General features: G+C 41.2%; 334 protein-coding genes, 15 pseudogenes and 2 CRISPR repeat arrays (2 of these 351 running past the window's edge). Of the genes and pseudogenes, 176 read left to right on the top strand and 173 right to left on the bottom strand.

Going from position 1 to position 461,373, the window contains the following annotated elements; all coding sequences use genetic code 11:
• The 10 genes from NSTC731_RS27575 to NSTC731_RS27530 form a co-directional block, all read left to right on the top strand.
• Positions 1 to 3,047: the end of an SDR family NAD(P)-dependent oxidoreductase gene (locus NSTC731_RS27575; RefSeq protein WP_445627744.1), read on the top strand. Its footprint begins 7,720 nt before the window's first position; the window shows 3,047 of its 10,767 coding nt (coding positions 7,721-10,767); its start codon lies off the left edge, out of view; the stop codon is at positions 3,045 to 3,047.
• The gene (locus tag NSTC731_RS27570) at positions 3,044 to 14,215 is read left to right on the top strand and encodes an amino acid adenylation domain-containing protein (protein ID WP_445627743.1); all 11,172 of its coding nucleotides are present in this window, start codon (positions 3,044 to 3,046) and stop codon (positions 14,213 to 14,215) included. The genes NSTC731_RS27575 and NSTC731_RS27570 overlap by 4 nt, the downstream gene beginning before the upstream one ends.
• Before the next feature lie 7 nt (positions 14,216 to 14,222).
• Positions 14,223 to 18,554 carry a beta-ketoacyl synthase N-terminal-like domain-containing protein gene (locus tag NSTC731_RS27565; protein WP_445627742.1) on the top strand — a complete coding sequence of 1,444 codons (4,332 nt, stop codon included), beginning with the start codon at positions 14,223 to 14,225 and terminating at the stop codon, positions 18,552 to 18,554.
• Between the two features lie 62 nt (positions 18,555 to 18,616).
• Positions 18,617 to 26,302 (top strand): amino acid adenylation domain-containing protein, encoded by a 7,686-nt coding sequence (locus NSTC731_RS27560; RefSeq protein ID WP_445627741.1) that lies wholly within the window; start codon positions 18,617 to 18,619, stop codon positions 26,300 to 26,302.
• A 346-nt stretch (positions 26,303 to 26,648) separates the two neighbouring features.
• Positions 26,649 to 27,443, top strand: a complete 795-nt coding sequence (locus tag NSTC731_RS27555) for a 2OG-Fe(II)-dependent halogenase WelO5 family protein (RefSeq protein WP_445627740.1) — start codon at positions 26,649 to 26,651, stop codon at positions 27,441 to 27,443.
• Between the two features lie 36 nt (positions 27,444 to 27,479).
• Complete coding sequence (locus NSTC731_RS27550; RefSeq protein ID WP_445627739.1) at positions 27,480 to 27,866, top strand: four helix bundle protein; 387 nt, start codon at positions 27,480 to 27,482, stop codon at positions 27,864 to 27,866.
• A 235-nt stretch (positions 27,867 to 28,101) separates the two neighbouring features.
• Positions 28,102 to 29,208, top strand: coding sequence for a zinc-binding dehydrogenase (locus NSTC731_RS27545; RefSeq protein ID WP_445627738.1), 1,107 nt, complete (start codon positions 28,102 to 28,104; stop codon positions 29,206 to 29,208).
• Positions 29,209 to 29,239: 31 nt separating this feature from the next.
• Positions 29,240 to 30,061 (top strand): pyrroline-5-carboxylate reductase, encoded by an 822-nt coding sequence (proC, locus tag NSTC731_RS27540; RefSeq protein ID WP_445627737.1) that lies wholly within the window; start codon positions 29,240 to 29,242, stop codon positions 30,059 to 30,061.
• A 105-nt stretch (positions 30,062 to 30,166) separates the two neighbouring features.
• Positions 30,167 to 32,176 carry an ABC transporter ATP-binding protein/permease gene (locus NSTC731_RS27535; RefSeq protein WP_445627736.1) on the top strand — a complete coding sequence of 670 codons (2,010 nt, stop codon included), beginning with the start codon at positions 30,167 to 30,169 and terminating at the stop codon, positions 32,174 to 32,176.
• Between the two features lie 238 nt (positions 32,177 to 32,414).
• Complete coding sequence (locus NSTC731_RS27530) at positions 32,415 to 33,194, top strand: 2OG-Fe(II)-dependent halogenase WelO5 family protein (RefSeq protein WP_445627735.1); 780 nt, start codon at positions 32,415 to 32,417, stop codon at positions 33,192 to 33,194.
• Between the two features lie 287 nt (positions 33,195 to 33,481).
• Here NSTC731_RS27530 and NSTC731_RS27525 read toward each other — a convergent pair whose 3' ends face one another.
• On the bottom strand, positions 33,482 to 34,207 hold the full coding sequence (locus tag NSTC731_RS27525) for an alanine--tRNA ligase-related protein (protein ID WP_445627734.1): 726 nt from the start codon (positions 34,205 to 34,207) through the stop codon (positions 33,482 to 33,484).
• A gap of 801 nt (positions 34,208 to 35,008) precedes the next feature.
• Here NSTC731_RS27525 and ppsA point away from each other — a divergent pair.
• The 4 genes from ppsA to NSTC731_RS27505 all read left to right on the top strand — a co-directional run bounded on the left by ppsA (position 35,009) and on the right by NSTC731_RS27505 (position 39,704).
• The gene (ppsA, locus tag NSTC731_RS27520) at positions 35,009 to 37,621 is read left to right on the top strand and encodes a phosphoenolpyruvate synthase (RefSeq protein ID WP_445627733.1); all 2,613 of its coding nucleotides are present in this window, start codon (positions 35,009 to 35,011) and stop codon (positions 37,619 to 37,621) included.
• Positions 37,622 to 37,933: 312 nt separating this feature from the next.
• A complete protein-coding gene (locus NSTC731_RS27515; protein WP_445627732.1) occupies positions 37,934 to 38,311 on the top strand; it encodes a VOC family protein in 378 nt (125 codons plus the stop codon).
• A 34-nt stretch (positions 38,312 to 38,345) separates the two neighbouring features.
• On the top strand, positions 38,346 to 39,365 hold the full coding sequence (locus NSTC731_RS27510; protein ID WP_445627731.1) for an aldo/keto reductase: 1,020 nt from the start codon (positions 38,346 to 38,348) through the stop codon (positions 39,363 to 39,365).
• Between the two features lie 207 nt (positions 39,366 to 39,572).
• On the top strand, positions 39,573 to 39,704 hold the full coding sequence (locus tag NSTC731_RS27505; protein WP_445627730.1) for a hypothetical protein: 132 nt from the start codon (positions 39,573 to 39,575) through the stop codon (positions 39,702 to 39,704).
• On the opposite strand, the gene NSTC731_RS27500 is transcribed toward NSTC731_RS27505, so the two are convergent.
• The gene (locus NSTC731_RS27500; RefSeq protein WP_445627729.1) at positions 39,705 to 40,019 is read right to left on the bottom strand and encodes an S-layer protein; all 315 of its coding nucleotides are present in this window, start codon (positions 40,017 to 40,019) and stop codon (positions 39,705 to 39,707) included.
• Positions 40,020 to 40,329: 310 nt separating this feature from the next.
• Between NSTC731_RS27500 and NSTC731_RS27495 the strand changes: the two genes are divergently transcribed.
• The 3 genes from NSTC731_RS27495 (at position 40,330) to NSTC731_RS27485 (ending at position 43,179) form a co-directional block, all read left to right on the top strand.
• Positions 40,330 to 40,782: an Hsp20/alpha crystallin family protein gene (locus tag NSTC731_RS27495; protein ID WP_445627728.1), complete on the top strand. Its 453-nt coding sequence runs from the start codon at positions 40,330 to 40,332 to the stop codon at positions 40,780 to 40,782.
• Between the two features lie 164 nt (positions 40,783 to 40,946).
• Positions 40,947 to 41,939, top strand: a complete 993-nt coding sequence (locus NSTC731_RS27490; RefSeq protein ID WP_445627727.1) for a cyclase family protein — start codon at positions 40,947 to 40,949, stop codon at positions 41,937 to 41,939.
• A gap of 565 nt (positions 41,940 to 42,504) precedes the next feature.
• Positions 42,505 to 43,179, top strand: a complete 675-nt coding sequence (locus tag NSTC731_RS27485; protein WP_445627726.1) for a hypothetical protein — start codon at positions 42,505 to 42,507, stop codon at positions 43,177 to 43,179.
• Here NSTC731_RS27485 and NSTC731_RS27480 read toward each other — a convergent pair.
• From NSTC731_RS27480 to NSTC731_RS27420, 13 genes are all read right to left on the bottom strand, one after another.
• A complete protein-coding gene (locus NSTC731_RS27480) occupies positions 43,159 to 43,329 on the bottom strand; it encodes a hypothetical protein (protein WP_445627725.1) in 171 nt (56 codons plus the stop codon). The two genes, NSTC731_RS27485 and NSTC731_RS27480, sit on opposite strands and share 21 nt — an antisense overlap.
• Positions 43,330 to 43,390: 61 nt before the next feature.
• Positions 43,391 to 44,494, bottom strand: coding sequence for a mevalonate kinase family protein (locus tag NSTC731_RS27475; protein WP_445627724.1), 1,104 nt, complete (start codon positions 44,492 to 44,494; stop codon positions 43,391 to 43,393).
• 47 nt (positions 44,495 to 44,541) lie between these two features.
• Entirely contained in the window at positions 44,542 to 44,742 is a 201-nt protein-coding gene (locus tag NSTC731_RS27470; protein WP_445627723.1) for a hypothetical protein, read from the bottom strand.
• A 112-nt stretch (positions 44,743 to 44,854) separates the two neighbouring features.
• On the bottom strand, positions 44,855 to 45,526 hold the full coding sequence (locus NSTC731_RS27465) for a DevA family ABC transporter ATP-binding protein (RefSeq protein ID WP_445627722.1): 672 nt from the start codon (positions 45,524 to 45,526) through the stop codon (positions 44,855 to 44,857).
• 43 nt (positions 45,527 to 45,569) lie between these two features.
• Positions 45,570 to 46,742: an ABC transporter permease DevC gene (gene devC / locus NSTC731_RS27460; protein ID WP_445627721.1), complete on the bottom strand. Its 1,173-nt coding sequence runs from the start codon at positions 46,740 to 46,742 to the stop codon at positions 45,570 to 45,572.
• A gap of 14 nt (positions 46,743 to 46,756) precedes the next feature.
• Complete coding sequence (locus tag NSTC731_RS27455) at positions 46,757 to 47,998, bottom strand: ABC exporter membrane fusion protein (RefSeq protein WP_445627720.1); 1,242 nt, start codon at positions 47,996 to 47,998, stop codon at positions 46,757 to 46,759.
• 219 nt (positions 47,999 to 48,217) lie between these two features.
• Positions 48,218 to 49,243, bottom strand: coding sequence for a 2,3-diaminopropionate biosynthesis protein SbnB (sbnB, locus tag NSTC731_RS27450; protein ID WP_445627719.1), 1,026 nt, complete (start codon positions 49,241 to 49,243; stop codon positions 48,218 to 48,220).
• 63 nt (positions 49,244 to 49,306) lie between these two features.
• On the bottom strand, positions 49,307 to 50,323 hold the full coding sequence (gene sbnA / locus NSTC731_RS27445; protein ID WP_445627718.1) for a 2,3-diaminopropionate biosynthesis protein SbnA: 1,017 nt from the start codon (positions 50,321 to 50,323) through the stop codon (positions 49,307 to 49,309).
• A 385-nt stretch (positions 50,324 to 50,708) separates the two neighbouring features.
• Positions 50,709 to 52,022 (bottom strand): MFS transporter, encoded by a 1,314-nt coding sequence (locus NSTC731_RS27440; RefSeq protein ID WP_445627717.1) that lies wholly within the window; start codon positions 52,020 to 52,022, stop codon positions 50,709 to 50,711.
• 1 nt (position 52,023) lies between these two features.
• Positions 52,024 to 57,417, bottom strand: a complete 5,394-nt coding sequence (locus NSTC731_RS27435) for an amino acid adenylation domain-containing protein (protein WP_445627716.1) — start codon at positions 57,415 to 57,417, stop codon at positions 52,024 to 52,026.
• Between the two features lie 372 nt (positions 57,418 to 57,789).
• A complete protein-coding gene (locus tag NSTC731_RS27430) occupies positions 57,790 to 62,532 on the bottom strand; it encodes an amino acid adenylation domain-containing protein (protein ID WP_445627715.1) in 4,743 nt (1,580 codons plus the stop codon).
• A gap of 315 nt (positions 62,533 to 62,847) precedes the next feature.
• The gene (locus tag NSTC731_RS27425; protein ID WP_445627714.1) at positions 62,848 to 73,125 is read right to left on the bottom strand and encodes an amino acid adenylation domain-containing protein; all 10,278 of its coding nucleotides are present in this window, start codon (positions 73,123 to 73,125) and stop codon (positions 62,848 to 62,850) included.
• A gap of 223 nt (positions 73,126 to 73,348) precedes the next feature.
• The gene (locus NSTC731_RS27420; RefSeq protein WP_445627713.1) at positions 73,349 to 74,137 is read right to left on the bottom strand and encodes a DUF3102 domain-containing protein; all 789 of its coding nucleotides are present in this window, start codon (positions 74,135 to 74,137) and stop codon (positions 73,349 to 73,351) included.
• 714 nt (positions 74,138 to 74,851) lie between these two features.
• Between NSTC731_RS27420 and NSTC731_RS27415 the strand changes: the two genes are divergently transcribed.
• From NSTC731_RS27415 to NSTC731_RS27395, 5 genes are read left to right on the top strand one after another with little or no spacing between them, the layout of a single operon-like run.
• A complete protein-coding gene (locus tag NSTC731_RS27415) occupies positions 74,852 to 75,490 on the top strand; it encodes a sigma-70 family RNA polymerase sigma factor (protein ID WP_445627712.1) in 639 nt (212 codons plus the stop codon).
• Between the two features lie 33 nt (positions 75,491 to 75,523).
• Positions 75,524 to 76,495: a DUF1822 family protein gene (locus NSTC731_RS27410; RefSeq protein WP_445627711.1), complete on the top strand. Its 972-nt coding sequence runs from the start codon at positions 75,524 to 75,526 to the stop codon at positions 76,493 to 76,495.
• 26 nt (positions 76,496 to 76,521) lie between these two features.
• Entirely contained in the window at positions 76,522 to 78,855 is a 2,334-nt protein-coding gene (locus tag NSTC731_RS27405) for a CHASE2 domain-containing protein (RefSeq protein WP_445627710.1), read from the top strand.
• Positions 78,856 to 78,880: 25 nt separating this feature from the next.
• The gene (locus tag NSTC731_RS27400; protein ID WP_445627709.1) at positions 78,881 to 79,639 is read left to right on the top strand and encodes a DUF928 domain-containing protein; all 759 of its coding nucleotides are present in this window, start codon (positions 78,881 to 78,883) and stop codon (positions 79,637 to 79,639) included.
• Positions 79,640 to 79,679: 40 nt separating this feature from the next.
• A complete protein-coding gene (locus NSTC731_RS27395) occupies positions 79,680 to 79,814 on the top strand; it encodes a hypothetical protein (RefSeq protein WP_445627708.1) in 135 nt (44 codons plus the stop codon).
• Positions 79,815 to 80,326: 512 nt separating this feature from the next.
• On the opposite strand, the gene NSTC731_RS27390 is transcribed toward NSTC731_RS27395, so the two are convergent.
• The 11 genes from NSTC731_RS27390 to NSTC731_RS27340 form a co-directional block, all read right to left on the bottom strand.
• On the bottom strand, positions 80,327 to 83,359 hold the full coding sequence (locus tag NSTC731_RS27390) for a two-partner secretion domain-containing protein (protein WP_445627707.1): 3,033 nt from the start codon (positions 83,357 to 83,359) through the stop codon (positions 80,327 to 80,329).
• 162 nt (positions 83,360 to 83,521) lie between these two features.
• Positions 83,522 to 83,803, bottom strand: a complete 282-nt coding sequence (locus NSTC731_RS27385) for a hypothetical protein (protein WP_445627706.1) — start codon at positions 83,801 to 83,803, stop codon at positions 83,522 to 83,524.
• A 193-nt stretch (positions 83,804 to 83,996) separates the two neighbouring features.
• Entirely contained in the window at positions 83,997 to 86,585 is a 2,589-nt protein-coding gene (locus tag NSTC731_RS27380) for a CHAT domain-containing protein (RefSeq protein ID WP_445627705.1), read from the bottom strand.
• A 54-nt stretch (positions 86,586 to 86,639) separates the two neighbouring features.
• Positions 86,640 to 89,600, bottom strand: a complete 2,961-nt coding sequence (locus tag NSTC731_RS27375; RefSeq protein ID WP_445627704.1) for a two-partner secretion domain-containing protein — start codon at positions 89,598 to 89,600, stop codon at positions 86,640 to 86,642.
• Between the two features lie 139 nt (positions 89,601 to 89,739).
• Positions 89,740 to 91,122 carry an HlyD family secretion protein gene (locus NSTC731_RS27370; RefSeq protein WP_445627703.1) on the bottom strand — a complete coding sequence of 461 codons (1,383 nt, stop codon included), beginning with the start codon at positions 91,120 to 91,122 and terminating at the stop codon, positions 89,740 to 89,742.
• 6 nt (positions 91,123 to 91,128) lie between these two features.
• Positions 91,129 to 93,345 (bottom strand): peptidase domain-containing ABC transporter, encoded by a 2,217-nt coding sequence (locus NSTC731_RS27365; RefSeq protein ID WP_445627702.1) that lies wholly within the window; start codon positions 93,343 to 93,345, stop codon positions 91,129 to 91,131.
• 281 nt (positions 93,346 to 93,626) lie between these two features.
• Positions 93,627 to 94,037 carry a hypothetical protein gene (locus NSTC731_RS27360; protein WP_445627701.1) on the bottom strand — a complete coding sequence of 137 codons (411 nt, stop codon included), beginning with the start codon at positions 94,035 to 94,037 and terminating at the stop codon, positions 93,627 to 93,629.
• 288 nt (positions 94,038 to 94,325) lie between these two features.
• A complete protein-coding gene (locus NSTC731_RS27355; RefSeq protein WP_445627700.1) occupies positions 94,326 to 95,084 on the bottom strand; it encodes a helix-turn-helix domain-containing protein in 759 nt (252 codons plus the stop codon).
• Positions 95,085 to 95,172: 88 nt separating this feature from the next.
• The gene (locus tag NSTC731_RS27350) at positions 95,173 to 95,391 is read right to left on the bottom strand and encodes a hypothetical protein (RefSeq protein ID WP_445627699.1); all 219 of its coding nucleotides are present in this window, start codon (positions 95,389 to 95,391) and stop codon (positions 95,173 to 95,175) included.
• Positions 95,392 to 95,495: 104 nt separating this feature from the next.
• Positions 95,496 to 97,566: a CRISPR direct-repeat array (repeat unit 37 nt; unit sequence GTTTCAGTCCCCTCGCGGGGTAATGGTCTGTGGAAAC).
• A gap of 231 nt (positions 97,567 to 97,797) precedes the next feature.
• Positions 97,798 to 98,970: a CRISPR-associated endoribonuclease Cas6 gene (cas6, locus tag NSTC731_RS27345; RefSeq protein ID WP_445627698.1), complete on the bottom strand. Its 1,173-nt coding sequence runs from the start codon at positions 98,968 to 98,970 to the stop codon at positions 97,798 to 97,800.
• A 165-nt stretch (positions 98,971 to 99,135) separates the two neighbouring features.
• A complete protein-coding gene (locus NSTC731_RS27340; RefSeq protein WP_445627697.1) occupies positions 99,136 to 99,483 on the bottom strand; it encodes an Ig-like domain-containing protein in 348 nt (115 codons plus the stop codon).
• A gap of 770 nt (positions 99,484 to 100,253) precedes the next feature.
• On the opposite strand from NSTC731_RS27340, the gene NSTC731_RS27335 reads away from it, so the two are divergent.
• The 13 genes from NSTC731_RS27335 (at position 100,254) to NSTC731_RS27275 (ending at position 112,179) form a co-directional block, all read left to right on the top strand.
• Positions 100,254 to 101,279: a cyclic nucleotide-binding domain-containing protein gene (locus tag NSTC731_RS27335; RefSeq protein WP_445627696.1), complete on the top strand. Its 1,026-nt coding sequence runs from the start codon at positions 100,254 to 100,256 to the stop codon at positions 101,277 to 101,279.
• Between the two features lie 14 nt (positions 101,280 to 101,293).
• Positions 101,294 to 102,745, top strand: a complete 1,452-nt coding sequence (locus tag NSTC731_RS27330) for an NHLP bacteriocin system secretion protein (RefSeq protein ID WP_445627695.1) — start codon at positions 101,294 to 101,296, stop codon at positions 102,743 to 102,745.
• Between the two features lie 30 nt (positions 102,746 to 102,775).
• Entirely contained in the window at positions 102,776 to 105,013 is a 2,238-nt protein-coding gene (locus tag NSTC731_RS27325) for an NHLP family bacteriocin export ABC transporter peptidase/permease/ATPase subunit (RefSeq protein WP_445627694.1), read from the top strand.
• Between the two features lie 42 nt (positions 105,014 to 105,055).
• Positions 105,056 to 105,433, top strand: a complete 378-nt coding sequence (locus tag NSTC731_RS27320; protein WP_445627693.1) for a hypothetical protein — start codon at positions 105,056 to 105,058, stop codon at positions 105,431 to 105,433.
• Positions 105,434 to 105,531: 98 nt separating this feature from the next.
• A complete protein-coding gene (locus NSTC731_RS27315; protein WP_445627692.1) occupies positions 105,532 to 106,146 on the top strand; it encodes a hypothetical protein in 615 nt (204 codons plus the stop codon).
• A 71-nt stretch (positions 106,147 to 106,217) separates the two neighbouring features.
• On the top strand, positions 106,218 to 106,496 hold the full coding sequence (locus tag NSTC731_RS27310; RefSeq protein WP_445627691.1) for a Nif11 family protein: 279 nt from the start codon (positions 106,218 to 106,220) through the stop codon (positions 106,494 to 106,496).
• A 493-nt stretch (positions 106,497 to 106,989) separates the two neighbouring features.
• Positions 106,990 to 107,265, top strand: a complete 276-nt coding sequence (locus tag NSTC731_RS27305; RefSeq protein ID WP_445627690.1) for a Nif11 family protein — start codon at positions 106,990 to 106,992, stop codon at positions 107,263 to 107,265.
• A gap of 63 nt (positions 107,266 to 107,328) precedes the next feature.
• Entirely contained in the window at positions 107,329 to 107,706 is a 378-nt protein-coding gene (locus NSTC731_RS27300; RefSeq protein WP_445627689.1) for a hypothetical protein, read from the top strand.
• Entirely contained in the window at positions 107,703 to 108,419 is a 717-nt protein-coding gene (locus NSTC731_RS27295) for a hypothetical protein (RefSeq protein WP_445627688.1), read from the top strand. Before NSTC731_RS27300 ends, NSTC731_RS27295 begins: the two co-directional genes overlap by 4 nt.
• Positions 108,420 to 108,491: 72 nt before the next feature.
• Positions 108,492 to 108,773, top strand: a complete 282-nt coding sequence (locus NSTC731_RS27290; protein WP_445627687.1) for a Nif11 family protein — start codon at positions 108,492 to 108,494, stop codon at positions 108,771 to 108,773.
• 140 nt (positions 108,774 to 108,913) lie between these two features.
• On the top strand, positions 108,914 to 109,192 hold the full coding sequence (locus NSTC731_RS27285) for a Nif11 family protein (RefSeq protein ID WP_445627686.1): 279 nt from the start codon (positions 108,914 to 108,916) through the stop codon (positions 109,190 to 109,192).
• A 66-nt stretch (positions 109,193 to 109,258) separates the two neighbouring features.
• On the top strand, positions 109,259 to 109,549 hold the full coding sequence (locus NSTC731_RS27280; protein ID WP_445627685.1) for a Nif11 family protein: 291 nt from the start codon (positions 109,259 to 109,261) through the stop codon (positions 109,547 to 109,549).
• Between the two features lie 392 nt (positions 109,550 to 109,941).
• Positions 109,942 to 112,179, top strand: coding sequence for a TOMM precursor leader peptide-binding protein (locus NSTC731_RS27275; RefSeq protein WP_445627684.1), 2,238 nt, complete (start codon positions 109,942 to 109,944; stop codon positions 112,177 to 112,179).
• 345 nt (positions 112,180 to 112,524) lie between these two features.
• Here the strand turns inward: NSTC731_RS27275 and NSTC731_RS27270 are convergent, their stop codons facing one another.
• From NSTC731_RS27270 to NSTC731_RS27255, 4 genes are all read right to left on the bottom strand, one after another.
• The gene (locus NSTC731_RS27270) at positions 112,525 to 112,986 is read right to left on the bottom strand and encodes a tetratricopeptide repeat protein (RefSeq protein WP_445627683.1); all 462 of its coding nucleotides are present in this window, start codon (positions 112,984 to 112,986) and stop codon (positions 112,525 to 112,527) included.
• A 352-nt stretch (positions 112,987 to 113,338) separates the two neighbouring features.
• Positions 113,339 to 114,754 carry a SagB family peptide dehydrogenase gene (locus NSTC731_RS27265; RefSeq protein WP_445627682.1) on the bottom strand — a complete coding sequence of 472 codons (1,416 nt, stop codon included), beginning with the start codon at positions 114,752 to 114,754 and terminating at the stop codon, positions 113,339 to 113,341.
• Positions 114,755 to 114,761: 7 nt separating this feature from the next.
• On the bottom strand, positions 114,762 to 115,694 hold the full coding sequence (locus NSTC731_RS27260; protein ID WP_445627681.1) for a UPF0489 family protein: 933 nt from the start codon (positions 115,692 to 115,694) through the stop codon (positions 114,762 to 114,764).
• Between the two features lie 351 nt (positions 115,695 to 116,045).
• Positions 116,046 to 118,748, bottom strand: coding sequence for an NHLP bacteriocin export ABC transporter permease/ATPase subunit (locus NSTC731_RS27255; RefSeq protein ID WP_445627680.1), 2,703 nt, complete (start codon positions 118,746 to 118,748; stop codon positions 116,046 to 116,048).
• Between the two features lie 629 nt (positions 118,749 to 119,377).
• On the opposite strand from NSTC731_RS27255, the gene NSTC731_RS27250 reads away from it, so the two are divergent.
• A complete protein-coding gene (locus NSTC731_RS27250; protein ID WP_445627679.1) occupies positions 119,378 to 120,568 on the top strand; it encodes a DUF7005 family protein in 1,191 nt (396 codons plus the stop codon).
• A 19-nt stretch (positions 120,569 to 120,587) separates the two neighbouring features.
• The gene (locus tag NSTC731_RS27245) at positions 120,588 to 121,070 is read left to right on the top strand and encodes a cyclic nucleotide-binding domain-containing protein (protein ID WP_445627678.1); all 483 of its coding nucleotides are present in this window, start codon (positions 120,588 to 120,590) and stop codon (positions 121,068 to 121,070) included.
• A gap of 60 nt (positions 121,071 to 121,130) precedes the next feature.
• Here NSTC731_RS27245 and NSTC731_RS27240 read toward each other — a convergent pair whose 3' ends face one another.
• Positions 121,131 to 121,274, bottom strand: coding sequence for a hypothetical protein (locus tag NSTC731_RS27240; protein WP_445627677.1), 144 nt, complete (start codon positions 121,272 to 121,274; stop codon positions 121,131 to 121,133).
• An 8-nt stretch (positions 121,275 to 121,282) separates the two neighbouring features.
• Positions 121,283 to 122,650 carry a TIGR03985 family CRISPR-associated protein gene (locus tag NSTC731_RS27235; RefSeq protein ID WP_445627676.1) on the bottom strand — a complete coding sequence of 456 codons (1,368 nt, stop codon included), beginning with the start codon at positions 122,648 to 122,650 and terminating at the stop codon, positions 121,283 to 121,285.
• A gap of 100 nt (positions 122,651 to 122,750) precedes the next feature.
• Here NSTC731_RS27235 and NSTC731_RS27230 point away from each other — a divergent pair, with 100 nt between their 5' ends.
• From NSTC731_RS27230 to NSTC731_RS27160, 15 genes and pseudogenes are all read left to right on the top strand, one after another.
• Positions 122,751 to 123,056, top strand: coding sequence for a CRISPR-associated protein Csx3 (locus NSTC731_RS27230; protein WP_445627675.1), 306 nt, complete (start codon positions 122,751 to 122,753; stop codon positions 123,054 to 123,056).
• Between the two features lie 57 nt (positions 123,057 to 123,113).
• Positions 123,114 to 124,034 carry a CRISPR-associated protein Csx3 gene (locus tag NSTC731_RS27225; protein WP_445627674.1) on the top strand — a complete coding sequence of 307 codons (921 nt, stop codon included), beginning with the start codon at positions 123,114 to 123,116 and terminating at the stop codon, positions 124,032 to 124,034.
• Between the two features lie 18 nt (positions 124,035 to 124,052).
• Entirely contained in the window at positions 124,053 to 126,434 is a 2,382-nt protein-coding gene (cas10, locus tag NSTC731_RS27220) for a type III-B CRISPR-associated protein Cas10/Cmr2 (protein ID WP_445627673.1), read from the top strand.
• Positions 126,431 to 127,144 (top strand): RAMP superfamily CRISPR-associated protein, encoded by a 714-nt coding sequence (locus NSTC731_RS27215; protein ID WP_445627672.1) that lies wholly within the window; start codon positions 126,431 to 126,433, stop codon positions 127,142 to 127,144. Before cas10 ends, NSTC731_RS27215 begins: the two co-directional genes overlap by 4 nt.
• Positions 127,141 to 128,487 carry a type III-D CRISPR-associated RAMP protein Csx10 gene (csx10, locus tag NSTC731_RS27210; protein ID WP_445627671.1) on the top strand — a complete coding sequence of 449 codons (1,347 nt, stop codon included), beginning with the start codon at positions 127,141 to 127,143 and terminating at the stop codon, positions 128,485 to 128,487. The genes NSTC731_RS27215 and csx10 overlap by 4 nt, the downstream gene beginning before the upstream one ends.
• Complete coding sequence (locus NSTC731_RS27205) at positions 128,484 to 128,894, top strand: hypothetical protein (protein ID WP_445627670.1); 411 nt, start codon at positions 128,484 to 128,486, stop codon at positions 128,892 to 128,894. Before csx10 ends, NSTC731_RS27205 begins: the two co-directional genes overlap by 4 nt.
• Before the next feature lie 62 nt (positions 128,895 to 128,956).
• Positions 128,957 to 130,123: a Card1-like endonuclease domain-containing protein gene (locus NSTC731_RS27200; RefSeq protein WP_445627669.1), complete on the top strand. Its 1,167-nt coding sequence runs from the start codon at positions 128,957 to 128,959 to the stop codon at positions 130,121 to 130,123.
• 27 nt (positions 130,124 to 130,150) lie between these two features.
• Positions 130,151 to 131,025, top strand: a pseudogene (csx7, locus tag NSTC731_RS27195) (type III CRISPR-associated RAMP protein Csx7).
• Positions 131,026 to 131,027: 2 nt separating this feature from the next.
• Positions 131,028 to 131,648, top strand: a complete 621-nt coding sequence (locus NSTC731_RS27190; RefSeq protein WP_445627668.1) for a hypothetical protein — start codon at positions 131,028 to 131,030, stop codon at positions 131,646 to 131,648.
• 30 nt (positions 131,649 to 131,678) lie between these two features.
• Positions 131,679 to 132,692 (top strand): RAMP superfamily CRISPR-associated protein, encoded by a 1,014-nt coding sequence (locus NSTC731_RS27185; protein ID WP_445627667.1) that lies wholly within the window; start codon positions 131,679 to 131,681, stop codon positions 132,690 to 132,692.
• Complete coding sequence (locus NSTC731_RS27180; protein WP_445627666.1) at positions 132,689 to 133,132, top strand: hypothetical protein; 444 nt, start codon at positions 132,689 to 132,691, stop codon at positions 133,130 to 133,132. Before NSTC731_RS27185 ends, NSTC731_RS27180 begins: the two co-directional genes overlap by 4 nt.
• 2 nt (positions 133,133 to 133,134) lie before the next feature.
• Positions 133,135 to 134,199: an RAMP superfamily CRISPR-associated protein gene (locus tag NSTC731_RS27175; RefSeq protein WP_445627665.1), complete on the top strand. Its 1,065-nt coding sequence runs from the start codon at positions 133,135 to 133,137 to the stop codon at positions 134,197 to 134,199.
• A gap of 2 nt (positions 134,200 to 134,201) precedes the next feature.
• Positions 134,202 to 134,846 carry a hypothetical protein gene (locus NSTC731_RS27170; RefSeq protein ID WP_445627664.1) on the top strand — a complete coding sequence of 215 codons (645 nt, stop codon included), beginning with the start codon at positions 134,202 to 134,204 and terminating at the stop codon, positions 134,844 to 134,846.
• Between the two features lie 241 nt (positions 134,847 to 135,087).
• Positions 135,088 to 135,447, top strand: a complete 360-nt coding sequence (locus tag NSTC731_RS27165; RefSeq protein ID WP_445627663.1) for a type II toxin-antitoxin system RelE/ParE family toxin — start codon at positions 135,088 to 135,090, stop codon at positions 135,445 to 135,447.
• Positions 135,444 to 135,749: a transcriptional regulator gene (locus tag NSTC731_RS27160; protein WP_445627662.1), complete on the top strand. Its 306-nt coding sequence runs from the start codon at positions 135,444 to 135,446 to the stop codon at positions 135,747 to 135,749. The genes NSTC731_RS27165 and NSTC731_RS27160 overlap by 4 nt, the downstream gene beginning before the upstream one ends.
• Before the next feature lie 216 nt (positions 135,750 to 135,965).
• On the opposite strand, the gene NSTC731_RS27155 is transcribed toward NSTC731_RS27160, so the two are convergent.
• Positions 135,966 to 136,097, bottom strand: coding sequence for a hypothetical protein (locus NSTC731_RS27155; RefSeq protein ID WP_445627661.1), 132 nt, complete (start codon positions 136,095 to 136,097; stop codon positions 135,966 to 135,968).
• Here NSTC731_RS27155 and NSTC731_RS27150 point away from each other — a divergent pair.
• The 4 genes from NSTC731_RS27150 to cas2 are packed head-to-tail and all read left to right on the top strand — an operon-like array spanning position 136,036 to position 138,175.
• Positions 136,036 to 136,224: a DEAD/DEAH box helicase gene (locus NSTC731_RS27150; protein WP_445632179.1), complete on the top strand. Its 189-nt coding sequence runs from the start codon at positions 136,036 to 136,038 to the stop codon at positions 136,222 to 136,224. The two genes, NSTC731_RS27155 and NSTC731_RS27150, sit on opposite strands and share 62 nt — an antisense overlap.
• A 29-nt stretch (positions 136,225 to 136,253) precedes the next feature.
• Positions 136,254 to 136,853 (top strand): CRISPR-associated protein Cas4, encoded by a 600-nt coding sequence (gene cas4, locus NSTC731_RS27145; RefSeq protein ID WP_445627660.1) that lies wholly within the window; start codon positions 136,254 to 136,256, stop codon positions 136,851 to 136,853.
• Positions 136,854 to 136,907: 54 nt separating this feature from the next.
• Positions 136,908 to 137,885 (top strand): type I-D CRISPR-associated endonuclease Cas1d, encoded by a 978-nt coding sequence (gene cas1d, locus NSTC731_RS27140; RefSeq protein ID WP_445627659.1) that lies wholly within the window; start codon positions 136,908 to 136,910, stop codon positions 137,883 to 137,885.
• Positions 137,882 to 138,175 carry a CRISPR-associated endonuclease Cas2 gene (gene cas2 / locus NSTC731_RS27135; RefSeq protein ID WP_445627658.1) on the top strand — a complete coding sequence of 98 codons (294 nt, stop codon included), beginning with the start codon at positions 137,882 to 137,884 and terminating at the stop codon, positions 138,173 to 138,175. The genes cas1d and cas2 overlap by 4 nt, the downstream gene beginning before the upstream one ends.
• 220 nt (positions 138,176 to 138,395) lie before the next feature.
• Positions 138,396 to 143,733: a CRISPR direct-repeat array (repeat unit 37 nt; unit sequence GTTTCCAAACCTCATTACCCCTCACGGGGACTGAAAC).
• 22 nt (positions 143,734 to 143,755) lie between these two features.
• Here cas2 and NSTC731_RS27130 read toward each other — a convergent pair.
• The 11 genes and pseudogenes from NSTC731_RS27130 to NSTC731_RS27080 all read right to left on the bottom strand — a co-directional run bounded on the left by NSTC731_RS27130 (position 143,756) and on the right by NSTC731_RS27080 (position 152,131).
• On the bottom strand, positions 143,756 to 144,064 hold the full coding sequence (locus tag NSTC731_RS27130) for a hypothetical protein (RefSeq protein WP_445627657.1): 309 nt from the start codon (positions 144,062 to 144,064) through the stop codon (positions 143,756 to 143,758).
• A 9-nt stretch (positions 144,065 to 144,073) separates the two neighbouring features.
• A complete protein-coding gene (locus NSTC731_RS27125; RefSeq protein WP_445627656.1) occupies positions 144,074 to 144,943 on the bottom strand; it encodes an alpha/beta fold hydrolase in 870 nt (289 codons plus the stop codon).
• 215 nt (positions 144,944 to 145,158) lie between these two features.
• Positions 145,159 to 145,827, bottom strand: a complete 669-nt coding sequence (locus tag NSTC731_RS27120) for an MOSC domain-containing protein (protein WP_445627655.1) — start codon at positions 145,825 to 145,827, stop codon at positions 145,159 to 145,161.
• Positions 145,828 to 145,846: 19 nt separating this feature from the next.
• Positions 145,847 to 146,596: a glucose 1-dehydrogenase gene (locus NSTC731_RS27115; RefSeq protein ID WP_445627654.1), complete on the bottom strand. Its 750-nt coding sequence runs from the start codon at positions 146,594 to 146,596 to the stop codon at positions 145,847 to 145,849.
• An 85-nt stretch (positions 146,597 to 146,681) separates the two neighbouring features.
• Entirely contained in the window at positions 146,682 to 147,113 is a 432-nt protein-coding gene (locus tag NSTC731_RS27110) for a cupin domain-containing protein (RefSeq protein ID WP_445627653.1), read from the bottom strand.
• Positions 147,114 to 147,473: 360 nt separating this feature from the next.
• The gene (locus tag NSTC731_RS27105) at positions 147,474 to 148,385 is read right to left on the bottom strand and encodes an SDR family NAD(P)-dependent oxidoreductase (RefSeq protein ID WP_445627652.1); all 912 of its coding nucleotides are present in this window, start codon (positions 148,383 to 148,385) and stop codon (positions 147,474 to 147,476) included.
• Between the two features lie 105 nt (positions 148,386 to 148,490).
• Positions 148,491 to 148,766, bottom strand: a pseudogene (locus NSTC731_RS27100) (GMC oxidoreductase); the annotation flags it as partial.
• 22 nt (positions 148,767 to 148,788) lie between these two features.
• On the bottom strand, positions 148,789 to 149,751 hold the full coding sequence (locus NSTC731_RS27095) for an IS5 family transposase (protein ID WP_445627651.1): 963 nt from the start codon (positions 149,749 to 149,751) through the stop codon (positions 148,789 to 148,791).
• 58 nt (positions 149,752 to 149,809) lie between these two features.
• Positions 149,810 to 151,117: a class I tRNA ligase family protein gene (locus NSTC731_RS27090; protein WP_445627650.1), complete on the bottom strand. Its 1,308-nt coding sequence runs from the start codon at positions 151,115 to 151,117 to the stop codon at positions 149,810 to 149,812.
• Positions 151,114 to 151,698: a hypothetical protein gene (locus tag NSTC731_RS27085; protein ID WP_445627649.1), complete on the bottom strand. Its 585-nt coding sequence runs from the start codon at positions 151,696 to 151,698 to the stop codon at positions 151,114 to 151,116. The genes NSTC731_RS27090 and NSTC731_RS27085 overlap by 4 nt, the downstream gene beginning before the upstream one ends.
• Entirely contained in the window at positions 151,631 to 152,131 is a 501-nt protein-coding gene (locus NSTC731_RS27080; protein WP_445627648.1) for a Calx-beta domain-containing protein, read from the bottom strand. Before NSTC731_RS27080 ends, NSTC731_RS27085 begins: the two co-directional genes overlap by 68 nt.
• A 65-nt stretch (positions 152,132 to 152,196) precedes the next feature.
• On the opposite strand from NSTC731_RS27080, the gene NSTC731_RS27075 reads away from it, so the two are divergent.
• The 3 genes and pseudogenes from NSTC731_RS27075 (at position 152,197) to NSTC731_RS27065 (ending at position 154,326) form a co-directional block, all read left to right on the top strand.
• Positions 152,197 to 152,994 (top strand): hypothetical protein, encoded by a 798-nt coding sequence (locus NSTC731_RS27075; protein WP_445627647.1) that lies wholly within the window; start codon positions 152,197 to 152,199, stop codon positions 152,992 to 152,994.
• Positions 152,995 to 153,594: 600 nt separating this feature from the next.
• Positions 153,595 to 153,957 (top strand): annotated as a pseudogene (locus tag NSTC731_RS27070) (pentapeptide repeat-containing protein); the annotation flags it as partial.
• Positions 153,958 to 154,125: 168 nt separating this feature from the next.
• The gene (locus tag NSTC731_RS27065; RefSeq protein WP_445632178.1) at positions 154,126 to 154,326 is read left to right on the top strand and encodes a pentapeptide repeat-containing protein; all 201 of its coding nucleotides are present in this window, start codon (positions 154,126 to 154,128) and stop codon (positions 154,324 to 154,326) included.
• Positions 154,327 to 154,494: 168 nt separating this feature from the next.
• Here the strand turns inward: NSTC731_RS27065 and NSTC731_RS27060 are convergent, their stop codons facing one another.
• The 4 genes from NSTC731_RS27060 to NSTC731_RS27045 all read right to left on the bottom strand — a co-directional run bounded on the left by NSTC731_RS27060 (position 154,495) and on the right by NSTC731_RS27045 (position 156,453).
• Complete coding sequence (locus NSTC731_RS27060; protein WP_445627646.1) at positions 154,495 to 155,088, bottom strand: transposase; 594 nt, start codon at positions 155,086 to 155,088, stop codon at positions 154,495 to 154,497.
• 27 nt (positions 155,089 to 155,115) lie between these two features.
• Positions 155,116 to 155,379, bottom strand: coding sequence for a hypothetical protein (locus NSTC731_RS27055; protein WP_445627645.1), 264 nt, complete (start codon positions 155,377 to 155,379; stop codon positions 155,116 to 155,118).
• A gap of 236 nt (positions 155,380 to 155,615) precedes the next feature.
• Positions 155,616 to 155,882, bottom strand: coding sequence for a hypothetical protein (locus NSTC731_RS27050; protein WP_445627644.1), 267 nt, complete (start codon positions 155,880 to 155,882; stop codon positions 155,616 to 155,618).
• Between the two features lie 340 nt (positions 155,883 to 156,222).
• On the bottom strand, positions 156,223 to 156,453 hold the full coding sequence (locus NSTC731_RS27045) for a hypothetical protein (protein WP_445627643.1): 231 nt from the start codon (positions 156,451 to 156,453) through the stop codon (positions 156,223 to 156,225).
• Between NSTC731_RS27045 and NSTC731_RS27040 the strand changes: the two genes are divergently transcribed.
• The 5 genes and pseudogenes from NSTC731_RS27040 (at position 156,443) to NSTC731_RS27020 (ending at position 158,874) form a co-directional block, all read left to right on the top strand.
• A complete protein-coding gene (locus tag NSTC731_RS27040; protein WP_445627642.1) occupies positions 156,443 to 156,778 on the top strand; it encodes a UvrD-helicase domain-containing protein in 336 nt (111 codons plus the stop codon). The two genes, NSTC731_RS27045 and NSTC731_RS27040, sit on opposite strands and share 11 nt — an antisense overlap.
• Before the next feature lie 267 nt (positions 156,779 to 157,045).
• Positions 157,046 to 157,366 (top strand): hypothetical protein, encoded by a 321-nt coding sequence (locus tag NSTC731_RS27035; RefSeq protein WP_445627641.1) that lies wholly within the window; start codon positions 157,046 to 157,048, stop codon positions 157,364 to 157,366.
• Positions 157,367 to 157,876: 510 nt separating this feature from the next.
• Positions 157,877 to 158,257: a hypothetical protein gene (locus tag NSTC731_RS27030; protein WP_445627640.1), complete on the top strand. Its 381-nt coding sequence runs from the start codon at positions 157,877 to 157,879 to the stop codon at positions 158,255 to 158,257.
• Positions 158,258 to 158,471: 214 nt separating this feature from the next.
• Positions 158,472 to 158,663 (top strand): annotated as a pseudogene (locus NSTC731_RS27025) (HU family DNA-binding protein); the annotation flags it as partial.
• Between the two features lie 76 nt (positions 158,664 to 158,739).
• On the top strand, positions 158,740 to 158,874 hold the full coding sequence (locus NSTC731_RS27020; protein WP_445632177.1) for a CopG family transcriptional regulator: 135 nt from the start codon (positions 158,740 to 158,742) through the stop codon (positions 158,872 to 158,874).
• Between the two features lie 654 nt (positions 158,875 to 159,528).
• Here NSTC731_RS27020 and NSTC731_RS27015 read toward each other — a convergent pair.
• The 6 genes from NSTC731_RS27015 to NSTC731_RS26990 all read right to left on the bottom strand — a co-directional run bounded on the left by NSTC731_RS27015 (position 159,529) and on the right by NSTC731_RS26990 (position 163,045).
• Positions 159,529 to 159,897, bottom strand: coding sequence for an alanine--tRNA ligase-related protein (locus tag NSTC731_RS27015; RefSeq protein WP_445627639.1), 369 nt, complete (start codon positions 159,895 to 159,897; stop codon positions 159,529 to 159,531).
• A 5-nt stretch (positions 159,898 to 159,902) separates the two neighbouring features.
• Entirely contained in the window at positions 159,903 to 160,067 is a 165-nt protein-coding gene (locus NSTC731_RS27010) for an alanine--tRNA ligase-related protein (RefSeq protein ID WP_445632176.1), read from the bottom strand.
• A gap of 343 nt (positions 160,068 to 160,410) precedes the next feature.
• Positions 160,411 to 160,614: a hypothetical protein gene (locus tag NSTC731_RS27005; protein WP_445627638.1), complete on the bottom strand. Its 204-nt coding sequence runs from the start codon at positions 160,612 to 160,614 to the stop codon at positions 160,411 to 160,413.
• 26 nt (positions 160,615 to 160,640) lie between these two features.
• Positions 160,641 to 161,165 (bottom strand): S1/P1 nuclease, encoded by a 525-nt coding sequence (locus NSTC731_RS27000; RefSeq protein WP_445632175.1) that lies wholly within the window; start codon positions 161,163 to 161,165, stop codon positions 160,641 to 160,643.
• Between the two features lie 222 nt (positions 161,166 to 161,387).
• Complete coding sequence (locus NSTC731_RS26995) at positions 161,388 to 161,678, bottom strand: thermonuclease family protein (protein ID WP_445627637.1); 291 nt, start codon at positions 161,676 to 161,678, stop codon at positions 161,388 to 161,390.
• Between the two features lie 401 nt (positions 161,679 to 162,079).
• Entirely contained in the window at positions 162,080 to 163,045 is a 966-nt protein-coding gene (locus tag NSTC731_RS26990) for an aldo/keto reductase (RefSeq protein ID WP_445627636.1), read from the bottom strand.
• A 166-nt stretch (positions 163,046 to 163,211) separates the two neighbouring features.
• Between NSTC731_RS26990 and NSTC731_RS26985 the strand changes: the two genes are divergently transcribed.
• Complete coding sequence (locus NSTC731_RS26985; protein WP_445627635.1) at positions 163,212 to 163,808, top strand: hypothetical protein; 597 nt, start codon at positions 163,212 to 163,214, stop codon at positions 163,806 to 163,808.
• Here NSTC731_RS26985 and NSTC731_RS26980 read toward each other — a convergent pair.
• The 11 genes and pseudogenes from NSTC731_RS26980 to NSTC731_RS26930 all read right to left on the bottom strand — a co-directional run.
• Positions 163,793 to 164,041: pseudogene (locus NSTC731_RS26980) on the bottom strand (family 10 glycosylhydrolase); the annotation flags it as partial. The gene NSTC731_RS26985 and the pseudogene NSTC731_RS26980 sit on opposite strands and share 16 nt — an antisense overlap.
• 62 nt (positions 164,042 to 164,103) lie before the next feature.
• Positions 164,104 to 166,482: a DUF6519 domain-containing protein gene (locus tag NSTC731_RS26975; RefSeq protein WP_445627634.1), complete on the bottom strand. Its 2,379-nt coding sequence runs from the start codon at positions 166,480 to 166,482 to the stop codon at positions 164,104 to 164,106.
• Positions 166,483 to 166,492: 10 nt separating this feature from the next.
• Positions 166,493 to 169,030, bottom strand: coding sequence for a hypothetical protein (locus NSTC731_RS26970; protein ID WP_445627633.1), 2,538 nt, complete (start codon positions 169,028 to 169,030; stop codon positions 166,493 to 166,495).
• The gene (locus tag NSTC731_RS26965) at positions 169,027 to 171,975 is read right to left on the bottom strand and encodes a putative baseplate assembly protein (protein ID WP_445627632.1); all 2,949 of its coding nucleotides are present in this window, start codon (positions 171,973 to 171,975) and stop codon (positions 169,027 to 169,029) included. The genes NSTC731_RS26970 and NSTC731_RS26965 overlap by 4 nt, the downstream gene beginning before the upstream one ends.
• Positions 171,972 to 174,560 (bottom strand): putative baseplate assembly protein, encoded by a 2,589-nt coding sequence (locus NSTC731_RS26960; RefSeq protein ID WP_445627631.1) that lies wholly within the window; start codon positions 174,558 to 174,560, stop codon positions 171,972 to 171,974. Before NSTC731_RS26960 ends, NSTC731_RS26965 begins: the two co-directional genes overlap by 4 nt.
• A complete protein-coding gene (locus tag NSTC731_RS26955; protein WP_445627630.1) occupies positions 174,557 to 174,961 on the bottom strand; it encodes a GPW/gp25 family protein in 405 nt (134 codons plus the stop codon). The genes NSTC731_RS26960 and NSTC731_RS26955 overlap by 4 nt, the downstream gene beginning before the upstream one ends.
• Positions 174,961 to 175,512: a phage baseplate assembly protein V gene (locus NSTC731_RS26950; RefSeq protein WP_445627629.1), complete on the bottom strand. Its 552-nt coding sequence runs from the start codon at positions 175,510 to 175,512 to the stop codon at positions 174,961 to 174,963. The genes NSTC731_RS26955 and NSTC731_RS26950 overlap by 1 nt, the downstream gene beginning before the upstream one ends.
• On the bottom strand, positions 175,509 to 176,669 hold the full coding sequence (locus tag NSTC731_RS26945; RefSeq protein WP_445627628.1) for a hypothetical protein: 1,161 nt from the start codon (positions 176,667 to 176,669) through the stop codon (positions 175,509 to 175,511). The genes NSTC731_RS26950 and NSTC731_RS26945 overlap by 4 nt, the downstream gene beginning before the upstream one ends.
• A 12-nt stretch (positions 176,670 to 176,681) precedes the next feature.
• Positions 176,682 to 176,966, bottom strand: a complete 285-nt coding sequence (locus NSTC731_RS26940; RefSeq protein ID WP_445627627.1) for a LysM domain-containing protein — start codon at positions 176,964 to 176,966, stop codon at positions 176,682 to 176,684.
• A gap of 97 nt (positions 176,967 to 177,063) precedes the next feature.
• Positions 177,064 to 177,720, bottom strand: a complete 657-nt coding sequence (locus tag NSTC731_RS26935) for a hypothetical protein (RefSeq protein ID WP_445627626.1) — start codon at positions 177,718 to 177,720, stop codon at positions 177,064 to 177,066.
• A 70-nt stretch (positions 177,721 to 177,790) separates the two neighbouring features.
• Positions 177,791 to 178,216: a hypothetical protein gene (locus NSTC731_RS26930; protein ID WP_445627625.1), complete on the bottom strand. Its 426-nt coding sequence runs from the start codon at positions 178,214 to 178,216 to the stop codon at positions 177,791 to 177,793.
• A 132-nt stretch (positions 178,217 to 178,348) separates the two neighbouring features.
• Here NSTC731_RS26930 and NSTC731_RS26925 point away from each other — a divergent pair, with 132 nt between their 5' ends.
• Both NSTC731_RS26925 and NSTC731_RS26920 read left to right on the top strand, forming a co-directional pair.
• Positions 178,349 to 178,648 (top strand): type II toxin-antitoxin system HigB family toxin, encoded by a 300-nt coding sequence (locus tag NSTC731_RS26925; RefSeq protein WP_445627624.1) that lies wholly within the window; start codon positions 178,349 to 178,351, stop codon positions 178,646 to 178,648.
• The gene (locus NSTC731_RS26920) at positions 178,632 to 179,045 is read left to right on the top strand and encodes a helix-turn-helix domain-containing protein (RefSeq protein WP_445627623.1); all 414 of its coding nucleotides are present in this window, start codon (positions 178,632 to 178,634) and stop codon (positions 179,043 to 179,045) included. Before NSTC731_RS26925 ends, NSTC731_RS26920 begins: the two co-directional genes overlap by 17 nt.
• Before the next feature lie 190 nt (positions 179,046 to 179,235).
• Here the strand turns inward: NSTC731_RS26920 and NSTC731_RS26915 are convergent, their stop codons facing one another.
• The 20 genes from NSTC731_RS26915 to NSTC731_RS26820 form a co-directional block, all read right to left on the bottom strand.
• Entirely contained in the window at positions 179,236 to 181,695 is a 2,460-nt protein-coding gene (locus NSTC731_RS26915; protein WP_445627622.1) for an eCIS core domain-containing protein, read from the bottom strand.
• A 42-nt stretch (positions 181,696 to 181,737) separates the two neighbouring features.
• Positions 181,738 to 182,214, bottom strand: coding sequence for an N-acetylmuramoyl-L-alanine amidase (locus tag NSTC731_RS26910; protein ID WP_445627621.1), 477 nt, complete (start codon positions 182,212 to 182,214; stop codon positions 181,738 to 181,740).
• On the bottom strand, positions 182,214 to 182,468 hold the full coding sequence (locus NSTC731_RS26905; RefSeq protein ID WP_445627620.1) for a hypothetical protein: 255 nt from the start codon (positions 182,466 to 182,468) through the stop codon (positions 182,214 to 182,216). Before NSTC731_RS26905 ends, NSTC731_RS26910 begins: the two co-directional genes overlap by 1 nt.
• A complete protein-coding gene (locus NSTC731_RS26900; protein WP_445627619.1) occupies positions 182,465 to 184,564 on the bottom strand; it encodes an ATP-binding protein in 2,100 nt (699 codons plus the stop codon). Before NSTC731_RS26900 ends, NSTC731_RS26905 begins: the two co-directional genes overlap by 4 nt.
• Positions 184,561 to 185,808: a DUF4255 domain-containing protein gene (locus NSTC731_RS26895; protein WP_445627618.1), complete on the bottom strand. Its 1,248-nt coding sequence runs from the start codon at positions 185,806 to 185,808 to the stop codon at positions 184,561 to 184,563. The genes NSTC731_RS26900 and NSTC731_RS26895 overlap by 4 nt, the downstream gene beginning before the upstream one ends.
• Before the next feature lie 3 nt (positions 185,809 to 185,811).
• Positions 185,812 to 189,009 carry a hypothetical protein gene (locus NSTC731_RS26890; RefSeq protein WP_445627617.1) on the bottom strand — a complete coding sequence of 1,066 codons (3,198 nt, stop codon included), beginning with the start codon at positions 189,007 to 189,009 and terminating at the stop codon, positions 185,812 to 185,814.
• Entirely contained in the window at positions 189,009 to 189,746 is a 738-nt protein-coding gene (locus NSTC731_RS26885) for a T4 family baseplate hub assembly chaperone (protein ID WP_445627616.1), read from the bottom strand. Before NSTC731_RS26885 ends, NSTC731_RS26890 begins: the two co-directional genes overlap by 1 nt.
• Before the next feature lie 70 nt (positions 189,747 to 189,816).
• Positions 189,817 to 190,284, bottom strand: coding sequence for a phage tail protein (locus NSTC731_RS26880; RefSeq protein ID WP_334841267.1), 468 nt, complete (start codon positions 190,282 to 190,284; stop codon positions 189,817 to 189,819).
• Positions 190,285 to 190,294: 10 nt separating this feature from the next.
• Positions 190,295 to 191,920, bottom strand: coding sequence for a phage tail sheath family protein (locus NSTC731_RS26875; RefSeq protein ID WP_445627615.1), 1,626 nt, complete (start codon positions 191,918 to 191,920; stop codon positions 190,295 to 190,297).
• Positions 191,921 to 192,342: 422 nt separating this feature from the next.
• Positions 192,343 to 193,368, bottom strand: a complete 1,026-nt coding sequence (locus tag NSTC731_RS26870) for a WD40 repeat domain-containing protein (protein ID WP_445627614.1) — start codon at positions 193,366 to 193,368, stop codon at positions 192,343 to 192,345.
• Positions 193,369 to 193,445: 77 nt separating this feature from the next.
• Positions 193,446 to 194,012, bottom strand: a complete 567-nt coding sequence (locus NSTC731_RS26865; protein ID WP_445627613.1) for a ferric reductase-like transmembrane domain-containing protein — start codon at positions 194,010 to 194,012, stop codon at positions 193,446 to 193,448.
• Positions 194,013 to 194,170: 158 nt separating this feature from the next.
• Positions 194,171 to 194,419 (bottom strand): hypothetical protein, encoded by a 249-nt coding sequence (locus NSTC731_RS26860; protein WP_445627612.1) that lies wholly within the window; start codon positions 194,417 to 194,419, stop codon positions 194,171 to 194,173.
• 621 nt (positions 194,420 to 195,040) lie between these two features.
• The gene (locus NSTC731_RS26855; RefSeq protein ID WP_445627611.1) at positions 195,041 to 196,423 is read right to left on the bottom strand and encodes an AAA-like domain-containing protein; all 1,383 of its coding nucleotides are present in this window, start codon (positions 196,421 to 196,423) and stop codon (positions 195,041 to 195,043) included.
• A 172-nt stretch (positions 196,424 to 196,595) separates the two neighbouring features.
• A complete protein-coding gene (locus NSTC731_RS26850) occupies positions 196,596 to 201,443 on the bottom strand; it encodes an AAA family ATPase (protein WP_445632174.1) in 4,848 nt (1,615 codons plus the stop codon).
• Positions 201,444 to 201,538: 95 nt separating this feature from the next.
• Positions 201,539 to 202,399 carry a serine/threonine protein kinase gene (locus tag NSTC731_RS26845; protein WP_445627610.1) on the bottom strand — a complete coding sequence of 287 codons (861 nt, stop codon included), beginning with the start codon at positions 202,397 to 202,399 and terminating at the stop codon, positions 201,539 to 201,541.
• 126 nt (positions 202,400 to 202,525) lie between these two features.
• On the bottom strand, positions 202,526 to 203,899 hold the full coding sequence (locus NSTC731_RS26840; RefSeq protein WP_445627609.1) for a hypothetical protein: 1,374 nt from the start codon (positions 203,897 to 203,899) through the stop codon (positions 202,526 to 202,528).
• Between the two features lie 28 nt (positions 203,900 to 203,927).
• Positions 203,928 to 205,016, bottom strand: coding sequence for an amidohydrolase family protein (locus NSTC731_RS26835; protein ID WP_445627608.1), 1,089 nt, complete (start codon positions 205,014 to 205,016; stop codon positions 203,928 to 203,930).
• A 509-nt stretch (positions 205,017 to 205,525) separates the two neighbouring features.
• Positions 205,526 to 205,855 carry a 3D domain-containing protein gene (locus NSTC731_RS26830; protein ID WP_445627607.1) on the bottom strand — a complete coding sequence of 110 codons (330 nt, stop codon included), beginning with the start codon at positions 205,853 to 205,855 and terminating at the stop codon, positions 205,526 to 205,528.
• Between the two features lie 357 nt (positions 205,856 to 206,212).
• The gene (locus NSTC731_RS26825; protein ID WP_445627606.1) at positions 206,213 to 206,371 is read right to left on the bottom strand and encodes a LysM peptidoglycan-binding domain-containing protein; all 159 of its coding nucleotides are present in this window, start codon (positions 206,369 to 206,371) and stop codon (positions 206,213 to 206,215) included.
• 219 nt (positions 206,372 to 206,590) lie between these two features.
• Positions 206,591 to 208,897, bottom strand: a complete 2,307-nt coding sequence (locus tag NSTC731_RS26820) for a TOMM precursor leader peptide-binding protein (protein WP_445627605.1) — start codon at positions 208,895 to 208,897, stop codon at positions 206,591 to 206,593.
• A gap of 412 nt (positions 208,898 to 209,309) precedes the next feature.
• On the opposite strand from NSTC731_RS26820, the pseudogene NSTC731_RS26815 reads away from it, so the two are divergent.
• Together NSTC731_RS26815 and NSTC731_RS26810 are read left to right on the top strand one after the other, a co-directional pair.
• Positions 209,310 to 209,676: pseudogene (locus NSTC731_RS26815) on the top strand (IS5 family transposase); the annotation flags it as partial.
• A 34-nt stretch (positions 209,677 to 209,710) separates the two neighbouring features.
• Positions 209,711 to 210,106: pseudogene (locus NSTC731_RS26810) on the top strand (ISAs1 family transposase); the annotation flags it as partial.
• Between the two features lie 122 nt (positions 210,107 to 210,228).
• Here the strand turns inward: NSTC731_RS26810 and NSTC731_RS26805 are convergent.
• Positions 210,229 to 211,686, bottom strand: a complete 1,458-nt coding sequence (locus NSTC731_RS26805) for a sensor histidine kinase (RefSeq protein WP_445627604.1) — start codon at positions 211,684 to 211,686, stop codon at positions 210,229 to 210,231.
• A gap of 498 nt (positions 211,687 to 212,184) precedes the next feature.
• On the opposite strand from NSTC731_RS26805, the pseudogene NSTC731_RS26800 reads away from it, so the two are divergent.
• Positions 212,185 to 212,840 (top strand): annotated as a pseudogene (locus NSTC731_RS26800) (ATP-binding protein); the annotation flags it as partial.
• Positions 212,841 to 213,079: 239 nt separating this feature from the next.
• Positions 213,080 to 213,907 carry an alpha/beta fold hydrolase gene (locus NSTC731_RS26795; RefSeq protein ID WP_445627603.1) on the top strand — a complete coding sequence of 276 codons (828 nt, stop codon included), beginning with the start codon at positions 213,080 to 213,082 and terminating at the stop codon, positions 213,905 to 213,907.
• Positions 213,908 to 214,309: 402 nt separating this feature from the next.
• Here NSTC731_RS26795 and NSTC731_RS26790 read toward each other — a convergent pair.
• Positions 214,310 to 215,650, bottom strand: a pseudogene (locus NSTC731_RS26790) (IS4 family transposase).
• Between the two features lie 217 nt (positions 215,651 to 215,867).
• Here NSTC731_RS26790 and NSTC731_RS26785 point away from each other — a divergent pair.
• From NSTC731_RS26785 to NSTC731_RS26770, 4 genes are all read left to right on the top strand, one after another.
• Positions 215,868 to 216,377 carry a GNAT family N-acetyltransferase gene (locus tag NSTC731_RS26785; RefSeq protein WP_445627602.1) on the top strand — a complete coding sequence of 170 codons (510 nt, stop codon included), beginning with the start codon at positions 215,868 to 215,870 and terminating at the stop codon, positions 216,375 to 216,377.
• A gap of 452 nt (positions 216,378 to 216,829) precedes the next feature.
• On the top strand, positions 216,830 to 217,546 hold the full coding sequence (locus tag NSTC731_RS26780; protein WP_445627601.1) for a DUF2786 domain-containing protein: 717 nt from the start codon (positions 216,830 to 216,832) through the stop codon (positions 217,544 to 217,546).
• Positions 217,547 to 218,192: 646 nt separating this feature from the next.
• Complete coding sequence (locus NSTC731_RS26775) at positions 218,193 to 220,124, top strand: S9 family peptidase (RefSeq protein ID WP_445627600.1); 1,932 nt, start codon at positions 218,193 to 218,195, stop codon at positions 220,122 to 220,124.
• Between the two features lie 31 nt (positions 220,125 to 220,155).
• The gene (locus NSTC731_RS26770; RefSeq protein WP_445627599.1) at positions 220,156 to 220,599 is read left to right on the top strand and encodes an amino acid kinase family protein; all 444 of its coding nucleotides are present in this window, start codon (positions 220,156 to 220,158) and stop codon (positions 220,597 to 220,599) included.
• A gap of 47 nt (positions 220,600 to 220,646) precedes the next feature.
• Here the strand turns inward: NSTC731_RS26770 and NSTC731_RS26765 are convergent, their stop codons facing one another.
• Positions 220,647 to 221,819 carry a DNA cytosine methyltransferase gene (locus NSTC731_RS26765; RefSeq protein WP_445627598.1) on the bottom strand — a complete coding sequence of 391 codons (1,173 nt, stop codon included), beginning with the start codon at positions 221,817 to 221,819 and terminating at the stop codon, positions 220,647 to 220,649.
• Positions 221,820 to 221,966: 147 nt separating this feature from the next.
• Between NSTC731_RS26765 and NSTC731_RS26760 the strand changes: the two are divergent.
• The 10 genes and pseudogenes from NSTC731_RS26760 to NSTC731_RS26715 all read left to right on the top strand — a co-directional run.
• A pseudogene (locus tag NSTC731_RS26760) lies at positions 221,967 to 222,405 on the top strand (transposase); the annotation flags it as partial.
• Positions 222,406 to 222,748: 343 nt separating this feature from the next.
• Positions 222,749 to 222,997 carry a DUF2997 domain-containing protein gene (locus NSTC731_RS26755; protein WP_445627597.1) on the top strand — a complete coding sequence of 83 codons (249 nt, stop codon included), beginning with the start codon at positions 222,749 to 222,751 and terminating at the stop codon, positions 222,995 to 222,997.
• An 11-nt stretch (positions 222,998 to 223,008) separates the two neighbouring features.
• Positions 223,009 to 223,665 (top strand): hypothetical protein, encoded by a 657-nt coding sequence (locus NSTC731_RS26750; RefSeq protein ID WP_445627596.1) that lies wholly within the window; start codon positions 223,009 to 223,011, stop codon positions 223,663 to 223,665.
• A 131-nt stretch (positions 223,666 to 223,796) separates the two neighbouring features.
• Entirely contained in the window at positions 223,797 to 225,356 is a 1,560-nt protein-coding gene (locus tag NSTC731_RS26745; RefSeq protein ID WP_445627595.1) for an Hsp70 family protein, read from the top strand.
• Positions 225,357 to 225,452: 96 nt separating this feature from the next.
• A complete protein-coding gene (locus NSTC731_RS26740; RefSeq protein WP_445627594.1) occupies positions 225,453 to 225,626 on the top strand; it encodes a hypothetical protein in 174 nt (57 codons plus the stop codon).
• 15 nt (positions 225,627 to 225,641) lie between these two features.
• The gene (locus NSTC731_RS26735) at positions 225,642 to 226,655 is read left to right on the top strand and encodes a WD40 repeat domain-containing protein (RefSeq protein ID WP_445627593.1); all 1,014 of its coding nucleotides are present in this window, start codon (positions 225,642 to 225,644) and stop codon (positions 226,653 to 226,655) included.
• Between the two features lie 102 nt (positions 226,656 to 226,757).
• Entirely contained in the window at positions 226,758 to 227,360 is a 603-nt protein-coding gene (locus tag NSTC731_RS26730; RefSeq protein ID WP_445627592.1) for a hypothetical protein, read from the top strand.
• Positions 227,361 to 227,368: 8 nt separating this feature from the next.
• Entirely contained in the window at positions 227,369 to 228,157 is a 789-nt protein-coding gene (locus NSTC731_RS26725) for a GUN4 domain-containing protein (RefSeq protein ID WP_445627591.1), read from the top strand.
• A 37-nt stretch (positions 228,158 to 228,194) separates the two neighbouring features.
• Positions 228,195 to 229,493, top strand: coding sequence for a WD40 repeat domain-containing protein (locus NSTC731_RS26720; RefSeq protein ID WP_445627590.1), 1,299 nt, complete (start codon positions 228,195 to 228,197; stop codon positions 229,491 to 229,493).
• 64 nt (positions 229,494 to 229,557) lie between these two features.
• Positions 229,558 to 230,352, top strand: coding sequence for a GUN4 domain-containing protein (locus tag NSTC731_RS26715; RefSeq protein WP_445627589.1), 795 nt, complete (start codon positions 229,558 to 229,560; stop codon positions 230,350 to 230,352).
• 65 nt (positions 230,353 to 230,417) lie between these two features.
• On the opposite strand, the gene NSTC731_RS26710 is transcribed toward NSTC731_RS26715, so the two are convergent.
• Together NSTC731_RS26710 and NSTC731_RS26705 are read right to left on the bottom strand one after the other, a co-directional pair.
• On the bottom strand, positions 230,418 to 230,792 hold the full coding sequence (locus tag NSTC731_RS26710) for a DUF1257 domain-containing protein (RefSeq protein ID WP_190950851.1): 375 nt from the start codon (positions 230,790 to 230,792) through the stop codon (positions 230,418 to 230,420).
• 29 nt (positions 230,793 to 230,821) lie between these two features.
• Positions 230,822 to 232,240, bottom strand: a complete 1,419-nt coding sequence (locus NSTC731_RS26705; RefSeq protein WP_445627588.1) for an AAA family ATPase — start codon at positions 232,238 to 232,240, stop codon at positions 230,822 to 230,824.
• Positions 232,241 to 233,053: 813 nt separating this feature from the next.
• Here NSTC731_RS26705 and NSTC731_RS26700 point away from each other — a divergent pair.
• On the top strand, positions 233,054 to 233,278 hold the full coding sequence (locus NSTC731_RS26700) for a hypothetical protein (protein WP_445627587.1): 225 nt from the start codon (positions 233,054 to 233,056) through the stop codon (positions 233,276 to 233,278).
• 13 nt (positions 233,279 to 233,291) lie between these two features.
• Positions 233,292 to 234,491: a WD40 repeat domain-containing protein gene (locus tag NSTC731_RS26695; RefSeq protein WP_445627586.1), complete on the top strand. Its 1,200-nt coding sequence runs from the start codon at positions 233,292 to 233,294 to the stop codon at positions 234,489 to 234,491.
• Positions 234,492 to 234,556: 65 nt separating this feature from the next.
• On the opposite strand, the gene fghA is transcribed toward NSTC731_RS26695, so the two are convergent.
• Positions 234,557 to 235,405 (bottom strand): S-formylglutathione hydrolase, encoded by an 849-nt coding sequence (gene fghA / locus NSTC731_RS26690; RefSeq protein WP_445627585.1) that lies wholly within the window; start codon positions 235,403 to 235,405, stop codon positions 234,557 to 234,559.
• An 819-nt stretch (positions 235,406 to 236,224) separates the two neighbouring features.
• On the opposite strand from fghA, the gene NSTC731_RS26685 reads away from it, so the two are divergent.
• On the top strand, positions 236,225 to 236,629 hold the full coding sequence (locus tag NSTC731_RS26685) for a hypothetical protein (RefSeq protein ID WP_445627584.1): 405 nt from the start codon (positions 236,225 to 236,227) through the stop codon (positions 236,627 to 236,629).
• Between the two features lie 42 nt (positions 236,630 to 236,671).
• Here NSTC731_RS26685 and NSTC731_RS26680 read toward each other — a convergent pair whose 3' ends face one another.
• The 5 genes and pseudogenes from NSTC731_RS26680 to NSTC731_RS26660 form a co-directional block, all read right to left on the bottom strand.
• The gene (locus NSTC731_RS26680) at positions 236,672 to 237,313 is read right to left on the bottom strand and encodes a hypothetical protein (protein WP_445627583.1); all 642 of its coding nucleotides are present in this window, start codon (positions 237,311 to 237,313) and stop codon (positions 236,672 to 236,674) included.
• Between the two features lie 307 nt (positions 237,314 to 237,620).
• Positions 237,621 to 237,836: a hypothetical protein gene (locus NSTC731_RS26675; protein ID WP_445627582.1), complete on the bottom strand. Its 216-nt coding sequence runs from the start codon at positions 237,834 to 237,836 to the stop codon at positions 237,621 to 237,623.
• 225 nt (positions 237,837 to 238,061) lie between these two features.
• The gene (locus NSTC731_RS26670) at positions 238,062 to 238,628 is read right to left on the bottom strand and encodes a hypothetical protein (protein WP_445627581.1); all 567 of its coding nucleotides are present in this window, start codon (positions 238,626 to 238,628) and stop codon (positions 238,062 to 238,064) included.
• Positions 238,629 to 238,703: 75 nt separating this feature from the next.
• A pseudogene (locus NSTC731_RS26665) lies at positions 238,704 to 239,027 on the bottom strand (hypothetical protein); the annotation flags it as partial.
• 58 nt (positions 239,028 to 239,085) lie between these two features.
• Positions 239,086 to 239,931 carry a phytanoyl-CoA dioxygenase family protein gene (locus NSTC731_RS26660; RefSeq protein WP_445627580.1) on the bottom strand — a complete coding sequence of 282 codons (846 nt, stop codon included), beginning with the start codon at positions 239,929 to 239,931 and terminating at the stop codon, positions 239,086 to 239,088.
• Between the two features lie 172 nt (positions 239,932 to 240,103).
• Here NSTC731_RS26660 and NSTC731_RS26655 point away from each other — a divergent pair, with 172 nt between their 5' ends.
• A complete protein-coding gene (locus NSTC731_RS26655) occupies positions 240,104 to 240,556 on the top strand; it encodes a DUF1392 family protein (RefSeq protein WP_445627579.1) in 453 nt (150 codons plus the stop codon).
• A gap of 39 nt (positions 240,557 to 240,595) precedes the next feature.
• On the opposite strand, the pseudogene NSTC731_RS26650 reads toward NSTC731_RS26655, so the two are convergent.
• From NSTC731_RS26650 to NSTC731_RS26640, 3 genes and pseudogenes are all read right to left on the bottom strand, one after another.
• A pseudogene (locus NSTC731_RS26650) lies at positions 240,596 to 241,092 on the bottom strand (helix-turn-helix domain-containing protein); the annotation flags it as partial.
• Positions 241,093 to 241,174: 82 nt separating this feature from the next.
• Positions 241,175 to 241,321 carry a hypothetical protein gene (locus NSTC731_RS26645; protein WP_445627578.1) on the bottom strand — a complete coding sequence of 49 codons (147 nt, stop codon included), beginning with the start codon at positions 241,319 to 241,321 and terminating at the stop codon, positions 241,175 to 241,177.
• A gap of 33 nt (positions 241,322 to 241,354) precedes the next feature.
• Entirely contained in the window at positions 241,355 to 241,813 is a 459-nt protein-coding gene (locus tag NSTC731_RS26640; RefSeq protein WP_445627577.1) for a hypothetical protein, read from the bottom strand.
• Positions 241,814 to 242,182: 369 nt separating this feature from the next.
• On the opposite strand from NSTC731_RS26640, the gene NSTC731_RS26635 reads away from it, so the two are divergent.
• On the top strand, positions 242,183 to 242,377 hold the full coding sequence (locus tag NSTC731_RS26635; RefSeq protein WP_445627576.1) for a hypothetical protein: 195 nt from the start codon (positions 242,183 to 242,185) through the stop codon (positions 242,375 to 242,377).
• Here the strand turns inward: NSTC731_RS26635 and NSTC731_RS26630 are convergent.
• The 3 genes from NSTC731_RS26630 to NSTC731_RS26620 form a co-directional block, all read right to left on the bottom strand.
• Positions 242,353 to 242,955 (bottom strand): hypothetical protein, encoded by a 603-nt coding sequence (locus NSTC731_RS26630; RefSeq protein ID WP_445627575.1) that lies wholly within the window; start codon positions 242,953 to 242,955, stop codon positions 242,353 to 242,355. The genes NSTC731_RS26635 and NSTC731_RS26630 overlap by 25 nt on opposite strands.
• 257 nt (positions 242,956 to 243,212) lie before the next feature.
• Positions 243,213 to 244,154 (bottom strand): alpha/beta hydrolase family esterase, encoded by a 942-nt coding sequence (locus NSTC731_RS26625; RefSeq protein ID WP_445627574.1) that lies wholly within the window; start codon positions 244,152 to 244,154, stop codon positions 243,213 to 243,215.
• A gap of 260 nt (positions 244,155 to 244,414) precedes the next feature.
• Positions 244,415 to 244,546 (bottom strand): hypothetical protein, encoded by a 132-nt coding sequence (locus NSTC731_RS26620; RefSeq protein ID WP_334938807.1) that lies wholly within the window; start codon positions 244,544 to 244,546, stop codon positions 244,415 to 244,417.
• A gap of 69 nt (positions 244,547 to 244,615) precedes the next feature.
• On the opposite strand from NSTC731_RS26620, the gene NSTC731_RS26615 reads away from it, so the two are divergent.
• Positions 244,616 to 244,960, top strand: coding sequence for a hypothetical protein (locus tag NSTC731_RS26615; RefSeq protein ID WP_445627573.1), 345 nt, complete (start codon positions 244,616 to 244,618; stop codon positions 244,958 to 244,960).
• A gap of 166 nt (positions 244,961 to 245,126) precedes the next feature.
• Here NSTC731_RS26615 and msrA read toward each other — a convergent pair whose 3' ends face one another.
• Positions 245,127 to 245,618, bottom strand: coding sequence for a peptide-methionine (S)-S-oxide reductase MsrA (msrA, locus tag NSTC731_RS26610; protein WP_445627572.1), 492 nt, complete (start codon positions 245,616 to 245,618; stop codon positions 245,127 to 245,129).
• A gap of 328 nt (positions 245,619 to 245,946) precedes the next feature.
• Positions 245,947 to 246,543, bottom strand: coding sequence for a peroxiredoxin-like family protein (locus tag NSTC731_RS26605; RefSeq protein ID WP_445627571.1), 597 nt, complete (start codon positions 246,541 to 246,543; stop codon positions 245,947 to 245,949).
• A gap of 368 nt (positions 246,544 to 246,911) precedes the next feature.
• Here NSTC731_RS26605 and NSTC731_RS26600 point away from each other — a divergent pair, with 368 nt between their 5' ends.
• Together NSTC731_RS26600 and NSTC731_RS26595 are read left to right on the top strand one after the other, a co-directional pair.
• Positions 246,912 to 247,355, top strand: a complete 444-nt coding sequence (locus NSTC731_RS26600) for an AAC(3)-I family aminoglycoside N-acetyltransferase (RefSeq protein ID WP_445627570.1) — start codon at positions 246,912 to 246,914, stop codon at positions 247,353 to 247,355.
• A gap of 201 nt (positions 247,356 to 247,556) precedes the next feature.
• Positions 247,557 to 247,751 carry a hypothetical protein gene (locus NSTC731_RS26595; RefSeq protein WP_445627569.1) on the top strand — a complete coding sequence of 65 codons (195 nt, stop codon included), beginning with the start codon at positions 247,557 to 247,559 and terminating at the stop codon, positions 247,749 to 247,751.
• Between the two features lie 456 nt (positions 247,752 to 248,207).
• On the opposite strand, the gene NSTC731_RS26590 is transcribed toward NSTC731_RS26595, so the two are convergent.
• Positions 248,208 to 248,363, bottom strand: coding sequence for a hypothetical protein (locus NSTC731_RS26590; protein WP_445627568.1), 156 nt, complete (start codon positions 248,361 to 248,363; stop codon positions 248,208 to 248,210).
• Between NSTC731_RS26590 and NSTC731_RS26585 the strand changes: the two genes are divergently transcribed.
• Complete coding sequence (locus NSTC731_RS26585; protein WP_445627567.1) at positions 248,349 to 248,999, top strand: hypothetical protein; 651 nt, start codon at positions 248,349 to 248,351, stop codon at positions 248,997 to 248,999. The two genes, NSTC731_RS26590 and NSTC731_RS26585, sit on opposite strands and share 15 nt — an antisense overlap.
• Before the next feature lie 88 nt (positions 249,000 to 249,087).
• Here NSTC731_RS26585 and NSTC731_RS26580 read toward each other — a convergent pair.
• Positions 249,088 to 249,315, bottom strand: a pseudogene (locus NSTC731_RS26580) (PIN domain-containing protein); the annotation flags it as partial.
• Between the two features lie 91 nt (positions 249,316 to 249,406).
• Here NSTC731_RS26580 and NSTC731_RS26575 point away from each other — a divergent pair.
• Positions 249,407 to 250,222 (top strand): annotated as a pseudogene (locus tag NSTC731_RS26575) (IS5 family transposase).
• Here NSTC731_RS26575 and NSTC731_RS26570 read toward each other — a convergent pair.
• Together NSTC731_RS26570 and NSTC731_RS26565 are read right to left on the bottom strand one after the other, a co-directional pair.
• On the bottom strand, positions 250,113 to 250,451 hold the full coding sequence (locus tag NSTC731_RS26570) for a PIN domain-containing protein (protein ID WP_445627566.1): 339 nt from the start codon (positions 250,449 to 250,451) through the stop codon (positions 250,113 to 250,115). The pseudogene NSTC731_RS26575 and the gene NSTC731_RS26570 sit on opposite strands and share 110 nt — an antisense overlap.
• Positions 250,452 to 250,517: 66 nt before the next feature.
• A complete protein-coding gene (locus NSTC731_RS26565; RefSeq protein WP_445627565.1) occupies positions 250,518 to 251,456 on the bottom strand; it encodes a GIY-YIG nuclease family protein in 939 nt (312 codons plus the stop codon).
• Between the two features lie 211 nt (positions 251,457 to 251,667).
• Here NSTC731_RS26565 and NSTC731_RS26560 point away from each other — a divergent pair, with 211 nt between their 5' ends.
• The 4 genes from NSTC731_RS26560 to NSTC731_RS26545 all read left to right on the top strand — a co-directional run bounded on the left by NSTC731_RS26560 (position 251,668) and on the right by NSTC731_RS26545 (position 255,564).
• Entirely contained in the window at positions 251,668 to 252,345 is a 678-nt protein-coding gene (locus NSTC731_RS26560) for a class I SAM-dependent methyltransferase (protein WP_445632173.1), read from the top strand.
• A gap of 345 nt (positions 252,346 to 252,690) precedes the next feature.
• On the top strand, positions 252,691 to 254,064 hold the full coding sequence (locus tag NSTC731_RS26555; protein ID WP_445627564.1) for a DUF2252 domain-containing protein: 1,374 nt from the start codon (positions 252,691 to 252,693) through the stop codon (positions 254,062 to 254,064).
• Between the two features lie 276 nt (positions 254,065 to 254,340).
• Positions 254,341 to 254,829, top strand: a complete 489-nt coding sequence (locus NSTC731_RS26550; RefSeq protein WP_445627563.1) for a GIY-YIG nuclease family protein — start codon at positions 254,341 to 254,343, stop codon at positions 254,827 to 254,829.
• 282 nt (positions 254,830 to 255,111) lie between these two features.
• A complete protein-coding gene (locus tag NSTC731_RS26545) occupies positions 255,112 to 255,564 on the top strand; it encodes an Hsp20/alpha crystallin family protein (RefSeq protein WP_445627562.1) in 453 nt (150 codons plus the stop codon).
• A gap of 221 nt (positions 255,565 to 255,785) precedes the next feature.
• Here the strand turns inward: NSTC731_RS26545 and NSTC731_RS26540 are convergent, their stop codons facing one another.
• The 3 genes from NSTC731_RS26540 to NSTC731_RS26530 all read right to left on the bottom strand — a co-directional run bounded on the left by NSTC731_RS26540 (position 255,786) and on the right by NSTC731_RS26530 (position 257,562).
• Positions 255,786 to 256,220, bottom strand: coding sequence for a hypothetical protein (locus NSTC731_RS26540; protein ID WP_445627561.1), 435 nt, complete (start codon positions 256,218 to 256,220; stop codon positions 255,786 to 255,788).
• Positions 256,221 to 256,298: 78 nt separating this feature from the next.
• Positions 256,299 to 256,610 (bottom strand): helix-turn-helix domain-containing protein, encoded by a 312-nt coding sequence (locus NSTC731_RS26535; protein ID WP_445627560.1) that lies wholly within the window; start codon positions 256,608 to 256,610, stop codon positions 256,299 to 256,301.
• Positions 256,611 to 256,638: 28 nt separating this feature from the next.
• Entirely contained in the window at positions 256,639 to 257,562 is a 924-nt protein-coding gene (locus NSTC731_RS26530; RefSeq protein ID WP_445627559.1) for a methyltransferase domain-containing protein, read from the bottom strand.
• A 453-nt stretch (positions 257,563 to 258,015) separates the two neighbouring features.
• On the opposite strand from NSTC731_RS26530, the gene NSTC731_RS26525 reads away from it, so the two are divergent.
• Positions 258,016 to 258,912, top strand: coding sequence for an alpha/beta fold hydrolase (locus tag NSTC731_RS26525; protein ID WP_445627558.1), 897 nt, complete (start codon positions 258,016 to 258,018; stop codon positions 258,910 to 258,912).
• Between the two features lie 94 nt (positions 258,913 to 259,006).
• Here NSTC731_RS26525 and NSTC731_RS26520 read toward each other — a convergent pair whose 3' ends face one another.
• From NSTC731_RS26520 to NSTC731_RS26505, 4 genes are all read right to left on the bottom strand, one after another.
• On the bottom strand, positions 259,007 to 259,603 hold the full coding sequence (locus tag NSTC731_RS26520) for a hypothetical protein (protein WP_445627557.1): 597 nt from the start codon (positions 259,601 to 259,603) through the stop codon (positions 259,007 to 259,009).
• Positions 259,604 to 259,618: 15 nt separating this feature from the next.
• Positions 259,619 to 259,990, bottom strand: a complete 372-nt coding sequence (locus NSTC731_RS26515) for a hypothetical protein (protein ID WP_445627556.1) — start codon at positions 259,988 to 259,990, stop codon at positions 259,619 to 259,621.
• Positions 259,905 to 260,504: a S10 family serine carboxypeptidase-like protein gene (locus NSTC731_RS26510; protein WP_445627555.1), complete on the bottom strand. Its 600-nt coding sequence runs from the start codon at positions 260,502 to 260,504 to the stop codon at positions 259,905 to 259,907. Before NSTC731_RS26510 ends, NSTC731_RS26515 begins: the two co-directional genes overlap by 86 nt.
• Before the next feature lie 278 nt (positions 260,505 to 260,782).
• On the bottom strand, positions 260,783 to 261,988 hold the full coding sequence (locus NSTC731_RS26505) for an RNA-guided endonuclease InsQ/TnpB family protein (protein WP_445627554.1): 1,206 nt from the start codon (positions 261,986 to 261,988) through the stop codon (positions 260,783 to 260,785).
• Positions 261,989 to 262,137: 149 nt separating this feature from the next.
• On the opposite strand from NSTC731_RS26505, the gene tnpA reads away from it, so the two are divergent.
• Positions 262,138 to 262,530 (top strand): IS200/IS605 family transposase, encoded by a 393-nt coding sequence (tnpA, locus tag NSTC731_RS26500; RefSeq protein ID WP_445627553.1) that lies wholly within the window; start codon positions 262,138 to 262,140, stop codon positions 262,528 to 262,530.
• Between the two features lie 356 nt (positions 262,531 to 262,886).
• On the opposite strand, the gene NSTC731_RS26495 is transcribed toward tnpA, so the two are convergent.
• From NSTC731_RS26495 to NSTC731_RS26370, 26 genes and pseudogenes are all read right to left on the bottom strand, one after another.
• A protein-coding gene (locus tag NSTC731_RS26495) for an ISAzo13 family transposase (RefSeq protein WP_445632172.1) occupies positions 262,887 to 264,109 on the bottom strand; the annotation gives its coding sequence in 2 pieces (ribosomal slippage) (positions 262,887 to 263,629 and positions 263,629 to 264,109; 1,224 coding nt in all).
• Between the two features lie 213 nt (positions 264,110 to 264,322).
• On the bottom strand, positions 264,323 to 265,765 hold the full coding sequence (locus NSTC731_RS26490) for an alpha-L-fucosidase (protein WP_445627552.1): 1,443 nt from the start codon (positions 265,763 to 265,765) through the stop codon (positions 264,323 to 264,325).
• A gap of 234 nt (positions 265,766 to 265,999) precedes the next feature.
• Positions 266,000 to 266,950, bottom strand: a complete 951-nt coding sequence (locus NSTC731_RS26485; protein ID WP_445627551.1) for an L-lactate dehydrogenase — start codon at positions 266,948 to 266,950, stop codon at positions 266,000 to 266,002.
• Between the two features lie 74 nt (positions 266,951 to 267,024).
• The gene (locus NSTC731_RS26480) at positions 267,025 to 268,419 is read right to left on the bottom strand and encodes a mercuric reductase (protein ID WP_445627550.1); all 1,395 of its coding nucleotides are present in this window, start codon (positions 268,417 to 268,419) and stop codon (positions 267,025 to 267,027) included.
• A gap of 31 nt (positions 268,420 to 268,450) precedes the next feature.
• Complete coding sequence (locus NSTC731_RS26475; protein WP_445627549.1) at positions 268,451 to 268,816, bottom strand: hypothetical protein; 366 nt, start codon at positions 268,814 to 268,816, stop codon at positions 268,451 to 268,453.
• Positions 268,817 to 268,922: 106 nt separating this feature from the next.
• Positions 268,923 to 269,327, bottom strand: coding sequence for a DUF302 domain-containing protein (locus NSTC731_RS26470; protein WP_445627548.1), 405 nt, complete (start codon positions 269,325 to 269,327; stop codon positions 268,923 to 268,925).
• A 52-nt stretch (positions 269,328 to 269,379) separates the two neighbouring features.
• On the bottom strand, positions 269,380 to 269,859 hold the full coding sequence (locus NSTC731_RS26465; protein WP_445627547.1) for a nuclear transport factor 2 family protein: 480 nt from the start codon (positions 269,857 to 269,859) through the stop codon (positions 269,380 to 269,382).
• A 512-nt stretch (positions 269,860 to 270,371) separates the two neighbouring features.
• Positions 270,372 to 270,767: a DUF6130 family protein gene (locus NSTC731_RS26460; protein ID WP_445627546.1), complete on the bottom strand. Its 396-nt coding sequence runs from the start codon at positions 270,765 to 270,767 to the stop codon at positions 270,372 to 270,374.
• A 210-nt stretch (positions 270,768 to 270,977) separates the two neighbouring features.
• Complete coding sequence (locus NSTC731_RS26455) at positions 270,978 to 271,973, bottom strand: alpha/beta hydrolase (protein WP_445627545.1); 996 nt, start codon at positions 271,971 to 271,973, stop codon at positions 270,978 to 270,980.
• A 333-nt stretch (positions 271,974 to 272,306) separates the two neighbouring features.
• Complete coding sequence (locus NSTC731_RS26450) at positions 272,307 to 273,746, bottom strand: NAD(P)-binding domain-containing protein (RefSeq protein WP_445627544.1); 1,440 nt, start codon at positions 273,744 to 273,746, stop codon at positions 272,307 to 272,309.
• Positions 273,747 to 274,008: 262 nt separating this feature from the next.
• Positions 274,009 to 274,758, bottom strand: a complete 750-nt coding sequence (locus NSTC731_RS26445) for an SDR family oxidoreductase (RefSeq protein ID WP_445632171.1) — start codon at positions 274,756 to 274,758, stop codon at positions 274,009 to 274,011.
• Positions 274,759 to 274,907: 149 nt separating this feature from the next.
• On the bottom strand, positions 274,908 to 275,432 hold the full coding sequence (locus NSTC731_RS26440) for an SgcJ/EcaC family oxidoreductase (RefSeq protein ID WP_445627543.1): 525 nt from the start codon (positions 275,430 to 275,432) through the stop codon (positions 274,908 to 274,910).
• Between the two features lie 213 nt (positions 275,433 to 275,645).
• Positions 275,646 to 277,229, bottom strand: a complete 1,584-nt coding sequence (locus NSTC731_RS26435; RefSeq protein ID WP_445632170.1) for a GMC family oxidoreductase — start codon at positions 277,227 to 277,229, stop codon at positions 275,646 to 275,648.
• A 76-nt stretch (positions 277,230 to 277,305) separates the two neighbouring features.
• Positions 277,306 to 277,893 (bottom strand): Dps family protein, encoded by a 588-nt coding sequence (locus NSTC731_RS26430; protein WP_445627542.1) that lies wholly within the window; start codon positions 277,891 to 277,893, stop codon positions 277,306 to 277,308.
• A gap of 83 nt (positions 277,894 to 277,976) precedes the next feature.
• Positions 277,977 to 278,846 carry an alpha/beta fold hydrolase gene (locus NSTC731_RS26425; protein WP_445627541.1) on the bottom strand — a complete coding sequence of 290 codons (870 nt, stop codon included), beginning with the start codon at positions 278,844 to 278,846 and terminating at the stop codon, positions 277,977 to 277,979.
• Positions 278,839 to 279,399 carry a DsbA family protein gene (locus tag NSTC731_RS26420; protein ID WP_445627540.1) on the bottom strand — a complete coding sequence of 187 codons (561 nt, stop codon included), beginning with the start codon at positions 279,397 to 279,399 and terminating at the stop codon, positions 278,839 to 278,841. Before NSTC731_RS26420 ends, NSTC731_RS26425 begins: the two co-directional genes overlap by 8 nt.
• A gap of 206 nt (positions 279,400 to 279,605) precedes the next feature.
• Positions 279,606 to 280,235: a response regulator gene (locus NSTC731_RS26415; protein ID WP_445627539.1), complete on the bottom strand. Its 630-nt coding sequence runs from the start codon at positions 280,233 to 280,235 to the stop codon at positions 279,606 to 279,608.
• A complete protein-coding gene (locus NSTC731_RS26410) occupies positions 280,232 to 283,021 on the bottom strand; it encodes a PAS domain-containing protein (RefSeq protein ID WP_445627538.1) in 2,790 nt (929 codons plus the stop codon). The genes NSTC731_RS26415 and NSTC731_RS26410 overlap by 4 nt, the downstream gene beginning before the upstream one ends.
• A gap of 187 nt (positions 283,022 to 283,208) precedes the next feature.
• On the bottom strand, positions 283,209 to 283,814 hold the full coding sequence (locus tag NSTC731_RS26405) for a DsbA family protein (protein WP_445627537.1): 606 nt from the start codon (positions 283,812 to 283,814) through the stop codon (positions 283,209 to 283,211).
• 554 nt (positions 283,815 to 284,368) lie between these two features.
• Entirely contained in the window at positions 284,369 to 284,998 is a 630-nt protein-coding gene (locus NSTC731_RS26400; RefSeq protein WP_445627536.1) for a response regulator, read from the bottom strand.
• A gap of 1 nt (position 284,999) precedes the next feature.
• Positions 285,000 to 292,013, bottom strand: a complete 7,014-nt coding sequence (locus NSTC731_RS26395) for a PAS domain-containing protein (RefSeq protein ID WP_445627535.1) — start codon at positions 292,011 to 292,013, stop codon at positions 285,000 to 285,002.
• 52 nt (positions 292,014 to 292,065) lie between these two features.
• A pseudogene (locus NSTC731_RS26390) lies at positions 292,066 to 292,254 on the bottom strand (hypothetical protein); the annotation flags it as partial.
• 199 nt (positions 292,255 to 292,453) lie between these two features.
• Complete coding sequence (locus NSTC731_RS26385; RefSeq protein ID WP_445627534.1) at positions 292,454 to 293,497, bottom strand: inosamine-phosphate amidinotransferase 1; 1,044 nt, start codon at positions 293,495 to 293,497, stop codon at positions 292,454 to 292,456.
• A 91-nt stretch (positions 293,498 to 293,588) separates the two neighbouring features.
• A complete protein-coding gene (locus NSTC731_RS26380; protein WP_445627533.1) occupies positions 293,589 to 297,431 on the bottom strand; it encodes a non-ribosomal peptide synthetase in 3,843 nt (1,280 codons plus the stop codon).
• Positions 297,432 to 297,433: 2 nt separating this feature from the next.
• Entirely contained in the window at positions 297,434 to 305,383 is a 7,950-nt protein-coding gene (locus tag NSTC731_RS26375) for a non-ribosomal peptide synthetase (protein ID WP_445627532.1), read from the bottom strand.
• 210 nt (positions 305,384 to 305,593) lie between these two features.
• Positions 305,594 to 306,430, bottom strand: a complete 837-nt coding sequence (locus NSTC731_RS26370; RefSeq protein WP_445627531.1) for a hypothetical protein — start codon at positions 306,428 to 306,430, stop codon at positions 305,594 to 305,596.
• Positions 306,431 to 307,895: 1,465 nt separating this feature from the next.
• Here NSTC731_RS26370 and NSTC731_RS26365 point away from each other — a divergent pair.
• From NSTC731_RS26365 to NSTC731_RS26330, 8 genes are all read left to right on the top strand, one after another.
• The gene (locus NSTC731_RS26365; protein ID WP_445627530.1) at positions 307,896 to 315,842 is read left to right on the top strand and encodes an SDR family NAD(P)-dependent oxidoreductase; all 7,947 of its coding nucleotides are present in this window, start codon (positions 307,896 to 307,898) and stop codon (positions 315,840 to 315,842) included.
• Between the two features lie 47 nt (positions 315,843 to 315,889).
• Positions 315,890 to 327,577 (top strand): SDR family NAD(P)-dependent oxidoreductase, encoded by an 11,688-nt coding sequence (locus NSTC731_RS26360; RefSeq protein ID WP_445627529.1) that lies wholly within the window; start codon positions 315,890 to 315,892, stop codon positions 327,575 to 327,577.
• A 173-nt stretch (positions 327,578 to 327,750) separates the two neighbouring features.
• Positions 327,751 to 328,680, top strand: coding sequence for an SAM-dependent methyltransferase (locus NSTC731_RS26355; RefSeq protein WP_445627528.1), 930 nt, complete (start codon positions 327,751 to 327,753; stop codon positions 328,678 to 328,680).
• 36 nt (positions 328,681 to 328,716) lie between these two features.
• Positions 328,717 to 339,156: an amino acid adenylation domain-containing protein gene (locus NSTC731_RS26350; RefSeq protein ID WP_445627527.1), complete on the top strand. Its 10,440-nt coding sequence runs from the start codon at positions 328,717 to 328,719 to the stop codon at positions 339,154 to 339,156.
• Between the two features lie 47 nt (positions 339,157 to 339,203).
• Positions 339,204 to 340,001 (top strand): aspartate/glutamate racemase family protein, encoded by a 798-nt coding sequence (locus NSTC731_RS26345; protein WP_445627526.1) that lies wholly within the window; start codon positions 339,204 to 339,206, stop codon positions 339,999 to 340,001.
• Positions 340,002 to 340,012: 11 nt separating this feature from the next.
• Positions 340,013 to 341,023 (top strand): hydroxyacid dehydrogenase, encoded by a 1,011-nt coding sequence (locus NSTC731_RS26340; RefSeq protein WP_445627525.1) that lies wholly within the window; start codon positions 340,013 to 340,015, stop codon positions 341,021 to 341,023.
• Positions 341,024 to 341,248: 225 nt separating this feature from the next.
• The gene (locus tag NSTC731_RS26335; RefSeq protein WP_445627524.1) at positions 341,249 to 343,276 is read left to right on the top strand and encodes an ABC transporter ATP-binding protein/permease; all 2,028 of its coding nucleotides are present in this window, start codon (positions 341,249 to 341,251) and stop codon (positions 343,274 to 343,276) included.
• 51 nt (positions 343,277 to 343,327) lie between these two features.
• A complete protein-coding gene (locus tag NSTC731_RS26330; RefSeq protein ID WP_445627523.1) occupies positions 343,328 to 344,008 on the top strand; it encodes an SDR family oxidoreductase in 681 nt (226 codons plus the stop codon).
• A gap of 10 nt (positions 344,009 to 344,018) precedes the next feature.
• On the opposite strand, the gene NSTC731_RS26325 is transcribed toward NSTC731_RS26330, so the two are convergent.
• A complete protein-coding gene (locus NSTC731_RS26325) occupies positions 344,019 to 344,450 on the bottom strand; it encodes a hypothetical protein (RefSeq protein ID WP_445627522.1) in 432 nt (143 codons plus the stop codon).
• Positions 344,451 to 344,909: 459 nt separating this feature from the next.
• Here NSTC731_RS26325 and NSTC731_RS26320 point away from each other — a divergent pair, with 459 nt between their 5' ends.
• From NSTC731_RS26320 to NSTC731_RS26295, 6 genes are all read left to right on the top strand, one after another.
• The gene (locus NSTC731_RS26320; RefSeq protein ID WP_445627521.1) at positions 344,910 to 346,157 is read left to right on the top strand and encodes a bifunctional sterol desaturase/short chain dehydrogenase; all 1,248 of its coding nucleotides are present in this window, start codon (positions 344,910 to 344,912) and stop codon (positions 346,155 to 346,157) included.
• A 535-nt stretch (positions 346,158 to 346,692) separates the two neighbouring features.
• Positions 346,693 to 347,076, top strand: coding sequence for a nuclear transport factor 2 family protein (locus NSTC731_RS26315; protein ID WP_445627520.1), 384 nt, complete (start codon positions 346,693 to 346,695; stop codon positions 347,074 to 347,076).
• 311 nt (positions 347,077 to 347,387) lie between these two features.
• A complete protein-coding gene (locus NSTC731_RS26310) occupies positions 347,388 to 347,615 on the top strand; it encodes an SDR family NAD(P)-dependent oxidoreductase (RefSeq protein ID WP_445627519.1) in 228 nt (75 codons plus the stop codon).
• A gap of 507 nt (positions 347,616 to 348,122) precedes the next feature.
• The gene (locus tag NSTC731_RS26305; protein ID WP_445627518.1) at positions 348,123 to 348,368 is read left to right on the top strand and encodes a hypothetical protein; all 246 of its coding nucleotides are present in this window, start codon (positions 348,123 to 348,125) and stop codon (positions 348,366 to 348,368) included.
• A 137-nt stretch (positions 348,369 to 348,505) separates the two neighbouring features.
• Entirely contained in the window at positions 348,506 to 348,943 is a 438-nt protein-coding gene (locus NSTC731_RS26300; protein WP_445627517.1) for a nitrogen fixation protein, read from the top strand.
• Positions 348,944 to 348,953: 10 nt separating this feature from the next.
• On the top strand, positions 348,954 to 349,103 hold the full coding sequence (locus tag NSTC731_RS26295; RefSeq protein ID WP_445627516.1) for a Nif11-like leader peptide family natural product precursor: 150 nt from the start codon (positions 348,954 to 348,956) through the stop codon (positions 349,101 to 349,103).
• 168 nt (positions 349,104 to 349,271) lie between these two features.
• Here the strand turns inward: NSTC731_RS26295 and NSTC731_RS26290 are convergent, their stop codons facing one another.
• Both NSTC731_RS26290 and NSTC731_RS26285 read right to left on the bottom strand, forming a co-directional pair.
• A complete protein-coding gene (locus tag NSTC731_RS26290) occupies positions 349,272 to 350,615 on the bottom strand; it encodes a cytochrome P450 (protein ID WP_445627515.1) in 1,344 nt (447 codons plus the stop codon).
• Positions 350,616 to 350,663: 48 nt separating this feature from the next.
• Positions 350,664 to 351,305, bottom strand: coding sequence for a TetR/AcrR family transcriptional regulator (locus NSTC731_RS26285; RefSeq protein WP_445627514.1), 642 nt, complete (start codon positions 351,303 to 351,305; stop codon positions 350,664 to 350,666).
• A 115-nt stretch (positions 351,306 to 351,420) separates the two neighbouring features.
• Between NSTC731_RS26285 and NSTC731_RS26280 the strand changes: the two genes are divergently transcribed.
• The 4 genes from NSTC731_RS26280 (at position 351,421) to NSTC731_RS26265 (ending at position 357,772) form a co-directional block, all read left to right on the top strand.
• Positions 351,421 to 352,791 carry an HlyD family secretion protein gene (locus tag NSTC731_RS26280; RefSeq protein ID WP_445627513.1) on the top strand — a complete coding sequence of 457 codons (1,371 nt, stop codon included), beginning with the start codon at positions 351,421 to 351,423 and terminating at the stop codon, positions 352,789 to 352,791.
• A 213-nt stretch (positions 352,792 to 353,004) separates the two neighbouring features.
• Positions 353,005 to 355,068: an ATP-binding cassette domain-containing protein gene (locus NSTC731_RS26275; RefSeq protein WP_445627512.1), complete on the top strand. Its 2,064-nt coding sequence runs from the start codon at positions 353,005 to 353,007 to the stop codon at positions 355,066 to 355,068.
• A 256-nt stretch (positions 355,069 to 355,324) separates the two neighbouring features.
• Positions 355,325 to 356,392, top strand: a complete 1,068-nt coding sequence (locus NSTC731_RS26270; protein ID WP_445627511.1) for a DMT family transporter — start codon at positions 355,325 to 355,327, stop codon at positions 356,390 to 356,392.
• A 219-nt stretch (positions 356,393 to 356,611) separates the two neighbouring features.
• Positions 356,612 to 357,772 (top strand): peptidoglycan-binding protein, encoded by a 1,161-nt coding sequence (locus tag NSTC731_RS26265; protein WP_445627510.1) that lies wholly within the window; start codon positions 356,612 to 356,614, stop codon positions 357,770 to 357,772.
• Positions 357,773 to 358,248: 476 nt separating this feature from the next.
• On the opposite strand, the gene NSTC731_RS26260 is transcribed toward NSTC731_RS26265, so the two are convergent.
• Both NSTC731_RS26260 and NSTC731_RS26255 read right to left on the bottom strand, forming a co-directional pair.
• Entirely contained in the window at positions 358,249 to 358,704 is a 456-nt protein-coding gene (locus NSTC731_RS26260) for a DUF2141 domain-containing protein (protein ID WP_445627509.1), read from the bottom strand.
• Positions 358,705 to 359,020: 316 nt separating this feature from the next.
• Positions 359,021 to 360,574, bottom strand: coding sequence for an ammonium transporter (locus tag NSTC731_RS26255; protein WP_445627508.1), 1,554 nt, complete (start codon positions 360,572 to 360,574; stop codon positions 359,021 to 359,023).
• Between the two features lie 813 nt (positions 360,575 to 361,387).
• Between NSTC731_RS26255 and NSTC731_RS26250 the strand changes: the two genes are divergently transcribed.
• The 8 genes from NSTC731_RS26250 to NSTC731_RS26215 all read left to right on the top strand — a co-directional run bounded on the left by NSTC731_RS26250 (position 361,388) and on the right by NSTC731_RS26215 (position 368,629).
• On the top strand, positions 361,388 to 361,873 hold the full coding sequence (locus NSTC731_RS26250; RefSeq protein WP_445627507.1) for a glutathione peroxidase: 486 nt from the start codon (positions 361,388 to 361,390) through the stop codon (positions 361,871 to 361,873).
• A gap of 231 nt (positions 361,874 to 362,104) precedes the next feature.
• Entirely contained in the window at positions 362,105 to 362,929 is an 825-nt protein-coding gene (locus NSTC731_RS26245) for an SDR family oxidoreductase (RefSeq protein WP_322714445.1), read from the top strand.
• A 22-nt stretch (positions 362,930 to 362,951) separates the two neighbouring features.
• Positions 362,952 to 363,881 carry an alpha/beta fold hydrolase gene (locus NSTC731_RS26240; RefSeq protein ID WP_445627506.1) on the top strand — a complete coding sequence of 310 codons (930 nt, stop codon included), beginning with the start codon at positions 362,952 to 362,954 and terminating at the stop codon, positions 363,879 to 363,881.
• Between the two features lie 77 nt (positions 363,882 to 363,958).
• A complete protein-coding gene (locus tag NSTC731_RS26235; protein ID WP_445627505.1) occupies positions 363,959 to 364,693 on the top strand; it encodes a glutathione peroxidase in 735 nt (244 codons plus the stop codon).
• A gap of 326 nt (positions 364,694 to 365,019) precedes the next feature.
• Positions 365,020 to 365,376 carry a hypothetical protein gene (locus NSTC731_RS26230; protein WP_445627504.1) on the top strand — a complete coding sequence of 119 codons (357 nt, stop codon included), beginning with the start codon at positions 365,020 to 365,022 and terminating at the stop codon, positions 365,374 to 365,376.
• A gap of 233 nt (positions 365,377 to 365,609) precedes the next feature.
• Positions 365,610 to 366,848 carry a hypothetical protein gene (locus tag NSTC731_RS26225; RefSeq protein ID WP_445627503.1) on the top strand — a complete coding sequence of 413 codons (1,239 nt, stop codon included), beginning with the start codon at positions 365,610 to 365,612 and terminating at the stop codon, positions 366,846 to 366,848.
• Between the two features lie 35 nt (positions 366,849 to 366,883).
• Positions 366,884 to 367,651: a phosphatase PAP2 family protein gene (locus NSTC731_RS26220; protein WP_445627502.1), complete on the top strand. Its 768-nt coding sequence runs from the start codon at positions 366,884 to 366,886 to the stop codon at positions 367,649 to 367,651.
• Positions 367,652 to 367,927: 276 nt separating this feature from the next.
• A complete protein-coding gene (locus NSTC731_RS26215) occupies positions 367,928 to 368,629 on the top strand; it encodes a hypothetical protein (protein WP_445627501.1) in 702 nt (233 codons plus the stop codon).
• Between the two features lie 309 nt (positions 368,630 to 368,938).
• Here NSTC731_RS26215 and NSTC731_RS26210 read toward each other — a convergent pair whose 3' ends face one another.
• The 3 genes from NSTC731_RS26210 to NSTC731_RS26200 form a co-directional block, all read right to left on the bottom strand.
• Positions 368,939 to 369,568 (bottom strand): hypothetical protein, encoded by a 630-nt coding sequence (locus tag NSTC731_RS26210; protein WP_445627500.1) that lies wholly within the window; start codon positions 369,566 to 369,568, stop codon positions 368,939 to 368,941.
• A gap of 399 nt (positions 369,569 to 369,967) precedes the next feature.
• A complete protein-coding gene (locus NSTC731_RS26205) occupies positions 369,968 to 370,513 on the bottom strand; it encodes a hypothetical protein (RefSeq protein ID WP_445627499.1) in 546 nt (181 codons plus the stop codon).
• Positions 370,506 to 376,124: a PAS domain S-box protein gene (locus NSTC731_RS26200; protein ID WP_445627498.1), complete on the bottom strand. Its 5,619-nt coding sequence runs from the start codon at positions 376,122 to 376,124 to the stop codon at positions 370,506 to 370,508. Before NSTC731_RS26200 ends, NSTC731_RS26205 begins: the two co-directional genes overlap by 8 nt.
• Positions 376,125 to 376,330: 206 nt before the next feature.
• On the opposite strand from NSTC731_RS26200, the gene NSTC731_RS26195 reads away from it, so the two are divergent.
• Positions 376,331 to 376,558, top strand: coding sequence for a hypothetical protein (locus NSTC731_RS26195; protein ID WP_445627497.1), 228 nt, complete (start codon positions 376,331 to 376,333; stop codon positions 376,556 to 376,558).
• A 263-nt stretch (positions 376,559 to 376,821) separates the two neighbouring features.
• Here NSTC731_RS26195 and NSTC731_RS26190 read toward each other — a convergent pair whose 3' ends face one another.
• Positions 376,822 to 379,224 (bottom strand): response regulator, encoded by a 2,403-nt coding sequence (locus tag NSTC731_RS26190; RefSeq protein ID WP_445627496.1) that lies wholly within the window; start codon positions 379,222 to 379,224, stop codon positions 376,822 to 376,824.
• Between the two features lie 159 nt (positions 379,225 to 379,383).
• Here NSTC731_RS26190 and NSTC731_RS26185 point away from each other — a divergent pair, with 159 nt between their 5' ends.
• Positions 379,384 to 380,709, top strand: a complete 1,326-nt coding sequence (locus NSTC731_RS26185; RefSeq protein ID WP_445627495.1) for a DUF58 domain-containing protein — start codon at positions 379,384 to 379,386, stop codon at positions 380,707 to 380,709.
• Positions 380,710 to 381,064: 355 nt separating this feature from the next.
• Here NSTC731_RS26185 and NSTC731_RS26180 read toward each other — a convergent pair whose 3' ends face one another.
• On the bottom strand, positions 381,065 to 381,382 hold the full coding sequence (locus tag NSTC731_RS26180) for a SemiSWEET family sugar transporter (RefSeq protein WP_445627494.1): 318 nt from the start codon (positions 381,380 to 381,382) through the stop codon (positions 381,065 to 381,067).
• A gap of 701 nt (positions 381,383 to 382,083) precedes the next feature.
• Between NSTC731_RS26180 and NSTC731_RS26175 the strand changes: the two genes are divergently transcribed.
• Positions 382,084 to 382,593, top strand: a complete 510-nt coding sequence (locus tag NSTC731_RS26175) for a GNAT family N-acetyltransferase (protein ID WP_445627493.1) — start codon at positions 382,084 to 382,086, stop codon at positions 382,591 to 382,593.
• 177 nt (positions 382,594 to 382,770) lie between these two features.
• Here the strand turns inward: NSTC731_RS26175 and NSTC731_RS26170 are convergent, their stop codons facing one another.
• Together NSTC731_RS26170 and NSTC731_RS26165 are read right to left on the bottom strand one after the other, a co-directional pair.
• On the bottom strand, positions 382,771 to 383,178 hold the full coding sequence (locus NSTC731_RS26170) for a hypothetical protein (protein ID WP_445627492.1): 408 nt from the start codon (positions 383,176 to 383,178) through the stop codon (positions 382,771 to 382,773).
• Positions 383,179 to 383,670: 492 nt separating this feature from the next.
• Positions 383,671 to 383,829 carry a hypothetical protein gene (locus NSTC731_RS26165; RefSeq protein ID WP_445627491.1) on the bottom strand — a complete coding sequence of 53 codons (159 nt, stop codon included), beginning with the start codon at positions 383,827 to 383,829 and terminating at the stop codon, positions 383,671 to 383,673.
• Between the two features lie 449 nt (positions 383,830 to 384,278).
• Here NSTC731_RS26165 and NSTC731_RS26160 point away from each other — a divergent pair, with 449 nt between their 5' ends.
• From NSTC731_RS26160 to NSTC731_RS26125, 8 genes are all read left to right on the top strand, one after another.
• Positions 384,279 to 384,542, top strand: coding sequence for a hypothetical protein (locus NSTC731_RS26160; protein WP_445627490.1), 264 nt, complete (start codon positions 384,279 to 384,281; stop codon positions 384,540 to 384,542).
• 940 nt (positions 384,543 to 385,482) lie between these two features.
• Complete coding sequence (locus tag NSTC731_RS26155) at positions 385,483 to 385,746, top strand: hypothetical protein (RefSeq protein ID WP_445627489.1); 264 nt, start codon at positions 385,483 to 385,485, stop codon at positions 385,744 to 385,746.
• 78 nt (positions 385,747 to 385,824) lie between these two features.
• Complete coding sequence (locus tag NSTC731_RS26150) at positions 385,825 to 386,076, top strand: hypothetical protein (protein WP_445627488.1); 252 nt, start codon at positions 385,825 to 385,827, stop codon at positions 386,074 to 386,076.
• Between the two features lie 148 nt (positions 386,077 to 386,224).
• Positions 386,225 to 386,488, top strand: coding sequence for a hypothetical protein (locus NSTC731_RS26145; RefSeq protein WP_445627487.1), 264 nt, complete (start codon positions 386,225 to 386,227; stop codon positions 386,486 to 386,488).
• 78 nt (positions 386,489 to 386,566) lie between these two features.
• The gene (locus NSTC731_RS26140) at positions 386,567 to 386,818 is read left to right on the top strand and encodes a hypothetical protein (protein ID WP_445627486.1); all 252 of its coding nucleotides are present in this window, start codon (positions 386,567 to 386,569) and stop codon (positions 386,816 to 386,818) included.
• Positions 386,819 to 387,508: 690 nt separating this feature from the next.
• Positions 387,509 to 388,147 (top strand): hypothetical protein, encoded by a 639-nt coding sequence (locus tag NSTC731_RS26135; protein ID WP_445627485.1) that lies wholly within the window; start codon positions 387,509 to 387,511, stop codon positions 388,145 to 388,147.
• 65 nt (positions 388,148 to 388,212) lie between these two features.
• Positions 388,213 to 389,319: an ABC transporter permease gene (locus NSTC731_RS26130; protein ID WP_445627484.1), complete on the top strand. Its 1,107-nt coding sequence runs from the start codon at positions 388,213 to 388,215 to the stop codon at positions 389,317 to 389,319.
• 36 nt (positions 389,320 to 389,355) lie between these two features.
• On the top strand, positions 389,356 to 390,474 hold the full coding sequence (locus tag NSTC731_RS26125) for an ABC transporter permease (RefSeq protein WP_445627483.1): 1,119 nt from the start codon (positions 389,356 to 389,358) through the stop codon (positions 390,472 to 390,474).
• Between the two features lie 171 nt (positions 390,475 to 390,645).
• On the opposite strand, the gene NSTC731_RS26120 is transcribed toward NSTC731_RS26125, so the two are convergent.
• The 3 genes from NSTC731_RS26120 to NSTC731_RS26110 all read right to left on the bottom strand — a co-directional run bounded on the left by NSTC731_RS26120 (position 390,646) and on the right by NSTC731_RS26110 (position 394,551).
• Positions 390,646 to 392,058, bottom strand: a complete 1,413-nt coding sequence (locus NSTC731_RS26120) for an AtzE family amidohydrolase (protein WP_445627482.1) — start codon at positions 392,056 to 392,058, stop codon at positions 390,646 to 390,648.
• Positions 392,059 to 392,158: 100 nt separating this feature from the next.
• Complete coding sequence (locus NSTC731_RS26115) at positions 392,159 to 392,344, bottom strand: DUF4089 domain-containing protein (RefSeq protein ID WP_445627481.1); 186 nt, start codon at positions 392,342 to 392,344, stop codon at positions 392,159 to 392,161.
• A gap of 128 nt (positions 392,345 to 392,472) precedes the next feature.
• Positions 392,473 to 394,551, bottom strand: a complete 2,079-nt coding sequence (locus tag NSTC731_RS26110; protein WP_445627480.1) for a hypothetical protein — start codon at positions 394,549 to 394,551, stop codon at positions 392,473 to 392,475.
• Positions 394,552 to 395,372: 821 nt separating this feature from the next.
• On the opposite strand from NSTC731_RS26110, the gene NSTC731_RS26105 reads away from it, so the two are divergent.
• Positions 395,373 to 395,843 (top strand): hypothetical protein, encoded by a 471-nt coding sequence (locus NSTC731_RS26105; RefSeq protein WP_445627479.1) that lies wholly within the window; start codon positions 395,373 to 395,375, stop codon positions 395,841 to 395,843.
• A gap of 233 nt (positions 395,844 to 396,076) precedes the next feature.
• Here NSTC731_RS26105 and NSTC731_RS26100 read toward each other — a convergent pair whose 3' ends face one another.
• Both NSTC731_RS26100 and NSTC731_RS26095 read right to left on the bottom strand, forming a co-directional pair.
• Positions 396,077 to 397,270 carry an MFS transporter gene (locus tag NSTC731_RS26100; protein WP_445627478.1) on the bottom strand — a complete coding sequence of 398 codons (1,194 nt, stop codon included), beginning with the start codon at positions 397,268 to 397,270 and terminating at the stop codon, positions 396,077 to 396,079.
• 127 nt (positions 397,271 to 397,397) lie between these two features.
• Complete coding sequence (locus NSTC731_RS26095) at positions 397,398 to 398,750, bottom strand: MATE family efflux transporter (protein ID WP_445627477.1); 1,353 nt, start codon at positions 398,748 to 398,750, stop codon at positions 397,398 to 397,400.
• A 342-nt stretch (positions 398,751 to 399,092) separates the two neighbouring features.
• Between NSTC731_RS26095 and NSTC731_RS26090 the strand changes: the two genes are divergently transcribed.
• The 8 genes from NSTC731_RS26090 (at position 399,093) to rppB (ending at position 411,381) form a co-directional block, all read left to right on the top strand.
• The gene (locus NSTC731_RS26090; RefSeq protein WP_445627476.1) at positions 399,093 to 399,590 is read left to right on the top strand and encodes a DUF6174 domain-containing protein; all 498 of its coding nucleotides are present in this window, start codon (positions 399,093 to 399,095) and stop codon (positions 399,588 to 399,590) included.
• Positions 399,591 to 400,006: 416 nt separating this feature from the next.
• Positions 400,007 to 400,372 carry a hypothetical protein gene (locus tag NSTC731_RS26085; RefSeq protein ID WP_445627475.1) on the top strand — a complete coding sequence of 122 codons (366 nt, stop codon included), beginning with the start codon at positions 400,007 to 400,009 and terminating at the stop codon, positions 400,370 to 400,372.
• A gap of 612 nt (positions 400,373 to 400,984) precedes the next feature.
• Positions 400,985 to 403,573: a chloride channel protein gene (locus NSTC731_RS26080; protein WP_445627474.1), complete on the top strand. Its 2,589-nt coding sequence runs from the start codon at positions 400,985 to 400,987 to the stop codon at positions 403,571 to 403,573.
• A gap of 288 nt (positions 403,574 to 403,861) precedes the next feature.
• Entirely contained in the window at positions 403,862 to 404,068 is a 207-nt protein-coding gene (locus tag NSTC731_RS26075; RefSeq protein ID WP_445627473.1) for a hypothetical protein, read from the top strand.
• A gap of 242 nt (positions 404,069 to 404,310) precedes the next feature.
• Positions 404,311 to 404,511 carry a hypothetical protein gene (locus NSTC731_RS26070; RefSeq protein WP_445627472.1) on the top strand — a complete coding sequence of 67 codons (201 nt, stop codon included), beginning with the start codon at positions 404,311 to 404,313 and terminating at the stop codon, positions 404,509 to 404,511.
• Between the two features lie 78 nt (positions 404,512 to 404,589).
• Positions 404,590 to 408,528, top strand: a complete 3,939-nt coding sequence (locus NSTC731_RS26065; protein ID WP_445627471.1) for a leucine-rich repeat domain-containing protein — start codon at positions 404,590 to 404,592, stop codon at positions 408,526 to 408,528.
• A gap of 291 nt (positions 408,529 to 408,819) precedes the next feature.
• A complete protein-coding gene (rppA, locus tag NSTC731_RS26060; RefSeq protein ID WP_445627470.1) occupies positions 408,820 to 409,560 on the top strand; it encodes a two-component system response regulator RppA in 741 nt (246 codons plus the stop codon).
• Positions 409,561 to 410,025: 465 nt separating this feature from the next.
• A complete protein-coding gene (gene rppB, locus NSTC731_RS26055; RefSeq protein ID WP_445627469.1) occupies positions 410,026 to 411,381 on the top strand; it encodes a two-component system sensor histidine kinase RppB in 1,356 nt (451 codons plus the stop codon).
• On the opposite strand, the gene NSTC731_RS26050 is transcribed toward rppB, so the two are convergent.
• Complete coding sequence (locus NSTC731_RS26050) at positions 411,330 to 411,632, bottom strand: hypothetical protein (protein WP_445627468.1); 303 nt, start codon at positions 411,630 to 411,632, stop codon at positions 411,330 to 411,332. The genes rppB and NSTC731_RS26050 overlap by 52 nt on opposite strands.
• 89 nt (positions 411,633 to 411,721) lie before the next feature.
• On the opposite strand from NSTC731_RS26050, the gene NSTC731_RS26045 reads away from it, so the two are divergent.
• Positions 411,722 to 412,699 carry an aromatic ring-hydroxylating dioxygenase subunit alpha gene (locus NSTC731_RS26045; RefSeq protein ID WP_445627467.1) on the top strand — a complete coding sequence of 326 codons (978 nt, stop codon included), beginning with the start codon at positions 411,722 to 411,724 and terminating at the stop codon, positions 412,697 to 412,699.
• A gap of 509 nt (positions 412,700 to 413,208) precedes the next feature.
• Here NSTC731_RS26045 and NSTC731_RS26040 read toward each other — a convergent pair.
• Entirely contained in the window at positions 413,209 to 413,961 is a 753-nt protein-coding gene (locus tag NSTC731_RS26040) for a TspO/MBR family protein (protein WP_445627466.1), read from the bottom strand.
• Positions 413,962 to 414,117: 156 nt separating this feature from the next.
• Between NSTC731_RS26040 and NSTC731_RS26035 the strand changes: the two genes are divergently transcribed.
• The 5 genes from NSTC731_RS26035 to NSTC731_RS26015 all read left to right on the top strand — a co-directional run bounded on the left by NSTC731_RS26035 (position 414,118) and on the right by NSTC731_RS26015 (position 421,943).
• A complete protein-coding gene (locus NSTC731_RS26035; RefSeq protein WP_445627465.1) occupies positions 414,118 to 414,735 on the top strand; it encodes a hypothetical protein in 618 nt (205 codons plus the stop codon).
• A 417-nt stretch (positions 414,736 to 415,152) separates the two neighbouring features.
• Positions 415,153 to 416,943: a mechanosensitive ion channel domain-containing protein gene (locus NSTC731_RS26030; protein ID WP_445627464.1), complete on the top strand. Its 1,791-nt coding sequence runs from the start codon at positions 415,153 to 415,155 to the stop codon at positions 416,941 to 416,943.
• Between the two features lie 460 nt (positions 416,944 to 417,403).
• Positions 417,404 to 417,694, top strand: a complete 291-nt coding sequence (locus tag NSTC731_RS26025) for a Nif11-like leader peptide family RiPP precursor (protein WP_445627463.1) — start codon at positions 417,404 to 417,406, stop codon at positions 417,692 to 417,694.
• A 234-nt stretch (positions 417,695 to 417,928) separates the two neighbouring features.
• A complete protein-coding gene (locus tag NSTC731_RS26020; protein ID WP_445627462.1) occupies positions 417,929 to 418,219 on the top strand; it encodes a Nif11-like leader peptide family natural product precursor in 291 nt (96 codons plus the stop codon).
• Positions 418,220 to 418,634: 415 nt separating this feature from the next.
• Positions 418,635 to 421,943 carry a type 2 lanthipeptide synthetase LanM family protein gene (locus tag NSTC731_RS26015; protein ID WP_445627461.1) on the top strand — a complete coding sequence of 1,103 codons (3,309 nt, stop codon included), beginning with the start codon at positions 418,635 to 418,637 and terminating at the stop codon, positions 421,941 to 421,943.
• A gap of 611 nt (positions 421,944 to 422,554) precedes the next feature.
• On the opposite strand, the gene NSTC731_RS26010 is transcribed toward NSTC731_RS26015, so the two are convergent.
• Positions 422,555 to 423,625, bottom strand: coding sequence for a DUF2278 family protein (locus NSTC731_RS26010; protein ID WP_445627460.1), 1,071 nt, complete (start codon positions 423,623 to 423,625; stop codon positions 422,555 to 422,557).
• A 505-nt stretch (positions 423,626 to 424,130) separates the two neighbouring features.
• Here NSTC731_RS26010 and NSTC731_RS26005 point away from each other — a divergent pair.
• The 5 genes from NSTC731_RS26005 to NSTC731_RS25985 all read left to right on the top strand — a co-directional run bounded on the left by NSTC731_RS26005 (position 424,131) and on the right by NSTC731_RS25985 (position 431,940).
• Complete coding sequence (locus NSTC731_RS26005; protein ID WP_445627459.1) at positions 424,131 to 425,570, top strand: NHLP bacteriocin system secretion protein; 1,440 nt, start codon at positions 424,131 to 424,133, stop codon at positions 425,568 to 425,570.
• 309 nt (positions 425,571 to 425,879) lie between these two features.
• Positions 425,880 to 426,149 carry a hypothetical protein gene (locus NSTC731_RS26000; protein ID WP_445627458.1) on the top strand — a complete coding sequence of 90 codons (270 nt, stop codon included), beginning with the start codon at positions 425,880 to 425,882 and terminating at the stop codon, positions 426,147 to 426,149.
• A 102-nt stretch (positions 426,150 to 426,251) separates the two neighbouring features.
• Complete coding sequence (locus tag NSTC731_RS25995; RefSeq protein ID WP_445627457.1) at positions 426,252 to 428,432, top strand: NHLP family bacteriocin export ABC transporter peptidase/permease/ATPase subunit; 2,181 nt, start codon at positions 426,252 to 426,254, stop codon at positions 428,430 to 428,432.
• A gap of 7 nt (positions 428,433 to 428,439) precedes the next feature.
• The gene (locus NSTC731_RS25990; RefSeq protein WP_445627456.1) at positions 428,440 to 431,331 is read left to right on the top strand and encodes an NHLP bacteriocin export ABC transporter permease/ATPase subunit; all 2,892 of its coding nucleotides are present in this window, start codon (positions 428,440 to 428,442) and stop codon (positions 431,329 to 431,331) included.
• A gap of 399 nt (positions 431,332 to 431,730) precedes the next feature.
• Complete coding sequence (locus NSTC731_RS25985) at positions 431,731 to 431,940, top strand: hypothetical protein (protein WP_445627455.1); 210 nt, start codon at positions 431,731 to 431,733, stop codon at positions 431,938 to 431,940.
• A gap of 8 nt (positions 431,941 to 431,948) precedes the next feature.
• Here NSTC731_RS25985 and NSTC731_RS25980 read toward each other — a convergent pair whose 3' ends face one another.
• Positions 431,949 to 432,626, bottom strand: coding sequence for a class I SAM-dependent methyltransferase (locus tag NSTC731_RS25980; RefSeq protein WP_445627454.1), 678 nt, complete (start codon positions 432,624 to 432,626; stop codon positions 431,949 to 431,951).
• A 99-nt stretch (positions 432,627 to 432,725) separates the two neighbouring features.
• On the opposite strand from NSTC731_RS25980, the gene NSTC731_RS25975 reads away from it, so the two are divergent.
• The 4 genes from NSTC731_RS25975 (at position 432,726) to pip (ending at position 438,275) form a co-directional block, all read left to right on the top strand.
• Positions 432,726 to 434,837 carry an O-linked N-acetylglucosamine transferase, SPINDLY family protein gene (locus tag NSTC731_RS25975; RefSeq protein WP_445627453.1) on the top strand — a complete coding sequence of 704 codons (2,112 nt, stop codon included), beginning with the start codon at positions 432,726 to 432,728 and terminating at the stop codon, positions 434,835 to 434,837.
• A 75-nt stretch (positions 434,838 to 434,912) separates the two neighbouring features.
• Complete coding sequence (locus NSTC731_RS25970) at positions 434,913 to 436,007, top strand: DUF4350 domain-containing protein (RefSeq protein ID WP_445627452.1); 1,095 nt, start codon at positions 434,913 to 434,915, stop codon at positions 436,005 to 436,007.
• Positions 436,008 to 436,188: 181 nt separating this feature from the next.
• Positions 436,189 to 437,139 carry an AAA family ATPase gene (locus NSTC731_RS25965; protein ID WP_445627451.1) on the top strand — a complete coding sequence of 317 codons (951 nt, stop codon included), beginning with the start codon at positions 436,189 to 436,191 and terminating at the stop codon, positions 437,137 to 437,139.
• A 197-nt stretch (positions 437,140 to 437,336) separates the two neighbouring features.
• Complete coding sequence (gene pip, locus NSTC731_RS25960) at positions 437,337 to 438,275, top strand: prolyl aminopeptidase (protein ID WP_445627450.1); 939 nt, start codon at positions 437,337 to 437,339, stop codon at positions 438,273 to 438,275.
• Between the two features lie 201 nt (positions 438,276 to 438,476).
• Here pip and NSTC731_RS25955 read toward each other — a convergent pair whose 3' ends face one another.
• Entirely contained in the window at positions 438,477 to 439,493 is a 1,017-nt protein-coding gene (locus NSTC731_RS25955) for a Vgb family protein (protein WP_445627449.1), read from the bottom strand.
• Between the two features lie 309 nt (positions 439,494 to 439,802).
• Here NSTC731_RS25955 and NSTC731_RS25950 point away from each other — a divergent pair, with 309 nt between their 5' ends.
• The 3 genes from NSTC731_RS25950 (at position 439,803) to NSTC731_RS25940 (ending at position 442,641) form a co-directional block, all read left to right on the top strand.
• Positions 439,803 to 440,618, top strand: a complete 816-nt coding sequence (locus tag NSTC731_RS25950) for a class I SAM-dependent methyltransferase (protein WP_445627448.1) — start codon at positions 439,803 to 439,805, stop codon at positions 440,616 to 440,618.
• A 488-nt stretch (positions 440,619 to 441,106) separates the two neighbouring features.
• Complete coding sequence (locus NSTC731_RS25945; RefSeq protein WP_445627447.1) at positions 441,107 to 441,748, top strand: DUF4232 domain-containing protein; 642 nt, start codon at positions 441,107 to 441,109, stop codon at positions 441,746 to 441,748.
• A gap of 101 nt (positions 441,749 to 441,849) precedes the next feature.
• On the top strand, positions 441,850 to 442,641 hold the full coding sequence (locus tag NSTC731_RS25940) for a GH25 family lysozyme (protein WP_445627446.1): 792 nt from the start codon (positions 441,850 to 441,852) through the stop codon (positions 442,639 to 442,641).
• 99 nt (positions 442,642 to 442,740) lie between these two features.
• Here NSTC731_RS25940 and NSTC731_RS25935 read toward each other — a convergent pair whose 3' ends face one another.
• From NSTC731_RS25935 to NSTC731_RS25915, 5 genes are all read right to left on the bottom strand, one after another.
• Positions 442,741 to 443,178 carry an NUDIX hydrolase gene (locus NSTC731_RS25935; protein WP_335002491.1) on the bottom strand — a complete coding sequence of 146 codons (438 nt, stop codon included), beginning with the start codon at positions 443,176 to 443,178 and terminating at the stop codon, positions 442,741 to 442,743.
• 294 nt (positions 443,179 to 443,472) lie between these two features.
• A complete protein-coding gene (locus tag NSTC731_RS25930) occupies positions 443,473 to 445,593 on the bottom strand; it encodes a glycoside hydrolase family 10 protein (protein ID WP_445627445.1) in 2,121 nt (706 codons plus the stop codon).
• 274 nt (positions 445,594 to 445,867) lie between these two features.
• Positions 445,868 to 446,440 carry an HdeD family acid-resistance protein gene (locus tag NSTC731_RS25925; RefSeq protein WP_445627444.1) on the bottom strand — a complete coding sequence of 191 codons (573 nt, stop codon included), beginning with the start codon at positions 446,438 to 446,440 and terminating at the stop codon, positions 445,868 to 445,870.
• Positions 446,441 to 446,623: 183 nt separating this feature from the next.
• Positions 446,624 to 447,169 (bottom strand): alpha/beta hydrolase, encoded by a 546-nt coding sequence (locus NSTC731_RS25920; RefSeq protein ID WP_445627443.1) that lies wholly within the window; start codon positions 447,167 to 447,169, stop codon positions 446,624 to 446,626.
• A gap of 60 nt (positions 447,170 to 447,229) precedes the next feature.
• Positions 447,230 to 447,445: a bromodomain-containing protein gene (locus NSTC731_RS25915; RefSeq protein ID WP_445627442.1), complete on the bottom strand. Its 216-nt coding sequence runs from the start codon at positions 447,443 to 447,445 to the stop codon at positions 447,230 to 447,232.
• A gap of 283 nt (positions 447,446 to 447,728) precedes the next feature.
• Here NSTC731_RS25915 and NSTC731_RS25910 point away from each other — a divergent pair, with 283 nt between their 5' ends.
• The 4 genes from NSTC731_RS25910 (at position 447,729) to NSTC731_RS25895 (ending at position 450,552) form a co-directional block, all read left to right on the top strand.
• Positions 447,729 to 447,971, top strand: coding sequence for a DUF2281 domain-containing protein (locus tag NSTC731_RS25910; protein WP_445627441.1), 243 nt, complete (start codon positions 447,729 to 447,731; stop codon positions 447,969 to 447,971).
• Entirely contained in the window at positions 447,956 to 448,150 is a 195-nt protein-coding gene (locus NSTC731_RS25905) for a hypothetical protein (RefSeq protein ID WP_445627440.1), read from the top strand. Before NSTC731_RS25910 ends, NSTC731_RS25905 begins: the two co-directional genes overlap by 16 nt.
• A gap of 1,455 nt (positions 448,151 to 449,605) precedes the next feature.
• A complete protein-coding gene (locus tag NSTC731_RS25900; protein WP_445627439.1) occupies positions 449,606 to 450,067 on the top strand; it encodes a pyridoxamine 5'-phosphate oxidase family protein in 462 nt (153 codons plus the stop codon).
• Between the two features lie 281 nt (positions 450,068 to 450,348).
• On the top strand, positions 450,349 to 450,552 hold the full coding sequence (locus tag NSTC731_RS25895) for a ChaB family protein (protein ID WP_334841609.1): 204 nt from the start codon (positions 450,349 to 450,351) through the stop codon (positions 450,550 to 450,552).
• A 28-nt stretch (positions 450,553 to 450,580) separates the two neighbouring features.
• Here the strand turns inward: NSTC731_RS25895 and NSTC731_RS25890 are convergent, their stop codons facing one another.
• The gene (locus NSTC731_RS25890) at positions 450,581 to 451,186 is read right to left on the bottom strand and encodes an HPP family protein (RefSeq protein ID WP_445627438.1); all 606 of its coding nucleotides are present in this window, start codon (positions 451,184 to 451,186) and stop codon (positions 450,581 to 450,583) included.
• 646 nt (positions 451,187 to 451,832) lie between these two features.
• On the opposite strand from NSTC731_RS25890, the gene NSTC731_RS25885 reads away from it, so the two are divergent.
• A complete protein-coding gene (locus tag NSTC731_RS25885) occupies positions 451,833 to 452,408 on the top strand; it encodes a DUF411 domain-containing protein (RefSeq protein WP_445627437.1) in 576 nt (191 codons plus the stop codon).
• 40 nt (positions 452,409 to 452,448) lie between these two features.
• Here NSTC731_RS25885 and NSTC731_RS25880 read toward each other — a convergent pair whose 3' ends face one another.
• Together NSTC731_RS25880 and NSTC731_RS25875 are read right to left on the bottom strand one after the other, a co-directional pair.
• Positions 452,449 to 453,393: a tetratricopeptide repeat protein gene (locus NSTC731_RS25880; RefSeq protein WP_445627436.1), complete on the bottom strand. Its 945-nt coding sequence runs from the start codon at positions 453,391 to 453,393 to the stop codon at positions 452,449 to 452,451.
• Between the two features lie 241 nt (positions 453,394 to 453,634).
• Complete coding sequence (locus NSTC731_RS25875; protein WP_445627435.1) at positions 453,635 to 454,027, bottom strand: hypothetical protein; 393 nt, start codon at positions 454,025 to 454,027, stop codon at positions 453,635 to 453,637.
• 540 nt (positions 454,028 to 454,567) lie between these two features.
• On the opposite strand from NSTC731_RS25875, the gene NSTC731_RS25870 reads away from it, so the two are divergent.
• Both NSTC731_RS25870 and NSTC731_RS25865 read left to right on the top strand, forming a co-directional pair.
• Entirely contained in the window at positions 454,568 to 454,984 is a 417-nt protein-coding gene (locus NSTC731_RS25870; protein WP_445627434.1) for a KTSC domain-containing protein, read from the top strand.
• 208 nt (positions 454,985 to 455,192) lie between these two features.
• Positions 455,193 to 455,678: a molybdenum cofactor biosynthesis protein MoaE gene (locus tag NSTC731_RS25865; protein ID WP_094350603.1), complete on the top strand. Its 486-nt coding sequence runs from the start codon at positions 455,193 to 455,195 to the stop codon at positions 455,676 to 455,678.
• Positions 455,679 to 456,017: 339 nt separating this feature from the next.
• On the opposite strand, the gene NSTC731_RS25860 is transcribed toward NSTC731_RS25865, so the two are convergent.
• Together NSTC731_RS25860 and NSTC731_RS25855 are read right to left on the bottom strand one after the other, a co-directional pair.
• On the bottom strand, positions 456,018 to 456,428 hold the full coding sequence (locus NSTC731_RS25860) for a VOC family protein (protein ID WP_445627433.1): 411 nt from the start codon (positions 456,426 to 456,428) through the stop codon (positions 456,018 to 456,020).
• Positions 456,429 to 456,531: 103 nt separating this feature from the next.
• On the bottom strand, positions 456,532 to 456,945 hold the full coding sequence (locus NSTC731_RS25855; RefSeq protein WP_445627432.1) for a GNAT family acetyltransferase: 414 nt from the start codon (positions 456,943 to 456,945) through the stop codon (positions 456,532 to 456,534).
• 150 nt (positions 456,946 to 457,095) lie between these two features.
• Here NSTC731_RS25855 and NSTC731_RS25850 point away from each other — a divergent pair, with 150 nt between their 5' ends.
• The 4 genes from NSTC731_RS25850 to NSTC731_RS25835 form a co-directional block, all read left to right on the top strand.
• Positions 457,096 to 457,851, top strand: coding sequence for a dienelactone hydrolase family protein (locus NSTC731_RS25850; RefSeq protein ID WP_445627431.1), 756 nt, complete (start codon positions 457,096 to 457,098; stop codon positions 457,849 to 457,851).
• A 311-nt stretch (positions 457,852 to 458,162) separates the two neighbouring features.
• Positions 458,163 to 459,209, top strand: coding sequence for a sulfonate ABC transporter substrate-binding protein (locus tag NSTC731_RS25845; protein ID WP_445627430.1), 1,047 nt, complete (start codon positions 458,163 to 458,165; stop codon positions 459,207 to 459,209).
• A gap of 17 nt (positions 459,210 to 459,226) precedes the next feature.
• Positions 459,227 to 460,363 carry an FMNH2-dependent alkanesulfonate monooxygenase gene (gene ssuD, locus NSTC731_RS25840; protein WP_445627429.1) on the top strand — a complete coding sequence of 379 codons (1,137 nt, stop codon included), beginning with the start codon at positions 459,227 to 459,229 and terminating at the stop codon, positions 460,361 to 460,363.
• A gap of 189 nt (positions 460,364 to 460,552) precedes the next feature.
• A protein-coding gene (locus NSTC731_RS25835) for an LLM class flavin-dependent oxidoreductase (RefSeq protein WP_445627428.1) crosses the window boundary here: on the top strand, positions 460,553 to 461,373 show its 5' portion. 547 nt of this gene lie beyond the right edge of the window; the window shows 821 of its 1,368 coding nt (coding positions 1-821); the start codon lies at positions 460,553 to 460,555; its stop codon lies off the right edge, out of view.

The raw sequence follows: 461,373 nt of genomic DNA, 5'->3' as shown, positions 1-461,373 counted from the left end.
AACGACAGCTAGAAAGTTCTCAGTCTGACAAGCTACTAGCAGATATTAGACTGTTTGATACTCATGGACAGTTGATTGCAGATATTAAAGGTTTACAAGCCAAAAAAGCGACTCGCCAAGCGTTGCTGCAATCTCTTGAGCAAGATTTCGCAGACTGGTTGTATGAAATTGAATGGCAAGCGGTGGAAAAAAGTCAATCGGCTGCTGTCCCTGGTGGCAGTTGGCTGATTTTGACTGATTCAGAAGGACTAGGAGAACAGCTAGCCAAACAGTTGCAACAGCAAGGAGTTGCTTGTATCTTAGTGTCTGCTGGTGTTAGCTATCAGAAAATCGATCGGCAACACTATCAAATCGATCCCAGCCTTCCAGACCACTGGCAAAAATTAGTTAGTGCTATCAGTCAGTATCCAATAAGCAATATTGTTCATCTGTGGAGTTACCAAGAGCGATCGCAAAGCTCCCTTGCAGCTATAAAACAAGAACAACTTCTAAACTGTGGTAGCGTCTTACACCTAGTACAAGCTTTGGTGCAAGCCAACTTCCAAACACCTCCTCGGCTGTGGTTGGTGACTCGTGGAACTCAAGCGGTAGATAACGCATCGCCACAACCAGTCCAACTAAGTGGGGCGGCATTGTGGGGATTAGGTCGAGTCATTGCTCTAGAACATCCAGAGCTACAATGTGTGCGCTTTGATTTATCTGCACAAGGGACAGCACAACAGCACCTACAAGCACTACTGTTAGAGTTATCAGAGCCAGATGCAGAAGACCAAATAGCCATTCGTCACGGCAAACGCTACGTAGCGCGACTGGTGCGGTGCAAAGCCGTTTCCGATCGGGATAAACAAATTGCGATCGCTTCTCGCCAGCCTGTGCAATTAAAGCTATCTGAGTATGGTGTCTTAGATCATCTATCGTTGGAAGCGATGACTCGTCGCCTACCGCAACACAACGAGGTAGAAATTCAAGTGCAAGCTGCAAGCGTGAATTTCCGAGATGTCCTGAATGCTTTAGGAATGCTGAAAGAATATTATGCCGAAAAAATGGGCATTACCGAAGCGAGTCAGTTGACTTTTGGCTTTGAATGTGCTGGAAATATCGTCGCCGTGGGAGAGAATGTTGACCATCTCCAAGTTGGGGATGAAGTTCTGGCATGGGTGACAACTCACGATGCCTTCAGCAGTTTTGTCACCTTACCAGCAACGACTGTGGTGAAAAAGCCCACAAACTTAAGTTTCCAAGAAGCAACGACCATACCTTTAGCATTTTTAACATCCCATTACGGGTTGCATCATCTAGCAAAAATTCAACCAGGAGAACGAATTTTAATTCATGCCGCAGCTGGGGGTGTTGGTTTGGCAGCAGTGCAGATAGCATTAGCTGCTGGTGCAGAGGTATTTGCTACTGCTTCTGTCAATAAGTGGGAATTTCTCAAATCAATGGGAGTTAAGTATGTAATGAACTCCCGCAGCCTGGAATTTGCTGACGAGGTGATGAATCTGACACAGGGACAAGGGGTAAATGTTGTTCTCAATAGCTTAAATGGTGAATTCATCGACAAAAGCTTACAGGTGCTAGCTCACAAAGGAAGATTTGTTGAAATCGGCAAAATTGGCATCTGGGATGAAAGCCAAGTAAAAGCCGCAAGAGATGATGTTTCATATTTTGCTTTTGATTTAGGGGAAGTTCACCAAAAGTATCCTTCTTTAATTTCCCCGATGTTGCAGCAACTAATAGAACAATTCCAAACAAGTACTCTTAAGCCTTTACCTCAAACAGTATTTTCCCTAGAGCAAGTAGTAGATGCTTTCCGCTATATGGCAGCAGCCAAGCACATCGGCAAAGTAGTAGTATCGATGCCGCAAATCAGTACAACAGTTGATGAGGGGCAGTTATCTATAAAATCAGACGCGAGTTATTTAATTACTGGTGGATTCGGCGCATTGGGTCTAGAGGTGGCTGAGTGGTTGATAGAAAAAGGTGCGCGACATTTGGTATTAATTGGGCGAAGTGAGGTATCTGTTGGCACAAAACAAAGAATATCTAGCTTTGAGCGATCGGGTGCAAAAGTACTGGTGGTGCAAGCGGATGTTTCCGAAGCCGATCGCGTGGTTGAAGTATTAGAAAAAATCGACTCTCAGTTACCGCCACTGCGAGGGATTATCCATGCGGCTGGCGTGCTGGATGATGGTGTTTTACGGCAACAGTCTTTAGAGCGTTTTTGGCGGGTAATGGCTCCGAAAGTGCAAGGCGCGTGGAATCTACATACCTTCACCCAACATCTACCACTAGACTTTTTTGTTTGTTTCTCGTCGATGAGTTCGCTGATTGGCTCTCTTGGACAAGGCAACTATGCAGCAGCGAATGCTTTTATGGATGCCTTTGCCCATTATCGCCAAACTTTGGGTTTACCTGGAATCAGCATTAACTGGGGGCCTTGGTCGCAAGTGGGTATGACGGCTAACTTAGATAGCCAAAATCAAAATCGCCTACAAACAAACGGTATTGGTACAATTGCGCCGCAACAAGGATTAGTTGTACTAGAGCAATTGTTGAATCAATCTTCTGCTCAAGTAGCGGTAATACCGATCGACTGGTCAGAATTTCTCAGTAAATCAAGTTTCGCATCGCCGTTCTTTGCTAACTTCAGCCACACAGCCAAGAAACTCGAACAATCTGATTTTCGGACTCAATTAGAGAAGGCGAATGTTAGCGATCGCCAACCACTCTTAATTGAGCATATTTCCTCACAAGTAGCTAAGGTGCTAGGGCGTAATCTCTCAACCCTAGATCGAGAGCAGAGGTTTTTTGAGCTAGGAATGGATTCTCTAACGGCTGTTGAGTTGCGAAACCGCTTGCAAAACTCTTTAAGATGCTCTGTACCCCCAAATTTAGCTTTTGATTATCCTACGGTTACAGAACTGGCTAATTATTTGGCATTGGAAATTTTTCCCCTAGATTTTGCTCAAGAAAGCCAAAGCACAGGTAGCGAGCAATTTCAGCTAGAGAATCTCGAAAATAATGATTGGGTGGAGTTGGAACTATGAGCTTGGTTGAATTTTTACAAGACCTTTCTTTGAAAGGGATTAAATTGGGAAATGACGGGGAAAAATTACGTATTGGGGGTTCTAAGTCGCTGTTAACTCCTGATGTAGTTGCTCAATTACAGCAGTATAAAAGTGAAATTTTACAATTACTGCGCGATCGCCCAGATATTTTAAATATTTATCCTCTTTCCTACGGTCAACAAGCGCTGTGGTTTTTGTGGCAACTAGCACCTGAAAGTGCAGCTTACAATATGGTGTTTGCCTGTCGTATTTGTTCGCAGGTGAATGTTACGACTTTGCAAAAAACCTTCCAACTCCTGATTAACCGTCATCCTCAGTTACGTAGCACCTTTTCCAAGCAAGGTAATCAAGTTGTTCAACAAATCCATCAAACTCAATTACCAGATTTTCAACAAATAAATGCCTCTAATTGGAGCGAGCAGGAGCTTGAGCAAAGAGTTTTTCAGGAATACAAGCAACCCTTCGACCTCAAAAATGGCCCAATCATCCGGGTGCGTTTATTTACTTCTTCGCCAGACGAACACATCCTGTTGATGTCAGTACATCATATTGCAGGTGATGGTTGGTCGATGCCATTACTGATGGAAGAATTAATCGCCAGCTATCCTGCACTAGAGTCAGGTTTTGAGCCATCTCTAATTCCTCTACAGCACTCTTACATCGATTACATTCATTGGCAAAGAGAATTATTAACCACCGCCCAAGGAGAAAAGCTCTGGAACTACTGGCAGCAAAAACTAGCAGGAGAATTACCTGTACTCAATTTGCCGACAGACAAACCACGGCCATCCATCCAAACTTATAACGGTGCTTCCCATAACTTTACTCTTTCCCCAGAACTGACCGAAAAACTCAAAAAATTAGCTCAAACAGAAGGCGTTACCCAATATATCCTGCTTCTGGCTGCATTTCAGGTTCTCCTGTATCGTTATACAGGGCAAGAGGATATTCTAGTCGGCGTTCCGACTTCAGGTAGAACTCAGATAGAATTTGCCCCAATTGTCGGCTACTTCGTCGATCCAGTTGTCATCCGGGCAAATCTGTCAGGAAATCCCAGTTTTGGGGAATTTCTGGCTCAAATTCGCTCCTGCGTATCACAAGCATTGGCGCATCAAGATTTTCCCTTTGCTTTATTGGTAGAGCGATTGCAGCCACAGCGCGATTCCAGCCGTTCCCCGATTTTTCAAACTGTATTCAACTTTATTTTGCAGAACTTAGGACAGTTTGAGCAGACGCAAAAACTTTTGTTAGAAGGTGAAGTAAATAAAGAAGGATTTATCCTCAAACCTTTTGAAATGCCCCAAATGGAGGGTCAGTTCGATCTAGATTTGACGATCGCAGAAAAAAGTTCTTCTTTAGCTGGAATTTTCAAGTACAACACTGACCTTTTTGATGAGCACACTATCAAGCGCATAGCGGGGAATTTTATAACGTTACTTGAAGGGATTGTGGCAAATCCTATTCAGCCAATTTCCCGATTGCCCCTATTGACACAACCCGAACAGCAGCAGTTATTAGTATGGAACAATACTCAGGCGGATTATTACTCTGATAAGTGTATTCATCAGTTGTTTGAGGTACAGGTAGAGCGTACCCCAAATGCAGTAGCAGTTGTGTATGAAAATCAACAACTGACTTATCAGCAGTTGAACAATCAAGCTAATCAGTTGGCGCATTACTTGCGCTCCTTGGGTGTAAAATCAGATACGCTGGTGGGGTTGTGTGTAGAGCGTTCGTCGAAGACGTTGCCGAAGGCATCGCTCTTAACAATCGTCGGAATACTAGGCATTCTCAAAGCGGGTGGTGCTTATGTGCCGCTCGATCCTGAGTATCCAACTGAGCGTTTAAGCTTCATGTTAGAAGATGCTCAAGTTAAAGTCCTGGTAACACAACAACAATTAGTAGACACTATTCCTCAACATCAGGCGCATATTGTTTGCTTAGACACCGACTGGGAAAAAATTGCTCAAGAGTGCTTAAACCCGGAAAATACCGCAACACCCGATAATTTAGCTTATGTCATCTACACTTCTGGTTCTACAGGTAAGCCCAAAGGCGTTTTAGTCAATCACTCAAATGTAACTCGTCTGTTTGCAGCCACAGACTCTTGGTATCACTTCAATCAAGATGATGTGTGGACAATGTTTCACTCTTATGCATTCGATTTTTCTGTATGGGAAATTTGGGGTGCTTTGCTGTATGGTGGACGACTGGTAATAGTGCCTTATTTGGTGACGCGATCGCCTGAATCTTTCTATCAATTATTGTGTCAAGAAAAAGTCACAATTCTCAATCAAACCCCTTCAGCTTTCCGTCAGTTAATTCAAGCAGAACAGTCAATTACATTTCCCCCTGCCTCCTCCTTGAACTTACGCCAAGTAATTTTCGGTGGCGAAGCTTTAGAAATCAACAGTTTGCAACCTTGGTTTGAGCGGCACGGCGACACCTCACCCCAATTAGTTAATATGTACGGAATTACAGAAACCACCGTACACGTTACCTATCGCCCGTTAAGTAAAGCTGATTTGCAAAGCACGGCAAGTGTAATAGGTCGCCCAATACCAGATTTGCAGGTGTATGTACTAGACGAACATCAACAACCAGCACCGATAGGCGTTCTTGGTGAAATGTATGTTGGTGGAGAGGGGGTGACACGCGGCTATCTCAATCGTCCCGAACTGACAGCAGAACGTTTTATTTCTAACCCATTTGATAATTCCAAAAAATTATACAAAACAGGTGATTTAGCGCGGTATTTGCCCAATGGCGAGTTAGAGTATTTAGGACGAATTGATAACCAAGTTAAAATTCGTGGTTTCCGCATTGAGTTGGGAGAAATTGAAGCATTACTGGCTTCTCACCCAGCCATTTGGGAAAGCGTGGTAATAGTACGAGAAGATGAACCGGGCGACACTTGTACTGAGGGGAGTCGAAGTAAACGTTTAGTAGCTTACGTAGTCCCGCAGACCGAGCAATCTCTTACAGTCCCAGAACTGCGTCAGTTTCTTAAGGCAAAGCTACCAGAGTACATGATGCCAAGTGCAATAGTGCTGCTGGAATCCTTACCCCTCACCTCTAACGGTAAAGTAGACCGCCGCGCCCTGCCAAAACCAGACTTAGACAGCACACTGCGAGAATTGTATGTCGCCCCGCGCACACCAACTGAAGAAATGCTGGCGCAAATTTGGGCGCAAGTGCTGAAACTGGAGCAAGTAGGCATTCATGATAACTTCTTTGAGCTTGGCGGACACTCGCTACTAGCAACCCAATTGCTTTCACGTATCCGCAACATTTTCAAAGTAGAACTAGTATTACGTGAGTTGTTTGCTGCATCGACAGTAGCCGAATTAGCACAATCAATTGGGCAGTTACAGCAACAAGACTCAGAAATAACTTCCCCGCCACTTTTAAAGCGGACAAGGGATGCAGAATTACCACTGTCTTATGCACAACAGCGTTTGTGGTTTTTAGATCAGTTCGAGCCTAACAGCCCCTTTTACAACATTCCTATGGCTTTGCGGCTAGTGGGAAATTTGGATCGAGTAGCCTTAGAACAAAGCTTACAAGAAATTATTCATCGCCACGAAGCGTTACGCACTAACTTCATTACAGTTGATGGCAAACCTTCTCAAATTATTCAAACAGAAACTACTTGGACAGTTTCAGTTGTTGACTTGAAGTATTTATCTACAACAGAACGAGAAATTACTAGCCAACAATTAGCGCAACAACAAGTTACTCAACCTTTTGACCTGGCAAAGGAAGCATTAATCAGGGCGACATTAGTAGTGCTTAATGAGACCGAACACGTCTTGTTAGTGTGTATGCACCATGTTGTGAGTGACGGTTGGTCAATGGGTGTGTTTGTCCAAGAACTAGCAGCACTGTACGATGCTTATGCTCAAGGTCAGCCGTCACCGTTAGCGCCACTGCCGATTCAATACGCAGATTTCGCAATTTGGCAGCGAAACTGGTTGCAAGGGGAAGTATTACAAAGCCAATTAAATTACTGGCAACAACAACTACAAGATGCACCAGCCTTATTGTCGCTCCCCACAGACAGACCTAGACCAGCTGTGCAAACCTACAACGGCACACATCAAGAGTTTGTCCTGTCTGTTGAACTAACTAATAAGCTAACAAAACTCAGCCAAGAACAAGGTGTAACTTTGTTCATGACGCTATTGGCAGCTTATGATACGCTACTCTACCGCTATACAGGTACAGAAGATATTTTGGTGGGTTCGCCAATTGCTAACCGCGATCGCTCTGAAATAGAAGGGTTAATTGGCTTTTTTGTCAATACCTTAGTTATGCGTACCAGCTTGACAGGCAACCCCAGTTTTAGCGAATTACTCACCCGTGTTCGCTCTATGGCAATGGAGGCATACTCTCATCAAAATTTGCCTTTTGAAATGTTGGTGGAAGCATTGCAGCCAGAAAGAAACCTCAGTCATACACCACTGTTTCAGGTAATGTTTGTCCTTCAGAATGCACCTACATCTGAATTAGGACTAACCGGGCTGACTGTAAATCGATTGCCAATAAAAGGCACAACTTCTAGGTTTGATTTAACTTTATCGATGGAAAACACTGCCACAGGATTAGCAGGGTGGTGGGAATATAACACTGACTTGTTTGATGCCAGCACAATTGAACGAATGACAAGTCATTTTGTCACATTACTTGAAGGTATTGTTGCTAACCCAGAACAACGAATTTCTCAATTGCCATTGCTAACAGCAGTTGAGCAACAGCAGTTATTAGTGGAGTGGAACGATACAGAAGTTGATTATCCACTTCATAAGTGCATCCATCAATTATTTGAAGAACAAGTCGAGCTTACACCAGATGTAGTGGCGGTAGAGTTTGGAAATCAACAACTTACTTACAAGCAATTAAACTACCGCGCTAACCAGTTGGCGCACTACTTACGCTCATTGGGTGTAAAACCAGATGTCTTAGTTGGTCTGTGTGTCGAGCGTTCTTTAGAGATGATTATCGGATTACTGGCAATTCTCAAAGCGGGTGGAGCGTATGTACCACTTGACCCAGAGTATCCGAGCGATCGCTTGAGCTTTATTTTAGACGATACTCAAGTTAAAGTTTTACTGACTCAACAGCGACTTATTGACAGGCTACCCCAGTGGGAAGCAGGGGGGCAGGGAGCAGGGGGCAGGGGAGAAAAGCCAACTACAAGGGATGGGGCTTCAATCAAAGGGAAAGATGAGGTTTTGAGCTACCCTGCTTCTTATCAAGCAAAACTTCACTTCGGCTGCGCTCAGTACAAGGTTTGCTTAGATACTGAGGCTGAATTAATTTCTCAGTGTAGCCAGGACAACATCATCTCTGGCGTACAACCCAATAACTTAGTTTATATAATTTACACTTCCGGTTCCACAGGTCAACCCAAGGGTATAGCCATGAGTCAGCTTGCCCTGTGCAATCATATCTTGTGGCATCGGGACAACCTGAAAATTAATCGTGCAAAAACTCTACAATTTGCTTCGGTTAGCTTTGATGTCTCCTTCCAAGAAATCTTCACTAGTTGGTGTTCTGGCGGTACATTGTTCTTAATCACAGAAGAATTACGCCGTGATGCTTTAGCATTATTAGGTTTTCTGCAAGAGAAACAAATTCAGAGAATGTTTCTCCCTGTTGTCGGCTTACAGCAACTAGCAGAAGTCGCCTTGGGGAATGACATAGTTAATACTGGTTTGCGAGAAATTATTACGTCTGGAGAACAGTTACAAATTACCCCTGCGATTTCTCTTTGGTTGAGCCAACTAACTGATATTACTTTGCACAATCAGTATGGGCCTTCAGAAAGCCATCTAGCCACCAGTTATACTTTGCCGGATGCAATAGATACTTGGCCGCTACTTCCTTCCATTGGGCGACCCATTGCTAATACGCAAATTTACGTCCTTGATAAATATCTACAGCCTGTACCTGTAGGCGTGGCTGGAGAAGTGTACATTGCAGGTGCGCTTTTAGCCCAAGGCTACTTTAATAGACCTCAGTTAACACAAGAGAAATTCATTCCTAATCCCTTTCAAAGAGGCAGGGAGCAGGTGGTCACTGAGCGTAGCCGAAGTGGGAGCAGGGGGACAATTCAGCACGGGCTGAACGCCCCGCTACCGCTAACAGCACTTTTATACAAAACCGGGGATTTGGCACGTTATTTACCTGATGGAAAACTCGAATCTTTAGGACGCATTGATAATCAAGTCAAAATTCGGGGTTTCCGTATTGAGTTGGGCGAAGTTGAAGCGGTACTGGGTCAACTAAGTGATGTACAAGCGTCTTGTGCAATTGTTCGTGAGGATACACCGGGCGATAAACGCTTAGTCGCTTATATTGTGCCGCAACCAGAGCAGACAGTTGTAGTCAGCGAAGTACGTAATTTCCTCAAGGAAAAGTTACCAGAGTATATGATTCCAAGTGCAATAGTCATCTTGGAGGCTCTACCGCTTTCTGCTAACAGGAAATTAGACCGCCGCGCGTTACCTGCACCTGATTTACACAACCAATTATCGGATCGGTATGTCGCCCCACGTAACCCCATTGAGGAAATCCTGTCAGTAATTTGGGCGCAAGTGCTGAAAGTTGAGCGAGTTGGTATTCATGATAATTTCTTTGAACTTGGGGGACATTCTCTACTAGCAACGCAACTAGTTTCTCGCGTGCGTAGTAGCTTGAATGTAGAATTACCATTGCGGAGCTTATTTGCTGCACCAACGATCGCTGAATTGTCCCAAAATATTCAACAGTTGCAGCAACAGGATCTAACAACATCAGCCATTTTACCAAAAGCAAGGGATGCAGAGTTACCACTGTCTTATGCTCAACAGCGTTTGTGGTTTTTAGACAAGTTAAATCCCAACAGTGCGTTCTACAATTTACTTTTAGCTTTACGTCTAGCTGGAACTCTGAATCGAACTGCCTTAGAACAAAGCTTACAAGAAATTATTTATCGCCACGAAGCTTTACGGACTAACTTCATCACAGTTGATGGAGAACCAGTTCAAGTTATTAGGGAGCAGGGAATAAAAAGCAGGGAGCAGGGAATATTATCAATTGTGGACTTGCAGAATTTAGCTACAGGCGAAAAAGAAATTGCTTTGCAGCAATTAGCGCAAGAACAAGGACAACGACCTTTTAACTTGGCAGATGAATCATTAATCAGGACAACATTAGTAGCGTTGTCTGAGACAGAACACGCTTTGTTAATATTTATACATCACATTGTCTTTGATGGTTGGTCAATGGGTGTGTTTGTCCGAGAATTAATGGCACTTTACAATGCTTATTCTCAAGGTCAGCCGTCACCGTTAGCACCGCTGCCGATTCAGTACGCAGATTTCGCTATTTGGCAAAAACAGTGGTTGCAAGGAAATGTACTGCAAAGCCAACTCTCGTACTGGCAACAACAACTAGCAAACGCACCAGCTTTATTGTTGCTACCTACAGACCGACCTAGACCTGCTGTGCAGACTTTCGCTGGGACATATCAGAAGTTTGCACTTTCAGTTGAGTTAACTGATAGGTTAGTAAAACTCAGTCAGGAGCAAAGTTGTACCCTTTTTATGACGCTGTTGGCAGCTTATGATACCCTGCTTTACCGCTACACAGGACAATCAGATATTTTGGTGGGTTCGCCGATCGCAAACCGCGATCGCAGTGAAATCGAAGGGTTAATTGGCTTTTTTGTCAATACTTTAGTATTACGTACCGATTTGTCAGGCAACCCCAGTTTTAGCGAATTACTCCTTCGCGTTCGAGAAGTAGCTTTAGGAGCGTATGCTCATCAGAATTTGCCGTTTGAAATGTTGGTGGAAGCATTACAACCAGAGCGAAATCTCAGCCATACGCCACTGTTTCAGGTCGTGTTCAACCTTCAGAATTCACCCGTACAAGAATTAGAGCTTGCTGGCTTAACTGTTAGTTCATTGCCAGTAGAAAGTACAGCTACAAAAGATGATTTAGGTTTATCGATAGAAAACACTAGCCAAGGATTGGTGGGTGTGTGGGAATACAATACTGACTTGTTTGATGCCAGCACAATCGAGCGGATGAGTGGGCATTTTGTAACATTGCTTGAAGGAATTGTCGCTAATCCTCAAGAGCGAATTGCACAATTGCCTCTGCTGACAAAATCTGAGCAACAGCAGTTACTCGTTGAATGGAACAATACTCAAGTAGATTATCCCCAAGATAAATGTATTCATCAGTTGTTTGAAGAACAGGTTCAGCACACACCAGATGCTGTAGCGGTAGTGTTTGAAAATCAACAACTGACTTACCACCAATTGAATTGTCGCGCTAACCAATTGGCGCATTACTTGCACTCATTGGATGTAAAACCAGACACGCTGGTGGGTATTTGTGTGGAGCGGTCAATAGAAATGGTGATAGGACTGTTGGGTATTCTCAAGGCAGGTGGAGCATATTTACCACTCGATCCAGAGTATCCAACTGAGCGTTTGCGCTTCATGCTAGAAGATGCTCAAGTTTCAGTGCTGCTGACTCAACAACAACTGATTGACAAACTTCCTCCAAATCAAGCACAAGTTGTCTTTTTAGAGGAAGTTTGCTCAGAAATTGCCCAAAACAATCAACATAACCTAACCACTGGAGTCAAAGCTTTTCATCTAGCAAATGTGATTTACACCAGCGGATCTACAGGTAGACCCAAAGGTGTGATGGTTCAGCATCAGGGATTGTGCAACTTAGCTCAAGCTCAGAAAACAACTTTTGGCTTAGACTTTGATAGTCGCGTTCTTCAGTTTGCCTCCTTCAGTTTTGATGCAAGCATCTCAGAAATTTTGATGGCTCTGTTTTCAGGTGCAACGTTGTATCTGGGAAGCAAAGACTCTCTATTGCCAGGAAAACCGTTAATTGAGCGATTACGCGATTATTCTATTACCCATATCACACTACCACCATCGGCATTAGCAGTTATGCCCGTGGAGGAACTACCAGCACTGCAAACAATCATTGTCGCCGGAGAAGCAAGTTCTGTTGAATTAATCAAGCAATGGTCTGTTGGCAGAAACTTCTTCAACGCTTATGGACCAACAGAAGCTAGTGTTTGTGCGACTATTGCCAAATGCACCCCACTAGATGAGAAAATATCTATTGGTCGTGCGATCGCCAATACGCAAGTTTACATTTTAGACGAAAATTTGCAACCAGTTCCCATTGGTATACCAGGAGAGTTACACATTGGGGGTGTGGGATTAGCAAGAGGCTATCTCAACCGTCCTGAGTTGACACAAGAGAAATTCATCTCCAATCCCTTTAGCGATGAAGCCCATTCCCGGCTTTACAAAACTGGGGATTTGGCGCGCTACTTGAATGATGGTAGCATCGAGTTTCTCGGTCGTATCGATCATCAGGTCAAAATTCGCGGCTATCGTATAGAACTCCAAGAAATTGAAAATGTGTTGTCCCAGCAACCTGGAGTGCAGGAAGCAGTAGTAGTCGCACGAGAAGATCAACCGGATGATAAACGTCTAGTAGCTTATGTTGTACCGCAACAGAAAAACCTTGAATCATCCCAGGTAGCAGAAAATTTATCAACAGACAAAGTAGAACTATGGCCATCTGTAGCTGAATACTATGTCTATGACGAATTACTGTATTATGCTATGACCAATGACCATCGGCGCAACGATAGCTATAAAGTCGCCATTAATCAATTGGTCAAAGATAAAATAGTTATTGAAATTGGCACAGGTAAAGATGCTATTTTGTCTAGATTTTGTGCAGAAGGAGGTGCCAAGAAAATTTATGCAATTGAAAGAAACGGGGAAACCTGCCGCAAAGCAATAGCTTGTATTGAAAAGTTAGGTTTAGCAGAAAAAATCACAGTTATTCATGGAGATGCAACTAAAGTTAATATTCCAGAACTCGCTGATGTTTGCGTCTCCGAAATTGTGGGAGCAATTGGTGGCTCTGAAGGAGCAGCAGTAATTATTAATAATGCTAGAAGGTTTCTCAAGCCTAACGGGTTGATGATTCCTGAAAGAAGTGTGACTAAAATAGCTGCTGTCACTCTCCCAGATGAAATATTGCACAACCCTAATTTTGCTGAAACACCTGCACATTACACCAAAGAAATCTTTGAGCAAGTCGGCTATCCATTTGACTTAAGGGTATGTATTAAGAAATTTCCCCAAGCAAATGTTCTGTCCACTGTAGATGTTTTGGAAGACTTGAACTTCAATGAAATTATTAGCACAGAATTCTCCCATGAAGTTAAATTTGAAATTCAGAAAAAGGGACGGATGGATGGATTTTTAGTGTGGCTAAACTTGCACACTATTGCTGGAGAAGAAATAGATATTTTAGAACACGAACATTGTTGGCTACCTGTTTATTTCCCAGTATTTGAACCAGGGATTGAGGTTAAATGTGGAGATGTTATCCAAGCAGTTTGTTCTAGAACGCTTTGCGAAAATAACCTCAATCCAGATTATGCAATTAAAGGTCGTTTGCTGAAAAAGAATGGAGAAAACATCAACTTTGAATATATTTCCTATCACTATGTAAATAATTTCAGACAAAGACCTTTTTATCGAAGGTTATTTGCTGATTATGACAATACTAAAAACAATAAATTAGATAATTCAATTCAGTCTCTGAGAGTTAATCTTAAGGAACTTTTGCCTGACTACATGATACCCTCTAGCTTTGTTTTATTAGATAAACTGCCTTTAACGCCAAACGGCAAGCTAGACCGTCATGCCTTGCCAAAACCAGAGCTTAATCTTCTAAATAAAGCTGATTATGCAATACCAAATACAGAATTTGAAAAAATCATTGCTGGCATTTGGCAAAAAGAGTTAGGTGTAAAAAATGTAGGAATTTACAATAATTTTTTTGAGCTAGGAGGTCATTCTTTATTATTAGTAAAAATTAATCAGCAGTTACAAGAAGAATTGGGTTTAGAATTGTCAATGGTTGATATGTTTAATAATCCAACTATACATAAATTAAGCCAATACTTAAGTAATAAAGTTCAAAAACAAGATATAATTAAACATAATAACTCTCGTCTTCAATCTCCTAGTGAAGTTAAAGCTTTAAGAAACCAACAATTACAATCCAGGCAACAATACCGCTCTCAGAGAAAAAGGTAAAACGACAATGTATTCAGCACATAACGATAATGAATTTAATAATTCTGAAATAGCAATAATCGCTGTTGCTGGTAGATTCCCTGAGGCAAAAGATATTGAATCATTTTGGCAGAATTTACGAGATGGTGTAGAATCTATCTCTTGTTTGAAGGATGAAGAATTAATAAATTCTGGGGTTTCTGTTGATTTACTGAGTAATCCTAATTATGTAAAAGCTAAGGGTGTTCTATCAGACATTGAATTGTTTGATGCAAATTTCTTTGCTTATAGCGCCAAAGAAGCTGAGTTAATAGATCCACAACAACGCCTATTTTTAGAATTGGCTTGGGAAGCAACGGAAAAAGCTGGTTATGACCCGCAAACCTACAATGGTTTAATCGGGGTTTATGGTGGTGTGGGAATGAGTGGGTATTTGCTCAACAACCTCTACCCTAACTATCAATTATTAGCCGCAATTGACCCTGTGCAATTAGGAATTTCTAACGATAAAGATTTTTTACCGACAAGAGTTGCATACAAACTAAATTTGACTGGCCCCGCAGTAAATGTGCAAACAGCCTGTTCTACTTCTTTAGTTGCTGTTCACATAGCTTGTCAAGGTCTTTTAAATGGTGAATGTGACATAGCTTTAGCTGGTGGAGTTACTATCAGCATTCCCCAAAAAATCGGCTATTTGCATGAAGAAGGAATGATTCTTTCTTCTGATGGACACTGCCGTGCTTTTGATGCTAAAGCACAAGGAACGATCGCAGGTAGCGGTGCTGGGATTGTGGTATTAAAAAGATTACAGGATGCAATTAGCGATCGCGACTACATTCATGCAATTATTAAAGGCTCGGCAATTAATAACGATGGTGCAATGAAAGTCGGCTACACTGCTCCTAGTGCTAGCGGTCAAGCAGCAGTGATTGGCGAAGCTCAAGCTATAGCGGGTGTAGATGCCGAGACAATTTCTTATATTGAAGCTCATGGCACAGCGACACCTTTAGGAGATCCGATTGAAATTGCAGCTTTAACTCAAGCTTTTAGTCAAACTACAGATAAAAAAGGTTTTTGCGCTATTGGTTCGGTAAAAACCAACTTGGGACATTTGGATACAGCAGCAGGTGTTGCAGGTTTGATTAAAACAGTATTAGCACTGCAACATAAAATGCTGCCTCCGAGTTTGCATTTCGAGACACCTAATCCCAAAATTGATTTTGCCAACAGTCCTTTTTATGTCAATACAAAATTGACTGAATGGAAAACAGATAATATCCCTCGCCGTGCTGGGGTTAGTTCCTTTGGTATGGGGGGTACTAATGCTCATGTAATTTTAGAAGAAGCACCTGTTTTTGGGCAGGGGAGCAGGGGAGCAGGGGAGCAGAGGGGCAGGTGGTCACTGAGCGTAGCCGAAGTGGGAGCAGGGGAGCAGGGGAGCAGAGGAGCAGAGGGGCAGGAGAGAGGTTATCAACTTTTGGTGCTTTCGGCTAAAACTGCTAGTGCCTTGGAGAAGGTGACAACTAATTTAAGTACGCATTTACAAGAGCATCCAGAAATTAATTTAGGTGATGTTGCTTATACGCTCAACAGTGGTCGTCGGGGTTTCAATTATCGCCGGATGTTAGTTTGTCGTAACTTAGAAGATGCTATTGAAGGTCTGAGTAATTTAGCAGCCCAACAAGTATTTACGAACTATACAGAGATTACAGAACGGCCTGTGGTCTTTATGTTTCCCGGTCAAGGTTCTCAATACGTCAACATGGCGCGGGAAATTTACGAAACCGAGACAGTATTTCAAGAACAAATTGATTATTGCTCAGAATTTCTTAAACCTTTATTAGGGCTTGATTTACGTCATCTTCTTTACCCTAGTGACGAAAAGATTGATGAGGTATCAAAGCAACTTCAACAAACAGGAATTGCTCAAAGCGCTATTTTTGTAATTGAGTTCGCCTTAGCTAAATTATGGCAGTCTTATGGAGTGGAACCACAAGCTGCGATCGGTCACAGTATTGGCGAGTATGTCGCAGCAACTCTAGCAGAAGTTTTTTCTCTAGAAGATGCCTTATCTTTGGTAGCAGCACGCGGACAGATGATGCAGCAATTGCCCACTGGAGCAATGCTTTCTGTTCCCTTACCCGCAGATAAGGTACAATCTCTGTTAGGTTCAGAACTTTCTGTTGCTGCAATTAATCAACCCTTGCAGTGTGTAGTTTCCGGCTCAACAGCAGCAATAGATACACTACAAAATCAGCTAGCTGCTCAAGGAATTGAATGTCGTCGTCTGCATACTTCTCATGCTTTCCATTCTCAAATGATGGAACCAATCTTAGAGGCCTTTGCAGAGCGAGTCAAAAAAGTTACTTTAAATCCCCCTAAACTTCCTTATATTTCCAATCTGACTGGTACTTGGATTACAGTCACGCAAGCTACAAATCCTGACTACTACGCTCAACATCTACGTTCTACAGTGCTGTTTGCTCAAGGTGTCGAGAAATTATTAGCAACCCCAGAGCAAGTTTTACTAGAGGTAGGACCAGGACACACACTAACTACATTAGTCAAGAGACATCCAGACAAAGCACCTCTACAAACAGTCTTGACTTCGGTACGTCATCCTCAAGAAAAGCAATCTGATATTCGTGTTTTATTCAACACATTAGGTCAACTCTGGTTGGCTGGAGTGAAAGTAGATTGGTTTGGATTTTATAGCCAGGATGAGTATTATCGTCTTCCCTTACCAACTTATCCCTTTGAACGCCAACGTTATTGGATTGACCCTCCACAAAAAGCAGCTTGGGGACAGTTGCAAATCTTACCCACAACATCACAATTGTGGACATCGCTTACACAAGCAGGTCAAAACCAAGCAAATACTAGAAATGCAGAACTCAACGAGTTAACTTATCAAGAAAATAGACAGTGGTTAGACCGTTTATGTACAGCTTACATCAACTCTGCATTCCAGCAATTAGGAGCTTTTAGCAATCCTGAAGAAAAGTATTCTTTAGATAATTTGTTAGTGCAATACCATATTTCTCCCCGCTATCAGCAATTGTTATTTAGATGGTTGCAAATATTAGTTGAACAAGGACAACTACAGCAACAGGAGAAGTTATTTACTAAGCTATTGCCATGTTCGCAAGATTATATTAATGAACATTTAGAAGCAGTTAGAGCAAGGTTTGCTGCTTCATCTTTAGTAGATTTAGATTTAGTGCAACGCTGTGGAGAAAATTTAGCTGCTGTTGTTATTGGCGAACAAGAACCATTAGAGATTTTCAATGAACTGGTTTATCAAAAAGAAAACAATGGTTCGTATTCAGAAACTCCCTTAATTTCTTACTACAACTCTATTTTGCGTTCCAGCTTAGAACAGGTAGTCAAATCATTGCCATCATCCGTTCACCTGAGAGTTTTAGAAATCGGCGCGGGTACTGGTGTGTCTACGCAAGCATTATTACCTGTGTTACTGTCCGAACGAACAAACTATACTTTTACTGATATTGGTAGCGGCTTTTTGACTCAAGCTCAACAGAAGTTTAAAGACTATCCATTTGTTGAATATAGATTACTAGATATAGACAAGTCTCCAACTGAGCAAGGGTTTGATAAGTACAGCTTTGATGTAATCATCGCCTCTAATGTTTTACACGCCACTCGAAATATAGATCAAACACTCCACCATGTACGCTCTTTATTAGCTCCTGGCGGCTTCCTTTTAGTGTGGGAAATAACTCAGCCAAAAATAGACTTTGATATCACTTGGGGTCTGCTGTTGAAACCTTTAGACGATCAAAGACGCAATCCAGGTCAACCTTTTATCATCAAACAACAGTGGTTTGAAGCATTACGCGCTCAAGATTTTGTGCAAGTTGCTGCATTTCCTGAAACTGAAGCATTAGAGCATCAGATTATTATGGCTGTTGCTTCTGCATCAGCGGCATTTAGTGTAAAATCTGGGCAAAAAGAGACTGACTCCAAATCAGAATTTTCATTACAAGCAAAGCCGGATATTTTACAGCCAGAAAAATTATCTGCACTCCACACAAGACCTACTTTGCCCAATTCCTATATAGCTCCGCGTCATGAAATCGAAGAAAAAATTGCTGATATTTGGCAAGAATTATTAGGGATTCAACAGGTAGGAATTCATGATAACTTTTTTGAATTAGGAGGAGATTCTTTAATAGCTGTTCAAATTATATCTCGACTAAAAAAGGTTTTTTCGATTAAATTAACTGTAGCAAGTTTATTTGAATTTCCCACAATAGCTGAAATAGCACCCAAGCTAGATAAACAACTAGAATTAGATATGAAATTAAGTGCAATTGATCGAGAAGAAATCGCAATTTAAACAGCAATAAATAATTCTTTAATTACGAATTACGAATTAGGCAAAGTGGAGGTAATTTTTCTGTGAATGTCGAGCAATTGTTAGCTAATCTTACTAAACAGGGTGTGAAGTTGTGGGTTGAAGGTGAGCAGCTGCGTGCCAATGCTCCAAAGGGCGTATTAACGCTAGAAACTCGTGACTTATTAGCTAACCATAAAGCAGAACTTATTTTGTTACTGCAAGAGAAAAATGCGAACCCCGACACAGATTTACCCCTCGTCAAAGCCGATCGCCTCCAGAACTTACCTCTGTCATTTGCCCAAGAACGACTCTGGTTATTAAACCAGTTGGAACCAGATAGCCCCTTCTACAACGAACAAACAGCTATAAAACTTCACGGTCAGTTGAATGTTGTGGCGCTAGAGCAAAGTCTCAACAAAATTATTGCTCGCCACGAAGTTTTACGTACCAACTTCCGCACCATCAACGATCGCCCAGTCCAGATTATTGCTGACAGCTTAACCTTAAGTGTGCCAGTAGTAGATTTAACAGATTTACCAGAAAGTGAAAGAGCGATCGCTTGCCAAAAATTAGCCACGACTGAACTTGCTCGACCCTTTGACCTTGCTAGTTCTCCTTTAATCCGAGCTTGTGTGGTGAAACTCACAGAGCTAGAACACGCTTTTATACTAACAGTCCACCACATCATAGTAGATGGTTGGTCAACAGGTATATTGATGCGCGAGTTAGCAATCATTTACTCAGCTCTATGTAATAACTTGTCCCCAAAGCTACCAGAGCTACCAATTCAGTATGCCGACTTTGCGATTTGGCAACGGCAATGGTTGCAAAAAGAAGTACTGCAAACGCAGCTTGATTACTGGAAGCAACAACTCAAAAATGCTCCTACCTTACTAGAATTACCTACAGACCGACCTAGACCAGCCATTCAAACTTACCGGGGCGCAGTCCAATATGTAGAATTATCAAGCGAACTGAGTCAAGCGATCGCTAATTTTAGCAGGCAAGAGGCAGCTTCCCTATTTATGACGCTGTTCTGTGCTTACGTTACCTTGCTTTATCGCTATACAGGCTCCGATGATATTGTAGTGGGTACGCCCATTGCTAACCGCGATCGCACCGAAATTGAAGGGTTAATTGGCTTTTTTGTCAATACTTTAGTATTACGTACCGATTTGTCAGGCAACCCCAGTTTTGGGCAATTGCTCAGTCGAGTACGGCAGGTGACATTGGAAGCTTACGCTCATCCAGACCTGCCCTTTGAAGAGTTGGTAAAAGCATTGCAGCCACAACGAAACCTCAGCCATACGCCACTGTTTCAGGTGATGTTTGTCCTCCAGAATGCACCCATATCTGAAGTAGAACTTGCTGGCTTAACTATCAGTTCTTTACCAGTAGAAGGTGCAACTGCCAAGTTTGATTTAACTTTATCAATGCAGAATACAAGCACTGGATTGGTAAGTATGTGGCAGTACAACGCTGATTTGTTTGATGCCAGCACAATCGAGCGGATGAGTGGGCATTTTGTAACTTTGCTTGAAGGAATTGTTGCTAATCCTCAAGAGCGAATTGCACAATTGCCTTTGCTGACAAAACTTGAGCAACAGCAGTTACTCGTTGAATGGAACAATACATCGGTAGATTATGCCCAAGATAAATGTATTCATCAGTTGTTTGAAGAACAATCTTTGAGTACACCCGATGCTGTAGCGGTAGTGTTTGAAAATCAACAACTGACTTACCACCAATTGAATTGTCGCGCTAACCAATTGGCGCATTACTTGCACTTATTGGGTGTAAAACCAGACACGCTGGTGGGTATTTGTGTAGAACGCTCAATAGAAATGGTGATAGGACTGTTGGGTATTCTCAAGGCAGGTGGAGCATATTTACCACTTGACCCAGAGTATCCAACTGAGCGTTTGCGCTTCATGCTAGAAGATGCTCAAGTTTCGGTGCTGCTGACTCAACAACAACTGATTGACAAACTTCCTCCAAATCAAGCACAAGTTGTCTTTTTAGAGGAAGTTTGCTCAGAAATTGCCCAAAACAATCAACATAACCTAACCACTGGAGTCAAAGCTTTTCATCTAGCAAATGTGATTTACACCAGCGGATCTACAGGTAGACCCAAAGGTGTGATGGTTCAGCATCAGGGATTGTGCAACTTAGCTCAAGCTCAGAAAACAACTTTTGGCTTAGACTTTGATAGTCGCGTTCTTCAGTTTGCCTCCTTCAGTTTTGATGCAAGCATCTCAGAAATTTTGATGGCTCTGTTTTCAGGTGCAACGTTGTATCTGGGAAGCAAAGACTCTCTATTGCCAGGAAAACCGTTAATTGAGCGATTACGCGATTATTCTATTACCCATATCACACTACCACCATCGGCATTAGCAGTTATGCCCGTGGAGGAACTACCAGCACTGCAAACAATCATTGTCGCCGGAGAAGCAAGTTCTGTTGAATTAATCAAGCAATGGTCTGTTGGCAGAAACTTCTTCAACGCTTATGGACCAACAGAAGCTAGTGTTTGTGCGACTATTGCCAAATGCACCCCACTAGATGAGAAAATATCTATTGGTCGTGCGATCGCCAATACGCAAGTTTACATTTTAGACGAAAATTTGCAACCAGTTCCCATTGGTATACCAGGAGAGTTACACATTGGGGGTGTTGGATTAGCAAGAGGCTACCTCAACCGTCCTGAGTTGACACAAGAGAAATTTATTTCCAATCCCTTTCAAAGAGGCAGGGAAGCAGCACTTCGACTACGCTCAGTGACCGAGGGGCAGGGGAGCAGAGGGGAAACAGAAGACCAATCTTCTAATTCTGAGCGCCTTTATAAAACTGGGGATTTAGCACGCTATTTACCGAATGGTGACATTGAATACTTAGGGCGCATTGACAATCAGGTAAAAGTCCGTGGCTTCCGCATTGAATTAGGAGAAATTGAAACAGCATTGAGCCAACATGGTGATGTGCAGACTTGTTGTGCGATCGCCCATGAAGATATCCCAGGAGAGAAGCGCCTTGTCGCCTACGTAGTACCGTATCCACAGGTAACTTGTACTGAGCGACTCGTGCCGAGCATCTCGACTTCGCTCGATGGAGCCGGAGCCGAGGTAAGTCGAAGTACACCCACAATCAACCAACTACGGCAATTCCTAAAAGCAAAACTCCCAGAGTACATGGTTCCAAATGCTTTTGTAGTGCTGGAGTCCCTGCCACTAACTCCCAACGGTAAAGTAGACCGCCGCGCCCTACCAGCACCAGATTTACACAGCGAACAAAAAGGCAAATATGTCGCCCCACGCACACCCATTGAGGAAATGCTGGCACAAATTTGGACACAAGTGCTGAAACTAGAGCAAGTGGGTATAGATGATAACTTCTTTGAAGTTGGGGGACATTCATTACTAGCAACGCAATTGCTTTCACGTATCCGTAACATTTTTAAAGTGGAACTACCATTGCGTGAGTTGTTTGCCAGAGCAACAGTTGCCGAATTAGCGCGATCGCTTGAGCAATTGCAGCAACAGGACTTAGAATTTTCTACACCACCCATCTTACCAAGGACAAAAAATACACAATTACCACTGTCTTATGCTCAACAGCGTTTGTGGTTTTTAGACCAGTTACAGTCTCTAGGTGGCACTTATAACATACCTCTAACTTTGCGTTTAGTAGGAACTCTTAATCAAGCAGCTTTAGAAAAAAGCTTACAAGAAATTATTTATCGCCACGAAGCATTACGTACTAACTTTATTACCGTTGATGGACAACCAATACAAATTATTAGGGAACAGGAAATAGGCAGGGGGCAGGGAGCAGGGGGCAGGGAGCAGGGGGCAGGGAGCAAGAGGCTTCCTTTAAGCCAACTAACATCTACACCTTGGACAGTATCTATTGTTGACTTGAAGCATTTATCCACACTTGTACTGAGCGAAGCCGAAGTAACCGAAAAAGAAATTGCTTTGCAGCAATTAGTGCAAAAACAAGCTATTCAAGCTTTTAACTTAGCAAATGAACCATTGGTCAGAGCAACATTAGTTGTGCTGTCTGAGACAGAACACGCTTTGTTAGTATTCATACATCACATTGTCTGTGATGGCTGGTCAATGGGTGTGTTTGTCCAGGAATTAGTAGCTCTGTACAATGCTTATTCTCAAAGTCAGCCGTCACCTTTAGCACCACTGCCGATTCAGTACGCAGATTTTGCCATTTGGCAGCGAAACTGGTTGCAAGGGGATGTACTCCAAAGCCAACTGAGTTATTGGCAACAACAACTAGCCAATGCACCAACTTTATTGTCGCTACCCACTGACCGCCCCAGAGGGGCTGTGCAAACTTACCACGGCGCATATCAAGAGTTGGCACTCTCAAAAGAATTAAGTGTTGCGCTCAAACAATTGAGTCAAAAAGAAAGTGTCACCTTGTTTATGACGCTGTTAGCAGCATTCCAAATATTGCTATGGCGCTATAGTGGGCAGGATGATATCTGCATAGGTACGCCGATCGCTAACCGTAATCGTGCAGAAATTGAAGGGTTAATTGGCTTTTTTGTCAATACCCTTGTGTTGCGTACCCGCTTGGATGGTAATCCCAGTTTTAGGCAGCTATTATCACGGGTGCGAGAAGTGGCTCTGGGAGCATACTCTCATCAAGATTTGCCTTTTGAAATGTTGGTGGAAGCGTTGCAGCCAGAACGAAATCTCAGCCATAACCCAATTTTTCAGGTATGGTTTAATTTACAGAATTTGGCAAACACCCAACTAGAACTTTTTGGGTTGTCTGTAGAACCTATATTAATGTCAGAAGCGGCTTCCAAGTTTGACTTAAGCTTATATGTTGCAGAATACGAACAAGGAATAACTCTGCAACTACTCTATAATGCTGACCTATTTACTTCAGAACGAATGGTGGAAATGGTGCAACAATTCCATCATTTGCTGAATCAAATTGTGGCTGAACCTGATAGTGCGATCGCCTCTTATTCTCTTGTCACACCACAAACCCGATTTTTACTACCAGATCCCACAACAGCCATACCACAACCAGAATACGAATTAGTTACAACAACGTTTACTTTTTGGGTAAATAGCACCCCAGAACAGCCAGCAGTGCGTCAAGGATCTCGCACTTGGAACTATAGAGAATTAGGCAAAAGCTCTCAAGATTTAGCTAGGGTGATACTAAGTCACGGAATCGAACGGGGAGATGTCGTAGCGGTGTACGGGACATCAAGTTTTGGATTGATTGCCAGTGCGATCGCTGTTCTCTTGAGTGGAGGAGTGCTGCTAACCATCGATCCGCAACTTCCTAGTCAACGCCAACGGCTAATGCTTCAGGAAGCTAAAGCTAAATGCATATTGTATGTCGATAGTCAATACCCAAAAGACCAGGAAATATGGCAGTCTTTAACTGTTATCTGTATAAATCCAGACACAGCAGTAGCTATAAATTATCGCCAAGAAAGCAGTCATACAATACTTCTGCCGGAAATATCTGCTAATGATGCAGCCTATATTTTCTTTACTTCTGGTACTACTGGCGTTCCTAAAGGAGTGTTGGGGTGTCACAAAGGGATGGCGCATTTTCTCAATTGGCAAAGACAAACCTTTGGAATTAATCAAAAAGACCGCATTGCCCAATTAACAGGACTTTCCTTTGATGTCGTTCTCAGAGATATTTTCTTATCTTTGACCAGTGGTGCAACCTTGTGTCTACCAGCACAAGAAGATAAGTTAGAACCAACGAAAATTTTGCGCTACTTGGAACGCGAACAGATTTCTGTTCTGCACACAGTTCCTTCCTTAGCGCAATCATGGCTGGCTAATGTGCCAAAAGAAGTTTCTCTGCATAACTTACGCTGGTTATTCTTCGCCGGAGAACCTTTGAAGGAGACACTTGTACTGCAATGGCGAGATGCTTTCCCCCAAGCAGGTGAAATCGTTAATCTGTATGGGCCGACAGAGACAACTTTGGCGAAATGTTATTACCAAGTACCTAGTAAACCCACACCAGGGGTACAGCCAGTAGGACGGACACTTCCGGAAACTCAAGCTTTAGTTTTAGGTGCAAATCGCCAATTGTGTGGTATTGGGGAAGCGGGTGAGATTGTTTTGCGGACACCATTTCGCAGTTTGGGCTACATTAACGCCCTAGAAGAAATGCGCTCTCGGTTTGTTAAAAACCATTTTCGCAATGATGACCAAGATTTGCTGTATTATACAGGCGATCGCGGTCGCTATCTTCCAGATGGCACTCTCGAAATTCTCGGTCGCCTCGATCGTCAAGTCAAGATTCGCGGCATACGCATTGAACCTGGAGAAATTGAGACAGTATTAGCACAACATCCATTTGTACATCAGACTGTTGTAATTGCCCATGAAGAACGCTTAGTGGCTTACATTATTCCCAATCAGGATTCAACACCTACCATTAGTGAAATCCGGCGCTTCCTCTCCACTAAGCTACCACAGTATATGATGCCTTCTAGTTTTGTCTTCCTAGATAGCTTGCCCCTGACACCCAACGGTAAGGTAGACCGCCGTGCTTTGCCTACACCTTCTAACATTAATAACCTAGATACATTTGTCGAACCCCGTAACCAATTAGAACTGCAACTGGTGCAAATCTGGTCAAAAATTCTGAAAGTTGACAAAGTAGGAGTACAAGATAACTTTTTTGACTTAGGTGGTCATTCTCTTTTAGCCCCCTACTTAATAACTCAAATTAAGCAGCAGTTTGGTAAAGATGTGAGTTTAACAAGCCTTTTCCAAAACCCAACTATTGAACAGTTAGCGACAATTTTGCAAATAGACTCGAATTATTCAAATTCGTCTTGTCTAGTACCAATTCAGCCAAACGGTTCAAAGTTACCTTTCTTCTGCATTCCTGGCGCTGGGGGCGAACCTTTCTACTTATATCACTTAGGGCGTTATTTAGGAGATGAGCAACCATTATACAGTTTTCAAGCAAACAATCTAGATGTAGAGCCAGAAACCCGAATTCAGGATATGGCTAGCCATTATATCCAAGCAATGCAAACCGTCCAGCCGCAAGGGCCATACTTTTTAGGAGGACATTCTTTAGGAAGTATAGTAGCTTTTGAAATGGCAACTCAGTTGCTCGATCGGGGACATGAGGTTGCTTTAGTCGTCATACTTGATATGTCAGCACCAACTTCTAAAGACAAACAAGCACGGATTGAGCGTCTTGATTGGGATCATGCTCGGTGGTTAATTGAGTCGATCAAAGCAGTAGAAGTTTCTCTATCAACCAACATGGATATTTCTTACGATACCCTGCGATCGCTATCTGAAAAGGAGCAACTAAAATACGTTTTACAGCATTTAAAAATGGTGAATATGCTCCCTCCTAACGCTGAAATTACGCAGTTGAAAAACATGGTGCAAGCTTTAAAAGCAAACTCTCTATCCCTAATTAATTATGTACCACAACAGATTTATACCGATCGAATTACACTTTTACGTGCCAGCGAGACTCCCCCGGAACGGTTGACTAGCAAGTTTTCTGAGATTTCCCAAGATTCGACCTGGGGCTGGAGTGAGTATTCTTGCGAACCAGTAGATATCCATTTTGTTCCAGGCAATCATATTACTATGATGGCAGAACCCCACGTCCAAGTCTTAGCCGAACAATTGAAAGATTGCATTCAGCAAGCCTTATATAGGCAAGGGGGCAGGGGGCAGGGAGCAGGGGGCAGGGCAATACGGTTCGGATAAGCATTTTGAATTCAAAATAGGGTTTGGGGAAAAGGGAAATGGGTTTGCGGTTAAAGGTTTTTTATTCCCCTTTCCCCTTTACCCTTTCCCCTTTAACCGAACCGTATTGGGGGGCAGGGGGAAAGAGAAATATATTATCTGAGTAAATTAGATAATTTATTTTTTGGAAGTTTTAAAGCAAATATGGCGTTGTTGAGTATGAATATCAATTGAGATTTGTAACTCATGTAGAGACGCGATTCATCGCGTCTGAAAGACCAATTTTCGACGCCAATAACCTTTAACCCAAGCGTATTGATTTTTCACCAAAACCGAAATTTGAAATTTAAATGTAAGGAATTTTATTATGACTGCTGCTTCTAATCAGATTAAATCGACACTGTGGGATAAAAAACAAGAGTATCCCTTAACTACAGAAACTTTAAAAATGCTCCTCGAACACCGAATACCTCTGATTCGGTTGAAAGAATTTGCCACACCTGAAGAGTGTGAGATGTTATATGCTCAATCTCAATCACTTAGCTTTAACGCTTATCAAGATGTCACTCCTAAAATTGAAAAAGTTGGCATCACAGTGTTTGAATATAACAGCATTAGTAAAGGAAATTATTTTAAAGAAGTAGAACGGGCAACTAAATTAAGAGACTCCATTTTTGCAGCCTCCTTCAATCCATTGGAGCGCATCATCGAAAAATTTCGAGAGTGTGGCGTGAATGCACGAATTGCTTCTGAACCAGATTACGGTAGCTATTATGCAGGACTGATCAGAAAAATAGAGCATGGAACCCAAATTCATATTGATTTTGCGCCAATAGAGCAATCTGAATGGGAAGTTTGTACAATTACTGCTCAACTTTCTTGGACTTTGTATTTGAAATTATCTGACAACAATCAAGGTAAAACTTGTATTTACGATCGCCGTTGGCAACCAAGCGATGAGCAATATAAACTCGATTCCTACGGATATAGCGATCGAGTAATTGCGGATGCAGATGCGATCGCTTTCCAACCTTACGTAGGAGATGTACTGCTTTTTAATACAACCAACTTTCACTATGTTGAGCCGATGCATGGACAGCGTGTAGCTTTCACTTCCATGATTGGCTTACTTCCTAACGGTGAAATTATTTTCTGGTCTTAAAAGAGGCAAGGGAGCAGGGGGCAGGGAGCAGAGGGAATGGAGAAAGAACCAATCAAAAGTCATGAAGATTTAGAAGTATACAAAATGGCGTTTGATGTAGCGATGAAAATTTTTGAATTATCTAAGAAGTTTCCCGTAGAAGAAAGGTATTCATTGATTGACCAAATTCGTAGGTCATCACGGTCAGTTTGTGCCAACTTGGCCGAGGCATGGAGAAAACGCCGCTATGAGGCTGCTTTTATTGCAAAATTGAATGATTCAGAGGCTGAAGCAGCAGAAACTCAGACTTGGCTTAAATTTGCTGTGAAATGTGGTTATTTAGACGTTGATACAGGCAGAGAACTATATGGAAGATTAAACCAAGTTTTAGGCATTCTAGTAACCATGATCAACAATCCATCACCCTGGCTCATAAAACGCTAATTTCTAATCCCCCTGCCCCCTGCCTTTCAAGGGCAGGCTTTTAGGCTTTCGATAAATAGTTGAGAATGTTCTCAATTATTGAACGTAGTTTTAAGTTCTCAGACAATGGTTTTGGTTTTAAAATCCCAAAAATTTGTCTAATCAAAAAAACCTGCCCCCTGCCCCCTGCTCCCTGCCCCCTGCTCCCTGCCCCCTGCCCCCTGCCTGCCCCCTGCCCAAAGTGAGGTAATGATTCATGCCCAATGCAGCTGTGATGACTGCGCCTAATGAGCCAGTTACAATCCAACAATTACCAAACCCTATTTTAGAAAAGGGTGGAATCATTATTGAAACCATATATTCTGAAGTTTGTGGAACTGATGTACATTTACTCCGTGGGCATTTAGAAGGAGTACCATATCCAATTATCCCCGGTCACTTTTCAGTCGGTCGTGTGGTGGAAACAGGTGGAGAGGTTAGTGATGTCAATGGTAAATTAATTCAGCCTGGAGCGATCGCTACTTTTCTCGATGTCCACGAAACCTGTTACAACTGCTGGTATTGTCTAGTAGCCAAAGCATCCACTCGCTGTCCACAACGCAAGGTTTATGGTGTCACCTACTCAGCCAAAGATGGATTACTGGGTGGTTGGTCTGAATTGATTTACCTCAAACCAGGGGTGAAAGTTCTCACTTTACCTGAAGAAGTCTCGCCAAAGCAATTCATTGCTGGGGGATGTGCTTTACCAACTGCACTACACGCTATCGATCGAGCGCAAATTCAAATTGGTGATATTGTCGTGGTACAGGGTTGCGGGCCTGTAGGTTTGAGTGCGGCAATTCTGGCTTTACTCTCAGGTGCAGGTAAAGTAATTGTCATTGATAAATATGAAAGTCGCTTAGTAGTTGCCAAATCTTTCGGTGTAGATGAAACCCTGGTAATTAATGCTAACGACCCACAACAACATATTGAGCGGGTTTTGGAATTGACACACGGACATGGTGCTGATGTCACTATTGAAGCCACAGGCATTCCCATTGCTGTCAAAGAGGGTTTGAATATGACGAGAAATGGCGGTCGTTATGTGGTTGTCGGGCATTACACAAACACGGGTGAAATTCTCATCAATCCCCACTTAGAAATTAATCTCAAACATATTGATATTCGCGGAACTTGGGGAATTGATTTCAGCCATTTTTACAGAATGATTGAATTACTAAAACGTCATAGCGATCCCAGAAAAAATATTGCTTGGGAGAGCATAATTAGTCGTTCATACACACTAGCAGAAATTAATCAAGCTCTGGCGGACGTAGAACAAGGTTCTGTATTAAAAGCTGTAATTCAACCTAATCTATATTGATACCAACAACATATAAAATAAGGAGAAAGATATGCTCAAAGATTTAAAAATTGCCTTTATCGGCGGTGGTACGATGGGCGAAATGATTATTAGTAGATTGTTATCGACAAAAACTATTCAACAACCCGATTTAGTTATAGTCAGTGACCCACTTTCTACGCGATGCCTGCATTTAGAAAGGGAATATGGAGTACGTACTACAACCTCCAATATAGAAGCTATACAAGGCGTATCGATTGTGATATTGGCGGTGAAGCCGCAGGTTTTAAACTCTGTTATGGCTATGCTGAAGGATAAAATTTCACCTAATGCTTTAGTAATTAGTATTGTGGGTGGAGTGAGTATTCAATCTCTGTGCGAAGGATTGAATCATCCTGCTGTTGTTCGTACAATGCCGAATATTGCTGTACAAGTTGGTCATGGAACTACGGTGTGGAGCGCATCACCAAGTGTGACAGAAATACAGCGATCGCATACGCAAGTCATTTTACAAGCATTAGGCAAAGAATTTACTACCCAAAATGAACATTATCTAGATATGGCAACGGCGTTAAGTAGCGCCGGGACTGGGTTTATCTTTCTGTACATCGAAGCGATGATTGATGCTGGGGTACAGATGGGTTTAACTCGCGCACAAGCCCAAGAACTAACATTGCATACGATTGCTGGGAGTGTAGAACTAATGTTTCAGACTGATGAACATCCAGCAGTCTTACGCAACAAGGTAACGAGTCCTGGGGGAGTGACTGCTGCTGGTCTTTACGAGTTAGAAAAAGGTGGGATGCGAACTGTCATCTCTAATGCCGTGCTTACTGCTTTGAGCCGCACTCAACAGTTAGGCAATATGATTTGAATAAGTAGTGGTGAATGGTATTCTTGATTCGGTAATTATTACTGATTATTCAACACTAAAAACTATGAAATATAATTTTCAGAAATTCCAGTTTATTTATCAAATATGTCAACCCAAGTTATTCAAGCTAAACCCGCAACAAATTTTTTTACAGACTTTATTCGATTTTGGGAAAATGTAAAAGCGATCGCTGGCCCTTATTGGTACCCAAACAAGCCAGGAGAAAGAGCTTTTTCAGATGTTATTCGTGCCTGGGGAATGCTGATTCTCCTAATATTTCTCATCTTCACCCTTGTCGGTGTAACTACTTTTAATAGTTTTATTCATCGTTATTTAATCGATGTTATTATTCAAGAGAAGGATTATTCTAAATTTAGTTATACTATAGCTTTTTATGCTGTTGGACTTGTATTAATAACGCTTCTAGTAGGACTGACTAAATTTGTAAGAAAACAAATTTCTCTTGATTGGTATCAATGGCTCAATAATCATGTTTTAAATAAATATTTAAACAAACGTGCTTATTATAAAATTAATTTTCAATCAGATATTGATAATCCAGATCAACGTTTATCTCAAGAGATTGAACCAGTTACTGGTAATGCCCTCAGTTTTTCAGCCACTTTCCTAGAAAAAGTACTGGAAATGATAACTTTTTTAATAGTTGTCTGGACAATTTCGCAACAGATAGCTATTGCGCTAATTATCTATACAATTGTAGGCAACTTTATTGCTATTTACTTAAATCAAGAATTAATTAAGATTAATCAGGCAGAACTTGAGGCTAAAGCTGATTATAGCTATTGTTTAACTCATGTTCGCAATCACGCCGAGTCGATAGCTTTTTTCCGAGGAGAAGAACAGGAACTAAATATAGTTCAACGCCGATTTAGTATTTTGGTCAAAGAGATTAAACAAAAGATTGATTGGGAGAGAAGTAAGGAAATTTTTAACAGAGGATATCGGGCTGTTATCGAACTGATCGCACTCGTAGTACTCGCACCTTTATATATTAAAGGTGAAATTGATTTCGGACAAGTTGGACAAGCTACTACAGCTTGCTATATGTTTGCTGGTGCTTTAGAAGAATTAATTCGAGAATTTAGTGTTTCTGGGCGATTTTCTAGTTATGTTGAGCGTTTATCTGAGTTTTCAGATGCCTTAGAAGAAGTAACTAAACAACCCGAAAATGTCAGTACTATTAAAACAATAGAAGAGAAGCAATTTGCTTTTGAGCATGTGACATTACAAACACCTAACTATGAACAGGTGATAGTCGAAGACTTGTCATTAAACGTTCAGTCTGGAGAAGGTTTATTAATTGTCGGGCCAAGTGGTCGAGGTAAAAGTTCTTTATTGAGAGCGATCGCAGGTTTGTGGAATGCGGGAACTGGTCGTCTGGTGCGTCCTCCGCTACAAGATGTCTTATTCTTACCCCAACGTCCTTACATTATCTTAGGAACTTTGCGCGAACAATTACTTTATCCTAATACAAATCGTCAGATGACCGATGCAGAACTCAAAGATGTTTTGCAACAAGTAAACCTGCAAAACTTGCTCAGTCGAGTTGAAGGTTTTGATACTGAAGTTCCTTGGGAAAACATATTATCTTTGGGAGAACAACAACGTTTAGCATTTGCTCGACTATTAGTTACTCATCCTAGCTTCACTATCTTAGATGAGGCAACAAGTGCTTTAGATTTAAGAAATGAAGGAAGTTTATATCAACAGCTACAAGAGACAAAAACAACATTTATTAGTGTTGGACATCGAGAAAGTCTATTTAATTATCATCAATGGGTTTTAGAACTCTCACAAGATTCCAGTTGGCAACTTGTAACCGTGCAAGATTATCGACTGCAAAAAGCAAGAGAAATTGTCACTAATACTTCTGAAAATGCTGAAAACACAACAGATGTTTTACCTAATAATGAACCACAATTAGAAATCAGTACAAGCGAAAGGTTTTCTCATAAAGAAATGAATGCATTAACGAACTATTCCGTTTCCACTATTAGAAGTAAGGCAAGCAAAGGGGAGTCTATCACTACTAGGGATGGCTTAACCTATCGCTATGACAAAGATCCCAAAGTGTTGAAATGGGTGAGAATTTAACAAAGTAAAAAATAAATTATCTAATTGATAGGCTTTACTAAGACTTTTTCTCCCCTGCTTATAGTGTGGGGATAAAGTGACACTCCCTTTTTTGGCTGATTGCGATCGCACCTGTGGAATGTGGGTTTGACAGCTTAAAGACCAAATAAAAAACTAACTTTGATTTTATCTTTATTTCCATCATTTCCTGTTTTGACAACAACTTAATTTACCAGAAATTATGAGTGAGAAAGTTACCATGCTAAGAGCAACAAAGTGGCAAACCTTAAATGACTGTGAAATGAATCAGCAAAATTTACAAGCATTGCTGAGAAATGAAATTCCATCAATTCGCATTTCTAAATTTGCTTCATCTGAAGAATGTCACAAATTAGCTTTGGCAATTGAAAAAGTTGGGTTTAATTTTTATAAAAATGTGGAACCACCAATAGGAAGAATTGGAATTACCCAATTTGAATATATAAAAAGGGATAAAAGGGGATATTTTGATGCGGTTGAAAAAGCTAACAAAACTTATAATCAGGTAACTTCCTTATCTTTTGACCCGCTAAAACGTTTGACAACAATTCTCCGGCAGAATGTCTCTAGTCAAGTACAAATTGCTTACGAAAATGAAGCTTATGGATATTACTTCGCTGGATTGATACGTCAGATTAATGTTGCCTTGCTACACATAGACTTTGCAGGGTTAGATGCTCCAGATTGGGTAATAGGAAATATTACCTCGCAATTAGTATGGAATCTCTATGTCAAAGCGCCTAACCAAGGAGGTGTTTGCAAAGTCTATAACCGACAGTGGCAGCCTGAAGATGAAAAATATAAAACTCCTGGTTCCTATGGCTACGATCGTTCTTTAATAGCTACCTCAGAAGTAAAACATAATATTCCGCTCACAGGAGATTTGGTCATCTTCAACAGCCGTAATTTTCATGAAGTCTTGCCAGGCATGGGAGAACGTATAACAATTAACTCTTTTATTGGAAAAATGCCGGGAGGTGATTTAGTTTTTTGGTCGTAAAGACAAATTAGAACTTATAATATCATGTCCGGCTAATTAGTTATGATTCCCTTTCTCTATGCAGAAAGCCTAAAAACTCCTCCCCTCTGCCCCTAGAGCGGTCTTAATGATAAGTTTTTAAGCGGACACGATATTATAAGTAAAATTAGCGATCGCCCGCAAGCTCGTTAACGCCAGTCACCTACAAAAGGAAACCCTCCCTGCTGGACTAACCGGACTGCCTCAGGCTCTGCATAAATATCAGCATTTTTTGTTTGAAAGTAACTTCAGATTAAAAAAGCATAAATTTACTCGAATTTATAACTAATTTTTAGATTTCCTTTTTGACGTTTGGCTTTAGTAACTACTACACTTTTTAGTTCATTAAGTGATTTTAAATGAGTTCCACCACATGGAGTTGGATGAAGATTGGCAATTGTTACTACTCTTAAAGGTTTTCCTGGAGGTAGGTTATTGGGTATATTAGACCAACGCACTGCCAATTCTTCTGATGTAATCAGTGAAGCTTCTACATTGCTAGCTTCATCTAAAGCTTCACTAATTTTTGTATTAACTTCAGCAATAAATTTTTCAGTATTTTCAAATGAAGGGCTTCCTTGAAACTCTACATAAGAACCATCCGGAAAATGATATCCTTTGACTGCGATGAGATTTTTATCAAGGGATTCGACTATTGTGTACATGAGATGTCCAGCCGTATGAGCTTTAGCATTTTGCATACGACGGGTTTCATCAACATATAAAATTACTTCTTCACCTTTTTCTAAAGATATAGATGAAAAATCTCCATAATGACGAACTTCTTCATCTACAAAGCTTACGAAAGTGATGGGAATTTGAACTCCTCTGGCTTCAATTGTGCCTATATCTGAAGGCTGACCACCACCCTGTGGATAAAACACAGTACTATCGAGTACACAATAATCACCCCGCTCATCATTAGCAATATACTCAACGCGAGCCTGATAAGTAAATTTATAGGTATCTTCAAGATAAGCAAGTACTGTGGACATAGAAAATCTTTCAACTTGACTTTGATCCCGATTATAAACCTCATCCATCTTGAAGACTGGAGTTTGTTCAGAAGATATATTACTCTGAATAAGGGGGTGAAATAAGCAACCTATACTGTAATATGGTTCAGTTAAGCCCAAAAGTTATGTAAATTAACGTGAGTTCGATGAACCTCTCCCACGGGCAAGGGAGGAGCAACGAGAAATTAGGGTTTTGGCTTTCCTCTCCAACATGGAGAGGGGTTGGGGGAGAGGTCAAAAAAGGGCTTGTCGAACTCACGTTAAATTAAGTATTGTCGCTTAGAATTAAAGATAATCCGGTGCATCTGAAAGAATTTTCTTTATTGTCTCCAAACATACAGGATACTGAGATACTGAAAGCAATCAAGACAGCTATCCCAGCAGAGGCAATTGAGGGGCTGAAGACAGCCTGAAAGAATTTTTCCGGGGTGAACCCGATCGACAGATGATGCAGTTTATTGCGAAAAATCCTTAGAGGTTGTTTGAAAAGTCACAAAGTATACTATAAACCCCACTTCCATTCCTCTCCCCGTTGGCGTCAGCCTGCCGTTAGGCAAGCGGAGAGAGGCTTTGAAACCCCCATTCCCTTGTAGGGAAGGGGGGCTAGGGGGGTTAGGTTTCTGAGACTTAGATGTTACCAAAAATACTTTTCAAAAATCCTTAGAGCCTGTATTTTTACAACGAGACATACAGCCCCTTACATAGTGGTAAATACATCAATGAACCGCAAGGTATGGCAACCATATTACCAAAGTATGAATTGCCCAAGGAGGAAAACTGATGAGTTCATTTGTGCTTGGTTTTCAAAATATAGACAAAACAAAACTCACCTTTGTTGGGGGTAAAGGCGCGAACCTGGGGGAACTTTCCAAAATTGAAGGAATACTCGTACCAGATGGCTTTTGTATTTCTACGGTCGCTTTTAAAAGAATCATTGGGGAAACGTCGTCGATTAACGAATTACTCGAACAGTTATCGCATCTATTGGTGGAAGACCGGGACAAAATCGGCGAACTTAGCGGTGAGATTCGCTCTTTCATCGAAGGGATAGCCATTCCTCAAGACATTAATGAAGAGATCGCCCACCACCTCTCCAGGCTTGGAGAAAAAAACGCCTATGCAGTAAGATCCAGCGCAACTGCTGAGGATTTACCGACAGCCTCCTTTGCAGGCCAGCAGGATACGTATTTGAACATTATCGGGAAGGAAGCAATTTTAAAGCAGATCAGTAAGTGCTGGGCATCGCTATTTACCGAGAGAGCAATAATTTACCGCCTCCAAAACGGCTTCGACCACCGTCAAGTCCACCTGTCTGTGGTTGTTCAGAAGATGGTCTTTCCCCAGGTAGCAGGAATTCTGTTTACTGCCGATCCCGTCACTTCTAATCGGAAGGTGTTATCCATTGATGCGGGCTTCGGACTTGGTGAGGCTATGGTATCCGGTCTGGTGAATGCTGATAACTATAAAGTGTGTAACGGCAAGATTATTGATAAGAAGATATCTACCAAGAAGCTAGCTATTTACGCCTTAAAAGATGGCGGTACGAAAGAACAGGAAATTGAACCTGAACGGCAGAATAGACAAGCACTGACAGACGAGCAGATTGTACAGCTTGAGCGCATCGGTAGGAAGATCGAAGCACATTTCGGACACCCCCAGGACATTGAGTGGTGTTTGGTTGATGACACATTTCATATTGTCCAGAGTCGCCCCATCACGACTTTATATCCCATTCCTGAAACAAGCGATCGCGAAAATCACGTCTATGTATCTGTCGGTCACAACCAAATGATGACCGATGCCATGAAACCATTGGGATTGTCTTTTTTCCTGTTAATGACCCATGCACCCATGCACACTGCTGGTGGAAGGTTGTTTGTTGATGTTACAGCGACGCTGGCTTCACCTGTCAGCAGAGAAACGGTATTAAACGTCACATTGGGAAAATCCGATCCGCTCATGAAAGACGCACTTACAACCATCCTAGAGCGGGGAGATTTTATAAAATCGTTACCCGACGAGCAGAGTTCCGGCAAAAGCGGTAAAGGTCGATCGCCTGCGGATTTTCAAACCCTAAACGACTACGATCCGGCGATTGTTGCTGATTTGATTCAACAGAGTCAAACCTCGATCGACGCGTTAAAACAAACCATCCAAACAAAATCAGGAGCGGATCTGTTTGATTTTATCCTGGAAGATATCCAGCAATTAAAGAAGACCAACGCTGATTCACAGAGTTTTGGTGTGCTTATCACTGGGATGAATGCTTCCTCCTGGATCAATGAAAAAATGAACGAGTGGTTAGGCGAAAAAAACGCAGCGGATACACTTTCTCAATCAGCACCCAACAATATTACGTCGGAAATGGGTCTGGCACTATTGGATGTTGCGGATGCGATTCGTCTTTACCCGGAAGTCATTGAGTATTTGCAACAGGTAAAAGAGGATAACTTTCTAGGTGAATTGGTGAAGCTTGAGGGTGGACAGGAAGCCCAGAACGCGATCGCTACTTTTCTTCACAAATACGGAATGCGATGTGTTGGAGAAATCGATCTTACGAGAACTCGTTGGAGCGAAAACCCAACCACACTTGTTCCGATGATTCTCAGTAACATCAAAAATTTTGAGCCTGGTGAAAGCGAGCGTAAATTTGAGCAAGGGCAACGGTCAGCTTTAAAGAAAGAACAAGAGTTATTAGAGCGATTGAAGCAATTACCGGATGGCGAACAAAAGTCCGAAGAAACAAAACGAATGATCCGCCTAATTCGGAATTTCATCGGTTATCGCGAATATCCAAAATACGGCATAGTTAACCGCTACTTCGTTTATAAGCAGGCTTTACTCAAAGAAGCGGAACAACTCGTACAAACCAACATTATTAATGAAAAAGAAGATATATACTATCTCACTTTTCAAGAACTCCGCGAAGTTGTACGCACAAATAAACTTGATTACCAGATTATCGGCAAACGAAAAGACGAGTACAAATTATATGAAAAACTAACTCCCCCACGTGTTATTACATCTGACGGTGAAATTATTGCAGGTCGGTACAAACGAGAAAATCTCCCTGCCGAAGCTATTATCGGTCTACCTGTTTCTTCTGGAGTTATAGAGGGACGAGCGCGTGTCATCTTAAACATGGAAGATGCCGATCTAGAAGATGGAGATATATTAGTCACCTCCTTTACTGACCCTAGCTGGACACCATTGTTTGTATCTATAAAAGGACTAGTCACCGAAGTTGGTGGACTAATGACACATGGAGCAGTTATCGCACGTGAATATGGCATAAGTGCAGTTGTTGGAGTGGATAATGCTACCAAACTGATCGATGACGGACAGAGAATTCGGGTGAATGGAACGGATGGCTATATAGAAATCCTCAGTTAATATACTAGTAGTCTGCCAACCCAAAAATGCGCTTGTGAGGGCTGGGGAAAGGGGAAAGGGAATTCATGGTAAGGAATTTAAACTCTTTCCCCCTTGAAGCTGTATGAAGTTATGCGCTTTATAATTCCAATAGTGGACAAAAGCTCACTGTGGTTGAACTTTTGTTGGAGTGCCTAGACGTAAAAGCGCGGCTTTTAGAGTAAAAGTACACGAGCAAAACCAAACTACTATTAATTGGTAAGCTTGGAGTATATTTTACTAAAAAGCTTATAATAGCTCTACTACAAAAGTTCTGGATTAGCACAGTAGAATATGACATTGAAAAACACTTTTGGTGAATATAGTTTTGTTACTAAACTAGACGTTACTAATCTCGAAGCTAGTGCCGAGTGGTACAAGTCCAAGCTTGGGTTAGTTCCTGAAGAAAAATATGACACACCTAGCTGGAGACAGTTTAGTTTTCCTGATATTCCACGCTTTGCAATCGGATTGAACTTGAGTAACTCAGTTGAACCAGGTAATACTGTCAGTACCTTTGTTGTCAATGATATAGTTACTGCTCGTCAAAGCCTGACTGAAAAAGGAGTCTCAGTTGGGCCAATTACAGATGTCGGTCATGGAGTGCAATTATCCACTTTCAAGGATCTTGACGGAAATTTGTTAGGGCTTAGGCAAAATCCGCAGTCTTAGCTTGGATTTACACCTAAATCGGGGAATTAGAGTGATGGAAACGCGATTTTTAGGAAAGTCCGGTCTTAAGATTTCGGTTCTCAGTTTCGGTACAATGACATTCGGTGGTAGCGACTTCTTCCAAGAAATTGGAGCGACTCAGGTAGACGAGGCGCGACATCTGATTGATATTTGCCTTGATGCAGGTGTCAACATCTTTGACACAGCAGATGTTTACTCGAATGGACTTTCTGAGGAGATTCTTGGTAAAGCTCTCGGAAAGCGTCGTTCTGATGTAATTATTGCAACTAAGGCTTATGGTCGTATGGGAAAAGGAGCAAATGATACTGGATTGTCACGTTATCATCTGATTCGAGCCTGTGAGGACAGCCTACGACGATTAAACACAGATTACATCGACCTCTATCAAGTTCATGGTTTCGATGCTCTGACTCCACTAGAAGAAACGCTTCGCGCCTTAGATTCACTTATACGTAGTGGCAAAGTTCGCTACATTGGCTGCTCTAATTATTCAGCTTGGCATTTAATGAAGGCGCTGTCTGTATCAGAGCGTTTGAACTTGGAGCACTATGTGTCACAACAAGTTTATTACTCGCTTGTGGCGCGAGAGTTGGAATTTGAACTAATTCCTCTAAGTTTAGATCGAGGTGTGGGTATCTTGGTGTGGAGTCCGCTTGCTTTTGGTTTCCTCTCAGGTAAGTATCGTCGTGGTCAGTCGGAACCAGAAGGAACGCGACGAGCAAAAATCGGTGATATTGGCACTGTCAGTGACCTGGAAAAGGGATACGACATTGTGGAAGTTCTGCACGAAGTGGCTAATAACCGTGGTGTCAGTGTTGCTCAAGTCGCACTCAACTGGCTGTTACGTCAGTCTGGTATTACATCGGTTATTATCGGAGCGCGGAATGAACAACAACTTCGAGACAACCTTGGTGCTGCTCAGTGGGAGCTAACATCAGAGGAAGTAAATCGGCTCAATCAGGTTAGCGCGATCGCGCCAATTTATCCTTACTGGCATCAGCGCAAGTTCGGAGCTGAACGCATTCCACAATAAAATTCCCAGTTGCGATCGCATCAAGGCAGTGAGCTTGGTGCGATCGCTCTCTATTTGCTTGTTCTAACCCGGTTGAGGAAGTTTTATAACTAAATTAGAGGTAGAGAGTAGAGAAGCGGATACCGTCTGCGATAGGTTGGTTGGTACTGAGTTCTAAATTTTGGGAAATTTAGCCTCAAAAAAGGCTGTCTGATTCTAAGCAGAGCCTTGAGCGAAAGCTACGCAATAAATATTTCTAGCGATCGCTTGATTAAACTCTTTGCGGAACATAACCACGATGGACGCACAAATTACTCATTCCCGATCGAGCAACAGAAACGGGCAACAGTTGATAGGTAATTATTTTTCAAACCGTTGTTCTTGCTGTGGTTGTTGTTGACGTTGAGTGGGTTGGAGTTTTTTTAAAATTGTTGGTGGTGTAGCTTGGCGAAATGCACCACAATAGTGCATGGTCATAACTGCTTTGAAAGCCCAATGGTCTGATGGAACATCAGTAAAAGGATTTGGTAAAGTTTGGGCTTGATTTTGAACACAAGCATTCACAACTTGATTTGATGTTGCTGGAACTTCAGTTACAGGTTCTTGAGATTTAGCAGGAGTAACAAAGCTAGTAGTCGCTAGTACTACGAGTGTAGCTAAAATTTTGTACTTCATAACTTGAGTTTTATAGAGATGGCATTTAACCCTATCTTAGTTTGCAGACAGCAGTCCAGGAACTAGAATAATTTTGCCCAGATGAAGTGTTAGCGGTACTTCAATAAAAATTTGGCTTGGGAGACGATGCCGAAGCAATAGCTAGTTATCGTAATTTTTTTTACTGCTTAATTTTGTGCGGTAATCATCAATTACTGGGTGATACTAACCGAATTTACAGGACTTATAACCATACTTATGATAAATACATAAGCACAAAGGCAAGTGCAAAAAAAGTTAAACAAGAGATGAATTTTTGCGAGAAAGAGTTATGGCACTAATTCGTTACAACCCCTGGCAAGAATTGAACGCTCACTTAAGTCACATCAATGGCTTACTTGGAGATACCAGAGTCCCATCTGCACGGTTTGAAAAAGGCTTTATCAAAGTTCCTGCTGCTGAACTACAAGAAACTGATGATGCTATTCATCTCAAGTTAGAACTGCCAGGACTGGAAGCTAAAGACTTAGATATTCAAGTCACCCAAGATGCTGTTCGCGTCTTCGGTGAGCGCAAGTCCCAAACTCAAACCGAAAACAATGGCACTACCAAGAGCGAATTCTACTATGGTAAATTCCAACGTGTAATTCCTCTATCTGCTCGGATTCAAAATACCAATGTCACCGCAGATTATAAAGACGGTATTTTGAATTTGACACTACCCAAGTCCGAGCAAGAAAAGAACAAAGTTGTCAAAGTTAATCTTGAAATTCCTACTGCCTAATTGGTTGTAATGCAAATACTCTACCGACAATAATTGATTGAGATGCTAAAAGCCCAGTTATCAGATGACTGGGCTTTTTTGTATTGCAAAAGAGTTACAGAATAAACAATGTAGCAATTTGTGGTAAAACAATTAGAGCTTTCAAAAGTAATAAGCTTTCACAAATGACAATACTGCCGCAATGTAACCAAACACATACCTTGCAAAAACTAGATAGATTTTTGCGTCAACCATTTCAAAAAACTTTCTGGGGAATTGTTTGTTTAATAGTTCTGTTTGGTGTTGGTTTGGTGTCTGTAAACGCGGTACAACCCAGACGTGAGCCTCATCTGTGGCAAGTTTATCAGCAGTCGCTCAAAAACGCCAAATATGTTGACTTGACTCATACAATCGCTCCTTCAATTCCTGTATGGTCAGGTTTTGGTTCATCAAAGTTTGCGCCTGCCATCAACCCAAAAACGAGTGAGCCATACACTTACCAAAAGGATGGGTTTGAAGCAACTCATTACGATTTATCCACCGATCAGCTAGGAACCCAATTAGATCCACCTGCTCACTGGAACCCTGATTATCCAGCTATCGATGAGTTGCCAGCGACCTTTGCTGTTCGTCCTCTAGTAATAATTCCGATCCAGGATAAAGTTGCCAAAGACCCCAATTATCATCTGAGTGTCAAAGATATTCAGGATTGGGAACGCAAACATGGCAAAATTCCTCAAGGCTCAGTTGTGTTTGTTCGCTCTGATTGGTCTTCATCATGGCCAAACCCCGAACTAGCTACAAGAACTAAGTTTCCTGGGGTGAAGCTAGAAGCTTTAAAGTTTTTGCACCTTGAGCGCAAAATTCTTTTCCACGGACACGAACCCCTTGATACAGACAGCACCCCAACACTCGAAGGGGAAGCTTGGCTGTTGAAAAATGGATATGCCCAAGCAGAGGGTGTTACAAATCTAGATCGGGTGCCAGAAACAGGCGCGTTAATCTCTATTGGGTATCCCAAATTCAAAGGTGGTTTAGGAGGTTATGCACGTTACATTGCTATCTGTCCGCCAAATTGGAAATACGGCGTTTCAGTAGGTCAAATGCCGGAGTCTCCCCTACAAAAAGCAGATAAACCCCTGCATTGGGATACAAAATTGGGTGTACGGGTACGGTGAGATGAAGCAATTAGACCTCTTGGCATTTGTGCTTTTTGCACTCTTGGGGAAAAGGGTAAAGGTTAAAGGGGAAAGGGACAATACAGAACCTTTTTCCCCTTACCCTTTCCCCTTTTCCCGACAAATGCCAAAAAGTCTATTATACCGAGGTTGTGGATGTTGCTCGTGGAGTGTGGAGAGCGATCTATTTTCAAACGTGATTGGTAAGAAATTGTACTCGAGCAACTATGTTACCTTTTTCAACTGTAGAAGCTCTACCCATTGAGCGACAACGAGCAGAGGATTCATAATTTACAATGCAGCTAGGATTTCAATACTGCACGCTTTGTGGATTTTTAACTCGGAATTGGGTTTTGGGAAAAGGTTAAAGGGTAAAGGTTAAAGGTTTTTTCTTTCCCCTTTCCCCTTCCCCTTTTCCCCAAAACCCGACAAGTATTGGCTAGGATTTAACTATCAATTAGTTAAATCCTAGCTGCTTCATAAAACTTCTAGGATCGACATAAAGACACTATAAAACTCAATTAATTGTGTCTTGGAAATAATTTTATGCAACTAAATGAAGATTATGACTCTTAAACTTGCATTCTGGTTACTGTGGGCTGGATTTATTGCCTATATTTTATTATTGGCACCGCCCCTGCACTTAGATGAAACGCTAACGCTGTTGAAAAATATATTTACTCTTCAATGGACTACTATTAATCCAATTATCCTGTCTTTATTTTCTCTAGTGGGTATTTGGCTATTAATTTACAGTAGTTTATTGTTCATTGATGGCAGGATGCAATCGATTCGGTTTTGGCCTTTTGCGATCGCATCAGTGGGTTCGGGTGTACTTGGTCTTTTGCCGTATTTGGCTTTGCGCGAACCTAATCAACAATTTTCTGGACAAAAGGATACTTTTTTGAATCTGTTGGATTCTCGCATTTATGGTATCGTCTTAACTTTCAGCACAGTTGTCTTGCTTGTCTATGGTTTTGCCTTGGGTGATTGGGGAGATTATGTGCAGCAGTTCCAGAGCGATCGCTTTATCAATGGCATGAGCTTGGCATTTTGCCTATTTTATCTTTTATTTCCTACTGTTGTTGGTGATGATATGGCTCGTCGCCGTTTCCCTAATACCGAGGTATTTTTAGCAGTGGTGTTTGTTCCCTTACTTGGTTCTCTTGCTTATCTTTGCCTGCGCCCGCCATTGGTGTTATCAACTATTCGTGAAGAATCATTCATAGCTAATCGGTAAATATCGGCATTTGTCAATTACTTCTCGGTCATCAAGATTGGATGGAATGGGCGATCGCTTAGTTGGCTTTAAGAAGCTCTTAACTAATTCGTCTGGATGTTTCACAATCCAAAATCGTTCGACTGAGCGCAGCCGAAGTCTAAAATCCAAAATCCAAAATGGTATGAGAATCCCATAGTCAACAATTTTAATTTAGCGGACTGGTAGTATTTTAACAAACATCCCCATACTGCTTTTTGTCCTCAGCTAAGTCAATCATAGGAGCTGGTAATCTTGAAATAGTTAACTGTAACGCTTGCATTTGAGGAAAATCACGCTCAATAATTTCGATAGCTTTTCTTTGACTCTCTTGATTTTTAGCGATCAGTTGTGCAGTGCCATCGCCCTGAGAACCCACACCTTTTCCTCCGAAGATATAAGGCTGAAGAGGCTCGTGTTCGAGAAGCAGATGCAGCTTTTTTGCAGTTAATTGCTCAGGACAAGCCGGAACTACGTGCCGATCAAATTCTGTTTGGGCTTTTGTCATTAAAGCTCCAAGAAGTTGGGCATCTGCTCTTTGTATTGCTTCAACTGCTGCCTGGGTAATTTCAGAGCTAATATAACCAAAATATTTTTGGACATTTTGCTGTATTGGATTAATAGCAAAAGGATAACACTGATTCAATTTTTGTAGTATTTCTTGTGTGTTTTTGCTGCCGCCAAGATCGACAATCACAAAAAACAAATCCTCACTAACTTGAAGGGAGAGCAGATCGATTTCTTCACCATCAAATATCATCAATATTGGGCGATTTCCATAAGCACAAGCCTGATCCATACGACCACAAAGGCTAGGAGTGGTTCTTTCTCCCAGGTAAGCAAACTCCATTTCTGAACGAATTGTCATCTTCAAATCATACAGACGATTAAAAGCCCTTGCAATCAAAACGCAAAAGGCAGCACTCGAAGATAATCCCTTTTGGATGGGTAAGTCGGTTAGATAATTATCAACCTCAAGTCCGCCAACATCATAGTGAGTCAGAATTTGATATGCTGTACCAGCAGCATAACTAAAAAAACCGCCCTCTGCCGCTATGCACTTCAGGGTATTAGATTCCATAGGTAATCTCAGAGGTTCATAACCCCTACCATCATTGAGAGAAGTACGAATAATTAACTCATTAGGATTAGGCAAGACATCGGCATAAATTCCTTGATTAGTACCAACAATTAAGGTGTAGCCCTTTTCGAGCAGAGGATTAACACTGCGATATTCTCCTGCCCAATCGCTGTGTTCTCCGAACAAACAAAGACGCCCTGGAACAAAAATTCTCATTTGAAGCTCTCACGCGATCGCAATATATTTCTGCCCGATCTCCATCTTTACAACTCACTCAACACCCCATCACCTGCAACCATATTTTTGGCATCAGGAGTTGCAAGCCAAGGAAGAAGCTCAAAACCGCAGATGCCGTCTGTGATACGTTGACTGATGCTGACTTCTAAACTTTGTAATGTCAACTTCAAGATGATTCGTTTTTTGCCTAAAGCACGAAAATTGAGGTGAATAGTATTATATAACAAAATGGCACTAAGAAAAGCTATAAGGTATGCGAGATAAGGCTTATACCTTTTAAAGCTAGACAGCAGAGTAATGGCATGAGCAAGGCGAAGGTCAACCGTTAACCGTCATCAATTAATACAAACACCCATCTTCCATATGAATAATGCGATCGGCAATATCAAGGATGCGGTTATCATGAGTGACTAGCAAAATTGCACAACCTTGGTTTTTTGCAAGTTGTTGCATCAATTCAACAACATCACGTCCACTATTTTTATCTAAAGAAGCAGTTGGTTCATCAGCAAGAACTACTCTCGGTTGACTAATCAAAGCCCTAGCGATCGCAACTCTTTGCTTTTGTCCTTCAGAAAGTTGTTCGGGATAGTAATTTATCCTGTGCATTAAGTGAACTACATCTAGTATTAACTCTGCTCTTTTATCTAGTTCGCGCTTAGAAAGATTATGATGCAAATTCAAAGACATCTGCACATTTTGAGAAGCTGTTAAAAATGGTACTAAATTATGTCTTTGAAAAATATAACCAATTTGGCGACGTAATCGCAGAAGTTGTTTATCGCTAGCTCTATAAAGTTCACAGTCTAAAACTTTAGCACTTCCCTCTTGAATTGACCTTAAACCAGCAACTAAAGTTAATAAAGTTGTTTTCCCCGAACCAGAAGGCCCAGTCAAAATTACAATTTCGCCCGGTTGCACTGTTAAATTAATATCAAATAAAACTTGCTTACGTAATAAACGTTTACCAAAATAGTGATTAAGATTTTGAATTTGAATAACTGGTTGCATGTTTGTTATTTGTTATTTGCATTTGTCATGATTTATTCTTCAATTAGCGAAAGAGATCGGCAGGATCGGCTGAACGTAGTTTATTCATAGCTAGTAAGCCAGCGATCGAACACATTGTAGTTGTGAGTAAAAAGACAATTATGGCTCGACTCAAAGTCATAAACATGGGGAGACGAGTTGCGTCTTGAACAAACTTATATAGATAAAGACATAGAGCAAATCCAGGAATGTACCCCATCAATGACATTAAAATAGCTTGTTGAATAACAATACTTACTAAATATAAATTGGAATATCCAATAGCTTTGAATGTTGCATATATATATAAGTTGTCAGCAATTTGTGCATATAAAATTTGATAAACAATCACTCCACCAAAAACTAAACCTATAAGTGTACCTAAATTAAAAATAAATCCAATTGGAGTAGAATTCTTCCAATGTTCTTTTTCCAGTTCCATGAATTTATTTAATGTAATTAATTTGACAGGAACAGCATCATTGTTGCCAGGAAATCTTTTGGAGAATTCTTCAATTACCTTTTCTGGTTGAATACCTGGATCGAGTTTGACAACTCCAACAGCAACTTTTTCTAGCGGCACATTCAGTAATTGAGAGTAATTTAAATCACTAGTAATGACCAGCCCATCTTGAGACATGACTCCTCCTCCCAGTGAAAATAAACCAACAACATTGATTTTGTGATTTGATAATTCAGTAGTAATCAAACCTTTATTTTGAAAATCTGAAGCAATAGGGCCATATTCACCTCGTGATAATTTATCGAATAAAACCGTATCTGGTTTTTGTAAAGTATCTAATAACTGATTCACATCTGGTAAATTTAAAACTGGTCGATCGGGTCTAAACGCGCAAACTCCTATAGTCTCTGTCACTGAAGTTTCAGGATTTTTAAATTTACCATCAGCAAAATATAATGGGCTAGCTGATGCTACACCATTAATTCCTGAAATCATATATAAGTAATTACGAGGAAATTCTTTGATACCAAAAAAGTAGTTAGTGTCAGCATGAAGTAAAACTAAATCTGCTTGAATGGTTTTATGTATAGTGATTGCATCTTCATATAGACCATCACGAAAAGCTAATTGGATAAACATAAGAAACACTGCAAAAGTTACGCCCATTAAAGTTACTAATAAACGAGACTTTTGGTATGTTAGTTGTAGCCAAGCTATAGGTATTTTGGGAATCATAATTAAATCAAAGTTTATGGATTAATATTAATTCTTGCTTCAACTTGCAAGTTAATTAGTTTGGCTGCTTCCTCAGTATCCAATGGATTAAGACGAATTTTAACTTCGACTACCCTAGCATCTATGTCTAGAGTTTTATCTCCGTTAAATACTTCTTTTTTACCAACTTGTAAACCGATTTTCTCAACTTTGCCATTTAGCTTTTTAGCTAATGAACTACTAGATATGGTAGCTTTATCTCCTATTTTTAATTTACCAACTTCAGTTTCATAAACTTCAGCGATTACATACATATCTTTGGTTTGAGCTAAATCAACTATTCCCTTATCACTAATGCTTTCTCCAGCAAAAGTGTGAATTTTTAAAATTGTGCCATCTACGGGAGCATAGACATAAGCTAAATATAAATCGGCCTCTGCTTCAACTATGGCTGCTTTTGTTTGTTCGTATTGAATTTGAGCAACTTGTATATCTTCTGGACGAACTTCTTTGAGCTTTTCTAAGTTGGCTTTACTCTCTAAAATCTGCTTGGGAGAAGTTGATAAAATTCTGTTGAGATTAGCTTTTTCTTCATTGATTTGTTCTTGAAGAGTAGCAACATTTAAACGTTTACTATCAATTTCGGAAGCCGCGATCGCACCTGCTTTATATAGCTGCTCAAAACGTGAATATTCTGTTTGAGCGTTCTTCAATTCTGCATCTAAACGGGCAATTTTTGCTTTTTGAGTAGCTATATCTCCCTGAAATTGAGCTTCTATATTAGCAATTTGTGCCTTCTGAGCAGAAATTTCTCCTTGTTTGGCATCACCACTTTTTATTTTATCAAGCTCTGCTTGAGCGACTTTGGCTTTTAACTTAGCTTGTTGTAGAGCAGCTTGTAGTTTAACTAAGCTGTCTAAAATAGCAATTACCTGTCCACGCTTAACTCGATCTCCTTCTTTGATAAAAATCTTAGATACCCGCGCATATTGAAAAGACGAAGAACCGGAGAGGTTAATAATTTTATCCTTAGGTTGTATGCGTCCTAAAGCAGTAACACTTTCATTAACAACAGGTTTAGAGGTAGGAATTACTGTAGTAGCGTTCTGACTTTGCTTAGGAGATTGAGAACTTAGAAAACTATAGAGTGGTAAAGCGATCGCAGCTCCAATTACAGCCAAAACTAAGGGCACTGTCAAATTAAAGTTTATATGTTTTTTGAGCTTCATGTTCTGACTTTCATAAAAAGATTGCAGCTTTTCTAAATTCTTGGGCATGGCCATATATTTCAATTACTCCTAATAACCGATACTAATTCGTAGTTCGTAATTAAACATCCTGTAAAATGTATAAGTAAAACGGTTTTTAATCTGCTTTTTCGTTTTTCAAGAATATATCCTTTACCGAGTTTGTATGAGATACTTCTTGATATTTTTGTACTTGTTTGAACCATCAATACACAAAAATTCCAAAGTGATTTACTTTGAAACTAATATTTAATTGCGTTGTAGCCAGGAAATAGGGAAAAATGATTGAATAATTGTTCCTTGATTTTCTTTAATAGCTAAATCGTAGGCTAACTTTCCTAAAGCTAAGTCAAGGATGCCTAATCCAAAAGGACTGAATACAGCAATTTTGTTATCTTGTCGTGGTTGAGCGACACCATTAAGAATGCTGCCTATACTACATCTAATAAAATCTCGGTTATTTGTGAGTTGTTCGGCAAGATGAATAGATGTTTGAGCACGGCATACATGGTCTATATCATCAACAATATTGTCGGCTGATAAAATGAATTCTGGTGATAAATCTCGTAGAGATATATGCAAGATTATTTTATTAGCATTACTATCTAAAGTATCGAATATATATGGTTTACTTGCTGTTGTGCCAAAAGATATTAAAGATGCAGCTTGTAAAACACTGCTGGGATCTTCCAAAATAAGAATATTTAAGTGCTCGCATAACTGCTGACATTTAAGTTTGAATTGCTTTGCTCTAGCTAAACTTAAATCATGAATAAATAAGGTTTCTATTTCAGGGCGACTAGCTAAGAGAAAACGCAAGGTTTCAAAATTAATTAAACCACAGCCAATCATACCTACTTTAGTTAATGATTGCTCACCCTGCAAACGATCGGCCGCGATCGCAGCACTAGCAGCAGTACGTTTTGCACTAATCACAGAGCTTTCTATCATAGCTTGGGGACGGCCATTCTGTGTTGAATTTAAGATTAATACAGCTGAGGCTCGCTCCATATCCATAGCTAAATTGTCTGGAAAAGAAGCAATCCATTTGATGCCTGCTACCTCAAACTCACCATCTAAATAAGCTGGTAAAGCAATAATTCTATTTTTAGTATTTTGTGGAAAACGCAAAAAGCTAGAATGAGGCAAGAAACTATTACCTTGTTCATAAGTTTGATAAGCAGATTGAATGATTTGCATTATTTCCAAATCACGGTTGTGAAATAACGAGACAATTTCATCGCCTTTCAAAATAAGTATTCGATCGTCGTTCATACAAAAAACCTCTGTTGTGTAGTAAATAGAAAATATCTAAAAAGCGAATATTTAGCAGATAACTTAATCTTGCCAAGCAGAAGAAACATTACCAAAATATTTTTCAACCCAATTATCTGAATAAATTGTGTCAAGGTAGCGTTCACCGCGATCGCATAAAATAGCAACACAGTTTGCACCATTAGGTATCTCTCGTGCTTTCTTGGCAATTGCAGAGATAATTCCTCCTGATGAACCTCCAGCTAGTATTGCCTCTCGTTTGAGTAAACTACGACAACCCACAATACAATCTAAATCAGATACATACAAATGTTCATCCTCTAATCCAGGTTTAAATAACTCTGGAATTCTTGCTGCACCAGGCCCAGGAATGAGTCGTTTACCTCGTTTACCTCCGAAAATCACACTTCCTTCAACATCAACAGCAATAATTTTTGTCTTAAGCTTTTTACCCTTAACATATTCAGAGCAACCACGAAGTGTGCCACAAGTACTAGTAGCACAAAACAAGTAATCAAGCTGTCCATGTAGTGCTGTAACAATTTCATGTACAGTCTGATAATGAGCATAAGAATTATTTAAATTGGCATACTGATTGCACCAAAAGCTATTGGGAATAGAAGCAATCAATGACCTCACTTGATTAATTCGAGCTGGCAAATAATCTCCTGTGATTGGATCTGGCTTTGCTACTAGAACAATCTCTGCTCCATATGCTTTAAGAATATTGATATTTTGTTGTGTTGTTCTCAAGTCAACTACACAGATAAAACGTAAGCCGAGAAAAGTACATGCTTGCGCCAGACCGATGCCTAAATTCCCGGAACTAGATTCGATGATTGTAGTTTCAGAATCAATTTTTCCTAATTCAAAGGCTCTTTTGAGCATATTGAAAGCTGGACGGTCTTTGATACTACCTCCAGGATTAAACATTTCTAGCTTGCCAAAAAGTTGAAAGCGATCGCATTGCATAATCCGGTTTAACTTAATCAAGGGTGTATTACCAATTGTCCCTAAAATCCCTTGGTTAATTGAAAATAAATCCAGATGTGATATATCCTTTTCTGTAGCTAATATCATTTTCTACTCCTAAAATTTTAATCTAAGTTAGCAATATCAAACCGATTACACAAATATTGAATAACCTGAAGACATAGCTTTATGAATTACACACGGATTGTGAAAAACGAACCGCAGATGACACTAAGGATAAAAGCTTGAGATGCTTTTTTATCTTGTAACAATTAGCTTTTTAGTCTCCTTGCACCTTGACAACTTGGTGTGAGCTTTTAATTAATATTGTCAGCAATACAAAAGTTATTTATGCAAAAAGTCTACGATTAATTCAGTTTCCAATGGTTGACCGATCGCCGATGACTGTTAAGAGATTTTCATAGTTTGTTATGAATTACGTTCATGACATCTCTTGCATAAATCTTTTTTAGTCAACACTCAACATTGTTATTCATATAACATCCGGTAGTTCATCTTCTACTAGCCGTAAACGAGGGTACTGATAAGCTGCTATAGCCACTAGTACAGTTAGTGCGCCCATGAGGATTAACATTAGACCAATGCCGCGACCTGGACCAACACCGATAATTTGTCCAATACTTCCGGCTAAGGGGCCGTTAGCAACCATTAAAGGCTCAAATATTTTGTCAGCTAGTGGCCCGGCGATCGCATAAGCCAACGGAAACGATGCATCAGCAACCATTTGCCGTATTGCAAAAACTCTTCCTTGCACATCAATGGCAACTTTTTTTTGAAAGATAACTTGAACACAAGTGTTTAAAATCGGCCAGCCGAAAAAGAATAGAAAAGCAGCAAGAGTAATCAGTGGGACGGAAGCGCGTAACCCAGCAACTACAATACAAAACCCACCAAGTAACTGAAACCCAATCACGCTATGAATTAATCGTTTTGGCCCGCCACGAGTACTAATAATCAAACTGCCTGCTAGCAAACCAATACCAGCAAAGGATGTCATCGTACCCAAGACAGCAGGTGAGGCAAAGGACAGCACCAATGGTCTAATTAGCACTTCAACGGCTCCCACAAGTAGATTACTGATGGTAAAGAACATTAACAGCCCTAAAAGCCCTGGTCTGACAGTGATATAATCCCAGCCAGAGGTTACTTCTTGCAGTAAGGAACTTTTTTGAACTGTCTGAGAGTGACTAATACTAGTGATTTTCGGTTCAGGGAACTTCACCAGTAATAAAGGGATGATGCCAAAGAGGAAGGTGAGGAAATCAATTAGGATAATTCCCTGTAGCTGAATAGTGACTAAAAGTAAGCCCCCCAGTATTGGTGATAGAAGTTGAGCGACTCCTCGTCCTAACTGGATCATGCCACTGGCGCGGTCAAGGTATTGTTTAGGAACCAATAAAGTAGTAGCAGCACTATAAGCTGGCAACTGAAAAGCGCTGAATCCAGAACTGACGGCGGAAGCGATGCAGATGTGCCAGACTTCCAGCTTACCAGCGAAAAGTAGTAAAGCGATCGCCAATGTACTCAGACCAGCACCAAAATCACTGAAAATCATTACCCAACGACGCGGCCAACGGTCTACCAAGACACCAGCCACCGGGGCGATTAAGCTTGATGGTAAGCTAGCAGACAGGAGAATTAAAGCCAGCAGGGTTACAGACTGTGTATTCTGATATACCCGGATTCCTAAGGCAAAACTCGTAAGAGACGAGCCGATTAGAGAACCCATCTGACCCAACCAGATGAAGATAAAGATTCGCATTCCAGTTTTAGAGTGTCGGCTCATGTTATTTCACTCCACTATTTACCTGTGCTTTCTCAATGCATATTTGCAAGCGAGCGGCTAGAGTCAGAACATGGGGTTGAGTCATCATTGTTACATGGTCGCCAGGGACAATATGAACCTCTACTGTTTTGCTAGAAAACTCGTTCCAGCCTAAAGCTGGGTCTTGTAGTATCTCTGAGTATTCAGACAGGCTAGAAACATCATCAGAATTTACCTCACTTGCCCGAAAACAGGTAATTTGACTCGGATAGATATGCTGTGGCACATAAAAATCAAAAGCTTCGCCTGTGGCTTTACTAACCTTTAAAAAACCTCGTAGTTGTTTTGTTCCCACCTGGGGTGGTAATAGGTTAGCTACTTTCAACCTCTGTGCAAGGTAATTCAATTTTGCTTCTGCATCTAGAGTCAGCAAAGTTTCATAACAAAACTCGACTTTCTTTTCAAAGAAGCGCTCCATTAACCGAATCAAGTAGATTAGATCCTTAGCATCATTCCCGTCAATAGTTACAGGCTTATTGAGATTAGGAACTATGGCCATTACATCTAAAATGGCAAGTAAAGCTACTTCATGCCCTTGCTGTTGCAATTGTTGAGCCATCTCAAAAGCCACGTAACCTCCGAAAGAATGACCGCCTAGAAGGTACGGCCCTTGTGGCTGAATTGTCTGTATAGCTGCGATATAGCAGCTAGCCATCTCTTCAATGCGGGTATGGGGTTCAAGTTCCCCATCTAAACCCCGTGGTTGCAAACCGTAGAATGGTTGCTCTGAACCTAAAGAACGAGCTAGATGATAAAATGCAATCACATCCATCGCGCCCCCAGGCACACAGAAGAAAGGTGGCTTAGAACCGTCTGGCTGAATTGCTACCAAAGGCGACCAAGACTGAGAATCTTGATGCTGGCTGATAGTACTAGCCATTTGTTCGATTGTGGGGTTTTGTAAAAGTGTTGCTAAGGGGAGATTTTTTTCTAACTGCTGCTGAATTTGAGCCATTAGGTGCACAGCTAACAGAGAATGACCACCGAGTTCAAAGAAGTTGTCTTGGACGCCGATAGGGTGAAGATTAAGAACTCCTTCCCAAATTGATGTCAGTTGTAGTTCTAGAGAACCACGAGGCGGGACAAATTTAGTCTTTCTAGTAAAGTTGGATTTATCTGGTGCGGGTAGGGCGCGGCGGTCTACCTTACCGTTGGGTGTTAATGGTAGAGACTCCAGCATCACAAAAGCTGAGGGCATCATATACTCAGGTAGTTTCTCTTTGAGAAAGTGACGCAGTTGCACTTCTAAATCTGGAGTTTCCACTTGTTTATGTGGAACTACATAACCTACTAAACGCTTATCTTTTGTCTGTTCCCAAACAATGACCACGCACTCTTGCACTTTGGGGTGTTGTGCTAGCACGGCTTCAATTTCTAAAAGTTCAATGCGGAAGCCGCGAATCTTCACCTGATAGTCAATGCGACCCAGAAATTCAATGTTACCGTCATTGAGGTAGCGGGCTTTGTCGCCAGTTTTGTAAAGGCGAGTTCCCGGTAGCCCAAAGGGATTAGGAATAAAGACTTTAGTTGTGAGTTCGGGATTATTGAGATAGCCACGACCAACTCCTGTCCCTCCAACATATAATTCACCTGCTACCCCAATCGGTACGGGTTGTAGTTGGGGGTTTAGGATATACAGTTGTGTGTTGGCTACAGCCTTACCAATGGGCGTATTGAGAGTTTCTATCCCTAATGGCTGGTATATAGGGTAATGCGTGACATCATCAGAACATTCTGTTGGGCCATAGGCATTTAACATGGGGATGGTGGGGTAGTATTCTAACCAGCGATCGCACAATTTGGGCGGCAATGCTTCACCTGTTAAAATCAACCAGCGTAACTGAGATAAATCAGGACGCTTTTGGTTATGTAGGTCTATTTCCTGAAGCATCATCTGCAACAGCGAAGGCACAACCTCTAGAATAGAAATTTCGTGTTGCTGAATCTGCTCTAACAATTTTGCCGGGTTACGCACAACCTCATTGTTGAAAATGTGTACCCGTCCACCTACAAGTAATCCTACCAGCAATTGCCAAACCGAGATATCGAAACTTTGGGGTGCAGTTTGAGCGATCGCATCACTTTCTGTAAGCTTGAGATCCAATACCTTAGCATATAAATGATTCAGCATCCCGCGATGGGTAATCATTACTCCTTTGGGCATTCCTGTAGAACCAGAAGTGTAGATGACATAAGCCAAGTTTTCACCTGTCACCACAGTTTCAGGATTCTGCTGACTATGTTGAGAAATAACTGGCCAGTCTGCATCTAAGTAAACTACATCTGCTTTATGCTCAGGCAATTTAGTTTTTATGCTCTTGTGAGTCAACAGCACTGACAAGAGCGAATTTGCAAGAATGTAGGCTAAACGTTCTTGAGGATAGGCAGGATCTAATGGCACATAAACCCCGCCTGCTTTGAGAATCGCCAGAAATGCCACCAGCATCTCTAAAGAGCGTTCAGTATAAACACCTACTAATACTTCTGTTTTTACCCCCAAAGACTGTAAATAATGAGCTAGTTGATTAACTTGAGCATTCAACTGAGCATAAGTAATCCTATGTTCTGCAAAAACAACGGCTACTTGCTCAGGTGTCTTTTGAGCTTGGACTGTAAAAAGTTGGGTAAATATTTGCTCTGGAAATGCTGTTTGAGTTTGATTAAAATCAGCTAAAATCTTCTGTTTTTCCGGTTTTGTCAGCAAGCTAACCTGCAAGATAGATTGGTGATTATCCTCTAATAATGCATCTAAAACCTGAATAAAATGTTGAATTGATAAGTCAAGTGATGCCTGAACAAAAGTATCACAGTGAAAATCAAAATCAATACTCAGATTATTAGATAAACTCACATCACGTATTTGAACATTAAGACTTTCATTAGCATGTCTGCTATGAATCCAGTCAAAAGCAATTTGAGTTTCAGCGAAGTTGATAAATGTCGATGTATGATAGTTTAATACCACATCGTAAACCGGATTTTGGCGAGGATTTCTCACTACATATTGACTATAACGTAAGCTATTCAAAATAGTAGTGCCAATTTTTTTAATTAACGATTGAAAATTGTCGGTTTTTTCAATTTCAATGTGCAATGGTAAAACTTGCACAAAAGAGCCGATAGTCTTTTTAAAAGTTGGCGAACGTCGATTGTGTAAGGGAATGCCAATAGTTAGTTGTTGATTACCACTGATGTGATAGAGGTAGATTGCCAATACTGCTAAAAAAATATTAAACACAGCAGTATTTTCTGTAACTGTGGCACTATCTTCTTGAATAGCCAGGGTTTTGATTTTTTGAGTGCGTTCAAAACCTAATTCATAAGAAACCCTGTGAGCGAAAGTTGTTGTCTTGATGGGTGTTTTACCATAGAAACTAAGTGGCTCTATAGGTTCAGCTAGCTTTTGTTGCCAATAGTTTTTGACCTTGTGGTAACGTTCAGAATCTCGATATTTTTTCTCATACTCTATATAATCTTGAAACTGAGGTATTTGTATTACCTTTGGTAGGCAATTATTGATGGCAATAACATATAATTCTGACAAATAGTGAAAGATTAAAGATAGGGATAAACCATCTCCGATAATTTGATGAATATTGAAATACCAAACAAACTTTTCTGGAGAAAGTTTGATTAAGACTGTATCAAACAAGCATCTTTCTAAATCGAAGATTATTTGAGAGCGTTTGGATAATAAATCAGAAACGGCTGTAGCAGAGTCAGCAACTTGCGAGAAATCTACAAAATTTACTACATAGTCAAAGTAGGGAAGTACTTTCTGTTGTGGTACACCATCTACTTCTAGAAATACCGTTCGTAAAGCATCACTAGAATTAACTAAAACTTGAAACGCAGCTTGGAAGCGGATTAAATCAATGGCGGTAGGGATAGTAAATTTTAAGGGATTATTGTAGATTAATGCATTTGGATTAAATTTATGTCCTAACCAAATTAAGAGTTGATGCTCTGTGAGGTTAGATTGCTGACTCACATTATTAATATCTTCTGTTTTGGCCCTAAGTCCACTAGCTAGCAAAAGCTGTGAGAGAGATTGCTCTGATTGAACTACAATATTTTCTAGTAAACTTTGTAAATGCTGCAACATTTTGGCGATCGCAGCATCATCAAAGCGGCATCGATCGTAACCAATCCCTAGAGACAATTCTGGGTTAGTTTCAGCCAGCATTGTCAATGGATAATTGTTGCGTTCAAAAAAACGTAGATTGCCAATTTCTAAGCTGCCATACTGTTTTTGATGAGAAATGTCAGGATAGTTCTCAAACACCAAAAGGCTCTCAAATAGAGACATTCCTCTAGGTAGTTCACTCCATTCCTGAATATCAATCAGCGAACTGTATGAGTATTGCTCCCGTTCTACTTGCTGCGCCTGAAGTTGCTGTAACCAGGGAATGAGCGAAGCTGCTTTTGAGATTTGCGATCGCACTGGTAGAGTATTGATAAATAATCCCACCATCGATTCTACACCTGCTAGCTCTGGCGGACGACCAGATACGGTAGTGCCAAAGACTACATCTGACTGTCCACTGTTGTGGCTTAACAAAAGTGCCCATATACCTTGAAGCAGAATGTTCAGAGTCAAATGATGCTTGCGGATTAGAGCTTGTAAGTCTTCTGTCAGCGCCATTGACAAGTGGATTTCTTGAACACCATAAGTCTCTTTTTGACCAAATGGATTACTGACATCTTTGTTACCGAGACGAGTAGGAGCAGTAAAGCCTTTGAGTACTTGTTGCCAAAAAGTTTTAGCAAATCCTTGGTCTTGTTGTTGTAACCAAGTAATGTAGTCTTTGTAAGGGCGTGGCGATGGTAAGTAGAAGTTGTGAGCTTTTTTGCCTGCTTCGTAGTAAGCTAAGACTTCTTTAACAATCAAAGATGAAGACCAACCATCAAGCAGTAGATGATGATGACTCCAAACAAATTGGTGGATATCTTCAGCTAGCCTGATGAGGGCGCAACGCATTAGTGGAGCCTGGTTTAGTTGAAAGCCTTGTGCTCGATCTGCCTCTAAAAAAGCCTCGACACGTTCTTGTTGTGTAACTGAGGATAATGTCCGCCAATCATGGTTAATCCAGGGTAAGTTTACTGATTTGCGTACAACTTGTAAAGGTTTTTGAGTGTTTTCCCAAACAAAGAGAGTGCGTAATACTGAATGTCTCTGTACTACTGTTCGCCAAGCTTGCTCGAAAGCTGAAACATCTAATTTGCCGTAGAGGTTGTAGCTTGACTGCTCGAAATATATACCCGAATCTGGCGCGAACAGGGTATGAAAGAGCATACCTTGTTGCATGGGGGATAGGGGGTAGATGGATTCAATGTTTTTGTTGTGTTGATTCATTTGCCTACGAAAAAACGAACCACAGAGAAGCCAGTGCGTTGGGCGGGTTCCCCGACTTGTTTGCTCTTAGCGTTCCCAAAAGGTAGCAACTGGCGCGACGCAGAGAACACGGAGAAATGAGAGTTCTTGTGTCAGTTTTGGAGTTTACTTCTCTTTTCTTTCTCTGCACCTCTGCGTGATACCATTTTGGATTTTAGATTTTAGATTGTGAAACATCCATTGGATAAATGTTTCAGTTTTCCATCTGTCGCAATCATTTTTCACGCTTGGTGTGAGATCAAAAAGATTTTAGTCCGAACCGTCAAAACGCCAAGAGTTTGTACCTAATATTTTTAATTACAGTCAACAGTCAACAGTCAACAGTCAACACAATTAATCTAAATTGAGTTGGGCGACTAAATCATCGAGTTCTTGTTGATTTAACTGCGCTTCTGGAAAGTCTGAGGGTGTAAAACCTCCTGCTTGGGGGGATTGACAATGAGTAATTAAATCTGTCAATTTCTTGATGAAAGTCTGAGCTAGATGCTCGATTGTGGATTGTTGATAAACGTTTTTGCTATAAGTTAAATTCAGTTGCAGTTTACCTAATTCCACTAATCCATCGATTTCTAGCTGATAATTGCGATTTCTCCAAGGAGTGTAATTTTCTCCTGAGGATTCTTGTGCAATTCTTAATAGTGGTGATTTGGAAATTGCTCGATCAAATTGGCCTAAGTAGTTAAAGCATACTTCTGCTTGGGGTAAGGCTGCTAGTTGTGACTGTTTTACTGTGTCTTGGCTGAGATATCGCAGGATGCCGTAGCCGATGCCTCGATTTGGTAGATAACGCAACTGTTCTTTAACTGATTTGAGTAATTCTCCTAGATGTTCAGTTTCTCCTAGCTGCAAGTGGATGGGGAATACAGTCGTAAACCAGCCGACTGTACGCGATAAATCTACGTCTTCAAATAGTTCTTCTCGTCCATGTCCTTCTAAATCAATTAGTAGGGAAGGTTCTCCTGTCCACTGGCAGAAAGTTTGCAGTAAGGCGGTAAGTAGTACATCGTTAATTTGAGTGTTATAGACAGCAGGTACATCATGTAAGAGGGCTTGGGTTTGTTCCATACTCAGAGAGACTGACACTTGAGCGGCAAATGCAACTGTGTTAGCTGTTTTGGTTAATGGATAATCTATTGGTAGGGGAGCAACAGTACTAGATTGAGCTAACCAATAATCCCACTCGCTAGCTACTGTTTGCGATCGCCCATACTCAATTAACCGAGAAGCCCAATCTTTAAAGGCGGTTGTCTTGGCGGGTAGTTGAATAGGTTCACCAAGGCTTAGTTGTTGATATGCTGTTGCTAAATCTTCTAGTAAAATTCTCCAAGAAACGCCATCAACTGCTAGGTGATGGATAACAATTAACAATCGACTTGGTTTGTCGTTACCAAGTTGGAATAAAGCCACGCGGATAATTGGGCCGTCTGCTAAGTTGAGGCTAGCTTGCAGTTCGTTAGCAGTGGCTTCGAGGAGCGATCGCTGTTTTTCGTCAGTCAGTCCTGATAAATCTGCGACTGTAAACGGCACTGTCTCATCTACGCCGGCGTTAACTTGCTGCCAACCATTCGCGGCTGTAAACCGCAGCCGCAAAGCATCATGATGCATTAATAATTGCTGCACGGTTTGCTTGAGTAGTTCTGGATTGAGTGGTAATACTTCCACCAATACAGATTGGTTGTAGTGGTGTAATTCTGGCTGATTTTGGGCGAAGAACCATTGCTGAATCGGGGTTAGCGGTACTTGGCCTGTAACTACTCCCTGTTCAGCTTGCACTTTCAGCGTTGTACTGGCTACAGTAGCTAATTCAGCGATCGTCTGGTGTTGAAATAGTAATTTAGGAGTAACTGAAAAACCTGCTTGGTTAGCTCTAGCAACTACCTGAATGCTCAGAATCGAATCTCCCCCTAATTCAAAGAAGTTATCGTGAATCCCAACCTGTTCTTGTCCTAAAACGTCAGCCCAGATTTTGGCTAGGGTTGCTTCTGTAGTAGTGCGGGGTGCAACAAAGTTCGCTTCTAAACCAGTTCTTGATGAATCTGGTACAGGTAAAGCACGCCAATCTATCTTGCCATTAGGTGTTAATGGGAAGGAGTCTAGTACCACAAAGGTTGACGGGATCGTATACTCAGGCAGTCTTTCTCTGAGAAAACGCCGTAGTTCCTGAGTGGTGGCTTGCTCATGGTTGGGGATAACATAGGCTACTAAGTGCTTTTCTGTGGGGCGATCTTCTCGTGCAATTACTACAGTACGTCGTACTTTTGGATGTTGCGCCAATATCGCTTCGATTTCTCCTAATTCGATGCGGATTCCCCGAATTTTGACTTGGTTATCAATTCGGCCGAGAAAATCAATAGTGCCGTCGGGAAGGTAGCGCACTAAATCCCCAGTTTTATAAAGTAATTTGCTATTAATTTCTGCAAAGGGGTTAGGAATAAAAACTTTGCGAGTTGCAGTTTCGTTATTTAAATAACCAAGTCCTACACATTGCCCACCAAGATACAGCTCGCCAGGTACGCCAATAGGGACAGGATTTAAGTGTCGATCGAGTATTAATGCATAAACGTTATGCAGTGGTTTACCGATGGGTATAGGTTCCGTAAATGTCGGGGAAACTTCATTAAAAATCACACCAATTGAAGTTTCTGTAGGACCATAGGCATTACTAATGCTGACAGATGGAAAATACGACTTAAACTGATAAATTGCTTTTGCGCTCATCGCTTCGCCACCAACGACTAGTTGTCGCAATGATTTGAGGTGACAACGCAATTGGGGATTCTCTACTAAATAATCGAGGAGGATATTAAAGACTGAAGGAACAAAATCTGTAATCGTTACCTTTTGCTTTTCAACGATCGCAATTATCTGCGGCAAATCTAAACCAAAACTCGGAGCAGGTATAACTGTACGCGCACCATTGATTAATGGCCAGTATAATTGCCAAACACAAGAATCAAAAATAAAGTTACTGGTAAATAAAATGACATCATCTTCTTGAGAGCCATAGCGATCGTTCATATTGAAAAATCGGTTGACAATACCACGATGTTGGTTGATGGCTCCTTTCGGTTTTCCTGTTGAACCAGAGGTAAAGATAGCGTATATCGGATCGTCTAAATCGATCGCAACATTTAAATTAGGTGTTGCCTCTGTTAGCTGCTGTTCATCAACAACAATACAAGACCACTCTGCTAATGCTTCCCAATGCGGCTTGTCTTGACTGACAAGCACAACTTTAGTGTTTAATTCATGCAGAATTTCTTTAATTCTTTCTATCGGCCATTTGGGGTCCATTGGCACAAAAGCAGCACCAGCTTTCATAATGGCTAGATGAGAAAGCAGCAACTCTAGACTTTTTTCCATTAACACGGGCACAAATTGGCCTCGGTTAATTCCCTTTGCTTGCAGTAAAGATGCTAACTGGTTGGCTTTATGATTAACTTCTGAGTATGTGAGTGTTTTGTTTTCAAAGACAGCAGCAGTGCGCTCTGGAGTTTTCTCCACCTGAGCTTCAATCAATTGATGAATGCATTTGTCTTGGGGATACTCTTTATGAGTATTATTCCACTCTACTAGTAATTGTTGGCGCTCCGATGCTGTCAGTATGGGTAATGCAGAAATTTGCTGCTGGGGATTAGCTACAATCCCTTTTAACAAGGTGCAAAAATGTCCAACCATGCGTTTAATAGTGGCAGCATCGAATAAGTCTGTGTTGTATTCCCAGGCTCCGATTAACTCTTGTTCTGTTTCTTCAATTGATAGACTCAAATCAAAATTGGCTGTGACATTCTCCATTTCTAAACTGAGGCTCAATCCAGCTAGTTCTAGTTGCGGTTGTGGTGTATTCTGCAAGACAAACATCACTTGAAAGAGTGGGTTATAACTCAAACTTCTCTCTGGATGTAATTCCTCTACTAGTTTTTCAAAAGGAATATCTTGGTGAGTATACGCATCTAAAGCAATCTGCCGGACTCGATGCAGTAACTCAGAGAAACTTGGTTCGCCTTGCAAGTCAACACGCAGCAACAAAGTATTGACAAAAAAGCCAATTAATGGCTCGATTTCCTTACGGTTACGGTTAGCAATTGGAGAACCAACGACAATATCTGACTGATTGCTGTAACGTGAGAGTAAAATTGCAAAGGCTGTTAACAAAGTCATAAACAGAGTTGCCCCTGACTGTCTGCTTAGATCCTTAAGTTTCTTCGTCAAATCGGGGTTAATTTGAAAACGTTCGACATCACCTCGGAACGACTGAGTATTCGGGCGGGGGCGATCGCTAGGCAGAGATAATAAAGCAGGTATCCCAGCTAATTGTTGCTTCCAGTAATTGAGTCCTTTTTCTAATAGTTCACCTTGTAACCACTGTCGTTGCCAGTGAGCAAAGTCAGCATACTGAATGGGTAATGCCGCTAAAGGTGTTCGCGTAGCGTCTCGCAGAGAAGGTGTTCCCATCACCAAGGCTTCGTAGAGACTAGTCATCTCCCGGAAAAATATTTCTATCGACCAGCCATCAGAAATAATGTGGTGTATCGTTACCAGCAGTATATGTTCCTCTTGACTCAACTTGAGTAAGGTGATTCGTAATAAAGAGTCATGAGCCAAATCAAACGGTTTATCTGCTTCTGCTTTCGCCAACCGTTTCACCTCAGCCGACTTTTCTGCTACGGTTAACGTCTGCAAATCCACTACAGGTAAAGTCACAGTTAAAGTTGGAGCTATGACTTGCACAGCAGTGCCATTCACCGTCTGAAAATTGGTGCGTAAAACCTCATGACGTTGGACAATTGCCGCGATCGCTCCTTCGAGTGCAGCCACTTGCAAACAACCAATCAACCGCACTGCCGCAGCCATGTTGTAATTAGCGCTCCCATTTTCTAACTCATCCAAAAACCACAAACGTTGTTGAGCAAAGGATAAAGGAATTGTCTCATCTCTAGAGATTGTGGCGATCGGTGAAAATTGGTCTATCTTGCCTGGAGAAAAAGTTAGTTTCTTCTGTGTTTTTAGCTTCTGAAGTAAAAGTTCGCGCTTTTCTATAGAAAGATTTTCCAAACGTTTATGCAAATCAGTCATAATAAGATTTTTCCTAAAATGATTTCAGAAAAATGGATGGGGGGAAGACTATTTATTCAACAGTAAATAGTCTAGGGCTTATGCAAGAATTCTTTTTTTGTCTCACGCCTTCGCCTTTAGGCGTTCGGGCAGGGTAGACGCAAAGAAGAGTAAGAAGAGTAACAAAATAACAGGTCTAGTAGTCTGGCAACCCAAAAATGCGCTTGTGAGGGCTGGGGAAAGGGGAAAAGGGTAAGGGATTTAAAACCTTTCCCCTTTGCCCTTTACCCCGCTTGCGTTCACTTGGCGAACTACTAGTCCATCAGTCAACAGTCATCACTCAGCCAATAATTGCCTCACTTCTTCATCCGATAACTCGTCAATTTCAGTCAAAAGTTGCTCTAGTATGTTAGTTTCTGCTTGTTCAATCTGTTGGGCAGTCAACAACTCAGCTAACTCAGCAATGGTAGGACTTTCAAATAAGTAACGCAGAGGTAACTCAATAGAGAAGGCTTCGCGCAGCCGAGAAATAAGTTGAGTGGCTAATAAGGAATGTCCTCCCATTTCAAAAAAGTCATCGTGAATGCCAACTTTTTCTAGTTCTAAAACCTCAGCCCAAATGTCAGCCAAAATCTCTTCTGTGGGAGTGCGAGGTGCAACAAAGTTATTTTCAAGGCAGATTTGAGATGGATCTGGGGCTGGTAGACCCTGGCGGTTGATTTTGCCGTTCGGTGTCAGAGGTAGAACATCCAGTTGCACGAAAGCATAAGGAATCATGTAATCGGGCAACTTTTCTTTGAGCAGCTGGCGCAGTTCATTAGAGGTGAGTGCTGATTGCTGGAAAACAACATAGGCTACAAGACGCTTGTTTCCTGGTCGATCTTCTCGAACTAAGATCGCAGCTTGGAAAATTGCAGGGTGCTGAGTCAATATAGATTCAATTTCTCCTAGTTCAATGCGGAAACCACGAATCTTAACTTGACGATCGAGACGTCCTAAGAACTCAATGTTGCCATCACTCAGGTAGCGAGCGCGATCGCCACTTTTATAAAGACGGGTGTCTAAAGTACAATGATGGATGAATTTCTGGTCGGTCAATTCTGGTTGATTGAGATAGCCACGAGCCAGCCCCGCACCACTAATGTACAGTTCACCAGGAACGCCAATCGGAACGGGTTGTAAGTTCTGGTCTAAGATGTAAATTTTTGTATTGGCAAACGGACGCCCAATCGGAACCAATCCATCAGCAGAGAAATTAATTGCAGCACTTTCAAAATATGAACTGTCGATGGTGGCTTCGCTCACTCCATAAGAATTAATCAAGCGAGTCTTAGCACCTAAAAACTTTTGAAATTGCTGATACTCCTGTACATACCAACTATCTGAACCTGCGATCAATAATTTCATGAAGCTCAGGTTTTGCTCTGTTTTCTCTAGGTACTGAATTAAGTTCCTAAGCACAGGTGGCACAAACTCGGCACAATCAACTTGCTGTTGTTGCAACAAGTTATATAGCTTTTCCGGTTCTAAAAGCCACTCTCGCGGACAGATGACTAGTTTTGCCCCAGAACAAAGCGCACGCACCATGTCCCCAGAAAAAACATCAAAGGAGAAACTGGCCATTTGTAAATGACTGGTACACGAGGAGCGCAGATGATAAGCATCTTCCCAAGCCATATAGGCATTAACCAAGTTGCGATGAGTTATCATCACTCCCTTAGGGTTTCCAGTAGAACCAGAGGTGTAGATGATATATGCCAGGTTCTCTGCTGCTACTTCACTTACCGGATTTTGCTGACTTTGTTGAGAGATTGTTTGCCAGTCTGTATCTAAGCAGATGACATTAGCTCTGTGTTCGGGTAATTCTTTTACCAATTTCTTTTGAGTCAATAACACCGATACTTGTGCGTCATTTAACATATAGGCTAGGCGTTCTTGGGGATAGTCTGGGTCTAAGGGTACGTAAGCCCCGCCTGCCTTAAGGATTCCTAGTAATCCCACAATCATCTCTAGGGAGCGCTCAACACAAATGCCTACAGGAACTTCTGGTTTGACACCTAGAGTTTGTAGATAATGGGCTAACTGGTTAGCTCGATCGTTTAACTCTCGGTAGGTAAGTTGTTGATTGTCAAATACTATTGCTACGCCTTCTGGTGTTTGCTTTGCCTGTTCTGCAATAATTTGATGGATGCACTGGTTATTGGGATAATCTACTTGAGTATGATTCCACTCGACTAACAACTGATGTTGCTCGGATGCGCTCAACAACGGCAATTCTGAAATTCGCTGCTGTGGATGAGCAACAATTACCTTGAGCAAGGTTTGAAAATGTCCTAACAAGCGTTTAATTGTGGCAGCGTCGAATAAGTCGGTGCTGTAATCGCAGTCTAAGACAATCTCACCATTAATTTCGGTGGCGTTTAAATTCAGGTCGAAATCAACAGAACTAATGGGTTGCCAAAACCAATCTGTCTCGATTCCCAACATATTGACAGCCACAGGTCGTTCTAGGTTAAATGTGACTGTTACTAAAGGTGAACGGCTGAAGTCCCAACCTGCTCTGAGTTGATTGAGCAGTTTGGCAAAGGGATAATCATGGTGTTCGTAGGCTTCCAATAACAAACCCTTTAAATTATCCAGAAACTCAGAAAATTTTGCTTCTCCAACAACGCAACTTCTAATGGGCAATATGTGGGCACAATAGCCGACTAAGCGATCGCTACCCTCCAGAGAACGTCCAGCAGAAGGAATACCGATTACAAGGTCATCTTGGCTTGTGATGCGGTGCAGTAAAATTGTATATACTGCCAGCAGCGTCATAAATAGAGTACAACCCTGCTGTTTATTTAATTTTTTCAGATCGCGACACAGGTCAGCGTCCAGTCGTATAGTTTGCCTACTACCTTGATAAGTTTTAATTGCCGGACGAGAGCGATCGCTCGGCAAGTTTAAAACAGGAATTGACTGACCAAACTTTTCCAACCAGTAAGACTCATGGACTGCCATTGCTTCAGTCTGGCTTTGCTGCTCCTGCCACTCAATATATTCTCTAAATTGCATTGGTGGCTGGAGTTGACAAATGACCCCCTGACATGCTGCTGAATACAACTCGCCCATTTCTTGCAAAATCACACTCATTGACCAGCCATCAACGACAATATGATGAGCCGTTAAAACTAGTAAATGCAATTGTTCTTCTAGTTTGAGGATATGAATACGGAACAGTGGCCCTTGGCTCAAGTTTAAAGGTACTTGGCTATCTTTCTTAAACCACTCAGCTACTCTAGACTCGCGTTCATAACTATCTACATCTGAAAAATCAATCAAAGGAACGTCTATCTTCAAGAACGGCAGAATGTGCTGAAACTCACCTTGATTATCAATAACTGTCCGTATGGCTTCATGGCGGTCTACAACTTTTTGTACTGCTCGATCCATTGCCGCTAGGCTAAACATCCCCCGCAATTGCAGACTCAAGGAAACGTTATATGCCAGAGAACCATCATCCCCAATCTGCGTCAAAATCCAGAGTTGCTTTTGAGCATCTGTGAGAGGAACTATTTGTGTGTCTTTTGCTGCTTCAAATGAATGCTGACTGCTGCCTTCTGCCTCCTGCCTCCTGCCTTCTGCCTCCTGCCTCCTGCCTCCTGCCTCCTGCCTCCTAAGTAAAAATCCTCCTTTTCGTAACTCCTCAATGCTATCTTGAATTGCTTGAATCACATAATCAATATCTGCATCTGTGTGGGCTGTGGAAAGGAAACACGTGCGTCCTTCCCAAATGTAGACTCCTTTTTCAATGAGGTGATAAAACAACAAATCCAGTTCTAAAGGCTGGTACAAATAGCTAGAATTACCTGATAATACAAAACGGAAGAATGAGCTAAAGTGTACTACCTTGATTGGCACATCCTCTTGTGCAAAATATGCATTGAGTGTTGTGGTTAACTGTGATGTGCGCTGATTTAACTTTTGTTGTAGTGTCGCTCCTTCCGTTATGAGATGGTTGAGTACAGCTTGTGCGGCTGCCATCGTTAGAGGATGTTTGGAAAATGTACCCGCAAAAAACGTTGTTGCGGTTTGGGGATATGACTCATCTCCATAGTTCCACATGCCACCGTCAATACTATTCATGTATGCAGCCTTGCCAGCAACAACGCCAATCGGCATTCCACCACCGATGAGTTTGCCATAGGTGACTATATCTGCATTAATGCCAAACCATGCTTGTGCGCCACCAGGATGAATGCGGAAGCCAGTAATAACTTCATCGAAAATTAATGCTGTACCTGTTGCTTGCGTCAACTGTCTAAGTTCATGAAGAAAGGTTTTTGGCTGTAAATCTGGTCTGCGACTGGGTACAGGCTCGACTAAAACAGCAGCTAATTCATCAGCACAAGCTTTGATGATTTCGAGAGATTCCGGCTCACCATAGGGGAGAATCAGAACATCATCAACTACATTTTGCGTTACTCCTAAAGCCATCGGAACAGACTGGCGCTTACCATCGATAGTTCTAGCTATAGCTAAAGTGCCGTCAGAGTGCCCATGATAGGCATCTTGGAACATTACAATCTTGTCTCGACCTGTAACGGCACGAGCCAAACGTAGAGCTGTCATCACGGCTTCTGTACCTGAGTTACAGAAAGTGACTCGCTCCATACCCGTCAGTTTACAGATTAATGCTGCTACTTCACCTGCAAGTTTTGATTGAGGGCCGATTTGGATACCTTGCTGAAACTGCTTTTCTAAGGCTTCTGTGACGAAGGGAGTACGATGACCAAATAAATGTACACCAAACCCCATAGAGATATCTATATACTCATTGCCATCGATATCCCAAATTCTAGAACCTAAAGAGCGATCGCCAACAATCGGATAGAGCATTTCTTTTGTTTCCAAACGGAACCCGGTTGACGATCTCCTGTCGGCAATCACTGGACGATAAGTTTGTGCTCTTTGCTTTGATTGTTGAGTACGGTTTGTATATCGTAAGATAAGTGCTTCTAGATGCTGCTGTTGCTGTACACTCAGTTCCCTAACTTTCGGCGCTTCTACTTTAAACAATGCCTGAGATTTTTGTCTAGCAGTATCAGGATGAACGATAGGTGCGTTTGTGGGATGAGCTAACGCAGATAGTTTGTTGCTTGATGACAATCCATTGCTACGCAAGACATCTAATTGCTGAGACATCACCTGAAGTTGCTGCATCATAATTTTTTCTAGTGCAGTTTCAGGTATATTTTGCTCCTGCCTTCCATTTTGTGTATCCTGCACTTCCGGCTCAGGTGAGGAATCTATCACAGCCCATTCTGATGAAAGATTCTTGTCTAGGTAAAGTGCTAATGCCTCAATGGTTGTTAACTCTTCAAATAACTGGCGAATAGTAATTTTAATTTCGTAAGTGTTTTCGATGTTTCGTATAGCATCAATGAGAACAATTGAATCAGCTCCCATATCTAAAAAATGAGCATGAATCTTGACTTCAGACGGGGCTACCCGCAACAAATCTCCAACTATGCAACGTAATTTAGAGACGATAGCATCCTGACGTTTATGAGATGGTTGGACTCCATTCACACTAATTTTCTTCTCTGCGATCGATAAGTCTTCTGCTTTTGGTAAGGAATGGTTAGTAAGTGAGGGTTGATTTTGTGAGTAGTCTTTATTAGATCCAATCGAGTTAAAATTCGCAGATGGGCCCAGATGTAACAAGTCTTTGAGATTGTGCTGTTTGATGGTCGAGTCTTCTACAATCCAATAACGTTGTCGTTGGAAGGGATATGTGGGGAGTGAGAGCAAATGTCGTGAGTAGTCTCGATCGAATCCAGTCCAATTAACATCTGTTCCCTGCACATAGATAGTAGATAAACTTGCTAACAACACCTGCCAATCATCTTGTCCTTTTACTAAAGAAGGTAGCCAAGTTGCAGTTCCTTGCTGCTGACGTTTGCCCAAAGTTGAGAGAATAGGTTTTGGACCGATTTCTAAGAATAGTTTGTAACCTTGTTCAAATAAAGTATTTATTCCTACCATAAATCTCACTGCCTCACAAGTATGGCGTCGCCAATAACTAGCATCTGGGATATAACCTGGCGGTAGCATCTGACCTGTGAGGTTGGAAATAATGGGAATACAAGGAGCTTGAAATTGGATGCGACTAGCTATATGTTGAAATTGATCTAGTATTGGCTGCATCAAGGGCGAGTGAAAGGCATGGGAGACTTTTAACCGTCTAGTTTCAATTCCTTCTGTTTCTAAGGCTGCAATGATTTTCTCCACTGACTGACGCACACCGGAAATTACAATATTTTTCGGCGCATTAATAGCAGCGATGGACACTGCTGTGTCCCGCTTCGCTAACGCCACTTCTTGAGAATATGGTTGAATAATCGCTGCAATTCTTCCCTCATCGGCAAATACAGCTACCATTTCCCCATCTTGGGGTAGTGTTTGTATGAGGCGCGCCCGCTCGGCAATCAACTTTAAACCATCTTCTAAACTAAAGACCCCAGCAACACAAGCTGCAACATATTCACCCAAACTATGACCTAAAACTACGTCTGGAACTATGCCCCAAGACTTCCATAACTGGAAGAGGGCATATTCTAGAGCGAATAAAGCAGGTTGAGTATAAGCTGTCCGATCTAGCAAAGAACTCTCTTGTGATGTAGGGTAGAGGACGGAGAGTAAGGGCTTTTCTAGATATGGGCGTAGAATTCGATCGCAATGGTCGAGAGTTTGCCGGAAAGTGGGTTGAGTGTCGTAGAGTTGCCGTCCCATCTCAATATACTGGGAGCCTTGACCTGTGAATAGAAAGGCTATCTTCGGACGTTGTTTACTATCGAGTTGATTACTTACTAGTTGGCTAGTCTGCTTACCAGTAGTAAAAGCATCTAATGTTTCTTGTAACTGTATTGTAGATTTAGCAGCGATCGCTAGTCGATAATCGAAATGCGATCGCCCGGTATTAGCTGTAAAACAAATATCTGCAAGAGATGCTGCCGAATTACGTTCTAAGAATGTTTGATAACGCTGTACCAATTCTTGCAAAGCTGGCTTACTCTTAGCCGATAAAGTCAGAAGTTGCACAGGACGCTCGATTGCATCTGTCTTTGGAATTTCTAAGGGTGCTTCTTCCAAAATTATATGAGCGTTAGTACCTCCGAAACCAAATGAAGATATACTCGCTAACCGTTGTTGATGCTGTTGAGGCCATTTTTGGCGTTGAGTCGGAATTGATAATGGTGTGTTTGCTAGAGAAATATAAGGATTTAACTGCTTGAGATGCAAGTGCGGAGGAATTTCTCCATGTTGCAGAGATAGCACCACTTTAATTAAACCAGCAATACCAGCCGCCGCTTCTAAATGACCAATATTGGTCTTAACTGAACCAATGTAACAAAGCTGCTCTGGTGCTCGACCCTCCATCAACACTTCTTTTAAAGAATTTACCTCAATGGGGTCGCCTAAAGATGTGCCTGTGCCGTGAGTTTCTACATAGTTAATTTGTGCTGGTTGCACCTTGGCGTTTTGGAGAGCCTGGCGGATGACTTGCTGTTGAGAAATGCCATTCGGTGCTGTTAATCCATTGCTGCGACCATCTTGGTTAACCGCCGAGCCTCTAATCAAGGCAAGTATGTTATCTCCATCTTTTATGGCATCAGAGAAGCGTTTGAGCACAACTATTCCACAACCCTCTCCCCGTACATACCCATCGGCGCTAGAATCGAAGGCTTTGCAGCGTCCATCTGCTGCCATCATTCGCGTTTGAGAGAAAGTAATAGTTAATTGGGGAGTCAGAATTAAATTGACTCCACCAGCTAAAGCTAATTGACACTCCCCTTGGCGTAAACTTTGGCAAGCCTGGTGAATCGCTACCAACGATGAGGAGCAGGCCGTGTCTACTACCCAGCTAGGACCTTGTAAGTCCAGCAAGTAGGATAAACGGTTAGCAGCAATACTTAGAGCGTTGCCAGTACCGTAGTAAGCATCAGTACCAGCAGCATGATTAACCAGTAAGCGGGAGTAATCATAATTGCTAATACCAATAAATACTCCAGTTTGACTTTCTGCTAAGTATGCTATCTGTCCGGCATTCTCCAGAGCTTCCCAACTCACCTCTAGTAAAAGTCTTTGTTGAGGGTCCATAATCTCAGCTTCCCGTGGAGAAATCCCAAAAAACTGAGGGTCGAACCGATCCACTTGTTCCAAAAAGCCACCCCAACGGGTGTTCGTTTTACCAGGATGTGCTGGTGTTGGATCGTAAAAAGTACTATTATCCCAACGTGATGAAGGCACTTCTTGAATAGCATCAACCCCATCGTGCAAAAGCTGCCAGAAAGCCTCTGGATCTTTAGCACCTGGGAAACGGCAGCCAAGACCAATAATAGCGATCGCCTCCGTAGAGACGCGATTAATCGCATCTGTACACAGGAGTGGGGAAGAGGTTAACAGATTATGATTGTCTAACTTGGAAGTAGCTTCTACTCCTAAATGCTGGGCTATGTCTGTAATAGTGGGGTAATCGTAAAATATACTAGGAGCAAGTTGGCGTCCCAAAAATTGCTCTAACTCACCAGAAAGCCTGATTGCTGTCAAAGAACCCAAACCATAGTTAGCTAATGGTTGGTGAATGTCTATCTGCTCTGGAACTACTTGTAGTTGCTGAGAAACCTTTGAGATTAACCAAGCTGCAATCTCTTTTTGACTATGAGATTTATCTGAAGTAGCTGGTTGATGAGAATTTTTACTTTTGATAAACTTTGCTGACTGTGTTGTTGTTTGCACTTGTTGCAACAATGATTTGACTTCTGTCTCTAAATGCCGGAATGTGGTTTTGTTTTGAGGATTAGCACACCAATCTGCAACTACATCTAAGCTGCCAGATAAAAACCCTTTCCTACAAGCGCTACGCTGAAGTTTACCACTGGAAGTTTTGGGCAGGCTAGCAGTCTTAAGCAGTAGTACCGCATAAACTTCTATATCGTGTTGTTGTGCTACTGCTTGACAAATTGCCTCAATTACCTCACTAGCGTTGAGCTTTCGCAGATGACTTCGTTCTACTTCTTGGACAATTACTAGCTTTTCTTGTCCCTCAATATCTACTGCAAATGCTGCTCCACAATTGGCTCTTAACGCTGGGTGAGACTGTTCTACAGTTTGCTCAATATCCTGGGGATAATGATTGCGACCTAAGATGATGATTAGATCCTTTAATCGACCTGTGATAAATAGTTCACCATCTAGTAAAAATCCTAAATCTCCTGTACGCAGAAAAGGCCCTTCGCCGGTGTCTGCCAAATAAGCCTGAAATGTTTGCTGTGTTTGTTCTGGTTGCTGCCAGTAACCCTGACTGACACTCAAACCTGATACCCAAATCTCCCCGACTTGATTGGCAGCGCACCGCGTTAGTGATTCTGGATGAGCGATCGCTATTTTTGTATCTAACCACGGATGTCCACAACTGACTAGATGTCTAGCATTGTGGTTGTCAAAAGAGGTCTTCACTACCCGATTTTGTTCGAGTGCATCTGCTTGAACTGCACAGTAAATTGGCTCGTCTTTGACTTTACCACCCGAAATCATCAGAGTAGATTCAGCCATACCATAACAAGGATAGAAGAAGTTAGGACGGAAACCGCAAGGCTGGAATGTGTCTGCAAATTGTTCTAACGTTTCTTTGCGAACTGGTTCTGCACCACTGTAAGCGCTACACCATCTGCTTAAGTCAAGATTTTGTCGTTGTTCTGGAGTAGTATGTTTTACGCATAATTCGTAGCCAAAATTCGGACCACCAGAATGGTTTGCTTTGTAGTGTGAAATCGCCCTTAGCCATCTAATAGGTTGTTGTACAAAAGCTGTTGGTGGCATTAAGACACCTAAAAAACCGGTATACAAGGGTTGAAGAATTCCGTCAATCAGCCCCATATCATGAAAACTAGGCAGCCAAGTAACAGAAACACTATCTTGTGTTAGTTCAAAAGCTTGCTTAATGTATTCTGAATTATGTAACAAATTTCCATGACTTACCATCACTCCTTTTGGCATTCCTGTAGAACCAGAAGTATATTGAAGGAAAGCAATTGTCTCACTATTAATTACTGGTCTGTGCCAAGTTTCAATTTGATTACTAACAATATTATCTGTGGCTATACAGTTGAATCCTGCCAATGCTTGATTGCGATCGGCAAAGTGATTTTTTATGTTGATTAATAGTTCTTTAGTTGTGAGAATTACCTTGGCTTGAGCATCATTTAAAATTACTTGTAACTTAGATATTTTTTGATTGCGCTTTGGCGGATAAACAGGAACAGCTACTACTTGTGCATACAAACACCCAAAAAAAGCAGTAATGAATTCTAGCCCAGGTGGGTAGACCAGTAAGGCACGAGAGCCGGCAGGAATTTGGCTTTGCAACTCGATAGCAATCGCTTGTGCCTTCTGCTCCAACTGTTTATAGGTTAAGTTGTCTGACTCTGTTTCTCCATCTTGCAGAAAAGTAAAAGCCTTTTGATCCGGCTGGTGTAACGCTCTGTCATGCAGAATATCTATAAAAGTAGCAACACTAGTAGCTTGATAAGAACTATTAAATATTGAACTTTGAGCGTTAGGCATTTAGGTATCTCCAACAATTTGATCGGTTTTTTTGGAAAAGCTTTTATTCAAGTAAATTAATGAGAAAATTATCGCCTTTATTGATAATGAGATAGTCTTATTAACATGATGCGCCACCCTGGCTTCGATTTTGTTTAGATTTTTTTTGACAAACAGCCTCTAAATTACCTAATTAGTTCGGAATTTTGGATTTGGATTATTTAATAATATTTGATTAATCTACTTATAACAGGTTTAATTTAGAACGAAGTTTTACAATATCTAACTGAAGTTGATTGTTCGCACTTTTTAGTACTTCTAATTGCGCTTTATAGATGTCACGCTCAGTTATCAATTTCTGTATTTCGTCTTTTTGAGGTGTAACAGAAAGTGGCATAGAAGTGTTAGCCATTTTTTCTCTTTGACTAACCTCAACTTTAGGTAAGGTTAATGTTTCTACTTTATTTATATCACTCTGTTGCCTAGTTGAACATACGTTTTGTTGCTGTTTTTTGCCTATTTTAGAAGTTTTGTATTTGTTGATGAGTTTTTTAGCAACATCTGGATCTACTACTTCCCCTGCCTTGACAATATCTATTGCTTCATCTCTAGCTGCTTGGGAAGTACTAGGGGCTGACAGTTTACATAGAGCAGTAGGAGTAATATTGTTAATCAAATTTCCGATTATCGGAAATTTGGATTCAAATGCTTTAGCAACGTTAATAAACTCATAAGCTGAAGTTTTACCCATTCCAAACTCTTGCCGTAACCAAGGTATAAATTGACCATGCTCTATCAGATTTTGAGCTTCTAGTAAATTTAGACCAATACAATAAATGTCTGTAGCACTTCGTTTTAGCCTACGTCGTGTGTCTTCTGCTAAAGTAGTTAACCGTTGTTGTTTTTCCTCATTAGTCTTAAAGTCAGACTTACTCTTTGATACTAAAGGCTGGTCAACAATTTGCTCTGGTTGCGTAGCTATTACTTTGACTTCTATAGGTAAAGCTACTAGCTCGTCGTTACTAATCTCCATACAGTACATTCCTGCCAGGAAGTGCATTTTTCGCAAACAATATTCTTATTAAATGCTGTTTAAACTTGTCATCTGATGCTTAAACGAGCCTGATAAGTTATTCAGATCGAGTTAATAATTTTACGCAACTTCTTGCTAGAACTTAATAAAAGTACATAATACAATACAGTTCAGTTAGCGCCAAAAACCTTAAGTTGTGTAGGTTGGGTTGAGGAACGAAACCCAACATTTTCATAGCTTTGTTGGGTTGCGCTTTGCTTCACCCAACCTACAATTTTTCTTAACTGAACTGTATTGGTACATAATTAAGTAACTTTCATCTGTATTGTCCTAGTAAGGTAAATATTTATATAAATACTAGACCTCTTGCAATACCTTTGCCAATTTACGAGGGTTCAGCACTTGCAGAAACGTTATGAATAGGCCACGCCTGAAGTAATGATGCGATTTTTTGACTCGGTGATGTGAACTTTTTGAACCTAGTCACTTCCACCCCAAGTCCAGGCACAAAGAAGAATTTAACTTACTAAGGAAGTCAGCGTGAACACCAAAGAAAGAATCTGGTGTTGCGCCGAGGCAAATCTTCCCAGTCCCCAGTTCAATGCATGAGTACAAAGTTTTGTAACAATTGTGGCTGGTTTGTGTAAAAGTTGCGATCGATCCATGAGATATATATGAATTCGCAACTTGGTGCGTTTTGATTCGAGGTCTTTTATGACTAATGACTGGAGAAAACAACTAGATGTACAACTTAAAGAATTAGCGATCGCAGCCCAACAATACACACACCTAACCAAGGAAAAACGGATAGCTCTAACACGCCTGATTAATGTTATTTGGGAGTCAGATAAGCTTGTTCATCCTTACAAAGGTCAATTTCAACTAGTTTATGAAGATATCTATGATGAAGCAGTACAAAATTTATTTTTCTATCTTTGTCAAGACAACAATATTAATAAGTACGATCCAGAACGCGGCGAAGTGATGACTTGGGTAAACATGCTATTAACTAAACGTTTTTTCCCAGAGGCTATCCCCAAAGTTATTGGGAAAGAAAATGAAATAAATCTAGAAAACTCTCACTGGGAAAATATACCCTCATCTCAACCTATATCTTTATTTGAAGAAGTAAGAGAATTTATAGAATCAGATCCAGAATTAATTTTTTGCAAGGAACATATCAAAGGTCATCCAGAGGCAAATTTTCAAGCTATAGCTCAAAGAAGATGTTCTGGCATTTCCTGGAAAGAGATTTCGGCAGAATGGGGTATTGGAATCACTTCTCTCCATAGTTTTTACCAACGTTGTTTGATAAAATTTGCTACTAAGTTCCATGAATATTTATATATTTGATGTTTAATATCATCTAATCAGCTAGGTAAAAATATGAGCAAAATCATCAACAGTTTAACATTTTCCGCACCGATACCTGTGGATGGAAGACATCGAGCAGAAGAGTTATGCAGACAACAAGCCACGCAAGCAAAAAGCGAACAAGTTTTTCTTAATACTTTATCTGTGTCTTTTGTAAATTATTATTTACGTTGCATGGGATTTGAGACAGACTTGAATCAATGTGATAGTTGGAATATCATACAACAGACACTGATGGATGTCGCTGATTTGTCGCTAAAAAACTTGGGCTTATTAGAATGTCGTCCAGTATTGTCAGATGCAGAATTTGTTTATGTGCCGCCAGAAGTACAGTCAAATCGAATTGGCTATGTAGCCGTGCAGATTGGCAACTCATTTAGAGAGGCAAAGCTACTGGGATTTATCAAACAGGTAGAAACTGATTTATTACCCATTAACAAATTGCAACCTTTAGACAATCTATTGGAGTATTTAGAAGAACTTTCTCAAGTCAAGCTTGCGGAAGTAGCCAATAATTCGCTGAAATTAAATCAGAATTTAGTTCAATTAAAGCAATGGTTGGAGAATATTTTTGAAGCTGGTTGGCAAGAAATCGAAACCCTCTTTGATTATCAAAGAGCAAATCCAGATTGGAGTCTAAGAGGTACTAATGGTTCTTTTGTTAGTAGAGGTAAGCTGATTAATTTAGGAAAAACAGGAACCATCCAATCTGTAATTCTAGTCGTTGGTTTCATTCAAGAGAAGGAGCAGGAAATAGACATTATCGTAGAAGTGCATCCTAAATGGGGAGAAATTTATCTGCCAGCAAATCTCCAACTGATGGTGCTTGACTTTGAAGGAGTAGAGGGAGAATCTATTATGGAAGCACAAACTAGAAGCACTAACAAAAATATTCAATTGCAGTTTAGTGGCGAGGTGGGAGAACGTTTTAGTATTAAATTGGTCTTAGGGAATATTAGCGTTATAGAAAGTTTTCTCATCTGAAGCGAAAAACAATAGGGGTGCTGCAAATGGGAAAGTTAGTTGTTCTGAAGCTAGATGGCGATTTGGAGTTAGGGGTGCGGGTGACGCTGGAGATTGGAGAAGATGGTAAGCGTCCCAGTATAGAAACCTCTGGTCACTTACCTCCGAATATAAAAATAGCTAAAGCAATTGACGAGTGGCGGTCAACTTATTGTAATTTAGGAAATGGCCGCATCAAAGCCAAAAAAATTATTTACGATGGTTCTATTAGCCAACGGCGTGATGACTGTCAAAACAAAGCTTGTGAGTTGCGATCGCACTTAAATCACTGGCTAAAGTCAGAGTCTTTTTGGCGGATTCGGGAAAAATGCCTGAAACACTTAATGCCCGATGAGGAAGTGCGAGTGCTGATTCGCACTGATTCTATGCAGCTAGAGAAAATTCCTTGGCATCTATGGGATTTGCTCGATTTGGACTACACCAAAGCCGAAGTAGCTTTGAGTCTTCCAGAGTCAGAACAAGTAACTAGATTGCAGACATCTATCTACAGACACAAAATCAAAATATTGGCGATTTTGGGCGATAAAACTGGTATTGATGTGGACAAAGACTGCGAATTACTAAAAAAATTGCCCAATGCTACCACAACTTTTTTGACACAGCCCCAACGCGATCGGATTAACGATCGACTGTGGAACCAATCTTGGAACATTTTATTTTTCGCTGGTCATAGTAAAAGCGAAGGTGAGACTGGTCGTATTTATATTAATGACGAAGATAGTTTAACAATTGCAGACCTGAAATATGCCCTGAGAAATGCCGTCACCAATGGGTTACAGTTGGCGATTTTCAACTCCTGTGATGGATTGGGATTAGCGCGAGAACTACAAGATTTACATATTCCCCAAATTATTGTTATGCGGGAACCTGTACCTGATCTTGTGGCACAAGCATTTTTAAGGCATTTTCTGGAAGCTTTTTCTTCAGGCGCATCTTTATATATTGCAGTTCGCACTGCCAGAGAAAAACTGCAAGGATTAGAGGACAAATTTCCTGGGGCAACTTGGTTACCGATAATTTGTGAAAATCCTGCTACGATGCCGATGACTTGGCCAAAGCCCCTAATTAAATCTAATATTGGCCTACTCACAAAGGGATTACTAGTAAGTGTGATGCTCACCATCAGCGTGCTAGGAGTTCGACAAATGGGAGGATTGCAAACATGGGAGTTACAAGCTTACGATCGATTAATGCGATCGCGTCCCCAAGAAAAGCAAGATCCGCGCCTGTTGATAGTCACTGTTACCGAAGAAGATTTTCAGTTACCAGAACAAAAGGAAAGAAGAGGGTCGCTATCGGATCTAGCACTAACCCGACTTTTAGAAAAGCTTGCACAGTTCCAACCCAAAGCCATTGGTTTGGATATTTATCACGATCAGTCATCACAACGCAACCAAGCTTCTTTAGCAGCTAAATTAAAAACAGACAACAGACTTTTTGCTATTTGTAAAGTTCAAGAACTCACAAAAGAACGTCCCGGAATTTCGCCTCCTTTAGGGGTTCCGCTAGAACGCCAAGGATTTAGTGATATTGTCCCAGATCCAGACCACGTTCTGCGTCGTCATTTATTGGCAATGCAACCAGCAGACGTAACCTCCCCTTGTACTGCACGCTATGCCCTTAATGCTCAATTGGCATTCCACTACTTAGAAGCAGAAGGTATCTCTGCCAAATACAATAATTCTGGAGATTTGCAGTTAGGCAAGATTGTTTTTAAGCGGTTGCAACCTCATAAGGGTGGCTATCAACAAGCAGATACAGGCGGCTACCAAATATTGCTTAATTACCGTTCTTTCCAAAATTCTCCTGGAGAAATTGCTGCTAAAGTCACACTCACAGATGTTCTTAAGGGTAAAGTCAACGCTGAACAAGTCAAAGACCGAATTGTTCTGATTGGTACTACTGCCCAAAGCTTTCGTGATTATAGTCTTACCCCTTATATGACTGGGCAGGGTTTTTCCGAAGAAATACCAGGGGTGATTCTGCAAGCACAAATGGTGAGTCAGCTGGTGAGTGCGGTGATGGATGGACGACCTTTGATATCAGTTTTGCCTGTTTGGGGCGAGGTTTTGTGGGTTTGGAGTTGGTCAGTGGTTGGAGGTGCGTTTGCCGTAGTTGGAGCAGTAGCGATCGCAGCAAGCGATCGCTCAAGACTATATTTAGTACTAGCAGGAGGAGGTGTACTTGGAGTCTTATACGTTTTTTGCTTAATTCTCTTTTACCAAGGGATTTGGGTTCCTCTAGTTCCGTCAGCTTTGGTTTTAGTGGCTACTGGCGGCACAGTAGCAATTTACCTATTTTCACAACAAAGCAGAACTTGAGGCATAAATAAAAATGAAATTTTCTATGCAAAAGATTCAAATTTTCCTCGCCGTTAGTTTAACATTCTTTAGCTCTATAGGTGTGCAGGCACAGCCTGCAAATTCCAACGGACAATTAAATCAATCATTGATTTTCGCAGCACCGCCTCCACCGCCAGACATCGGGGAACCAGGTAAGCGAACAGAAGCAGGTAGTCGTGGCTGTGGTCAGGATATAAATAAGCCCCTGACATCTTCTCAAAAGCAACTCACAGCTTTAGTGCCTGTTTATTCAAACTCAGAATTGGTGTTTGGCACCACGATCGAAGACCATCCTAGTTTTGTATTCTATGTTCCTTATCCATCGGACTTTGCATCTGGAGAGTTTGTGCTAGAAGATGAAGCACAAAATCAGACTACTTACAAAACTTCTTTAACGGGGACACCAGGAATAATAAACCTTCGCTTGCCATCAAAAGCAGCACCTTTAGAGATTGGCAAGCAATACCGATGGTATTTTAACATCTACTGTCAGAAGGATAACCAAATTATTGCTAATGTTGAAGGCTATGTAAAACGGGAGCAACTAAAACCTGCTTTGAAAACTCAATTGGAAAAAGCAACACCACGCCAGCAAGTAAATCTTTATGCGGCTAATGGTATTTGGTATGAAGCGCTGAGTGCTGCTAGTGAACTGCGTCGCATCAATTCGCAAGATAGTTCTTGGAGGGCGCTGTTGAAAGCTGTGGGTTTGAATGATTTTGCAACTGAACCAAAAGTAGAGTGCTGCAATCTTGAGAATTAGGGCGTTGCATAAATGTGGGATGATATAGAGTTTCCTTTGCATGGCAGTTGTCCCACAACTATGCAACGCCAGAATTAGCAGTGAAGAGCGATCGCTTTTGGAGAAAAGTCAGCGATGCTCTAGTAGTCCACCAAGTGAACTTGACGGGGTAAAGGGTTTAAATCCCTTACCATGAATTCCCTTTCCCCTTTCCCCAGTCCTCACTTAGCATAATAAAGTACACATTTAATATGCCCATTACACCTCTAAAGCTAACAGGAGGCTTTTACAGCTATTTTCGGGTAAATATACCACATCTTTTTTATCTCATGTAAAGCCACTCTAAGCGCATAGAGGAATCAACAGTGTGGTCTAAAAACATGAAAACTGCTGTAAATTATCTAAGCCTATGCAATAGCATTGTTAGGCGATGCAATGGCATTGTAAATCGATGCAATAACCTTGTAAGCCGATGCGATCGAGTTGTAAGTCAATACAATCGAGTTGTAAGTTGATGCAATAACCTTGTAAGTCAATACAATCGAGTTGTAAGTTGATGTGATCGCATTGTTAGTCGATACAATGGCATTGCAGTTCGATGAAAAAAACGCAGATTAGAATCTGACTTTCTGAAATTACGAATTACGTTAGCGTAGCGGTAGCGAGTCCACGATAGCGAAGCGTTAGCGACGCAGGAGCGTCGCGTCATTACGAATTACGAATTGCTCTGCAAGATGTAGGCTTCAACCAAGGAGTACGAGGCGTATTGGTGGAAAGATTTGCTGTCAGCACGACTTCTCCTTTTTGGTTTAGCGCCAAACCAGTAGCTTCTACAATCGGTTCTGGTGCGGGGGTAGTTATTTTGCTGGGAACAAAGGAGCGATCGCCCTTTGGATTGAGACTCACCAAATCTACATGCACTGCATCAGTGTTAAGAGCTTCACCTGGATTAGGAGGCAAGCCGCCGCGTCCAGTGATTGTAAAACTGCTTTTAGCTAAATTTCCACCAGCTTGACAAGTCTGTGCTATTTGGGTATCAACTGGTATTGTTGGCAAGTTGATGTTGCCACTGTTAGGGTCAATATCCGGCGTGTTCAGTTCTACATTACCACTTAACTCAGAACTTGCTCCTCTTGCAGTGATGTCACTTGTTGTATCAGATTTTACGTCTCGGAACTGTATACCAAAGATACCTTGGGCATTGATTCGCACATTTCCGCCACGGAAGTTAGTAGAATCGGCTCTGATATCACTATTTTCAAAACCAATGAGGAAATCAGTGTTAATGTTGATGTTGCCGCCGATGACGTTTTCGCCTTTGGCGTTGGTGAAGATGTTGCTATTGCGACTCATTAACAAATCTCGTGAGTTAATGTTAATTGTCGCCTGCTCCCTATTAGGGTCAATAGCGCTTTGTGTGTTACTGCTAAGTAAGGCGTTGTTATCTAAACGGATGGAGCGAGAATTTAATGTCATGATACCTGCGGTTCCTGTTCCCAAACTCTCCACGGTCATTGCAGCTCCATCTCGCACTAATAAGGTATTAGTTTTAATAGTCAAATCACCTGCATCCCCTGTTGAGTTTTGCTGTGCAGAAGCAGCCAAACCACTGCGAAACTGACCATTGGCAGTACCAATGAGTTGCACATTTTGAGCATCAACGATTAAATTTCCTCCCTTGCCCACACCATATGTACTAGTATTCATCTGTGCCCCATCTTGCACTATTAAGGTATTAGTTTTAATAGTCAAATCTCCCGCATTCCCTGTTGAGTTTCGCTGTGCAAAAGCAAACAAGCCACTGGGAGACTGACCATTGGCAGTACCAATGAGTTGCACGTTTTGGGCATCAACGATTAAATTTCCCCCCTTACCCGCACCAGATGTACCAGCATTCACCACTGCCCCATCTTGCACTAGCAAGGTATTAGTTTTAATCGTTAAATCTCCCGCATTTCCTCTTGAGTTTGACCTTGCAGAAGTTCCTAAGTTACTGAAAAACCTATTGTCGATACTTGTACCAATAAGTTGCACGTCTTGGGCATCAATGGTTAAATTTCCACCCTTACCCACACCAGATGTACCAGCACTTATCTGTGCCCCATCTCGCACTAGCAAGGTATTAGTTTTAATCATCAAATCTCCCGCATCTCCTGTTAAGTTTGACCCTGCGGAAGTTCCTAAGTTACTGAAAAACCGATTGTTGATACTTGTACCAATGAGTTGCACGTCTTGGGCATTAATGGTTAAATTTCCACCCTTACCTGCACCATATGTACTAGCACTCACCTCTGCTCCATCTCGTACTAGCAAGGTATTAGTTTTAATCGTTAAATCTCCTGCATTCCCTGTTGAGTTTGGGTATGCAGAAGCACTCAAGATACTGCCAAACTGAGCATCAGCTGATTCATTAATTAGTTGCACATCTTGAGCATCAATGGTTAAGTTTCCACCCTTACCTGCACCAAAAGTACTAGTTTCCACCACTGCTCCATCTCGTACTAGCAAGGTATTAGTTTTAATAGTTAAATTTCCTGCATCTCCTGAGTTTGACTCTGCTGAAGTAAACAAGCCACTAGGAAACTGATCGGCACTTCCATTAATAATTTGCACATCTTGGGCATCAATGGTTAAGTTTCCACCCTTACCCGTTCCAAAAGTACCAGTACTCACCTGTGAGCCTCCCTTCACTTGTAATGTACTAGCACTAATATTGATATCACCTGCCTGTCCGTTTGCTTCTCGTCGCACCTGATTAACAATTTGACTCTCATTATCAAGACTAATTGCTCCAGTTGCATTTACCTCAATATTTCCTGCTTTGTTATTATCAAAACCTAGTCCACTTTCTATCCCTCCAACCAGGGAGCTCTCTCCTATTATCTTTAAATTCCGGGAATTAATTGCAATACTACCACCATTAACAGCAGTAGCTCTTACTATGGCGCCATTGCTCAGAAAAACATCATTTCTTTCTACACTATTGGGAAAACTCAAGCTCAGATTATTACCATCCTCATTCAACCCAACTGTTCCCGTACCTGCTAATCCGCCTAACTCGACTCGTCCACCAAAAGCAAACAATCCTCCACCATTTATATTGATATCGCCGCCTACCAACAGCAAACTCTTGCCATCTGGTACGCGCAAACCCGTTGCTATAAATTCAGAAGATGGATTTAAACCGGAGGGAGCAACTGAGTTATTTTGGATAGATGCAGTTTTGATTTGATTAAATAGTAAAGCAGAAGGATTGATTGTTAGCAGAGATGAAGAACTTTCGGGATTTGAAGCACTAAAAAAACCTTGATTGCCAAATGCGATCGCATTAGCTGTCGTCCCTACAAAAGAACCGCCAATATCCAGCCTCGCACCTTGACCAAAAATAATTCCGTTAGGATTAATCAAAAACAGATTGGCTGTGCCTTTTGTGCCAATTAACCCATCAATATTAGAGACTGATCCACCTGTTACCCGACTGATAATATTCTGAATATCCACTCCATTATTAAACAAAGCAGCGCCGTTAAGAGGAACAGAAAATTCCCGAAAGCTGTGGAACAAGTTGCCACCTGCTTGGGTTCCTCCTGAAATGATGCTGTTGTTTCCTTCTAATTTGACACTAGTAGGCAAAGTGCCATCCGGGATAATTTGGGCAAAAGCGCAATTTGGACTCCAAATGCTTGAACCACATATTGTAATTCCGATAAACCAGTCCCAACGAATACTTGTCTTGGACATTGCACCTCTCTAAGCAAACAGCAGTTGCTAAACTTTTGGTTATGTCACACCACTAATGTGGGTTTACAGTGATTGCAGTCACGTCTGGATAATTCTCAGTTGCGATCGCGTTAGTTTTACGCAAAGCTTGCTAATTTATTTACATAAGTTTATACACCAGAATTAATCAGCCGATGCGATCGCATTGTTAGTCGATACAATGGCGTTGTTAGGCGAAACAATGGCATTGTTAGCCAATACATTGGCATTGTTAGGCGAAACAATGGCATTGTCAGTCGATACAATCGCATTGTTAGCTAAAACAATGGCATTGTCAGTCGATACAATGGCATTGTTAGCTGAAACAATGGCATTGTCAGTCGATACAATGGCATTGTCAGCCAATACAATCGCATTGTAAGTTGATGCGATCGCATCTGCGTAAGTAAATACAGTATTTTGCATCTAAATGAAGTACATCTTTACCCCCCTTAATCCCCCCTTATAAAGGGGGGAAATAAGAAATCTTGTTCCCTCCCCAATACATACGGGGAGGGTTAGGGTGGGGTATTTTTGTACTTCATTAACTTGAATCTGCTGTAAACAAAAAGTTAACTCCAGCTCTAGTCTGAATCCCACGGCTTGAAGTGGTGATGGTTCAAAGCCAATTACCTAGCAGAACATAGGGGGCCCAAAACCTGGGACGTTTGTATCTGAGATTTTGCAAAAGAGCGAGCTGGGCGCGACGGAGTACTTCAGCTTTAGTCAGGTTTTTGTTGCCTAACTCTTGGTAAAATTGATTCATCAACACAGCAGTAGACTCATCATCTAAGTTCCATAAAGAAGCGATCGTACTGCGCGCTCCTGCCTGAAAAGCCACACCAGCAATTCCTAGTGCAGCTTGTTCGTCCCCGGCTGCTGTTTGACAGGCACTAAGAATAAGCAATTCAATCGCTTCGGGTCTATTTTGCTCTAGCGTTCGCACTAACTCATTTAACTTTTTCACATAAATACGCTCATTCCAAGCGACAATAAATGTCTCCTCAGCCTTGGAGCTAAACTGACCATGAGTTGCAAGATGAACGATAGGGAAAGATAAAGAATTAATCCGGTTTTGCAAAGCTTTGCTGGTAAATTCTTGATTCAGAAGAATAGTGCTAGGAACTTGAGAGCGGATTTCTTCTAATTCAAGTTTGACGTTCGGTAATGCAGAAAATCCCGAACTTGCTTCACTCAATCCTGCGGCTATTGCCTTTAATTCTTTCTCCAATGGTTTAGGTTCAATCAGTTGCAGACTGGGAGTAAGTGCAATGTTATACTTCTCAACTAAATACTGTTTGCCATCGTAGAGAGCTGCCATCGGAATATTTCGCAACCAACCATCCAGCACAAATACCAAAGTCGGAGTCTTAGTTTCAGCTAAGGCAGCTTCAGCAGGTTGAATCAGCCATTTGTAAATCTTCTGGGATAAAGATTGAACTTGTCGGAGCGTATGTGGTTTGGGTAGATTTTCCTGTAGTTGCGCTAAAGTAGTTTCCACTTCTTTTTCAACTACAGGGGTAGTGTAATGCAACCAACGCTGTTGAGGCAACTGGATGATGACCTCTAGTCGGTCTGGCAAAATAAATGGATAAATAATTGCTGCCGTTGGATCTTTTTTTGGATTACGGATTTGAGCATTCAAACAGTTGTTGCGAAAGAAGTTTTCTAGTTCTGCTATTTGGAGTGATTCGATTGTATTGCTGGCTTTGGCAAGATTTTCTGAGCTAACTTGGGAGTTACCCGGAGATTGCAAAAGTAAATCAACTAATTGTCGATAAACTGGTTCAACTTCTTCTCGAAAGGAAAATTTCACCGCAGAATTGACAGCAACTAAATCACTGCGGAGGGCTTGGAGATTATTAACTGCTTCTGTGTAAGCTGCTACTGCTCCTTTTGTATCTCCCTTAGTTTTAAGCAAACGTCCTAGTTGCCATTGCCATTGATAGCCAATGTCTTTAGCATCGATATCTTGAGCGATGAACAAGGCTTGTTGAGTGAGGTTTTGGGCATCAGACAACTGTTGAGTTTGTTCGTACACTTGCCCTAAAACACCAAGAGCATAGGATTCTGTGCGTTTATCTTGCAAACTTTTTGCTTGCTCAATCGCAGTTGCTAGTAATTGGGCAATGTCCAACCATGAGGGAGTGTCTGCGATGGTTTTTTTTCGGAATTGCATTAGACTTTGGCCAAAGTTAATGCGGGCAGAAATCGCTGTTCGACTAAGGGGTAAGTCGTGAAGCTGAGTTTTAATTTGCGAGGATAATGTTTGGAAAGCTGACAATTGCTCAGTTTTCAGCAATAGTCTTAGTTGATTAGCTTGAGCTTGGATGCGTGTAGTGGGTGAGGTTGTAGTTTTGATAGTTTGTTGATAATATTTTAAAGCTGTTTGCGTGTCTTGCTGAACACGGGCTGTATTACCCAGACTGAGGAGAATATCAGCGATCGCTTCTCGATCTGGCAACGATGAAGCTATTTCTAAACTTTGCTGCAATATCTGCCGAGATGTTTCTAAATCACCTGTGACTTGCACGACATTGCCAAGACTATGCAAAGCTGCAACTTTAACAGGTGAGTTGGGTTGACTTTGGAGAATCTGGGTACTTTCCCTTAATGTCTTCTCGGCTTGCCGATAAAATCCTAAAGCTTGCAAAGCTTGCGCTTGGTTAATCCGATTTTGAAGAACCGCCCTTTTGTTGCCGATTTTGGTATAGATGTCAAGTGATATTCGCCAAGTATCCAAGGCATCTTCAGCTTTGCTTTGAGCCAATTGCAGGCGACCTTTGATATCTAGGACTTGGGCTAGAATTTGCGATCGCTGTTTGGTATCTATATTTTTAGCAGCTTGTAATAAGTTGAGACTTTGAGCGATCGCAGTTTCTGCCTCTGACCACTGTCCCAATTGCTGATAAGCTAATGAGAGATTACCCAGTGCGATCGCAAGCCTTAGTTCATCTTCATTAGCCTTGAATGCAGAGATAGCCTGTTGCCAAGAAGTAGCAGCTTCAGCAAACCGTTCAGCTTCATAAAATTTACTGCCCTGTTCCAGCAAGTTTTGGGCATAAGACAACTTTTGAAGACTAGAGTTTTCCGGAGTTACATGTGCGAAAGTAGGGGGCAATAACCCCGCGCCTAAAAACATAGCCAAAAGCAGCAGTACACTTAAAAGGCGTTTGATTTTCCGTAATCTAGACTTTTTTCTTGCCATGTTTTTGCCCCCATTCACACCGCGTTTTTACTAAAAATAGACAGTGTAAGTTGCTCAACCTCCCTGTTGTTGATTAAACACACGGCAATCGGCTGTCCTCTGCCAGGAAGAATGAGGTGTGACGGTGGGTGCACTAGTGAGAATTACATCGCCATTAGCAGCAATTACCCAACCAGTAGCTTCTACTATGCGAGATGGTGTTGGGTTAATGGGATTTGTGGAAACTGCTGGAGTATTACCTACTTTTGGGTTGAGAGTCACCAAATCTACCTGCACTGCGTCAGCGCTGAGGGCTTCACCCGGATTAGGTGGTAAGCCACCGCGTCCAGTGATTGTAAAACTGCTCTTAGCTACAATGCTGCCTGCGGTACAAGTCTGTGCTACTTGGGTATCAACTGGTACTGTTGGCAGGTTGACTAAGCTACTGCTGGGGTCGATATCAGGTGTGTTAAGTTCTACAGTGCCGTTAATTCCAAACTGGGAACTAGCAGTGATATCGCTTGTTTGTGGGTTTTCTTTGTCTCGAAATTGAGTGCCGTAAACACCAAAAGCGCTAATTTGAACGTTCCCTCCCCTGCCTATGAAAGCATTAGCAGTAATATCACTATTTTCATTGGGGACGGCAATAATGAAGCCATGAGGAGCATTGATAATGATGTTTCCACCATCTCCACCCTGGTCTTCAATGCCTGCGGTTGTAGAAATTCTACTGCCACGGCGAATTAATAATAAATCTAGATTTTCCCGATGATTTTCTAAGGTAATATTGCCACCTTTACCAGAGGCAGTTTCTGCTGCGATCGCAGCTCCGTTGTCCAACCAGATAGAGTGTGCTGCAACTTTTATACTGCCTGCCGCATTATTATTCCCTTGACTAATGGTAGCAACTTTAGCACCATTGCTGACAAAAAGCGATCTGGTAGAGATGTCTATATAACCACCATTACCTATGGCTTTCTTCTCTGCTGTGCTGAAGACTCCACTAGAAAATCTGTTCCTATCCACCCCATCTAAGACGATATCGCCGGCAGTGATGAACACGTTTCCTGCATCCCCCCGTCCAAGAGTACTGGTACTTATGACAGCACCATTGGTGACAGAAAGCGAATCTGCTGTAAGGTTTACACTGCCCCCCTGACCCACATATTCTGTTTCCATCTGGCTATATACACCACTGGGTAAGAAATACGGTTGCACTTCATTCAAATATGAGCCTACTCCATCCAAGACAATATTGCGGGCGTTAATGAACACGTTTCCCGCACTTCCCTGCCCCAAGGTACTGGTACTTAGAGAAGCGCCATTGCTTACTCTTAGCGACTCTGCTGTAATATTTACACTGCCCCCCTGACCCACGCCAATATCTCTGACAGCGCTCGTAGCAGCACTGGATTGTCTGATTTTTTTATTTCTATCGAATCTACCCATCCCGTCAAAGACAATATCGCGGGCATTGATGAACACGTTTCCTGCATTCCCCCGTCCAAGAGTACTGGTAGTTATTACACTACCATTGGTGACAGAAAGTGAATCTGTTGTGATATTGATATTACCTCCCTGACCCATACCTTGGTGGTACTCAGGTACATATGCAGTATCAACTCGGCTGTATATACCACTACTTTCTAATTGGCTACTTTCCCCATCAATGACAATATCACGGGCATGAATATTTACAGCACCCGCATTTCCCTCTCCAAGGCTACTGACATCTAGTTGAGCACCATTGGTTAATCTTAATGACCTTGTTTGGAGATTGACATTACCCCCCTGACCGATGCCAGACGATTCCACTTTGCTAGATGCACCACTGTGCAAGCTACGAGATTTTTCGCTTTCTCCATCAAAGGAGGCTGTATCACGAACATTAATATTCACGCTACCTGCATCTCCTTGCCCGTAAGTGCCAGCATACAGTTGAGCGCCACTGCTAACAGACAGCGACCCCGCCGATATTTGGACATCACCTCCCTTGCCTTTTGCGCCAACTCCCACCCGATTAGAAATAACACTGTCAGCATCAGCAATGGTGAATGCTTCTGTGGCATTAATTACGATATCTCCGGCTTTTACGTCAGATCCCCCTAGCCCTCGTGCTATTCCTGCCAACAGTTGACTTCCTCGCAAAATCTTTAAGTTTCTGGCGTTGATGGCGATACTCCCGCCACTGGCTGCACGTACACTCACATTAGCGCCATTGGTAAGGTACACATTTGCTCGTAATCCACTATCAGGAAAACTCAAACTCAAATTGTTGCCATTGACATCAATTCCCACAGTTCCAGGTTCTGCCAATCCTCCCAACTCAACTCGACCACCAAAAGCAAACAATCCGCCACCATTCATGCTAATGTTGTCACCTACAAGCAGCAAACTTTTACCATCCGGAACACGTAGACCTTTAGGAGTAAAATTTTTTGACGGGTCTAATTCTGCCCCTTGTGCTTGTGAGTTATTTTGAATCGGCGCTGCTGTAATTTGATTAAATAACAAAGCGGAAGGATCGACACTCAGCAAAGGTGAAGGCGCTTCTGGATTAATAGCACTGAAAAAACCTAAATTGCCAAATCTAATCCCATTGGCTGTAGTCGCTACAAACGAACCGCCAATATTTAATTGAGCATTCTGACCAAATATAATCCCATTAGGATTAATTAGAAACAGGTTAGCTGTACCATTAGCGCGAATTATCCCATCAATATTAGAACGTGACCCACCCGTTACCCGACTGATAATATTTTGAATATCCGCAGCATTATTAAAAAAAGCAGTGCCGCCAGTGGGGACAGAAAACTGCCCAAAACTGTGGAATAAGTTCTTTCCAGCTTGGGTTCCTCCTTCGATGGTACTGATGTTGTCTTGTGTTGTAACACGAGAATTATTGGGTAGAGTCCTATCAGGGGTAATTTGGGCAAAAGCGCAATTAGAAGAGAAAGCGAATGCGATCGCACTACCCATCACCAACCAACTTCCCAGCACTAATTTCCACTGCCAATGCTGCCTGCATTGCGTCATTCTAAACATTGCAACCCTTCAATAACCAGCAAGTAAACTACACCCTCTTATAAGGATAGATAGAAAACTCACGATAGGATTGCGAGAAATAATTACGAATAGTTACAATGCGATGCCTGCGGCGGGCTACGCCAACGCATTACAAGTCTGCAATCAACCTTGCCTTCCTTAAAAAGAATTGCAACACAGTCTCTTCTCTAGAAATAATATCAACTGTACCCTCCATTCCCAATTGAATAGCACATTGATGTTTTTGCTTACCTAGAGAAAGACTTTCTGGCTCAATTATTACCTCATAGTACGCACCAACAGCAGCCATCTTCTGGCTGGCTGATGTTGTGTCGGTGGCATTAGCAGCATTCCCTTGAGGTGCGATTGCATCCGGGGAAATCGTCTTAACCTGGCCTTTGAGAGTACCATAATCTGGATAAGGACAAGCAGAAACCCGCATTTGTACCTTTTGGCCTTGTTTCAACTTATTTTTATCCTGAAGTGCGATCGCTGCCTTAATCTCCAAGGGAACATCACCGGGGACAATTTGGGCAATCTCCTGTCCAGCAGGCACTGTTTGACCGGAGTTTCGCAGGTTTAATTTAGAAATAATTCCATCTGCTGTGGCAGTAATTCTAGTCTGGCTGAGGTCAATATTTACCTGTTGGAGTTCGCGGGTGTCACTCTCTAGCTGTTTTTGGATTTCTATTCGTTGCTGGATTAAAGCTTGGCGTTCTTTATCTAAAGTAGCAATGCTGGCTTTCCCTGTAGCTTTTTCTTGGGCAATGCGATTATAAGCGATCGCTACTTGTGCATTACTGGGATTGAGGGCAGTTTGGACATTTTGCAATTTGGCTTTAGCTGCTAAGAGTGCTTGTTCTTGCTGGCGAACAGCTAGTTGTGCTTCCTCAAATTGATCTTGAGACAAAGCTCCGGCTTTGGCTACAGTCTCATAACGATTTCGCTTTGACTGGGCAGCTTTTAGACCAGCATCGGCAGCTTTGACATTGGCATCCGCTTCTTGGACATCAGTAGCGGTAGTAATCAGTTTATCTTGATAGTTCCGGCTGCGATCGCTTAATTCAGATTCAGCACCAGCTATAACCCGGTTGACACGCTCAGTTTCAGCTAAAACCTGGCTATTAATGGCGTTAATCTGGGCATTCATTTGAAACAGTTGTAAACGACTTTGCCCAATGTTACTTTGCAGTTGGCTCTTTTTGGTTTGTAGCTTCGAGTTGTCAATAGTAGCAATCACATCCCCTTTTTTGACAACTTGATTTTCTGTAACAAAGACCCGCGTCACCTGACCTTCGGTAGCAGCTTGCACGAGCCGCAATTCACCAGCAGGGCGGACAACAGCTTGTCCTTTAACTGTCACTTTATATTTGATAACAGAGGTGAGCGGAACAGCTAGCCCCACAGCACAGACAAAAACTAGTCCGCCCCAAGTAGTCCAACGACCAAGTGGCGGGAGAAACTCGTTGTCTTGAATTGGGGGCAAATAGTCTGAGTTGGAATGGCTAATCATGTGGTTTTAGTTAATGATTGTGCTGAATTTACCGTTAGAGTTAGAGGGTTTACGCACTAAACCATTTGTAAATGGGTCAACACCGTCCAAAAAGTCTAAGTGTTCGCCAGCTTGATGGCGTAGAGATTCTGGAGTGCCTTGGATTTTCAAACGTCCTTCTTCAAGAAGTACAATCCAATCAGCCCGCCCAATGACTTTGGGGCGATGGCTAATCATAATCGTGGTTTTGCCCTGTCGATGAGACAGCAGTCTATCTAGCAGTTTGGCTTCACTCACTGGGTCGAGAGCGCCAGTGGATTCATCTAAAATTAATATCGGCGGGTCAGTAACTATAGCTCTAGCGATCGCTAATCTCTGTCGTTGTCCACCAGAAAGATTCGCGCCAAATTCGCCTAAAACAGTTTGATATTTATCGGGCAGTTTACTAATAAACTCGTCTGCACCAGCAATCTCGCAAGCTTGCACAATTTGTTCAAAGCTTATTTGAGGATAGCTGAAGCGGAAATTTTCAATAATTGAGCGACTCCAGAAGTGAGGTTCTTGAGGTACTAGCACCACCTGTTGCCGCAGACATTCCATTGAGAGGTCTTGCTGATTATAAATGCCATAGCGGATATTGCCAGATTGCAGGAAATACAAACCAGCAAGCAGTTTGGCGAGGGTGCTTTTACCACAACCGGATTTACCAATCAGCCCAATGACTTGACCGCCAGGGATAATTAGCGAAAAATCTTGCAGCAAGTCAACTCTACCTGCGTGGTGGAAATTAAGGTTAGTGCAAGTAATACCTATATTGCCCTTCAGTTGTGCCCAAGGCTTTTTCTCGTCTTTGTCGTCTTCTGGGGTAGCATCAATCACCTCCGTCAGGCGTTGGATGACAATCTGGGCAGTGATAAACTCATCAACTAAGCCGATAACTGAACCCAAAAAGCCGAGAAAGTTGCCACTCATCCCAGTAAACGCTAGCAGCTGACCGATGCTCAAAGTGCGATTAATCACTAAGTATGAGCCTAACCATAGTAAGGCAATATTCGTGCAAGTAGAAAAAATATTAGTGATTGTGCCACTGTAAAGCCCTAGCTTCATCGTACTCCAGCCCAAGTTAGCAAGCCGACCATAATTTGCCTGATACTCTTGCCAAGCTTGGGGAGTTGCTTGGGTAGTTTTTAGCACCTGGACACCGCGAAAAGTTTCAACGAGAAAGCCTTGGTTTTCTGTACCCAAGACGATCGCATTGCGAGTTTTCTGGCGCAAAGCTGGGAGAAAAAGCAGATTGACGAGGGTGACAATCACAAAGGCAGCAAGAGTTGCCAAAGTCAGCCCCCAACTGTAAAAGAGCATGAAGCCCAAGGAAACTAAGGCGATAAAAAATTGGCTGGGTAAACCGAGGACAATTTGGGAAACTAGCTCATTTATGTGATCTACATCGGCAATCCGACTGACTACTTCCCCACTGCGCCGTCCTTCAAAGTACGAGAGGGGCAAACGCAACAGTTGTCGCCCGTATTCTAGAATCAGTCCTAATTGCAGTCGTTGACCAAAGTGACCAATTAGGTGAGATTGTACCAAACCGATCGCACTGCTAAATAGACTCATAGCGATCGCTCCCATTGCCACTACGGTTAGCAGTTGGGTATCTCCCCGCACGAGTACGTCATCGGTGAGCAATTGCATTATTAAGGGAGAGACAAGGGAAAGTAGTCCGATGACGATGTTAATTGCGATCGCTTGAATCAGAATAGCGCGATAGGGTAAAACCCGCATCAGATAACGCCCAAAGCTGCCTATTTTATCATCTGATTGCTGGTAAAAGCGGCTGTCGTCTGGCGTTAGCAGCAGCATGATGCCATTGCCCCACCCTTCGAGCAACTCCTCGCGGGTAAGGTAACGGATACCTACACCAGGGTCAGCGATTACGTATTTTTTACCTTTTTGCCCGTATAAAACGACCCAGTGGTAGCCTTTCCAATGAATGATGGCGGGTAAAGGGGCTTTATGCAATTGGTCAAGCAGTTGTACCGAGGCTTTGACTTGACGCGTATTAAATCCTAGAGTTTCTGCACCCCGTCTCAAACCCAGCAGGCTGGTTCCCCGCGATCCTGTACCAACTACTTCCCGCATTCGACTAATGGCAAAGGTGCGTCCATAGTGTTTGGCAACAGTGGCTAGGCACGCAGCACCACAGTCTTCTTCGCTATGTTGTAGAACAATCTGGTATTTCATCTTTAAGATTTATGCAGCAGAGAAAGATCGGTCAGGGCTTTCGCCCTGACCGGATCTGGTTTTCAGTGTATTAAAAATTGTGTTGCAAAAATTTCAAAAGCCCTATATGTAATCAAATTACAAATTGTAGTATTACTACAAATGGTGTTGAAAAACTTTTTTGCAATACAACCTGACCGTCTGACCCAACTCAAAAATGAGTAATAGAAATGATTGGTCTAACTAAATTCCTCAATGCAAAAGTCGGACAAAACTCAAGGCGAAAAACTAAAACCATCCTGCTAATAAGTGATCGGACCTGATACGAATGTAGGTAAATTTGGCCCCTCAATGTAAAAGTTGAGCTTGAAGCGGGTTCCATCGCGTACGTCCTTTGCAACAGTGATGAGCTTTCCTGCGGAGTTTGGAGAAATACTCCTTACGAAACTACTTACCTTACCGCCATCGGCACGCACGGCTTCAACTTTTATGGTTCTAGAGATATTCTGATTTAATCGAATTGAAATGTCATTGAATCGACTAGTGGTGGTATATACCCTTGGGAATGTCTTTGATCCGAAGTTAGGAATTGTGCCAGAGAAGGTTCCTACTCCTGTTGCTCCTCCTGTTAGAGAAGCAGAATTGTCATCTGAAATTTCTTCCAACACAGAGTTTAATTCAGTTAAGAGTTGTTCCTGTTGATTGCCTTTCATCTTTTTTCTCCTAATTAAGTGTGAATTGTTCTGCAATAATTTCTCAAGCAAATAGTGCAAAGCACTTAATATCAACCTTTTACAAGCTACCTCTTGTAAAAGTAACCTTGTATTAATAGGAATCTGGTTTGATTACTGAAAGCTTTTCAAAATATGAGCATTGTTGGATAAAGCTCTTAGTCTTAGTCGGCTTTCAAGAACCAATTTGCGTTCCTATATTTAGTAGTGTAGGAAATATAAATTTTAGAGACAATGCACATTTTGTTGTTAAAACTATTCATTATGTTGCTAGTGATTGACACTAACATTAGAACGCTGAGTATTACGCCAAGCTTGAGGTGTAGTCCCATGAAACTGGCGAAATTGACGAAAGAAATATCCTTCATACTGATAGCCGATTGCACAAGCAATCTGATTAACTGGCTGGTTGGTTTCCAGAAGCAAGGCACGCGCAGCTAACATACGACGTTCAAAGATCCAATCATTTACTGTTTTTCCCGTTTTGCGTCGCACTAGATTGGTTAAATAAGCTGCGGAATAACCAACTGCAACAGCTACGTCACTTAAACCAATCGATTGATGATAATTAGCTTCGATATAATCAAAAACTTTCTTTAGTTGAGGGCAAGTAGGAAAGAGCCTTTGTGGTTCTGATATCCACTGCTTTGAGGTAACGTGTTTTTCTAGTCGAGGAGCGATCGCTTCCAATAATTGTTCTGTGGAATCTAAAGTTGCCTGAAGCAAAGAAAAAAACTTTTCTAATTCTGTCTGTGTCTGCCGATCGGAAGCTTGATCGCGACAAAATTGCTCTTTAGCAGTTGTTAATTCAGCTAAAAGCTTTTGCACTTTTGACTCTAACGCTCTGTTGGTTCTCTGTAAGGCTAAGAAACGCTGCTGGTGTAAGCGTACCCCTACGGGGAAACAAGCTACGCGTAGCGTCTCCAAGAGTTGCTCGTCGCAGACATCACTCATATCACGATCCCAGATATGCGGCAGTGTGACTTGAAGAAAATTGCCTTGTTCTAAAATCCCGTTGCTAGAAACCATACTTCCACAAAATTTATTATTTTGAGTTGCTAGCTATTACTCAGAGAGTTATGTCTGTGTTTTACGCAAGGCATTAGTTTTTGTAAAATTACTTCATAAAACTAATGGCAAAGGTTGCCAGTCTTGTGCGGTTAACTGCTCGAAGGACAAATCTAACACGACTGGCGCGACCCCTCAAAACCTCGTAATTCTGAAGATGATGTAATTGTGGATGGTTGGCGGCGACGTGCCGATGGAACTTTTGAGAAAGTTGAAGATACAGAGGCAAAGCAATGTTGGAAGTTTTCAATAGTGGAACCGTACTCAAGAGAGATCCGTGAGTTTTTGCTAACCCAAAAGTGGAATTTTTCAGGGTGATTGAGCCGCACTGTCAAATGACGGTTCAAACGGTTGCAGAACACGATGTATTGCGTTTCAGTCCCCTCGCGGGGTAATGGTCTGTGGAAACTCACCAGTATTTTTCCAATTTCGAGCATTCAAAAAGTTTCAGTCCCCTCGCGGGGTAATGGTCTGTGGAAACATGGAGATGGCATCTGGAAACAACTTGATTGGCTGGTTTCAGTCCCCTCGCGGGGTAATGGTCTGTGGAAACTTCTCTTAGGTCTATGATCTGGATTAGACTCAGATTTCGGGTTTCAGTCCCCTCGCGGGGTAATGGTCTGTGGAAACTTAAGTATTCCTCATCCTAAAGAACAACGATATACGTTTCAGTCCCCTCGCGGGGTAATGGTCTGTGGAAACGACTTCATAAGGATTTGTACAACGCCTGTCTTTACGTTTCAGTCCCCTCGCGGGGTAATGGTCTGTGGAAACCGCTGATGGTGGACTTGAAGCGGCCGCGCTGCTGGTTTCAGTCCCCTCGCGGGGTAATGGTCTGTGGAAACGGTTTAATTTCCCTACACCCCACACCCTATTCACCTGTTTCAGTCCCCTCGCGGGGTAATGGTCTGTGGAAACGGTAGAGCCGCTACCGCTGGATTAAACACTGGAGAGTTTCAGTCCCCTCGCGGGGTAATGGTCTGTGGAAACTCAAGTCCGTTAAGTCAGGATGAAATAGCTAATAATGTTTCAGTCCCCTCGCGGGGTAATGGTCTGTGGAAACCCTCCAGATTCAAAACAGTAAGCAGTATTGGGAAGTTTCAGTCCCCTCGCGGGGTAATGGTCTGTGGAAACCCAATCTTTGGGCTATTTGTGAAACAGTATATTGTTTGTTTCAGTCCCCTCGCGGGGTAATGGTCTGTGGAAACAATGAGTAATGAGTAAGACTTAGCGATTGTTTTGATGTTTCAGTCCCCTCGCGGGGTAATGGTCTGTGGAAACTGCAATCTATGCCCTCTATTATAGTTCTTCTTGCTGGTTTCAGTCCCCTCGCGGGGTAATGGTCTGTGGAAACTCAACAAGACTTTGGTGCTGATTTAGACGTAACCCAAAGGTTTCAGTCCCCTCGCGGGGTAATGGTCTGTGGAAACCCAACGAAATTGTAGTTACTCAAGAGATTGAGTAGTTTCAGTCCCCTCGCGGGGTAATGGTCTGTGGAAACTGAGTTCATTGAATTTAAGGGAGTCAAGCTTCCTGACGTTTCAGTCCCCTCGCGGGGTAATGGTCTGTGGAAACCTTTAGGAATAGTTATGAAAGCCTTAGAAATCAAGTTTCAGTCCCCTCGCGGGGTAATGGTCTGTGGAAACCTGCTGGGCTTGAAAACTGCTGCCCCAGATTCGAGTTTCAGTCCCCTCGCGGGGTAATGGTCTGTGGAAACCTGGGCCACTTTAAAAGAACAATCTCGCAATTCAAGGTTTCAGTCCCCTCGCGGGGTAATGGTCTGTGGAAACTTTGCCGATTATTTCGTTCGAGGCGATTATAACAATGTTTCAGTCCCCTCGCGGGGTAATGGTCTGTGGAAACCTTCCAGATTCAAAACAGTAAGCAGTATTGGGAAGTTTCAGTCCCCTCGCGGGGTAATGGTCTGTGGAAACTTTCCCAACGTAGATGGAGTAATGAGTAATAATTCTGTTTCAGTCCCCTCGCGGGGTAATGGTCTGTGGAAACCTTTTAAAATCTAACCGGGAAGCGTATTATTTAGCGTTTCAGTCCCCTCGCGGGGTAATGGTCTGTGGAAACTGGATGACATTAAACGCAAGCATGGAGATTATATGTTTCAGTCCCCTCGCGGGGTAATGGTCTGTGGAAACGCGGGTTATCCCTGTTTCTGTCGATCGAATCAAAAGTTTCAGTCCCCTCGCGGGGTAATGGTCTGTGGAAACCAGAGGGTACGGTAACGACCGAGGCGATCGCCCAGTATGTTTCAGTCCCCTCGCGGGGTAATGGTCTGTGGAAACTCCGGGACCGATGCAAGTTACCCTAATCCAGTTAAGTTTCAGTCCCCTCGCGGGGTAATGGTCTGTGGAAACACAAAATAAAAAGCGCCCTTTGTAGAGGCGCTCTAATGTTTCAGTCCCCTCGCGGGGTAATGGTCTGTGGAAACTGCTCAGTGCTGAAACTTAACGAGAGCAAGCTTCCTGGAAAGCGATTTGACGAACCTCAAAAACAGGTCGATTTCAGCCACTGTTATTGGGACTATTTCTCAACTTTCCTAATTAATGAAACGCTGTAACTATTGACTTGTCAAGGTTATGGCGATTTTGGCAGATACCCAGGGTTTTTGACCCCGCTTCGACTTGCCAAACATCAAGTTGATACAGACATAATACGACAATTACTGACGATTGTCGATAGCTTCCTCAACTGTACCCTGCTTGAGAGCTTTTCGAGCTAACTTGACGTAAGTTTTGACCGTCTCAGATTTCATTTGCAAATCTTGGGCGATCGCCTGCAATGACTCCCCATGTTCACGACGAGCCAGGATAGTCGCCCAAGTAACGGCAATCTTATCGGTGCGATCGCCGCCCTTGCGTTTGCGTTGTGCAGTAAATATTTCTGTGAGTTCTTCAATCCTTTGAGCTAACGTATCCGCGATCAACTGTTCGGCTATAGCTGACTTTTGTTGTGCCAACCAGCCAGAGCGCGTTTGTCCCAAGCCAAAGGTAGTCTTATGACCTGTTCCGCAGTATGGTGCAAGCCTGACCAAAGCGTAGAATAGCTGGGTGAATTCAGTATTTGTGAAAGCTTGTTTGCTCAAACCCAAGGAAATCGCCCCCGTAAAACCTGTGACTGACCCTTGCTTGCCAGCAGCCACCTTCATTGATTCCAAACAGTGCTGATGAATGATGACACTTTCATCAATCCATTTGATAAAAATCTCTTGTTCTACTGGCTGCTGGGAAAAGTCATTCCACCGCCGCAGATAACTGTGGAACAAATTCTCTGGGACTGGCAGCGGGAAATGATGACCTTTGCGGCGAAAACTCGTTGGTGAAACAAAACTGAGATCTACTACAGATTGTTCGCTTGGCGATCGCAGCAATTGTGCGTAAGTAATCGGAGTATGAGCGATGCTCACCTGCTTTATTTGTAAGGATGCTCCTCTTAAGTCGATAGTCTTTGGTAAATTGGTTAACCACTGTTTGAGGAAGGATACCACTCTTTGAGACAAAGCGTTGATATGCCAACGGTAAATTTGGTTGGCCACTAATTGCAGTTGCTTGCCACTAGGTAACAGTTGTCCTTCTAGCGCCGAAATATTGAAGGGTTTTTCCGACTCTCCATCATGGAGATAAGCTGATAGCTGTGGGTCAACTTGCCGCACTTGGTCGAGAAACCACGCATGAAGTCCAATTGTGTACTGCGAGTACAGAGAAGCCGTTGCCGTTGCCTCAAAATCGAACACCAAGCCTACCAATTCAGTCTCATCTGCCCATGTCCCAACTGAGGAAGTGGGCGCTGATTTGGCTTTTGGCTTGCGCTTGGGGACTGTGGCTGCTCTTGGCATCGCTTGATTTAGGTTGAAGAATGTCCAATATTTTAAGCGATTTCATCCCCTTTGGGGGAAAATTAATTCCGAACTGGTGAGGGAGCGATCGCTTCAAAAGTTTCAGCCCCCGTGATACCAATTCTCTATGAAGATGCATAGAATAAAGTTTCATGGAAGAGAACTTCAAGGGGCAATATTGTTGACTGTGATGTTGACAGTAGCGGTGTTAGATGTTAAGCCGTCTGTGTCTGTGCCGACAAAGGTGGGGTTGGGGGTATAAGTAACTGTACCATCAAGGTTGAGTGCGATCGCACCCTTGCTGGGGTTGATTTTAATGGTTAGGGTTGCGGGGTCAATGCTGCTGTCTGCGTCGCTGTCATTGGCTAGGATATTGATTAATACTGGTTTTGCTTGGTCTGTGGTGGCTGTGTCTGCGTTCGCCCTTGGCGTTGGCGAAGCCATCGCTGTTGGGCTAATCAGGTCTAGGTCTAGTAGCATGACGTTTTTGAAATAGTAAATTAGTCTTGCCATTGACTTTTTTAAAGTCTTTGAGCAATTCTTGGTCTATACGTTTTTCAGGCTACTTTTTGTCTAAGTCCCATTAAGTACTTTGCTGCTCCAGAAAATCAAGACTTAGGCGTGGTTAAATATCTCCGAAAGCCAGTCTCCAAGCTGGATTTATCGCTTTTTCCTGCACCTTCACGGACATTTGTGCAATTACCTTAACCTCTCACCGATGGGTGCTGAATAAGGAAATTTGGGGATGGAGAAAGTAGCGTAGGTGCAGCCCGCACAACTCTTGGAGACGCTCTTGCTAGCTTGCTTCCACAAAGTGGTACGACAAGCTACTTCGGCTGCGCGGTAGTTGAGCGCAGTCGAAACTCAGTACAAGTCAGTGACCATCGTAGACATCGCTCTTACGGGGCATAGTCCATCGCCTCCCCAATCGATTCTCACGAGTGATTACCGAAAGTCCTGCTGATGTGGGCTATTGAAGTGATGGGATGTTGGTGAGAAATCTGACGCGAAGATTCGTTTTGGAGCTTTTGTGTTAGAAAAGTTACTGCTTAGGGAAAGCTTAAAGTTAGACTCTGTTTTGAAGACTTTGATTGTAATTCGTCAACCGAACGACACAAATTACACAACAAAAGTAGCAACGCATACATGAGTTGAATTAATGGTACAAAAATACTATTTGCTATAGATGATTTTTCAAACTAACAACGTTTAAACCTTATCTGAGCGTACAACCTTATTAATTATGTTTCTAAACGAGTTCTTAATTAACAGCCCAAATCAATATGACTCAGATATTTTCTAGCTTTGATAATTTTCGGAATTTACAAGCAAGCGAGTTCGAGTGGATAGAGTCAATGGCTCAAGCCGAAACCCATCAACCTGGAACAGTTTTAATCAAAGCAGGTAAATTTTCTCCTTGCATCTATCTCTGTTTAAATGGCAGTCTTACAGCCACTTCTAGCCAAGCAGATGACAGCAAGCAGCAATTAATGGAGATATCGGCTGGCGAACTGATTGGCGAAACTTCCTTACTAGACGATCGCCCAGATTTATACTCGGTCACAGTTACTGAAACTGCCCAATTACTAACCATACCTAAACACAATATCGAACACCGTTTGCAAAGCGATCGCGATTTTGCAGCTAGTTTCTACCATTTATTATCGATTAACCTGTCAGAACGGTTGCGGAAATTAACTAATTTGATGGGCAAACAAAACATCAGAGAAGGAGAACCATTACGGAAAGTTCTGGTTGTATTTGCGGTTCTTAACGACAGCGATATCTCTTGGATGGTAGCTAATGGCAGAGCCGAAAAAGCGGCATTGAATACTGTTCTAATTCAACAAAATCGAGAAGTACCAGCCGTTTATCTTTTATTAGAAGGGTTAGTCGGCATTTACTTACAAATAAACAACAATGATGGAGTGCAAGAAAAGGAGATTGCCAAACGGGTTAAAGGCGAGATTTTAGGTGATATGTCGTTTGTTGATGGCGGTACAGCTTCGGTAACTGTTAAAGCCCTAGAAAATGCCTGGATTCTAGCGATATCAAGACAAACCCTAACTGCTAAGTTAAAAGCAGATCGGGCATTTGCCAGTCGTTTTTATCGTTCTATTGCCTTGACTTTAGCCAATCGCTGTCTAGATTTATTAGCAAGGAGCAGCACTGCTATGCTCTCATCCGAGACGGTAGAAATGTTGTCTGCCGATATTGAAGTTGAAGACGAACTCGATCTAGATATGTTGGCAAGAACAGCGATCGCAGGTACTCGTTTCGACTGGATGATTAATCAACTCCGCCGCTAACTAGATCAAAACAGATGCTTTTTAATCGAAATAATCAAAAAGAGAGCATTTTCCGCCAAGAATCTTTAGAACGCCTATCCTCACCGGAACGCTTAGATCGGTTAATGCAAGTAGTTAGCCCGAAAGATTGGCTGGCGTTGATCGCGTTGAACGGTTTGGCAATTGGTGGCGTAATCTGGAGCATAGTTGGTCGCATTCCCATTACCGTTGACGGTCGAGGTATATTTATTCAACCCCGTCAGGTAGTTGAGTTTCAGTCTTCTATTGCCGGACAAATTCAAGCTTTAAATGTTGCTAGCGGACAATGTGTTAAGAAAAACCAACTCCTCGCCACAATTTATCCGGCTGACTTGCAAAAACAGTTACAGCTAGCGCGTCAACAGTTAGCTCAATTGCAAAGACAAGCTCAAGATACCTTGGTTTTATCCAAACAACAGCTAGAAACAGAAAGAAATATCATTACTGCCAATCGCACCAGCTTGCAACAACGTCTCCAAGATATTAGTGCGGTTGCACCGCTACTGAGAGATAAAGAACTAACAGCGATCGCTCAACAGCGTCAAAGTTTAGAACAGCGTCTTCGAGATGCTCAAATTTTAGTACCAGTGATGCAGACAAGACTCAAGCAACGACAAAGTTTAGCAGATGCGGGGGGATTGTCAAAAGATTCGTTGCTGGAAGCCGAACAAGAGTACGTGCAAACACGTCAGAACCTTGCTGATATTCAAGTTCAACTCAAACAACTAGAAGCTCGCAATAGCGAAGTTGAGCGCACTTATTTAGAACAAATCCGTTCTATGAGCGACGTTCAGATTCAGTTAGGAGAACTGAACGCTAAAAGTAAACGCTTGGATCGAGAAAATTTAGAAACTACAAATCAAAGGAATAAAGAAATTGCCGCAGTTAACCGAGAGGTTATTAGATTAGAACAGCAAATAAAAGATAATAGTCAAATCTTAAGTCCCCAAGCCGGATGTATTTTGGAGTTAAATACAACATTGGGGCAAGTGGTTCAACCTGGAACTCGATTAGGAATATTGCGTATAGGTAGCACTCAGGAGTCAGCTAAGGCGATCGCTTATTTTGCGATTAAAGACGGCAAACAAATTCAGCCAGGAATGTCGATTTTGATTACTCCCGATACAGTCCAAAGAGAGCGATTTGGGGGAATTGTGGGAAAGATTGCTCGCGTTTCGCCACTACCAGTAACTCAAGAAGGAACTGTTTCGGTAATTGGCAATCCAGAAGTTGTCAGAAGTTTGATTGGTGAAACTGGCGCGATCGAAGCAACTGCTAATCTGACTAACGATAGCAGCACTGTTACTGGTTATAAATGGTCATCTTCTCAAGGGCCAAATTCAAAAATTACTTCGGGAACTACAGCTTCAGTTCGAGTCACCGTTGAAGAAAGAGCGCCAATTACTTTTGTACTGCCAATTTTGCGAGAACTTACTGGAATCAAATAGTTTATATTTTGCTAATCAAATATATTAACGATGAATTTCTTTAAAAGATTTAAAAAATCAGATTCAGAAAACACAAATTCTCAAGTTTCCAAATTTCAAAATATTCGCTTTAAAACGCCAACTTTATTACAAATGGAAGCAGTAGAATGTGGTGCGGCAGCTTTGGGAATAGTATTAGCTTATTATGGTCGCATCGTTCCTTTAGCAGAACTGCGGGTTAGTTGTGGCGTTTCCCGCGATGGTTCTAAAGCATCAAACGTTTTAAAAGCAGCTAGAAACTACGGGTTACAAGCAAAAGGCTTTAAAAAAGGACTTAATCAGCTGCAACAAATAAAACCACCTTTTATTGTTTTCTGGAACTTCAATCATTTTTTAGTAGTAGAAGGTTTCGGACAACAACGGGTTTGGTTGAACGATCCAGCTACGGGGCCTCGTAGCGTAAGTCTGGGAGAGTTTGACGAAGCTTATACAGGCGTAGTTTTACTCATGGAGCCAGGGGAAGAATTTAAAAAAGGCGGCAGAAAACCCAGTATTATTAGTGCGCTTTACAATCGCTTGCGAGGCTCGTTTTACGAGCTTTTTTTCTGCATTCTGGCTGGATTTTTTTTAGTTATTCCCGAATTAGCTATTGCTTCCCTCAGCCAAGTTTTTGTTGATAATATCTTGATTGAAAATCGCTTTGATTGGTTAAAGCCTTTAGTGTTAGGAATGGGATTTGCAGTATTGTTGCAAGCAATATTAACAATTCTGCAAACCCGAAAGCTACGGTATTTACAAATTAGATTGTCAATCGGTATGACAGGAAATTTTTTATGGCACGTTCTCCGTTTGCCAATTGGTTTTTATGCTCAGAGATTTGCGGGAGAAATTAGCAATCGCGCCGCTCTTAATTATAAGGTAGCGAAAATACTTTCCGGTCAGTTAGCGCGAACGACTATAGATGCAGTAATGTTAGTTTTTTATGCGGCGGTGATGTTAGCTTACGATTGGATGCTAACAGCGATCGGTTTAGTAGCAGTAGCAATTAATATTGGGTTTTTGCAATGGGTAGCGCGAAAACGAATTGATACAAATACGCGCCTAAGTGTAGATTATGGCAAAATTGCTGGCGTAGAAATTGGGGCTTTAGAAAGTATTGAAACCATTAAATCAGCAGCATTAGAATCAGATTTTTTTAGTCGCTGGGCAGGATATTATGCTAAAGCTACTAACTCACAACAAGAATTGCTGCAAACCGATTTAATTTTGGAAGCTTTACCACCTTTACTAACAGCTTTAACTTCCATGCTGTTGCTAGTTGTTGGTGGTTTGCGAGTGATAGATGGCTATATCAGTATTGGGATGTTAGTGGCTTTTCAAACTTTAATGACCAGATTACAGCAACCAGTTAATAGTTTAGTTGGTTTGGGCAGTACAATTCAAGCACTTGATGGCGATTTGAAGCGGTTAGATGATGCTTTAGATAACGCGAGCGATCCAAATTTAAACTCAGAATCACAGAGTAATAAAACTCCAATTGAATATGCTAAATTTTCAGAGCCTTGTCGTTTGCAAGGATATGTCGAACTGCAAAACATTACCTTTGGTTACAGTCGGATAGAAGAACCATTAATTCAAAACTTTAGCTGTCAACTCAAACCAGGACAAAGAGTAGCATTTGTAGGTACTAGCGGTTCTGGTAAATCTACTCTTTCTAAAATTGTTACGGGACTGTACGAACCTTGGGAAGGAGAAGTTATATTTGATGGCATTACTCGACAACAAATTCCCCGCGCAGTGTTAGCTAATTCCCTTTCAATGGTTGAACAAGATATTTTTCTATTTGGCGGTACAGTACGAGATAATTTGACGCTGTGGGATGAAACAATTCCTAATTCCCAATTACTAAAAGCCTGTCAAGATGCCGCAATTTTAGATGTAGTAATGGCAATTCCTGGGGGTTTAGATGGCAAATTATTGCAAGGGGGTGCTAATTTAAGCGGAGGTCAGCGTCAACGCTTAGAAATTGCCCGTTCTTTAGTTAATAATCCGGCAATTTTAGTGATGGATGAAGCAACCAGTGCTTTAGATGCAGAGACAGAAAAAATTATCGATCGCCACATTCGACGACGAGGTTGTACTTGCATTATTATCGCTCACCGTTTGAGTACAATTCGGGATTGCGATGAGATTATTGTTTTAGAACGAGGCAAAGTAGTGCAAAGAGGTACTCACGAAGAAATGAAAGATGTTGATGGCGCTTATGCTCGATTAATTAAGGCTGAATAAAAATTACCAAATCAAAAAAAGTTAGTGAAGGCAATTGTTAATATGAATTCATGGCAACAGAGCGATATAGATTTAGTTAAACGATGCACCTCCGAAAAACTAATTTCTTTAGAAGCTTGGCAAAAAATTGAACAGTTAGTTCCCAAGTTACCACCATTTTCTACCTTTATTTTAGAGTGCCGTCTAGTGGCTGATAATCCTCAAGTAGATTTTTCTATGTGTATGCAACAGAAATTACCCGATCGCACAGACATTTTTAACCACCCACTTTGGCAACGCATTCAAAACTTCTACGAACAGTGGTTAAATCCAACTTCTCCATTACACGATATTCTAATAGCTGGCCCAGAGTTTGACCTTGAGGGCGTTTTACCAGATCCACCTATTCCTAGTTTTTTTTTACCTTATACAAAGAATTAACCCAAGAATTTCAGGATACAAGCGGCAACATAACTGAACAGGTAAAACTGAAAACGCTGGATAATGCTAAAGAAATTCTGACTCAAGTTTGGGGATTAATGAAACAAGAAAATATATCCCCTGCTGTCGAGCGAAAACTCGAACAATGCTTCGATTTGATGCCTGCCAATACAGACATTAATATCATTGGCATGATGTTTGCTCGTCCCGTGCAAACTACCAGACTCCAATTAGCAGGATTTACCAAAGAACAAACCATTCCATATTTAGAAAAGATTGGTTGGCAAGGAGAATCAGACCGTTTAGCCGAAATGATGGCGATCGCTCCTGCTAATTTTAGCCCTTTCATACTAACTTTTGATGTAGACGAGCAAGTATATCCAAGAATTGGGTTAAAGTATGTTTCTTCCTGCGCTACCAAAGACGCTCCGCCTTGGCAAGGATTTTTAGAAATCTTAATGAGAAATCAGTTATGCAGCCCAGAAAAACGGGAAGCATTGCAAAAGTGGCCTGGTTATACGCAAATCAAAGGAAGTTCGCCAACTTGGGTTGACATAATAGAGAATGCTGCGGCATTTCGAGAAAATCGGCTGCTGAACGTCATGGAGAGAAATTTCGGTCAAATTAAAATGGTCTATCAGCCTGGGCTACCCTTTGAAGCCAAAGCTTATCTCCGTTGTTCTTGTTTAAATATTTTTGTACCTCGAACCTAGAAATATCTGAAAAATGAGAAAGGTAACTATAATGGGAGCGATAAAAATCACTTTCTTGAGGGAAAGGTAAAATGAGTCTAACAGCTTGTACAGAATTTTTAGACAAAATCAATAGCGATGCGGCTTTGCAACAAGAAGCAATTACAGCATTAGAAGATAAAGCGGGAGTTGAAGAAGCAGCTAACGCTTTTGTCTCGCTAGGAGCAAAGCATGGATATGAATTTTCCGCCGCCGAAGCTACCCAAAAGTATCAAGAAATTACTGCCCAAGGAGAAGGGGAACTTGACGATCGCGCATTGGAACAGGTGGCAGGCGGGGTACGCTTGCGAAGATGGAATGAGGGACTATAAATAGTCTTCTTTTAGTATTTGCTACTTAGGCAGCGAAGCAGCGGAAAAACCAACGATTAACTTGTTTCTCCAATGAAACTTTTTACTTGTTGGTTTCTTTTTCTCTTGCACTTTTGAACGCATCTGTTGGAACTGTTGCCAAACTGTTATAAAGTCAGGATTTCAGATTTTTTATTAACTAAATAAGTAGAAGGACTAAATTAAACCTAACTTGAGGTTGCCGGGTTTCGACTTCGCGGAAGTTGAGCGAAGTCGAAACTCAACCCTCGTCTTCTCAAGGATCGAGCATTGAGCGCAGTCGAAATGCGTCTTCTAAATAATTGTGTCCACTTACTTATAAGTGTTCGTAAAGCCTAATAACACTCGCAAAACCTGAAAATATGCTTGTTCCTGTTTAAATATTTTTGCATCTCGAACCCAGAAGTAGCGTCAAAAGGAAAAGCTACATATAATAAGAAGCGATAAAAATCACCTATCCAGAGGGAGAGATGCAGTGAGTCTAGCAGCTTGTACAGAATTTTTAGGCAAAATCGATAGCGATGCCGCTTTGCAACAAGAAGCAACTACCGCCTTAGAAGACAAAGAGCAGATTGAAGAAGCAGCTAATGCCTTTGTATTGCTTGGGGCAAAGCATGGATATGAATTTACAGCCGCCGAAGCTATCCAAAAGTATCAAGAAGTTATAGCCCAAGCAGAAGGGGAACTTGATGATGAGGTATTAGAACAGGTAGCAGGAGGAAGAAGGAATTATGGTGTAAGTCTTGCGTAAGTTTTATTGGTATTACTTGCCAATAATTTTTACCCAAAAAAGCTAGTGAAGGAAATTTTTAATATGAATTTATGCCAACAAAACGAACTAGATTTAGTTAAACAATACACCTCTGAAGAACTAATTTCTTCAGAAGCTTGGCAAAAAAATCAACAGTTAGTTCCCAAGTTACCGCCATTTTCTAAATTTATTTTAGAGTGCCGTTTAGTGGCTGATAATCCTCAAGTAGATTTCTCTACATATATGCAACAGAAATTACCTGTTCGCACAGACATTTTTAAACATCCGCTTTGGCAACGCATTCAAAACTTCTACCAACAGTGGTTAAATCCAACTTCTCCATTACACGATATTTCAGTAGCTGGTCTAGAGTTCGATCTTGAGGACGTTTTAACAGATCCACCTATTCCTAGTTTTTTTTTGGCTTATACAAAGAATTGACTCAAGAATTTCAGGATACAAGCGGCAATATAACTCAACAGGTAACGCTGAAAACGCTGGATAATGCTAAAGAAATTCTGACTCAAGTTTGGGGATTAATGAAACAACAAAATATATCCCCTGCTGTCGATCGCAAACTCGAACAATGCTTCAATTTGATGCCTGCTAATACTGACATTAATATGGTTGGCATGATGTTTGCTCGTCGGGTGCAAACTACCAGACTTCAGTTAGCAGGATTTACAAAAGAACAAACCATTCCATATTTAGAAAAGATTGGTTGGCAAGGAGAATCAGACCGTTTAGCTCAAATGATGGCGATCGCTCCTGCTAATTTTAGCCCTTTCACACTAACTTTTGATGTAGACGAACAAGTATATCCGAGAATTGGATTAAAGTATTTTTATTCCTGCGCTACCAAAGACGCTCCGCCTTGGCAGGAATTTTTAGAAATCCTCGTCAAACATCAGTTATGTAGCCCAGAAAAACGGGAAGCATTACGAAAGTGGCCTGGTTATACACAAATCAAAGGAAGTTCGCCAAGTTTCCACCAGATAATAGAGAATGCTGCGGCGCTCCAAGAAAATCGACTGCTCAACGTCATGGAGAGAAATTTCGGTCAAATTAAAATGGTCTATCAGCCCAGACTACCCTTTGAAGCCAAAGCTTATCTCACTTGTTCTTATTTAAATATTCTTGTACCGCGAACCTAAAAATAGCTGCAAAATAAAAAACTTAATATAATGAGGAGCGAAAAAAATCATCCTTCTAGAGGGAGAGATCCAATGAGTCTAGCAGCTTGTACAGAATTTTTAGACAAAATCAATAGCGATGCCGCTTTGCAACAAGAAACAACTACCGTCTTAGAAGGCAAAAAGGACATTGAAGAAGCAGCTAATGCCTTTGTCTTGCTGGGAGCAAAGCATGGATATGAATTTACTGCTCCAGAAGCTATCCAAAAGTATCAAGAAGTTATAACCCAAGCAGAAGGGGAACTTGATGACGAGGTATTAGAACAGGTGGCAGGAGGGAGATTGAGGGTTCGTGGTTGTTATAACTCTGCATAGCTGAAGCATCGCCACATTGGCACAGGTGGCGGCAGGAGAAGAATAGGACGAAATTCTTATTTTCCGGCGGCGGTCTGATAAACTTCTCCAGAAACCCTGTGCAACACTTTTTTTAGTATTTACTAGTAGGCAAAGAACCAATGAGTCTAGCAGCTTGTACAGAATTTTTAGACAAAATCAATAGCGATACTACTTTGCAACAAGAAACAACTAGCGTCTTAGAAGGCAAAGAGGAGATTGAAGAAGCAGCTAATGCCTTTGTCTTGCTTGGGGCAAAGTATGGATATGAATTTACAACCGCAGAAGCTATCCAAAAGTATCAAGAAGTTATGGCCCAAGCAGAAGGGGAACTTGATGACGAGGTATTAGAACAGGTGGCGGGAGGGAGAAGGGTATCTGGTTCTGTTTATAGTACATAGCCGAAACATCATTAATCGCATACAATAAGTGGCAATAAAAATCATCTTTCTAGAGGGAGAGAACCAATGAGTCTAGCAGCTTGTACAGAATTTTTAGGCAAAATCAATAGCGATACGGCTTTGCAACAAGAAACAACTAGCGTTTTAGAAGGCAAAGAGCAGATTGAAGAAGCAGCTAATGCCTTTGTATTGCTTGGGGCAAAGCATGGATATGAATTTACCGCCGCCGAAGCTATCCAAAAGTATCAAGAAGTTACGGCCCAAGCAGAAGGGGAACTTGATGATGAGGTATTGGAACAGGTGGCGGGAGGGAGAAGGTCATCTGGTTGTGTTGTATGTTGTAGTGGATATAGATAGGCGAAGCATCGTCACATTGGAACGAGTGGCGGGAGGGATAAAAATAGGACGAAATTCCTGTTTTTCTGTGGCGGCTCAATAAACTGTTGAGGATGTTTTAAAAGCTAGTTTTGTATATATCAAAAGTTTCTCGCTTCCCTTGCATCCCCTTATCAAGGCGGAATTTAAGAAGAATATTACCCCTTCTTGAAGTGGGGATAGAGTGGATATCGATCTAATAGACCTCTTGCAAAAAACACTTTTGCAAGAGGTGGGAAAAGGGATGCATGTTAAAGGGGAAAGCGAAAATAACATACCTTTCCCCCTTTCCCCCTTTCCCTTTTACCGACTTCTGTAAAAAGTCTAATGAAGCTACTTGACAAACATCCTCTAAAATACCTAATTAAAACCCGATGCTTAATAAACCTAGATTTAAACCAGAATTTCGAGTTGAAATTGTCCAGCCTAAAAAAGTTTACCTATTAAGCGAGCGCCAAAGCTTTGCTTTAACAGGTAATCTTTATGTACTCTTAGCACCTTTGCTTGATGGCAACTACACTGTAGAGCAAATTACTAATAGACTGAAATGGACAACCAACCGCGCACAGATCGATCGCATCTTAACTAAATTAGCGGATAAAGGTTACATTACTGAAGCAAGCGATCGCCTTCCTGATGCTGTTCAAGCTTTTTGGAGTTACTTAGGGGTTGATAGTGAAACTGCTCTCAGCAGATTGCAAACTACTCGCGTTGCCGTGCAAACTTTCGGCAATATTCAATCAGCACCATTTATCGAAGCTTTAAAAAGTCTGCATATTAATATCAGTAATGAAGCAGACTTTACTGTTGTTTTAACTGACGATTATTTGCAACCAGAATTAGTAGAATTTAATCGCCAAAGCCAAAAACCTTGGTTGCTAATTAAGCCTATAGGAATGTTTTCGTGGATTGGGCCAATTTTGATTCCAGGACAAACAGCTTGTTGGCAATGTCTCGCTCATAGATTGCAGAGAAATTTCTCCGTAGAAACTTCTATTAAACAGCAAAAAAGTATTGATACTTCTCTAATTACTTCAACTGCTTTACTCCCTTCTAGCTGGCAAATAAGTTTAAATCTTGCTGCTCAAGAAGTTGCTAAATGGATCGTACTGCAAAAAAGCCCACAGCTAGAAGGTAAAATAATCACTTTTGATGCAGAAACTTTATCAACTCAAAACCACACTTTAATTAAACGTCCTCAATGTTCTGTTTGCGGCAATCCAGAGTTTTGGCAAAAGCAACAATTACAGCCAATTGAGTTGCAAAGTCGTCCGAAAAATTTTACTGATGATGGGGGACACCGTACAGTTAGACCAGAACAAACTGTAGAGAAATACAGCAATCAAGTTAGTTTGGTAACAGGTATTGTTAAAGAATTGGTGAAACTAAATACAGCAGAAAATGTAATTCATACTTACGTTGCAACTTACAAAAGTGCTGAGAATCTCGATAATTACGATCGCCTGCGAAAGAGTTTAGATTATTCTATGAGTGCGGGTAAAGGCAAGACAGATAGCCAATCTAAAGCTAGCGCACTTTGTGAAGCTCTAGAACGCTATTCGGGAATTTTTACAGGTGAGGAATATCGCATCAAAGCTACTTTTGCTCAACTTGGAGATGCAGCCATTCACCCTCATAAATGTCTTTTATATAGCGATAAACAATATCAAAATCGTCACGAATGGAACCCTCAGCACGGAAGTTTTGCACAGGTTCCTGACCCTTACGATTTAACTCAAGAGATTGAGTGGACACAAGTTTGGTCGCTGACTAACCAAACGCAAAAATATTTACCTACCGCTTTCTGCTATTTTGATTATTCGCTACCCGAAGGACATAAATTCTGCCTTGGAGATTCCAACGGGAATGCAGCAGGTAATACTCTCGAAGAAGCTATTCTGCAAGGGTTTATGGAATTAGTTGAACGGGATAGCGTGGCACTGTGGTGGTATAACCGCGTAAAAAGACCGCAAGTTGATTTAGCGAGTTTCAACGAACCTTATTTGCTCAACTTGCAAGATTATTACCAAACAAAATTCAACCGCCAATTGTGGGTGCTGGATATCACCAGCGATTTAAATATTCCCAGCTTTGCTGCAATTTCTCGCCACACTCAGGGAGAGAAAGAAAATATTTTAATCGGATTTGGAACGCATTTCGATCCGACTATTGCTATTTTACGGGCAGTAACAGAAGTAAATCAAAGTTTGACTTACGATTCGGATAATGAAATTGAGTTCGATTCTAAAAATCTTGATATGGCCTACTGGTATGCTAATGCTACTGTCGAAAATCAGCCTTATCTAGTACCTTGCGATCGCACTCCTGCTAAAGTTTATGCAGACTATCATTATTTAGGTAGCAAGTGCGATTTGCGCGAAGATATAGAAATCTGTGTAGAAATTGTCAAAAAATTAGGTCTAGAAATGCTAGTTCTAGACCAAACTCGCCCTGATATTGGCTTGAACGTAGTCAAAGTTATTGTCCCTGAATTGCGCCACTTTTGGACTAGGTTTGCTCCAGGTCGCCTTTACGATATCCCAGTTAAGTTAGGTTGGTTATCAGCACCTTTAAAAGAAGAAGAACTTAACCCGATACCGATGTTTATCTAACTGGACTTAATTTTACACTTCCCCTACCTTTAGGTCGGGGAGTCCTTGAGGTACCAGGGCGGCCGCATCATGTCAATAAGCAAAGTATATTCTCAATAGAGTTAAAATTTATGTCATTAACTCTTGCTTATTGCGAAAAATTTAGGCGATCGCTTTGGGGCTAAAAAAACAATTAAATGCGAAAGGAAAGATTTTTTCGTTGGTTCTTAACCTTCGTTGCGATCAAGAGTAATTTAGATGCATTTCCCCTGGCTGGTGAATGGGGTGTTGGTTCAGTGGGATGAGTAGCAGTATCTTAATAATTATTAATCTATCAAACTATAATTGATTCAACGGATTTTTACTCTACTCTACTTCTCGGAGGAATGTTTTCAGGTATTCATAATATTTAGGATCTTCATCATTAAAAATCTCCTTCCCTTCTATCATATAAGCTCTTGCAAGTTCATCTTGGGCGCGCTCGAAATTTTCCAATTCAAACTGAGCTTGCCCTAACTTTAAATGAATATAAGGATTTCCAATTGCATTGGGACAATACATAGCTTCTTGAAGCGCATGAGATGCATTTTCATAGTCACCCATGAGTAAGTATGATTCGCCAATGGCTGTCAACACCCAAGTGGATGCTGCATAAGCTTCAAAGGGTTCAGGTATTAAATCAAAAGCTTGATGATAGCTTTCAATGGCTTGTGCAAATTCTTTCTGCTCTGCATAAGTATCTCCTTGTTTGCAAAAATTTAATATTTTAGAGTAACTATTATCATCAATATCAGGGTAAGATTTCGATTCACCTTGTGATGAGTTCATAAAATTTGGTGGCTAATTTAGATTTCAGGTCGTCTATAACGGTCTTGGGTTTTTCCGCCTCTAGAACGATTAGGACTAATGGGTTCAAGTATGTAGTTGTTAGGATCATTCATAAAATCTCTTACTTCCGCTTTACTATCATTAGCACTGGTAAAGCTGATTATTGAATCAACATCTTTTAAAGATACTAAATCTGAGTAGTAATTTGGTGAATTCCGAGTGATGAATAAAAGCTTTTGCTCCTAATATTCATTAAAAAATACAGACTTATTAAAGGGATAAATGATTTTATCAAAATCAAAAAAATTGCTTGACATTTTCTATTAGTACTAAAATCCTTACTTTTCTAAGTTTAAGAATTAACGGGACGGCTACCGAGAACAAATTCACCAACAGAACTTTCAGCATAATAATCACATCCCACTGCTTTAGCAAATAAATCAGCATTTCCAGCCCCGATCGCGCAGGGTGCTAAATTCATTGCTGTTGCTACTAAGTAAAAATTTTGGTACAAAACGCCTACGTGCTTGAGAATAAGTGCATAAGCCATAGATTGATACTTCCAAGTTAAGCGTTGAAAGCGAGCCGAAATCACTAGTAAAATTTGCGGTATTTCTTCAACTCCCATTGAACTAGCAGCATTTTGTAGTAAGGCTTCTACTAGTTCGTTTTTATCGGTAAGATGGCTTAGTTGGTGCGATAGCGGTTGATAATGATATAAACCAGATGCTAAATTTTGACAACGATTAATAACTGGATAAATTTCTAATTCATAAATTGCTCCACCACCAGGATAGGCACGTTGGCTAAGTTGTACCAAGTCATGTTTAATAATATTCTTAACTCTGGCGGTTCGATAAAGAAATTCTCCTAATTGTTCTACAGTAATTGGTTGTCCCCACTGACGAATTGATTTTCTTGCTTCTAAAACTTGTGTTAAGGAAATATCTGTTTCTGCTAAAGCGGTTAAGTCAGGTTTATAAAGGTCGATTAAATCGTTAGATATTAGTGGTTTTAGGACTGGTAGCGGCTCAATTTTGCCGACAAAACGATAGGTTCCACCAAAGGGATTCGCGTGTCTTCCTGCACGGCTGCGGGTATGAAACAACAAATCGTGAAACTCCCATTGAGCTAGAGTTAAGTTTTCATCCTCAGCAATTACGCCGTTTTCATCTACTATTGAGAGCATTTGACTGGTGAAAAGCAAACTGATAAATTGCTCGGCTATGTCTACAGAAATACCTGGAATTTGCGAGGAAAGTTCATAAATATTCTGAGGGTTGCTAAGGAGTGCAATTAAAGCTGCACCTCGCCAATCGAGCCGAATTTGGCAAAAAGATAAAGACGATTCTAATATAGTTTCCCCTGCTATTTGGTGAGTATAAGCAAAGTGCGAGAGAACATACTTGCTTGTAGTTGATATTGGTTCGGGGGAAATTTGCAAATCTGGGCTGATGGGTACGGCAGTAGCGATCGCCACATCATCCACTACAATTGAATAGCAAAGCCATCCCAGATTGGCCAGCTTTTTGAGATATAAATTAAATTTTTGCCATCCCTCAAAACCGTCACTTTCCCAAACAATATTTTTGAGTTGCGAAGGTGGAGTTGGAACAGTTGCTAAAGTTTTTAAAGCTGTTCTCAGTCCAGGTTTGGGATTTTTAAATGTCAGCCGTCTATCCTCAAACTCAAGAATTATATAACAATCTTCCGGTGGCGCGATCGCAGCAATGTCTTTTCTCAATGAAACTAATAATTCTGATGGCATATTTTAATCAAATTTGGCTTAATGCTGCGCCGGCATCTAAAGGCTGAGGTTTAATTTGCTCTAAACTGACAAAATTGAGTTCGTACAATTCTCCCAATCTTTTTAATAAATTATCTTCGATAAACTGGCATTGATCGGCAGGAGTATAACCGCTAATGCGCGATCGACAAATATCAATCATGCTCACCTCCACTTTTTTCTGGACTAAAAAATCAATTAAGTGGTCAATTCTCTCCAGAATTTTGTCTTCAGAAAGTTTAAGGATATTGGGAAATAATTCTGTTTCTGGAAATTGGTTAAACAATAGATAATATTTACCGTCTTCAATCTCGGCTCTGATTGAGCTACCATAAGTTATTCGCAAAAATTGATAATTATCTCTCTGAAAACTTTGATATTGGTCTTTAGTAATTTCTATTTTCCCTTTATCGTTAAAATATCTGTTGTTGCAAGAAAAATAATCTAGATCGATATCTAAAACTACAGTTTGATTTTCAGGAAACTCATCTTTAACTGTTAAACAAGTATATTTAGCAGTTTTATATTTAGGATCGAGTAAAAATGCCCCGATATTCTTGACATTTTTGGTTAGAAATATCGTTTCTTCTGGATCGCAAGCATAAACACACATAAACTCAGAGGATGGCTCTTTTAGTCTTGGGCGCAGCCAAAAAACTCGATCGAATACTCTCTGATAAACTGCGGGAATAATAAAACTGGCAATATTTAACTGACGATAAGTAAACTCATAAATTTCTTGAAAATTACCATTTAGAGAACTGAGAGAACGAGTAAATCTAGGTGTTGCCATATCTGAATGTTCGTCAATATGGAGCAATATATTTTTTGATTTTGGTATGATGTTTTGGCTAATAGCATAATGCCAAATCCAAAATGCTTCGTGATGTTCTTCCATGATAAAAACGGGAATGGCAGCCATATTTATACCTTTTAAATACAATTGTTGAATTATAGATACCTAGCAGTCCAATACGGTTCGGTTAAAGGGGAAAGGGTAAGGGGGAAAGGGGAATAAAAAACCTTTAACCCTTACCCTTTAACCTTTTCCCCAAACCAATTGTTAGTTCAAAATGCTTATCCGAACCGTATTGCCTAGTAGTCTGCCAACCCAAAAATGCTGAGTGAGGGCTGGGGAAAGGGGAAGGGGTAAAGGGTAAGGGATTTAAAACCTTTCCCCTTTCCCCTTTCCCCTTAAAAGAGCCAAGTTCACTTGGCGAACTACTAGTCTAAGCTGCAATGATAGTTTCATCATCGACAATTGACAATAGTATTAAGCAACTTGCCTAGCCATCAAATCGGCAAAAATTCCAGGTTGAGCCATTAACCGATCGAACGTGCCTTGCTGTATTACCTGTCCTGCTGCAATTACATAAATGCGATCGGCATTGCGAATCGTACTAAGGCGGTGAGCGATCGCAATCCGAGTTACTTTTAACTGTTCTAAACTTTGACTGACAATTGCTTGCGTGCGATTATCTAAAGCACTGGTTGCCTCATCAAAAATCAAAATTCTCGGCTTTAATACCAAAGAACGAGCAATTAATAAACGCTGGCGCTGTCCTCCAGATAAATTCGATCCACCTTCAGAAATTACTGTGTGCATTCCCATCGGCATTTGTTCGATATCAGCAGCAAAACCCGCCATTCTTGCTGCTTCCCAAGCTTCATCTATTGTTACTAACGCACCGCTAGAAATATTCTCAAAAATAGAGGCGCTATTAATACGACCGTTTTGCAGCACTACTCCCAATTGCCGCCTGATCGCTGAAATATCCAACCCCGATAGATCCTGACCATCATAATAAATCGTGCCGTCTTCTGGTTGTTCAAAGCCCAATAGCAAACGCACGATTGTAGATTTACCGCTACCAGAAGGCCCGACTAAAGCAATAAACTCTCCTGGTTTGGCTTCAATTGATACTTTATCTAAAGTTAAAGGGCCGTCTTCTCGGTAGCGAAAATTAACGCGATCGAATTTGACACCGCCTTCTAATCGACCAGGATCGCTTTTATTGAAATCCACTTCTGGCAATTCTGTTAAAATCGGTTGAGCGCGTTCCCAAAGTACGGCAACTTCTAAGACGCTAACAATCGCATTGCTCAATTTAGTTGCACCGCCAATAAATAGCCCAAAAGCACTATTAAATGCCAAAAAAGTTCCAGTCGAAAATTTTGCGCCTCCTCCTAACTGATGCATGATAATCCCGACAGTCAAGGAAAAAATTAGCATCGAACTAATAGTTGGCAAAATCTGATTGATAACTGTTACTGTATCGGCGATCGCTGTACTTTTGAGCATGAATTTTAGTTGCTGGCTAAATCCTTTTGACCAGTAAGCAAATGCCCTTTCTTCTGCCGCCGCTACCCGCAATTTAGATACGCCGTTGAGAAGTTCTACTGTTAGCCCGAATATCTCGCCTTGTAACTCTTGCATCGGCTTAATAATTCTGCGGGAAAAAATGCTAGAAATTGTTGTGGCTAACAAGTTAATAAAAGCGATCGCTAAAGCTACCAATGCTAATTGACTGCTATAAACAAATAACAATCCCAAATTCAGCAGCGCAAAAAAGCTAGAAAATATTGTGCCGATAATGTTACTGCTGAGAAGTTTGTGAATTTGGGCGATCGCCGAAACGCGAGATTGCAAGTCGCCAGTCGAATATTTACGAAAAAAAGATACTCGTAATTTTAATAACCGATCCCAAACTGCGGCTTGGTTTTGCACCTCTAGTACAGTTTCAATTCGAGCGATCGCAATATTTTGAACTAAATTAAAAACTGCATTCCCAAAACTAACTGCTAATAAACCCAAACCAATTTGTAATAAAATTCCCCGATTGGCATCTGGAATTGCTTTATCAATCAAAATCCCTGTTGCTTGGGGGGTAAGCATTCCTAGCAAAGCAGAAATAACCCCTAACACTAGCACGGTCAAAATTTCTCGATCGCGTCCGCGCAACGCAAACTTGATAATATCTACTGTTTTTAGTACCCGTTCGGGAAACGGGCGATAAAGCATATAAGCAATTGGAGAAATTAACCTGGCTGTGTCAATATTAACGCGGATGCGACGGCGTTCGTGAGGACTGAAAACTTCATAGCGATCGCTACCTACAGGTAATAAAGCCACTGGGCGATCGCCTTCTGCAGTGTATGCTAACAACGGGCCGCTATCAGACTCCCACCACTTGCCGCTTAAAATAACCCGCCTTGTGCGAATCCGCGAAGCACGAGCGATCGCTTCTAAGGGATCTTTTACCCGCTTGGGATCTTCCGATCTAGCAGGCGGACGAATTTCAATTCCCAACGTCCGACCAACCGCACCCACAGCAATTAATAATTCTGTTCCTTCTTGCAGAAATTCTGCTTCTTGAGGGCGAAAAATACTCGTCAATTCCCCTAACGCCCGTTCGCTAGCTTGTTGATTAAGTTGCAAACGGGCGTTAAACTGCTGAAAACGGGTTTTTTCTTCCTGCTGTTCTAGTTCGTGCAAACAGCGCCAAAAATCGCTGTGAAATTGCTGCAAGCGTTCTAAGGTTGCAGTTGTGCTACTAATTTCTTCTGGCTTAATTCCATCTAAAACAATATCAGTATTGTCAAAAACTACAACTAAGCGATCGCTCCATTGACGCAGGCGATCGGGAATTGGAGATAACCTTTCATTCCCCTCTAGGCTGTATTGTCCCCAGTTTGTTATATCTACTGCTTGCAAGAGAGTTTCTTCGTAACCAATAGCAATCAGCGAGTAAGAATTCCCTTCTAAATTTACAGGAATTCCGAATATAACATCCCCTGGATTGATATCGAATAAGTAACGACGCGATCCTTGCTCTATACCGTTTGCTGTTGCGACAGCAAACAAAGCCATTGTCCCTGATAATACCAACCATGCAGTATCAGAACGAGCCAACTTTAGAGGATTATTGCCTTTAACAATAGTTTCAGAATTACTATAATTCAAATTATTAGTCATTCCCTCATCTTAGTATTTTCTATTTCTACGCTTATAACTATTTATCTCAACGCCAATTCGCAGAAATTTCCCAACTTTATTGTTTATTTTATACCTGACCGGGTAACAAGCCCGCCGAAACACACTCTGCGCGAAGTGCAGAGCATTGTAGGGGAAAAAATATCGGTCTGAAATGCCATATAGACTGAACGTAATCAAAATTTTACCTAAATCATATTAAACTTGCTTTCAACAGTGGTACTATCTTTTTCTCTAATTAAGGGACTTCCAGAAAATAAAATATACAATGTATAAGAATGTTAACGAAGGCAGGAGGCAGGAGGCCGTTTTTGTAACAGGGATTTATACCCCGCTCAAAAAATTTTTCGCCTTTTAAGGCGAGGTTTTAGACCTGATTGTTTCGATAATCATTTCGAGGGGGAAGGGAGAGCCTGCCGCAGGCAGGCTCTCCCTTCCCCCTTTTTGTAGTAAATTCTTTAATGATTCGCGTTGCTGAAGGAAACCGCACAGCAATTAAAAGGGACAGTCAAACGCAGATTCATTGCACAAACAGTTGTGGCGGATACGGAGGTCCGTATGCTGCCGAGCGAGAGTTAGGATAGAAAGGTATTAGTGGGAGGCGATCGCTTTTGAGCAATCAACACCAACTTCGTACTAATGTACTTGCTGACTATGGTGCTACTGCCCAACAGACAGAAGAATTGCTTGCCTACAATCAAAACATCTTCAATCGCAGTTTTTCAACACTAAGCGCCAAGTTTCCGCTTCCACCCGAACCCCATGTAGCCGCTTGGGAAGAATACGCCACTTTTGCTCAAGAGGTGGGAGTTTTTCAAGCTTTATCAAGCAAGTTGGTACAGTTACAGTTCCCCATACTTGAAAGCATTAGCCAAACAGAGGCATACCGCTTTGCTACTCGTAAGGGTGTTTCAGTGGATGGTATGGTCGAGGCGACTGGTTTGATTTTGCAGCAACCCGAACAACTCCAACTGATCCTACATCAAAGCTTGGCTGGAGTCATCCCGGTTTTGCTCACCAGGAACCGAGAAGATTTTGTTTCTTTGGTACAGGCGTTAACGATGCGGAATGAACCACTACCAGTCCCTGCTTCTATGGGAGCTTGCATGGTTACTGGTTTCAACAACTGGGATCGGGTTCGCCAATATCGCCAACAATGGTCAGTGAAAAATTTTGGTAACTGCTCTGAAAGTAGTTGGTTAGAAGAATTTGGGCGACTAATCCCGCAAAAGCAGCTTTATCAAGATCGGTTGATTATTTTGAGTGACGGTTTCTATAGCAATGTTTCAAACAACGACATCGGACTTTCAAAAGTAGAATGGCGGCGTCTTTCCCTAAAAATTCGGCTGGAACATGAATGTACTCACTACTTCACACACCGCTTATTTGGCTCCATGCGGAATAATTTACTCGACGAACTGATTGCCGACTACAGAGGTATTGTGGCAGCTATCGGACACTATCGGGCTGATTGGTTTTTGCGTTTTCTGGGGCTGGAGTCGTTTCCAGATTACCGAGAAGGAGGGAGATTGCAAAATTACCGGGGTCAACCGCCGCTTTCAGAGGGTGCATTTAAGATTCTGCAAGCATTGGTGAAGTCTGCTGCTGAGAATTTGGAACGCTTTGATGCTGAACATGGAGGTGAGTTAAGGACTCTCAATAGTCAACCGATTATGTTAATAGCTTTGACTTATTTGACATTAGAAGAATTGGCTTCTTCTGAGGCGCACTCATATATTCAGAAAATTCTAGACCAATTGCGGACAAGTCTGAAAAAATGCACAGATGCATCCAAAATATAAACCACAATTGATATGAGTTATGACAGAAGTTATACTTAAGGAATTGAGTAATAGCGACATCAATTGGATGATCGCTACGGGTCAGAAAAAGGAGATCCCTGCTGGCACTATCCTTGTACAGCAAGGAAAAGCCCTGGATATCCTACACATCATACTAGATGGAACATTCACAATCACTGTGTCACAAGCTACAAACAAGCCTCTGGATCGAGCTTTTGCAGCTATGGAGGATAGTGAAACATTAGGACGAGAGATTGGTAGGTTATCAAGCGGTGAGATAGTAGGAGAAATCCCGTTTCTTAATGTTCGCCCAGCTGTTACTACTGTTGAAGCTGCTCAAAAGTCGGTGGTAATATCGATTTCTCGGCAGCAATTGACCGCAAAATTGCAGCAGGATATTGGTTTTGCATCTCGATTTTATCGAGCGATCGCCTGTTCGATTGAAGCAGCTGGGATAGCTGTCTCTATTGCTTTGAATCTCTCAGTACTTTGTATCTTGTGAGACACCAATGACAATTCCTTGAGATGCACTGTATTTGATTTCTATTTTTGAAAACAATACTTAATTTACAACTATTTCAGCCTTAACTGAACCGTATTGGGCTATATAAGGAACACCGCTAATCTTGCGTGTTTGATTGGTATGAAGACGAGTTGCATAAATTAATGCTTCTTCAAATTTTGGTGTTAAGTGTAATGTATTCATAAGAAAATTCAATTCTGGTGGTAAAGCTGAAATTCTTTGGCGACATCAGCGGCAATACTTTGCCTTAGTTCGTAAGGAAAGAGAACTTCACATTTAGGCCGCCATGCACGTAGGCGCATGATAACGTTGTTGTCTCTGTATTTCTCATCTTGATAACGAATAAATACTTGATAATAAGTATCTTCTGGTGAGCGATTGGCCAGAATTTTTAGCAAAGTCTGTTGTTCTGGTTGTTTGATTTTTTGTTTGATTAGTTTTTGTGCTTGCTGGTAAGAAATCTCTTCAAAAGTTTCATGGCGTTCAGTACCCCTAACATAGCGATCGCCAAAATCTCTATCAAAGCGCATCAACATTAATTGTGAAGGCAAGTAGAAATCGAATCCCCAAGCTTTAGACATTTCTAAAGCAATATCATCTGGGCTGGGTAAAGTATGACTTTGATAGTGTTGACGTAAATTTAAAGGTAACTCTGAGCTATCCCAACTCAAAGGAATCATCTTTTTAATATGGTCAAGGCGGAAGTTATACCATTGGGTTTGTTTATCAGGGCTTTCACCGTAAGCACATAAATAAACTGCTCTTTGTACATAGTAAATACAGACTGGATAAATAATACAATCAAGCTGATTTGCAACTTTGGCACTTGCGTAAGTTAGTTTAATTGGTGGGACTGGAGTTTTTGCCCAAAGCTCTCTTAACTGGTACTGCCAATCATCAACAGCATCCAAGGTAGTACGAGGTACAACATAGTCTACTTTCAAAAAAAAGCGTTGTACCCCGTTAATTTTTTGAAAATTATTTTGAGCAAACCCCATCAAATCATCGTGCAGAAAATTTAATTGATAAACACTCAGTTTGTTATATTCAGCCTCATCTTTTGGTGTAACCGGACGTTGTGGGAACTCGCTAACACGGTAATATTTTTCGTTTTTATAAACCAACCAACCCAAGTCTGTTAGAACTTCTAAATCGCCTTGCAAGGAACGACGAGTTACACCAAATAATCTTTGCTTGAATAGTTTGCTAGAATCTGTTATCCCAGTGTGAGCTATCAACGATTCTTGCCAGTGATGAGGAACAACACCTGTTTTTTCGTTAAATAACCACTGCTGGGTTGTTTTGGCACAAGGACAATCAGGATCGTGCAAACTTGGAATTTCTTCGCCTTTGGTATGAGTGGAACTAAAAAATGCGTCCCGCCATTCGGCATAAGTGAACGAATCATCTAAAGCTAAACGTTCTTGACGATCGCCGTAAAGCGATCGCAACCACACCCACAATCGAATCGTCCGCAACAGTTTTTGCTTGAGCGAACCGCGTGCTAACCATTGCAATAATTCAACTTGGGGAGCATCTTGAAACACTAATTCAGACACAGCCAAATCTCGATAAATAACTTTCTTTAAGATACAACTTTTTGGAAGACATCTTTTCCAACGGCGTGTATGATGTACCAAGCAAATCAAGGTAATGGTAATGTCTACTTACAAAATTGAGATTAAAGACAACCTATTACGAGTTAGTTTTGGCGAACCTGCCCAAAATGACCAAATTGTACGGGATGCCGCAGCCCGGTTAGAAGAAATGGCAGCATCAGGTGAATTAGCCGGAGGCCAGTTACTCAAGATTAACGGGCCGATTTCTATACCTGTAGCATTTGTTTTAGCACACAAGCTGGCTCATATATACGGAGCAGTTGCTTTTTACGATCCTAAGTTGGGTAAATATGTGATTTCTATTACACACAATCCTAGTTATAAATTGGGAGACTTAATTGATTGATATTTGATAGGCGAAGCAAAAAGAGGAGTAGATTGGTTTGATAAATCTGCAATAATCATGACTACTTATCATATAGAGTTACAGGGTGACATTCTTAAAGTAGGATTTGGCAATACACAAGCCACAGGCGATCGCATTGTCTGCGATGTAGCAACAAAATTAGATGAAATGATTGCTACAAAAGAGATACCCGGAGGTACTCTCATCAAAATCAACGGACGGATATCTGTATTAGTTAGTCAGGTCTTAGGGGATAAGTTAGGGAAAGTATATGATGCGATCGCCATCTTCGATCCGAAGATTGGAGATAAAGGGCTTGATAGATATGTAGTCACCATTAGCAGACATCCAGACTATCGAGTAGGAGATACTTTAGATGTGGTGCGATCGCAACTACAGTCAAACATTAAACTGGTACTCTGCGGTTTTGCTAACACTGGAAAAACTTGCTTTCGGGATGGATTAAAACAAGCACTATTGCAGATTCCCGACGCACCAGAATCATACTTTATTTCCGGCTGTCCCGATGGCGATGGTTCATGGTACAGCGAAACAGCTAGACGCGATCCTGAGTTAGCCGCCCATCTGAAAGCAAAATACAAAGCAGGATTTACCCCAGAGTTCGCCAAACTCAAAGCGCAGGAAGTTAGAGGTATCAATACACCGCTATTCGTCTTTGATATTGGGGGAAAAATATCAGACGAGAACCGCTTGATTATGGCGGAAGCTACTCATGCAGTAATTTTAGTCAAAGATGAGACGGAGATTGAGCCTTGGGAAAGGTTGTGCGATCGGTTGAAGTTGGAAGTTATTGCGATCGTTTTTAGCGATTTCTTTGGGAATCATGATGTTGTTGAATCGCGATCGCCGATTTTGCGTGGTACAGTTCATAGACTACAGCGAGGCGAGGATGTATCCCAGCGTCCAATGGTGCAGGCTTTGGCGCGGTTGTTGGTGGGATTTTGTAAAGGGAAGTAATTGCAGGAGTACGTACAGATGGAAAAAGTAGAGATGCAGAATAAAAATTTTATTACAACTGCTATTGCTTGGTGTTTGGCTTGGGGTAATGAACGACAGCCTAAGTATAGCTTGGAAGTGTTGCGGCAAATGCGTGAGGCTTTAAATGATGGGAAAGAAGTACCGGAGGAAGTTCAAGCGTTAGTGAAGCAGGCGCAGGAATTACAAGGTATTGATAAAAATTTCTTTCCTCAAACTCTAAATGAATTAAAGAGTAAATATCCTGATTTATGGAATCAAACTACTCGCATTGGCTTAGTTTATGGTGGTGCAACTAAAATTAAACAATATGTATTTGAAGCGGCTAAATTGCCAGATATTAGAGGTGCTTCAGCGTTACTGGATAGAATTAACTTGATTGATTTACCTGCTTTTTTTGGTGAATACAAAAACGTAACTAAATCAATTTCAATATCTAAATCAATCTCGATATCTCAATGGTTAAAAAGGAAATTTCCTGATTTAGAAGCCGCTTTGATTTCTGAACTTATTATTTACTCTACTGGTGGTAATATTTTAGCTTTTTGTCCAGCAGCTTTTGTAGATGATTTAGCAAATGCAATTGAAAAGCGTTATACTGAAGAAACTTTAACTGCTAACTCCTGTGCTGTTGGCGTTAAATTTAAGCCGTTAGAAATTCGTTTTGGTTTACTAAATAATCAGATTGATACAACATTCTGGGTTGATAAGTATAACAGTAATCTTAATCATCAACTGCTAGAAGCCTACTTTACTCAACCTGATGTAAATGATGCACTGCAAGCTTTTAAAGAACGTAAAAGTTTTAATGAGTTGGTAGGTAAGTTAGCATCCTTGTTCAACAAACGACGAAGCGGGAATGATTTCATAAATCGTCACAGTCGCAATTATCCACCAATATTTGAAACGCACCCCTCTTTAAAGAGAGATGAGGGCGATCGCCGTTCTGCTGTGATGAAAGCTGAAGGTCTTCCTAATGAACCTTGGTTTTCAGAAGCTTCGGCGCGTAAGCGGATTGTAGGACAAATATCTAAACGAGATGATAGCTCTACAAACTGGTACTATCAAGCTGGTTTTGATTGGGAATTTAATCAAATTTATATACCCAGTTGGGTGGAAAAATTTGAAGATTTTTTAGATGCTCATGAATTAGCTAATCAATACTATAACGGTTGCCAAAATCCTGAAGAAGCACGTTCCTTGATAGAAATTGCTAATGCGAGTAAACCTGATGGTTTTGTTGCTTATATTTATGCAGATGGCAATAATATGGGTGGCTATATTCAAAAGATTAAAACTCCACATGAATATCAAAAATTCAGTGACGACATTTTTAAAGCTACTGAGCAATCAGTTTATAAAGCATTGGCTCAACATCTACACCCTCATCAACTAAAAAACATTAAGGATCAAGATAAGGTACAGCGCAATGGTCACTGGATTCATCCTTTTGAAATTCTCACTATTGGTGGTGATGATGTCATGCTGATTGTACCAGCAGATAAAGCATTAGCTATTGCCAAAACGATTGGTGAGGAGTTTGAAAAAATACTTTTAATAAAAAGCAGTGATTACAAATCAGACAAGACTTATAATCCTCAAATTGTACATCGCTATCAGGGTGAAAAACAGGTTGGTATCGCTAATCAATGCAAACTGAGTATGTCAACTGGTGTACTAATTACGGCTGAAGATACACCGTTATACTATGCACAAAAGTTAACTGAACAGTTACTTAAATCGGCTAAAAAACAAGCAAAAGACCTTAAAAAAGACGGCTACTATGGTGGAACGGTAGATTTTTTAGTGATGAAATCTGTAACGATGATTTCTTCCAATATTAGTGAATTTCGCTCAAATGGCTTAACTAAATTTGGCAATGGAAAGCAAAAACTCAAGCTGTATGCTGCACCTTATACCTTGCATGAACTTGGTGGACTATTAGAAACTGCTAAGGTTTTAAAAGATGCAGACTTTCCCAAATCTCAAATTTACCAAATCCGCAGTTTACTAGAACGAGGTAAACAGACAGCTATCCTCAATTATCGCTATTTTCGAGTCCGGATAAGTAATAAAGAAGCTCAAAATTTATTAAAACAAAAATTTGAAGAAGCATGGTGTGCAGCTTTAACCAATGATGGCAATTTAGCACCTTGGATACCAGATAGAAAAACTACATACCGAAACTTGATGTTGTTAATTTTATTTGAAACCTGTTCCACAAAACAATTCAAATTACAGTATTTGATTCTAACCCTATTGAAAAAATTCCAACAATATGAAACTATTTGGCGAGAGTTAGTAGATTTATATCCTTTTATCGAAAAAACAGAGAATAAATCAAATTCGGCAAAATCACAGCAAGCAACGTTGAGATCATGATTACTTTACGAGACTTACCTCAAAACCAAGTAACAAATATTAAACTCACAGCCATAATTGATACGGCTTTGTGTGTTGGCGCAGGTGGTTCTGATGGTTCCCTTGCAGATAAGCCTATCATCCGCAATGCTCAAGGACAATTGTTAATTCCTGCTTCTCAACTCAAAGGGAGACTGCGCCATGAATGCGAAAAACTAGCTAGGGGTTTAGGATGGGAGATTTTTGCATCACCAAAAGCGGAAACACTTTGTCCAACAGAAGAACAAGTGAGCAGAGAATTTCAGTCTCGTTACCTAGTGGCTGGTTACAGAGGTTATCACTGCTTAATTTCGCAAATATTTGGTAATCCTATACTTCCATCGCGGATTGTAGTTGATGACTTGATTTGTCATATCGAACGGGAGGATTTACCAGATGTGATACGTCCTGGTGTGACTATCAACCGTCGTCGCTTAACCGCAGAGGAAAATAAACTATTTTTTCTTGAAACTTCTCCAGCGAATAATCAATTGGAATTTACGGGAGAAATTCATCTATTACCTGATTGTCCACCATATGCTAAGGCTTTGATTTTAGCAGGCTTGCGGCACATTCACGCCCTCGGTGGTAGTAAATCTGCGGGGTTAGGTTGGCTGCGGTGGAAAGATTTGGAAACAGTACCGAAAGATGATGCAGCTTGGACAATGCTACTACCAGAGGCGAAGTTATGAAGCGGATTAAATTAGAGATTACAGCTTTATCGCCATTAGCGATCGCAGGTAAAAAACCTGGTTCTGTAAGTGAAGCGGAAGATCATATTCCTGGTTCTGTGATTCGGGGTGCGATCGCATCTCATATCCTACAACTATCTAATCAGCAAACGCCACGAATAGCAGAACAAAATCTCGCAGATGGTGGTGATTTTGCCACGTTATTTTTGAGTGATGAACCAGCAATTTTTCAGAATGCTTACCCAGGTGTAGCTAAAATTCTATCTAATCCTCATAACAATAAATCTGAACTCATTTCTAGAGTTGTAGATGATGAGGTTATGGTTTTACCTGCAACCGCCGTCAGTTCTAAAACAAACCCAGGTTTTAAACCCAGAGGTAACGGGGTATTTGACACTTTAATCGATCGCTTCTGTGCAGATGCGTACAATTATCCTTTTGACCCTAGCGATCCAAAATCACTAGAAGAAAAGACTGATGCACGGGTTGAACCATACAACGGCTTTTATAGTTGTAAAGATGGCAAATATCGCAGTCATTCTGTTAGCACCCGCTTTTTAACAAGGGTAGGAATCAACCGCCAACGCGCTACATCTCAGGATGATATTCTTTACAGCATTGAAGTTTTAAATGAATCATTTACAGAGAATCCCCAAGGACAAAATTGGCATCCTGTTGTTTACCGCAGTGCAATTATCTTAAAACATGAATACTTAGCTAAATCTCTGACAAAATTTATTAATGATAATTCTCAATTATTTCGCTTAGGTGGTGCAACTTCTCGCGGTCTTGGCAAAGTTAAAATTAAAGCAGAGATTGAAAATGCTGCAACCAATGTTGAAGCTAGATTTAAAGAATTCAACCAACAACTTCAAGACCGTTGGCAACTATGGTCAGTGTTTGGAGAACCAGAAGAGAACCTATTAGCAGGTCGAACATATTTTACTCTAGACCTACAATCTGATGCCATCCTTACAGAAAATTGGCGACGTACTACGGTTATTTCTCCAAAAATTTTATGCGAATTTGTAGGTTTATATGATGAGTTTGTAAAACTAAATCCCGAAGCACAAAATGATTACCTCAAATTAGAAGTTGCATACAGCAGCTATAGCTATCGTTCTGGCTGGAACTCTGCTTGGGGATTGATGAAAGATATAGAATTAGTCACAAATAGAGGAGGTGTCTATTTATTTAGTACAAATCAAGCAAATGAACAATTATGGATTAATAAATTAAAGGAATTAGAACTGCAAGGAGTAGGCGATCGCATTTCTGAAGGTTTTGGACAAGTGCAAATTTGCAACGAATTTCATACTGTATTTAGGGAGAAAGCTAAATGAGCGAACAATTAGATACTCAGAAAGAACTTAAAGTTCAAAAAGGAATCCGGCAGGCTGAAGATGATATAGTTACCTGGATTCAGGATGCTTTAGATAAAACAAGTTATGGTGATTTAGAAGAATCACAATTTCGTAACTTAGTACGTGTGGCTGATACTAGTGAAAGTGTAGAAGCTATTAAAAACTTTATCCGTTATCAAGTAGGTAGGGATAGGAAATGGGGTAGAGGTAAAGGTTCTCTAGCGGAAAAAATTATTGAAGATATTGATGGAAATATCAAAAAATCTGCTCAGGTAATTGCCGAATGTAGTGAAACTGATTATAAACCTACATGGCTAGAACTGATTCGCCGTTACTTAGGTTATGGCGCACGTCATTTGAAGTATAAGCGTGATGGTACGGCATAAATTTTCTCAAATCCACAACTAACTAATTACACAATAAACTCAATAGATTTAGGTATTGATATATGTTAGAGAGAGTAATGCTAGTTTTAATTGGTGGTCGTAGTGGAGTTCCAGCAATTGCAGGAGTTCTTCAATTTCTTGATCAAGTTGATAGGATAAAATTTTTGCTGTGTAGAGAAGAGCAATATTTACACTTCCAAAAAAATATAGAAAAAGTTATTAAGCAAGAAAGAGAAAATTTGGTTTGTGATAACGAAACTGATGTAATTAGTGTTGATCCTAACAAGTTTGATGAAGTATATATAGCTGTCCAAAAACTTTGTCAAGGTGTAGAAGAGTTAAAATATGTAAATTTAAGTACTGTTCCTCAATCAATGGCTTTTTCAGTTTATAGTTATATTCTGGAAAAGTATAAAGATGTTTTAGTGTTTACCGTCAATACCGACCAATCACAGATTATTCCACTAGTTTTTGGAAAGCAAGCTATACCTTTTAATAAGCGGTTAAGTGTAGAAAATTATATTGCTCTGTGTGGTTTTAATATTTTTAAAAAGGTAATTAATTTTGAAAATAATTTAGAAAACACAGCAAAATATATTGTGGATTGTATTCAAGTTTCAAGTAAAATTATTTCTGTTATTCGTAGCAAAGCAGGTGGTGGAGATAGTATTAAAGCTCCCAGAGGATTTTCAATAGATGAGAAAGATTTTATAAAATTAGGAATATTAATTAACGAATTAGAACAATTTTTTATAGAATTGGAAAAGTTTTCAATTATTCATAATTTGCAAAAGCAGAATAATCTCATTAAATTTCGTATAGAAACAAAAGAAAATTATGCATTTTTAGCAGGAGATTGGTTAGAGGTGTTTGTATACTCTTCAGCTAAACAGTGTAGCTTTGATTCTGTAGAAATGGGAGTTGAAATAGATAATTATAGAGGCGAGATAGATGTGTTTTGTTTAAACAGTGCTAATGCAATGATTTGTGAATGTAAAACTGGTGGAAAACTAGATGCTGATGATTTATCTGTTATTAGTTCAAAAGCAGAGAAACTAGGAGGAAATTATTGTGTGAAATTATTCATAACAAGCGAAAGTGACGTAGGAGAAGAATTTCTGAATAAGGCAAAAAATAATAGAGTTGTAGTTGTGTCAGGTAATGAATTAACTAGGATGAATGACATTTTAGCAAAAGAAATGCAATTCCCTACTTATCCGAGACGCTAAATCAATCTACAAAATTAATAAAAAACCATGTTTGACACCTTCAAAAATCGCCTAGAAATAACAGGTACACTCACAACAATTACAGCACTACGCATCAGCGCAGGTCGTTCTAGTGAACCAATTGGATCGGATTTACCTGTAATTAAAGATAGTTTGGGTAATCCATTAATACCAGGTTCTAGCTTTAAAGGTGCAATGCGATCGCGCCTCGAAAGTTTCCTTAGAGGTATTGTAGGAAATAATCGCAAACTCGTCGCCAATCCAGCTATTGAGGATGAATGGTCAATTACATCTCAAGAAATGAAAGAATTAAAAGAAAATTATAATAATGACGAAGTTTTGACAAGGGAAATTATCAACCAGACTGATTTACCATCTCGCCTCTTTGGTTCACCCTGGATTGCTAGCAAATTTCAAGTCAGAGATTTAACTGTAGTCCCTGATACCTGGTTTGGACAATACCAAGAAAGAGACGGGGTAGTTATAGACAGAGACACCGAAACAGCCGCAGATGGGAAACTATATGATTTCCAAGTAGTTCCAGCAGCGACACAGTTTGAGTTTAAAGCTGTAGTCGAAAATGCAGAACCTTGGGAATTAGGTTTATTGATGATTGGGTTACACCAGTTTGAAACAGAACAAATACTTCTGGGTGGAGGGCGATATCGCGTGGCTTGGGTGTCGTTAAACTAGATATTGACACGATGACATGGATTGATGTTGATAACAACTCAGAAAAGTTGTTGAAATACTTGCAGACATTGGTAAATGAAGATACTAGCGATACATCAATTTATGAAGATGGTAAGCAGTTTAAGAATACTTGGACGCAGGATTTGATAAATCATTTGAGTGACAAGTTAGCTCAAAATTCCACCCAATCAATTGCTTCAGGAGGGTAACTATGGCTTTCAGCAGTTTCAAAACTATCGGGGAAGTTCTCAAAGCATTTCAAGTAACTTATACCGAAGCTAATTTTGTCAGCGAACTTGCTTTTACTATTCCTGACTATTTCCGCGAAGATTTAGAACTGATGATGCGGGATGCCGTTGTTGATAATTCCGAGTTTGCTATTTGTGAAAATCTCATTTATCCCGTACTGAAAGAAATCTGGAAGACTTACCGTAGTAAGTTTATTTTATGGAGTCATCAATCCTTAAATTATGACGAAAAACTATCAGGCTTTCCTGAATATATTTTGGCTAAACGTTCACCATTAGGGAAAGTTGTCTTTGATCAACCATACTTTATATTAGTAGAAGCAAAGCAAGATAACTTTGAAACTGGTTGGGCGCAATGTTTAGCGGAAATGATTGCTGCTCAAAGACTGAATGGAGAATATCAAATAGTGATTTATGGTATTGTTTCCAATGGCGATCGCTGGCAATTTGGCAAGCTAGAAGCACAAATATTTACTAGAAATAGCACTTTCTATACTATTCAAGAACTAGATAAATTATTTGCGGCTGTTAATTTTGTATTTCAACAATGTGAATTGCAGCTAAATAATTTAGTTGCTGCCTAATCTGCAATATTTCTTCAACTGAATATAACTATGCACAAAAGATTTGTTAACCACTGCACTATTGATTTAACTTTAATTCCTGACGGGCCGATTCTTATTAAATCTGGTAAGGAAGGGGCCGATCCGACTAAGCCTGATATGGAATTTGTCGAAACATATCATGCTGGTGGGCGTACTATTTATTTACCAGGAAGCAGTTTAAAAGGTGCAATTCGCGCACACGCAGAACGAATTGTTAGAACGATAGGAGGTGAACAACGTCCCAAATTAAATAGTCAAAAGATTTGGGCTAGTAACTTGTTGGATGAAACAAATCAAGATAACAATCCCAATTTCTATTTAACAAAATGGAAAAATGACGAAAAGAACAAGAAACCTGAAGATAAACATCCTCATCCAGGTGCTGTAATTTACAATCAATCCTGCTTTATCTCGCAAATATTTGGTAATACTTCCATTGCTAGTAGATTAAGAATAGAAGATGCTTATCCAGATAAGTCTCAGCCTCTCAAAATTGAAGAACGTAATGGCGTAGCAATTGATAGAGTTTTTGGTTCGGTAGCGGTGGGGCCTTTTAATTATCAAGTTTGCACGGCTGGGGAATTTCATACCAAGATTCATTTAAAAAACTTCACTCTCTCACAATTAGGTTTAATTGGTTTAGTATTACGAGATTTAGATGATGGTTGGTTCGGTTTAGGTTTTGCCAAATCTCGCGGTTTGGGTACTGTACAGGTTAAATTAAACTCAGCGATTGTGCAATATCCTGGTTGTGTTTTGTCGGAAGATAAACGACAAATTCACGCTATTGGAAGTCAAAAACAATGGTCTAATACTTTCCTTTTAGGTGCTGGAGAGTTTTTAGAACCAGAAGATGCACAATTATATGGTTTCTCTAAACCAGATTATCAAGATACTCCTGTTGCTGCACAAGAGATGGATTTAGGTTTTGGTGTGCAACTTACTTGGCGCGATGGTACGGTTACAGATTTATTTGAACGTGCTGTTAGGTCTTGGAGTAGTTTATTAGGGGTGTCAAAATGACGGCTTTTGTTGGTGTGAAACAAGAACTTTTATCAGTTGAAGAATTGCTGGTATTAATTAACAAATTCGCAATTGAACCTAGTTACTACTTCTTCCGGTGGAGTCACAAAGTTAGCAAGAATTGGACACAAGAACCCACAAAAGATGACTTCCCAATGTTGGAAGGCCAAATGTTTAATCAAAACTGTGAATTAAGGTGGAAGTATAAGCGCAAAGATAGTTATGAAGTCTTGCTTTTGAGTGTTGCGGGTGAATACTCTGATTTTAAACCAGTGGGTGAAATTTGGGAAACTCAAGACCGAAAAGCTCACTTACATTCTCCCACAGAAACCCGTTTTCCGAAAGGATTTCCTGCACAGGAATTAGATATCGCCCAGCGTTATTTTATCGATAAACAAACCTCTACAGTTCATTTTGTCGCTTTGACAATTAAACAATAATTATGACTGCAAATCGGCCATCAAGACCTCAACCACCTAGTAAACCTAACCGTCCTAGTGGTGGGGGTTCATCACCAGAACTTCCGCCAAAACCTTATGAATTTGTTTCCTTTCCGCAAGAACGCCCTAATTTACAACGTCCGGCTGGACATCACAAATATTTGAGCGATCGCCTACATGGTACATTATTCCTCACCCTGAAAGTGCAGACATCTCTGCACGTCTCTACTGGAATAGTGGTTATGGGTAGCGACATTGGTAACAACCGCATTCCCCTAATTAAAACGATGGTACAGGGTGTTGACCAAAAGCTGTCAATTCAGGGCAGTTCTCTAAAAGGTTGCATCCGGTCTGTATATGAGGCGATTACTAATAGTACTTTAGCAGTAATTACTAATAGATATAGAGATAAAATTCCTCAAGAACGCTTACCTTGTCGCCACAAAGAACAACTTTGTCCAGCTAGTAGGGTCTTTGGTGCATTAGATTGGCAAGGTTTGCTAGATTTCAACGATGCAAAGTGTGAAAGTATCGACTTTGCTACAGGATTTATGCCTTCTTTATATCGTCCCCGCCCAGATGAACGTAATGCATACTTTGTTCGAGGTAAAGTTGCAGGACGTAAGTTTTATTACAACACTATTAGAGCAATTGATAAAGGACAAAATGCTGGTATACCTGTACAACAAGCTGGCAGAGAATATATTTTTATCACTCAATTACATTTTAAAAATTTGACAGCCGAAGAATTAGGAACTTTATTAATTGTCTTAGGACAAGATGCTAAATATCCTATGGCTTTAAAAGTGGGCGGTGGTAAACCCATAGGTATGGGAACAATGACTGTCAAAATTGACAAAATCCATCAGCCACAAAACCTCAAACAGCGTTATTCTTCCTATAATCTCAATCAATCTGATGAACTGACTGGGGAAAATTTACAACAATTCATCCAAAAAAATATTCAAGCGGCACATTCACGCCTGATTCAAAAACAGCAACTAGAAGAACTCGCTGCTATTTTGCGCTATCCAACCGACCGCGAACCCCCGTCTGGAATGTATTAATCATGACAATAGCTGAATTTTCCTCAGAATCTCTCACAAATGCACAGTGGGAAATTGCCCATGCGATCGCTCAAACCCTAGTCAAAGAAAATACAGATGTCAACGAATTGGGAAAAGCGGTTGCTTATCTCCGCGCCTCTGTTCAGCAACCAAATGCAACATCCCGATTTTTCACTTACCTGAAAACCTTAGTCAGTAGTGGTAGACAAATTGGACACAGTGGTAGAACCACAGATTATTACCGCAGCATCGAGAAAGCTTGTAGCGATTATCTTAAAGGTGTGAACGATGCTCATACCATGCTGCAAATTTTAGGCTGGGTATCTCGCCTGATGCGTTACTACAGAGATGCTGGTGTTCCAATAGGGGAAATTGCTCCTCCCTCAACACCTGTTTTTGAGTCAGCACGTCAAGCGGAAATTGCTAAAATAGCCCAAGCGCAAGACTTTCAAGTTGGGCAAATTATCGAAGCTAAAGTTACCAAAATCAATGGTAACAAAGTCACCTATGAAATTTTGGGGACGATTAAGTTAACCGAGAAGGAACCAAAAAAAGCCACTTCTCTCCAAGAAGGACAAACTGTGCAAGTAAAAATCGTGTCTCTTAAGGATGATGGAAGTATTAAAAGTGTGAAATTTATTGATTAATGATGAATTCTTACCACTAATTTATTAGGTCTAATAGTATATAAAGTAAGGCTATCTTAGCCAGCAATCTTTGTAGGAACAAAACATGAATTCACAAATAACCACATACTTGGGTGAATCGCCCCCTGTTATAAGCTCAAGCTCAACTGAATCAACTCTTCAACTAGCAAACAGTAGGACTGAATCAACTTTTCAACCAGCATACAGCACGAAGTATTTTATAAATAGGCAATTATTACACATGGCAACCGAAGTAGAGTATACAGACGAGTTTGAGCAGTGGTGGCTTACACTTGATGCAGCAGAGCAAGTCTCTGTGGATGCTGTAGTCAAGTTACTTCAAGAACATGGCCCAAATCTTCGCTCTCGCTATAGCTCAGATATCAAGGGTTCTCGTCATGGAAATATGCGGGAACTTCGGATACAACATAAGGGAGAACCATACCGAATATTGTATTGCTTCGATCCCCGTAGGATCGCCGTACTCCTTTTAGGAGGTAACAAAAAAGGTAACGATCGCTGGTATGAAGAGAATGTCCCAAAAGCTGATAGACTCTACGACGAATTGCTAAAAGAGCTTGAGGATGAAAAATTGATATGAAGACAAAGCCTTTTAGTGAATTGCGAAAACAAATGTCACCTGAGCAAAGGGCAAAAAGCGAAATCCGCGCTAAACTTATGTCACTTCATATTACCCTAATGGAACTACAAGAATCATTGGGCGTGACACAGGATGATTTGGAAAAAAAACTCAGTGATGTCGAGTCTACTATTTTGGAGTTAGAGAACCAAGAAGACATTCAAATTTCCACTCTCTCGCGCTATATTAAAGCTCTTGGTGGGAATCTAAAAATAGTAGCTAATTTCCCCCAAGAGGAAATTGTTCTTGCTCAATTTGAGTAAAAACTAGTTCTTTTTGAAAAACAAAAGCATTAAATAATAGCTTGACTTATCAAAAATGTCAAGCTATTATTTTTATGACTAGAGAAAAAGTGTTTTCCCCGTAAGGGGATTGAAACACTCCTCTAGTATGGTGATTGAACAGTTGTTTCAGTTTTCACCACTTCCCCGCAAGGGGACTAAAAGTTACAAAACACATTGTTATGAGGTAAATGCTGGTTACAAAGCAGTTACCTTTTTTTGATATATTGAAGCGATCGCACGCATCTTCAACCGCCAAGACATCCTCCTGCGCGCACCTACAGGGTCAGGGAAAACAGAAACAGCGATCGCACCTTTTCTTTTCGCCAAACATCTCAACCTTGACTTCCCCAACAAACTTATCTACGTTGTCCCCCTGCGAACCCTGGCTAACAGCCTACGCCAACGTGCCGAAACTTTAGCAGGACTTACGCAACTGTCACGGACAATCAATTGATTAATTAAATAGCTTTTGACTAACAACTTATGAATGAAGATTATTTGCCCCTGGCGTATCTTAACGCTTGGGAATATTGCCCACGCAGATTTTATTTAGAATATGTCTTGGGTGAGATGGAAGATAACGAACACATCATTTTGGGTCGTCACATCCACCGCAACATCAATGAAGAAACCACGTTTCAAGAGGGTGAAACACTAATTCATCAACAGCAATGGGTCTGGAGCGATCGCTTGAAAGTTGCAGGAATTATTGATGCTGTAGAAGAATGCAACGAGCAACTTGTACCAGTGGAATACAAAAAAGGTAAGATGGCACAGCATCTTAATGACCACTTTCAACTTTGTGCAGCCGCTTTATGTTTAGAAGAGCGTACCGGACGCAGTATTACTTACGGTGATATTTTCTATCATGCTAACCGCCGCAGGCAGACAGTAGCATTTACACCACAACTAAGACAAATGACCGAGCAAGCGATCGCTCTTGCTCAACTTGCGGCTAATAGAGCGATGCCATCCCCAATTGACCATCCTAAAAAATGTCATTCATGCAGCTTACAAGGAATTTGTCTACCTGTTGAAGTTAAGCAATTACAAAATCTACAAGCTGCTGAAACTGATGATTGAATCAGTGCTACTCCATTAACAACTTTTATTCACTACTAATTACACACCTTTGATATGTCAGTTCTGTACGTTACCCAAGCTGATGCTGTTTTGAGCAAGAATTATGAAGCTTTTAATGTGGCTTTAAAGCAGGAAGATGGTTCTTGGAAAAAACAAAGTATTCCTGCACAAACTGTAGAGCAAGTTGTGCTTATGGGCAATCCTCAAGTTACAGGAGATGCGCTTGTTTATGCCTTAGAATTAGGAATGCCGGTTCACTACCTTTCTCATTTTGGTAAATATTTGGGTTCGGCACTTCCTGGCTATTCCCGTAATGGACAATTGCGGTTAGCGCAGTATCAACTGTATAACGATCCTGTACGGCGTTTAGAATTAGTCAAAGCGATCGTGGCGGCTAAAATTCACAATCAGTATCAAGTTTTGTATCGCAATAATGAGCGAGATAATCCTCTTAAAGAACGTAAAAGCCAGGTCAAGAGCCAGAAAACTATCGATCGAGTAAGAGGGATTGAAGGTTTAGCTGCACGAGAATATTTTGCTTGTTGGCCGCGTATGGTTGGAAAGCAATGGACTTTTAATGGCAGAAATCGCCGTCCCCCTACCGACCCAGTGAATTTTTTGCTGAGTTTTGCTTATGGTTTGCTGCGCGTTCAAGTAACAGCTGCGGTTCATGTAGCTGGTTTAGATCCATATATAGGATATCTACATGAAGTACATCACGGTCAGCCTTCGATGGTACTCGACTTAATGGAAGAGTTTCGCGCCTTGATAGCTGATAATGTGGTATTGACCGTTTTGCATAAACGCGAAATTCAGCCACAAGATTTCTCTGAAAGCTTGGGTGCGTATCGCTTAAAGGAAGATGCCCGTAAATCCTTCTTGCAAGCATTTGAGCGAAAAATGAACGATGAGTTCAAGCATCCTGTTTTTGAGTACAGATGTACCTATCGCCGAGCTATAGAACTGCAAGCTCGATTACTAAGTCGGCATTTGCAAGAAGGGATTCCTTATAAAGCTCTAGCTCTACGATGACTACACTATTCTATTTGATTATTTACGATCTACCAGATAATAAAGCAGCGAATAAGCGTCGTACTCGTTTACACAAAATGTTGTCAGGCTATGGTAAATGGACACAGTACAGCGTATTCGAGTGCTTCTTAACAACGGTTCAATTTGCTACACTACAAACAAAAATAGAAAAACTCATCAAATCAGAAGAAGATGCTGTACGTATATATGTGCTTGATGCAGGTGCAGTCAAAAAAACTATCACATACGGTTCGGAAATTCCTCGACAAGAGCAAACAATAGTCTTATGATGAATTTACAAACTTGATGTTTGACAAGTCGAAGCGGGGTCAAAAACCCTGGAGACTCGTCAAAATCGCCAGAACCTTGACAAAATAATAGTTATAGCGTTTCATGAAATGGGAGAGTTGCAAATAATTTGCAACAAGGACGGCTGAAAATGACCGATTTTTTCGATCCGTCAAATCACTCCCCAGGAAGCTTGCTCTGGTTAAGTTTCAGCACCGAGCTGTTTCCAAACCTCATTACCCCTCACGGGGACTGAAACAACTGATCGACTACGAGCAAACATTTGATGAGTTTTGGGTTTCCAAACCTCATTACCCCTCACGGGGACTGAAACATAAGGCGGCGAACCAGCCAAGACGGGATTTTGCGTTTCCAAACCTCATTACCCCTCACGGGGACTGAAACTGGGATGAATATGTTTGGGCAAAGGACGGATAATAGGTTTCCAAACCTCATTACCCCTCACGGGGACTGAAACCTTCCAGAGTGGAAATACTTCCGCATATCCTCAAAGTTTCCAAACCTCATTACCCCTCACGGGGACTGAAACCAAATTTTGTGGAAAGAAATTGCAGATCCAAGATGGGTTTCCAAACCTCATTACCCCTCACGGGGACTGAAACATGTAGCGATCGCATCTAGCATGAGTGCTAAACCGTTGTTTCCAAACCTCATTACCCCTCACGGGGACTGAAACTTAAATTCTTAATACTTTCAGGCAGCAAATTAAATAGTTTCCAAACCTCATTACCCCTCACGGGGACTGAAACAAAATCATGTCTCAAGTTGCAATTCGTAAAGAAGTAGGTTTCCAAACCTCATTACCCCTCACGGGGACTGAAACCATAAATAGAAATTGTATGAATTTATGTACATAGGAGTTTCCAAACCTCATTACCCCTCACGGGGACTGAAACAAATTGTTTCTTGTGGATGTTATCGTTTTTCAAAATTGTTTCCAAACCTCATTACCCCTCACGGGGACTGAAACTTTGTTGGCGGGCTGTGAGTTGAGCAAGTGCTTGCGCGTTTCCAAACCTCATTACCCCTCACGGGGACTGAAACCTTACTAAAGACAAAGCCCCGTTTTTTAGGGCGATTGGTTTCCAAACCTCATTACCCCTCACGGGGACTGAAACAGTTCTTTCCAGTAATCAAGTTTGACTTCTTCGTAGTGTTTCCAAACCTCATTACCCCTCACGGGGACTGAAACGCCTAGAAGGTTGCAGTGCTAGTTATTTTGCCGTCGTGTTTCCAAACCTCATTACCCCTCACGGGGACTGAAACATGTCGTCAACTTCTTTGAAATTTTGCGCGATCGCCCAGTTTCCAAACCTCATTACCCCTCACGGGGACTGAAACACTAAAGAAGCTCTAGAGATTCTTTCTCGCATGGAGTTTCCAAACCTCATTACCCCTCACGGGGACTGAAACTTAATGAATGTTTTGGAAACTCAAATATCTATTGATGGTTTCCAAACCTCATTACCCCTCACGGGGACTGAAACTTCTTAAGTTGAATTTCTAGCTCGGTTTTTTTGGGTTTCCAAACCTCATTACCCCTCACGGGGACTGAAACCCAAAGACGGGTACGCCTTTGACACGGTAATGAAGTTTCCAAACCTCATTACCCCTCACGGGGACTGAAACCTTGGAATGATGATTAACACAAGGAAGACTTATGCTAGCGTTTCCAAACCTCATTACCCCTCACGGGGACTGAAACATTTGTCCGGCAATTTGTTGGTAAAGCGGCACTAAAGTTTCCAAACCTCATTACCCCTCACGGGGACTGAAACAGTACTTATTTGGGGTACGAGGTCGATGGGGTAACAGTTTCCAAACCTCATTACCCCTCACGGGGACTGAAACTTGAGATTCATCTCCCACCAGATTGTAAAACAGATAGCAGTTTCCAAACCTCATTACCCCTCACGGGGACTGAAACATAGAGCAAGCAGTTTTTTAATTTTCTCGCCAATTTTGTTTCCAAACCTCATTACCCCTCACGGGGACTGAAACATGATAGTCTGCTTCTGCTTGGTCTATTCTTTTTTGTTTCCAAACCTCATTACCCCTCACGGGGACTGAAACTAAAGAATGCCCTACGGCATCAACAGGGGTTTTATGTTTCCAAACCTCATTACCCCTCACGGGGACTGAAACGTAAAATTTGCATTCCTAAAACAAGTAAATGTTTCGTTTCCAAACCTCATTACCCCTCACGGGGACTGAAACAGTATTCCTAAACATGAAAACAACTTGAAATCAGGAGTTTCCAAACCTCATTACCCCTCACGGGGACTGAAACTTGAAACTACTGATAAAACAGTACAATTTACACATGTTTCCAAACCTCATTACCCCTCACGGGGACTGAAACAAGGTTGATGTTTCCTTGGTATACTGACCATTAGGTTTCCAAACCTCATTACCCCTCACGGGGACTGAAACTCTTCAGGGTTCAACGCCCTTCAAGATGATGGAATCTTATCAGGTTTCCAAACCTCATTACCCCTCACGGGGACTGAAACCTACTCAAGTTGCAAAAACTGAACTTGAAAACACTGCCAGGTTTCCAAACCTCATTACCCCTCACGGGGACTGAAACCAAAAACAATTAAAGGACTGATCGGCAAGACTTATGGGTTTCCAAACCTCATTACCCCTCACGGGGACTGAAACAATAAATATTGTGAATTCATTGGACGCTGCAAATTAGGAGTTTCCAAACCTCATTACCCCTCACGGGGACTGAAACATCATATCCACCGCCATAAAAATACCATTCAAATTCGTTTCCAAACCTCATTACCCCTCACGGGGACTGAAACTCAAGAGAATGTTTCGACTTCGCTCAACACAAGAGTTTCCAAACCTCATTACCCCTCACGGGGACTGAAACTGGTCAAGCCAGAAGGTTTCGAGGTTTTAGTTAAAGAGGTTTCCAAACCTCATTACCCCTCACGGGGACTGAAACGTAGTAGTTGCTGCCTCGTACCAAACTACCCGGCGGTTTCCAAACCTCATTACCCCTCACGGGGACTGAAACGTTCAATCAACAATGTTGATTTAGGAGGAGGAATCGTTTCCAAACCTCATTACCCCTCACGGGGACTGAAACAAATTTTGAATTTCCGCTTCATTTATGCAGCAGTAGCGTTTCCAAACCTCATTACCCCTCACGGGGACTGAAACCTATCAACTTTTACCCATTCCATATTTAAGCTTCCCTAAGTTTCCAAACCTCATTACCCCTCACGGGGACTGAAACACCACACTGCAAGGTGAAGCGACAGCCCTGCAAGCGGAGTTTCCAAACCTCATTACCCCTCACGGGGACTGAAACTATTTCTTGCTCTCATGCCTATAGTGTTTTTGTTTTGTTTCCAAACCTCATTACCCCTCACGGGGACTGAAACACTCTTATCTTTTTAAACCCAGGTTTATTGAAAGATGTTTCCAAACCTCATTACCCCTCACGGGGACTGAAACGCATGAATCCATAGCTTTGCAATTATTTCATCGGGAGTTTCCAAACCTCATTACCCCTCACGGGGACTGAAACGCATTTCCACCCATATCGTAATTCATCACCACGCCAATAAGGTTTCCAAACCTCATTACCCCTCACGGGGACTGAAACATATATTGGCAGGGTGGTATTTCCAATTATTTTCTGAGTTTCCAAACCTCATTACCCCTCACGGGGACTGAAACCAACCCACTGCTCACCAGTATCACTAGACTTTTTTAATGTTTCCAAACCTCATTACCCCTCACGGGGACTGAAACTTCACCTTTCCCAACCGCCGCTTGACGGCTAGCATATCGTGGGTTTCCAAACCTCATTACCCCTCACGGGGACTGAAACGTTTTAGCAATTTGGGAGGTAGCGGATCTCTGCAATGTTTCCAAACCTCATTACCCCTCACGGGGACTGAAACTTTGATGAAATTGGTAGGAAATCGGGGGAAAAGCTGTTTCCAAACCTCATTACCCCTCACGGGGACTGAAACTTTCAAATTGTGGTCTATTCTTCCACAAATCTTCTAGAGTTTCCAAACCTCATTACCCCTCACGGGGACTGAAACAGATCGCCGCGCTCAAATACCGCCATTGCAAATAATTAGTTTCCAAACCTCATTACCCCTCACGGGGACTGAAACTCTTTTGCAATCACTACTCCAAGTTCATCTGCAAGTTTCCAAACCTCATTACCCCTCACGGGGACTGAAACGTATTAATCGATAAAATTCTGGTTTTGCTGGGTTAGTTTCCAAACCTCATTACCCCTCACGGGGACTGAAACTGTCCATCCAAGTGTTCTGCCGCTATGCCATTTTTGTTTCCAAACCTCATTACCCCTCACGGGGACTGAAACTTGCAGCAATGCACCGATAAAAGTTAGTAAAAAGGTTAGTTTCCAAACCTCATTACCCCTCACGGGGACTGAAACAAGAAGGATTAACACCTGAACTGCTCAAAAAAATCGAAGTTTCCAAACCTCATTACCCCTCACGGGGACTGAAACAAGATTTTCTTCACCCTTCTCACCATGCTTTGATTGGTTTCCAAACCTCATTACCCCTCACGGGGACTGAAACTAAGTTTGTAGATTTTGATGGTAACGATGATTAACGTTTCCAAACCTCATTACCCCTCACGGGGACTGAAACTTGAAATATGAAGCTGGGGCACTAGCTGCTACTGAAGTTTCCAAACCTCATTACCCCTCACGGGGACTGAAACTTGCAGAGGAAATTACGGAAATTTCCACTGGAGTTTGTTTCCAAACCTCATTACCCCTCACGGGGACTGAAACTTTTTACATTTTTATCGAATAAGCTACCTTCTGGCAGGTTTCCAAACCTCATTACCCCTCACGGGGACTGAAACAGACCGTTCAGGCTAACTTAGCCCTCGGTGGTTACAAAGTTACTCAGTTTCCAAACCTCATTACCCCTCACGGGGACTGAAACATAAATTAAAAGTTTCTTTATCTGAGTTATCTAGAAAGTTTCCAAACCTCATTACCCCTCACGGGGACTGAAACAGTTTAGTGAATACAGATAGACAGGATTCGCCTCTTGGGTTTCCAAACCTCATTACCCCTCACGGGGACTGAAACAGAAAAAATGAGGCACAGAAAATTAAGGAAAAATGGTTTCCAAACCTCATTACCCCTCACGGGGACTGAAACTAAAATAACAATGCTGACGGTGCGTCATCAATTTCGTTTCCAAACCTCATTACCCCTCACGGGGACTGAAACAATTAGGACAAGCTAGCGGCTAAGAGAAAGTAAGGTTTCCAAACCTCATTACCCCTCACGGGGACTGAAACGTTTTGTCTTTCTCCAGAAGAATATCTGCTACACGGTTTCCAAACCTCATTACCCCTCACGGGGACTGAAACATCCACCGCACGAGCGCGGATTAAATCAAAGTAGGTTTCCAAACCTCATTACCCCTCACGGGGACTGAAACAGGCCAGTAAGGTTTTGCAAGCCGTTTTTTGCGAGTTTCCAAACCTCATTACCCCTCACGGGGATAGTGTCTCACCCCAAATAATACTAGAACCTATGCACTGTACAAAATAACTATCCTCTTAAACCCTTTCCCCTTTTTCCCCCGCCCCTTATCCCCAGAGAAAACCCTACCTTCCCCCTTGCCGCCAATCGGATGGGAGGCATCGGTTATTGAACAGCCCACAGTTTCCGCAACAGCACCACAACCTACTCCACAACAGGAAATCCAACAAGCCACTCCAAGGGCGATCGCATCGACGCCGAGCGCAGCTTGCAGCCCAAAGCGTGGTGTGGCGCTGTCGAGAAAACGGGTTGATCCATGTCCCCGCAGGTAGGGAACCATGCTGGGATAATGCATCATTTCCACCGATCAGGTGAGAACGGATTGCAGTCGTGATGTGAGAAATTGATCGATATAGTTTACAATCGCATCCCCATCTTCTTCCAAAGCAAAGTGTCCCGTATCGAGTAGATGGAACTCCAGGTTTTTTAAGTCACGCTGATAGGGATAAGCACCGTCAGCAGGAAATATGTAATCGTTCTTGCCCCAAACAATCAGAGTTGGAGGTTGATATTTACGAAAATACTCCTGCCATTGGGGATAGAGCGGTGGATTCGTACCATAGCTATACAGCAGTGCCAGTTGAATCTCACCGTTGCCAGGGCGATCGAGGAAATGTTGATCGATAGTCCAGGTATCGGGACTAATTGCTTCTAAATTGCGAACACCGTTGGTATATTGCCACTTCGTCGCTTCCAGGGTGACAAGATATTTGAGCTTTTCAGCATTCTCAGGCGATCGCTCTTGCCAGTATGCCTTAATTGGTTCCCAGAATTCGCGCAGACCTTCCTCGTAAGCATTGCCATTTTGAACAATCAGAGATTGCACGCGCTCTGGATATTTAGCGGCAATCCGATAGCCAATTGGTGCGCCATAATCCATCACATAAAGGCTGTACTTTTTGAGAGCGATCGCGTCAATAAATTTCTCCACAATCTCAGCCAAGCGATCGAACGTGTAATCAAATTCATTTACAGTTGGCATCGAACTGTTGCCGTAGCCAGGGTAATCAGGAGCAATGAGATGGAATTTATCAGCAAGGGCTGGTATGAGATTGCGGAACATGTGGGACGAGGTTGGAAAGCCGTGCAATAGCAGAATCGTCGGATTATCACGGGAACCCGCTTCACGGTAGAAGATTTCTAAACCATCGATTGAAACTGTGCGATATGTAGTCATGGGATTACTCCTTGTAAGTGATAAAAGATGGCGTTTTCCGACAGGTCGATCTATCTCGCATCCTGACAACCGAAGAGGGGGAAAGGGGAAAGGGCGCAAGAAAGAGTTTTTAAACATGGAAAAGGAAAAAAGATGTATTTCCAGATACGTAGTACGAGGAATACAGCCTCATAGTATCAAACCCCTAACTTTAGTTATGGGATTCCCTTTCCCCTTTAACCTTTACCCTTTTCCCCGCCCGAAGGGCGTTGACGGATCTGCTCCTGAAAGTAGTCCCGCCAGCTTTCGGGTAACGCTTCAAGTTGAGCAGCACGATGCAGTAATTCTGGATTGTTTCGCTCGCGAACATAAAGCTGAATGATATTAGCAACAGTAATATTGTTGGTATCTCGACTCACCAACTCTAAAGTGTCTCCGACTCCAACTTCGCCCTCTTGCAAAACTCGAAAGTAAAATCCGGTGCGACGACTGGCGAGAAATCGTTTCACCATATCCGCTCGCCCAAAGCGAATCCCTAGTTTGTAGCAAGGTAAGCGCGGTTGAGTCACCATTAGTTCCACACTGCCGATTTTGAAGCGATCGCCAATGTTAATTTCCTCTTCTTTCAATCCTGTAACTGTGAAATTTTCACCAAAGATTCCTGGCGTTAACTCTGTGTCAGGCAATTCGCTTTGCCAGTAGTCGTAATGCTCAAAAGGATAGACATATACGGCTTTGTCAATTCCGCCATGAACGGTGAGATCCGCTTGGCGATCGCCATCTAAATTGAGTTCGCGCACCATCACTCTGGAATTAACTGGCTCTTTAAAAATTCCAGTGCGGACGGGTTTTCCTTTCCAGGTCACTTCACGCGGCAGCCCGACATTAACAGAGATCAGCTTCATCTTTAACCCCTTTTGGACTTCAAATCTGTGCCATACCGCCATCAACAAACAACTCAATGCCGTTCACAAAGCTGCTATCATCTGAAGCCAGAAAAACAACGGCTTTGGCAATTTCATCGGGTGTGCCGACTCGTCCCAGTGGGATGGTGCTGGCTTGGCTGTCCACAAATTCTTGCAACTGCTGGTCATTAAGTCCCAAATGATCGTAACCAGGAGTCGGAACCACACCAGGGCTAATGGCATTCACTCGGATCTTGCGTTCTCTGAGGTCGAGTATCCAATTCCGAGCAAACGATCTCACGGCGGCTTTGGAGGCACTGTAAACACTGAAAGCTGGCGTACCTTTTATAGAAGTAATCGAAGCATTCAGGATAATAGAAGCGCCCTCTGGCAACAGTGGCAGTGCCTTTTGTACGGTGAACAGCAAACCTTTGACGTTTACGTTGAATGTTTTGTCAAAATGTTCCTCAGTGATTGCTCCAAGTGGGGCAATTTGTCCACCGCCAGCATTAGCAAAGATGATATCGAGGTGTCCTTGCTCTTGCTCAATAGTGGCAAACAGGCGATCGAGGTCTGCCAGATTAGAAACATCGCTCTGCACAGCCGTAACATTTTTACCGATGGCTTCTACAGCAGCATCCAGTTCGGCTTGGCGACGACCCGTAATGTAGACGTAAGAACCTTCAGCAACAAACTGTTTGGCAGTGGCAAGACCGATACCACTGTTGCCACCCGTGACAAGGGCGATTTTTCCTTCTAATTTTTTCATGATGCCGATCCTTTAATTGTTGGGTTTAAAGCAGTCAGTTGCTTATGGAGAGCGGAGTCAGGAGGAAGAATGGTCAACTTAATCTTTAAGGGATATCTCCAGGTACACCCAGAGTTTCGTCGCCAATTTCGCTAGAGACGCGTATGAATAATGCCAAGTCAGCTTCCTCATTCTCGTTTAGCGTCCCTGTTGCTTCAACTAGGTGAGCAAAGGCACTGGGCGAAGCAACAACTAACCCGCGAGCTGGTCGATCGCTGAGTGCAGCAACGACATGGGGTGTACCCATCGGAATGAAGGCACTTTCACCTGGGCCTAGCACAACCTTATTCTTACCAACCCAGACAGTGAACTCTCCTTCGAGTACATAAAGTTGTTCGGAATAACGTGTGTGGCGATGGGGTGGAGTCTGTGTGCCAGGAGGGAAATAACCTTCAATCAGATCGTATTTACCATCGGTCGTAGTGTGGTCGGCGACGATGGTGAGGCGAGAACCAAAAAGCCAGAAAGATTGTATCATAAAATAGATCCTTCTAATGAATGTTCAAGCTTACGACTCAGATAAAGCAGGCGTTCATGCCGTCAATGCCAGTACGTCATAGAAACCGAGTGCTAAAGCGAAGTGTCAGATAAACTCTTGAAAAGGGAGATTTCCGAACTCCTAAATAGATGAGTGTGTCAGATTTTAAACATTAAGCTTGTTAAGAACACTTTGCGAAGTACGCTCCATTTTAATTAAATCTGCTGCCTTCCCAGCAATCATCATAGTGGGTGCGTTTGTATTTCCCGTGGCGATCGTGGGCATGATGGACAAAAGGCTGGCAGGCTTACGACCGGCAATTCGTTCATCAACAGCATGAAGCTCACTGTTACTGCCAGGTCAAGCGAGCAGGCGCAACGATTCATTCCAGAGCCGATCGGCATTGTCTGGGTTTAGGGCGTAGGGGGCAACTCCGCTCATATAGCCGTTCCCGTTGGTGACGAGAGTGGCTTCATTGCAGTCCTCGAAATAGCGTCCGCCAACGCCCTTTAGTAGCCCAGAGGTTGCCAACAGAACGGAAGTTGCCGCACCCTGCGCTATTGTCTTCTGCCGCTCAGGTGGGGTTCTAAGACCGCCCGTATGACGCTGGAGGTTGGTTGCGATCGCCCCGGGCATCAGGGCATTAGCGGTAATGCCATCCTTGAACCAGCGCGCAGTAGCACCCACTGCAAAGAGGATGCTTGCGGTCTTGGACTGTCCATACGCCAACCACGGATCGTAAGGACGGAACATGAAGTGAATATCATCGAACACAATGGGCGACATCAGGTGTCCGCTAGAACTAACCAACACGATACGGGCGGCACCCTCTGCGGCGAGAGCGTCGTGTAGTCCGAGCGCTAGGGCAAAGTGTCCGAGATAGTTAGTGGCAAATTGCATCTCCCAGCCTTCGGGTGTGCGCTGTTCGGGCAGTGCCATTACCCCTGCATTATTAACGAGGATATGCAGCGGCTCACGCCAGGCAGCAATGAACTTGGCAATTGAGTTGCGATCGCTTAAATCAAGCAAAGCAACATAAATATTCCGGTTCCCAGTAGTAGCCATAATGTCAGCCGCGACTTGCGCTCCAGCATTGGTATTACGCACAGCTAGTGTGACGATCGCTCCAGTTTGAGCCAGTGCCCGCGCCGTTTCTGCGCCGATGCCCGATGCGGCTCCCGTGACGATCGCCCGCTTGCCGGAAAGATCAATTCCTTCTACGACCTCGGCGGCAGTGGAATGTCGTCCAAATGGTGTTGTAATCAGAGCCATTGTGTATCCCTTTACAGAGGTCGAGTGTTCTGTTTGCCTAACATCGACCGATAAACGCTCAACAGGTATGATAATCTGAAATTTATCAAAGACGATCGCTCGTTTCTAAATAGATGAATACGCCGGATTTTGGACGTTAGATTTGCTGAGAACCGTTCGTGCTGTGCGACCTGCTTTAATTAAATCCGCTGCCTTCTCACCAATCATGATGGTCGGTGCGTTCGTATTTTCCGTGACGATCGTGGGCATGATGGAGGCATCCACGACACGCAAGCCTTCAACCCCATGTACCCGCAACTCAGGATCGACCACTGCCATTGGGTCAATGCCCATTTTGCAAGTGCCAACGGCTTTGTTGCATGAAAGGAAAAAATGACACACCAATCCGGCATTAGAGCAGAAGTTAGTTTTCCACTTTGTAACTGTCTGGCTTGCCCAACTGGATCATGCGATTAAGGGCGGCACACTGTAGAAATAAATCGACCGCTTGATTGTCAAAAAAGCGTCGTCTCAACTTACCACCAAAGATGGTTTTGAGGCGAAAGATGGCTGTCTCTGATAATGAACGGCGATGATATCCACTCTCTTGTTTCCATTGCTTACGCCCGACTTGGTTCACCCTTGGCAGATTTTCATCTCTGGGATGGGGCTGGGAATGAGGATGTGGCTGTTGCATTTTGGCGTTGCTACGCGGTGGAATTGTGGCTCTCGCCCCGCGTTGTGAAATGGTGTTGTAACAACCTTTTGTGTCATAGCCACCATCTCCAGACACTTGCTCTATTGGTTGCTCAATCTGCTCCAATATGTCAGGCAGTACCTCACAATCAGCCATATCATTAGTAGTTACCACCGCACCCAGAATTTCGCCACTTTCAGAATCAACTCCTAGATGCAACTTACGCCACGTCCGTCTTTTTCCTACTCCATGTGTGCGAACTTTCCACTCTCCTTCACCATACACTTTTACTCCTGTCGAATCTACCACCACATGAACAGCCTGATCTTTTGGTACAACTGGTAATTTCATCGACAACTTGCTTAAACGTCTCGATAGTGTGGAGCGATCTGGTACGGCTAGCTCAATTCCCATGAGCATGAATAACGACTCCAAAAACCCCTCTGCTTGTCGTCCAGGCAAATGAAACACTGATTGAATCGTTCCCATCGTAGCGTTCCCGCTTCGGGTTGCCGAAGGCATCGCCACGTCACTATAATAATTGGATGCTCCCTTTCTCCCTGTTTTCTGCTGGTTGCGCCACTGCTCGATTACTTCTTCATTTACCCAGAACGTTATACTGCCTCGTTGTTTTAGTGCTGCATCATAAGCATTCCAATTTTTTACTTTGTACTGGGCTTTCGTCTTCATTGTTGAGCTAGGCGGCGAGCGAACATCGGCGATAGGTTAAATTTACCATTTAGCCTATTCACGCAACAACGCCCCATTGAACTGCTTTGCTTTGTCTGGCGATCGCCATCGCTTCCTCCTTTGAAGCTTCCGGTGAAATGGTAATTGTCGTTCGAGTACGTCCATTGATCTGCACTGCGACTGTCACCTGCTCGATAATCAAGAATTCTGGATCGAACTGGGGAAAAGTTTGCTGATGAATCGAGCAATCAGCACCCAATTGCTGCCAGAGTTCTTCTGTAACATGGGGTGCAAAGGGAGCCAACATCAACAGATAAAACTTCAATTCCACCTCTGCAATACTCGACTTTGATTGCAACATATTGAAGTAACTCATCAAGGCGGCGATCGCTGTATTGTATTTCAGCGATTGAATATCTTTGGAAATCTTGTGGATTGTTTGATGTAAACGCCGCTGCGATCCCAAATCAGGCGGATTTGGTTGCAAACTATTTTTGTGTTTGTTCGCCCATTGATACACTCTTTCCAAGAATCGCCGGATACCAGCAATCCCGCGATCGGAAAAATCGCCTCCTTGGTCGTATGGACCCAAAAACATCAGGTAAGTCCGCAATGTATCTGCACCATATTCCTCGATATAGCGATCGGGATTCACCACATTACCCTTCGACTTACTCATTTTCGCACCCTGTTTAGTCAGCAATCCGTGGGCGCGGAATCGTTGAAAGGGTTCCTCAAAGGGGATATGCCCCAAATCGTGCAACACCATTGTGATGAATCGACTGTACAACAGATGAAGCACAGAATGTTCTGCACCACCAATATACATATCCACAGGCAACCATTTAGCTGTAATTGCTGGATCGAATGGAACATCAGCGCGATCGCAACAGGGATAGCGCAAAAAATACCAAGCAGAATCCAAAAAGTTATCAGACACATCCGTTTCTCGCCGTGCTGCACCACCACAGCAGGGACAGGTTGTATTGACGAATTCTGGAATGTCCGCCAAAGGCGAATTCCCAGTTCCTTGAGGCAACCAATTTTCAGTTTCCGGCAACTGCACTGGCAATTGCTCCTCTGGCACGGGCACTATCCCGCAGCAATCGCAGTAAATAATCGGAATCGGCGGGCCCCAATAGCGTTGCCGTGAGATTAACCAATCTCGCAAGTGATACTGCACTGTGCCATTTATTTCGTCACGCCCAATCCAGTTGCGTTGAGCCGTTTTGACTTTTTCTGACCAGTCCAATCGATCCAAATTGTCCAACAACCATTGAGCATACTGGGTGATTTTGAAAAACCACTGTTCCAATTCCCGTTGAATGGCGATCGTGCTACACCGTTCGCATTCGCCGCCAATCACCTGCTCATCGGCAAGTACTGTCTTGCAAGAAGGACACCAACCAAAATTACTACTACTGTGACACGAATTCTCCGTTCTAGTTCTTGCTGTTTTACCAAAGCGTAAGCTGGCACAACGATAGTCTGTGGCTCTACAATTTGTGGAGGAATTAAGTTGGCATACTGATTGCCATTTGAAGCATTGCTGACTGTATATCCTGGTGCTACTGCTACAGCATTTTCAACTAGAATCAATTTACCTTTGGCATCTCGAATCGGATTACCAGCTGCATCTCGTTTTACAGGGAGTACTGAATTTCCATTGATATTGAAACCCTTGGCTGCATAGATTAATGTGTCATCGTACACATCAAGGGGATTGCCGTCAAAGTCGCTACTACCATTGATAGTCACCGTTCCTTCGGCTCGAATCCCAAATCCATCTGTGCGGTCATCGTCAACAATTGTACCCAGTCCTTGGGCATCACTGATGGTAGCATTGGTGGCGTTGCTCAGGTTAATCGCGAAGGTTTCATCAGCACCTCTGGTGCGATCGCCAATTACCTCTACAATGATTGATGGTGAGTACAGGTGGTAGGTCATTATCAACGATTGTACCTACACCTTGATTATCAGCAATTGTGGCATTTGTAGCATCACTCAAGTTGAGGAAGAAGGTTTCGTCAAACTCATCAATGGTATCGCCAAGTACCTGTACCGTAACATTTTTAGTAGTTTCACCAGGAGCAAAGCTAATTGTGCCGTTGGTTGCGGTATAGTCATTACCCGCGATCGCTGTCCCATCTGCTGTTGTATATTTAACTGAGATTGGTTTAGCGCTGGCTGTGTCGAGGTTCACCGTGTAGGTAATGGTTGCCGTACTGTTGTCACCTTCGGTGATGGTTTTGTTACCAATTGTCAGGGTTGGGGCTGCGTCGTCGTCGAGGATTGTAGCGATCGCTTGGTTGGTAAGAATTGTGGCATTTGTGGCATTAGTAAAGTTGATTCTGAAGGTTTCGTCGAATTCGTCATGCAACTACGTTAGGTAGTAGATTCACGGTCTTAGCAATTAGTGTACTGATTCGTGGCTGCGCTGTGCCAGTGGCATGGAAAGTAGTTACAGCTAACAAACCAGGAGCTTGGAAACCTTATTGGTTAGAACTTTTTGATCGCTTAAAACATAGCGTTCCACCAGATATGACAGTAATTGTTACCGCTGACAGGGGATTATACGCTGAATGGCTGTATCACAAAATAGTTGAATTGGGTTGGCATCCTTTTTTACGTATAAATCTTGGTGGGCAATTTCGCCTGTTAGATTCTCATGATTGGATTACTTTGACTGATACTGTTCCATTTGTGGGTAGCCATTGGTGTGGTGTTGTTCAATGCTTTAAAACCAATCCTCTAACTTGTACTCTTTTAGCTCGTTGGGACAAAGGTTACACCGACCCCTGGCTGATTTTGACTGATTTTCTACCACAGACAGCATCTACCACCTGGTATGGAATGCGCTCTTGGATTGAATGCGGTTTCAAGGATACTAAACGTGGTGGCCTACACTGGCATTTTACCAAAATCACTGACCCCAAACGTGCCGAGCGACATTGGTTAGCGTTCGCCCTTGGCGTTGGCGCAGCCATCGCTCTCGCTACTTTCTGGCTGGTCAGTGTTGGCAGTGAGGCTGATGCTACACCTCCTAATAGTAATTATGATGACTTGCCACCAGATCACATAGCACGTACTCAACCACCAGCTAAAAAACCAATACGTTTTTTAAGTTGTTTTCGACGCGGTTTTATTCAGATTATTGTTGCCTTGTTACTCGGTCAACCTTTGCCTATTGGTTGCTTCTTCCCTGAATCGTGGAGAAGTCCCACAGCTTTCTCATCTGCTTAAACAAAAAACCTGCCCTTGAAAGCCCCCCATCCCCCCATCTCCGGTACGGATGGCATTAAGCATTTGGAGGTTGAGCCATGATGGTAGTTTACGCACGCCTGGGGCGAGGGTGTTGTTCATCAGGTCGTAGGGGTGTATTTTGGAGTCGAGGTGGCTACCGTCATTCGTGAGGGTGGCGGTGATGTTGTTGCCGATGAAGGTTTTGGTGTTGTTGATGGTTTGGATGTAGCGATCGAATTCACTGTAGCCGTTGATTATACCTAATAAGTGTCCGGTTTCGTGGAGGATGGTGGTGAGGAGGTCGTATTTGCCGAATGCTTCGCCTGTGGTGGCGCGGTAGGCGGTGTTGGTGAGGGGTTGCGTGAATTCGCTGTTATCGAAGGGGGTGGTGTCGATGAACCAGCCTATGCCGTTAGCGTCGTTGTCGATGAGGATGGTTCCGCCGTTGGGGCGACCAAGGGAGTCATAGGAGGTGATAACAGCTTCGGCTAGTTGTCCGGTGGGGAGGTTTGTGACTTCAAAATTGAGGTTGATGGGTGTGGCAGTTTGCCACAGGGTTTGAGGGGTAGAGTAGATGTTAGTTAGTAAAAAGGTATTGGCATGACTGGTGAAGAATTGCTGAAACGATATGCTGCTGGGGAGAGAAACTTTAGTGGGATTGACTTGAGTGGGGTTGATTTCAATAGTATCCCTATCAATGGCACTAGTATTGATCTGACTGGTATCGATCTCAGTGGAGCCGATCTCACTCAAGTTGTGCTTGGCTCGGTTAACTTGACCAATGCCAATTTGAGTGCGGCAATCTTGCTCAAAGCTGGGATGCACGATGTTACTCTGACTGGAGCCAATCTGACTGGAGCCGATTTGAGAGGGTTGGAAGCTCATGAATCTAATTGGCAAAGAGCTAACTTGACCAGAGCTAATCTGGGATTTAGCAAGCTCACTCAATTGGATTTGACTGAAGCGATCCTCAGCCATGCCGACTTGACTTGTGCCGATCTTAGAATGTGCAAATTTGTCGATGCTGTAATGGCTTCCATTCAAGCGGTCTGCACTAAAATTACGCATGGCTTCTTCAACAGAGCTTATCTGAGAAAAGCCAATTTGGAGCGAGCTAGGATAGAGTACGCGGTGCTTGACTATGCCAACTTTACTGCGGCTAACTTGATTAATGCCGCTCTCATGTATTGTGACGCTACCAAAGTTAATTTCACCTATGCCTCTATGGGCGGTGTCGGAATTGAAACTGCCTTTACCAAAAGTAACTTCAGTAATGCCGACCTCTCCGATGGAAGTTTTTACCGACTGATCATCGAAGAGTGTAGACTTTAGGAACGCTTTCTTTCAAGGGACTCGAATAACCCAAGTTACCTTCGAGAACTGTTTGTGGGGTGAGGTAAGTAGTTTCGATACCGACGCTATCATCAGAGACAATTAAATTGGCAGATATCCCTCTAGTTATAGTGGAATGGCACTAAGAAAAGCCGAAATACTTATGGGTTAAGCGGTTTGCAATTGTTTGCGTAATTCATGCCGAGGTTTGGTCATTAAGGGGTAGGCTTTCGGGCGACGTTTACGGACTCGTGGTTCACTTCTTCCAGGGCGTAGTTTACCGCCGCAGGCATCGCTCACAGCCTTGTGAGCAATAACTTTAAGTAAAGTCCAATAAATCTGAAGACGTTTTGTTGAAGTTGCAGCTAACAATTTGGGAATAAAGTTATTTAAATGATGGCGAGTACCTTGCAGTGATAGGCGTAACGGAGAATTACCGTAAGTAGTACCTGCTGACCACATCAAACTACGAAGTAAATTATAGGCAAGCAAATAAACATAAATTTCTTTGCGTACCATTGAGGGTGTTTTACAGCGCAAAACATCCATTCCCAAAGTAGTTTTAAGATGTCTTAAATCTAATTCAACGTCCCAGCGTTTACTATAAAGCCCAACAATTTCGAGAGTAGGATAAGTTGTTTTATCCAATAGAGTAGTAATTAAACTGACAGATGAAGTGCGAAAACCAGGAATAACAATGTAGTAGTAAATTTCTCGTACAATTATGGCAGAAGGTAGAGCATCAAATTCATCCTTGCTCAATCCTTGCGGGCATCTTTTAGGTTTATACTAAGTAACAAGCTTGTCACAATCGCCAACAATTTTTCCTTTTCGCATGGTTGTTGTCCGAGATTGATGCTTACGGAATACTACATCACAACCAAGTTTAGTAATAGCAACCATATCAGCGTAAGCACAAAAAGCTCTATCCCCTAAAAGTACATCATTTGGTTTGAGAAAACTGTACAACCTTCTCGCTATCTTTATATCATGAGTGTTCAGAACATCTATGCACAAAGCAACAGCGCCTCCCGTCACCAAACTGAATATCACACCAATCTTAGCAATTGGGAAACCACATCCTCCTTTTTGACTACTAGGCCCTTGGGTATTCTTTTTGGTTCTCTATGGTGTCTGGCATGGAAACAGTTGAACCGTCTATTACTAAGACATTGCGACCACACTACAAATGTTTTTTTGTCACTTTCTCTTCTAGATTTTGTGCTGAGAAATTGAAAAGTTTCTCTAATAATTTCTCTGGGAGCCTTGCTCTGGCTTGGCAATATCCACTATTTTTCCGTTGAGGGAACTTCTACTTCTGATTCTGCTAGATGTGCAATTATTTTACTCACAGCATTATGGCAAGTTTTGTCGGTATCCAGAACCTGAGATAAAAATGCCCACAATGTTACAAACGGATCAAATAACCGCTTTTTGTATTTAATCTTTAATTCGGAAATTGCTTGTCTTATTACAAACTCTGGCAATAGTTCTTTGAAAGGTAAACCTAAACTCTGATTAAATTTATCCTTGAGGATTTGTACTCTTAGTGTCACAGTAGTAGTAATTTTGGTTTTGACTTATTCGTCTCAAAAACAGTATTTCACGGACGAGTAAGCTTTTTTTACTTCCAAAAACTTTTGGACAATTGTACATCATCCCTCCATTAGCGATCGCCTGCCTATGCCATTACTGCTCGTCCCGCATTTCAAGCTATAGCTCCTATTCCACATAGCTTAGAGCTTTTCTTAGTGCCATTCAATTATAGAGTTAGTGTACAACTAATAAAAGCCTAAAAATTACCAAAGCCACTAATAAAGGTGACAAGCTTTCTGCTTGAAACAGTTTTGTATTAACTGTGCTTTTGATTATACGGTAATTGCCAGTTTCGATTATCTAATGTTGAATCGCAGATTTGACGATCGGGCGATCGCTCCTGCTGTGTACAAGTGCGATTGCCCCTCTCAAGCGTAACCTTTCACTGACCGATGCCGATTTAGCCTTTTTAAAACGGTCTTTCAACCGAACTGTTGGGGTCGCTTGATGACTGTGGTGGCCAGTAGTGCAGTAGTAAGGCGATCGCACTTTTGGCAGTGCCAAAGACGATTGGTTTTGGGTGACAACCAATGAAATCTTTCAAGAGGGTGACTTTGATGAAGAATTTGAAGATGCAGATAACGATACTCAAGCGCGACGAATTCAATTATTAGGAAAATTAGAATACATTTTTGTTGATGAGTATCAAGATGTTAGTGAAAAGGAGTATCGTCTGATTAAGTCAATTGTTGGGTTAAATCAATCTGAAGACGAAACGCGCTCGGTGCAAATTAATCTTTGCGCTATTGGTGATGATGACCAAAATATTTTTGAATTTAATGGAGCTAGTACCAAGTATATCCTTCAATTTGAACAAGAATATAAAGCCAAAAGATTACTACTGACCGCAAATTAACGTTCTACAGATAATATTATTAAAGTTGCTAATGAGTTAATTTAAAAAAATCCTAAAAGATGTAAATAGGCTCCAGAAGAACAAATTCGCATTAACCATGAGAGGCAAGTAACTAAGGGACAGCCTGTTAGAGCTTTGAATTTCAAAAATATATCTTAGCAAGCTGGGTGGATTAAAGATAATATCAAAGTGTGGCTAGACTCAGGCTCTTTCCCAAATGAGATTGCTATTTTAGCACGTAACTGAGATGAACTTAATCATATAAGATTGCTATTAGAAAAAGAAAATATTTCTACTTATACTTTGAAAAATAATACTATACCTTTAGTCAATAATCGTTCTACTCAATTGCTGATTAATGCTTTACAGAAAGACTATAGCCTAGTTTTAAATCCTGAAGAATCAGTTCAGCAAAGATGTGAGGATTTTTTTGAACGTACTGGTCGTAGCTTAACAGAACCTACCGTTAAAACTTTAATTAATATTGCTATAGATTTAGATCGAGAGCGAGGCTATGGATCTGAAAATTTTGTTGTTATTCCTCAAATACGAGTGTGCAGAAGCCCCGTAAGACTGCAGGAAGCATGAAAAAACTGGGTTAAAAGAAGCGTCAAAAATCTCAGGCTAGTCCAGGGGATGTAGAACCCGCATTTCTCGCCACAATTCTCAAACCCTTATAAAATCTAGATTCTGGTTTTTCACACAAATCCAAAAATCATCTATCAAAAATGTCCGAAACATATTCTGGCTAAGGATTATGAGGATTGCGATCGCTCTTTCTTGTGAGAAATCCGGGAGAAACCCCTGGCTCAAGCAAAGCTAGCTCCTGGGTAGTTCATTTGTCTATCCATTTCACCACCCAGGAGCAAGATAATAATATTGAACTCTCGGTCAATGTGATATTTTTTCTGTAACACTTATTGTCTGCCTTACGATTGAGTACATTTTCCCTATCTCAATCACTGTAAGGCTTTGGGTTTCGCACTTCTGACTAAACTCCAGGTCTAAACTAGTCAGGAGCGCATCTGTGGCTGCAACAAATTGAATTTTTCTTTAGTCTTTTGAACAGTCGTTTGATTTTTTAAGAAGGTATCTACTATGAATCGAATTCTCAAACGCGCATTTCTACCCAGTTTCATGGCTGCCAGTTTAACTGGAATCTCCTTAGTTCCTCTTCAACCAGCAGCAGCTAACGACCGAATTTTAGGAGATGCAGCCCTTGGTGCTGGTACTTGTGTAGTAACTGGAGCTGCTAGAAGACGTGGTAGTGTTTTACGCAATGCTGCTAAGTGTGCTGCGGCTGGTGCTGCCGTCAATTTAGTTGGACGTAAGAAAAAACGTAACTTAGGTAGAGATGCCGCAGTCGGGGCAGCAACTAGCGCCGGAGTTCGCGCTATTATTGGCGGGCGCGAAGATGTGGCTGGCGATTTATTAGATGGCGCAGCAGCAGGTGCAGCTATTAATATTTTGAGGAAATAAACAATAATTCGTAATCTCTAATTTTGAGAGTTTACGAATTTATCTTGCAACTTCTCTGGCAAAATTAGAGAAGTTGCTTCCACTAGATAGGTGGTTATAAACTCAAAAGAATTTGTAGTAGTATTACATTTTTGATTTTTATTCCTTTTCCCCCTTTGCTAACAAGACTTACTGATGCTAAATTTCCAATACTTGCAATACTTCAGGGGAATTTATCAACAAGGGTGAATTAGTAGATGCTGTAGCAGCAAAGGCCAACATCACAAAAAAAGAAGCATTGGAAGTGATATCAGCTTTTTTAGAAGTTGTTACCGAAGCTGTAGCGAATGGGGATAAGGTAACATTGGTTGGTTTTGGCTCATTCGAGCGACGCGAACGTTCCGAATGTGAAGGGCTGAATCCAAAGATAATATTTTTAATCTCTAATTCCATTTGATTTGCGTTCTCTCATATCGCTTTTAGTCTAAACTCCAGTTAAACGAATAACAATAAATCTGACATCAGGCGAAGCAGAAAGCCTAGAAAAGTACTGCTCAATCACAGGACGGCCAACAACCGATATCATTCGGGAATTAATCCGTTCTTTACCAACTGGAGAAACACCTAATACAGTTTGAACTGTTTGATTAGCAGCGATCGCCCTCGATCCCTCCTAGATAAACGGCACAAACTATGTGGGGATCGTTAGCATACAACAGACAGTAATTGCACTGTTTGATTTTTGGCATAATACCAGTTTATCCAGTATAAGTAGGGTAAAGTGTAACCATATTGCCTGCCTTAATTGTGTTGCCTTGGGAACACTCGCCTAGCCGTGTAACTCCACTTAAAAATAATTTTTGTCAGATGTAAGAGATTTATGAGCAAAAATAGAAATACTGGATATATTATTGTATCTATTGGTGTTATTGGCATATTTAGCTTAATTTTAGTGAGTATCTTTGGTATACAGAGTCTACTTTTCTTATGTTCGTGGAGTACGAATCAAGGAAATTGCTTCCTGCCAATAGCAATATTATTAGCTATTACTTTTGCTCTTGGTGTGATATTCATCATAATATTAAAACATGGTCTAAAAAAGCTGAACTAATCAGAATGTTAATTTCTTATCAGAACTGCTTAGTTACTCTTCAGGAGATAAATCAAAAGAAGCAGAAACTATACTCAAGCGCTACCTTTGCAGAAGTGGTAAGTAGCCAGTAGGTCTGCTAAATAATGGAGACAGCAGTTCTCAAGCGGTTTTACAAAATGTTACGAACAATAAATTCATCCTACATCAGTTTTTTATTATTAATAATTTGTTGGCTAATTTCAATAGGTATACCAAAAGTTTGGTAAAGATTTAATAAATCACTTTCGCTTGGGTTAGCAATTTTGCTTAACTTCTGCTTACCAAGCGATAAGACTTTTTGGTATTTTTCATATTCTTCTTGGAAAATCAAATTATCTTTTGGCTTGTATCCAAGATAAAACATTCTTCTCATTAGTTTGCGGAGGATATAACCATGCTGAGAATTGCTAGGCGTTATCCCTTCACTCATAATCCAATTATAAGTTCGGTAGTGGTCTTTTAAAATATGGTTATCAAAATTTTGGCAGAAGCAATCTATCTCATAAATACTTTTTTTATTGCTTAACACATAAGTTAAACTCGTTTATGTATAGGTTGTTGATGCCCTTCAAACATGGGTTTAAATGGTATCATCCCAGCAATTGTGTAGAGCAAATCCTTATCTTGCGAGATTAAGGGATATTCTGGTAAATGAGAATGCCCATGTTCTTCATAAAATTTAATAAATTGTTGTTCGATTTGGCGACTTAATTCAAAGCCGCCATTTATGCGTCCTGCATTTTCATTTTTCGCCTCTGGTATTTATCTATATAGCCAATTGTAACACACATAATACAAATTAGATATATTAACTTGAGATAACAGTGTGCAATTTGCCTCAGCACTCATCAGCAGTGCATTTGCTCTAGGTTTAATGTTGATCGAGTTTGAATATAGCAGGATTACGAAAGCTTGTAGTTCCTTTTGGAAAATACGGCTTCATAATTCACTATGTTATTCTTGAGCATGATGTTGTGATACTACGCATCTATCATGGGCGAGAAAATCGACCTCGCTAGTAAGCTTTTCCTAAACCCAGGTTTCACCCCATCCACTCAACCCAATCAGGAGCCACAGCTACCAACTCCCCAAACATCACAGGCTCTAGCTCATCAAACGCCAAGATCGCGCCCCAACGCTCGTCAGGAGTGAGGGTAGAGAGAAACTCTTTTACCGCATTCATCCCATCCTTCACCCGTTCCATGACCACCGCAGCATAATATTTAACCTGTTGAAACCGCTCCATCGAACGGGAACCACCACGTGCAGGTTTTATCGCTGTCCCAACAATTGGTTAAGCACATCGGCTAGGCGATAGCCTGCCAAGCTCATTCGACGTTGAGCAATTGGTTTAGCTGTAGCAGCATAATTTGCTGGTAAGAGTTTCCCATCATTCTTATCACTACTACCAGAAAGTTTTCCATTTAGATATGCGTCTTGTTTTGCTATTCTAAAGCTTTCCAACTTCGCCCAGTTATTAAATTTAGTTTCTCTTAATTCAGGTAATTTATTACGTTGGTAAGATGATCTAAGGCTAGTAGCAGCGTTACGAACTGTTTGAAACCTTTCGCTGCCAACAATTAGGTCATCCCAGAATTTATGCAAACTAATCGTTTGGCTATTTGGTTTAACTCTAATGTAAAAACATGTACCGCCTCGATCGCCTTCTGGTTGAGGGTACTGATTAGTTATTAGTTTGGTAGTATGCAATAGCTGATGCACATCCCCTATTAAATGGAACAGCCAACATATTGCAACTGCTTTGTCACTGTTACTGGCATTGCTTTTAGATCTGATTCGTAAACAAAAGCTTAAGATGCCATCCGCCTTATCATCTATTTATCTGAGATGATATTGGATGATGGTAATTTAATATTACTAGGCGCACTTTCGCAATGGAGTGGCAGATGATGCAGATCAGATAGGTGAAACAGGAGGGTAAAAACTATCTTTGGTGGTTCGCTGATTTAAAAAACTAGAAGAGGAATTAATGCACTGTAATAGCTTATGGAGTTTAATTTAGATAGGATTCTGGTAAGCACTTATCCAGGTACAAGGTAAGGGAAAGAGTAAAGCGACTGTGGTATTCCCATCAGGGTGCTTGAGTAGTTTCTGTTTTGCTTCATTAGCAAATGGTTGTGCTGGGGCTTGAGCCTGTGTCATTTCTGGGGCATCAATTCCACAAAGCTCAACTTCAATTTGACTACCATCGGTTTGGCGGACTGTGATGCTGTCCCCATCTGCCACTTGGGTAACTATCCATTCTTCGGTGAGTGCAATGGATGGTTGGTTAGTTCTTTGGAAAATCAAGATAGCGCTGATGATAGCTCCAGCGATCGCAATTTAAGATTATGGGAGTTCTGCACAATGGCTTCATCTTGCAAATTCTTTTGTTGCAATATAAGAAACCACAATTTTAACTGCGCTGAACATTCATTAGTGATTGTTTTGTCAAGTTATGCAAACAGAATATATACGATCTGCCATAGACAATCCCCTGCCTCTATCTTGCTGAGGCAAACGTGCTTTTTGCGCATTCAAACGAACGCGAGTAGTGTCTCGTAGAGAAGATGCTCCCGCGCTCGCCCTCACCCCCACCTCTTCGCCCAAGCCAAGCATCGGAATGTGCCGCCCTTTTTCAAAGAGGAAAGCTCTTTATATGGAGGGATAGGGGGAATAACTGTTAACTGTTGACTGACAAAGTAGCCATACTAGCTGTTTGAAGAACTAGTTTGATTGAGAAGGTCAATAGCATCTTGGTCGAGATTTATATTGACAGCTTTGATGATATCGTTGAGTTGCTCAATCTTTGTTGCACTAACAATAGGAGCGGTAATGGTCGGATTAGCAATGAGCCACGCCAGAGAAACTTGGGTGGGAGTAGAATTATAAGTATTTGCCACCCGATCAACTGCCTTTAGAATTCGTAAACCACGAGGGTTTAAATATCTTTTTACAGAACTACCACGCAGACTAATAGACAAATCTTTTTCTGAGCGATATTTACCAGAGAGAAAGCCACTGCACAGAGAGGAATAGCTAATCACGCCAATTGAGTGTTCTTGGCAAATTTGTTGTAAATCCTGCTCATAACCATCTCGGTCATACAAGTTATAACGGGGCTGAAGGCTTTCGTAACGAGGATAGCCATGCTGACGGCTAATTTCTAGTGCCTGTGTCAAACGCTCTGCACTATAGTTTGAAGCACCAATCGCACGTATTTTTCCCTGACGAATCAATTCTGCGTAGGTTTCAAGGGTTTCTTCAAGTGGAGTGGTTTCATCGTCGATATGCGATTGATATAAATCAATATAATCAGTTTGTAACCTTTGTAATGAGTCTTCAACAGCTTGTTGAATGTGTTTACGAGAAAGCCCTTTGCCTTTAACGCCCATGTCATTGCCAACCTTAGTTGCAATCACCACTTGGTCACGATGACCACGCTGCTGGAGCCATTTTCCTAAAATTGTCTCAGACTCTCCACCAATATTTCCTGCAACCCACTTTGAATAAACATCGGCTGTGTCAATAAAATTACCTCCAGCCGCTATAAAGCGATCTAAAATATCAAATGAACTATTTTCATCAATAGTCCAGCCAAACACGTTACCACCAAAAGATATTGGTGATACTTCTAGTGCTGAACGTCCAAGTTTACGTCTTTGTGTAATCACCATAAGTTTTCTCTCAAGACAGTTTTAGAATTACTTGTACCAACTATAGAGGTTTCCTCTAAAAAACTGGCAAAGGATTTGGGCAAACCCAACCTACAAAAATCGATAAACTTGTTGAATCTACGATACGAAAAAATTTTCTTATTTTGAGAAAATTCTAGAGGTAAATATGATTAAACGCTTAAAAGTATTGTTTTTGACTGCAATTGTGACTGTTTCCTTTATTGGAGTAACTGCTACTCATGCAAAAGCGAATACTTACCTTGCTGGAGAATTTACAGTTACTTTGGATGATGGAGAAAATGGCAAAACCTACAGAGGTTGTGATGCTCAGGGGAAATGTATAAATTTAGAAAATGGAACATCTTGGCGTGATAATGGTTATCGGGGTATTACTTGGGAAAATAGCGATTATACTTATTCAGTTTCCTGGCGTGAAAATGCCAATGAAGGAATGTATTTGAATATTTACAACAAAGATAAGCAGATATTACGCTGTCAACTAGTAGAGACAACTGAAAATGTGGGAACTCTCAAGGGTGTAACTTATTGTGATGTAGTGAATATTACATCTGGGCAACTGGCACTTCGTGATAGCCCGAATGGACAATCTAGGGCAGGTCTTGATAATGGCAATAATGTTTTGTTGAAGAAACAAGAGGGTATCTGGGCTTATGTAAGTGTCGTTCAAGGGCCCAATACTAGAGTTAATGGTTTGTCAGGATGGGTTAATTCAAATTATCTACATTTTAACCATTGTTCTTGAAACTGGTTTGGACAACTTTTATACCCAAAGGTTTGCTGCATAACCTTACTATTATACATCGTACAACCATTCCCCCAAACACCGTGAATAATTGTATTAATTCCTTGAGAGCGATAGTAACGAACTCTTTCACGAATCGTTTGTTCATCAGCATTATTGGTAACTTGATAGCGAGTTAAATAAATTCCTCTAATTACTTTCTTTTCCCAAGGCGTTTGAGGCAATTGGATTTTTTCTTTTCCTGAACTCTCTGAATATCCCGTCTTATGCCTGCATTCGCGCCAACTTCTGCAAGTCAAGTTTTGAGATGAATAATACTTATCCAGTCACCTCCTTCAGAACCATTTCCACTAAACCGCTCAGGAACACCAGGCCAAATATTGTTACCATCCAATGCTTGAATTTTGCTAACTGTTAATTTATTGTTATCTAGTTTAAGAATGTAAATTTGACATGCATCGACTAAGCGCCATTTTAAATTTTCTTTTTCCGTAAATAAAATAATATTTGAGGAAAGGGAAATTCCTTTTTGTTGAAATTGCTGACGTAATCTATCAGGAATCATCCCTTTATTTAAATCTCCTTGTATAAAATTTTCGCTCTCAAACAATAGTTCCTCATTCATAATCCAGTCGCCATGCAATGAGACAGTAAACTGATAGATATTATTTTGGTGAAAGACAGCTTTTTGCGACCAATCATCAGGTGTAATTAATCTAACAGCTTCTGTATAAGCATTATTTTCACTTGTCAAAGGTTCAACTTCTGTAATTAGATTCATATTACTATCCAATATATCATTGCCCATTGCCCAACGGATAGATTTTATTTCAGTTTTTGTAACTTGAACTGGCTCAACTTTCATTGGCAATATATAAAATACTTCACCTTTCAACACATTATCCGTATGAGCTAAAACAGATATACTACTCTTATGTAAACTATCAATTCTTACTGGTTTTTGAAATTGAATTACTAAACCTAGTTTAGTAAATAAATCTCTCAAATCCTGAGATTTTAAATTAAATAATTGATCCTCTGGGACATTGTTATAATTTTCCTGCGCTTCTGCAATAGTAGCTTCTAAAACTTGATCGTGATGCCAACTAGCATTGATTATGCGATTGAATTCTGTTATGGCTTCTCTAGTGGTTTCTTTCTGATTAATAGGTGTTGCAGGATTTTCTTGATAATTCGCTAGTACAGAATTATCATTTTTATTATTTATAGGTGATATAGTGCTTTCTTGACTACCAATCTTTCTTCGGCAATCATAAACTGTTACATTATTAGGATTACCTAAAAATACTGCCAGAGGTGCATAATAATGCGCTATACCATGCGGTAGTTGAGGTTGAGGCTCTAATTTTCCTTCTTTGTTTTTTTGTTTAGGCCATTCTACATTGCCAGTAGCTGTTCGGACAGGAATTAACCAATAATCACCTACCTGATAAAAGTTATTCTGAGTATCTGCTTGAAATTGAATCTCAATTCCATCTTCAAGGGGGAACCATTTATTACTCCCTTCAGATAAATTTACTTCGACTTCTTTAGAGTCCCAACGGCGTAATAGAGGGTGCTTTTCTGGAAACAATGTGTTGCTCTTGCTATCTCCTGAGAGAATTACTTGATTTTCAATGCGATCCACTTGCTCAACTTTTAGTAGTTGGCGATCGCTATCTCCAAGTATATAATCATCATTGATGATTTCAACCCAATCACCTGCTGATAAACTAGAATTTTTGTCCTTTCCTAAATGTTCTAGCTTGAATACAAGGACTGAAGAATTTGTCTCAGGAGATGTCACAATAGGAAAAACAATTGAGCTATTTTCGCGTGACCAAACAAATGATAGTTGATTAGTAGTAGAAACTCTAAAAATTTCCGCTCGATAAAGATGGTTTTCAGTACCACGAAATTTGGAATTAAACGGAATAACACATGGATCGTTTATTCCTGTAGAACTAGGCTTTGTAATTCTGGCAATAATTTTGCCTTTTCCAGGCTTCAATAATTCTTGACCTAGCACACTCTGAAAATAGTTACGATCCTTACTAACTTGCTTCGCAACCGTTTCAATATCTTGATTATCTTTTAATTGTTTGAGCTTAACTTGCCAAACTAACTTAGAGCGAATTGCTGTATCTGCTCCCCCTAAAGCAACTTCACGAATATTAATTTTGAAGTCGTCACGATCTTCAATCGGGGTTATCTGTCGTTCCCAAACATCAAGATAAGCAAGATATGTTGCTCCATTTAATTGAACTTTACAAGTATCTGTGGCTTCCGGCGTAAAATCTGGCTGCTGAAGATAAGATACAAATTCCTCATTTTCACAAAGTATACCATCTACATAATAGTTGCCTTTGCCAATTAAATACTTTTCAGATTGGAGTAATTGCTTTAGTTCTTGTTTTTCTTCCTCACTAAGATTGTTAATATTATTAATTTGCTCCTTTGTGGCGATAAATTCAAAGCCACAATTCTGCTCTGGGCCACCTTGTAGTCCAAATATATCTTTGGCCAAAGTTTGCAAGCGATTTAGTAAAATTGATGTCTGTTCGTTGAAGTCTGCATCTAATTGCACTCTACCTTGTTGCATCAATACTCGAAGAAAGTGCTTACTTTTGTCGTAGGTATCACGAGTAAAATCGCCTCTAAATTCTCCTTGCATAAAATCCTCTTTAGCTAGCGTAAATAATGCCAATTTCAGTATTAGCGGGTGTATATTCATCTAAACGGATGCGTAGGTTAGCCTCTTTTTGAGGCTGATATAGATTGTGAAAAGCACCCATTTCTGATTCATCATCAGCGCCACGTTTGATTTCTTCAGCACAGGTTGACGCTAACTGACAATAAGTAGGTGTGCCATAACGTATACTGTTGAATTGAGGTTGTAAGTGATGTCTGGTAACAAGCAGGTTTGCATCTAACTGTTCTGCCTCTAGTTCAGTTTCTTGTCTAATCTTTTGCTCCCCTAAATCGGGTTGACAATTATACCGACGTGGTGTGCGTGAGTTGGGCATCACGTAGCAGAAACGGATACAACCTTGTTGACGACGAGCAACAAATATAATGCCGTTAAAAATACTGTTTTCTGCTAAATCAATTGTATGTGCTTGAATCTGACCAATGACTGTGCAACGTGCAATAGTCAACCGTACATGGGCTATGGAGTAACCTGCTGCACCGATCGCTTCACCTTCTATACTGATAGCATCTATAATGCTATCGCTAATATTTATGGGTAAAGGGTCAGTCTCTACCTCATCTTGGTTAACCTGAATAGAGCCAATAATACTGTGTGCGATCGTTACGCACGCATTGATATTAAATAACTCCAAACTTGGCTCGCTAGAACGTCGGGGTTCACAGTCACAATGTAATGACCAACCCGGCACTAATGTAGAATGACGGATAATAATCGCAGCTGGTTTTTGCATAATAGAGGTAGAATAATCTCCAAATTGAGTTGGATTACCTTCTATATGCACTCCCCGACCAGTAATCAATAAGCCATCAAGAACAAAGCAACTTCCTGACTCTACTGTGACATTTAAAGCGTCACCCAAAGAAGTTCTCCAATCTAGAATGCGTATCACCGGACGCTTGTGGTTAGCTGCACGTAATTGCAGACTTTGATTGTTTTCCAGTTCAATATTAATTCGTTCTACATAAACACCACTATCAATAATTTCAATCACAGCATTATGGGGTTTATCTCGCTGCCACTGTGAGATTGCTTCAGTAATAGTTTGATAATACCCTCGTGAAGTTTGACTGACGCTGTAATGAGCATAATGCTTTCTGATTTGAGATGGAAAAGCTTCTTCTAATAGCAAACGATTACAGCGAATCAGTTCTTTACCTTGGAGATTTTGCTGAACCAAACGTTTAGTTTTGGCACTCAAGGTGATAGATGCAAAACGTTGTTCATCATAAAGGCTTTTACCTAAAAGTAGTTGATTTAGCTCTGGAAGCAAAACTGCAATTAAAGCTGGTTCCGGAGGAGGACTGGTGTAGGCATCCAAAAGCCTTTGGGTATCACTGGACAATTGCGATCGCAAAAACTCGGATAATGCAGAAGCATCTTGTTGTGAGCTAAAAATTGCTGGCTCTTGAATATCACCAACATCAAGTAAGAAATGTGCTGTAGAATCTAACAAAGTTCGGTCATATTCACCACCACCAATATCAGCACTGAAACCATAATGATAAGAAACCCAAACACCATTTTTTGGTAACTGGCGGATCGGAAAAATCATCCGCCCTAATTCTGGGTCAACTGCTATATGGTCTTGCTCTGGTTGATAATTCCAATCACCCAGATCGGCAATAACAATTTGCTCTGGAGAGATTAGATGCAGTTTTGAGCCAACACCTTTCCAAACTTGCAAACTTTTGGTAAATTCTTCTGGATTTGGGTTTGAATCAAAATAATCGCTTTTGTGAGATTGCAAAACTTGCCGTTGAATGGGAATAGGTAAATTTAATTCGCAATCAATTTGGGTTGCATCTCTTGCTAATTGGGGACGAGTGTAAAGCGGAGTGTCGTTACCAGTAATACTAAATGTGTAGCAGTTAGAGCTAACTTCTTCCAAACAAAAAGCTGGTGTGACAGTCATCGAATAAGCTTTTAATCGCCAAACAAAAATACCAATATTTGGAGTATTATACTTTCCAGGTTGCTCTTGTGAAGAAATATGGTGGATATCTACTGTATGAGCTAATTCATCGAATGGGCTATTTAACTTTGTGATTTCATCCACCTGACGCAGATTTACTGTTGTTGAGGTTGACGAACGCAGGTGATTGATATGCTGTGTTTTGCTAACTAGCCGATCGAATTCTACAACTCGTATCGGCCAACCAGCTATTTTATCAGCTAGCAATTCCAACAAAGCTAGCGTCCCCTTGCGCCGTCGATAGCGAATAGTATTTGCTACTTCCCGACGAGGATTTAAAATCTTGTTATCTTGCTGTTTTGTACCAGAACTACGAACGCTTTGATAACCAATTAAATCACCAATGTATGGTACTACCCAATCTTGGCAAGTTTCAATAAACCAGTTCTCATAGAGTTGAGTAATATCTGCTTCAACAATATCTACTTGTTCAGCAATGACACGCAATAAATCCCGTAGGGGATAGCCAAGTTCTGCATCACGTATGCGGTAAACGGCTGGCAACAGTTCATAAAGACGGTCTGGGGAATTGCTCATGATTTCAACTCCTTCAGAATTAGTGTATCTGGTACTTTCGGGTTGAGAATAGCTAATTGAGCCGGGAAAAGTTGGTTTGTTGTTGAATCAAAAACAGCCAAGTTTACAGGAATCCATTGTTTTGGTTGTCCATTTCCACGAGTACTGCCTACTTTTGCCAGTTCTTGAAGTTTGGTATTTAAAATGCCTGGATTTTGGGCTTCAGTTTCGGAAACGCTATCTAAAATATCTACATCCACGTAGTCTACGCCAGGTACTTGTTGAATCGTGCTGATAACTCCACTGAGGACAATATTTTCTCCTAATTCCTGACGTTCAAAGCTAAATTTATCAAACAACGCAGTGCGAATTATCAATGCTACAGATTCCCATTGATAATTTGCTAAAATTCGCACATTGGCACTGATAATTAACAGCATTAGTTCCCGCATATCTATTTTTAGTGACTGATAGGGGTCGCCAAACTGGTATAATGCTTGCACAAAACTACGATATAAATCTGAATTTCTATCAATATAGATATCATCAGCCCCAGCAATGGTAATGTGCAGAATTTGCTCCGAACCATTTGAAAGACGTTGAGCATTTGATTTGCCAATTCCAGTAAAAGTACGCGCAAAATTGGCATAATCCTGTACGGAAACTGCACGGTTGAGAGATGTTATGCCAACGGGTGCATTGCGGCGTATTTCATAATCGCTTTCTGGGTCTGCGCCTCCTGTCGCTGCTATGGGGTTGAGTACGCCACTCAAACCTAGAGGTTGCATTGCCAGTTGCGTAATTTTTTCTGCTGCAACATTACCACTTTTGCCAGTGCCAGCGCGGTAAACTGCTCTGACATTTTCAATCCCACTAGGCAACCTAGCTCCATGTTCGCCATTGCCAAAGATAATAGTTGTATTGCCATCACTATCAGTTTGGGTGACATAAGCGCGGTCTGTTGGACTTAACTCAATCAAATTTTCTACTTCTTGCCAACGGACATCATTAACATATACTTCTAAAGTGCTAGCAACACCACTAGGGATAGGTGCTGGTAGATAAGTAAGGGGCGATAGTGATAGGGTAAATTGTTGATTTGCTTTAGTACCGTCACCACTGCCCAGTATTTCAGTATGAGTCTCGCCATGAGTGGCTTTGACTACGTTGCCATAGATAATAACAGTCTCTCGTTTGTAAGAATAAGTTAAAGGTCTAGCAAATTTCAGGAATGTATGGGGTTTGTCATTGGATAAATTCGCACATATATCTTGTCTCACCCCAGCTAACATAACAACTTCGCTAGCCCAGACACCGTTGACATCAGATATATCACTGCGTTCGCCGGAGATAATTAACCAACGTCCAGGTTGGAGATTTTCGTAGAGATTGTCTAGTTCAATTTCCATCTGGTCAGATATATAATTTTGAGCGCTTGGTACATCTTTCAGGTCAATTGGTTTTTCCACCAAATTCAAATCTTCACTCTTGAGATACACTGTGGTTTTACGCATGACATCTAAAGATATATCCTGTTCTTTTAACCAAGGCTTATCTAAAGTGAGTTGGGTAATTCTTCCTACTATGTTATAGGCAATTTTAGAGATATTTTCAACTTTTATTACTTGATAAATCTCAATTTCATTAACATCTACACGTTCAATCGCTAGGTAACTTCCAGGTGTAATTCCATCATATTGAGCATCTAAGGCTAAGATATTTCGTAATTCTGATGGTAGTGTGCTAGAGGAGCTTGATATTGACTCATTTACATCTGCAATTTGCCATTCTTCATATTTTTCAATTCGCCCTTGCTGGTCAAAAATCGGCTTCAAAGCTACGTCATGTCCGAAAGGTGCAGCTTTGATTCCTAAAAACTCAATTCGGTTTAACTGATTAGCAGAATTAATTTTATTGTTGGTTAAAATTTGATATATTGCTGTGTTTGAAGCGGTATTTAAAGTATTATTAATTAACCGAAAATTAATATCAATGTTTTCGGGAGCGAAGATTTGTTGTTTTGTCCGCTCCAGTTCTAAAGCATTCGCAGGTTGTATGGATGGCAGTTTGATTAATTGTTTTATTCTTTGTTCTCTTGTATTTTCTGAATCTTCAAGAGCATTGGCAGTTTGTATGGATGGCAGTTTTATTCTTTGTTCTCTTGTATTTCCTGAATCTTCATTAGTTAACTTTTGTGTAACTTTTGGTGGTAATTGTAATGTAAGTTTTGTCCGGTTTTCCTCTGGTTGAGGCTCAATAATTTGAATTTTGCGAATGAATTGTTTAGCATCACCAAAGATCAGTAAAAGTGGATCGTTAGGTTTGAGATTCGCATTTATACCATCTAAATAAATCTTATCAATTTCGGTAACGGTTGTTGAATTAACTTGTTGTGGTTGACTCATCCGGGGCTTGAGTTGATTCAACTGGGCATAAGCTCGCAGTTTTTCGGATGTTTCAAAAAATTCTGGCGATTCGTCAGAATCAGGTATACTCTGGCTACTCAAACCAACAGGAATTTCCAAATTGTAACCATCTTCTAGGGTAAAAGCTAAATAAACGCTGGCGCTAACACCGGGACTATGTGCATAGTCTACTAATCGAGCTAATTCTACTAAGGAACGTCGCTCAATCGCAGTACGTAAGTAACCTTCATTGGCTATGCGTTCCTGATAAAATGTTAGAACGTCTGCGACAGTAGCCCAAGCATCTAGTAGAGCTAAAGACGTGTCTTGAGAATCGCGGGTTTTTAGATGTTTGAGTGAGGGAAACTTGCTGTCGCCCAGACGCGCTTTCATTGTCTCGAAAAAGCTTGCATGGGTTCCAACTCGATAAGCTAGGGTAGAAAAACCAGGTTGATTTGCTACTGATGTGGGAGTGAGAATTTCAACACCTTCACAGCAACCACAACTAGAGCGATCGCTTGGTTTATAGTTATGACAGTTACAGCTACAACTCAATTTCATCTGCCACCTCGCAAATCGAGTGTAAATTTACCGTTTTCGGGAAAGTTGGGGTTGTTGTCGAGTCGGGCAATTTCCGAAGAACCAATGGGTAAAAAACCTGCTTCAATCTCGTGATTGTCACCTGCAAAAAGACGTTCTAATTTAGTTATAGAGACGCTTTCAACGCCTGGAACACTATAAGCTTGAGCTACAATCTGACTTAATGCAATTCCTTGCCCAAAAGTCAAGTTATCGGGATGGAAAAAACCACGCCGACCATCAGCTAAAATCCGGTTACTGAAAATATCCAGTAAAGCAGCTTTGACATGACCGCGCAAATAGTCAAATTTGACATCAACTCTCATCGCTATATCTAAACAGACGTATGCTGCTCGTTGAACGATGACATCATGACCAATGCGACGATATTTTTCTAGGTCTGTGGTAATATTTTGCAGTAATTTGCGATCTACCGTTTCTTTGTTGAAGGGATCTACTGTCACCCAGACTTCATACCCACTGCCCGTCCAGCGTAAGGTGGCTGTTGCTTGTTGAACTTTTGTTGGGAAATGTTGCATTACTAATTGTGCGTAGTCATCAGCAGTAATGGCACGCTCTAATTTTTTGTGAGATAGGTGCGGTGCATATAATTTCACCTGAGATAGAGGTTCGGGTGCTGTCCCACCTTGAGCGGGGAAGGGCTGGTGTGGCTGCAATGTCGAACCACTAATTAGTTCATTGTGAAGTTCATTCTGAAGTTCATTGTGAAAAACAATATAAGAAATCGCTTCAGCACTAATATTACCTGCAAGTCCATTACCTACCCGGTAAGTTGCTTGAAAGTGAGTATTGGCTGCTGGTTTGATTCCTAATTCACCGTCTCCAAAACGCAAGTGAGCTTGTCCATCGTTGTCCATTTCCACAACAAAATGTCGATCTTCGTTGTTGCTGTCTATGAGGTCGTATTGGGGAGTCCAAGTAGAGTGATTTCCAGTATTCGTAAGTTGGATTTGGGGTAATGCTTGCTGGGGGTCTTGAATTAAGAGACTTTTAGCATCTTGGGTGAGGTTTTTTCTGGACAGAGGTTGGCTGAAAGTTAAAGGCGTTTTTTGTAAAGTAGGACGGAAGCGATCGCCTACTACTAAAATTTCTCTAGGTTCGCCTTCTTCTTGGCATCCCTGGATTATCTCTTTTCCCGGTACAGTTCCTAAATCTTCCCGTTCAATAGTGCGTCCATGATCGACTAGAATCACATTGCCTCTGGCAACACTAATATCAACTAGCTGACAATCTGGTGGGACTATTGCCGAAATACAAAGGGGAAATGGTAATGCGTCTTCTTCTGCCCATTCGATTTCTACAATTGGCTGATTGTAAAGTTCGTCTACACTTGCCTTGACATTTGTCAAGCGTACAGCATGGCGATGCTTCATATTTGCATCTTCTGGGATACCTGTTTTCGGACTTCTAATTTCTTCAAAAATTAGGATGTCACCAATTTTTAGATACAATTTTCGCTGCTGTTCGGGCGATTGAGTATTGGCGGAATTAGGCTTCTCTGGTTGTGTATGTTGTATAAATTCATCCAATAATGTAGCGGTTGTGGAACCAGGAGGAAGACAACAGGAGCGATCGCCCCAAGTATAAAATAGGATTTTGTTATGAGCCTTGTAGAGATGAATCGGTAAGGGCGTTAGCGGTTCAAATACTTCATAACTGTTAGGAGGAACATCATCTAGGTGGGGAATATCTTCTAAGATAGTGCCAAAGGGAGGCGCGTTTTTATAATTAGTAATAAAGTAGAAACTTTTTGGTTCCAGGGAAATATGATTACTTGTCTCTAACCACAACCAAGTACGTGCATTACAGCCCTCATGCATCGGATAATCAATGAGACGGGCATGACGACGGACAGAAATCCGTTGGCGGGCAGTTTCTAAATAAGCTTCGGTGGCTACAGCATCCTGATAGTAGCTGAGATAATCGCCAACATAAGCGAGGATTTCCACTAAAGTAATACCTAAATCCGGGACGTGACGTTCTTCCCAATCTGGCATTATCAGGGAGAGGCGATCTAAAATCAACTGGCGAAAACTAGCATAATCTTTGGCCAAATAGTTGATAGCTGGTTCAACTAGTTGTGGTGGCGGACAAGTTTGCTCTTGCTTGCAATCCATGTCAGTGTTACAGATGCCATCTCGGAATTTAAATTCTACTTGGGAGTAGCGCGGGTCAAAATTGGGATATGGTTGATCTGTAGGTTTGCCCTGTTCATCTAATGACACCAAGCACAAAGTATACACAGAGAAATCGCCAGTTTGGTCAAGATTAACTCTTAAGTAACTTTCACAATTTTGGGGACTTTCTATCTGTATATTAGTCACATGAAGATGGCGGATGCGATGGCCGCCTTTAATCTGGAGATTCTCTTTTTTTAAGTCTTCTGGTACCGAACCTAAAAAGTAGACATATAGCGATGCTCCGAAGGAGCCGCTACGCGATCGCAAATCATCGCTAACTTCTACATAATCTAGCCCGTTTTTTCTTTGCCTACGGATTTCTTGGCGGCGCTGTTCGTTTTGGTAAGTTAAGGTGTGGCTATTCATGGCACTGTTGTCCTAAAAGTACCTGTTTGTGTCTCCCCAGAACTTTGCACGAAATACTCCACCACTATGTAAAGGCTGGAATCAACGCTTGTTACTTCCAAAGTTTGCAGATCGATTAAATCACCCAACCATTGCTCAATAGATGCTTGAATAGTAATTTCCATAGCTTTTGCTAGTTCCGGGCTATTGGGTGCAAAAATTAAAGACAATACACCACTGCCGAAATCTGGGCGGTTGACTCGTTCGCCGGGAGTAGTAAACAGTAATTGTTCAATTAAGTCGCGGATGTGTTGATTTTCATCACTGGTGCTGGCGGTGTGATAGTTTATATCGAAATGGAAGGGAAAATCGATGTTGATTACATTCTTTTGCCTGGGTAGATTTACGAGATATTCTGGCATTAAGTTACCTCCAAATCAAAGTTGTTAATCGATACATTATTACCATTTAGATTCACAGTAGCATTGTTTCCGTTGTTGATTTCAATTCCCGAACTATTCATCACTATTGTCATAGTTTGCTTTCCGATTTTGGCTTCGATAGTTATGCTTTGCTTACCTTGTTTATCATTAATTTCAATCTTGCCAATATCGGTTTTAAGTACCTTGGTTTCTGGGTCATAAGGATTAGCGGGTACTATATTTGGAACCTTTTCATCTGCCCAAAAGCAGCCACTCCAAATGGGGTAGTCAGGATCTCCGTTTTCAAACTCAATCCACACTAAAGCACCTTTGGGTGGAATCAAGAATAACCCAACTCCTTGCCCAGCATAGGGAACGCAAGGTAATGCCCAACCGCTAGGATCGTTGCCAAAAATTTCTTGCACTTTTGCTTGCACGCGACCAATCTTCCACGGGTCGTTATTATCAGATACTACGCCTCGGTATTTGCCGTAAAAAGAAGGTCTTTGTTGATTTATACTTCCACAATTATCAAGTTTTAGTTGGTTCATACTTTTAACATCCGAATTGTTGCACCTTGTCCCTCACGTTTCAAGGTAAAACTTTGTTTATATTCGCCACGCTTGATGCGATGTGTTACTTGTTTGACGTAGTAATAACCGCCGTAAGTTTTTCCCACACCCCGCACTCCCACCAATTGACGCACTTCTAAGACATAACCATAGCGAACAGTATCTACTTCCCCAGTAGCAGTTACGGCATTCTCCTGCGAACGGCTAGCCAATAATTCGGTTTCCTTTTGAGCGAGGATTTTTTCGAGTTTATTGGTGCTACGTAGCACTTCTGTTCGTAATGATTTAGCAGGCTTATTAGCTAAAGCTTGACCGGGCGATTTAGGAACCTGAATCGAAATTGATGTTCCAGTTTTTTCATCACTAATTGATGCTTGAGGTTTAATAGATTCTAGAGCATTAAAATTGAAGTTTATAGATGAATCTACATTGGTAAACGCCCCCATATTCATTGACAATGCTGGTTGATAAGGAGTAACTTTCTTTTTTTCCTCACCCCAGTAAGCAATGTTTTTACCAGGAGTTTTATCGGGCTTGATTTCAAAAATAAAACTATTACGTAGAGCTAGTTTCTGAATAAACTGTAAGTCTGTACTTTGCTGAGTGGTAATTTGTTCTTCTTTTTTGGGTGCAAAATCTTTAGTAGTATCTTGTACATCTAATGTCAGCCCATATTTAACCTTATATTTTTGTAAAATTTGCTTAACTATTCTAGAATCAGATAAGTTTAGGTAAGTTTCATTTTTATCTTCCAGATCGAGCATAAGACTAATATCTTCACCAGTAACTATTAGCCTTGATTCCCCTGGTTGATTACTCGGTGCAATTTGATGATCGGTAATAATACCGTCGATTAATATAGGGCTTTGAATACTACGGCTTACACCGACTTTTACATTAACTATGATTTGAATAACAACTCGATTGAGAGGATTCAAAATATCTTTTTGAAGTAACCAATAATCTGAAAAGTTTTTTAATTCTTTACTCAGACTAAAGGTCATTTGAAAGGCACTGCGATCGCGGTCTTGCTGAGTCACTTCTAAGTCTATCAGCGCATCTATTACTTCATAAGGTGCAGGTGTTGGTATGGTGCTACCAATCATGAGTTTTAGGCGAATATCTGAGTCAGGCATAAGTTAACCTTTTTAGATCGGGGGAATACGTAGTCGCCGACCAATTTGGGCAGTCAATTCATCAGGGTGCATAGCGTTGTTAGCATCGCATAGATGCCAGAAAACTTCCGGATCGTGTAGATAATTTGCAGTGATATTATCTAGGCGATCGCCTTCGCTGACTTGATGTTCTTGAAAAATTTCAAACCTCTGTGATGACGGTAAAAATCTCCGCCGGAGGTAAACGATAGTTTGATTTGATGTTGTTTGCCACTTGGCAATTTCTATATCGTAGTAACGACTGCTTTCAGTAAACATTTTACTCTTTTTTATTTTACAACTAAAAACCTATATTTACCGAGATATTTTTGAGAAACTTACAGATGAAATAATTCACGATCAAAGATAGCCAAATTTATAAGAAAGAAGCAACTGTCTTAATAACAGTCGCAGCCGTGTTTACCTTAGCTAGAAGCTCTTTTTGCTTGTGATAGACTCTGAACAAGCTGCTGCCTTTATGGTCAAATCTCAAATCATTTGTGCTTAATACTTGCATACCCAAACTGACTTTGGCACGAATGGGATTTAGTTTAGAATCGAATGCTTCTTCGGTAATGCCGAACTCAGAGAGGCGTACTGGCATTACACGATTTAAGCTCCATATAAATACACTTAAATCCGCCTCATTTGGTAAGATTTCTAAAACACCTGTACGGGCGAGTTGATTGTTTGTCTGAATTTGGCTACTTTTAGGATAGATCAGGGTTTCTAGGGCTGCTAATTGGGGGTATATGCCAAATAACACTGTATCTGGATTTTTTGCAGGAAACTCCAGTTGATCTGTAGCATCAATTTCTGCCTCTAGTTGAATTGTTTCCATAGGTGGTGCAACTAGACGCAAAGCTTCTAGGCGATCGCTTCCTTCAGAACCCGCACTCCGTACTTGTAAAGTGCGTCTGAGTGTTTCGGGATTGTATTGCAATACGATTATTCCTTTGGGCAAAAAGCTAACAGCATCAAGGATGGCGATCGTTGCTTTTAATGTCTTTGGCGTACCAGGAAAGTGGAACATAAAATTATTCCTAAATCATTTCAGTAACAGGCATTTATACTTCCGACTTCCGACTTCCGGCTTCTATTCATCAAGTCCCTTTTACTTGCATATTTGTAGTAGTGAAAAATCCAGTGCCAAGATATATCGGAATTGGGTCTGGTGTCGGTGGTATTGTTGGTGTCTGAGCTGGCACGAGAACTTGAAATTTCGCTGTGAAGGTAGTACCTTTGAGCAATACTGCTGTTCGCTTAGATTTAACTTTTCTGGCTTTTTGATTGATGGCTAAGGATTGAATGGAAAGTGTTCCTGTACCGGGGGTAACATTTGGCGGACTCGTGTAAGAACAACCAGGAACAATAACTTGTTTCTCGTCACCAACAATGCAAATTTTATTTTTGTTAACTGTTGGTATACCAGTACCTTTTAAGATGCCAGGACGTACTAAAACTATTGCTTTGCCAAAGATGGGGTTGAACATGGCGCGATCGCCACTAATCAGAATAAAGTCTAACATGGGTTTTTGTTGAGAAAATAAAAGTCTTTGTAGAATCTATTACGCGCCTTAATAGAGATACTGCGATCGCCCTATTCCCCTGGCGTGACTCTCAATCAGTGCTATGATTAGCATAAATTTCTAACTTTAGGAATGCACGTAATCAGCAAAGTGAAATTGCGGGAATTCTGGGTTCAACACGCTGATTCTGAAGATGCTCTTAATGATTGGTACAAGTTTACGTCTAAAGCAAACTGGTCTAATTTAGTGGATGTTCAGAAAAGATATCCAAAGGTAGAAGCGGTTGGTAACTTTACAGTGTTTAACATCAAAGGTAATAACTATCGTTTGATTGTAGACATTAGATATTCCAGCCAGACAGTTTTTATTAAATACGTTCTTACCCATCCTGAATACGATAAAGAAAGGTGGAAAGATGACCCCTACTTCTAGTCAACAAACCTACACTGAGTTACTGATCCAGTATCAACCTAAACCAATTAAAACAGAACAGGAGTATAACAGAGCCTTAACAGTAGTAGAGAGCATGATGTCTGGTGAGTTGACAGAGGCTGAAACTGTGCTTTTTGAATTGTTGGTTCTTCTGATTGAGAATTACGAGTCATGTCATTATCCTATGGGTGAATCAAAACCTATGGCTACTTTGGAATCTCTGATGCATGAATTTGATGTGCAGCCAACTTCTTTAGTCGGGGTTTTTGGCTCTGTTGATATTGTTAGGGAAGTAGTCAATGGTGAACGGAAAATTAGTCAATCTGAAGCTGAATCCTTAGCTAAGTTTTTTAATGAGCATTATTCTGGACTTTCCCTCACATCTGTTGACTTTTAAACTTTTAAGAATGTCGTTACTAGATGGGGCGATCGCACCCTCATCAACCTTCATAAATGGGCGATCGCTCAACTTTTAAGACAGTCACTACAAGGGCGATCGCACTACCATCTACAGTAAGCGGCTAGCGATCACCGTAATTTGCCAGCGTTGTTCATCATTCATCTTGAGGTAATCAATTAGTAGCGATCTACAACAAATTATTGATATAGTTGACTATTTCCTGGCAATCACCTCCACCCCTGGTGCCGCCCAGATGAACATCCATGAAATAAAGTTGGTTTGTGGTTGAATCATATATAAATTGCGCATCCTTTATTCCTGCATCGCTCGCCGCCTTAAACCAACGTTGTAAGTTTTTAAGTTGCACTGGGTTATCCTTGTATTTGTCAACAATGTTGGTGAAACGTCTTATGCCACCGGTTTTTGCCAACATAAATGTTTGTCCTTGCATCCGATACATCATAAGGACGGCTATCGTAAGTTGTTCTTTGTCTGGTAAAATTACCTTCCTTTTGTCCAGACCTTTGTAAAAAAGCACTGGCGCCCCAGTATTCATCAACTCAACGGAATCCTTCATCTCCCGCAGGTACTCACCGTCATTCTTGAACAATTTGTATACGAATGATTTGTCCAATAAAACCAAGTTTCCACTTCGTCCACTGGTAGGCTTTTCACAATAGCTGAGATCTAATATCTCTAAGTGCGTCATGTCGGATGCCGTTGTCGTCAATTGTATCTGGCTGACTAGACTTCCTGGCGATCTTCTGTAAATGCTCTCTTGATGGTCATGGTGATTAGTTCGTCTTCTTTCTCCCTGCACCGTCCCCTTACTCTGCTGCACCACATGAGTCAACTCATGCGCCAACAACTCTTGACCGCCCCGACTCCCTGGATTATATTCCCCCTGCCGAAAGAACACATCCTGCCCCGTGGTGAAAGCACGCGCTTGAATTGACCGATTCAACTGGTCAGATTGACCATCCGTGTGAACCTTCACCCCACTGAAATCAGCGCCAAATGCCACCTCCATCGGTTCGCGGATGTTGTCTGCGATCACCTGTCCGCCACTCCTTGCTCGGTTGATGGAGGCTTCCAGATTTGGTGTAGCAGCTATCCCACCATCACTAGACTTACGCTGTAATATTGGTGACCTCATCAGTCTTGCTTCGTTATCTTTTGTTTCTATATCCTCTCCCTGAACAGTTTTATCTTCATCTGACTTCACTGATGCAGTTGCTATATGTGTAGCAATTACTCTTTGCTTTAACAGTTCTTGTGCTATTGCTTCCTGGTAGTCTGGGGCTTGCACTGCTACTTCAATATTACTTTTGCCATCTGCGGGTTTATAAAATGCGTTTATAGATTTTGAATCCACATATTTTATATTAACATTATTCGGGTTTTTAATTTCTTTTTGATACTTAATATTTGTAAGTATATTAGGAACAAGAAGTGATATTATTTGTTTAGGAGTAATTTGATCAGCTACAACTCCTAGCTCCTGAGAAGTATTATTAAGAGCCTCTATTGTAGTTCCTTCCTGAATATTTGTTGCACCTGATTTTGAAATCACGTTTTTATTAAGGATTGCCAAGACAGTATTCTGCGCTCTTTCAGATAAAACTTTATTAAATTCCCCATTATTCAGTTTAGTTGTAATCTGTCGTGCTGCTTTTTGAGCTTTCAAATGCTTTTCTATCTGGGATCTTAATTCCGGCGCGTTGCTTGAGTCTTGTTCTAGTGTTTGTTGTTCGTTTTGATTTAATACCATATCCGACTCTTTAGGAAAATAACGAAGTAGAAAATCGTCTTGCCGTTCGAGACTGACACTAATACTTCCTCTGTTTTCGGCTGTTAAAGAGTCCAAAGCAACATTTTTTGCTTCATCTAGGTTTTCGCTAACGAGGGTTAGGTTATTTACTGCTATTGGGATTTTTTGATCAGCGTTTTTACTTACCTTATCAACACTGCCAACAATTGATATCCTTTTCTCTTGTGCCACTTTTCGGCTCAGAATACCATGCTCTAATATGCTGTTTACTAGCGTGATCAATGATTGCAACGTTTTTTCCGAGGGATTAACAATTTTTAATATCTTTCCCCATTCTTCCTTACTTATGGTTTCATTATGAAGTTCTTCAAGTAAACGTTGCACTTCAGGATCGTTTTCATTAAAACCTTCGGGTATCTTGTAAGACTTTTCTTTACTAGGCATACGCTGCACTATCGGTGAGCGCATCAGTTTCGCTTCATCATCTTGGATCTGTATTACCTCTCGCTGAACAGCCTTACCTTGCCCTGGCAACACAAAAGTAGGCGTATTGATGCGACTCACAATCTCACTTGCTACCCTATCCGCTTCCTGTTCGTATTTATCCCCCACTGCACCAATCATTAGCTTCGCCATAATCGGCTGTGGTTTAGTTGTGCTGATAGGCACTCGGCTAAAGTCTTTGGAAAAAGCCGAATCACTTAATGGTTGTGCTTCTTTATCTTCTGTTGATTGCACCTCTGCGTCCGAAACAGAACGAACAGCAGCACGCTGTAAAATGCCACTCGCCTGGGATGCCTCACTTTTTTGCTGCTGATTAGTTTGGGCAATTCTTTTACTAGTCATGGTTTCATTCCTCAATATTAAACATGCCATTCTTTGTGCTGCTTAGTCGCTTAACAAATGTCTCCTCAAGTGTCAGGCTATTGTCTCTTTAAACTTTTCAAACGATGCTTCATCAGGCCAAATCCATTTGGGACAATCAGTTCCGCCAGCCATTGTATCTACTGTACGGTGCGTATGAATGTGAGATTTCTGAATTTTGTATTTATCTACCAAATATCCAATCAGGTTCAACGAACACTGTTGTTGCTCTTTTGTCATACCTAAATTATTTTTGTCAGCAACGTGTTCGATTCCGATAGAACGATGATTCATAGCTCTGTCACCTGCGTGCCAAGCGGTATGATCTTCTAACACCATTTGGATGCACGTACCGTCACGAGCAACAATGTAGTGTGCAGAAACTTGCTCTTCAGGGTTTTGGAATCGGGCTATAGCAGCTTGCAATGAACTCTCGGTGTTGTGACACACAATAGAATCAATTGTCGATTCCCGGTAATCAGTCTGATTTTTAGAGCTTGCAGGAATCCATTTTACGTCTGGTCTACTCATCATTTTTCTCCTAACATTTTGATAACTATTTCTTGTGCAATTTGTTGCCCCATTTGGGTAGAGTTAATTCCAGGCTTTACTTGAATTGCACCACCAGGCACTACCCCACCTGAGAGCAAGTTGTCTGGTATACCTTTATTAGCCAACAACTTCGCCAATTCAATCTCTACCTCAGCTTGCAACAACCGCGCCTGACTGGGAGAAATCGGCATTCCCTCTAAAATCAGCTTCTCTATATCAATATTGATATTCATACCGTTACACCCGTAAGTACTGAAACCCGAAAATCTGTCTCATTCACTGGTCGATCCAATTTGCGAAACTCAGCCCGCGCCGCGGTTAACACCAACTGCATCGTCACCGACGTACCAGCCCCAGCAGCCAGAAACGCCGCATTCAAAGCAATATTATGAATACTGCCCCCCGTCATATTCAAACGTGCCAAACGGTTAAAATCTAAATCCTGTATTGGTGTCTCTGGTGGAAACACCTTTTGCCACATCACCTGACGTTCAGCCACACCCGGAAAAGGAAAATTCACAATAAACCGCAAGCGACGCATAAAGGCATGATCTAACGAACTCTTGAGATTCGTTGCTAGAATTGCCAAACCGCGATAAGCCTCCAATCGCTGCAACAGGTAATTCACCTCAATATTGGCGTAGCGGTCATGGCTATCTTTCACTTCAGAACGTTTGCCAAACAATGCATCCGCTTCATCAAAAAACAGAATCGCCCCGCCATCTTCCGCTGCATCAAACAAACGCCGCAGATTTTTCTCCGTTTCTCCAATATATTTGTTGACCACAGATGAAAGGTCAATCCGGTAAAGATTTAGCTGCAAATCATTGGCTATTACCTCCGCCGCCATCGTCTTCCCTGTGCCGCTTTCCCCTGCAAACAAGGCACTAATCCCCATACCCCGATTCATCCGGTTGTGAAAACCCCACTCTTGATAAACTAAGCTGCGCTGCCTGATTTGGTCAGCTATTTGATGCAGCAAGTTTGTCTCTTCTGCTGGTAGGACGATATTATCCCAAGTTGCTTTCGGGTCGAGGCGTTGAGCTAAAGTATCCAACTGCGGACGAGTACTAGCAAGACAAGCCGACCAAAGCTTACCACGCAAGGTTTTTCTCCAAGCCGATTCGTTGAACCTCTCCCCCAACCCCTCTCCTTGTAGGAGAGGGGAGTCCTCTTCCTCCCCCCTTCCCTTGTAGGGAAGGGGGGCTGGGGGGGTTAGGTCTTCTTCCTGCGATGGCATTTCCCCCAACACTTGCTGGGCTATCTGCTCAATCTTGACTAAATTGAGGTTAAACTGAGTCGCCAGAACCTGCGGACTACTATCTGCCACTCCTCCTAATACCTCAGTCCAAGTAGCTTTTTGTTCCGTGAGTGTTGGCTTTTCGACATCTACGACAATTGTCGGCAGACCCAATTGCCTAACTTCACGAGTGCTAAGGAAAAGTAGACCACCACTGCGGGTAAGAAACCGATGCAAGGGAAGTGCTTGTCCTTCTGTAGTCGGTTTAGTGTCAATTTCTTGGGCATCTAAATACAGCGCCAGCGGCAAAAGCAAGCTTTCCCGATGCCACAAACGAGCAATCGTCTCCAATTCTCCCGCCTGAGTGGGCAATAATTCCACTGACAAACGATAGACATATTTATCTAGTTGGGCTGCTATATGTTGGGCTATTAGTTGCTTGCTGAGGGAATCTGCCCCCACTAGCTGAATAATAGGTAAACGCTGCTCTCTGTGCGTTTGGTGCAGTTGCTGAATAATTGTTTCGACAACAGCGTTTTGAGATGGGGGTAATTTTACACTCCATTCTGCTGTTTCCATCGCCATCAGTAATGATACCAAGCGATCGTCTAGAGAATTTAATCCTTTGATATAACTTAATATACGTTCATCTAGCCGTAAACCACTCGTAGTCAGAGGTTGAACTCCTGACTGATGAATTTCAATTAATCGCCAGTAACGTAAAGGGCGTTCCCAACAAAGGGCATCCCAAGCAGGTTGCTCGAATAGTGATAAAGCCAACGCAAAGGTAGGGTAAGGCTGGTGAGCATTATCCTGTGCTTTGGCACAAAGACGAGCCATACCCGGATCTAATTCCATTGCCACACATAACAATAAAACCTGTTGTTCAAAGTCAGATAAATCTAATTTTTGACTTAAGAGAAGCAGGGCTGGGGGTGGATTCATCCCTTCCGCCATTGCCATTTCTATTACTTTAGGCTTCTCAATATCAGGTAACTGTGCAAGCTCACATAAACGCCAGCGTAACCAAGCCAGTGCATTTGCTAGGTATTCTTCATTGTTTGCTATCCACAAATCGAGGTTGTTCATAAAATCACCACCTTCTGATTCTGGTCGAAAACAGGCGGTGTCACTGTACGATCCACCAGCAAACTATCTACACCATCAATCCGCACCCGCACAAAATACTCACCCGGTGTAACATCTGCAATCCGAAACTCCAGCCTATCTGTTTGATTTGGATGTGGTTGAGCTAGTATTTCGCGATCGCCCAACAATAACGCCACCCGCTGTCTTGGTCGCACTTGGGGGTTTAAAATCACAGTGAGGCTGACTTCCCCATTAGCGTCTGCTGTTGCTTGTCGTGGTATAATATCCAAGATTTTAGGTGCTAAGGCAAAAGATAATTCATTGGTAGTCCGACTTGGTTCGTTAGTCCGCGTTACTTTGACTACCACGGTATAAAAACCCGCCGCCCAGTTTACAGGCTCATCAGGTAATTGAACTCTAATATCTGTTGCTGTTCTCTCTGCTAAAGGTGGCACTTCTAGAGAAATTTCTAAACGATGATTTGTAAAATATATAACTACATTTTCAGCATCTAAGTGAAAACCATTAAGAATCAGAATATCGCCCAATCTGGCGCTAGCTTGCTGATTAGGCAATTGCAGAGAAACTAATGTGGGTAAGGGTGACGATAGGTTTGATTGCAGAATTGGGCCGCGATCGCTAGACTGACGTTTAATAATCGGTAGCGGAGTTTTTGCAGACAAGCTACTCTCAATCAGCACTACTGACACTTCATAAGCAGCAGAAACTCGATAAGGTACTTGAAAAGTTGACCAGAGATTAAACACCTCTTCCACAGATAGCGGTTGATAATCAATTCGCAACTGTTCTTCTTGTAAGTCAAGGTCGTATTCAGTCGGATCGGTAGTAGGCAAGGCTGCCCTAATATCCGCAGAAGTAATCATCGGATGGTCATTAAAAACACTCATCGCCACACCCAACAGACGATGACTCGTAGGTTCTGGAAAGTCATCATTTTGGGCGTAAGCAGTCAGTAGGTAGTAGAGGTTCAACGGCAAAAGCTGGTGTCCTGTCTCACCAGGCTTCACTTGAGAAGGAATATCCATATTCCGCCAAGCTGGGTTTATTTGAGTATCGTAGAGAAATAAATTAACTTGATCGCCACTACTAACAGTATTATCTCGTACTTTATCCAATGGTCGTGTCGTCACAGTGATTCCCCCCGAACTCTCAACATCAAACCTTTGCTGGAGCAAGTGACGCAATGTAATTGTGACAGCCGCAATAGCTAAAGCGTTGCTCATCGCTTACCTCCTTCTGGCACGTCGCTGCAAGTATTCATTCAAACTCATCACAGATGGTGCTGGACGGGGCTTTGGTCGAGGCGGAGGTGGTGCTGGGGCTGCGCTGCGAATTTCTAGCCGACCAATTGTGACTTGAATAGGAGGTGGTGTGTCCAAATCTACCGAGGATCGCTTTTGGACTTTTTTGTTACTAGCTGCGATAACTGACAAATTTTTCACAGTTAGGTCATTGATAGTCCCAGATAGCGGTCTGAAATCAGATTCCTCTAGTTGCCTAAAGTACGAAGACCCTACCCCATCTTTGCCTCTATCCGCAGACATAGATACGTTGGGGGATGCGTTCTGGGGTAATATTAAGTTTTCAACTGGGCTGGTCAATATATCTTGATTACGATTAATTTGCTGGCGTTGTATATTTACGGGATGATGGGTGTGATTAACGTTTATCTCTCCCCCAACTTGCCCTAATTCATCCCACTGTTCGACAACGCCAATTTTCTGGATATCAATATGTTGGCGCTTTTTAAATCTATCCGCAGACATAGATAAATTAGGGGATGGGTTCTGAGGTAATATTAAGTTTTCAACTGGGCTGGTCAATATATCTTGATTACGATTAATTTGCTGGCGTTGCATATTTGCGGGATGATCCACGTAATTAACGTTCATGTCTTCCCCAACTTGCCCTAATTCATCCCACTGTTCGACAACGCCAATTTTCTGGATAGCAATATGTTTGCGATCGCTCTTATTATAGTTTTGTAAGCCGACTTCCTGAGCAGAAGCTTTTTCTCTACGGAAATCAGACAAGTGAGAGTCAGAAAAGTTGACTTGTGATTGTATGTCAATCCCTGGGGTTGAAGGATGTAAAGCAGGAGTTGGTATTATATTTGAATTAATAGCAGTTAGCTGAGTTATCAGTTGTGAAGCGACAGATGATGATAAATTATTTACGAATGGTGCAGTAGAACTGTTTGCCTCAAGCGAACATAGTTTAGCAGAAGCATCTGCGACAAATGGGTGTATTGATGAAACATTTTTGTGGACAAACCTCTGCTGATTTTCTGGCACATTAGACGTAAGTTTTTCCTGGGGTTCGGCAATTGTTTCTATAGCAATTGTATGTGTTAAGCTCTGTTTGTGTGAATTCGCTAACGTACTATCAATAGTAGATGCGTTAGCGGAGCTTACCTTACCCCTACGGGGAAGCAAGCTAGGCGTAGTGTCTCGTAGAGAAGGTATCGCTTCATGTTCTACTTGTGGTTGAATTACAGGACTTAAGGCGGAAATGCTAGTGTCCATAGTTGGCACAGGTGTTAAAGATAGTACCCGCTCACTTGCAGATGTGTAGGCGTTGGCGTAGTCTCTCCAAGAGTTACCCATTGTAGACATCGCCACAGGTTCTTCTAAAAACTGGTTGAAATGTAGTTGTGGATTAATGAGCTTTTTTACTTGCAAAGATAAAACATTTTCATTCCCAATTATTTGCGGTAATTGCTGTTGTACTAATTCACTTGCAGACTGTTTTTGGTGTTGAATTACAGGACTGAAGCTGGAAGTGCTAGTTTCTAGCGTCAACCCAGGTGTTAATGATTTTTGATTTGTGGGCAATATTTGATTAGCAACAGGTGCGCTGTCTACAGGTTTTTCTGGAATAGATGGCTGTAAACTTATCAGCTTTTGCACTTGAGTAGATGAAACATTCCCACTTCTTTGTAGCGATTGCGTTGATGACAATTCAGTTACAGCTTTTTTCTGGTATTGAATTACAGAACTTGAGGCGGGAGTGCTAGTTTCCACTGCTAGCATAGGTGTTAAAGGCAAAACTTGAGAAATAGCAGGTGCGTAAGCGTTGGTGTCGCCTCTCCAAGAGTTTACCATCGTAGACATGGCTGTTGATTGTGATTGAAGTTGAGGAAGAAAGTCCTCAGAACTTTCGACTTGTGGTAACTGAGAATGGATAAAGACTGGATGATTTTCTATAGGTTGCTTATGTAAGTTTTCAGTTGCAGATTTTCCCTGTTGTAGAACCTGAAAAATTGGTATAATAGTACTGGTTTCTGCTTGGATTTGCGGGATAGATTGCTTCAAAGGCAATACCTTTGGCAAGAGATTAGGAGAAACTTGTTGATTAATTTCAATTGAATGGTTTTTTAAGGATTGAGTTGTAAGTTCTCCTAAATTTTCACCAACTAACTTTGAGACAGAAGTATTGTTTTCCTTTGCGATCGCAGTCCTTGAAATTGCGGGATTTAGATTTTGTAAAGAAAATATTTTTTCTTGAGCAGTAAAGGAAAACATTACTGTCTTTGTTGGGTTTTCGGAGAAATATGTTTGCAAATCTGACTTTAAAGGTGATTGCAAAGATAAACCCAGACGATTGATTGTAATTAGTTGCTGGGGAAAAGATTTAAGTGGAATCTGCCTCTGTTCAAAGATGGGGTTAGAGAGAGAAGTATTTGATTCTGTGTTGTGTACAGAAACGATATGATTCGATAGGGAAGTCTTTGTTTGTGGCACAAGTGCAGACTTCAATAGCTCTGTGTTAGAATTAGGTACTATTTGATTTGTAGTCGATGAAAATCTTTCTAATTCTACAAAACGTTGAGTTATCAATCGTTCCCAGTTTACTATATTTGAAGTTTGGACAGAAGAAACAACAGGATTAATTTTACTTACTTGTTTCTGTGATAATTGAGCAGTAGCAAAAGTTGGTGGAGTACTACTTTTTTTTTGCTCTGGGTTTGAAGTCAATTGCTGATTATCAGTACTGATTTGAGTCAGAACTGAATTTGAAAAATTCCAATTGGAGGATAATTCTAAGTCAGGCTTTTGTGTCAAATTAGGAATTGACTTTAGTATTGGTTGGGAAAATTGAACAGGTATTGAAGTTAAATTAGTTAACAGGGGGTTAGTTATCTCTTCAGATATTTGCCCTATTGTCGCAGTTGTTAGCGTTCGCGGAGCGTCTCGTAGAGAAGCTCGCCGCAGGCATCGCTTCTCCAACAACTGCACAATGTCAAAATTGGGAAATTTTTCCGCTTCTGATGTTGTTTCTAACTCAGTTGATTCTGTGGTAATCGATGGCTCCCAGTCAAGGGTAGACTCTGGTAACGGTTCAAAGACTGATAAGACAAGAGGTTGAACTGTATCGATTGAGTTAAAGCTTTTAGCTACCAAATGAAAGAGATAATTGCTCATCAGTCCGTCACCATCTCTAAGTACAATTGTCGCCGTCTGGGACTCATCGCCAAAATGTCAGCTTCAGGCCAACTGTAAGCAGCAGCCAAAGTATGTACTTCTCGCAACACTCGAAATCCCCAAGTGTTAATCTCAGCCCAGAAGAACGACACAATGTCAAATAATGATTGCCATTGGTGGTTGCAAGCGGAACAGGAAATATCAATTGGCACATTTGCTTGAGGATCTGCTTCAGCCATTTGGGTAATAATTGCATCTTTAGTATGAGATGGTAATTGCTGAAACAGCAGATATTCACCGTCACACACTGCTTGCAAAATACAGCGTTCTAATAAAATCTCTTGAGCAATCTCTGGCTGTTTGTGTTCAGCGATCGCTATCATATCTAAACTGTTTGGTAGACGAAAACTCACCTGATAATCACCAAGCTCAAGACAATATTTCTCAACTGGGTCAAGTGACAGTGACGCTATACGCATATCTGCAATATCAAAATTGAGTTCCAAGACTTCACCACAGCTTGGACAGGTGACTTGACTAACCAGTTGTGAACCAAATGTCCACTCCCGCAATGTCAGCAGCATAGCATCACGCTGACCGAGGCTGAGTTGAGTCAGCATATCTATGGAGGTTTCAGGACAAGCACTAGCTAGTAGCTTGATTGCTTTAGACCAAGATGGCTGATTAAGTCCCCACTCCCAGATATTTAACAGTTCCGAGGCTGATAGCGATCGCATATAGGAGTCCCGTAGTTGATTTCCTACTGGTTGAACAATTAAATCTTGATTAACTAAGCCGAGTTAATCATCAAGCACGTTCCCAACCTTCGTTCTCTATCTTTATGTACTCGATAGCGACAGCATTAGCACTAGCATCCAAGTCTGGTAAAGCTTGATATTCCGAAACCCAGCAACCAAAAACGTTATATGAAGTCGCTTTCTGACCAGCTTCATCACGAACCTCAATAGTGATATCTTTACGGAAATCTGCCAGAGACACTTCTGGACTACCACCAAGCGCCCAGACTTTGTTTGCCCATTGTTCAAAATCAGGATCTTTGCTAACACCTCGTTCTAAGGTGATGGCATCGTACTTGCTTTGTCCCGGAGACTTGTAGACAGTGCTAGGGTCGCCACCTGTACGGTGTTCTATGACCTCAGTGGTTCGCTTTAAACCACTGACTTTACTTACCCCAGCCACATCCTTACCAGCGAATTTCACAACAAACTTAAAGTTTTTGTAGAGATCCAAACGTTTACCTGAAATAGAAGGCATATATTTCTCCTTAAACTGCTATTTGTCCGGCTATTTGCTGAATCTTGAGAACAACAAATTCAGCAGGTTTGAGAGGAGCAAAACCAACAATGATATTGACAATTCCTAAGTTAATATCGTTTTGGATTGTTGTTTCCTTATCACACTTCACAAAGTAAGCATCTTCCGGCTTACGACCTTGAAAGGCTCCTTGAAGGAAGAGAGTGTGCATAAAAGCTCCAAGATTCAAGCGAATTTGCGCCCACAACGGCTCGTCATTTGGCTCAAAGACAACCCATTGCGTACCGCGATAAAGACTTTCTTCCAAGAAAAGTGCGAAACGGCGAACCGGAATATACTTCCATTCATCGGTAAGACGGTCATCTCCATTCCGCGTCCGCGATCCCCATATCACACGACCAAAAGCTGGCAAAGTTCGCAAACAATTAATTCCCAGAGGATTCAATTCTCCATTTTCTGGATCTGTTAGAGGTACACTCAATTGTGGTACACCCGTCAAGGTTGCTTCTGTGCCTGCTGGAGCTTTCCACACACCGCGTTGAACATCAGTTCGAGCAAATACGCCAGCGATCGCACCACAAGCAACAAATTCTTCTATTTGATTTTCCCGTAAAGGATTTGGCTGCTTGATTCGAGGAAAGAAAACAGCAGCATAACTAGTTGGTTCACCAAGGTCGTTCTGAATACCAGCTTTGGCCTTATCCTTATCAGTCCAAGTACTGGGCGAATCGATGATAAAAAACGCTCGTCGGGTTTGGCAAAATTTTGCTGCTGAATCAACTAAAGAGTCATAATCTATATTGCCATCATTTTTATAAGGCGGAATACAAAGCATATTAAACAGGTCGGCTTTATTTAAAGTGTAAAGACCCTGTTTATTTGCTTCCTTATTTGACCCTGTGAAGTCGTTCACATCTAGCTCGTCACCATCCGCACCGCTGTTTGGTTCCGCTTTAGTATTTGTATCGTTATCACCCCACAATTTTTTATCAGGTGTTGGATCGGCATGAGCAGATGGTCTTTCTGTTGGCAGAGATTCATCTCTAAATCGGACTAAATAAGACTCATTCAATAAGACTTTATCTACTTGTCTGGGATGATTTGGTAGCACCGACACATTGCGAAATATTTCTAGTTGTCCTGTCTTTTGATCCAGAACTGTAATGTTGAATAGTTTTTCTGACTCTGCGTCACCTCTTACTTTAATATCTATATCTATCCGCACTTTTAAAGCATTTCCCCAGTTGCCTTCATTTGCTGCTTCTAAGTTGAGACCATTAACATTTAGTTGTGCCTTCTTAGCAGTGGCTTCAGTTTCCCCTGGAGTTTGACCTTCCGGTGGAGCTTGCCCTTCTGCTTGTTTCAGCTTAAAGTGAGTGAGTCGGACAATAATTGCTTGGCTACCACCGTTGAGGTAAAAATCTCGTACAGCATAGCCAAGGGTACTATTCAGCCACAATCCGCCAAAAATGCGTTCAAAGTCGCCATAACTGTTAATAGTAATCGGCTCGTCTACAGGGCCTCGTAAGGCGCGACCAATAAAGGCAGTAATAGAGGTAGATACGCCTGTAATCGTGCGTACTCCACTCTTGATTTCTTCTACGTAAACGCCTGGATAAGTTGGTTGTATGGGCATTGTTCGTTCTCTGATTAAGAATTAAAACCTACAAATTGACAAAATAGTCAACTTTTAAATAAAAAAATTAAGATAGATTGTAAATTTTAATATCAGTAATAAGTTATTTGAGCAAGTAAGCCAAATTCGTATTAGATATAACATTGCAGCGAATTACTTTTAATATTAGTTGTCTCATCGGCTCTGAAACTCATAAAACTCATCCCATAACTCATAGTAAAACTCATGAAAAATAACATTTTTAAATAGGAATGTTACTAAAATAACTTGTAACTAAGTACCTTGACTCTCAACAATTGCATAGGGTCAGAAATAGAAGTGAGTTCTAAACCAAAAGCTTGAGCTTTTTTCTTCAGGTTATTAAGTAGGCGCTCTCAATACTGTTACTCATAAAAATTTGTTTACTTTCTAAACGCTTCTTGTCACTCTTTAGGAACAGACCAGAGTTTGATGGTTTTGTCGACACCGCTGCTGGCTATCATGTTTCCATGCGGCCTGAAAACTACTGACCGCACGCCTCGCTCATGGCCTATCAAATTCTCCAAGAGTTTGCCTTCAGGCAACCCCCATAACTTGATAGTGCTATCATTGCTACCACTAGCTAATCTCTTGCCATCGGGACTAAAAGCTACTGACCACACAACTCCATCATGTCCAATTAGGGAGTGCAACAATTTACCAGTGGGCATTTGCCAGAGTTTGACTGTCCGATCAGCACTGCCACTGGCTAAAGTCCGTCCATCAGGGCTAAAAGCCACTGAGCGCACAGCTTGTGAATGAGCATTCAGGGTTTTTAGAACAGCACCATCCATGAGCCGCCAAATTTTGAGTGTACCACCCTCATTGCCACTAGCTAAGGTCTGCCCATTTGGACTAAAAGCAACAGTTCTTACCCACAATCCATCCGATAACTGATGAACTTGTACGCCAGTCTGCACGTTCCAGATGCGGATGGTTGTGTCAGCACTACCACTGGCTAACCACTTTCCGTTGGGGCTGATGGCAACGGCTTCTACATCATCTGTATGGCCATCTAAGGTACGAAGCAGTTGCCCCGTCTCTAAATTCCAGAGTTTAATCCGGTTATCCCAACTACCACTAGCGAGCAGCTTGCTATCTGGACTGATGGCAAGGCTTACCACTGCATCGCCGTGTCCTTCTAAAGTATGGAGTAAGGTGTTACTAGGCAGATCCCAAATTTTAATTTTTTTATCGTAACTGCCACTGGCGAGGAAGCGTCCATCAGGGCTGATTGCAAGAGCGTAAACCCAAGTTGAATTTCCTTGGAGAGAATGTAAAGGTTGAATGGTTGCAGCAGAGCTAGTAGCAACACTAGCGTTTCGGAAGTGGAAGAATAGGCTAGCACAACTGCTACTACCAACCAAGATCGTTAGGGTACCGATTGCCAATGCTGCTGAAGATTTCCAGGTAATTTGTTTCGATCTCATAACAGGAAATTCCTTGTGCGAGTGGGAGAATAATCTGACTTGCACGCACTACGTAACGGTGTCGGAGACTAGCGGTACTATAGAGTAGTTTTTTCTGGAATTTGAGATGAGAACGCTTTTCCTTGCGCTTTTTGTTGTTTATTCCGATGTTCAATCCAGCGTCGCATTAAAAATAAAAGGGTTGTCGTGACAATCCCTACTAGCCCAATCGGAGTTAAATAGCTCCAATGCTCTAACATTTTGTCCCAAACGTGCCAAGTGAGCAGGAACATAGCTAAGTAAGTCAGGGTATGTAATCGCTTCCAATTTTTTTTCAGTCTTTTGACACTCCAGTCATTAGAAGTAATTGCCAATAGGGTAAAAATTATGAAGGTAGATACACCTTGGATATAAATCCAATAGGTATTGGGATCTAAAAAATCAAGGTCTCTCTTTTTCACTAAGAGGAAAGCGTGAAGCAAAGCCAAGCAGAAAGCCAGAATACCGATAAGTCGTCGATATTTTAACAGCCATTTGGGAAGGTTTGCTTGTTTAGTTTGAGGAAAAATTATTCTGAGATTCGTGGGCATTAAGGTAAGAATATAAGCTCCTAAAGCTAGAAATCCCAGGCTGTTTTCTAACGGTGCTGTATCGATTGCTGCCATGACCAATCTTCCTTAATTTTTCAATAAAAGCCACTTTTTTATAAGTTAAATATTTACTACACCCACATCAGCAAGTCAGGTCAAAGCTTGCCAGCGTCAGACTGGCATATTTATCTAACTCCACTTCTTAAACCTTTCAGTGATAAAGTTTCTAAATTTTACATAGCCTCTTCAGTAAATTCTTGCTTGATTTTATCTATAGCTTTATTCATTTCTTTTGTATGAATCCAACCTACGTAGCCTCCAAATATCATCTTGTTATTGTCATCTGCTAAGAATATGTGTTTTACCTGTACTGGATTTATAAAAATTTTAACTACCGTTTTATCTTTCAGTATAAAAAAAGGTGTTGCTCTTTGAAAATTTCTACTATGAGCCATAGTCATACCAGCTACATTCACCAACATTTCAACAACCTTTTGGACTGTTTGAGAAATACTTTAAGCAATTTCCGCTTCAGTATTCCATTCTTTTAAATAATCAATTGCTTTTTGAGATAAGCGGAAACCTTCTTCAAATACAGCAAGTGAATTAAACATTTAAGCTTCTCCTGTTTTACTTATTTAAAAAAGCTAAATTCGTATTAGATATAACATTGTAGTGAATTACTTTTAATATTAGTTATCTTATAGACTCTGAAACTCATAAAACTCATTCCATAACTCATAGTAAAACTCATGAAAAATAACATTCCAAAGAGGAATGGTACTAAAATAACTTGTAACTAAGCACCTGTACTCTCAACAATTGCGTAAGGTCAGAAATAGGAGTGAGTTCTAAATCAAAGGCTTGAGCTTTTTTCTTTAGGTTATTAAGTAGAGGCTCTCAATACTGTTACTCATAAATCAATACTTCAATTAAGCCTAAAAGTCAGGTAAAGTAAAGTATTATTCCCAAGCATAAAAATTAACTGTGGTACATCTCAAGGATTTATGACTATTGTGTCCAACGATACAAAGTAGCTATTTTGTTTACTATTTTTGCGAATGCAGATTAATGCACATCTTGAACATTCTATAGCGATCGCACTAATTCATATTTTTATTCTGCAACGCCAAATGCTGCTCTTTTTTCGTAAAAAATCGCCGATACAATTCACAACTTGCGATCGCTTTAGATCCAGAAAGTTTAATCAACCCCATACTGCTTAACTTGTGAGTAAGGATGGGATCTAAGAGAATAGCTTCATTAGCATTCAGAACGTTATCAAAAGCTTGTGCTAACTCAGGCTGTTTTTGCAAGGTTGCCCAGTGACGCTGCAAGTGATAAGAATAAATTTTGCTAGCAGTGGGAGCAGTTTCTAGTAGTTGCGACAGAGTTACCTCGTTTCGACTCAGATGATAGAGAGCTAAATTTACTAGTGCCGGATGTCCCCCGATCATTGCCATTAATTGTCTAGCTTCTTCTCCATCTGTCCAATTGAGTCCATAGCGTTGGGCTAACTGCTGTACCTCTTCTTGGCTAAAGCTGTCTAACTGAATCGGTAACCCTACATTGAAAGGAGACTGATTAAGTTCAAGAGGAACATAAATATCTGTTGAGTGAACCACGAGTAGACGAAGCTTTTGCCAAATGGGCAGTCTTTTCGCTTCTTCGTACCAAGAACGCAACAGAGGTAGAAAATCCTTCGCTACTTGAGGATGCTCGAAAATATGGTTTACTTCATCCAACGCCAAGATCACAGGAGTATTAATTGACTCTAGTAGATATTCTTGGAAATAGAGGGTGCAGCTAACTTTACTTCCCAAATCTTCATCCCAATACTCGTCTAACATGGGTTGAAGTTGAAGCTGGCGGGCGATATTGGCACACAACCAGCGCAAAAGTTGATTCAAGTCGCTTAGAGTTGTCTGCTCGACTTGTTCTAGATTCAAGCTGATAGTGCAGTAACCCTGGTACTTTGCATAGTCAAGAATCCTCAGCAGCAGTGAAGTTTTGCCCATTTCTCTGGGAGCTTTGATCCTGATTAACGCTCCTGGTTTCTTAATTTCTTGATAGATTTGCTCCTCAAGATAAGAACGTTTGAGGTAAAAGGGAGAGGCGAGAGGAACTGAGCCGCTGGGGTAGCAAGGTGACGTATCCTGATTAACTGTGGGGAGAAATTGCGTCAGGTCTTGTTTCAAAAGTTTTGTATTTGGAGCTGCTTCAACGATGGCATAAGACTCCAGCAGCACCTGACAGTTTTTCTTGGTCACGCGCTGGCCAATGGCCTCGGAGAGTCGCCCAAACAATTCTGGGGCAACAACATTGGTAAAGTAACCAGGACTATAACCTGCCTCTATAGCTATTTGGTTATAAGTTTTATACTGCCAAATCCCACGCAAAACCAGATTTTCTGTGGAATTAAGGGGGCGATTGTGGCTCTCAATTAGCAGGCGATCAACAATCTCAAACAGACTATCAAGGTTCATAGAGATTACAGACAAATGCTACTAATAAAGATAACAGTAAAGACAACAGGAGTTACGCAAGTAACACAATATCTGCCATTTATTAGTACAATAGTATTATTTAGACAAATTAAATTATCCAGAAGGATAGACCTCTTCTTTCACTTTCCAGATTAAACAAAAGTTTCGTAAATCAAACAAAAATAGATTCATAAATACGGTTCTGAACTCTCAATTTTCCCTGTTGCTTGACTACTAGCCCTGACAAAAGCAATTCTCTTTCCTCTGAACTATCAACTGCAATAATCTCTCCTTGATGCAAAATTTGACGGTAGAGTTCTAGTAGCCGAACGGATTGTTTACTTTTGAGAAGGCGATCGCGGATGGTTCTAAAATGCTCTGGTTCATCCTGTGATTCCCAATTCTCTATTACCTGAGTTTGCACCAAATTTTCAATCCATTCGGTTTCTCTATTGATAGGGATAGGAGATAAAGAATTGCGGATAAATTTACAGAGCTTTTGAGTCAAAAAGGGTTGGCCATTAGTCCAGGCTAACAATTCTTTTAAAACTGTTTGAGGATTGCTCACTTTCTCGGTCAATCCTTGAAGTAGAGGTTGCGCTTCATGCTCTTTAAACCCTTCCAATTGAATGGTCTGACCGATGTTAAACGGCGTTCTTTGGTGGTCAGTAATTAAGTCCCCAGGGGTAGCTACTCCAAAAAGAGCAAAGGTTAAACGTCTATACTCTGGATTAATGCTACGCTGATTATAGCAAGATCGAATTAGCGCAAAAAAGTCATTAACTGGGAATTTTAAACTTAGGAAAGTATCAATTTCATCAATAAAAATTATCAGGTTTTTAGAGATAGTGTCATCATTTTGAGCAACTTCAACTAGCAGAACTTCTTCAATAAATTGACTTAACCTCTGAACCGGAGAAATATCTCCTTGCTCTTGCCACCAAGTTTTTAGATTAACCTTTCTTAACAAACCAAAACTTCGCCATAGCTCTACTGTTAAGCCTTTGTACCATTGGTCAGGCGTGACGTTTTCGCTACCAATCCGGGTCAAATCGATCGCCCCGCAGCTAAATCCCTCATGCTGGAGATGGTGTATCATACGTACCATCAGGCTTGACTTCCCCATCTGGCGAGGATTGAGAATGTAACAAAACTCCCCGCGCTTCAACGCCTTGTAGAGATAACGGTCTGCTGAACGTACAACATAAGTAGGAGCATCCATCGGCAAACTTCCTCCCACTTGATAGTCAAAAGTGGAGGGTTGTTCAGCACTCTTGAGTAACTCGTTTTCAAACAGCAGTTCGGCTTGGGTGGCTTTGAGAATTTCTAGGGTTTGTGAGAGTTCTTGAGTGCGTTCTGCTACTCTCAGCTCTAGATTTCGGTTATAATCTTCTAACTGTCCGTAGAGACGGGCATTTTCAATGGAGATAGCAGCTTGAGCAGAAAGAATTTTTAAAACCTCAATGCGATCGCTGGTAAATGCATCTGTAGTTAAATTGTTTTCTAGATATAAAATACCGCTTAGTTTGCCTTGATTTAACAAAGGAGTACAGAGAATCGATTTTGGTTGAGTGGCGACGATATAGGGATCGCGGATAAACTGTTCTTCTTCGCTAGCGTTATTAAGAACTACATTTTCTTGAGTACGGACAACATAGTTAACGATCGCAACTGGTAGGATAGGTGTCTGCGTATCGCCATCTATAGAATCAATGGGAAGCGATCGTAGTAGAGTCCCATCATCAGAATCTACTGTCCCTTCAGCTTCGATCGCCCATTTACGATCTTTTTCCAATATCAGAAAGCCTTTTTGGGCACCTCCATTTTCAATTACAGTTTTCATTAACTTAGCCAGCAGTTGGTCTAGTTTTATTTCGCTAGCTAATATTTGAGAGGCTTTAGTAACTGTGACGATATCAAGGGCTTGAGGATTTGTACTAGCAGTAGATTCAGTTGTATTAATGCTTTGATTTTCTTTTCGGTCGTTTATATCCATTAGAAACTGTGGGTACTCTAATTCTAGGGCTTCAGCTTTGGCTTTTGCACCCCAGCGACTGTAACAATGATAGGCATTTTTTAGATAAAGTCGTCCTATCTCTTCTCTACCCAGAAAAAGATAAAATTCTGATGCGCGTTCGTAAGCTATGGCTTCTTCATGAAGAAATTCCGATTTTTTAGCGCCTTTAATTGCTTTTTCATAAAGTTCTTGAGCTTGCCAATTTTGTCCTAATATTCGTGCTTTCTCTGCTTCGACTAAATCGTATTTATTTTGAAAATTAGCGGGGCAATGACCAGCCCATATTTTCATATCCTGCTGGTTTGTTTCTACTTTTTCTAAAATATTTTTTTGTGACTCTAAATTGGAATTATGATAGTGAGCGAGAAAGGAAAGAGAAGAGTAGAAATTATGTTGTGGTAAAGTTACATGTGAGCCAATATTTTCAATATATTTTTCTGCATTAACTGTATTATCAAAAGCTTGGTATATATTTTGGAAAAGATAGTGAGCTATTGTTTTGTTTAAATAGAAAGTAAATAGTAGCCATACGTTGCAAGTTTCAATATACTTTTTGATATTGTTTTCTTCTTCTTGTCGAGAATATCCAATCAATAGAAATTCTTTATTATTAGATTTTACTGTAAAAATAGTAACTACTTTTTGATATATTTCTATATAATCAATTAAATATTTTTGATTACTTTTTTTTAGAAAATTGCTATATTTGATTTCATCATTCTCAACTTGTTTTAAATCATCTCCTCCAAAAAACTTTGTTAAGCAGTAATCTAGAGATACATAACCAGAATAATCATATTCTCCTTTATTAATTCCTTTCTGAAAAGTACTTAGCAATTTATTTCGTGCTGTTTGTTCTTTAAGAAATATTTTCCAATGCCAAATAAATCCATAATATACATGAATAGTTAGAGATTCTGTTTGAGGTATATCAAATTTATTTAGCAACTTGATAGACAACTCTCCAAACTTATATCCATAATTGATATCTTTTATTACTCCACACAGAAGTAGCCCATAAAAACTATAGGTAACAGCAACTTGGGGATAATTTCCATATTTAACACAAATATTAAGTAGAGTTAATATTACTTGAACCAATAACGAAAAGTTTGTAGTAAACGTAGGCGCTATCATCTGCTGTAATATTTGTATAGCTGCTAGTTTGTATTTGTCTACTATTACAGGTAAATTTGCTAAATCTTCATTATTCTTATCTTGAAAGAATGATTTAATACTTTTCTGTTGTTGTTCAATTTTTTCATATATATCAACAGGTTGATTAGAGATATCTATTCCTAGTTTTGATAAAATTGTAAAAGCACTATTTATTGCGCGATTACTATCTAATATGGCAAAATAATACAGTATCTTTATTCTATAAACTTCGACTAAATCGAGAATATTTTTAGCTTGTTTTATAATAGCTTCTGAAAAATATTCAATTTGTTCAAACTTATTATTTAAGTAGAGTAATTCTAAAGTTTCTACATAGATTTCTAAAGTTAATTTATACTGTTGTTCCCAGCTATTTGCTGCTAATAATCTTAAGCAAGTTTCTAAATATCTTAGAGCCGGTTGATAAGCTGTTGATGCTTTCGCCTTTTTCCCAGCTTTAAGATTTAATTTGGCTAAATCATCTCTTTCCGAACGCTCAGTAATTAATTCAACTCCTTCGTTTAGTTGATTGACAATATCAAAAATATTTTCCTCTAATTTATTTTTTTGAGTATTTTCGAGTAAAAGACGACCTATTTGCAGATGAACTGCTTTCTTCTCTTTTTCTGGAATTAAAGTATAGGAAGCTTGCTGAACTCTATCATGCAAAAATTTATAGGGGATATATTTGGGAATTTTGGGAATAAAACTATCAAATATTTCAGAAGTCTCCCTTGATAGTTCTTCCTGATTCCAAAGCAAAGGTATTTTATAGTCATTACTCAAAGGTAAAATCAAACCTGCCTCTAGTGCTGCTTGAAGTTCTCTAGCTGTAGTTATTGGAGATTTATTATTAACCACGGAAAGAACTTCTAAGTTAAATTGATTGCCAATACAAGCAGCTAATTGCAAAACTTTCTGATTTTTTTTATCTAATTTTGCAATTTTAGCAATAGTTAAATCAACAACATTATCAGTATTTTCTACATTTTTAATATCCTCAATATTCCAGTGCCAACATTTTTGATTATAGTCAAATAATAAAAGGTTTTCTCGATACAAAAGATGGAGTAATTGAGTTAAGAAAAAAGGATTTCCTTGAGTTTTATTACTCACTAACTCTGCTAGAGATTTTGATTTATCTATCGATAAATTTAAAATATCGGCAATTAATTGGTTGATATATGGAATTTCTAATGGTTGCAGTAAGATATTATTGACACTAGTACTGTCTTTTTTAATTTGCTCTAAGATTTGTATTAAAGGATGAGTCGCATCGACTTCATTATCTCGGTAAGCCCCAATGAGCAATATATATTGGCTGTCAGCATCAGTTATTAATAACTCAATTAACTTCAGAGATGCTAAATCTGCCCACTGGAGATCGTCTAGAAAGATAACTAAAGGGTGTTCTTTTTTAGTGAAGACGCGAATAAATCTTTGAAAAAATAAATTAAATCGATTTTGAGCTTCAGTTGCTCCTAATTGCTCGACTGGCTGCTGTTTACCAATAATCTGCTCCAATTCAGGGATTACATCGATGATAATCTGAGCATTAGGCTCCAAGGCTGCTAAAAGTTGCTGTTTCCAAGTTTGTAGTCTTGCTTCAGTTTCGGTAAGTAACTGTCGTATTAAGTCTTGAAACGCTAAAGTAATCGCTGCATAAGGAATGTCTCGCTGCAACTGGTCAAATTTTCCGCTAATAAAGTACCCTCGCTGGCGTAATATTGGTTTATGAACTTCATTGACCAAAGCAGATTTACCAATTCCTGAATAACCAGAAACCAGCATCATCTCACTGCTGCCTTGACTGACTCGCTCAAAAGTAGTTAATAGTTGTGTGATTTCTTCTTCTCTACCGTAAAGTTTTTCGGGAATAACAAAGCGATCGCAAATATCTTGAGTTGCTAAATCAAACTCGTCAATTTGCCCTAAACTCTCTAAGCGATATCGCGACAGATTTCCAAGTCAGCTTTGATTCCCCAAGCACTTTGGTATCGTTCTTCTGGGGTTTTTGCCAACAATTTCATCACAATGTCTGAAACGGCTTTAGGTATTGGTTGAGACGGTAAGTTTAACGTTTCTAGAAGTTTATCTGGAGGAACAGGTTGTTGAGCAATATGACAATGAACTAATTTTATAGAATCACTGATAGCAAAAGGTAGTTGATTAGTTAGCAATTCGTAAAAGGTAGCACCTAAGGAATAAAAATCGCTGCGGTAATCTATTCCTCGGTTCATTCTTCCAGTTTGCTCTGGGGCAATATAAGCTAAAGTTCCTTCTAATCGTTCAATATTGCCAACTGTCTGAATTTCCCGAGATAAACGAGTAGAAATGCCAAAGTCGATGATTTTCAGTTGTTCTGTTTCTGGGTTATAGACAATATTAGAGGGGTTAATATCTTTGTGGATAATATTGGCTGCGTGAATAGCAGCCAAACTTTCAGTAATTTTAATAGCAATAGAGATAAATTCTTTGAGAGTAAATTGACGTTGATTGGCTATTAATAGTTTTAAAGATTCACCGCCAAAGTCTTCTAAAAACATGATTAGACTATTTTTATACCGCTGCAAATCATATGCCTTAATAACTCCTTCAGTATTTAAGGAGCGGGTAACTTCATATTCTTGCTTGTATCGAGTTAATTCTGAAGGAGTTGGGTAGTTTTCCTTGAGAATCTTTAAAATAACAGGTTGATTATCAGGTTTGAGAATAGCTCGGTAGACTAATGAATTAGCACTTTCATAGATTTTTTGGCTAATCTGATAATCTGCTTTGATGTTGTCTAGCTGTCGATTCATACGAAGCTTGATAAAATCCTGGAATACTTTTTACACAGGTTTTCCAGGATTTTATCATAGTGTCTCAATTTTAGGCCACAGCAAAGTACCTACTTGAATTTTTATTTTCAATAAGTAACTTTTTAATTAAGTACAACTGAGTGGAATATAGGGATAGGGAGGCTTAAAATAGTCCACGTCCATTAAATATTTGGCATCCTCTACCTTTTCCCCATCCTTTACCTCTTCCTTTCTATAAAAGGGAAAATCACTCATTCCTGGCTCTTCTTTGGCCCACGCCCATTTTTTAATAGCATCTGGATCAGCACCATAAGGTATTGGAGGATAAGGGATAACAATATGATAACCTACCCAAGGTTTTTCATGGTTGATTATAATTTCTTTGATATCACCCTGAAACTTCCCCCAATCTACTTCTAAACTATGCAGCATAGTTATTTCACCTGTACTGAAAATCGGTTGGGAAATTTGGTGGTATTTGTTATTATCTACTCTTTGGTAATATGCTTGCCCAGCTAATAAAAGTGATAAACTAATTCCTTGCCAACTTCTGCTGCTAGGTAAAATTAAAAATCTTGCTTGATCCCGTTTTTCTGAATAATCCTTTAAAGGAGAGTAAAAGGAGTTTTCCGGATCGGGGTAGTCAGGAGGTTCTGCCCCACCATACAGAAAAATCTCTCTAGCTATAAGACCATCTAAAATATCAAAACCATAGTTAGGGTTAATATCCTTTTCATAGTTAATAATATCTTCCCATTCACCAGCAATAAATTTATCCCATAATTCATTCTTTTGTGCTTCTAAATAAGACCACCAAGTTTTAGAAATCAACTGAGATATTTTTCGGCTATATAATAGAGTTCGTATCGGGTGATAAAAATTAGTTATTTCATTTTGTTCAATTTGTTTAGTAATTATTTCATTTTGTTCAAATTTTTTAAATTGAAAGCTAGATAATGCATCGAAAAAACCTTTTGAAAAAACGACTCCTGATGAGGGCAAATATGAAGAAATATTACTGCCATCGCCTTTTTTTGGATAATCTTGAAGCTTGTCTATTGTCTGCTGGTCAAGGGAATACTTATTGAAATTCTCTGATTGAATATTATCAGACCCATTACCTCTTTCTTTCGCTACTATAGTTGTAACTATATTTTTACCTTTTCTCTTTTCTTTATTAGGCTTCCTTACTTCTAATATTTGGTAAACAGTGTTGGCTTTATACCACTGTGCTTCTATTAATTTTGGTTGTTCTCCAGAAGTAATTGTTCCAAATACTTGAGTGTCAATTGCACTTATTGGAGTAAATTCTTGTAAATTGAATACATTTCTTTTTTGAGAATCAATATCAGTTGATGATTTTGAATCAGGTTTCTTTTCAGAATCAATATCAGTTGATGGTTTTGAATCAGGTTTCTTTTCAGAAATGCTCTCAATTAATTGTTTTGCTGTATTCGACCCATTCATTGCATCAGTTAAATCATTTGATCCTTGCGACATTATCTTTTCCTCCTATATAATCTCTAATTCAAGACAAATTGTAAAAACGACAAGGATTATTCCAAAGAATCTTTTGCACAGTTTCTTTCGATAAAGTTTCCTCAAGCTTTACCATCTCTGCAACAATGTTCGGCTTATGATCCATATGCGGATAATCCGAACCAAAAATTAAATTGTCTGTGCCAATATATTCAATCACCTGAGCCAGTAATGGTTCTGAAGGCTCTATGGCAATAAAGCACTGGCGACGAAAATACTCTGATGGCTTGATTTTGACATTATCATTAATTTTATCCTCCCAATGTAAATTTTCGTATTCTTCATCTAGTCGCCACAGCCAGTAAGGAAGCCAGCCACAACCGGACTCCAGAAAAGCCACTTTCAGCTTTGGATGACGTTCTAATACCCCTCCTTCAATCAAGGCTAATAAAGCCATCATCTGTTCCATCGGATGAGAACAAGCATGGGTAGCAAAACGAGTGTTAAATCTTTCTGTTCCAGTAGTTGGCAAACGGCTGTGAGTTCCTTCATGAATGCCTACTGCTATTCCTAGTCGCTCGCATTCTGTCCAAAAAGGCTCGTAAGCGCAGTCGCTCAACAGTCTTCCTTTGACAGGGTTAGGGCGTAAAAACACTGCTGTCCAGCCAAAATCGACAATTTTATGCAATTGATGCACCATTGACTCTGGCGCGTGCAGATTAATTGCTCCTACCCCCTTCAATTTATCTGGAGCGTAACTGCAAAAGTCTTTTAACCAATTGTTATAGGCACGGGTAAAAGCGCCAGCAACTTCCGGTTGCATAGTATCGATTGCCCAAAGCCACAATCCATAAGTTGGATAAAGGAATGCCAGATCGATCCCCATCAGCATCATCTCTTGAACGTGAGACTCGACATTGTAGCTTTGGAAATAAGCATTAGGATGAGCTGACATCATCTGCTTATTCCCCTTATCTCGAACTTGTCTAGAGACTTTTTTTACAATGTCTTCCCCTTGAATTTTCATGTCTGCTGAGGGAGCAAACTGTTTAAATTCTGGTTCGAGATATTCAGTCCACATACTGGGAGGTTCAATAACGTGGCAATCAGCATCAATAATCGAATATCCGTTTAGCATGATCTCTAATCAATCTGGCTCAGAATTGGGAATTGGTGCGTAACGCTACAAATCTGATTACTGCGCTGAAATTTTTTGGTAGCTTCACACATCCTACAGTTTTACATGCCAGTTGCGTCAGCTCTATTTTTATCAAACAATCGGTGAAATCGTCTTGATGGTACTACTACCGCAAGGCGAAAGTCAAAAGTCAAAAGTATTATCGAATGGGCTTTTTAGGGATTTTAACTCGAAAGTGAATCAAGAAAGACCCCTGATTTTGTAGATTATAGTAAGTCCATATATCAAGATTTGGTTTATGCATCTGTTGTGCAAGTTGTATCGTTGTAAATGACATAAAAAACTCCGTACAAATAAAGAAATTGGAAACAGATGCTATAGGCAAGTGGCGGACAATTTTGAATTATAACAGCCTCTGGTCGTTATAATTACAACCTTATAATCAGCCTTTTCAAGGTGTGTTAGAGACTCTACAAGATAGTAAGCCACAGCAACAGAAAACAGCAATATTAAAAAAATGCTATTACGTTTTGTATACCTAAATTAATAGCTTCATCGTTTGTATCAACATATATATCGATTCTGTTACCTTGAATAGCCGTACCTGTATCTAGACTTTTAGCAGAAACTTCTTGTCCATCCCAAAGTCTTAAAGTCAAGTCTGTTAGTAAAGGAATAACGTTTGGATCTACCGCACACTGTAGAGGTGATTGGCCGGCACGTGCTTGTTGCAATGTAACGCCAAACTCACCAGTAGCAGGTGGCTGTACTGTTCCGTCTGGGAGTGTAGATTGTTCTCTACTGTAAAAAGTAGCTTCTAAATTCAATTCAGTAGACATGATTTTCTCCTTAAAAGATTGAGATTTTGTATCAAATTGGTGAATAAAGTCTATCACTTGGAGTGAAAGCACTCTTATCAAGTTAAAACTTAGATATTGACAGAAAGTTGGTGTGGTGCAAGCCCTAGTGTGTGTGCAAACTACATCCGTGAGATGTTAAGAAAAAACGCATTTTGTCAATCAATGTTAGTGGGACGATAAGATTGCCGCAATCGGAACCATAATCTTGCCCTAGTGTTGTAGGTTGGTGATAGCCCACATAACCTTAGTTAGTTATAGTTGCAGAAGGTTAGCCAAGCAAACTAACCTTCTGTATTCCTAGTAACTACTGCTAGTAATAGCTATTTTGCAGATGTTCTAATCAGGAATTTGAAGTACAGTACCAGGTTGTAAACTATTAGGGTTCAGATTGTGATTTGCTGTAGAAATCTTCCCCCATAGATTGCCATCTTTATAAAACTGTTGCGCAATGCTAAATAATGTGTCCCCCGCTTTAACAGTGTATTGTTGTGCCATGTTTTTCTCCTTAAAAAATTGAGATTTGCATCAAATTGCGGTTTTAAAGCTTTTATTCTTTCCTTCAGTTTGTGACACTTGAGGGTGTGGAACGTGAGCTTCAATCGCAGTGAACTACCTTTGATATTAGTTTTTTTCTTAGTCTCTGAAACTCATAAAACTCATCCCAGAACTCATAGAAAAACTCATGAAAAATAAGATCCTTCAGTAAGGAGAACCTCACATCCACATGGGAAAACAATTGAGTCGCTCTTGTGTCAGCGGCTCTGACAACCAACCCATTTTCACCGGAACTTCATAAAGCCGTCCGGGTGCTAACCTTTTCCACATATGGCGCATTCCCGGAACGATTACCTTGGTAACGTGAAGTCCAATATCGGGACGAGTCTGATCTAAAACCAGCATTTCTAAACCTTTGTTCTCAACGATTTGTTGACAGAACTTGACATCTTCGAGTAAATCGTCACTTGCTATTTCGCGATAATCGCCACTGACTTTAGCAGCAATGCTCTTGCTTGGAACTAAATAAGGTTGCTCGCTTAAAGTTGCGGTTTTCCACCAATCTACCGCCAAGCCATCTGCTGACGGGGGATATTCAGTACTTCCATCAGCTTTGGCAAATAAAACATTAGGTAAAATTTGGTTAACTTCAGTCAAGGCTCGACTAATAGCAATCTTGGCATCGAAATGAGCGCCATAACCCAAAACAATATCTTCTACAGAGCGATCGCTTCTTCGAGTCACAGCAGCAAAAACTGGAATATTCAGATCGCTGGTAATATCTAAAACCCAAATTTCTCGATTAATAGTTTGATAATATTGCTTCAGGTTTTGAAAATAAGGCTCGTCGAAACTATCTAAATCCACTTGAGGCTTTTGTAGAGAGTTATACCACCATAACGCGACAGCATCACGCTCTACTAACTCCATAAACCCTTGCAGAATAGCTTCTTCAAGAGTATTACCCGCTGCACATCCATTAGAATCAGCCCAACAGTCGGGTTTATAGGATGGTCGATAGCCATAATAACAGTAAGCCGTTGGCAGATACTTAAACTCTTGATGGGTTAAAGACCAAACGGGAGTCCAGTCAATTTCTCTTTCTTCATTAAAAGGTTCGGGTACTTTTTGAAACCAACCTTGAGATTCAACATTCCATTGCTCTCTATTCTGATATTGCTGTTGGCTGAAGTTCATACAAACATTGGGATGGATCGCTTTGTCCCCCATTTGTTGGTAACTGCCTTTTTCTCTAATTTCATACCCTTGAAACACCCCAGAATATCGCTCGATCGCTTCGCAAAAACCACTAGCCATCGCTTGAGAGTCAGTCCTACCTTTCCCCGCACTTCTACCCCCCAAATTTTGGCGCAAACTAGCTACATCGTCGAAAACACTGAGAAAATGATGTTTAGCAATGTAATTATGAGTTAATCCATTCCCAGGAATTTTATTTAGTTCTCGCACAACACCAGTAATGGGGCTAATATGATGTTGATATTTCCTGAGAGTTTCTTGTGGCGAACAAATACGGTGTCCTCCATCGACAGTAAAGGTTTTCTGGCGGTGTTCTAAAACAACAGGTAGGGGGTTGTTGGTTAACCCATTTACCATCTCTCCACAACTAGAACATTGAGGACGCTTCACCCAGCGATGATTTTGAGTTTGCAGTGCGATCGCATCGTAAGCAATCAAATTGCTTTCTAATTGTTGATTTTCTCCTTGGACAATCCACTTAAACACCTCTGTGGCTACCATTCCTAAAGCGGTTTGTACTGTAGATGACAAAAATCCTAAAGGAGGAATTAAAGGGGAAGAAATTTGCTTCTGTCTCTCAATAAACTCTTCAATCGGTCTATTCTCTCGCAAACGCTGGGCTAAACAGCTCCAACAACCCGTTTTCTGAGGATTAAATAAAGGGCCTATCCAGACTATTGTCCCTGATGGCTTAACAAGTATCCAAGGAGTTTGGGATTTTAAGGCTTGTTGATTGAACTTCTCTAGCTCAACATTGAGATAATCATCGGTTAAAACTACTGTCAAATTACCTTCATCTGCTACTTGAATTTGCAGAGACTCAAGCACAGCAATCAAGTCAGATGCAGCAACTGAACCTAATGCTTTTACTGCTACTTTAGTCGAGCGCAATCTTTGATGAGCTACTGCGGGAGCAATATTAAGATGATGGCAGAAGATTTCTAAGTGCGATGGGAGAGAATTATCTTCTTGAATAAGATAGCCCTTTTGTTGCATTTGTAATAAAGCATATTGGGCTTTAATACTCACATTGAGAACTTCTTGGAAAAAAGTGGTAGCTGACTGTAAAGATTTTGGATCTTGCAGTAGCGACTGTTGAATGGTATCAATAATTTCGTCAATATTGCGATTACCATCGATGAAAGCAACTAAAGTATGAGAAAGATGATCGTTTAACCAGACTTTTCCTCTTTCTGACAAAAAAAAGATATTGTCCGCTTCTATAGTTTGAACAGAATAACAAGGATTAAATTTGATTTTAAGTTCCATTGAGCTTTATTAATTGTTTATTTACTAATTAAAGTGTCATTTTAGTAGAGTTAACTTGTAGTTAATTGTTTTTGATCTTATTCTTTGTTGAAAACATGTTTAGATGTATTTAGTAAATTTAGAAATCAAATTTTGGTACTATCAATGATAGTTGAGAAGCAAAATAGATTTCCGCCCATTGTATTTTAACGGAATTTATAATGAATCTCAGGTAGCTTTTAAATTATTGTTACACAATTTTTATTAAATCATTTCAAAAGGTAATATAAAAGCTCATATAAAAACTCATAACTTTTTATAAAAAGCAATGGAATAACTCAGAGGTTATTTATAAAGTAAATCTAAAAGCGAGGAGAAAAGAGTTCTGATAACGATAAGATACCTTAAACATAGTGTATTTACATAGTTATGTATGGCGCGAAAGTCTTACCTCACAAACTTAACGGATATGGAGTGGGAAATCCTAGCCCCCTTGATTCCACCAGCGAAATTTGGAGGACACCCGCGCACAACTGATATGCGGGAAGTATGCAATGCTATCTACTATCACCTGAAGACAGGATGCCAATGGAATATGCTTCCCTTGGATTTCCCACCCAGCTCAACTGTATACAATTACTACCGCAAATGGCAGCGCTTTGGGGTATGGGAAAAATTAAACCATTCACTGCGCGGTCAGGTTCGCTTAAAATTAGGTAAATCAACACAACCCAGCGCCCTCGCCGCAGACAGTCAGTCAAAACTGACCAAAAAAGGGGGATGTGTACGGTTTTGATGGCGGTAATTCGGCTTGACCCAGAATCAGTTTGGTCAAACTTTAATAGTGTTGGCATGGTAGAGTCTGTCCGTTCATTAGATGGTAAAACAACAGTTGAAACTCGTTATTTTATTAGTAGTCTTGATAATAATGCTCAAAAACTTGCAAATTATGTTCGCAATCATTGGGGGATTGAAAATTCGCTACATTGGGTACTTGATGTAGCATTAAACGAGGATGACTGTCGGATTAGAAAAGATAATGCCCCACCAAATTTTGCAGTATTGCGTCAGATAGCAGTCAATATTTTAGGTCAAGAGAAGCGCGTCAAACTGGGCATCAAAAATAAACAATTTCTCGCAGCAATGGATAATAAATATTTAGAAAAACTTTTAGAATTAGCCTCTAAGTGTTCCAGCAATTATAGGCCCAATACCATTAGAGATACTTAAATAAGATGCGTTCAAACCTAAAGCAGTCCCCTGCTCTTGTGCTTTAGCATTCAGAGAAATTAGTGTATTGATCGTGGGTTGGACTAGAGAGTTGAAGAGACATAGCAATTCGTGGCTGTAACCTAAGCACAGTAATGTTTGGGCTGTGCAACTGGAATTGTAATAATAAATTCTGCTCCCCACCCAGGAGAAGAAACACACTCTAACGAACCACCATGCCGCTCGGTAATAATTTGATAGCTAACCGATAAACCTAGCCCAGCACCTTTACCAACAGCTTTGGTAGTAAAAAAAGGATCAAATAACTTCTGTCTAATTTGTTCGGGAATACCAGGGCCATTATCTACGATCCGAACGATTATTTGTTGAGCATTTATTTTTTGAGTAGAAATGCGAATTTGTGGCTGGTTATGTGATAGTTTCCCTTGAATTAATGAATCTTCTAAAGCATCAACTGCATTAGTCAAGATGTTCATGAATACTTGATTTAGCTGTCTGGCATAGCATTCAATCAAGGGTAACTTGCCATAATCTTTAATTACTTGAATTGGAGGATAATTTACTTTTGTTTTAAATCTGTGTTCTAAAATAATCAAAGCACTGTCAATACCTTGATGGATATCTGCTGCTTTTAACTCAGCTTCATCTAGCCGTGAAAAGGTACGAAGAGAAACCACGATTTGCTGGATGCGTTCAGCACCGAATTGCATTGAAGAGAGTAATTTTGGCAAATCTTCGACTAAAAAATCGAATTCCATCGCCTGAATTGTCTTTTGAATTTCAAGTGCAGGATTAGGATAGTTTATGCGGTAAAGATAAAGTAGATTTAGTAGTTCTTGGATATATTTGTTAGCGTAAGTTAAATTGCCGTAGATAAAATTAACTGGATTATTGATTTCATGGGCAACTCCAGCAACTAATTGACCTAGAGAAGACATTTTCTCACTTTGGATGAGTTGAGCTTGAGTAGTTTGTAATTCTTTGAGCGCTTGTTCTAGTTCTATTGCTTGCTGTTTAAGTTGAGCTTCTGCTTGTTTATGTTCTGTAATGTCGTCTCGAACCACTAGTAAATATTTAGGCTGACCTTGAGAATCAAGAATCGGAACTTTTTTAATCTGTAAAATGCGTGTGTCGCCGCTTTTTGTCCGAATTCTTTCTTCCGGGATCTCTAACAATGTTTTACTATTAAGTGCTTCGCGATCTCGCTGGGTAAAAAAATCAGCCTCTTCCTTGGGAAATAGGTCGTAGTCGTTGTTCCCTAAAATTTCATCGGCACTGACACCAGCTAACTTTTCCGAGGCTCGATTACATAAGATAATTCGCAGATCGACCGCATCTTTGACAAAAACTGCTACAGGCATTGTTTGAATCACAGAATGCAGAAACTGTTGAGCAGTTTGCAGTTGTTCTTCTATCAGTTGGCGCTCATGCAGTGCAGCTTGCTGTTCGCTCTTGTGTTGCTGCTGTAATTGATTAGTATATTCTAGAACTGTCTGGCGGAGTTCAGCATTTTCTGTTTTTAGTTGCTGAAGGCATTGGCGTAAGCTGATTAACTCTTGATTTAACTCTTCGATAGACATACTGATTCACTATTTTTTAGTTTTAGACATTGAGAAAGCTATGTATATCTCAATACAGTGAATTGATTTGTCTATTACCAGAGTAAAGTAATTTGAAAATGCGATAACCATGCGTAGATTTTGTTTTGGTACAGTTGCTCATATCTATAAATTTGCTGGTGAAGAAGTTATCGTTAGAGAATTTGGCCAAATCTACTGTCATGTGAACAGCCTGAGATCATTTTGCCCAAATCGCTATCAAATATTAACTAGTTGTTATATTTGGCTTATTAACGTTCTGACTTGTCCTGTTGAGTCGTAAAACAACGAAATAATAAAGGTTGAGGCTATAATTCATTCTCATAGACTGTATCAACGACAATGTATTATGAAATAAGCAGGCTTTGAGCCAAGTGTTTAGGAAGTGATGTCTGCGACAAGTCGCAAAGTGCCTAAGCATCTCACAGGCAATCCAGCGTCAAGTACTTGGCCCAATGGTTTACAAAAATACAAATGATGGGTTGTATTGGCTGTGGGAAATCGACAGAGCTAGTAAGGTTACAAGTAGAACTAGAAGAGTCAGGTTATCACGTAGTATATTTTGAGTCGAGTGAAGACTTAGAAATGACAGACGTGGACATTGCAGATGTTTTGCTAGCGATCGCCCGTCGTGTGAGCCAAAGCCTGGAGAAAATCATGCTCTCGGAACCGAACAAATTCTATGAATTGCTGCAAGGCGTGTTGAGAGTGCTAGATTCGGAAGTGACAGGGCTAAGGGTAAAAACACCAGTAGGCGATGTTTGTTTCTCAGCAGAAAAAGAGAAATTCTCCTTAGCATTGGGAATTAGTGAAATCACAACTAAAACCAAAAGCGATCCTCAACTGTGGGGGAAACTCAACCAATACCTGGGGCCACAGAAGACCAGACACTGGAGGCGATTAATCGTGAACTCCTAGAGCGCATAGATAACCGGATTAAGCCGTGGGGTCGTCCGCAACAGGTATACTTGTTTGTGGTTCAGGGGGAGTTTTTGACAAAGCTCAACTGCCATTTGGTTTTTACAATGCCGCTGTCGTTAAAATTCTCCGATGATTACGGAACGTTGACCCAGCGTTTCCCGGAAGATCCGAAGGTACTGCCGATGGTTCCAGTGCAATGGCCAGATGGCAATGTCGGGCGAGGTTGTGTATGTGCCAGATGACTAGGCTGTGCCATTGCAGAAGATGATGCGGCGGTTTCCCCGCGATCAGTAATACCAATTCTTCTTTCATTAGGCAACAGATCTTTCTCTTGAAAGTGCTACTAATTTAAGTTTATTAATTCCGAATTCGATTTTATATAAGCCTTGAGAAAGTTTCGTCAACCCTGTGGGCTTGCTACTGTTATATAACAGTAGAAATAAATTACCGAGTTATGGTAAATGAGGTTGTGGTTTTGAACTCTCAATTAACTAATCATCAGGTCGATTTACAAGATTGCACTATTTTTTATCAGCAAAGTAAGTTGGATTCGAGTTCAACCCCCATCCTATTGCTACACGGCTGGGGAATCTCTACTGAGCCTTATCAAGAAGTGCTGGAACTACTAGCACAGCACTATACTATAATTGCTCCTGACTTGCCCAGTTTTGCAAGATCGACTTACTCTGGTCTAATTTCTGATTACGTTAGCTATAGCAAATTTCTCCTTTCATTTTTGGAAGTTTTAGATTTACAAGAATTTCATCTAGTAGGACACTCATTCGGTGGCGGTATTGCTATTACTTTATGTACACTTGTTCCACAAAAAGTCAGAAGTGTAATTCTGATAGATAGTACTGGAATTCCTACACCATCTATACCGGAGATGATCCCGCGAAGGGCAATCGAAATGACCGCTCAACTGTTTCTGCCAAGACTCAGGTTAAAATTAGTTGATATTCCTTTGGTTTTCTCCTATAACTTGTTATTTAATACAAAAAATGTCATTCAAGGATTGCTAATTTCTTTATACGAAGATATCAGCCATCTACTACCAAAAATCCAAGCTCCTTGTTTGCTAGTATGGTCAGAAAAAGACTTAACTACGACATTAAGTAACGCCCAAGAAATGGCGGCAATTATTCCCGGCTCTAAATTAGTTATTGTAAAAGAAGGATTTCACGAATGGGGACTCTGGTATCCTGAGAAATTTACATCATTCATACTAGATTTTATTTGTAAACTTGAGCAAACTCATCAGGGCAAACCTCCTCAAACTTAACCATCACCCTTGAAATTAAGTAAGTGGGCTAGTTATCTAATTATCCCTCTTTTGTCACTTTAGGCAGAGGAAAAATAAAAATCAAGGTTGAGCAGGAATCTAAAAATTGGAGAAGTGAGGTTATAAACAATCGATTGGAGTTTAGTAAAACCACTCAACAATAATCAGAATCATGACGAAAAATCGAGTTTCGAGCAGGAGTCGGGTCAAAATGAGGTTTTGATTTTTTAAGCATTTGTCAGCTACCAGTAAATCCGATCGCTTTTTTGAATTGCTATCCTTGGCATCAGTATTGGGATAAATGGATTTTATACTTTGGTAAACTGATATTTTATTTCTTGTAATTATACAGCACATTTCATCTGAATGAAGTACAGAAGGGCGGGCATCTTGTCATTGGTGTCAAGTTAAGGCATCAGCCCAAGTGTAAAGCGAGGTTGCGGCATTGCGTCGGTGTCGCTGACGCACTGCTTTTACCAAGCCCATAGAGCGGTGATGCTCAACTAACCAAGGAATAAGTTGAAGTTGTGAGTTTTGCAAGAGTGCGCGATGGAAAAAATATAAACTGCGGAAAACCATTTCCACGGAAATTCGCTCTATTGGTTGTTGCAGAGCGAGTGCGACATCAGCACACAAATCATTGAGAACAGCATAGAAAATCCATGTAGCATAAACTTGCATCTGTACACCATTATTGCCACCAACCCAGAGATAGGACAAACCCAACAATCTTTTTGTGAGTAAAAATGCATCTTCGATTTGCCAACGTCGGCGATACAACTCACAAACTGATTGTGGTGAAAGTTGTTGTGGGTCAAGGACATTGGTTAAGTAATGATACCAAGTCTTTCCCCAGAGTACAGATACTTGTCGCATCGGGTAGTGACAAGGATCGGTATGGTGAAGACCCATTTGAATGATTTCGTCTTTGTAATGAGAACCACTAGAAAGCACGCGCACAACTTGATAGCGCACTTTGGCTTTTTGTCTGGTTAAAACATATTTTCTGGCTTCAGTTAGGGTATCAAACCATTCAAATCCATAGAAGCCCATATCTGTTATCAGTAAACCGCCCACTGGTAAGCGTACTTGTAGTTCTTGCCACCACTTAGTTTCGTTACGTTTGGCATCGGCATCAAAAAACGCTGCCACTGGGCGATGGCTGAATGCTTCCACCACCATCAACATCTTCCCACCCAACACTGCGTTTGTTTTTTCTTGGAGTTGTCCTAAATGTTTTTTGACTGCTTCTAGAGTTGATGCATCCGCTATCCATACTGCACTGAACTCTTCAACCACCGATGACCACCGGGGGTCAACTTCTGTAGGATTTTTTTTGACTGCTAGACGCTCTATTACTTGCTCAAACAGTCCAACAAACAGCTTCGCTGGCAAGCTTTCAAGCCATTGAGATAGCGCTTGCCGACTCACAGACATTGCTTCTACCCACAATAATCCTTCAACTTCTAGGCAGCGCAGCACATCTGTTAAATAATTTATTTGTCGATACACTAAACTCAGCACTATTGCTGCCATCACTGGTAGCGTTAGTACCCGCGATGCCTACGGCGGGCTGCGCCTACGCAAATTCCGCTGTTTGTCTTTTACATCTTTGAGATTGGCAAATGTCCCTGGAGTTACCAGTTCAATCAATCGTGATTCTATCTCCTGAGTTGTTGGGGCTGGGCAACTTACCCGATGTCGAAAATCTGGATTCCCTTGTTTTTTACGTGGCTTACTCATGGCTCAATCAACACCCTTGTGTTGAGTTTAGCCATTAAGTTTTACCCACTTGACAAGTCTCCTTTTTTCTTAACTTGACACCAATGACAAGATGTCCACCCCACAAGATTTATCATATTAAAATGTGTACTTCATTTACTTGCAAAGTGCTGTAAATTATGTCCTATCCCGTACTCATATAATAAATAGTTAGACATCAATAACAAGGTGTTCGACTATGAAAGTTCTTGAAACAGAGCGTTTAGTTCTTCGTCGGCTAACAGTTGAAGATAGCGAGTTCATTCTTGAGATATTGAATGACCCTTTGTGGTTGCGCTTTATTGGTGATAAAGGTGTAAGAACTCTTGATGATGCTCGTGAATATATTTTGAAGAATCCGGTTGCTATGTATGAACGTCTCGGCTTCGGGCTGTATTTGGTTGAGCTAAAGGGGAAGAACGTCTCGATTGGAATTTGCGGTTTGATAAAAAGAGATTCCTTGGAGGATGTGGATGTTGGGTTTGCCTTTCTTTCTAAGTTCCGGGGAAAAGGATATGCCTATGAATCTGCTTCTGCTGTCATGATGTATGGGAGAAGAACCTTCGGCTTAACTCGTATTGTCGCTATCACTACACCGGACAATTATGATTCAGCAAAGCTGCTTAAAAAATTAGGACTAAGCTTTGAGCGAATGATTAAACTATCTAAAGATAGTAAAAGTGTTAGTTTGTTCATTTCTGATATCTAACAATTGTAGTGCAGCAGATTGAAGAAAGCCGCTCGTGCTGAGTTCGAGTTTGTAGCAATCTCTGACCGCAGCCGTTATGCCGCGAATCTCAGTTACCGTCGTAAGCATTTCAAAAGCTCATCAATGATTGCAATTGTGTGTCTGAACTATCTCCCAATTCTTGTTGTAATTGGGATAGGTGGTTTTATAACGCTTCAGCAGTCTGAATAAGATTCGATTCTTGGGCTATTTTTAGCTGGGTTTCTTTAATAGAGATTTTTCTCACTAGTTTATTCACTGCATAGACTGAATCATCATTTTCAGTAATCATGGCTCGATCGCGAATATCCGTTTTTAGCAGGAATAATTGCTACAAAGCTTGCTATGTATGAATAAAAATTAGCTACATTTTTCATTTTACACAAGTATATTAAAAAGGATGTTTCCTTTCAAAACTTGCTTGAGTGATACGAATGCAGACACAGATGTTAGAACTAGAAAAAATCGCTGACAAAATTAGAAAACTATTCGCACTTAGTCAATCTCCCAACGAGGCAGAGGCAAGCGCCGCCGCAGCTAAAGCCCAAGAAATCCTAACCCGGCACAATTTATCGATCGCCTCACTTCAAGATTGGACACCTCAACCACTAGAAGAAGAAGTCATTCGCCAGTTCAAACGCATGACCTCATGGAAATTTATTTTACTAAGTGGTGTTTGTTGGGGGAATTACTGCTGTGCGATCGCTAGACACTACCATAGCGGGTCTAAAATGATTATCTTAGGGCGAAAAGTGAATATCGTCTCTACTCGGATTCAGTTTGAGTATCTTGAACAAACCATTGAACGATTAGCAAAACAAGCCCAAGGCAATCGCACTTTTAGAAATGCTTTTAAGTTAGGTGCTGCTAATAGACTTGTAAGTAGGATTCTTGAGAATCGCGATCGACAGAAAAATCAAGGGATTGCTGGAACTACTGAATCAGTTGCAGTACCCGCCATTATCGTGCAAGCGCTCTATGAAAAACTAGAATCTGAGTTAGAAGCATATCTAAATAATGTGAAAGTTAAACAAATGGCGTTACCATCGTGTGGTTCAAAAGACGGATATCTCTCTGGTATATCTGCGGCTGATTCTGTCTCTCTTAATCGTCAAGTTAGTAGCAGTCAACAGCACTATCTGCCAGGTTAATTAAGACTTATTAGGAGATAGCGGTAGTGATGAGAGTAGATTTTGGAGTGATTAACCTCATGCAGTGCTTTATGCGATCGCTGTATGAATTGCAGTCGCGGTTGGGTGAGAGCGCAGATCGCCCCTGTATGGAGTTGAAGGGGTGATGATTGTATACCGCTTCAGTGGCAAATCTAAACCAATGGTCTACACGCATCTGACTTGCTTACCGAAGGGATGGTGTTGATGCTGGCACTTAACTCTTGTGTGACGGCAGTTTCAAGATTTTTGGTTAGTTTTGCATAAAAACACAAAACAAAAGAAGAAGAATATTACATACCAAAGGAATTATGTATAAACCAAGAGACAACGCTTTAAAAGTCCCCTATTTTATTTCGCTTTTCAAGTGCTGCCCTGAACTCCTTGCTCAGGGCAGTTTTTCTTATACAAGTGGCCTCCTTTGAGTCTTGCACCCGTTGGCCAGCAGTGAGAGCTTACGCCAACGATCTGGTTGCCTAAAATATTTATATCAAAGAACTTTCAATTACGTAGCTTGCTGCTAGCTAGAGGCTAGGATTACGAATTACGGATTAGTATAAGTGGGTGTGTCAGAGTTTTGCCTTTACAGACAATGTATGATTCTTGGGAACAGGGAGCAGAATAGAGCGTGATAAAAGCAGAAGTAGCGTCTTACGGATGTTGGCGATCGCCGATAACAACAGACTTAATTACCGCAAGTATAATTGGGTTGGGACAAATTGCCCTCTGTGGCGAAGAGATTTACTGGAGTGAGTTACGACCATCAGAGTCAGGTAGAAATGTCATAGTGCGGCGGGGTGCAAATGGTGAAATCCAGTCCCTCACGCCTAGTGGCTTCAATGTGCGTACTCGTGTGCATGAATATGGTGGCAGTTCCTTTCTTGTGGTGAATGGCACTGTTTACTTTTCCAACTTTAGCGATCAACGCCTATATTATCAACAGAGCGATCGAGAACCGCAAGCCATCACCCCAATAGCTGCCACACGCTATGCAGACGGTGTTTTCGATCGTCAAAACAACCGAATTATTTGTGTGTATGAAGATCATACAGATGTGACAAAGGAGGCGAGTAATAGTTTAGTCGGCGTGGAACTAGACAAAGATCATAAAATCCAACTATTAGTATCTGGAAATGACTTTTATGCTTCGCCTCGCCTGAGCCCGGATGGTTCACGTTTAGCTTGGCTGACTTGGAACCATCCGAATATGCCTTGGGATGGGACTGAACTATGGGTTGGGGAATTAAAGGCAGATGGTTCTTTGGGAAATACTCAAAAAATTGCTGGGGATTTAGATGAGTCTATTTTTCAGCCACAGTGGTCGCCAGATGGTCAGTTGTATTTTGTTTCTGACCGTACAGGTTGGTGGAATATATATCGTTGGCAAGATGAAAATGTAGAAGCGCTAACTCAAATGGAAGCAGAATTTGGTCAGCCGCAATGGAATTTTGGGATGTCCACTTATGCTTTTGGGTCTGCCAACCAGATTATTTGTACTTATACCCAGCAAGGCATTTGGTATTTAGCAAGCCTTGATACACTAACACGTAACTTAGAACTAATAAATACGCCCTACACAGATATTAGCTCTCTGCACGCCACCTCTAAACAGGTAGTTTTTCGCGCAAGCTCGCCAACTCAATCAGCAGCAATTGTCCGTTTGGATCTGACAACTAAAGAGCTAGAAGTACTACGGTATTCTAGTGATGTAACTATTGATGCTGGTTATCTTTCTTTAGCTGAAGCCATTGAGTACGAAACATCTGATGGCAAAACAGCATACGCCCTTTTCTACTCACCTCGAAACCGTGACTATACGGCTCCTGAGACTGAAAAACCGCCCTTGATTGTCAAAAGTCACGGTGGCCCCACCGCAGCAACGTCTAGTAGTCTCAATTTTAACATTCAGTATTGGACTAGCCGAGGAATAGCGGTTTTGGATGTAAATTATGGTGGCAGTACAGGGTACGGGCGGGAGTATCGGCAACGCCTTTCTGGAAACTGGGGAATTGTAGATGTGGATGATTGTGTTTTTGGTGCGCGTTACTTAGTGTCACGGGGAGATGTAGACGGCGCTCGTCTAAGCATTTCCGGCGGGAGTGCAGGTGGTTACACAACGCTTTGTGCCTTAACTTTCCGAGATACTTTTAAAGCAGGAGCCAGCTATTTTGGTGTCAGTGACTTGGAAGCTTTAGTTCGGGATACACATAAGTTTGAATCACGGTACTTGGATGGTCTGGTTGGTCCTTATCCACAACAGCGTCAGATTTATCAACAGCGCTCGCCAATTAACTTTAGTGAGCGTCTAGACTGCCCAATGATTTTTTTCCAGGGATTAGAAGATCGAGTAGTTCCACCCAACCAAACTGAAGCAATGGTTACAGCGCTAAGAACAAAAGGTGTGCCTGTGGCTTATGTTGCTTTTGAGGGTGAACAACATGGTTTCCGCAAAGCCGCAAACATCAAGCGTTCTTTGTCAGCAGAACTTTACTTTTATTCACGAATTTTCAATTTTGAAATTGCCCAACCAGTCGAGCCTGTAGTCATTGAAAACTTTTAGCTCCAACTAACAAGGCGATAATAAGAAACTGTTGAAGAGTGACTTTAGTGTAATAGAAAGTAGTCTAAAAGCAGGTTTGATTCCTTTAATTTTTGGTGATGTCGTTCTAGATCAAGCTATTGGTGGTACTGTCCTCTCGACAGATGCAATGCTTGCAGAACTAGCGAAATACTTCTATCTTCAAGGTAAGTTTAAAATTCGACTAATAAATGTTGGGAATTATGCAGGTGTATACGATCGAGATGGGCAAGTAGTTTCCAATATTACTCAAGCTAACTATTCTCGGATTAAACCTTTCTTGGGCATGAGCAAATCAGTAGATGTTACTGGCAGGATGGCTAAGAAAGTTGAGGAGTTTTTGACTATTTCTAGTTTAGGGATTGACTGCTGGATAATTGATGGGAATATCCCAGGGAATTTAGCTTCTTCAGTTTTAGGTACGCCAACTCTAGGCACTTTAATTAGGGCATTTTAACTAAAATGATTTCAAAACTGTTGGTAGTTAATCCGAATTACTTACCCTTAATCTTTTTGAGATAACTCATTTTTCTGTATGTGAGTAAATAACTGCGCGGCAAAACTGGGTGGTACAGAGTAGTCAATGATTGACCCCGCCGTTGCTGCCTCGCTGGGAAATTCGTACCAATCGGGAAAACCTTGTAACTTCGCCGCTCCTTGGATTGACAAAGACTTGACAGTACCATTTGGCAACCAGATATCAGCGAACTTACTACGGTTGCAGCCTTTGCGATCTGTGAAGTGCGTAGGCGCAGCCCGCCGCAGGCATCGCAAGATAGTGTTACAGGGCAAGTGTGCAGGTTTATACTTGGACTCTGTACGCCCCCCAACTCTTTGTATCAGCAGTGGTGTTGGTTCGTTAGCCGTCAGAAATTGTTCTACCGCTTGCCGTTTTTTAGGGAGTAGTTGAGAATCGGTCATCATGGGAATGAGATGAGCGATCGCCCCATACCAACCACAAGGTGTAGTCCCCAAAGGTAGGGCAACGTGAAAACCCTTGCTTGCAACCAGGACTAACCGCCGCCGCGCCTGGGGTAGTCCAAATTTGTCCATGTTGACCACGCTGTAATCGACCGAGTACCCCTCTTGCTCCAAAGCTGACAGGATGATACTGAAACTCTGACTGTTCTGATAACGCGGAACATTTTCTAGAGTGAACACCCGTGGCTGCAACTGTCGGATGGCTTCTGCAACTGCGATCGCTGCACTCAAATCGTCAGCCGTTTCAAGCGCAATACCCGCTTTTGCAGTGTGAGCTTGACTGAAGTTGGCACACACCGGGGATGCGTGGAGGTAATCGGGGCGGCTCTTAAAACCTAGAAATCCTAACCGTGCTACTTCTTGAACTGTTAGCTGAATGATTTTGCAGCCATATTCATGAAAGTTACGGTGATGGTTGAGAGCGATCGCCCTGCTCAAATCTGGTTTTGTGGGGTCGAACTCCACTGCAATGGCTGGGCGAATCCCGGCTTGAACCATCCCCGCTTCAATCCCGCCGCCACCAGCGAAAAGTACTACAGCGATCGCCGCATCATCTGGAAGAACTGGTTTTATTTTTGTGTTATCAAAATTTTTGCAGACATCCAATTTTAGTGATGGCTTTTTGGTTTTCGCTTTTTTGATAAAGGCGATAATATCTTCCCTAATTGCCCCCTGTTGTTGCATTAGACGAATCATAGGGACAGCACCAGGGGGAATTGAGCCTATACTTTTGCTTTTCCATGCCCTGTCTATCTTCTCTTTCCAATTGAATGCCCATCGCCAATGAAAGGGATTATTCGGGTCGCGTTCACCAATCACACGGGGATGGTATCACTTGAAGTTGGTTTTGATTCCGGCAAACTGGTGAAAGGACGTAAACGGCATTTGCTTGTTGACACTCTCGGATTGGTATTGATAGTCGTAGTCACTTTTGCTTACGAATCTGACCAAGCCGGTGCAAAGAAATTATTCGCGCAAGCGAAGCAGAGAATTAGCGATCGCTTAAATCGCCTGGTTTGTATTTGGGTTGATGCGGGGTATCAGGGTCAGGGATTTATGAAATGGGTTATGGACACTTACCGTTGGATTTTAGAGGTTGTACGTCGTCCAGCTGATGCGAAGGGTTTTGTCCTACTACCCAAACGCTGGGTTGTTGAACGTAGCAATGGGAGGGTTTAATTGGTATCGTCGTTTAAGTAAAGACTACGAAATTTTACCGCAAACGCATGAAACATTTGTACAAATTGCAATGATTCGGTTAATGCTGAGAAGACTCGCTTAATAGATTCCTTTAATACTTTCCAAACATCCTCTCAAGCATACGCCCGCGTATGTGAAGTAATTCTAAATTAGGATAGGCTTTTAACAGGGGATGAATGCTACATACATTGATATTGGATTCTTGATATTTAATATGGGTTAAATTGCAGCGATCGCCCACAAATTGTAACAAATGACACACTCATAGTTTTGACTCAGTTTCTTTGAGGCTTGTGTAATCTCATCAAAAATAGTACATTTGTTTTAGTAAATTAGTAAAGCCCTGACACATTTATTTGTTTGTGCTAGTGCCAGATGGTAATTGCAGTTAACTGGCAAAAGTGATACAACGGAATAACTGCGTATTGCTTGAAAACCTTGAAAATATAGATATTTTACTTATGGCTGAGTATCAAAAAATTGAGTATCGCATCGGTAAAGATGGAAAAATTACGGAAACAGTGATTGGTGCTTCTGGCGCAAGTTGTACCAGCACAACATCTGGAATTGAAGATGCTTTGGGAGACGTAGAAACTCAAGAACTGCTGACTGAATATTACGAGGGAGAAGAAAACGTCACAGGAACAGAACAACAGTCTCTCAAACAACAATAGGAGAGATACAGATGCTTGCAGACATCATTTCAGACATCGAGGGAAGCGGAATGTTTTCTCTGGAAAGTATTTTAGCGATCGCAATCGGATTTTTGGCGTTACTTTTGATTATTCCAGCAATTAACGCGGCGATCGCTTCTCAACCAAACAAGCGAATTGATAAGTTAGGGTTAGCGCAATCTCAAATCAAATTACTAGAAGATGAACTCCAAGCATCCCGTCAAGAATACTTAGAATTAGAGCAAAAAATACAGCAACTTATTTCTGAAAAAGCCGCACTGCATCAAGAAGGCGTGCGACTCCATGAAGAGTTGCAACAGCAACGTCTACAACTAACAGAAGAATTTCGCACTTCCACATTTGAGCAATTGCAGACATTACTGACGAACTACCCCAGCATCCACCAAATGGTGAGTGTTAAACCAGAATTGCCCGTCAAAAATCTGCTTTCGATGTTTACTCCTCTAGATAATCTTCTTAGTAAATGGGGTTACGAACAGATAGGCAAACCTTGGAAACAAGTGCCTTATAATTCTCAACTTCATCAACCAGACAATGCTGATATTACTGAAGGTGAATTAGTTTACATTCGATTTGTTGGTTATCAGCATCAAGGAAGAATTCTTTGCCCTGCCAAGGTTAGCCGGAGTTTACCGGGAGGGAGATGAGGGAGATGAGGGGGATGAGGGGGATGAGGGGGACAAGGGGGACAAGGTGGACAAGGGAGACAAGGAAGCTAAGTCTGTAACAATGCCCAATGCCCCATGCCCAATGACAAATGACAAATGACAAATGACAAATGACTACAGTAATAATTGATTTTGGTACTAGCAATACTGTTGTTTGTACTACGGATTTGATTACGCAAAAACCACGGACGTTGCGATTTGATTCGATGTCGCGGCGGTTTGAGGTTGGGGGCGAACAAGTTAGCGTGGTGCCGAGTTTGGTGTTTGTGGAAGGGCAAAATAGCATTTTGTTTGGTGAATCTGTACGTGCCAAACGCTTGGGGTTTGCCCAGCCTGAACGCTGTTTTCGAGCTTTTAAACGCGATTTAGCAGCGGATTTTGTGCCACCTCCCCGACTTTTGGATGGTAATAGTTATAGTGCTGAGATTATTTCAGAACTGTTTTTGTTAGAAATTTGGCAACAGGTTGAACAGCAATTACAACCTGATAGTGTTATCTTTACGGTTCCTGTAGGTGCGTTTGAGCGATATCTTGACTGGTTTCGCAATTTGGGCGACAAGCTGAATATTCCCGCAGTGCAAATTGTCGATGAATCAACAGCAGCCGCCCTTGGTTATGCTATCAAGCGTCCTGGCACTGTGGTTTTGGTAGTGGATTTTGGTGGCGGAACGTTGGATTTAAGTTTAGTACGGACTGTCAGCGTCGCTTCCGAACAGCAAGCAGTACGGGCTGAAGTTCTTGCTAAATCTGATGCTTTTATTGGCGGTGTAGATATCGATACTTGGATTGTCGAACATTATCTGCAAAAAATCAATTCCTCCCGCGCTGAAGTAGGAGAAATCGGTTTTATGAATTTATTGGAAGTAGCAGAAAGGGTAAAAATACAACTTTCAACAACAGATGAAGCCAAAGAAGCTTGGTTTGATGATGAAAATTTTATGTCCCATGAATTGCAGTTACATCGGGACGAGTTGGGCGAAATTTTAGAAAATCAACAATTATTAGAACAGTTAAGACAAGCAATAGATGAAGTATTAGCGATCGCACTTTCCAAAGGTATCGCTAAATCTACCATCGAACAAGTTTTATTAGTCGGCGGTACTTGCCAAATTCCAGCGATTCAACAACTAGTGATTTCCTATTTCGGCAGACAAAAAGTTAAATTAGATAAACCCTTTGAAGCTGTGGCACATGGCGCATTAGCATTAAGCGAAATGACAGCAGTTGATGATTACCTGCGCCACAGTTATGCAATCCGGCTTTGGGAACCCCACAGCAAAACTTATTCTTATTTCACTTTGATAGAAAAAGGGGCAAAGTATCCAGGGGCGCGTTCTGAAGCTTTAACTTTGCAAGTAGCCACCGAAGGACAGCGAGAAATTCGCCTTGATATTGGCGAAGTTGCAGAAGTTTCTCAAGCGGAAGTTTATTACGATACTCAAGGAAGGATGACAAGCAGCCAATTAGTAAAACAAGATAGTTATCGCTCTTTGGAAACTCATCATCAACAAGTATGCGTCGCTCATATCGAACCGCCTGGACAAACGGGAATAGACCGAATACAGGCACAATTTGAAGTCAATGAACAACGGGTATTAGTAGTAACAGTAAAGGATTTATTGACAGGGAAGATGTTAGTGGAGAGAGGAGCGATCGCTAAACTAAAATAATCTTACCTTTGCGCTCTTTGCGCCTTTGCGGTTCGTTTACAAAAGAACCGTCATAAAAAATGGGAATACTACTAATAGTAGATTGGTGAAAATACAATGGCAGAGAATCAGAGTCAACCTAAAGAATATGATGCTGTACTTGGTGGACAAGCGCATCCACCTATTGATGGTTTAGTTTTGGGTGGAATAGAAGGTGTTAACAGAAGGTTGACAAGTGCAACTATTGAGCAAAAAGTTATTGCACTCCAAGACGCACTTAAATATGGATAAGCAGGCTTAGACTTAGTGATTCAAGCTTTGCAGGATCAATCAGAGCAGGTAAAGAAAGCAGCATTTGAGCTATTGCTAGAAAGGGCAGAACCAAGAGTAAAAAAAATATTACAAAATCACAATTTGTATCTATTTTTTGAGTGTTTTTTTACCTTTAAGCAGCATTCAATAGGTGTTGATGCTATTGCTATTAGTTCCGATGGAAAGATAATTGTTAGTGGGGATGCAAATCATATAATCAACGTTTGGAATTTAGATACAGGAGAGATTAAACTTACACTCCAAAGTCGTGGCTCATGGATTGAATCTATATGTATTAGCCTAGATTGTCAGACAATTTTCAATGGCACTAATTTACACTCTATTGAAGCTTGGGATTTGAATACTGGACAGCTTAAATATACCCTAAAGGGTCATTCTGGACAAGTCAAGTCTGTAGCTATCAGTTCTGATGGACAGACCCTTGTCAGTGCAGGTTGTAATGATAAAACTGTTAAAATTTGGAACCTTAATACAAAAGAAAGTCAACATACTTTAGAGGGACATACAGATTGTGTTTGTTCAATTGCCATTAGTCCTGACCAACAAACAATTGTAAGTAGTAGTCATGATGGAACTATCAAAGTCTGGGATTTTGTTACAGGAGACCTTAAGCTTACTATAGAGGCACATTCATGTAATGTTTTTTCTATAGCTATTAGTCCAGATAGCCAGAGAATAGTTAGTTGTAGTTGGGAACAGGTTATCAAAATTTGGGATTTAAATACAGGGGAACTGAAACGCACTTTAATCGATTCATCTGGTGCTTACTCTGTTGTTTTTAGCCATGATGGTCAATCAATTGTAAGTGGTTGTTATGACAGCACTATTAAAGTGTGGGATTTAAATACAGGATTTAAAAAAACTCTTAAAGGGCATTCAGGTTGTGTTTTTTGTGTAGCCATTAGCCCAGATGGTCAAAGACTTGTTAGTTCTAGCCAAGACACGACCGTTAAAGTTTGGGGATTACCTGAGCTTCAATACAATTAGTCTTTAGATAATACAATCACTGTTGTGAAAATAGTATTTATGAAATTAGGCGATTATAGCGATCGCACTCAATAATTCCATCATATAAAAAGTAAAAACACGATGTCAAAAAATTCCAATCGCCCAACAGTTTATGATGCTGTCCTTGGCGGTCAAGAAAAAGCGCCTCCTGGTGCTGTAGTATTAGGAGGGCTGGAAGGTGTTAAAAGACGCTTGGCAAATCCGGTAATTGAACAAAGAATCGCAGCACTAGAAGAAGCACTCAAATATGGCGAAGCAGGTTTGGAATTAGTAATCTGGGCGTTAGACGATAAATTATGGAAAGTACGCCAAGCAGCTTATTCACTATTAGCTTCTCGACCAGAACCTTTAGTACAAGAAATACTTCAGGACTATGGTAATAAAATTGACAGATATGATGCTTTCGTAGCGATGGCGCGTGCTGGCGGAGTGTCCGATGTCGATACGCTGATGGATAATCTAGAATATGACCGCACTAGCGCCACTTGCAAGTTAGTTGACTTTACACTTGGCTTAGTTGATACCCCTCAAGGGCAAGACCGAATTCGACATTACCTGTTCAATGGCACCCAGCTACAACGTAATTATGCAGCACTTTATTTTAAACGGCGAGGAGCAAAAAAGATTTTAATAGAAGCGGTAAAACAGGGCTGTATTGATAAATTGCAAGCATTTTCTAAATAAAAACAGCAATGTCAGAAAATTTAAAACAACCAAGAGAATATGATGCTGTGCTTGGCGGACAAGTACCACCTCCAAAAGATGGTGTAGTTTTAGGAGGTATTGAAGGTGTTAAACGACGTTTAAGCAGCGCCACATCTCCACAACAACAAATTCTCGCCGTTGCAGAAGCCCTAAAGTATGGCGAAGCCGGTACTAAGTTGGTGTTTGAGATTGTCAATACTGAATCTGAAAAGTTGCAATCTACAGTATCGTCACTGCTGGGACAACAAGCATTAGCAAAAGTGCAGTCCCATCTACACAGTGAAATACCATTAATCTCTGCGGTTGGTATCAACTACAGTCATTTACAGAATTTGCTCGCTTGCGGAAAGTGGAAAGATGCAGACCTAGAGACTGCTAGTATAATGCTGCGGGTATGCGATCGCCAACCACAAGGATTTTTAGATCCATCAGACATTGAAAAATTCCCTTGTGCAGACTTAAACACTATTGAAACTCTCTGGCAAAGATATAGCAACGGACGCTTTGGCTTTGTTGTCCAAACCCATATCTGGCAAATCGTTGGCGGTACATCAAATCCCGACTGGGAAGCGTGGTGTCGGTTTGGTAAAGGTGTGGGATGGTTTTCTCAAGGTACTTGGTGCTATTGGAATGATTTGAAATTCGACTTGAGTGCGCCGGTGGGAAACTTACCCCGTGGCGGTGCATTTATAGGCTGGGGGTTAGGCGACTTTTGGACGGGTTGCAGAACTCTGTCTGCACTTGCACAGAAATTAGCCAAATGCAAAATAGCCTAAGTTTGGGAACACTGGTATAAGTCAGAGGTAAAAAGCGATGCCAGATAATACTAATCAACCCAGAGAATATGATGCCGTACTTGGCGGACAAAATCCTCCACCAGTCGATGGTGTAGTTTTAGGCGGATTGGCAGGTGCAAAAAGAAGTTTCGCTAGCAATGATGAAAATTACCGCATTTTAGCACTTTCGCAACTCATTAACTATAGACAGGAAGGATGGGATTTAGTAATTCAGGCTTTAAAAGACTCATCAACAAGGGTACAGTTAGCAGCATATAAATTATTGCGGAATATTTCAGAATTAAAAGTAAAACAGGCAATCTTAGAATTTAATCCCTATCGTTTTTTTGAGTGTGTTTATACTATTGAGCTTAATAAGTATTATGATGCAGCGATCGCCATTCATCCCGATGGTAAAACCCTAGTATGTTGCGATGCTGGCGGTAGTTCTTTTGAAGAACCTCAAAGAGATGGCAGTATTGTTGGTGGGACTTATCTAGATTTTAAAAAGTGGGATTTGAAAACAGGAAAAAGTCTTTGCACCATCAATAAAACCTTTGGTACAAGAATGAGGGAATACCCAGAACATTTAACTTTCAGTTCCGATGCTCAAACGTTGACGATAGTTGGTTATCAACATGACAAGACCATTAGAACTGAAATTTGGAATATCAATACTGAGCAATTAAGTCATGTTATTAGCGGACAACCATTGTGGGACTCTGGAACTCGAAGGCGTAATACTATTACCGCTATTGCTCTCAGTTCTGATGGCAAAATCTTAGCTAGCGGTAATGAAGCTGGTAATATTATTGTCTGGGATTTAGAAAACAAACAAAATATTGACATTACCAAAGGACATTTACAACGTATAACTTCTGTCGCTATTAATGCAGATACAAACATCCTCGCAAGCGCTAGTTATGATAAACCTATAAAAATCTGGGATTTTAGAACTGGAAGTGAAATTTACACATTGGTAGGAGAGGATACTTTTGACTATAATTCTAATCGTGTATTGCTGGCAATTAGTCCGAACGGAAGAACTTTAATAACTAGCGACCATCATATGCCAAAACTCATCAGAATATGGGACTTGAGAACCGGTAAAGAAATTCATAAATTATTTAGTAATACCGATCCATTGAGATGTTTTACTTTGAGTGCAGATGGAAAAATCTTTGTTAGTTGTGGCGATGATATTAATATCTGGAATTTGCAGACACAAGAATTACTTGCTAAACTTCCTGATGCCACAAGGGTTACTATTAGTCCAGATGGACAGACTATTCTCCGTTACGTTGGTAAATTAATTCAAGTATGGCGAATTCCATAAAATAAACCAAATAAATGCGATCGCACTTCCTAAATTGGGAACACTGGTATTAGTGTCGAAGAAAATGATGTCAGAGAATGCCAATCACCCACGAGAATATGATGCTGTACTTGGTGGACAAGCACCACCTCCTGTGGATGGGTTAGTACTAGGTGGAATCGAAGGCGTTAAGCGTCGTCTTGATAGTAATTCGCAGGAAATTAGAATCGCTGCTTTATCAGATGCTCTCAAATATGGTAGAGAAGGTCAAGAGATTTTACAGCAGATAGTTTTAACTGAAACGGGACTATTACAGTGGGAGGCTTACGATTTACTATTTCAGTCTTCTACAGAAGATGAAAAACAAAATTTACTACAAAATATTCCTTTACAGTCAGAAGCAGGAGTAGACTACAGCAATTTACGTAACTTATTAGCAGCTGGTGAATGGTTGCAAGCTAACTTAGAAACTGGTGAAAAAATTCAGGAAGCTGTAGGGAAAAAATCTCAACCGTATTTCTATATTGTTGATGTGAATAATCTATCACAAACGGATCTGCGAACCATCGATCAACTCTGGGTCAAGTTCAGCAATAATCATTTTGGTTTTAGTGTCCGAAAAAGCATATTACTAAATAAAGGTTGGCATTTTTATCAAGATGGGGATTATATTACCTGTTTTCATAAAGATAATGCTGGCTATATTAGAGATGATTATTTTAATGCTTACAAGCAATTAGGATGGGTTTTATCAGTATTAAATAAATCTCAAGTTACTGTTAATACAGTACCTATAGGTTCTTTACCAATGATTATTGGTAAAGAAATAAGAGGTGGAATATACTATGACATTACGCTAATTTATCGTTCAGATTTGTAAGAACTGCAAATAGGTTCAGATCCCCGACTTCTTAAAGAAGTCGGGGATCTTGTTTCTCACAGAAATTACACCCAACGCCCTACAACAACCCGGACTGTTCCATCTGCTAATACTTCTTCGTCCTCAACATTAAAACCTTGTTCTTGGACTGTTGCCATCAAGGTTTTATGAGCATATTTTTGGCTGATGGAATTAACAAACTGTTGTTGATTAATTTTTGCTCCCCAAAAATCTGCAACTATTTCGTAATTTTCACCACTGCGGCGAAAACCCAAGTCATAACCGTTTTTTTGACGAATTACATACTCGGCTTGAGTTGTATCGCCTCGATATCCGCGTACATTGGTGTTAGACTCCACTTGATAACCTAATTCTTGCAACACTTCATGAAGAATTTCACCGCGTTTGATTTGAACTTTAATAGTTGTGAAATGAGACATAATACCAATTTTGGATTTTAGATTTTGGATTAAAAAACGAGAAGTATGGCATCAATAATTACTTGTTCAATTTCCGCACCGCTGAAGTTTGCAGTTTGTTTGGCTAACACAGCTAAATTAAATTCTCGCAGGCGGTTGGGACGTAACCGTTGCAAATGCACTTTAAAAATCTCTTGGCGTTCGGCTTGTGTCGGTAAATTTAAAAAGAAAATCTCATCAAATCGTCCTTTGCGTAACAACTCGGCTGGTAATATTTGCACGTTATTGGCAGTGGCAACAATAAATACCGGGCTGGTTTTCTCCTGCATCCAAGTAATTAAACTGCCAAAAACCCGGCGCGACGTTCCTGAATCCCCATCAATGCCGCTGGTAATATTGCCAAAGGCTTTGTCAATTTCATCAATCCACAAAACGCAAGGGGCCATTGCTTCGGTTAATTGAATCATTTGGCGGACGCGGCTTTCACTTTCACCAACAATCCCGCCAAATAAACGCCCAGAATCTAATCTCAGTAGGGGTAAACGCCATTCATGGGCAATGGTTTTAGCAGAGAGGGATTTACCCGTTCCCTGTATTCCCACCAGCAACATTCCCTTAGGATTAGGAATACCGTAGCGTCTGGCTTCTTCAGTAAAAGCATCTTGGCGCATCAATACCCATTGTTTGAGTTGATCTAATCCCCCCATTCGTTTGAGTGATTCTTGCGGTGTGAAAAACTCTAAAATCCCAGTTTGGCGAACTGCTTGCTTTTTTTCTGACAATACACCATCGATGTCAGATTCGTTTACCTGCTGTTTAGCTGCTAAGGCTTTTGCCAAAACTCTAGAAATCCGAGTGCGGCTTAAACCTTGGCAAGCTTTGACTAACTGTTCCCGCGCCAAACCGGAAACATTTAATTTCTCTGGTACTACTAACTGTTGAATTAAATAATCGATTTCACTGACGCTAGGTAAGGGAAAATCAACGACTGTTACCTCTTGCAGTAACTCGTCAGGAAGTTCTAAAGTATGACTGGTAGTAACGATAGTTTTACGCGATCGCTTTAACTCCCGCGTCAAGTTTCGCAACTCCCTAACAATGGGTGCATTCTTCTCCGTGGTAGGGTTTTTCACAAATGGATGCAAATCTCGCAGTACAAACATCGCCGCTGTTTGGGAGTCAGCTTTGCCGACACGTGCTAATGCAGCCATCACCGAACCTTTATCTGCACCATTGTCACTCCAACCCCGCACAATATCCCAAAATAAAATTTGTCGTTGTGGCACAGAACGCGATGCAACTTGGAACAGCACTTCTTCCACAGGTTCTTCTTCCACGGAAATCACATACACTAAAGGATACCGCGCCCGAATCATCAAATCGAGTTGCTCTACCAAGGAGGCGTATTGCTGATTCTCTCGGCTATGAGGTGAATCGCCTTTTCCATTAAAAGGTGCGCCTGCCATCATAAATAAGCTTTTATTACTCAGTAGTTTTTGTCTTATTTAATACTATAATTCTTTTTCAAAAATACTAGTACAAATTCACTGAAAATTTATCTTATATCAGGTTCGGTTAAACACTTATAATAATATCTGTAGGTTGGGTTGAGGAACGAAACCCAACATTTGATCCTTGTTCATGTTGGGTTTCACTGCCGTTCAACCCAACCTACATTGATAGATTTTATTATAAGTAATCACCCGAACTTGATATTAGAGTGTTTTGTTCTAAACATAATTCAAGAGTCAGTCTTCAGAATCAAGTAAGAATTTTAGATAACTTGCAGGGGAGCAACGCGATTTTGTGAGGTCAGGTAAAAACCAAGCTATCGCTAAAACTGACATTTGCATATAAAGTAATTTTAATTGCAGTCAACATACGTAATTACACGATAAATTATATTGATGAGATATCTCAAAAAGATTGCTAGTAGGTTATTTGAAGATTATTTCCAAATATATCTGCGATAAGTCTTTAATACTGGGTATTAATTATGGCAAAAAATAAATTAAATACCAAATTGAAGTATAAAATTTATCAGGACGTTTGGGGTTTGATAAACGAATTAAAGATAGAATTACAAAAATTATCCCAACTTTTAGCTATCCATTGACAACGGAGGTGCAACATAATTTCTGCGTTATCTTGAAGTTAAAACTTACTATTACCTCCTAAATATATTATACATCTCGCCTTGCAAATCGAAATCACGGTTTGTAAGATAAACGGCGATTAAAATCGCCTGCGCCCTACATCCCCATAGTTAGAAACTAGCGGCTTTGGTCGCGTTTTCGGTAAAAATACACACCTATCTTTGCGATCGGGAAATCATCCAGCGTGCCGCCCAGGGCGGAGTAAGTATTGTGCCAGCATATCCTAACTATTTAAAAGCTAGCCCAAGAAGTGAATTTATTTTGGGATATGCCGAACTAAATGAGTCTCAAATTACCGAAGGAGTGAGGCGAATGGCTCAAGCGATAATTTTCTTCTTTGATTTGTTGTAGAGAGACGAATTATTTGACCGCAGCGACAAATCAAAAGTCAATTTTTCACCTAGACCTCCGTGGGTGTGTGGAAGCCGCGTCTATTTATAAGCGATCGCGTCCCATCCAATGGGAACTATGTTATGTAATTGCATTCCTGGGTACCATGAAATTATTGAATTTTCTCAAATCCAGACCAGTCATTATAGTTTTAGCAATTGCAGTAAACATCACTGTCATTGATGTACATTCTTCTAGTTCAAATTTTCCTATGGACAAGAGTACAATTACTCAGTTCCAACCACAGATTCAACTTGTTCACACACTGACTGGGCATAAAAAAGTGACTTTTGGTGTTCGAGCAGTTGCGATCAGTTCAGATGGGCAAACCCTGATTAGTGGAGGTAGAGATGATACAATTAAAGTCTGGAATTTACGTACTGGAAAATTGTTGCGTAGTTTAAACGCTCACTCAGATGGTATTACTTCAATTGCGATTAGTCCAGATGGCAATAGGATTGTAACAGGTGGGATAAGCACCCCAACAATGAAGGTTTGGGATTTACGTACTTTCCTTATGCTTAACAGTGATAGTGGACATACCCAAGCGGTAGAAACCGTTGCGATTAGTTCAGATGGTAAATTGATTGCTAGTGGCAGTGACGATCGTACAATCAAGCTTTGGGATTTACACACGCTTAAGTTGCTTGATACTATTGCTGCACACTCAGGATTTGTGAGTAAAGTTGCATTTAGCCCTGATATGCAAACCCTTGTAAGTGCTGGGGGTGGCGATGATAATACAATTAGGCTGATTGATTTGCAAACTAAAAAAACACGCCATATTCTCAAAGGGCACAAAACCGGAGTTGATGCTATTGCCATTACTCCAGATAGCAAAAAGCTTGTTACTGGTAGTTTTGGTCAGCTAGTTTCTCGAAATCGTGCAATTAGTACCCTGAAATTATGGAATCTTCAAACTGGAAAACTGCTGCATGATTTTACTGATAATTTTAGTTCAGTTGAATCTCTTGCCATCAGCCCCGATGGAAAAATTCTGATTTGCGGCAATTATGATGGCACTATTAAACTGTGGAGCTTAGAGACTTTAAAACCGTTGCATACCTTTGAAGATGGTTCCAGTTCTGTTTTAGGGCTTGCTCTGAGCCGAGATGGTAAAACCCTTGCTAGTAGCAATGAGGATAGCACTATACATATTTGGCAAATTAAATAACTACATTGTTTAACTACAATGTAAAACTTAAGAAAAGTGTCAAATCCGAATTCCTGTCTTCCGGTCTAGTTTTTTAAAGCAATCGCATGGTGACGGATATGATCTTCAATAAAACTGGCGATGAAATAATAACTGTGGTCATAGCCTTCTTGGTAACGCAAGTTTAGCGGCTGGTTAACATCTGTACAAACTTGCTTAAACACCTCTGGCAGTAATTGTTTAGCTAAAAATTTATCGCAAGTCCCTTGATCGATAAGAATTGAACTGTGATAACCTACTTGCTTGACTAATTCACTAGCATCATAAGCACGCCAATTTTCTTGATTGCTGCCAAGATAACCACCAAAAGCCTTTTGACCCCAAGGACAACGCATAGGTGCAGTAATCGGTGCAAAGGCTGATACTGATTTGTAGAGTTCTGGGTTTCTCATTGCACAGACAAGTGCCCCATGTCCCCCCATCGAATGACCGAAAATGCCTTGTTTATCAGGTTGGGTGGGGAAATTTGCAGTAATTAAAGCAGGTAATTCCTGGACGATATAACTATACATCTGGTAGTTTTGACGCCACGGTTCTTCTGTAGCATCAACATAAAAACCTGCACCAGTGCCAAAGTCCCAGTCATCATCCTCACCTGCAATGCCAGTATTACGCGGACTGGTATCTGGTGCAACCAATATCAAACCGTACTCAGCAGCAAAGCGCTGCACTCCTCCCGCCTTCGCCATAAAATTCTCTTCCGTGCAAGTTAATCCAGAGAGGAAATAGAGAATCGGTACAGGATTTTGAGTTGCTTGTGGTGGTTGATAGATGCTGAAGCGCATTTGGGCGTTACAGGTGGAGGAGTGATGACTGTAGAAACCGAGTTTGCCACCAAAGCTTTTATATTCTGAAATCAGGTTGAGGTTAGCCATTTGTTATATTCTGCTTTCCTGAGCGGCTGCGGAGAATGGTTATTTTAGCGTAAACTACGAGGAACCTATCCCATTTGGACAAAAGCGATCGCTTTTGGGTCTGTTAGCTGATTAACTTGTGATGGCAGAAAATTAGTCAACATTACTATTCACTCCAAACTAATTTTCTACAACCATTCTAGTGGATTAAATTGCTGCAATTGATTATTATTCCTGCCAAGCCAATTGTAAATAAAGAACTAGCAATAGTAGACGGCGTTGCAGCACTTCTACAATTTACCCTCGGTACGCACCCAAGGTTTTTCTTCAAATAGACACTGATATTATTTTGTAATCATTGCGTGCAGTTGTGAATCTGGCTTCTATTACGCAATATAAAACTGCCCTAGACGGAAGCTAGAGTAGTTTTTGATAGAAGTAAATTATATATAGGAATCCGATTTTATTCCTGAATCACTCGTAGAGACAGGGGACAGGGAACAGGTAAAAAGGAATAAAAGTGTACTGAGTTTTTTTCAGAAATCAAATATGAGTCCTATAGGAGACTTTTAGTCTTGTCCCCAGTTTATCCATAGTAAATACCGTTATGTAATACTATTCACCTCAAATCTCATGCTTTACGCAAAAAACGAATAATTTTGAAGTTGGCATTTTATCAGTTGAATATGATTATACAGTTAAAATAATTTATCGCCCTAACTTAGCAACATATTTACATAGCAAAACAATTTTACTATCATCTTGATTTGATTGGTTATTTCCTTTATCTATTAAAATTTAAATTTGTTTAAAATAATACAGTGTTAATGTAACTTGAGCATGACTTCAATCAACGGAACAATTACAATTAACGTACAGGCTGACGATAATGGACAGTATGTTTGTGAACTGTTGTCATCTGTTGACCAGCCAAGAGATGAAATTCGTTGCTGTGGGCAAACCAGAGAACACGCTATAGCTATTGCATTAGAGCAGTTAGCGAGTAAATATCGTCAGATTACCGAAGAGGGTCAAAATAAGGATTGGCTTGCAGTAGAGCGTTCTGAATCTGGAGAAGCAATACAAAAGCATTATCATGTGATTTTGCATTATGAACGCGTTGGGAAAGCAGAGTCTAAATTTGAAGCTATGCAGGACACGTTAATGGAAAATACAGTAGTCGAAAATGCCAAAGTTACTTTGATTGAGATTGATGCAAAATTACCAGTCCAGCTTTTAACTTGATGACATCAAGGCGATCGCTTAAATGTTGATTAACCAATAACTCTAAGTCGATGTTCTATATCGGCGTAGCAGAAAACCCACTCCAATCAAGCCGATGCTAAATATCGCCGTGGTATTCCTCGGTTCTGGAACTGTTTGAAATGTTTGAAACGAACCTGAGATTAGAGGTAGACCTCTTACAGGAGCAGTTGGATCTGGGTTGAGTGTAAGATTTTCGGACAAGATCAGTGTGCCAATCGCACCGTCGAATTTACCCGATCCACCAGTAATACTTATAGTATTAGAAACCGTGCCCACAAAATTTTGAAAGTCAAGGGTAGCAGTACCTCTAGTGGTTCCAAATAGTTTATCTTCTCCTTGACCAAAAATTGTAATGTTACCAAGTGGTAAGTCGTCTAACCCAAACTTTGCTGGATCTGGCTCAATTGTAATCACACCTGTATTATTGTCGAGATTGCCATAGCTGATATTTACAAGTCTAGTTAGACCGTATGGCGCATTAGCACTTTCACCTATATTGGTTATTTTTAAAATGTTTCCTGCGATCGGTTCAAGAGTAGTTTCTGAATTGTAGATAGCTGAAAATGGATATTGTATCTGCGCCATTACTTTTTTTGTACCTAGTCCAAAACTCAAAAGCGCGGCAGCTACCGGAGTGAACCATACAGCCCGTAATCTAAGCATAATTAATTTGATTTTGATATTAGGTAGTGTTTACTTTCACTAAAGACAAACTACCGTAAATTTCTCAAAAAATAAACCATCTAATTAACTATTACTTAAAGGATGTTATCAAAGTTGCAAAAGGTATAGTTTTGTACTTGAGTATGCCCAAAATGCTACTTAACTATACTATTAATCTGCTCCGCCAAAATTGATTACTGGGTTCGGACTGGGGAAGGAGGTAAAATGTAGCGTAATATTTCTCCTCTGATGGGTAGGTAATGCCAAGTATTTGCCTACAATTTATTCACTGGTGGCTACTGATGAGCTAATCATACGAAAACAGTTGAACATTGCTACAATCTCTACATTTACGCGCACGTAGCTTTTCGCCTTCCCCCCACCCAGCCCCATCAGCACGGAAATACACCCACTGACTTACTGATTCTCCAACGGTACGACCCCAAACAAAATTTTGTGAGCCGCAGATAGGACATGGCGTTTCTTGTGGGCTAAGGTTTTCGTGATTCGGTTGGTTGTTCATGAGCTTCCCCCAATAATTTCTGAGTGCAATCTTTAGGAGGCATTGCGCCAGAGTGCGATCGCTTTCAACACCCTAGAGCGCATCGTAATTTACCCCAATCCCGCAGCCAATAACTCAATTCATCGCACTGAGAAATATCGAGAGAGCTATTGTAAATTTTCGTATGCTGCTTGATTGTTAGTCGTTTTACTACTGTCATTCCAATCACTGCAAAGCCATAATCGATTAATTCGAGTATCGAATCGACTGTGAAACTTTGACTGCTTCTTGAGGAGTAACGTTACTGCAATTAGACAATTCTGGCATTACTCCCGTACCAACAAATCTGTAAAAGGGGCCATTTTGCTCTCCCCACCACTGCGATAGCAATGTTGGTTGTTTGGCATTACCGTATAATCCTTGCTCCAAAGTGCTTTTTCCAAATATCGGAGAATTTATCGGGTAACTGCGCGACCCAGCAGGTAAGTCTCCAATACCCCCAGATACTGACTCAATCGCAAAGCATTTCTCTGCACTTAAATTTTGGTAAACAATTAAGTAACGCAAACTGTCAACATTTTCGCGCCCAGCCGAGACTATTACCTTGTCGGCATGAAAATTTGTAGGTACGTAACTTGGTAATGCTATTTTTAAGCCTAGTGAACGTAAAACTTTTAGTTGAGTCGGTGTTAATTTTATTACTGAATTGGTTTGTGGAGATTTGGATTGAGCAATTACCGCAGCCGTAGAAGCGATAACACAGATGGCAAAGCAAGAGGAAGCAAGCTTAATTGGGTATTTGAATAATTTCATCGGTGATAGCTATATATGACTTGGGTTCAAAAAGAAGTTGCAAATTGCTTGATCTATTAATAACAGCAGCAGAAGTCGCACATTCAAGGGCAAAGCTTGAATATTGCGACATTCAAAAACTTTGTCAAAAGCTTGATCCCATTGTGAGGAATTGCTAACAAATCTGCAACGACATAGTTAACGGTCGAATCGGGAAATCGCTGCTGACACCAGGCGTATATGCGTTCGCGTAGCGTCTCGTAAAGCCTGCGGCATAGCTACGCTTAGGGCGCAGCCTCTCGTAGAGAAGAGAAGCAGCTTGTCATCAGACAATCAAAGGCGGTTACTTCAAACCCTCTTCGGAGCTAAAGCTTCGGCATCATCTCCTAAGCTACAACCAATAACTAGCGTCTTTTGCCCTTTTATCTCTAAATTTAAGGTAAGCTTTACTTTGAAAAGTAGCCTCATAATCATCAGATTAACCATAAGCACCGTTGGGAAGAAATCCTAAGAGTTGTTTCAATCTCTGGTCTGCTTCTTCATAGCAGTGACTAGGCATTTGATAATTCATAAAGGGTTCGTACTTATGCCCAACCAGTCTTTTTGCATAGGTAATCTGCGTAATGTAGCGAGTTATAGAGGACGAATTTCTAGACCCTCTATGCCATACCTGATTGTTAAAACAAACAGCAGAACCCATTGCTCCCAAGCAGTTATAAACCCGGTCTTCATATCCAGAAATATCACCATTGCAGAATTTCCCAAATAGATGAGATCCTGGAATCACCTGAGTTGGCCCATTTTTTTCAGATAGTACATCTGTCAAGTAATAATTTACTGTGAATGCTAGAACATTCAGGCGAATGTTGGTTAAGGGTTCCCCATCAAGGGAAATTACGTGCGGTGTATCGTCTTGATGCCAAGCATTTTTAGCCAACCCATCAGTGTTTGGAGGAATCTTAAATGAGTTATTGTGGATAACATGAATTATATTAGCGTTGGGAACACCATCCTGTATTGAGTAACTTATTCCATTTGCTCCACCAATTAAATGTTCTGCAAATGTAACTATAGGTTCTAAAGCAAAAAGATTTAGATTTTGCTTTGAATGCTCGAACATTCGCTTCATCATCATTTTTTTTGATTCGTGATAATTTTCACCTTCAATTTTTTTGAGAGTTTCATCCAAATCATTCTTTAGAAGCTCACATTGTTCAGGTGTCAACACATTGTCAATTACAATAAAACCATGAGTATGAAAAAATTCAATCCATTCATTCAGTTGCTCTATACTTGTTTTTTTACCAGTTAAATATTCAGTCATTTTTTTCTTTGTTTTTCAATAGTTAGAGGTTAGGGATGGATCATCTCTATTAGGGACAGATGCTAATAAACATCAGATACCAGTCAATCACTTCTATATTTATTTTGAATTATATTCCGGATCGGACTGATGCAAGTGAGTGTATGTATAAAAAAGAGAACTACATTCCCAGATGATTAACCAAATTACCGCCTTAGAATCCTGTTGGCATATTTCTCCTGAATGGGGTCAGTCCATGCCTCCCTTAGCAGTGAAAATGTTAGAAAAAGTTTTGTTGTCAATCTCAGATTTGTCAGGCTACTGCTGTGGTGTTCAGTGGGAAAGACAGCAATGGATTTATGCAATTGTTTGCCAGAGTGAAACTCTCTACTTAGCTGAACAAGAATTTCATAGAACAAATCTACTAGAAAAGTCCACTGTTTCTACTCCAGCCTTTAAATTGGGGGATATAGTTGAGGTTGATTTCGGTGAACAGCCGACACGCCGTATTATTCAAGGAATTTTTAGCCTCAAAGATAATTGGCTTTATGGAGTAGAGTGGTGCTCTCCAATTTTAGAAGAAGTGTCTGCCCAAAGTAGAACAATATGGCTTGCTGATGTTGATTTAGTCAATGTTAGTGTATGACGATTATCAGTTGCGACAAAATAGTAGCACCAAGTTAACTAACAAATGACATTCATCGACCATGAATACGACTAGTTCTCCAGATTCTATTTCCTCACGTCGCCCTGCCAACAGTGTACAAATATCTTTTTTTTTGACGCGACTAACTCCTGATCATATTTTGGGTTGTGAGCTTGAGTTTTCTTCCAACTGATACGTGCTTCATTAAATAAATCATAATAGCTTTGTTTTGAAGAGAAAGTAACGCCGTATTTGCGGCTGATCTCATACTCTAGCTCGTTCAAAGTCCATCTATTTTTTGTTAACAGCCACTCTATTATGGACGAACGTTGCTCTGGGCTTAATAGCCCAACACTTCCTTGATGGACAGCTTTTAAACCTTCTACTCCATTTTTGAAAAATGCTTTTTTCCACTTGCTGATAAAACCGCTCGACACCCCCAGGATCGGTATTATCTCTTCATGCTTGTATCCATACAACAACATCTTCACTGCTATCGCTCGTTGAACTTCACGCTTATCTTGGCTATTTTCAATAAACTCTTAAGCGCGATCGCATCCACATTGCCGCACCCTAACCCTAGTCATTAAAACTACTTACATCTTTTTACGTATTTTCTCACGAATGATTCCGGATTGCTATATTTTTAAAATTGCGTCGTGCAATATGAGTTTGTGGTAACTCATCTAAACTACTAATGGGCATATTGGCATCAACAGAACCACCAACACTTACTTGCCACAAAGTAGCGATGTCTGACGACAAGCCGCTTCTCTACGAGACGCTACGCGAACGCGTCTACGCTATAGCTAACCAATGCCTTTCGGCACGTTTTGGGTGAATAATTTTGGTTTGATGCCAACAAAAACCGCCGCGTTTGCCATCTTTAAACACACACTCAATCCAAGAGCGCATGGAATACCAGCAAGCATCCGCAACTTCCGGTTGTAAATCGGTGAGAATTAAGCAAGCATCAGTGTAGCCCTCATCATACCGAGCTAACAAAGTACACTCAATGCTGTTAGTTTTAAAACAAGTGACCTGTCCCTTCCAAAACTGACCAATTTGTTGTACTAAAGAATTTATTGGCTGCCAAGAATCTTGCCCCAAGGGTTTGAACTGTCCAATTTGATTAATCCACATAAACGGATGCCAACCAATGGATTGAATCTTTCTGTCTTTAAAGGTTTGAGCCGACCATTCGCTCAGATTTTTTATTTCTAAAAGTTTCGTAACTTTCTCTCTAAAGTTTGACACGAATGTGCTTAAATCTAAACTTGAATGTATTTTTTTATTCATGAAGTGACGGCAAACTCCCTGTTTTGATATCAAATCTCAAAACTTTTACTCCAAGGGAATCCTACACTTTTCTGTCTCCATTAGAAAACTAAACAACCATAACGATAAATTTATCTCAGTATTACTGAGGTATTTAGCTATCTAGTAAGTATCTATTTTACTAATCTATTGAACTATTGGGTTAGCGATCGCATCCTTCGGAGTGGAGCATCTTCACTCGTTTTTACACGACTTCAGAAAATCGCGTTGCTCCCGTCCCATTTTTTTCATCACCTCTAGCAGCAGAACCACATCATCGATTCGTTCTGATATTATTTGTTGGGGTAAATGTGCCATTTTTCACACTTACCATTAAACCGTTACACCCTACACAAATTTCTTTCTGGCACAAGGGATGCCGAAAACGATCGCCTACGGTGGGCGGAACGCCATCTCTACGAGAGGCTGTGCCAACGCCTGCTTAAATACTCTCCCTTATTTCATCTATTTCACCAAACTCATCCTCGATTGCGCGAACGGTGAGGTTTCAAAGCTAAACCTGCACCCAAAGTACCGATAGACAGTATACCTAGCGTAGAGGAGGGTTCGGGGACAGAGGCTACATTGGCGACAAAGTTGTCTAGATCCGTGGCACCTCCGGATTCTGTGCTGCTTGCTATCACATATGCAATCTCAAATCCAGTTGATGTGACGACACCTGTCTGGCTTTGCCCTTTTGCAAGAGGATCGGTGAAAAAGCTGTCTAAAAGCTTTCCATTAGAGTCGAACGCAAGTAGTTGCCCAAGTGTGTTAAATACGAAGTCATCACCTATGAAATCAATCGATACAGAGTCCGCAAGTTGATTGAAGTCAGCGCGGAACTGGCTATTTAAGAAGAATTGTGCCCCATCCCCACCAGGCCCAATAATCCCAAACAAACGGGTTCCTGTGCTGGGAATTCCGAAAAGATCGTATGAGATGATAGAGAGTTCGGGTCTACTATCTATAGACAGTGTAACGCCTGGAACCGCGTTGGTTAGAGGTGTGAATGTTCGGAAATCATCCGGCTCGACCCGAATTACAGCACTAGCAGCAGGAGTGGCGACCCCTAAGATGCACATGAACGGTGCGACTAACGTTAAGCATTTTTTACTCCACGCTTTTTTCATGTATCTTACCCACTGCATATATTGAATTAGAAAAGCCTTCAAATCGCCCAGCCATACCCTGATACAACTTACCGTCATCAACAGTAGATTATCATATTGCTGGTATTAGTGGGATAGGTTCATGTAATGCATTTAAAAAGAGTTTTCAATTTCTATATAATGTTATCCCTAATACCGTGGTTTGAGTATAGTGTCAGATTTTTGGGAAATTATCTTTTAGCTTTTCTAATGGTTGACGTTTTGAAACTACTCAAAATGTGGCGTTGAAAAAAGCTCCAAATTGCTTTACTTGCATTAAAACCAAGCTGAATATTGACTTGATTTAATTTAGGATCGGTTGAAGTGCCACCGGGCCAGAAATGCCCACCATTGACTACAGTGAACTGCAATACTTCTGAACCGTTTCTACAACCCGAATAACCAAAAGCTTTGACTTGCAAGTGATTAAGAGATTTAATTGGAGTTAAGTGTTGAAATTGAGATGATGAAGTGCATCGGTCATGCCTTCGCCAAAAATTTATGGTTTCTGGGATAGAAACAAGAGCCTCTTTTTGAGTAATGGGATCGCCATGATAATGTACACTCGAATCCTTTGTACCATTAATCATCATCATTGATATCGAAACCGTCGGATGGCAGCTACGGACAAATCGAGTAGTTAGAGAGCCGGCTACTGATGCGAAAGCAGCAATTTTATTCGGCAGCTTACAGGCCAAAGCTTGAGTGAGTATCCCACCTTGAGAAAAACCAGTGGCATAGATTTTACCTCGGTTGATATTTCTAATTTGCTCTATATGCCCAATCAAAGCTGCAACAAATGAAATATCATCCACTTTTTGTCTGACATGACCTGTAAAGCTCCATTGATGGTCAAGTCCATTTGGATAAACTGCAATGAATCCAAATGCCTCTGCTAAATTATTGAAGCGAGAAACTTTCTCTATAGATTTGCCACTACCATTATCTCCATGAAACACTAAAACTAACGATATTGGATGCTTAGGATTGTAAGATTTTGGCGTATACATATAGTATGTACGTAATTTTTCTTGGTTTCTTAGTTTTCCATAATTCTCGCCTCGCAAAATTTTTTCTCTAGGTATACTTTTTGCTTCTACTTGAAGTGAGTTAGAGGTAACAGTCAGAGTCATTAGGATTAAGCTCAGGGACAAATACTTAGAAAAATAGAAATTTTTGTACATAAATATCAAAACTGTGTATTATTCAATAATTTAATCACTATTCAAATTTGACAAATGTAATTTGAAAGCTAAGTTACAAGTTTGCCATTTCCTCAAGAATAAAGTTCCGAAAGTGGGAACATCAAGGGGAAAAGGGAAAAGGGATGAACTCAACGCGACTACTGGAAATTAACTGTATCTCTGACAACTCTATCTTTTCCATAAGTTCCCTAAACTGACTTTTGCTCTGAAAGCTTGACAGGTGCTAAGTGAACACCCAGGTTACGGGCGTAAACTTTAGTGAAGTACTGGACATTCGGCTGTGGGCGATCGCTCTTTTCTAACAATGACAGCAGCCGCATCGCCTGTATATGAGTTTCGCGTATAAAGTTATGTTAATGTGTGTGCGAGTCTGAAGTGCGTTTTCCTAAATGCGAATGCTATTAATAGCCAATACTATTTTTGAAATAGGAATTGGTTGCGTATTTTTCTTGTTTCCAACTTTGCTTACCCTGGATAGCCAACTGTCTATTTCTTTACTGCGGGTAATTGGATGCGGTGCTTTGTCTTTGGGGACTTTGAGTTTTTTAATGCTCGATTTGACTGATAAAAAAGAACTAAAACCGGGATTAATCGCTTTGTCTATTTTTCATAGTCTGGTAGCGATCGCCCAAATTTACAGTTTTCTTAGCAGCATGATTAATACACTTATAATCATTGTACATTCAGTATTTGCAGTGTTATTTATCAGTGTTTTATGGCAGCGAATTAGATAATTAAAAGCGCTTCAGTTGATAGCACATCCGTGTATAAACGAGCGCTATATGATAGTGAATGACTTGCCGCGTTGGGCTAAACTTCAAGCAAAGTTTCCTGATATGTATAGCAAGTAAGGGGATTTGCAGCATTCGACTCTCAACATCCCCTCAATCCGGTGAAAGATTAGCCTATCCTGTAAGATGCTCGTCCATGCTTCTTTCGATATTGCTGATGATACTCTTCTGCTCTATAGAATTGTGATGCAGGTACAATCTCCGTCACAATTGGATTTTTGTGATAACGAGAACTATTTTCAAGCTGCTCCTTGGAGGCTCTTGCTAATAATTCCTGCTCTGGAGTGTGGAAAAATATCACTGACCGATATTGATAACCAACATCTAGCTCCTGATGGTTTGATGCTGTGGGATTGTGCTTATTCCAAAACACATTTAGCAGTTCATCATAAGATACTATTGCTGGATTGTATTCCACTTCCACTGCTTCAGCGTGTCCAGTTTTGCCTCTACAGACATCTTCGTAGGTTGGATTCTCAAAGTGTCCGCCACTGTAATCAACTGCTGTAGAAGTTACTCCCTTTACTTGACGAAATGCTGCTTCAACTCCCCAGAAACAGCCTGCTCCAAATGTCGCTTTTTGTAGATTAGTATTTTGCATATCTTTGACAACTCTTTTGTAATAATTTTAAATGAAACTCATCAAATCAAACAGATACTTTATAAGTAAATATTTTATAAATTCTGCCTGATTTATTTTAATTATTAGAATTACAGATTATCCTGATACGAGTATGATATAAAGCTGAATATTATCTAAGAATTGGAAAAAATAGTTAAATCTAAAATTAATATGCTACTACAGTACGGCGTAAATAAAACACCCATTCCAAATCAATGAAAAGCTTGCAGTATCCGAATTACGAACTTGTACTGAGCGTAGCGTCTCCAAGAGTTGTATTACGAATTCCGAATTACGCCAAGCGGTACTAGCTTTTGCTAACTATAGGAATATTTCTTAGAATACTCACTATTTCAATTGGGTCTAACCGTTTAGTATAATCTGCATCAACAAAAGCATAAACGATTTTTCCGTCTCGATCGACTACAAATGTAGCTGGAATAGGTAGTTCAAAAGACTCATCTCCATTGTATCTAGGTAACACATGACCCTTTGACTCTAATATAGGTCTTAGATACTCCGGGATTTGAAACACAATCCCAAATTGACGAGCAATCATATTGCTGCGATCGCTCAATACTTCATAGGTTAGTTCATGTTTTTCTACAGTTGATATGGTATGACGAGTAGTTTGAGGTGAAATAGCAATTAGTGATGCTCCTAATGTTTTAATTGCAGGTAATGCTTGCTGGAGTCCTGCTAGTTCTAAGTTACAGAAAGGACACCAAGAACCTCGAAAAAAGGAAATAACTACAGGCCCACTAACTAGTAATTTTTGTAATTCTACTGCTTGACCGAAAGCATTAAGTAGAATGAAATTAGGAATAATATCTCCTACCTTTAAAGTTTGGTCAATTATACCTGAAGAAATTAGCTCATTTTTGATAGATTCTGTAAAATTCATCGTAATTTTCCTGAAAGTTAACTTCTACTTTTATGTACCTTTCTAGAGAAATACTGTTGCAGTAAATTTACTGAAATAAGAAAAGTAGACTTTTGGATTTGCATTACTGGGATAATTGCTTTAGATTCTAAGGCATGATTATTATTTACTGTTCCTGTTGTTTTTATACACGTTAAGCTATCCGTTCAAAGTCCTGGTTGATAAAGCGTTACCACTTCTGCTTTCCACCAAGGGTCATAATTGGTTTATCAAAACAGAATTCAGGAGTCAGGAGCCAGAATTCAGTTATTGTATGAACGAGCAGGATTTAGCCGTTCAGTAGGAATATAGCTTAGGAAATACTAATGAGCTTAAGCATTCAACAGATCGTGCCAGAGGACGTTGCATTAATGGAAGCTCTATTAGCGACCTTTGGTGAGGCGTTCGATCGGGTAGAGACCTATGCAAATCCACCTAGTGCAGACTATCTGCGGCAACTGCTCGATAGTGACTACTTCATTGCGATCGCTGCATTGAAAGAAGGTGAGGTCGTTGGCGGTCTTACTGCATACGAGCTTAAAAAGTTCGAGCAGGAGCGCAGTGAGATTTACATCTACGATCTAGCTGTTGCCGCTGCACACCGACGGCAGGGGATCGCAACGGCATTAATTCACAAACTGAAGGAAGTAGCAGCAGCATGTGGAGCTTATGTCATTTTCGTCCAGGCAGATATCGGTGACGAGCCAGCCATTAAACTTTATACAAAGCTAGGCGATCGCGAAGACGTGTTGCATTTCGACATACTAGTTAATGGTGGCAATAACAATGCCTAATGCCTATCTGAGTAGTGGCTTTTCGAGAAGGGCTAGAGAGCAGGTCAATTTTTTACAATCTTAAGTATCACATGAGTCCTAGATCAGGAGCAATCTTATGAATGATAATCTGGGCAATTCTCGCTATCCCATCCATTCGGGTGTATTCCGCAGACTAGCACGTTGTCCCCATACTCAACTCCATGATAGTTAGTGCAACCGATGCAAGCTATTGGTCGGCTAACTTGGTCATCAAAATCAAAATCATCCTCCGATTCATCTGCTCGAACTAAGGATGCATTACAGTTGGGGCAACCAAAATCAGTGGTTGCAGATGATATTGAATTTAGCACAAGGGAGATGGGTCAATCTGCTGCATTGACTGGTTATCTTGATATCGCCTCCGATCGCCCCTAACCACTCAGCCCAAAACACGTCAACGATCGCTTCCAATCATTTGTTTTCACCATTTCCTTCTGGAACGAATAGCGTGGCTGGCAAAAACATCTTTACCAGAGCAAGCAGGGCGCACCGACAAGCAAGCAGGGTATGCCGCAGTGATGATGAAAAGTTAAGAACTGATTGCATATTTTCTCCAAATTTTAATTTTGATTACTATTCCAACTGTCGAATTTGTACTTTATATGAGAATTTTGGAGTAATATTTCGATTCCTAAGCGGATTAAATCTGGTGGAACTCCGTCTAATTTCAACTCGGTTTGGATAAACTCATCAATTGAATTGGCTTTCGTTTTTTCCAAAAGTGCCAATAAGAGTTGAGCTTGGGTTGTTGGTGTGCCTGACTCCTTAGTTTCAGCTTGAGAGGTTTGCTTATTACTTGGTGCAGAGTCAATAAAGTTTTTGGTATCCCGGTCATAGCCAGAGAAATTCTTTAACAGAGGCTATTGGTATCCATTCATTGATGCCGCCGTAATAAACTGCTCGACCGACTGGTGATTGTGCAGCAATCTCCATTACTTGGGTTGAGGTAATCTTGCGATCGCTGGGGATGAGTTGAGTGGCAATCATGGCATTGTAAGCTGGGAAGCGATCGCTCAAATTAAAGAACAGCATAGGCACGAGTTAGAGCGCTTGGAGCAAGAGTTGAAGGTTGGCTTGTTAACAGAAGCATCAGCTAGAGCCGAAGCGCAGGTACAAGAGCAAATCCAATCCCTCCAAAACCTGTACAAGCAACAGAAGGAGCAGAATATTCAGTTGCAGCAACGCTTAGACGAGATGGAATCGCTACGGCAGTTAGAAACTGAGAATCAGCAGCTTAGACAGCGCATTCAGGATTTGGAAAACACGGTTGAACAGCGCCCTTCTCAACAGTGGGGGAATACGATGACCCAGCAGGCAACTAAAGTATTGAACAAGCAGGTCAAACTTGCACTGGAGAAGACAATTGATCTGCGATCGCTTATTCTAGAAACCTACGATCCGCAAGCCCAAGATCCAGCTGTGGCTGCGGCTGCGGCTGTGGGGCAGGCACTGATAAACGCCCAAAAAGCAGCAAGTGTCGCACAGAAGAAGGCAGATACTGTTCAGCAAGAACCTCAGCGACCAAGTAAAGAAGATGATGATGAAGATATTAATAGTGATTCAGATGTGAAACAGCCTCCTACTCTATTCCCTTTTGAGCAGCCACCTCAATTGGATAGATAAACTTTCACTGCACTGACAATCACCTCTTCCCCGGCCTTTTCCTCTAAGTTCGGGATTTGCTAAGGCTTTAAACAGACAAAACATGTCATTACTCAAGTTCCCAATCTTCAATCACCAGCCCATTAACACGACTGAATTCTCTTGTGTTATGCGTAACTAATGTTAAGTTATTCACTAGAGCAATTGCCGCAATTTGCAAATCATAAGGCCCAATTGGTGTACCAACCTTCCCTAAGTCTGCCCGAATTGCGCCAAAAATCCGAGCCGCCCGATCATCAAAAGGCAAAGATACAAAATTATTTAAGAATGCTTCTTGTAAGAGCTGATTCGTAAAGAAAATCTAAAGAGAACCAAATCTACCGTGACTAAGGTTATAGGCTAAATCGAGTGTAGTTATTTTCTTGTTGATGAGCCATCTACCTGCGATTGAAAATCCGCGCCGCAAACCCTACCCAAGTGATTTAAGCGATGCTGAATGGTTAATTCTCAAGCCTCTTCTACCTACACCCAAGGGATTTGGACATCCTGTAGAAGTAGATTTACGAGAAATTCTCAACGCGATTTTCTACGTGCAACGTACTGGGTGTCAGTGGGAAATGTTGCCTCATGACCTTCCTCCTTACACAACGGTGTATGGCTACTTTCAAAAATGGCAGCGCAAAGGCATTTGGCAGAAAATTCACGGGCCTTGTGCGCCATCAACTACGACAAGATTTAGGACGAGATGAACTGTCTACCGTTGCGATCGCAGATTCTCAGTCGGTGAAGACGACGGAAAAAAAGGGGAGATCTACGGTTTCGATGGTGGTAAAAAGGTTAAAGGGCGTAAGCGCCATATAGTGGTGGATTCTCAGGGGTTGTTGATTGGTGTTTTAGTGACCGAAGCCAATGCTTCGGAGCGTTTAGGAGCCGTCGTTGTGCTACATGAGGCTGTTGACGAATTGTCCAAATTAGAAGTTGTTTGGGTAGATCAGGGCTATTCAGGCGAAAACTTTGCTCAAGCAGTTAGGCAAGTTTGCGGTGAACAGGTTCGTGTTGAGGTGATCCAAAGGAACTCAAAAACATTTGAGCGTTTACCGAAACGATGGATTGTAGAACGTACATTCGGGTGGCTCAATCGATTTCGGCGTTTGAGTAAGGATTATGAGTTGTATACAGAGTTAAGTGAAGCAATGATTTATGGCTCGTTGATTCGTCTGATGGTAAAGCGCATGGCTTCTTAAGCTTTTGTTTACAAATCAGCTCTAATGCTAGGGTGCGTGCAGGATTGTTACTTCGCATTGCACCATAAAACAGTTCGGCTTTCACTATCGAACAAACAACAATATCTGCTGGTGATAGCGATTCTAACCTCTGCCTCACAGCAGACATAGGACGATTCAGAAAAATAATACAAGCATTGGTATCTAACCCACATTCTGCAGGTGATTTGAAAATCTGGCTATTTTCCATAACCAAGATAGAGCAATGCTTTGAGGCATTTAACCTTTATTCTGCATTCCGCGATCGCGTGAAATACTACACAGCAACTTGCTCCCAGTTAGTATTCTCCTCAAGAATATCTATTTGCACTTGAGAAAGTATTTTGGGTAGCATTTGTTGTAAATCATGTAGCACCATTTTGAATTCCTCAGTATTAAATTTATAGTACTCAGTTAAACTGCCGATGGGATAATTAAAGCCCTGATAGCGGTGTTTGAAATACAGTTCAACATTACCTCTATGCTCCCAAGTTCCTAATACTTTAATAGCAGCACTCGAATAATGAGCAAGTAAATCAATTTTTACTTCTGCTACTCGCTTGATAACAGGTCTTTGGGTTACTCCTATTTTGTAGATAATTTCAATATTAGTTTCAATCTCTAAAAAATATAGCGTACAGGATAGAATACGTTGAAGTTGAGCGCGGTAGAGTTTTAAATCAGTGAGCCGATATGCTAAATCTGGAGCGTTTTTGTACTCGGCGTGTTTCAAAGCTAGCTCCAGTTTCAGTAGCTTTTTAAGTAATAGCGGCTCCTGTGCATCGTTGAATAGCGTTAACTCTAGCGCTCCAACGGGAATTTTACCCAAATCACTAAATTCATACGCAGGTGGTTTCATGTAAACATTTTTTCTCAACATTCCTGCTTTGAGTAAACTGGGAGTAACTAAGTAGGAACTAATAGGGTAATTTTTAGCTCCGTACTCCTGCCAAAGCAGTTTTAACTGTGCCAAATCCTTGCCAGATAATTGAATATTGAAATTATCATAGAGTGGCAGCGTTGGAAATTCTCGTTTAGCTATGGGGCGGCAAGTTTGGTCATTATGAGCAAAATGATGCTCTTTCACCTTGCCTTTTTTAGCCGTTAGACCACTATTACAGTAAGGACACTTAAGTAAAGTCTTTCCTCTTTTGATATCTTCAATACATATCAAGATACCTTCTTCATTTACACCATATTTTAGCCACATCGTCATACCATTATTGAATAGTTAAAGTTGCTCTTACAAGTGTGCTTCAACTTTTCAAAAATGTATCTATCTTCTGGATTAGTGTAATGTTGATTTGAAGAATCTAAGTGTAAGAGAGTGAAGCGTAGGCATCTTGAACCGTAAGTATCGCTTTTCTTCATCTACAATACTTAGGGGATTCAGAAATTTTGCACAATTGTTAATAATGTCAGTTTTTATGTTTGAACAGCAACCTGAAGATTTACGATTTTATGTTAAACAGTTAGCTACTGAAGCTGTACAAAAATCAGAACCATCGGCATGGTTTGAGGTGTTATATACCGAAGCTAAAGGTGATACAGCAAAAATTCCTTGGGCAAAGTTAGCTCCTCATCCTTATCTACAAAATTGGTTGACGAATCATGAACCGTTCGCTTCTGGGCAAAAGGCGCTAGTCATTGGTTGTGGTTTGGGAGATGATGCTGAAGCTTTAGCAAATCTAGGATTTGAGGTAACAGCTTTTGATATTTCACCGACAGCGATCGCTTGGTGTCAAGAGCGATTCCCAGATTCGACTGTCAGCTATGTAGTTGCAGATTTGTTAGCAATTCCCTCACAATGGCATCAAGCTTTTGACTTTGTTTTTGAATGTCGTAATATTCAAGCTTTGCCGTTGAATGTGCGTTCTTTGGTTATCTCCTCAGTTGCCTCGCTTGTTGCTCCTGGTGGTACACTTTTGCTGATTACTCGTGTTCGAGATACAGAAGCTGAACCGGATGGTCCACCTTGGCCATTATCAGACTCGGAACTCAAACAGTTTGAAAATGTGGGATTACAGCAAGTAGAAAAACTTGTATTTTTAGAATCTGAGCTTCTTGACATTAAGCAAGTGCGGATTGAATATCAAAGACCATAATTCTTTGATGTCCTCTGAGCGCTAACCGCTTGTATTAATGGATACCCCAAAATTTCTTAGAGGAAAAAAAGGAAAGTGAAGGTGTTGGCGATGCCTACGGCGGGCTTCGCCAACGCTCTATTTTCCTCTCTACGAGACGCTACTCGCGTTCGCTTGATTGAGGGCAGCGTAAAATTCTTGAGAGCAATCTTTTTTGCTGGCTATGAATAGTTGTTACATTGTGCTTTAAATCACTTTATAAGTTCTGACTCAAGGTGGTAAAAGAATTGTTGTTGGATGGTTGTGTCTACACAAGAGTCCTGCAAGAGTTAATTTCTTTACCGCTTTACCGCCTAAGAGACTTTCATGCTCAAACAGATATCTGGAATTTTCACCCTCTTTATTTTAACTTTGGGGTTTGCATCTACATCTGTTGCTGCAACTCCCCGTTCAACTTGGGTGGAAAATGAAATTTACCAATACAACCATCCCTTTGCATCACAGTTACCGCAAGAACTGGCAACGAAGATGCAAAAGATGGCAGCTAGCCCCTTTGCTTTTTATCGGGGAACGGCTCACATCTTCTACCGCGATATGCAAACATTACCGAGTTCAGCATTTGTGAATTCTTCTACTGATGCCATTTGGTTAGAAGGAGATATGCATCTGCAAAATCTTGGGGGAATGAGAGATGGCAACGATAACAACGTTTTTGATACCACTGACTTTGATGAAGGCTATCTTGGCCCCTACGTTTGGGATTTGCGACGTATGGCAGTCTCGATTATCCTAGCAGCCAAAGAGAACGGCCTAAGCTCCAGTGATGCTCAAGATATTGTCCGAAATTTCCTGGATGCTTATCTCAACAAAATGAGCGACTTTAAGGGGACTAACGACGAGCTATCATACCGTTTGCAACAGAGCAATACCAATGGTGTAGTCAAGGATTTAATTCAAGAGGCAGCAGCCAAGAGCCGCTCTAGTTTGCTAAATAAGTACACGCTGCTAAATAGTAGTAGCAATCGAGTTTTTCAGACAACCTCTGAACTCCAGCCTGTATCCAGCAGCACCTACTCAGATATTACTGGGGCTATGAGCAGCTACATCGCTTCAATTTCTAGCAGTAAGCGTTACAGCAATAGTTACTACACCATAAAAGATATTCGTCTCAAATTAGGTTCCGGTACTGGTAGTCTTGGTAAGTATCGGTATTACTTGCTGATTGAGGGCCCAAGTTCAGCAACCGACGACGATCGCATTTTGGAGATGAAGCAGGAAAGCACCAGCGCCGTAGCGATCGCAGTTCCAGGTTTACTACCAAGTTCAGTCTATGGAAATCATCAAGGGGCGAGGGTGACAATCGCCACCAAAGCGATGCTCTCTAATACTGACCCGTTGGTTGGCTACACTACGGTCAGTGGTATCCCCTTTATGCTGCATGAAAAATCCCCTTACCAGGTGGACTTTGACTATACCTTACTAACCACTAAATCAAAATTCATGGATGCGATGGGATATGCAGGTAAGGTTGTTGCTAAGAACCATGCTATCTCCGATCAAGATTACGATGCTAGCATTGTTTCAGAAAGCGTTGACAAGCAAGTGACTGATATCACCAGCGGTAACAAGGCTGTATTCAAAGATGAGATTGTTAACTTTGCTCTAGACTATGCAACTCAAGTCGAGTACGACTACACCAGTTTTGTGAACGCTTACAACAGTGGGGTGACACTCTACTAAACAGAACTGTTGATTGCAATTGTTGAATATGGGTGATAGTAATTACAGGAGTGCGATCGCAGGAGGCATCGCTTAGTTTCCTCTCTGCGAGACACTACGTGAACGCTTGAATTTGGTGGGGCGATCGCTCCCCTAAACCCGTTAACAGCTTTACTTGATTCAGTTCTGGGGGATAATCTACTGGTTTGTAACTCCCAGTAATACCTTGGAACCCAATCAGCTAAACCTATTTCCAGACTAAAACCCACACCAGCACTTTTGACAGAGACATTGGTGATGAGTGCTGATGCCCTGCTGAAGTGGAAGTCTCAGATTTTTAACTATCAACAACGGGTGAGGGAAAGTCAGCCACCACACCAGGCGACGTTATTCGACATTGCACCAAAGCACTACGACCCAGACCAAATTGATCCGCTCTTGCTGCGGGTGGTGTCAATGTCATTTTGGAGGATGCCAGCAGACAGCCCCGGCGATGCGTGTCTCTATTTCATCATTGATTCGGCTGCTTCTCTTGTGCTGTATGTGGGGGAAACCTGCCGGAGTAACAAGCGGTGGAAGGGTATACATGGCTGCAAAGACTATATCGCTAGCTACCAGGATTTACATTATCGCTATAAGTTGCAAACAGCAGTCAATGCTGCGTTTTGGTGGGATGCCTCGGTTGAGAGAAAACCCCGGCAAGAATTGGAATTGAGTTTAATTTTGAAGTGGCGATCGCCGTTTAACAAAGAGAATTGGGAACGATGGGAACAACCATTTAGTTAGTTATGAAAAAGTAAGTAATTCTCTAACTGCACCATGCCCTTTAACAGCAGATTAATTAGTTAATTTTTAGTGATATTGATAGTTATTATTCTGGTTTACCGTACTCATAAATGAAAGGAAACCGTAATCTTTTCTTCTGTTTAATTTAGTGCGGTAATCATCATTTAATTAGGTGAGGATAACCGAATTTACATGAGTTTTAAGCATACTTATTATGAATACATAAGCACAAAAACAAGTGCAAAAACGATTAAACAGAGCTAATTAATGCGAGAAAGAGTTATGGCACTAGTTCGTTACAATCCTTGGCAAGAATTGAACGCTTTTGAACGTCACATCAACGGTTTATTGGGAGATACCAAAGTCCCATCTGCACGGCTTGATAGAGATTTTATCAAAGTTCCGGCGGCTGAGTTGCACGAAACTGATGATGCGATTCTTCTATTGCTAGAACTACCAGGACTAGAGGCTAAAGACCTAGATATTCAAGTCACCCAAGATGCTGTTCACATTAGCGGTGAGCGCAAGTCCCAAACTAAAACTGAAAACAATGGCACTACAAGAAGTGAATTTTACTACGGTAAATTCCAACGTGTAATTCCTCTATCTGCTCGAATTCAAAATACCAATGTCACCGCAGATTATAAAGACGGCATTTTGAATCTGACACTGCCTAAAACTGAGCAAGAAAAGAACAAAGTTGTCAAGGTTAATCTTGAACTTCCTGCTGCCTAATTGGTTGTGAGAAAACTATTCTACCTCCAATAATTGATTGAGATAGCTAAAAGCCCAGTTATGAGATGACTGGGCTTTTTTGTATACGATGTCTACGACGATTGATGTCGCTTGGATTTCCTCTCTACTTTACGAGACGCTACTCGCGTTCGCTGGATTGGGTGGGGCGATAAGCCTACGGCATAGCTTGGCTTACCGCAGAACGAGTAAAAATTCAAATTTTAGTGATGAAGACGAGCTTGGCGCTCACGCAATTCACGAGCTTTTTGTTCACGAGCTTGGCGCTCACGCAATTCACGAGCTTTTTGTTCACGAGCTTGACGCTCACGCAATTCACGAGCCTTTTGTTCACGAGCTTGGCGTTCACGTAATTCACGAGCCTTTTGTTCACGAACCTGCTGTTCATGCAGTTGACGCTCACGAATTAGTTTAGTGTTATTAAAAGCAATAGTATTAGTATTTAAATGTTCATTGCGAAAATTTACAACAGAAGCATTAGCATGAGTTGAAAGAGCAGCAATTGAAACAGAAGCTAATAAACCACCAAGAAGAATAGATTTTAAGCGGTTCATATATCCTTTAATCCTTGTTTTACTTAACTTGTATATTGCCAATATATTCTGCATAATCAAGAAAAGATATCTAGCAAATGTCATCACTTAAACATGACTAAAGTCACTAAGCGCCTCAGTTGAGGAAAATCGGTAATTCAATAGTTGCGATCGCAACTTCTGTTAACATCTACGCACTTCCTCATAGCTTTGAAATCCTTGTGAGTCTTTTAGTTCTTCTTTAATGTGCGATCGCACCTCCAGGGAAATGGTTTTTGGTCGTCCTGGACTTTTACGAAGTTCAAGCAGGGTGCTTAATCCACCAACTCTTTCGAGTTTTAACCACCTCTGCACCGTTATACGTCCTCTACCTAGCACTACTGCTAAGTGCTGTACCGTTTCTACCTGTCGCGTTTTGAGTAAATACAATGCCTGTATTCGTTCTTTACCATATCCAGTTTTTTGCTGTCTCAACAACATTGCGTATTCCTGCATATTTATACAACTTCAAGCGATTACTTGATTAAACACATTTGCGGAACATGATGCCCATCCCACACCGAAAACTTAGCCAATAGCCAAAAATAGCGTAAAAAAGCAATTGATAAGAGCTTAATGCTTTCGCTATTTGGAGCGGCTCAAGAAGAATGTCTAATGAACCATCAAACAGCCTTACGTAAGCGTTCCAAGCTCGAACATTAAAGCCGAACCAGCGTGTATCACCAAATCGGCGCTCAATGAAATCTACAGGCTCCCATCCCTGACTTGTGCCTAAAGATTCGAGAATTTCATGAGTGTATATATGAATGTGGTAAGGGACATGGACAGGGTTATAATGATCGGCTAAGTCAGATCGGTTGAGGTTGATATTAGCAGCGTTAGGTGTGGCGATCAAAATATAACCACTAGGAGACAACAGGCTATTTAACTTGCTTAGTAGTATATTAGGGTCTTCAACGTGTTCGATGACCTCATGGAGCAAGATATAATCAAATAGCCCATGCCCAAGAACTGCTGGATCGCCAAAGCTGTCTTCGGATGCGTAAGGGTCATAACCGTAGGTATTACTAAAGCCACGTTCTCGGAAATATTGTACAAACAGACCGTTACCGCCACAACCATAATCGAGCAAAGAGTGAGTCTTAGAAAACCCATGCTTAATCAACTGACGACATACATTGCTACACAAAATCCGATATCCCTGTGTTAATTTAGCTTGAGCAAGAGGATATTTTGCGTAGTAATGGTCGAGATCCACGACATCTAGACAATGAATCGTCTTGCAATCGGGACATCTCCAAACCTTGAACTTTTCACCCATAAAGGCTCTAACATTACAGGGGAACGTAGAAAATGCAGATTCATCTTTTGGGTCAATGCGATAATCACAAATCACGCATTCAAGGCGTTGCTTGTTTGGATTGACTTGTTTTTGTTGCAACTGCATGAGAATTTACCTGTATTGAATTCGCAATCTCTGTAGATACAGTAGTTATCTCAAATCGGGCGTTGCACAATAGTAGGATGAATTTAGGAAGATAGGAGAATTTTATAAATTGCTAAATCTTTTCTTGATTCTGCAATGCCCGATCAAGTATTGGAGCATAAAAATTGCATTGCGATCGCTAGCATTAAGTTTACTTAAACTTTTTATCAAAGACAAGTGCTGATTCTACATCAGGTGAAGTCTGTGAATAACCCAAGCTATATCGTTTCTATTATGCTAATTTAAGCTTCAATTAGCTTGAAACCCTTACTAGCCAAAGAACTCAAGCAAAAAGGCATTTTTTTTATTCGGAAAGTAGCTCAAACTCTTCTCTAGTATGCTTTCTCTCGTAATTTATTCTGATTTAGCATAGTTTAGAGGATAGAGCCATAACGCATTTTATGAATAAATATAATGTTCCCCAGTTTTCTGCCATCACAAGTTAACCAACTCAAAGACATAGAGGCGATCGCTTTTGTTAAAAGTATTGAAAGAATTGCCTTGACAACTTCTCTTAGTCAAGAGCCAATCTTGACAACCTACATTCACAAAGGTTCGGGAATCACACCAATTTTACTGCTGCACGGCTTCGACAGTTCGATTTTAGAGTTTCGTCTGCTGTTGCCATTACTTGCTACTCAAAATGAAACATGGGCAGTAGATTTATTGGGTTTTGGCTTTACACAAAGACAAAAACAAATCCAATATAGTCCAAATAGCATCAAAATTCATCTTTACAAATTTTGGAAAACTTTAATCAATCAACCTATCGTACTAGTGGGTGCATCAATGGGAGGTGCTACTGCGATTGACTTTACTCTCACTTATCCGGAAGTTGTAAAAGCACTCGTATTGATTAATAGTTTGGGTTATACTTATGCCCCTACTTGGAGCAAATACTTATTTCCTACTTTTAATTCTTTAGCTGTAGAATATCTACATCAACGACACATCTGGGCATTAAATATCGGTAGTATTTTACCTAATTTAGAGCCAAAAGTCTTGTTAGCTATTCAATGTGCGATGCTGCATCAAGAAATGATTGGTTGGCATGAAGCTATGATTTCTTATGTGAAAAGCGGAGGTTATAGTGAATTGGCGGATTCAATTTCCCTACTTGACAAATCAACACTGATTTTATGGGGAGAGACTGATGATATGCTTCCACTAAAAGATGCAGAAAAGTTCCATCAAGATATTGCCAATTCTCGGTTAATCAAGCTGGAAAATTGCGGTCATACACCCCAAATTGAACAGCCACAAATGACATCTCAACATATTTTTCAGTTTCTAAATTATCGGAAATTATAATTATCTTGAGAAATATGAAACGGCAGTGGTTAGAAAATGCTGACTTCTATCTTGGTTAGATAAGTCTGTTTTATGTGAACTTTCTCTCCTCAAGTCAGGCTGTTGCATTGTGGTAGAAAGCTTTCATCTGAGCCAACCATAAACAGCGCGATTCATCCCAAGTGTAAAACATATGCCCACCTTGAAAATGTTTTACAGTCAGATTGGGGCGAATCTGGGGATTTAATTTCATCATATCTGCTAGATGCTTTGAGGCAAAATAAGGAGTGACCAAATCGAACAATCCATGAGCGATGTACACTTGCATATAGGGGTTCAAAGCCATCCCGACGCGCAGATCGTCCACCGAACCTAGAAAACCCTGCTTGAACTCGCCTTTGAGCTCAAATTTCCAAGCTTTGAATGTTTCCAAATTCAGCAGATGGTAAGATAAGTCGGTTTCAACACCTAACGTGTCCCGCAAGTGGCTATTGATTGCCCCGGTAAACAAGCGATCTAATCCATCAAGAGTCGGATCGCTGCCCTCATAATTCACGCGGCCCGGAAAAGGATCGATAGCCGTAATTGATGCGTCGTAAAGTCCTACAATTCGCTGTTGATCTCGCAGCAGTTCCCTGGCAAAGACTTCAATGCCAATCCTTCCTGCAAGTCTTTCAACCAGTTCTACGGGCAAGCCGATTAACCCTGCCATCTGCTGATAGGCAATTTAGCGCTCATCGGGTGTCATGGTATCTCCCATTGCCAGAAGTGGAATCAAGGTTGTGCGAGCAAATTGTTCTGCTGCTGCTATATGAGCTTGTAAATTCCCTTGTTCTGCTACCCATTGGACGCGGTTATGATGAGCGGCACTAGCCGCAAAGGAAGGAATCAGGGTTGCCCAAGCGGTAAGGTTGTAATCGCTACCAGCCAGCAGGCTGAACTCCAAAGCAGGAGAAATCACAATAGCACCGCAAAGACCGACACCAAATTCCTGTTGCAGCTTGCGGGCTAACCTAGCAACCCGAAAGCCGCCATAACTTTCTCCGGCAATAAAGATCGGGGGACAGCCATCGCTGATGACCAGAGAGAAATCGTCCAATGAATTCTCCCAGCGCTTTCAAGTCTCGCTCAACTTCCCAAAATTCTGTTTCCTTGGGTTTGTCTGCCTCACCAGAATTAGCTTTCTCGCTCTGCTTGGTATCCTTATCATCTTGAGGTAAACTACGACTAAAGCCTGTGCCAATTGGGTCGATGAACACCAGGTCTGTAAAGCTTAACCAACTTTCAACATTGTCCACTACCCGAACTGGAGGTTTAGGTAGGCTACCATCAGATCCGAAACAAACGCGCTTTGGCCCTAATGCTCCCATGTGCAGATAAGCAGAAGCTGCTCCTGGACCGCCATTGAAGACGAAAGTAAGCGGTCGTAGCGTGGCTTGTTCAACCTCGGCTAAATAAGCCACATGGAACATTTCCGCAACGGGTTTTTCATTCTCAAACAAGGTTTGCCATTCTGCAAAAGCAGTGTAGCGAATCTGGCGATCATTAAGTGATAGCGTTTGCTCAGTTACACTGGACTTGCGGTTTACGGGTGAGTTAGAAGTATCAGGCATCTTATATATAGTAGTTAAGTAACAAAACAGTGCAAACTGGCAGTAATATCAAACTTTTTTTTGAGAATTCAGTATTAAACACTAATAATATATAACAACACCAGTTTCTAACACATATTGTCAGCGCAACCGCAGCAATCAATAGCATTCGTGCTAACCCCAAACGGCTACTCACCAGACTGCTAATGAATGCCGCCAAAATGTAGCCGCTAATTTGGCTAACAAACAGCGGGGTGACAGATGCTGGAGTCAAGTGTTGACACTCTCACCGCTAATTGCTAACGCAATGTAGCGGGAGATTCTTGTTTCTCAGAAACACGCTTTTTGGTACAAGTACCAACGAGTCTTACTGTTTCTCCACAAGCTTGAATTTCTGCTTGCCCAGCAGTATTTGTTGCTAGTATTCTTATCCCTTCCGCTCTCAAATTCTGTGAGGCATTTTCATCCCTATCATGAGTTGTTTGACAACCTAAACAAATCCACTCACGGATACTCAAATTCAGTAAATCATTTTTATGGCCGCAACATGAACAAAGTTTTGAGCTAGGAAAGAATCTGTCAACTTGAACAAATTTACCTCCCTCTCTTTCTAGTTTGTAGCTGATGAAGTTAAGCAACATACCAAAACCAGCATCATGTATTGACTTAGCTAATTTGGTACGTGCCAATCCTTTAATACAGAGGTTTTCAGCTACTATAACTTGGTGATCGTCAACTAACTTTCGTGAGAGTTTATGGAGAAAATCTTGCCTAGTATTAGATATTTTTTCGTGAACTTTGGCAACTACTTTAACTGCTTTTCGCCTATTGTTAGATCCCTTCACTTTACGAGACAAAGCTTTCTGCCTAATTCGTAGTCGTTTAGCATACTTTCTAGTAGGCTTGATTGGGTCAACTTTATAACAGGTTTCACCATCAAATACAGTTATTAAACTGGCTAATCCTAAATCAATTCCTGATATCTTGCCTTCTTTATTAACTGCTAAATCTTCAGTCTCAAATAAGATGGCAGCAAAATATTTCTCTGAACTTGTTTTAGAAACAGTTACAGATTTAATCTTGCCATTAACATTCTTTGAAAGACTCGCTTTAACAATACCAAGTTTAGGGAGTTTTAATCCACCATTCTTAATTGAACAACTTTCAGGAAATCGAATTGATTGCTTGGAATGTTTGCTCTTAAATTTTGGGAATCCAGTGCGCTTTGCAAAAAAGTTTTTAAACGCAGTTTCCAGATTCTTGAGTGATTGTTGTAGAACGGCAGCAGTTGGTTCTTGCAACCATTCATAATCAACTAGTTTTTTCAATTGGGTAAGGTCTTTAGCCATCTGGCAATAAGTCATGCCCTTACCCGTTTCTTCGTATTGAGTATTGGTTTTATTGAGGTAGAAATTCCAAACAAAGCGGGAACATCCAAAGCTTTTAGCCAAGGATATTTCCTGTTCTCTGTTGGGGTAAATTCTGACTTTCAATACATCTAACATCAATACAACATTGAGAAACTATTGTGAGGCAGTGTGGTCTTGGGGAGCCAGTGCGGTCTTGGGGTTTCCCCAAGTCGAGCATCTGGCGTGGTTTCCCCCATGAACAACTGCCGTGATAATATACTACTTACCGCATACCCTGTCAATATATGTACGATAATAGTTTTAGGTCTGTTTACAGACTTAACGCTCATATCGTTCTAGTCGTGAAGTACCGCAGAAAAGCTATTAATGCAGAAATCCTAAACAGGTTAAAAGAAATAATCACGGATACCCTTAAAAAATGGGATTGTGAACTGTTAGAGTTTAACGGTGAACCAGATCGCGTTCACATATTAATTGACTACAAACCTGATAAACCCCTCTCAACATTGATTGGAAATATCAAAACAGTGAGTAGCAGGTTAATACGTAAAGAATTTCCTTGGTTGGCTAAAAAATACTTTTACAACAAGCCCTACTTTTGGACTGGTGCGTATTTTGTGGCTAGTTGTGGTGGTGTCACAGTTGAGCAATTAAAAAATTACGTTGAGAACCCTTGAACAACCAAAACAATGATTCGCTGCGCTCTGTTTCATATTGGTCGCAATTCATGAGGCAGTGCGGTGGACGGGTTCCCCGGCATAAAGCAACTGCCGTCTCCCGTTACAGTCGCAGACTTAACGGGAGTCCTCTTGCTCCATTAAGGGACTTCCAAAGAATAAATTGTCCCAAAAATTAATCTTTTGGCAGTTACTCAATAATGATAATCATTATTAAGGGGAAGAGAGCGGCAGCCGTCGGCTGCCGCTCTCTTCCCCCCTTTGTAAGCATGAAAAAATCTACACTCGCACGAGCAAGCCGCAAAGTGAAGTTATGTTTATTTAAGACTATAAAGCTGTAAATTACTATTTATAACTTACGTTTTGGCAAAATTAATATCAATAAACCAATTACCCAGATTGGGAAAAAATTCGTTTTGAGAATGAGTCAAACGCTCAATTTGTTTCTCAATTTCCGACATAGCTTTTTTTGTGAGTTTCACTCCGGTGGCGTAAGTTTGAGTAACTAACTTAACAATTGGATGTTTACCCTTCCATGTCATACTAGCAGCCAAGTTTAAAGCCGTTTCTATTTCATCTAAGATGCTGCCGTTCCAATGATTTTCTAATACTGCCCATGTTCTTTCTATGGGATTATATTTGCTATGGTAAGGCGGATAGTAAGCTAAACGTATATTCAATGAGTATTTCTGGGCAAACTCTACTATACGTTTCATAAACTGGGTGCGTCGAGAACTATTCTCTGGCCCATTATCTTGATTGAGCAGTAATGTTTCAACGTGAGAAAAACGATGTTTCTCACTCATCCAAAAATCCTCTAAAATATCAACTATAAAATCGCTTGTAACTTTCGATTCCGTAAAATATAAAAAAAGTTCATCAAGCTCTGGAAGGAATATCCCATAAGGAGTTACGGTTGTTTTAGGATGATAATCATGGTCATCAGCTTCGACCTTAGCCCGGCTTTTACCTCCTCGGTCAAATGAGCTAATTTTGACGCGAGCTTTTCCATCCAGCGACAGACGCAAGACACTTCCGTCAGAAGATGCATTTTGATTTACTATATCTAGTTGCTCAAAGATTGCGTCGGTTTGGGGAATTTTTTTTGAGGTTGAACTTTAGCTACTCGTCTCAAGTTATAGCCTAAGAGGTTCAGTTTCAGACGAATCGTTTCTGACGTAGGTAAATCTTCATTCCTATAATCATACTTTTCTATTAATTGCTTTCTCACTTCGGTAGCACAGAGACGAGTATATAGTCTTTGACTTTTAAAAGTTGGGTCTGTCTGGCTTTGGGAATCTACTAAATTTTTGATATCTTCTAGGAGATTTGGTAAATGTAATTCTGCTTTATAGCGACCTTTTGCGCTCATATTGTCAATACAGGTAACACCACTAGTTAATTCTTTCATCCCTTTACGGATAGTACCTCGATTCCATCCTAATTCCGATTCTGCAAGTCTCTGTCCACCTACACCCAAACCTTGGACTGTTGACGCTATAAACTTACGTTTTGCAGCACCTTTTAATTGAGATGCTGTTTGTTTTAATAGTTGTTTCAGTGAAGAAGTTAATACTATAGACACCTCTGCTGCACCCAAAAATTCATCATTACTGAATTTACTACAAAAAGGAGGGGAGAAAGCGGCAGCCATCGGCTGCCGCTTTCTCCCCCCCTAAAATGATTATCATTATCTTAAATGGGATGTTTTATTTTTTGGAAGTCCCTTAAAAAAGAAGCTTTAAGCCTTGTTTCTTTTTTAATCAAAGATGTTTCTAACTTCTGAATCAGATTATAGAGGCATACAGTTGATCTCTAATGTGTAAGCTGGTGATTTTTTGACTAAAGACTTGTGTGGTAGTGTTATGGATAAATTCTGACTGTACTGCTGCCACTCCAGTGTACCTCCAACACCTAGCATCGTAATATTTGCTTTTTGCGGCAAAATTATTCCTGGAATAGTAACCTTCCCAAACGTTGGCTCATCAAGTAATATTGCATATAATTTTCCTTTATTAGTGGTGTAACGCACTCGAATACGCTCTGGAGTTAAATCTTCTGCTCGTATCCAATAGCGTGAGCCAAAGATTGCTTTACCATTCACATCTAGCCATTTACCCAAGCCTTCTAATCTTTCAAGTTGTACTTTGGATATTGAACCATCAGCCTTTGGCCCAATGTTCAGCAATAAATTACCATTTTTACTAACAATATCTACAAATAAGTCAACTAGTTCATCTACCGAAATCATATTCAAATCAGTATCATTTTGGTTATAGCCGAATGAGTAACCTAAACCCCTTGTACTTTCCCATTTAAGAGGTTCTATTTGTGTAGATTGGCTATACTCAGGTGTGGAAAAGTCAAAGTGCAACCCTAACTGACCACCTGAATCAAAACGGTCATTTACTACACCATCGGGTACGCGATTGTAAAAGTAGGCCATAATTTCATTCGCTTGCCCAATAGGGTAGCCAAGATCGTTCCATAATATAGATGGCTGATAGCGGTCAATCAATTCGCGCCAATGAGCATTCGCATAATCTGCATAGGCTTTTTCCTGAATAATTGCTCCCACTAACGTATTGAAGTCTGTGATTGTTGTATCTTTAAAAGACCAATCAAGACCACCAGAATAATACACACCCATCCGCATACCTTCTTTGCGAACAGCTTGTGTTAGTTCGCCTACAACATCGCGTGTTGCCACTCGCCCTGACTGGTTTCTAGTTTTACTAGGCCACAACAAAAAGCCATCATGATGCTTCGTTGTTAATACAACGTACCGCGCACCCACTTTAGAGAATAATTTTGCCCATTTCGAGGGGTTCCAATTTGTTATGGCTGCATTAAATCTGGGAATAAAGTCATCATAGGTGAAGCCTTCACCATAGGTTGTACGATGGTAGTTATAGGTAGGGCTGCCCTCAAGTTTCATGGAGTTGTAATACCATTCCGAGTAAGGGTTGTTCTCAAACCAATATTCCCAACCACGCTCTGCAACGACTTTGTTCAGTTCCCCAGTTAGTGGTGCATAGCCAGGTACAGAATATACCCCCCAATGGATGAAAATTCCGAGTTTCGCATCCTTGAACCAGTCTGGAACTTCATGCTTCGATAGCGATTCAGTTGTTGGCTCATAAGTTCTTTGTGCAAGGGCAACAGAAGTGAACAAGTTCAAAAATATTGTTAACGATAATGTAGCAAACAGCGCGCGTACTAAAAACTTAATCATTACAAGGTTCCTTATTGACAACTTTCTCAAACTTTAGAATGAAAGTATACTTAGTCATTTTTATCAACAAGCACTGGATGTTAAGTTTAAATCTATCAAATAGTGAAACTAAAGCTATTTGTTTCCTGAGTAGTATCTACTGAATATTAAACTCATGTACTGCCTTATTCTACTTGATGGCAAAGGTATTGTTTAGGATACTATATTTTCAACCACAACTGCACCCAATTAATTTTAATTATGCAGAAAATTATGGGCTTCATTGAGTTTGTTGGCTGATTCTTCTAATAAGCGTTGTTCATGAGCATTTCTTGATAACAGCAGTTGGCGCTCAATACCTGTTGAGCCAATGATACATGGAAGTCCAAGAACAACTTCACTGCCAACTCCATAGTTAGAATCTGCTCTGACGGATACTGGAAATATCTGCTTTTCATCTCGCAGAATGGTATCAACTAACTGACAAACTACTGTTGATATGCCATAGCTTGTATTTCCTTTACGTTCAAAAATGTTATAGCCTCGTTTACGAGTTAACTGTGCGTACTCTTGCTGAATTTGTTCTAGCGTTGCTCCTTGTGGTAGGGGAAATTCAGTTAACAAAATTCCCCCAATAAATGCACTAGACCAAACGACAAATTGACTGTCTCCATGCTCTCCAATCACATAAGCATGAATGTCTTGTTTTGCAACATTCAGTTGCTTTCCAAGTTGATATCTCAGTCTAGCAGTATCAAGAACGGTTCCCGAACCGAAAATTAGGTTTTCTGCTCTGGTGGAAGTAGCGATTGCAATCCGCGTGAGTACATCCACTGGATTGCTAATGATAATTACGATTGAATTCGGTGCAACTCGATCTAATTCTTTGATTGTCGAACGTATAATCTCTGCATTGTCGCTCAATGTATCTAATCGAGTCTGTCGAAGTTTCGGCTGCACCCCAACAGTCACAATAATAATATCTGAATCAGCTAAATCTGCATACTGGTTTGATGGTATAATCTCCATCTCTTTAAGTAGGGGAATGCTGTCTTCGATATCCCATGCTTGCCCTTCAGCTTTTGATAAGGTTCGGTCAAAAAGCACAACCCTTACACATCTGCCAAGTAAAACTAAAGCATTTGCAACGTCTGCACCTACATTACCTGCACCAATAATACCGACTTTAGATGTTTTACTAATCATGCTATATCTACTTGACCTTCAATAGTGAAATGTCGTTTGTTTGGTAAGTCCTGGGATCTGCAATTGCTGTCTTATTACAACTTGGAAAACAATATATTTAACCCTTCGGTCATCGTGGGATGAGTCAAAATACCATCGCGCAGAACGGTGTAGGGCATCTGAGCTTGCATTACCATCTGTACTGTTGAAATCACTTCACCTGCTTCATGACACAACAGGGAACACCCTAGAATCCGACCTGTTTCGGTATCCACGATCGCCTTCAGAAGTCCATCGGTTTGACCGAGTGTTCTTGCTCTGGGAACGGCTGACGCATCCACCTTCGCCACGCGGATAGCATATCCTTGTTGCTGTGCTTCAGTTTCAGTCAAACCCACATGAGCCAGTTCTGGATCGATGAATAGACTTGATGGAACCAATCGATCGCGTGTACTCCGGTTGCCCCCATCAATTAAATTAGCTTTGATAATGCGATAATCATCGAGCGATATATGAGTGTATTGCGGGCCGCCATTGATGTCGCCTAACGCCCAAATTCCCGGAATGTTCGTCTCTAAGCGATCGTTAACTTGAATAAATCCGCGTGTATCGGTTGCAACACCAGCAGCAGCTAAATTTAAGCTCTCAGTATTGGGCGCACGACCAACGGCGACGAGCAAATGCGACCTTTGGAGGGTGATTTCACGATCGCCAACTTGGATTTGCAGGACGGTTTGATTATCAGTGCGAGTAACCCTCAACACCTTCGCCTTCAGTAAGAATTCAATACCATCTTTTTCTAGCAGTGTTTGAACTGCGATCGCTATATCTGGATCTTGCTGTGACAGGATTTGCTCATTTTGCCCAATGATAGTAACACCAGAGCCAAAACGCCGAAACATCTGGGCAAACTCTAAACCAATATAGCCACTACCGAGAACGATCAGGTGTTCAGGCAAATGTTCTAGCTCCATAATCGACTCACTCGTTAAAAATCCAGCTTCTGTGAGTCCGGGAATCGATGGAATTAACGGTCGTGTGCCTGTATTAATAAATAACCGTTCGGCGGTAAGGAAGTGATTGTTCCCCTCAGTCGTCGTTACTTCAATTGTTTTGGGAGCAACAAAGCGGGCTGTACCAATGATCAGTTCGTGACCCAAAGCAGTTTCTAAATTGTGCAAGTTCATTTCACGCGCAGATTGTACAACTGTTCGTTTTCGTTGGATCACCTCTGCTAAATTAACGATGGGTGTATTAGCTTTAACACCATAAACGGCACTATTTCGTACTGTGTTTGCCACATTAGCACTCGCCACCATAGTTTTAGTAGGAATGCAAGCAATATTAATGCACCCGCCACCAATCATATTTAAGCTGCGTTCAACCAGAGCGGTTTTACGTCCGTCAGCGACTAACGCTGGTGCAAGTGTTTTACCCGCTTTGCCACAGCCGATAATAATGTCGTCATAGTGTTGAGCGTTCACTTCCATATCCTTTGAGTTCGAGCGGGTGAATACGATTTCAACTTTTTCTACAAGCTTGCTTCATCAAGATACGCTTGTTTTTATACACCTCTAAAGTACCAGACTGCGGGTTATCTAACGTGCCATCCCACACCCAATATTCATAAATTCCACTCCGAAACTTATACACTCGAACACCTTCTGTCGCTTGGCTAGTTCCTTTGCCCAAACTTAAATTACCGTTGGAACTGGTCGCGCGATAAAGCAGTTCACGAGAAGTATAATTCTGCCAAATATTGATGTTGTACCCACCCTGGCATTTTGTACTCAGGAGGAGGCCAGCAGTAGAATCAGCAGAAGCTCTTAAGGAAAAATTAGCTAAGATACTGATTGGCAGAGCCAGGAGTAACGCGGATGTTTTCATAAATCTTGCAAAATTAATAAGTTTGACATTTATTTGAGACTTTGACACCAGTGGCTAAATGCTGTTTCAAAAACGCCAAGGTGCGATCGCGTGCTAATTCTGCGACTTATTGGCGATCGGCAGAATTAAGTGCTCGATCGATTAAAGGTGCAATGATAGCGATATTTTTCACCAACTCATCACAGAGAGAAAATCGCTGTTTTAAGTAATTAGGATCGTTGTAACTCACCCAAACCTTGCCGTCAGTCGCTTCCCATGCCAGTACTTTCAGGGGTAAATCCAGGGCGATCGTGGGTTCTGCTACCATGAGGGAAGTTCCGGCTTTCGGGTTGCCAAACAGCAACAACTGTGTAGGACACAGGCTTAGTCCGACTTTTGCGGCTTCAGCCTGTTGATCGATGCGGGCAAAAATGGTGATGCCTTTTACTTGAAGGACGGCTTCTAATCGATCGATGGTTACAGGCACTGAATATTGACTGAGCTGGCTAATGATGCCGTTGTTTGCATTCATAGCAGTGGATTTCTTGTAGGATAAAACTGGACGATCTGGTTCGTTGAGCTTTTCAAAGATTGAGGTCTGACAATCCTGGATGCTCGTCGGGACGACGACCTAGTATCCAGTGGTATTTGCGATCGCTTTGGTGAATTGGCAGGTCGTTGATGCTGGCAATACGCCATCGCATAAATCCGTGTTCGTCAAACTCCCAATTCTCATTGCCGTAAGAGCGAAACCAGTTGCCGGAATCATCATGCCATTCGTAAGCAAATCGGACAGCAATGCGGTTGTCTTGAAAAGCCCAAAGCTCTTTGATTAGACGGTAGTCCAATTCTTTAAGCCACTTACGTGTCAAGAACTGGACGATCGCCTCACGACCAGATAGAAATTCTGAGCGGTTGCGCCAAATGCTATCCGACGTGTAAGCGAGTGATACTAGTTCAGGGTTACGTGTGTTCCAAGCATCCTCTGCAATTCGGACTTTTTGGATGGCGGATTCACGATCGAAAGGTGGCAGGGGTGGTCGAGGTTTTTCGGGGTTGTTCATAGTATGTAAGCACTAGAATCGCAATTCTCGTTTCGAGAGGCTTTGCCAACGTCTCAGCACGGTTGAATTAAATTTACAGCAGATTTCAAGTTGGTGAAGTAGACAAACTAATACCAATTCGCAATTCGCAATTCGCAATTCGCAATTCGCAATTGAAAAACTCAGATTTAGCAAGGCTTTCCTTGGTTCCATCTGTTGCTGTCTTTTGGAGAATTGGTATAAGTCCCAAAGCCAGGTATGAACTTTGTTTTACTTCTGGATTCTGCTGTAAGTGCCTGCCGACCGAATTACCTCAAAAGCAGTTTAATACAGATCGATGAATACCACCCGCGATGTGCAGCATTTTTCCAGATGCCCCCGTCACAACTGCAATTTTCCCTCTAATGGTACGCCAAGGCAACGCAAGCGGGGAAAAGGGGAAGGTGGAAAGGGTTTAAATCCCTTACCCTTTTCCCTTTAACCTTTACCCAACCTCCATCTAACATTTTTGGGTTGGTAGACTACTAGTTTTTTCATGATGATTTCTTAGGATCGGGCAGCGTGAACTCCACAGTTTCGCTAGTGATGACTTTGTGTGTGGGGTCAGCTAGTTCGATCAGCACCTTGTGCGCGCCAGGTTCCAGTCCGACCAGGATAATCGTTTCGCCACTGGAATCGACAAAGTGCCACGGCAAATCGTCAACGGTGATGTGGATATGACCGATGCGCGGCGATACTTCGAGAGCACCTTTGCCAAACACTGGCAACACACGCAAATTCTCCGTCCGGTACTGGATAAAGACGCGACCCTGAGCTAGTGGTTCGGGAAGCGGTGGATCGACAATCAACTTGGGTGGTGCTTCGTTTTCAATCGCAATCAACGGTGACGATCCGATAATGTCCCTAGCAGTCGGTGTGTGGCTGTTCATAGCAGGTAAGTACCCGATAGTAGTTTAAATATAACGATCCATTTGAAGGTGAAACGGCACAGAGTTATCGCATCAAAGAAACGTTAACGTTTCTTTGATGCGAGTTCCCAGACCGCAGTTGCGAATTACCCTTTTTTCCTACGCTAACTCCGTAAGCAGCAAAGCGATGGAGGAGAGTCTTTTCCTTTTCCCAAAAATATCGATCGCATCCTATTGCAGATATTTCTTCAATTGGGCAGCAGCTTGAACAAACAAAGAGCGCACTTGTGGCAGATCGGCTAAACCATTGAGCAGTCCAAAGTCATGAATCATGCCGTTGTACTGCACCGTTGTCACCTCTACCCCAGCTTCATCGAGCTTGCGTCCGTAGGCTGTGCCTTCGTCATGCAAAATATCGCTCTCTGCAACCACAATTAACGCTGGAGGCAAGCCTTTGAGTTGCTCAACCGTCGCCTGTAAAGGAGAAGCATAGATGTCTTTGCGCTTTTCTGGGTCAGCGATGTACATATCATACATCCACTTCATCGCGGGTGCGCTTAAGTACCGTTTGTCGCCAAATTGATGATAAGAATTCGTTTCAAAATCGGCATCGACGATCGGCCACATCATGATGTGTAGCTTGATGTGTGGCCCTCCGTTTTCTTTCGCCTTCAAAGCAGTGACTGCTGTCATATTTCCGCCGACACTGTTGCCGACCACCGCCAGATTCTTGCCATCCACCCCAATCTCCTCACCATGCTCGGCAACCCATTTGGTCGCAGCATAAATCTCATTGATCGCCTGTGGGTACTGAGCATCTGGCGTGCGCGTGTAGTTGACAAAGACCCCTGCAAACCCTGAAAGCACAACCAGATCGCGCACCATACGCTTGTGTGTTGGATAATCACCCAACACCCAACCACCACCATGAATAAAGATGAAAACAGGTAATGTGCCTTTGATACCTTCCGGTCGCACGATATTGAGCGTAATCGAATAACCGTCAGCAATAATTTTCTTCTCAGACTCTTCAATGCCTGAAAGGTCTACGGTCACAGAAGCCTGTGCATCCACGAGTACTTGACGTGCTTCGAGTGGAGGTAATGTCTCTAACGGCACACCTCCTGAATTCAGCACTTTCAAAAATTCCTTCACCCCACTGGAAAGACGTGGATCGTCGGCAACTTCCAAAATTTTTGCTGCTGGCGAGTTTGTTTGAGCAACCATGACATTCTCCTTTGATAAGTAGTAAAAAATCTGTTGAAATGACACTGTTAAGTGAATTGATTTAACAGTGATACTTGATTCAGCAGTGATTGTGGAATGACAATCACTGAAGAGGCAGAGGGGAAGGGGGCAGGGAGCAGGGGGAACAAGCCCTTCTCCTCTGCGCGGAGCGAACGCGAGTGCGTCTGGTAGAGAAGCGGAGCATGGGTACGTTCGCGGAGCGTCTCGGAGAGAAGCCCCGCCCTTCTAGTGCGTTCTTACTGGGGCGGAGTACAAGCTCTGTCTCAGTTTTCCCCCTTGCTCCCTGCTCCCTGCTCCCCTGCCTCTTTTGACCTAGCGAGTCGCTGCCTCGATCGGTTGTTTCCACACCGCAGCAGCATAGAGCGAGTTCTCAAAATCGGGGGCGATATCGCCTGTGATACGTGCCTCATGATGCGCCCAGTCCTCAAAGAACAAGTCGTGACTGATGCACGATACTATTGCAGGTATGTCGCGGCGGATGCTAAATATGTCACCAATTGGCAAGCCGAAGCTGACGAAACCAGCAGGATTAAATACGTGAATGTCTTTGAGATAAGGGGCAGTGCCAGGTACTTTTTCTAGGAATTCACGGGCGTTACCCAAGTAAGGGTGCGTTCCTAAATAGTCGTCGCGCAGGTCTTCTGGTGGCTCGTAGCGATCGCGCCAGAGAGCAATGTGCTGGGCAAAGTCGGCTAGTTCGGGACGCTTTGTTGGGTCAACGAAGTAACCAGTGCCAGCGATCGCAAAATCAAACTCGAAAACATCATCATTCACCTGAATGACAATGCGTTCGCCCATTGCCTGTGCCGATTTCCAAGGTGCAGATAGGTGTATGTGAAAGTTCGGGAAGGCGATCGCTCGCTCAATCGCGTTCCGTGATGGTGTGGAGCCTGCTCGACGAAAGCGCCAAGCTTGAAACCAGCGGGCTGCATCGGGTAATTGGGGATAGTTGCAGTAAGCACCAGGATATTCCCGTATCCGAAGGATTGGTAGAGATGGAAGCGCCGACCGCCGTACAAATAGGTGTACTGCCTTAGCTCCCGATTCCAGCGCCACTCCTGCTGCATCGAAAGCTGAAGCCGCCCCACCCAGCACTGCCACAGTCTTACCGCGCAGTGCTTCAAAATCGATGGCATCGGCGGTATGTGCGTACAGCGTGCGTGGTAAGTCAGCCAGTACTGGAGGTATGTATGCACCACCAGTGCCAGCCACGCCATTGGCGAAGATAATTTTGCGCGTAGTCTCTACCTGTGGGACACCGTTTACCTCAAGGTGTAGGCGGAAGAAACCATCGGCTGGCTCAACCCGCACCAACTTCGTCCGGTAACGAACCTGGATACCGAGGAAGTGCCGATACCAACTGAGGTACTCAGCCCATGTCACTCGCCCAATGCGATCGATCGCTGCGTAGGCTTCCGTCCCGTGCCGCGCTTCGTACCAGGCTTGAAAGGATAATTCTGGGATGCCTAGTTCCGGGCCAGGAACATTTTTCGGCGTGCGGAGCTTTTCCATCCGCGCTCGCGTCAGCCACACGCCTGCATGAGCCTCGTCATCGGCTGCATCGATCGCCGTCACGCGACCGATGCCAGCACGCCGTAGCGCAAATGCAAAGGCGCTACCGCTGCCGCTGCCACCGATTATAGTGACATTGCGATCGATGCCAGGGCGATCGGGCACCCAGTTTTCGGGATCGGGGCCGAGCAGGCGTAGTGCCTCGCGGGCAGCAAAATCGGAATCGGTCGTTGTTGTCATCTCGATCTCCTCAGATAGTGAAATGCGATTGTTTATTCGGGTCGATCTATCTCACATCCTGACGACCAAAGAGGGGAAAAGGGTAAAGGGGAAATGGCGTAAGAAAGAGTTTTTAAACATGGAGAAGGAAAAAAGATGTATTTCCAGATACGTAGTAAGAGGAATACAGCCTCATAGTATCAAGCCCGTAACTTTAGTTATGGGGTTCCCTTTCCCCTTTAACCTTTACCCTTTTCCCTTCATCTTTAAATCCTTTTGGACTTCAAATCTGTGCCATACCACCATCGACAAACAACTCAATGCCGTTCACAAAGCTGCTGTCATCTGAAGCGAGAAAAACAACGGCTTTGGCAATCTCATCGGGTGTGCCGACTCGTCCTAATGGAATAGTGACAGCTTGGCTGTCCACGAATTCTTGCAACTGCTGGTCATTGAGTCCCAAACCATCGTAACCAGGAGTCGGAACCACACCAGGGCTAATAGCATTCACTCGGATCTTGCGTTCTCTGAGGTCGAGTATCCAATTCCGAGCAAACGATCTCACGGCGGCTTTGGAGGCACTGTAAACACTGAAAGCTGGCGTACCTTTTATAGAAGTAATCGAAGCATTGAGGATAATAGAAGCGCCCTCTGGCAACAGTGGTAGTGCCTTTTGTACGGTGAACAGTAAACCTTTAACGTTTATGTTAAATGTTTTGTCAAAGTGTTCCTCAGCGATCGCTCCAAGTGGGGCAATTTCTCCAACGCCAGCATTAGCAAAGATGATATTGAGGTGTCTTTGCTCTTGCTCAATGGTGGCAAACAGGCGATCGAGGTCTGCCAAATTAGAAACATCACTCTGCACAGCCGTAACATTTTTACCAATGGCTTCTACAGCAGCATCCAGTTCGACTTGGCGACGGCCTGTGATGTAGACATAAGCACCTTCAGCAACAAACTGTTTGGCAGTGGCAAGACCAATACCACTATTGCCACCCGTGATAAGGGCAATTTTTCCTTCCAGTTTTCTTATCATGCGCGAATCCTCTGATTGTTGGGTTTAAAGCGGTCAGTTGCTAATGGATAGTGGAGTTAGGAGGAAGAATAGTCAGCCCGTATTGAGGAGTAAGGGCGATCGTCTTTCGTATTTTAACTTAGTGCCATTCCTTACATCTCCTTTGATTACTCTGCTTGATGACGCTGCTTGAGACTTACAACAAGGTCAGTCACTTGACGTTGAGCCTCTGCGCTCAGTGAGTCAAAGTCGTCTAAGAAGAATTGACGTTCTAGCGTTAACTTCCGGGTATTGAGTAACCCTTCGATCTGCCAACCTTCGTTGCCTTTCGTTACGACGTATAGCGGCAGCGAATCTCGTGACGGTGAAGTTTCGGTTTGTCCGGGCAGTATTACCCCGATCGCTACGAGCATGAGCGCGAGTTGCGAGTTCACGAAGCGGACAAAATTTACCTCACCCTCCAGGCGCGTTCCTTTAACAACTGTGTCGAACGTTTGCTGATGAAATGCAGCGATTTCTTTTCGACCCTTGAGATGCGTACCCTCGAACGTGATGAAATCGGCAGTTTCGCTGAATGGGGCAGCGAAGCCTTCGCCGCTACCTCGATTCCAAGCATCAATCATCTGGCGAGAGAAAGCACGGATTGCCGACTCGTCAGCAATAGTGGTGGTTTGAGCTGTTTGTAAATTCATAGTTTTGAGTTTTCCTTTTAATTCAGAGGGTGTGGGGTGTAGGGAACCCACATTTAAAAGCATGGGATTGAAGCAATGACGCTGTATTTCGAGACGCGCAGCGCGAGAAATACATCTTTTTTTTAAACTGGGCTTGTGACCCAGAACTCAAGTTTTTTATTTCTACACCCTACACCCTACACCCCACACCCTTTTCTTTGTGATAAACCATTCTCAAGCAGCATAGAGGGGTTTATTGGCAATGCTTTGTGAGGTACGCTCCGCTTTAATTAAATCTGCCGCTTTTTCGCCAATCATGATGGTCGGTGCGTTCGTATTTCCCGTGACGATCGTGGGCATGATGGAAGCATCAACAACTCGCAATCCCTCAACCCCATATACCCGCAACTTAGGATCGACCACTGCCATTCGGTCAATGCCCATTTTGCAAGTGCCAACCGGATGCCATACAGTGCTGCAAGTGTCCCGAATGTAAACTTCAAGTGCTGCATCACTCTGAACGTGAGAACCCGGAGCAATCTCCTCACCATGAAAATCATCAAAGGCACTGGTCTGAAACAATTGCCGCATTAATTTAACTCCCTCAACCAACTTTTGCACATCGGCTTGACTTTGTAGATAATTCATCCGAATGCTTGGTGGATCTTTGGGATCAGGCGATTGGGCACAGCCCACGCTTCGCGAACGCAAACTAACACTGCCAACATTTTGGAAACGGGTAAGAGAGACTGCACCTGTAAATCCAAAATCAGCAGGAGTATAACCAGGTGACAAGAATTGAATCGGGCCGAAGAAGAACTGCAAATCAGGTGCAGCCTCCACATTCTCCTTGCTATGCAAAAATAATCCGGCTTCAACTCCATTACTAGTGATAGCAGGGTGTATATCTTGAGTAACTTCTTGAACGACAGAAGTGAGAATGTGATCCTGAAGGTTTTGACCGACACCCGGCAAATCTGCAACAACAGAAATTCCCATCGCTTGCAGATATTGTGCATCCCCAATACCAGAAAGCATTAGCAGTTTGGGCGAATCAAACGCACCCGCACTTAAAATCACTTCTTGGTTGACTCTAACCTGGTGGAGCGTACTTTCATGCAGATATTCCACTCCCACACAGCGAGTGCCTTCAAACAGCAATCGCGTCACCAATGCCCCTGTCGTTACGGTCAAATTAAGACGATGGAGAATAGGTAGGAGAAAAGCAGAGGCAGCACTGTGCCGTTTACCATCTTTGACCGTTAACTGATAGAATCCTACCCCTTCTTGCTGTACACCATTAAAATCAGGATTGTAGTTGTATCCCATTGACACACAAGCATCTACAAAGCGTTGAGAAACCACAGCAGGGGATATTAAATCGGTAACGCTCAACTCCCCATCAACCCCGTGAAATTCTGATGCGCCTCGCTGCTGGTGTTCTGATTTCTTGAAATAGGGCAATACATCAAGGTACGACCAACCGGGATTTCCTAATTCCTGCCAGCGATCGTAATCGTGAGGATTGCCCCGGACATACATCATGAAATTAATCGAACTGCTGCCCCCTAAGACTTTGCCACGGGAACAAAACATTTTGCGGCCCTTCAGGTAGGGTTCCGGCTCAGAAAAGTAACCCCAGTCAACTTCAGAGCCTATTAGACTAAAGCATTGCGCCGGAATTTGAATTTCTGGTTTTGTAGCTGGGTTGCCCGCTTCGAGGAGTAATACGGTTGTGTCACAGTCTTCGGTTAGACGATTGGCAACCACACAACCAGCCGAACCTGCACCGATTACAATGTAGTCATAGTGACTCATAGCATTCATCGTTCATCTCCCTGATGTGCGAATGGTTAGTGCAATGCCAATGAATGTAGCTTTTGAATGGCTGAGGCTAACTGCGTACCACAGGTGTATCCACCAAATGTTCTGCCAGAAACCAAACTTGCGTCTCATTGGTTCGCAGGACTTGGCTCACTAACAAATCGTTAGTGCTACTATCTTGATTCGCTGCTGTTTTATCGATCGCTAATCTCAATTCCTCAATAATCTGCTCGTGGGCTTCTAGTAACCGCGACAACATCACGGGTACTTCCTCAACGCCGTTGGGCGGACGCTTAATCTTAGTGACTTCTGCTACATGACGCGGGTCAGCGATCGCCACGCCTCCCAGAGTTTGTACTCGTTCACCTAGTGCATCAATTAACTCAATTTGTTCGCTGGCGTGTTTGTCGAGCAACAGATGCAGTTGATAAAACGTATGTCCGCGCATCAACCAGTGATGTTTCTTGTAAAGGTGATAGAGAATAATCGTATCTGCCAAAATTTGATTGACTAAAACACAGCTTTCGCTGCGGGTACTAGTGTTGAGAACAATTGGCAAATCACGAAGAGTACCATACTGCTGAATTTCATATCCATGTTGATGCAGTAAGGGTTGACTGCGATCGACTTCAGTGATAGCTGTATTTTGAGTCGCCACGATCGAATCTCCTAGAGTCAATAATTAGGTATGTTCTATTTGTATGTACCGAGAAACTGCTTCTCTTAAAGATTGGGATTACTTCACAGAGCCGTGCTTGCTGCTTCAATCACTTTGGCAACCTCTTTTGGATGAGAGATAAAAGGAACATGACTGGAGTTAACTTCGGTTGTCTTAGCACCAATCCGTTTAGCCATAAATCGTTGAAGTTCAGGGTTGATGGCGCGATCGCTTTGAGTCACGATAAACCAGGAAGGAATCGTTTTCCAGGCGATTTCATTCACTGATTGCTCAAAGGCTGCGCTGGCGATCGGCTTTTGGGTTGCTGCCATCACTCGCGCCTCAGCCTTTGATACGTCCTGGGCAAAAAATTCGTGAAACTTCTCGCGATCGACATAGAGAAAGTTTGCCGCATCAGACACGATCGCTGTACTAATCGGAGGTGCTGCGTACCTTTTATTGAGATCGCTCGTCTTTTCACCAACATCTGGTGCGAAAGCATTAACATAAACCAGAGCTTTCACCTGTGGATTGCCAGCTGCTGCACCCGTAATCACATTTCCAGCATAAGAATGTCCAACTACTACAACAGAACCTTTTTGATTATTAATCGCCCGCTTTGTCGTTGCTACATCATCAGCAAGCGAGGTGAGGGGAATCTGCACAGCAGTGACTCTGTAGCCATCTTGCTCTAACAAGGGAATAACGTGTTGCCATGATGTACCGTCAGCATAAGCCCCATGAACGAGAACGATCGCAGGTTTAGAGTTGGACGCTTGAGGTAATTCCTTGGAGGTGGCTGGTGTTGAATGCATTGATATTCCAACAACAACACTTAATGCAAATAACCACAGCAACAATTTTTGAACTTTTTTCCATGTAAAAAGCATCATGGCGATCGCCTCTGTATTCTTACTAAATTGCTGAAATCTCTGATTCTTGTCGTTAATCATTTGCAGCAACAATGGCTGCCATTATCTGCTCAACAGTCCAGCGATTAAGATAGCGAATTCCATTAATAAATAAAGCGGGCGCGGCCTCCACTCCACTTCGCAGTCCACCTTCGATATCCGCATCGATCCGATCGACATACGTTCCTCTGGATAAATCCTGCAAAAATTGAGAAATATCAAGTCCTAAACGATTCGCGTACTCTACTAGATAGCCATTCTCTAACTCTTGTTGATGAATGAACAATATCTCATGCATTTGCCAAAACTGCCCTTGAGCCGCAGCGGCTTCGGCGGCTTCGGCGGCTCGTCGAGCATGGGGATGAATCTGTACCTGAGGAAAATGACGGAAGATAAAACCTAAATTGTTTTCTCCAAACGAAACCTTCAATTGCTGTTGAGCAACTTTAATCAATCGATAGACGTTGGCACTTTGAAAACATTCATAATCTCCATACATGACGAAGACTACAGCAGCATTCAGTACACCTTGAATATGATCCTGGGTTGAAGGCAGAACGAATAAAGAAATATAATGATTGCGGTCGTAAGTCATGTTTCGGTTTGTATTAAGCAAACTTAAGCCTTACAACCCAACTGCGCTAACGTTGCTATGGATTTAATATAGACAATTGACCCTCTGTTGTCGTCCACTCTAGGTTGGCATTTTTATACAATCGAGTGATGGATTAACCCGTCCAGCTTCCAGTGGAAGGTTGTCTCCAACTTTAGTTGGAATTTGGATACCAACTTGAGTACAGCTTACAAACTGACAATTCCACGCTTAACAGCAGTAATCACGGCTTGTGTGCGATCGCTCACGCCCAGTTTGCTCAAAATCCGATTTACATGGGATTTGACGGTACTTTCACCAATATTCAAAACAGTGCCAATTTCTTGATTACCCTTTCCTTGTGCCATCAAACGCAGCACTTCCAACTCTCGTTCGCTGAGTTCTGGATTGCTCATTCGCTGCAATAATTTTGCGCCCACTTCTGGCGGAATGTATTTCTGGCCATTATGAATGGCGCGAATCGCATTTAAAAGCTCGCTAGGTTTAGCATCTTTCAGCAGATAGCCTTGAGCGCCTGCCTGCAAGCCGCGATAGATATCTTCATCGCCATCGTAGGTTGTAAGTACCGCGATTCGAGCCTGCTTAAATTCAGCACAAATCGCCATAATGGCTTCCACCCCTCCCATTTTGGGCATTCGTAAATCCATTAGCGTGACATCAGGTTGGTATTCTCGAAACGCAGCGATCGCCTGTTGCCCATCTTCAGCTTGAGCGATAACTGTCATTTCTGGATCGCGATTAATGATGGTTGCTAGACCTTTTCTGACTATGGCATGGTCGTCAACAATCAGCACTCGAATCGTAGTGGATTGGCTCATTGTAATTCTCCCACTCGATTGATAGTAACAATAATTTCTGTTCCCTGTCCCGGTTGGCTTTGAATTGTTAGTTGTGCGCCAATGCGCTCTGCCCGTTCGCTCATTCCTAATAAGCCAAACCCACCACTAAAAGGAGTGCTACCTACTCCAAAGCCCCTGCCATCGTCTTTAACCCGTAAGATACACTGTGTTTCGTTGTACGCCAACTCAACCCGAATTTCGCCAGCACAAGCGTATTTAATCGCATTGGTTAATGCTTCCTGCCCAATTCTTAGTAAGTTATTCTCCACTTCGGTTGGTAAGGAATATGCTATACCTTGAGTTTCGCAAATCACAGCCGTGTCAGTCGTTGCTCGCATTTGAGCCACAATCCGATGCAGGGCACTCTCTAAATTACCTTCTTCTAGTAGCCGCGGACGGAGTGCTGCTACGGATCGCCTTGCCCCTGCTAGCCCAGCGCGTGCTAGTTCCTCAATCATTTCCAGATGTACTTGGGTTGCTTGGGGGTCATCTGCCAGCACTTGTGTTGCTGCTCCAACCTGAAGCAGAATACCTGTGAAAGATTGAGCTAATGTATCATGAATTTCTCGCGCCATTCGGTTGCGTTCTTCTAAGATAGAAGTGTGTTCAGCTCGTTTACGATCGCTAATGTCTGTCATGAGACTGTAGAAACCTCTTACCTGAGCATTGTCATCGAAATCAGGAATAAAGGTGGCGCTGATGCACCGCTTATCATCCGGAAAAGGGATTTCTGCTTCTAGAGGGACAGTTTGCCCTGCAAACACCCGATCAATATACGGCTCAACCCGTTGATAAACCGCCTCACCAAGCAGTTGACGAACAGGGTTGCCCAAAATTTGATCGCGGCTACGTTTAAACCAGACCTCATAGGTATGGTTGATGAATTGATAACAGCGATTGGCATCGACGTAGCTAATCAGAACGGGTAGAGCGTCGGCAATCAGTCGTAATTCCTGCTCCTGTAAGCGAAGTTCCTCGTAGACACCGCGTAGCTCTGCTTCGTTTGCCTGCAATGCTGTCGTTCGTTGGGCAACTTGTTGCTCTAGGGTGCGATTGTATTCTGCTAAAAGCTTCTCTGCTTGTTTGCGTTCGGTGATGTCTTGAAAGGCTGCGATCGCATACAGAATGTTGCCAGACTCATCAAAAATTGGAGTTCCCCAACTTTCGATTGGAATGATGCGATTCCCCTGGTGAATTTCGATATCATCCACACTGCCCTGTTCGCCGTTTAGTGCTCGCCTAATCATCAGTTGTTCGGTTGGGTAGAGGCGATCGGTTCCTGCCACATAGAGTTGATAGACCTCTGCAATTTGCTCTGGGGTGACAGACGGCAGCACGCTCTTGCCCAAGAGTTGGATTGCCTTCTGATTCGCGTAATAAGGGCGACCTGTTGCGTCCATAACCACAATTCCTACCGGAACAGACTCTAAAATTTTCTGGAGGCGGGTTTCACTTTGGGCGAGGGTCTGGTTTAAAGACTGCATTTTAGCAAATGCGATTTGAAGCTGCTGTGCCATCTGGTTGAAAGATCGAGCCAGTTCGCCCAAATCGCCCGATCGCTCAATTTCTAACGTCTGCTTCCATTCGCCGCGAGTCAGTGCCTTTGCCGATTGACTAACGTTGACGATCGGTTCAGTAATCCAGCGGGCAGTCAAAATGCAGATAATCATGCCAAGTAACAAAGTTACAACGCAAAGTAGAATAGTTGCGTGAATGTCTTGATTAATTTGCGCCATGAAATCTGATTCGGGCAATACTGTGATAATTAGCCAGTTTAGCCCGCGAATATCCTGGAATGGCATGACCTGAACCAACTGCCGCTTGCCGTCCAGGTTAAAGTCAAGCTGTTCCGCAGACTGGATCTGCTGCAAATCGCCAAAATGGTCGCGCAAATAGGCAGCAGTGGCTCGCACAGTGGGATTGTGGCTCTTAATTGCAAGCAACTGAGTAGAATTAGCCTCGCTACTCATAATCGCCTCTGCGGTTGAGGTCGCAACCAGTCGTCCCGATCGCTCTACAATAAAGGCGATGCCTGTCTTGCCGATTTGCAGGCTTGCCAAAAAACGGCTCATCTCATTAGGCAGAAATACATCGGTGGCACAGACTCCCAACAGCGATCGATCGGCAGTGCTATAGACAGGCGTACTGGCGGTGATCGTTGGCAACTGGCTAGCAAAGTCGGCATAGATTCCACTCCAGATTGGTTCGCCTGCCGTCACTGCTGCTTTATACCAAGGACGAACCCGCGCATCGAAGGCTTTGTTGCCTTGACTGATTAACTGGCCTCGCTGACCATTGCGATCGAGGCTGTAGCCGTAGAGTTTGCGATCTGTAGCACCATTACTCGACCGCAGTTCAATTGAGCGATCGGCAGGGCTACGTCGCACTCCTAGAAGAGAACCTTTGCGATCGCCACAGTAGATATCACTCACCATTGGATAAATCTGAATTTGCTGCCAGAGTGGAAACTCACCTTTGACTGCGCTAGGGTCAATTTTTCCCTGAGCGAAGGTGCTGGCATTGAGCCGATTGATGTTATGGGGTATCTCGGTATAGGTTTGTAGTTTGCCTTCGATCCGGTTCGTCAGTTCGCGCCGCAGTTGACTGGCGAGATCGTTGATGGCTTCCTGTCTATTTTTGAAGGAAAAATACCCCACTAAGCCGACTGTCACCAAAGTTTGCAGCACAAACGGCACAATCAAAACCGTCTGCAATGGCACCGTTCTGGAAACTTGAGCTACAACTTGCTTGAGAAGACTGCTCATCAATCAGACTCCTCATTTACGGCAGTTCGCGCGCGTTAGTCCATTTATGGGGAAAATACTAGCGGTTTGCCAACCCAAAAATGCTGGGTGAGGGCGGGGTAAAGGGCAAGGGGTAAAGGGTAAGGGATTTAAAACCTTTCCCCTTTTTCCTTTCCCCTTTCCCCCGCCAAGTGAACTTGGCGAACTACTAGCCATGAGCAGCTCCAACGATCGCAATAAGTAGCGGCTCAAGCTCTAAAGCGTTTCTATAACGCACACCATTGATAAATAAAGCTGGAGTGCTAATTACCCCACTATGCATTCCGCTGGCAATGTCTCTATTGATGCGATCGACATGCACTTTTTGGGCAATGTCTCGAATAAACTGAGTTACATCAAGCCCTAAATTGTCAGCGTATTCTGCTAAATACCCATCTTCTAGCTGTTGCTGATGCTTCAATAACATCTCGTGCATCTGCCAAAACTGCCCTTGTGTTGCTGCTGCTTCTGTCGCTGCTGCTGCCTTTTGAGCTTGAGGATGGATTTGAGGTTGAGGAAAATGTCGGAATACAAAGCATAGAGAATCTCTCCCGAATAAGGTCGCCTCAAGCTGGCGTTGAATTGCCTGAATTGAGGTATAAAGTTCGCTACATTGGGAACACTGATAATCCCCATACTCAACAAGCACAACGCGAGCATTCAACGATCCTTGTCGATGGTCTTGCTCAGAAGGAAGTACAACTAATTGATTGCGCTCTGCTTCGCAGTTACCGCAAGAGGCGCCGGGTGTGTCGTCAGGAATAACATCGCCCATTCTAAACCCTCATTTTAAATCTTTGAGGAAAAGAGATTCATCGCGTGCGCTCTGAAATTTCTTCCCTTCAAGCCTATAATCGTTTGTATGAGTTTAATGTATGAGACTTGCTTAGGCTTGTCGTCAATTCAGGGTCTGTATTTTAATCAACAAAATGATTGAGGATGAGTCAATTTGAGGGAGTAGAACGAATCAAACCTGAGTTTGATTGCCTCACCGAAGAAGCAGAGGGGCAGGGGGCAGGGAGCAGGGGGAGCAAGAGAAAGTCCCAGAGCCGTGGAGCGGAGCGGAACATGGGTATCAAGCCCCCCTTCTTGGCACTCTTACCGGGGCGGAGTACAAGCTCCGTCTCAGTTTTCCCCCTTGCCTCCTGCTCCCCTGCCTCTTTTGACAGACTAAAATATGATGGTTAATATCATGTCCGCCTAATTAGTATCTCATTCCCGCATCTGTGCAAAAATCAGGAAAACCTCTTTCCCCCTGCCCCCTGCGGTCTTAATGATAAGTCTTTAACCGGACATGATATAACCCAGGCAGAAGTACCATCTTTGCTTTTACAAGCTAGCAATTCCGCGTTTCAACGCAATAATGGCTGCCTGAGTGCGATCTTTGACATCTAGCTTGCTTAAAATTCGGTTGATATGAGTCTTCACTGTACTTTCACTAATATTTAGAGCAGTGCTAATTTCCTGGTTGTTCATTCCCTGTCCGACTAACTGGAGAACTTCTAACTCACGATCGCTCAGTTCTGGAGCAGTCATTCGCTGGACTAGCTTGGCAGCCACGTTGGGGGGAATATACTGTTGTCCCCTGGTCACTGTCCGAATTGCTGTCAATAGTTCCTCTGGCTCAGAATCCTTCAGTAAATACCCCTTTGCCCCGGCTCGCAATCCTTGATAAATCTCTTCATCGGTGTCATACGTGGTCAGCACAATAATTCGGGCATTGGGAAACTGATTGCAAATAACTGTAATCGCCTGAACACCTCCCATCTCAGGCATCCGTAAATCCATCAAAGTCACATCAGGTTGCTGTTGCTGAAAAACTGCGATCGCCTCATGCCCATTTCGCCCCTGACCAACAATGACAATATCTGGAGCCTCCTCTAACATTCCGATCAAACCCTGGCGGACAACAGGATGATCGTCCACAACCAGAACGCGAATGCTACCGGGCTGATTCATACTAACTTAGCCCCCGATGAATAGATACCACGATCTCTGTCCCTTGCTCTAAGTCACTTTGAATCTTTAATTCAGCTCTAATGCGTTCAGCCCGTTCTGCCATCCCCAGTAGACCAAAGCCATTCCGCATCGCCTGGTTTTCTACATTAAATCCCTGCCCATCGTCTTTAATTCGCAAGCTGCATTGGGTCGGTTCATAGATCAGTTCAATGTGGATTTCACTTGCACTAGCATATTTTATTGCATTTGTCAAAGCTTCCTGCCCAATCCGAAACAGATTATTTTCCAGATCGGAGGATAGGGGATAGGGTATACCCATGACTTCGTAGACGATTTGGGTGGCGATGGAGGAATCTAATTGAGCAGCAAGACGGCTTAAGGCATCCTGTAAGTTACTGCTCTCTAAAAGGTATGGGCGGTGTAATGCCTCTACTGAACGACGTGCCTCCGCAAGCCCAGAACGGGCTAAGTCGAGGATTTGAGTGAGGAGAGTTTGCGCTTTTTCTGGGTCTGCCGTTACTTTATTGGAGGCAGAGCGAGCATGAATGATAATACCTGTAAACGCTTGGGCTAAAGTGTCGTGAATTTCCCGTGCCATGTGATTGCGCTCTTCTAGAATGGAGGCTTCTTCGGCTCGTTTGCGATCGGTGATATCTCTTGCTAGCCAAATGACAGAATGTTCTGAGATGGGCGAGATGCGAGTTGCAAACCAGGTTTTCCACCCTCCCACAATCGAGCTATACTCAATCGTTAGGGGCTGCTGAGTGCTTAATGCTTGCCGAATACAGCCAAGAAATGTATCGGCTTGCGATCGCTCAAAAATTTCGGAAAATGTTCGACCCACCTGTTCGTCAATCGGGTTAGATAATTTCTCTGACTCAAGCAGGGTTGCTCTCAAAATCCGCCCTTGTGCATTTACTACCAAAAGCGGATCGGGCATTGCACAAAAGAGCGCCCGAAGTTCTGCTTCGGAGGCTTGCAACGCTTCTTCTGCCTGTTTGCGTCTAATTCCTAATGCAATCTCGCGGGCTGAAAACTCCAACGCCTCAAAGTTGGACGACGGAATGGGATGTCGAGTAAACATCGCTATAACTCCAACAAGCTGTTCATCCAGCAGTATCGGATAGCCCGCAAATGCCACCATACCTTCTCGTTTTGCCCATTCTTTATCAATGGATGATTCATCAAACACATTGTTAATCAATAGAGGACGGCGTTCCTGAGCAATTTGTCCAACTTTGACGCTACCTACAGGAATTCGACTGTACTCACCGTCAAGACGGGTATACATCCCCGCACTGGCTTGTAACTCCAAAACATTCTTGTCTTTATTTAGCGTCCAAATCCGAGCAAATGCCGCATTAAAGTGCTTAACAACGGCTTGGACACAGCGATGCAGCATCAAGGGCAAACTAGCACTTTGAGCCAAGGCACTATCCACATCGGCGCGAAAATCGGAGAGGATTGCCTGTTCCCGAAATTGAGCCTCGGACTGACGCAACACTTCTTCTGCTTGTTTGCGTTCGCTAATATCTGTCATGATACTGTAGAAGCCTCTTACCTGAGCATTGTCATCGAAATCAGGGATCAAGGTCGCGCTGATGCACCGCCGATCGTCCGGAAAAGGGATCTCTGTTTCTAGAGATACCGTTTGCCCTGCAAACACCCGATTAATGTACGGCTCAACTCGTTGATAAACCGCCTCACCGAGCAGTTGGCGAACAGGGTTGCCCAAAATTTCATCGCGGCTACGGTTAAACCAGACCTCATAAGTATGGTTGATGAATTGATAACATCGATTGGCATCTACATAGCTAATCAGAACTGGTAGAGCGTTGGCAATCAGTCGTAATTCCTGTTCGCGATGGCGCAATTCCGCTTCACTTTGCTCTAAAGCTGCCGTTCGTTGGGCTACTTGTTGCTCTAGGGTACGATTGTAATTGGCTAAGAGATGTTCGGTTTGTTTGCGCTTAGTGATATCTTGAAAGGCTACAATTGCGTAAGCAACGTTCCCATGTTCGTCAAAGACTGGCGTTCCCCATGCCTCAATGGGAATAATAGTCTCGCCTTGGTGAATCTCTAAATCATCCGTTCTTGTACGTTCGCCTTTTAACGCTCGGACGATTGGCATATCCTCAGGGGAACAGTTTCGATCCGTTCCAGCCAGGTAAACTTGATAAACCTCTGCAAGACGATCTGATGTCGCGTTAGGATCGACGCCTTTACCCATCAGATCAATTCCCTGCTGATTGACATAGTAAGGGCGACCAGTCGCATCCAAGACCCCAATTCCCACTGGAACCGCTTCTAGAAATTGATTTATCTGATTTTTGCCGTCGCGTAGTTTCGAGTAGAGTTTGGCATTTTCAATTGCGATCGCTGCTTGAGTAGAAAGTAGATTCAGAACTTGCGATCGCGTAGCGTCTCCTAATGCCTCCGGCACGCTTGCGCGAACGGAGACTCGCTCTGGTGTAAATACTCCAGTTGCTAATTGATTTTCCAGATACAACACGCCAACAAGTTTACTTTGATTCAATAGCGGCAAACAAAGAAGTGATTTCGTTTGGTTCTGCTGAATATATGGCTCATTGATAAAATGACCTTCATGAGTTGCATCATTTAATATGACAGATTCATGAGTACGGATAACATAATTAATAATTGATTCAGGTAAATGATTTGCAATTGGGAGCGATTGCAACACTTGCGTAGCATATACCTTCTCATCGTCATTGAGTTCGCAATAAGCTTCGATCGCCCATTTTCCTGAGTTTTCCAAAATCAAAAATCCAGTTTGTGCTCCCGCGTTTTCAATTAAAATTTGCATTAGAGAACTAAGCAATCGCTCCAATTCAATCTCACTCGAAATTGCTTGAGCTGCTTTCATCACCGTTGCTAAGTCGAGAGCAATATGTGAGGTATTTGAGGTAGTTACAGCCGTGGTGCGAATTGGTGTAGAAACTACGTTAGACAACTGAGGAAATAGTTGAGGATAACGAGTTTCTAAATCTTTAACCTTTGCCATTGCTCCCCAGCGTTTATAGCAATAGTGAGCTTCTTTCATGTATGTTTGGGCAAACTTTTCTCTACCACGAGCTAAGTAATGTTTGGCGGCTAATTCATAGGCTAATGCTTCTTCTTGAAGATACTCGTTGTCCTTGGCTCCTTGAATGGCTTGTTCATAGAACTCCTCGGCTTCAAGAACTTGCCCTAAGACTCGTGCTTTCTCTGCCTCAACGAGATGAAACTTGTGTAAAAAATTTTCTGGACAGCTATCCGACCATGCTTTCAAGCGCTCCTGATTTAATCGGATCTGTTCCAGAGCATGACTTTGTTCTGCTTGAGATAGACCGGAATACAGATTGAGTAGAATCAGAGAACCATAGTAGAAATAACCACTATAGGTTGTAAACCCGACGATAGAATTTAGGATCTTCCCCGCTTCAACGAAATAATGGCAGCCTTGCTCAAAATCTGCTGTTAAACAGGAAAGATGCATTCTGAGGATGTAATAAAGACAAATTGAAAACCGTATTTGTGAGGTTTCACCCCGATGAACTATTTTTTCTGTCTCCCTGAGCAATTGCTCGTGTTCCTGTGCCGCTTGCCCTAAAGCAAGTTTTGCGATAAAAAATTTAGCTCCAGCCAGTGCCACCTTCGCAAGCTCGTCCTGAATCTGCTTTGCCACCAACTGATATTTTTCGTTGTCTTCTGCAACGGTTGTTAAATTTTCTCCTTGAAATAAGCGATTAAAAATATTACCGACTACGTTATAGGCTGCAAATTGAACGTCTCCCGACTCCATGCTTGCCAGAAAACCTTTGTAATTGATCGTGGCCGCCCCTGCTATAGGCTTTGACCAAACTTGAATAAAGCTTCCAAACAACATCTGTGCCTTACACTGCTGAGATTTACTGTTTAGTTTGTAGCTAAGTTGTACCGCTAAATCTGCACACTCATAGCCTCGTTGGTATTGCCCTTCCATCAAACCTAAAAGAAGTCCATAGTTTGCATAAGCCTTAATAGACTCAGCAATATTTCCATGTTCAATGGAAAGACGAACTACTCTTAAACTGACAAAGCAGTAAAGTTCAATATTAGCCGTAATGTAGGTTGGTATATCTACAGCAATTAGCAATTTAATCATTGCTCGGATGACTTGATCGCTCACTGTCGGTAAAATTAAAAGTGAGGAAATTGAGCGATTTTCTAAGCTTTTGGCAACAGCAGCAAACTCTTCCCGGACGAGTTCTGGCAAATTTTTGCCCTTAATCTCAATCCCCAGCTCATGCAATCCGATTAGACCTGTTTGAACTGCTTTCTCACATTCGCCTTGTAGGGTATATTGAGTTATTTGAAATACACGAATATCTGCGCGATCGACAGCAGAAGAAATGTGTTCTAAAGCAACCTTGGTTGTGGCGCTTAATTGCTCATAGCTAGCATTGCTCAACTGTGCTGTGCAGAGAGTCCGATACAGGTGGAACATCAAGTCGTACTGACTCATCCAAGCCTCCTCTTTGAGCAAGCCAATGCCAGTCTCAAGATACCGAATCGCAGCTTCATAGGCAGTAGAGGCGATGGCTTTTTGAGCGGCAGCCAAGTTGAGTCGTGCTAGTTTCTCTTTTTCATCTTTCTGTGTCAAAAGGGATTGACCATAGTTGATGTGGTTGACAATATCAAAAAGTTTTTCACTTTGTTCGACCTCAGACAGCTTGTTCAGCAGGAGTTGTCCAATGCAGTAGTGCGTTACTTGCTTTTGATCCTCAGAAATCAAAGCATAGGCGGCTTGCTGTACTCGGTCATGCAAGAACTTATACTCTTGAACTAACAAGTCTTCGTCTAATTCAGACAGGGTTTGAATGAATCCTTCTTGTATCGCTGGTAGTAAATCCTGAAAAACCGTTTTGGGTGATTTCTCACACACGATCGCTAACGTCTCTAAATCAAATTCAGCTCCGATACAAGCGGCTAAACGGAGAATTTGCTGGGTTTTTTCTGGTAGTTTCTTTAACTTTAAGAGCAGCAACTCCACAACATTATTAGTGATATTTTGGGTTTGAAGTTGAGCAATGTTCCACTGCCACCCCCCTTTACTTCCCCCCTTGGTAAGGGGAGCCAGTGCGTTGGGCGGCTCTGCCGACTTGTTCGCTCTTAGCGTTCCCGCAGGGTAGCATCTGGCGTGGGATTGAGGGGGGTCAAAGGTCAGCAGATTTTCGCTATACAGCATCCTCAAAAATTCACTGACAAAGAAAGGATTGCCCTCGGTTTTACGCAGCACCAACTCAGCAAAGGAACGAACAGTGTCCACATCTCGATGTAGCGTTTCGGCAATCAACTGACTCAATGGCAAGAGCGTTAAAGGTGCCAGGATCATCTCTTGAAGCACTGCCCCTTTTTTTTGCAGCCTCTCTAGCGTTAAGAGCAGTGGATGCGTTGGAGTCACTTCATTGTCTCGATAGGCTCCAATCAAAAACAGGAATTGATTTTGCTCATCCAGCAGCATCAACTCGATTAACTTCAGCGTCGCGGAGTCAATCCATTGCAAATCATCTAAGAAGATCGCTAGCGGATGCTCCTTGGAACAAAACACTCGGATAAACTGCTCAAAGACGCGATTGAAACGATTCTGAGCTTCCGCAGCTTCCACTTCTAAGACAGGCGGCTGCTTGCCCACAATCAATTCCACTTCAGGGATGACATCAACGATCAGTTGTCCATTGCTGCTCAACCCTGCAAGTAGGCGCGATCGCCACTGTTGTACATACTCGTCTGGTTCACTAAGTAATTGCCGTACCAATTTTTGCAGGGCAACCGCGATCGCACTGTAGGGAATATTGCGCTGAAATTGATCGAATTTCCCCCAGATAAAATAGCCACGCTTTTGGGTGATTGGTTTATAAATTTCCTGCACTAACGCAGATTTACCAATGCCAGCGTAGCCAGATACCAACATCATCTCAACTTGGAATTTTGATTTGCCTGCTTGTTGGATTTGTGAAGTTGTTTCTGAATTGTTTGGTAAAGCAGCAACAGGATTTGATTCTGGACACGCTACGCGATCAAACGCCGCCAGTAACATTGCAACTTCCTTATCCCGCCCATACAGTTTTTGGGGAATTTGAAAGCGATCGCAAACGTCTTGAAGCGCCAGTTGAATGCTAGAGATTTGACCGATTTCTGCTAATTGTTCAGCACACATTTCTAAATCCGCTTTGATGCCCCAGGCACTTTGATAGCGATTTTCAGCATTTTTCGCCATCAATTTGAGAATGATATCTGAAACTGGCTTGGGAATCGTTGTATTTATTTCATTAGGCGGAATAGGATTTTTGGCAATATGACAATGGACTAGCCCCAGCACATCTGTGGTGGAAAATGGTAGTTGTCCGGCGAGCAGTTCGTAAAATGTCGCACCAAGCGAGTAAAAATCGGTGCGGTAATCGAGCAAACGGTTCATCCGCCCGGTTTGCTCTGGAGATAGGTATGCGAGTGTGCCTTCTAAAATATGAGGACTTTTGAAAGTCGGATTTGTGCGGTTAAATTGGGTGGCAATTCCAAAGTCAATAATTTTGATAACGCCAGTATCCAGATTGAGAACTATGTTTCCAGGGTTGATATCTTTATGAATGACATTGGCTGCGTGGATTCTGCCTAGAATATCGGTGAGGGCGATCGCCAGACTTAAAAATTGGGATAAGGGCATAGGGCAAAACATATCTGGGCGCTTGTGCATCCATTGCTCTAGGGACTCTCCCCCAAAATCTTCTAAGATAATCACCAGAGTGCGTTGATACTCTTGCTGGCTGTATGCCTTCACTACTCCTTCCAAGTTGAGGGAACGGGTAATTTTATATTCCTGTCTGTAGCGGGTCAGTTCTTGAGGTGAGGGATAATCTTGCTTGAGTATTTTTACCACGATCCCTACTCCATCGTCTCTGATGCCGCGATAAACTAGAGAATTAGAACTTTCGTATATCTTCTCTTGGATGGCAATACCAGGTAGAGCAATCATAGAGCAACTCTTGAGAGGATAATCTGGCATAACTCAAACTATACACCAATTCTGTTAGAGCTTGTCCCTGTTGTAGAGCAAGTAAAACAGAATCCTTGCTGAGATTATTCCAGTACTGTGCATAACCGTAGAACTCAATCACTTGTCCTTTAGCAAGCCATAACAGATTACCCGAAGAGGTAATCACTTGAGTTTTGCATAATTGAGCAGATTTACATTGGGAGGCTAGGGTTCTCCAAATTTATACTCTCCTTACCAAATCAAGCTTTTGGTTTGAACCTGTAGGCTTAACTGCACTGTATTGGATCGTAACTTTAGTTTTTAACGGTGTAATAAGCCATAGCCAAATTCCTTTATTTAGACTTACCCACTTTATAGATATATCCTTTGTCTAAAATCTGTCTTTTACTAAGAATTGCATAGGCTTTATAATGCAATTTTTAAGCAGTACAATAGCTCTCCAATGAGCCTTTTCGTCGCACATCCAGCGTTACACAATGAAACCCTCCTCCCAAGGTTCTTGAGTGTCTGAGTTGGAGTTGTATAACATCAACACCGCGTTTCTCAAGCTGTTTGATGAGTGGAGTTTGAGATTTATCAACGATCGCCAGATTTGGATTTACCATTAAGAGGTTGATACCAATCCATTTAGAAGCATAGGATGTTGTTGTATAACCAATATCAACGATATCCGTCAGATAGATCGCATCCCAAGTTTTGAATAGATCGGGCAAATTTTGTTCGCCAACTCGTTCAGCGTTCACCACAACTAAACCAGGTCGAATTACAGCGATAGTCGTGTCTACATGACTTCCACTATAAACGTTGTCATAGGTATGCACTTTATATTCTTCGCCTAATATAGTTTGCAGCCACAATGCTCCAGAGCGGTTTCCAGTATCTGAAATCAAATAAAAAATATCTTTCCCTAACCGCAATATGTTTGCCGCATCAAATAGAGGTTCATAGTCTTTGATTGCTGAAGAGTTGGGATCGTGAATATTATAAATTTCATCAGCGAGTCTAGGCTTTGGAGCTGATATCCATTTAGCTCCACTGTGCAAATAATCCATCAAGATAGATTTAAATGAAAGAGTTTCAAAAAATCTTGCTCGTAGCGTCATTGGCGCTTCGATAATCCATCTTCCAACTGTAACGAATAGGTCTCTGGGACAGTAATTGTATTGACCGTCTGATTCCCAATCAGGGGTGCGAAATTTAATAGAATGATCTACTATGTCAGGACGCTGAACAACTACATTGAGGCTTTGAAGTGTATGTACAAGTTCATCAAGGTCTTCTTCAGTTTCTTCGATGATGCGATCGCTATACTGACCAGAGGGAATGTTTTCAATGCTGCCATAATCTCTGTATTCGACTGCAAACAAACCTCGATCTCGACAGGCAATACGTGCATTGGTGGCACGGCCAACAATAATTTCTTCAAGAGCGTCCCATTCGTTATCAACTTTTACTTTACTCATCTGTTGTTCTAGTCCTAAATTTGAGAGTTAGAAAAACTGTTTCGAGCGACTGCATACCTAGAATCGCTAAAGTATTTTGAATTATAAATTCTCAATTTTGACTGAGAATCGCATTAATAATAGTGGCGTTTTGATTGAGATAGGGAGGATCGATCATTTCCCGATGAACACCAGATGCATAATAATTGATTCGTTCTCCCCTTGTAGCTTGTATCCAATCATCTTCGTAATCGTAGTTGCCTTCAGCACGAATGAGATGAATATTTGCATCAATCTGCAAATTTTTTAGGTCTGAATGCCAAAGAAAATTGAAGTATTCCCAAACTTGATTGTAGGTGCGATCGCGTAACTTTTGATTCTCCATAAAGTAACGTCTTAATTCTTGGCGTTTGGGATTTAATAAGAAACCATCAACACCTTCTATAATTTCTGACATTTGGGCTTTTTTAACTTCACGGCCGTCTCTATAGGTATCTAATAAAATGACATCCGAAACTCTGCGATCGCGACTTTCTAACTTTTGAGCCATCAACATTGCCAAAAAACCACCTGCTGAATGTCCCATCAATTTTATGTTTTGATTTTGTGCTAGGCGATCTATTAATTCTGCATATTTTTCTAAAGTTGCTTCATCGGCAATATACCTGAAAGTATAGATAGCATAATCTGTTAAATAATCAGCTAATTTTGCGTAAGCTGCGGCAAAACCAAGGGCTGGTGGAAATATAAAAACAGCTTTTTCTCGTGCTTTATTAAAAACTACATAAGGACGTTCTTTAGGTTGAATATTCATCTCTTTGACGTAGATGATATACTCACTCAATTCTGCTATTGTAGGTTTTTCATAAATTATTGACAAAGGAATGTCAATTTCCAATTCTTGATAAATTAGTGCCATGAGATTCATGGCTTGTAATGAGTGACCACCTAAATCAAAAAAGTTATCATTCACTCCTACCTTTGATACTTGCAGGACTTGTTGCCAAATATTTGCTAAGATGCTTTCGGAGTAATTACGTGGAGCTAAATAAGATGATTCTACTATCGATGTTTCATCGGGTTTAGGCAATTTTTTCCGGTCTATCTTGCCATTCGGATTTAATGGCATAGTTGACAACATTACAAAAGCTGAAGGTATCATGTAAGCTGGCAATTTATGCTGTAAGAAACGACGCAGATCGCTAGGGGTTAATGACTGGTCTTTTCTAACTACATAAGCGACTAACCGTTGGTTTTCATGCAGAATGACGACTGTTTGTTCTACTTGGTGATTAGTTTCTAAAACCGATTCTATTTCTCCTAATTCAATACGTAAGCCGCGCAACTTGACCTGGCTATCGATGCGACCAAGATATTCAATATTCCCATCTGGTAAATAACGAGCTAAATCTCCAGTTTTATACAATTTACCATTACCAAAAGGATTAAAAATAAATTTTTGGGCAGTTAATTCTGGTCTGTTGAGGTAGCCTCTAGCTAAAGAAGCGCCCCCAATATGCAATTCTCCAGGAATGCCAATAGGAACTGGTTGGAGATGAGAATCAAGGATATAAATTTGGGTATTGGCAATAGGGCGACCAATAGGAACTATTTGATAATTAGACTGTGGCGTACACTGCCAGAAAGTGGCATCAACTGCTGTTTCTGTTGGCCCGTAAAAATTGTACAATTCACAATCACACTGCTCAAAAAAGCGTTGTGTCAGTTCATAAGATAGTGCTTCTCCACCACAAAATACTCGCTTTAAACAACGGCAATCTTCTAAGTTAGATTCCTGAAGAAAAACTCGCAGCATTGAGGGAACAAAGTTGATTTGAGTAACTTGTTCTTGGGCAATTAAATTAATTAAATAAGCAGTATCTTTATGACCTTCAGGTTTAGCCACTACTAAAGTAGCCCCAGCTATTAAAGACCAGAAAATTTCCCAAACTGAAACATCAAAACTAAAGGGAGTTATTTGCAGAATGCGATCGCTTGCTGTGAGTGGATAAGCATCTATAGTTCGTAATAAATTATTGCAAATGCCTTTATGGATATTCATTACTCCCTTTGGCTTACCTGTAGAGCCAGAGGTATAAATCACATAAACCAAATTTTCCCATGTCACTTGGCTGATAGGATTCTGCTGGCTATATTTAGCAATTACTTGCCAATCACTATCTAAACACAGCACCTCGGCTTGATTTTCTGGTAAAGAACCTACTAAGGACTGCTGGGTAAGCAATATAGAAACTGCCGAATCTGAGAGCATATAAGCTAAACGTTCTGCTGGATAGCTAGGATCTAGGGGTACATAAGCTCCTCCTGCTTTTAAAATACCTAATATTCCTATTACCATTTCCAGGGAACGCTCAACAAAAATTCCTACCAATACTTCTGGTTCTACGCCTTTTTCTCGTAAACAGTGAGCTAATTGATTTGCTTGCTCATTCAACTGTTGGTAGGTCAATTTTTGACCTTCAAATATTACCGCAACTGCATTAGGGTTAAGTTTTACTTGTTCTTCAAATATCTGATGGATACATTTCTCTTGAGGATAGGTAACTTCTGTATTATTCCATTGAGTTAGTAATTGATAGCGTTCTTCAGGAGTTAGTAAATTGATTTGTGACAATTGGCAATCGGGATTCTTAACTACTGCCTGAATTATTTGTAAAAAGTGACCGCTCATTCTAGCGATCGTCTCTTCTCGAAACAGATCGGCTTCGTATTCTATGACCAATCTTAAATCGTTGGCATCTTCAAACAGACTCCAACTCAAATCGAATTGAGCCGTTCGTGGTGTCAACGGGTATGTTTTATGTTCAATTCCCGGAATTTTCATCACTGCTTTACTATCTTTACTAAGCAGTGAAAACATCACATCGAATAAAGGATTTCGTGATAAATCTCGTTCTAAATCCAGGGCAGATACTAATTTATTAAAAGGATAATCGCTATATTCATAAGCATCGAGGCAAGTATTTGTTACTTCTGCCAATGCTTGTTTAAAAGTTCCCGCTTCTGGGAGTGAAGTTCTTAAAGCTAGGGTGTTAACATAAAATCCGATTTGGTTTTCTAGGTCTGGATGATTGCGTCCAGAAATAGGTATGCCAATGACTAAATCATGCTGCCCTGTGTAACGATAGAGTAATATTTTAAATAAAGTTAAGAGAGTTATAAATAGAGTTGTATGATTTTGAGCAGCAAAAGAGCGTAATTTATCGCCGATATTCTGACTGAAATTATAAGTATATACACCAGCTTGAGAAGATTTAAATTGCGGTCTGGGAAAGTCGGTAGATAAGTTGAGTATGGGTGGTTGTTCGGCAAAGCGATCGCACCAATAACTATGTTGTTCTTTTACCTCCTCACTTTCTAACCACTGATTTTGCCATGCAGCATAATCCTTATATTGCAATGGTAGTGGAGGTAAGACGGCAGTTTTTTTCTGCGTGTAAGCAGAGTATAAAGTAACAAACTCTTGGAAAAGGATATCGAGCGATCGCGCATCACCAATAATATGATGTATGGTCAAGCCAAACAAAAATTCCTCTGACTCGATCTGCACTAATAAAACTCGCATTAAAGGCAACTTTTCTAAATCAAAGCGCGAGTTAGCTGATTCTTGAATTAAGGTATCAGCTACGGTCTCAACATCTTTTTGCCCTCTTAAATCTTGAAAATTTATTAATTTTTCTGTAGGCAATTTTTCATGCAAAATTTGCTGAATGTCACCTGCGACACTTGTAAAAGTAGTTCGCAAAATTTCGTGGCGACTCACAAGTTGTTGAAAGGCTTCTCTAAATGCTGAAATATCTAAGCTGCCATTGATTCTCATTGCCAGCCTAATATTGTAAGCGCTAGAATATTCATCTATATGGTGCAGAATCCACATCCGCCTTTGAGCGTGGGATACTTCGTAATATTGTTGATTTGGTAGTGACTTTATCATTTTTATTGTCGTGATTGAATCAAATCAGCTTGAGCTTTTAAAGTATTTTGAGTAAAAATTTCTCGTAATCGCAGTGCAACTCCAAAGCGATTGCGGATATGCGACACTAAACGCATTGCTTTTAAACTATTTCCTCCTAATTCAAAAAATGACTGATTCGCGTCACTCACCTCTACCTCTAATAATTCACTCCAAATTGAAGCTAATAAAGCCTCTTGTGGATTAAAGTTAGTAATTTGATGATTGTTTTGAACAATATTTGCTTCTACTTTTGGTAGTGCTAGACGATTGATTTTGCCATTTGGCAATAATGGAAACTCGGCCAACTGCATCAAATAAGTTGGCTGCATATAAATCGGCAAAACTTGTTTTAATTGGCTGCTAATATGTTGATGATTTACAGCGTTTTTTGCTTGATAATATGCAATAACTATCACCGATTCTTCTTTTTTCTCAGCAATTACCAGTACTTTTTCTACACCATCAATAGCAGCCAGTGCATCTTCAATTTCTCCCAACTCAATCCGTACTCCATTCAACTTCACTTGGTTATCGCTGCGTCCTATCACCTCCACCGTCAAATCGGGTAGCAGTCGTCCCAAGTCTCCTGTACGATAAACTATATCAGCGCCGTTATTCAAAGGGTTGGGTACAAAAACAGAATTGGTTAAACTTTCATCTTGGTAATAGCCTTTTGTTAAATAAGGCGACTTGACAAAAATTTCTCCCACTTCTCCGACAGCACAGGGACGAGTTTCATCAATGACTGCAAACGCCGCCTCTGGTAATGTTTTACCTCCAGGAACTCGTGCATAAGTAATTCTATTCGGGTCGGGAATCCGATAAAAATGTTTGACAAAAGTTGTTTCACTAGCTCCATAAATATTCACAAATTCTGTTTGAGAACCAAAAACTTGATGCCATTCACACAGTTCTTTGGTAAATAAAGGTTCTCCTCCCAACACCAAAACTCGTAAGTTTTTTAGTAACTGGTTAGCATTAACTAAATTGCGACCGATATTTAAAAATACGCGCATTACCGAAGGTACGGTGTGCAGTAAGTTAATCTGCCACTCTCCCAACCTTAATAACAAACCCTCCGAATCTTCGCGGTCTGTGCTATCTGGAATGTAGAGAGTACCTCCAGAACATAAAGTGACGAGAGTTTCTCTAAGATAAGCATCAAAGTTAATTTTTGCAATTTGCAGACAGCGCCAGTTTTGATTAATCCCAAATTCTAGTTTTTCCCAGTTGATAAAGTGACGCAAACTGCCATGACTACCAAGTATGGCTTTGGGTTCACCTGTTGACCCGGAAGTAAACATAATATAGTTAGAATCATCAGCTTCAGGCATAATTAGAGCTTTTTCATCATTACTTGCTACTACAGGCAAGCATTGATAAATTGTGCCATTCCACTGATAGTATTGCTGAATTTCATGGGCAGTTGCTACCAATATATGAGGTGGTTTTGGTAATACTGCCAGTTGAGGTTTGACACTATCTAAATTTTTGCGATCTACCACTATAATGGCGGGGGATGTTTTAAGCATCATGCGTAAAGAACGTTCTTCTGGTTCATCCAAACGCAGAGGTAAATAAATTCCCCCAGCTTTAAATACTGCTAGCATTGCTAATACTTGACGGTAATCTCCTTCAAGCATTACGCCACAAATAATATCCTTTTGAATGCCTAAATCTTTAAAGATGTTAGCCCAAGAGTTAGTGAGTATATCTAATTCTAGATAACTAAATTCTCCACCCGGATAAATAATTGATGTTTTATCTGGTAGTGCTTTTATTTGGTCGATAAAATCATGGATGACTGTGCGTGTTTCTAAGCGCGGAATTGGTTTGGTAAAGCTTTCGATAAAAGCTGTTTCTGCGGCTGACAAAAGAGGAATTTTACAAACTGGTTGGCTGGGATTTACTATCATTTCTATAAGTAGTTTATCCAAATGTCTCAGAGCTTGTTGTATTCTCTCAGCTTGGAATATATCTGTATTGTAAATTAGAGCTAAACTGAGTTCGTTGTTCTGCTCAATAAAAACAAAAGAGAGGTCAAATTTGTTTAGATCGTCTAGCGAACCTAGAGATTTTATCTGTATTTCTTCTACAGGTTGACTAATGTTTTGCAGAAGTACCAACACATCGAACAATGGTGTGCGGTTAATTTCACTGGAATTTGCCAGTTCTTTTACCAAAATATCAAATGGATAAGCAGAATGTTCCAATGCCTCGGTAACAGTTTGACGAACTTTAATTAGCAGATTTTGATATCCTCGATCTGGTTCTATTTCATCACGGATAACAACTGTATTCAAAAATTGGCTGGAAGATGCAAGTTGATAATTATTGCGAGTGGTAATCTCTGTGCCAATAGCAATATCGTGCTGACCGCTGTAGCGATAAAGTAATACTTTTACTGCCGCCACAAGCCCCATAAATAAAGTAGTTTCTGTTTGATTACAAATCGTTCGTAAACCAGAGATAATTTCTGGTTGAAATGTCCAGTTTAAACGAGAAACATTGAATGTTTTTGTAGGCGGACGATGGAAATCTGTAGGTAAGTGAACGCGGGGTAGTTGCCCATCGTTAAGTTGCTGTCGCCAATAATCTAGATGTTTTTTATGTTTTTCATTTGGCAAAATATTGCTTGACCACACTGCATCAGTATTCAACTCAATTTGTTGTATTGACTGGCTTTGTTGAGCATGAGATATTGCAGTTTTGTCTGGTTCTAGAAGATGTAAAGTGAAAGATTCATAGCGTTGTGAAGGGTCACTAGCTATTGCCGCCAGGGTGCTAGTGTAATAATTGCCAATGGCGATCGCCTGTTCTTGACACAATTCGCTGGCATTGTATTTTAGAGTTAAGTGTATTTGGGACGAGACGAGATCCAAACTAAAGTGGACTCCCAAAGTAAAGTTTGTTTTTCCCAGAAATTTGCTATCTAATACCTGTAGACCTGGCAGCCCTAAGATACTCTGGTAAACGTGAAAATGGGTAAAGTTAAACGATGTTTCAAATAAAGGCTGACCGCCCAAATTCCACTGCAAATCAGCTAGGGGATATCGTCGGAAAGGTAGGGATTCTCGTTCAGCCTTGAATGTCTCTTGCATCAAGTCTATCCAAGTACCTCCCAAGAGTTGTAAACGCAATGGCAAAGTATTTAGAAAAAGTCCCAGTACTCGCTCTCCATCAGCTTCCTCTGGTCTACCATTAGATACCATACCTGTTAAGACATCGGACTGATTAAAAAGCACACTTAACACTTTCATGTGTGCCGCTAAAAGTACGCTTTTGAGGGTAACTCCTGCCTTATTTGCTACCTGTTTTAAACCTTGAGAAACTGTTAGAGATAGGGTTATTTCCTGAGTACCTAATGTACCTAATTCAGGTTCATGTGAGTGATAGGATTGAGGCCAACGAGGCAGCTTTGTAATAGTAATACCGTTAAGTTTTTCCAACCAATGTTGTCGGCACTCTTGGGAATTGAGGGCTTTTTGTTCTAAAGCAATAAAGTCTCGAAATCCGATGCCTACGGCGGGCTGTGCCAACGCAGGTGATGGATTGAGAGGTAGAATTTCTTCACTTAAGAAGGATAAATATCTTTGCAGTAACTCAGTGAATAGTAAGCCTACACTCCATCCGTCGAGAATAGCGTGGTGTTCGATCAAAGTTAGCTGAAATGTCTCATCGCTGCGGCGATGGATATGAAAGCGTAATAGAGGAGGACTATCTAAACGAAAATTTTGTTTTCTTTCGGCTACAAACCAAGCATCCAAAATACTTTCTTGGTCAGCGACAGATAAATGGCGCAGATCCTCTACTACCAAGGGAACACGAACTATGCGCCTAACTAACTGCAACGGTTCGCTGAAGTTGCTGACATCGAAAAAAGTCCGCAGTACAGAATGATTAGCAACAAGTTCTTGTACAGCTATTCGCCATTTTGATTCGTCGAAAACAACTCGCAGATGAAAACTGTTGACGTTGTGATAGACAGCAGAACCAGGACTGTACTCGCTGTGAAACAACATCCCCATCTGAAGTCTGGCAAGAGGATAAGCATCTTCTATATTGTCAGGTAACTTGAGGCGGTCTTGTTCGCAGATGAGAGCTAACGGCTGGACTTTTTCTGTGATTCTATTACCAATCTCCGCTGTGGCGAGGTTTTGCGTCAGTTCGTAAATCGTCTGATGTAAAAACATCTGTTGAACTGAGAAGTGCAAACCTCTTTCTTTAGCTAGGGCTAAAACTTGAATACTGCGGATGGAATCGCCGCCTAAAGCAAAGAAGTTGTCATGAATACCAACTCGTTCCAGACCGAGAATCTCAGCCCAAATGTCGGCTAGTACCTGTTCTTCTAAAGTCCGAGGGGCAACAAAAGCTTTTTCCAAGTCTGCTCTAGTTGTCTGGGGTGCTGGGAGAGCGCGGCGGTCAACTTTGCCGTTGGATGTTAGCGGTAGTGCCTCCAGCGTTACAAAGGCGGAGGGAATCATATAGTCGGGAAGAGACTGTTTGAGGAAACTGCGTAGCCGTGGGACTAGCTGGCGAGTTAATTTACCCTGCAAAGGATTATTAGCATAGTGACTCCAGGGTTTTAATTGAGGCGTTTCCCTAAGTAGAGGTAGTATTCCATGAGATATTAGCCCTGGCGATCGCCTGCTAAACACAACATCATAACAATCATTCGTCCCCGTATCCGACCAGCTAATGTCGATGGTATAAAGTAACTCATCGCTCAAGCTCCAAAAGTCTTCAGGTTCTATGCCTTCTTGCTGGGTGAGAGCTTCTAAATCTTGAACTAGACCGCCGACTGTGGCTGGTTTTTCATCTTTTGCCAGTAGTTCTAAGAGCTTGACTTGTTTCCAAACACGTGCATTAGGAACGTTTTTGACGATCGCAATCTCTGGTGTCTCTAGTAAAAGTTGGCGAAGCGAGGGCAATGTCAGTTCATCTTGCTGCCAGTCCCAACACTGAGGCTCGATTGAGGCAGAAACCCTGTCTCCTACACAGAGAATCACATCATAGCGGAACCGTGTCAGCTCATTGCGATCGCGACCTCGTTTGAGCTGAATTTGCACTCGGCTGATTTGCGGTAGATGCTGCACAAGAGCATTAAAGAAGGCCGGGTCAATTACTAGTTCTTGGTCTTCTTGGAGATTTTTTTGTACGCGCTGCCACCAATCTTCTGTCGGTAGCTCCTGGGATGTCTGGTACAGCATGACATCGGCATGGAAGGCTGACAGTAAGGGTAGACTACGCACATCCCCGACAAAGATAAAGCCCCCTGGTGCTACCATCTTCACTGCACCTTCCAAGACATTTACCAGATAATCAATGCTGGGGAAATACTGCACAACTGAGTTGAGGATAACTGTATCAAATGTGTTGGCTTCAAAACCCTCAAAGTCATCAGCTGGTTTGTTGATTAACTGCACATGTGACCAATCGCTGCCACCTTTGTGCATTTCCATCTCCACATAACGGATAGCATTGTCGGAAATGTCAGTGCCACAGTAACGCAAGCATTGGGGAGCAATTCTAAACAGCAGCATCCCCGTACCGCTGCCAATTTCCAGCACTCGCTTAGGCTGCAAAGCCAGAATCCGCTCAACTGTAGAGTCCAACCATTGACCCATTTGTTCTTGAGGAATGGGTAGACCTGTGTAGCTGTCGTTCCAGCCGATAATATTGAAGGTTGAGTCTTGAGTGGGAGCATTTTGACGATAAGTATCGTTAAATACCTGTTGCCATTGTGATATTTGTTCGCTATGGGATTGGTTCTCAAATGCTTGATTTGAAGATTTGGCAACTATATAAGCTACTAAGCGCTTGTCTCCTGGTTGGTCAGTTCGGGCTATTACCACCGCCTCCCGCACCTCTGGATGTTTTAGCAGTGCGGCTTCAATTTCTCCCAATTCGATGCGGAAACCGCGAATCTTAACTTGATTATCGATGCGGTCAAGATACTCAATGTCTCCATTTTCTAAATAGCGGGCTAGGTCGCCAGTTTTGTATAACCTTGCTTCTGGTTCGTCGCTAAACGGATTAGTAATGAACCGCTCTGCTGTCAGTTCTGGACGATTTAGATAGCCGCGAGCCAACCCAGCACCACCAACATACATCTCACCCCCGATGCCGATAGGTACAGGTTTTAGCTGTTCATCCAGGATGTACAATTGCAAATCGGGAATCGGGGAACCAATCAGGCTCTTGCTATTGTTAACATCTGCTATTGTTAGCGGTCGATAGGTAACATGGACGGTTGTTTCTGTGATCCCGTACATATTTACTAATTGGGGAGAGCGTTGGCAAAGCCCGCCGCAGGCATCGCCATATCGCTCAAACCAGGGTTTCAAACTTTGCGGCTCTAGAGCTTCGCCGCCGAAGATGACTAGACGTAAGCTCAGTTTCGATTCTTGATTTTCCGCCAGTTCTTCCACTCGGATCAGTTGGCGAAAAGCAGATGGCGTTTGGTTAAGAACCGTGACTTGCTCTTGGCGCAGCAAGGTGTGAAAAGCTGAGGAATCGCGGCTTACCCAATAGGGTACGATCGCCAAACGTCCACCATACAGCAATGCACCCCAGAGTTCCCAAACGGAAAAATCGAAAGCAATTGAGTGGAATAGTGTAAACACATCACTTGCACAAAAGTGATACCAAGACTGAGTGGCTGCAAATAAACGAGTCACATTTTGGTGATTAACTAACACACCCTTGGGTTTTCCTGTAGACCCAGAAGTATAAATCACATAAGCCAAGTTATTTGGCTGGATATTACTAACTAGATTCTCCCGACTGCAAGAATTAATTACTTGCCAATCTGTGTCTAAACACACCACTGTTGCTTGATTTTTTGGTATTGATGCTAACAGCGACTTCTGAACGAGCAACACTGGTACTGCTGCATCTTGAAGCGTGTAAGCCAGACGTTCTGCTGGATAGCTGGGGTCTAATGGCACATAAGCTCCCCCCGCTTTTAAAATTCCCAACAGTCCCACTACCATTTCTAGGGAACGCTCTATGCAAATACCTACCAGTACCTCTGGTTTTACGCCTAGTGTTTGCAAGTAGTGTGCTAACTGATTAGCTTGCTCATTTAACTGTCGATAGGTCAATTGCTGATTTTCAAATACTACCGCTACTGCATCGGGATTCCGCTCTACTTGCTCTTCAAATAGTTGATGAATGCATTTTTGGGGATATTGAATTTCTGTATTATTCCATTTTCTCAGTAATTGATGACGCTCTTGTGTTGTTAATATGTCAATTTCTGACAATTCACAATCAGGATTAGCCGTAACAGTTTCCAAGATTTGCAGAAAATGTCCCAGCATTCTCTGAATAAAATCTCCACTGAAAGCATCTTTGGCAAAAGTTACAGAAACAGCAGTATCTCGTTCATCAATTTCAAAGACTAATTGAAAGTTATTTAATAAAGAACTGCGACTGCACAATCCCTCTTGGATCAAAGCAACATCAAAAATTGCTGCTGGATTTCCGCCTCTAGCAAGAAATGTTTCGAGAAAAGCATCAATATCATAGCTTTGGTAGCGATATCCTTCTTGTAGCTCACTGCGGATTGTTTTTAATAAATCCTTAAATGATGTGAGTTTTTGACCAGAGAATCGGGAGAATATTAGGCTATCAGACTTGTGTAGATTTAAAGCTCCCGTTGCCACAACAAACTCTTCTTGAGCAGTATATTTAAATATTAAAAATTTAATAGCTGATAGATATAAAGCAAGTTTATTAACAGGAGAATTAGCAGTCAAACGATATATACTATCACGTATATTTACAGATATAATATTAATTAATTTTTCTTTATGCTCTATTCGATCCTGATTTACACTGTTAAATAAAGGTGTGACTGGCTGGATTTCTCGAAGTTGTCGAATTTGGTAATCTAATGCAACAAGATGTGATTCTGCTACTTCCATACAAATCTCCGTGAATTGTGTTGCACATTTAGAGCCTATTTATCAAGTAAATATTAAGTAGGGGAGGCAAAAAGCGGCGTGGATGTTCCTCCCGCTTTATTGCCGTTGTGTTAGGGCTATGCAAAGATTTGGGAGTTTAAGACTAGCCGTAACGCACCATTTTTCTCGGTGCGTTAAGCGTTGCGATAACGCACCCTACAATTTAAAGTTTTAAGTTGTGTAAGCAGCAATTGAGCCTGCAACTAAATTACCTTCTTCCAAAATTGGAGCAGGAATTTCAGGTATCGGGCAATCTTCAGGAAATATATTATTCCAGAGCCTAATAAACTTTCTAGCCATATCTGGTCGAGTTTGTTCGAGTAATTTGAGTTGATCTTGCAATTGTGAATTCAATTTTTCCAGATATTGCTGCAACTGTTGAGGTGCTTCTGAACCGTAAAGGCGAACAAACATTCGATAGATATTCATCACATTACGTTCTATATCTTCTTTGTATGATTTTAAGTCACATCCAATTTCTGCAATTTGCTCTGCGATGCGGTAGATTCCTAACATTTCTTCATCAGATTGACTAGTTAACTTAAAAAATAGCCGAGTTAAAATATAATAATCAAAAGCTTTACCTATACATACGGAGTCAATGTCTGCTTGTGTAGGTATCTTTCCAGAACAAAACTGCGTTTCCAAGCTGTAGTATGTTAATCCTTGTTGAAGCCGAGTTTCTAATGCGTCATCAAATAAGTTTAGCTGGGTTAATACGTTTCGCAACACTGAAACGTTTTTATTAATATCTTCATGAATTTCGTTATCTTCATCAATCTGATAGATTATGGACTCAACGAATAGTAATAGAGGCATGATGTCAGCGATATCAGCTTCAGAAACGTTGTAGATTGGAAGTAAGTAATTTCCCCAAGACTGAAGAAGTTTAACAGATTTTTGAATTGCCTTATACGAGAGGGTGGGTATTACTTGGTTATTGTTTGTAACTGAATTATATGGCTCATTGAGAATATCAATTTTGAGTTTGAATATAGAAGGTATCATTGCTTTACTCCAATTAAGGAAATGAAAAAAATTAATGATTTAATTTTTGATATGATTTTTATGAAAAATGTTTTCCAAAAAATTTGCGATTTCAACTGCTTTATTAAATCTTAAAAGTTTAATGCAAAATTTAACTCTAATTTGGCGTATATAACCATTTGATTGCTAAAAAACATAAAAATATTTAGAACAATCGCAAAAATTGTCCTCATTATTCTTTGATCGAGTAGCTTGCCTGATTATTTAATTAAATTCTTAATCAACTATTGTGATTGAGTAACTAGTGGTAAGTACTAGAACCATAAAGCTTAAATTTACACCATAAGCGTTTGGGAAACAATAAGTAATTCGGAAAAAATTTCATCTATTTTTCACGCTAGGATTCAACTCAGAGCCAAAATGCTTGTATCAATAAGAATTGTATACAGTTAACTTCTTTGTAAACTTTTTTTGAGTAGGGAGCGATCGCAAATTTTTGTATCCTCTATCTACTAAAGCTTACATAGCTACTAAATTCAGGTTAATTAAATAGCTAGCGATCGCTGTGGGATATATAGTTATGTTGTTTTTACTTTTTAGTTTGACCATTCTTTAACTCAAGCTAAGTTTAATATAACAGCAATTTTCACTGCGATAATTGCGTTTAATAAAAAATCTCAATTGTTAACCAGTTAAGACAGTTAAGACAGTTAAGACAGTTAAGACAGTTAAGACAGTTAAGGAAAAATATATTGATTTGGTATTGCATATTTATCTTAGTAGTGAGATGATATTTGAATTTAAATATCAAAAAATCTCCAATTATACATAAGTTGTAATGAATGTCAGACTTACATCATCGGTGAGAGGTTAAAATAATATTACTTTTGTCAATCAGAAATTATGCTGAAAATTTGGGGAAAGCAGAAGTATTAAGTGAACTATTGTACTTAATTTTGAGCGCGACAATGAATGATACGGATCGAGATTATGCAATGCCTGCCTAAAAATTCCGTTCTCAACCCCAATTTTGGCAAGATATTAAGTACGATTGCTTATTGACAAATTGGATCTGACCTTAACCTCTCACGAATGGGACTACATAAGTTGTGAAAACAAGAAGTAAAACTGTTTAGAAAAATCTATAAAAAATTTAATAGTAAAAGTTACAATTTTTTTTTATAGCAAACGGTTGATTTTATCAGTAATAATATAGACTTAGTAATGAGCATTAGACAAATGGAAGGTTGTTTTAAGTTATGCAGAATTTTATTTCGCTGTAACAAATTTTGGCAACATAACTAAAATAAATATTATAATTTTACTTAATCAAAAACTACCTCAAAAAAGAAGACTTTAATAGACCAAATCTAGCTTAAATAACGAAAGTTTAAATTGACAAAATAAAAATTCAGTATATAAAACATTAAAACAAAAATCTTGAGTCAAGTAATTACCTAATCAACACTTGCCAAAGTTAAAGTATATGCACCCACAAATTAAGAAGCTCATCGACACTAATTTGCATGAACAATCGCATCAGAAACCTGAGCAAGAAAAAATCTTGAGAAATTCCATTAGTTTTGGTGGGCAATTAGAAGATAACTGGCGGACTCTCTCGGAAGTATTGATTGATGCTGCCAAGTATGAGCAAGGAATCACATACATTAAAAATGACGAAACAGAATATTTTCAGACTTATAAAGATTTATATAACGACGCTCTCAGTATTTTAGATGGGCTTTATCAGCGCGGACTGAAATTAGGGGACAAAGTTATATTGCAAATTGGTAGAAGTCAAGATTTTATTCCCGCACTTTGGGCTTGTTTTTTAGGCGGAATTATTCCTGCACCTCTGAGCATTGCTCCCAATTATGATATAAAAAATGCCGCAGTTAAAAAACTTGAGAATGTCTGGCAGATTTTAGATAAACCGATTATCTTATCCGATTGTGAATTAATTAGCGAGATAGAAAAATTAACTACTCAATCTCATCTAAAGGAATTGCGAGTAGTATCGATAGATGATTTACGAAGTCATCAATCTCTATCAAACCAACAGTCGGCTGATGAATTACCCAATCTTGCACCACTAGATCCGGCGTTGTTACTATTTACTTCTGGTAGTACAGGTCTACCCAAAGGTGTGATGTTACATCATCGCAACCTTTTATCTATGTCCGCCGGTACAGTGCGGATGAATAATTTTACACAACAAGAAGTTACGCTAAATTGGATGCCCTTAGACCATGTGGGGGCGATAGTATTCTTAGGAATTATGGCTGTGGATTTGGCTTGTCATCAAATCCATGTACCAATTGAATTGATTCTGCGTCAACCACTCAAATGGTTAGACTTGATTCAAAAGCATCAAGCGACTATCTCTTGGGCCCCTAACTTTGCATTCTCCTTAATTAATCAGCACGCCCAAGAACTTAATCAGTCTTGCTACGATCTCTCCTCAATCAAATTTTTAGTTAATGCAGGAGAGCAAGTTTCGGTCAAAACTATTCGCTTGTTTTTAGAACTTCTAGAAAAACATCAATTGCGGGATAGAGTAATTAAACCAGCATTCGGGATGACTGAATCGTGTTCTGGAATTACTTGGTCAGCAGGTTTAAGCAAAGATGAACTGATAGAAGAGAATAGTTTTGTATCTCTAGGACAGCCGATTCCGGGAGCTACTATTCGGATTATTGACCAAGAAAAAAACGTTTTACCAGAAGGTGAAATTGGACGACTTCAGATGAAAGGCCCTTCTGTGACTGAAGGATATTATAATAACCCCGAATTAAACCAAGAAGTTTTTCAAGATGGGGGTTGGTTTACTACGGGGGATTTAGGTTATCTGCACAATGGTGAATTAGTTATTACTGGGAGAGAAAAACAAGAAATTATTATTAACGGCATTAACTATTTTGCCCATGAAATTGAAACAACGATAGAAGAATTAGATGGTGTAGCTATTTCATATACGGCTGCTTTTGCAGTTTTCGACCAAAATAGAGAAACAGATTTATTAGTTATTACTTTTAGTCCAGAATCAAATAATCTTGAGCATTCGGTAAAATTAGTCAGACAAATTCGCAGTCATTTAACGCAGAAAGTAGGAATTGCGCCTGCTTATGTCATCCCCTTGGAGGCTGAGTTAGTTCCGAAAACATCTATTGGTAAAGTTCAAAAAGCTAAATTAAAAAAAGATTTTGAACAGGGATTATTTAGCGATCGCATCCAAGCAATCAATGAATCTTTAGCTAGCGATCGCCAAAACAACCCCAGCTTACCACAGTCTGAAAATGAACGCCAAATCGCAGCAGTTTGGTGTGAAGTTTTGCAACTTTCGTCAGTCGGTTTACACGATAACTTCTTTGAATTGGGAGGACATTCTCTACACTTAATTCGCGTCCAAAATCAATTAGAAAAACTTTTTGGTCGCCAGTTGCCCATAGCGGAAATGTTTAAAAATTCTACAGTTGCTACATTAGCTCATTTCTTAACTGAAGAATCTAATTCCACAACAGCTATAGCAGAAACAAGTCGCAAGCGTGCCGAAAACCGTTCGCGTCATCATGAAACTCATGATATTGCCATTATTGGTATGGCAGGCCGATTTCCTGGAGCTAATAACATTGATAGTTTCTGGGAAAATCTCAAAAACGGTGTCGAAACAATATCTTTCTTTTCAGAAGAAGAATTACTAGAGTCGGGAGTTTCTCCTGAACTTTTCCAGCAGCCTAACTATGTCAAAGCCAGACCAATTCTTGACAAAGCAGAGTGTTTTGATAGCGACTTCTTTGGATACACAGATAGAGAAGCAGAATTGCTCGACCCACAGCAACGTTTACTGCTCCAATCTAGCTGGGAGTGTTTAGAAAACGCCGGTTACAATCCGATCTCATATCAGGGAGCGATCGGGATGTTTGCTGGAGCAAGCATGAACACCTACTTTATCAATAATTGCTATCCAAATCGCGGTCAATTAGATAGCAATGACGAATTACAACCCTTCACATTAGATTCGATGGGAGGGTTCCAAACAATGGTGGCTAACGACAAAGACTATTTGACGACGCGGATTTCTTATAAATTAAATCTGCGCGGCCCTAGTGTCAACGTCCAAACAGCCTGTTCCACCGGACTAGTAGTTGTGCATCTGGCTTGTCAAAGTTTGCTGAATGGTGAAAGTGACATGGCTTTGGCTGGAGCTGTTTCTGTTAACTCTCCCCAAAAAATCGGTTATTTGTATCAAGAAGGTTTGATTGTATCTCCAGATGGGCATTGTCGCGCCTTTGATGCCCAAGCAAATGGTACGATTTTTGGCAGTGGCGTTGGGGTAGTTTTACTCAAGAGATTAACAGATGCTCTAGCAGATAGCGATCGCATCTACGCTGTGATTAAGGGGTCTGCCATCAATAACGATGGTGGCACAAAATTAGGATTTGCAGCTCCATCAGGAGAAGGTCAGACTTCAGTAGCAGCCGAAGCACTAGCCTTTGCCGGAGTCGAGGCTGATACTATTGGCTTTGTAGAAGCTCATGGCACAGGTACAAAACTCGGCGATCCCATCGAAATAGATGCTTTGGCGAGAGCATATAGCACTGCAAACCAGGGAGAATGTGCTTTGGGATCGGTGAAGACAAATATCGGACATATGCAAATTGCTTCTGGTATTGTTGGTCTCATCAAAGCTGCTTTGGCTCTCAAACATCAAATTATTCCCCCAACTCTACACTTCAATACTCCCAACCCCCAAATTGATTTTTCCAAGACTCCTTTTTATGTCAATACCGCAGCCATCCCCTGGACTGCAAAGCAACAAGATGGCAAAGAATTGCCTCGACGCGCTGGGGTTAACTCTTTAGGAATTGGTGGCGTAAATGCTCATATCGTATTGGAAGAAGCTCCCGCCATTACTCTCCAACCCAATGACATCAAACGTCCCCACCACTTACTAACACTTTCTGCTAGAACCGAACAGGCTTTGGTAGATTTAGCAAAAGGCTATGCAGAATTTCTTAAAAATCATCCCGAAAGCGATATCTGTGATGTCGTATTCACAGCCAATACTAGCCGGGTTCACTTCCGAAATCGGTTGGCGGTGACTGGTTCTGAAATTGATGATTTTGTCATTAAATTGCAGCAGTTTGGACAACAAGATATAGAGTCAGTAATTCACGCTCAAGTTGATGAAAAGCGTCCTCCCAAAATTGCCTTCTTGTTTACAGGACAAGGTTCTCAATATCCGGGAATGGCCGATCAACTCTATCAAACTCAACCAACTTTCCGGCGAACTTTAGACCAATGTGAAACGATATATCAAGAACTCACTGGTAAATCTTTACTGCAAGTTATATTTGCTAATTCCGATGCAGCTTTAAATCGTACATTTTATACCCAACCAGCTTTATTTGTTATTGAAGTAGCACTGGCTCAATTATGGCGTTCTTGGGGCATTCAGCCTACAGCAGTTTTAGGACACAGTTTAGGCGAATATGCTGCTGCTTGTTTTGCAGGAGTTTTTGATATTGAAAGTGGTTTAAAACTAATCGTACACCGAGCAAATTTAATTGGTGAATTACCCGCAGAACAAGGAGCTATGGCTGCCGTTTTCCTAGATGAAAAATCTGTGCGGCAAGTGTGCCAGAGTCAGGGGATAAAAATTGCGATCGCCGCAATCAACGCCGAACAACATACAGTAATTTCCGGCGAAAAAACAATCATTCAACACCTTTGCGAACATTTTACCAACGAAGGAATTAAAGTTCGCCAACTCAAAGTTTATCATGCTTTTCACTCACCATTAATAGCACCTGTATGCGAAGAATTTCACAAGACTCTACGAGAAATTGACTTTGCTAAACCCCAAATTCCGATCGTCTCTAATCTGACAGGAGAAATCGCAGACGACAGCATTGTTACTCCTGAGTATTGGATTCAGCATTTGTTGCACACTGTACAATTTCATCAAGGAGTTTTGTCTCTGCAATCTTTAGGTTGTGATACTTTTATTGAAATTGGGCCGCAACCTGTTTTATTGGGAATTATCCAATCATCAATATCTTTATCTAACCCTCTGATATTACCGAGTTTACGCTCAGGATTTGCTGATTGGGAAGTTCTCTTAGAAAGTCTAGGTAAACTTTATGTGCGTGGTGCAGATATAGATTGGTTTGCCCTGGAAAAAGATTACCAACCTAAAAGATGTGCTTTACCAACTTATCCTTTCCAGCAACGCCGACATTGGATTCCGTTAAAAACTCAAGTACCAATTTCAGAAAAATCTGCTGTTGTCAAGATGCTGTCTCAAAAAGATACAAAAAGCTTGATGCAGACTTTACTAGAAACTGGCAATTATTCTGAAGGTGAAAAACAAACTTTATCAACAATTGTTCAACAACTAATTCAGCTACATCATCAAGACACTGGTAATTCTAATTTTGAGAACTTACTTTACCAGTTGGAATGGTTGCCTTATGCTTTATCAGGCAAGAAATTACAGAATTTAGAAACAATTCAAACTAATTTAGACTCTTATTTTGGAGAACAAATAAAATCCGCACAAATTACAGGAGTTTCTCTAGCTTTTTCCCAGATGGAAGAACTCAGTGCAGACTTTATTGTGCAAGCGTTAAAAGATTTGGAATTATGGCAAATCAATACTATCCTCTCGTCAGAAAACAGTTTACATCAGGCTGGTATTAAAGAAGAGTATCGATTGCTATGGCATCGTTGCTTAATGATATTGGCAGAAACAGGCATTCTAGAAAAACATGGTTCTGACTGGAAAATCATCCGCGAACCGCGACAATCCCGCCCTGATTTAACAGTAGATGATTTGATTGTTCAGTATCCAAATGCTCGTGTAGAATTAACACTGTTTAGGCGCGTTGCTGCCAATCTTGCAGCTATACTTACAGGGAAAATTTCTCCTTTATCCATCTTATTTTCTCAAAATGGAGAAATTGGAGCTACAGAGTTTTATAAAGATACATCTTGGGCAGAAGTTCTTAACCTTAGTATCTCTAGAACTGTTGAACTTTTATTAGCCAACTATTCTCAAGTTGAACCAATCCGAATTCTAGAAATTGGTGCGGGAACTGGAGCAACTACTCATCAAATTCTCAAAGCTTGTACTTCTCGTCAAATTACCTACACATTTACTGATATCTCGCCATTCTTTTTAGAAACTGCTAGAGATACTTTTGCTCAATTTCCCTTCATAGAATACAAGGTTTTGGACATAGAAAAAGACCCCGAACTTCAAGGTTTTTCACCCAGTTCTTATGATTTGATTATTGCCGCAAATGTATTGCATTCGACGCGGGATTTACAAGGAGAAACCTTACCCCACATTCGAGGTTTGCTGCGTCCTGGAGGACATCTGTTACTCCTAGAACTTACTCATCAGTCGCGGTGGATTGATTTGATATTTGGTGTGACTCAAGGTTGGTGGCGTTTTAGCGATGCCTACGGCGGCAAGCTACGCAATTTACGCACAGATCATCCCATCATTACAGCATCTACTTGGCAATCTATCCTCTTAGAATCTGGCTTTGCTCAAGCTGAATTTATTTCTCCCGACGAAAAAATTGGCAGTCCTTTATTTCAGCAAAGTATCATTGTTGCTCAAAATACTGAGAAAACTAGCGATATTTCGGGTAATTGGCTAATTTTTCCTGATGAAGCCGATAATCTAGCTGTAGCCATTCAAGAACAACTAACAAAAGATTTTGGTGATTGTGCGATCGCTAATCCAAAACATAGCTTTGAGCTAGACACATCTTTGCGTGGAATTATTTATCTTGTGAATGCTGGAGAGGGCGATCGCTATGAGTCTACTTTATTCAATCGCTGTCACCATCTTTTAAATCTTCTCCAAGCAATTAAAAAAATACCTCATCCTCCCAAATTATTCCTCGTTACCCAAGGCGGTCAACCCTTTAGATTAGAGCAGCCATATTTTCTTACTCAGTCTCCGCTTTGGGCGTTGGGGCGCGTGATGGCGCTAGAAGAACCACAATTATGGGGGGGAGCGATCGACCTAGATCCCCACGCCGATCTTGCTCAAAATCTTGGCGCTTTACTCTCAGGATTGACAAATGTCAGTGAAGATCAGCTTCTCTTCCGCAAAGGTCAAGCTTACGTTGCGCGTCTAGTCCCAGAGGAATCTCTACCTACAAAACCAGTTACTATCCAAGCTCAAGCAACCTATTTGATTACAGGAGGTATTGGTCATCTAGGGTTGCAACTTGCTCGTCATCTAGTTGATTTGGGTGCAAAACACCTGATTTTGACTACACGCCGTCAATTTCCACCACGAGCAGAGTGGGATTCACAAGCAGAATTTGGGGAAATAATTCAAAATCTCCAGACTTTAGAACAAAAGGGAGCAGCTGTAGAAGTTTGTCAAGCAGATGTGGGAGATTTTGAGCAGATGTCGCGTATATTTGCCAACATCCAAAAAACATCTTATCCGCTCCGGGGTATTTTCCATCTTGCCGGAGTGTCAGGACGCAAAGCTCAATTAAGCGAATGTACATTAGATGATATCGCAGAAGTTTTTCAGGCTAAAGTTCGCGGTTCTTGGAATTTGCATCAGTTATCTTTAGCAACTCAATTAGACTACTTTGTATTGTTCTCTAGCGCAGGTGCAATTTGGGGAGCTAAAGAGCAAGGTTTATACGATGCTGCTAGTCATTTCATGGATGCTTTAGCTCATTTACGTCATCTTCAAGAATTACCAGCTACTAGTTTGAATTGGGCATTATTAGCTGGAAATGGCATAGTTTCTCAAGATTATGAAGATTGGCTAAAGCAAATTGGGATGAAAGAAATTGCCTTGGATACAGCTTTTGCAGCCATGAATGCTATTATGGAATCTGGAAAAACACAAATTTTACTAGCTGATGTAGATTGGGCACGATTCAAAAGTATTTATCAATCTAAAGGCAATAAACCAATTTTTGATAAATTAGGAGAATACCCAACTTCAGCCAAAGAAATTCCACAGTCAACCTCTACACGTAGTCTTCTCGAAGAAATTCCCCCAGGAGAGCGTCGGGAACATTTGTTTGAATATATTGGCAAACAAGTAGCGATAATTTTGGGAAATAAACAGATGCCAGACCCCGAACAAGGATTTTTAGAAATGGGGATTGATTCTTTGCTTTCGATTGAATTGAAAAATCGCTTAGAAAAAGGATTGGAAGTGGCTTTACCTGCTTCTTTGATCTTTGATTTTCCCAATATTAGAAGATTAGTTGATTATTTGGTGGAACAGGTATTTGGTTGGCAGGTTCATGAGAAGCAAGGGAGCGTCCCTTCACATACTTCTCATCAATCTATCAATGTTGCTCCTATTGAGGAGGAGGTTAATGAAGATTTAGTTTTACAAGAGCTTGCAGATTTGGAGGCTTTTTTGGGTAATTCTTGATTTTTTAGCTCACACCGAGGCGCAGAGAAAGAGGGAAAGGAGAAAAGATGGAGTTGGAGATATCAAGTAACGATAAGTCTGTCCAAGCTAGGGTGTTTAAGGCACTGAATGAAGCGAAGGAGAGATTGAAGGCTGTTGAAGCTCAACAAAGCGAACCGATCGCAGTTGTTGGTTTGGGTTGTCGTTTTGGTAAAAATATTTCTACTCCTGAAGCTTTTTGGTCTTTTCTCAAAGCTGGTGGTAATACGCTAACAGATGTACCTAGCGATCGCTGGAATATATCTGATTTTTATGACTCAGACCGTGGTAAACCTGGCAAAATCTATGTATCTCAAGGCGGTTTTCTCGATGATGTGTCAATGTTTGACGCACACTTTTTCGGAATTGCACCGAGAGAAGCTTTGCATATCGATCCCCAGCAACGGTTACTGTTAGAAGTTGGCTATGAAGCGTTAGAAGATGCGGGAATGGCTGCGCCTACTGCCAGAATCGGCAAAACTGGTGTTTTTATTGGCATCACAAACAATGATTATGCTCGTCTGATTGCACCAGGAGGAGATTATAGCACAGTTGGGGCTTATCATATCTCTGGCAACCATATAAATGCTGCTGCCGGACGCATTTCTTATCTTTTAAATCTCAATGGCCCTAGCTTGGCTGTGGATACAGCTTGTTCTTCTTCTTTGGTAGCAGTGCATTTAGCTTGCCGTTCTTTGCGCGCCCAAGAATGTCGTCAGGCTTTGGTGGGAGGAGTGAACCTAATTCTCACACCGGAAGTAGCGATCGCCTTGTGCAAAAATCAGATGTTAGCTGCTGATGGGAGGTGCAAAACCTTTGACGAAAGCGCTGATGGATTTGGGATTGGTGAGGGTTGCGGAGTCGTCGTTTTAAAAAGATTGAGTGAAGCCTTAGCAGATGGCGATCGCATTTGGGCGTTAATTCGGGGAACAGCTGTTAATAACGATGGTGCGAGTGGCGGCTTTACAGTTCCTAATGGGCCGATGCAGACAGATTTAATTCGTGAAGCTCTGGCTGACGCTCGTTTGAGCGCCGATGTCATTGATTATATCGAAGCTCACGGTACTGGTACATCTTTGGGAGACCCGATTGAAATTAAAGCGATCGCTGATGCTTTGTGTGTCAATCGTTCTTCATCCCAACCTTTGTTAGTCGGTTCTGTCAAAACAAATCTCGGTCATTTAGCGGCGGCGGCGGGGATTTCTGGATTGATCAAGACGATATTATCTATCTATCATGCTGAAATTCCGGCTCATCTCAATTTGCAAAAACCAAATTCTCATATTAAATGGGATAGCTTACCTCTCCAGGTAGTGACAAAAACTCGTCCTTGGTCTCAAGGTAATGGCAAAATAAAAGCCGCCGGAGTCAGTTCTTTCGGAGCATCGGGAACTAATGCTCATGCGATATTGAGCGAACCTCCGCAAGTGCAATCTCCAACTACAAATACATTTCCTCTACTAGTTACTCTGTCTGCTAAAGATGAAGAACGTTTGCGTTTATTGGCTGCTAACTTTGTTAATTATATTGACCAAAAACCAGAAGTTAACTTAACTGATGTCGCTTTTTCTTTAAATACAGGTCGTTTTCATCATAAACAGCGATTATCTTTATTAGTTTCCAACATTGCCAGTTTTCAAGAACAACTTCGAGCTTTTGCTAGTGGTAATCAGCGAGAAACTAATATTATTTGCGATGAGGCAAGAGGAAACACTAAAATTGCTTTTGTTTGCAATGAGGCAACAGCGATACTTTCCAGAATTGGGAAAGAACTTTTTGTAAATGAGCCTGTATTTCATGATGCTTTGATTCGCTGCGATCGCCTATTCCAAAATCATTTAAATTTCTCTCTAGAAGAGTTACTTGCTAACAATCAAGATATAAACGATCCTTTATATGTTCAACCAACATTATTTGCACTGCAATATGCGCTGTGTGAACTCTGGAAATCTTGGGGAATTTACCCTTCTGCGGTTTTAGGTTCTGGCTTTGGTGAGTATCTGGCTGCTCAACAAGCTGGAGTTTTTTCAATTGAAGATGCAGTTAAATTAGTTGCAACTCATGCTCAGTTGTTTAACAAACAAACTGAAGAAAGCAAATTTTTAGCTTTTCAAAAAGTAGCTGAAGAAGTTATTTATAGTAATCCGCAACTCACTTTAATTTCTCATAATGGTGAAGTTGCTAGTAATTCTATTAAAACTGCTGCTTATTGGGTGCAACAGCTACGTCAATCAGAAAATGTTGCTAAAGGAATTGTTAATTTGCATCAGATGGGCTATCAAATATTTCTAGAAATTGGAAATCAGCCCATAAATAATATTGAGTATAGTAATTTACCCGCAAATGAAATTATTTACTTATGTAGTTTAGCCAAAGATGGCAGTAACTATAAACAAATTCAAACAGTCATAGCTGAACTATATGTAAGAGGAGTAAATATTAATTGGCAGGAATTTCATCGCTCTCGCTCTGGACAAAAAATTAGTTTACCCAATTCTCCTTTTATCCGCAAACGCTACTGGGTAAATGCTACTAAATCTCATCATCGCTCTGGACATCCTTTACTAGGCGATCGCTTCCCTTCTCCTCTATCTTCTATTCAATATCGAGCTAGTATTAGTCAGAACAACCCAGCGTTTTTAGCAGAACATCAAGTTTTTGATAAACCGATATTTCCCGGTGCAGCATTTATTGAAATGGCGTTAGCTGCGGCACAAAGCCAAGCTGTGATTTTAGAAAATATCGAATTTCAAAAAGCATTATTACTGCAAGAACAAGAAGATACCTTACAGTTAATTATTGACAAAAATAATTTTCAAATATATCAACAAAGTAACAATAACTGGGATGTACTTGTTACTGGAAAAATTGATAAATTAAAATCATTAGATGCAAATCACCAAAATTTAGAAAAAATAGCCGCTAATTGTCCAGAACAGCTTGAGATTAATTCATTTTATGAAAGATATCAAAAATCTGGAGTCAATTACGGTGATAGCTTCCAGATCGTCAATAGGCTTCAACGTGGGAAAAACAGTGCGTTTGCTAAAATAAAGTTAACAGATAGCCAAACTTTAGAAGCAAAAAACTATCATTTTCATCCCATAATGTTGGATGCTTGTTTTCAGGCGATCGCAGCGATTTTATTTCAGCAAGAATCATCTGTAACTTATGTACCAGTCCGCATTGCTAAATTTCAATTCTTCAAGTCTCCAGGTGATAGTGTCATCAGTGCGGCTCGACTAACTAAAAATTCTGATAATTTTATCATCTCTGATATTGATATTTATTCAGAGCAAGGTGAGTTACTAGTAACAATTATAGGATTTGAACTCAAAGCTGTTCAAAGTCAAGAAATTATCCGCCGTGAAATACAACCACAATCTTACATAGAAGAATGGATTACCTTAGCACCATTATTAGCTGATGGTAGAGATTATTTACCGACTCCTGATGCCATTAAAACTCAAGTTAAACCACAGCAATTAGAACAGCAATTCGCAGAGAAATTGCGCCAATATGAACGCTTACTTGAAGAAATGGAAAATTTAAGCGTAAGTTATATATGGGAAGGTTTAAAAGAGCTAAACTGGCAACCCCAATTAGGTCAAATTTATCAAGAAGAACAGATTGCTACTCAAAGTGGAGTAGTTGAATTTTATCGTCCATTATTGTCGCGGTGTTTAGCAATTCTAGCTGAAGAAGGAATAGTTACTCAGCAAAAAGATGGATGGTTATTAGCAAAAGAACCTGTTATATCTTCATCTCAATTACAAATTCAACAACTACGTAGCGAGTATCCCGATTACCTTGCAGAAATTAATCTGATAGAACGTTGTGGCTCGGCTTTAGCTGCGGTGATGCGTCGTCAAATTGAGCCATTAGAATTACTATTTCCCCAAGGTGATTTGAATGCGATCGCATCTGTATATTCTGATGCGGCTGGTGCTAAGTTGATGAATGAACTAGTCGCGGACACAATTAAAAATGCAGTAGCAAATTTACCACCAACTCATCAGCTACGAATCCTCGAAATTGGAAGCGGAACGGGTTCTGCTACAGCAGCAATTTTACCACATTTACCTCAAGAGCAAATTGAATATACATTTACCGATATTTCTTCTAGTTTTTTAACTAGAGCCAAAGAAAACTTCAGTAATCATCCCTTCATTAAATATCAAACTTTAGATATAGAAAAAAATCCCAATTCTCAAGGATTTCTCCCCGGATATTTTGATATTATTATCGCTGCTAACGTTCTTCATGCCACAACAGATATTAACAAAACAATTGATAACGTCCGTTCTCTAATAGCTCCTGATGCTCTACTAATACTATTAGAAAGTACTGGGGCGCGTCGTTGGGTAGATTTAACCTTTGGTTTAACAGAGGGATGGTGGTTATGCAGTCAAGATCCACTCCGAAATGGTTATCCTTTAGTAGATACGGAACATTGGCAAAATTTACTCGCTAATCATGGATTTGCAGAAGTTAACGTCATCGAACCAACCAAACCAGAGACACGCAATCTATTACGACAAAGCGTCATCATTGCTAAAGAAAAGGGTCATCCTAAGTCTGTTTCTCATGAATTAATCTTTGCCGATAATAAAGGAATTGGTCGCAGTTTAATCACCTCATTCCAACAAAGGGGAGTTGCTTGTTATCTCATTTCCCCTCAAGAAATCGATCCCGATCGCGCCGACGATTATCTATCACTATTACAAACCCTTTTAACGCCAGAAACTCGTGAAATAATCTACCTCTGGCCATTACAAGAAATAGAAGGCGAAATCGATCGAGTAGTAGAAATTCATTGTAAACGTTTTCTATTTTTACTTCAGGCATTATTACAACAAGAAAATCCCCCTGCGCTGATTCTTGTCACTCAAGGTGCTGTACCAGCAAAAGAAATCACAACCTTAACTTCTCCAGCACAATCTTCCTTATTAGGAATCGCTTTAAGCTTAGTTCTAGAACATCCCGAACTCAATTTTAGAGCGATAGATTTAGATCCTCATACACAAGATTTAGCAGAAAAATTATTTAGAGAAATCTACAACAACACCCAAGAAAATCGCATTGCTTTGCGGGGCGAACAACGCTTCTGTCCGCGTTTGGTAGAGCGCAAATTAGCAGACGGAAACATTAATTTCCGTCAAGATGGCTTTTATCTAATTTCTGGTGGTACAGGCGGATTAGGTTTAGCCACAGCCCGATGGATGATAGAACGTGGCGCTCGTCATTTAGTATTGTGCAGTCGCAGTGGTGCAAAAGCTCTCAACGCCGAAATTCTAGCAAGTCTGCAATCCAGTAACGCAGACATCCAAGTTAAAGATGTTGATATCACAGATGGCGAGAAACTGCACGTCCTACTAGAAGAATGCCGATCGCAATATCCAGTGCGGGGAATTTTCCACATCGCCGGCACTTTAGACGATACAACATTACTGCGACTGACACCAGAACGTTTTAACCATGTTCTTGCGCCCAAGGTGAAAGGAACTTGGTTACTACATCAACTAACCCTGAACGATCCTTTAGATTTCTTTGTTTGTTATACCTCTGCGGTGTCGCTCATTGGCTCGGCGGGACAAGCTAATGCTGCGGCTGCCAATGCCTTTGAGGATGCCTTTACCTATTATCGTCATGCACATAATTTACCAGCTACAGTCATCAATTGGGGGCCGTGGAGCGAAATCGGTGCAGCAGTCGATCGCAACGTTTTAGAAAGATTAGCCGCTAAAGGTTATGATGCGATCGCACCTGATTTAGCACTCAATACTTTAGAAAAAATTCTGTTTAATCAGATTGTACGTGCTGGTGTAATTGCCATTGATTGGCAACGTTTCCCATACATTAATCAAAGCTTTTATCAAAACTTCTTACCCCAAATCAAACCTAAATCTCCAACTGCATCCAATATTTTAGAGCAATGGCAAACCACACCTGTAAAACAGCGTCGTGATTTGTTACTTAAGCAGATTAGTTTGCGAGTTGCCACTGTCTTAGGACTATCAATTGATGAAGTATCTCCCCAACAAGGCTTTTTTGATATGGGGATGGATTCTCTCACCTCCACAGAACTTCGCAATCTTTTGCAAACAGATTTTAATTGCTCTCTACCCACAACAATTGCTTTTCGATTCCCCAATGTGGAAACTTTAGCAGATTATTTGCTGCGAGAAGTTTTAAATATTTCTGAAAAGCAAACTTCTGTACAACAACTCAATCCTAATCAACCTAACCCCCCTAGCCCCTCTTCCCTACAAGGGAATGGGGGTTTCAAAGCCTCTCCCCCAGTGGGGGAGAGGTTTGGAGAGGGGTTATTCGGTAAACTTGATGATTTTTCAAACATCCTCTCAGAAAAACCACAGCAAGAAGAAGATCCAATTGTGATTGTGGGGATGGCTTGCCGATTTCCTGGAGGTGCAGATGATTTGGAATCATTCTGGCAACTTTTAGAACAAGGGAAAGATGCAGTCAGAGAAATTCCGGGCGATCGCTGGGATATGCAAGCATGGTATCATCCCGATCCAGATACACCAGGAAAAATATATTCTCCTTACGGAGCATTTTTAGAGCAAATAGATCGATTTGATGCTGAATTTTTTGGCATTGTCCCCCGCGAGGCTGTCGCTATAGATCCTCAGCAACGCCTGTTATTAGAAACTACTTGGCAAGCATTAGAATCAGCCGGACAAAATCCGCAGCAGTTACGCAACAGTCAAACTGGTGTTTTTGTGGGGGCGATGACTCAAGACTATGCCCAGTTGAGTCATGCACCAGAAGCAATCAACGCTTATACCGGTTCTGGAACTTCTGTAAGTGTAGCCGCCGGTCGTCTTTCTTACGTACTGGGCTTGCAAGGGCCATCAATGACAGTTGATACTGCTTGTTCTTCTTCTTTAGTAGCAGTACATTTAGCTTGCAATGCTTTGCGTAATGGTGAGTGTGACATTGCCTTGGCAGGTGGTGTCAACATCATGTTAACCCCGGTAATTTCCTTAATAGAAAGTCGCGCCCACATGCTTGCACCTGATGGACGTTGCAAGACTTTTGATGCGAATGCCAATGGTATGGTGCGCGGCGAAGGTTGCGGGATGATTGTTTTGAAGCGGTTGAGTCAAGCAATTAAGAATGGCGATCGCATTTTAGCTAGAGTTCATAGTACAGCCGTAAATCACGATGGCCCAAGTAGTGGGTTGACTGTACCGAATGGCGATGCTCAAGAAAAATTATTACAGCAAGCATTGAAGGCAGCGAAACTTAAGCCAGAGCAAATAGATTTTATCGAAGCTCATGGTACTGGAACAGCTTTAGGCGATCCGATTGAATTAGAAAGTATGGCTGCGGTATTTGGGAAGCGCCCCCAAAATCGACCTTTAATTATTGGTTCTGTCAAAACTAATTTAGGACATTTAGAAGGAGCAGCCGGAATTGCTGGATTAATTAAAACTGTTTTAGCCTTACAACACCACAAAATTCCTCCTCATCTTCACTTTGAAAAACCCAACCCCCGTTTTGATTGGAGTTCTCATATTTTTGAAGTTCCAGTACATGGAAAAGACTGGCATTCTAGCGAACGAGAACGCATCGCGGGAGTAAGTTCTTTTGGATTTAGTGGTACTAATGCTCATATTATTGTTGGAGAAATTGCATCTAATTCTCCGCAAAAATCCGAGAATAAATTTTACCTACTGCCGCTTTCGGCTCGTTCTGAAAAATCTCTCAAAGAGTTAGCCAAAAATTATCAGTACGCTTTGAATGAATCTGTTAATTTAGCAGATGCTTGTTTTACCGCCAGTACAGGGCGGGCTGTTTTCCAGCATCGATTGTGTGTCTTAGCCGACTCAATTACTACAGCACAAACAGCACTTGCTGATTTCCAAAAAAATGAAGATTCTCATCATGTAATTACGTCAATTACATCAGAAAATCAGCCCAATGTAGCTTTTCTCTTTTCAGGACAAGGTTCTCAATATTCAGGGATGGGACAAACTCTTTATAACCAAGAACCTGTCTTTAAAAATACTTTGGATCTTTGTAACCAAATCTTAGAACCGATTTTAGGAAAGTCGTTCTTAGATTTAATTTTTAAATTGCAAAATAGCGAGTTGCTCGAACAGACTCAAATCACACAGCCAGCACTTTTTGCACTTGAATACGCACTTGCTAAATTATGGCAATCTTGGGGAATACAACCTGCTGCACTTTTAGGACATAGCATTGGTGAATATGTCGCCGCTTGTTTAGCAGGAGTCTTTTCTTTAGAAGATGCTTTGCAATTAGTCGTTCAACGCGGTCGCTTGATGGGAGAATTACCGCATAATGGGGCAATGGCAGCAATTTATGCTGATTATCAAACAGTAGCAGATTATCTTGCTCCATATAAAAATCAAGTAGATATTGCCGCAGATAATGGTGCAATTAATGTCATTTCTGGCTGGAGTGAAATTGTTGAACAATTAGAGAAAACTTTTATAGAACAGGGTTATAAAACTAAACGCTTGGCAGTATCTCATGCTTTTCATTCTCTGTTAATGGAGCCAATTATTAATGAGTTTGCCAAGGTTTTAGAGAAAATTTCTTTCCACGAACCAAACTTGAATATTATTAGTAATGTCACAGGTAAACCAATTGGTCAAGAAATTACTACTCCTGATTATTGGCTGCGCCATCTTCGCAACACTGTGCATTTTGGTCAAGGATTTAAATTCTTAATTGACAGTGGTTATCGCCATTTTTTAGAGATAGGGCCAAAGCCTGTGTTACTGGGTATAGCACGACTAACTTATCAAATCAAAGAAATATCATGGCTACCCAGTATCGTACCTGGACAAGATGAACAAGCCCAGATGTACAGAAGTTTAGCGACACTTTTTGTTAATGGTTATTCTGTAGAATGGACGGAGGTATTTAAGCAAGGAAAGCGGATTACTTTACCTACTTATCCATTTCAACGAGAACGTTACTGGCTAACCAATTCACAATTTTCTGTAGCTGATATCAAAACTAAGTTGCATCCTTTTATTAGCGATGTTAAAAAACTAGCTACGAAAGAATTTATTTTTGAGGGAGAGATAAGTGCCGATCGTCCAGAATATCTGGAAGGACACAAAGTATTTGGAAAAATCTTATTTCCGGCTACGGGTTTTATTGAAGCGATTTTAGCAGCTAGCCAGAAAATATTTACTGATAATTTGGCGATTATTCAAAATGTGTCTATTCATCAGGGATTACTTTTATCTCAATCTCCAAGTAAATTACAAATGATTTTTAAGCCTAACAAGCCATTTGGCTATGGTTTTGAGATATTTAGTAGTGATTCGGCAAAAGATAACTGGATTCTCCATGTAACAGGTGAAATTAAACCCAACAATCAAAAAATACCCACATCTGTTAGGAATTGGTCTGATAAAAAAGGAGAATCTGTTGAGATTTCTAGATTTTATGACCTTTATGAGCAGATGGGAATTAGCTATGGTAAGGGGTTTGAAGCTATTCAAGAGCTAAGTTATTTAGGAAATGGTTCTCAGGCTAAGATTAGTATCGATCGCAGTTTAGCCGATCGGCGATATTGTCTGCATCCTGTGCTTTTAGATGCTTGTTTGCAAAGTGTTGGTGCGGCTTTCCCAGAAATTCACGGCCAAGAATTGCATTTACCTTATGGTTTCTCTTCACTAGAATTCTTTGGTAATCCTGGTTCTCAAGCTTGGACGCGCATTGATGTTAAATCTAATAGTAACGGCGAAATATGCGTAGACGTAGATATTTACGATGAGCAAGAACAGCTTTGCGCTCGGTTTACAGACTTAACAGCACGGCGTACTAATCCGGCGGTTTTACAACGTTTATGGCAAGAAAATGAAAATAATTGGTTTTACAAAATTGAATGGCAAAAGCTTGATACAGTTCCAACTCTTACAGAAAAACACAATTCTTGGTTAGTGTTTGTACATCCTGGAACAGCATTGAATTATTCTATTGATTTATTGAAAGAAGCTGGAGAACGAGTTATTACTGTAGAATTTGGTGATGAATATAAATGCCATTCTCAAGATGAGTTTATCATCAATCCATCTCAAAAATCTGATTTTCAGCGCTTGTATCAAGAAGCATATCCATCGGGAGAATTTGCTACAGGTGTGATTTTTGCTTGGGAAAATGTACCTGATGAAGAATGTTCGGATACTGTTTACAATAGTTGTCATGCTGCATTGCACTTAATTCAAACTCTTACCGCTAGTTTGAAAAAACTACCTGATTTATGGTTAATAACTCGCGGTGCAAATCGAGTTCTAGCTGAGACTGATTTGCAACCTCAACAATCTTCCCTTTGGGGATTAGGCGCAGTAATTAATAATGAATACCCGCAAATTCGTTGTGTATGTTTAGATTTATCACCCACGGTAGAACCTAATGAAGCTGAATTTTTATTCAACGAATTCCACGCTGCAAGCGCTGAGTCACGCCTAGCTTTACGCCAAGGAAATCGCTATGGAGCAAGGTTAGTATCTGCTACAATTCCTACAGCTCAAAAACAGCAGTTAGTTAGCAAAGAAGGAGCTTATTTAATTACTGGTGGTTTAGGTAAACTGGGCTTGCTAATGGCTGAGTGGTTATCAGAAATGGGAGCTAGACATTTAGTTTTGTGTAGCCGCAATGTTAAGTCTCAACCAGAAGCGATCGCCTCGTTAACTAAAAATGGTACACAGATTACAGTTATCGGTGCTGATATTACCTCAGCCGCAGATATAGAACAAATGTTCTCCCGTTTTGGTGCAGATTTACCTCCTTTACGTGGAGTAATTCACGCTGCTGGTGTCTTAGATGATGGTCTTTTGAGCAATCAAAATTGGCAAAGATATCAAAATGTCATGCGTCCCAAAGTAGAAGGTACTTTATTATTAGACCGCTACACCCGCAATCTATCTTTAGACTTTTTTGTTGCCTTTTCTTCTGCTGCTGTGATTCTCGGTTCGCCCGGACAAAGTAGTTACGCTGCTGCTAATGCTTTTATGGATGCTTTAATGCAGCAACGGCAAAGTTTAGGATTACCAAGTATCAGCATCAATTGGGGAGCATGGGATACAGTAAATGAAATTGACAAACAACGTTTTGCTAATTGGGGTATTCAAAGTATGTCTTCTGATCCTGCCCTCAAATATCTCAGCCAGTTAATTCTGGGTAACGTTTCTCAAGGAGCTATTATTGATATTGATTGGTCTACTTTTGATCGAGCTTTTAAGATTAATCAACCATTCTTTGCCGAAGCAATCGCAATCAAAGAAAATAGCAAAGAAGCAAAATTATTAGAACAGTTAAAATCTGTACCCATAGATGAGCGAATAGAAAGTTTATCTCAAGGAATTGAGCAAATTTTACGCGAAGTTACTGGATTAACTGCCAGCAGTGTTATTCCTCAAAACACCTCATTTTTAGAGTTAGGTTTAAACTCGTTAATGGTATTAGAATTTAAAAATCGGCTGGAAAGTAACTTAGCTTGCACTTTACCTACTTCTATAATTTTTGATTATCCTAATCTTGCAAGTCTCAGCAATTATCTACAGGCAGAAGTTTTAGCAAAGCATATTGATTTTGAGATCGCAATACATAATAGCGATACTTTGAATCCTTATGAAAGTCTCAATGAAGATGAATTGGCTATACTACTTAATCAAAAGTTAGCAGAGCTGGAGGAATATGGTGAGTAAATATTATAGCAATTCCCAAATACATAAAATACACCCCACCCGCGCTGTCGCGCACCCTCCCCTTGGCAAGGGGAGGGCTGGGGAGGGGTGATTTCGTATCTCACTAGAGTGGGAAACGCTATAAAACTTTCAGTGCAGCGAAAATTTTTATTTTACAAATAGGAGGTATAGTTTTGGAAAATATTGGCAAAATCCCTTTCAATGATGAATGGCGCAATCGCTGGATAATTATCAAAGAATTCATCCAGAATCCACTTAAGGAAATCTGGTTTTTACAAGATAAATTTGAGGTGTCTGACCTTTACACCGGGATAGCAAAACGAGATCGCGATCTTCACAATCCCAATATTCCCCAATGGCTCAACTTTGGTTATTGGCAAGAAGAAACTACTTATGACGGAGCTTGTGCCGCTTTAGCCCGTAAATTAGGAGAAATTGCCGAACTTAGCCCTGGAGACAAAGTTTTAGATGTCGGCTTCGGTTTTGCCGAACAAGATATCCTTTGGGTACGTGAAAACAATGTAGATGCAATTACTGGGATAAATACTACAGAGCTACAAGTAGAAATTGCTCAAGAACGAGTAGCTAGAGCGGGATTAGCCGAACGCATAAATCTTCAGGTTGGTTCGGCAACAAAAATTCCTTGTGAAGACAATTCTTTTGATAAAGTTACAGCTTTAGAATGTGCTTTTCATTTCAATACTCGTGAAGATTTTTTTGCTGAAGCATTTCGAGTTTTGCGCCCTGGTGGAAAATTAGCATTAGCAGATTGTTTGCCGAGAGTTGGACGAGATATTGACTTTTGGCTGCGCGTCAATAGCAAGAAAATGTGTATTCCTTTCGCCAACCAATATGACCGAAATATTTATGTTGAAAAACTCAAAAAGCATGGATTTGTAAATATCCAAGCTGTATCAATTAGCGAATATGTTTGGCCGGCTGCTGTGCGTTACTTTGCCGAAGTAGGTAAAGGAATTAGTAAACACGATTTAGCGATCGATCTCCAGAAAGATAATCCAGGAATTGAAGCTTGGTCGAGAGATAGGGGGTGGTTTATGGCTTTTGATGACTATCTTTTATTTTCAGGAGAAAAACCCGATTAGATATTTATATAAAATAAAAAAATTGCGGATAGAAGCATGGCTCAAACTACAGATTATAAAAAACTCATAGCATCAACCTTAACAAAAATGGAGGCAATGCAGGCTCGCATTACCGAATTAGAAACTAGACAAAGCGAGCCAATTGCTGTTGTTGGGATGGGTTGTCGTTTCCCTGGAGGCATAAATTCTCCTGAAGCTTATTGGAATTACTGTAAAGCCGGACTTGACGCAATTGTAGAAGTTCCTAAAAGCCGTTGGGATATCTCAAAATTTTATGCTCCCGAACCTACTCCCGGCAAAATGAACACTCGTTATGGAGGATTTTTACAAGAGGATATTACAGAATTTGATGCCCGTTTCTTCTCTATATCTTCCCGCGAAGCAACCTCAATGGACCCCCAACAAAGGTTACTACTTGAGGTGACATGGGAAGCTTTAGAAAACGCTAATTTACCACCAACTAATTTAGCAAGCGATCGCGTGGGTGTATTTGTCGGTATAACTAGTGTTGACCACGCGATGACAGTCTACAAAAGCAACTACGATGAAATCGATTCTTTTTTTGGTACGGGAAACGCCCTGAGTGCCGCAGCCGGACGGCTATCTTATTTTTTAAACCTGCGCGGCCCTTGTATGTCTATTGATGCAGCCTGTGCTTCTTCACTGGTTGCCATTCACCAAGCTATTCGCAGTTTAAGAAATCATGAATGCGAACTAGCTTTAGTAGCTGGGGTAAATCTGCTCTTAAATCCGGCAATTACAATTAACCTTTCCCAGTCGGGGATGATGTCTCCCGATGGTCGTTGCAAAACTTTTGATGCAGCTGCAAATGGATATGTGCGGGGCGAAGGATGCGGAGTTTTAGTACTGAAACGCTTATCTGTGGCGGAAAAAAATGGCGATCGCATTCTCGCCCTCCTCCGAGGATCTGCGGTCAATCATAACGGTGCAGCCGCCGGGTTAACAGTTCCCAGCGGCCCCGCCCAACAAGATTTACTTCGTCAAGCCTTAGCTGATGCCAGAGTCAAACCCCAGGAAGTCGGGTATATAGAAGCACATGGCACGGGAACCTCTTTAGGCGATCCCATTGAGATGAATGCGATCGCCGCTGTTTATGGAGAGCGATCGCAACCACTTTACGTCGGTTCAGTGAAGACTAATATCGGACATCTCGAAGCCGCCGCCGGGATAGCAGGCACAATCAAGACAATTCTTGCCCTCCAACATGGTGAGATTCCGCCTCATCTCCACTTCCAAGAACCTAATCCTCTGATTAATTGGCAAGGATACCCGATCGAAATTCCTAGTCAAACCATACCCTGGTCGAACAATGGCCAAGTCCGCATTGCAGGGGTGAGTTCCTTCGGTTTTTCTGGAACGAATGCTCATGTAATTATCGAACAAGCGCCTGTTGCAAACATACCAGAAATTAAGCTACAACGTCCTAGTCATCTATTGATGATTTCCGCTCATCAAGAAACAGCTTTAAAAGAACTAGCACAACGTTTTTACATCCACCTAGAATCTCATCCAGAAATTGGCGATATCTGTCATAGTGCGGCAATAGGTAGATCGCCTTTAGCTGAACGATTGGCGATCGTTGCAGATACATTACCAGAATTGCAACAAAAATTAGTAGCTTTTGCTGACGAAAAAACCATTGATAATTTGACTTTTTATCAACGTTTCGCAGGAGAAAAACAGCCAAAAATTGCCTTTCTCTTCACTGGCCAAGGAGCTTGTTATGCAGGTATGGGCCATCAACTTTACCAAACCCAACCTACATTCCGTAAATATATTGACAAATGTGCAGATATTTTAGCGAATTATTTAGAGTATCCACTACAAGATATATTATTTGGCGATCGCACAGATTTACTCAATCAAACTGCATACGCTCAACCAGCTATATTTGCTCTTGAATATTCAGTTGCTATGCTTTGGCAATCTTGGGGAATCACACCAAGTTTACTAATTGGTCATAGTGTTGGTGAATATGTCGCAGCTTGTATAGCCAAAGTATTTAGTTTAGAAGCAGGTCTAGAATTAATTGTGAAACGCGGGCAATTAATGCAAACTGCGCCTACAGGAAAAATGGCTTCAATTTTTGCAGATGAAGCTACAGTAATTTCTTTAATTCAAAATTATAGTAAGACAGTTTCAATTGCGGCTATTAATCATCCTCAACAAATTGTCATCTCTGGAGAAAGTAATAGCGTTGATGAAATTGTTGTTAACTGCAAACACCAAAAAATAGCTGTTCAATTACTATCAGTTGACGGTGCTTTTCACTCTCCATTAATGGAGTCAATTTTAGATGAATTTGAAACTGCTGCTCGTAATATTTCCTACAATCATCCTCAAGTTTTGCTAATTTCAGGCATTGACGGACAACCTTTAGCAAGTGCGCCCGATGCAAGCTACTGGAGACAACAATGCCGTCAACCCGTGCAATTTTTGCAAAGTCTGATTACGGCGTTAAACAAAGGATACAACCTGTTTTTAGAAGTGGGACCAAGACCAATACTTGCAGAACAAGGTCGCCGTTATCACGATGAAGTTATCTGGCTGAGTTCTCTCAATAGAGGTTTGGATAACTGGCAGACGATGTTATCAACACTAGCCCAACTCTACATTCATGGAGTAAATTTTAACGCCGAAAAATTCAATGAAGATTACGGTTACAGAAATATTCAATTACCAAACTATCCTTTTCAACGAAAAAGGTTTGAATTTAAATCTGCTATTTCAGTCGAATCAAGTTCAATCAAAGAAATGCCTGTAGAAAACGAGCTAATGGAGACCAAGATGACTGTAGCAAAAGTTTCAAATATCCAAAAACATCAGCAAGAAATCGGCAATCAGTTAAAGTCTATCTTAGCTCTGTTGCTCAAAGAAGATGAAAATGACATTAGAGATGATGAAACCTTATTAAATCTAGGGGCAGATTCAATTATTTTGACTGACTTTGCTCGTAAAGTTGAAGAGAAGTTTGGCGTTAAAGTTAAAATAGATCGATTATTTACCGATTTGCAAACAATTGCTGAAATAGCTAATTATCTATCTGATTTTATTGAACCAAAACCATTAGAAACATCTTCAGTAGCTACTATACTAAATAAAAACTCTAATAAAGTATCTAATTCTGACTCAGAATTAAATAATTATCTGTGGGTAATTTCCCAATTACAACCGATTAGTATTGCCTATATCTTGAAAGCTTTAGAAGTATTAGGTAAGAGACTAAAAATAGCAGAAACTTGGACAACAGAAAACTTATTACAAATTTTGCCTATTGCTCCAAAATATCATATTTTAATTACTCGTTATTTAAAAACTTTAGAACAAGCTGGAATTATTCAAAATCAAGGTAACATCTGGATAGTACGAAACCTACCTATACCTTTTTCTTTACCAGAAGCTATAGAAAATCTGCAAACTACTTGTCCAGCAGCAAAACCTGAGTTAGAAATGCTGCAACGCTGTGGAGAAAATCTAGCAGAAGTATTGAAAGGAAATATAGATCCTTTAGAGTTAATTTTCCCAGCAGGTTCAGTAGTTCATGCGGAAAGTATATATGGTAATTCTCCGGTATCTCGTTTAATGAATCAACGAGTAGCTCAAGAAATTAACTCCATTTTCAAGAGTTTTTCTAGTAGTGATCGCCCTTACCAAATTATCGAAGTGGGAGGTGGTACAGGTGCGACTTCGGAAGCAATTATTAATAATTTAAATCTCAATGATACTAATTATTCTTTCACCGAACTTTCTCCTGTTCTGCTGAATAAAGCGCGTCAAAAATTTAAACACAGAGATAATCTCAACTTCCATCAATTAGATATTGAAAAATCACCAGTTTCTCAAGGGCTTACAGCACATTCTTATCATATAGTTGTTGCTGCTAATGTGCTTCATAGTACCCGAAATATTACAGAAACACTAAATAATATTCGAGAATTACTACTACCTGGTGGTTATTTAGTACTACTAGAAACAGTAGAAAATAATTCCTGGCTTGATTTAACCTTTGGACTCACACCAGGATGGTGGCGCTTTCAAGACAAAGAGTTACGTATAGATACTCCATTGTTAAGTGGAGAAAGTTGGTGTGCTGTTTTAAAAGGCTGCGGTTTTGTCACTGCGGATAGTTTTTCTAAACAGAATAATACCAGCATCTACAATGGACAAGAGTTAATTATTGCTTCTACCTCTGCTGAAAGCGCTATTGATAACCAAGCAAAAACAGTAGCTGTATCAACACCAACCTCTGGCAAAGAAGCTTTGATGATGGCTCAATTGCAATCTTTGAAAGAACTCAAAGATATACATGAAAAAACTATTATCAAGCAATTAGAAATACTCCAATCTGTATCTGTCGCACCGAGCAATACATCAGAAGTTTTGTTTAGTCAGACAGAAATTGTACCTACTCCTAAAACAAGCAAAATAGAAACTGCAACTCCTACCAAAAAAATTAATTCTCCAAATTTAAACCCATTAGCCTTAAAGCTAGCAGAGAATAAATCTTTAACAGAACAACAGCAAGCTTTTATCCAAAACTTAGAGATTATTTATAACCAAAAAACAGCGAAATCTAAGGCATATTCGCAAAATAGCCGCAAGACAATGGTTGATGTTAAACCTACCATTGACTTCCGTATGGCTTTAAAAGAATTTCAGTATCCCATTGTTTCAGAATCAGCCCAAGGAGCATATTTTCGTGATATCGATGGCAATGATTACATCGACTTAGCAATGGGGTTTGGTGTTAACTTTTTTGGGCATAGTCCTGATTTTGTGTTGTCAGCAATTCAGCAACAAATGCAACACGGAATCGGATTAGGAATGCAGTCTAATATTGCAGCAGAAACGGCTGCTTTAATTTGTGAAATGACAGGTGTGGAGCGAGTCGCTTTTAGTAATACTGGTACAGAAGCGATTATGGCAGCAGTTCGTATTGCTCGTTCTCGGACAAAACGCCAAAAAATTGTGATTTTTGCTGGTTCTTATCACGGTACTTTTGATGGCATTTTAGCGCGAGTTGGAGAGGAAGCGGGAACAGCTCAACCATTGAGCCTTGGGACACCATTAGGAATGGTTGAAGATGTCATAGTTCTTACATATGGAGCCGAAGAAAGTCTAGAAATAATTGCTACTCAAGCTGATAATTTAGCAGCAGTTTTAGTAGAACCTGTGCAAAGCCGTAAACCCGATTTACAGCCTAAAGAATTTCTGCAAAAATTACGAAAATTGACTCAACAAAAAGAAATTGCCCTCATTTTTGATGAAATTATTACTGGATTTCGCATTACTCCAGGAGGAGCGCAGGAATGGTTTGATGTTGACGCAGATATAGTAGTTTATGGTAAGGCAATTGGTGGTGGTTTGCCTATTAGTACGATCTGTGGCAAAGCAGATTTCTTAGATACAATTGATGGCGGTTTCTGGAGTTATGGAGATGATTCCCATCCGCAAACAGAATTAACTGCTTATGGCGGTACTTTCTGTCGTCATCCTTTGGCTTTGGCTGCTTGTCGTGCAGTACTTTTACATTTACGCGAACAAGGTGCAACTATTCAAGAAAGAGTAAATCAATTAACTAATCGATTAGCTACTGAAGTTAATCAGTTCTTTCAAGAAACAGGAATTCCTATCCGCATTGTTCATTTTGGCTCTTTGTTTCGCTTTGAATCTTTTGGCGCTTATAGTATTTTCTTACAACCAATCGAATTACCACTCTTTTACTACTTGCTAAATCTCAAAGGTGTGTATACATGGGAAAAACGAGTTTGTTTTCTCTCAACTAGTCATACTAATGAAGATATAGACAAAGTAGTTGCTGCTGTCAAAGAAGCGATTATAGAACTTCAACAAGCAAGTTTTTTTGAAAATGCCAAATCACCACAAGCAAAGAAAAGAGAAGCAAGCGATCGCTCTGACGATGAAGATGGTAGGAATAATTTAAACCAGAAATTTTCTACCAATGAAGCGCAACGTCAGCTTTGGTTATTGGCAGAATTAGATACAACCGCTTCAGCATCATATAACGTTACTACTTCTTTAGAATTGCGTGGTTCTTTAGATATTTCATCTTTACAGCAAGCGATTAATGAAGTAGTCAATCGTCATGAAGCGTTACGAACCCAAATATTAGAACAAGGCGAACTCCAAGAAGTTATCGGTAGTGTCAAAATTGACCTACCGTTAATCAATTTGATGGATGAAGATAATCCCGAAGCAACTGCTTTAGTATTAAGAACTGAGTTATCTCAAAAGCCTTTTGACTTGGGTGTTGCTCCTTTATTTGCGGCTGTGCTGATGCGTTTAGCACCCGAACATTATCTGCTATCTTTAAAAACTCATCATATCGTTGCAGATGGTTGGTCATTAGGGCTAATTTTGAATGAAATTGGCAAACTTTATTCAGCAAAAATTGGTGTTGTTACAGACTCTTTAGCGCCACCAATGCAGTTTCGCCAATATTTAGCTTTGCGACAGCAAGAAGCACAAAGTTCACAGATGCAAGAGCATCGTGCTTTTTGGTTGAAAACTTATGAGGGAGAAATCCCCGTATTTGAGCTTCCTACAGACTTTCCCCGTCCTGCTGTCAAAACTTACACAGGCGGTAGAGAAAGTAAAATTATTGCTCCTCAACTGTGGCAAAATTTGCAAATTGTAGGACGCAAAAATCAAGCGACATTATTTATGACAATGTTCGCTGCTTACACAGCTTTTCTGCGTCGAATTTCCGGTCATGATGATTTAGTAATTGGTATTCCGATTTCAGGACGACAATTTGAAGGCAGCGAAACATTAGTTGGCTTTTGTTCGCAATTTTTACCAGTTCGGATTCAGACAGATATTACTACTTCTTTTGTTGCACATCTCCGTCATACCAAAGAAACACTCATAGCCGCTTTTAAACACCAAAGTCACGCCTTAGAAGAATTATTAGCAGCCTTACAATTACAACGAGATTTTTCTCGTTCTCCCCTGATATCCGTATCTTTTAATATGGACCCTAGTTTAACTCTACCTGAGTTTAAGGGACTACAAGTATCGCTACCAGCAGAGCCAATTGGTTACACTCCCTTCGATTTAGGCTTTAATTTCATCGAAGTCAATGACGCACTTATTATCTATTGCAACTACAATACAGAACTGTTTAAACCAGAAACTATCAAACAGTTTCTAGAAAGTTTTGAAATTTTGATGCAAGGGGTAACTAAAAATGCTAATGGTTTGCTTTCTGAGTTGCCTTTATTAACACAAGTGCAACAAGAACAATTATTGGCAGAATTAACAGGGAAAACAATAGAATTACCCCCAAATTCTACAATTATTGATGACTTTATTGTTCAAGTCAAATCTACACCCGATGCACCTGCATTAATAGTTGAAGAAACGACTTTAACATATAGAGAATTGAATGAGAAGGTAAATCGTTTAACTAATTACTTACATGAGAAGTATCACATTGATTCCGGAAAAGCGATCGCACTCGCGATCGGGCGCAATCAAAACTTAATTATCGCCATATTGGCTACTTTTAAAACTGGGGCAACATATGTACCGATAGACCCCCAATATCCTAGAAATCGCATCGATTTTATTTTAAAAGATAGTGGCTGTAATCTCTGTCTCACTGAAAGTAATTTTGTCTCCCAATTCCCTCAAGAAATCGAAGCAATTTGTTTGGATCGAATCGATAATATTTTGGCAGATTTTGATAAGACTGAGCCTAAATTTAAACCAGACTCTAGCCAAATTGCCTACATTTTATACACATCTGGCTCCACAGGAAATCCTAAAGGAGTCATGGGTCGTCACATCTCTATTTTGAATGTAATTCGGAGTTTACGACTCACATTTGACTTAGAGAAACATCCTGAATGGCGCTATATTTTCACTGCACCTGTCACCCATGACCCATCTTTTCGTAATATCTTTTTACCTTTAACCATAGGTGCTGCTTTATATATGTATGAAGTACAGCATATAGAGCATTTAGTCTCCTTTTTACAAGAAAACCAAATAAATGCACTGCACACAACGCCATCTATTTATCGAGAAATTTTAGCTGTACTCGCACCTGAAGAAACTATCCCCAGCTTAAAATATATCTCTTGCGGCGGAGAAAAATTAGACCGAGAAACTGCGATCGCTTTACGAAAACGCTTCCCAGCGAAAATTATTAGCAATGTCTACGGTTCCACAGAAACTTGTGTTGGAGTATCTCAATATACAATCGACGAAAATTTAAATACAGACGTACCTCTTGGTCAGGTTTTCCATAACAATCGATTATTTGTCCTGGATGAATTTAATAACACCGTACCTTTGCATATAGTAGGTGAAATTTGCGTAGAAGGTGCAGCATTAGCCGCTGGTTATCGCAATCTTCCTCAAATCACCAAGGAAAAATTTCAACCCAGTTTTCTAAATCCAGAAAAAATTCTCTTTAGAACGGGAGATTTAGGTAAACAAATTGCCCCAGGGGTGATTGAATTTATGGGGCGAAAAGATAATCAAGTTAAGGTAAATGGCTATCGTATAGATCCAGGTGAAATTGAATACCAACTTAGCCGTTATGCCCAGATTGAGAGAGCAATTGTGTTACCGACAGAGTTAAATAATCAAACTCAGTTATCTGCCTATTGTCAAACTGATAAAGAGATAAAAATTTCAGAAATCAGAGAATTCCTCTCGGATTTTCTGCCAGTTTACATGATTCCTACTTCCTTTATCTTTTTAAAGCAATTTCCTTTAACTAGACATGGGAAAATTGACTTGCGATCGCTTGCCGAACTTCAAAGAACAGGTAAGATCGCACAAATAGCTTATACTGCTCCTCGGAATAATTTAGAGTCAAAGCTAGTTAATATCTGGGAAAAAATTCTCACTAAACATCCCATCGGTATTTTTGATAACTTCTTTGAAATTGGTGGACACTCTTTGCTGCTTTCGAGAGTAATCACTCACGTTCATAAAGAATTAAATGTGTCAGTCAAATTGGCTGAATTCTTTAAAGTTCCTACAATTGTCGGATTAGCAACTTTAATATCTAAAACTCAATATGACTATCAAGAACCCATACCAGCAATAACTCAGCAAACATCTTATCCTATGTCTCATGGGCAGCGCCGTCTTTGGGCTTTAGAATTCCTCGATCGCAACCATAATGCCTACGGAATGCCCAGTGCTTATCAATTCAACGGTGATTTAAATATTGCTGCTTTTGAAAATGCTTTTCAACATTTGATCCAACGCCACGAAATTTTGCGTACTACCTTTAGCTTAATAAATAATGAACCGCGTCAAGTCGTACACGAGCAAATGAATTTTGCAGTCACACAAATAGACTTAATGGAGTATGAAAAACAATCAGAAATTATTGCTGAAGCTATTCAAAACAATGCCAAAACTACTTTTGATTTGGAAATAGGGCCTTTACTCAACGTTAACTTACTAAAACTCAGTCAACAGAGTTATATAGTTCTATTTAATATGCACCACATCATTTCAGATGGTTGGTCAGCAGGCGTTTTAATTAAAGATTTTCTCGCACATTATCATGCCTACGGACAACAAAATGTAGAATTACCGCCACCTCTGAGGATTCATTATAAAGACTATAGCTACTGGCAAGACCAGCAATTGCAAATGTCGAAATTACAAGCACAACGCGATTACTGGTTAGCTAAATTAACTCCTACTCCGGCGCGTCTTGACTTACCTTTAGATCGCATTCGACCAGCAGTGCAAAGTTTCTCTGGAACTGCGATTATTTGGAAGCCAAGACCAGAATCAATCAAGGATTTTGAGTTATTAATCAAGACTCAAGAAGCCAGTTTGTTTATGGGCTTACTGACTTTAGTCAAAAGTTTTCTCTTTCGCTATACCGAACAAAATGAGATTACAGTCGGCTCTCCCATCGCTGGACGAAATCATCCTGATTTAGAAGAACAAATAGGTTTTTATGTTAATACTTTAGTTTTACGCGACCAAATAGCAGCAGACGATAGTTTTACTACTTTACTTGCAAAAGTGAAACAAACAACAATAGAAGCATACGATAATCAAGAATATCCCTTTGACAAACTAGTATCAGATTTAAATTTCCAACGCGATCCTAGCCGGAATCCCCTATTTGATATTGCAGTTGTACTGCAAAATAATCAAAATGTAGACCTAGCGTTAGATGGAATTACTGTTAACTTGATTGACCAAGAAATTGTCACTGCTAAGTTCGATCTAGAATTCACTTTTGTAGACGAAGTAGAACTATATCTCAAGTTAATCTATAACACAGATATATTTGCCAGCGAACGTATTTCCTTGATTATCAAGTCGTTAGAAGGTCTTCTAGAAGAAGTAGTAAAATCTCCTGACACGCCATTATTGAAGCTGTGCGATCGCACAGAGAACCCCGAAGGAGAAGATCACAATCTTTTCGCTACCAATTTTAATTTTTAGTCATCTACACGGCTAAATCATAGTCATCATTGTTTTGGAGAAAGTTTATGAATAAAAAACTACCAGTGCTTGGAGTTTTAGGCGGAATGGGGCCTGTAATTACTGTTGAATTCCTTAAAACCATTTATGAATACAACCAGTATATCGACAACGAACAAGAAGCACCCAACGTTATTGTTTTCTCACTTCCCTCTGCACCAGATCGCACAACTTCAGTTCATAGCGGAAATGAAAGAGAATTCATTGATTTTGTGCAAATACATTTAGAAAAACTTAATCAATTAGTCGATCGTATAGTGATTGGTTGTTGTACTGCTCATTATGCTTTGGCTCATCTTCCAGAGCATCAGACTAATAAAGTAATCTCCTTAATTAAAATTGCAGATCAACAACTGCAAGAACATGATGAGCCTGCCCTTTTATTTGCAGGTACAGGTACTTACAAAAAAAAATTATTTGAGCGAGGTTGTACTGCTGCAAATCGGATTATTTCTCCAGATGAAAAAGATTATCCCTTGATTCATGAGATGATTTTTAAAGTACTAAAACGAGGACAAAACCCACTAACAATTCTTGAAGACGTTCAAAAGTTGTTAGATAAATATAATACTCGTTCCTTTATTTCTGGTTGTACAGAATTTCATATCCTTGCCAAATATCTCAAGCTTAATGGCATTGATTCTATTCAAGCGATCGACCCTTTAACTACCATTGCCGAAAACTTATCTCAGCTATTAGAGTCAGCCACATCTAATTCTAGTTTGCTGACAGAAACAATGAAATTATCTCAGCAATTTCATTCATCAACTGTTGAGTCTAAAACATCTTTGTATCAAATAAGTTAAGGTTAATTAAGATGACAGCTATTTTTCCTCAAACTTCCCCAGCGACTACTAAAAATCACAAGATTCTTTTAATTGGGAGAATGTACCACGAAACAGGTGAAAAGCTTCTAGAAGAATACACTAATATCGAGATTATCAAAGAACCAACGCAGCATCAAATCCATGAAGCTATTCAAGACGTATCTGGCGTATTTGTCCGTTATCCTGCTAAATTAGATGCCGAAGCGATTCGATTAGCAAAAAATTTAAAAGTTATTAGTACCTCTGGATTTGGCACTGATGCAATTGATATTGCGGCTGCAACACAACAGGGAATTGTCGTAGTTAATAATCCTGGGTTATCAACAACTGCTGTTACAGAACACACGATTTCCATGATTTTAGCACTTGCTAAAAAGCTTACTTTTCTCAATCAGTGTGTCAAAACAGGAAACTACTTAATTCGTAATCAGGTACAACCAATTCAAGTCGAAGCAAAAACCCTTGGTATTGTCGGTTTGGGAAGGATTGGTAGTGCTGTTGCTCAAATTTGTAGTACAGCATTTCAAATGCGAGTTTTAGCATACGATCCTTATGTCCCAATCAGTAAAGCAGAAGCAGCCGGTGCAACCTTAGTACAAGATTTAGACTACCTACTTACTGAATCTGACTTTGTATCTTTGCATCCTGAGTTAACTGATGAAACTTATGAAATGTTTGCTTTAGAAGCTTTCAAGAAAATGAAGCCTACTGCTTTCTTGATCAATACATCTCGTGGAAAGGTAGTTCGCGAACGAGATTTGGTTACAGCCATACGCGAAAAGTTGATAGCAGGGGCTGCAATTGATGTGTTTGAGCCTGAACCCCCATCTCTTGACAATCCTTTATATGAGTTTGACAATATAATTTTGTCCCCTCATTTGGCTGGAGTGACACCTGAAGCTGGTATGACTGCTGCACTTTCTGCAGCTAATCAAATACTTCAAGTGCTTCAAGGCGAGAAGCCGCCTTACATTGTCAATCCTGAAGTTTGGAGTTCGTAATTTTTCATCCCAGAACAAAAGAAATGCTGGGAATTTATCATTGAATTGCTTTGCTATATTTCTAGTTATAGAAATATAGCAAAATTATTTTGTGATATGATGATTTTGTTTAAATAATCAGGATTAATACTGCATTTTTTATTTTCTAGCTATAGCTAATGAAATAAAAAACAATATTTTACAAAAATTTATCATCCTAAAAATTATTTTTATAAGAGGTATAATATGCAAGCTCAAGTTATTTCTAATCAACCTTCAAAAAATACTTCTTTCCTTTCTAATTTTACTCAATTTTGGGAGGATGTAAAAGCGATCGCTAGTCCTTACTGGTTTCCAATAGAGCCAGGGCAAAGAGCATTTTCAGATGTAATTCAAACATGGGGGATGCTCATTCTCCTAATCTTATTAATAGTTGGGCTTGTGGGCGTAACTGCCTTTAATAGCTTTGTCGATCGCTATTTAGTCGATATCATTATTCAAGATAAAGATACTTCTAAGTTTTTTAGTACGTTATCACTTTACGCCCTTGGGCTGCTCTTAATCACGTTCTTGACAGGATTTACTAAATTTGTCAGAAAAAAAATTGCCCTTGATTGGTATCAATGGCTCAATCAGCAGATTTTAAAAAAATATTTTAGCGATCGCGCTTATTATAAAATCAATTTTAGCTCCGATATTGATAACCCAGACCAACGTCTATCTCAAGAAATCGAACCTATTGCCAGGACTGCTCTCAATTTTTCAGCTACTTTGTTAGAAAAAATCCTGGAAATGGCGACTTTTTTAATAATTCTTTGGTCAATTTCCCAATTTGCTGTTGCATTTCTACTTACTTATACGATTATAGGCAATTTGATTGCTGTTTACTTGAGTCAAGAATTAGATAAGATTACTCAAGAAGAACTTGAATCTAAAGCTGATTATACATATAGCCTAACTCATGTTCGTAATCATGCTGAATCTATAGCTTTCTTCCGGGGAGAAAACCAAGAATTAAATATCATTCAGCGAAGATTTAATAATCTTTTTCAAAATTCTGAAAGCAAGATTAATTGGGAAAGAAATAAAGATATTTTTAATAGAGGATACCGCTCTGTAATCCAAATTTTTCCATATTTAATATTTGCACCTGTATATATTCGAGGTGAAATTGATTTCGGACAAGTTAGCCAAGCAGTTGTAGCTTGCAGTATGTTTGCTAATGGTCTGGCAACATTAATAGATGAATTTGGAACTTCTGGACGATTTTCGAGTTATGTTGAGCGTTTAGCTAATTTTTCAGATGCTTTAGAAACAGTAACTAAACAACCAGAAAATGTCAGTAACATCAAAACAATCGAAGAAAACCGTCTGGCTTTTGAGGATGTTACCTTACAAACGCCCAACTACGAGCAGCTAATCGTTGAAGACTTATCATTGTCTGTTCAACCGGGAGAAGGTTTATTGATTGTTGGGCCGAGTGGTCGAGGTAAAAGTTCTTTATTGAGAGCGATCGCAGGTTTGTGGAATGCAGGGACTGGTCGTCTGGTGCGACCTCCCCTAGAAGAAGTTTTATTTTTACCTCAACGTCCTTATATAATTTTGGGAACTTTGCGCGAACAGTTACTTTATCCTAATAGAAATCGTCAAATGACCGATGCAGAACTCAAAGAAGTATTGCAACAAGTAAACCTGCAAAACTTGCTAAGTCGAGTTGATAGTTTTGATACAGAGCTTCCTTGGGAAAACATATTATCGCTAGGAGAACAACAACGCCTTGCTTTCGCACGCCTATTAGTGACTCATCCTCATTTCACGATATTAGATGAAGCAACAAGTGCTTTAGATTTAAAGAACGAAGGTAATTTATATAGACAATTACAAGAAACGAAAACAACGTTTATCAGCGTTGGGCATAGGGAAAGTCTATTTGATTATCATCAATGGGTTCTAGAGCTTACACAAGATTCCAGTTGGCAACTTTTGACTGTGAAAGATTATCGGATTCAAAAAACAGCTATCTATACCTCTGTAGAAAAGAGCCGCGTTAGCACAGACAGTTTACCTAATAATGAATCCCAAAATCAATTAGAAAGATTAACTCAAAAAGTCATAAGTGAAGGATTTTCTCATCAGGAAATGGCTGAATTAACTTTTTATTCCATTAAAACTATTAGAAGTAAGGCAAGCAAAGGCGAATCGATTACTGCCAGAGACGGCTTTACCTATCGTTATGATAAAGATCCTGATGTGCTGAAATGGATCAAAGTTTAGCAGCTACTTAGTTTCTAAAAACTACAATTTATTTTTAACAGATTCAATAATATGACTAAACTCATCTTGATTACAGGCATAAGCAAAGGTCTAGGTTATGCCATGACCGAAGGTTTTATTCAACAAGGACATACTGTTATTGGTTGCGCCCGTTCATCAGATGCTATCGATAAAATACGCCAAAAGTTTAGTGCGCCCAATGATTTCACATCTGTAGATGTGGCAAATGAACACCTTGTAGAAAAATGGGCAATAGATGTACTTCAAAAATATGCACCACCAGATATAGTAATTAATAATGCGGCAATTACTAATTACCCAGCACCTTTGTGGGAAATACCATCTGAAGAATTTTCCGATCTGATAGATATCAATATCAAAGGAGTAGCGAATATAATTCGCCATTTCGTACCAGCAATGGTGAAAAATAAACGGGGTATTATTGTTAACTTTAGTTCTGGCTGGGGACGTTCTACTTCAGCCCAAGTTGCACCATACTGTGCTTCTAAGTGGGCAATCGAAGGATTAACTCGTTCTTTGGCACAAGAATTGCCGAATGGTATGGCAGCTATACCCCTCAATCCAGGTATTATTCATACTGACATGCTTTCTATTAGCTTTGGAGAAGAAGCTGCTAATTATACACCCGTGTCCGATTGGGTATTGAAAGCTGTACCATTTATTCTCAATTTAAAACCCAAAGATAACGGGATTCCCTTGACTATACATTAAAGAATGAATCTCAATTGCGTAGGTGTAGCCCGTCGTAGACATCGTTGCCATTAGGAGCAGACAGTTGAATCACCTCAGTAAAACGTGAATACTTAACCGCATCGGTAGGGGGATAATCTGCCGACACTGCAATTAACCCAATTTTTATATCCTCGAAATAAATCACACCCCCAATACGTCCTTCAAGAAAGAAAGCTCCATGAAATAAATGATACGGAGCTATGTAGATCGGCAAAAAGTCACTAATCTTTATTGCCCTGCCAAACATCTGCTGACAAGTTTTTTGGAGGACAGTATCTAAATATTCATTATGGGCAGGCTCACCCATGTCAGTGAATTCCGGCCAATCCGCAAAATGATCCATATAAAATAGCCAGATATCGGACAAGTCTGCGTCATTTGTCAGTTTTTGCTTAAGTTCATGTAATCGGTCGATATTCATATTGTGGATATTGAGGAGATGTGACAAACAGACAGCACTGTTAAAACAGTTATCAATTATATTATTTATCAGTATCGAAATAAATCTAATTTTTTCTTAAACGGCTTAACATCCAATCAAATCTTGTTTCACCCAGTGCCATGTTATCTAAAATATTAGAATCGAGTTCATCCTCATATTCAACATTTTGATCCAGTGAATAAAATCGAGGGTCATGCACACTCGAATTGCATTAGAAGTTATAGTCCAGACTTCTCAACAAGATTTGGCAGATGTGGCTGCAAGTGCAGGGGTAGAATTTACTTGAATACGCTGTAACTAATTCGTAATTAGGCATTGCTTATTTCTCCTTATCCCCTTGTCCCCCATTCCCTTTGATTTGAATTTGCTCTAAACTCGACCTGAACGTACCTTTATCAGATAGTGAAGAATGATTAACAAAAACGAGTATAGACAAACATGATAAAAATGCTAGCTGAAAACTTGATAGGAATTGAGACAAGCTTACAAATTAATTGGGTTTGGCTAAATGCCAGCTTACAGTTTGCTAGTTGGGCACTCTTCTCACTTTTACTTGCTGAGATATTGAGAGACAGCTACCATGCTTTGTGTCACCAAGTCAATTGGCTTGCTAAATGGCACAACAAGCACCACATGGCTTATCGCCGCGATTTATCGATAGTTTCTCTGAAAGTTTATCAAGAATCGCAGCTTTATCACGACATTTTAGAGTCGAGTCTACTGCTGGTGGTATTGGTAGTCGTTGCCTTAATTGTCCAGCAAATGGGGTTATGGCTAGGAGTAGCTTACGCTTGCACCTTTTTGTATGGCGCGTCTGTGCGATATTTTCAAGGAAAAATTGATACAGATTACAACCACCTACCCGGCCCTTTAGAGACAATTCCATCCATTTGGTGGGTGAATCGGTCTTACCATTGGCGACATCATTTTGATGATGTTAACGCCTACTACAGTGGCGTCTTTCCCTTAGTTGATAAAATTCTGGGTACAGGACTGTCTCTCAAAGGTAAAACCATCGCTTTAACTGGAGCATCAGGAGCGTTGGGGCAAGCGTTGGCAGCTGAACTTGTCAAGAATAATGCTAAAGTCGTGGCATTAACTACTAATCCAGAAAAATTAGTAGAGCTTGGGGTAAAAGTGGTTTCCTGGCAGTTGGGCAATGAAGCTAATCTGAAGGATAGTTTAGAGAAAGTAGATATTTTAATTATCAATCATGGAGTCAATGTCTACGCCAGCCGCACATCGGAGGCGATCAATTCCTCTTATGAAGTGAATACCTTTTCAGCATTGCGGTTGATAGATATATTTTTGACAACTGTAACAGGGCCACAAGCAAAAGCAACCAAGGAAATTTGGGTAAACACTTCTGAGGCTGAGGTTTCTCCAGCACTGAGTCCGCTTTATGAACTCAGCAAAAGAGCGCTAGGAGATATTGTTACGCTCAAGCGTTTGGATGGGGATTGTGTCATTCGCAAGTTAATTCTTGGCCCGTTTAAGAGTCAACTGAATCCTTATGGAGTGATGTCTGCACAGCAAGTTGCTCGTGCGATCTTATTTTTGGCGCGGCGTGACTTCCGAAATATTATTGTGGCAATAAATCCTCTCACCTATCTGCTGTTTCCCTTAAAGGAAACGAGTACGTCACTATACTATCGAGTCTTCAGCCAGACAGCAAAAAGTGAATAAGACTTACGCAAATAATAGTCGAAAAGAATGATTTTCAGGTAGTATGTCAAGTTGAAATTGAGAGGTAAGCAAGTTTGTAGTAAGGACTTTAGTCCTTATTTTCTAAGCACTAAAGTGCTTACTACAAACCCTCAATAGTGAAAGTGAGAGCCTTAGCCGTATCGGTATCGAACACCTACTGCTTCAAAGATACAAAGGTGGAGACTATAGGAATCCGGTTTGATTTGGAGAATTTACTTGTTGTGGTGCGCGTTCGCAAAGCGTCTCGCAGAGAAGCGCAGCGCAAGCGCGATAGGCAGGGAATAGGGAATAGGGAACAGGAAAGAAAGCTTTCTAAGGTGTACTGAGTTTTTTCACCCAATCAAATATGAGTCCTATATATATAAAACAACCTTCCTTACAATAGAAGAATTAAAAATGGGAAATCCTGGAAATAAACCTGACATCAGGCATGATAGTGTCGATAAAAAAGCTTCAGCTAAACTCTGTACAATAAATTGTTAGTCCTTACTGCATCTGGTTCACCATATCTCTTATGTCAGATCAAAGAGCACTCCTAATCGAACTGCTCCGTGCGGCTTACGCAGCCTTCAACGCGCGAGACATTGACGCTGCCCTTGCCCTCATGACTTTGGACGTGGTTTGGCCGAGAGCGTTCAAAGGCGGTTTTGTCCGTGGACCTGAAGAAGTTCGCGCTTACTGGACGGAGCAATGGAGCGAGATCGATCCGCACGTCGAGCCGGTTTCCTTTTACTTGGAGGAGGGCGGGCGCATTTTGGTCGATGTGCATCAGGTCGTGCGTGACAAGGCTTACGCAGTTCTTGCCGATGAACACGTGGGCCATCGATTCACCTTTGAACACGGCTTGATTCAAGCTATGGAAGTCTGTCCACTTCCATCGTCCACCCCAAAGGCCTAACCATGCGCTCCTATCAAACAGGCATTTCTAGGGCGGCCTTCTTCTGTATCCGGGGTGAAGTAAGCATCCGTACAGAAAGTTACGCCCTTGGATTTGATCGTCGGCTGCTTTTAATCCAAGCGTGAGCTATGGAGAAACCTGTACCAATTGAAGTGTGATTTGAATTTTGCCAATATTTTTGATTTTATTTTCGGCGTTGCTGAATCGAAGTATGAATCATGCGATCGCTCAAATTCATACTTCAATTATGCAACGCTAAATTGCACAGAATTAACAAGGTACACCAAAGGTGAAAAAGAAACGGTGTATTATTGTTAACTTTAGTTCTGGCTGGGGACGTTCGACTTCAGCTAGGCGTTGCACCATACTGCGCTTCTAAGTGGGCAATCGAAGGATTAACTCGTTCTTTGGCACAAGAATTGCCGAATGGTATGGCAGCTATACCCCTCAATCCAGGTATTATTCATACAGATATGCTTTCTATTAGCTTTGGAGAAGAAGCTGCTAATTATACACTTAAACTCAAATGTATTAGATAGGCTATTTTCTCAACAACATTTTTATCCAACAATGGGTTGATGAAATCATGTGTGCTTGCCCTTATTAAAGAAGTTATCTGTTAACGTTAACACTGAAAAACTGGGAAAATTGAATACTTAAAAACCGGAAAAAGTGGGAAAAGTGGGAAAGGTAGGAAGATTTTAAGTTACAACAAAATAATAGAATTTTAGTGTTAATATTTTATGAAACCTTAAAGGTTGTTTAGAAAGTCGTAAAGTATATTAAAAATCCCTCTCTAAATCTCTCCCCTTAAAGGGGAGAGACTTTTCAACTCTCACGATCTCGCAGTAAACTAGGGGGGGAATTACCAATTTTTTGATGTTATTAAAAATACTTTCTAAGCATCCTCTAAGTAGAATGTGGCGAAGTAAATAAAGCATTTATTGAGAGTTTTATCTTCAATATATTATGTGATTACTTTATTTTGTCATACTCCCCAATGAGCAGTAAACTGAAAATAAAATTAGTGAGTGGGAATAATCAAGATGAAAAGAGAAAACAGAGAGTACAACAATCAAACTGAAATTCATGATTTGATTAATGAAGCAGTAAACAATGCGTTAGCACGTAGAAATCAAATTCCAGATGCAAGCGAAGGTTTATCAAGTTTATCTGATGAAGAAGTGGCAAATATTGTAGGAGGTAAAACTCAACCTGCGATCGCAGGTTTTAAATCTGTTTGTCCTCCTCCAATAATCGTGGGACTGATTGCAACAGATACTAAAGCTTAGATATTGACAGGACTTACGCAAAATATGTCGTAAGTAGCAGTAATTCATGAATTACCACTACGGAATAATAGGCTTTTCAATTATTTTCGCGTAAGTCCTGATTGAGTAAAAAATCATCTTCGCTAAAGCTTCAAATCATGGAAATTCCTGTTGATAAGACTACACTGTGTCCTAGTGCTAGACCAGAACTGGCAGACAGTATAGTCTTTGGTATAGTTGGCAAAAAAGCGAGCCAAGCGCGTGTAACTTATCTCAAGCAGCCACTACCTGTTACAGATGAACTGTTAGCAAAAGCTAGCCCAGTTACACCCACTGAAATTTTTCGCACTGCTGCCCCTTGTGCATCAAAAGATTGTCAGCATTTTGACGGTAAAGATTGTCGTCTAGCAACGAGAGTTGCAGAAAAATTACCTGCTGTAGTAGAAGAACTTCCTCCCTGTTTTATACGAAGAGATTGCCGTTGGTGGCAGCAAGAAGGCAAAGCAGCTTGTCTGCGTTGTCCACAAGTTATAACCGACAATTATAATCCATCCGAGTTAATGCATGAAGTTGCTCTACCTGAAGTAGTTATTTAAGGAGAAAATTATGTCTCTTAAAAATGTCAGAGCTTTTTATGAAAAGCTAGTTAATGATGAAGCTTTTCGTACTCAAATGCAACAATTTGAAAGCAAGGATGAATCTACCAGACTAGTCAAAGAAGCTGGTTATGATTTCACTCTAGAAAAATTTGAATAATATACAGCTAAACTAACGTGAGTTCGATGAACCTCTCCCCAATCCCTCTTGGAGGCGGAGAGGGGCAGAAATATTCTTAGTTTCTAACGAAAAAATTAGGGTTTCAAAGCCTCTCGAAGAGTGGGGGAGAGGAATGGAAGTGGGGTTTTTAGAGCCGTCGAACTCACGTTAAATAAGTTTTTTAATAGCCATCATCCGAACTCCACCATTCGGAGCAAGGGTAAATCCACGTCGTTGCAGTTTAATAGGTTTATTTTCTACTAAAGTAAGTTGATAATTAGATAAAACTGTTGCGAGGACTAATTTAATTTCTAACTGAGCTAGGGCATATCCTAAACAGCGCCGACTTCCACCACCAAAAGGAATGAACTCCCAAGGGGAATACTGGCGTCCTAAAAAACGTTCGGGATTAAATTGTTGAGGATTAGGATACAAGTCTTCTCGGTAATGCAAAAGGTAGATACTTGGCATTAAAGTTGTGTCAGGAGGAAACTGATATCCGGCAATATTTATGGATGATTTGGTAATGCGTGGGAAAAGCCCTGGAAGGACTGGATACATCCGCAGGGTTTCTTGGCAAACTGCGCTTAAGTAAGGAAGTTGAGCAATTTCCATCGGGTTTGGATTTTCTCCCAAGCTGTCGAGTTCCTGCTGCAATTTTGAGAGGACATCTGGATTTTGGTGAATTTGATAGAAAGCCCAGGCTAGCGTTGTTGCAGTAGTTTCATGTCCAGCAAATAAAATTGTCAGCAATTCATCTTTTAATTCATCGTCGGTCATTGCTTGCCCATTTTCATCCCGTGCTGCCATCATTAAGCTCAGAACATCACCCTGGTGATTGTTCTTTGTTCTTTTCTCTTCAATTTCTGCTTGAAGTAGCTGATAAATATAGTTTTGTCTACTTTTCATCTGCCCCCAAGGAGTCCATTTTCCCCAATCTTGTTGTAGGAATCGGAAAAATAGCATACTAGAGCGCAAAGGAGAATCAGTCATATCCAACCAACTAGTTAGTAGAGGTAAAATTAGTTGATAGCGTTCCCCTTCACTTAAACCAAAGACAATTTGTAAAATTACTTCTAGACTAACTTTCTGCATGGCAGAACGAGCCACAAAAGGTTGATTGATTTGCCATTGACTGGCGATTTGCTCGGTAATTAAGCAGATTTGTTGAGCATAAGTCTGTAGCCTTTCTCCATGAAAGGGAGGCATTAATAATTTTCGTTCTCGTCGATGCCGGGGACCATCTATTAACATGAGAGAATTTCGCCCAATCAGAGGCTCTGCAAGTTTATTACCACGACCAATATCAAATTTAGAATCTTGACTGAAAATTTCTTGAATGGCTTGGGGATGACTAAGAATTACATAAGAACCGAGTCCAGCTAGTTGCATGGAAAAAATATCTCCATACTCTTGACTATACTTTTGCTGAAATCCAATCGGATCGGCAATCCATCCGATCAGTTGCCACCATGAAGGGCTAGTAATGCAATTCGGTAATTGACTAAGCATAATATTTTACTTGTGATTTCACTCGATCATCTCAAACAAATACACCCATTATCCCTGAGTAACCATATTTAAGGACTGGCTCATAACCGCATTTATTAAGCTATCTAGCAAGCGATCGCGTGATAAAGATGTAAGTTCTTTTCCATACAACATCTCTTGTAAAATCACGTAGGATACCAGCGAACCAAAAAAAATATGAGCCATTGCTTCTGGATCGGTGATTCTTAATTCTGGATGAGATCCGAAATACTGACTCAGCATTTGCCGACCGCGTAGCACAACGGTTTGAGTATAAAGTTTGGCTAGTTCTGGAAAGTTTTGTGACTCGGTGATAATCAAACGCAATAATGCCAAATAATCGGGATTATCAGCGACTTCGGTTAAATAAATTTTAGCAATTTGACGCAAAAAAATCGCTGGTTCGCTATGTAAATTTTCTGTGCAAACAATACTTTGAAAACAAGCGAGGGTCAACCGTTCTATCAATGCTTTAAACAGCCCTTCTTTATCTTGAAAGTGACTGTATATTGTTTGCTTAGATACTTTAGCCGCCGCGCTAACACGATCCATACTTGTTCTAGCGTAACCCTCCTTCAAAAACACCTGTATAGCTCCTTGCAAGATTTGCTCCTGCTTGGGAGCGATCGCAGGTAAAGTATTTTCTAGGTGGAAAGTAGGGTTTATAGGCATGAAAAGTAAACTTTTTGACTTATATCTTGTCTTATCATACTAGACAGTCTAGTATATGACACAGAATTCAAAGTTTTCAATTTACAAAATATTTTTCACAATCCAGGGTGATACCATGACTCAGACTATCCCAACATCCCCGGAAAATTTCAAAGATGCAGTATCGAAGCAGCAAAACCGCAAGAAACCGATCCTTTTACCGATTGGGGTGCTGCTGGTGGCTGGTGGTATTGGCTACGCGGTGTGGCGCTCTCAACCGCAAGTATCACCAAATGTACTGCAAGTTAGTGGACGGATTGAGGGTTATGAAACCGAGATCGGGATCAAGCGTTCTGGAAGAATTGAGACAATTGCCGTGCGGGAAGGGGCAGCAGTTAAAAAGGGGCAAGAGTTAATTAAGTTAGACGACACAGACGATCGATTGCTGCAACAACAACTACTTGGTAGTCAAGCGAGAGTGACATCTGCTAGGTATGATGAACAACAGGCAATTTCAGATGTAGAGCGAGTCAGTAGAGAAATTCAAGAAATTAACAGCCAAATTAACGAAGCCAAACTGAATTTACAGCAGTCTCAAGGAGATACCCAAGGAAGAATTGAGCAGGCAAAAGCAAATGTCGCAGCAGCCCAAGCCACATTAGTGCAAGCACAGGCACAAGTTAAACAGGCAGCAGCAGAAGTTAATTTAGCAAAAATCAACCGCGATCGCTATGCCCAATTGGTAAAAGAAGGGGCAGTCAATCAACAACAATTCGATCAAGCCCAAACTACTCTAGATACCGCGATCGCAACCCTAGAAGCACGAGTTGCAGCAGTTAATGCCGAACGCCAGCAATTAAAGGCTACATCAGGAGCGTTAACTCAAGTTAATACTACAGGTTTCAATCCTGATATTCGCAACGCCCAGTTAACAGCTTTAGTTAGAAAGCAACAGCAAAGTTATGCTCAACTTAAATCTGCACAGGCAAAAGTCAACTCTGCCCGTGCCAAAGTGAAAGATGCCCAAGCATCAAATCAGCAAATCCTTACCCAGATTGCAGACTCCAAAAAAGATTTAAATGTAGTTAGTCCTTTAGATGGAGTAGTGACAGCCCGTAATGTCGAACCAGGTGCAATAGTTAGCAGTCAGACTAATATTTTGACAATTGTTGACCCCAAAACAGTGTATTTTAGAGGTTTTATTCCCGAAGGCGATATTGGCAAAGTGCGTCTAGGACAAACAACAAAAATCTTCATTGATTCTGCACCAAAAAAACCATTAGAAGGTAAAGTAATCTCCATCGATCCGCAAGCTTCATTTACACCAGAAAATATTTACTTTCAAAAAGATCGAGTCAGGCAAGTAGTAGGAATTCGGATCAAAGTTCAAAACCCTGATAGCTGCTTTAACCCCGAAAAACCTTATAGGGAATCAGATTTACCCTGCGCCAAAATGGGGATGCCAGCAGATGCCGAAATTAATTTGAAGGCAGGGGGTAGGGGGTAGGGAGCAGGGGAGCAGGGAGCAGGGGGCAGGGGAGCAGGGGGCAGGGGAGTAGGGAGCAGGGAGCAGGGAGCAGGGAGCAGGGGGGAAATATTTAGCATTTTTAAGATAGTCCCGATTAAAAAATTTCATTGCCAACTATGAAAAAGGTATCTTCGTGTACACTCCATCCTCTGAAACCATTACACCACTTTTCAAGCTAGGACGCTGAAGGGAATGAAACAGCAAATTACTACTTTCTCTCGAAACTTACCTCCATCATCTAGTTTGCTAACCACAACCACAGCAATTGAAGTTCGCGGTTTGCACAAGCACTATGGAAACTTAGCTGCTGTGCGAGGAATTGATTTGAGTGTCTACAAAGGTGAAATGTTTGGACTAATTGGCCCTGATGGTGCGGGGAAAACTAGTACATTTCACATTTTGGGCGGTGTGATGGAAGCAACCGCAGGAGAGGTGCAAATATTTAATCAACCTGCACGAGATGCCCGATTAATAACAGGTTATCTTACTCAACAGTTTTCGCTGTATTTGGATTTGAGTATTGATGAAAACTTGCGTTATGCAGCAGGGTTGCGGCAAGTAACAGATGATTTATTAAGAAAACGCCGCAATAAATATTTAAAATTAATGAATTTAGAGCGATTTGGCGATCGCTTAGTGGGACAACTTTCTGGTGGGATGAAACAAAAGCTGGCGCTGTGTTGTGCTTTGGTTTCGCAACCAGAAGTATTGTTATTAGATGAACCTACCACGGGTGTCGATCCAGTTTCCCGGCGGGAGTTTTGGGATGTACTGGGGGAATTATCAGCCGAGGGGATGACAATTGTAGTTGCGACACCATATTTAGATGAAGCTGAACGCTGTAACCGCGTGGCTTTGATGTATAGTGGACAAATTCATGAAATTGGCACACCCAAAGAGTTACGGGCTAACTTAGGCTTGCATCGCTTAGAAGTGCGAACAGCCAACCTAGAAGCTACAGAAGAAATACTCTCCCAGGCTACTCAGACAAATATAGTAGATGTGCAAACTTTTGGCGATCGCTTGGATGTCCTCGTTGAAGATATAAATTCTGGCGAAACCCAAGTCCGCGAACTACTGCAACAACATCACTTACCTTCTCCCAGTATCGAATATGGCGAACCCACATTAGAAAACGTTTTTGTCATGCGCTTGCGACAACAAGGTTCTGCACCGCAATTTTTTCCATTTCCTCGTTATCGGAAGAGGGGAGCAGGGGAGTGGGGGAGTAGGGAGCAGGGAGCAGGGAGCAGGGAGCAGGGAGCAGGGGAGCAGGGGGACAATTCAGCACGGGCTAAACGCCCCGCTGACGCTAACAGCACTCAGCACTCAGCGCTAGCAATATATGCTCGCAACCTCAGCCGGGTTTTTGGCAAGTTCCAAGCCGTTAAAGATGTCAACGTCGAAGTTCGCTATGGGGAAATTTTTGGATTGTTAGGTGCTAATGGTGCTGGCAAAACCACCACCATTAAGATGCTGTGTGGATTACTAGGAGCAAGTGGCGGTGAAATTTCCTTGGGTGGTGAGACAGGAAATCTACGTAGTGCAGACTTACGGCGACGCATTGGTTATATGAGTCAAAAATTCACTCTTTACGACGATTTAACTATTCTGCAAAATCTCGAATTTTATAGCGGAGTTTACGGCGTACCTCGCAAGCTTCGACGCGAAAAAATTGATTGGGTAATCGCTACCTGCGGCTTAGAAGGACAAGCAAATATGATTACAGGGCAGCTACCAGGTGGTTGGAAGCAGCGAGTTGCTTTCGGTGCTTGCGTGATGCACGAACCAGATATTTTGTTTTTAGACGAACCAACATCAGGGGTAGATCCGTTGGCGCGTCGCCAGTTTTGGAAGCTGATTAATGATTTCGCCCGCAACGGTACAGCTATTTTAGTGACAACGCACTATCTAGAAGAAGCTGAACAGTGCAACCGCATGAGTTTTATGGTTGCAGGAGAAACCGTCGCTGAAGGTTCACCCAGTTCTGTCAAAGCCTCGCAGCCGGGACAATTAATAGAAATTATTGTCAATCAAAACCAAGTAGCTTCTAAAATACTAAAACAACACTTTGAGTCTTGGCGCGTCTCGATTTTCGCTGATAGTTTACACATTGTTCTCGATCGCCCCGAACAGGAAATAAATCAACTAACTCAACTTTTAAAAGCTAATCAAATTACCATCAATTCTTTACGTCCGATTCCTTTTTCTTTAGAAGATGCCTTTATTGGTATAGTACAGCGATCGCCAAAATAGAAAAAGAGTTATAAAGCAAATCATCCTCCAAAACCCTCAGCGTTCCTCTGCGTTTAATAAAAACACTATGATTTTAGCCAAAGCCATACTTAATATATATGAAACGAATTCTTGCTCAATGTGTAAAATAAATAGCCTTACGGACTTGTAGTGTGGATTTTTCCTTCATTGCTCTTTGCGATCGCAAAACTACATAATTCGGTAAAATTGGGTAAAGCAATTTTTGCGCTTGTTTAACAAAGGCATCAGCAAACCCATGCAACTGAAACTCAGTGCATCTCGACTTCCCTTCGCCCCCCTGTTGTTAATCTCCCCCTTTTTCCTATGGGGGACGGCAATGGTAGCGATGAAAGGAGTGATACCCCACACCACACCGCTATTCATGGCAGGTGTGCGTCTGATACCAGCAGGGATGTTAATTCTGATTGCAGCAGCATTCATGGGTAAACCCCAGCCGAAGGGTTGGGCTGCATGGCTGTGGATTGCCTTATTTGCCCTAGTAGATGGGACGCTGTTTCAAGGCTTTTTGGCAGAGGGATTAGTCAGAACTAGTGCAGGGTTGGGGTCTGTGATGATTGACTCGCAACCCTTGGCTGTTGCCTTGCTGTCGTTGTGGCTATTCCAAGAACAGATTGGTTTTTGGGGATGGCTGGGGCTAGGCTTGGGAGTCACAGGCATTACTTTAATTGGCTTACCTGATGAGTGGATTTTACATTTTCTCGACTCAGGCGCAAATATGACAATCGGCAACTGGCAAGATTTGTTTGCTAGTGGCGAGTGGTTAATGCTATTAGCAGCACTATCAATGGCAGTGGGAACAGTGTTGATTCGATTTGTGTGCCGACATGCTGACCCTGTAAGCGCTACGGGATGGCACATGATTTTGGGCGGATTGCCGCTATGGGGAATTTCATCAGTTGTTGAATCCCAGCAGTGGGAAAATCTGGGAGGAACTGATTTCATGGCCTTGGGTTATGCTACCGTATTCGGCAGTGCGATCGCTTATGGGTTATTCTTCTACTTTGCTTCTAGTGGCAGTCTCACGAGTCTTAGTTCTCTCACCTTCCTAACACCCGTCTTTGCGCTACTATTCGGCAATCTTTTCCTCTCAGAAGTCCTCAGTCCGTTGCAGTGGGTAGGAGTATTTCTCACTTTAATCAGCATCTATCTCATTAATCAACGCGATACTTTAGCAGGACAAAACGACACAGTTACTGTCGGCGAGATAGCTAATATACAGCAACCAGTTTTAGAAGCATCTGCTAAAAAATTGAACCCCATCAGCCTCGCAGTTAAAGAATCGGAACCAGAAATATTACCCTAACTTGTTAAAATAATTCGTAATTAGTAATTAAGTAGAGGATGAGGGAGTCGAAAAGCAGGAGAGCAGTGGCAGTCAGTCTTTCCCCTCTGCCCCTCTGCCCCTCTGCCTCTTCTGCCCCATACCCAATTCTCAATTAAAAATGACAGTTAACATTTGGTCGTCTAGAAGCTATTGTGGTATCGAAGATTTGAAAAGCACCTTCAAGCTGAAACTTGCAATATGAGGCTATGCCCTTCCTCAATTCTGATATTTACCTGTTTTGCTTGCGTGGGTTTTTACCCAAATCGCTCAAGTTCAGCTTCACCTAACCTAGCACCTGAAATTTTAGAACTTGCACAAGCTAGTCCGAAAGTTACTGCTAGTCCAGCTGTTTTAAGATATGGTAGTCGAAAATCAGATGTGCAGAGACTACAAACCCAATTAAAGCAGTTGGGGTACTACAGAGATGTAGTAGATGGACAGTATAACGCCAATACGGAAATCGCTGTAGCTAAATTCCAGAAAGTAAAAGGTTTAAAATTAGATGGGCTTGCTGGCCCGGCGACTCAGGAGAAACTGCAAGCAGCAATAGAGGCGAAAAAGCAGTTGTTCACCTCTTCAAAAGTTACCTCTCCAAAAGTTACTTCTATTGCTCCGACTTCTGCAAATCCCAAAGCACCTGAGAGAGGTTTTGTCTGGTGGTTACTATTTGCCATTGGAGTTTTAGGATGTACTGGCGCACTTTTTTATCTGCTGAGGTTGTTTCAAAAGAGAAAGCAAGTGCAAAAGTCCGAAATATCAGAACCTAAAAGTTTGAGTGAAGCTAACAAAGAACCGATTACACCACCTTTACTGGAGACTGTCACTAATCTACAAACACCTCCTCCACCACCAACATTTTCCGCACAATTACTGTTACCAGAAAAAACTTCCCGTCTTGCTAAACTCAATATCGTTGAGGAATTAATTCAAGATTTACGCAGTTCTGACCCAACCAAGCGGCGCAAGGCTATTTGGGATTTGGGCCAGCAGGGAGATTCGCGGGCAATTCAACATCTGGTTGACCTGATAATTGATGCTGATTCTCAAGAACGCAGCTTAATTTTGGCAGCTTTGTCAGAAATTGGCATCCGCACACTCAAACCAATGAACCGTGCTTTAGCAATTTCAATTCAAGATGAAAGTCCACAAGTGCGGCAAAATGCGATCCGTGACCTGACGCGCGTTTATGACATGATGGGTCAAATGACTCAGATGTTGCACCATGCGCTAGAAGACCCAGATGCCGATGTGCAAGCAACAGCACGATATGCTTTAAATCAGATGAATCGAATACGAATACGTGACTTGCCAGAGCAACAGAGTCTACAGGAAGATTCTGATAATAATTCACAACAATAGAGATTATATCAAGTTCGGGTGATTACTTATAATAAAATCTATCAATGTAGGTTGGGTTGAACGGCAGTGAAACCCAACATGAACAAGGATCAAATGTTGGGTTTCGTTCCTCAAACGCCACGTGCTTCAAGTCGGGGAACCCGCCCAACGCAGTGGCTCCCCAACCTACAGATATTATTATAAGTGTTTAACCGAACCTGATATTAGACCTCTTGCAAAAATATATTTTTGCACTTTTAGGGAAAAGGGGAAAGGTTAAAGGGAAAAGATTTTGAGTTTCTTTACCCTTTTCCCCTTCCCCCCGACTTTTGCAAGAAGTCTATTGATGGTGTACCCAATACTTCTCGTTTGTGCATTTTTAATTATGAATTGGGTTTTGGAAAAGGTTACTGGGTTTGGGTTAAAGATTTTTTCTTCCCCTTTTCCCCAAAACCCGAAAAGTATTGGCAGTGTACTAAGCTGAATCTGCTATCAGCTTAAAAGTATTTCAACTGGATGTGGATATTAGTATCTGGCCCTACTACTAAAAATGCTGCTTCGCTAAATTTAGGCGCTCTTGTGCGAATTTCTGGATTGCTGGAAAATCCAAAACCTTCCCTTGGTATACCAAAAAGATTGGTATTGAGGGTGCGGTCATTATTTTGATCGTGGAAGACAGCAACGGCGTAACTACCTGCTTTCAAGTTATTAAAGGTAAGTGGTAAGGGATTTTCAGTAATCTTGGTACACTGTTTTTGTAAGACACGATTGCCATCGCTAGGAAATCCTTCACTGCTAGCAAATATACTGGCACAAACTTGTCCTTTTTTATTCTTCAAACCATCAATTTCCACGGTCAGTTTGCCGTTAAAATTTGCTTTGGCATTAAATGACCATGCTAAATTTCCCATCACTGCCAATAGCAGCATACTAGCTCTTAAGCCTTTAAGCATAAAATTTTCACAAGGTAAAATGCGATCGCTAAATTATTGAAGAAGGCAGTGTTTCGACTACGCGGCAGTTGAGCGTAGTCGAAACTCAACAACCGGACAGGAGGTTTTATACCCCCTACTTTTCCCCGCTTCGGTAGAGAAGCAAAATCAATTCAATCAACTAATGGTGTATTGGTCGCTCAAATTACAGCTATTTTCAGATAAATAGACCACGCGGTAGGAGCGCAAGGCCTTACGCCCCTACGACAGGTGTGGTTCAAATACATGATTTCTGCTGTCAGAATATGCCAGAGGGTGAGCTAAAGAAATATTTTCCCTAATATCTCCCACTTGAGGTTTGTTCATCAGAAAATACCATTGCATCACCTTCTTTAAGAAATCCACTGTAGGCTTCCATACCGTGTTCGCCAATATCTAAACCTTCTAATTCCTCTTCTCTAGATACTCTAATACCTAAAGTAGCTTTTAGTGCCAACCAAAAAATACTACTGAGTAAAACAGTGAACCCACCTACTGAGACAACGCCCAGCAACTGAACACCAAACTGTCCAAAGCCACCACCGGAAAATAAACCTTTTTCTGGGCCAAGTGTATACCAGGTAAAAGCACCAGGGCCAACAGACCATAGACCAACTGCTAGGGTTCCCCAAATACCACCAACTAAGTGAACTGAGGTAGCTCCCACTGGGTCATCAATGCCAAGTTTGTCAAAGAATGTTACAGAGAAAACTACCAGTACCCCAGCAATGAAGCCAATTACTAAAGAACTAGCGACACCTACGTAAGCACAAGATGCTGTAATCCCAACCAAACCAGCCAAAATACCATTGATAATCATTGACAAGTCTGGTTTACCTAAGTACAACCAAGCTGTGATAGTGGCAGCAATTCCACCGCCAGCAGCAGCCATGTTAGTAGTTAGAGCAATATGAGCGATCGCACCAGGATCGGCAGCCATGACAGAACCGGGGTTGAAACCAAACCAGCCCAACCACAAAATCAAACAGCCCAAAGTAGCAATACTCATGTTGTGACCGGGCATTGCTACAACTTGCTTGTCTTGATATTTACCAAGACGGGGGCCAAGAAATGCTGCTCCCATCAAAGCTGCCCAGCCACCTACAGAGTGAACCACCGTAGAACCGGCAAAATCCCAAAAGCCTCTATCTGCTAGCCAACCACCACCCCAAATCCAATGTCCGGTAATGGGATAGGCAATACCTACAAGTAAAAGGCTAAAAATTAGGAAGTCAACAAACTTAATCCGTTCGGCTACTGCACCAGAAACGATTGTTGCTGCTGTTCCAGCAAACACTAGCTGGAATAAAAACTTGGCTGCTAAAGGTACACCAGCCCAATTAATGGCATTGAACACACCTTTATAAGCGTCTGCTGTAGCGGGACTGTTATCTGCTCCTTTTAAGAAAAACCCATTCAATCCCATGAAGTCATTGCCATCACCGAACATGAAGGCAAAACCAATTGACCAAAAGGCAACGGTAGACAGAGCAAATACAATCAAGTTTTTGGAAAGAACATTGACAGCATTTTTCTGGCGACAGAAGCCAGTTTCTAACATACAAAAACCAGCGTTCATGAAGAACACTAAAAAAGCAGCGATCGCTACCCACAGGGTGTCAATAGCAATTTTGAGTTCTGCTGTCGTTGGCGCTGCGGCTGGAGTTTGGGCAACTGCGGCATAACCCCAACCCAACACAATCAGACAAGCGATAGGTAAACAAGCTTGCCAACTGGGAGAAAGTCGCTGAATCAAATTAAATAGCTTGACTTTAGAGTTAGATTGTGAATTGATAATGTAATTTCTTGCAGACGAATGCCTATTTTTGGTTTTCGATTTTTGTTTGTACATGAATTTGAGTATTATCCTCCAAATCATCCTTAAAAGAGGTAAAAAGCAGGTTAAGCAGAAAAAAATACTCTCCGAAATTAGATCCAGTGGGTTTTGATATTTTTTATTTAGACAAATTGTTGAAAAACCAGAAACTCAAATAACCTTAGTAGGAGTTTAAGAAACTATTGGCACATCTGTAAATATTTTTTATAGTTCTTCGTAAGAAATTTATGATGTATTTTCTGGAAGAGTCAAGTCTTTTTAACTTAATCTTTAAATGTTTTAAAAAAAATTAGCTGAAAAAGCGCCCAAAATTGTCTGGAATAATGTCAATAAAAAATCAGGTAGAAAGAACTACCCTAAAATGCCTCTTTTAAGCTAACAATGTGATTTTTAGCTCTATTCACTATCAAAACTAAAAAACTGTATCATAAAATACAGTTTTTTAGTTTTTGTAATGAAATATAATTCATGATGCAACAAAAAAGTAACTATATTCTTTCTAGCTACCTATTTTCCAAAATCATAAATTGGAGAATTCAGGATGTTGTTAACTTTTGATACAAAGAGTCAATTCTTTGTAGCTTTCAACCTAGATCGATTCATCACCGCATTCAAAATTCGGTATTAAAAGCAACGTAAATGTAACGTATTTATGCTGAAAGAATAGCTTTCTCGAGCTATTTCTGCAAGATACAGGGTTTTGCAACTACACAACTCACATAGAATTGTTACAACAAGACTAACAAACGTAATTTCCTTAAAGAAACCGAGTTTAAAGTACCTGTAATATGGGAGACTTGGCAATATTCCCTATCAATCAGATTTCAGATGAATAACACAATTTCGGATATTGCAGTCAAGACCATCAACGGTGAAGATAAGCAATTAAACGACTACACCGATAAGGTACTCTTAATTGTAAATGTGGCTTCCTTCTGCGGTTATACTTCTCAATACGAGGGGTTAGAAAAGTTGAACCAAAAGTATGGAGAAGCAGGTTTACGTATTTTAGGGTTTCCTTGTAACGATTTTGGTGGGCAAGAACCAGGAAGCAATGAAGAAATTGTGCAATTCTGCACGAGTAAATATGGTGTTACCTTTGAACTATTTGATAAAGTTCATGCCAAAGGTTCACAGCAGCATCCACTTTATGAGCGACTTACTAAAGCTGTTGAGCCAACGGGAGCTGTTGCTTGGAACTTTGAAAAATTTTTAGTTAATAAGCAAGGTGAAGTGATAGCTCGATTTAATAGTAGTGTCCAGCCAAATTCACCAGAAATAATTGCCATAATTGAGAAAGAATTAGCGAAATAGTCATTTGTCATTTGTCACTTGTACTGAGCGAAGTCGTTGGCGTGGTCACTGAGCGTAGTCGAAGTGCAGCCTCTCCAAGAGTTGTATTTGTCATTTGTCATTTGTCACTAAATCAAAATTTTTGTACTATTGACTGTTAGCTCTGGACTGTTAAAATTATTTACTTCCAGACAGTCTAAATTGAGAAAATCGTCTCAATGAGTAGTTTAATTTATTTGTGTCTAATTTGTCATGAACGTTGCAATCATTGGTTGTGGTTATGTTGGTTATAAAGTTGCTCAATATTGGCAGCAAGATATGAATTTTGTTGTTAGTGTAACTACAACTTCTCCTGAGCGTGTCCCCGCCCTACAATCAGTATCTCAAAGAGTTGTAGTTACCAGTGGTAATGACATAGATGGTCTAAAATCAGTTTTGCACAATCAAGAAGTTGTACTTTTGAGTGTTGGGGCAAAAAATGGAGAAGTTTATGAAAAAACTTATCTACAAACTGCCCAAACTTTAGTTTCGTGCTTACAGCAGATTAAGAGTGTAAAACAATTAATCTACACAGGTAGTTATGCTGTATATGGTGACAGAAATGGTGTATGGGTAGATGAAGAAACACCGCTTGCACCTGCTAATTTAAATGCCCAAATCCTCTGCAAAACAGAAGAGGTGTTGCTATCGGCATCTAGCGAAAATCTCCGTGTTTGTATATTCCGCTTAGGAGGGATTTATGGAACTGGTAGAGAACTGTTGAAAATATTTGGTAGATATTCTGGTACAACCCGTCCGGGCAATGGTGAGGATACCACAAATTGGATTCATCTAGATGATATTGTTGGTGCGATAGAATTTGCCCGTCACCGTCGTTTGCAAGGAATTTACAATCTGGTAGATGATGCACATCTCACCAGCCGAGACTTGCTAGATAGCTTATTTGAAAAACATAATTTACCCAAAGTAGAATGGGATACATCTATCAAGAGTACTCGCCCCTATAATGCTTGGGTATCGAATGAAAAGCTCAAAGAAGCTGGATACAAATTGATTCATCCACAGATGATTTTTTAGCACGTATTAAAAACTAGGAATTATGCAACCATCTGCTGTAGCTAACACAACTAATTTGACAGCATCTCCTAGCCAGTTTTACAGTTGGCAGAATTATCGTTGTGCTTACGAAGTACATCAACCAATTAATACAACATCTGAGGGCATTCCCTTACTATTAATTCATCCGATTGGCGTGGGATTGTCGCGGCGATTTTGGCAACGATTTTGTCGCGAGTGGTATCGTACAGGTCAGCGTAATTCAATTTATAATCCTGATTTACTAGGATGTGGTGAAAGTGATATGCCCCGTATAGCTTACACTCCTAGTGATTGGGCAGAACAGTTACAGTTCTTTTTGCAAACAGTAGTCCAAAAATCGGTTATTTTAGTAGTACAAGGCGCTTTATTGCCAGTTGCTATTCAATTAGTCCAAAAGCAATCAAATTTAATTGCCGGATTGGTACTTGCTGGGCCGCCAACGTGGGCTTTGATGACAAATAAACCACCAAAATGGCAAGAGAAATTCCTTTGGAATGTGTTAGATTCGCCTTTTGGTAGTGCTTTTTATCGGTATGCACGCACTCCCAAATTTTTACGTTCTTTTTCGATTCGTCAACTCTTTGCTTCTGAAACTGCGGTGGATGCAGAGTGGTTAAATACATTGCTTGCAGGTGCAGAAAATCCTGCTAGTCGCTATGCAGTATTTTCTTTTTTAGCAGGGTTTTGGCGAGATGATTATACTAGTTTTATGGCCTCGATTGGGCAACCAACATTAGCAGTTATGGGTGAAATTGCATCCAGTATTAGCCAAGACAATAAAAAAGAAACGCCAGATGAACGTTTGGCTCACTATCTTGGTTGTTTGCCTGAAAGTCGAGGTTTAAAAATAAATGGGCGTAATGTTTTACCGTATGAATCAACCACTGAATTTGTAGCAGCGATCGCTCCATTCATTAATGAAGTTTCTTAGACGATTGATAGTTACATTGTACCAGTTCTCCCATGATAGGTTATGACTGGAATTGATTACTAAAGGCAAGCAAAATTATGTTACCCAATCGCCGAGGACAAAGAGTACCCAATGTCATTTTTCATACTCGCAAGGACAACCAATGGGTGGATGTGACAACTGATGAGCTATTTGCTAATAAGACAGTAGTTGTCTTCTCTTTACCAGGTGCTTATACTCCGACTTGTTCATCCACTCATCTCCCTGGCTACAACGAATTAGCTCCAATTTTCAAACAGAATGGTGTCGATGACATTATCTGTATTTCTGTTAATGATGCCTTTGTGATGAACGAATGGGCAAAGGATCAAGAAGTAGAAAATATCACACTAATTCCTGATGGAAATGGTGAATTTACTGAAGGGATGGGTCTATTAGTAGATAAATCAGACCTGGGGTTTGGCAAGCGATCGTGGCGTTATTCTATGCTGGTGAGAGATGGTGTAATTAACCAGATGTTTATTGAACCAGAGGAGCCAGGAGATCCCTTTAAGGTGTCGGATGCTGAGACAATGCTCAGATACATCAATCCCCAAGCAGTTAAGCCCGAAGTAGTTTCCCTGTTTGCGAAAGTGGGTTGTCCCTTTTGTGCCCGTGCTAAGGCAATGCTCAAGGAACATGGCATCAACTACGAAGAAATTACCTTGGGTAAGGATATCACCACGCGATCGCTAAAAGCAGTTGCAGGTGCAACAACAGTTCCCCAAGTATTTATCGATGGTAAATTAATTGGTGGTTCTGAAGCATTAGAAGCCTACTTCGCTGCTAAATAGGGTTGAGTAGGGTTGCAATACTGCATAGGTTTTGCCTCAAAAATAGAAATGTGTAGTAGTGTGGCAAGCTTGAAATAGTGCATTAGACGTAGGTTGGGTGGAGCGGAGCGCAACCCAACATATATCAGGATGTTGGCTTTGGCAAAGCCTCCAACGCCACTTGCTACAACGCGAGGAACCCGCAAGAGCGCTGTGGCTCCCCAACCTACAATTTTTTTGCAACTCCCCCTAAACCGAATGGCACTAAGTTAAGATACAGCCTTTATCCTGACTGGTTAAGAGCCTCCAGGCTGGGAACTCATTCTGGGAGGTTCCGCCTCCATAGCTTGACAAAAGGTAGAACCTCTTTTGAATACATTCCCAGCCTGGAGGCTGGGAACGAGTCTAAAAGTCGTTTTGAGGTACTCCGAAGTCGTTTTGAGGTACTCCAAAGTCGTTTTGAGGTACTTCAAAGTCGTTTTGAGGTACTTCAAAGTCGTTTTGAGGTACTTCAAAGTCGTTTTGAGGTACTTCAAAGTCGTGTTGAGGTACTTCAAAGTCGTTTTGAGGTACTTCAAAGTCGTTTTGAGGTACTCCGAAGTCGTTTTGAGGTACTCCGAAGTCGTTTTGAGGTACTTCAAAGTCGTGTTGAGGTACTTCAAAGTCGTTTTGAGGTACTCCGAAGTCGTTTTGAGGTACTTTAATACACAGTCATCAACTGTGTCAACTTCAGGTGAAAGTTATGATATTTTTGACCGCAGCCTGATTTGTGAGAATTGAAAAACACCGATTCCTGACTTCGTAAAAGTTGTCGGGAATTTTGTTTTTATCAGCAGTTAACAAATCTTCAGATCGGTAGATGTATTTTTGTCTAGCTATTTACTAGCGATCGCATAAAATTGATTCGGATTAAATTTACATTTGTTTAACGTACAATATGTTTGCCAGAATTCGCCGAATTTTGAGTCAATTTTTTAGTAATTCCAGAACAATCAACAACGAACCACTGAATAAAGTCAGTTTGATTGTGATTATTATAGTTGATATTTTTATCTTAATTAATGTTTTTACCGGACTCGATGATATTAGTAGATGGCATATCAGTCCAACTGAGGCTTATCCATGTTATTCAGAGTGGCAAAATTACCGAGCAAAAACTAATAAAGATAAAGACTATGAAATTGTTAGACTTTCATTGTCATCTAACACGAACAGTCAATTTAGTTTTCGGGGAAACTATCAACAAGCCGAAGCAGGACATCTGGGTAAGGTTTCTCAAACGTGTTTGCAATATGCCGATTACAAAGATAAGATTAAGATTTCTCAAAAGCAGCAAATTATCCAAACTATCGATCAAAAACAAACAAAAATTAGTAGACTCGAACAAGCAAATAACACGATTAAATCTCAGTATGACTCAACGCTATTAGAAAAAATTGCCGGACAGAATCGCGAACAATCAATTAATCAAGTCAGTGCTGAAAAAGCTAAACAGAGATTAGAAGAAAATAATCGCCAAATTTCTACTCTTCAACAAGAAATTTCTACTCTTAAAAATGAACTACTTGCCCTACCAGAAAGTATTAGTTTGATAGCCTTTCTTAAAAATGACAATCGATTTCAAGAAGTCGAGCAAGGCTATCATCAGGCGTCATTTTGGTATCCAAGTATCCAACTTGGTTTTCAGTCCCTCTTTCTTTTACCACTGATTCTCATTGGCTTATCAGTTCATAAATTTGCGCAAAGAAGAGGATATGGACTCGTCTCGCTAATTAGCTGGCATTTGCTAGTTATCTTTTTTATCCCATTAATCGTTAAAATATTTGAATTTCTGCAAATAGGTGCAATATTCAAATTTTTATTTGAGATAGTCAGTGCCATTTTTGGCGGTTTACTTTTCCTGATAAATTATGTTTATATCTTGCTGATTCCAGTTATTGGTTTTGGAATTATCCAATTTTTTCAAAAATTTGTCTTTAACGCTAAAGTCCAAGCAGCTAGCAGAGTTCAAAAATCAAGATGTGTCAATTGTGCCAAGAAAATTCGACTTGATACTTACTGTCCACACTGCGGTTATTATCAGTACATTGAATGCCATAACTGTCATAATCTTACTTATAAGCATTTGTCGTACTGTAAACATTGTGGAACTTCTCAAGTTTCCAGTAGTTTGTAATCACTGAAGTCATCGATCGCCTTTTAAATTTAGACATGGAACAAGAGAAACAAATCAATAAAGAGAGTCAATCGCCGCTTGATTTTCTCAAAAACCTGTTGATTGCTCGTTGGCGATCGCTCTTACTCCTTTTGCTCGGAGTCTATTTGCCTTTGCAGATTTTTGAAATCCTGACAGTGAATATATGGAAGAATCAAGCGGGCTTTCCGTGGGATGTACCGATTTTGTTAGCAGTTCATTCTACAGAAAACCCAGAGTTAGATGTTTTAGCTGTCACCCTAGCTACAATTGGCTTGCCTGGGACGGCGATGGTGATTTTGGGTGCGATCGCACTCATATTGCTACTTCAAAAACGCTGGCGATCGCTAGCTTATTTACTCACCGCCTCAGCAGGAAGCATTATCATCAACCGCACCGCAAAACAATTAATGCATCGAGTGCGTCCACAATTGTGGCAGTCCATTGCCCCTGAGTCTACTTTTGCATTTCCCAGCGCTCATGCGATGACGAGTGTAACACTGGTAGCAATTTTATTATTCTTAACTTGGGCTACCTCTTGGCGCTGGTTAGTTCTCATATTCGGCAGCTTATACATCATTGCGATTGCCTGGTGTCGTCTCTATCTAGGGGTTCATTTTCCTAGTGACATTCTTGCAGGTTGGATGGTTGCATTAGGTTGGACGATTGGTGTCAGTTTAATTATCAAACCCTATAGAACTATAGCCAAATCCGTAGATGGCGAACGTCCTAAAGATGAAACTACTTTACTCCCTGAAGAAATAAAGTCGATAACTGAGGAGTAATATCAGCCCTCACCCTAAATCCCTTTCCCAAGCTTGAGAGAGGGACTTTGCTTATTTGAAATTCAAAAATTGGATCTCAAAATATGGTCTTTTATTTTTTTGTCAGGAACTCGTTTTATAAGTAAAGCTAATAACTTAATTATCCAAAAACGGTATTATAGGCTATTCTTTTAGGCTTGGTAAAACTTTTAGGTTTACTGACTTTACCATTCAACCTCTTGGTGATAGAGTAATCCCATTAATTCATATCTATTCAAAACAACAATCAATATAACAATGAAAACATTGCGGGCTTTAACGCCGATCGCGCTGGGTTTACTCACGCTTACATTCGCTAGTTCTGTGAATGCTCAAGCGATAATTGACACTGTAGACAACGGTAATTTAAGTGTGACGGGGATGACACGAGGAAGCGGTTGCACTGTCCTTTTTAGTCCTCAAGGGGAGCTAGTTCAAAATGGTCGTTCCTGTAGTTCAAGAGAAATTGGTAAAGCTCAAACTGCGATCGATACCTATCTCCGGGAGCAAGGCGCATCTGAGCGCAACAGTGACAATTCAATGCGGCAAAGACTGACCTTAATCTGCTACGGTGAAGGTCGCAAACCAAGTGTTGAAAACCGCAATAGCTATGAATGGAACTCACGTCGTCATCGCTATGAACAGCAAAATCGTGTAGAGTCTTCGACAAACGAGTTCGATTCTGAGGTTCAAGTCGAGATTCGTAATATGCAGGGAAAAATTCATCTGGGCGGAAGGCTCATCCCGCCAATTAATTCAGGTGGTACTGATGGATGGTGGAACCTTAAGGATCTCCGTGTCACACCTGAGCAAATCACGGGAAAATACCAAGTAAATGGACTAAATCATCCGCGTGTTGAGATCGATCGACGCAGTGGACGGATTGCCATTAATGGAATTGAGCATTTCCGTGGTACTTGCGATTCAGGTGATTGGAGCAGTGGCAGAACTCGTTTCTAGTCTGCTGTATTGTTGGGTTTCATAAAGAAAAAGATCAAACCCATGTCTTCGCAGTTTTTATCTCACATTCCGCACCTTCAACTGTGATATAACCCTCTTTTGTCACTCTCGAAAAACAATAATCTCAGCCAAATTCTGAGACTTGAATTTAGTCTAGGTTTGAGGCTTTATTTTCTAACAGAAACTAAAATTTATAGATAAAAAGTAGAAATTAAAGCCCTGTGACCGTTTGAGCGATTGGATTCTTTGAAAGTGACAAAAGCGGGATAAAAATACACCTCTAAATTGGATTGTTTGTCCAGATAGCAACTAATTCTTACAATCCTCTGAATTCCCCGTGTAAACGATCGATTGGTAGCGTCCTTGATCTGTTTGGATTGTTACACAGTAATTGGTTTTGCCTTCTAGCCAGTAGCTATAGCCCGAACCATCACTCTTGACCCATCGATAGCCCCGTTTTTTCACTGTGTTTTCTGCCTGTCCTGCCCTTGCTCCCACTAAATCGCTCAACCGAGAGACGGTAGTACCCGCTTCCGGCTGACGCCTAGCAGCAGCCCTACCATTTCTGTTACCTGAGTTTTGTCGATTGGCAGATGTATCCCAATAGACAAAAATCGACTCATTGGCGAGACGATAAATCTGTCCTCGATCGCCAAGTCCAGATTGTCGATAGGCAGCATCACCATTTCGATCGCGATAATTACCGGGTCGATTACCCGAAGGGAGCAGGTCATAGCTATTACCATTTTCCAGCTGAATGCTAACCGCACCCTGCCGTTGGGAAAAGGTACAAGGGCCAGAGGATGTGGCGCGGTCTTCTCCTTTTGGGAATACATCGCAACGGGCATTTACGGTATCGGCTTTGACGGATACGGGAAAACTCAAAGAAGCGATCGCCAGTGCTACTGCTAAAAACGAATTTGAAGATTTGATCGTCATAAAGTTCCTAAATTATGACAACGAAGATGACATTTTATATCATCCCCTAAATGTGCGTTTTTTGACACTTGCAAACCCTTCTTCCAGCAGTTTTCATGTATTTGAACCACATCTGTCGTCAGAGCACAGCATTACTGATATGTGTTAACTTCAGCTGGAAATAGGTTATCTGTTGGCTTACATCCCCGCCCGGAAATAAATTTTCCGGCTTTTAGCTTAAGTCTACTGAAAGACTGGAAATTTTTGGCGATATTTAGTCATCTTCAGATGACTTTAGCTATGAGACGGGAATTTTAATTTCCGGCGGACAAGGGGTTTGGCGTTAAGTTGACATTAATGAGCAATCCTGTGCCCCTACCGCGTGGTCTATTTACCTGAAAATAGCTGTAATCAGCCAAATTAAGAGCAGCCCTCAACATATTCGACTTCTGGCAATTTACCCGCTCTGAACTCAGTGACAAGTTTACCATCAGTCTCGAAGACTAGGCGATAGTTGCGATCGCTAGGGTCTTTCGGGATGAAAGTTAGGTAATGTCCGTTTTGGACGTATTTATGAGGTGTGACTTGAATTTGTCCTGGATAAAGAGACTTGATTTGCGCCTCGGTGTCGCCAATTTTTGCACCTTTGAAGGTAGTAATCTGATTATTTTGCCTCACATCTACTCTCGAAATTCGACCTTTTGTCACCATGAACGAAAGATTTTTGGGTTCCTTTTCTGGCTTAACATAATAGCAATTATTATTTGGGGAATCGCCTACTAGCTTAGTACCAGCAGCCTTTGCCGCTTGAGAGACAGTCATGCCAACTTTTACTGTGCCAATACCGTTAATAAACAGTTTTGACTGATTCGTTAGTTTCGCCTTGGCAACAACTGTGCTAATAGTCAAAGAAGAAACTGTTAGCATTACGGTGACAAAAGTCAAGAATTTAGTTTTGTTATTCATAATTGGTATTTTTTTCAGTTAAGTCAATAATTTCATCGAAACAGAAGTTGCGGACTAAATTTGCCAATTTTTCTGCCAAAGCAGAATGAGTTTGGGGAATTTGCTCAATGAGTTGCAAAATCCTTTCAGCATCGACTTCAACGGCTGCCTGATTCAGTTCTGTTAGCCATTGGGTAGGCATAATGGTAATTGCAGAGCGAAGATCCAAGATAGTAGATTGAGTTTTCTCTAAATTGTTGCCTATTGCATCTTCATTGCTTTCTTCTGAACATATATAACGTACTTGCAAATATTCAGCGATCTTTTCAAAAATCACTTGCTCTCGGAATGGCTTACGAACCAAATCGTCACAACCTGCGGCTAAGATACTTGCCTGTTGTTCTTCAAAAGCACTGGCAGTTAGGGCAATAATTACGGTGCGGAAATTTCTAGTTGTATTTTTTTCCTTGGCTCTAATCTCTTTAGTGGCATCGTAGCCGTTGATTACAGGCATCCGCATATCCATCCAAATTAGGTGAGGTTGCCAGGTTTGCCAAATTGCGATCGCTTCTTGTCCATTAGTCGCAGCCTGAATTTCAAAACCAATGCTACCAAGAAGTTGCACAATCAGATCGCGGTTTTCTTTACGGTCATCTACTACGAGAATACGGTAAGATGGTTGGCCTTCTGCTAGCTTGAGTACGCGTCCCTTATTCAATTTTGGTGCAGCTTTCAAAGCTGCGGCTAAATTCACTTGAATATCAAAGCTAAAAATAGACCCTTGTCCAACGCTACTCGTTAAGTAAATATCGCCTCCCAGCAACCGCACAAATTGACGGCTGATAGTCAGTCCGAGTCCAGTTCCCTCCTTAGTTTGAATACCGCTTGTTGTCTGGACAAAAGGCTGAAACAGGTTATTCATTTCTGCTGCTGCTATTCCCCGTCCAGTGTCTTCGACTTCAAAAAATAAGGATTGGGCATTGGGCATTGGGCTTTGGGCATGGGGAAGAGACAAGGGAGAGGGGGGAGACAAGGGAGAGAGTTGTTCAATAATTCCCCCTTGTCCCCCTTGTCCCCCTTGTCCCCCTTGTCCCCAGTCTTCACTCCCCATTCTTACCCGCAACGTTACTCCGCCAGTCTGAGTAAACTTAACGGCGTTACCCAAAAGGTTTATGAGAACTTGGCGGAGTTTACCTTCATCTGTTTGGATGTAACGCGGGAGATTGGGAGCCATTTCAAATTTGAGAAACAATTGCTTTGCCTGTGTCCGCACTTGGAACATCTCTTGTAATGTTTGCAATAACAAATAAAGGTCGAAGTCTTCGGGGTTGAAAATGATTTGTCCAGCCTCAATTTTGGACATTTCCAAGACATCGTTAATCAGGTTAAGCAAGTGTTCTCCACTGCGATTAATCGTAGCTAATGATTCGCGCTGGTTGGAGTTAAGGCTAATGTCTCGCTCCATTAATTGGGAAAAACCCAAAATTGCATTTAGAGGGGTGCGGAGTTCGTGACTCATATTAGCTAGGAAAGCACTCTTGGCTCGGTTGGCAGTTTCAGCGGCTTCTTTGGCAATTCTCAGCGCTTCTTCTGCTTGATGCCTAGCTCGACCGATCGCAATTATTTCACCTACCAGTTTTAATAAATTAATATCTTCTTGGTTCCAGGTTTTTGAGTAGTGAATCATCGCTGCACCAACAAACCCAACCACTTTGCCAGCATGAACCATTGGCACAGCTAGTATAGATTGAAACGACATACTTTCAAAAAGTTGTCGCTCAGGTAGATGCAGGGGTAAATCTTCCACACAAGAGATTTGTCGATGCCTACCACGGAGAATCGGCTCGTAGAAATAGGGGAAAACTTCCACAGGCGAACCTCTGGCAATATCAATTAATGGTGCAACATCTTCACCACACCATTCATGGATCAGGTTGAATTCACTTTTATCTTGGGAGCATTCAAAGATGCAACTATGTTCGGCATCAATAAATTCAGCGATCGCTCGCAGTGTAAAATTAATTGCTGTTGCTAAATCTTGGTCAATAAATTGCCGAGAAACGTTGCTGATTAAACTTTCGGCTTGAGTTCGACGTTGCAAAGCTGCTTCTGCTTGTTTGCGATCGCTAATATCACGAGCTACGCCGACAATCTGAAAATTACCTTGGGCATCTTGCGTGCGGACTGCATTACTAGTTAGCCAAACCCAGCCCCCATTTCGATGTTTAGCGCGGTACTCAGTCCCCGAAATTCCCTCACCTGTTGCCAGGATAGTTTGGGCAACTTGCAGCCATTTTGGCAGATCGTCGGGATGAGTAAAGGATGCCAAAGAATTACCCTCTATTTCGCTGGGGGCAAATCCGGTAGTCTTCAAGATATTTGGAGAAATATAGTTGAAAACTCCATTAGCATCAAGAACAAACAGCACATCGTTAACTTTTTCAACAATAGTACGAAACTTTAACTCGCTTTCCTGTAAGGCTGCTTCTGCTTGTTTGCGTTCCAATTCAGCACCGGCACGAGCAGCAAATATTTTCACAATCAGTTCCCGTCCCGGATCGGGTTTCATGGGTTTAACATCGATCGTTGCTAGATGTCCGATGATTTCGCCGGATGAACTGGTGAGAGGAACGCCAAAAAAACTCTCGGCATTCATCCTTACTAAATCGGCATCTTCTGGGAAACTAGTTTGCACTGCTTGCGGGTAGTGACACATCTTCCCTCGCAAGGTGTGTTCGCAAGGAGTACCCTGTAAATCATATTCCAAGTTATCGTTAATAGCCCCATTACACCAAAATGCCAAAGTGCGGACTCTTGTTTTTGGCTCGTCATCAAACTCAGTTACTAAGGCATATTGAACCTGCAAGACTTCGGCAAGGTAACGAACGCAAGAATTGAAAAATTCATTGCCTGTTTTCGCGGCTGTACCCTCAACAATTAAGCGTAAAGCTTGTTCTTGCTGTTTGCGTTGGCTAATATCTGTAAAAACAGAATCTAAACAGGATTCTTCGGCGTTGAGACGAAGTGATAACAGTACCCAAACAACAGATCCGTCCAAGCGTCGCAGTGCTACTTCAAAATTGCGAACTTCGCCGGAGTGTTCTAACTCTGCTAACATTTGCACGCGATCTTCTGGATTGACATATAAATCCGTTGTGAAATACTTGCCAATTAAGTCAGCAGCAGAGGTAAAACCTAATATCTCGGCACTACGTTGATTCGCATCGATAATCAATCCATCTTTTTGGCAGGTGCGAAAAATCCCCACTTGAGAATTTTCAAAGATGTTGCGGTATTTCATTTCACTACGACGCAAGGCTTCTTCTGCTTGCTTGCGTTCTGTGATGTCGCGTCCCACGCCGGCGATCGCAACACCGCTAGGTGTGTTAATTGTGGAAGTGTTAAAGTTGAACCATCGCCAGCTACCATCTTGGTGTCGCAATCGCACTTCAATATTAGTCAGCTTTTCGCCAGTTATCGCCCTTTGTAAGGCACTGGCACTAATTGCTAAGTCTTCCGGTTTGGTAAACTCCACCACAGAATGACCTTCGATTTCCTCTAGGCTGTAGCCCATGATTGCAGTCACATTTGGCGAGTGATAAGTAAAAATTCCCTCTGGCGAAAGCACAAATATCAGATCGTTGGCATTTTCCACAATGCTACGGAATTTTAACTCGCTTTCTTGGAGAGCTGCTTCGGCGCGTTTGCGTTCTGTGGCATCTGTACCGACTGAAAGAATTTCGATTAAATTTCCTTGGGCATCTAAAATGGGTTTATTCGCCCAGACAATCCAGACGCGATCGCCATTTTTGCATAAGTTCTCGTTTTCGTTGAATAGATAATTTTCTGGGTGCTGACAAATATCAACCATTAATGTCTGCAAATCGCGCCCAGAAGTTTCCGTTTCTGGAACGATTGTACCGATAACATTGCTTCCGGTAATTTCATCTATATCGAAACCAAAAAGCCTTTGACCGTAGTCATTTAAAAATATAATGTCACCATTGCCATCCCAACGCAGAATGATACAGTTGGCTGTTTGCACCAAATCGCGGTACTGAGCTTCGCTTTGGCGTAACGCTTCTTCGGTGCGTTTGCGAGCCGTAATATCCCGGACTATTGCTAAAATATGTCGCTTGCCATTATAAATGCAAGTCGTTCCTTTGACTTCTACATCTATTAAACTGCCATCTTTGCAGATATCAACAGCTTGTCCATAAAATTGCTCGCCACATCGGGTTTTCTCGACAAACTCTAGAAAAACAGAATGCGAGTCTGGGTGAATATAAGCAGATGGATGTAAAGTGAGAAATTCCTCATAAGAGTAACCGTGCATCTGACAAGCCGCCGGATTAACTTCGGCGACTTTTTCAGTCTCTATTTCAGTAATAAATAGTCCATCATTAATTGCTTCAAAAATACTGCGGTATTGTAATTCACTTTGTCGCAGTGCTGCTTCTGCCCTTTGGCGCTGGGTAATGTCGCGGAAACTCCACACTCTACCAATAATTTGTTCGCCGATGCGCTGAGGACAAGAGTAGCGCTCAAATACTCTGCCATCTTCTAGTTCTAACCAGTCGTAACTAACTAATTCCGGCTGTGAATATAATTCTCGGACTCGTTGCAAAAAACTATCAGGATCTTTTAATTGATTTGCTAGATACGCTAGTCGCAGAGTACGATCTGGTTCCGTCAAAAGTTCTGGTGGAATTGACCACATTTCTAAGAACTTTTGGTTATAACTAGCGATCTTACTTGAACTATCGACTACTAATATACCATCTTGAATCGATTCAAAGATAGCGCTTAATAAAGACAGAGAGTTTTCTAAAGCTACTTGGGTTTGTTTGCGTTCGCTCAGATCCCGTCCTAAAACTACCAAGGCTTTGCGTCTACCATCTTGGTGAAATAGGGGAGCTTTAATCATATCTAAACTGCTCACTGTCCCATCAGGACGAGGAACAGCTTCTTCTACCCGATGCACACATCCCAATTGCCAAGCTCGTTCGTCTGTTTTATTGCAGTTGAGCAAAGCATCGCGATAAAAATTGCTAAATTCTGCCAGTTCTGAGTCTGTTTTGCCTTGATAATCAACGCCTTGTAGCTCTAAAAATTCCAGGTTAGCCTGGTTTGACAGCAGCCATTTTCCCTCACCGTCTTTTAAACAGATAATATCGGGTGTTGCGTTAATTAATGTCTGCAATCGCTCCTCAATCTCTTGCAAGGATTCTTGAGTTCGTTGCGTCAGCGTGATATCCCGAATCACCAGTATGGCACAGCGATCGCCAGTCATTCCGGTAGAGCTACCAGAAATTTGTAGTGTTATTTGCTCATCTTGCTGCAACTGATAATTTGTTGTTTCATACTCTTCATTGAGTATTTGCACATCAGGATAGCAGGATAAAGCAACTGGTTGTCCTAATTGTGTCAGGGGTAGCAAGTCAGTTAACTTCCCACCGCAGACAGTAGCGTGAGATTGGTTTACTATAGACTCAAAGCGAGAATTGCACCATTGAATCAGTCCGTCTTCTCCTACCCAGACTACAGCATCAGCGATCGCACCCAGCGTTACTTCCATCTTCTTCGCAGTGGCTTGCAATTGCTCTACCTGCTCTAGCTGTAGTGTATTCATCAAGACTCCTGTTAAATAATTCGTAATACTCGCCAAAGGCGAGAAGCAAGCTACGTAATTCGTAATTTTTATTAATTAACTACTGTACAAATTAATAATCATGTGCTAAAGATGATACTTATAAATCTGTATAGTGATTGTACCGTTAGTCTCTGACTGAAATATTCGACTACAGCAAAACTACATATTTTCTTCATTTTACAAAAATGCGATCGCCAAATCAGCAATTGCGTTCGCCAAATCAACAATTGCGTTCGCCAAATCAGCAATTGCGATCGCCAAATCAGCAATTGCGAACGCCAAATCAGCAATTGCGTTCGCCAAATCAGCAATTGCGAACGCCAAATCAACAATTGCGAACGCCAAATCAACAATTGCGAACGCCAAATCAGCAATTGCGTTCGCCAAATCAGCAATTGCGTTCGCAAAAGTAACAAATGCGAACGCCAAATCAGCAATTGCGTTCGCAAAAGTAACAAATGCGATCGCCAAAGTAACAAATGTGTAGGCATTTCAAAATATAGCGGTTTTCGGTTTCCTCGTTCCCAGTCTCAGACTGGGAATGCATTCATTGAGTCTCTGACTCAATACCATACTGGAGGCAGAGCCTCAAGGAGGGGCATTCCCATGCAGAGCATGGGAACGAGATGCTCCCTGCCCCCTGCTCCCTGCTCCCTGCCGTCTTAATGATAAATCTTTAACCGAACATGATATTACGCCTAGCGGCTACTTGGTATAAAGATTGTATCGTTAGTCCATCATTCGGGTATTCGGCTACAGTGAAATTACATATTACCTGAAAGCGATCGCCATCGAAGGCTGTGAATATTTGCTGGCGGAGGGTAGTTAAAATCTCACTAAGGCGATGGTTTACTTCTGTTTTTGTTAACCCAGAAACTCCCACGACAAATTCACCATTACCCCAATAACCTAGTACTTCACCACTGCAAAATGCCGATTGGAATAAACGACTCCATCTTTGTAATACCTGGTTTCCAGCCTGATGACCATACTTAATATTAATTTGATGCAAATCAGTCACGCTTAAAATCGCCAAACAAACAGATTGCTGATTTTTCTCGGCTTGAGCAATTAGGTGCTGCAAGTCGCGGTTAGACTGAAACTGATTTGCTAGTCCAGTTAAGGGATCTTTAGTAGAAAGCGATTGTAGTAAACGACTGCGTTCTAAGCGATGGGTAATGCGTGCCAACAGTTCTGCACCGACAACAGGTTTAATCACATAATCATCTCCCCCAACAGCAAACACTTGCTGCACAGTTTCCATTTCTCGGTGAGCAGTCAGAAACACAATCGGTAATTCCTGCCATTGGGGATCGGTACGAACTGCTCGGCAAAGTTCGATACCATTTATATGAGGCATTTCCACATCCAAAATCAACAAATCCGGTTTAGTAGATTGCAATACTTCCCAGAAACGTAGCGGATTTTCTAATCCTGTCATCCGCATACCCCACGGCTCTAACATTGGGCGCAGTGCTGCTAAAATCAGGGGATCGTCATCTACTGCCAGTATATTTACCCGCAAAGAACGAGTACGTTGTAATATTTGTGACGACACATCCCAGACTTGAGCAGCTGTCACAGGCTTGACCAAAAAACCCCGCGCCCCGTACTGAGCAAAAGTTACGCGTTCTACTAACTCATCAGTTGCAGCCAGCACCAGAACGGGTACGGGTGGGGTACGCGTTGCTAAATCCGAAAGTAGTGCCAAACTTTCTTTACGCCAGCCGATATCATCTATATTTAGCACTACTAAATCTGGTGATGTGGTTTGGAGAAAGTTTTTTGCATCCTCTAAGTTGCTAATTTGCTGCCAGCATATTCCCATGCACTCAACCAGTTGTTGCAACTGAGAACCTAATTGCAGATTCGGGTCAATTAATATCAATCGGGTACTAATTTCTGGTGCGATCGCACCTGAAGTTTGATCGTCTACATTTTGCCCCATCAGATTAATGATGTTACCCAAACCTTCAATCAGCCCCAGCAATTGCCGCTTTTCACTTACTGACAAATCACCATCTTTCCCTAAAATCTGTTCAATTTCCCGCGCTAGCAGAGTGCCATTGTCTTGTTCAAACATTCCCAAGACACCAGCTAATTTGTGCGCCTCTCGTTCTCCCGATTTACGTAACTCCTGAGTCAGAGTTTCCTTAGAAAGCGCAGCTGCTAACTCTTCCAGCACCGCTAATCGCTGCACCATCAACCCTTCGTATTGTTTCCACAAGCCACCCATCGCTTGCTGAAACTGCTCCTCAACTTGAGGACTTACAACTTGCAATTTTTCTTTCTCCCCCTGCTCCCTGCTCCCTGCTCCCTGCCCCCCTGCCCCCTGCTCCCCGGTCACTGAGCGTTGGTCATTGAGCGTAGCCGAAATGAGCCGAAGTGCTGCCCCCCTGCCTTTCTCAGCACCAGGATTCAGCCGATATCCCAAACCATAAACATTTTCAATCCAATCTACTGCTCCAGCTGCTTTTAACTTTTGTCGTAAGTATTTGATGTGAGATTTTACAGTTTCCTCCTGGGGTGGATCGTCAAAAGTCCACAAATGCTCAATGATATCCCCCCGACTAAAAACACGGGATGGATTCCGTAAAAATAGCTCCAGCAAACTATATTCTTTGGCTGTTAATTCCAGGAGTTTGTTGTTATATGTGACTTCACAACTACTGGGATCTAGTCGTAGCGCGCCTACTTCCAGTATAGGAGTACAGGGGCGATCGCCTCGACGGATCAACGCTCGTATCCGTGCTTGCAGTTCTTCTAAATCTAAAGGTTTGATTAGATAATCGTCTGCACCTGCATCAAGTCCCTGAATTCGCTCTTTACTACCATCTTTGGCCGTCATTAAAAGAATCGGAGTGAAGCAGCCACCAGAACGCAATCGCTGACACAATGTAATCCCGTCTAGTTTTGGTAATCCTACATCTATTAATAACAGGTCATAGTTCGTACTTTGCGTGTATTCCCAACCCATTTGTCCGTCTTGTACGACATCAACAACATAGTGTTGCTTAGTCAGAGACTTCAACAAGACACTTGCTAAAATTTCTTCATCTTCGATTAGCAAGATTCTCATACACCCGTCCAAAATATAATTTGCTACTTTACCCCAAAAAAATAGTACATTAGGTAGTTATTTTTCTACAAGGAAAAAATAAAATAATTTAGCAAGTCTTCTTATTTCGGTTACATTGAATTCACCTTATACCTAGCTATTAACTTCTCACTTTAAAAAATGGTTCCTTCCAAACGAGTTTATTTATTATTAGTTTTGGGTATAGCAATCGCCCCGATTCTATCCTTATTTATCAGCATTAAAGCAACCATCGCCATAACTGTACTATTTAATGCCATCATTCTCGGACTGATGGTTGCAGATGGTTTGCGGGTGCGGCGTTCTCGCGTGCAAATTACCCGCGAATTACCGTCACGATTATCCATTGGGCGAGATAATCCCGTAGTGCTAAAGGTGACATCACAAAATACCGACGCTCAAATTGAAATCCGCGACTATTACCCAACAGGATTTGGCGTGTCTGCACCTGCACTGGGCGCTATTGTTCCCAGTAACAGCACTGAGGAATTAACGTATACCGTCCACCCAACACAACGGGGAGAGTTTCCTTGGGGAAATATTCAAGTCCGACAACTGGGGCTTTGGGGACTAGCTTGGGATGATTGGCAAATTCCCCAAAGTCTGCCAGTGAAAGTTTATCCTGATTTAGTGGGATTGCGATCGCTGACCATTCGTCTGACACTGCAATCATCAGGAGCGATGCGCCAATCTCGCAAAACTGGTATTGGTACAGAGTTTGCCGAACTGCGAAACTATCGCACGGGTGACGATTTGCGGTTTATTGATTGGAAAGCTACCGCCCGTCGGGTTGGGGCTTATGGTAATGCCATGCCACTGGTGAGGGTTCTAGAACCAGAACAGGAACAAACATTACTGATATTACTCGATCGCGGTCGGCTGATGACGGCAAAAGTGCAGAATTTGCAGCGATTTGATTGGGGATTGAATGCAACTTTATCCTTAGCTTTAGCAGGTTTACATCGAGGCGATCGCGTCGGTATTGGTGTATTTGACCGCCAAATGCATACGTGGATTCCCCCAGAACGCGGTCAACATCATTTGAATCAGTTAATCGATCGTTTAACTCCAATTCAACCGGTATTATTTGAATCTGATTATTTGGGGGCGGTAACAAATGTTGTGCAGCGACAAACTCGGAGGGCGCTGGTAGTAGTGATTACCGATTTAGTTGATGTTACTGCCTCTACAGAACTCCTAGCTGCACTCTCCAAGTTAGCACCCCGCTACCTGCCATTTTGCGTGACTTTGCGAGATCCACAAATCGATCGTCTAGCACACACCTTTACAGATGATGTTGCAGGTGCTTATACCCGTGCAGTAGCACTAGATTTATTAATGCAAAGACAAGTAGCTTATGCCCAATTGAAACAAAAAGGTGTATTGGTTCTAGATGCACCAGCAAATCAAATTGCCGATCGGTTAGTTGAGCGATATCTGCAACTCAAAGCGCGAAATCAACTTTAGTAATTGTCATAACTTGTGTATTTTTATGCAATTATTTAGCGGAGGTATAAACTTTGCTTAAAATTATCCAGGTAGAGACTAGTAGTCTGCCAACCCAAAATTGTTAGGTGAGGGCTGGGAAAAGGGGTTCATGTTAAAGGTTAAAGGAGTAAACATCTTTTCCCTTTCCCCCTTGCCCTTTAAAGAGCCAAGTTACGAAAGCGAACTACTAGACCTCTTGCAATTTTATGAGCCGCTTTCCCCTTTACCCCAAACCCAATTCCCCACAAATGCCAAGATGACTCTTGTGAGACGCGATTAATCGCGTCTCTACCTTTGGCATTTGACTTTTGTTTCCTGCCTATCAACTCTTAATCTATGTAGTTTCGGTTCTGCCTTGTGCTTCCTGTTTCTTGCCTTCTTCATCTGTACCTGAGCTGTACCTAATCTTCAGCACTAAAATCACCGATGCAATAAGTAAGGTAACAATGTTAGCAGCAATCAAAGGAATATCATGAACAGAAAAACCATAAATCAACCATAAAATAATACCTACACAAAGAATAATTAACATACTCCAAGAAAGGTCATTGGCTGATTTGGACTGCCAAGTTTTAATAAGTTGAGGGAGATATGCGAGTGTAGTCAGTACTCCTGCTACTAGCCCTAAAATAGTTGTAAAATCAATTTCCATTCTGTTCCCTACCTCCAGTTTTTCAGTGAAGTGATACTATGCAGCCAAAGAAATATTGAACTGGACATTACCACACTCTCATTGTTTGCCGATTCTCTCTAAAGGCGTTTTTTCATTCCTTCTGATAGCCTATTGACATAAAGTAAAAATAGAATTGTTCATTTCGGAGCCTGAGCAAACAATTCTGCGATCGCATTAGCAAATCCCTCAAATGAACTTATAATCTTTTGATAAAATTGAGACATTTACACCTAACTTTTAAGCCGCCTACATTGGTTACTCAAGGATACGTTTAGACAGTGCCCAGTTGGCAAAATAAGCACATGCACTTCATCGTGTATTTGGCTTTCAGAATATTGAGCCGTATTTGGAAAAAACCGAGATTCCTCTAGAACATCGAGCCGACTGGATTTTTCTGGAATTAGTTTTAGAGGATGTTTAAAAAGTCATAATTGATGTATTAAATATTTTTTCCCCCACCCTAACCCTCACGCCACTTGACGGCAGTTGCTCCACTTGGGGAAACCCCAAAACCGCAGTAACTCCCCAATATATTGGCGAGGGAACCAGATTTCTTTTTCCCCCCAATATATCGGGGGGATTAAGGGGGGTAATTCAACTTGTGTATACACGATAGATTTATAAGGGGATAATAATTCGATTAAAATCACAATATACCACTTTTAAAACAACCTCTTAAAATGATTGATATTCGTTGTGAAACTCTGTCAGACTACACAGCAATAACAGAGGTAAATACATTAGCCTTTGGGCAGGAAAACGAAGCTAAACTTGTAGAGAAAATTCGCAATTCTGACCGTTATATCTCAGAACTTTCTCTAGTTGCAGAGGTTGAAAATGTTGTAGTCGGTCATATTTTATTCAGCTACATCGATCTAGTGGGTGAAGAAACACTCCAGGTACTTGGTTTAGCGCCTTTAGCAGTTCGTCCACAGTTTCAAAGACAAGGAATTGGCAGCGCACTCATAAAAGCAGGGTTAGAAATAGCAGAGGCAAACAAAGAAGCCATAGTAATTGTACTAGGTCATCCCCACTTCTATACTCGCTTTGGTTTTCAGCCTTCTGTTGTTTATGAAATCGAGTCTCCCTTTCCAGTACCAGAGGAATTTTTCATGGTGAAAGCACTGCAAAACTATCAAAAGCAGTATCAAGGCAAGGTTGTTTATCCAGGTGCTTTTGATGAAGTATAGTACAATACAGTTTAGTTAAATATTTCTTTCTTCTCTTCTCTATGAAAGGCTGCGCCAACGAGATGCTGTGCGTAGCTTGTTTCACCGTAGGAGTACGCTATTCGTTATTACTCCTGACTTTTCACAGGATATAAGAAGCGAGAGTAGTTCGCGGGTACATTATTCGTAAACCCACTACTAATCTTTGTTGTATTTAGAAGTTTCTTCGATTAAATCTTTCAAACCCTGGTCTAAAGTTTTAATTGAACGATCTAATGCTTCGATTTTGGCTTTGAGAAAAATTTGTTCTACAGCATCCAGGTATGCTTGACTACCAGCTTTACCTAAATGCTTGTAACGAGAACTCTTACCATCAGTCTTTGTTGGAAATATTGCCATACTAGCATGTAATTTATAATACCAATATACAGACTTCCTGCCTTTAGCAAGATAGCGAACAATCCAACAGGAAGATGCAGCTACTTCTTCCGAAGCACTTGCACTTATTGCTTGGATTTCTTTCTCAAGATGCTCTTTAGCTTGAACTACGCAATTTATGCGTGCATATAAATCTTCTTGGGGCAAGGGTTTTGAGTTATTAGGCATAAAACAAAAATTCTACGGTTCGCGAATAATTTATACAAACCATTCTTGGCTTTACAAAGCTTTTAAACAATTAAAATTAAATCATTGATTTCACAATGTAATAAACAATACAACAAAATGTAATAAATAGTGCAACAAAATGTAGTAAAGAATACAACAAGCCATTTTGGTACAAGGTTTCCAACTCTAACTAACCTCTTCACCAAACTTGTATCTTAATTACACTATTTTTTATATATTCTAAGTATTATCCCACCCACACTATTGCGCGTATTGTCCAATCAATAGTAGTCAATCCAACATTATTTTTGCTTTGGAGGTGTATTTTCAAGCAGCAGATACATCTGTGATTTATTTTACATCTACGAGCAAACAATTTGTAGTTTAGTTCAATACAAATAAGTCGTTCTTAATAGTTGAACGCTATAAATAAGTCATTCTTAATAGTTGTGCGGCAATTAGAGTCGAAAAACCTATCATCAAAGATATCTCTCACCCATCAAGCGATCGCTTTGCGGCTTTGCAGCCAGATTTCAGAATTTGATAATACTCTTCTATCTGCCAACGATATATATACCAACGGAGAATAGGCACAGTATTTTTGTGTGTGATAACAGACTCGCTTGTTAATACCTGAAATCGAAAAATCATTTTATCTATTTACGGTTCGCGAATGATATTCGCGAACCACTACTGTTCTTAAAATCGCCTGAAAAGCAACTAAATATTCTTCGCATAAGTAGTAATGCTTCCATTGCAACTTCTTAATGATTTCTCTAATCTCATATTGGTAAACTTATTGCGATTGTGCGCTAAAAGGTCTCTATGACTAGGATACAGAGGATTTGAAAGTACCTAAAATCAGTCACAGCAAAAGACTTTTTAAACAACCTCTAAAGACAAAATGAGGTAAACAGCTTGACAGGACGAGCTTTTTTATGGATGATATGCAAAAATTTTATGTAAAACTACTATTTATTAATTTCTAATAGTGCTATTCTTTTTTGTGGCACGAAAAAGCAATCAAGAGATTGTACTTAGAGAATAATCCTAAATAGGAAGTTAATCAAAGGTAAACAGGAAGTTAACAAGGGAGAAGTATGCTTAAAATTCGTGATTTAGACTGCCAGCAGAGTTATTTAGAATCTCTAAATGATGAGAAAGCCGAAAACTTAGTTGTAGGCGCTGGTACTACGATTATAGCGTTCACAACTGGCTCATTCGCTGCTTACGACGACACAGGAGCTACTATAGATGCTAGAAGTCTTAGTACTTCTTCAATATCTCTAGACCCTGCCGGTAATAAAATAGTAACGGCTGGAACTTTAATTCAAGCAATAGTAAAACCATCTAAGAAAAACTAACACGACGTTAGCCTCAAAGACCTTTTTTCAAGTTTCGCAATAGAATTTAACGGAAGTACTCTGAGCGTTAGAGTATGTTTGCAAATTCAAACATACTCTAAACTCGACTTTATCCAAAATTAAAAATCTGGTTTTCCTTATCCAGCAAAAACCCTGGCTTTTTGGCAAATACTTTTTCAACATCACAGATTACTGATGAAGTTAAAAAAGTAAAACTACTTTTGCACAAAGATTTCAGGGATAATATTCACTTTGCTAAAAATGGATAAAGTCGAGCTAACTCTATAGTCAAATAAAATAACAACTCGCTTGTTTGGCACTTTGGCTTTAAGTGTTTGCTTTTGCTTTAAGCACTTTTAGTTAAATAAGAATTCAGAAATCATAATCAATTCATTTGGGGGTTCAGACCCGCAACTAATTGTTGGCGTAGCTTTCCGTAGGGAAGACTACTAAATCTACAATTTTGTGGGAGTCTTAAACCCGCTTATTCAGACGTTCGCGGATTCGCTCTAAGGGTACTCTTGCAGAAAAGCAAGCTACGCGTAGCGTCTCTAAGAGTTGCTATGCCGCAGGCTTTACGCTGCGCTATCCGCTTTTTCGATCAGAATACAAGAAGGGTATTCTGACTCCTGTCTCCTGAATTTTGTTTCGATCAATCATGGTGTGGAAAGTGCTGGTGTTCAAGATAATTCCTTTAAAAGTGAATTATCAACCCAGTTCTAATTTAGATATTAATTATTTTGATAATTAAAAACTAAAACAACAATTTGGGTGGCGTTATACTCCATCTAAATTGTTGTTTTTTAGCAAATATATCAAAAATAAATTTACAAAAGTTAAGGAAAGAAGTGTTGCAAAATTATCTGAATTGTTTAATAGTTATTGTGTTGAACTAAAGCAGTTCAAATTTCAATTAATCCCTTTTGAATAGATAGAATCTATGGCTACGATAAAAATATCTGAATTGCAGCCAGAAAGCCAATTCAAGAGACTTTCTGATGCCGATTTACGGTTAATTAATGGAGGAGGCAATGATTTCCAAGTGACTACAGGTGGAACTTCTCTTGCCACAGGTATAAATGTTGGATCGGGAAGGATTACGAACGATACTCGAGCAGTTGGTAGCATTCAAGCAGGGGTTGGATCGCCATCTTTCACTATTACTTTTAATGCTGATGCTTTCTCACGGTCTTTCCCTTCTTAAGAGTCATCAGGGAAAATTTTAGAAGCATAGTAAATAAGATACGTCAACGTACTACCAAGAAAACTCAAAGAGGAAATTATGGCTAATATCAAAATCGCTGAATTACAATCTAGCTTGCTTGAAGAAGTATCAGCTACAGATTTGGACGCTGTTCATGGGGGTGCACCTGGTATTCAAGCTGTTGGAGGAACCTCAGGAGGTGTCTTAGGTTTTGCTAGTGGTGGATCAACGATTAGCAATTCAAGCAGTTTTACTTTCGCTAATGGTCAACTAGGAAATGCCTTCGTAACGTTTGGATCAGCAGCCCAAGGTATTACTTTACCCACTTAGACAACTTAATGCTTTAGACATTACCTAAAGCTTTTTCAAGTTTTGTAATAGAATTTAACGGAAGTACTCTGACCGTTAGAGTTATGTTTGCAAATTCAAACATACACAGCACAAATTTCAATTCATCTCTTTTGAATAGATAGAATCTATGGCTACGATAAAAATATCTGAATTGCAGCCAGAAAGCCAATTCGAGAAACTTTCTGATGCCGATTTACGGTTAATTAATGGAGGAGGCAATGATTTCCAAGTGACTACAGGTGGAACTTCTCTTGCCACAGGTATAAATGTTGGATCGGGAAGGATTACGAACGATACTCGAGCAGTTGGTAGCATTCAAGCAGGGGTTGGATCGCCATCTTTCACTATTACTTTTAATGCTGATGCTTTCTCACGGTCTTTCCCTTCTTAAGAGTCATCAGGGAAAATTTTAGAAGCATAGTAAATAAGATACGTCAACGTACTACCAAGAAAACTCAAAGAGGAAATTATGGCTAATATCAAAATCGCTGAATTACAATCTAGCTTGCTTGAAGAAGTATCAGCTACAGATTTGGACGCTGTTCATTGGGGTGCAGCTGGTGTTCAAATTACTGCAGCAACCTCACAAACATTCATAGGTTTTACTAATGGTGGAAGCTCGCTTGCCAATGGAACCAGTCAAAGTGTCCTTCAAGGTACGGTAAACAATTTCCGCTTAGATTTTGGATCAGCCACCTTTGGTGTGACTTCACCCACTTAGACAAATTAATGCTTTAGGCATTACCTAAAGCTGTATATTTAGGGCTGGAGTTAAAGTTTTACTCTAGCCCTTCATTTTTTAACGTCGTGCTTATAATGTCGCTAATTGTGCAATGCAAGTATATGTTCATTTCAGTCAAGGCTTTGAAATTTTATTTAACGTAAATTTGACGGATCTAAAAAATCCCGCTTCCATTCCTTTCCCCCAGTCTTCGAGAGGCTTTGAAATCATGATTTTCTCATTGGAAACGAAGAATATTTCTGCCTCTCTTTGCGTCGGAAAGGGGTTGTGGAGAGGTTCATCGACTTGACGTTTATTTAGATGTGTTTGCCCTAGCCCGACTTATATCTTGTGCAATTTTCACCTTGACCTGAAAAAGCACGCTTTTAGACGAAAAGTTCAAGATTTGAGGTTAAATCAATTGTATTTCATCTTATTTTTTGATGCTAATTCAACATTGGAATTAATTTTTTACAGAGTTATTTAAAAATCAAAAACGAATTATTTCTTTACACTATTTCAAATCGAGTGATGATAAAGTATAAAACATTGCTTGTTCCAGATGGTAATTATTAGCTCATACCTAATTTCTTAAAAGCTTCAGTTGATTAGCTGAACCGAATTAAGAATATATAGAAGTTAAATTTGTAATCTAAACTTTCGTTCTCTAAAAATACTAGGAATTAAATTATGGGGGCTATCTTATATCCACTCTATACGGTAGCTAATTTGCTCTTAGCTACATGGAGCATAAGTTTATGGCAACACTCACACCATGCCAACATATTATTGCTGCTATTAGTGGTAGCTGGAATGACCTATGACAATCTGATTATTTCGCTAGGTCGTTTAATTAATGAAGGTAATTTCCTAAAATTTCTTAATCGTCTGCGCTTCTTATTACATGATTTATTGATTCCATTGTTGGTGGTAGTAGCCATTAGACTAGCTAGTGCTGCTGGTGTATTCTGGGCAAGTAAACCGATTTTGTTCTCTGGTTGCTGGACGATTACATTTGGTTTGATTGGATTGGGATTGTTTACTAATCTTAAGCACTTGGAACTAGCACCAATAAACGTTGCTGGCAGTCTGCGATATAAACCGAAAAAAAGTCAAGCGCCAATTTTGACAATTTTAATCGCTTTGTTAGTTGGTGTGGCAGGATTCTACATTTGGCGTGAAATCCAATGGCCTTGGATGTTTGTGGGAACAGTGGTAATGTTGTTTGGCAATGCTTTACCGACAAAGTTTTTTGGTTCTCTAGTTGGTTCGGCAGTTGATTTTGTATTTATCTTAGCTCTGGTGACAACACATATCGTATTGTCTTAGTTAGGGATAATGTAAGAATTCAGGAGTCAGGAGTCAGAATTCAGAATCAAATTAGCATAGCTTTTATGAAACGGATTTTTGCTCAGTTTACCAAAGAACTAGTACAGTTTCAGCGCGATCGCCTGACATTAGCGTTAGCATTTATACTGCCATTTATAACGTTACTCATTTTTGGGTTTGCAATCCGGTTAGAAAGTAAAAATATTCCCTTAATTGTGCAAGATTTTAACCGCACAAACATTAGCAATAGCTATATTGAGCGACTATACGCCACCAATCAGTTTATGCCCACCCAATGGTCGGGAAACGATCCGGTGCGGGATGCTATCGACCGTGGCATTGCCAAGGCAGCAGTCATTATCCCTCCTCAATTCAGCCGAGATGTGCAAGCTGGTAAAAATACTACGCTGCAAGTACTGATTGATGGTACAGATGTCAATAATGCTCGTGTCATAAAAAATAGCATTCAGAGAGTGACGAATTTTTTTATGCAGGAGCAAGGACTGATAACATCTAATAACAGCGTCACACCTCGAATTCGTTTATGGTTTAACCCCGGTCGGTTAGAGTCTCTGTATATTGTACCGGGAGTCTACGCTGTGGTTTTATGGATCTTTCCCTCTTTACTGACAGCGATTTCAATGGTGAGAGAAAAGGAGAAAGGCACCATCTTACAACTTTACGCTTCTAGTATAAGTGCAACTGAACTGTTACTTGGTAAAGGACTAGCTTACCTAGTGATAGCTATCCTTCAAGCATTCGCAGTCATGGGTCTAGGTTCGCTAATTTTCCAGGTTAGCTTAGTAGGCAATTCTATCACCTTGTTAATAGGAACTCTCCTTTTTCTTACAGACAGTGTTTTATTTGGTTTGCTATTTGGAGTACGAAGCAGTAACCAAAATGCTGCTGTACAAAGTGTCTCTGTGATTGGTTTTGTTACCTCTCTATTACTCTCTGGTTTTATTTATCCTATTAGCAACATTCCCTTTCCCCTGTCACTTATACCTAACATAATTCCCGCCCGCTATTTTATAGATATCACTCGTGATTCCTTTGTTAGGGGTATTGGATGGGCAGGAGTTTGGTTTGATTTAATCGTACTAATTGTTTTTGGATTGGTGTTTTTTAATATAACACGCCGTGCTTTAGGTAAGATGCAATTACCTTATTAAACTTATTATTCTCAGATGTTGCAGCTATTAACCAATATGTTTGTTTCACGACTATTTAATAGTTCGTTTTGGGCATTACTTCGCAAAGAAATAAATCAAATCTTACGAGATAAGCAGTTAATTATTCTGTTGATTGTACCACCAACGATGCAATTATTACTTTATGGATTTGCACTAAATCCCGATGTACATAATTTGAAATTGGGTGTCATTGATTATGCGAATGTAAGTGCTAGTCGGGAACTTGTTCAAGCAATGACCTCTAATAGTATTTTTAGCATCGAATCTGTACCAACATCTGAGAAAGATTTGAGCCGTCAAGTAGAAGAAGGTAAACTCAATCTAGGGGTGATTATTCCACCAGAATTTCCTAGAAAGCTGGCAACAAAAGAAGCTGAGATTCAAGTATTCATTGATGGAGTGGATGCAAACGCAGCAGGCATTGCCAATGGCTACATGACTCAGATTATTCAAAATTATAATCGTAACTTTGGGCAAACCCAACTGAATTTTCCGATATCATTTCAAGTGGTATTTTTATATAATCCAGGACTAATAAGTAGCTGGTATTTTGTGCCAGGAGTCATGGGTTTAGTGTTAACGCTTGTTGGAACACTAGTTTCATCAGTCGTTGTTGTACGAGAGAAAGATAGCGGAACTTTGGAGCAATTACTTATGACACCAGCCGCAAACTGGGAAATTTTGCTTTCCAAAATTTTGCCTTTAGCGTTTTTGCTCATGGGAGATATTCTGCTAGCTTTGACTTTAGGACAACTGGTCTTTGGTTTACCGTTGCGTGGAAATTTTCTACTATTTTTTGGGCTGTCAATTATCTATTTGCTGGTTGGGATCAGTATAGGTATTATGTTGGCGATGTTTTCCAGTTCGCAACAACAGGTGGTATTGATGTCATTTTTCGTCAATATGCCGATATTGCAGACTTCTGGGGTGCTTGCCCCTATTGAAGCCATGCCCCCCTTTTTTCAAGTCCTATCTCTACTAAATCCCTTACGTCATTACATTGCCATTGTTCGAGGAATTTTACTTAAAGGAGTTGGTTTAGATGTGTTATGGATGCACATTCTGGCATTGCTTAGTATTGCTGTTGTCTTATTAACTATTAGTATTAGTAAGTTTCGCAATCAATTAAGTTAGAGGATGTTTGATACTAAGTCTTTTCGGGGATATAACCAGGATTAAGTAGGGCGTGAAAACAAAACAATTATTTTCAAAGAATTAGCAGCGCACTAATAATTGTAGAGACGGCGATTTATCGCGTCTTTGTGATGGATTTATCGCGTTTTTGTATGTAATAAATTAGATTTTTCAAACAACCTCTGAGTTAAGAGCGTTTAAAATTACTGGTGCTGAAACTACACCCTTTGCCTCTAACGCAGCCGCAACCCGTAAAATTAACGCTTCATTATATGGTGCTGCAATCAATTGCACACCTAAAGGTAATGCATTTTGGCACTGAATTGGTACTGATAAAACGGGTAAACCAATAAAAGATAATGGTTGAGTAAATAGCCCTAAATGAGGACGGACAAGAATTTCTTCGCCATCCAAAATCATGGTTTGTTGACCAATTAATGGTGCAGAAATTGGTGTAGTTGGGGCAATAATGACATCGACATTTTGAAAAACTTCCCGAACGCGATCGCGATACCATCTTCTAAACCGTTGTGCTTGGAGATACCAGCTACTAGGAATTAACGCCCCAGCCAAAAAACGATCGCGTGTAGCGAAATCAAAATCTTCAGGATGCGAGCGCAACTTATCCAAATGCAGATTTGCACCCTCGCTAGCTGTAATCACAAAGGCTGCGGCACGGGCGCGGTGTGCTTCTGGTATGATTACGTATTCAGTGACTTCTATTGCATCAGCTACTTTTTGCACTGCTGCGAAAGCTGCCGTTTCTGCACCTTTGGTAAAATAATCGCCTGCAATGGCAATTCTGATACCAGAAATATCTTGTTTGAGTTGTGGTAAACATAATTCAGGTAGACGCTTTGTACAAATGGGATCGCGATCGTCTTCTCCCTGAAGCACATCAAACACCGTAGCGATATCCTGCACCGAACGCGCAAAAGGGCCAACATGGTCAAAACTACTAGAAAATAAAGCTACTCCAGCACGAGATAATCTTCCATAAGTTGGCTTGAAACCAAAAACGCCACACAACGCCGCCGGAACGCGAATTGAACCATTAGTATCAGAACCCAGCGTCAGCGGTACTAACCCAGCCGCAACCGCCGCCGCCGAACCACCCGATGAACCACCAGCAACTCGCTGTAAATCATGGGGGTTGTGAGTAGCACCGTAATGGGAGTTTTCTGTTACAAACCCATAAGCGTACTCATCCATATTCAAAGCACCAAGCAAAATAGCACCCGCTTGCTTCAACTTCGCTATAGCTGTTGCATCAAGGCTTGCGGCTGGATTTTTTGCATTAATTTTCGATCCCGCCAGAGTTGTTAAACCAGCGATATCAAAGAGATTTTTCACCGCAAAAGGCACACCAGCCAGCATTCCCGGATTATTCCCTTGGGCAATTTCCCTGTCAATTAGTGCTGCATCTGTTAAAGCTGTCTCAGCAGTTATAGTGGTAAAACAGTTGAATAGATGATTTCGCGTTGCTATTCGTGTTAACGCAGCTTTCGTAACCTCCACAGCGCTAGTTCTACCTTCGCGTACAGCAGTTGATATTGTTATGGCATCGGCTGAATCAAAATTCATGCTGAAATATTAAGAGATAGCACGTTTAGCTTTTTGAGTAATAGCAGTCAGCAATAATTTTTACTTCACTAAAACATCAACATAGCTATTCTCGAAGCAATTATGGTTCAAAAACTGGTGCAACTTCAATTTCCTCTGGTAAAGCGAAAGAATTTACCAAATTAGCGATCGCTCTAATTCTCTCAAAATTTGCCACCACACCATCACGATACTCATCTTCGATCTTTAAATCCAACAACCCCATCAGATCGACATACTCACCCACATCAAACTCTTCTCTTCTCATCTCTCTTCCTTTGCGGTAGCCTGCGGCAAGCCAAAGCGTCTACGTTATCTTAAACTTATAACTTCTTGCGACAACAGCGATACCCAGGTAGTGACATCCAATTCTGTAGGGAATGCAATGTATCTATATTAATTTGGTTTTCCATAGTAGATTCCTTTACCGTCGGTGCCAATGAAGACTAGTCCAAATTGCTGTTTGCTAGCTTCCATCACGTTCGGGACATTGCCGATGGGATATAGAGGATTAGAAATGTTTGTCCATGTTTGCCCTCTATCCAAAGAACGGAAAATTCCTCCTCCCATACCAATGATTTTGCCATATAAATATAGTGCTGGAATTGTACTTCCTGTTTGTGGTTTGCCAAAGGCAAATAAATAAGCTTTCTCCACACTAGCTATTTTGGCAAACTTCGTACCACCGTTGGTTGAACGATAAAGTCCATTTGAATTGAGACTTATCCAAACTTCGTTACTCACCCCTGGAACTGTTTTGAGCATTGACCAATCTTCGCTAGGAAGTGTTGAGTTGACAAGACTGAAGTATGCAGCTCCATCCTGACTGCGGTAGACTTTGCCATCGTTGTAGTAGTAAAAAATATTGCCATTTACTTTGTCTGATGCCAATGGTTGACCCCAATACCACGGTCCCTTGGGCCCGTTGGGTAAACCTGATACTCCACTCCAAGAAACTCCACCGTTAGTTGTACGTATAGGTTGTTTCTCGCTGGCGATCGCTACAAATAAACTTGGATTAGTTGCAGACATAGCTACCCGTAGTGGCATAATGTTCTGCGGAAATGAGGAAAAGTTCTTCCAGGTATGTCCGCCATCTGTGGAAGTTCCTCCTGTAAAGGTGTTGAACCCTCGATGTCCGCCAACACGTACCATACGTAAGGGATCTTTTTCACTGTAGGCAATGCTGTATGTTTCTTGATACCAAGGGCCGTTACTACCACCCAATTGAGTAGATGGGTAAGTATCTAATTTCTGGCCGTGGTTAAAGCCTTCTACATCAGCCAAACCGCTTAACAATAGTGAGCCTTTTGGAGGTGAGATAAGTTCAAAAGCAACTGTTTCCTCATGTCCTTTTTCATAGTTAGACCACATAGGCTTGTTAGCATTGATATTGTCTGTCTGCCAAGTTCCATACCAGTCTGTTAACCAAATTTTGCCAGCAATATTTGGGTCAAATTCAATCGCTGAGGCCGCAGAAGCAAAATACCAGTTTGGCCACCAAGGTACTTGAGGATTCAATGAATGGCTTTTCTGTTGCCATGTAGCGCCACCATCGGTAGATTGAAAGACTCTAGAGTAATTAGTACTTTCATGGTATTGGTCATAAGTAACTAAAACGCGATCGGAGTTATTGGGATCTACAGAAAGCCCATTAAATGAAATAGTTTTGATGTTAGTCGGTGTAATATTGCTCCAAGCCCCATTTGCATATTTGCTAACTCCTGAAGTGTGCGTTACATACAGCACTCCATTGCTATTAAGCACCATTCGATTTACTTTTGATGGGCTTCCGGCTATTCTGCTCCAGGTAACACCTGTATCGTTAGACTTATATATTCCGTCTCCATAGGCATTTGCATAAACCAAGCCAGCATTCTTTTTGCTAAACAAAATTCCTGTAATACCAATGGATGCATTAGGTTTTCCAGAGAAAGAACTTACTTTTTTCCATGTTTGACCAGCATTCACCGACTTCCATAGCCCATCCAAACGCGAACCAAAGAAGATGATATTAGAATTAAATGGATTAACTCCCAGTCTTTCCCCCGTCCATCGCTTAGTTTCGTTGCCACCCATTGGCAAATCTATGTTCAGTTTGTTCCAGGTTTGACCTTTATTGGTCGATTTGAAGATTGTTCCTAAGCCAGCCCCAGTATATTTGCCTGCTGCAATATAGACAACATTTGGATTGTTAGGGTCAAGCGCTAATCCTTCTCCGCCATAGTAGTTACTTTTATCAGACCCAAAGTGATCTATTAATGGAATCCATTTCTTCTCTAACGAATTCCAACGATAGAAGCCACCTATATCGGTTCTAATGTAGGCTAAATTCTTCTCTAAAGGATGCAGATAAATATTGGTAACATAGCCTCCTCCTCCTATAGAGACTTGATTCCATTGATACCCAGATGTAGTACTACTGCGACTAGGTTCAACGGTTGTAAGTGCTACAGTCGTAGCTAGAGCGAGCATAGAAAAGTGGATTATTTTCTTTAAAGGAATATGGAAAAAACGAATGCTCATATAGTCTCATTGGTAAAGGAATAAATTTAGAGATAATACTTAGTAAATAAAACTAAGCAGTATAAAATTAAGTGAAAATGCGGTATGCATTCTCCCTTAGTTAGAAAATGACGTAATGATTGCTAATAGCTGATTGTTGATATAAATGTTTTGGCAAAATAAAAATACTTTGTCAATATTTTTATAAAGTTTATGTATAATTTGTTATAACTACTGAAAAGTTTATATGATTCAATACGAAGGTTTTTACTGCTACTTAATAGTATAAAAACATACAAAAAGCCGATTTGTATTTACACTATAAGAATAAGTTTCCTGGGTTGTTATAGCACCGATATTGATTTGGGATGAAAATGAAACTAGTACAAAGCGGCGGAAATAGGGATACCGTTTGAAATAGGTAAAAAGCTTGCAGCATAAGAATTCTTTCTTTTTACTTTTGCTTTGTTGTACTAGACGACTTGCATAAAAATATTTAGATGTTTGCGTGAAAGCACAAAAAAGACCCTAAAAGATGGCTCCTACCAGTTATAGAATCTCACATTCCTCCAGCAATTTAATTAAGTATTTTTTGAAATATGAAAAATACCTCTAAAGTTAGAGATATATTCTGTGCTGTGGTAGAGGATTTTTTGATTCTACTTCAGTATATTTTTATAGAAACAAATTTTCCTGCTATTTACTCAAATTAGTCTCTTTAGCTAGAGAAATAAACAGGTTTTAAAATGATATCTATAGCAGATAAATAGTCTAAAATAACAATAAAAAACATGGATAACAAAAACAAAAATAAGAGTAATAATAATTTAAATCGAGATAAAAAAGTGGATGAAACTAATATAACTTCATTATCTAATAAACCTCAATCAACTAAAACAATTAATGTAGATGGTCATCGTCCAGTCGATCCAAGTAACATTCAGATTGAGGAAACAATTGATATAGATGGTCAACGCCCAATTGCGAAAGATAAAAATCATAGCGATCGAACAATTAATATAGACGGTCAACGCCCGATCGCTAAGAGTAATTTTGAAGAACATGAGATACTACCTGTAGACGGTGAGCGTCCAATTGACCCTACTGATTTAGAAGTTGAGGAAATTCTTGACATAGATGGTCAACGTCCCATCGCCAAGAGTAAATTTAAAGTTCAAGATACCCTAGATATAGATGGTAGCCGTCCAATAGTTTCAAATAACACTCCTGATTCGCAATTACCAACAGATTATGTAGACTAAAATCACAACCTTTCTTGACACTCTAAAGTGGTGAAGAGAAAACAAGGGGACTCCGTAATCTACGTTGTTATCAGGAATTACAAGAAATAAATTACCCATCTTGTGGGGTGGCCAACATGAGCGCCCTAAATCTGGGACGGGTGGGGACACCCATCCCACAAGAAAATTTGGCAAAAAGCAATGCTAGGGTAAAATCTGAGTCTTGAATCGCAGATTTTACAGCATCGCCATCATTATTTTTTATTTATGCTTGCTGTAGTGATTTTGGGTCTGACTATAACAATAAATCCAAGCAAAGTAAAAACTAACATCTGCCAAGTCACCAAATTCCAGCCCCCAAAATCCCAGCATAATAGACCAATGCTAGTACCTACAGCACCACCGATAAAATAGGTAGTCATGTACACTGTGTTGATGCGACTATTCGATTGAGCATCAAGAGTGTATATTCTTGCCACATTGGTGACTTGAATTGCCTGTACGCCTACATCTAGTAACAATACAGCAACAGCGATCGCCAGCGCTGAACTAGAAGCAATTTTAGCAATTACTAAACTTGCAATCACCAGAGATGCAGAAATAGTTAAGGAACGTTGGGAATTACCTCTATCGGCTAATTTACCAAAAATTGGTGCCATTAATGCACCAGCGATCGCCACAAAGCCATACATCCCAATTGTGTCAGATTGAAAATTAAAAGGCGCTCCGCTTAAATGGAAAGTCAACGTTGTCCAAAATGAGCAAAAAACACCAAACATTAATCCCCCAATTAAAGATGCTTCTCTCAATAAAGAAAAACGTTTTAATTGTTGCAGCGTTGATTTTAATAAATCAAAATAATCTCCAGTGTACTCATTATTTACATAAGGCAAGTAAATCTTTAGCAAGACAGTAACAATTAAAATCATTACTCCTGAAAATCCATATACATAACGCCAACTCAAACTTTCAGCAATATATCCACTAAAAACCCTTGCTCCTAAAACTCCAATCAATATACCAGTAAAAATACTGCCGACAGTTTGTCCTGTAGTTACTCTATCGATACTTGCTGCTAAGGGCAGAATAACCTGAGCGGAGACTGTTGTAATTCCAATTGCTATGCTCAATATCCAAACCTGGACGATATTTTGTGAAAACGTCATGGCTATCAACAAACAAAACAAACATATAAGCAAGGAAAGAATTAATGTTTTTTTGTTGATTTTATCGCCCAAGGGGATTAAAAAGAAAAGCCCAAAACCGTAACCAACTTGCGAAAGCACAGATATGCTACCCGCTTCACTTTCGCTAACTTGAAAGGAAGATGCAATATCTTTGAGAATTGGCTGATTATAATAAACGTTAGCAACACACACTCCAGATGCGATCGCCATAATCAGTACTTGAAATTTAGTTAATCCGTTACCTGAGATTTGTTGTTTCATTCAACCTAATTTACTATAATTTAGTTGCTTGAGGACTTTTGCCTTTAACTTAATCTGTGTTTATCAAAACAGAATTCTGACTCCTGACTCCTAACTCCTAACTCCTAACTCCTAACTCCTAACTTCTTCAATAGTTATTAGTTTTCCTGGTGCTAAACCGCCAAGTTAGGATGATTGCAGCGCTGGCTAAACCAATAGCCAATCCCCACCAAAGACCAATAGCTCCAGACCCCAACGAGATCCCAAAAGTATAACCAGTGCATAAACCAACACACCAATAAGCAAAAATGCCAATTAACATTGGGATTCGAGTGTCTTTGAGTCCGCGTAATGCTCCTGCGGCAGTAACTTGTACGCCGTCAACTATTTGAAAAATTGCCGCGACTGCTAGCAATTTCACTGCGAGGGCAACCACATCTGCATTGTTCTGATTGTTGATGTCAATATAAAGAGAAATAATCGACTTTGGTACTAGCCAAAATGCAATGGCTACTACACCCATAGCTAAAGCTGCAATGGCAATGCCTACATATCCAGCTAGACGAGTGCCAACTAGGTCATTCTGTCCGGCTAACAGTCCAACACGAATTGTTGTCGCTAGAGAAATGCCTAGTGCCATCTGGAATGACATCGAAATTGTTTGTAAAGCAATTTGATGGGCAGCCAGGGCATTTGTTCCCAATTGTCCAATCAATAAAGTGACAACGGTAAACAGTCCGGCTTCGACCGCAATCAGCCCCCCGATGGGCAATCCAACCTGAAAAATCTCGCCAACGATCCGGCGATGCTCTAGAGGAAAGGCTTCGTGAGACGAAGGTCGAAAAATACCGTAAACTGCAAAGCGAGGCTGATTACATATATAAACTGTCAAACCAACAAACATACTCCAAAGTGAAAACGTGCTTGCCCAACCGATACCAGCTAAACCCAGCGCCGGGAATCCCAGTTTGCCAAACATCAGTACATAGTTAGCTGTGATGTTGAACAGAGTACCCAAAACCACAGTCACTATCACTAATTGCGGTTGCAACAGAGCAGAAAGAAAACTTTTAAGTACTGCAAAGCCCAAACCAGGAATAAAACCCAGTGCGATCGCTCTTAAAAAAATCTCTGCTAGTGCTACTGTGTTAGCATCCTGTCCTAGTAAAAGTAGTAAAGCACCTCCATTGTAAAGCAGCAATGTAATTGGTATTCCTAGCACCAGAGATATCCCTAGTCCAAGCCGGACAATTGTGCCAACTTTTTCTCTATTTCCGGCTCCGTATGCTTGGGCAGCTAACGGACTGACAGCAGAAACGATACCAGCAACAATCAACAGACAAAAAGTAAAGATCGCAGTTCCCAAACCTCCAGATGCAATGGTTTGACTTCCCAACCAGCCCATCATTACCGTATCGACAAAACCAGTTGCAGATTGAGCCAGTTGTGCCACTGCCAAAGGTACGGCTAACATGAGACATTTTTTAACTTCAGAAAACATATACAGCTGATAAGCTAATGCGCCTATATATTAGACTTCTTGCATAAGTTGGGAAAAGGGTAAAGGGGAAGGGGAAAAGGTTCTGCAAAAGTCCCTTTCCCCTTTAACCTTTTCCCTTTTCCCCCTCTTGCAAAAGTGCTTTTTGCAAGAGGTCTATCGCCCTATTTTCCATATAGACTGTCATTAGTCATTAGTTATTAGTCATTTGTGTTTCTAAAAACAATATGCAATTTTCTTTGCGTAATACCATACTAGCTTTGAGTGTCACAAATAATTTCAATGTTTTGGCAATCATCTTGAAGCTAGGTTAAAGTGAGCAGTTGGAGTTAAAAATGGATTTATATGCGCTTACCAATTGCAATTAGTGCTGTTTTAGTGGCATCTTTAGGTTTTAGTGCACCTGTAATATCTCAACCTCCTCCTATACAGGTAGCCAAAACCCCCGCACCTAGTAGTTTAACCTTAGAACAATTTAAGATTAATTACCGATTATGGAAACGGCAAAAAATCTCTAACTATCGCTATGAATTCACTAGAAGTTGCAATTGTTTACCTAAAGCTACAGAACCAGTGATTATTAAAGTACGTAATCGAGTCACAAGTTCTATTACTTATAAAGCAACTCAAAAGCCGGCTGAGGCAGAATTATTTCAACAATATAATACAATTCCTAAACTCTTTAATATCATCAGGGATGCGCTGATTCGTAAAGCCGCAAACTTGACTGTACAATACGATCCAGTACTTGGTTATCCAACTCAAATTAACATTGATTATAATAGCCAGATCGCTGATGATGAAATATTTTTGACAATTAGCAATCTGCAAAAAACTAATTAACTATGGCTAAGAGGATGAATGAACAAGTATAGCAAGCGAATTAAAGGTTAGGACATCTTGAAAGCGTGGATGTTAGGAATAGTTAATTTCCACTTACCCTTTAACCTTTAACTTTCTCAGACATCTTGCAAAAGTAAATTTTGCAAGATGTCTATTGACGATCCGAACAGCGTATTTATGACCTTAGCTCTATAAAGGTTTAGGATAGCGAATGCATTGTTAGGCTGAAGTATTTAAAGTCTTCCAATAATATCATCGCCACTCATCATTTTTGCGACTTCATCATCTGAATGGGAACTGCTATATGTACTTTTAATTACGTTTGCGTTAATCAAATTTGTAAATTCTGAACTATATAATTACTAAACTTAAGTATTAAATAAAATTATTACCAATAGTTTAGGAAAAGCAAAGACGTGAACCGTTTCAAAAAGCTATCCTCAATTGTCTTCCTGTTATTAGCCTTCATTTATCCACCTACTTTGGTTGAAGCCAAAGAGAACACTCTCAACACAGTTCTAAATGAACAGAGTATTGACGTACAAAAAAAATTAATTGGAGAGCAAAATGAAGAGTTTTTTTTAGCTCACCGACGGACTCGACGACGTTATCATAGACGGCATCGGACTGGAAAATATTATTATCAACGCCAGTGGAATCGACGACATTATTATCGACGACACTATCGCTCTATACGTTATCACGGACCACGATATCGTCATGGGGAATGGGAACTTGTGCGCGATCGCTATGGACGATTAATGTATGATTGGCAGCATTAATAGTAAATTTACACTCAATTTTTTGAGAAAATCTTTATGCGTAAATCCTAACGCAAACCCGAAAGACTTTACTCAGTTTTGAATCATCTCACGGATTGGCAAAATATCTGTGATATTAATAAACTCATGGTCAATTTTGTATAAAACATTATAATAACTATAGGAATCCGGTTTGATTTCTGAAAAAAATCCGTACACTTATAATCCTCTTCTTCACTATTGCCTATTGCCTATTGCCTGTTCCCTGCCTCTACGAGTTTTGTAGGTTGGGTGCAGCGATAGCGTAACCCAACATAAAATTTGGTGGTAATGTTGGGTTGCGTTTCACTCCACCCAACCTACAAAAATATATTTTTTAAAAAACTCTAGGTTTCAACATAGATGAGGTTTAACTAGACTTCTTGGCATTTGTCGGGAAAAGGGAAGGGGAAAAGGTTCTGCAAAAGTCCCTTTACCCTTTTCCCCCAAGAGTGTAAAAAGCATATCTATCTTTAGGCAGAGAAAAATTTCATTCTGATTTCATTTTTTTACGAAAAGCTATGAATAGAGTGAACGGTAAGACATTTCAGACATTTATGATACCTTCATTGATGACAAGCGATCGCTAAAAATATGTTAGTCAAGGGTAAAATTCTCTGGTTGAGGCTTTGGCGTCAGTTGCTTCGACCCAAACGGTTGGCTTTCGTGGAAGCTTGCCTGATTGGTCTAGTTTCTGGGTTAGCGGCAGTTCTGTTAGGACAGGCAGTGGATTGGGCAGGCGCATTGCGAGTGCGTTTTTCTTACCTTTTACCTGCCTACTTGGTGCTACCAGGTATTGGATTAATAGGGGGACTTTTAGCTGGTTGGCTAGTAGAGCGCTTCGCACCGGAAGCATCAGGTAGTGGGATGTCTGAAGTCAAAGCCGTATTGGCTCGCGTGCCAATGCCATTAAATCTACGGATTGCTTTGGTCAAGTTGATTGGCGCTACATTAGTCTTGGGTTCGGGAATGCCTTTAGGACGAGAAGGGCCAACTGTCCAAATTGGGGCAGCCTTGGCAAATCAACTTAGTAACTGGGCACCGACTTCACCAGAGCATCGTCGCCAACTAATCGCCGCCGGAGCCGGGGCTGGGTTAGCTGCGGCTTTTAATGCACCGATCGCAGGTGTACTATTTGTAGTGGAAGAATTACTCCAAGATGTCTCAGGTATCACTCTTGGTACTGCGATTTTGGCTTCTTTCATCGCTTCAGTGATTTCTCGGCTCTATGGTAGTCACAGCCTGGATCTGAATCATGCAAATTTAGGTCTTCCCGATACAACTTTTTTCGCTCAAGAAATCCCTTTCTACTTGATTTTGGGAGTGCTGGCGGGACTTTTAGGCATTCTGTTTAATAAAGGTATTCTTGAGAGTCTAGCAATTAACCGCCGTCTGGTAAGGTTGAGTTTATCCTGGCGAATTGGAATTGCTGGGTTAGTCAGTAGTGTGGCGATCGCCTTTTTACCTGCTGTTTTTCGCGATCATGCTGGGCTGAGAGAAATTTTGCTTGTGGGTAGTGCTAATTGGTCATTTGCCGCGATCGCTTTTTTAGTTCAGTTTACCCTAATTATTTTTACCTACGGCTCTGGAGCGCCAGGGGGTTTACTAGTTCCCACCTTAGCCTTGGGAGCTGCCCTTGGTTACTTAGTGGGTGCTGTGGAACACAGTTTACTGGGAATGAGTGCTGCCACAGTTTATGCTCATGTGGGCATGGCTGCCTTTTTTAGCGCCGTCTCCAAAGTACCAATTACCGCAGTTGTCATTGTGTTTGAGATGACAACAGATTTCAATCTGGTGCTACCGCTGATGATTGCGTCTGTGGTTGCCTATTTAGTAGCAGAAAAAATCGATCGGCGATCGCTCTACGACCTTCTACTAGAGTGGAAAGGAATTCACATCACCAAAGAGCCTAGCACAGAGGGGCTTCTGGCACAACTGAGTGCCGTAGATGTGATGCAACGGCGGGTGGAAACTCTCTCTAGCCAAATGAGTACTGATGAAGCAGTACAGGCATTTTCCAACTCTCACCATCGCAACTTTCCAGTTTTAGAAAATGGTAAAGTTGTTGGTATTGTAACTCAGCAAGATTTAATTAATATTGCTTCGCAACAGTCAGGCAAAGATACAACTATCGGCGAGATTATGACACCAGAGCCAGTGACAGTAAATCCCACAGCAACACTGGCTCATGTACTGCATATACTCAATCATTATCACCTCAGCTGCTTACCCGTTACCGAAAATCGCAAGCTCATAGGAATTATTACTCGTAGTGATATTATCCGTGTAGAAGCAGAGCGACTCAGTGGTAACGAAAAAATAGAACGTAAATCAGCACCTTCTTATGTGGTTTACCAAACTCGCGCTCCGGCTACAGGCAAAGGAAGGTTGTTAGTACCGCTTTCACATCCGCAAACAGCCGAGACTTTACTAGACATGGCAGTTGCGATCGCCAAAGATCGCAATTACGAAATAGAATGCCTACAAGTGATTATCGTTTCGTCTAGCCGCATCCCATCGGAAACACCAGTGCAAATCAGCAAAAGTCTTCAACTTTTGCAACAGGCAATAATTTTAGGAGAGAATTTGCGGATTCCCGTTCACACCCAGATCCGAGTTGCCCATAATGTTGCAGGGGCAATTTTGGAGACTGTCAAAGAACGACACATTGACTTGGTGCTGATGGGATGGAAAGGCAGTACATCAACTCCTGGTAGAGTTTTTAGCCGAGTGGTGGATACCATAGTTCGACAGGCTCCTTGTGATGTGATCTTGGCTAAATTGGATGATAAAAGATCCTTCGACCGTTGGTTGTTGCCAATGGCAGGGGGCCCTAACTCCAGTCAAGCAATTAAGTTATTACCTGCTCTTGCTTCTTTAAGTACATCACCCCAAATCAAGCTATGTCAAGTTTTCCAGCCGACTAACTCGATTCCTGACACAACATTACTAGATAAATCTGCTCGCTTTCTGCAACGCCGAGTTAGTGGTAAAGTGATGACTACTCCCGTTCGTGCCAATTCGGTTTCTGATGCTGTTCTTAATTGTGCAAAACTTGACAACAGTGATGTGATTGTCCTGGGAGCTAGCCGTGAAAGTTTACTGCAACAAGCGATTCAAGGAAATATTGCCGAGAATATTTCTCGCAAGAGTAACTGTACGGTTATCATGGTTAAAACTTAATATTGAATTACCCCCCTTAATCCCCCCGATGTATTGGGGGGAAAAATAAATCCAGTTCCCTCACGCCACTTGCTTCAAGCCGGGAAACCCGTCCAACGCAGTGGCTCCCCAATACATACGGGGAGGGTTAGGGTGGGGTAAAACCCTCGTCGATCGGCTATTTCAGACTTGTATATACACCGTACCCTTGGTAAGGGGAGCGTTTGCTTGACTCAAAAATAACAATTGCGAACTCCAAATCAGCAATTGCGTACGCCAAATCAACAATTGCGTACGCCAAATCAGCAATTGCGTACGCCAAATCAGCAATTGCGAACTCCAAATCAACAATTGCGATCGCCAAATCAACAATTGCGAACTCCAAATCAGCAATTGCGAACTCCAAATCAACAATTGCGATCGCCAAATCAGCAATTGCGAACTCCAAATCAACAATTGCGAACTCCAAATCAACAAATGCGTAAGCGTAGCCAACACTTCGGCTGCGCTCAGTGACCACCGTAGGCATCGCCATGATTGCCACAATTTAGCTTTGTCACGCCAGCCTAACGCACCGCAAATCTTTGGTGGATGAAGTTTTTCTGACTTAGCGATCGCTCGATTTTGTAAACAATGCCAAATAATTGATTGCAGGTATAATCACAGAGATAGCTAGAAACCAAATTTAGATATGTGCGATCGCCACATCTCTATTCGTTATAATATTGACGATAAACTTTGCTAAAGAGGGCAAATGTATGACTAGCCGCGAGCAGCTTATCCAAGAAATTGCAGAGCTTCCAGATGAGTTAGTCAAAGTAATGTTAGATTTTTTGCATCGGGTTCAGACAACGCGTAGTCATCATCCTCTAGCAAAATTTGCGGGTATTTTGAGTGATGATGAGGCGGCTGATTTACAGAAAGCAATTCAAACTGATAGTCAGCGCGATCGCCAATAAGTGATAATGTAGCATTTTTCCCTAATCAGTTAAGATCGTCTTTATCAATCTTCTTTCCTCACCCTTTTGCTTGGAATTATGACGCAGGATGAGTTATTGGTACTGATAGATCGCGCCGTGGCTGAGGGTTGGCGAGAGTTAGACTTGTCGGGGCAGGAGTTGACTGAGTTACCTGTAGAAATTGGTAAGTTGCAGCAGCTTGAGTCTTTGATTTTGGGAAAGAAGGTTGAAGGTGATGAATACGTAGAAAGCTACTATTTCCAAAATGTTTCAGGCAACAATTTAAAAACGCTTCCACTCGAACTATTGGGTTTGCCTAATTTGCGGAAGTTGGATATTAGTGGCAATCCTTTAGAGAGCATTCCCGATGTGGTAACGCAAATACTACATTTAGAGGAACTTATCTTAATTCGAGTAGAGCTAACTGAAATACCTGATGCGCTCGCTAAATTAACCAATCTGACGCAGCTTCACCTGAGTTACAACCAAATAACCCAGATACCAGAGGCGCTCGCTAAATTAACCAATTTGACGCAGCTTCACCTCAGTTACAACCAAATAACCCAGATACCAGAGGCACTGGCTAAATTAACCAATCTGACCCAGCTTCACCTCAGTGGCAACCAAATAACCCAGATACCAGAGGCGCTCGCTAAATTAACCAATTTGACGCAGCTTCACCTCAGTGGCAACCAAATAACCCAGCTTCTAGAGGCGCTCGCTAAATTGATCAATGAGACCAAGCTTGACTGGAGCTACCGAATTACCGAGATACCAGAGGCGCTCGCTAAATTAACCAATCTGACGCAGCTTCACCTGAGTTACAACCAAATAACCCAGATACCAGAGGCGCTCGCTAAATTAACCAATCTGACGCAGCTTTACCTCAGTCACAACCAAATAACCCAGATACCAGAGGCGCTTACTAAATTAACCAATCTGACGCAGCTTTACCTCAGTCACAACCAAATAACCCAGATACCAGAGGCGCTTACTAAATTAACCAATCTGACGCAGCTTCACCTCAATGACAACCAAATAACCCAGATACCAGAGGCGCTCGCTAAATTAACCAATCTCAGGGAGCTTTACCTCAGTCGCAACCAAATAACCCAGATACCAGAGGCGCTCACTAAATTAACCAATCTGACGCAGCTTCACCTGAGTAACAATCAAATAACCGAGATACCAGAGGCGCTTACTAAATTAACCAATCTGACGCAGCTTCTCCTCAGTGGCAACCAAATAACCCAGCTTCTAGAGGCGCTCACTAAATTAACCAATCTGACGCAGCTTGACCTGAGTAATAATCAAATAACCGAGATACCAGAGGCGCTCACTAAATTAACCAATCTGACGCAGCTTGACCTGAGTAATAATCAAATAACCCAGATACCAGAGGCGCTCACTAAATTAACCAATCTGACGCAGCTTGACCTGAGTTACAACCAAATAACCCAGATACCAGAGGCGCTTACTAAATTAACCAATCTGACGCAGCTTCACCTCAATGACAACCAAATAACCCAGATACCAGAGGCGCTCGCTAAATTAACCAATCTGACACAGCTTCACCTCAATGACAACCAAATAACCCAGATACCAGAGGCGCTCGCTAAATTAACCAATCTGACACAGCTTCACCTCAATGACAACCAAATAACCCAGATACCAGAGGCGCTTGCTAAATTAACCAATCTGACACAGCTTCACCTCAATGACAACCAAATAATCCAGATTCCAGAGGCGCTTGCTAAATTAACCAATCTCAGGGAGCTTTACCTCAGTCGCAACCAAATAACCCAGATTCCAGAGGCGCTTGCTAAATTAACCAATCTCAGGGAGCTTTACCTCAGTCGCAACCAAATAACCCAGATTCCAGAGGCGATCGAAAGTTTGCCGGAATTGGAAAAAGTAGATTTACGGGGAAATCCGCTTCCTATTTCACCAGAGATTTTAGGATCTTCTGATGATGTTGGTTCAGTTAAAGACATTTTCAATTACTTGCAATTACTCCGTAGCGGTGAAGTGCGTCCACTCAACGAAGCCAAACTCTTGCTCATCGGACAAGGCAGCGTCGGCAAAACATGCCTGATCGAGCGATTAATCCGCGATAAATACGATAAAAATCAATCCCAAACTGACGGACTCAATGTAGAAACTTGGAACGTGCAGGTGAATAGCAAAGACATCCGGCTCAATGTTTGGGACTTTGGCGGACAGGAAATTTATCATGCCACCCATCAGTTTTTTCTGACTAAGCGCAGCCTCTATCTCCTCGTTTGTAATTGTCGCACCAGCGAAGAAGAAAACCGCATCGAATATTGGCTAAAACTAATCGAAAGCTTCGGCGGACAGTCCCCCGTGATTATCGTTGGCAACAAAAAAGACGAACAACCCCTCGACATCAACCGCAAAGCATTACGCGAAAAATATCCTAACATCCAAGCGATTATCGAAACCTCTTGCCAAGACAATATCGGCATTGATGAACTTCGCACTGCCATTTTGCAGCAAATCGCCAACCTCAAAGAAGTCTACGACCTTTTACCCCTGACATGGTTTGAGGTTAAACAAAAACTCGAATCCATGACTGAAGACTTCATCAGCTACAACCGCTACATCGGCATCTGCCACCAAAAAGAGATTCCCGAAGAACAAAACCAAGAGCAATTAATCGACTTGCTGCATCGACTCGGCTTAGTTCTCAACTTCCGCGATCATCCCATCCTCAAAGATACCAACGTCCTCAAACCCAACTGGGTGACAGAAGGCATTTACGCGCTCCTGAGTGATGAAATCCTCAAAACTAAAACCAAAGGCATTTTCACCCCCGCCGATCTCACCCGCATCCTCAATCCAAAGCGATACCCCACCCAGCGTCACGGCTATCTAATCGGGCTGATGAAAGAATTTGAGCTTTGCTTTGCACTAGATTGTAAACCACCACAATTCCTGATTCCGGGACTTCTGCCTAAAGACCAACCAGACGAAACAGAACTCCACGGCGAAACCCTGGAATTTCAATACCATTACAAAGTTCTCCCCGAAAGCATCATCTCCCGCTTCATCGTCATCAGCCACGAAAAAATTTATAACCAAATCTATTGGCGCAGTGGCGTAATGCTGCAATATCAAGAAAACAACGAAATCTACAACATCGCTCGCATCAAAGCCGATCCCGAAGACAAAAAAATCTTCATTACCATTAGCGGACGCAAAGAAACCCGCCGCTTATTTCTTGGCATTATCCGCGATGTCTTCCAAAAAATCCACAAAACCCTCCCCAATCTTGAAATCACCGAATGGGTTCCCGTCCCCAACCATCCCAAACATCCGCCCCTCGACTACCAAGAACTCCTCGGACAAGAATCAATGGGTGAAAGTACAATCACCATCGGCAAACTCAGATTAAAACTTGATTTGCGTCAACTTTTAGATGGCTACGAATCACTAGAATCGCGTCGAAAATCACAAAAAAGAGATAATGATTTAGATGATAGGACTGCATACGAAGATATGCGAGATATTGCTAAACTAGCTGTCAGCAGAGAAATTAAAATTAATAATAATAATAAAGCCGAGGCAAATGCTGTGTCAGAAAATCCTCAATTCACAAACAACTTTCAAAGCGCAAACATCGGCAACTTTGCCAACCAAGTCAAAGACAACGCCAGACAGCAAGCCTCTAACTTCAACCAAACAAGCGGCGCAAACATCAGCGAAATTCTGCAACTAATCGGCAACCTGCGCCAAACTGTCGCCCAATTCCCGGAAGTAATCAGCAAAGACATTACCCGCGAAGACATTATCATTGATATTGATGATGTAGAAGCAGAAATTCAAAAGCCAGAAAAAGAACGCAATGTACCCAAACTCAAAAAGCGTTTAGTAGCTTTACTAACTGCTGCTAGTGTAGCTGCTGGCGCGATCGCAGGTATGACAGACTTTGCAAACAATGTGATGGAAATAGGAAACAAATTAAATATCGAACTAAAGCTTCCCTCTGGTAAATAGACTTGTCTCACTCCAGGAGCGATGCAACCTATTCTAAATTAATAATCACGGCATAATACCAACTTGCATCTGCTGCTGCCAATATAGCAATTCTATTTGAGATTGTGAAAATTTTTGTTATGTTCGTTCTTGGTCATTTGTCCTAAATAATACCAAGCGTGAAAAATGATTGCTACAGATGGAAAACTGAAACACTTATCCAATGGATGTTTCACAATCCAAAATCTAAAATCTAAAATCCAAAATGGTATAAATTGCAAATGACAAATGACAAATGACAAATGACAAACTATGAGGCTTATATTAGTTGAAGATGAAGCAGATTTAGGTGCAGCAATCAAACAAGTCCTGAGCCATGAGGCATATATAGTTGACTGGTTTCTAGATGGTAATCAGGCATGGCAATATCTAGAAACTGGCTGGACTGAGTATACACTGGCGATTTTTGATTGGATGCTGCCTGGAGTATCGGGGATAGAGTTGTGTAAATGGTTGCGCGATCGCCAATTAACTCTACCGATATTAATGCTAACAGCTAAAGACCGGATGGAAGAAAAGATTATTGGTCTAGATAGCGGTGCGGATGATTATTTAGTTAAACCGTTTGATATGGCAGAACTGTTGGCAAGATTGCGAGCATTACAACGGCGAGCCTCTTACGTCGGAGCAACGCTGACACCTCAAGTCCAACCCCGACGCTTACAAGTAGGTTGTCTGACGCTCAATTACAGCACTCATCAAGTTATTCGTGAGTATGCTCATGGTGAAAAGCAAGTATTTTCACTAACCACCAAGGAATTTCAATTATTGGAATATTTTATCAGGCATCCTAACCAAATTATCAGCCGCGACCAAATTATCAATCAACTTTGGGAAATTGGTGCAGAACCAGTTAGCAATGTAGTAGCAGCACAAATTCGCTTATTGAGACGCAAATTAGGAGAAGAAGACAGCGAATCTTTAATTGAAACTATTTATGGTGTAGGCTATCGCCTAAACATTAGACCTCTTGAGGGTTTTACCCCACCCTAACCCTCCCCTTATAAAGGGGAGGGAACAAGATTTCTTATTTCCCCCCTTTATAAGTTAAGAAAATTTGTAGGTTGGGTTAAGCAAAGCGCAACCCAACAAAGCCCCGGAAATGTTGGGTTTCGTTCCTCAACCCAACCTACGCAGCTCGTTTGTCTCGTTTTGTCTCGTTCGTTTTGTCTCGTTCCCATGCTCTGCATGGGAATGCCCCGCGTTGAGGCTCTGCCTCCAATCTGACATTGAGTCAGAGACTCAATGAATGCATTCCCAGTCTCCGACTGGGAACGAGGAAAGTCTTATCAAGGTAGGTTTTTAGGACTTGTGTGTACACCGTAGCTTTACAAGGGGGGACTAAGGGGGGTAAATCCAGGGTTTGTGTGTATACCGTAGCCAATATATCGGCGGATCTATTCATGCTGCTGATTTTTGCTAACTTGACAGCAATACTTTCAGCAAGGGTTTAAAAATATGGAAAGCAATCCCATTTTCCACCGAACTCGGTTGCGGCTTGCGGCTTGGTATACCCTTGTCATGGGCGGTATTTTAGGGCTATCTAGTTTGGGAGTTTATAGTGTGGTTGCCCATACCTACTATGAAACCATAGACCAGGGATTGCAATCAGTCGCAAATGCACTTCATAAAAGTATTGAACCAGCTTGGCGACAACCCGGACAATTACAACGCCTGAATAAAGAATTTTATTTAGAATTATGTGTGGCTCAGACTAATTGTTTGCCTAAAAAAACATCCATTAACAAATCAATCACAGAAGCAGCAAATCCAGTTAATTACTATATCCGTTTATTGGATCGCTCAGGAAAACTTTTTGCCAGTGGCGGCATGGAATTTAACAAGTTACCGATTGCCTCAACATTACATAATTGGCAGATATTAACAGATTACTCTGGCACTCGATACCGCGAAATCACTTTACCTTTGTATACTCAAAACCAGGTTTCGGGTTATCTACAAGTAGCGCGTAGTATCACTGATTTAGACCAACATCTTACTTATTTAAGATTAACTTTGGTATTGGGATTGCCAATTTCCATGATTTTCGTTGGTTTGTCTAGTTGGTGGTTGGCAGGAAGGGCAATGCAACCTGTATATCTTTCTTACCAACAAATGCAACAATTTACTGCTGATGCTGCCCATGAGTTTCGCACACCTTTAGCAGCAATGTACTCTACTATTGAAGCTGCTATCAAGTTACAGCAAGAACCAAAAGCCAATAATGGAATTTTAGATGTACTCAAACGTCAAAATCGGCGCTTATCACAATTAGTTGGAGATTTGCTGTTATTAACGAAGATAGACCAAAAACAACTAACAGGAGAATATCAGCTTTGCTGTTTGAATGATATCATTAGCGATTTAATTGAGGAATTAGCATTTTTGGCGGTAGAGACTCAGGTGAATCTCTCTAAGCAGGTGCAAGTCTCAGAAAAATTGTATGTGATGGGAAATGAAGATCAGCTTTATCGTTTAATTTCTAACTTAATTGTCAATGCAATTCAAGCGACATCTAGCGGTGGAAAAGTCACGGTTTTTTGGGAAAAAAACGAACTTTACGCCATAATTAAAGTTCAAGATACAGGAATTGGTATTGCCCCAGAACATCAACAGCGAATTTTCGATCGCTTCTACCGAGTAGATCGCGATGCTTACGGCGGACTGCGCCTACGCTCTCGCACCTCTGGCGGTTCGGGATTGGGATTAGCTATTGCGATCGCGATCGCCCAAGCACACAAAGGTAATATTCACGTTCAAAGTCAACCTGGGCTAGGTAGTACATTTACCGTTCGACTTCCTCTTTCACCGTGATTTATAAAAATAAATATTGCTATTTGCAAATCTGCGATCGGCAAGGTGCGATCGCCTAAGTTTTTCCGAGCTAATTCTCGGTTGGCATATCTTTTAGGACTTATATCATGTTCGGTTAAACACTTATGATATTTGTAGGTTGGGGAGCCACTGCGTTGGGCGGGTTCCCCGACTTGTACCGCTAAAGCGGAACCCGCAGGGTAGCACGTGGCGTTTGAGGAACGAAACCCAACACGCTTATCTAGATTCACTAAAATTCCCAAGCCCCTAGATTTATCTATGGGGTCAATCCAAAATCTAAAATCTAAAATCCAAAATTGTCTGATTGGTGTCGATACTCATGGTGCAAGACCAGATTTTGCTGAATGATTGGCATGTAATAGCGCGATCGCAAGACCTCCAACCTGGAACAGTTCTGCACAAGCGCTTATTAGGCTCAAATATAGTGCTTTGGCATAATGGCGATAAAGTTTTAGCTTGGCAAGACCTTTGCCCTCATCGTGGTGCTCGTCTTTCTCTAGGATATGTTAATAAAGAAACTCTTGTTTGTCCTTACCACGGTTTAGCCTTTAATAGCGAGGGAAAATGTGTACTAGTTCCCGCTAATCCCGAACAATCGCCCCCCGCTCAAGCTTGTGTTAAAACTTACCAAATTCAAGAGCGTTACGATCTGCTCTGGGTTTGTTTAGGGACACCAAAACAAGACATAGCTCCGTTTTCTGAGTGGTACGATCCGGCCTATCAGAAGATTTTCTGTGGCCCTTACTACTATCACTCTAGCCCTTTGCGAGTACTGGAAAATTTCATCGATCCGGCACACTTCCCAATTTTGCATTCGGGATTATTTGCCCACGCCAGTCATCCTGAGTTGACGCACTATGAATTAGAGTCTCTTCCAGATGGGATTAGTTTCAAATGTGGTTTGTGGGAACTAGATTTTAATTCCGGTAATCCTCTGTCAGCACCACTGATTTTTAACACTTACGATTACCGGATTTTCCGTCCGCTAGTGGCATACTTTAAACTTGGGCCTGGAGATCGGCGTTTAAATATCTTCTATACAATTACGCCAGTTGATGAAGATGAGTGCGTGGTGCAATATTGGTTAATGGTTAACAGCGATCGCGACCTAAAAATGGAAGTCTACCTAGATATTCAAAATCAAGTTGCTAGTCAAGATATCGCCATTGTCGAGTCCCAGCAACCCCGACGCTTACCTTTAGATTTGCAAGCAGAAGTACATTTACCGAGCGATCGCTATTCTATAGCATACCGAAAGTGGCTCAAACAACAAGGTGTTACTTTCGGCACTATTTAGAACTGGCGATGCTTATCATTATTTATGATTAAGAAAAAATATTTAGATAAAATTGTTTTAGAGAATGTTGAATGCGGTAATCCAAAGTCAAGTAATATTTTTGCTAATACAGTTCGGCGTAAATTAGCTACCCATTTTAAATGTCTAAAAGGATGTCTGAGAAGTATTAAATATTTCGCTTGATCCCCCCTACCCCCCCCTTAAAAAGGGGGGAACTGGAATCAAAGTCCCCCTTTTTAAGGGGGATTTAGGGGGATCTACAAGTCTCGAATACAACACCAAAAAGTTTTCAGACATCCTCTAAAACCCTTACAAAATGGGAATTACGAATTACGAACTTGTACTGAGCGTCTTGCCCTGACTTGTGCCGAGCGGAGTCGAGGTAGCGAAGTCGTAAAGCCTGCGGCATAGCTACGCTTCGGGCGCAGCCTCTCCAAGAGTTGGGAACCGAAGTATTACGAATTACGCAAAGCGGTACTAGCTTTCATCTCATGGTTAATTTTAGATATTTATCGATCCAAAATTGTTAGTTTTAAAGGATACAATGGCTCAGATCCATTTAATTGCCAAATTCTAAATACCAAGACAGCAGCTACAGTTAACCACACACAAGAAAATGATAAAGTCATTCCTGCTATAGGATTAGTTTGCCAATAAATTGCCGTCACCACTACAGCAGATAACCAAGGGCCTAAAATAACTACAGGTACAGCAGCACCTAATCTTCGTTCGACAGTAAAAATCGTATTCCAAGTATCCCCTAAAGCCAGATGTACCACAAACAAAATTAAAGGCAACACTAAAAACTGGCGATTCATTTGCTGCCAAATCAATACAGAAGAAATTACCCGTAAAACAGCAATTATCATCCAAACTATGGGGAATGCTAAAGGTGGAGGAGACCATCTTGGTCTGATTACCTGGTCATAAGTCTGACGAGAACGGGTATTATCTAAAAGAGAAAAAATTCGAGAACGGATACTTAATAGAGCAAAAAATAATCCAGTCAATAAAGTGCTAAACCAACTGGGAAAAGAAGAATTATTGATGAGCATTACTAATTTTTCCATTCCCAACAACACCAGAATCATAACTAATATTTGTAGGATAGTCCCTAGTGTATAAACTAAAACTGCCTTGATATCTAGTTCTTGTGTAGTAGCTATTGATGTGTTTAGAGACTGTGCTTTATTCCCAGATTTTACCCCCATCACTGTATTCACAAACTGTTCAAATATTTTACTATTCTTGGATTTATTCATAATTAAGAAATGGCGCGTAGTTGGTAATTAGTAGTAATAAGTCATTATATGATATTCTAATAATTAAAAATAATTTGGTTAGGCTCTTTTAATATCAGAGTTTATCAGTTCCGAATTTAATGTACAGTTTTTCGTAAGTGATGTTGAGGAAAAAACGTGGAATTTCAGAAGTTCTTGTATATTTTTACTCTAGTAAATATTGCTACGTTTGCTCTGAGTGTACCTGTATTTGCTCAAATCACACAGGCTCCCTTTAATTCTTCACAGTCAAGTTGTCGTGTAACTAAAATAAGTACTCCAGTTTTCAAAGAACCTTCAACATCATCCAACGCTATCAGAATATTGTCGCCAAAAACAAAGATTACTTTAGCATATATACCAGTTAGTGGAGATAGATTTGTCAGAATTAAAGCTCCGACTTCAGGGTTTATTCAAACTGCTGTACTGAAATTTTGTCAGCCGAATAACAACGCTCAAAATATATGGAATAAACCTACTATTGGCAGTGTATGTCGGCAAATTGTACGACAGGAAACTATACGTCGCCAACCAAGTACAAGAGAACCTTTTATTACAACACTTTCGCCAAATACAGTTGTGTTTGTGAACTTGGTTACAGGTAATATAGTTAAGTCATACAAATCTGAGAATTATATTTGGGTAGAAATAGACCTTTCCAGAAGTTTCCCTGGAGAATTATCTGGTAATGGTTGGATAGTCAATACTGACTTAGCGAATACTCCGGGATTAAGCAATCTGGCTTATTGTAGTTAAGTATCCAGGCATAAATAAATTTAAAGTTTGTAGTAAGGACTTTAGTCCTGATAATCCTTGCATTGAACGATAAATCGCTCACTACAAACTAGGAGTTTATTTTATATTTAATTATGTCTACCTACTTAGTAGCTTATTTTGCTTAATATATCCACCCATATTCACCCAGCATGAGTTTCTCCATCCACTAGGGTCGTGCCTCTATGACTGAGTTTGGTTCAATGTTTTATTCCTCCTGACAAAGAGCGAAGCGATCGCTGATATCCTTGAGATTGTCTGGAGTTGTTGCTAAATCTGACTTTTCCCGTTAAGTCCGAAAACCCCTGCACAGAGAGAGGCAGGAGGCAGGAGGTTTTTTCACTTATAGGATTCAAACCCCTCCTGAGAAACTAATATTCAGTTGGGCAATAGTTCTCTATGGTTATACTCTCGTTTAATCGCTTGCAGCGTCTAACAATTCAGTTTGTGCTAATCATTGTGGTGACGATCGCAATGGTGTTTGGCTGGGGTGCGATCGCCCACAGTCAACTGCCCTCGTTACCCACCGCCGCTTCTAACAATCCGCACAAACCCCCTAAAGGCGTCACCCGTCTCGGTGAATATGAAATTGCCGACGTGAATTCACCACTAGACAAAAACCTTTTGTTTAAGGTTGTCTCTCCCACTGTTTTTAATCGCGACGAACCGCCAGAGGGAAGTCTTCCTGTAGAAGTACGTGCTGAAGAAATTACCCAACGGCTGATGCGAGCGCTCGATAGAGCCAACAAAGCCAAACAAACTCCCATAATTTCTGTTGCCACCCTGAATAACCGCCTAATCCTCCAGCTCAATGACGATCAAACGACCCATTCTTTAAGGCTGGTGACAGTGACAGAGCCAGATGCAGACTACTATGGGAAAACACTGGAGGAATTGGCCCAGGAGTGGCAAAAGATATTACAAGCAGAAGTGGAACGCATCGAGCGACTCTTCTCACCTCAGGTATTGTCTCAACGGGTTGGGCAAGCACTACAAATCAGCATCGGCTTGGTGTTGGGTAGTGTTGTGTTCTGGTTCCTGCGGCGAACTCTAATTCGCAAACAGACGGTATTGCAAGCTCGTTATCAAGAGCATATAGCTGAGGCAAAACAGTCTGCGGTCAAACGCTCTCAGGCAATCGACACCAGCGAACCAGAAGCACACACCATCGCCGATGGGCGATCGCAATTTCTAGAAATCATCCAGCGACAGTTCACTCTCAAGCGCCAACTGGGGATCTATTCTTTTCTTACCTTGCTCCTGTTTTGGGCGTTTATTCTCGTATGGTACATCGGGATTGTGGTCATCATATCTCGCGTCCCCTACTTGATGAGATGGTCGACTGACGCTTTAGCCCGTCCCCTGGCGCTGCTGATTATTTGGTTTTTCATCAGTGTTGTCATTCGTATTGGCAAAAGCTTAATTGACTACATCACCGATGTCTGGACAACCCATCCCTCTCTACCCTTGAGTGAAATGCAACGGATTGCCCTGCGAGCTGCAACAGTTTCCGGGGCACTAAAAGGATTAATCACCTTTGTTTTCATTACCTTCGGTATCTTGCGGACTCTAGACATTTTTAATGTACCCACTAGTTCAATTTTGGCAGGGGGTGCTGTAATCGGTATTGCAATTTCCCTTGGTTCCCAAAGTTTGATGAAAGATTTGGTCAATGGCTGCTTGATTTTGCTGGAGGATCAATTTGCTGTGGGAGATGTGATTGAGATTGGGAATAAAAGCGGCCTGGTGGAAAATCTCAACCTGCGCGTGACTCAACTACGCAATGGCGAAGGTAAGCTAATTACCATTCCTAATAGCAATATCACTGATGTCAACAACTTAACCCGCCTTTGGTCGCGGGTAGACTTTTCGATTGTGGTGGCCTATGAAAACGACCCGAAGCAGGTTTTAGAGATTCTCAGGCAAGTATCCCAGCAATTGTATAGCGAACCAGAATGGCGCGATCGCCTACCAGAATTGCCTGAAGTGCTAGGCATTGATGACCTCTCCCACACAGGTATGTTAGTGCGCGTCTGGATTAAAACGGCAGCGATGGAACAATGGCGCGTTGGGCGAGAGTTCCGTTTACGGGTGCGGCTAGCCTTTGAAGCAAACAATATCGAGATCGGCAGACCGCAACGGATCAGTTACAACACTAATTTGGATGGATCTAGTAGTTCGCTTTCGTGACGCAAGCGGGGTAAAGGGGAAAGGGGAAAGGGGAAAGGTTTTAAATCCCAAACCCAGTACCCCCTGCCCCTTATCCCCTTCTTGGGGCCCCACCCTCCCCTTTACCCCAAACCCTTGCGAAGCGTTTTTACTTCAAGCCCATAACTAAAGTTATGGTGTTCCCTTTCCCCTTTAACCTTTAACCTTTTCCCTGCCCGAAGGGCGTTGACTCCAAAGGGGAGGATCTACAGTAAAACCTGGACAATCAATTGTCAGGCAGAAATACACCGCGCATTTCGATGGATATCGATGTCATTCCCGAATTAATCTGTGCTGAAAAATTTTTTCGCAATCGTAACTATTTCCCCTAGTTCTCCCCTATTTCTTTCTAAATTCAAATCAGAAAAGCAGAGAACACCGCCCCAAACAAGCGCGCAATCTCTGCCGTATAAATAAGTCAATAAAAATGGAGAACAAACCTATGCTACACCAAATTAAAGAATTGCTGCAAAACGCACAATTACAACAGCAAGTAAAAGCAGCAGCTAACCAAGCAGAAGCTATCAGAGTGATAGCGATCGCGAGTGCAGAGAAAGGTTATAACTTCACAGTTGAAACCATTTCTCAAATGCTGGCAGAATTAACCTTTGTGGATTCCAATGAACTGAGTGAAGAAGAATTACTTAGTGTTAGTGGTGGAATGATGGCTGATAGTGCAGCCAAGCTATGTCATACAGCTAGCTGTGGTGGCGGACACGCAGGCTGCTGCTAAAAACGGCTTCTGTTTTTCTTTGGCATTGTAACCACCACAGGTCAGGTTGCTTCTCTAAAAGAGTTTTTTAGATTCAACATCTCCAATATTTTAATTTGGATAATTTCCATATCTAATACTGAGGTTCAATGCCCAAAGAGATACTGCATAACAGTTCCCTCTTTACTTTTTTAATCAAGAAAATGAGGGAATTCCATTAACAATTACTATCACCAACTCGGAGAAAATACAATTATGTTGTCACAAATTCAAAGCTTACTCCAAAATAGCCAACTACGCGAGAATATGCAAGCAGCAGTTACCCAAGCAGAAGCCATCAAACTGTTGCTAATTGCCAGTGCAGAAAAAGGTTATACTTTCACAGCCGAAAGCATAGCTCAAATATTGGCAGAGTTGACCTTTGTGGACTCCAACGAATTGAGCGAAGAAGAATTACTCAGTGTTAGCGGCGGGATGATGGCTGAAAGTGCGCCCAAACTATGTCATACCGATTCCTGCGGTGGTGGACACGGTGGTTGCTGTTAAAAAAAGTATAGACCTCTTGGCATTTGTGCTTTTTACAAGAGGGGGGAAAGGGTAAAGGTTAAAGGGTAAAGGTTTTTTATTTTCCCTTTCCTTTTCCTCAAAACCTGACAAGTATTGAATTGCTTCTTTACTTTTTTATGGAGGTAAAGAGGAAATTTCATTCATAATTCTTACCAACTTTAACGTGAGTTCGACAAGACCTTTTTTGACCTCTCCCCCAACCCCTCTCCGACACGGAGAGGGGAGCCAAAACCGTAATTTCTCGTTGCTCCTCCCTTTCCCCGTAGGAGAGGGAGGTTGGGAGGGAGAGGTTCATCGAACTCACGTAACTTTAAGAAAATATAATTCTGACTCCTACCTTCTGCCTTATCCCATTGATTCTTCTGTTTTAACTCCCAATATCAGAAATCTAGCTATGGTTCAACAAGTTGTTCGCTTATCTCAACAGAAAATATCAGACAATTTCAGGGCGATCGCAGCCAATGCTAGCTTTATCTGGGAACGCCTTGATGAAAGCAGATTTGCAATTAATGGCGATCGAGTCAACGAACAAGAAATTAACCGTCGTAGAGATCGCTGGTGCGAAGTTGCAGCAGAAGGTAAATTGGATACATTGCACAAACGCTTACAGTGGGAAGGGCTAGACCTCGATACTGTTAGTTCCAAATTGGGAACTATCGAGTTGCTTGGCGATCGACCTTTGCCTGAGTGGGCAGAAACCTTACAGCAAATCATCCAAACCGCTACAGGATTCAATTCTGCAACCGAAGTATTTCTACCAATCGATTCACAAAATCCGATCGCCTTTGAAGATATCCTTTTGCCTGCTATTTTGGTAGCTAGACAGCAATTACTAACTCGGTGCGGCAGTCAATTCACCCACGAGTCTCTTCCCTTATCGATTCTTTCCCACGACGCTTACAGTTCTTTAGAACGTGGTCTACTGCAACGATTAGCAGGACTTTGCATAAAGACATTAGATTTTGAATTTTCTCAGGTGCGTCCCTTTGGTCAAAGTTTGCTCGGTTTGCTGGGGCTGGAAACAGAAAATAATAATACTCACTACATTAAGTTCGTTAATCAACTCCTAGAAGATGGAATGCTAACCTTCTTCCAGAAGTATCCAGTTCTCGGTCGGTTAGTGGCAACAGCAGTCAATTTTTGGGTTGAGTTTACTGCTGAATTTCTCGAACGTTTAGTTGCAGATAGGACAGATATTCAACGAACTTTTGATGAAAGAATTGTCCCATTTTCTCAAAACAAAGTTGCTGAAATTCAAACATCCATTTCCGATCCACACAAACGCGGACGAACGGTGATTTTGCTCACCTTTGAGTCTGGACTTAAACTTGTTTATAAACCCAAAGATTTAGGATTAGAGGTTGTCTTTAACCAATTTTTGGATTGGTGCAATCAACACAGCAATCTTTTAGATTTTAAAATAATTCAAGTACTGGAACGCAACGGTTACGGTTGGGTAGAACATGTTGAACAGTTGCCTTGTGTGGATGAAGCAGCTGCGAAACGATTCTATCAGCGTTCTGGGATGTTATTGTGTGTGCTTTATGCCCTCAGAGCCACAGATTGCCATTACGAAAACTTAATTGCCAATGGCGAACATCTGGTGCTGATTGATATGGAAACGTTGCTGCACCACGAACCGAATCTCATTGAAGACTCACCGCTTACCCAAGATTTAGAAACAACCGCCACACAACAATTTTGGGATTCCGTACTCCGCACCGGACTTTTACCGCGTTGGGACTTTAGTGGCGATCGCAGTGTCGCTTATGATATTAGCGGTCTAGGCAGCACAGATCCCCGACTATCTCGCCGGAAAGTGCCGCGCTGGCAGAATATTAATACAGATAATATGCATCTGTCCTCTGAGTCTGTAACCTTGCCGATGGGAAAAAATGTGCCGTTTTTGGGTGAAGTTGTTCTATCTCCAAACGATTATCAGCAGCAAATCACCACTGGGTTTGAGCAGATGTATCGCTTTTTGATGGCGCACAAAGATTTCTTAATTTCACGCCAAAGTTTGCTATCTGCTATGCAAAATCAGCAGGTGCGCTTTATCTTCCGCAACACCCGCATCTATGGCATCATCCTCCAAAAAGCTTTAGCACCCGATTACCTCAAACACGGCGTAGATTACAGTATTCAACTCGATGTTCTCAGTCGTGCTTTTCTAGTTGCTCAAAATAGACCGAACGCCTTCCCTGTTTTGAGCGCAGAACTCCGAGCAATGGAACAATTGGATATTCCTTTCTTCACGGCTAGCGCGGTGGTTGATGAACTGAGTTTAAACGGTTCATCAACCATTCCCAACTACTTCAAGCAATCCAGTTATCAAGACCTGCTCAACCAGTTACAATCTCTAGATGAAACCGACTTAGCTCGACAAGTAGCGATTATTCAAGGCTCCTTCGATGCTAAGATTGCAACCACCTACAGCCGCCAAGGTGGGCAATGGCAAAGCGAATCGTTACCGTTGCTGAATTCGGAACAATTGATTGCCCAAGCCAAAGAAATCGCCACTCAACTGGAAACTAGAGCCATTTCTGACCCTGATGGCAGCGTTAACTGGATTGGTTTAGACTTTGTGCCTCGCGCTGAACGATATCAACTGCAAGTATTGAATAATTGTCTCTCTGACGGACGCTCTGGAGTTGCCCTGTTTTTAGCCGCACTAAGTCAAGTAACTGGAGATTCCCGTTACCGCGATTTAGCATTGAGGACAGTGCAATCTCTGCGTCGCCAAATCCACACCATCGATCCCGAAACTTGGGAACGCATGGCTCGTTTCATGGGCGTTGGGGGTGCAACAGGTTTAGGGTCAATGATCTATAGCCTGGTGAAAATTAGTCAATTTCTCAACGATGCAACGCTGTTATCAGAGGCTCAAGTATTAGCCGATTTGATGACACCAGAACTAATTGCTGCCGACGAACACTTGGATATTATGAGTGGAGCAGCAGGGGCAATTTTAGGGCTATTATCCCTGCATCAAGCCACAGGAGAAGCAACCGTTTTAGAAAAAGCGATCGCCTGTGGACAACATTTAATCAACCGTCAAGTTAGCCACAATGGTGCGCCCAAAGCTTGGCATACTTATTGGGACAAGCCTTTAACTGGCTTCTCTCATGGAGCCGCAGGCATCTCCTATGCCTTGCTCAGACTTTATGCCGCCACCTCAGAGGACAAGTACTTAGCAGCAGGTTTAGCAGGAATTGAGTATGAGCGTAGCGTCTTTTGCCAGTCCACCGCCAACTGGCCCGACTTCCGCAGAATGGGACAACCAGGACAACCCGACTTTGCAAATAAGTGGTGTCATGGTGCAGCCGGCATTGGTTTGGGACGCTTAGGCAGTTTGAGAATCGTGGAAACGCCGGAAATTCAACAAGAAATTGAAATTGCTCTCCAAACTACTCAAAATTTTGGCTTACAGGCGATCGATCACTTGTGCTGTGGTAACTTCGGTCGAGCGGAAGTGCTGTTAGTCGGTGCAAAAATCTGTTCCCGTCCTGATTGGCATCAAATTGCTCACCAGAATGCAACAAATGTTGTGGCTAGAGCCAAGCGAACTGGAGCTTATCAACTGTTCCCCAACTTACCCAATTCTGTATTTAATCCTGGCTTTTTACCCGGTATATCTGGAATTGGTTATCAATTGCTGCGTCTGGCTAACAATGATTTGCCTTCAATATTATTGTGGGATTGAGCTTGTTGTTCGTATCCAAAAACCGTTTTTGACTACACCCTATTAGTTTACGCTAATAGGGTCAGAACTAGCCCTCTCAAGGTGTTGGCTGCTGATAAAGGCTACGACTTAAAACAAAAACTTTAAGTAGTTTCTTAAGCAAAGGGATAATTAAGCTTTTGAAGGCGTTAGGCGAACTTTTTTACAAAAGCTAGTCATCTCAAAATTTTTAACGCTATGTTGGTTTTTGTGTGACTGAGGCAGTTGGATTTAGACTTGAAATGATGGGACTGGAGGAAAGACTGGTGACGAGAGCAATTGGTCTAGAGTAAATTATTGCCCAAAATGTTCTTACCTTATGGGGGTAAATGAGCAAGCGTACGTGCGACTGCTCATTTGACCCCTTCCTCCATTAAAAAACTTGTTGCTCTATCTAACGAGTAACTGAATTCACGTCTAGCTCCTAACCAGTTAATAGCAGACAGACAAAAGACTACAAGGCAAATCATCACTGAAAGGACTCCAGCTTCCCAATTAGTTAATAGGTTCCGGCAATGCCCTAAACGGTGAGTCCTTGATTAGTAAGTTTTACTCTCATGGCAATTTGGATTGAAGGAGTTAAGGGACTCAAACTACGTGATAAATCTCACATAGCGACCTTCGGTGCTGCCATCTTCTTTGGAGTAGCTAACGGCATGGACTTGATGACCAGAGGCATCCTTTAGGCGGATTGTGCCGCCTTTGTTACCGAGTTGAGCCGTGTTTCCAGATAGCAGGATGCGTCGTGATTCACCCGATCCCAATACACCAGAAAGCGTTTCTGCAAGATTATTGCGATCGACAATACTCCATCCGGTTAAATCAACATCTGAAGATGAAGCATTGCCGATGACAACCACTTCTTTGCCTGGATCGCTGCCAATTGGGTTTACTAATGCCCGCTCAACGTAAATATCTGGGTTTGATACGTTTGAGGGTGTGCCATTCTCATTTTGGTTTGGGGGAATATTCGATCCGGCTGGAATAGGTCTGGAGTTGTTGGGTATACGATTTCCAGTACGATCATCTGTGGGCAACCATTGGGTCTGAAAACGGAGAAACAGACCAACATATCGATTGGAGAATTTTAAAATTATTCCACCATCTTGGAAGACACCGTTGTCTCTCTCGAAACGACCAGGAGGATTACCTTGATTCATGTGGACATCATGAATGCCTTGGTTGGTGCCAAATTCTTGATCGATCGGTCTAGGATTAAACGGTTGACCTTGTTCAGGAAATTTAGCACCGAAGACAAAAATATCACCATTTTGTGACTTGAGACTTTTTAAATCAGTAATCAGACTATCTTGTAAATCGTCATTCTCACCTGGTCCAGAAGGTATTACTTCTACACCTGTAGGCCAATCAAATAATGGAGAGCGGAAAAAATCTAAGGCGCGGGATACAGAACGAGAATTGGATGGTAGGGAAATAAATCCAGGCTCAAGATCCGATAGACTCGCTAAAATTGGGTGTCCCTGGAGCGGATCTACACGATGGAATATCAAAAGTGATCGATCTCCAGATAAGACGTTAACAGGAACCCGCCATGCCTGATTATTGCGATCAATAACCCGAATTTGGAGATGTGGCGTATCTTGGTTATCTTCACGCTTGAATACATCAACTTTGCCAGCTAGAACACCATACTCTAATGACATATGAACACGACCTCTTCACTGAAAAGTTTAGCGAACAAATTTAGCTGTGGTACATATGACATAACGGCTTGGAGTTCACCGGACAGCATTGCACTTTTTATCATAAATAATAGTGTAAACCTCTGTTCCAGTGCAACTACTGGTTATACAGCGAAGACAGAACATTTATGAGGTAAAGGGGGGAAGACTACCGTAAACTGCTTCATGAATATCGTGATTTTGAGCGTATGGTCTTCCGGATTATGCAACGTCGCGTCCGGAGCAAACTTTGTAAACCTGGCTTGCCAATAATATCAGGACTTACGTAAGTACTAGGATTTTACTTCATTACGAGCGTTGGCGTAGCCTCTGGTAGAGAAGCAAGGTATTGGTGATGTTTGTGCTTTGTTGAAGTAATATAAGCGATCGCCTCTCTTAATTCTCCCCTAGTTCTCCCCGATCGCACTTTAATCTTAGAAGTCTAGAAGACTTGAAGCTCTAAGCGCTCTCAGGAAAAAGGAGAACAATGCAACTAAAACACAGCCACATATATCGCCAAGAAGCCTTAGAGCGCTTATCTTCACCAGAACAACTGGATCGAGCAATACAAGTTGTCAAGCCTCAAGCTTGGTTAACTTTATCTACTTTGAGTTTTGTGGTTGCTGTAGCTGGCCTTTGGAGTGTGTTCGGCAGAATTCCGCTCACGGTGACAGGTCAAGGTATCTTGATTAAACCGCACCATGTTGTGGAATTTCAAGCACCCAGTTCTGGCCCGTTACTAACTCTGAAGGTAAAGGCGGGGGATATTATTAAACAAGGTGATGTACTGGGTATTATCGACCAATCAGCTTTGAAACAGCAGTTGCAGCAAGAGCAAGTAAAATTGCAACAACTGCAAACCCAGAATCAAGAGACTGACAGGTTACAAAAGCTGCTGATTGACCAACAAATCATTACTCTTGGACAACAGAGAATGGATTTGGAAAATAATTTGCATCGAGAGCAAAGTGCGCCGAAACTACGCGATCAAACATTGAGAGCGATCGCTCAAAAACGCCAAAGCATTAATTCCCGCAAACAACAAATTAATTACTTACTCAAAACTCTTAAAAAACGGGTTGATAACCGTCGTCACCTTTTTGAGCAGCATGTAATCAGCCAAGATATGCTGGTGCAAGCCGAACAAGAATATTTTAATACTCAAAGCGAACTGTCAGATATTGACGTGCAACTCAAGGATCTGGAAATCCAAGAAACTACCACGCAACGCGAATATCTGGAAAATCTTAATAGAATTGACGAAATTAAAACCAAAATTAAAGATATTAATACTCAAAATACTAAACTACGCGAACAAGACTTAAAGCAATCAATTGATAAAACAAATCAAATTCGGGAAGTAAAGCGGCGAATTGCCCAATTACAACTGCAACTATCTCAAGAAAGTAGAATTATTAGCAAATATAATGGTCACATTCTCGAACTGAGCGCTGTCCCTGGACAAATGATGAATCCGGGTAGTCGCTTGGGGTCAATTGAAGCTGAACAGCCAAATTCAAAACTTATGAGTCTTGTTTACTTTGCGAATAAAGATGGTAAGCAAATCAAGCCAGGGATGGCTGTACAAGTGACTCCCAGCTTTGCTAAACGCGAGCGCGAAGGTGGTATTGTCGGAACCGTTGCAAATATTTCTTCATTTCCGGTAAGTACACAAGATATTACAGCGATCGTTGGTAACAAAGAAATTGCCGCCAGTCTTGCAGGTAAAGGTGAAAATCAGGTGCAAGCTTTTATCCAACTCCAAGAAAACCCTACATCAGTCAGTGGCTACAAATGGTCATCCTCTGATGGCCCAGCCTTAAAAATATCTTCTGGGACAACTACATCAGTTCAAGTAAAGGTTGGAGAAAAAGCACCGATTTCTTATATTATTCCTATGCTGCGCTCTTGGACGGGAATTTATTAGTTTACGCCGTATGCAACTTTCTTTCAGACCTAACCCCCAACCCCTTCCCTACAAGGGAAGGGGAGCAAGAATCAAAGCCTCTCCTCCCTGTGCCTAAGATGTACACACAAGTCCTTTTCACCCCCTCTAACTCCCCCTTGGTAAGGGGGAGAACCGGATATTTCCCCTTTAGCAAAAGGGAGAAGCAGATATTTCCCCCCTTAGCAAGGGGGGATTAAGGGGGGTAAATCCAGGGTTTGAGCTTCATTACCAAGATGTGTGTACACCGTAGCTCCCTGCTCCCTGTGGGGGAGAGGTTCTAAGGATAAGTTGCACATCGCGTTAATTTGGGCATTGAGGTTAAAACTTGAAGGTTCACCCTCAGAAGGTCAACTTTCACCATCAGAAGCTCAACTTCCACCCTCAGAAGGTCAACTTTCACCCTCAGAAGCTCAACTTCCACCCTCAGAAGGTCAACTTTCACCCTCAGAAGCTCAACTTTCACCCTCAGAAGCTCAACTTCCACCCTCAGAAGCTCAACTTCCACCCTCAGAAGCTCAACTTCCACCCTCAAAAGCTCAACGTTCAAGTTCTATCTAATACCAATGCCCAATGCCCAATGCCCCATGCCCCATGCCTAATGCCCCATTCCCAATCCCAAAATTTAAACCAAATCGTGTCCGCACTTCTACACTTTTGCAAATGGAAGCGGTCGAATGTGGTGCGGCTGCTTTGGGAATAATTCTGAGCTATTACGGGCGGATTGTGCCACTGGCTAAACTGCGTGAAGAATGCGGTGTTTCGCGGGATGGGAGTAAAGCTTTTAATATTGTCAAAGCTGCAAAAAATTATGGACTCAATGCTAAAGGTTTAAAACTGTCTCTGGAAAACGTCAAAACTACCCGCCTCCCCTACATTGCCTTTTGGAATTTTAACCATTTTCTCGTGGTAGAAGGATACAGCAAAAAACGTGTCTACCTCAACGATCCTGCCAATGGTCGCAGAACAGTGAGTTGGGAAGAGTTCGATCGCGCATACACGGGTGTTGTGCTGACAATGGAACCAGGAGCGGATTTTCAGAAGGGAGGCAAAAAAAATCACATTGTCTCAGCCTTAAGTAGCCGCTTACAAAACTCACAAGTTACTATCTTATTTTGCTTGCTAGCTGGTTTATTGCTAACATTGCCTCGGTTAGCTGTGCCAGCCTTTTCTCAAGTATTTATCGATGAGATTTTAATCCAAGATCGACAAGATTGGTTACGACCTTTGCTGTTAGGAATGCTGTTAACTAGTTTATTACGGGCATTCCTTGCCAGACTGCGGCTTACCTACTTGCGGCGATTAATGGTTAAGCTGTCAGTCAGCACATCTGGACAGTTTCTCTGGCATATTCTGCGATTGCCCATTGGGTTTTACGATCAACGCTTTGCTGGGGAAATCAGTAACCGAGTGCAACTGAATGGCCGGGTGGCAGAAGTACTCTCAGGGCCTTTGGCAACTACAGTAATTGATGCGGTGATGATGGTCTTTTACCTGCTGATTATGATTCAGTATGACCAATTGCTGAGTGCGATCGCAGTCGGTTTTGCTTTAATCAACATTCTCGCTCTCCTATTTTTATCGCAAACTCGTGTAGATGCAAATATGCGCCTCGCTCAGGAATATGGCAAAGTGGGCGGAGTAACGGTTAGCGGCATCCAAACTATAGAAACCATCAAAGCTTCTGGGCTGGAGTCAGATTTATTTGCTCGGTTTGCGGGTTATTACGCTAAAGCCTTGAATGCCCAACAACAATTAAGCTTACAAACTCAAATTCTCACCACATTACCCACAATTTTGACAGCCCTAGCCACAGCTTCTATTTTACTGGTTGGTGGTTTACAGGTAATGAAAAACAATCTCAGTATTGGAATGCTGGTTGCCTACCAAAGTTTAACATTGAGTTTCTTAGAGCCAGTCAATAGCCTCGTCAATTTTGGCAGTACACTCCAAACTTTAGAAGCTGATTTAAACCGCCTTGATGATGTATTGCAAAATCCCATTGATTTGGAAGTAGAGGGGAAGCAGGGGGCAGCCCTTCGACTTCGCTCAGGGCAGGGGGCAGGGGGCAGGGAGCAGGGGGCAGGGGGAGAAATTATTTCTTCATCTCTCTGGCAATTACAGGGTCACGTTGAGTTACGAAATGTCACTTTTGGCTATAGTCGTGTGGAATCTCCGTTGATTGAGAATTTGAGCTTGATTGTCAAGCCAGGGCAAAGAATAGCGCTTGTGGGGGGAAGTGGTTCTGGTAAATCGACAGTTGCTAAATTAATTTGCGGTCTTTATCAACCGTGGGATGGGGAAATCTGCTTTGATGGTGTAGAGCGATCGCAAATTAAGCGTTCTGTTCTGGCTAACTGGTTGGCAATGGTTGAACAGGATATCTTTTTATTCGCCGGCACTGTGCGAGAAAACATCACTCTTTGGGATTCAACTATACCAGAAGCCGATTTGGTGCAGGCTTGCCAAGATGCAGCGATTCATGATGCGATCGTATCTATGCCTGGAAAATATGACTTTGAGTTGATTGAAGGCGGTATGAATATCAGTGGTGGACAACGCCAGCGTTTAGAAATTGCCCGCGCTTTAGTGAGAAATCCCACAGTCTTAGTATTAGATGAAGCAACCAGCGCCCTGGATGCAGAAACCGAGTTGATTATTAACCGCAACTTGCAACAGCGTGGTTGTTCGTGTATTGTAGTAGCCCACCGCCTCAGCACAATCCGCGATTGCCATGAAATTATTGTGCTAGAGCAAGGTAAAATCGTGCAGCGTGGCACTCATGAGGAATTATGGCAGCAAGGCGGAACTTATCTTCGTCTACTTCACGCGGCAGAGGCATAGTTGAGTAATGAGTAGCCCGCAGGTGAATCCTTCTTCTAAACTGTACTCCTTTCAAGCAAACGAACCATTACTGTTGAATGACTCAGAAACATTCTGGATAGTGCAGTCTGGAACATTAGCAGTGTTTGCAACTAGAGTTAAAAACAGTTTACCAAAGGAGCATCGCCGCTATTTATTTCATGTCAACGCTGGTGAAGCATTGTTACCGGAAGTAATAGCACAAAGCCAATGGAATTTTGTCGCGATCGCAATTGAACCTACCCAATTATGCCAGATGTCAATGGTTGATTTGGTTCGGGGAATCGCGGCGGCTAACTCTCAAGCCATAGAATTTTTAGAAGGTTGGGTAAATCATTTAGGACAATCTCTTAGCGCCCAGCAAACAGTTTTGACTACGCCATTAAACCTTGTGCAGACATTGGGGCGTGATTTTTCATTATCGCCTGGTGAAACGCTACAGGGAAGACAACAAACACTTTTATGGGTGAAGTTGCAGCAAGGCAATACTCACTGGATGGGAGTCGAGGAATTAACCTTGAATTCTACTTCACCAGCGTTTCCACTCACGAGTGATATGTGGCTGGAGGCAGAAGATGCAGTTATCGGACAAGTGTTATCAACGGCAGATTTAGAAAATTCCGAGGAACTTCTGGCAGGTTTAGCCAGTTTGCAGACTTATTTCTTTCACTACTTCAGTTTGCTGGTAAACAAAGAAACAGAAGCAGAATTTCGGCAGTTTCAGGAACGCGAACAATTTAATCAGCAAGTAATAGAGGGGGCACTTTCTGATTTAGCAACGGTATTGCAGCCACAGCAGGAGGCAGTTTTTTCTCAGGAAGGGCCGCCCTTATTAGTAGCATTTGGTGCAGTCGGACGGACGCTGGGGATAGAGATTCGTCCACCAGCAGAAGATTTGAATTTTATTAAAGACCCTGTAGCAGCGATCGCACAAGCATCACAAATTCGTATCCGCCGAATAACTTTAGCAGATGGCTGGTGGCATCAAGACCAAGGAGCAATGTTAGCTTATACTCAGTTGGAACGCCCAGTGGCGTTGTTACCTACAGATAATCGGGATTATATAATCTTTGACCCCGTAGCGCGGACTCGGACACCTGTTAATGAATCAGTAGCAAAAACACTCTCACCATTAGCCTACGTTCTCTATCGACCATTACCCCAAATTGCGCTCAACGCCATTGATTTACTACGGTTTGGGGTCAAGGGTTATGAAAAAGACATCGCCAGTATTTTAGTGGTAGGGCTACTGGGCACAATATTGGGGATGGTTGCACCGCAAGCAACAGCAATTTTAATCAATCATGCCATTCCCGATAGCGATCGCGCTCTACTGTGGCAGATCGGATTGGTCATGTTTGCAGTCGCCTTTGCACAGTTAGCTTTTCAAGTTGCCCAAAGCATTATCACTCTACGAGTGGAAAGCGCCACTGATAGCATATTACAGCCAGCCATTTGGGATCGGTTACTCAGATTAAGCCCTAGCTTTTTTCGTCAGTATACTTCTGGAGATTTGGTCAACCGCGTTATGGCGGTGAGGGAAATTCATCAAAAACTTAGCGGTGCTACCCAAAGAACGTTGTTGAGTGGAATCTTTGCCTTATTCAACTTGGTGCTGATGTTTATTTACAGTTGGCAACTAGCGCTTGTGGGTGTGGGTTTAGCAATATTTGCCACTGTGGTTACGACTGTTGCAAGTTTCCTTTTGGTGAAGAAATCGCAAAAAGAGCAAGAACTCAATGGTGCAATTCAGGGACTCACGGTACAACTAATCAACGGTGTTGCCAAACTGCGAGTCACAATGGCAGAAGAACGCGCATTTGCAGCTTGGGCAAAAAAGTATAGCCAGCAAATCCGACTGAAGGCGAGTTGGCAAGAAATTAAAGATGGTGTTTCTATATTTAACGAAGCACTCCCTTTGGTAAGTTCTATACTGCTGTTTGGGTTTGCCATGTTGTTAATGCAGACACGCCTAACACTGGGTACATTTGTTGCTTTTAACTATGCTTTGGCGATTTTTATCAAAGGAGTAATTGACCTGAGCAATACTGTATCGGAAATTTGGAGTATTGTACCAATCTGGGAACGAGCAAAACCGATTTGGCGATCGCAGCCGGAATATGACTCAACCAAGGTTAACCCCGGTCAATTAAGCGGTCGCATTGCTCTAAATCGTGTCAGCTTTCGCTACTCGGAAAATGGCAGCTTAATCCTCAATGATGTCAGCCTCCATGCCGAACCAGGGGAATTTATCGCGATCGTTGGGTCTTCTGGAAGTGGAAAATCAACGATATTGCGGTTGTTATTGGGCTTTGAAACTCCATTAACAGGGAACATTTATTACGATCGCAAAGATTTAGCAGAGATGGAACTCCAAGCTGTGCGAAGACAGTTAGGAGTGGTACTGCAAAATGGTAAAATCGGTACAGGATCGGTTTTTGATAATATCACCGCCGGAGCTTTAGTTTCCCTAGAAGAAGCTTGGTCAGCCGCACAAATGGCAGGCTTTGCTGATGATATCAAGCAAATGCCAATGGGTATGCATACGATCGTCGCCGAGGGTGGTAGTAATCTTTCCGGTGGACAACGGCAAAGATTATTGATTGCGCGATCGCTGGTTTCCAAGCCTAAAATTATCTTGATGGATGAGGCGACCAGTGCTTTAGACAACCGCACCCAGGCAATTGTGACTGAAAGTTTAGCCAAGTTAAACGCTACTAGAGTGGTAATTGCCCATCGCCTCAGCACAATTCGTAATGCCGATCGCATCTATGTGATTGACGCTGGTCATGTCGTACAGGTAGGTACTTTTTCGGAATTGATTACTCAACCAGGGTTATTTGCCAGACTGGTAGCTCAACAGTTAGAAGGGGAGCTTTAGTTTTGCTTCAGCATGGAATTAGTAACTTGACGTGAGTTCGATGAACCTCTCCCCAACCCCTCTCCGAGGCGGCTACGGTGTATACACAACTCAAATTACCCCCCTTAATCCCCCCTTGCAAAGCAGGGTGGTTTCATACGAAAAAAGAAAAATACATAAGTCTTGATTTCTCATGTATAACGATAGATTTTGACCCCTCTCCAAACCTCTCCCCGAAACGGAGAGAGGCTTTGAAACTCAGCTTTATTTTTTCTCTGCTTGTATGAAACCACCCTGCTTAATCCCCCCGATGCATTGGGGGGAAATCGGAAATCTAGTTCCCTCCCCTTTGCAAGGGGAGGGTTAGGGTGGGGTAAAACTAAAGCTAAAACCTTAGTAAATCAGGTTTGGGGGGAGGTTTTGAGAATTTATGCAATAAATATATTAAATTCGGGCGGTCGTTTCTTGAATTCGGGCGATCGTTTCTTGAATTCGGGCGATCGTTTGTTGAATTCGGGCGATCGTTTGTTGAATTCGGGCGATCGTTTGTTGAATTCGGGCGATCGTTTGTTGAATTCGGGCGGTCGTTTATTGAATTCGGGCAGTCGTTTTAATATCAAGTCCGGTTAATTAATACTTTACTCCCGTTCAAAGACAAAAATAATGGAAATCGGTTTATTTGTCTTGGGATCGGATGGCTCATATAAATTTAGCAATCGGTAATTCAAAGCATGGAATTCGTTAATCCATGATTCCAGGGTTCGGAAATACCAAGGAGTAGGGTAGAATGGTCGATCTGCATTTGGTTGCCATGAAGTTTCGCGCCACCCATTGGAGTATGGAGAGTCACCGCAAGCAATTATCGGATGAAGTGTTTGAATGATTATTTTGCCTTTATCCTCTAACAGGCTATGACCTGCCTTAGCGATCTCATCAAGAGCGCATTCGCCTAGAATTGAAAAGTTGCAGATCGAGCAAGAGAAATAGTCAATGGTGCTAAATCTTTGTGATGCAAGATCCGAGTACGAACAGACAGCAAAGCGAGAATCACCACTATCCTTTGCTGTCTCAATGAGATCGGCGCAAAAATCAACACCCCAACCATCGATTCCTAAAGAAAAAAGCTGTCGAGACAACCATCCTTCACCGCATCCAATATCTAAGAATGTTCTGGGATTAAGTTGGGTTATCGCTTTAACTATAGCGGCATCTGTGGCGATCGCACGGCTTTCAATTTGTTTATTACGAACTGCTTGTGTCCATAATTTAGCATTCATCTGCCATGAGTCAAGGATTCGTTTTTCATTTTCGTCCATAAACTAATGCAAAACTTTTTTGAGTCGCTGGGGAAACTGAAGGCTTTTTAGGATTTTTCGAGTTTAATAGACGATCGTATCATTAGTAATTGCAACGCTATGTTAATTAATGAATTAAGAAATATTAACTTGATTATCTTTCCTGACTGGTCTAATTTAGAAACTGCAATCGCAGAAGACTTGACGAATGTTCTCAGAACTCTTTTCACACATCCAGCTAGACAAGATATAACACTACTAATTGACAGCCAAAGTTTAGCGGATGAACTACAGGATAATGCTAACTCGTTACTTTTTGAGACAGTTCTGAAACTTAGTTTAGAAGAAGCTGTATCGGAAGACTTAAATGTAGGGCTTACAGGTCAGTTAACTACCGAAGAATGGTCTATTATTAAATCATTAATTAACTTTCGCATCCCAATTAATCACGAAGATCGCTACATTATCCAGCAGCCAGAAATTGCACAAATTCCTAAATGTGATTTGTCAGAAATTGAACAGCCAACTATTTATGAAGCGGCTCGGCTAGAATCTTGGCAAAGATGGGGTGATTATTTCGCAGATAGTGAATTGCCTGAAAACGCTATCTCATATTACAGCAAGTATTTATCTAGTTGTCCGCACCAAATTAACTATTATCTAAAGTTAAGTAATGTTTTGTATAAAACTGGTCAGATGCCAGCGGCGATCGCAACATTGCAAAATGGTATTAGCAATTGCCCTCAAGCAGAAGAACTCTATTACTGGCTGATTATTCGTCTAAAGCAAAGCCAGAACTATCTGGAAGCTCGTAACTTCGCTCAACAGGTTACAGAGAAATTTCCTGAAAACTACGTATTTAAGATGTTGAGCTATCTTATGCTGCCAGAAACTTACCATACTCCTCAAGAGATTGATACCTATCGAGCGTGGTTTCAAGATGGGCTAGAAAAACTGATTCAAGAAATAACCATGAATAGCCCAGATGAACAGAAAAAAGCTTTCATGGGAATCAGCCATCATACAAACTTTTTTCTTGCATATCAGGCAAAAAATGACCTGATATTACAGCAGCAATATGGACAGCTAGTTCACCAAATTATGGCGGCAAATTATCCGCAATGGAGTCAGGTGCGTCCGATTTCTTCTATTAGTAACAACCGCAGAATTAAAATTGGCTATCTTTCCTATTTTTTATGTAGCTGGAGTGGAACAGTTTTGTTCTTAAACTGGCTTAAATATGCAGATCGTCAAAAATTGGAAATTTATTCATATCACATCGGGCATCAAATTGATGCTGCTACTCAATTATTCCAGTCTCATAGTACAAAGTTTTATCATTTGCCGAATAATTTAGAACAGATTTGTCAACAAGTTATTGACGATCGCCTTGATGTGTTAATTTTTCCAGAATTAGGAATGGATGCCACCACACTATGTATTGCTGGACTGCGTTTAGCGCCGATTCAATGTATGGCTTGGGGGCAACCTGTCACTTCTGGATTACCCACCATTGACTATTTTTTATCTAGCGAACTGATGGAGCCTGTGAATGGGCAATATCACTACAGCGAAAGCCTTGTACGTTTGCCTGGTGTTGGGATTTCCTATCCGACGATCGAAGTTGACTCAGTTAGCCGCAACCGATTATTTTTTGGATTACGAGAAGATGCGATCGTCTACATTTCTAGTCAAGCTGCTTATAAATATCTACCGCAGTACGATTACGTTTATGCAGAAATTGCCCGTCAAGTTCCCAATGCTCAGTTTATGTTCCTTCGCTCTGGGATTTCTCAAGAACGTCTAAAACGGGCATTCGCGGCTGTCGGGTTAGATAGTCTTGATTATTGTGTATTTTCTTCTGTCTTACCGCGTGATGATTACTTTGACTTGCTTTCTTTGGCAGACATTTATTTAGATACCTTCGATTGGGCAGGTGGTAACACAACACTGGATGCGATCGCCTGTCATTTACCAATTGTCACTTGTCCTGGTGAGTTTATGCGGGGGCGTCATTCCTATGGTTTTTTGCAAGCGATCGCTGTCACACAAACGATTGCAGATGATACCTCGCAATATATTCAGATTGCAGTGCGATTAGCTGTAGATATTGATTGGCGATACTCAGTTCGTGAAGCCCTAAAACTCTCAAGCAAGGTTCTGTTTGACAATCCCACTGCTACCCAAAATTTAGAAGCATTCATCAAACAGGCGATCGCTGCAAGAAGTTAAAGAAAGTATATTTTGACTTTAACTGAAAAATAAGTAAGTATTAACAGTGATATTCAAAGGCTATGAAAGTCGAAAATGAAACGTCCAAATCGCCTTGCTTGGATGGGAGCGATCGCACTGGCTGCGATCGTTTTACTTAGTTTGTTCGCGGCTCCCAATAATACTAAAATTAACGCTGGCTCTACCTATAACCGTAACTCTGATGGCTATGGTGCTTGGTACGCTTTTATGCAACAACAGGGAATTTCTATCAAGCGTTGGCAAAAGCCTTTTAGTGATATTCAGCCAGAGAACAGCCCAGTTACCTTCCTACAAGTAGGCGGCTATCCCAGAGAAACCACACTAGATAGTCAAGAGCGGGAATGGGTAGAGAAAGGGAATACTTTGGTAATTTTGGGTGCTAAGGCGCGGGTTACAGAAGCGGAGTTTAGCACTATGCAAAAATCTCCTGAAGGTGATATTAAAATTGATACACGTAGACGATATAAAAAAGCTAACTCCCAGCAAGTTAATTTAGGCGATCGCTTTGGTGCTGTTGTCTGGAAACAAAATTACAAAAAAGGAAAGGTAATTTTTTCTACTACTCCTTATTTAGCTGCCAACGCCTACCAAGATTATTTAAGTAATTTCAAGTATTTAGCTAGTTTGGTTACTGAAAAAAGTAACACAGTCTTTGTCGATGAATACATCCACGGCTATAAAGATGCCGATGTCAGGAAGAAAGAAAACGAAGGAGATTTATCTAGCTTTTTTGCCAAAACTCCTTTACTTCCAATCTTGATACAGGCAGGTATCTTGCTATTAGTACTAGTTTGGGCGCAGAATCGCCGCTTTGGCAAGCCAGTAGCTTTAGATACACCAGTTATAGATAATAGCGAAGCATACATCCAAGCTTTAGCCGGAGTGTTGCAGAAAGCTGATACCACCGACTTTGTGGTTGAAATGGTGGGTAAACAAGAACAACTAGAACTCCAAAAAGTCTTGGGATTAGGGCAAGTACTATTAGAACGTCAAGCCTTAATTGATTTCTGGATGGAAAAAACAGGTGCAAGTGTAGCCGAACTAGATGCAGTTTTAAAGCTACAATCTCGCAAACAACCCATCAGTGAACGAGACCTGTTAAGCTGGTTGGGAAAATGGCGAACCATTAGATTAATTCGTAATTCGTAATTATTTTTTTGGGCGTTGCTGAATTAAGGGATGATTCTTGTGGGGTGGGCATCCTGCCCGCCCGAAAATACAAAGGACGGGCTTTTCGGCTCATCCCACAAAAATAGTAAAATCATCCCGCAAATATGCAACATCTTTTTTTGGAATTGTACTCTGCGTTGGTTATTTATCAATAAAAAATATGAGTGAAACGCATCCTATTTTAATTCGGCTTGGTCAAGGTCTTAATCAAGTAATTGTCGGACAATCTAGTTTAATACAGCAACTCTTAGTAGCACTGCTAGCGGGTGGGCACGTAATTTTAGAAGGAGTACCGGGAACTGGGAAAACCCTACTCGTAAAAGTGTTGGCGCAGTTAATTCAAGGGGAGTTTCGCCGAATTCAATTAACACCAGATGTTTTACCTTCAGATATTACTGGTACAAATATTTTTGACTTGAATAGCCGCAATTTCACTTTGAAAAAAGGGCCAATATTTACTGAAGTATTGCTAGCAGACGAAATCAACCGTACTCCGCCTAAGACACAAGCGGCGCTGCTAGAAGCAATGGAAGAGATGCAGGTAACACTGGATGGTGAAAGTTTGCCTTTACCAGATTTATTTTGGGTAATTGCAACCCAAAACCCCCTAGAATTTGAGGGTACTTATCCTTTACCAGAGGCCCAGTTAGACAGATTTTTATTTAAGCTGATGGTAGATTACCCCGATCGAGCTGCTGAAAAGCAAATGTTACTCAATCGTCAGGCGGGTTTTGCCGCACGACGTTTAGATATTAGCCGTTTGAAACCAATTGCAACAGTAGCCGACATTTTGCAAGCACGACAAGCAGTCAAAGAAGTTAAAGTATCAGAAGCGATCGTTGATTATTTGTTGGCATTGGTGACAATATCGCGTCAATATCCTGATTTGACTTTGGGTGCATCACCCCGCGCTAGCGGTGCTTGGTTGCAGACATCTCAAGCTTTAGCGTGGTTAGCAGGAAGAAATTTTGTAACACCAGATGATGTAAAAGCAGTTGCATCACCGTTGCTACGTCATCGTCTCATATTGAAACCAGAAGCGATGCTGGATGGTTTACAAATGGATGCGGTAATTGCGTCGGTAATTAATCAAGTACCAGTTCCAAGGTAAAAAATGTTGTTTCACCAAGACATAGCGCAATACGGTTCGGTTAAAGGGGAAAGGGTAAAGGGGAAAGGGGAATAAAAAACCTTTAACCCTTACCCATTTCCCTTTTCCCCAAACCCTATTTTGAGTTCAAAATGCTTATCTGAACCGTATTGATACATAGCGATCGCCATCACAACATTACTGATAAAATATCGAAAATGCGAGAACTTTACCCAGCGATCGAGCCTTATTTAGAAGGTAGTTTACAAGTTTCCGACCTTCATACTATCCATTTTGAAGAGTCAGGAAACCCCCAAGGTCAACCCATCGTTTTGCTGCATGGAGGCCCTGGTGGTGGATGTCCAGCTTTTTATCGGCAATATTTCCACCCAGAAAAATGGCGTTTAGTCATGTTTGACCAGCGCGGTTGTGGTCAAAGTACTCCCCATGCCGAATTACGAGAAAACACCACTTGGGATTTAGTTAGTGATATCGAAAAACTGCGCCAACATTTAGGTATAGAAAAGTGGGCGGTTTTCGGTGGTAGTTGGGGTAGCACTTTATCATTAGCCTACAGTCAAACCCATCCCTCTCGATGCACAGGATTAATTCTGCGTGGGATCTTCATGCTGAGACAAAAAGAGTTGCGCTGGTTCTACCAAGAGGGTGCTAGCTATATTTTTCCTGATGCTTGGGAAGAATATCTCAAACCAATTCCCATAGATGAACGTGACGATTTAATCGCAGCATATTACAAACGTTTGACCAATCCAGATTTAGAAATTCAATTAACAGCAGCGCGTGCTTGGTCAATTTGGGAAGCTAGTACCAGTAGACTTTTCTTAGACCCAGAACTCATGCAAAAATTTGGCGAGAGTGAATTTGCTTCCGCTTTCGCACGTATTGAATGCCATTACTTTATGAATAAGGGATTTTTGGAAACCGAAGATCAATTACTCTTAAATGTAGACCGCATCCGCCATATTCCGGCTGTAATTGTTCAGGGACGCTATGATGTAGTCTGCCCAATGATATCAGCTTGGGAATTACATCGCGCTTGGCCAGAAGCGGAATTTATAGTGGTTCCTGATGCCGGACATTCGATGAGCGAACCAGGAATTTGCAGTGCTTTGATTGAGGCAACAGATAATATTTAATTTGTATCAAGGAATTAAAAAAAATAAAATCACCAAAAATAGTAAAAATAATCATTATTTGGAGGGTAAGTACAGCCATTAGCTGCTACTTCCTCTCCAAATTGTAGTAAATTCAATTTAGATTTAAATTTTTGGGTATTTGGAATCAAAATGCTCAAATCGCCTGGGGTTCCTACTCAAACTTTAGTAATTGCTGGATTTTTATGATGTAGCTTTCTGCTTACGGCTAAGTACCTTGCTTGCTCCTAGCACAGTACCAAGTGCCAACACAGCTAACCCCATTCTAGATTCAGGAATAGCAGTGCTATTTTCAGTGAAAGCCAAAAAGCCAGCCCCATTCAACCCACCTCTACCGACAGGGACAAAGGTATCAATAAAAGCTCCTGTCTTGCCGTCGTAACGTAATACATTGTTACTATTTAAACCACTAACGTAGAGGTTGCCGTCAGTACCAAAGATTGGCTTTACAGGGCCGTTAAGTCCGCCACTACCAGATGGGACAAAAGTATCGATAAAAGCTCCCGTCTTACCGTTATAGCGCAAGATATTATTAGTCCGAAAGTTAGCGACGTAGAGATTACCGTCTGGTCCAAAGCTCAAGCCATCAGGTTCCGACCCTTTTTCCTCTGTAGCAAAAGTATCAATAAAAGCTCCTGTTTGCCCGTTATACCTTAAAACACTATCAGTCAGACTACTACTTACGTAAAGGTTCCCGTCTGAACCAAAGCTCAAACCAAAAGGTGCAGTGAGTCCGCCGCTACCGGAGGGGACAAAGGCATTGATAAATTCTCCTGTTTGCCCATTGTAGCGTAGAACATTATTACTAGTGCGGCTGTTAATACTGGTAACGTAGAGGTTGTTGTCAGGTCCAAAAACTAAGTCTTCAGGTGAATCTAGTCCACCACTACCTGAAGGAACAAAGGTACTAATGAAATTCCCTGTTTTACCATCGTAACGTTGGATACTACCGCTCAAAATACTACTAACATAGAGATTTTTATCGGGTCCAAAAGTTAAACCAGTTGCTCCCTTTAGTCCGCCACTACCGGAAGGAACGAAGTCATCAATGAATTCTCCCGTTTTTTCGTCGTAGCGCAGAACGGAGTTATTATAATAACTCCCGACTAAAAGCGCTGCATTAGCTCTTGGCGCTATCCATCCTAGTAAGGCAAAACCGACCAGTGGAAGACTGATCTGACAAAAATTGAAAAATCTCATAATTTTTTAGCTCAAACAATCATACTTACTAAGTACAGTTAATCATATATTCGTAGAATTTCTGTTACTAACTCAAGTTGCTAGTTATGTAAATAGGCGATCTGAATGAATACTTAGCTTCGGAGACGGGGATGTAAAATCAAACCCACGACAAGGCAATCTTTAGCAGGATGCGAAGGAATTTTGGAGTGCCTACTTTGTTTGATGGTAATCTTGCAAACAGTATCGCGACAATCGATATTAAATTGGTCTTCGATCCACGAGACTAAATAAAATGAAGTTAAACTCAAAAGCTAATAAAACTAGCTTATGCAAGACTCTAAACAAGAAATAAATGCCAGAGCTTCTATAGATTTAGAACAGCGAAGGAATTGGTATTCTCCCGTAGCTGATATTTATTACAACGCTAGACCAAAATATCCAAAGGAACTGATTGAGCGGTCTGTCGTTTTAGCCCAACTTGACTCAGATGCATCGATTCTTGAGGTCGGTTGTGGTCCAGGAAATGCGACAGTAGCTTATGCTCAATTTGGTTTTTCAATGACGTGTATTGAGCCAAACCAAGATTTTTGTCGTTTGGCACAACGCCATTGTGCAACCTATCCAAACGTTGCAATCCACAACACCTCATTTGAGGAGTGGGAACTAAAAGCAAAACAGTTCAATGCCGTTCTATCTGCTAATGCCTTTCACTGGATACCGTCAGAAATTCGGTATGCCAAGGCAGCAACGGCATTACGCGACAACGGGTTTCTCATCCTACTATGGAATCTCAGACCTGAACTGAAATACGAAGTTTACCAAGCGATCGAGCAAGTGTATCAAGTTTATGCTCCCTCACTTATCCGCTATGAAGGTGCAGAAACTCAAGCGGAAATTTTGAGAGGGTTTGAACAAGACATTCTAGACTCTGGTTATTTTAAGGAATTAGTGACTGAGCAAATCGCGTGTGAGGTGAGGTACAGCATCGATGACTTCTTTAAGCTATTAAGTACCATGAGTACACTGGAGCCAAAGGCGAAGGAGTTGCTATTTGCACAATTGCAAGAAAAGCTGAGGAACTTTGGAGACAGTGTAAACCTCTCGTTTCTTTCTGCTGTTCACGTTGCCCGAAAAGATGGATAAGCTGTTGAATTTGTTATGTAATAGACTTCTTGGCATTTGTCGGGGTAAAGGGGAAGGTGGGGCCCCTGAAGGGGATAAGGGGCCAGGGTGGTTTCATACGAAAAAAGAAAAATACATAAGTCTTGATTTCTCATATATAACCATAGATTTTGACCCCACTTCCATTCCTCTCCCCGTTGGCGTCAGCCTGCCGTTAGGCAAGCGGAGAGAGGCTTTGAAATCTATTTTTAGTTTTTCTCTCGTTGTATGAAACCACCCTGCTCTGGGGATAAGGGGCGGGGGAAAAGGGTAAAAGAGTAAAGAAATTCAAAACCTTTTCCCTTTAACCTTTTCCCTTTTCCCTCTCTTGCAAAAATATATTTTTGCAAGAGGTCTAATGATGCAGCAGAACAAGTCATTGGAGCGGACGTGCATAACCCTTGTAAATTTGGAAACTTATACTGTATATGAAGCATCAGTGTAAGTAGTTCACTACAAAAAAAGAAGATATGCGAATTCTAATTGTGGAAAGCAGTCTGTTATTGCTCCTAACTGCAATGACAACTGGCTGTGTCGGTTCTTCCTCTGTTACAAAACAGCCGCAAGCTTTGCCAACAATCACTGAACAGCCGACGAAAGAAGCTGTGTTGAACTCAACACCTACACCGACTGCAAAACCTATAGAGCATTCTACCCCTGAAGCCACTACTGCCACAAATCCGACGCGCTGTGAAACTAGCCAATTATCAGTGCGCCGAATTTCCGAAGATGCTGGCGTTGGGAATGTTGCACTCACCTACGCCTTCACCAATAACGGCTCATCCCCTTGCACCCTCTATGGTTATCCGGGACTGGGACTACTGGATGCAAAAGATCAACCTTTGCAGGGGATTAAAGTTATTCGCTCCAAGGATACTTACTTTTCGAGTAAGCAACCTCGACAACAAGTAATTCTGGCTCCTGGAAAACAAGCCTCATTTCAGATAGCATACAACCACATTAATTCCCCAGATCAAAACTGCCCAATGTCTAGTAAAATTCAAATCACACCTCCTAATGCTTACGAGCACTTGACCCTTACAGAACAAATCAAGCCTTGTACAGGCAAAGTTAGAGTGACTCCAGTACGAGCCGTTAACACTCAACCCTAGTAAATTTCTGTAATTTACTCAAATACCCAAAAAAAGCATAAATTTAATCAAAGCCTCTGATAAGTTCAGGATTGTACTGATCAAAAAGGTTAAAAAATTTTATGGAAGGAATTGATGTTGCCGATCAAGATGGCAGAGTAGATTGGACGGCAGTAAAAAACTCTGGTAAAACTTTTGCGTTTGTCAAAGCCACAGAAGGAGCTAGCATCAAAGACTCTCTTTTTGCTCATCACTGGCAAACTATGAAAGCTGTTGGTCTGATTCGCGGTGCTTATCATTTTTTTCACCCTCATACATCCGATCCGGTGCAGCAAGCAAAGGAATTCTTAAAAACTTTGGGCAAATTAGAACCGGGAGACTTACCACCAGTTCTGGATGTAGAGGTAACTGACAAAGGAAGTAGCCAAGCTGTAATTAATGGAGCGAAGTTGTGGTTAGCAGAGGTGGAAAAAGCCCTTTTGCAACAAACAAAAAAACCAATCAAACCAATTATTTATACCTTCCCCAGTTTTTGGGAACAACTTGGTAATCCATCTGATTTTGCTACTTATCCGTTATGGATTGCCCACTACGGAACTCGAAACCCAACTATTCCTGGTGCTTGGCAAGGACAATACTTAATCCATCAATATGAAGGTGATATATCTGGTGTAACTGGTGTTAGTGGTCGAGCCGATTTGAATAGATTTAATGGATTGCAGCTAGGAGATTCTGGGCTAAGAGTAAAACAATTACAACAGCAATTAAAAGATATTGGCTTATATACTGATGCCATCGATGGGCGTTTTTCTGAGTCAGTTAAGAATGCAATTGTTAGTTTTCAAACATCTAAAAAATTGCAAGCTGATGGAATTGTCGGTATAAAAACTTGGATAGCTTTACTATGGATTTAAGTAAGTAGGTGTGAATAAGCAAAGGTTTGTGGTCAACGGCTCCAAACCTTTAATTAATTTTATATTGTATAATGTAGTTTGATTTATTGTGGTTATTACTTAACATCGTAACGAACAAAATTGAGATTCGACCTGGAAAAAACCTTTCAAGATTCGTTTGAGTGAATTAAACTTAACTCGCCTAATAGCTTTCTTCACTTCTACCCACTGCCGTTTTCTTTTAGTTGCTTCTGGATAATCTTCACTCAGCATATCAACTGATAGTAAATACATCTTGACGCAGTAAATTTTGCCTTGTTTGCGGTACTTGTAAGTTCCTAGTTCATTTGCATCCACTTGCCCAATTATCCCTGCTTCTTCCCACGCCTCTTTGGCTGCGGAATCAGGTGGACTCATGCCATTAGGAATATCTCCTTTGGGAATCACCCAGTGTTGAAAGTCACGAGTTGTAATTAGCAAGATTTCAACTTTACCATTGTTCACTCTGTAAGGAATTACCCCAGACTGTATAAACACTTTACTGGCTTTTCGAGTCATGTAATTTACATCCTGTACGTCCTAGCTTTTTTGTACAATGTTTACTTCAGAAATTCTAGAGCTGATACCGGATAAATTTGGGTTAATCTTAAGTTATGAAAAGGTTAAAACTATTTTTTGCTTATAAGAGTTAATTATTCAAAAAATTTCCAGCATCAGTGTTTAAGCGGGTGATGATGGTTTTAATGCCGCAGTTACAGTATTATTGTCAGACTGGTTTTATCTTGAAGAGTCAGACCCCTATTCGTTACTTGTCTCCATAAAAGTTATCAGGAATCTGGGCAACACTGTTGTTCAACTAACTGTAATAACTGTTCCCGCACTCTCGTTGGCTAATCTATCCACTGCACACACGGCATAGGTTCCGGCTTGTTGGACGGTAGCGAAGGTTGTGCCAGCAGATAAAATTCGTTGAATTGTCCAAGTATCGCCACTTAGCCGATAAAGTGTCCAGGAACGAACTGGCTGATTATCTCCAGGCTGCCAACTTAATTTGCGGTTATTGACTTGTAGTTCAATGGGTGGAGATGGTGGTGTTGTATCTTGCCAAGGCAAAGTTGGCGGTAAGGCAGGTTTGTTATACAGCAGACTTTGAAATTTATCAGCAATGCCCTGACTATTTTCTGTCAAAACACTGAGATTAAAGAAGATATTCCCTAGTGACAACCGTCCAGCTTGGCTACGACTAATTTTCACCTGCTTTTCAATCTCATCACTTTCGCGACTCTTGTTGCTTGGTTCTGTCAAATTGTTACCAGCATAAACGTGTCTTTGCTTTGTGTTTACTTGTGTCCACCACTGTAGCAACGCTGGATAACTTTGTTGTGGTTGGTCTGTGCGCCAGTAAAGTTGAGGAGCAATATAATCAATCCAACCTTCTTCTAACCATTTTTTTGAGTCGGCATACAGCACATTGTAAGCATCCAATCCAGTGATACCCGCGGGTTGACCGGGGCGATAAATCCCAAAAGGACTGATACCAAATTTAACGTCGGGTTTGGTTGTTTTAATCCCTTGCCAGAGGCGCTGTACCATTTTGTTAACATTGTCCCGTCGCCAGTCGCCAAGGCTGAGTGTACCACCAGCTGCTTTATATGCAGCATAGGTTTTATCATCGGGGAAAGACTGTCCCTCAATAGGATATGGATAGAAATAATCATCTAAGTGAATGCCATCAACATCGTAGCGCTTCACTACATCGAGAATTACGTTATACGCCCTATCCTGAACTATTTTTAGTCCTGGGTCCATCCAGCGTTGTGTTTTCCACAAATAAACGCTTTCTGGATTAGTAGCTGCGATGTGGGGACGGACTGTTTTCGCTGGGTCGGTGGAAGTGCTAGCGCGGTAAGGGTTAAACCAAGCATGGAGTTCAAGATTATGCTTATGACATTCTGCGATCGCAAACGCTAAAGGATCGTAAAATGGTTCCGGTGCTTTCCCCTGAGTTCCTGTAATCCAAGCACTCCAAGGCTCTAATCGAGATTCATACAAAGCGTCTCCCTCTGGTCGCACCTGGAAAATCAGAGCATTGAAGTTTAGCGCTTGTAATTTAGTAATAATCTCGGTAAGTTCTGCTTTTTGTTGAGCAACAGAAAGTCCCGGTTTGGAAGGCCAATCACCATTCCACACAGATACTACCCATGCTCCCCGGAATTCCCGGCTATGATTTACCCTAACGCTACCGATAGGTGTGGGCGTTGGAGTTGGTATTGGTGTCGGTGTTGGAATTGGAGTTGGTATTGGAGTTGGCGTTGGAGTTGGAGTTGGAGTTGGTGTTGGAGTTGGAGTTGGTGTTAAGATTGGCGGCTGTACTAAGTAACTAGAGGCAATTTTTTCTGCCTGACCTAAATACACCAAAGCTTGATAAATAATCACTGCCACATCTGCACGAGTAGCTGCGAGATTAGGATTGAGTAATTTAATATTTGGAAAACTAACCACCAATCCAGCGCTGGTGGCAATAGCTACATGATTTCTACCATACTCAGGAATCTGTACAGAATCCTGATAAATCTGTGAGAGTTTTGAGAGCAGGTCAGGTTTTACCTTGGTAGCAATTTCTAAGCCTGCTACCAAGGAAACTAAGACTTCTACCCTAGTAATTCGGTTAGCTGAACGGAAAGTTTTATCAGGGAAACCGCTAATAAATGCTTTTTCGTAAGCTGTTTTAATGGCTGCTGCTGCCCAATAATTCGTGGGTACATCAACAAAGGAAACATACTGCCGCTTCTTGGAAACTGTCCCAAATGCGTTGGCAATAATTGCGGCAAATTCAGCACGGGTAAGTGAATTATCAGGGCGATAAGTGCCATTAGGCAACCCACTGACAATACCGCGTTGGGCTAAGGCTGTTATAAATGAGCGTGCCCAATGGTTTTGAATATCCGAGAATGGAGTAGCAATAGATACCATTGTTGATTGCAGCTAGCTGGCCTTGATTTTGATTTCCTTTGTTAATTTAGCAATTTTGTTGGCGTAGGCATAGCCAGCCATAGGCATCGCTGCTGCAATGTCGTCTTGTAAACTTTAACTACTTAAGTTTGAGAATGGGAAATGGGGAAGGGGGAATGGGAAATGGGGAAGGGGAAAAAACCTTATCTTAATATATCGAGCCTTCCAATCCTTTTCCCCTTACCCTTTCCCCTTTAACCGAGCAGTATTGCCCCCCACTCCCCACTCCTATCTACTAAGTAGGATTTGCAGCTTCATTAGTAGGATTTGAGGTAGAACGCGCATTCAAAGATAGCATGACGCGTGAAACGCCAGTGAAAATAATGCTGACGCCAACTAGTGTACCCAGAAGCCAGGGTGCGTTGAAGGGCCACTGGAACCAAATCATTGCGCCTAAGACCAATGTAATAATCCCATCACCGAGTATCCACGTCCAGTTTTCTTGGGGACGTAACCGGAATGCCAGAATTAACTCGAATGTACCTTCAGCCAGTAAAAAGCTGCCAAGCAACAAAGTTAGTGTGAGTACACCTGTAAAAGGATAAACAAACAACATTATGCCGGTTGCAATATAGAGTCCGCTCAATAGAAGTTTCCAAATAAAACCTCCCTGCTGGCGGGTTTGAGTGGCATAAACTAGTTTTGTAAATCCGGCGAAAATCAAAATCACCGCAATCCAAGTTTCGGCGAATATGGTCGATAGATTAGGCGCTGCGATCGCAATCACCCCTAAAATACTCAAGAGAACACCTGTTATCAGTGACCCATTCACATTTTTGTTAGTATTTTTAGAAACATCGGTTGTCATAAAAATCCCTTTCCTATTTTTAGACTAAACTCTACATTTAGGTTAGGGAATTTTTAATTAACACAGTATGAACCCTAAGATAGACTCATCAGTATTAACTTCGTTGCGATCGTGATTAAAATTTACGACTATTGAGATACTAAATCAATCATCAGATCGCAACTGTATTGTCTCTAAATTACCCTATAATAGTTCTGCAAGATTGCTGAGACGTTCATAAACAGAAATAAGACGATCTCCTTCAAGTTCAACAGAAGTATTTGGATAATTCTGAATGGCTCCAAGTAATGTCACTTCACCATTTTGTTGAATAGATGTACTTAAAGCACTTCGCAATGCTTGCTGGTCTAATTGTCCTGCGGGAGGATGAACTACCTCACCAATTTGGTTAACTAAAATTGGCCCTGCCCAACTAGCTAGTAAACTATTCAAAAAAGCAGCATCAGCTTTTATTGGGGCTTTCAATGCCTTACGAGCTACTGCGGGGTCTTGTTGCGCCGCCTGTAAATAAGCTCTTAATGTTGGGGTAGTCTTGCCAGTTTCTGTAAACTGACTTAATTCTTCAACAGATACTTGCCCCTGAAAAGTACCATACTTTAAAATAACTTGCTCGGCAGCATTAGCATTAGTAGTTGAAAGAACAATAGCACCTACACCTAAAGCTACAGTCTGAGTGAGTAACTGAGTAAATTTATTATTTAATCGATTGACAAGTTGCGAAATCTGCATTTTGTTAAACTTGATAATGGTATGGAACAGACATAAGCAAAAAATGCCTATGTCTTCGGATTAAATTTTGTCATTAGGCAAAGCTGCATGAGGTAGTATTGATTGATCTTCGTCTAAAGTTGGTGCAGGTACGCCCAAATGCTTCCTTGCAGTTTCTTCAGCAAGCTTTCGGTCTTGTTCGTTCTCGAACTGGCTCTCATCTAACAAATGAGGATTTTTTGCTGCTTCGTCTCGGCTTGGTCGATAACCATTTTTCCACCTATACTTCCAGTCCATAGTTTAAAAGGCAGATATACTGCAATTTGATTTCCTAGTTGCTTATATTAGACGCTGAATGGAAAGTGATACTCCTGCTATGGGTTGAAGAGGCTCATTCAGAAGGTATAAATTTAACATCATCTTAAAGTAGTAATACTCTATTACCCTAATTTTAAGGCAATTATGAGTTGCGATCGCAAATGTAATAACGATTGTCACTAGCTGCGATCGCTACTGGTGTTATATAACATTTTACAGTTGCAGGATTTGTTTGATTTTATATTTTTATTCAAAAACAGATATGATAAATATTATTTTAGATATTGCCCAAATACAGAATCAGACAATTATGCTTAAAGAACAGATTACACAAGAACTAGAAAAATTACCTGAACCTCTGTTACAGGAAATTTTAGATTTTGTTCAATTCTTACAAGCAAAGTATCAAAAAGATAAAATCTTAGAAATCACTATTATGAGTGAATCATCACTGCGAAAAGATTGGTTAAGACCAGAAGAAGATACAGCATGGCAGGATTTGTAAAAGGAGATGTTGTTATTGTTCCATTTCCATTTTCAGACTTAACTGGTACAAAACGCAGACCTGCTTTAGTTATTGCTACTTTTCAGAGAGACGATCTGATACTTTGCCAAATTACTAGCCAAGCTGTTGGCGATATCTATGCCATTCAATTAGATAATAGTGATTTTAGCTACGGTTAATTAAATCAGCCAAGTAATATTAGACCAAATCGAGTTTTTACTGCTGATAAACAAATTATTTTATATCAAGCAGGTCAAATAAAACTTGAAAAATTAACAGAGGTTATTAATAAAATTATTGAAATTATACAGTACTCAAACCCGTAGTTGTATCCAGTATTTAATTAAGTTGGACTGGTGTCAGGTGGTTCGGTAACTGGCGGTTGCGTCACAGTTCTACCTACATAGATTTGGTGCGTTTGATTGTAAAACAACGCCAAAACGGTTGACTTGGGAGGAGTTTAGCAATACTGTTGCTGGCAAAGGTTTTGAATTTGGGGGAACTGATACCAATTCAAAATTCAAAACTTGTACTGAGCGTAGTCGAAGTATTCAAAATTAAGAAAGTAAGAAGTAGCATAGGTTTGGGCGTTTGCATCTGTATCATATTTTTTGTGAAATGGTATGAGGTAGTTACAGCTGGGTTATTAGGATTAAAATGAACAAGTATTTTTCATCACATCTGAAGCCTCGGAAACCTAACCCCCCTAGCCCCCCAACACTCACAAGGGAATGGGGGTTTCAAAGCCTCTCTCCGCTTGGCTAACGGCAGGTTGACGCCAACGGGGAGAGGAATAGAAGTGGGTTTTATAGTATACTTTGCAACTTTTCAAACAACTTCTAAAGGCGAACCGGAAGCAGGCTATGTACAGCCGTGATTTTTAATCGTCAGGTATATTTGCTGATTGCTTTATCAAAAAGCCTAATTGCTTTATCAAAATATTAAAATACTTTCTCAAAATACCGAAATGCTTTCTCAAAAGGTTTCAATGCTTTCTCAAAATACTCGAATGCTTTCTCATTTCGGTGTTTTCAGCAAGCAAAAGGCTTAAATGCTTTATCAAAAGGCTTAAATGCTTTCTCATTTTGGTGTTTTCCGCAAGCAAAAGGCTTAAATGCTTTCTCATTTTGGTGTTTTCCGCAAGCAAAAGGCTTAAATGCTTTCTCAAACACCAGTTTAGTTACTCATTTCAGTGTTTTCCACAAGCTAAATGGCATTTGACTTTTTCAAACGGATCTATGCCTTCTTTCCTGTTCCCTACCCACGCAAGTAAATTCTCCGAATTAAACCGGATTCCTATATGTCTGCTAAATTATGACTTTATCAGCCAAAGTTACAGAAGCACTTTGAATTTAGTAGAAAATTTATTAAATTTATGTCTAAAGAAATAAGCGCAAAATTAACCTGACTATACCTAAAAGTTGTGTATGCACAGAATAGTCATTCTCAACAAATATCTCTATAGATATAACTAAAAAAGCTACTTTTATTATAATTCCACCTTTAGACTCACGCAATTTAAACTAAAAAGGTTAATACTAAAAAATAACATTATCAAAATTAGATATGGTTGTAATCAAAAATTGCAACCTAGACAACAAACAAATAGATAAATAGAGAAAAAAGTACAAACAATGGCAACTTCTACTGACCGCGAGCAACAGATTCAAAAACTGCGTGAACTCATCAAAGATATTGATTATGGGATGTTTACTACAGTCGATGATGATGGCAGCTTGCATAGTTACCCGATGTCAAAGAGTGGTGAGATTAACTCTGATAGCATACTCTGGTTCTTTACTTATTCTGATTCCCATAAGGTGACTGAAATAGAACATCACGAGCAAGTCAATATTAGTTTCTCTTCACCCGAACAGCAGCGATACGTTTCTATCTCAGGTACAGCACAACTTGTGAAAGAGCGCAACAAAATGCGACAGCTATGGAAGCCGGAACTTCAAACTTGGTTTCCTAAGGGACTAGATGAACCTGGTATTGCTTTGCTGAAGGTAAATATTAACCAGGTTAATTATTGGGATAGTGTATCGAGTTTCAAGCCACAAACAATTAGTTTTTTGACAACATCACGCCTTTAAGTAATTAATAATTCGTAGTTAAGAATTCAATGACGAATTATTTAAAACGTGTAATTATTGTCCGAAATTGCGACAGTTGTTAGCGGTATTGAGTAACTGAAAGCACTGCATTGAAATTCAGCGATCGCCCGTGGCTGGCTTTTAACTAATGCAAGTGGTGTGCGTTAGCGTAGCTCACCGCAGGTATCGCTGTCAGCCATATGCTGCTGATGAAGGCAGAATCAAACATGGTTTTCCACCCTAAAGCAAAGCACAAACATGAAACTGGAGAAATAAAAGTTATGCCTTACAAACAAATTGCAGACTTACCAGATTCAGTCAAAGAAAACTTACCCAAACACGCCCAAGAAATTTTCCGAGCTGCATTTAACAGCGCTCAAGAACAATATGGTGGAGAAGAACGTGCCTTTCGAGTCGCTTGGAGTGCGGTAAAGCGCGATTACGAAAAAGGCGATGATGGGCATTGGCACAAAAAACCAGAATAGAATTCAATACGGTTCGATTAAGGTTTTCTTACAGCCAGTGCTTGGGATAAGTCCTCTCTTGTGCCAGATTATTAAAAACCACAGCACAAAGCACCAAAATAATAGAACCTTGTAAAGCAGGTGTTAATAGAAATTGCCAAGGAGCTTTTGTCATCATCACGACTAAGGCAACTGCTCCTGAAGGTGGGTGTACAGTTCTAGTCAGCTGCATCATCCCAATGGCTGTTGCTACTGCCATTCCCATTGTCCAAGGTGACGAACCAAAAAGATGTAAAATAATTAGGCTGACTAAGGCAGCTACGAGATTACCACCAATCACATTACGGGGTTGAGCCAAAGGACTGTCTGGTACACCAAATATCAATACACTGGTAGCACCAAACGGAGCCATAAGCAGAGGAGAATGTGTTTTCACAGACAGGTAAGCCGTTGCTGCGATTGCTAAGAAACTACCAAGCCAACTCCAAAAAATATGTTTGTGATGAGGTTTCTCTATAGGACATGTTAGAGGACACGAGCGCCAGGTTCCACTTACCTTAAACCAGTAATTATTCAATTTCAAGTGAAGATTTTTGTAATGGAATAATCTTAAATAAGTAGAATTAGTTCGTTTTTTTGGGAAATTTCCTTTCATAAACTCCACAATAATAAATAAGCATCAACTTAGAAAATATGAGTTGTGACATTATACTGTAGCTAGTTATCAATACCGAAATAAACAAACACATCTATCTCAAGTTTGTTAGCAAAAATAGTATCTTTCGGTTGATATACTTAAAGATAACAATGCACACAGTAGTACCTTTCCAAATTGTAGATAAGGCATCGACTAGATTATTTATTCAAGACATTAAGAGCAACATTTACATAGACCTACTAACGCTAAATTAACAAGTCTAATAAAATATTGCCTAATGTCATGATTTTATAACATTCTACCATTAAAGGATCTTAGAAATTTTTCAATAAAGCATATATTACATAGAAAAAAAACTATCATAGCTATAATATTTACTTATAGATTGCCTGGATTCGTTCCATAGTGACATACTCACGCTTACCTGATTACAGGTAAGCGTGAGTATGTCACGTGAAAGTCCCACATTGAGCAAATATCCCGCCCAGAACTAAAGTTCCGGGCTGATAAGCGAAAGTCCTCTTTTAGAGGACTAAACAAGAAATTTAGTTTAGTCCTCTAAAAGAGGACTTTCGTTATGAGACTCGGAATTTATTCCGAGGCGGGATAGATACAATAGCAATATATATTTAGGAAGTATCAGATGTCACACAAACAATTGATTTATTGCTGGCAAAAATGGTTACTTCCCATTTTGATGCCTGCCATTGTGCAAATAGTGGTTCTAACATTAGGGGTGTTGAGCATTTTGGGAAGCACTGCTCCTATAAGTCATGCTCAAGCTGTTTTCAGCAGTAGTCACATCCAGGAGCAACAGACACAATCAAAATCAACAGTGCTAAATGCCACTGTATATCGCAGTCCCGATTGTAACTGTTGTGGCGGGTGGATTGAGCACTTAAAGACACAGGGTTTTAAAATCACAGATTTTTCTGAGCCTGACATCGAAACAGTCAAACAAAAGTACAACGTGCCGGATGACTTGTCATCTTGCCACACGGCAATTGTTAATGGATATGTTATTGAAGGACACGTCCCAGCAGACGACATCAAACGTCTGCTTCAAGAAAAGCCAAATGTTGTTGGTTTATCTGTTCCGCAAATGCCTGTAGGCACTCCTGGGATGGAAATGGGGAATCGAAAAGACCCGTTTTCTGTGCTTTCTTTCGATCGCAAGAACTCAGTTGCAGTATTCAATAAGTATCCTGGTGAGTTCTGAGTCAATAGAAAGAATCTTTTAACTCAAAACTCAGCACTCTTTATTTAGAACCAGTTTTGATCGACTGCGACAAATGACTTAACCATCTCCTCAACCAGAAAGTAGATGATGCGCTTGCAATATTTTGAGAAAGAAACTCAATGGCATGGTTACAATCTTGCAGGCTGGCATCGAGTCCCATTGCACGATAAATTTCACGAGCATTGCAAAAGGCATCCATCGCTTCTGATTCTCGATTGATTTTTTCTAACACCAAACCCAAATTAAACCAGGCATTTGCTTCTCCGTTTGGGTCATTAAGATCGCTTCTAATCTCTAATGAATGCTGATAAAACTCCAACGCCCTTTGGTACTTTCCTAAAGCCTTATAAGCACTGCCCAATCCACTCAAGGCCATGCCTTCAGCATTGCGATCGCTGATGAATTTCGCCAGCCCTAACCATTGTTGGTAAAATTCAATTGCGAGTTGGTAAGATCCCAACGATTCATAAATGTTGCCCAAACTTCCCAGGCAGATGCATTCCCCTGTCCAATCGCCTGTTTTCTTCGTTATACTCAACCATTGTTGGTAAAGCTCTATCGCTTGCTCGTACTTACCCAGGTATTCATAAGTATTACCCAAGCTTGCCAAGCAAAGACCTTCCCCAGTGCGATCGCCTATTTTCCTGGTAATACTCAACCACTGGTGATAATATTCAATCGCTCGCTGGTATTTGCCCAGTGATTGGTAAGCGTTACCCAACCCAGATAAAGATTTGGCTTCTTCTAAGCGATCGCCTATTTCTTTCGCTATATCTAACCATTGTTGATAAAACTCAATTGCTAGGTGGTACTCGCCTAGCGACTGGTAAGCATTGCCCAAACTTGCCAAAGAAATCACTTCCCGATTGCGATCGCCTGTTTCTCTGGCTTTTTCTAAACACCGCTCTTCATACTCAATGGACTCAATATTATTTAGTCCCCCGGATCTTATTACTTCTGTCATTCTCTATAGAAATTTTTGCTCCATAAGCTGACGATTATACAATTTTCTGTGGCTTTAGCACAGGATAAGTGCAACTTATGTCAAAATTTAGAAATTATTCTTGAATATCAAGCTTTCTTATATAGTTTTCATACACAGCGATCGCTATGTATAAAAAGCTTTTATCTATCCTTAGTAACAAGCATACAAATATACCATACTGAAAAACTTAGCTTTCTCAAAAGATATGAGAAAAACCAAATTAATCAGCAGCAGCATAATCTGGCAATACGTTGAGTTCTGAATTAACAGCACTTAAATAATTTTGATCGTTTAAAACTTGTGATGGTAATTTATTTGCATTCACAGCAGCTTTAACCAAATCTTTCGCAAGAATATTTCTATTCAAAGTTTTAAGTACTAGCGCTTCTCCACTAGGAATACCGTGTTGTTGCAGACCTCCTTGATAAGCAAAATGAACTAGATTCAAAGGCTGGAGGTAATTCGCAGAAGTCGAGTTCGTGGATAAATTATTAGAGTTAACAGCTATTGTTTCATTGTTGTTCGTAGTAGCTGTTTGAGCGCCAGCAATTCCAGGTACAAGAGTGATAGAAGCAAAAATCAGTGCAGAATTTATTAAGGTAGCAAGTTTCATAAGTTATATTTAGGTAAAATGCGATCGGTGTTCCTTAGTAATAGAGTCCTCTTTATTATTAATCTCAACTTCCTTCAGTCAGGTCATCTGATCGGTTGATATATGACTCACCCAAAAGGGTGAGCTCATTGAGTGATACAAACAGCAATGGAAACTCAGTTGAGTCTAGATACAACAAAGATTGGTTGAAATTGTCAAGTACTTACAGCAGAATTCAGAATTCACGAGCATACACTACTACAGACTTTTCAAACATCCTTTTAGACCAGAGAGCGAGTGAAAAGAGGCTTTTCGGAATTTTGCACAGATGCGGTAATCATAAGTAATTAACCGGACTTGATATCATGGGTATTTACCCGGATGTCAGAGAAAAACACTGCGTGCCGCTTTGCTAAAGCGTCTCTACATACCTAAAATTCTTTCTTAGAAGGAAAAACTTGACACTTAAGCGCTTGTTTAGTATAAATGTACTATAAAAGCGCTTGATATTGCATAAAACTTTACCACTCCCGACTACGCTAATAGGAGAGTACAAAATAAATGAAGCTATCTAAGGTAGACTTGAGCAGTTTAGTAGCGATCGCTCATTCTGATGGATATTTGCAGTTGTTGCTCGACCGAGGCAACGAACTAGAGTTTTTGGAAATTCCAGCACCGATACAAGCTTATGAAGGATTGCAAGAACTAAACGAAGCGATTGCCGAAACGACTGCATTACCTTTTGAAGAAGAACCTATTGTCATGCTACCAGTTGTCTCATCAATGGCTATGGCTGTAGGCTACGATCGCAACGAACAGATTTTGCAAGTTGAGTTTCAAAGTGGAGCGGTTTATCAGTACTTAGGCGTAGACGAGGATACTTGGGAAGATTTACATTCCTCGGATTCAATTGGCAGCTTTTTCAATCAAGAGATTAAAGGTAGATATGACTGCGATCGTCTAGATGGTGCAGATTAATAGACCTCTTGCAAAAAGCACTTTTGCACTCTTGGGGAAAAGGGTAAAGGTTAAAGGGGAAAGGGACTTTTGCAGAACCTTTTCCCCTTCCCCTTCCCCTTTCCCCTTTTCCCCTTCTTGGGACCCCACTTTCCCCTTTTCCCAACAAATGCCAAGAAGTCTTTTCTTCAGAGACAATAGAAAAAACCCATATAATATCAACGCAGTTATGACAACTACACTTACCTCTGCTGTTAAACCAAGAGCCGAAGATAGTTTTGCCATTACCTTTGCACCATTGTCTCTGGAAGAAATCTACGCCAAATCCGACGATCCAGCCAATGGTGCTGTGGTTGTGATGAGTGGTATGGTTCGCAATCAAACCGATGGTAAACCTGTGATTGCTCTAGAGTATCAAGCTTATGAACCGATGGCGTTACGGATATTTTATCAAATTGCTGCTGATATTCGCTTATCTATGTCTGATGTGAATCGAGTCGCGATTTATCATCGTGTTGGACGTTTGCAAGTTGGGGAAATCAGCGTTTTAGTAGCTGTGGGTTCTCCTCATCGGAGTGAGGCGTTTGAAGCTTGCCAATATGCTATTGATACGCTCAAACACAATGCCCCTATATGGAAGAAAGAACATTGGCAAGATGGTTCTAGCACCTGGGTGAGTATTGGTGCGTGTGAAACATCAGGAGAAAATTGTTAATTTGACAAAGAATTCAGAAGTCAGAATTTAGATTGACAAAATTTTGACAAGTCAGATAGTACCATTTCTTTGCGAGGCTGCGCCAAATTTTCTTTCTTTGTGTACTTTGCGCCCTTTTCTAACGAGACGCTGCGCAATGCGGTTCGTTTTTTTCTTATACTTCACTCCTAATATGGTTTAGCGCATCTTCATACAGAATTGGTATAAGATGCTATATTTTTTTTCCAAATTTGTTGAACTCATCGACACCACTCGCCAGAACCTTGAAAACCATCGTAACTTCTCTACGAGACGCTGCGCGAACGTTGAATGGTGTCGATTGTTTTCACAGTAAGAATTTCAGGCTATCAAATCGATTGTTTGTCGCTGTGCAAAAGTACTCTTAACGAACTCTGCAATCTCTATACGATTCCCACCGGGATCTCGGAGGAAAAACCGCACGCATCCTGGAAGTGGTCGTCGATCGGGAATAATTTCTATCCCATACTCTTTTAGGTGTTCTTCAAAGGCGTTCAAGTTATCGACTTGGAAACAAAAATGCCGTCTTGATGCTTGGTTATTGGCGTTTTTCTCTCTACTAACGTGCAGTTCAATATCTCCCAATTTGTACCACGCTCCTGAATCATTTTTGATGACATCAGGTCTGGCAATTTCAGTCAATCCTAAAACTTTACTATAAAAAAACAGCATTGCATCCTCCACTTCCAGAGGATAGGTTACTTGAATATGATGAACTGCATTAAGCTTCATAAATTTTTCTCCTAATTTGGGTTAAATTTGGTATGCCTACAATCACCTTTTGCTGTAATCCTGGCGTATTTTTAAAGTTTTTCTGTTCAAACTCACCAAACATCTATACGACAAGCTTTCCCATACTGATGCGTTCTTCAATGAGATAGCCAAGTTTTCTATAAAACTCAACTACTTCTGCGTTGGAGACACGAACTTGGAGATTGATTTTGAGGCATCCCATCGCTATTAATACCTTCTCTGCGTGCTGCACTAGCTTGCTACCAATACCCTGCCGTTGATACTGAGGACTGACTGCAACTGTATATAGCCAACCGCGATGCCCGTCATATCCTGCCATGATAGTCCCTACAATCACAGAGTTAATCTCAGTAACGAAAAACAACTCTGGCTGTACAGCAAGCTTCTGACTGATTACCAATTTTGGGCTGCTGTGCGACGGGTTATTAGGAAACACCTCATCCCACAAAGCACTGACTAATTCAGCATCAGATTCTTGGTATGGTCTTATATTCATCTACATCTCTAAATCAAAGGACTTGCCTTTGCACATTGTTTGTGAAATACTACTCTTAAAACTACGGCAAATCGATATATTTTAAGTAGTATTGTACAAAAATTACCATAAAACATCGCGTCCTGAAAGCAATTACAGGCTAATCCTAAGATGACAAACACAGAAATTCGCACTGCTCAAGTTAAAGTTCCTAACGGAGATTTGCAAATTGATGCTTACTTGGCTGAACCAGCACAAAAGGGAACCTTCCCAGCCGTTATCGTGATTCAGGAAATTTTTGGGGTTAATATTCACATTCGGGAAGTTGCTGAGAAATTCGCCAAAGAGGGGTATGTGGCGATCGCACCGACTTTATTTCAACGCACCGCCCCCGGTTTTGAGGGGGGATACACTCCTGAAGATGTCCAACAAGGGAGAGGGTATAAAGAGCAGACAACAGCAGAGGAAATATTGAGTGATATTAAAGCTGCGATCGCTTATTTAAAAACTCTACCAAATGTACAAGGAGATGCGATCGGCTCTATTGGTTTTTGCTTTGGTGGTCATGTCGTTTATCTAGCTGCCACCTTACCAGATATTAAAGTTACAGCTTCTTTCTATGGTGGCGGGATTCCCAACTCAACTCCCGGCGGTGGAGAACCAACCATCACGCGCACTCCAGAGATTAAAGGCCCCATTTACGCCTTCTTTGGTCTTGATGACCAGGGAATCCCCTTAGAACATACAGAACAGATTGAGGCTGAATTGAAGAAAAATCAGATTACTCATGCTATCTTCCGTTATCCCGGTGCAGGACATGGCTTTTTCTGCAACCATCGCGCCAGCTACAATGCCGAAGCTGCCGCCGATGCTTGGAAAAATGTTCAAGAACTGTTCCAAAAGAACCTTCAGCTTCAAAAAGTTTAAATCTTGAGGTTACGAGCAATACAACACTAGAGGCGTACAGATGTGCGCATAGGTGTTAACTTAACGTGAAAGCCAGCCGAAAAAAAGCTTTTAGATATTGTCTGGTTCCCCTGCTCCGACTGGGAATGCTGTCCTAGAGGCTCCGCCTCCCTTGCTGGCGGCAGAGCTGCAATTGAAGAGCATTTCCAGCCCAGAGGCTAGAAACGAGATTTGACAAAGCTTTTAGCTTAAGTTGACACCTATCTCTACAACCGAACATAGGCATAGCCAAATAAGTCCAAAAGCAAATTAAAAAACAAAGTATCACGTCCATGATTCCCGTTTTCAAACAGCCACAAGTTAAGATTTTACAACGTTTTTCATTATTCCTTTTACCTGGATTATTAACAATCTCAACAACCTTAATTAGTTGCTCAGTCCAAACCCCAAATTCAGCAAATCAAACCACTGGTTTGAAAACCAAAGTTGTCCGAATGGGATATCAAAGTTCTGGGGATATTTTCAGACTTAAAGGATCGATCGAAAAACGTCTAAAGCCTTTAGGTATTTCTGTAGAATGGGCGCAATTTGCCGCCGGGCCACAACTGATGGAAGCAATGAATGTAGGCAGGGTTGATATTGGCTCTGTAGGCGAGACTCCCCCGATATTTGCCCAAGCGGCTGGCACATCTTTAGTTTATATTGCTAGTAATAAACCCAGTACTGGTAAAGGAAGCGGAATTATCGTTCAAAAGAATTCACCGATTCGGAGTTTAGCCGATCTCAAAGGTAAAAAAGTAGTTTTTCAAAAGGGTTCTGCTTCCCATTACTTATTAATAAAAGCTTTGGAAGAGGCTGGTTTGAAATATAGTGATATTCAAGCTATTAGCCTCCCTCCTTCAGAAGCCCGTGATGCTTTTATTCAAGGCAAAATTGATGCCTGGGTAACTTGGGACCCTTATTTAGCCGTGGCCCAAAAAAAAGCAAATGCTCGTGTTTTGAGAGATGCTAGTGGCATTTCTACTCAGGGCGGATATTACATGGCAGCGCGAAAATTTGCCACAGAAAACCCGAAATTAGTGCGATTAGTTCTTGAGGAGATAGATAACACAGGTCAATGGGCTGAAAAAAACCGATCGCAAGTTGTAAAACTGACTATTCCTCACCTCAAAATTGATGAAGATATTTTAACAACAATGGTTGAAAGGCGAACTTACGGTATAAGACCAATTACGCCTGAAATTATGGAAAAACAACAGAAAATTGCAGATTTATTTGCCAAAGAAAAAGTGATTCCTAAACCCATCAATATTAAGGAAGCGATGCTGACTAGCGAACAATATGCAGCGATAACACCGGAAACCATTAGCCAGAAATAGCGCCAGGAGATAAGAAAATGGAAGTTTTTTGGTATTTGCCGACCCAGGGAGATGAACGTTATTTAGGTACTACAATTGGCAGACGAGCAGCCACTTACCCCTATATGCAGCAAATCGCCCAAGCTGTTGATAAATTGGGCTATGGCGGGATGTTGATTGGTACCGGACAAAAACAAGATACTTGGATTGTCGCTACTTCATTAATTTCAGTTACAGAACGCTTACGGTTTCTTGTAGCCTTTCGTCCGGCAATTATGTCGCCTTCTTTAGCAGTTAGAATGGCTGCGACTTTTGACCAGATTTCTAATGGTCGAATTATTCTGAATGTTGTCACTGGTGGCGACACCAAAGAACTTGCAAAAGATGGGATTTTCTTAGATCGTGACCAGCGTTATGAACTGACAGATGAGTTTTTGACAATTTGGCGATCGCTCATGCAAGGTGAAGAAGTAACCTATAGTGGTCGCCATCTCAAAGTTCAAGGCGCAAAACTCCAATTTCCTCCCGTACAAAAGCCTTATCCCACCTTGTATTTTGGCGGTTCTTCAGATGCGGCGCTCCAAGTTGCAGCCAAACACATTGATGTGTATTTAACTTGGGGTGAACCACCAGAGCAAGTTGCCGAAAAGATTGCAAAAGTACGCCGATTAGCAGCAGAACAAGGTAGAACGGTACGTTTTGGGATTCGGATGCACGTCATAGTCCGCGAAACTACGCAAAAAGCTTGGGATGCAGCTAATGAACTGATTCAGTATGTCGATGATGAAACCATAGCAGCTGCACATCAGCGGTTTTCTGAATCGGAATCAGAAGGACAACGCCGGATGGCTCAACTGCATAAAGGCGAACGCCAAAACCTAGAAATTAGCCCCAACTTATGGGCAGGTGTTGGCTTAGTACGTGGCGGCGCTGGGACTGCCTTAGTCGGAGATCCAGACACAGTTGCAGCGCGGATGCTGGAATATGCCGATTTAGGAATTGATACCTTCGTTTTCTCAGGTTATCCCCATCTCGAAGAAGCCTATCGAGTCGCAGAATTACTGTTTCCTCGCTTACCAGTGCAAACACCAGGCATCGCATTACCGCAGCAGGTTGCAAGTACATTCAGTGAATTTGTTACCAAAACAGATTTACTCAAACCCCAGCCAGTGTAAGCAATTCAAAATCCAAAAACTAACGTGATTTAACTCATAACACCTTAGTACAACATTGCATAAATTCGGCAAAACTCTGCATTCCTCTGCGCTACGCCAGTTGCTACAACGCGGGGAACCCGCGCAACGCACTGGCTTAACTTTGCGTGCCTATGCGTTTAAAAACACTACGATTTTACAGACAAAAGTATGAGTACGAAAAAACCTCAACTTAGACTAGGCGCATTCTTGCCCAGTACTGGTCATCACGTAGCGTCATGGCGACACCCCGAAGCGCAAGCTAATGCTGGTTTGAACTTTCAGCATTATAAAAGGCTGGCACAGACGGCAGAACGCGGCAAATTTGACATGATTTTCTTTGCAGACGGTGTGGCTGTGCGCGATCGCAATCAAAGCGCCGACCTTTTGAGCCGAAATGGCAAACTCGTCCACTTTGAGCCTCTCACCCTGTTGTCGGCTTTGTCTGTGGTGACGGAAAACATCGGTTTGACGGCGACAGTATCGACTACATACAACGAGCCTTATCACCTCGCCCGCAAATTTGCATCATTAGATTATCTTAGCGGTGGCCGTGCAGGTTGGAATCTTGTAACTTCTGCTACCGAAGCTGAAGCGTTGAACTTCAATCGGGAAAAGCACATGGAACATACCCTACGTTATCAGCGTGCGAAAGAGTTTGTGGATGTAGTCACCAAGCTCTGGGATAGTTGGGAGGATGACGCCTTCTTACATGATAAAGAATCGGGTATTTACTTCGATCCCAATAAACTGCACGTTCCCAACCACAAAGGCGAGCATTTTTCAGTGCGTGGGCCGCTAAATGTGGCGCGTCCTATCCAGGGTTATCCGGTGATTATTCAAGCTGGGTCTTCCGAGGATGGTAAGAATCTGGCTGCACAAACGGCGGAGGTAATTTTCACTGCCCAGCAGACCTTGGCAGAAGCTCAGGCTTTTTATCAAGATGTGAAGGGGAGACTGGCTGAATACGGGCGCTCACCTGAGCATCTTAA

Source organism: Nostoc sp. DSM 114167 (genome assembly GCF_052692655.1).
The sequence above is the reverse complement of the archived record's forward strand: the minus strand, read 5'-3'. Positions and strand labels throughout refer to the sequence as shown.

Excerpts from the sequence above, each read along its gene's own strand:
- NSTC731_RS27360 (WP_445627701.1), bottom strand. The coding sequence starts at position 94,037 with ATGAAAGGCAATCAACAGGAACAACTCTTAACTGAATTAAACTCTGTG.
- NSTC731_RS27465 (WP_445627722.1), bottom strand. The coding sequence starts at position 45,526 with ATGCAACCAGTTATTCAAATTCAAAATCTTAATCACTATTTTGGTAAA.
- NSTC731_RS26125 (WP_445627483.1), top strand. The coding sequence starts at position 389,356 with ATGTTTGTTTCACGACTATTTAATAGTTCGTTTTGGGCATTACTTCGC.
- NSTC731_RS25940 (WP_445627446.1), top strand. The coding sequence starts at position 441,850 with ATGGAAGGAATTGATGTTGCCGATCAAGATGGCAGAGTAGATTGGACG.
- NSTC731_RS26135 (WP_445627485.1), top strand. The coding sequence starts at position 387,509 with ATGGGGGCTATCTTATATCCACTCTATACGGTAGCTAATTTGCTCTTA.
- NSTC731_RS27190 (WP_445627668.1), top strand. The coding sequence starts at position 131,028 with ATGGCTTTCAGCAGTTTCAAAACTATCGGGGAAGTTCTCAAAGCATTT.
- NSTC731_RS25975 (WP_445627453.1), top strand. The coding sequence starts at position 432,726 with ATGTTAATTAATGAATTAAGAAATATTAACTTGATTATCTTTCCTGAC.
- NSTC731_RS26320 (WP_445627521.1), top strand. The coding sequence starts at position 344,910 with ATGATAAAAATGCTAGCTGAAAACTTGATAGGAATTGAGACAAGCTTA.
- NSTC731_RS26655 (WP_445627579.1), top strand. The coding sequence starts at position 240,104 with ATGATTAACCAAATTACCGCCTTAGAATCCTGTTGGCATATTTCTCCT.
- NSTC731_RS26005 (WP_445627459.1), top strand. The coding sequence starts at position 424,131 with ATGCAACTAAAACACAGCCACATATATCGCCAAGAAGCCTTAGAGCGC.
- NSTC731_RS26070 (WP_445627472.1), top strand. The coding sequence starts at position 404,311 with ATGACTAGCCGCGAGCAGCTTATCCAAGAAATTGCAGAGCTTCCAGAT.
- NSTC731_RS26985 (WP_445627635.1), top strand. The coding sequence starts at position 163,212 with ATGATTAAACGCTTAAAAGTATTGTTTTTGACTGCAATTGTGACTGTT.
- NSTC731_RS27030 (WP_445627640.1), top strand. The coding sequence starts at position 157,877 with ATGAATCGAATTCTCAAACGCGCATTTCTACCCAGTTTCATGGCTGCC.
- NSTC731_RS26525 (WP_445627558.1), top strand. The coding sequence starts at position 258,016 with ATGTTCCCCAGTTTTCTGCCATCACAAGTTAACCAACTCAAAGACATA.
- NSTC731_RS26470 (WP_445627548.1), bottom strand. The coding sequence starts at position 269,327 with ATGAATGCAAACAACGGCATCATTAGCCAGCTCAGTCAATATTCAGTG.
- NSTC731_RS26345 (WP_445627526.1), top strand. The coding sequence starts at position 339,204 with ATGAATAAAAAACTACCAGTGCTTGGAGTTTTAGGCGGAATGGGGCCT.
- NSTC731_RS27330 (WP_445627695.1), top strand. The coding sequence starts at position 101,294 with ATGCTTTTTAATCGAAATAATCAAAAAGAGAGCATTTTCCGCCAAGAA.
- NSTC731_RS27435 (WP_445627716.1), bottom strand. The coding sequence starts at position 57,417 with ATGAATCAACACAACAAAAACATTGAATCCATCTACCCCCTATCCCCC.
- NSTC731_RS26820 (WP_445627605.1), bottom strand. The coding sequence starts at position 208,897 with ATGGAACTTAAAATCAAATTTAATCCTTGTTATTCTGTTCAAACTATA.
- NSTC731_RS27270 (WP_445627683.1), bottom strand. The coding sequence starts at position 112,986 with ATGAACTCATCACAAGGTGAATCGAAATCTTACCCTGATATTGATGAT.
- NSTC731_RS25995 (WP_445627457.1), top strand. The coding sequence starts at position 426,252 with ATGGAAGCGGTCGAATGTGGTGCGGCTGCTTTGGGAATAATTCTGAGC.
- pip (WP_445627450.1), top strand. The coding sequence starts at position 437,337 with ATGCGAGAACTTTACCCAGCGATCGAGCCTTATTTAGAAGGTAGTTTA.
- NSTC731_RS25870 (WP_445627434.1), top strand. The coding sequence starts at position 454,568 with ATGAAGCTATCTAAGGTAGACTTGAGCAGTTTAGTAGCGATCGCTCAT.
- NSTC731_RS26190 (WP_445627496.1), bottom strand. The coding sequence starts at position 379,224 with ATGAGAATCTTGCTAATCGAAGATGAAGAAATTTTAGCAAGTGTCTTG.
- NSTC731_RS27355 (WP_445627700.1), bottom strand. The coding sequence starts at position 95,084 with ATGGTTTCTAGCAACGGGATTTTAGAACAAGGCAATTTTCTTCAAGTC.
- NSTC731_RS27265 (WP_445627682.1), bottom strand. The coding sequence starts at position 114,754 with ATGCCATCAGAATTATTAGTTTCATTGAGAAAAGACATTGCTGCGATC.
- NSTC731_RS26805 (WP_445627604.1), bottom strand. The coding sequence starts at position 211,686 with ATGTCTATCGAAGAGTTAAATCAAGAGTTAATCAGCTTACGCCAATGC.
- NSTC731_RS26830 (WP_445627607.1), bottom strand. The coding sequence starts at position 205,855 with ATGTCTACTGAATTGAATTTAGAAGCTACTTTTTACAGTAGAGAACAA.
- NSTC731_RS26065 (WP_445627471.1), top strand. The coding sequence starts at position 404,590 with ATGACGCAGGATGAGTTATTGGTACTGATAGATCGCGCCGTGGCTGAG.
- NSTC731_RS26745 (WP_445627595.1), top strand. The coding sequence starts at position 223,797 with ATGACTACAGTAATAATTGATTTTGGTACTAGCAATACTGTTGTTTGT.
- NSTC731_RS26400 (WP_445627536.1), bottom strand. The coding sequence starts at position 284,998 with ATGAATCAGCCCGGTAGCATTCGCGTTCTGGTTGTGGACGATCATCCT.
- NSTC731_RS26155 (WP_445627489.1), top strand. The coding sequence starts at position 385,483 with ATGGCTACGATAAAAATATCTGAATTGCAGCCAGAAAGCCAATTCAAG.
- NSTC731_RS25920 (WP_445627443.1), bottom strand. The coding sequence starts at position 447,169 with ATGCAGATTTCGCAACTTGTCAATCGATTAAATAATAAATTTACTCAG.
- rppA (WP_445627470.1), top strand. The coding sequence starts at position 408,820 with ATGAGGCTTATATTAGTTGAAGATGAAGCAGATTTAGGTGCAGCAATC.
- NSTC731_RS25925 (WP_445627444.1), bottom strand. The coding sequence starts at position 446,440 with ATGACAACCGATGTTTCTAAAAATACTAACAAAAATGTGAATGGGTCA.
- NSTC731_RS26350 (WP_445627527.1), top strand. The coding sequence starts at position 328,717 with ATGGCTCAAACTACAGATTATAAAAAACTCATAGCATCAACCTTAACA.
- NSTC731_RS25950 (WP_445627448.1), top strand. The coding sequence starts at position 439,803 with ATGCAAGACTCTAAACAAGAAATAAATGCCAGAGCTTCTATAGATTTA.
- cas2 (WP_445627658.1), top strand. The coding sequence starts at position 137,882 with ATGACTACACTATTCTATTTGATTATTTACGATCTACCAGATAATAAA.
- NSTC731_RS26855 (WP_445627611.1), bottom strand. The coding sequence starts at position 196,423 with ATGAACCTTGATAGTCTGTTTGAGATTGTTGATCGCCTGCTAATTGAG.
- NSTC731_RS26220 (WP_445627502.1), top strand. The coding sequence starts at position 366,884 with ATGGAACAAGAGAAACAAATCAATAAAGAGAGTCAATCGCCGCTTGAT.
- NSTC731_RS27240 (WP_445627677.1), bottom strand. The coding sequence starts at position 121,274 with ATGAATACATTACACTTAACACCAAAATTTGAAGAAGCATTAATTTAT.
- NSTC731_RS26010 (WP_445627460.1), bottom strand. The coding sequence starts at position 423,625 with ATGTCATTAGAGTATGGTGTTCTAGCTGGCAAAGTTGATGTATTCAAG.
- NSTC731_RS26100 (WP_445627478.1), bottom strand. The coding sequence starts at position 397,270 with ATGAAACAACAAATCTCAGGTAACGGATTAACTAAATTTCAAGTACTG.
- NSTC731_RS26425 (WP_445627541.1), bottom strand. The coding sequence starts at position 278,846 with ATGATTAACGACAAGAATCAGAGATTTCAGCAATTTAGTAAGAATACA.
- NSTC731_RS27490 (WP_445627727.1), top strand. The coding sequence starts at position 40,947 with ATGACAATACTGCCGCAATGTAACCAAACACATACCTTGCAAAAACTA.
- NSTC731_RS27105 (WP_445627652.1), bottom strand. The coding sequence starts at position 148,385 with ATGGCTCTGATTACAACACCATTTGGACGACATTCCACTGCCGCCGAG.
- NSTC731_RS26440 (WP_445627543.1), bottom strand. The coding sequence starts at position 275,432 with ATGAATTTACAAACAGCTCAAACCACCACTATTGCTGACGAGTCGGCA.
- NSTC731_RS27185 (WP_445627667.1), top strand. The coding sequence starts at position 131,679 with ATGCACAAAAGATTTGTTAACCACTGCACTATTGATTTAACTTTAATT.
- NSTC731_RS27095 (WP_445627651.1), bottom strand. The coding sequence starts at position 149,751 with ATGAAGACGAAAGCCCAGTACAAAGTAAAAAATTGGAATGCTTATGAT.
- NSTC731_RS27390 (WP_445627707.1), bottom strand. The coding sequence starts at position 83,359 with ATGTCCAAGACAAGTATTCGTTGGGACTGGTTTATCGGAATTACAATA.
- NSTC731_RS26370 (WP_445627531.1), bottom strand. The coding sequence starts at position 306,430 with ATGATACCTTCTATATTCAAACTCAAAATTGATATTCTCAATGAGCCA.
- NSTC731_RS26395 (WP_445627535.1), bottom strand. The coding sequence starts at position 292,013 with ATGATTGCTCTACCTGGTATTGCCATCCAAGAGAAGATATACGAAAGT.
- ssuD (WP_445627429.1), top strand. The coding sequence starts at position 459,227 with ATGGAAGTTTTTTGGTATTTGCCGACCCAGGGAGATGAACGTTATTTA.
- NSTC731_RS26825 (WP_445627606.1), bottom strand. The coding sequence starts at position 206,371 with ATGGCACAACAATACACTGTTAAAGCGGGGGACACATTATTTAGCATT.
- NSTC731_RS25905 (WP_445627440.1), top strand. The coding sequence starts at position 447,956 with ATGGCAGGATTTGTAAAAGGAGATGTTGTTATTGTTCCATTTCCATTT.
- NSTC731_RS26300 (WP_445627517.1), top strand. The coding sequence starts at position 348,506 with ATGGAAATTCCTGTTGATAAGACTACACTGTGTCCTAGTGCTAGACCA.
- NSTC731_RS27485 (WP_445627726.1), top strand. The coding sequence starts at position 42,505 with ATGACTCTTAAACTTGCATTCTGGTTACTGTGGGCTGGATTTATTGCC.
- NSTC731_RS27530 (WP_445627735.1), top strand. The coding sequence starts at position 32,415 with ATGCTAAGAGCAACAAAGTGGCAAACCTTAAATGACTGTGAAATGAAT.
- NSTC731_RS26260 (WP_445627509.1), bottom strand. The coding sequence starts at position 358,704 with ATGCTTAAAGGCTTAAGAGCTAGTATGCTGCTATTGGCAGTGATGGGA.
- NSTC731_RS26945 (WP_445627628.1), bottom strand. The coding sequence starts at position 176,669 with ATGCCTGACTCAGATATTCGCCTAAAACTCATGATTGGTAGCACCATA.
- NSTC731_RS26415 (WP_445627539.1), bottom strand. The coding sequence starts at position 280,235 with ATGAGCCAATCCACTACGATTCGAGTGCTGATTGTTGACGACCATGCC.
- NSTC731_RS26940 (WP_445627627.1), bottom strand. The coding sequence starts at position 176,966 with ATGTTTACTGAAAGCAGTCGTTACTACGATATAGAAATTGCCAAGTGG.
- NSTC731_RS25970 (WP_445627452.1), top strand. The coding sequence starts at position 434,913 with ATGAAACGTCCAAATCGCCTTGCTTGGATGGGAGCGATCGCACTGGCT.
- NSTC731_RS26900 (WP_445627619.1), bottom strand. The coding sequence starts at position 184,564 with ATGAACAACCTCGATTTGTGGATAGCAAACAATGAAGAATACCTAGCA.
- NSTC731_RS25845 (WP_445627430.1), top strand. The coding sequence starts at position 458,163 with ATGATTCCCGTTTTCAAACAGCCACAAGTTAAGATTTTACAACGTTTT.
- NSTC731_RS27385 (WP_445627706.1), bottom strand. The coding sequence starts at position 83,803 with ATGCAAAATACTGTATTTACTTACGCAGATGCGATCGCATCAACTTAC.
- NSTC731_RS25955 (WP_445627449.1), bottom strand. The coding sequence starts at position 439,493 with ATGAGATTTTTCAATTTTTGTCAGATCAGTCTTCCACTGGTCGGTTTT.
- NSTC731_RS27310 (WP_445627691.1), top strand. The coding sequence starts at position 106,218 with ATGAGTCTAACAGCTTGTACAGAATTTTTAGACAAAATCAATAGCGAT.
- NSTC731_RS25930 (WP_445627445.1), bottom strand. The coding sequence starts at position 445,593 with ATGGTATCTATTGCTACTCCATTCTCGGATATTCAAAACCATTGGGCA.
- NSTC731_RS26670 (WP_445627581.1), bottom strand. The coding sequence starts at position 238,628 with ATGAAATTATTCAAATACCCAATTAAGCTTGCTTCCTCTTGCTTTGCC.
- NSTC731_RS27205 (WP_445627670.1), top strand. The coding sequence starts at position 128,484 with ATGAGCGAACAATTAGATACTCAGAAAGAACTTAAAGTTCAAAAAGGA.
- NSTC731_RS27340 (WP_445627697.1), bottom strand. The coding sequence starts at position 99,483 with ATGGCAAGACTAATTTACTATTTCAAAAACGTCATGCTACTAGACCTA.
- NSTC731_RS27130 (WP_445627657.1), bottom strand. The coding sequence starts at position 144,064 with ATGATGCATTATCCCAGCATGGTTCCCTACCTGCGGGGACATGGATCA.
- NSTC731_RS26120 (WP_445627482.1), bottom strand. The coding sequence starts at position 392,058 with ATGAATTTTGATTCAGCCGATGCCATAACAATATCAACTGCTGTACGC.
- NSTC731_RS26450 (WP_445627544.1), bottom strand. The coding sequence starts at position 273,746 with ATGACAACAACGACCGATTCCGATTTTGCTGCCCGCGAGGCACTACGC.
- devC (WP_445627721.1), bottom strand. The coding sequence starts at position 46,742 with ATGATTCCCAAAATACCTATAGCTTGGCTACAACTAACATACCAAAAG.
- NSTC731_RS26605 (WP_445627571.1), bottom strand. The coding sequence starts at position 246,543 with ATGAATTTTACAGAATCTATCAAAAATGAGCTAATTTCTTCAGGTATA.
- NSTC731_RS25935 (WP_335002491.1), bottom strand. The coding sequence starts at position 443,178 with ATGACTCGAAAAGCCAGTAAAGTGTTTATACAGTCTGGGGTAATTCCT.
- NSTC731_RS26205 (WP_445627499.1), bottom strand. The coding sequence starts at position 370,513 with ATGAATAACAAAACTAAATTCTTGACTTTTGTCACCGTAATGCTAACA.
- NSTC731_RS26910 (WP_445627621.1), bottom strand. The coding sequence starts at position 182,214 with ATGAGTAGACCAGACGTAAAATGGATTCCTGCAAGCTCTAAAAATCAG.
- cas4 (WP_445627660.1), top strand. The coding sequence starts at position 136,254 with ATGAATGAAGATTATTTGCCCCTGGCGTATCTTAACGCTTGGGAATAT.
- NSTC731_RS27475 (WP_445627724.1), bottom strand. The coding sequence starts at position 44,494 with ATGAGAATTTTTGTTCCAGGGCGTCTTTGTTTGTTCGGAGAACACAGC.
- NSTC731_RS27400 (WP_445627709.1), top strand. The coding sequence starts at position 78,881 with ATGCAAAAGATTCAAATTTTCCTCGCCGTTAGTTTAACATTCTTTAGC.
- NSTC731_RS26885 (WP_445627616.1), bottom strand. The coding sequence starts at position 189,746 with ATGCGATCGCTATCAGCCTCGGAACTGTTAAATATCTGGGAGTGGGGA.
- NSTC731_RS26890 (WP_445627617.1), bottom strand. The coding sequence starts at position 189,009 with ATGAGCAATTATCTCTTTCATTTGGTAGCTAAAAGCTTTAACTCAATC.
- tnpA (WP_445627553.1), top strand. The coding sequence starts at position 262,138 with ATGTACGATAATAGTTTTAGGTCTGTTTACAGACTTAACGCTCATATC.
- NSTC731_RS26185 (WP_445627495.1), top strand. The coding sequence starts at position 379,384 with ATGGTTCCTTCCAAACGAGTTTATTTATTATTAGTTTTGGGTATAGCA.
- NSTC731_RS26465 (WP_445627547.1), bottom strand. The coding sequence starts at position 269,859 with ATGAACAACCCCGAAAAACCTCGACCACCCCTGCCACCTTTCGATCGT.
- NSTC731_RS26115 (WP_445627481.1), bottom strand. The coding sequence starts at position 392,344 with ATGAGAAGAGAAGAGTTTGATGTGGGTGAGTATGTCGATCTGATGGGG.
- NSTC731_RS26950 (WP_445627629.1), bottom strand. The coding sequence starts at position 175,512 with ATGAACCAACTAAAACTTGATAATTGTGGAAGTATAAATCAACAAAGA.
- NSTC731_RS26570 (WP_445627566.1), bottom strand. The coding sequence starts at position 250,451 with ATGGAAAATAGCCAGATTTTCAAATCACCTGCAGAATGTGGGTTAGAT.
- NSTC731_RS27245 (WP_445627678.1), top strand. The coding sequence starts at position 120,588 with ATGACAGAAGTTATACTTAAGGAATTGAGTAATAGCGACATCAATTGG.
- NSTC731_RS27225 (WP_445627674.1), top strand. The coding sequence starts at position 123,114 with ATGACTACTTATCATATAGAGTTACAGGGTGACATTCTTAAAGTAGGA.
- NSTC731_RS27555 (WP_445627740.1), top strand. The coding sequence starts at position 26,649 with ATGACTGCTGCTTCTAATCAGATTAAATCGACACTGTGGGATAAAAAA.
- NSTC731_RS26935 (WP_445627626.1), bottom strand. The coding sequence starts at position 177,720 with ATGTTCCACTTTCCTGGTACGCCAAAGACATTAAAAGCAACGATCGCC.
- NSTC731_RS26710 (WP_190950851.1), bottom strand. The coding sequence starts at position 230,792 with ATGTCTCATTTCACAACTATTAAAGTTCAAATCAAACGCGGTGAAATT.
- NSTC731_RS26020 (WP_445627462.1), top strand. The coding sequence starts at position 417,929 with ATGTTGTCACAAATTCAAAGCTTACTCCAAAATAGCCAACTACGCGAG.
- NSTC731_RS25850 (WP_445627431.1), top strand. The coding sequence starts at position 457,096 with ATGACAAACACAGAAATTCGCACTGCTCAAGTTAAAGTTCCTAACGGA.
- NSTC731_RS26510 (WP_445627555.1), bottom strand. The coding sequence starts at position 260,504 with ATGCCTGATACTTCTAACTCACCCGTAAACCGCAAGTCCAGTGTAACT.
- NSTC731_RS27455 (WP_445627720.1), bottom strand. The coding sequence starts at position 47,998 with ATGCCCAAGAATTTAGAAAAGCTGCAATCTTTTTATGAAAGTCAGAAC.
- NSTC731_RS27395 (WP_445627708.1), top strand. The coding sequence starts at position 79,680 with ATGGCAGTTGTCCCACAACTATGCAACGCCAGAATTAGCAGTGAAGAG.
- NSTC731_RS26175 (WP_445627493.1), top strand. The coding sequence starts at position 382,084 with ATGATTGATATTCGTTGTGAAACTCTGTCAGACTACACAGCAATAACA.
- NSTC731_RS26960 (WP_445627631.1), bottom strand. The coding sequence starts at position 174,560 with ATGAATAGCCACACCTTAACTTACCAAAACGAACAGCGCCGCCAAGAA.
- NSTC731_RS26975 (WP_445627634.1), bottom strand. The coding sequence starts at position 166,482 with ATGCAAGGAGAATTTAGAGGCGATTTTACTCGTGATACCTACGACAAA.
- NSTC731_RS26590 (WP_445627568.1), bottom strand. The coding sequence starts at position 248,363 with ATGATTGCCACTCAACTCATCCCCAGCGATCGCAAGATTACCTCAACC.
- NSTC731_RS27430 (WP_445627715.1), bottom strand. The coding sequence starts at position 62,532 with ATGACTGATTTGCATAAACGTTTGGAAAATCTTTCTATAGAAAAGCGC.
- NSTC731_RS26715 (WP_445627589.1), top strand. The coding sequence starts at position 229,558 with ATGATGTCAGAGAATGCCAATCACCCACGAGAATATGATGCTGTACTT.
- NSTC731_RS26730 (WP_445627592.1), top strand. The coding sequence starts at position 226,758 with ATGTCAAAAAATTCCAATCGCCCAACAGTTTATGATGCTGTCCTTGGC.
- NSTC731_RS26860 (WP_445627612.1), bottom strand. The coding sequence starts at position 194,419 with ATGTTGGTGAATGTAGCTGGTATGACTATGGCTCATAGTAGAAATTTT.
- NSTC731_RS27110 (WP_445627653.1), bottom strand. The coding sequence starts at position 147,113 with ATGATACAATCTTTCTGGCTTTTTGGTTCTCGCCTCACCATCGTCGCC.
- NSTC731_RS25865 (WP_094350603.1), top strand. The coding sequence starts at position 455,193 with ATGACAACTACACTTACCTCTGCTGTTAAACCAAGAGCCGAAGATAGT.
- NSTC731_RS25990 (WP_445627456.1), top strand. The coding sequence starts at position 428,440 with ATGAGTAGCCCGCAGGTGAATCCTTCTTCTAAACTGTACTCCTTTCAA.
- NSTC731_RS26265 (WP_445627510.1), top strand. The coding sequence starts at position 356,612 with ATGAGGCTATGCCCTTCCTCAATTCTGATATTTACCTGTTTTGCTTGC.
- NSTC731_RS25880 (WP_445627436.1), bottom strand. The coding sequence starts at position 453,393 with ATGACAGAAGTAATAAGATCCGGGGGACTAAATAATATTGAGTCCATT.
- NSTC731_RS26550 (WP_445627563.1), top strand. The coding sequence starts at position 254,341 with ATGAGTGCTGATGCCCTGCTGAAGTGGAAGTCTCAGATTTTTAACTAT.
- NSTC731_RS26295 (WP_445627516.1), top strand. The coding sequence starts at position 348,954 with ATGTCTCTTAAAAATGTCAGAGCTTTTTATGAAAAGCTAGTTAATGAT.
- NSTC731_RS26025 (WP_445627463.1), top strand. The coding sequence starts at position 417,404 with ATGCTACACCAAATTAAAGAATTGCTGCAAAACGCACAATTACAACAG.
- NSTC731_RS26905 (WP_445627620.1), bottom strand. The coding sequence starts at position 182,468 with ATGAATATCAATATTGATATAGAGAAGCTGATTTTAGAGGGAATGCCG.
- NSTC731_RS26490 (WP_445627552.1), bottom strand. The coding sequence starts at position 265,765 with ATGATTAAGTTTTTAGTACGCGCGCTGTTTGCTACATTATCGTTAACA.
- NSTC731_RS27415 (WP_445627712.1), top strand. The coding sequence starts at position 74,852 with ATGACTAATGACTGGAGAAAACAACTAGATGTACAACTTAAAGAATTA.
- NSTC731_RS26740 (WP_445627594.1), top strand. The coding sequence starts at position 225,453 with ATGGCAGAGAATCAGAGTCAACCTAAAGAATATGATGCTGTACTTGGT.
- NSTC731_RS26685 (WP_445627584.1), top strand. The coding sequence starts at position 236,225 with ATGACTTCAATCAACGGAACAATTACAATTAACGTACAGGCTGACGAT.
- NSTC731_RS26285 (WP_445627514.1), bottom strand. The coding sequence starts at position 351,305 with ATGCCTATAAACCCTACTTTCCACCTAGAAAATACTTTACCTGCGATC.
- NSTC731_RS27230 (WP_445627675.1), top strand. The coding sequence starts at position 122,751 with ATGTCTACTTACAAAATTGAGATTAAAGACAACCTATTACGAGTTAGT.
- NSTC731_RS27525 (WP_445627734.1), bottom strand. The coding sequence starts at position 34,207 with ATGTCCACAGTACTTGCTTATCTTGAAGATACCTATAAATTTACTTAT.
- NSTC731_RS27115 (WP_445627654.1), bottom strand. The coding sequence starts at position 146,596 with ATGAAAAAATTAGAAGGAAAAATCGCCCTTGTCACGGGTGGCAACAGT.
- NSTC731_RS27410 (WP_445627711.1), top strand. The coding sequence starts at position 75,524 with ATGAGCAAAATCATCAACAGTTTAACATTTTCCGCACCGATACCTGTG.
- NSTC731_RS27565 (WP_445627742.1), top strand. The coding sequence starts at position 14,223 with ATGTATTCAGCACATAACGATAATGAATTTAATAATTCTGAAATAGCA.
- NSTC731_RS26865 (WP_445627613.1), bottom strand. The coding sequence starts at position 194,012 with ATGGCAGCAATCGATACAGCACCGTTAGAAAACAGCCTGGGATTTCTA.
- NSTC731_RS26045 (WP_445627467.1), top strand. The coding sequence starts at position 411,722 with ATGGTGCAAGACCAGATTTTGCTGAATGATTGGCATGTAATAGCGCGA.
- sbnB (WP_445627719.1), bottom strand. The coding sequence starts at position 49,243 with ATGAACGACGATCGAATACTTATTTTGAAAGGCGATGAAATTGTCTCG.
- NSTC731_RS26325 (WP_445627522.1), bottom strand. The coding sequence starts at position 344,450 with ATGAATATCGACCGATTACATGAACTTAAGCAAAAACTGACAAATGAC.
- NSTC731_RS26880 (WP_334841267.1), bottom strand. The coding sequence starts at position 190,284 with ATGCCTTCTATTTCAGGTAAACGTTTGGATCTCTACAAAAACTTTAAG.
- NSTC731_RS27285 (WP_445627686.1), top strand. The coding sequence starts at position 108,914 with ATGAGTCTAGCAGCTTGTACAGAATTTTTAGACAAAATCAATAGCGAT.
- NSTC731_RS25900 (WP_445627439.1), top strand. The coding sequence starts at position 449,606 with ATGGCAACTTCTACTGACCGCGAGCAACAGATTCAAAAACTGCGTGAA.
- NSTC731_RS26565 (WP_445627565.1), bottom strand. The coding sequence starts at position 251,456 with ATGACGATGTGGCTAAAATATGGTGTAAATGAAGAAGGTATCTTGATA.
- NSTC731_RS27120 (WP_445627655.1), bottom strand. The coding sequence starts at position 145,827 with ATGAAGCTGATCTCTGTTAATGTCGGGCTGCCGCGTGAAGTGACCTGG.
- NSTC731_RS27515 (WP_445627732.1), top strand. The coding sequence starts at position 37,934 with ATGACATTGAAAAACACTTTTGGTGAATATAGTTTTGTTACTAAACTA.
- NSTC731_RS26705 (WP_445627588.1), bottom strand. The coding sequence starts at position 232,240 with ATGATGGCAGGCGCACCTTTTAATGGAAAAGGCGATTCACCTCATAGC.
- NSTC731_RS26480 (WP_445627550.1), bottom strand. The coding sequence starts at position 268,419 with ATGGAAGTGAACGCTCAACACTATGACGACATTATTATCGGCTGTGGC.
- NSTC731_RS27420 (WP_445627713.1), bottom strand. The coding sequence starts at position 74,137 with ATGGAGATTAGTAACGACGAGCTAGTAGCTTTACCTATAGAAGTCAAA.
- NSTC731_RS25895 (WP_334841609.1), top strand. The coding sequence starts at position 450,349 with ATGCCTTACAAACAAATTGCAGACTTACCAGATTCAGTCAAAGAAAAC.
- NSTC731_RS26750 (WP_445627596.1), top strand. The coding sequence starts at position 223,009 with ATGCTTGCAGACATCATTTCAGACATCGAGGGAAGCGGAATGTTTTCT.
- NSTC731_RS27125 (WP_445627656.1), bottom strand. The coding sequence starts at position 144,943 with ATGACTACATATCGCACAGTTTCAATCGATGGTTTAGAAATCTTCTAC.
- NSTC731_RS26965 (WP_445627632.1), bottom strand. The coding sequence starts at position 171,975 with ATGAAATTGAGTTGTAGCTGTAACTGTCATAACTATAAACCAAGCGAT.
- NSTC731_RS26870 (WP_445627614.1), bottom strand. The coding sequence starts at position 193,368 with ATGAGATCGAAACAAATTACCTGGAAATCTTCAGCAGCATTGGCAATC.
- NSTC731_RS25980 (WP_445627454.1), bottom strand. The coding sequence starts at position 432,626 with ATGGACGAAAATGAAAAACGAATCCTTGACTCATGGCAGATGAATGCT.
- NSTC731_RS26255 (WP_445627508.1), bottom strand. The coding sequence starts at position 360,574 with ATGTACAAACAAAAATCGAAAACCAAAAATAGGCATTCGTCTGCAAGA.
- NSTC731_RS26915 (WP_445627622.1), bottom strand. The coding sequence starts at position 181,695 with ATGGCATGTTTAATATTGAGGAATGAAACCATGACTAGTAAAAGAATT.
- NSTC731_RS27405 (WP_445627710.1), top strand. The coding sequence starts at position 76,522 with ATGGGAAAGTTAGTTGTTCTGAAGCTAGATGGCGATTTGGAGTTAGGG.
- cas10 (WP_445627673.1), top strand. The coding sequence starts at position 124,053 with ATGGAAAAAGTAGAGATGCAGAATAAAAATTTTATTACAACTGCTATT.
- NSTC731_RS26210 (WP_445627500.1), bottom strand. The coding sequence starts at position 369,568 with ATGACGATCAAATCTTCAAATTCGTTTTTAGCAGTAGCACTGGCGATC.
- NSTC731_RS27280 (WP_445627685.1), top strand. The coding sequence starts at position 109,259 with ATGAGTCTAGCAGCTTGTACAGAATTTTTAGGCAAAATCAATAGCGAT.
- NSTC731_RS26505 (WP_445627554.1), bottom strand. The coding sequence starts at position 261,988 with ATGTTAGATGTATTGAAAGTCAGAATTTACCCCAACAGAGAACAGGAA.
- NSTC731_RS26150 (WP_445627488.1), top strand. The coding sequence starts at position 385,825 with ATGGCTAATATCAAAATCGCTGAATTACAATCTAGCTTGCTTGAAGAA.
- NSTC731_RS26380 (WP_445627533.1), bottom strand. The coding sequence starts at position 297,431 with ATGATAAAGTCACTACCAAATCAACAATATTACGAAGTATCCCACGCT.
- NSTC731_RS25915 (WP_445627442.1), bottom strand. The coding sequence starts at position 447,445 with ATGGACTGGAAGTATAGGTGGAAAAATGGTTATCGACCAAGCCGAGAC.
- NSTC731_RS26105 (WP_445627479.1), top strand. The coding sequence starts at position 395,373 with ATGGATAACAAAAACAAAAATAAGAGTAATAATAATTTAAATCGAGAT.
- csx10 (WP_445627671.1), top strand. The coding sequence starts at position 127,141 with ATGAAGCGGATTAAATTAGAGATTACAGCTTTATCGCCATTAGCGATC.
- NSTC731_RS26835 (WP_445627608.1), bottom strand. The coding sequence starts at position 205,016 with ATGCTAAACGGATATTCGATTATTGATGCTGATTGCCACGTTATTGAA.
- NSTC731_RS27275 (WP_445627684.1), top strand. The coding sequence starts at position 109,942 with ATGCTTAATAAACCTAGATTTAAACCAGAATTTCGAGTTGAAATTGTC.
- NSTC731_RS26725 (WP_445627591.1), top strand. The coding sequence starts at position 227,369 with ATGTCAGAAAATTTAAAACAACCAAGAGAATATGATGCTGTGCTTGGC.
- NSTC731_RS26875 (WP_445627615.1), bottom strand. The coding sequence starts at position 191,920 with ATGCCCATACAACCAACTTATCCAGGCGTTTACGTAGAAGAAATCAAG.
- NSTC731_RS26270 (WP_445627511.1), top strand. The coding sequence starts at position 355,325 with ATGCAACTGAAACTCAGTGCATCTCGACTTCCCTTCGCCCCCCTGTTG.
- NSTC731_RS26990 (WP_445627636.1), bottom strand. The coding sequence starts at position 163,045 with ATGGTGATTACACAAAGACGTAAACTTGGACGTTCAGCACTAGAAGTA.
- NSTC731_RS26410 (WP_445627538.1), bottom strand. The coding sequence starts at position 283,021 with ATGAGCAGTCTTCTCAAGCAAGTTGTAGCTCAAGTTTCCAGAACGGTG.
- NSTC731_RS25965 (WP_445627451.1), top strand. The coding sequence starts at position 436,189 with ATGAGTGAAACGCATCCTATTTTAATTCGGCTTGGTCAAGGTCTTAAT.
- NSTC731_RS26675 (WP_445627582.1), bottom strand. The coding sequence starts at position 237,836 with ATGAACAACCAACCGAATCACGAAAACCTTAGCCCACAAGAAACGCCA.
- NSTC731_RS27440 (WP_445627717.1), bottom strand. The coding sequence starts at position 52,022 with ATGAGCCGACACTCTAAAACTGGAATGCGAATCTTTATCTTCATCTGG.
- sbnA (WP_445627718.1), bottom strand. The coding sequence starts at position 50,323 with ATGATATTAGCTACAGAAAAGGATATATCACATCTGGATTTATTTTCA.
- rppB (WP_445627469.1), top strand. The coding sequence starts at position 410,026 with ATGGAAAGCAATCCCATTTTCCACCGAACTCGGTTGCGGCTTGCGGCT.
- NSTC731_RS25855 (WP_445627432.1), bottom strand. The coding sequence starts at position 456,945 with ATGAATATAAGACCATACCAAGAATCTGATGCTGAATTAGTCAGTGCT.
- NSTC731_RS27160 (WP_445627662.1), top strand. The coding sequence starts at position 135,444 with ATGAAGACAAAGCCTTTTAGTGAATTGCGAAAACAAATGTCACCTGAG.
- NSTC731_RS26360 (WP_445627529.1), top strand. The coding sequence starts at position 315,890 with ATGGAGTTGGAGATATCAAGTAACGATAAGTCTGTCCAAGCTAGGGTG.
- NSTC731_RS27255 (WP_445627680.1), bottom strand. The coding sequence starts at position 118,748 with ATGACTAATAATTTGAATTATAGTAATTCTGAAACTATTGTTAAAGGC.
- NSTC731_RS26475 (WP_445627549.1), bottom strand. The coding sequence starts at position 268,816 with ATGAAAACATCCGCGTTACTCCTGGCTCTGCCAATCAGTATCTTAGCT.
- NSTC731_RS26110 (WP_445627480.1), bottom strand. The coding sequence starts at position 394,551 with ATGCTCGCTCTAGCTACGACTGTAGCACTTACAACCGTTGAACCTAGT.
- NSTC731_RS27165 (WP_445627663.1), top strand. The coding sequence starts at position 135,088 with ATGGCAACCGAAGTAGAGTATACAGACGAGTTTGAGCAGTGGTGGCTT.
- NSTC731_RS26535 (WP_445627560.1), bottom strand. The coding sequence starts at position 256,610 with ATGCAGGAATACGCAATGTTGTTGAGACAGCAAAAAACTGGATATGGT.
- fghA (WP_445627585.1), bottom strand. The coding sequence starts at position 235,405 with ATGGCTAACCTCAACCTGATTTCAGAATATAAAAGCTTTGGTGGCAAA.
- NSTC731_RS26930 (WP_445627625.1), bottom strand. The coding sequence starts at position 178,216 with ATGTTAGACTTTATTCTGATTAGTGGCGATCGCGCCATGTTCAACCCC.
- NSTC731_RS27375 (WP_445627704.1), bottom strand. The coding sequence starts at position 89,600 with ATGACGCAATGCAGGCAGCATTGGCAGTGGAAATTAGTGCTGGGAAGT.
- NSTC731_RS27335 (WP_445627696.1), top strand. The coding sequence starts at position 100,254 with ATGACTCAGATATTTTCTAGCTTTGATAATTTTCGGAATTTACAAGCA.
- NSTC731_RS26080 (WP_445627474.1), top strand. The coding sequence starts at position 400,985 with ATGTTAGTCAAGGGTAAAATTCTCTGGTTGAGGCTTTGGCGTCAGTTG.
- NSTC731_RS26955 (WP_445627630.1), bottom strand. The coding sequence starts at position 174,961 with ATGCCAGAATATCTCGTAAATCTACCCAGGCAAAAGAATGTAATCAAC.
- NSTC731_RS26895 (WP_445627618.1), bottom strand. The coding sequence starts at position 185,808 with ATGAGCAACGCTTTAGCTATTGCGGCTGTCACAATTACATTGCGTCAC.
- NSTC731_RS27535 (WP_445627736.1), top strand. The coding sequence starts at position 30,167 with ATGTCAACCCAAGTTATTCAAGCTAAACCCGCAACAAATTTTTTTACA.
- NSTC731_RS27180 (WP_445627666.1), top strand. The coding sequence starts at position 132,689 with ATGACGGCTTTTGTTGGTGTGAAACAAGAACTTTTATCAGTTGAAGAA.
- NSTC731_RS27380 (WP_445627705.1), bottom strand. The coding sequence starts at position 86,585 with ATGGCAAGAAAAAAGTCTAGATTACGGAAAATCAAACGCCTTTTAAGT.
- NSTC731_RS27170 (WP_445627664.1), top strand. The coding sequence starts at position 134,202 with ATGACAATAGCTGAATTTTCCTCAGAATCTCTCACAAATGCACAGTGG.
- NSTC731_RS26455 (WP_445627545.1), bottom strand. The coding sequence starts at position 271,973 with ATGGTTGCTCAAACAAACTCGCCAGCAGCAAAAATTTTGGAAGTTGCC.
- NSTC731_RS26180 (WP_445627494.1), bottom strand. The coding sequence starts at position 381,382 with ATGGAAATTGATTTTACAACTATTTTAGGGCTAGTAGCAGGAGTACTG.
- NSTC731_RS26720 (WP_445627590.1), top strand. The coding sequence starts at position 228,195 with ATGCCAGATAATACTAATCAACCCAGAGAATATGATGCCGTACTTGGC.
- NSTC731_RS26250 (WP_445627507.1), top strand. The coding sequence starts at position 361,388 with ATGAATAACACAATTTCGGATATTGCAGTCAAGACCATCAACGGTGAA.
- NSTC731_RS26925 (WP_445627624.1), top strand. The coding sequence starts at position 178,349 with ATGCACGTAATCAGCAAAGTGAAATTGCGGGAATTCTGGGTTCAACAC.
- NSTC731_RS27320 (WP_445627693.1), top strand. The coding sequence starts at position 105,056 with ATGAATTCATGGCAACAGAGCGATATAGATTTAGTTAAACGATGCACC.
- NSTC731_RS26660 (WP_445627580.1), bottom strand. The coding sequence starts at position 239,931 with ATGACTGAATATTTAACTGGTAAAAAAACAAGTATAGAGCAACTGAAT.
- msrA (WP_445627572.1), bottom strand. The coding sequence starts at position 245,618 with ATGCAAAATACTAATCTACAAAAAGCGACATTTGGAGCAGGCTGTTTC.
- NSTC731_RS26165 (WP_445627491.1), bottom strand. The coding sequence starts at position 383,829 with ATGATTTTTCGATTTCAGGTATTAACAAGCGAGTCTGTTATCACACAC.
- NSTC731_RS27365 (WP_445627702.1), bottom strand. The coding sequence starts at position 93,345 with ATGAAATACCAGATTGTTCTACAACATAGCGAAGAAGACTGTGGTGCT.
- NSTC731_RS26920 (WP_445627623.1), top strand. The coding sequence starts at position 178,632 with ATGACCCCTACTTCTAGTCAACAAACCTACACTGAGTTACTGATCCAG.
- NSTC731_RS25945 (WP_445627447.1), top strand. The coding sequence starts at position 441,107 with ATGCGAATTCTAATTGTGGAAAGCAGTCTGTTATTGCTCCTAACTGCA.
- NSTC731_RS26195 (WP_445627497.1), top strand. The coding sequence starts at position 376,331 with ATGCGATCGCCAAATCAGCAATTGCGTTCGCCAAATCAACAATTGCGT.
- NSTC731_RS26275 (WP_445627512.1), top strand. The coding sequence starts at position 353,005 with ATGAAACAGCAAATTACTACTTTCTCTCGAAACTTACCTCCATCATCT.
- NSTC731_RS26160 (WP_445627490.1), top strand. The coding sequence starts at position 384,279 with ATGCTTAAAATTCGTGATTTAGACTGCCAGCAGAGTTATTTAGAATCT.
- NSTC731_RS26460 (WP_445627546.1), bottom strand. The coding sequence starts at position 270,767 with ATGAACAGCCACACACCGACTGCTAGGGACATTATCGGATCGTCACCG.
- NSTC731_RS27545 (WP_445627738.1), top strand. The coding sequence starts at position 28,102 with ATGCCCAATGCAGCTGTGATGACTGCGCCTAATGAGCCAGTTACAATC.
- NSTC731_RS26290 (WP_445627515.1), bottom strand. The coding sequence starts at position 350,615 with ATGCTTAGTCAATTACCGAATTGCATTACTAGCCCTTCATGGTGGCAA.
- NSTC731_RS25910 (WP_445627441.1), top strand. The coding sequence starts at position 447,729 with ATGATAAATATTATTTTAGATATTGCCCAAATACAGAATCAGACAATT.
- NSTC731_RS26095 (WP_445627477.1), bottom strand. The coding sequence starts at position 398,750 with ATGTTTTCTGAAGTTAAAAAATGTCTCATGTTAGCCGTACCTTTGGCA.
- NSTC731_RS26520 (WP_445627557.1), bottom strand. The coding sequence starts at position 259,603 with ATGGCAGGGTTAATCGGCTTGCCCGTAGAACTGGTTGAAAGACTTGCA.
- NSTC731_RS27495 (WP_445627728.1), top strand. The coding sequence starts at position 40,330 with ATGGCACTAATTCGTTACAACCCCTGGCAAGAATTGAACGCTCACTTA.
- NSTC731_RS26405 (WP_445627537.1), bottom strand. The coding sequence starts at position 283,814 with ATGGGCGATGTTATTCCTGACGACACACCCGGCGCCTCTTGCGGTAAC.
- NSTC731_RS26315 (WP_445627520.1), top strand. The coding sequence starts at position 346,693 with ATGTCAGATCAAAGAGCACTCCTAATCGAACTGCTCCGTGCGGCTTAC.
- NSTC731_RS26385 (WP_445627534.1), bottom strand. The coding sequence starts at position 293,497 with ATGAGTAAAGTAAAAGTTGATAACGAATGGGACGCTCTTGAAGAAATT.
- NSTC731_RS26555 (WP_445627564.1), top strand. The coding sequence starts at position 252,691 with ATGCTCAAACAGATATCTGGAATTTTCACCCTCTTTATTTTAACTTTG.
- NSTC731_RS26375 (WP_445627532.1), bottom strand. The coding sequence starts at position 305,383 with ATGGAAGTAGCAGAATCACATCTTGTTGCATTAGATTACCAAATTCGA.
- NSTC731_RS25890 (WP_445627438.1), bottom strand. The coding sequence starts at position 451,186 with ATGAAAGGAAATTTCCCAAAAAAACGAACTAATTCTACTTATTTAAGA.
- NSTC731_RS26785 (WP_445627602.1), top strand. The coding sequence starts at position 215,868 with ATGAAAGTTCTTGAAACAGAGCGTTTAGTTCTTCGTCGGCTAACAGTT.
- NSTC731_RS25875 (WP_445627435.1), bottom strand. The coding sequence starts at position 454,027 with ATGAAACTTGCTACCTTAATAAATTCTGCACTGATTTTTGCTTCTATC.
- NSTC731_RS27325 (WP_445627694.1), top strand. The coding sequence starts at position 102,776 with ATGAATTTCTTTAAAAGATTTAAAAAATCAGATTCAGAAAACACAAAT.
- NSTC731_RS26970 (WP_445627633.1), bottom strand. The coding sequence starts at position 169,030 with ATGAGCAATTCCCCAGACCGTCTTTATGAACTGTTGCCAGCCGTTTAC.
- NSTC731_RS26840 (WP_445627609.1), bottom strand. The coding sequence starts at position 203,899 with ATGTCGCAAGGATCAAATGATTTAACTGATGCAATGAATGGGTCGAAT.
- NSTC731_RS26420 (WP_445627540.1), bottom strand. The coding sequence starts at position 279,399 with ATGACTTACGACCGCAATCATTATATTTCTTTATTCGTTCTGCCTTCA.
- NSTC731_RS26625 (WP_445627574.1), bottom strand. The coding sequence starts at position 244,154 with ATGACTCTGACTGTTACCTCTAACTCACTTCAAGTAGAAGCAAAAAGT.
- NSTC731_RS26780 (WP_445627601.1), top strand. The coding sequence starts at position 216,830 with ATGCAGACACAGATGTTAGAACTAGAAAAAATCGCTGACAAAATTAGA.
- NSTC731_RS27005 (WP_445627638.1), bottom strand. The coding sequence starts at position 160,614 with ATGGAGCGGTTTCAACAGGTTAAATATTATGCTGCGGTGGTCATGGAA.
- NSTC731_RS27315 (WP_445627692.1), top strand. The coding sequence starts at position 105,532 with ATGAAACAAGAAAATATATCCCCTGCTGTCGAGCGAAAACTCGAACAA.
- NSTC731_RS26280 (WP_445627513.1), top strand. The coding sequence starts at position 351,421 with ATGACTCAGACTATCCCAACATCCCCGGAAAATTTCAAAGATGCAGTA.
- NSTC731_RS26090 (WP_445627476.1), top strand. The coding sequence starts at position 399,093 with ATGCGCTTACCAATTGCAATTAGTGCTGTTTTAGTGGCATCTTTAGGT.
- NSTC731_RS26335 (WP_445627524.1), top strand. The coding sequence starts at position 341,249 with ATGCAAGCTCAAGTTATTTCTAATCAACCTTCAAAAAATACTTCTTTC.
- NSTC731_RS27175 (WP_445627665.1), top strand. The coding sequence starts at position 133,135 with ATGACTGCAAATCGGCCATCAAGACCTCAACCACCTAGTAAACCTAAC.
- NSTC731_RS26795 (WP_445627603.1), top strand. The coding sequence starts at position 213,080 with ATGGTAAATGAGGTTGTGGTTTTGAACTCTCAATTAACTAATCATCAG.
- NSTC731_RS25885 (WP_445627437.1), top strand. The coding sequence starts at position 451,833 with ATGTCACACAAACAATTGATTTATTGCTGGCAAAAATGGTTACTTCCC.
- NSTC731_RS27215 (WP_445627672.1), top strand. The coding sequence starts at position 126,431 with ATGATTACTTTACGAGACTTACCTCAAAACCAAGTAACAAATATTAAA.
- proC (WP_445627737.1), top strand. The coding sequence starts at position 29,240 with ATGCTCAAAGATTTAAAAATTGCCTTTATCGGCGGTGGTACGATGGGC.
- NSTC731_RS26240 (WP_445627506.1), top strand. The coding sequence starts at position 362,952 with ATGCAACCATCTGCTGTAGCTAACACAACTAATTTGACAGCATCTCCT.
- NSTC731_RS27425 (WP_445627714.1), bottom strand. The coding sequence starts at position 73,125 with ATGCCTAACGCTCAAAGTTCAATATTTAATAGTTCTTATCAAGCTACT.
- NSTC731_RS27370 (WP_445627703.1), bottom strand. The coding sequence starts at position 91,122 with ATGATTAGCCATTCCAACTCAGACTATTTGCCCCCAATTCAAGACAAC.
- NSTC731_RS26615 (WP_445627573.1), top strand. The coding sequence starts at position 244,616 with ATGCGAATGCTATTAATAGCCAATACTATTTTTGAAATAGGAATTGGT.
- NSTC731_RS26330 (WP_445627523.1), top strand. The coding sequence starts at position 343,328 with ATGACTAAACTCATCTTGATTACAGGCATAAGCAAAGGTCTAGGTTAT.
- NSTC731_RS26015 (WP_445627461.1), top strand. The coding sequence starts at position 418,635 with ATGGTTCAACAAGTTGTTCGCTTATCTCAACAGAAAATATCAGACAAT.
- NSTC731_RS27290 (WP_445627687.1), top strand. The coding sequence starts at position 108,492 with ATGAGTCTAGCAGCTTGTACAGAATTTTTAGACAAAATCAATAGCGAT.
- NSTC731_RS27550 (WP_445627739.1), top strand. The coding sequence starts at position 27,480 with ATGGAGAAAGAACCAATCAAAAGTCATGAAGATTTAGAAGTATACAAA.
- NSTC731_RS26595 (WP_445627569.1), top strand. The coding sequence starts at position 247,557 with ATGCAAGCTATTGGTCGGCTAACTTGGTCATCAAAATCAAAATCATCC.
- NSTC731_RS26340 (WP_445627525.1), top strand. The coding sequence starts at position 340,013 with ATGACAGCTATTTTTCCTCAAACTTCCCCAGCGACTACTAAAAATCAC.
- NSTC731_RS26530 (WP_445627559.1), bottom strand. The coding sequence starts at position 257,562 with ATGCAGTTGCAACAAAAACAAGTCAATCCAAACAAGCAACGCCTTGAA.
- NSTC731_RS27300 (WP_445627689.1), top strand. The coding sequence starts at position 107,329 with ATGAATTTATGCCAACAAAACGAACTAGATTTAGTTAAACAATACACC.
- NSTC731_RS26245 (WP_322714445.1), top strand. The coding sequence starts at position 362,105 with ATGAACGTTGCAATCATTGGTTGTGGTTATGTTGGTTATAAAGTTGCT.
- NSTC731_RS26305 (WP_445627518.1), top strand. The coding sequence starts at position 348,123 with ATGAAAAGAGAAAACAGAGAGTACAACAATCAAACTGAAATTCATGAT.
- NSTC731_RS26040 (WP_445627466.1), bottom strand. The coding sequence starts at position 413,961 with ATGAATAAATCCAAGAATAGTAAAATATTTGAACAGTTTGTGAATACA.
- NSTC731_RS25860 (WP_445627433.1), bottom strand. The coding sequence starts at position 456,428 with ATGAAGCTTAATGCAGTTCATCATATTCAAGTAACCTATCCTCTGGAA.
- NSTC731_RS27200 (WP_445627669.1), top strand. The coding sequence starts at position 128,957 with ATGTTAGAGAGAGTAATGCTAGTTTTAATTGGTGGTCGTAGTGGAGTT.
- NSTC731_RS26235 (WP_445627505.1), top strand. The coding sequence starts at position 363,959 with ATGTTACCCAATCGCCGAGGACAAAGAGTACCCAATGTCATTTTTCAT.
- NSTC731_RS26170 (WP_445627492.1), bottom strand. The coding sequence starts at position 383,178 with ATGCCTAATAACTCAAAACCCTTGCCCCAAGAAGATTTATATGCACGC.
- NSTC731_RS26635 (WP_445627576.1), top strand. The coding sequence starts at position 242,183 with ATGTGCCATTTTTCACACTTACCATTAAACCGTTACACCCTACACAAA.
- NSTC731_RS26130 (WP_445627484.1), top strand. The coding sequence starts at position 388,213 with ATGAAACGGATTTTTGCTCAGTTTACCAAAGAACTAGTACAGTTTCAG.
- cas6 (WP_445627698.1), bottom strand. The coding sequence starts at position 98,970 with ATGCCAAGAGCAGCCACAGTCCCCAAGCGCAAGCCAAAAGCCAAATCA.
- NSTC731_RS26845 (WP_445627610.1), bottom strand. The coding sequence starts at position 202,399 with ATGAATCGACAGCTAGACAACATCAAAGCAGATTATCAGATTAGCCAA.
- NSTC731_RS26145 (WP_445627487.1), top strand. The coding sequence starts at position 386,225 with ATGGCTACGATAAAAATATCTGAATTGCAGCCAGAAAGCCAATTCGAG.
- NSTC731_RS27510 (WP_445627731.1), top strand. The coding sequence starts at position 38,346 with ATGGAAACGCGATTTTTAGGAAAGTCCGGTCTTAAGATTTCGGTTCTC.
- NSTC731_RS26435 (WP_445632170.1), bottom strand. The coding sequence starts at position 277,229 with ATGAGTCACTATGACTACATTGTAATCGGTGCAGGTTCGGCTGGTTGT.
- NSTC731_RS26140 (WP_445627486.1), top strand. The coding sequence starts at position 386,567 with ATGGCTAATATCAAAATCGCTGAATTACAATCTAGCTTGCTTGAAGAA.
- NSTC731_RS26540 (WP_445627561.1), bottom strand. The coding sequence starts at position 256,220 with ATGACATTTGCTAGATATCTTTTCTTGATTATGCAGAATATATTGGCA.
- NSTC731_RS26225 (WP_445627503.1), top strand. The coding sequence starts at position 365,610 with ATGTTTGCCAGAATTCGCCGAATTTTGAGTCAATTTTTTAGTAATTCC.
- NSTC731_RS27570 (WP_445627743.1), top strand. The coding sequence starts at position 3,044 with ATGAGCTTGGTTGAATTTTTACAAGACCTTTCTTTGAAAGGGATTAAA.
- NSTC731_RS26560 (WP_445632173.1), top strand. The coding sequence starts at position 251,668 with ATGTTTGAACAGCAACCTGAAGATTTACGATTTTATGTTAAACAGTTA.
- NSTC731_RS26765 (WP_445627598.1), bottom strand. The coding sequence starts at position 221,819 with ATGATTCGTCTAATGCAACAACAGGGGGCAATTAGGGAAGATATTATC.
- NSTC731_RS26200 (WP_445627498.1), bottom strand. The coding sequence starts at position 376,124 with ATGAATACACTACAGCTAGAGCAGGTAGAGCAATTGCAAGCCACTGCG.
- NSTC731_RS26620 (WP_334938807.1), bottom strand. The coding sequence starts at position 244,546 with ATGCGGCTGCTGTCATTGTTAGAAAAGAGCGATCGCCCACAGCCGAAT.
- NSTC731_RS26030 (WP_445627464.1), top strand. The coding sequence starts at position 415,153 with ATGGTTATACTCTCGTTTAATCGCTTGCAGCGTCTAACAATTCAGTTT.
- NSTC731_RS26215 (WP_445627501.1), top strand. The coding sequence starts at position 367,928 with ATGAAAACATTGCGGGCTTTAACGCCGATCGCGCTGGGTTTACTCACG.
- NSTC731_RS26365 (WP_445627530.1), top strand. The coding sequence starts at position 307,896 with ATGCACCCACAAATTAAGAAGCTCATCGACACTAATTTGCATGAACAA.
- NSTC731_RS27260 (WP_445627681.1), bottom strand. The coding sequence starts at position 115,694 with ATGGCTGCCATTCCCGTTTTTATCATGGAAGAACATCACGAAGCATTT.
- ppsA (WP_445627733.1), top strand. The coding sequence starts at position 35,009 with ATGAGTTCATTTGTGCTTGGTTTTCAAAATATAGACAAAACAAAACTC.
- NSTC731_RS26545 (WP_445627562.1), top strand. The coding sequence starts at position 255,112 with ATGGCACTAGTTCGTTACAATCCTTGGCAAGAATTGAACGCTTTTGAA.
- NSTC731_RS26485 (WP_445627551.1), bottom strand. The coding sequence starts at position 266,950 with ATGATTAGTAAAACATCTAAAGTCGGTATTATTGGTGCAGGTAATGTA.
- NSTC731_RS26680 (WP_445627583.1), bottom strand. The coding sequence starts at position 237,313 with ATGCTTAGATTACGGGCTGTATGGTTCACTCCGGTAGCTGCCGCGCTT.
- NSTC731_RS27500 (WP_445627729.1), bottom strand. The coding sequence starts at position 40,019 with ATGAAGTACAAAATTTTAGCTACACTCGTAGTACTAGCGACTACTAGC.
- NSTC731_RS27085 (WP_445627649.1), bottom strand. The coding sequence starts at position 151,698 with ATGACCTACCACCTGTACTCACCATCAATCATTGTAGAGGTAATTGGC.
- cas1d (WP_445627659.1), top strand. The coding sequence starts at position 136,908 with ATGTCAGTTCTGTACGTTACCCAAGCTGATGCTGTTTTGAGCAAGAAT.
- NSTC731_RS26630 (WP_445627575.1), bottom strand. The coding sequence starts at position 242,955 with ATGTGCATCTTAGGGGTCGCCACTCCTGCTGCTAGTGCTGTAATTCGG.